Here is a 353,293-nt window from a genome sequence, read left to right as displayed (position 1 = left end):
CCAGTCAAAACAATCACCTGCTTCACTTCCCGCTGCCGCGTTGCGTTGTGCTCCGTGGCAGCGGATGCGTACTTTATAGATCGGCCTCCGATCGCGCAACCCCTTTTTTGAAAAAGGGGCTACTTTCTTTCATCGCCTTTTTCAGATATTTCTGGAGCGCCCGCCACCCCTGCCCCATCAGCACTGACTGATGTTTCAGACGTCTCGGCATTGGCGGCTTCCATCTCTTCCTCGGTCGTTGCGATACCACTGTGGATGGGCCTGGCATGACCGGTGCGACGCATGATGGCCAGTATCGGACCGGAAGCAGCGTAGCTGCCAAACAGCAGCAGCAGCATGATGGCCGGCTCCAGAGAGATAAGAACAAAGGCAAGCACTATAGCCAGCAGTGCCACAAAGGGTACCGGACTCTTGAAGTCCACTTCCTTGAAGCTGTAGTAGCGAATATTACTGACCATCAGGATGCCTACCGCTGCCACGATAATGGCCATGAGCACCTTGAAGCCAAAGGCCGTGGCCTCAAAGCTGTGGAATGTCCAGACAAAGCCGGCCACTACCGCTGCCGCCGACGGGCTTGGCAGACCGATGAACCACTTCTTGTCGGTACTGCCGATCTGGACATTAAAACGTGCCAGGCGCAGCGCTGCCCCGGCGACATAGACAAAGGCTGCTATCCAGCCAAGATTGCCAACATCCTGCAGTATCCAGGCAAAGGCCACGATGGCCGGAGCCACACCAAAGGACAGCATGTCGGCCAGGCTATCGTACTCTTCACCAAACGCGCTTTGCGTATTGGTCATGCGGGCCACACGGCCATCAAAGCCATCGAGCACCATGGATACGAAGATAGCGATGGCCGCCGAGCCAAAATTGCCATTGAGTGCAGCGACCACGGAAAAAAAGCCGGAAAACAGTGCCGCCGTTGTAAAGAGGTTGGGCAGCAGATAGATGCCGCGCCGGCGCACGCGCTTCCCGTTTTGCATGATGTCTTCCACCACTTCCGTATCATCCTTGAACTCGGAGAAGGGATCACGGGGTGGTCGATTGTTCGGTGGAGGCGTCTGCGTCATGACAACAATGTCCTTTGAAAAGATACGACCATCAAAGCATAGAAGATGACCAGGTGTTAACACGGAGACGACATGGAAAGCTTAAGAAGGCTCATGACACAGTTCCCGCATGCCGGTCGGCTGGAATGGTTGAGCCGTCGCCCACGACGTCATGGCGATGTCGAGATCATGGAGACGCTGACCCTGATCGAAGGCCAGGGCATTGAGGGCGATCATTACAGCGCTCGCGCAGGCAAGCGTGAAGTCACGCTTTTGCAGGCTGAGCATTTACCGGTTATCGCTGCCTTTTGTGGCATGAGTGAACTTCGCCCCGACCAGCTCAGGCGTAACCTTCTGGTATCGGGGCTCAACCTGTTGGCCTGCCGCCAGCAACGGTTGACCATTGGTGACGATGTCATCATTGAAATTACCGGACCCTGCGCACCCTGCAGTCGTATGGAGCAGATCCTTGGCCCGGGAGGTTATAACGCCCTGCGAGGCCATGGTGGCATGACGGCTCGCATCGTGCGCGGCGGCATCATTCATCGCGGAGATCGCGTCACGGTGATTCCTGCTGTCACCGAATCCGCGCAGGGTCAGCTTTTTCAGACGCCATAAGTGACAGGCATAAAAAAACGGATGCGAACCTCGCATCCGTTTTCCTGAGGGTCTTGAATCGAATCAGTTCTTCGACTTGTCGACCATCTTGTTGGCTGCAATCCAGGGCATCATGGCACGCAGTTTGGTACCTACCTGCTCGATCTGGTGCTCGCTACCACGACGACGCTTGGCCTTGAGTGTCGGGAAGCCGGCCTGGTGATCCAGGATAAAGTCCTTGGCAAAGGTACCTTCCTGAATGTCCTTGAGCACCTGACGCATGGCGTTCTTGGTCTCTTCGGTCACGATCTTCGGACCGGTGACGTAATCGCCATACTCGGCAGTATTGGAGATCGAGTAGCGCATGTCGGCCATGCCGCCTTCATACATCAGATCAACAATCAGCTTAAGCTCGTGCAGACACTCGAAATAGGCCATTTCGGGCGCATAGCCAGCTTCTACCAGCGTTTCGAAACCAGCCTGCACCAGTGCAGTCGCACCACCACAGAGAACGGCCTGCTCACCGAACAGGTCGGTCTCGGTCTCTTCCTGGAAGGTTGTGTGGATGATACCTGCACGGCCACCACCGTTGGCGCTGGCATAGGAAAGCGCCAGCTCACGCGCCTTGCCGGACTTGTCCTGATACACAGCGATCAGGCTGGGCACGCCGCCCCCCTGGGTATAGGTCTGGCGCACGGTGTGGCCCGGCGCCTTGGGCGCGATCATGATCACGTCCAGATCTTCACGCGGCTCGATCTGCTGGTAATGCACGTTGAAACCGTGAGCAAAGGCCAGTGCCGCACCTTCCTTCAGATTGGGTTCGACGTCACGATAGTAAATCTGCTTCTGGTGCTCATCGGGCGCCAGGAACATGACGATATCGGCACCGGATACCGCATCAGCCACTTCAGCCACCTTCAGACCCGAACCTTCTGCCTTCTGCCAGGAACCCGAACCCTTGCGCAGGGCTACCGTGACATCAACGCCGGACTCCTTGAGGTTGTTGGCGTGGGCGTGTCCCTGCGAGCCGTAACCCAGGATGGTGACCTTCTTGCCCTGGATGAGAGAGAGATCGCAATCCTTGTCGTAATAAACCTGCATTACCTTCACCTTTTAATGGACGGCAGCGCCATCGGTTGACATAAACGCTATCGGTTAATCTAAACGTCGTGCAAAAAATTCCGGTGTCAGAGGCTTAACACCTTGTCACCACGTGCAATTCCGGAAACACCGGTACGCGCCACTTCCAGTACGCCCAACGGCGTTACGGCCTGCAGAAAGGCATCCAGCTTGGTGGCGTCACCCGTAATCTGCACGGTATAGACGCTTGGCGTGACATCCACGATCTGGGCGCGAAAGATATCCGCCGTGCGTTTGACCTCGTCACGGGCACTGCCCTGCGCCTTGACCTTGACCAGCATCAGCTCGCGTTCAATGTGTGCCCCTTCAGTCAGATCCACCAGCTTGACCACATCAATCAGTCGATTGAGGTGCTTGGTAATCTGCTCGATGATGCGTTCATCACCATGGGTCGTCACTGTCAGACGCGACAGCGTTGGGTCATCGGTCGGGGCGACATTGAGCGTTTCGATGTTGAAGTTGCGCTGGGAAAAGAGCCCAACCACACGTGACAGCGCGCCCGGCTCGTTTTCAAGCAGCATCGATATGATATGGCGCATCAGGTTCGCTCCGTCTTCGACAGCAGCATGTCACACATGGCCCCCTGCGGAACCTGCATCGGATAGACGTGCTCACGCGGGTCAACATGAATATCGAGAAACACCAGCTCATCCTTCGAGCGGAAGGCCTCTTCCAGTGCCGGCTCGAGCTCATCGGCCGTGTTGACCGTGATCGCCTTGAAGCCATAGGCCCCGATCAGCTTCTCGAAGTCCGGCAGGGATTCCATGTAAGAGTGCGCATGACGGGACTTGTAGTTCAGATCCTGCCACTGGCGCACCATCCCCAGCGAGGCATTGTTGAGATTGACGATCTTGACCGGAATGCCGAACTGCTTACAGGTCGACAGCTCCTGCATCATCATCTGGAAGCTGCCCTCCCCCGTGAAAAGCACGACATGCTCATCGGGATAGTTGAGCTTGATGCCCATGGCGGCCGGCAGACCATAGCCCATCGTGCCCAGCCCGCTTGAAGAGATCCAGCGGTTGGGCTGATTGAACTTATAATACTGGGCAGCAAACATCTGATGCTGGCCGACATCGGTCACCACGTAGGCATCACCGTGCGTGGCGCGATGAACTGCCTCGACGACCTGCTGCGGCTTGAGCGGCTCACCAGAAGCGGCCGGCTCATAAAGCTTGCCGCGACGCTCGGCGCGCCAGGCATTGATCATCTCCCACCACTCATCCAGCGACTCCTGCGCTTCTGTGCGCTGGCCGATCTGATTGAGCATCTCGTTGAGCACATGGTCAGCGGCCCCGACAATGGGCACATCGGCATGCACGGTCTTGGAGATGGAGCTGGGATCGACATCGATGTGCACAATGCGCGCATCCGGACAGAACCGATTGACGTTGTTGGTCACACGATCGTCAAAACGCACGCCCACACCCAGCACCAGATCACTGTTGTGCATGGCCATGTTGGACTCATAGGAACCATGCATGCCCGGCCAGCCCAGCGATTGTGGATCATTTTGCGGAAAGGCACCCAACCCCATCAGCGAGGTGATGACCGGCAGATTAAGTCGATGTGCCAGCGCAGTCAGCGCCTCGGATGCCCGACCGGTAATGACCCCACCACCGGCAAAGATGACAGGACGCCGGGCGCTCATCAAAAGCTCGACCGCCTTGCGGATCTGCCCGGTATGTCCGCGTGACACAGGGCTATATGAACGCAGCTTGACCTTGCGCGGATAGACATACTCATAACGCTCTGTCGGTGCGGTCATATCCTTGGGAATATCGACCACCACAGGCCCGGGGCGCCCGGAAGACGCAATGTAGAAGGCCTTCTTGAGCACGGTCGGAATATCGGAAGGATGGCGGATCGAAAAGCTGTGCTTCACGATGGGACGCGTGACCCCGACAATGTCGGTTTCCTGAAAGGCATCCTCACCAATCAGGTGGCTGGCCACCTGACCACACAGCACGACCATTGGAATGGAATCCATATATGCCGTGGCAATACCCGTTACCGCATTGGTAGCGCCAGGCCCCGAGGTCACCAGCACGACCCCCGGTTTGCCGGAAGCACGGGCATAGCCATCGGCCATATGGGTTGCCGCCTGTTCGTGGCGAACAAGAATATGTTTGACATCATCCTGACGGAAAAGCGCGTCATAAATGTGCAGCGCTGCCCCGCCTGGGTAGCCGTAGATATATTCAACGCCCTCATCCTTGAGGAAGCGGGCGATCATATCGGCTCCGGAAAGCAATTCCACGTTTGAGTTCCCCTATAAGGTCTCGAGTGCGTTCACAATGCCATGCGCATTGGCGTTCGAGGACGGCTGTGCCGCCTGCCGCGGCCCGTGGCCAGCGACACCTGATGCTGCCGCCTGATGACGGGTTGCAGCGAGGACCTGCTCAATCTCATGTCGGGTCGACATATAGGGGCGTTGATCAGGCAGGGGGTTGGCCCGCCTGTTCAGGTCCTTGGGCAGGCAGGCAGTCGCCAGGTGACTGTCCTCCATGATACCGGGGGTCACCCGGGGAATTCATGCCTGCAATCAGGAACCTTCAAGACTCTATCAGTGATGTCCCGGTGTCAACTGATGCATGCGCATTTATAGCGCTCAAGCCTTGAAAAGCGGCTGCATATTGCACGAAATCGGTGCATGGGGGCACAACAGTTTCAAATCATGTCTGCCGTTATAGTCTGTACCAGGGGAAAGACGTCGGGATGAACTATCCTGCGTTAATACCGGTCATCATTACAGGGGCGCACTGCATATGGCAGGCGTCTTGAAAACTATCAGGGCAGTGCCATTTTCATCCTGCCATCTCTGATCGGGCAGAAACGCAATGTATTGTTTCAGGAATTTGCCATGACCATGACCGCTGCCGCATTGACACCTTCGATGCCGGACACGCCGGAAGTTGCCGAACTTCCGCCATTGCCCGAGCACCTTTGGGGCATGCTGTTTCACGATGTGCAGAGTCGCGGTCTGTTCAGTGACAGCAAGACCTTTGTCGACATGATTCCGACCAAGTCGGTCGAAGACATCATGGCCGACTATGCCCAGCTCTGTGCGCGCTACTCAAACTGTGACAATGCGCCCTGTGTCAGCAATGAGACACTGCGCGAATTTGTCGAAGCGCGCTTTGAGCGCATTGAAACCCAAGCCAACGTTGAGCCGCCACAGCGCCAGAGCAACATTCGTGATCATATCGATGCGCTCTGGAACGTGCTGACGCGCCAGCCCCGGCCCCGCTATAACCCGAACTCCTCGCGCCTGCCGTTGCCCCATGCCTATGTGGTACCCGGCGGTCGCTTCAACGAGATCTATTACTGGGACAGCTATTTCACCATGCTGGGCCTGCGTGAAAGCGGCCGCATCGATCTGATGCGTGACATGGTCAACAACGCTGCCTTTTTGATCAATGCCTATGGGCACGTGCCCAACGGCAACCGTACCTATTATCTGTCGCGCTCCCAGCCGCCCTTCTTTTGCGGCATGGTAGGACAGCTGGCCCAGCATGATGGCGAGTGGGTCTATGAGCACTATCTGCCACAGATGGAGCGTGAATATACCTACTGGATGGATGGTACCGAGGCGTTGCATCACTGCGAGGCCTACCGTCGCAGCGTCAAGCTTTCCGAAGGCACGCTGCTCAATCGCCATTGGGATGATCTGAATACGCCGCGCGAAGAGTCCTTTCGTGAGGATATGGAGACAGCCTGCCATTCGACGCGCAACCATATCGAGGTATGGCGCAACATTCGCGCCGGTGCAGAAAGCGGCTGGGATTTCAGTTCACGCTGGCTGAGCGATCCTCATGATCTGGCGACCATTCGTACCGTGGATATATTGCCGCTGGATCTCAACTGCCTGCTGTATCACATGGAGTCACTGCTGGCTGCCACGCATCGCAGGCTCGGCCATTACCAGCGGGCCGACTTTTTCCAGAGTGCCGCCAATTCACGGCTGGACGCGCTGCGCCGGCTCTTCTGGTCACAGGAAGAGAAGCGTTTCGGGGACTATCTCTGGCATGAAAACGAGCTGACCGACAGCGTCAGTGCTGCCATCGTGTTCCCACTCTATTTTGGTGTGGCCACCGATGAGCAGGCGGCTCATGTGGCCGATACACTGGAGCATCAGCTGCTTCAGCCCGGCGGGTTGATGACTTCCACCATCGATACCGAGCAACAATGGGATGCACCCAACGGCTGGGCACCGCTTCAGTGGATGGCGATCAAGGGGCTCAAGCGCTACGGCCATGACCGGCTGGCGGACACCATTGCCAAACGCTGGATGCACAACAACTTCTACCGCTTCGAAAAGGATCACAAGCTGCTGGAGAAGTATAACGTCATGGATATCAATGCCGCGCCGGATGGTGGTGAATACCCGGCTCAGGATGGCTTTGGATGGACCAACGGGGTACTGCGCGCACTGCTGGCCCTTTACCCGGAGGCCACGTTCGAAAACACAGCGCCTTGATCACTCTGTTACAGGCGGCATTATCCAGCGCATAAAAAGGGCGGCTACCGATGGTAGCCGCCCTTTTATCGTCTGAGATGGATATCGTGTGCCGGGCTTAGTGCTCGAAGACCAGCTCGCCGTCACGCGCCTCGATACGCACTGTGTCCCCCGGAGCGTAGCGTCCGGAAAGCAGGGCCTGTGCCAGCGGGTTTTCAATCCGGTTCTGAATGGCACGACGCAGCGGACGCGCCCCATAGACCGGATCAAAGCCAGCTTCCGCCAGCTGCGCCAGCGCCTCATCGTTGACCTCAATGGCAATCTCGCGCTCCGCCAGTCGCTTGCGCAACTGATCAAGCTGGATGTTGGCGATCGCCCGGATCTGCGTCTGGCCCAGCGCATGAAACACGACAACCTCATCGATGCGGTTGATCAGCTCGGGGCGGAAGTGAGAAGACACCTCATCCATGACCGCAGCACGCATGCGCTCATAGCCTGCTTCATCCTGCTCGCTGGCATGATTCTGAATGATGCTGGACCCCAGATTCGAGGTCATCACGATCACGGTATTACGAAAGTCCACCGTACGCCCCTGGCCATCGGTCAGGCGTCCGTCTTCGAGCACCTGCAGGAGGATGTTGAAGACATCCGGATGTGCCTTCTCCACTTCATCCAGCAGCAGCACCGAATAGGGCTTGCGTCGTACGGCCTCGGTCAGATAGCCACCCTGCTCATAGCCGACATAGCCCGGAGGCGCACCGATCAAGCGGGCCACGGAGTGCTTTTCCATGAACTCCGACATGTCGATACGCACCATGGCCTCTTCGGTATCGAACAAAAAGCCGGCCAGCGACTTGCAAAGCTCCGTCTTGCCCACCCCGGTTGGCCCGAGAAACAGGAATGAGCCGTTGGGGCGATTGGGGTCACTGATACCGGCCCGCGAGCGACGTACCGCATTGGACACGGCCGTGACGGCCTCATCCTGGCCGATCACGCGCTCATGCAGCGCCTCTTCCATACGAAGGAGCTTGTCACGCTCGCCTTCGAGCATTTTCGACACCGGGATACCGGTCCAGCACGAAACGACTTCGGCAATCTCCTCTTCGGTCACGATCGAGCGCAGCAGCTTGAGTGGCGTGCTTTCGGCTTCACCGGCCTCGCTGATCTTGCGCTCCAGATCCGGAATCAGGCCGTACTGGATTTCCGACATGCGCCCCAGATCGCCCTGACGACGCGCCGCTTCCAGATCGGTACGTGCCTGTTCAAGCTCGGCCTTGTACTGCGCCGCGCCCTGCAGACTGGCCTTTTCGGCCTTCCAGACCTCTTCCAGATCAGCGTACTCTCGTGACATGGCCTCGATCTGGCCTTCCAGCAGCTCAAGACGCTTGCGGGTCGCCTCATCCGTTTCCTTCTTGAGGGCTTCGCGCTCGATCTTGAGCTGGATCAGACGCCGCTCAAGACGATCCATCTCTTCGGGCTTGGAGTCCATCTCCATGCGAATGCGTGAAGCGGCCTCATCAATCAGGTCGATGGCCTTGTCGGGCAGCTGGCGGTCGGTGATGTAACGTGTGGACAGCCGTGCCGCAGCAATGATGGCCGGATCGGTGATGTCGACGCCGTGATGGACCTCATAGCGCTCCTTGAGCCCGCGCAGGATGGCGATGGTGTCCTCTTCGGAGGGCTCATCGACCAGCACCTTCTGGAAGCGGCGCTCAAGGGCGGCGTCCTTCTCGATATCCTGGCGATACTCATCCAGCGTCGTGGCACCCACACAGTGCAGCTCGCCGCGGGCCAGGGCCGGCTTGAGCATATTACCGGCATCCATCGAGCCTTCGGTCTTGCCGGCGCCTACCATGGTGTGGAGCTCATCGATAAAGAGGATCACGCGTCCTTCTTCCTTCGACAGCTCGTTGAGCACGCCCTTCAAGCGTTCCTCAAAATCACCACGATACTTGGCACCAGCCAGCAGCGCGCCGAGATCCAGTGACAGCACACGCTTGTCCTTGAGGCTCTCGGGCACCTCGCCGTTGACAATGCGCTGGGCGAGGCCTTCCACAATGGCGGTCTTGCCCACCCCGGGTTCACCGATCAATACCGGGTTGTTCTTGGTACGACGCTGAAGCACCTGAATGGTGCGGCGAATTTCGTCATCACGGCCGATGACCGGGTCCAGTTTGCCGCTGGCAGCACGTTCGGTCAGGTCGGTGGTGTACTTGTCCAGTGCCTCGCGCTTCTCTTCGGCTTCGGCATCGTTGACGTTCTCACCGCCACGCAGATCATCGATTGCACGGCGCACCCCCTGCTCGGTAAGACCGGCCCCGCTCAGGGCACGACTGATGGCCGACTTCGTTTGCAGCGCTGCCAACAGGACCAGCTCGGTGGCAATGAACTGATCATTGCGCTTTTGCGCTTCGCGATCAGCCAGATTAAAGAGCTGCCCCAGCTCCTGACCCATGGTGACGTTGCCATCGAACTGGCTGACCGTTGGCAGGTCATCTACCTGCCTGACCAGCGCATCGCGCACGCGGCCCGGATCGCCGCCGGCCTTTTGAATCAGCCCCTTGAAGCCGGAGTCCCGGCTATCCAGCAGTGACAGCAACACATGACCCGGCTGAAGCTGGTTGTGACCACGCCCTGCCGCCAGCGACTGGGCATCGGCCAGGGCAGCCTGCAATTTGCTGGTGAGTTTATCAATTCGCATTCTGAGTCCTCTCCTACGGCGCCCTGGCCAGCAGTGTCTGCACAGCAGCAGATCTGGCATTTCAAAGCGCGTTTATCGACATTCTTGCAGGCAAAGATGGGGACGCCGGCGAGGGTTTCAAGCAGACCGTGAAAATATTATGTTAAATAATTCAGCGTCTCTGACAGCGCGCCTCGGCGTGCGCTAGCGTAACCAGATCACACTGCTCATGCGCCCGGTGAGACCATTATCACGACGGTGAGAATAAAAGCGGGAATCAGACGCCGTACAAAAGTGGCCGCCGCTGATATCGGTGACGCCCAGCGCTTCCAGACGCAGGCGTGCCAGCCGATAAAGGTCACACATGAAGTGACCCAGCCGATAGGGGCTTGCTTCAAAGGCTGCAGATGCCTGCGGATGGACATTGACGAAGGCGTCATATACTTCACGCCCGACCTCATACTGCATGTTGGAAATCGCGGGCCCCAGCCAGGCCATGACCTCCTCGGGGGCACAGCCCAGCGCCGCCACGGTGGCTTCCAGTACGCCGCCGGCCAGACCGCGCCAGCCGGCATGCGCGGCCGCCACCCGGGTACCGCGCCGATCACAGAACAGCACCGGCAGGCAGTCGGCCGTCTGAATCACACAGGCATATTGCTGGTCACGGGCGATGGCGGCATCAGCCGAGGGCGGGGGCGTCTGAAAGGACTGCTGTACGCGGGCGCCGTGCACCTGATCCAGCCATAAAAGCGGTCGATGATCCCCGATTCTCGCCCCCAGCACCTGACGCAGCCAGGCGACCGTTTCAGGATCATCTCCCACGTGAGAGGCCGCATTGAAGGCGGCATAGGGCCCCTGACTGGGCCCTGTCTCACGGGTGGTCACAAAGGCGCCCACCGAATCAGGCGCCACCCAGTCCGGCACGATAAGCGTGGGTTGATCGCGGCTGTCGTGGTTCATGTTGCCGCCTGATCGTCGCGCAGGACATCAAGCAGCATGAACATGTCATCGGGCAGTTCCATGGCGAACTCGACGGTTTCATGGGTGGTCGGATGAACAAAGGCCAGCCGGCGAGCGTGCAGTGCCTGGCGTGAAAAGTGGCGCAGCGTTTCCTTGAGGGGTTCCCCTGCTCCTGCCGGCAGCTTGAGCCGTCCACCGTAGACAGGATCACCCACGAGCGGAAAACGCTGATGCGCCATGTGCACACGAATCTGGTGGGTACGCCCGGTCTCCAGGCGACAGCGAATGTGGGTATGACCGCGAAAGCGCTCGACCACCCGGTAATGCGTCACCGCCGGCTTGCCTCCGTTGGCCACCACCGCCTGACGCTTGCGATCCACCGGATGGCGACCGATGGGCGCATCGACCTTGCCGCCGGCGATCATGGCCCCGGTGACAATGGCATCGTATTCGCGCTTGACCCGGCGCGCCTGCAGCTGCTCGACCAGCGATGTCTGTGCGCCCAGCGTTCTGGCCACCACCATCAGTCCGCTGGTGTCCTTGTCCAGACGGTGCACGATGCCGGCACGTGGCAGGGTCGCAAGCTCGGGCGCATGATGCAGCAGCGCGTTGAGCAGTGTCCCGGTCTGATTGCCGGCGGCGGGATGGACAACCAGCCCTACCGGCTTGTTGATGATCATCACGGCATCATCTTCGTGGACGATCTCCAGCGCAATTGGCTCGGCCTGCCAGACGCGGCTTTCCTCGAGCACGGCATTGAGCGCCAGCACGGCGCCTGACATGACCGGCGCGCGCGGGCGTACCTTCTGGCCGTCCACGGTCAGTGCGCCCTCCTTGATCCAGCTTTTAAGACGCTCGCGGGAGAACTCGTCAAAAAGTTCGGCGGCCGCCTGATCCAGCCGCAAACCGGTCATGGTGTCGGGGACAGTACGCGTTTGTTCGATGGTCTGTGACATGCAATTCTCTGCAGGAGCATGGACCGGGCATTTCGCCACGGCTTTACAATGCTTTATAGTGCGGGATCATTGGTACCGGGAACAGGCAGCGCGTCATTCGCGTAATGCGCTGCCGGTCCGTATAGTAGGCCCCACACACTTCATTCAGTAGCTGTTGGGCGGATTCTATCATGCCGCCACGGTTTGTTTGAGACGAGGACGACAATGCGCGCCATTTCCCTGAGCGCCCTTGCGCTGGCTGCCATCATGCTGGCCGGTTGCGCCAGCAGTCAGAGCCAGGAGCAGGATAACGAGCTTAGCGAGCAGCAGCTCTACCAAAACATTCAGCAGGCGCTCGACAATGGCCGCTACTCCGCCGCCGTCACTCAGCTTGAAACGCTTGATAACCGCTTCCCGTTCGGTGAATACGCGCAGCAGGCCCAGCTGGAGCTGATCTACGGCTACTACCAGGTCGGCAACTGGGAAGCCTCTCGTGCTGCCGCCAGCCGTTTCATTCGACTTCATCCCGATCATCCACAGGTCGACTATGCCTACTACATGCGTGGCATGGCAGCCTGGGAATCAGGACGTTTCAGTCTGGAAAGCCTGGATCTGATCGACATTTCCAAGCGCGATCTGGGCGCCACGCGTGACGCCTATGTCGACTTTGGTGAAGTCGTACGCCGCTTCCCTGATAGTGCCTACGCCCCTGACGCCCGCCAGCGCATTATCTTCCTGCGCAACGTGCTGGCCCGTCACGAGCTTCAGATCGGCGATTTCTACCTGCGCAAGCAGGCCTATCTGGCCGCCGTCAACCGCGGGCGCTGGGTACTGGAGCACTATCCACAGACCCCCGCCACACGTGACGCCCTGGCGGTCATGGTGGAGGGCTACATGGGTCTGGACATGCAAAAGGAGGCCCGTCAGGCACTGGCCGAGCTGATTCATAATGATCCGGATAATGCTCGCCTGAGCGGTAACACCTTCAATCCACGCTATCTGCGCGGCTCCCTGCGGCTGGAAGACAGCTGATTCATCGCTGCTCGTTGATGCGCTAAAACGCCCCACCCTGCGTTGGGGCGTTTTCATGTCCGACAGGGCGCAACGTTGGCGCACTCTTGATTCTCTTTTACACTACAGCGCCACGGTGATCACGCCATCATGGCGCGACGCCGATCACGGTTTGAATCAGGCAAGGCCCGCTGCCTGCTTTCGATGACAGGAGTCCGAGTCCATTCATGGCCCGACTGATTATTGTGGCTGCCCTGCTCTGGCTGGGATGGCTTTTTTATCGCCGCCTGAAACGTCAGCGCAAACCGCATCCGCCGACCCCGGCTGCCGGAGAAGCGATGGTGCGCTGCGCCTACTGTCATGTGCATGTATCACGCCATGACGCGCTGGAGGATCCTCATGTCAATGAGGTGTCACGCCATCTTCCAGGTGACAGACACTGGTTCTGCTGTCAGGACCATCAGGCACGCTTTATCAGCAATGGACCGCAGCCGCGCCGACGTTCACCCTGAATCAGGCAAGGTGTAGGGCGCAGGATCCACCGAAGGCGTTGTACCCTTGATGTGGGCACACAGAAGATCTGCCGTCGCTGGTGAGAGCACCACACCATTGCCTCCGTGGCCTGCATTGACGTAAAGCCCCTCGACATCATTCACCGCCCCGACGAAAGGAACGCTACCGGGAGAGCCCGGCCGCAGTCCTGCCCAGTGATGGGTCACCTCGATATCCTTGAGCGCCGGCAACATTTCCAGCGCTTTCGCATGAATCTGCGCGTAACCTTCCACCGTCGTGGTGCGGTCAAAGCCTGCATTCTCGAAGGTGCTGCCTGCCAGGATATGATGATCCTGTCGGGGAATCAGATAAAAGCCGTTCATCAACATGACCGCCCGAAGCAGCGGACGCTCGGGCCTGAACAGCAGCATCTGCCCCCGCACGGGCGTGATGGGCAGTGAAACATGACGCGCCATCAGCTCACGGGTCCAGGGGCCGCCCGCCATGACCACACGGGGTGCCAGATATCTGCCCTGACTACCCGCCACGCCCTGAATACGGCCCCCTGCACTCAGCAGTGAGGTCACTTCAAAGTGCTCCACCAGCGTAGCGTGCGGATGATCCATCAACCACTGCCGCAGCGCCTGACCCAATCGCGGCGTTCTAATGCTGCCGCGTCCGGATATCCAGAACGCAGGCTCAAGCGATGTCGTCGTCAACTGCCCCAGGCACGTGTGCGCCTGAGATGAGCCGAGCGATGTGAGCATGTCGTTATGGCGCGCCGACCACGCTCGGGCGTTTTGGTCATCTTCGACCCTGGCATGCATGATGCCATGAGGCGTGTACTGGGGATCGATACCGGTGGCAGAGGCCAGCATGTTGGCAAGATCGGTCCACTGCGGCGCGGCCAGTGCATCAAGCCGGGCAATAGGGTCGGCGTAACGCCAGGGATAGAGCGGTATCAATATGCCGCCGCCGGCCCAGGACGCCTCCCGGGCACATTGCCCGCGCTCTACAAGCGTGACCTGAAAGCCGTCCTGTACCAGCTTGCAGGCACTCATCATGCCATTGATCCCGCCTCCTACCACGATCACGTCACTGGCTTTCACGCAGCGTTCATCCCTGTAGGTGCCATGGCCGAACAGCATTTGCATGCCTTTGATCAATAATTTCTAAATTAGAGTTGACCCGTGCCGTTAAATTGACCAATAGACAACAAAGGAGAGGACCTTGCGTTCTCAGAGGGGCATCTCTTTGCTCGAAGCCACGGTATGCATGGCCATTCTGGCGCTGTTGGTGGGCCGGGTCATCCCTTTCACACAACAGTGGCACGCCGATCACCTGCTGAATACCCAGATGCGTGATGTACAGGGATTGATGCAGCAGGCGCAGATGGCCAGCCTGGATCATGGCAGGCCGTGGACCCTGTGCGGCAGTGATGATGGTCTGCGCTGTGATGGCCAATGGCAACATCTGCTGGTCATGGACGCCGATGGCCACGTTCGCCATCGCATCAAACGTCATGACACTGTCACCCTGCGCTGGCAGGGACTGTCACAGGCACTTGTCTTTCATCCCCGGCTCTCGAGCAGCATTCTCAACGGCACCTTTCATCTCTGTCACGGCCAGAGAACGCAGCGGCTGATCGTCAATCGACTCGGGCGCACGCGCCGTGAAACCGCTGATACCAACGGTGACTGCTGAGCCACGTTACTCCAGCCAGAGCCTTTCAAGCGGCATTGGTCGGTGCAGATAATAGCCCTGAGCGTAATTGACCCCCATGTTGACAAGCCTTTCGGCACTGCCGCCATCCTCGACGAACTCCGCCACGGTCAGCGCGCCCAGCCGGTGGGCGATCTGATTGATGGCATCAACGATTACCTGATCCAGCGTATTGTCGTTGATATGGCGTACGAAGCCGCCGTCGATCTTGATGATATCGACCACGAAATTGCGCAGATAGCTGAACGAGCTTAACCCACTGCCAAAATCATCCAGCGCCACCCGACATCCTGCCTTGCGCAGCGCATCAATGACCTCACGTGCCAGCGCCAGATGGTTCATGAGTGCCGTCTCCGTGATTTCAAATATCAGCATCTGCGCAGGGATAACGGAAGCCGCCATGGTTTTCATCAGCCAGGGCAAAAACCCTGCATCATTGAGGGAATTGGCCGAAAGATTGATGCTCAGTGAGCGACCCGCCAGCACCTGCTTTAATCGCTCGCCGTTATGGATAAGGGTGTGCTCGATCACCCAGCGATCTACGCCGGTCATGATGCCATAGCGCTCGGCCACCGGAATGAAGGCACCAGGGGCCACCACCTCGCCTTCCCTTCCCAGCATTCTCACCAGTACTTCCAGATAGTCACTGCCCTCGCCCTGCAGCGGTACGATACGCTGGCAGAAAAGAACGAAACGATCACTTTCGATGGCCTCACGCAATCCGGCCGCCATGAAAACATCGCGATGATACTGTTCGATGTCTTCCTGTCCTGGATGATACACAGTCGCCCGATTGCGCCCGCACTGCTTGGACGTGTAACAGGCCACATTGGCGCGACCGATCACGGTACTAAAGCTTGCAGACTCACTGTCCAGCGGTATCAACCCGGCGCTGACGCTCACATCATGAAGCCGTCCATCCCACGAAAATCGCAGCGCGCCAATGGCCTGAATGACGGTGTCTACCCACACCGCTGACGCATCAATGTCACGGTCATGAAGCAACAGCCCGAATTCATCACTGCCCAGCCTCGCCAGCACATCACAGCTACTGATGTGCTGCTCGATCAGGCGACTGACTTCAATCAGCAGGGCATCTCCTGCCAGCTGTCCCGCTGAATCGTTGATGATCTTGAAATGATCCAGGTTCAGGATCACCAGAATGGCCGGCGCGCATGCTGCGCCGCTGATGACGTTTTCTACTTCCTGCTCGAAGCGTCGACGGTTATACAATCCGGTCAGTGCATCATGGCTGGTGGTAAAGGTCAGATGACGCTGAAGTTCGCGCGCGCGTGACATGTCCTGAAAGACCAGGATGGCCCCCATGGCGTTGCCACCGGATGCGCGCACCGGCGCAGCCGTCGCCTTGACTTCACGACTCTCCTTGCACCTGTTGACCAGAATCGAGTCATCCCCGGTCATGCAGGCTTCATTGCGAGACACACAGGTTTCGATCAGCTCAAGTGACTGTGGCGTCATGTCCTGCCCGTGTAGATGAAATACCTCCTGAAGCGCACGCCCTCTGGCCTGCAAGAAGGGCCAGCCGGTAATCTCCTCGGCCACGGGATTCATGAACACGATACTGCCACCCATGTCGGTGGCGATGACCCCATCACCGATCGAGTTGAGCGTCACCTGCAACCGCTCCTTCTCCTCCTGCAGATCGCGCGCAAGCTGTTCACGTTCGAACTCGGCCTGGCGTGCGGCATGGATATCGATCAACGTACCAATCATCTTCAGCGGCCTGCCCCGCTCATCGAACTGCATGACCTTGCCGCGTGATTGATACCAGCGATAGTCACCATCCTTCTGGCGTATACGATATTCCGCGATATACAGCGGTACCTGGCCCGCAACATGAGTACTGAATGCCTGCTCTACGCGTGCCACGTCATCAGGATGGGTTTTCTCGCGCCAGTACGTCATGGAACAGGCTGACGCCTCATCCTCCGTGCCCAGCAAGCGGTGCGCCTCCAGTGAAGCCTTGATCTGATGACGCACCAGATCGATCTCCCATACGCCCTGCCCGCTGCCTTCCAGAGCAGACTTCCAGCGCTGCTCGCTTTGTGACAGCTGTGCCTGCTCCCGGCGAAAACTCTGTAACGCCAGCCCCAGCAACAGGGCCGGCAGTACCGTCAGGGCGATGGTAATGTAGTGGAACATGCTGAAATGAGGCGCTTCGCCCTGATGACCGGAATACACCAGCACGACCAGCGAGATAACACTGACCACGTTGAGCAGAGTACTTCTAAAGAAATCAAACAGCAGTGCGCCCAGCAGCAATGGCACGATGCTCCAGACAAGTTCATCGGGGAAAAACACCACGATGACGACATTGGATAGCACTGTCAGGGCCAGCATGGCGTTGAATGACGTCAAAATCCCCCGGGAAAGCAGCGTACGCCAGCGACGAATGGAGCTGTTGAGGACCACAGGCAGCATGACAAGCATGCCCAGACACCCGGAAAGGTAGCGCCCCCACCACAGCTGAAGAAATTCCGATCCAGCCTGCCAGGGCTCCGTCGATGCCAGCATCAGCGAGCCGATCAGCGGTATGCCCAGCACGCTGACCAGCAACATGCGCAGAAGCGATGAAATGTTGCCCATGATCAGACCACTCCCATGACGCCAGCGAAGCCAGAGTGCACCCAGGAGAATTTCAATGCCATTGATCACGGTATAGCGAGGAACGCCATAGGGGGCATGACAGAGGTAGTGGGCCAGCATATCGGCCAGCGCAATCCCGAGAAATGGAATAGCCCAGTCACGTGGATGCAAACGCACCAGCGCCCCGATGGCCAGGGGTCCTGCAAGCCATGGCGGCACCACTGTCGTATCCCCATGGGATAGCGTCATGGCGCCCACTGCCAGCATCAGATAGACCAGCATGAACAGCAGCAACCGTAGCCAGCGGCCAAGGTGCCGGACATCGCTGCTCCCAAATATCTGCTCGTAGATTCCCAGCATCGGTTCCCCGCACCCCGCCCTTTCAGGGCCATTATTATGTTGTTACACAGCTCTTTTCACTGTCCTGCGGTGGCGTGCAGGAAATTATTGCTGATACCACCACAAGGGTGCTGCTACCAGACATTCGCGAAAGACGCCTTCCCTGGCATCATATTGACCACAGCCGTTTTCAGCGGTCTGTGATTCGCCCTTGTCATCCCTGAGCACTGCTGCCACCTGATGAGCCCTGTTGGTATCCAGCACACGGGTGCGCAGCCCTTCGATCAAAAAGGCAGGCGTTTCCTGTAGATAACTTCCCATATCCGTGCTCTTGACCATGGCAGACTGCTGTTCGTGCTGGTGCCCCCTGTCATGCCAGACCGGCAGGGAAAAGCCGTAAAGCCGCGAAGCACCACGAGCAGCCATGCACATATTGTCCGGTACTTCGGGTTGATAGGTCGTAAAAAGCGTATTGCCGGTAACGGTGGAGGCATCAGACAGCACCTTCATACCCGTCGGCAGCATCAAGCGCCAGCCATGGAAGGCATTCATGTCCAGATACCCCTGACGATCCACCGGGGCGTTAAGCGTATAGGTTGATGCCTGCGCCGCAGCCTCCATTAGATCGTTATTATCAAGTATGCCCGGAACCCGGCCATTGAGGGAACCATCCAGCCATTGGCTGACCTCAAGAATATAAAAAGCGTCCTGGCTATCGCTGCGAAGTGGGTTGGCGCGATCACCGCTGCCCAGCATCAAGAGATCCACGGGTTGTTGATCCAGATAGGTACGTACCAGGTTGGCCCGATTAAAAAAGGCACGGTCGATACCTTCCTGATCATGACGTCCCAGAGATGCCACCTGATGCAGCTGCCAGTCCGCGGTCGTTCTTTTTTTACCCCTGTCATCATCGCCCAGGCGCAGGTCGGCAAACCAGACATTGCCTCCGGTATCGCCGAAAAAGGCACCATCTACTGCCCCGTCAAAGTCTCGATCCACCGGGGTAATGGTCGCCGGCACGCTATCACTGGGCCCCTTGAGTGAGGCAATGATCACACCGCTACGGGCATCAATCACCACCATGCCCGCGCCAAAGCGAGCCGCCCCTCGATTGGCACGGCTGCCGGCCGTGATGTCATAGCCCATACCTGCCAGGAAAGCGAGACGGCCATCGGCCAGCGTGACCGCCACCGGAGTAGACCAGCTCTGTCCCCAGTCCGGCTCAAGGGCATGCCAAGCACGTTCCGGCTCGTCGGGATTGATGACATTCAATCCGTAGTAGCCACGCCCACCACGACCCAATCCGAACGCCAGTACCGCACTCTTCAGCGAGGTGCGGGCCTGCCCCGCGGCATCTCGCGTGGTGGCGTAGGCAAGCCAGGCGCCCGGTGAGCCATCAACCCCATAGTGCGTTGACTGGGAAAGATACGTCTGCCCACCGTCACTGTTTGGCCAGGGGTACTCGGGCCGGGTGTTGAGCATGCGATACACGGCCATGGCAGCTGTCTCGCGTGGCCAGAAGGCCCACCGTTCTGCACCACTGGCATCGTCGATGGCGTGAAGCAGACCCTCGTTGGTTCCCACAAAAATGCGAATGCGTTGATCACCCGGCGGACAGCTTGAACGCGCATCGGCGCAGCCATAATTGATGGCCAGCGGCTGTGAATGCACGATGTCGCCCATCACCCAGGGCCTGATATCGGTCTCGCTGTCATTGGTAACATCAAGCCCATAGACCCAGTCCGCCAGCTGACGCGGGCTATAGCCGGCCTGCTTGAGCACGGTCAGAGCCTCTTTATCGATGCCGTCAGCATCAAGGCCCTGCTGAATGCCGGGCCTGGCCAATGGCGCAAAAACAGCTCCCTTGCCCAGATCGGTATAAAGATTTCTGCCGGAAACAACCTGTTCACGCAGACGCGCCCCCGCCCCGCCCTGCTCCACGGCATCCGGTGCGGCAATCTCGGTGATTCCCCGGCTCCAGAGATCCCTTTTCACGGGATTACTGGGTTGACTGGCATCCACGGCAAACTTTTTCAGATTGCCGGTCCAGGGCACATAGCCGCGCGGCAGAAAGCCGGGCGAATAGACCTGTCCCAGATTCTCTGTACCGTCAACATTGGTGGCCGTTGTAAAGCGCTGCGTCTGAATCTCGTTTTCAATGATACTGCCCAGTATCCGACTGAAGGCCAGATCCAGACCATCGCGATCATTGGCTTCGTAGTAGCCCTGCAAAATACCCGGCGGGGGCTGGGCGGCATCTTCAAGCAGGCGCTGCTTCGTGGTAAAGCCAATGGTAAAGGTATAGGCATGCTGGGTGCCGGGCAGATCAGGGCGCCCCCCTTGTCCATCTCCCAGATCGTGTTCTGCCATGAAGCGCGTCAGCTGCGGCAGGCAGTTTTTAACGGATTCCACGTTATCGGTATTGGGCACTGCCGCGTCATAGAGCTTGCAGGACTTGCCGGTGAGCTTTTCTATAAATTCATTGGCCTGGGTATCCATGAGGGGCTGCCCATCGGTCATATAGATGACGTAGACCTGCTCGCAGGGACGCATGGGTGACCTATAGATGCCATTGCCTGTTTCGATGCCTGTATCACGTGCGGGCCTGGCCTTGGTATTTTCCTTGCCATACAGCACTTCCAGACCGGTAAAGTACCGATAGACCTCGCTCATGGTTTCACAAAGCGGCGTTGTGGTATTGGCCGTTATCCTGCTGTTAATGGTCGTCAGCAGGGCATTACGGGCATCGCCGCTCTGTCGCGGTTCGAAGGGGAATCCCTGAATGACACGCCCCCCATTCTGACCAAGATCATCATAGGGGCTCTCGCGACCGACCCAGTTATTGTCGTTGAATACTGCAATCGAAAAATTGATCCCGGGATGCTGGCGAACAAGGCTGCTCAGCACCTCCCGTGTCACGCCAATACGCGTTTTATTGGACCCGGGCAGGGCGGTATTCATGCTGGTCGAAGTATCGATGATCAGCATCACCTGGGGCTGCCCACCTCCGCCACTGGCCTGATAGGCAGGCAGATAGATGTCCACGTCGTCGGCTCGAATCACGTCTGAAACCATCAGACACGCCGCCAGAACAGCCAGCAACAGCCGCCGCTGCCAGCGTTTGCACGCGCAGATATCCATTATTCCCCGCCTCCCGTGCTCAGCGTGACCACACCCTGATAAATCCCCTGCGCCTGATCCCGGGAAGCATCAAAACCTTCAGGGACGATGCGCAGATTGAAATAGCGATAATGTTTCAGCGCCTGATTACCGGTGGCGGCAAAGCTCGTCGCATGGCGACGTTCGAGCTGTTCACGGACAGCGTTTGAAAGTCCCGCCTGTTCATCACTCAGGCACAGCCGCTGCACACTCAGTTGCGTGCCGACAGCAGGTGCCACAACGCTTTCGCTGCATGGCTGCGCCAGATAGGCAGGCATGAGCGTATCGAGCTGTGCCAGCTGCGTCTCGATCTGCCCATCCTGCTGCTGAAAGCGCTGTACGCCGGTCTCGGCATAGTGGGCCAGCCGGGTATCCAGAAGACCACGCTGGGCCAGCGATACGGCCAGCAGCGTCATGGCGGTCAGCAGTATCAATCCAATGACCAGCGTAAAACCTTCCTGGCGGTGATTAGAGACCATTTGCTCCCCTGAGGCGACCATTGCGCAGCGTCGCCGTGGTGACAAAAAGGCGTCGCTGATAGTGGTCGGCCTCAAAGGCAAGAGTGCGTCCCGCCACCAGAAACTCGCGTGCCGGCATCTGCAGTGCCATTTTCTCGCTGCGCATCACGATATAGAGGCGCGCTGCCACCACCCGGTCCCAGTCCGCCGCCGTCCAGTGTGCCACCGCGTTGCTGTCATAAAATTGATTGGCGCTGCCGTCGGCGTTGTCATCACGGCCCCATTCCACTTCAAGGGCCTCGACATGGCGCGCCACTTCGCTGCTGGAATAATTCCCCGATGCACTGCGCTGATTGACAAAAAGCGCCGGCACGCTTTCTCCGCTGTAGTCATCCTTCACCATGCGCAGGTAATAGATCCCGGCATGGTAATGCCAGTCGCCCTGACAGGGCTGGTCAAGAGTGAGCTGCGGGGGATCAAGGCTGGTATCGAGTGTCAGGCAGGTACCGTTACCGTGGTCGGCATAGCGTACAGCTACCACGGCAGCAGGTCGTGAAGCATGGTCATCGGATTTCAAAGCGCTTTGCGGCACAAGGCCGAGCGTTTTGGCCTGCTCAGCCGTACCGCCCCAGACAGGCAGGGCGCACTTGATATCGATGGCCCTGCTCATATCACGGCAACTGTCATCGCGCACCGGCGTCATGATCTCGCCCCAGAAGCCCGTGCGCCGCAGCTCCTCGCTCAGCAACTGCGTGGCCATGCGCCCTCGTACCTGAAGGTCGGCCATCGCGTGCTGCTGTTGAAAGGTACGTGCGGTCTGCATGTAAAGCACAATGACGGCAGAGAGCACCATGAGTCCCAGCGCCATGGCGATCATCATTTCCAGCAGGGTGGCACCGCGCTGGGCATGCATAGAGGCGCAGGGTTCAAGGGCCATCAGCCGCGTACCGGATAATAGCGACTGCTGGCACTCACGCTCTGCCGGGCACTGGTAATATCGGCACTGGCACAGGAACTGTTGTCCGAGCGGCCACCCTGTCCAGTGCCTCGCCATGCCAGCGTGACAGTGGCATCAAATCGCTGCGCCTGTGTGGTGACCGTGATACAGGCATGGGCCTGCGGCAGGCCGTCAAGGCGGTGATGCTCCCCCTGTGCCTGCATGATCTGATGTTCCCAATCGGCGAGATCAAAGCGTGCCAGGGTCTGGCTGTCGCAAAACGCCTGTCGGCAATCGCCACCGCCCTGATACTGTTGATCACCAATAGGCGCATGAGCGCTTTCGCCCACGTTGTAGACCGACATCGCCTCACGAGAGGTATTGGCGCGCAGCCGCTCCAGCATGTCGTTGACCAGCAGTGTGGCGCGGCCACGCTGCAGCGCCTGCTCATTGGCCTGCTGGGCGTGCAGTACCAGACTCATGATGCCCATGGCGCCAAGGCTCAGCACCACCATGGCGACCAATACTTCCAGCAGGGTAAAGCCCCGCTGGGCGGGAATACGCGTATGAATCATCATGTCGAATCCGGGCGCTGAACAGCGCTCCTATCGGCATGAAGTCGTCATAACTTGAGAAGACAGGCGCCTGCTGACGGGGTGCCTGAAGCAGGCAGAAGCAAGGAGATCAGGAACGGCGACGCTCGGCCAGATCACGCTTCAGACGGTTGATGGGTCTGGTGACCAGAAAGCCAAAGGAGACGGCGCCTTCCTTTGTTTCTACCGCGTGATGCATGCGATGGGCCTGAATACGCTTTTTCCAGAAACGCTGCTGGCGGTTGAACGGTACCGGGAAGCGCCGATGTACCAGTCCATCATGGAACATGAAATAGACCAGGCCGTAGGCAGCAATGCCAAGCCCCACCGCCAGCTCAAGGGGATGACCGTTAAGCCCTCGGTAAATCAGCACGACAGAAGGTATGGCAAAGAAGACCGCGAACAAATCATTAAGCTCGAAAAGCCCATGACGCTCACTGTGATGTGAGCGATGCCAGCACCACAGGAAGCCATGCATGATATAGCGATGCGTAAACCAGGCCATGAACTCCATGCCGGCAAACGCCAGCACAAACAACATCACCCAGAGCAGCAGATCTCCCATACAGGCCTCCCAATGGTCACTAGACGCTGACGATCACCTTCTCGCGCAGCTCTTTGGGCATGGAAAAGGTAATGGTTTCCTCACGTCCGGCAAGCTCTTCAGGCTCATGCCCCCCCAGTTCCTTGAGACGATCGATGACCCCTGCAACCAGCACTTCGGGTGCACTGGCACCGGCAGTCACGCCGACGATCTGACAGCCTTCAAACCACTGTGCCTGCATCGACTGCGCGTCATCAATCAACCAGGCCGGCGTGCCCATTCGCTCGGCCAACTCGGCAAGACGATTGGAGTTGGAACTGTTGGCACTGCCGACCACCAGCAGTACATCGCACTGCTCGGCCAGTTCACGCACGGCGTCCTGACGGTTTTGCGTGGCGTAGCAGATATCGTCCTTGCGCGGCCCCTGAATGGCCGGGAAGGTCGCGCGCAGCGCATCGATGACCTTTGAGGTGTCATCCATCGACAGCGTGGTCTGGGTCACAAAGGAGAGGTTTTCGGGATCCCTGACCTTTAGCGCACGCGCATCTGCCTCATCTTCCACAAGATAGATGGCACCGCCATAGCTCTCGTCATAACGCCCCATGGTCCCTTCGACTTCCGGATGTCCGGCGTGTCCGATCAGGATGCACTCACGTCCGCGTCTGGCGTAACGCAGTACTTCCATATGGACCTTGGTCACCAGCGGACAGGTTGCATCGAAGATACGCAGCCCACGACGCTCGGCTTCCTGCTGTACGGCCCGCGAGACACCATGTGCCGAAAAGATGACGATGTTGTCGTCGGGGATGGCATCGAGTTCTTCGACGAAGATGGCGCCGCGCTCGCGCAGCGTCTCGACCACATAGCGGTTGTGCACCACTTCATGGCGAACATAGATCGGCGCGCCGAAAACATCGAGCGCCCGGTTAACAATATCAATGGCGCGATCAACGCCTGCACAAAAACCACGTGGATTGGCCAGCCTGATCTGCATGGGCCACCTCGCTGTTGAATAATGGAGTCAGTGTCGCACATCGAAACCCTGATGAGCGAACGGTGACGGGGCCGGCTGGCCCCATCGTAAAATGCTGTCAGTGTGTAGTGGCAGGCGTAATCCCGATCACTTCGACCTCAAAGCTCAGCGTGCGCCCGGCCAGCGGATGGTTGAAATCCACCTCGACCTGGCGCTCATCCACCGACTTGATCACACCGGGTAGCTCACCGCCGCCGGTCGGATCGGCAAAGGACATGACCACGCCCTCTTCAAGTGCGTCCTGATCGTCGAAATCCGCCCGCTTGAGCAACTGGACATTCTGGGGGTTCCAGGGGCCAAAGGCATGTTCCGGCGCGACATCGCATACGCGCGTCTCACCCACCCGCATGCCCCTGATCGGCTTTTCAAAGCCGGGCGGCAGGTTGCCATCCCCAAAGACAAACTCGGCCTGACGCTTGCCGCGGGTCGTATCCACCTCGGTGCCATCTTCAAGACGCAGGGTGAAATGAATGGCGATCGTCATGTTGTCGTCGGCCACGAGACCTGCGTCATCGCTGCCATGACCCGAATGCTTATCCTTCATGATGGCGCTCCGTTGGTGACGTGTCGCTTTTCTCACGCTTGAACGAGCCAATAATGATGCCCACGGCACCCAGCGTGATGGCCGTATCGGCCAGATTAAAGGCCGGGTAATACCAGTCCTGCCAGTGAAAGGATAGAAAATCCACTACGTAACCGTGCACCAGACGGTCAAAAAGATTGCCGATAGCGCCGCCGATGATCAGCGTGATCGACACCTGATTGAGCCGGTCATGGCGATCAAGCCGGGCCAGCCAGATGCTGAGCGCGATAACGGCGCCCACGGCAATCAGGGCAAAGAACCAGCGCTGCCAGCCGGCATGCTCGGCCAGAAAACTGAAGGCCGCCCCGGTATTGTGCAAAAGCGTCAGATTGAAAAACGGCAGCACCTCAACGGGACGCCCATAGGCAAGCGCCATACTTGCCCAGGCCTTGGTGCCCAGATCCACCACGATGACGGCCAGCGACAGCCACCACCATCGCAGCGTATAACGCGCGTGCGCATATTGCCCCTTAGGCATAGTGGCGCACCTCACCGGGGCCATCCGGCAGATTGGCAATCGAGCGTGCCGACAGCGTCGGGTAGTCCGGATTGGCGCCCACGTCGGCACGGCGCTCCCAACTGCGCTCATCCTTGTCGTAAGGGCTCATGGCAACGGCTACCCTGAGTCCTTCGAGCTCACTGTGCGCAGACTCGGGCGCATCCGCCAGCGGCTTGAGGGTAGCCTCGGAAGTGATCAGGACAAAGCGCAGCTCTTCGCCCAGCTGTGAAAGCGTGCCCTGGAGCGCATCGCTGACATAGAGGGTGACTTCACTGTCCAGCGCGCCCTTGATGGCGCCCTCGTTGCGCGCCTCTTCCAGCCGCTTGTTTACGGCCTGCTTCACTTCCAGCACGGACTCCCAGAACCTGCGTCCCATGACGGCATCATCAGACAGCGTGGCGAGTCCGTCATACCAGGTTTCCAGCAGCACGCTATCGCCGCGCTCACCGGGGATATGCTCAAAGATCTCCTCGGCCGTGAAGGAGAGAATCGGTGCGATCCAGCGCGCCAGCGCTTCGATCACGTGATACAGTGCGCTCTGACAGCTGCGGCGTGCCAGTGAGTCGGGCTGGGTGGTGTACTGGCGATCCTTGATGATATCCAGATAGAAACCGCCCAGATCGCGGGCACAGAAATCATGTACCTGCTGATAGACGTCGCGGAACCGATACTCCTCATAGGCCTTTTGAATACGCGTCTGCAAAAGCGCAGCACGATCGATGACCCAGCGATCCAGCGCGATCATGTCCTCAAAGGCCACCATGTCACGTGCCGGATCAAAGCCGTTCAGGTTGCTCAGCAGAAAGCGCGAGGTATTGCGAATGCGGCGATAGACGTCGGCAGTACGCTTGAGGATCTCGTCAGACACTGCCATCTCGCCCGAATAGTCGGTCGAGGCCACCCACAGGCGCAGGATGTCGGCGCCCAGCTTGTCCATGACCTCCTGCGGGGCAACCACGTTACCCAGCGACTTCGACTGCTTGCGCCCCTGAGCATCCACCGTGAAGCCGTGGGTCAGAAGCTGTCGATACGGCGCGTGGCCGTCGATGGCCGCGCCGGTCAAAAGTGAGGAATGGAACCAGCCACGATGCTGATCCGAGCCTTCTAGATAGAGATCGGCACGCGGGCCGCTGTCATGTCCCTGCAGATGCGAGCCTCTGAGCACATGGCGATGAGTGGTGCCCGAGTCGAACCAGACATCCAGGGTATCCATCACCTTCTCGTAGTCGTCTGCTTCCGCCCCAAGCAGCGTGGCAGGATCAAGGCTGAACCAGGCATCGATCCCCTGCTCCTCCACGCGCTTGGCGACTTCTTCCATCAGCTCGACGGTCCGCGGATGCAGCTCGCCGGTCTGTTTGTGCAGGAAAAATGGAATCGGCACGCCCCAGTTACGCTGGCGCGAGATACACCAGTCCGGACGATTGACGATCATGCTGTGCAACCGCGCCTTGCCCCAGGCGGGTGTGAACTGTGTGGCCTCAACGCCGTCGAGTGCCCGCTCGCGAAGCGTTTTGCCATCCTTGCCCTGGATGTCCATCCCCACGAACCACTGCGCCGTGGCGCGATAGATCACCGGGGTCTTGTGACGCCAGCAGTGCATATAGCTATGGGTGATGGGCTTGTGGGCCATCAGCGCACCCGATTCCCGCAGCTTTTCGATAATGTGCGGATTGGCCTTCCAGATCATCTGGCCGCCAAAAAAGGGCAGATCATCGATGTAGACACCGTTCCCCTGCACCGGGTTGAGCATGTCATCAAAGCTCATGCCATGGGCACGACAGGTATTGAAGTCATCCACACCATAGGACGGCGCCGAGTGCACGATGCCGGTACTGCCGACCTCGGATTCGACGTAGTCGGCCAGATAGACCGGCGACAGGCGGTCATAAAAGGGATGACGGAAGTTGATCAGATCCAGCGCTGCGCCCGGGGCGGTCGCCACCACTTCGCCACTCAGCCCGAAGCGCTCAAGCGAGCTTTCAACGAGTTCTTCAGCCAGCAGCAGCAGACGCTCGCCGGTATCCACCAGTGCATAGGTGAAGTCCGGGTGAACGTTGAGTGCCTGGTTGGCAGGAATGGTCCAGGGTGTTGTGGTCCAGATGACTACCGCGGCAGGTTTTGCCAGCGACCCAAGACCGAAGGCCTCGGCCAGCTTGTCGGCGTCTTCTACCGGAAAGGCAACATCAATGGCATCGGACTGCTTGTCCTGATATTCCACTTCGGCCTCGGCCAGCGCCGAGCCACAGTCAAAACACCAGTTGACCGGCTTGAGCCCCTTGAAGACAAACCCCGCCTCGACCATATCGGCCAGGGCCCGGATCTCACCGGCTTCGTTGGCGTAATCCATGGTGCGATAAGGGTGTTCCCAGTCGCCGATCACGCCCAGACGAACGAAATCGGCCAGCTGGGTCTCGACCTGGGCACCGGCATACTCGCGGCACAGTGCACGGGCCTTCTGGGGCTCCAGATGCTTGCCATGGGTGGTTTCCACCCGATGCTCGATGGGAAGACCATGGCAGTCCCAGCCCGGCACATAGGGTGCATCAAAGCCTGCCAGATTCTTCGACTTGACGATGATGTCCTTGAGAATCTTGTTGAGCGCATGACCAATATGGATGCTGCCGTTGGCATAGGGAGGGCCATCGTGCAGCACGAACAGAGGGGCACCGGCGCGCGCCTCACGCAGGCGCTGGTAGAGATTCATGTCCTGCCACTGAGATACCCGACCCGGCTCCTGCTTGGGCAGCATGCCACGCATGGGGAAATCGGTATGGGGCAGATTCAACGTATGCTTGTAGTCGCTCATAACCTGATGGTCAGCCGTCACTGTTCATGTTTGCTGCGTTCCTCCGCCAGTGGCGCCGAGGCCATGGGATAGCGGCAGGAAGGCAATGATGCATCCACATCTGCCTGGCCGGGCAAGGCCCCCGAGGCATCAAGCGGGTGCTGCTGGAAATAGTCGCGCGCCTGGTCGATATCCAGATGAATACGGCGCTTGAGTTCATCGATGGAGGCAAAGGTTTCTTCACCGCGCAACCGGGCACACGGCATGACAATCAGGCGCTGCCCGTAAAGCGATTCATCAAGATCAAACAGATGAACCTCCAGTACCGGACGATGTGCGCCTACCGTGGGTCGCCAGCCGATATTGAGAACACCGGGTACCTCCCGCCCATCCTCGAGCCGGGTCATGGCCGCCATGACCCCGCGCAGCACCAGCGGGCCCGGCAACAGTGGCAGATTGGCCGTGGGCACACCGATGGTGCGTCCGAGCTGACGATCCTTCACCACCCGTCCTTCCAGGCTGAAGGGGCGACCCAGCAGCCGCGCGGCCTGTCCGAAGTTGCCCGAGGCCAGCAAAGTGCGAATCCGGGTGCTGGAGACTCGCTCACCGTCAATCTGGAAGGTGCGCGTGTGTTCCACCGAAAAGCCGGCCTGTTCACCTACCGTTTTGAGCAGATCAAAGTCACCGGCGCGGTCACAGCCAAAACGAAAGTCGTCCCCCACGACCAGGTGGCGAACACCCAGGCCCTGGATCAGTACGCGATCAATGAACTCGCGCGCCGAGAGCTCACGCAACCGGCGATTGAACGGCAGACACAGCACCCGGTCGGCACCATGGTGGCCCAGCAGACGCACCTTGTCGCTTAATCGTGTCAGGCGGGGCGGAGCCTGATCACCGGCAAAATACTCGCGTGGCTGAGGCTCAAACACCACGACCACGGCCGGCAGGTCATGTGCCCGGGCATGCGCCTTCAACTGATCCAGAATGGCCTGATGACCACAGTGGACCCCATCAAAGTTGCCGATGGTGACGACGCTGCCCCGGTGCCGGGGGCGTAGATTATGTAAACCTCTGATCAGTTCCATGCCCACTGCTGCCCGCCGCGAAAACCTCCGATTATAGCGCTGTCCACCGCCAACTGACAGGCATCAGCCGCGCAGTTTGAAATGGCGCACGCGCACCCCTGCAAGCCCCAGCCAGCCAAAATAGACGACCATGGCCGCAACGATCAGTCCCAGCAGTACGGCAAGACGCCGCTCGACTCCCCAGGAAAGCCACTGCTGCCAGTCGGGGGTGAACCACCAGAGCCCACCCGCGAGCAGTACACAGCCGACCAGAAGCTGTCCGGCCAGTCGGCCCCAGCCAGGCTGAAAGCGCAGCACGTCACGCCTTAAAAGACCGCGTCCCAGCAGCAGCGCATTGAGCCAGGCCGACATGGCCGTGGCCAGTGCCAGCCCTGCATGGGCCAGCGGCCACATCAGGATCAGGTTGAAGGCCATGTTGGCGATCATCGCGATGATGCCGATCCTGACCGGCGTTTTGGTATCCTGCCGCGCGTAATAGCCGGGTGCCAGTACCTTGATCAGCATGAAGGCCACCAGCCCGATGGCATAGGCGCGAAGGCTTTGCGAGGCCATCACGATATCGTGATCGGTCATCGCCCCGTAGTGAAACAGCGTGATCAGAAGCGGCTCGGCCAGCACGATCAGCGCCAGCGCTGCCGGCAGCCCGATCAACAGTACGGCGCGAATGCCCCAGTCGATCATGCGCGCAAACCGGTGAGGATCGTCACTGGCATGCTGACGTGACAGGGCCGGCAGAATCACGGTACCGATCGCGATGCCAAACACACCCAGCGGTAGCTCCACCAGCCGGTCGGAGTAATAAAGCCAGGACACGCTGCCGCCCACCAGCACGGAGGCCAGTACGGTATCGAGCAGCAGGTTGATCTGTGACACCGACACCCCGAACATGGCCGGCCCCATCAGCCGCAAAATACGGCGCACCCCGGTGTGGCGAAAATTGGGGCGCAGGCGTGGCAAAAGCCCAAGCCGCATCAGAAACGGAATCTGGAAAAGCAACTGTGCAATACCGGCGATCAATACACCCCAGGCCAGCGCCATGACCGGCACGTCCAGCAGCGGCGCCAGCCATAGCGCCGCCCCGATCATCGACAGATTCAAAAGCACCGGCGTAAAGGCCGGCACGGCAAAGCGGCCATAGCTGTTAAGCACGCTGCCTGAAAACGCGGTCAGTGAAATCAACAGCAGATAGGGAAAGGTCAGGCGCAGCATTTCCGCCGTCAGTGCCAGCTTGCCGTGACCGTCATCATGGAAACCGGGCGCAAACACCCATACCAGCCACGGCGAACAGAGCACGGCCAGTACTGTCACACCCAGCAGTACCACGGCCAGCGTGCCGGCCGTGGCATCCAGAAGCTCTTTCACCTCCTTGCGCTCACGCTGGGAGGCGTATTCCGACAACACCGGCACGAAGGCCTGGTTAAAGGCGCCCTCTGCAAACAGACGACGCAAGAAATTGGGAATCCTGAAGGCAATAAAGAAGGCATCGGCGCCGCTGCCTGCGCCAAAAAACGTCGCCACGACCACATCGCGCACCAGCCCCAGTACACGTGACAACATCGTCATAATGCTCACAACAATGCCCGAACGCAGCAATCCGGCGCCCTTTGCCCTGCTCACTTCAGCACTCATGAGGTGATGTCTCCTGCCCTGAAAAGGCCACATGATGAACGGCGCCCACTATCGGCACACTGCCCGAATACGCAAAAAACCGGCCGAAGCCGGTTTTTTGCAGGTACTGCTGTCTACAACAGGACATCGCCCTGTTATCAGGCAGCCAGTGCCTTGATACGCGCGTTCAGACGGCTCTTGGTACGAGCAGCACGATTCTTGTCATAGGCATGCTTGTCAGCGATGCGATCGATCACACGCTGGGCAACACGGAACTCGGCCATGGCGGCGCTATGGTCACCAGTGTTGATTGCCTTGATGACACGCTTGATGTGCGTGCGCACCATGGAACGCTGGCTGGCATTTTTCTGGCGGCGGCGCTCGGCCTGGACGGCGCGCTTGCGAGCCTGACGGGTATTGGCCATCGTCTACTCCCTGGAGTGTTGACGTTGATGAATTTTGATAAAAGCGCCTCTTGAGCGGGCACCTTCACAGAAGAGGCGGCATTCTAGCAGTGCCCCTCAAGCAATACCAGCCCGGAATCAGGGACCGTGCAGGATCACCATGTTGTCACGATGAATCAACTCGGGCGCTTCGATATAGCCCAGATGCGCGACAATGTCGTGGGTCGGCACGCCCAGAATCCGTCCCGTATCCTGAGCATCGTAATTGGCCAGCCCCTTGGCGACCGGCTCGCCATCGCCATCCACACACAGCACCATATCGCCGCGGCGAAAGTTGCCCTCCACTGCCGTCACACCGACCGGCAGCAGGCTTGAGCCACGCTGACACACCCGCGCCACGGCGCCCTGATCCAGCGTCAGTGTGCCGCGCACCTGCAGCTGCCCGGCCAGCCAGCGCTTGCGCGCCGTGATCGGCGCATGCTCGGGTACCAGCAGCGTGCCGACATCCTCACCATCCAGCAGGCGTGACAGCACCCGCGGCTGTCGGCCGCTGGCGATCAGCGTCAGCGCACCGGAACGCGCAGCCAGGCGGGCCGCACGAATCTTGGTCGCCATACCGCCCCGGCCCAGCTTGCCGCCATCACCGGCCACCGCCACCCATCGAGGGTCATCTGCCTTGCCCTCGCTGATCAACTGCGCATCGGCATTCTTGCGGGGATCGGCATTATAAAGGCCTTCCTGATCGGTCAGGATGATCAGCGCATCGGCTTCCAGCAGATTGACGACCAGCGCACCCAGGGTGTCATTGTCGCCAAAACGGATCTCGTCGGTCACGACCGTGTCGTTTTCATTGACGATGGGCACCACACCCAGCGCGATCAGGGTGCGAAGGGCAGAGCGGGCATTGAGATAGCGCTTGCGGTTGGAAAGATCATCGTGGGTCAGCAGAATTTGCGCCGTGCGAATATCAAAGCGGGCAAAGTGATCCTCGTAGCTGCGCACCAGTCCGGTCTGGCCTACGGCCGCTGCGGCCTGCAGGTCATGAAGTGCACTCGGGCGCACCTGCCAGCCCAGCCTGACCATACCCTCGGCCACAGCGCCGGATGAGACCAGCACCACTTCAACACCACGTCGATGCAGCTCGGCGAGCTGATCCACCCAGGCGCCGATGGCCGCCTCATCCAGCCCACGCCCGTCGTTGGTCAAAAGCGCACTGCCAATCTTGACCACCACGCGACGCAGTCGTGTCATCTGACTGCGGCTATCTGCTACTGCCTGCTCCGTCATCGCGTTCTCCAGATCCGGTATCATGCCCGGCAGGACTCAGGGCTGATATTCCACTTCGACATCGAAATCATCATCGTCGAAGTCATCGTCATCATTGTTGTCTTCGTCGCGACGCTTGCGCCCGGCCATGAAGGCCATACGCGCCTCGGTGCGTGCCACGGCTTCAGCCTCCATACGCTCGCGAATGGCGCGCGTGCGTGCCGCAAAGCCTTCATCTTCCTGTTCAAGCCGGCGCTGCTCGAGGAGCCAGCGATGCACGGCCTGGACAAGTTCATCCGTCCCCTGCCCGGCAATGGCAGAAATCCGAAAGATCGGGCCATCCCAGTTCAGACGCTCGATGATGCGCTCAAGCATCGCTTCGCGCGTGTCATCGTCGACCAGGTCACACTTGTTGAGCACCAGCCAACGCGGGCTTTCCGCCAGCGTCGGAGAGTACTGCTCAAGTTCGTGAATGATCTTTTCGGCAGAATCGACCGGATCGCTTTCATCAAAGGGCGCCACATCAATGACATGCAGCAGAAGACGTGTGCGGGTCAGATGCTTGAGAAAGCGAAGACCCAGTCCTGCCCCGTCGGCAGCACCTTCGATCAGCCCGGGCACATCAGCCATGACGAAGTGCTCATGAAGCCCTAACTTGACCACACCCAGGTTGGGCACCAGCGTCGTGAACGGGTAGTCCGCCACCTTGGGCCGCGCCGCCGACACGGAGCGGATCAGCGTCGACTTGCCCGCATTGGGCATGCCCAGCAGACCGACGTCGGCCATCAGCTTGAGCTCAAGGCGCAGGTCACGGCGCTCGCCCTCGCCCGCCGGTACGTTCTGACGCGGCGTGCGATTGGTCGAGGACTTGAAGTGCACATTGCCCAGTCCTCGGCGCCCACCCTGGGCGACCTTGAGTTCCTGGCCCACGGCCGTGATATCACCGATCACCTCAAGGGTTTCCACATCGATCACGGTGGTGCCGACCGGCACCTGCACGATCAGATCCTCGCCCTTTCGGCCATTCATCTGGCTGCCGCGACCGGGCTGCCCGTTGGGCGCCTTGTGAAAGCGCTGAAACTTGAAATCGATCAGGGTATTGAGCGATTCATCGCCTACCAGAATGACGCTGCCGCCATGGCCGCCATCGCCGCCATCCGGCCCCCCACGAGGGACGAACTTTTCACGACGAAAGCTGACACAGCCGCTGCCACCGTTACCCGCCTCCACTGTGATCGAGGCCTCATCGACGAACTGCATGCCACTACTCCCGGCGACGAATCGCCCTGTCTACAAAAACGATGATCGAAAAATAAAGAACTGCCATTTGAACATGTCACGACGCCTACCATACTACGCCGCGGTCACAAGAGCAGTCCGAAGGCCCGCCTGATGGATCACGGGCCAACATGATAAAAAAAAGCCCCGCCTGAGCGGGGCTTTTCGAGCATTCAGCGGTCTCAGGCAGAGACGATGCTGACATGCTTGCGCTTGTTGGGGCCCTTGGTTTCGAACTTCACATGACCATCGCGAAGTGCGAAAAGGGTGTAGTCACGGCCAACGCCGACGCCTTCGCCTGCATGGAACCTGGTGCCACGCTGACGAACGATGATGCTGCCGGCAGAGGCTTCCTGACCACCGAAGAGCTTGACGCCAAGACGCTTGGACTGTGAATCGCGACCGTTACGCGTACTACCTGCGGCCTTCTTGTGAGCCATGAGTATGACCTCCTGAAAAAGCGGAAAAATGCTTACGCAGTAATCCCGGTGATTTTGACTTCAGTGTACCACTGACGGTGGCCCTGACGCTTCATGCTGTGCTTGCGGCGACGGAACTTGAGGATATGAACCTTCTCGCCGCGGCCGTGAGAGACGACCTCTGCCTTGACAACAGCGCCCGATACCAGCGGTGCACCGATCTTGACGTCGTCACCGCCGACCATCAGCACCTGGTCGAAATCGATGCTGTCACCAGTGGCCACATCCAGCTTCTCCAGCTTGATGCGCTGGCCTTCCTGGACGCGATACTGCTTGCCGCCGCTCTTGATTACTGCGTACATGGAATTCTCCAATTGACTCATCCGGTTGGCTGCTTCATCGACCTGTGGCAAGTGGCCCGGAACCCGCATTCAACAAGGAGGTCGAGCCATCTTACAGGGAGCACGATGAGTTAAGGGCGCGAATTATAACCGCCCGTGCAGGGCAACTCAAGGCCCGGCATGATGCATCTTGACGCCCATGAAGGGGTTACCTAGCATACCCGGCATCCATGTCGCGTCGACGCCCAAAGGGCCTTCGAGAAGACTGCCCGGCAAACCCAAGCCCCCTGTTGTCCTGCTGGCCCGGGCACCTGCCTGCAGGGAATAGAAGCCCGAGGTTCATTGTGAACAGCCAAGTCGTTTCCCCCAGTGTCTCCAGGACCCATGAACCTGTCATGGAAGACTTTGCAGCTGTTGACCGCACCATCCGCGCACAGCTTGCCTCACATGTTCCCCTGATCGAAACGATCGGCAACTACATCATTGAAAGCGGTGGCAAACGCGTGCGACCGCTGCTGGCCCTTCTATCGGCCAGAGCGCTGGGTTATGAAGGCCATCAGCACATTACGCTGGCCGCCCTGATCGAGTTCATGCACACCTCGACGCTGTTGCATGATGATGTAGTGGATGAATCCCATCTGCGCCGCGGCCGTGCCACGGCCAACGATACCTGGGGCAACGCGCCGTCGGTGCTGGTCGGTGATTTTCTCTACTCGCGCTCCTTTGAGATGATGGTCGAGGTCGGCTCCATGCCAATCATGGCCATCCTCTCCAATGCCACCTCCATCATCGCTGAAGGCGAAGTGCTCCAGCTAACCAATATCGGCAACGCCGACATTGATGAAGGCGCCTACTTCGACACCATTCAGGGCAAGACGGCCATGCTGTTCGAGGCCGCCTCCCATACCGGCGCCGTGGTGGCCGGCGGCAGCGAGGCACAGATCGAGGCGCTCAAGCTTTATGGCCGCTATCTCGGTCTGGCCTTTCAGCTCATTGACGATCTGCTGGATTACCAGGGCGATGCCAGCGAAATGGGCAAGAACGTGGGCGATGATCTGGCCGAAGGCAAGCCAACCCTGCCCCTGATTCGCGCCATGGTCGTGGGCAGCCCGGCGCAGGCCAACGTGGTCCGGCGCGCCATCAGCGAAGGCGGGCTTTCCTACCTCGATGAAGTCCTGGCTATCGTGCGCGACACCGGCGCGCTGGAGTACACCCGTCAGCGCGCGCATGAAATGGTGGATCGTGCCCTCGAGCAGCTGGCACTACTGCCACCGTCGCCCTATCGGGAAAGTCTCGAGCTGCTGGTGCGTCAGGCCGTGGACCGTCACGCCTGAAGGGGCTTGCATTACCTGAAACAGGCAGTATAATGCGCACCGTCATGACGAACACATGACACTCGGAATATAGCTCAGCTTGGTAGAGCGCTGCCTTCGGGAGGCAGAGGTCGTAGGTTCGAATCCTGCTATTCCGACCAGATATTCAAAGCGCCTGTCGTTAACCACGACAGGCGCTTTTTTCATGCCCCGAACAAAATCACGTCTGGCAGTGTCCATACGACACACCTGCACACCCGGGCCACGGCTTCACCGGCTGACGCATATGTCATGACTGACTATGCTTGGCCCCATCGATTTTGTTTTGGAGACCCCATGAGCCATAGCCTTCTTCCCGATCAGCAGCCGGTCAATGTTCATCATCTACGTGTCGGCGATATCGTGGTCACTACGCTGATGGATGCCTGGATGCAAGGGTCACTGGAACTGATCCAGCACATCGATGCCTCGCGTGCCGAAACGCTTCAGACACAGAGCCTGCGTCCCAACCCGCCCCGCATTACGCTCAATGCCTATCTCTTGCAGATCGGTGATCAACGCGTGCTGGTCGACAGTGGCTATGGCGCGCTGGCCGGTGATGAGGGCGCCCGCATGACGCAGGGGCTGGCTGATATTGGCGTGCTGCCCGAGGCGATCGATGCTGTATTGATCACGCATCTGCATCCGGACCATATTGGCGGTCTGATCACATCAGACGATCAGCCGGCATTTTCCAATGCCCGCATTCTGGTACCGGGCGAGGAGCTGGATTTCTGGCAGCAGCAGGCACCGGAGAATGCCTCCGACATGTTTGCACAGCAGTTTGACGCGGCCCACCGCGTGCTTGAGATCAACCGTGACCGCATTGAGCGCATCGACAATGACCAGGTCATGGAAGGCGTGACCCGTGTCGCGCTGCCGGGCCACACGCCGGGGCACAGCGGCTATCTGATTGAATCCGCTGGCGAGCGGCTGCTGCTGTGGGGCGACATCGTGCATCTGCCGCAGATTCAGCTGCCCGAACCGGAGGCCGGCGTATTGTTTGATGTTGACGGTGAAGAGGCCGTTGCCACGCGCAAGAAGATTCTCGAACACGTCACCCGCGAGAAACTCATGGTGGCCGGCCACCATCTGGACTTCCCGGGTATCGGCCACATCGTGGAAGACACGAGCGGCTATCGCTTTTTGCCTCACGTCTGGTCACCCGTGGTCTAGGGCCTGATGATCAGACAGGGTCGGGGCCTCAGGGCCCCGACATGCCACTCTCCGTCCCGACATCCGGGTTGGCACCGGACAGCGATCGCCCGACGTGAGTTGCGAAATCGATCAACTCTCGCCGGTCGCTATAGCTCATGTGCCGTGGCTTTCGATCAATAATACACACGGCGCCCAACGGCTGGCGCTGAGGTGAGTAGATCACGGCCCCGGCATAAAAGCGCAGTCCCGCCTCCCCGGCCACCAGCGGGTTATCCTTGAAACGCTCATCCTTTCTGGCATCCTCGATGACCAGCATATCGGGCTCTTCCAGGGCATGGCTGCAAAAGGCAATATCCCGGGACGCTTCCTCAATGCCCAGCCCGACTTCCGATTTGAACCAGACGCGCTCATCATCGACCAGCGAAATCATCGAAATCGGCACGTCAAAATCCTGCGCCAGAAACCGTGTGATCACATCAAAGCGCTCTTCACGCGGCGTATCCAGCACCTCCAGGCGTCTGAGGGCGGCCAGACGCCGTTGTTCCTGCTCCCGCTTCTTTCGTCCAGGCACGTTGAAATTCCTCCGCGCCAGCCCGCATGGGGTTATAGCGCCATGTTGCGACAAGACAGCCAACCAATTGCGCGAGATATCGGCACGACAGAACGCAACTGAATCCCCTGCGAAAGAATCAAGCGCCTTGTTCAGCCTCGGATGACGAGACCGAAAGACCCGCCTCGATATAAAGCCTGCGCAGCGCTTTGGCAATATCACCGGGGGTGCCGTCCCCGACACTGCGCTGATCGATCGATATCACCGGATAGACCAGCGACGTGGCCGATGTCACGAAGGCCTCCCGGGCGTTCTGCGCCTCCTTGATGGTAAAGCCGCGCTCCTCGACCTTCATGTCATGCTGCCGGGCAAGCTGCATGACGGCGCGACGCGTAATGCCGTGCAATAGCGACCGGGAAAGCTCGCGGGTAATCAGCGTATTGTCATGATCAACGATCCAGGCATTACTGGAAGAGGCCTCCGTCACCAGCCCCGATTCCACCAGCCAGGCATCATCGGCACCACGCTTTTTGGCCTCCATCTTGGCCATGGAGGGATACAGCAACTGCACGGTCTTGATGTCGCGCCTTCCCCAGCGCATGTCCGGCAGGGAAATGACCCTGAGCCCCCGCTCGGCCAGCGGGCTGTCAATGATGGCCTTTTGCTGGGTAAACGCCACCAGCGTCACCGGCGTGCTCGCATCGGGGTAGGCGAAGTCACGATCGGCCACGCCACGCGTCACCTGCAGATAGACCAGGCCTTCCTGCAGGTCGTTTTTCTCGATGAGCTGGCGATGGATGTCACGCAGGGCATTATCGTTGAGCGTGAGATGCATGTTCAGCTCATTGAGCGAGCGATGCAGCCGCGCCACGTGCCCCTCGAAATCCATCAGTCTGCCATTGAGGACGGCCGTCACCTCATAGATGCCATCGGCAAACAGAAAGCCACGGTCAAATACCGAGATGCTGGCTTCACTTTCCGGCACATACTGGCCGTTGACGTAGACTGTTCGAGACATGAACCCTTCCGCTGTACGTTGTCCTGCGCCATGAGGTCGCAGATATTGCATTGTTGTCAGGTCATTGCCACGACCCGGTCGTCCTGATCATATCAGTGCTGTCAGGGCGCTGCGCGACAAGAGACGGGCCCCTGCCCTTCTCGCCTGCCATGCCCGTGACAGGGACGACAGGTGCAACCGGCGGGGCGGATGCGTAAAATACGCGCCGCGGCCCACAAGGGCCCATGACACCCCCCGGTCCGCCCCTTGCGAGGGCGACTGCCAGGAGAGCAACATGACCATGCGTGACAACCATCCCGACGGCCCTATTGTAGTGGCCGCACTCTACAAGTTTGTTTCCCTGCCCGATTATGAGGCCCTTCGCGAACCGCTGCTTGACGCCATGCGTAACAACGACGTCAAGGGCACGCTGCTGCTGGCCGAGGAAGGCATCAACGGCACCGTTTCCGGTACGCGTGACGCCATTGACGCCCTGCTGGGCTGGCTCAGGAGCGATCCGCGTCTGGCCGACCTTGAGCACAAGGAATCCCGCGCGCAGGAGCAGCCGTTTTACCGTACCAAGGTCAAGCTAAAGCGCGAGATCGTGACGCTGGGCGTAGAAGGCATCGACCCCAATCGCCGCGTGGGTACCTACGTCGAGCCCGAACAGTGGAACGATCTGATCAGTGACCCGGACGTGCTGCTGATCGATACGCGCAACGACTATGAAGTTGAAATCGGGACCTTCGAAGGCGCCATTGACCCCAGAACCCGCTCGTTCCGCGAGTTTCCCGAGTACGTGAAGGCGCATTACGATCCCGCAAAACACAAGAAGGTCGCCATGTTCTGCACCGGTGGCATTCGCTGTGAGAAGGCCTCCAGCTACATGCTGGAACAGGGGTTTGAAGAGGTGTACCACCTCAAGGGCGGCATTTTGAAATACCTGGAAACGGTGCCCGAGCAGGAATCCCGCTGGCGCGGTGACTGCTTCGTCTTTGATAACCGGGTGACCGTGCGCCACGACCTGAGCGAAGGCGAGTTTGATCAGTGCCACGCCTGCCGTCGGCCGATCTCCGTTGAGGACCAGCGCTCACCCTACTACGAGCCGGGCATCAGCTGCCCGCACTGCTGGGACAACCTGCCCGAGAAAACCCGTGCCGGTGCCCGGGAGCGCCAGCGTCAGATCGAACTGGCAAAGGCGCGGGGAGAAGCCCATCCCATCGGGCGCAATCCGCGCGAGCACGCCGAGTAATCTCATCTGCGCCGCCTCCGTGGCGGCGCAGATTCCCCGTGGCGTGTCATTCCATCACGGGGTTTGCGCGCTCGAGTCGTTTTCGGTCGGAGTGAGATAGCGCTGCCAGAGCGCACTGACGGCCTCGCGATGCTCGGCGAATCCGGCCTCCGGTACCAGTGAGCCGGCGCGCGTCAGGGCCCCGCGGTGGCTGGCGTCACGATAGGCAAGCCAGGCCTTCCTGAGCTTTTCGGCGCCCTCAAAGGGCAGATGACCACAGGACTCCAGCGTCTCCAGAATGCGAATGTTGTCGGTGTAGGTCAAAAGCGCCTTCTCCCTGTGCGCCATGGCCAGCACTGCAAACTGGTTCATGAACTCGATATCCACCATGCCACCCGGATCCTGCTTGAGATGGAACCAGCCGGCGGCCCGCGACTGCTGGCTGCTGCCCAGGTGCTGGCGCATCTTTTCGCGCATGGCCACCACTTCACGCTTGAGCGTTTCCACATCCGACTCACTGGAGAGCGTATCGCGTCGAATTTCTTCAAAGCGCTGGGCCAGTGCCGGACTTCCGGCCACGGCACGGGCACGCACCAGCGCCTGATGCTCCCACACCCAGGCCTCGCGGCGCTGATAGTCGGCAAAGGCCTCAAGAGACGACACCAGAAGTCCCGAGTTGCCTGACGGACGCAGACGCATATCCACGTCATAGAGCACGCCGGCCGGCGTCGTGGTCGTCAGCATGTGAATGATGCGCTGGCCCATGCGCGCATAGAACACCGGGTTATCAAGGCTGCGCGGCCCATTGGTACTGCCGCGCGGATCGGCATCGTGCAAAAATACCAGATCCAGATCAGAGCCGTAGCCCAGCTCGATGCCGCCGAGCTTGCCATAGCCCACCACCAGAAAATCGATGTCCTCGGCCCCTGCATGACTGCCATCGCGGCGGCGAGGATAACCATAGCGTGCCGTCAGCCCCTGCCAGGCCAGCTGTACGACGGCCTCCAGCACGACCTCGGCAATCATTGTCAGATGATCGCTGACCACCATCAACGGCCGGGCGCCGGCGATATCGGCCGCTGCCACATTGAGCACCCGGGCATGACGAAAAAGCCGCAGCGCCTCGAGCTGACTCTCCTCATCATTGGGTGGCAGGCGCGACAGGGTCTGACGCAGCTCGTCCTCAAGTTCGCTGCGCTCGGGCGGCGTATAGAGATTGCGCGGGTCCAGCAGCTCATCGAGCAGCACCGGATAGCGTGCCAGCTGCTCCCCGATCCAGGCACTGGCACTGCACAGGCGTACAAACTGTGCCAGCGCATCAGGGTTTTCCTTTAAAAGCGACAGATAGGCCGTACGACGCAGCACCGACTCCACCAGCGCCAGCACCCGCTCAAGGGTGATATCCGGCGTCTCGGTGGTCGCCACGTTGGACAGCAGCACCGGCATCAGCGCCTCGAGACGCTCGAAGCCGATACGCTGCATACCGGTCACGGCGCGCCCATGGCGCAGCTTGAGCAGACGCTCTCGCGCCCGGGGCGGGTCGAGAAAGCCGGATTCGGACAGGAGTGCGATCGCGGCCTCGTCGTCAAAGGCCTCCTGCCAGAGCGCCCGCCACTCCTCCAGCGCACCGGCCTCGATCAGCTCATGATCCTCCTCTTCCGGCGGGGCAATGACCTCATCAAAACGCTCACGCACCCGGCCACGCACTTCCTCAAGATAGGCCACCAGCCCTTCCCAGCGCTCATAGCCCATGGCGAAGGCAATTCGGGCACGCGGCAGCTCATCCTCGGGCAATGACTGGGTCTGGCGATCCTCCAGCCCCTGCAGGGCGTGTTCCAGATCGCGCAGAAAGACATAGTCAGCCTGCAGGGCGCGCACGTCATGGCGTGACATGATTTCAAGACGTTCAAGCTCGGCCAGCGCCCGCTTGAGTGAGGGCGTTTGCAGCTCGGTCACCCGTCCACCGCGAATCAGCTGAAACGCCTGGACGACAAACTCCACTTCACGAATGCCGCCGGCGCCCAGCTTGATATCGTCCTCGCGGCCGCGGCGCCTGACCTCACGGTTGATCAGCGACTTCATTTCACGAAGCGATTCGATCGCGCCGAAGTCGATATACTTGCGATAGACAAAGGGCCTTAATTCGCCCAGAAGGCGCTGACCCGCCTCGATATCGCCGGCCACCGGCCGTGCCTTGAGCATGGCGTAGCGCTCCCACTCCCGGCCCTGGCTCTGGTAGTAGGACAGCAGGCTGGCGAAACTGCCGGTCAATGGCCCGCCCTCACCCAGCGGGCGCAGGCGCATGTCCACGCGAAAGACAAAGCCGTCTGCCGTGATGGCATCGAGTGCTGCGATAACCTTCTGGCCCAGGCGGGTAAAGTACTCCTGATGCTCGAGCGTCCGTTCCCCGCCCCGGGTCTTGCCCTTTTCGGGATAGGCAAAGATCAGATCGATATCGGAGGAGAGATTGAGCTCGCCGGCACCCAGCTTGCCCATGCCGAGGATCACCATGCGCTGAGGGCGGCCGTCACTGTCCGGCGAAGGGTCACCATAGCGTGCGGCCAGCGCCTTTTCGTGCCAGCGCAGCGCCGCTTCCAGACAGACCTCGGCCAGTCGCGACACGGCCGCCGCGATCGCCCAGGCATCGGCGTAATCGTTACGATCACGCCAGATGATCGCCACCATGCGCTCACGTCGAAAATGGCGCAGTATCCGCTGCAGATCTGCCTCGGTCGCCGCCTTTTGCAGGGCACTATCCAGCCAGCCTTCCAGTGTCTCCCGGCTCGGGGCGGCCACCAGCTCCTCATGTGCCAACAGACGATCGAGCATGACGCCATCATGAGAGAGGGTCCGGGCCACGAAATCACTGGCCGTGATGGTCGTGACCAGCTCACGCAGGCGTTCTTCGCCCAGACGTGCCAGCAGCGCGTCATCCAGCGTCTCAATGGTGCGACGTGCCTGGGCCTGCAGGGCTTCAGGCAGGCCTGTCAGGGCGGCTTGCAGTGACATGGAAAGGCCTCTCGTTGATCCGTTGTCTGTCAGCATAACGAAGATTGCAGTTCGAGCCATCACCCCGCATGCTTGTCATTGCCTGCCCGGGGCACAAAACGTGCTGCCGCGTTATCGCTGGATGTTCAAGGAGTTGCCATGGCCGAGGTTATCCCCTTCAACGGACACTACCGACACGATCATCGTGAGCCGCATGGCTGCTTTGATGCGCACCTGCATATCATTGATCCCCGCTTTGCCCTGATCGACAACCAGGGGTATCGTCCGGGACCCTTCACTGTCGAGGATTATCAGAAGGCCACCCGCGGGCTGGACATCCGTGGCGGCGCGATTGTCTCCGGCTCCTTTCAGGGCACGGATCAGGACTATCTGCTGGCCGCCCTTGCAGAAATGGGCGGCGATTTCGTGGGCGTGACCCAGCTGCCTGACGAGGTCAGTGATGAGCGCCTGCTCGAGCTTGACGAGGCCGGTGTCCGGGCCATCCGGTTCAACCTCAGACGTGGCGGCCGCCAGGACATCGGCGCCATGGTCCGCCAGGCCCGACGCGTTTTCGACATGGTCGGCTGGCACTGCGAGATCTACGCCGATGCCCAGGATCTTGCCCCGCACCTGACACTGCTGCGTGCATTGCCATCGATGGTCATCGATCATCTGGGGCTGTCGCACGAGGGCCTGCCGACCCTGCTGGCGCTGGTGGAAGCGGGGGCTCACGTCAAGGCATCAGGCTTCGGGCGCGTATCGCTTGATGTACCGGCCACGCTTGCCGCCATTGCCGATATCAATCCGCACGCCCTGATCTTTGGTACCGACCTGCCAGGGACGCGCTCTCCCCGCCCCTTCAGGGAAGGCGATATCGAGCTTTTGCACAACACCCTGGGGGATGCGCATGCCATGCTGGCGCTGCATGACAATGCCGTTGCCCTTTACCGACCGCGCGGCAGTGACAGTGTGGCCTGACACCGTATCATCGCGATCCCGCCCATTTTTCTGACTGCTGCCGGAGCCTGACGACCTTGCTTGCCGATCGCCTGCCTGCCTCTTCCCTTCTTCGCTGGGTGCTGCTGTTGAGTGCCTGCGCCCTGGCAAGCCTTTTACTGCAGCTTGTACACATGCCCGCCGGCGCGTTGATCGGCCCCATGGCGGTCTCGGTGGTCTTTGGCGTCATGATCGGCGGGTTGAAACTGCCGCGCGTGCTGTTCAAGTCAGGTCAGGGGGTGATCGGGCTTTTGATCGCCCAGGCGATGACACTGTCGGTGCTTTCCACCATCGCCGAGAGCTGGCCGGCCATGATGCTGGCCACCGTGGTCACGCTGGTATTGAGTACCGTGGTCGGCATCCTGCTGGTGCGCTATGGCGGCCTGCCCGGCACGACAGCAGCCTGGGGCACCACGCCGGGCGCGGCGGCGGCAATGGTCGCCATGTCGGAGCAGGCCAACGCTGATCCCAGAATCGTTGCCACCATGCAGTATGTGCGCGTGATCTGCGTGATCATGGCAGGTGCGCTGGTCAGCCATTTTCTGGGCGTCTCGGGGGGATCCCATGCCCCCTCCCATGGCATGACGTGGGACCTCCACGGCCTGGTGTCACTCGCGGTCTCGATCGCGCTGATCATCGTGGGCATTCTCGTCTGTGATCGCCTGCTGCCGGCCGGCGCGCTGCTGGGGCCGATGCTGCTGGGCACCGTGGTCCAGGTCTCCGGTGTCATCGACATTCAGCTGCCACTACCGCTGCTGGAAGCCGCCTATGCCTGCATCGGTATCTACGTGGGCCTGCGCTTTGACCGTCAGACCATTCGCAACGTCATGCACGCCTTCAAATGGATGCTGCTGGCCTCTCTGATGCTGATCGGTTTCTGCGCGCTCTCGGCGCTGATGCTGGTGCCCCTGATGCACAGTGATTTTCTGACGCTTTATCTGGCCACCAGCCCGGGCGGGCTGGACTCGATGACCATCATCGCACTCGATACTCATGCTGATGTCGCAATCGTGGCGGCCCTGCAGGCGCTACGGCTTTTTACCGTGGTACTCATCGGCCCCTCGATGGCGCGTTTTATTGCCCGCTTTGCACGGGAGCCGTCCGGTCATCCGGGCTGAGTGTTCTATCCTCAGCATCAGGTGGCCCTGCATGTCAGGTGGCCCTGCATGACCGGCGCAAGCCACCTCCCTTCCATCGATATCGGAGCCCTTTCATGACCGCAACACATATTGTGGCCGGCTGCCTGCTGGACACTGCCCGCCGGCTTTTGGTGGTCAAGCTCGCGCATCAACCCTTTTTTACCCTGCCGGGCGGTGCGCCATCCGCGCAGCACGCAGAGACGCCGCTGGCGACCCTGTCACGCTGCTGCAAGCCCTGTCTGGGGCAGGTGCTCGAGAATGAAACATGCATTATGCTGGGGCGCTTTCGCAGTGAGGAAGGTGAATCGCGAATTGATGCCGACGTCTTTGTGATCGAGGATTTTGACGGGGATGCCACCCCTGGCGGCGAGGTCGAGACACTGCAATGGATGACGCTTGACGACAACACGCTGGCCCTGTCGCCGCTGCTCGGAGATAACGTGCTGCCGGCCCTGCGCAAACGGTTTGGCTGACATGAACGATATCAATTTACCGGAAACAACCGAACGGCGTACGCCGCGTCGTCACGTGGGGCTGGCCCTGCTCAGCGCCCGTAACGAAGTTCTGCTGATACGCCGGGCGCAGCAGGTCCGCTATAACCTGCCCGCCGCCACCATCGACCGGGACGCCGACGATGACGCATTAACGAGCGCCGTGACAGGGCTTTGCACGACCCTGCTGGCCGAGGGCGCGCCGAAACCGGACAGCGCCTGGCTGGGTCGCTTTGCCGCGCCTGACGAGAACGGCCGGCTCGACATGCTGGAGGTCTATCTGGCTCGTCTGGGCGAGGCCCGATTGCGTCCTGACGTCGATTTCGAGCGCGCCTGGGCACCGCTTTTATCGCCGCCTCCCGAGAACATGATTGACCCGGCCATCGAGCTTCAGGTCATGCCGGCACTGGCGTTGCTGATCAAGCCCGAAACGCAGGCAGCACGCTGATCCCGTGCTGGCCCTGACGCGCACACGATGTTATAGCTGACACGTGACTTCCAATAACCTACAAGAGCGTCATGTCATGGATAAACCTGAAATGCACCACACCCTGATGGCCGCCCGGGCGCGTCAGAAGATGAGCTGGGACGATCTGGGCCACGCCGTGGACCGCTCACCGGTCTGGGTGGCATCTGTCTGTTACGGCATGAACAGTGCCCCGCCGGACATCGCTCAAAAAATCGCAACGGCCCTGGGCCTTGAAGATGACGCACTCATCGAAGCACTAAAAGCCTGCCCGACCAAGACCTGGGATGGCGCCATTCCGCAGGATCCGTTGATCTATCGCCTTTACGAGGTGGTGGGCGTCTACGGGCCGACGCTCAAGGATGTCATTCAGGAAAAATTTGGTGACGGGATCATGAGTGCCATCGACTTTTCGATGGATGTTGAGCGTGTGGAAGACCCGAAGGGCGATCGGGTCAAAATCACCATGAACGGCAAATTCCTGCCCTACAAGAGCTGGTAGCTGCCGGCGCCTGACTCAGGCCGCGTCAATAGCCCTGGCGCGGTCAGACCAGTCGCACGACCAGCAGGCTGCCCCAGACCAGAAAGGCAAACAGCACGCAGAGAAAGACGGCGGCCGAGCCCAGGTCCTTGGCACGTCCGGAGAGCTCGTGATGCTCAACGCCAATGCGATCCACCACGGTTTCCACGGCGGAATTGAGCAGCTCCACTGCCATGACCAGCACCGCACTGCCCATCAACAAGAGCCATTCGATCAGCGACTGTCCCAGCCAGAACGTGGCCGGCAGCAACAGTACGGTCACGATCAGCTCCTGTCGGAAGGCGGCCTCATTGGTCCAGGCGGCCGTCAGTCCTTTCCAGGAGTAGCGCGTGGAATGAAATAGCCGCCTGATGCCGGTATGCGCGGGTTTCATGCAGAGGTTTCCTGTCCATGGATCACAGGTGTTGCAGGCAACCTGCCATCTTTAAGGGGAGCGTGCATCCTACCAAAGCAGCGCCCCGGGGGGCCACGACCAACGCCGGCCGCAGCCTCAAAAAGATCCCCCTTAAAATCTTTCCAATGTTATGGCGCAGATGCCCCCTGACCTACCAGGCTGTTGGCAAGCCTACCAAAGGGAGCCATCACCATGGCCGACAACCCCCTGCATGACAAACATCTTCCGCTGACATCCATCAAAAGTGGCAAGGGATACGAAGTGCTGCCGGAGGTGTACTGCTATCCGGTTCAGATCGTGAATGTGTATTTTGTGGGCCTGCCCTCGCAGGGAGAGTGGGTGCTCGTGGATGCCGGCATGCCACGCTGCGAAGATGACATCATTCGTGAAGCGGCCGATCGATTTGGTGAGGGCGTGGCACCACGCGCCATCATCCTGACGCATGGACACTTTGACCATGTCGGTGCCGTCGTGGAGCTGGCGCAGCACTGGGATGTGCCCGTGTATGCCCACCCCCTGGAGCTGCCCTATCTGACCGGTCAGGCGCATTACCCCCCGCCCGACAAGCAGGCCGGCGGTGGCATCATTCCCTCAATGTCAGGGCTTTTCCCCACGCAGCCGATTGATCTTGGCCACCATGTGCATCCCCTGCCGGAGGATGGCCAGGTGCCTTCGCTCCCTGACTGGCGCTGGCTGCACACGCCGGGTCACGCCCCGGGGCACGTCTCGCTTTTTCGTGACGAGGATCGCGCCCTGCTGGCCGGCGACGCCTTCGTCACCGTCAAACAGGAATCGCTTTATCAGGTGCTCACCCAGCACCGTGAGATCAGTGGGCCACCGCGCTATTTCACGCCCGACTGGGCAGCAGCACGCCGTTCGGTGGAGATACTGGCCGAACTGGCACCCAGCGTGGCCATGACCGGCCATGGCCTGACCATGTCAGGAGAGTCATTGCGGGACGGACTGCGCCGCCTGCTCAACAACTTTGAAGAAAGGGCAATGCCCGACCATTAGGCCGGGCATCGTGTCAGTGGCCTGCGATCATGGCATCGACATCGCTGGCGACCGCCTCCAGGGTGGTCGTCCAGTTGATATAGGGCGTGGGTGCCCGACCGTTGACCATGACCGTGAAGGCCCCCCAGCGACCCGACAGCGTGCGGAAATAGCCTGCCACGGCACGTACCGGCACCGGCTCGTTGAGCGTGCCGGTCTTGATCATGACATTTTGTTGAAAGCGCTGACTGCCACGACGGATGAAGTTCATCGGCCCATTGACCGGTGTCTGCATGCCCGCCACAAATACCGGAAAAAGCGCCGATTGATGGTACATATCGTCAAGCAATGCCGTGACACCGCTGGCGCTGGTATGACTTTCCGGTGTCAGGCCGCTGCCGGAGCGCAGACTGACAGGGCCATGACCAGGAATACTGGTGGCAAAGGCATCGAGTGCGGCACCCGCGCTTTGCATGCTGGGCGCGCCGCTCACCAGGTTCAACGCCAGTACATCCGCCATGAAGTTATTGGAATAGTTGAGCATGCGAAGCAGCTGCTCCTGTAACGGCTTGCCCTCAACCGCTGAAAGCACCTGCGTCGTACTGCCAGGGCGTGTCGAGGTAGTAGCGTATCCCTGGGTGACGGCAATGCCGGCATTCTCCATCAGCGAGGCCAGTGTCTTGAGCGTCTGCACTGCCGGATCGGCGCTGGAGCGATATACATTGCTGGGCGCACTGCCAAGACGAACCTGGCCGGAAACCACCATGGTGTCTTCACCGTTGGCCGTGGTGCGCTCGGCACTGATACCGGTCTCTGCCTGAGCCACGGTAATCACACGATTATCCACCCGGGTCAGTGGTGTAGGCCCGGTACAGCTGGTCACCCGGGCCGGCACGCCTTCGGCATCGCCCGGCATCACGCGCGCGCACCAGGTAGCAAAATCCACCGCCGTGGAAGTGAGCTGGGCATCAAAGGCATGGCGGGTACGCATGCGGGCATTGCATCGGTCCGTGGTCACACAGGGGACCGGACCGAAGCGCCACTGACTGGCCAGCACGCGACCATCGATACGACGGATGCCGCGCTGTGCCAGGCCCTGTACCAGAAGCCAGTAATCCTCGCTGGTCATGCCCGGGTCGCCGCCACCATCCAGGATCAAATCACCCTTGAGCACGCCATCCACAATGGCACCGTCACTGCGAAGCTCGGTGGTAAAGCGCTTTTGTGGTCCCCACTGCTTCAATGCTGCCGCTGCCGTATAAAGCTTTGATACCGATGCCGGGGTCATCTGCTGATCAGGCGCGATGCTGCCCAGTGACTCGCCGCTATCCAGAAGACGCGCCTGAGCGCCTACCAAAAACCCCTTGTCGACCAGCGCCCTTGTGGCGGGAAAGCCATCGGCCCGGGCACTGGCGGCCAGAGCCGTTGCGAGCACCAGCAGCATCAAGGGAGAAAAAAGGCGTAAGACAATCGAGCGGCATGACCTTACGGCCACAAACCTGTCAGGCATGAAAAACTTCCCTATCTTATGGGCATCATGTTTAAGCCTCAGAGTAATGGGCAAGCCTGTGCCGTGGCAATGCGCCGGATCAGGATTCACGGCATTTCATGTCGGCTTATTGCGCGTTCATTTTTGAAAAGCACTGAAGCACGACGACACCTGCCACGATCAGCGCAATGCCGAGCATGGCGGGCATATCAGGCCGTTCACCGAAGGCGACCATGGCCACCAGCAGCGTCAATACCATGCCAAGCCCGGCCCAGATGGCGTAGGCCACGCCCACCGGCATGCTCTTGAGCACCAGCGACAGCAGATAAAAGGCAATGCCGTAGCCCACGACCGTCAGCAAACTGGGCCCCAGTCGGCTGAAGGCGTTGGAGGCCTTGAGCGCATTGGTGGCAATGACCTCGGCACAGATGGCCAGAATCAGATAGAGATAGGGATGCCAGGACATGTTGCCTTCCTTTCAGGGTAAATCGCGAGGGGGCTCAAGCGTAGTCGATGTCGACGCATTCAGCCGACACTGAAGCTGCCAGAGCGTATGGCCACTGTCGAAATACTTGCGCTCAAAGGCACTGATGAAGTCGCTGTCCGTCGTCAGCGCAAGCTGCTCGATCCGGGGCTGCTGCCCGGTCACCAGATCGACGGCACAGGCAAACTCCTCGACATAAATCTGCCAGTTGCTGCGAAGCTCAAGCTCGCCGCCCAGCGCCAGCAGAACAGGAAACACCGGATGGGCATGCCAGCGCTTTTTCAGCTGGGACGCCTTGGGATACGGATTGGGATAGAAGATACAGTGGCGTATCGGCTGCCAGCCAGCCGCATGCGCCAGCCGCCAGAAGTCGATCAGATCGGCGCGCAGCAACCGTGCGTTGTCAGGGAAGGCACCCAGCTCGCGGGTGTAATCCCGCGACAGACGATCAGCACTGCGGTCGATCCCCAGCACACAGGCCTTTGGGTAATACCGGGCCAGTTGTCGGGTCGAGCGCCCCGTGCCGCAGCCGGCATCCAGGATCAGCGGCCCACCGTGGGCCTGATAAAACTGCTGCGCCGTCTCAAAGGCGGCCCGGGTATGGTCAGCAATGGGTCGCTGCCATGGGTGATCAAGCGCGCGCTGAACATGATGGGCAAGGTCAGGATGCAGACCTGCCTGCGTGGAATATACCGGCGTGGAGTTGGCGAACATGGCAACGTTTAACAATAATGAAGGAACTTTATTGGCGCCACATGGCGCCAACCCCCGATTCAACGGATAAAGAAACACATGCAGTCATGGCTTCAGCAGCTTTTCGACACGCACGGCTATACGGCCATTACGCTGCTGACAACGCTCATCAACGCCTTCCCACCCCTGCCCGCCGAATCGACGCTGCCCGTCATGGCACACATCATGTCATCTGCCGACGTGACACTGGTGCCGGCGGTGCTGGCAGCCACGCTGGGACTGGTGCTGGGCACCCTGCCGCTTTATCTGCTGGGTCGGTGGGTCGATGAGCGTCAGTGCATGCATTTTCTAGCCCGCCACGGACACTGGCTGGCCCTGACACCGGGCGATATCGAACGTTCGGGCAAGCGATTCAGACGCTATGGCTACCTGGTGGTACTGCTTGGGCGTCTGGTGCCGGGCATGCGATCACTGGTGTCGATCCCGGCAGGCTTTTATCGCATGCCGATTTTGCCCTATCTGCTCTATACCACTCTGGGTTCTGCCCTGTGGGCATGCTGTCTGGTAGGCGGCAGTCACTGGCTTTTACAGCATACGGCCTTCTCGGGCAGTCTGTGGGTTGTCATGATCGTGCTGCTGGCCGTCGCCCTGCTGTATGTGCTGCGCCTATGGCGTCATCATCGACGCGCCGACAGATAACCACAGACGGCGGGACGCATGGGGCCCTGTGTTCAGCCAGCACGCTCAACATCCTGCCATTTTGACATGACAACTCGTTGACCGGCTGACATGACGCCCTGCCCGGGGCGATGCTATCATGACTGCCCTGTTCCGGCGGACCCACCATGCATATGGTGTGGATATACGCCATCCTTTCAGCGACACGGTCGCCATGGCTTTATCGCTTCCTTTCCAGGCATCAACATGAGGGTTTCGGCTTGTCACAGTTACCGGTGATCGTCGGCATGGGCGGTATCAATCCCGCTGGCAGAACGTCCGGTCATCAGTCCTTTTACCGGACCGTGATCGATGCGCTGCCGGAAAAGACCCGACAGCACACCCTCTCGGGGCTTGCCCATCTGATGGGACAACACAGGACGGATGATCACGGCGACGCCCCTGATGAAGCCGCCGTGGCCGCCCAGCATGAAGCGCATGTGCGTCGTCATACCCTGATTCGCCGTATCGAGGATGACCGCTTTACCGGCGCCGGCATCCCGGCCAACCGACAGGCCAGCCTGACACTCGATGCCCCGCTCAGGGTCAGTCTCAGCCGTCGTCAGCTGCCTGAAAACCCGCCGGCGCACTGGCAGATCGAAGAAATCGATGAGCGCCATGTCAGCGTGACCGTTCCTGCCGGCGAGTTTGACGTCCTGTTGCCGGAACGACGTGAGGCACTGGTCAAGAGCGCCGGTCAGCTGCCCACCGGATTTGATCCGGCAAGCTTTTATCGCAGCGTGCACCACCCGCGCGCGCTGGCGATGACCATCTTTGCAGCCTCCGACTGTCTGGGTCAGAGTGGTCATGAGTGGGACAGCCTGAGCCAGCAGCTGGATCCCGATCAGATTGCCGTTTATGCCGGCAACTCGATCGGCCAGCTGGATGCCCAGGGCTGGGGTGGGCTTCTCAACAGCTTCGTGACCGGTCAGCGCGCCACGTCCAAGCAGATGCCGCTGGGTTACGGGCAGATGCCGGCCGACTTCCTCAATGCCTACGTGCTGGGCAGCGTGGGCGCCACGGGCGCCATGCAGGGGGCCTGTGCCACGTTTTTGTATAATCTGCGCCTGGGCGTGGATGACATTCGCATGGGCCGGCGCCGGCTGGTCATGGTCGGCACGGCAGACGCGCCCATTACGCCGGAAATTGTCGAAGGCTTTCGCGTCATGAGCGCACTGGCCGATGATGCCAGCGTCAAGGCACTCGATGCGCTGGAGCTTTTGACCGATGAGGATTACCAGCGCGTATGTCGCCCGTTTGCGCGCAACTGCGGCTTTACCATTGCCGAGTCCGCCCAGTTTGTCATGCTGATGGATGATAGTCTGGCACTGGAACTGGGCGCCGATATTCTGGGCGCCGTGCCGGAGGTTTTCATCAATGCCGACGGTTACAAGCGCTCCATTTCGGCGCCTGGTATCGGCAATTACATCACGCTGGGCAAGAGCGTGGCGCTGGCCAGCAGCATTCTGGGTGAGAAGGCCGTGCGTGAGCGCAGCTACGTGCACTCTCATGGCACCAGCACGCCCAAGAACCGCACCACCGAATCCCACGTGCTCGACAGCGTGGCGCGCGCCAACAATATCCATTGCTGGCCGGTGGCCGCCATCAAGGCCTATCTGGGTCACTCCCAGGGCAGCGCGGCCGGCGATCAGTTGATGAGTGCCCTGGGCAGTTTCCAGGCTGGGCTGCTGCCAGGCATATTCACCTTGGACGCAGTGGCAGACGACGTTCATGGTGAACGTCTGGACATCTTCCGGGAGCACCGTGAGTTTCGCGCCGATGTCAGCTTTATCAACGCCAAGGGTTTTGGTGGCAACAACGCCACCGCCCCATTGCTGTCGCCGGAAGTGACCGAAAGGCTGTTGACCCAGCGCCATGGTGAAGCGGCCATGACCCAGTGGCGCCGGCGCCGTGAACAGGTGCAGGAACGTCAGGCCCAATTCGAGGCACAGTCGCAAAGAGGCGAATTTTCGCCGATTTACCGCTTTGGTGAAGGCGTACTGGAAGGCCCCGAGCTTGAAGTCGGCGCCCATGACATCCGGATCCCCGGCTACCACAAGCCCGTATCACTGGATGTCGACAACCCTTTTGGCACGCTCGATCAATAGATGGAACGAGCGTATTGTGCCGGGTCGGCAGCTGTATTTGTCGGCCACGGCGCTTTACAGTAATCTTCCGGCCCCTGACATGCCAAAGCCGTCCAGCCATGCTCGATGGGACAGACGGCTCGTACTCTCAAGGGATATCACCGGCGTGCGCTGACCCGCGGTTGCCCGACGCTTGGGGATGAATGGAGCCTGCACATGAACATCGTGGTGTACCCCGGAACCTTTGATCCGATCACCAACGGCCATACCGATCTCATCGAACGCGCGGCCCGACTGTTTGATCGGGTCATCGTGGCCATCGCGCAAAGCCCGCGCAAGCAGCCGACCCTGCCACTCGATGAGCGGGTCGCCCTTGCCGAAGAGATACTGGTGGATCTGGATAACGTCGAGGTGATGGGGTTCAGCTGTCTGTTGACCCAGCTGGTGGACCGGGTCGGAGCCCGCATCATTCTGCGTGGGTTGCGCGCCGTCTCCGATTTTGAATACGAGCTTCAGCTGGCCAACATGAACCGCGTGCTGGCCCCTCATGTCGAAAGTCTCTTTTTGACGCCCGAAGTCGAGAATTCCTATATTTCATCCACCATCGTGCGTGAAATTGCCCGCCTTGGCGGTGACGTTTCAACGATGGTGCATCCCCGCATCGCCCGGGCTCTGGAAGAGCACTTTCAGAACACCTGATACGGCGAACGGCCTTCGGGTCGGCGGATGACAGCCGCGCAGCGCCCGGGTACGGCGTGCGCGAACCAGGAGGTTACCATGTCCCTGATGATCACCGACGAGTGCATCAACTGCGACGTCTGCGAGCCGGAATGCCCCAACAATGCCATTTCACCGGGTGAAGAGATCTATGTGATCGACCCCAAGCTTTGCACCGAGTGTGTCGGCCATTTTGACGAACCACAATGTCAGCAGGTCTGTCCGGTTGACTGTATTCCCCTTGATCCCGAGCGAGAGGAATCGCGTGAGCAGCTGATGGAAAAATACGAGCGCATCACGGCAGTCGAGAGCTGATACCTGACGCCTCTCGGGCATTGAGTGAGTCAAAACATCGATCGTTTCAAAAAAAGGGCAGCCCGCGGGCTGCCCTTTTTGCATGGTCGAGGGATCAGAAGGTATAGGTGGCAAACAGCTCAAAAAGCTGAGAGGTATTGTCGTTGCCGCCAAAGCGCGAACGTGCGCCATCCTCGGGGAAGGCGACGGCATACACGCCTGACAGGGTCACCTGCTCACTGATGTTCCAGTCGGCATAGAGATTGATCTCCTTTGCAAAATCGGCATCGCTGGCGCCGACGGCCTGTGGGTCATCCAGGCGAAAGCGATAGCCGATGATGCCGGTTTCGAGATCCTCACGTGGTGATACCGACGCCCGCAGCATGTCGATTTTCATGTTGGTATTGAACAACATGTATTCGCCGGTAATCTCGCCCATGAACCAGTTGCCCCACCCGCCGGCAAACTCATAGAACAGGGTGTCGTAGTTTTCGCTGAACCGGGCATGGCGATAGGCGATTTCTGGTGACCAGGGAGCATCCTGAAACGTGTAGGTCGCCTGGACATACCAGCCATCGTCATCGATATCGGCGTTCCGGTTTTTCTGGCTGACATACTGTCCACCCAGTGCCAGGCCCGGCACGCTGGCCAGTGGCTTGCCCTTGAGGCGAACGTTCCAGACATCCATGCCGTCCCGGCCGGCAATATCACTGTTGTAGGTGCGAAACCAGGCGCCCCCGACCTTGGCACGGTCGGTAAAGGTATATTCAGCGTTGACGCCGTTGACCGACGTCTCCTCATCGGGTCCGCCCTGCACGTATTGATCCTGCTCCAGATGGAACAGATCACCGTGCCAGCCGTGGCTGTCGATCGAGGCTATCGCGGTATTCTTGAAGCCCTGACTCGGACCGTTCCAGTAGCCGCCGTACTTGCCGGTGTCGGTATAGCCATCACCGACCAGAAAGCCCTCGCCGAACATGAACTGCTGTCGTCCGAACGAGAAGGTCAGCGCATCTTCTCCCAGCGAATCGGCCAATAGTGTACCGCTGCGCCAGCCGATGTAGGCCCGATCAACGCGTGCGCCTTCCGGGTGATCGGGCGTGGCGCCCGAGGCGTCGCCGTAGGCACTGCCGCGCGTCATGCTACCCACGCCCACAACGCCGGCAAAGACCACACTCTTACCGGTATCGATTTCACCACGCAGCGTCGGGGTGGCCGACAGCTCCCACCAGCTCGGGTGTTTGCCGGTGGGATTGTCACCATCAATACCGCTTGAAGAACCGAAATTGACGTTTCGCGTGGTGGCACCGTAACCGTAGAGCGATAGCCCCCCGCTCAGGCGAATGCCGTTGTCACGATCATTGTACAGCTCATGACGGGCCGTGGGCTCCTGAATACCAGGATCGATATAATCAAGATCCGTGACGGCCTGGGCGTGGGCCAGACCCGTATACCCCATGAAGGTACCGGCCATCACCAGTGGCAGCGAGACTGCCATCCGGCGCGCCTGCACCCGTTGTTGAAATTCCATGATGTTTCCCGAATGTCGATCCCTGACGCCACGCAGGCATCATGCTGCGCCATGCCGGGCCGAGATTATTATGGAGATGCCTACAGTCGGGTGCCTTCCGGTGCACTCGAACTGCCTGACATCCATGTCGCGTGAACAGGATGGAAACCCTGCCCTGAAGCAGGGGTTACCTTAGGCAAATATCCCCACCCTTTAAAGGGTTAATGCTGTTTTCCTAGATCACTGCCGGTCTGCTGACGCCGTGACGCCAGTGTGGCAAGCTCCACGGGTACAAACCGGCCGGTATTCTCATGTCCACTGCTGCACCCCTCTCCTTTCAACAGCGCCTTCACGATGTCTGGCGGCTGTCCTGGCCCATCATCATTTCCAATGCCAGCGTGCCATTGCTGGGGCTGGTCGATACGGCCGTCATCGGTCATCTTCCCCACGCGCGCTATCTGGCCGCCGTGACCCTTGGCAGCACCCTGTTCAGCTTCCTGTTCTGGGGATTTGGCTTTCTGCGCATGGGTACCACCGGCCTGACCTCTCAGGCAGCCGGACGCGGGGAGGATCAGACCATGCGCAATCTGCTCGGTCAGTCCCTGCTCATTGGCGTGATGATCGGGCTGGCATTGATTGCACTGTCGGCACCGCTGATCGATCTGGGGCTCTGGCTGTTGCAGCCTGACAGCGAGGCGACCGCACGGCTGGCCGCCGAATACGCCCATGTTCGTATCTTCTCTGCGCCTGCGGTGTTAATGAATTACGCCATCATCGGCTGGTTTCTGGGGCGCCAGAATGCCCGCGTGACCCTGCTTTTGATGCTGATCACCAACAGCGTCAACATCGTGCTGGATATTGTGCTGGTGGTGGGGCTCGACATGAACATCAAGGGGGTAGCCACCGCTTCGCTGATTGGCGATTACACGGCGCTGACGGTCGGGCTATGGCTGGTGGGACGTGAGCTGAAAACGCTGGGCGGCCGGTTTGACGCCACGCCGCTCAAGCGTCTTAAAGCCTACGGTGAGCTCTTTCGCGTTAACCGCCATCTGTTTGTGCGTACCCTGTGCCTTTTGTTTGCGATGGCCTTTTTTACCTCTCAGGGGGCGCAGCTGGGCGATCAGACGCTGGCTGCCAATGCCATCCTGATGCAGCTGGTCATGATGATCTCCTACGGGCTCGATGGCTTTGCCAACGCCGCCGAAGCACTCACCGGCAAGGCAGCCGGCAGACAGGACTGGCGCGAGTTTGCGCAGTCGGTGCGGGCCTGTGCGGTGTTTTCACTGTTGACCGCCGTCGTGGCGGCGCTGGCCTTCAGCGTTGCCGGCCCTTGGCTGATCGCGCGGCTGACCGATATCGAGCCCATCCGCCAGCTGGCCGGCCATTACCTGCCATGGCTGATCGTCATGCCGCTCATTGCCGTGTGGAGCTATCTGCTGGATGGCGTGTTCATTGGCACCACCGACACCCGGGCCATGCGTGACACGATCATTGTGGCCCTGCTGGTCTATCTGCCGGTCTGGTGGCTGGCCCAGCCCCTGGGCAATCACGGGCTGTGGCTGGCCTTTACGATCTTTACCCTGGTGCGTTCGCTGGGGCTTGGGGCCCTCTATCTGGTCCGGCGTCAGCGTCAGTGGGCAGGCTGATGATCGTGGCCGGCCCCGATCTTTTCATGAATAGACCCCAGGAAAGGGCGATTTTCATGGATTAGCGTCTCATGCTCATTAGCCTAATATGCAGCCCTGCACCTCTATAACGCTGGACGGTGGAATGGCAACGCTCAAGACAGCCCTTAAACACCTGCTGATTGGCCCTTTGGGCAGCCTCTTCTGGGCGCTGCTGGGGCTCATGATCATGCTGACCCTGTTACCGGGCCAACAGGTCTTCGGCGCGATGCAGAGCTACCTGGGATTTCACTCCCTGGTTGAGCTGATCTGTGTGATGGTGACCGTGCTTTCCGCGCTTGCCATTTTCAACAGCTATCGAACGCTTTCTACCCAGTATCTGTGTGTTGGCGCCCTGCTGGGGCTTTCGGCGGTGATGGATAGCCTGCATTTTCTCTCCATGCCCGGCATGCCGGATCTTTTCTCGCCCAACGCCCTGAACAAGGCGATCTACTTCTGGATACTGGGTCGCCTGAGCGCGATCAGCGCGCTGCTACTGCTGTCGCTTTCCCAGCTGTCGGATCAGCCTGCCCGTTTCCCGCGGCTGATATTGGTACTGTTTCTTGCAGCAGGCGTTGTGTCACTGGTAGCCATTTTCGGCTACCCGCAACATCTGCCAGTGCTTTATATTCCCGAGCAGGGGCTGACGCCGCTCAAGGTTACGCTGGAATGGGGACTGGCCGGCATGAGCGTGCTCGCCGGTATCATCCTGCTGCGCTCCTCGCGCCTGCGCCAGCGCCGTGACCGGGAAATGCTCACGGTCGCGGCCTGGATCACAGCGCTGGCTGAAATCTGCTTTACGCTTTACGGCACGGCCAATGATGAGTTCAACGTGTTGGGACACATCTACAAGGCCATCTCCTACCTGCTGATTTTTCGCGCGCTCTTTTTGAGCCATCTGCGCTATCCCTGGCAGGCCCTGAACGATACACGAGTTCGTCTATCCGAACAGGAACAGCGCTGGAACCTTGCCCTGATCGGCTCCGGCACAGGGGTCTGGGACATGAATCTCATCACCGATAAATTGTTCGCTTCCGCACAGTTTCATCAGATTCTGGGCTATCGCAATGGCGCACTGCCCCGCGATGCCCAGGCTTGGCGCGACCGCCTGTTTCATCCCGAAGACCTGCACCAGGTCATCGCAAGCTTTGACGAGCATGTCGCCGGGCACAGTGAACACTGGCGTTGTGAATATCGCTTTCTCGATGCGCACAATCAGTGGCGCTGGCTGCTGGCCAACGGTCAGATCATTGACTTTGATGAAGATCAGCGTCCCACTCGCATCGTGGGCACTGTGACTGATATCCATGCACGCCGTGAACAGGAGCAGCGTCTGGCGGAAACCCAGAAGCGGCTGCAGACCCTTTTTGATACTGCACCCATTGGCATGCTGGTGATCGACACTCAGGGTGTGGTGCATCAGCACAACAGCATGCTGGAACAGCTGCTGACACCACACAGGATTGTGACCGGGCAGGACAGTATCTGGCAGTGGGTAAGCGCCGAAGAGCGCGCAGACGTCCTGCACCACTGGCATGAATGGCAGCAGCAGCCCATCGAGCATCGCCGCGAGAGTACCTGGCACCGTGAGCTTCGCATGAGCCTTTACGGCCATGGGCCCGGTGAGCATCAGCCGCTCTGGGCAGAGTGGGTGATCGCGGCGCTGCCGGAAGAGAACCTTTATCTGCTGCTGATCGAGGATATCAGCGCCCGCAAGCAGGCCACCGAGCTCTTGATCGAAAACTCGAGCCTTTATCGCAGCACATTTGAAAGCGGCAATGCCATCAAGCTGCTGGTAGACCCTGAGAGTGGTGCCATCGTCGATGCCAATATGGCCGCCAGTGATTACTACGGACATTCGCTGGACGCTCTCAAGACGATGCTCATGCATGATATCTCATTGACACCCGTGGCCACGCGTCGTCAGCGCGCCCAGCAGACCCTGATGGAGCGTGAAGGGCATTTCGAGACCCGTCACCGCCTGGCAAGCGGTGCCATTCGCGACGTGGAGGTCTTCGTGGCGGCAGTCGTGATCGGTGGGAGAACGCTGATCTATGAAATGGTGCATGACATTACAATTCGCAAGGAGGCCGAGCAGGGTCTGGTACTGCTGAACCAGCGCCTGTCCCGCGATGGCCTGTATCGTCAGCGCCTCAATGAGCTCAGCACGCAACTGTTCGAGCTCAACGATATTATTGGCGTAGTTCCCCTGCTGGAGGAGTACCTGCCACAGTGCTTTCCTGACACGAGCGGTGAACTGGCCCTGCGGATCGAGGAAATGGATCAGGCTCACTGCATCACCTGGGGCAACGCACTGTCGACACAGCCGGCATTTGAATACCGCCAGCGTCTGACCACGACCACCGGCGCACTGGGCCGCATGATCCTGCAGGCGGCACCGCTGGATGATGAGGATCGCCACCGTCTGGAACGCATGACCGATGAGACTGCGCGCATCCTGACGCTGACGCTGATCAATCTGCGCCTGCGCAGCCAGTTGACCGACCACGCCTATCGTGACGCGCTGACCGGTCTTTATAACCGGCGCTATCTCAATGAGACGCTGCCCGGCCTGCTTGAAAATGCCGCGGACGAGGCGCCGGTATCGCTGGCGCTGCTGGATCTGGACCATTTCAAGCGGCTCAACGACACATGGGGACACGATGCCGGCGACCAGGTGCTGGTGGCACTGGGCGAGATCCTGACCCAGCGACTGCGCGCCACCGACATCTCATGTCGCTACGGCGGCGAAGAGTTCATTGTGGTCCTGCCGGGGGCCTCCGCCAGTATTGCCCTGATGCGTCTCAACGAAGTGCTTGAGCAGTTTGGTCAGTGGTCCATGGAGATCGGCGATGAACGAATCAGTCATCTCACCTTCTCGGCAGGACTGATCGAGGCCCCTCGGCAGGGTTACGATATGGGTGCATTGATTGAAATGGCCGACCAGGCACTTTACAGCGCCAAGCATGCCGGCCGTGGACGTGTGCATCAGGCAGGCGCCGAGATGTTGCGCTCGCAGGGAGATGCTCTTTCATGAGTCCAACGCACAGCGGCCTCTGGCAATCGGTTTCTCCGATATTCATAAAAAACCCCGCCGTCTGGCGGGGCCCTGCTTTCAACGCTCGGGGGTAAAGCTCGGTGGATCACTGGCGGGAAAACTTTCCTGTACCGCCTCGTCCACGCGACCGATGTCACTGTCGATGGCCGGATCCGTCTTCAGGACTTCCGCCTCCTGATCCACGACCAGTCCACCGCTTTCGTCACGCAGGCTATCGGCCGGCACCCAGGTGTGCTTTCCGTCCTCATCCACGAGCTTGATATAGTCGTCTTCTTCGGCCTGGACCCTGCCCAATAGGCGGCCCTGGGTATCGTGGACGTCACGTCCCTGCTCAATCGTCATGATGATGTGCCTCCTGCACCCTGAAACATGAATGGCTATTGCCTTCAGTGACGCTCTATAGCCTGGCACTGCCGGTGGTCATGAAGGGCACAAAATTGTTGATTTATATTTATAAATGCGTTCGAAGCACACTATGACAGCGCGTGGATACTCTACGGGTACAATCCCTTGCACAGCGTTACGCCCAAAACGCGTTATTCATGTCCTCGGTTAAGTATCCGACGATATCGAAGGCGTATTCTGAAAGCTGAATTCCCTTGCCGTGCTTCAGGAGGAAACACATGGCCGATCAAAAGGACAGCATGATCGAGGCGCTGATCAATTATATGGAACAGCATGAGCAGATCATGACCACGGCAGAGTCCTGCACCGCCGGACTGATCGTGTCTGAACTGGCCAGCGTTCCCGGATCAGGACATCTCATCGATAGCGGACTGGTGGTCTATTCCCCCGAGGCCAAGCAGCGCTATCTCGATATCGATGAAGAGATCTTTGAAAAACACTCGCTGACTAGCGAGGTCCTGTCGTGTGAAATGGCAAAGGGGGCGCTCAACAATACGCAGGCCACCATTGCCGTGGCCAATACCGGCATTGCGGGCCCGGCGCCTTCCGATGATGGCATTCCAGTGGGCACTGTCTGCTTTGCCTGGGCATTTCGCACCGATGACGGTGATCACGTATTCTGCGAAACCCGGCGCTTTGACGGCGATCGCAATGAGGTGCGTCTGGCCGCGGCACGCCATGCACTTTCACGCGTCAGTCATTACCATGGGCAGTGTTTGAAAAATTCCACTGACAAGTGAACACGGCTTTATCGATGCCAATCCCTGGCTACGCTGTCAGTAGTAACCACATTCATTGCCTTAAGGATGATGAGCGCCCATGACCACCCAGCAGCAGATTATTGACGCCCTGGCCATCGAACAGAGCTTCGATGCTCAACAAGAGGTCGAGCGACGTATCGACTTCATGGCCAGATACCTGGAAGACACTGGCGCTCAGGCTCTGGTACTGGGAATCAGTGGTGGGGTGGACTCTACCACCGCCGGACGTCTATGCCAGCTTGCCGTGGAGCGCGTTCGCGAGCGTGGCGGCAAGGCTACCTTCTACGCCATGCGCCTGCCCTATGGTGAGCAGCATGATGAAGACGACGCTCAGGCCGCCATCAACTACATCAAGGCGGATGCGCAGCTGGACGTGAATATCAAGCCTTCTGCCGATGGCATGCTCGAAGGCCTTGAGCAGGGTGGCCTTGATTTCAACGACGAGTATCAGCGTGACTTCGTTCACGGCAACATCAAGGCGCGTGCGCGCATGATTGCCCAGTATGCCGTCGCTGGCAGGCATAACGGTCTGGTGGTCGGTACCGACCACGGCGCTGAAGCTGTCATGGGTTTTTTCACCAAGCATGGTGACGGTGCCTGCGATATCACACCGCTGGCCGGACTCAACAAGCGTCGGGTACGTGCCGTGCTCAGCGCCCTCGATGGCCCTGAAGCGCTGGTCAACAAGGTTCCCACTGCCGATCTTGAAACGTTGTCCCCCGGGCGTACCGATGAAGACGCCCTGGGCGTTACCTATAATCAGATCGATGACTTCCTTGAAGGCAAGAAGATTGATGATGACGCGGCGCAGCGTATCATCAGCACCTATGAGCGCACGGCGCACAAGCGCGAACTGCCGCGCGGGCCGTAAGTCCTTTTGATCCTGAAATCCCGATGCTGATGGCATGTTTGAGCGCCCGCGACTTGACGCGGAGCGCTCAAGCATCTGAGATAGCCTCTCACGCAAGGAGGCACACATGCATCAAGAGGATTCCCCTTCAGACGATCGCAACCACCGCGATCGTTATCCACCAGCCAACAGCTGGGCAGATCAACCCCGCGGCGATGCGCCTGAAAAGGACAAACCCCATCATCGGCGCCCTGTACCGCGCTGGCGCGAACAGTTTTATCTCGTCTGGGATCTGATCATCATGGTGCTGGTCTCGGCCAGCCTGCTCCTGATCCTCTTCGATACGCTTTATCTGACCGATACCTTTCGCGCCATGCTCTCGGCGATCTCGCCGTCTCTCGAGCAGGGCGGTGCCTGGCTGCACGAGAACTTCGAGACCATCGATCTCTGGTTTGTCGCCATCTTCGTGATCGATGTACTGGGCGGCTGGGCCTTTGCGATCTGGGACAAGCGCTATCACCGCTGGTTTTTCTACCCGTTCGTCCACTGGTATGACGTGCTCGGCTGCATCCCGGTCGGCGGACTGCGCATGCTGCGCATCCTGCGTGTCATCGGGCTCCTGATTCGACTGCAGCGCACGCGCCTGATCGATATTCGTACCTGGGGCATTTACCGGTTTTGCTACAAGTACTACGAGATCGTGCTGGAAGAACTTTCCGATCGCGTGATCGTGCGCATCCTGACCGATGTGCAGGAAGGCTTTCTATCCAAGGGCAATCTATCGCGCCGCGTCACCGACGAGGTATTGCTGCCCCGCAAGCAGCAGCTTATCGATGACGTTTCTCTTCGCGTACAGCGCGTACTGGGTGAAAGCTATGCCCATCACCGCGACGACATCAACACCTGGGTCAGCGGTCTGATTCATCGCGCCGTGACGGAAAACCCCACCATTCGCAGCCTTCAGCGTCTGCCCATGGGCGCCCAGGTGGTCGAGGCCATGGATGAAGCGATGGCTGATGTGGCCAGTCGCCTGATCCGGGAAGCGGTCATCGGCATTCGCTCACCGGATTTCCGCTCCCTGATCGAAGAGCTGGCCAACCGCACCATTTCTCGCAGCGTGCCCGCCAGCACCAGTGACTATCAGGCGCTCGAGCAGGTACTCGTCGAAGTGCTGGATGTGCTCAAGAGTGAGGTGAAGGTGCAGCGCTGGAAGGAGCGCTACAACTAGTGCAAAGACGATGGCGGCGTTGCGTCACAGGGCGCTACGTCGCCGTTGTCGGCTCGCGACGTCGCCAGTACAGCAGCGGTATCCCAAGCATCACGATCGAGACACCGATGACACCACCGGCGCCGGCATTGAGAAGGCTGGCATATACCAGCCCCGCACAGACCAGACAAAACAAAATGGGCGTCAGCGGATAAAGCGGCACGCGAAACACGCGGTCTCCACCATCTCCTTCCCTTTGACGCAGTACCAGCAGTGAAATGCCCACCAGCAGCAGAAAGCCCCAGAAGACCGGCGCCGTGTAATCCACCATGGCTTCAAAGCCGTCGCGATGCAGATCGCCCAGCGCCACCAGTACCAGCGACAGGATGCCCTGTACCACCAGCGCATTGGCCGGGTTGTTACCACGCTGACTCCACATGCCCAGCCGCTTCAAGGGCGGCAGATCACGCCCCAGCGCATAGTAGACCCGCGCCCCGGTAAAGAGCGTCGCGTTCAGCGTAGAGAGCGTAGCGGCCATCACGATCACCGTCATCGCCAGTGCCCCGGTATCGCCCAGAATGACCTGCATCATGTTCGAGGCCACCGCCTCGCTGTTTCGAAGCCCTTCCAGCCCGAGCACGCCCAGATAGCTCAGATTGATCAGGACATGCAGTACGATCAACAGCACGGAACCAATCAGTAGCACACTGGCCATGTCACGCTGTGGCTGGCGCATGTCGGCCGACAGATAGGCCGCCTCGTTCCAGCCACCGTAGGTGATCAGGACAAACACCATGGCCATGCCCAGCGCCGAAAGCCCCTCACCCATCGGCGCACTGCTGCGCTGGGACAGGGTGTGGCTCTCCATGCTGCCAAGCCCCAGCACGATCACACCCAGCATCAACGCCACGGTCAGCAGAGTAAAAAGACGCTGTACCATGCGCCCCTGATGGGTGCCGGCCACGTTGACGAGGGTAAAGACCACAATGGCCAGACCTGCGTAAAGCGCCGGGCCATGCTCGCCGAGCGAGAAGAGTGTGCTGGCATAGTCGCCGAACACGAAGGCCACGGCGGCAATGCCGCCGGTCTGGATCACCGTGCCGCGCGCCCAGCCAAAGAGAATCGCCACCCGCTGGCCCAGGGCGCGGGAGAGGAAATGATACTCGCCCCCGGCATCGGGATAGCGTGAAGCAAGCTCTGCATAGCACAGCGCACCGATCAGCATTACCACGCCGCCCGCCAGCCATACCCCCAGAAAGGCCCAGCTGCTGTCAACGTGACCGGCGACCAGCGGCGGCGTGCGAAAGGCCCCCACGCCAATCACCACGCCCATCATGATGGCGACGGCATCAAACACGCCCAGATAGCGACGCACGCCGGTCACAGCGTTCGCGCTCATGAGCGATCAGGACGCACGCTCGGCCTGCCAATCCGTGTCTACCTTCTCTCCGGGACCTTCCAGTGCCTCGATGGGTTCAACGGCCTCGATGCGATCCTGCGTGACACGCCCGTAAAAGCGCTGCTGGCGTTCACCATCGGCCAGGGTAAAGGCAATCCGATCCCCCTGCAGCCGCGCATCGCCCACGGTCAGCGCCTGTCCATCACGCTCTGCCGTGGCCCGAAGCTCCTGATAGCGCTGCGACAGCGTCAGGCTCACGGGGGTGTCCCCCTGCGTGATCTGCCATTCGCCCTCGACGCGAGCCGGCACGTGCCAGAGATAGACAGTGCGACCATCAATGCTGCGCTGCTCATCGCTTTGCCAGTCTCCCATGTCAAAGGCATGCGAGACTACCCGCGTACCCGGCGCCATGTCGGCCAGAATTTTGGGCCGCAGCTGCTGATTGATGGTCGGCAGCAGATACAGGGTCAAAACGTCGGCATCGGCAATGGACGTGTCGAAAAGATCCTCCTGGCGAAACTCGACGCGCTCGGTCACCCCTTCACGCCTGGCATTGTCGTTGGCCTCGCGGATGCGCTCGGGATCAATATCCACACCAAGCACCTCGGCGCCCTGCCTTGCGGCCGCAATTGCAATGCGCCCATCGCCGGAGCCCAGATCGATCACGCGATCTCCCTCGCTGACCGCCCCCATCTCCATCATGCCGGCCACGACCGTGTCGGGGGTGGGCACATAGGGCACGTCAAGCTCGATGCTGGCGGCCATTTCGACGTTATCGGCAGCCTGCTGTTGCGCCTGGGCCACTGATACCAGGCCCAGCGTGGTCATCAACAGCCCGACACCGATGACGCCGTGTACCGTATGCTTCTTGTATTTGTTGCAGGACTTGAAGGACATGACTCACAGACTCCCTGGCAATTCCATCATGAAGAGGCGTTCACAACGTACTCATTGAGCGTGCGTTGAAATCCGGCACCTCGCCACTGCCTTCAACAAGGTTTCAGCAGGGCCTGACGCCCTGCAGGTCCGTGTCATGCTTCTGCTCAGCGGGACAGGTGATCGGGGCGGGTCGCCATTTTCCCCAGGGTATCGTCACGCCGGATCAGGCCGTGCCATACCACGGCCAGCAGCACATGACCGACAATCAGAACGCCCAGGGTCCAGGCCATCCACACATGCCACTGGGCGGTCAGCTCGGCAAGTCCTGCCATTTCGCGCCCCCCGCTCATGAGCTGTGTCCCGAACACCTGCAGCGGCCGGCCAGAGGCCCAGTTCATGGTCAGCCCCAGAAGCGGCACGATAATCATCAGCAGATACAAAAGAAGCTGACCGAAGGCGACCAGCATCTCGGCGCCCCGGTCATGGGGCGGACGGTTGGAAAGATTGCACAGCCCCCACGTTGCGCGCAGCGCGATCAGCAGCATCAGGACAAACCCGATGCTCTTGTGGCTGCCCACCATAAAGGAGACCCAGGGCGCGCGGCCGACCAGATTGGCGGCGATCATGCCGGCAAACTGCCACAGCAGCAGTGCCGCCATCAGCCAGTGAAAAAGGCGGCTGATCCGCCCATAATATTCACGTGTATCTCGCCAGGCGATGGAAGGCACAAAAGGCTCCTTGGAACATGGGGCACGCGACACGCGCGACAGTCAGGCCTACAGTAGTGCAACGGGCTTGTCTGGTGCTGAAAAATGCCTTTGAAGGCGTCCATCCCCCTCGTACTGCAGATGTGTATTACCATACCGCCTGCCTGCCATTTCACCGGGAACATGATGCACCAGCCTTCAGCCCTCTCTCCGCGCTTTCCTGCCGCGATCCTCATACCCGTGATACTGATCTGCATGTTGCTGACCGCCTGTGGCGCACCCAGCATGGCACCATCGGAGCTGGTGCTGCGCGAGCAGGCGCCGCTGGCAGGGCTTGAGCACGATCAGGACAGCCCGGGCCGATGGCCGGATGCCCGGTGGTGGCACGAGTTTGATGACCCGCAACTCAATGGGCTGATCGAGCGTGCCATGCGCGAGGCGCCGTCGCTGGACAGTGCCCGCGCGCGTTTTGACACCGCCTCCCGCCAGCTTGAAGGCCGCCAGGCGGATATGAGCGCACAGCTTGAAGGCAGTGCGCGGGCCAACCAGAGCATCAGCCGCACCGACCTTGAATACCCAGCGCTCGGGCTGCCGGGGTTTGAGACCGGCAACGCCGGGGAGAGCCAGCGCAGCAATGTGGGGCTGGCCACGCTCTCGTTTGGCTGGGAGTTCGACTGGTGGGGCAAAAAGCGTGCCGCCATCGAGGCCGCCATTGATCAGCGCCACGCGACACGACTGGAGCAGGCCGCCGCCGCCAGCGCGCTGCAGGCGGGCATTACCCGCGCCTACATGGACTGGCAGCTGCGCCAGGCTCAGCTGTCATCGCTTGATGCCCTGCTGAGCGCGGCGCGCGACAGCGTGCGCATCACCGATCTGCGCGTGGCGCGTGACATCGAAAACCCCGCCCGGCTGGACCAGGCCCGCGAGCAGCTCTCCCTGCTTGAACAGCAGCGCGCCCAATTGAACGGTGCCGCCCGCCAGGATCAGGTGCAGCTGGCAGCCCTGATAGGGGTGTCTCCCGATCAGCTTGACGATCTGACCCCGCGGCCGCTGCCGGCGCTGGATACCACCCTGCCGCAGAATGCAGGTCTTGAGCTGATCGCGCGCCGTCCGGACATCATGGCCAGCCGCTGGCAGGTCGAGGCCGGCATGCGCGGCATTGATCAGACTCGTGCGGATTACTACCCCAATGTCAGCCTGTCGGCGCTGGCAGGCTTTCTGCGCGTGCATCCGCTGGGCTCCGGACGCAACGAGGATGTCTCGGTGGCATCAATCGGCCCGGCCGTGACGCTGCCCATCTTCGAAGGTGGCCGGCTCGACGCGCGCTATAACGCCAGCCGCGCGCAACTTGACACCGCCATTGCCGATTACAACCAGCGTGTCGTGGACGCCGCACAGGACGTGGCCCGTCACACCGTCACGATGGATCGAATCGAGGAGCAGCGCAGGGCACAGACGCAGGCACTGGAAAGCTTCCAGCATCGTCTTCAACTGGCCCGCGAGCGTGACGCGCGCGGTGTCGAGGATCCGCGCTCGCTGATCGAGGCGCAGCAGGGCCTGATTCGTGAACAAATGAACCGTCTGGCGCTTGAGGGCGAACTGCTGGATACCCGAATCCAGCTGATCCATGCGCTGGGCGGGGGCTATCATGGGCGCGTCCCCGAACCTGATGCGCGTTATCTGAAGACTGGAACTGCAACCGATGGCCCATAAGTCCGAGCACACGACCGACCCTGCCGCTCCCGAGCATCCCACCCATGATGACGACCAGAGTGAAGCACCGGTGTCGCGCAAAAAGCGCAATGTCATTTTGCTCATCATCGCCCTGGTATTCGTGCTGGCCGGCATCGGCTGGTATCTGCTGGACGCACTGGTCCTCAGCACTCGGGTCATTACCGATGACGCCTACGTGCAGGGCGATCAGGTCAATATCTCCGCGCAGATCAACGCCACCGTCACCGCCATCAATGTCGAGGACACCGAACCGGTCAAGCGTGGCCAGGTGCTGCTTGAGCTCGATGACAGCGACACCACCAACGCCCTTGATCAGGCTGCCGGGCAGCTGGCGCAGGCCGTGCGCAGGTATCGCCAGCAGCTGGCGCAGGCCATACAGCTGGACGCTGCCACCGTCACGGCGCGTACCCGGCTTGAGCGCGCCCGTGACGAATACCAGCGCCGCCGGCCGCTGCTGGCACAACGCGCCGCCTCAAAAGAGGAAGTCGACAGCGCCCGACGTCAGTATGACGCCGCCCAGGCCCAGTTTGAGCAGGCCCAGGCCCAGGCGCGCGCGGCACACGCCCTGATTGACGGCAACGATCTCTGGCACGACCCGGGCGTTATGCAGGCACGCGGCGCCTATCGCAACGCCTGGCTTGCGCAGGACAGAACACGCGTCGTCTCGCCGGTGGAAGGCCATGTGGCCAGCCGGCAGGTGCAACTGGGCCAGAGCGTGCAGGCCGGACAGCCGCTTCTGACAGTCGTACCGCTGCATGAGCTGTGGGTCGATGCCAACTTCAAGGAGACGCAGCTGGGGCGGGTACGCATCGGGCAAGCCGCGACGGTAACCACCGACTTTTATGGCGATGACGTGGTCTATCACGGCCACGTGGCCGGGCTCTCGGCGGGCACCGGCTCGGCGTTTTCCCTGTTGCCGGCCCAGAATGCGACCGGTAACTGGATCAAGGTGGTTCAGCGCGTGCCGGTACGCATCACACTCGATGGTGACACGCTTGATACCCATCCGCTGCGGATCGGGTTGTCGACCTATACCCGCATCGAGCTGGAAGATGGCAGCGGCGAGCAGGTGCTGGCTTGTCCCCCCGGCGTGCGCAAGCCGCAGCGCACCGAGGTGTTCGATGCCCGTCAGCGCCAGGCCGATACCGCCGCCATGGCCATCATTCGCGACAACGCCGGTGATCTCCTCGACGCCTCAAGCAACAGCGCGACGCCATGAGCGAGACAGCCACCACCTCCCGCGAGCAGGAAGCACTGCCGCCCCTGCGGGGCGTCAAGCTGGTACTGCTGACGCTGGCGATGGGGCTTGCCACCTTCATGGAGGTGCTTGATATCTCCATCGTCAATGTGTCGGTGCATACCATCGCCGGCAACATGGGCGTGAGCATCAGCGAGGGCACCTGGGCGATCAGCGCCTATGCGCTCTCCAGTGCCATCGCCCAGCCGCTGACCGGCTGGCTGGCGCGCCGCTTTGGCGAGGTGCGCCTGTTCTGCACCTCCATATCTCTCTTTATCGTATTTTCGGCCCTGTGCGGAATGGCCAACAGCATGCTCATGCTGGTGGTCTTTCGCCTGCTCCAGGGCGCGGTCTCCGGGCCACTGGTGCCGCTGACCCAGACACTGCTTCTGAAGAACTACCCTTCCGAAAAACGCAGCATGGCCATCGGGCTGTGGGCGATGACTGTGGTGGTAGCGCCCATCTGCGGACCGATTCTGGGCGGCTGGCTGACCGACAACTACTCCTGGCCGTGGATTTTCTACATCAACATCCCGGTCGGCATCCTCTCGCTGGTACTCAGCCTGTGGCTGCTGCGCGGGCGTGAATCAAAGACTACCCGTGTGCCGGTGGACGTCATCGGGCTGGGACTTTTGATCGTGGGCGTGGGTGCGCTGCAGTTCATGCTCGACAACGGCAACGACCATGACTGGTTCGCCTCACCCATGATCGTGACGCTGGGCATTGTGGCACTGGTGGGCATTACCTTCCTGGTGGCCTGGGTGCTGATGCACCGCCGCCCGGTGGTCAATCTGCGCCTGTTCGGTCAGCGCAACTTCGCTGTGGGCACACTGTGTCTGTCGCTGGGCATGTTTGCCTTCTTTGGCAACACCGTCATCACTCCCAACTGGGTACAGCAGGTCATGGGCTACAACGCCACATGGGCGGGCCTGGCCGTGGCACCCATCGGCATACTGGCACTGTTTGCCTCACCACTAGTGGGGCGCTTTCAAAGCCATTTTGACCTGCGCGTGCTGGTCACCGTGGGCTTTGGGATCTTTGCCTTCTGCTCGTTCTGGGCGGCGGGCTTCAACAGCCAGATTGCCTACAGTGAGCTGGCCATGCCCCGCCTCATCATGGGCGCGGGCGTGGCGTTCTTTTTTGTTCCCATCAACCAGATCATCTTTGCCGGGCTCAGGGATGATCAGATTGCGGACGCCTCGGGGCTTTCCAACTTCTGTCGAACGCTGGCCACCAGTATCTCCACGGCGGTGTCGGTCACCCTCTATGACCACCGCAGCATCTATCATCATGCCCGCCTGACCGAGTCGGTTGTTCCCGGCAGCCCTGCCACCGAGCACTACCTGGATCGTCTGGGCGCACTGGGCCTGCAGGATCAGGGCGCCTGGGCCCTGATGAACGAGACCGTCAATGCCCAGGCGGCCACCATGGCGTTCAATGATGTCATCTGGATATTTGGCATTATCTTCATCATTACCACGGCCCTGATCTGGCTGGCACGGCCACCCTTCCCCGCCGGCGGGCCGATGCACTGATACCCCGCAGCCTAACTTTTGCATTAAGCAGTATTTCAGGGTGTGTGCCACACTGAAAATGCCCGGCAAGGTCGGGGCATGGTAGCTGCCGACACCTGCTCCCTTGTGCCGGCCCCGCATCGGCGTTCGTCACTCGCCACACTCGCTCGGCAATATCCAGACGTTATCTTCTTTTCCAACCGTATTGGCACGGAGGCCATCATGGTGAAAAAACATACGACCCATCAGGGTAATGGTGAGGTTTACGGCACCCAGAACAAGGGCACTGCCCCCGGCGGAGGCTGGGGCGCCCTGAGAGCCGTTGAGGAGCATATGCTGCGTCAGCAGGTGCCCTTTGTCGGCAATGCGCTGATGCTGTCGATGAACAAGCATCATGGTTTCAAGTGCCCCAGCTGCGCCTGGCCCGACCCCATCAAGCCCGCCATGGCGGAGTTTTGTGAAAACGGTGCCAAGGCTGTGGCCTGGGAGGCGACCCGCAAGCGTGTCGGCCCGGATTTCTTTGAACGCCATACGGTCAGTGAACTCTCCAGATGGAGTGATCACGAGCTTGAAAACCAGGGGCGCCTGACCCATCCCATGCGATATAACGCCGCCACCGACAAGTATGAGGCTGTCAGCTGGGAGGATGCCTTTCAGGACATCGGCGAAGAGCTCAAAAGTTATGAAGACCGCTGGCGCGTGCACCTTTATACCTCGGGCCGTGCGCCCAACGAGTCTGCCTTCATGTTTCAGCTGTTCGGACGCATGTACGGTATCAACAACTTTCCCGACTGCTCCAACATGTGCCATGAGACCACCACGGTCTCGCTGCCCGACAGCCTGGGCGTGGGCAAGGCCACCACGATTCTGGATGATTTCGACCATACCGATGCAGTCTTCATCTTCGGCCAGAATACCGGCACCAACAGCCCGCGCATGATGGGCAACCTGCATGAACTGGTCGGCCGCGGCGGTGCCGTGGTGACCTTCAATCCACTGCGCGAGAAGGCACTGGTACGCTTTGCCAACCCGCAGAGCCCGATGGACATGCTGAAACCTTCCGGTACCACCATCAGCTCACAGTACCATCAGGTACGCATCGGCGGAGACATCGCCGCCATCCAGGGCCTGTGCAAGGTCGTGATCGAGGCCGATGACCGGGCCCGCGAGCGCGGCGAAAAGCGCATTCTCGATCATGAGTTCATCGAGGCGCATACCCATGGATTCGAGGATTACGCCGACCACTGTCGTGCACTCGACTGGGCACGCATCGAGCGCCATTCGGGCCTGACGCGCGAGGCAATCGAGCAGGCGGCCGATGTCTACATGAAGGCCGAACGTGTCATCTGCTGCTGGGGCATGGGCATCACCCAGCAAAAGCATGGTGGTGACGGTGTGCAGCAGATCGTCAATCTGTTGCTGCTGCGTGGCAACATCGGCCGTCGCGGCGCCGGCGCCTGTCCGGTGCGCGGTCACTCCAACGTGCAGGGCGACCGGACGGTGGGGATCTACCAGAAGCCGAAGGAAGCCTTTCTCAGCCAGCTCGACAAGGTCTTTGATATCCAGTCGCCCCGGCGTCCCGGCGCCGATGTGGCCGAATGCTGCGAGCAGATCGTCGCCGGCAATGTCGATGCCTTCATTGGTCTTGGCGGCAACTTTTTCCGCGCGATCCCGGATATCGACCGGGTGGCCGAGAAGACCCTCAATACGCTGAAGATGACGGTACAGATTTCGACCAAGCTCAACCGTAGCCATCTGATTCATGGCAGGAAGGCTTTCATCCTGCCGTGTCTGGCCCGAACCGAGAAGGACGTTCAGGCCGGCGTGTTGCAGACGGTGACCATTGAAGACGGCATGAGCAACGTCAATGGCTCCACCGGACAGATCGAACCGGCCTCCCCCCACCTTAAATCCGAGACAGCGATCATTGCCGGTATCGCGCGCGCCACGCTGCCGCCGCACACGAAGGTCGACTGGGAATGGCTCAGCGAGGATTACGCCCGCATTCGCGATCGCATCGAGGCGGTCTTTCCCACCATGTTCAAGGATTACAACGCGCGCGTGGGCACCCCCGGCGGCTTTCATCTCTACAACGCCGCCCGCGAACGGGTCTGGGAGACCGAAAGCGGCCGGGCCAACTTCCTCTACCCGGGCGATACGCTGGATTCGAGCATGAGCTCGCCGGATGCCGAACACTTCCAGCTGATTACCACCCGCGGGCACGATCAGTTCAATACCACGGTGTACTCGCTCGATGACCGCTACCGCGATGTCTACGGTACACGCATGGTAGTCATGATGAACCCGGCCGATATCGAGCGACTCGGCCTTGAAGAGGGCAACCTGATCGAGTTTCGCGCCGTGGCAGAAGATGGCATCGAGCGGCGGGCCTCGGGCTTTCGGGTCATGCCCTATGATGTTCCCGAAAAATGCGCGGCGGCCTACTACCCCGAAACCAACGGCCTGATTCCGATTGCCAACCGCGACGAGCGCAGTCATACCATTGCGGCCAAGTCGGTTCCGGTGACCATCCATCTGATGGATACCGAGCAGGTGCAGCAACAGACCGGTGTGCTCGCTTCTGCCTGAGCCTCCAACAGGTACATTCTGACCGACAGGGCCCTGCCAGTGATCTGGCAGGGCCCTGTTGTGTCACATTGCCAAAGGCTTAAGGATGGCGCTGAAGGCATGTGCCACAATGCCTGCATCACTTTGTTGGCCAAAAGATTACGGAGACGATGCCATGATTACCGTCTACGGCGACTATCGCTCGGGCAACTGCTACAAGGTCAGACTCACGCTGGCCCTGCTGGACATTGGCCACCGCTGGTTCGATGTCGATTTTCTGACCGGCGAAACCCGCAGCGACGACTTTGCTACCCGCAATCCTGCACGCCGTGTGCCCATGCTGGAACTGCACGACGGGCGCACCCTGGTGGAATCCAACGCCATCCTCTATTACCTGGCCAGCAACAGCGACCTGGTACCTGACGATGATTTCGATCGGGCCCGCATGCTGCAGTGGATGTTTTTTGAGCAGCATCGCCACGAGCCGTCTTTGTCGGTCGCCCGCCTGATTCACTGGTATCAGGGCGACCCGAGCGAGCGTCTTGAAGAGCTGACGGCCCGGCAGGAAAGCGCCCGTCAGGCGCTGGATATCATGGAACAGACGCTGAGCCTTCAACCCTTTCTGGCCGGCGAAACGCTGACACTTGCCGATATTGCGCTGTTTGCCCACACCCACATCGCCGACCAGGCCGGCCTTTTGCTGCTGGACTGGCCCCATGTGGTGAACTGGTGCGGCCGCATCGAGGAGATCCCCGGCTTTATCTCGATGCAGGATATCCCCGATGAGGACACGCTTGTATCGATGACATGATGACGCCGGAAAATCTCGCGTTTTATATGCTCACATCCTTAAGCATTCATGGTATTGGACGATAACGGTAGAAAGCCACAGGCGGGCACTGATCAATGTGCAGGGTCATTTCCTGCCATGGTCAGGGCACAAACGTCATTTCAACGATATCCAAGACATCATGACCGAACCATCCCAGGAAGGTGCTGGCGTACTGTTTGCCCGCCAGCCCATCCATGATCGCCAGCTGGCGCTGGCCGGCTATGAACTGCTGTTTCGTCCCTATGGTGGTGGCCCCATCGTGGCGGCGGACTTTGATGGCAATCGCGCTACCAGCCAGGTATTGATCAATGCCTTTACGGCAGCCGATATTACCCAGGTCTGCGACCACCAGCCCGCCTACGTCAACTTTACGGCCGACAGCCTGATTCAGGATATTCCCTTTGACTCTCGCACACTGATCATCGAGATTCTGGAGGATGTCACCGACACCCCCGAGATCATCGAGGCGTTGACGCGTTTGCGTGAGGAAGGCTACGTCATGGCACTCGATGACTACACCCTCGGTGATGCCAGCCATCCGCTGCTGCCCTTTGTCGATGTGGTGAAACTCGACTACCCCTTCTATACCCGCGAGACACTGACCGAGGCGATCCGGGCCCTCAAGGTGCGATACCCGAACCTCCAGCTGCTGGCCGAAAAAATCGAGACACAGGAAGACTACCGCATTGCCAGAGATGCCGGGTGTACCCTTTTCCAGGGGTATTTTCTGGCTCGTCCGGAGCCCGTATACGGCCGGGTCATGCCGGTCAATCAACTGAATACCCTGCGACTTCTGGCCGAGCTTAATGCGCCGGATATCTCGATGCGCGACATGGCCGAAACCGTACAGCGTGATCCCTTCCTGAGCGTGCGCCTGTTGCGCATGGCCAACTCGGCCTTTGCCCAGCAGAGCCGGCCGGTCACTTCACTGCATGGTGCCGTCATGGCGCTGGGGCTTTCGCGCATCCGAAGCCTGGCAAGCCTTCTGGTGCTGTCACGCTTTGACGACAAGCCCCATGCCCTGCAACAGCTGACCATGCAGCGTGCCCACTTCTGCCATCATCTGGCGCATCAGCTGCCGGGGCAGATCAGCGAAATGGGCTTTACCGTCGGCCTTTTCTCCTGCCTCGACAGCTTCATGGATCAGCCGCTTGAAGAGATCCTGGACAGCATTCCCGTGCATCCCGATATCGAGACCGCCCTGCTGCATCACACCGGTGCGCTGGGGCTGATTCTCAAAACCGCCATCGACTATCAAAAGGCCCGGTGGGAGATGATCGACTGGCCTCATCTGGCACGACTGGGGCTATCAGCCGAACAGGTGGCCTGCGCCTATCAGCAGGCGCTGGCGCAGACTCCCCGGCAAACATAAAGGCTGTCATACGCCGGATCATGGCCTTTTAGACCGGCAAGCCATATAACGCCCATAATGTCCTATACTCGCCCCCCTGATGTCGGCATATACAAACTGCCGATGGCACGACAGGGAAGGTTGTATGCTCATCTCCGTACAGGCGCTTCGCGCGTTTGCCGCCTGGCTTGTGGTCTTTCACCACTTCATGCAGGTCTTTTTCAATTTCGAGGCCGACACCCCGGCCGGACAGCTGTTCTCCACTCGCGGTCAGATGGGGGTGGATATCTTTTTTGTCATCAGTGGCTTTGTGATTTACATCACCACGGCCGGACGCTCGATGAACACCCTGCGCTTTTTATGGCAGCGCGCGGCACGCATCGTGCCGGTGTACTGGTTCTATACCGCCGTGACGACGGCTATCCTCTTTTTTGCCAGCGACCTGATGCCGGACTATGGGCTTGATCTTCCCTCGCTGATCATGGGGCTATTGTTCATTCCCAACGAAAACCCGGCAGGCTTTGGCGACTACCCCATCCTGCCGGTGGGCTGGACGCTCAATTTCGAGATGATGTTCTATCTGATCTTTGCCCTTTCCTTCCTGCTGCCGGCACGTGCCAGACTCTGGGCCGTGATCGTGATGATCGCGCTGCTCAACCTGGCGCTGTCACGGCTGGACATGATCAGCAGTTTCTATGCCGACCCCATCATCTACGAGTTTCTGCTGGGCCTTGGCGTGGGCATGCTCTACCACCATGGCAGGCTGGCGCCGGCGACGACGCGCAGCCCCTGGATTCTTCTGGCGCTGGGATGTGTGGCGCTCATGCTTTGCTTTACCGACCAGTCAGCCTGGCGACTGGCCGTGTGGGGATTACCGGCAGCGCTGCTGGTCATTGCCATGATTCGTCTTGAGCCGATCTTTACGCGCTGCCACGGCCTGCGCCGGATGGGCGATCAGTCCTATTCCGTCTATCTGGTCCACGTCATCGTGCTGTGGCTGGCCAATGCCCTGCTGCATGAGCACTGGGGGCTGCCGGCCTGGCTGACGCTGGCCATCAGCGTGGTGATCATTGCCATGCTTTCGTGGGTAAGCTTCGAGCTGCTGGAAAAGCAGCTGGCGCGCTGGCTCAAGCCGCCGCGCCGCTCACCCCAACCGGCCTGACAGCGGCCTGACAGCGGCCTAGCCGCAGTTAAAGGACTGAATCACGCCCTGCTCGTTGACGCGAATGTTCAGGCGATCCTCGTGATAATCCATGGTCTGCATGGTATCCGGCGCCAGCACACGAAACTGCCGGGCCTGGCTTTGGTCCACGATCTGCTGGCGCACGTCCTGATCAAGCCGGGCGCCGGTCAGCCCCTTGAGACGATCGGCACCGCAGGCCTGCTGCGCCCTGTTCTCGGCAGCATCACCCGAGGCACCCTGTGACGCGCTGTTGGTGCTGGCGTTCGCCGGCGGTGATGGCGCGTCATCACTCCCGCCCCACCAGGCGCAGCCGCCCAGTCCCAGCAGGGCCGTCATGGCAGCAAAGAGCAGAATGTGTTTCATGGCGTACTCCGATCAGCAAAAGGATTAACGGTATTGGCCAGTGGCGGTGGCAGCGACAGGACGTCATCTTCAGGCACTGTCTGCCGCAACGCCAGCCCGAGGCGGTAGAGCTCGGCCTCCTGACGCTCATTGCCCAGCAACGACACATTGATCGGCACCCCGGCACGGGTCACGCCCATCGGCAGCGTCAGCTCGGGAAAGCCGGTGGCCGAGGCAATGTAGCCCAGCGCAAACGGCTCACGGGCCGTGCACTCGTAATCGTCACTGTCCTGCCGCCTCAGCGGCGGCGCCGGACAGGCCTCGGTGGGAAAGATCAGGGCATCCAGATGATTGGCCATCATGAAGTGTGACAGCTGCTCGCGAAGCTCGGGGATGCGACGCGAGATTACCTCCAGATAGGCAGGTGAACCTTCCAGACGCTCATGCAGGCGATGCTGCATGCCACGAATGCGCTGCGGTGTGACCGGCGGGTTGTCCCGCTCATGCTGGTTGAGTGCCTCGCATCGCGCCATGATCTCCTGAAGCGTATGGGGCTGTGTGTCATCAAACTGGCGCAGATAGCGCTCCAGCTGGGGTTGAAACTCGGCCTCGTGCACCGGGCCCACGGTGATGGGCCAGAGATCGAGATAGTGGGCATCCAGCGTGACCTGCACCGTTGAAGCGCCCTGTGCCTGAACATGCTCAAGCGCCCGGGCAAAACGTGCCTCGATCTGCGCGTTGCCGGCCTCGCGATGCTCGATCACGCCAAGGCGTATGCCTTCAAGCGGTGCCTGACGCGATGGCAGGGTCAACGCTGACATATCCTCAAGTGGCGCCCGGGCATTGAACGAGGTCGCCTCATCGGACGGATCCTGACCGGCCATGGCCGCCAGCACCCAGGCGTTGCCCTGAACGGTGCGTGTCAGGGGTGCCGGCGTATCAAAGGACAGCGCCAGCGGAATGATACCATCTCGGCTGACGCGCCCCAGCGTTGGGCGCATGGCCACAAGCCCCGTGGCATGGGCCGGGCCGCGCACGGAGCCTTCGGTATCGGTACCGATGGCAAAGGGGGCAAAACCGGCGGCGACCGCCGCCGCCGAACCACTGCTCGAACCCAGCACACTGCGATCCAGCCGCCAGGGATTGCGGGTAAAACCGCCCCGTGAGCTATAGCCGGGGTTGCCGTAGCTGGCGGCAAATTCGGTCATGTTGGTCTTGCCCAGCACAATGGCGCCAGCGCGCTCAAGGCGCCGGACCACCTGCGCACTGTCCCGGGGATAGGCCCGGGCAAGCACCATCGAGCCACCCGAGGTGGGCAGCCCTTTCACATCGATATTGTCCTTGACCACGAAGGGGATGCCATAGAGCGGTCCATGACCGCCCTCGTCACGGTGACGATCAAGCTCGTGAGCCCGGGCAAGGGCACCGGGCGCCAGATCCAGCATGGCGTTGATGGCAGGCCCCTGGTCGTCCAGCGTCCCGATACGGGCAAGGTAGAAGCGGGTGAGCTGTTCGGAGGTGATTTCGCCGCGATCGAGCATGCCGCGCAGTTCCGGTAGCGTTCTGTGCGCCAGTCCCAGCGACGAGGATGGCGCTACGCTGGCGTGAGCGAAGGCGCCAGTAACAGCGGTCGTAATCAGTATCGCGACCAGCCGTGCCGTTTGGCGCCAGCGGGCAAAACCATGGGCAGTGTCACGCATGCCGGGCGCTCCGTTGCAAATCCAGCAGGCATCCTGACGTGCGCCCCCGGCGACCATCAAGTAAAGAAATGCTGAATGCCTGGATCAGCCTGGTATCAGCGCCAGCCACAGTCCGGGCCCGGCGCCGCTGCGCGAGGTGATGGTGACAAGCCCACGGGCTTCCAGCTCCGAGGCGGTGCGGCGCACCAGCGCGTGCGCCACACCCAGCTCACGGGACAGCCGGCCGCTGTCCAGATGTGCGCGCCCGGCCGCCTCGTTTGCCTCCAGCCGCTCCAGCAGCAGCGCGGCCAGTCCATCAATTCCCGGCTGACGCTGCAGCCAGCCCTCCAGCCGCGAGAGCTGCGCGGGTGTGAGTTGATCGAGCGCCATCAGGCCAGCCGCTGGCTTTTTTCAAGGCGAATGGCCACCGACTTGGAGTTGGGCGTGTTGCTCTTGATGCCCACGCTATCGAGCGGAATCAGCGGGTTGGTTTCGGGATAGTAGGCCGCCGCGCAGCCGTTGGGGGTGTCATATTCCACCACCCGGAAACCATCGGCGCGACGCTCGATGCCGTCCTCGGACTCGCCGATCAGGTTCACCCAGTCGTTTTTAGCGACACCGAGGCGTTTCATGTCATGGGCGCTCAGGAAAATCACCCGACGCGTGCCTTCCACACCACGATAGCGGTCGTTGTAGCCATAAATCGTGGTGTTGTACTGATCGTGACTGCGCATGGTCTGCAGGGTGATCCAGCCCTCGCGCCGGGCGAGCCTTTGATGCAGTACCGCCTCGGGCAGCGCCTCGCTTGAGAACCTGGCAAGGCCCGTATCGGTCGGGAACTCCCGCCGCGCCCCCGGGTTGCCCAGCCAGAAGCCGCGCTCCTGACGCACGCGGGTATTGAAGTCTTCAAAGCCGGGCACGACCGCCGCAATATGATCACGGATGTGGTCGTAGTCACTGGCAAGCGCCTCCCAGTCCACCACCTCGTTGCCCAGCAACTCCCGAGCGATGCCGGTGAGAATGGCAATTTCAGAGCGCAGCTCCCTTGATGCCGGCTTGTGGATGCCCGCCGAGCCGTGGACCATGCTCATCGAGTCTTCCACGGTGATCAGCTGTGGCTTTTTATCGGCGCGGCGATCCACCTCGACCCGGCCAATGACCGGCAGGATCAGCGCATCGCGGCCGGTGACCAGATGACTGCGGTTGAGCTTGGTGCTCATGTGGACCGTCAGGTCACAGGAGGACAACGCCGCTTCACATACGTGAGAGTCGGACGTGGCCCGGGCGAAGTTGCCGCCCAGGCCAATGAAGACGCGACACTGACCGTCACGCATGGCGCGAATGGCCGAGACCGTGTCATGGCCGTGTTTGCGCGGCATCGGTACACCATAGAAGCTCTCCAGTGCGTCCAGAAACGCGTCATCAGGCTTTTCATAGATACCCATGGTGCGATCGCCCTGCACATTGGAGTGCCCGCGTACCGGACAGGTACCGGCGCCAGGCTTGCCGATATTGCCCTTGAGCAACAGGAAGTTGACGATCTCGCGCACCGTGGCCACCGAATGCTCGTGCTGGGTGATCCCCATCGCCCAGGCGCAAATGGTCGCGTTCGAGCGAATATAGACCTCGGCCGCTTCGGTGATCTCCTCACGCGACAGGCCCGACTGCGCCTCGATCGCCGCCCAGGGGGTGGCCTCGACCACGGCGCGCCAGGCATCAAGCCCATCGGTATGCTGCTCGATGAAGTCATGATCGAGCACGTTGCCGTCACGGTCGTCGCGCTCGAACACGATCTTTGCCATGCCGCGGATGGCGGCCATATCGCCGCCCAGTGCCGGGCACAGATACAGCGAGCTGATGCGCCCGCTGCCACGGGTGGCCATCTCGAGCTTGCGCTGCGGATCGGCAAAGCGCTCCAGCCCCCGCTCCTTGAGCGTGTTGAAGGCCACGATCTGACAGCCGTTGTCGGCGGCTTCACGCAGGGTACCCAGCATGCGCGGGTGGTTGGTGCCCGGATTCTGGCCGAAGGTAAAGATCGCCTCGGCACGCTCGAAATCTTCCAGCAGCACGCTGCCCTTGCCGATGCCGAGTGCCTCGACCAGCCCGGTGCCGCTGGCCTCGTGGCACATGTTGGAGCAGTCCGGCAGATTGTTGGTGCCGTAAAGACGCGCCAGCAGCTGGAAGATCCAGGCCGACTCGTTGCACGCCTTGCCCGAGGTGTAGAACAGCGCCTGGTCGGGATGATCCAGCGCCTTGAGGCGATCAGCGATCAGACGGTAGGCCGCCTCCCAGTCGATCGGCTCGTAGCGGTCGGTATCAGCGTTATAGCGCATCGGCGAGGTCAGACGCCCCTGGTCTTCCAGGCGATAGTCGTCCCACGCCTTCATCTCGGTGACCGACCAGCGCTTGAAAAAACGTGGCGTCACACGTTTGGCGGTGGTCTCCCAGGTCACGGCCTTGACACCGTTTTCACAGAACTCGAACGAGGAGCCGTGCTCGGGATCCCCCCACGCGCAGCCCGGGCAGTCAAAGCCGTCGGGCTGATTGAGTTTCAACAGCGCGCGAACATTGGACAGCGGGGCACGGCTGTGACGCAGATGCCGACCAACGGAGATCAACGCCCCCCAGCCGGCGGCCGGGTGGGTGTACTCGAAAATACGTTCCTTGGGCTGGGTCACGGAAAACTCTTTATGTCAGACGGGTCACGGAAAAGGGGTATATCGATGCCCCTGTCGGGGGCATGTGCAGCGTTTATCCACTGCTGAGCAGGGTCAGGCGTCGGCCCCGATGGCAGCAGATCAGGTTCAGCGCACACAGACGGGCAATATCGACCGCCAGCGGCGACGGATGAGACAGCGTCGCCAGCGTCGGGATACCGGCTCGCACGGCCTTTTGCACCAGCTCCAGACTGCAGCGACTCGACAGCAGCACCATCGATATCGCCCGGCCCTCGACCAGCGAGGCGCCAATCAGCTTGTCGAGTGCGTTGTGCCGGCCGATATCCACGCCGCTGCCCAGCCACTGGCCGTTGTCGTCAAAGCCCAGCGCCATGTGCAGGCCCGGCTGGCCGTCGCTGGAGAGCCGTTCAAGCGCGCTTTCAAGCTGCGCCGGCGGTGGCGGTGTGCTGGCCGGCAGGCGCTGCAGCCCTTCCAGCATCTGCGCCTCCTCGGCACTGCCGCAGCGTCCACAGCTCGAGGACGCCGAGGTCACGCGGCGTCGCTCGCCGGCCAGACGCTCGATATGGGCCGGCACGCTCAGGCGCACACGTACACCGTGACGCAGCCGATCGGTGGTGATCTCGCCCACCTGTGAGGCGCGCGTAATCATCCCCTCGCTGAAGGCAAAGCCCACCGCCCAGTGATCGAGCGCCTCGGGCGTGGCCAGCACGGAGGCATAGGCGGTGTCATTGAAGGACAGCGTGATCGGCAGCTCGGAAGGACCGGAGAGCTGCTCGCTGGGGGTGTGGGTTACATCCTCGTAATCACAAAGCGACATGGCAGTACGACTCCTCTGGCAGGGGCACATGGCAACGAGCACGGTGGCCCGGGGCGTGGCATCGACACAAGGGGCACTGCATCAGCTGGCGAGTGCCCAGAGTGTAATGCGCCGGCAACACCGTGCTCCAATGGAGCAGAGACATGAATTGATCGAGCGCGTCTATCAAGTCACGCCGCGTCATTGAAAAGTATTTGGCACACCTTTGCGCTCAGGTGGCGCGCAGCCACTCCAGCAGTGCGCGCAATCGGCGGGAAGGCGGGGCACCGGCACGCCACAAAAGCCCGACCGGTGGGTCCTCGTCGGTCGCCGGCAGCAGACGATGAATCAGCCCGGGACGTTGCGGGTCGGGCGCATGCTGCTCCACCACCCCGACCCCGGCGCCCTGCTCGACCAGCCGCTCGAGTGCTGCCATGGATTCGGCCTCCAGCACGGGCGAGAGCGTGACGCCCTCCCGGCGGGCATGAATGTCCACCCGTTGGCGATGCTGCATGTCCGGGGTCAACAGACACAGGGGAAAGCCACCAAGATCCGCCCAGCCAGGTTTCTCCGGCAGAGTGAAGCTGTCCTCGTGCGCCAGCAGCGCATAACGCTCGGAATAGAGCCTGCGCGCCACGAAGGGTTCGGCAGCCGGCACATCGAGATAGCCCACCGCCACATCGATATCCCCTTCCATGAGAGATTGCATCAGCGGCAGGGTAGCCCGCTCGACCAGCCGCAGTGACAGGGCCGGATAGCACTCGCGCAGCGGTGCCATCCAGCTGCTGACGGCGCCAAGCGCCGAGGGGATCAGCCCCAGCCGCAGCAGACCGCTGGGCGGGCTTTTGGGATCAAGCTCGGCGTTGAGCTCATCAAGCGAGGCGAGAATGCGTCGCGCATGGGTCAGCACATGCTCGCCTTCAGGCGTCAGCCCTTCAAAGCGGTGGCCGCGGATGATCAACGCACACCCGAGCTCCTCTTCAAGCTGCTTGAGTCGCGCCGAAAGCGTGGGCTGGGTCACGTGGCAGGCGGTGGCGGCGCGTCCGAAATGGCGCTCGCGGGCCAGCGCCACCAGAAAACCGAGCTGTCGATGATCCATGCCGGGGCTAGCCCTGCACGCGACGTACGTCGATCCAGTCACGCGCCTGGGCCAGATGTTCGAGTGCGACCGTGGCCCGGCTCACATCCTGACCACGGGAATAGGCATTGGGAATGGCGATCACGTCGATGCCGGCAGCATGAGCGGCGTTCACACCATGACAGGTGTCCTCGAGCGCCACCGCCTGTGAGGCCTCAACGCCGCACAGCGTCAGCCCGCGCAGGTAGCATTCGGGATGGGGCTTGGAGTGCGTAACGTCGTTGCGGGTCACGATGTGGTCAAAAAAGCGGGCAAGATCGTAATGCTCGATGGTCGGAGCGATCTCTTCACGACCGCTGCCGGTGACCAGCGCCATTGGCAGGCCCTGCGCCCGGCACCACTCAAGGATATCCAGAGCGTGCGTCATCAGTGCAATCGGGCTTTCCGTGAAGCTTGCCACAGTACGCTGCACCTTGAGATCAACGAGCGCCTGCGGTGTGATATCAAGCCCGCGAGTGCGAATCAGCCGCTCGACTTCCTGGGTAACCGGCATCCCTGAGCTTTCCCGCTTGTACTCCTCATCATCGATGTGGGCACCCATCTCACCCAGAATCTCATTCCATACCCGGTGATGGGCACTTTCCGAATCGGCCAGCGTGCCGTCGAAGTCAAACAATACGGCACGATACTTCCCTGATGACTGCATGCAGGCGCTCCCTGTGGTGGTGTTCGTGCATGTTCCAACAACGCAGCCACCCGGGCAACTGCACGCCCCGGGCTTCGTTGCTAGAATAATTCTCATTCACACATCAATGCCTGACCTGCCAGACGTCGGCAACCCCGGAGGGACATCGTCATGTTTGACGCCCTGTTCAATGAGCGACTGACCCGCTTTGGCACGGCATTGACCTGCCGGCATGCAGACATCAAGGGGGTCATGCCCGTGCGCCGGCTGCTGGAGCAGGACGTGCTTGAGGACGTGCTGACACGCTTTAGTGCTCATCACGGGCCATATGAGCGCCGCGCGGTGGCCACGCAGTGGTCAAAGCACTATTTGAGCCAGTTGATCATTCCCATCACGGTGGTCGAGCTCTGTCGTGATGTTCATCTACCCACCAGCCTTGATGACATGGGTGTGGTGCTTGGAGAGGATGGCACGCCGCAACAGTTCGTGCTGCCACATGAAGGGACCATCAGTCTGGACAACGGTTGCGCGCGTTTTTGCCCACTGATCGCGCGTCATCTCACGCCGCTGATCGAGACGCTGGCCCGCAAGGTGCACTTTTCACCGCGCGTGCTGTGGAGCAATGCCGGAGTCTATTTCGAGTTCGCCGTCAACGAGCTGGAACGCCAGGGGCTGGCCAGCGCCTTCGAGATCCAGGGCGCTCGCGCCATGATGGAGCTGCGTCAGTTGCCGGATCGTCAACGCAACCCCTTCTACCGCCCGGTGGACTATATCGACGTGGTCGACGACAGCGGCGCGGCTGAACCCTGGCGCTGTCGTCGCATGTGCTGCCTGCGCTATCTCGATGAGACGCTGGGGCTGTGTGGCAACTGCCCACGACTGAAAACCACCCGAGCGGATGAACACCCGGCTCAGGCCTGAGCGTTGTCCTGTCCGGCAGTGTCACTGGCGTTCTCACGACGGGCAAGACGTGCGTTACGGCGCATGCGCAGCTCGTCTTCGTACATCTGCTCCATCACGTGCAAAAGCCCGCCCATGATCCACCAGACGCCGAAGATGGCCAGCACAAAGGCAATAATCGCCACGAAGGGATTTTGAAAGATGGCATACAGTACTGCCGCCACCAGACAGAAGACGTACCCGCCCACGGCGCGGCGCAGCGATTTATCCAGGCGCTGCCAGAAGGGGCTCTGGCTGTAGCCCACACCCCGACGCCAGAGAATCTCGGTCAGTACATGAAAGGCGGCCGCGGCCGACACCAGCAACAGTGCGAAGCTGACGATCTGGAAAATGCCGAAGGCAGGGCTGGTAATCACGGCAAAAAGCCACAGTATCGGCAGCGACACCACTGCCCACATCACGATGGCCCGTTTACGCAACGTTTGATTGATCATGGTCCTCAGGTCCTGTCTGGTCGATGGCGCATTGCCCGGCAAGGCCTGCCCGGCAGTCACGTTGACGCTGTGACATCGGCGCCGGTGAATTGGTTCAGCGTGGCGCGCTTTCGTCAAAAAACGCACGCCGCATGAACGGCAGCGACAGAGTGTGCCCCAGCTGCCCCGATATCACCTGGCCGTTATGATGATTCACGCCCTTGCGGCGACCAGGTCACCGGGCCGGGATCATCATCCAGATCAAAATGCGCCTGCCCGCTCAGGTGATTGAGAATCACTGCCGAGCGCCAGGCCATCAGTGACAGCTGCGGCTCGGCGATGCCATAGCGGGTGCGTCCGGCGTTGACGGCGTAGATGCGACTGTCGCCATCCCCCTGCCAGTCGAGCAGAAAGTGGCGCCCCACGCTCGGCGCGCCCTGTTCGTCACGACTGATGCGATCGGCCAGCGGCGCCATGCACTCGGGCAGCCTTGATTCAAACCCGGTGGCAAAAATGACCACGTCAGCGTCAAATCGCTCGAGCAAATCGGTCGTGCCATGTCGGGCTTCCAGTACAAAAGCGTCCCCCGTGCGCGTCATGTTGACCGCCTCACGATGGGGCAGCAGATGCGCCCAGCGCGGCTCGTTCATCACATCAAAGCGGTGATAGAGCGTCTGATAGATCTCGGTCAGCGCCGCCGGGGTAATGCCGTCACTGGCGTATTTCTGCGCACTGACCTCACGATGGCGCACTCTCTCGTCGAGCTCGGCAAACTGCGAGGTATAGCCGGGCGTAAAGTACTCGTTGGTAAACGCCGTCTCATCCAGCGGCTGGAAGTTGCGCCGCCGCGACAGCCAGTGCAGCGATTTCGGCGGCCCCCAGTGGCCGCGCAGGGCATTGATGAAAATATCCGCCCCGCTCTGGCCACCGCCGACAATCACCACGCGCTGGTTGGTGAAGTCGCGCGCGTGCCAGGCAATCGATTCGGCGTGCAGACAGCGCTCCCCCTGATACTCGCACGCAAATGTCGGCAGCCAGGGCGTCTTGCCGCTGCCCAGGCACAGATGGCGCGCACGAAAGGTGCGGGTGTCAGTGCGCAGGCAAAAATGCTCGCCGTCGTGATCGATCTCGCGCACGCTGTGGTTGAGCCAGACGTTATCCAGCCCTTCGGCCGCCCAGCGCAGATAGTCGGAGAACTCCGCGCGCGAGACAGTGGAAAGCTCGGCGTTCAGGAAGCGATAGAAGCGGCGATGCTGAACCAGATAATTGAGAAACGACCAGCGGCTCGTCGGGTCAATGCCGGTCACCAGATCCTTGAGAAAACCGGTCTGCAGATGCGTGTCCGGCAGCATCATGCCTTCATGCCAGGCGTAGCGCTGCTGACGGTCGAAAAAGCGCGTGGAAAGGGTGGGCAGGCGATCGGCGGCCAGTGCCGCAATGCTCAAATTGAACGGGCCGGCGCCAATGCCGGCCAGATCCAGAAGCTCGGGGGTATCAGCCATGTTGGGCAACATCTCAAATGGTTACGCGCCCTGACGTGTCAGTGCCGCCTCGCCATGTCGGCGCAGCGGATCACCATCACTCAGGCAGTGATAGAGCGGGTTGTCGATCAAGTGATCCATGTCCGGCAGCATGCGCGCCGCCGAATGGTCATTGGCGTGCAGAAACTTCGAGCGATTAAGCCCCAGGCGCAGGATGCGAGGCTTGAACAGACTGAACAGGTCAAAGCGGGACTCAAGCGCACTGTTGCGCGCCATATAGTCTCCCAGCGCACGGGCACAGAGCTGGTAAAAGCGCGTTTCACTGACGCCGACCTGTTCGGCCAGCGGCGCCACGAAACGCAAAAGCGTCACGAAATGGCCGGTCTGGAGATCATGGATCAGCTTTTCCGGCCCCAGGCGCACGGTCACCTCGACCAGCTCGCGCGGCAGATCATGCGCCTCGGGAAAGTCCTCGTCGACCAGGCGCAGATCACCCTGAAAATCCTTGAGCGCCAGCCGATGCGGCATGCCATTGCGCAGGATCAGGGTCAGGTTCTGCCCGTGGGCAATGATGATGACCCCGAACCGGCACAGCAGGTGATACATCGGGATCAGCGTGGCCTTGAACATGCGCAACAGCCACTGCTCGGCATCGATGCCGGAGGCCTCGATATAGGCGGCAAGCCAGGCGCGACCGGTGGCGTCGCACTGCATCAGCTCCGACATCAAAAGCGGATGCTCGCCCTCTTCCACCCCCGGGGCCAGTCCTTCACGCCAGATCACCCCGCAGAGTTCACGAAAGCGATATGGCGCCTCATCCAGGCGACCATACTGATCATGTTCGACCACGGCAGACGCCGGCTCGGCCAGAATCTCGAGCCCGGCGCGCTGCAGTTCTTCATCATCGTTTGCACGCGCCTGAAGCCAGTGTGAAGCGGCGGGCCCTGCCAGCATGTACTGCCCCGGAATGCCGCGATAGCTCGAGGTATTCATGATGGTAATCGGCAGCTTGAGATCAAAGCGCCCCGCTCGGCTGGCGTTGGTCAGCGTGCGCAGGGACTGCTGTGCCACGAAGTGATCACCAAAGGCGCCCAGCCAGGCCATGTCACCGCGGCCGATATCACCCACGTGCAGCATGGAAAGCATGCGCGCCCACTGCCAGGGATGGACCGGCATCAGGGCATACGCCTCGGCCCTCTCCCCCAGCACCGCACACTTGCCATCACGTGCCGCCAGCAGGGCACGCTTCTCGTCGAGATCCAGCACACTGTCGAGCAGGACGTCATCATCAATGGCCATGCGGCTGCTTTTGAGCCGTGCGCGGCGCACCATCAGCCACTCGATCTGAAACGGACGGGCATATTCCGGGGCGTAGCGTTCCAGCGACTGCATGCCCCAGCCGCGCCGTCCCTTGTTGAACAAGAACTTCGGGTGCCCATCCAGTACGGCCTGCCGCTGGGGCTCGGCAAGCCGGATCGCCTCATCGGCACTCAGGCGCTGATGCACCTCGATCAGATAGCAGTCGCCGCGCAGGGTGTTGAAAAGATCCTCCAGATGCTCGGCGAGCTGGGCATCGTTCATGCCCATGCCGGGGGCCAGCGCCAGCAGAAACTCGGCAGCCTCCGGTGACCCGCCTGCATTTTCCGGACCGCGCAGGCTCTCGACATCGATCAGCAGCTGCCCCCACAGGTTGACGGCCGCCTGAAAGTACCAGCGTCCGCAGGCCCGGCTCTCGGCCGAGGTGCTCCGATCATCATCGCAGACCGCCGCAATCTCGAGCTGCCAGCCCTCGCCCTTGCTTTCCGGCAACAGCACCTGCTCCCAGGAAAGCTCGCTGATCATCTTGGCTACCAGCGCGCGATTGGCGCGCGCCCAGTGCCGACGGATGGCCTCTTCAGGGTCGATGGCGGCCAGGGTCGTCGGCAGTATCGACGCGGTTGATCGAAAGGCTTCCGACGCCATTACATCACCTGTCCAAAGAAGTGATGACGCCACCCCATGACCAGCATGGCGCGCTTGTCAGGCAGGTCAAACTCGCCCTTACTGAAAAGCCCCAGCCGCTCAAGATGGCGAAAAATGCGCTCATTGCCGGCATCGGGTTCCAGCACGACACGCTCGGTGCGCGGCTCGCTCAGGTAGGCGTAGTGCTCAAGCCCGGTCAGCCAGGCATCCACGAACCGTGCACCGCGAAAATTTTCTTCACCGACCAGCACATGCAGCCCGCGATCAAAGGCCTGCCAGTCGTAGTAGTCGCCCAGCACGTCCTCGGGCGTCCAATAGAGCTCGAAATAGCCAAACGCCTCGCCATCAAACTCGCCGATCAGCGACAGTCGATGGGGCTCGGCCAGACGCTCTGCGAGCCAGTCGCCAAGCTCCGCTCGCGACTTGTTCTGCTGCCAGAAACGGGCCACCCGTTCATGATGCATCCACGTGTAAAGACGCTCGAAATCGCGCTCATGCTCACACACGCGAAGGGTCAGGCGCTGTCCCAGCCGTGGATCGAGGCGCTCATACACCACGCCGCGCGGTTTGGTCGGCCGCTTTGGCAGCCCGCGTTCGATCTCGAAGGGCTGGGCAGCATAGTCGGATTGAAGCCACTGCCAGGGGCGCTGATAAAAGCTTTCGCGCAGCACCCGCGGTGCGCCCAGCGCCTGACACAGCGGATACCAGTACGGGTCGGCACGCCAGGCATCATCAAGCATCAGCAGACGACACGCCGGGCGGGTGGCGAAATGATGATCAATGGCTTCCAGAAGCGAGCGCTCCGGCGAGGCCGGCAGGGTCTCGCTGACAGACAGATCGTCACGGCTGGACATGGTGTTTTCTCGCGATGTCAGAGTCATGGTTCAGGACGCCGGGGTCTCGGTGAGCAGTGGATTGGGCATGTCCAGATAGATGATCGACGGGTCATCCAGGGTGGATTCGTTGATACCGGCCAGATAGCAGAAGAAGTTACCCTTGACCTCAAGGGTGGGTGACGTCAGCAGATGATCCAGCAGGGTGGTATCACCGTCCTGGCAGCGCTGACGCAGCCTCTCCAGCTGCTCGCGAAGACGCGCTACCAGCGTGCGCTCATCGACCAGCCCTGCCTCGGCCAGTGCCGCCGTAACCGCCAGAGTCGAATTGATGATGACATAGTAGGGGAAATAGCGCGTGAGCATCCCTGCGCTGATGCGGTGATCCTGACTGACGGGGTCTCCCGGGTGTCGGGCCAGAAAATGATCCGTCACCCCACTGCCCTGACAGTCGCGATAGTCCACCCCTGTCGGGCGCTCACCCTCAAGGCGCACCACGATGTTCTGCTGATGGGCCAGCAGTACGATGCCCTCCTCGACCACCAGTCGAATCAGCGGTGACAGCACGCGCTCACAGAAGGCATCGAACCATACAAGCGCCGCCTCACGCTCACTCGTGCCCTCAAGCGCTGCCAGACGCCTTGCGCCATTGGCCACCAGCGTCTGGCCCGCCTCACCCAATGGCTGGGTGAGCGTGGCGAGCACCACGCTCGATGCATCAGGCCCCTTGATGCGGTTTTCACGCAGCAGCGCCAGACTCGCCTCGTCGATCTCGCCTTCATCATTTTTCCAGCCCAGCCAGGCCGGCTCCTGCATCAGGTGAAAATGCGAGCGAATGTCAGGGCTTACCTGCGGCCACCAGCGGTCCAGGCGCAGCCCGCGCATCACTTCATTACCGTGCAGTACGCGCAGGGAGTTGGTCAGCCGCGCCGAGAGCGACCCCTTGACCATCCAGTCTGCCTGCGGGCTGTACAGCGAGCGATGCGAGGAGGTGGGATACCAGCGCCGTGCGGTGTTGGCATCATTGCTCTCCTCACCCAGCACGATCAGCTCACCGGCCTCGATCAGCGCGGCGATATCGTCTCTTTTCTGCAGGAAGCGCGCCTGCCAAGGGTGCATGGGCAGCGCACTGAACCCCACCGGCAGCCGCTCGGCCAGCGCCTCGGGCAGCAGATCATGCATCAGCGCCGCGGCGGGCAGCTCGCGGCTTGAATCGCCTGCCGCGCGCGCCGGTGACACGCCCCACCAGATCAATGAGAAGCCCGCCCGATGCTCGGGGGTATAGTCCCGCGCCTGCTCGGCATCAAAGGGGGCCTGTGACTTGGGGGCCGGATGAAAGTCGTGACCGACCAGAAGCCCCTGCTCGGCGTCGAGAAACCCGAGCGGCCCCTGGCCGAGATGATCCAGGTCATCACGACCGGCAAGCGCCGAGGCGATGGTGTCGCGACTGCCCATGACGCTTTTCAAAAACGTCTCCCGGCGCGCGTCATCAAGCCGGCCCACCAGCGGATGCTCGCACAGCCACGGACTTTTCAGCAGGGCTTCAACGGCCTGTTCAAAGGACACAACCTGGAGATTCTCTCCTGTGGCCTGCACCAGGGGCAGAACAATCCGGCAGCGTCCCGAGCAGCTTCGATGCTGCAGGTGAACGCGCAGGCAGGCGTCACCCGCGCGCGTCAGGGGAATCACGGCGATCTCTTCATTATCCTGGCGTTCCAGCCACCAGTGGGCAGTCTCACGCAGCAGGGCGTTGAAGAAGCTGGTGGCCGCCAGCCGGTCGGCCCACTCGGTATGGGTGGCAGACATCGGGTGACGAGGAAGGTCCTGCATCGAGCACTCCTGTAATGGGCGGCGTTGACCGGCATGTTCTGGCGTGGAGGCAAGCATAGCCGATCCCGCAGGCGCCTGCGCCGGGCTCATCAGGCCATCCGGCGACCTTCATTTCCCAACACAAATGATTTTGATAATGTTTCTCATTTGGGCTAGAGTGGCGCTCTGTTACTGCACCGAATGACATCGTCCGGTGCCCGTCCGTCCACTGACAACGCGACTTGTCAGGAGCCAACGTGAATCAGCCTTTCCCTTCCCGGTTATCGTTTGCCCAGGCCCCCTGGGGGCTGCTTGAGGGCCTCAAGCCGAATGATGCCTTTTTCTCTTCACCGGTCACGACCCTGCTCGGGCGCGGCATTGCCCATCAGTGTCAGACGCCGGATGCCCGGCCCCAGACGCTGGATGACGCTGCCCGCGACCTGTTCGATACCGCCCGGGCACAGGGACACGCTGATCCTGTCATCATGGGCCTGATCCCGTTTGATCACGCTGACAGCGCACGTCTTTTTGTGCCCGCCGAGCTGATGCGCGCCGCGGCCCGCACGCTTGATCAGCGCCTGATCAGTGCACCGCTCGAGACCCAGGCCCGGTCTATCACTCCTGAGCCGGCGCCCGAGCACTACTGTCAGGCCGTGGACAGTGCCCTGACGCTCTTCGACACCACAGCGCTCAACAAGGTGGTGCTGGCCCGCTCGCTGCGCGTGCACACCCAGGCGCCGGTCGATGCCCAAGCACTGTTGAAACGCCTTTTGAGCATCAATCCGCAAGGGTATAACTTCGCGTTGCCGACCGGCGAGAATGAAAGCCTCACCGGCGCCAGCCCCGAGCTTTTGATTCGCCGCGAAGGCAACCGCGTAATCGCCAACCCGCTGGCCGGTTCGATCCCGCGTCACAGCGATCCGCAGGAAGACCAGCGCCGTGCCGCAGGGCTTCGCGTCTCCGACAAGGACCTGCGCGAGCATGCGCTGGTGGTGGATGCGATTGTGGCCGCCCTGCGCCCGCTGTGTCGCACGCTGGATGTCCCGGAAGGCCCGGAAGTGATCGCCACCGATCGCATGTGGCATCTCTCCACCACCCTTGAAGGCGAACTGGCTGATCCGAGCCTGACCTCGCTCGGTGTGGCGGCCGCACTTCACCCCACACCGGCCGTGTGCGGGGCACCCTGGCAGGATGCCCATCAGGCGATCAAATCACTGGAAGGTTTCGAGCGTGGCTATTTCACCGGGCTGGTCGGCTGGTGTGACGAAGCAGGCGACGGCGAGTGGGCCATTGCCATCCGCTGCGCCGAACTGGCCCCCGATCATGTCCGCGTGTTTGCCGGTGCCGGCGTGGTGCCTGGCTCCAGCCCTCAGAGCGAGCTGGAAGAAACAGCGGCCAAGATGCGGACCATGCTGGATGCCATGGGCCTTGATTACGACGACGACACACCGAACACGACTGCCTGATCATGACGAATCCAACACCTGCGCCGAGCCGGCGCGCCACGCTTGACGAGATCATTGCCCGCTGCCCGGACTACCCGCTGGAGCGCCAGCGCCATTATCGCGAGCAGGGCTGCTGGCTCGATGAAACCTTCGGCGCCATGCTGCGCCGTCTGGCCGGAGAGCACGGCGCACGCGAAGCGCTGGTCGATGGTGATCTGCGCCTGAGCTACGAAGTACTGGATCAGCGCGTGGACGCCTTCGCCCGCGGTCTGCGTCGCTCAGGCATCACACGCGGCGACCGGGTCGTCCTTCAACTGCCCAACCGCCATGAGTTCGTGGTGGCCTGCTTTGCCCTCTTTCGCCTGGGCGCGCTGCCGATATTTGCCCTGCCGGCGCATCGCCGCTTTGAGGTCGAGCACTTCTGCCGCGCCGCCACGGCACGTGCCCTTTTGATCTGCGATCGCGACGGCGGCTTTGACTATCGCGCCATGGCCCGTGAGGTGCGCGAGACCGTGCCGACGCTTGAGCAGGTCATTGTCTGCGGTGAGGCCGAGGAATTTACCGCCTTTGACGGCCTTTATGAGTACGAAGGCGCGCCCGTCGAGGATGTGCCGAGCGCCCACGATCTGGCCTTTTTCCAGCTCTCCGGCGGTACCACGGGCGTTCCCAAGCTGATTCCGCGCCGTCATGACGACTATCACTACAGCCTGCGCGAGAGCAATCGTGCGTGTGCGGTAACAACGGATACGGTCTATCTGATTGCGCTGCCGATTGCGCACAATTTCCCCATGAGCTCGCCGGGCTTTCTCGGCGTGCTGCTCGGCGGTGGGCGGCTGGTCATCGCACCGCGGCCCAGCCCGGATGAATGCTTTGCCCTGATCGCGCGCGAACGGGTCACCATGACCTCACTGGTGCCGCCGCTGGCGATGCTGTGGCTCGACAGCGCCGCTCACACGCAGGAAGATCTTTCGAGTCTCGACATTCTGCAGGTCGGCGGGGCAAAGCTGGTCAGCGAGGCCGCGCGCCGCGTGGCGCCGACGCTGGGATGCCGGCTGCAGCAGGTGTTTGGCATGGCCGAGGGGCTGGTCAACTACACCGGCCTTGATGACCCCATCGAGCTGATCAACACCACTCAGGGCCAGCCGATGTCGGCCCTCGATGAGGTACTGGTAGTGGATGACGACGATCAGCCGATCCCGCCGGGCGGCGTGGGCCATCTGATCACCCGCGGCCCCTATACCATCCCGGGGTATTTCGTCGCGCCGAGTGAAGGCGAGGAACCGGAAGGTGCCCACAATCAGCGCGCCTTCACGCGTGACGGCTTTTATCGCACCGGCGATCGCGTTCAGATGACGCCTGACGGCTATCTGATTGTCGAAGGCCGCGACAAGGATCAGATCAACCGCGGCGGCGAGAAGGTGGCGGCCGAAGAGGTCGAAAACCAGCTGCTGGCCCATGACAGCGTCCATGACGTGGCGGTCGTTGCCATGCCGGACCCCTATCTGGGCGAGCGGGTCTGTGCCTTTGTCGTCTGCCGCGGGGAGGCGCCGAAGCCAATGGTGCTGGCCCGTTTCCTGCGCGATCGGGGCCTTGCCCACTACAAGGTGCCCGAACGCTTTGAGTTTCTCGAAGCCTTCCCCCAGACGGGGGTAGGCAAGATCAGCAAGAAGGCGCTGCGCCAGACGCTCAAGGCGCACTGGTTTGCCGCCGATGCACCCGCGGGCGACTAACGGCTACCCGCGGCGCTGAAAGATTACAGGAGAGGTATCATGGCCATTCCCGCCATCGCGAGCTATTCACTGCCCACTGCTGCCGAGCTGCCCGACAACCGGGTTGGATGGCAGGTCGACCCGGCCCGTGCGGTGCTGTTGATTCACGACATGCAGCGCTATTTCCTGGCGAAATATGACGTGAGCGCTGCGCCCATCCCCGAGGTGATCTCGCATCTGGCCGGCCTGATCGCGGCGGCTCGCGCCGCAGGCGTGCCAGTGGTCTATACCGCTCAACCGACCGATCAGCCCGACAGTGACCGCGCCCTGCTCAACGATTTCTGGGGACCGGGCCTGCCGGGCCATCCCGAGCAGTATCCGGTCGTGGATGAACTGGCCCCACAGGACGGTGATGTGGTGCTGACCAAGTGGCGCTACAGCGCCTTTCAGCGCAGCGACCTGCGTGAGCGCATGCGCAGCTGGGGGCGCGATCAGCTGATCATTGGCGGGGTGTATGCCCACATCGGCTGCATGGCAACGGCCCTTGAAGGCTTCATGCAGGATGTGCAGTGCTTCATGCTTACCGATGGCGTGGCGGATTTCTCGCGCGCGCGCCATGACATGGCCCTTGAGTACGTCGCCGGCCGCTGCGGTGTGGTCACCACCAGCGCCCGTGCCCTTGAAGCGCTTGAGTCCGCACAAAACGATCAGCGCGGCGCTGGCACCATGACGCAGGCCGCACTGACCGAGCGGGTCGCCACACTTGCCGGCGTCAGCGCCGAAGAAATCCCCGCCGATGACAACCTGCTCTTCTACGGGCTGGATTCGATGCGCATGATGACGTTTGTCGAGGAGCTGCGTCGGGAAGGCTTTGATGTCAGCTTCATGGATCTGGTCGAAGCGCCCACCATCACTGACTGGGTCGCACTGCTCAACCGTCAGGGAGTCAGCGCATGAGCGTCGCCGAAATGATCACCGACCAGGCGGCTCAGGCCGCCCCGCCTCCGAAGGGCAAGAAACGCCCCCCGATGCTTTTGAAAGTGATGCGCCGCGAGGTCATCACCGATCACATGATCCGTATCGTACTCGGCGGTGAGGCGCTGGAAGGCTTTCCCGCCAACCGTGGCGGCGGACACATCAAGGTCTTCCTGCCGCGGGATCACCAGAGTGCACCAGTGCTGCCGCAGCTGACCGAGGCCGGCGTGGTCTGGCCGGCTGCGGAAGAGAAGCCGATTACCCGCACCTACAGCGTGCGCCATTTCGATACCGAGCGTCGTGAGCTGAGCGTGGATTTCGTGGCCCACGGCGATGAAGGCCCGGCCTCGCGCTGGGCGCTGGCCGCACGGCCCGGCGACATGATCGGCGTCAGTGGCCCCGGCGGCCCTGATCCGCTGCTGCCACCGGCCGACTGGTCGCTGATCGCCGGTGACATGACGGCCCTGCCGGGCATCAGCGCCCTGCTTGAAGAGATGAGTGATGAGGCCCGCGGTGTGGTGCTGATCGAGGTGGATCACGAAAGCGAGCGCCAGACACTGCGCCATCCACCGGGCGTTGACGTGCACTGGCTCTATCGCGGTGATATCCCGTCGTGTCTTTCCACACTGCAGATCGATGCAGTGCGCGCCATGGACTTCCCCGACTCCGGCAGCATCTCGGCCTGGGTGGGCGGTGAAAACTCGGCGGTGCTCTCCCTGCGTGAGCACCTGATGGGCATTCGCGGCCTGACCAAACGTCAGCTTTACGCCGTGCCCTACTGGCGCCATTGCTGGAACGAGGAGCGTTACCACCAGGAGCGTCATCGCATCATGGATGAACTCAAATGAGCGGCGAGTTTAAAGGCGAACAGATCGTCATTACCGGCGCCGCCCGCGGCATCGGGGCGACGCTGGCTCGCGATCTTCTCGTGGAAGGCGCAAGCGTTGCCCTGCTCGACAGTCTGGCGGACGCGCTATCTGATACGGCCAGTCGGCTTGGGCACGAGTTCGGCGCCGAGCGGGTCAGCGCTCACGTGGTGGATGTCAGTGACTCAAGTGCAGTAGACGCTGCCATTGCCGGGATCGAGGCCCACGCCCCCATTACACGTCTGGCGCATGTGGCAGGCGTTTTGCAGATGGGCCGCGTGACCGAGCTGACCGACGCCCAGTGGCTGCATGCCTTCAACGTCAATACCACCGGGGTGTTCAACGTCACCCGCGCCGTGGCCCGGCTGATGGCCGACCGCGGGTATGGCGCCATCGTGGTGGTGGGCTCCAATGCCGCGGATACTCCGCGTCAGGCGATGGGCGCCTATTGCGCTTCCAAGGCCGCCACCCATCAGCTGGTACGCTGCCTGGGGCTGGAAATGGCCGAACACAACGTGCGCTGCAACATCGTCTCGCCCGGCTCCACCGACACCGACATGCAGCGCGGCATGTGGGCCGATGACAGCGGTCGCGACAACGTGATTCGCGGCTCGCTGGAGGGCTGGAAGCTGGGCATTCCGCTCAAGCGCATTGCCGAGCCCGACGATGTCAGCGAGGCGATCCGCTTTCTGCTGTCCGATCGGGCGCGGCATATCACGATGCATGACATGCGCATCGACGGCGGCGCCACCTTGGGTATTCGTTGATTTAAAAACGAGGGACGCGCATCAAAAAACCCGGCCAGGTGCCGGGTTTTTTGATGCCATGCGTCTCACAACATGGCGCCGGCCGGGCCAGCGCCGGGTCAATCAGAAGTCGTAGCGCAGCGAGGCGACCGCACTGGCGGGCGCACCGTACATGTTGAAGGTGTTAAGGCCACCCACACGCTCGTAGTACTTCCTGTCGAGAATGTTGTTGAAGTTGAGCTGACCCGAAAGGTTTTGTGTGAAGTCGTAGCCGATCATGGCATCGACCACCGCATAGCCCGGCGCGTCGACGCCGGAGCTCGAGCTGAAGCCGTCCATCGCCGTCACGCCACCACCGATGCGAAAGCCATCCAGTGCCCCGCCTTCAAAGCCGTACTGGGTCCAGAGATTGACCATGTTGCGTGGCATCAGCAGAAACAGACCATCGCCCTGCGCCGTGGACTCCCGCTTGATCTCGGTATCCATGTAGGTGTAACCGGCAATCACGTCCCACTGATCGGTAATACTGCCGGTCAGCTCGACTTCTGCCCCCTGGATACGCGTCTTGCCCAGTGCCACGGCATCATCGGTATCCCCGCTGGCCGTCGTGGCGCCGCGGTTCTTGTCATACATCCGAAAGGCCGTCAGACGGGCATTGAGATCGCCATTGAAGTAGCTGCCCTTGACGCCCGCTTCGTACTGCTCGCCCTTGCGCGGCTTGAGCAGCTCATTGTTGGCGTCGGTTGAGCTCTGCGGGTTGAAGACCTGCGAATAGCTGGCATAGAGCGAATGGTGGTCATCCAGGTCATAGACCAGCCCGCCATAGGGCGTGAAGCGCGAGCTATCGCTGCGCGAGTCGGAGGTGCTGCTGTCCAGCTCATCGACACTGGCACGCTGTCGATAGTTGCTGACCCGGCCGCCGGCAATCAACGCCAGATCCTGGATCGGGCGGAAGGTCAGCTTGGAGTAAAGCCCGTACTCTTCAAGCGTGGTGCGCTCATCGTTGTAGTTGTTGGTGCCCTGGGCGCCTGCGCGTGCATCGCTCAGCACATCGGTATAGGGCACGCTGCCGGGCGAGAAATCACTGACGCTGACGCCGCGAAAGCCGGGCAATGCACTATAGCGGCCCTGCTCCTGCTCGGATTCATAGCGCTTGTAGTCGGTCCCCACCACGAACTCGCTGGTATTGCCCAGCGCCTCGAAGGGCTGGCTGTAGCTGGCATCCAGCGCCACTGACTGCTCATCGGCCTTGCCGCCCAGTCCCATCAGCGAGGCATTGCCGTTGTCATCCACACCAGCGTTGGGGCCACCTGCGCCGAAGGCGTAGTTGTAATCGGCATTGCGGTTGGAGTAACGACCGGCCAGACGGCCGTAGCCGCCGTTGTCGAAACGGTGGGTCAGCTCGGCGATCCAGTCGTTGGACTGACTGGTGAAGCTGTTCCAGTCGGCGCCAAAGAGCTTCGAGCGGCGATACTCGCGCAGGCTGCCGTCCCGATTGGCCGGCAGGCCGTTGTTGACGGTGATGTCCTTGTGCTGACGCAAAAAGGCCAGCGACAGGGTGGTGTCCTCGTCCAGATCAAAATCCAGCGCGCCGTAGAAGTTGTTGCGCTTGTTATCGTTGTGATCGACAAAGCCGTTGGTGTCGCTGTTGTCAATCACCAGTCGACCGCGCACGCTGCCATCGGCATTGATCGGGCCGGAGAGATCGGTTTCAACGTAATTCTGATCCCAGCTGCCATAACGGCCGGTCACATGGCCCTGAAAGTCGTAGGTGGGGCGCTTGCGCACCAGGTTGACGATTCCGCCCATTTCGCTGGTGCTGTTAAAAAGCCCCGATGGCCCGCGCATGATCTCGACCCGGTCAAAGGGCGACAGCGACGGCACCGAGCCCGTGATGCTCGACATCGGCGAAGGCAGGCCATCAATGTTGTATTCGTCGTACTCGTAGCCGCGTGAATAGATCGACGAGCGGCCGTCATCGTTGGAGAGCACGCGAACGCCGGGCGTGCGCCTGGCCATCTGATCCAGCGTGTCGAAGTTCTGATCCTCGATCGCCTCACGGGTCACCACGCTGATCGACTGCGGGATATCACGCAGGGCGGCCGGGGTCTTGGTGCCGACGGTGGCGGCATCCACGCCATAGCCGCCGGCCTGCTCGGACGGCAGCATGTCATAGAGTCGATTGCCTTCCACGGTAATGGTGTCAAGGCGTGAACTGTCGCTGCCGGAAGCCGCTGCCGTGGTGGTCGTGGTGACCGTATCGGTCGCCGCCGCCTCACTACCCTGCTGCTCGGCAGCCCAGACGCCACCGGCAACCGGCAGCAATACCGCCCCGGCCAAAAGCGAGGTCAGATACCGTACTTCCCCTGCACCGGGACAGAGCTTCCCCGTTCGACTCATGACTGTTCCCCTGACTGTTATGGATCACTACCGTGTTTTGATTGGCGCTGGAGGCCGCGCTCAGGCGTGTGAAGGCGTCAAACCGAGCGACATCACAGTAGAGTTAATGATAAGGATTATCAAGCGTACATCCATATCATTTGAACTTGGGCGCAGGATTGCTGTCGCCGCGGGCGCAGAGTCTATTCGAAAACACGCAGGTTTTGAGCAGACAGCATGAAAAAGACCGCGATGTCAGCAACACGTCGTCGGCAGAGGCAGGCAGAATCTGAAAGGGACAGCGAGGGAAACGTCTTTCCTGAAGAAAGAGGAAGGAAAGGAGGAAGGAGACTTCAATGGGTGCCACGGGCAGGCGGCGTAGCCCTCCTGCCCGAGAGAACGATATCAGTCGGCAGCGTTCTGAATGGACTGACCACCTTCCGAGATATCTTCACCTGCGCCGCCTACCGTATTGCAGGCAGACAGTGCCGCAGCGGAAAAGAGGGCAATCAGCGTCATGCTCATCCATTTTTTCATGTAACAGCTCCTTGTTGACGACAGTATATGGCATGCGATGGTGCAGGGTACTGGACCGTTTATCGCAACCCATGACCAAAGCCTGGCATTTTTTGGCCTCGATTGCATTTTCAGCGGCAATCACCTCCAATGCCCTGACATCCTCTCCCTTCGATTTGCCTGCCCTACCCATGGAGTATCAACATGGCCTTTGCCCTGCATGAACGACTGGCCGCTGACACTATAGCCGTGGCCTCGCTCGAGCTTTGCGAGCTGCGTCTGATGAACGATGCCCGCTTTGTCTGGGCGCTTTTGATTCCACAGCGAGACAACATTCGCGAGAGCTTTGAGCTGTTTGAGCACGAACGCACACGGCTGTGGCAGGAAGTCGATCAGCTTGGCAGCTTTCTCCAGCATGAGACCGGCGCCGACAAGATCAATATTGGCGCCCTGGGTAATATGGTGCCGCAGCTGCATGTGCATGTGATCGCTCGATCAAGGGAAGACGCCGCCTGGCCCGGGCCGGTCTGGGGCGCAGGCCAGGCCGAGCCGCTGGATGACAGTGAAAGGCAGATACGTCTGGCCATGCTGCAGCGCTTCGTCGCCGGTATCAGATAATGCAATGGGACGCCCGGTCAGGGTGTCACGACACCCGGGCCTGACAGCGGCCCCTCCCCGAGGCGCTCGGCAATGGCGGTGGTCAGCCGATCAAGATCACCCACAGCCAGGGCCGACCGGCCCCGCCAGCCTCTGAGCTGCAGCTCACTGCCACGCGGGCTGTCTTCTATATGGGCTTCCACACGCCACTCGGGACGTGCAGCGTAGCTGGCGCGAATATCGCCCAGGGCGTGATCGCCATAGACAATTACAAAGCCGCGCTCGGCCAGCGACGCCATGGTGGCCTGCATCAGCTGATCGGATGAGGCATTGAAGTGCTCAAGACGTTCAGGCGGTGCCAGCGAGGTCGTGGTGGCACACCCCACTGTCACTACCAGCAGCAGTGCGACTCCCAGCCCTTTCATGCCACCCTTGTGGATCCGTTTCATGGCGCATCTCCCAAGCGCGCCAGCGCCTGTTCGATGGCCGCGTGCGTCTGCTGACAAAAGGGTTCCGGAGAAGCCGGACGCGCGTCGATGACAAAACCATCCGGTGACATGATCATCATGCTGCGTACCGCCAGATAGCGCGGGCCATCGGCACTGACCGATACCCGCTCGATGCTGTAGGGATCAGAGCGGAATACACCGAAAGGATTACCGAACCCGCCGCCCAGCATTACCCCGCCGCGCCGACCACCAAATCCCGTCAGACTGCTGCCCCGCCACTGGTGCGTGGCCCCCAGTCCCGGCTGACGCCTGATACGCTCGGCGCTGACCAGCCCCAGCTCGACGTCGCTGGCGCGAATCTCGTAATCCTGACGTTCAAGTGCAGTGGCAATGGCACGAATCTGTGCAAGACGCGTACCACCATGGGTGGCGTAGCACGACTGTGGCATGGCCTGTTCATTGATACCCAGCGGCTGCGCCGACGGCAGGGACGTACAGCCGCCAATGGCAAGGCTCAGCAGTGACATCTTCACGAGCAATCGAATGGCGGACATGGTGCGCATCCCTGGTGAAATATCCCTGACACCCGCGAGTGATCATGGGGGAGAAAGGCGCCAAACATCTGCCCTTCCAGTTAGACAGTAGAGCGAATATGAAAGACCGGCAATGTAGACCTTCAACGCCTTGACAGCGTGATCATCAAAACGTCGTGTGTCGCGGTGATTTTCCTGCAACGGCATTTTCCTCATGCCGTTGCCCCTGGTGGTGGCTGGAACGCCTGCCGGGGTATGCTCGTCTCTCACTGCTCTTGCCGGAGAACCTGCATGCATATCCTGATTGCCCCCGACAGTTTCAAGGATGCGCTCGGCGCCCTGAGCGCCGCGCACGCGATTGCCGAGGGCATTCGCCAGGCCTCGCCCGAGGCAGACTGGACCCTGTGCCCACTGGGCGATGGGGGCGAAGGGACGCTGGAGGCACTCCTTGCCGCCAGCGGCGCCGAAGCGCGCAGTATTGAGGTTCATGACGCCCTGAACCGCCCACGCATGGCGCAGTGGGGCTGGATTGCCAGCCGCCGCACCGCCATCGTCGAGCTGGCCGAGGCCAGTGGCCTGCAGCATCTTACCAACGAGGAACGTGACGCCCTGCACACTACCACCCGCGGTGTGGGTGAGCTGATTCACGCCGCGCTGGAGGAAGGCGCCGAGCACCTGATACTGACCCTGGGCGGCAGCGCTACCAATGACGGCGGCGCCGGCATGATGAGCGCACTCGGCGTGCGCTTTCTGGATGACAACGATCAGGTACTGGCTCCCGGCGGTGCGGCGCTGTCCCGGCTTTTCCGCATTGATCTCTCCAGACTTGATCCGCGCCTTGCAAAGCTCACGGTCGAGGCCGCCGTAGACGTGAACAATCCGCTGTGCGGCGATCAGGGCGCCAGCGCGATTTTCGGCCCGCAAAAGGGGGCCACCAGGGAACAGGTTGATACGCTCGACCACGCCCTGGCACACCTTGCCGAGGTGACAGCACAGGCCACCGGCCAAAATCATCGCGATAGTGCCGGCGCAGGCGCCGCTGGCGGCATGGGCTTTGCAGCGCTGGCCTTTTTGAACGCCACGCTGCGCCCGGGCATCGAACTGGTGATGGAGCAGGTCGATTTTGAAGCGGCGCTCGAGCGCGCGGATCTGGTCATTACCGGCGAGGGCCGGCTGGATGGTCAGAGCCTGTCCGGCAAGACGCCAATTGGTGTGTCACGCGCGGCCCGGCGGCATCAGGTGCCCTGCGTGGTACTGGCCGGCAAGCTGGATACCGGCTGGGAGAAGGCACTCGATGAAGGCGTGACCGCGGCGTTTGCGCTGGCCGATGGCCCGATGGCGCTGGAAGAGGCGCTCAAGCGCACCCCGGCGCTGCTGGCCGATCGCAGCGCCTCGATTATTCGCTTATTCCAGCACGGTCGCTGAACGCCCGGTCAACGCGTAAAGGTTTCAATCCTCGTCAAAGCGCAGCGTCCCGGGCGTTTCATCCGGGCCCGCAAAGGGAGTATGACGTCCGGCCTGCTGCGCCTCCTGCGCCTCATACCCGTTTTGCGCGCTCTCCCTGACGCTGTCCGGCCAGGCCTTGCGGCTGCGCACGCCCAGCGCATTGAGCCGCCCGGCCTGGGCGATCAGGCTGCCCTGCCCATCGCGCAGGCGGTTCATTGCCTGACGATGGCTGTTGGTGGCGCGCTCAAGCTGCGTGCCGACCTCCTCCATGCTGGTCACGAAGCCGTGGCACTTTTCCAGCAGTTTCTCGCCGCGCGCGACAATTTCGCGGGCGTTGTCGTTCTGGCGCTCCAGCCGCCAGAGCCCTGCCACCGTGCGCAGGCTCGCCAGCAGCGTTGAAGGCGTGACCAGCACAATGTGGCGATCAAAGGCCTCATGGAAAATCTGGTCATCGTGTTCGAACACGGCCGCAAAGGCCGGCTCGATCGGCATGAACAGAAAGACCATGTCCGGGGCATTGAGACCGGGAAGGCGCGCATAGCCCTTGTCCGACAGGGTTTCGATGTGGCTTCGCACCGAGCGCAGGTGACGGCGCATGGCCTGCTCGCGGACCGCGTCGCTGTCGGCGGCCACCACCTCGCCCCAGGCGGTAAGCGACACCTTGGCATCAACGATCAGATGTCGCGATTCGGGCAGATAAATCACCGCATCCGGGCGGGAGCGCCCCTGATCATGGGTCAGCACCACTTCCCGTTCGTACTCGATGCCCTGGCGCAGGCCGGAGCGCTCCAGCACCCGTTCCAGAATCAGCTCGCCCCAGTTGCCCTGCGACTTGCTGTCACCCTTAAGCGCCCGGGTCAGGTTGCTGGCGTCCTCGCTCATCTGCCGATTGAGCCCGGCCAGATACTCAAGCTGCGTGGTGAGCTGGGTGCGGCTGTACTGCTGCTCGCCGTGCAGGGTTTCCAGGCGGGCCCGAAACTGTTCGATCTGCTCGCGCACCGGCGTCATCAGCGCGCTGACGCTCTCCCTTGAGTGTTGGGAGAACTGCTGCTGGCGCTCGTCAAAGATGCGCCCGGCCAGGCGCTCGAACTCGTGGGTCAACTCCTGGCGCGCACTGCCCAGAAGGCTCAGACGCTCCTCGAAATGGGCCGTGTCCTTTTGTCTTTCCATCTCAAGACGTGCATACCGCTCACGATAATCGGCAAGCGCATCACCCAGCTCTGTCAGACGGTGCTCACGCTGTGACAGCTGCTGACGCAGCTCCTGGGCATGGGTCTGCTCCCGTTCAAGCAGCGCCTCCCGCTCGGCCAGCATGCGCTCGGTGTCATTGTACTGCTCACGCTGTCGGTCAAGCGCTTCTTCAAGCGTTGCCATCACCGCATTCTGGTGGTGACCGCGCCGCCACAGGCCGATGGCCACGACAATGGCGGCGGTCATCACTATCAATGAGATCAGCAGCGCGCTGTTCATGGGCATTTCCAATGGGTCATCAAAAAAGGCAACGAGTCATGAAGAACACCAACCGGTCATGAGGGCTTCCGACAGGCCCGATCAGAATGGACAAGAGGGCCAGCTTAACCGAGCCCCGAATCAGGTGCACCCACGCCGGAACGGCTTGATTAGCAGGTGCTGCATGCACAACGGCGGGGTGGCGTCTACGCTTGAGGTCACGATTTTCATAGCGGCCTAATGACGTGGCATCGCTTCAGGAATCAGGTTCTCAAGGAGGTATGTCTGTATGGAAACCATTCAACTCCCCAACAGTGATCTCAAGCCTTCGCGCATTGCGCTGGGGACCTGGGCCATTGGCGGCTGGAAATGGGGCGGCACTGACGAAAAGCAGTCGATTGCCACCGTTCAGAGCGCCGTCGAGCGCGGCATTACCTGCATCGATACCGCAGCAGTCTACGGTTTTGGCGAATCCGAGCGTCTGGTCGGCAAGGCGCTCAAGGAAGGCGGCATCCGCGATCAGGCCGTGCTGGCTACCAAGTGCGGCCTGAACTGGAACGACGACGGCCCGTATCGTGATGCCAGCCGTGGGCGCATCGAGCAGGAGATCAACGACAGCCTCAAGCGTCTGCAGACCGACTACATCGACCTGTATCAGCTCCACTGGCCGGACCCGACCGTTGACGTCGAGGAAGCCGCTACGGTGCTGCGCGAGCTGAAGGAGAGCGGCAAGATCCGGGCGGTTGGTGTTTCCAACTTCTCGATCGAGCAGATGCGGGCGTTTGAGAAGATCTGTCCGCTGTCCACCATGCAGCCGCCCTATAACCTCTTTGAGCGCGAGATCGAGCGCGACATTCTGCCGGCCATTCGTGAGGACGGTGTGGGCACGCTGACCTACGGCGCCCTGTGCCGCGGTCTGCTCTCGGGCAAGATGAATCGCGACACCACCTTCAACGGTGACGACCTGCGCAACAGCGACCCCAAGTTCCAGTCGCCACGCTTTGAGCAGTACATCAGCGCCGTCGAGAAGCTCGACGCCTACGCCCGGGAGCACTACGACAAGCGCGTGCTGCACCTGGCCCTGCGCTGGCTGCTCGACCAGCCCGGCGTCTCGGTAGCGCTGTGGGGCGCCCGCCGCCCGGACCAGCTGGACCCGGCCAACGAGGTCATGGGCTGGTCACTCAACGACCAGGCCATGCGCGACATTGATGCCATTCTCTCCGAGTGCATCACCGACCCGGTCGGGCCGGAATTCATGGCGCCGCCGACGAGGAACGAGGCGTAAGGCGACATGAAGGTGTTGCTGGAAAGGATGGCGCCGCCGACGAGGAACGAAGCGTAAAAACAGTCGTGTCCTTGATGCATGAAAACATTTTCATCACGAGCAGGACACGGCAGTGCACTACCCTTGAAATGCCTTTCTTTCGGCCTCAGGTCGATTGAAGGCACATATTTGAAACCACCAAAGGATTGGGGGAAATCATGAGTCAGGATCTAATGGGTGTACGTGTTGCCATCATGGCCACCGACGGCTTTGAAGAATCCGAACTGGCCGTACCAAAGGCTACGCTGGCCGCGGAAGGCATCGAGGTGCACGTTGTGGCGCCCGAGCGCGGCACCATTCGTGCCTGGGCCGAAACGCAGTGGGGCGAGGAGTACAGCGTCGACAAGAGCCTTGATGAGGTCAGCGCGCATGACTATCACGCCCTTGTCCTGCCGGGCGGCGTGATCAACCCGGACAGCCTGCGCACCAACGAGAAGGCCCTGACCTTTGCCCGCGACTTTTTCAAGGAAGGCAAGCCGGTCGGCGCCATCTGCCATGCGGCCTGGACCCTGATCAACGCAGGCGTAGTCGACGGTCGTCGCATGACCTCGGTCCCTTCGCTGCAAAAGGATCTGGAAAACGCCGGCGCCAAATGGGAAGACAGCGAAGTCGTCTGCGACAGCGCGTTTGTCACCAGCCGCCTGCCAAAGGATCTGGATGCCTTCTGCAGCAAGATGATCGAAGAGATTCATGAAGGGCGTCATCGCAAGCAGCACGCGTAAGCCCTTCCCGGCAGTGCCTTTTGGGGCTGCCGGTCTGTAGTTCCGACACATGGAGGTGGCAAGTCACATGGAATACGTGAAGCTTCCCGGTACCGACATGACCTCAAGCGCGCTGGCGCTTGGCACGTGGCCCATTGGTGGCGCCCTCTGGGGTGGTACCGATGAGCAAAAATCCCTGCGCACCCTGCAGAGGGCCTTCGACAGCGGCTTTACCTGTATCGATACTGCCAACGACTACGGTTATGGCAAGGCGCAGGAGCTGGTAGGCCGCGCCGTCAAACAGGCCGGCAATCGTGATCGCATTCTGCTGTCCGACAAGTGCGCCATCAACTGGACGCAGGATGGCAGCCTTTATCGCGATGGCAGCCGTGCCCGCCTGACAGAAGAGATCGACCTGGCGCTCAAGCGTCTTCAGACCGACTACATCGATATCTTCCACGTCCACTGGCCGGACCCGTCCACGCCCATGGCGGAAACCGCCGAGGCGATGCGCCAGATCAAGGAAAGCGGCAGGATTCGTGCCGTCGGTGTCAGCAATTTCACGGTCGACCAGATCGCTGCGTTTGAACAGGTCTGTCCGGTCGATGTGATCCAGCCGCCCTTCAATCTGTTTGAACAGCAGACGCTGACTTCGCTTGAACCGGTGCTTGAAGGCCGTGATATCGCCGTCATGACCTACAGTGCATTGTGCCGCGGACTGCTGTCCACGGCCGCCCCGCAGGACAAGGACCGCGATATTGATGTGCGCAGCATGGACCCCAAGTTCCAGTCGCCGCATATGGAACATTATCAGCAGGCGGTTCAGGCACTCGATACGCTGGCACGCGAGCGCTTTGACAAGCGGGTCATTCATCTGGCACTGCGCTGGCTGATCGACCGTGGTGAAACCCACCTGCCCATCTGGGCGGCGCGCGATCCCGAGCAGCTCAATGTCGTCAGTGAACTGTGGGACTTTCAGATCGATGACGACACCATGCGCGAGATTGATCGCATCATCGCGCAGCACATTGGCGAATCCTTCGGCCCTGAAGGCTTTATGGCACCGCCGCTGGCCAGCGAGCTATAGCACGAACGTGCAGGACATTTTTTCGCGATAACGACCACTGATTGTTATCGCCTTCTCAACGACATGGAGGACGTTGACATGAGCGAACTTAAAGGCACTAAAGTTGCCATTCTGGCTACCAACGGCTTTGAAGAGGCCGAGCTGACCTCACCCAAAAAGGCACTGGAATCACAGGGTCTTGAGGTGCATGTCATCGCGCCTGAAAGCGGTGGTATCAAGGCCTGGGCAGAGACTGACTGGGGCGAGACCTATCCGGTCGACAAGACCCTTGATGAGGTCAGTGCCGATGACTACGACGCCCTGATGCTGCCCGGCGGGCAGTTCAACCCGGATACGCTGCGCACCAACGACCAGGCGCTCGGCTTTGTGCGCGACTTCTTCAAGGCCGGCAAGCCGGTCGGCGCCATCTGCCATGCGCCCTGGATTCTGATCAATGCCGAAGTGGTCGAAGGGCGTCGGATGACGTCAGTCCATACCATCGCCCAGGATCTGAAAAATGCCGGCGCCCAGTGGGAAGACAGCGAAGTGGTCTGCGACAGCGCGCTGGTGACCAGCCGCACCCCGAAGGATCTCAATGCCTTCAACAACAAGCTGATTGAAGAGATCAAGGAAGGGCGTCACCGCCAGCAGCACGCCTGATCCTTCTGCCCTTTCGTGCTGCGTGCACGAATCGACAGCATCTGCCGGCATCTCAACTGAGGTGCCGGTTTTTTGTTCAACGCCTATGTCATTTGTTATACCGCTTCACCTCATGGTCATCGCACCATGACAACCGCCTTTCATGCCGGAAGCATGCAACTTCCTGCTCCGGCATCTCTCAAAACAACAGGAACAACATGACAGGACGTCATTGATGCATATTGTTTTACTGGCTTTGGCGCTGATTCTGGTCGCGGCCGGCAGCGGCATCCTGGCACGTTTCATGCCGCGCATTCCCCTGCCCATTTTACAGATCGCGATAGGCGCCCTGCTTGCCTGGTTGAATACGCCACTGGATATCAACCTGGAACCCGAAACCTTCATGCTGCTGTTCGTGCCGCCGCTGCTGTTTGCTGATGCCTGGCAGTTTCCCCAGCGTGAACTGACCTCGCTGCGCCACCCGATCATTGCGCTTGCCGTAGGGCTGGTACTGTTTACCGTGGTAGGCGCGGGCCTTCTGATTCACTGGCTGTTGCCCAACCTGCCGTTGGCAGTGTGCTTTGCGCTGGCCGCCATCCTCTCCCCCACCGATGCCGTGGCGGTCTCGGCCATTTCAGGCAAGCTGGGTGTGCCGCCGCGACTGATGCACATTCTTGAGGGCGAGTCGCTGATGAACGATGCATCAGCTTTGGTCTCGCTCAAGTTTGCCGTGGCTGCGGCCATGACCGGCGCCTTCTCCATTGGCCAGGTCAGCCTCCAGTTTGCCCTGATCACCTTTATCGGCATCTCGGTCGGGATCGGGCTGGCCTTTATCTTCTCGACCATCCGTCGCAAGCTGATCGACAGGCGCGGGACCGAATCCTCGACCGAAATCCTGCTGGTCATGCTGATGATTCCCTTTGCCGCCTACCTGATCGCCGAACATCTGGAAGGCTCCGGCATTCTGGCCGCCGTCTCGGCCGGTATTACCATCAACCGCACCGAGCTCAAGCGTTACGCCCAGACCCGCACCCGCATGCAGATGAACCACTTCTGGGAAATCCTGACCTTTTTGCTCAATGCGATGGTGTTTTTGCTGCTGGGCCTGCAGCTGCCGGACATCATTGGCGGGGCCGTTGAAGTCTCTCTCAACAATGACCGCAGCTTCGACCTGCAGGAGCTGGTGCTTTATGTCGTTCTGATCTCGCTGGCGCTGATGCTGCTCCGGCTTGTCTGGATCATGGCCGCGATCTATCTCTCGAGATTCTCGTCACGGCGTCGGCGCACGGCACATGTGCCCCTGTCCAGCGGCGTCATGGCCGTGGGCACCCTGGCCGGCATTCGCGGCACCATTACGCTGGCCGCGGCGCTGTCACTGCCGCTGACGCTGCCCAATGGCGAGGCCTTCCCGGGGCGGGATCTGGTGATCTTCCTGGCCACCGGTGTCATCCTCTTCACACTGCTGCTGGGCAGTATCACCCTGCCCCTGCTGCTGCGGCGCATGGACAAACCCGACGACAGCTGGCGCGACGAAGAGGCCCGCTCGGCGCGCCACGCCGCCTCGCTTGCCGCCATCGAGGCCATCGAAAGCTGGTATCACGAAGCCCAAAAGGAACACGACACGGAACTTGAACGCTCGGTGCTGACCGAGGTCAGCGCCCGTCTGATCAGCTACTACCGCAACCTGATGAGCATCAATGACAAGCGTTCGAGCTCCGAGCGTCACGAGCATGATCAGCGCTTTTCCCGCGAGATGCGCCTGACGGCCATACGCGCCGAGCGGCGTGAATATTATCGCCTGCGCTCGATCCATCAGATCGATGATGACACCCTGCGTCGGCTGGTGCGGGAGCTGGATCTGGTCGAAATGGCACTGACGAATCGTGGCAAGCGTTGAGCGCAGGATGCCGACAACACCGTGTTGTCGGCACTCCTTGTCCTGCCGATAAATACGCTATGCTGCGCCGCGCCCTGTGTCAGGGAACCGCGCCCCTTCAAGCTACCGATAGTCTGAACCCATGGATGCCGTCTTTCTCGTACTGATCCTGCTGCTGGTGGCCTCCGCCACCGGTGTCGCTGCCCGCTTCCTGCCCGCCTTGCCCACGCCGCTGGTGCAGATCGCCTTTGGTGCCCTGCTGGCCCTGCCGGGCATCAATCTGAACGTGGAACTCGAACCCGAGCTCTTTTTGCTGGTATTCATCGCCCCGCTGCTCTTTGCCGATGCCCGACGCTTTCCACAGCGTGAGTTCATGGTGCTGCGTGGGCCGATCCTGGCGCTGGCGCTGGGCCTTGTACTCTTTACCGTGCTGGGTGTGGGCAGCTTCATTCACTGGCTGTTGCCGGCGCTGCCGCTGCCGGTCTGTTTTGCGCTTGCCGCCATTCTCTCCCCGACCGATGCCGTGGCGGTGTCGGCCATTTCGGGGCGCCTGCCGGTGCCGCCGCGTCTGATGCGCATTCTGGAAGGCGAGTCGCTGATGAATGACGCCTCGGGCCTCGTTGCCTTCAAGTTTGCCGTCGCCGCTGCGTTGACCGGCACCTTCTCGGTGGTGGATGCCACCCTGGGCTTTTTCATCATCTCCATCGGCGGGCTTTTGGTAGGCGCGGCGGTGGCGCTGGTATTCAACGTGATCCGTACGCGACTGATCGAGCGTCATCTGGGCGAAGGCTCCACCATTCAGATTCTTTTACTGCTGCTGCTTCTGCCCTTTGCCGCCTATCTGCTGGCCGAGCACTTTGGCATGTCCGGCATCCTGGCCGCGGTGGCCGCCGGCATGGTCATCAACCGCACGGATCTAAAGCGCGAAAGCCAGATCAACATGCGCATGCAGACCAAAAGCGTGTGGGAGATGCTGGAATTTACGCTCAACGCGCTGGTGTTTTTGCTGCTGGGGTTTCAGCTGCCGGATATCGTCGGCGGCGCGCTGGACCACTCGCTGCATGACGTGGGCGACTACGAGTTTCTGCGTCTGCTGGGCTATGTGGCGGTGATCTCGATCGCGCTGCTGCTTTCGCGGTTTGTCTGGGTGCTGAGCGCCACCTGGCTGCAGCGTCTGTTCTCGGGAAAACGCGGTGCGGCGATCTCGATGCGGGTCATGCTGGCCGCCACGCTTGCCGGCATTCGCGGCACCATCACGCTGGCCGCAGCGCTCTCGCTGCCGCAGCTGATGAACGACGGCACGCCCTTTCCGGCGCGGGAGCTTCTGATCTTTCTGGCCACCGGCGTGATCATGTTCACCCTGATCACTGGCAGTATCGGCCTGCCGCTGGTGCTGAAAAATCTTGATCTGCCCCGTGATACCCACGAGTTCGAAGAGGAGCGTCGCGCCCGGATTGCCGCGGCCGAAGCGGCCATTCGGCGCATCGAAGACTTTCACCATCAGCGGGCGGAAACCTTTACCCGTGAACATCACAGTGAAGATTTCATCATTGCCTTCAACGACATCAGCTCACAGCTGATGACCTGGTATCGCCAGCGCCTGGAGCTGGGCGACAACACCGTGCCTACCCCACGACTTGAGGCCATTCGTGCACTGGAGCGGGAAACCCGCGTGGAAGCCCTGCGCGCCGAGCGCCGGGAGTACTATCGACTGCGCGGCAAGCACCACATCAACGATGATGTGCTGCGAAAGCTGGTGCGGGAGGTGGATCTGGCAGAAACGGCGCTGACCGGCGACACCGGCCATGCCCATCACTGAGCGCTGGCCGGCCCGGCCTCGGCACGAGGCCGGGTGTCATGCACGAACATATCGATCTCATCAAGTACCGGCCCCAGCCAGCGCAGGGGCCAGGCCAGCGCCGCGATCAGCGTGACATGACTGGTACGATCGGCGTAGCGCTCGGTCACGGCAACGCCGTACGAGCGCAGCGCACGCGCCATGCCGGCCGTATTGCGCTCCGGGTTGACCGTGGTATCCCGGTGCGAGGCCACAAGCAGCGCCGGCGGGGAGCGCTCGCTTGCGTGTTCGATGGGCTGGGTATCCGGTGGCGTGTTCGGCCACTCAAAGACCGGGCGGGCATCCTCATTGGTGATCGGCAGAAAGTCGTAGGGCCCTGCCAGACCGATCCAGCCGGCCAGAATGTCGGGTGACAGCGACTGCGCCGCCAGCCAGCGCGCATCCAGCGCCACCATGGCGGCGTTATAGGCCCCGGCGCTGTGACCCATAACAAAGAGCCGGTGTGCGTCGCCGCCATACCGATCAATATGGCGATAGGCCCAGGCCAGCACCTGCGCGCTGTCCTCGACGAAGTCCGGATAGCGCACCTCGGGGTAGAGCCGGTAGTCCGCCACCACTGCCACGATGCCGCAGGAGGCCAGCGCCCGACCGACAAAGCGGTAGTCCTCGCGCGCCCCTTCCCGCCAGGTGCCGCCGTAGAAAAACACCACCACCGGTGCATTTCCATCGGCATCCTGTGGTCGATAGATGTCCAGGCGCTGGCGCGGTGCCTCGCCGTAGGCGATCGCCTCAAACGCTTGCGTCTGTCCGCCAGGCGTCAGGGCATTGATGATGCCCACGCCCGAGCAGCCGGCCAGTACCGGCAGCCATAGCAGCAAAAAACACCACCGCAGCCATGGGTATTTGCCGTGTTGTTTCAAAACGTTCTCGCCACTTCATAAAAGCGCTGCAGTGTCTGCGTCGATGCCGGGCGGGTGCGTCGGGACACTGCCACAAACAGCGGCAGATTGAGCAAAAGTCCCCAGAAGCCGGCGTGCACGCCCAGCGGATTGGGCCAGACAACGGTAAAGGCAAAGGTCACCACGAACCCGGCCAGCAGGCCTGCCATGACGCCGCTGCGGGTCGCGCCAAACCAGAAGAACATGCCAATAAACGCCGGCAGCACCTGCGCGGCAAACCCCAGCCCCACCAGCAGGATCATCACCAGATTGCCGGGCTCGCTGATCGCCAGCACGGCCACCAGCGCCAGCACCGGAAAGAGCATCCAGCGCGCCAGTCGCCCGGTCACGGCGTCATCAAGGCGCAGGGCTGGCTGGATGACATCACGCGTGACCGACAGTGCCACCGAGTGGATGAAGGGCTCGCATGAGGACATTGCCGCAGCCAGCGTTCCGGCGCCCAGCAGCCCGGTCAGCCACACCGGCATGGTCTGCATCGCCATTTCAAGTGCCACCGTATCGGCGCGTGACAGGGTCGGCAGGGTGAAGATGCCGATGAATCCGACCACCACCATGGGCAGGATGACCACATAGTAGGTCGGCAGCCAGGTCGCACTGCGGCGGATGGTCTCGCGCGAGCGCGCACTCATCCACTGCGTCCAGACCGGCGGCAGAAAGGAGAGCATTGATACGATGATCGAGGTCGTCCAGAAGGCAAAGCCCATGTTGCCGCTGGCACCCGGCAGGGTCATGAACTCGGGGCGCTCGGTGGCCAGACGCTCAAAGAGCGCACCCGTGGTCCAGTCACCCGTGAAATCATGCACGGCCCAGATGCCCACCAGCCAGGCCACAAACAGCATGAGCCCGCCCTGAAAGGCGTTGGTCATGCCGATCGCCCGCTGCCCGCTGATATAGAGATAGGTACCCATCACGCCGAGCACGAGCAGCACGCCGGCCCACACGGGAATGAGTCCGCCACTCATGACCCCCAGAATGTAGGCCGCCCCCATGGTCTGCAGTACCGCGTAGGCCAGCGTGCCGATGGCCATGACCAGCGCTGACAGGGCGCCCAGCGCCGTACTTTCGAAACGATCACGGATGGCACTGCCCTGGGTCACGTGGCCAAAGCGCGCCCCCAGCGTCCATACCTTCGGACCGAAATACCAGGCCACAACCGCCAGATAGGAGAGATAGATCACCACATAAAAGACCGCCACGCCGCGTGAGAAGGCCCAGCCCGGTGCTCCCATGAAGGTATAGGCGCTGACGCTGCCGGCGCCAATCAGCAGATAAAGCACCATGGCGTTCATGCTGCGCCCGGCCACGCCCCACTGTTCGAGCGCTGTCATGGCATGACCGCGACGGGCGCGAATGCCAAGCCACAGCGCCAGTGCTATATATAAAAGGGTCAGCCACAGCGGTGTCATGCCTGTCATGGTTCCCGGGACTCCTCTGATGCCTGATCATGCCGGGGTCCCGTATTATCGCGATCCTTTGCCAGCAGCTGATTGGCCAGCGCCATGAGCGCGACACTGGCGAACACGATGACATAGCTCCATAGCGCCATCAGCGGCAGGCCGCCAGCCACCACGGGCCGGTTGAAAAGCATGATGACCGGCCAGCAGCCGGCAGCCAGCAACAGCATAAACGCCAGCAGCAGCCAGCGCGCGCGACGACTGCGGGGCGTGATGAACCGGGTGCGCAACTTTTGCGCCGCCGGGCCGATATCATTGTCAGCCATATCCTGTCCTGATGTGACGCCCTTCGGTGCGGGCCATGTCAACCATAAAAGAGGCGAAGGATAACAGTGTGATGCGACAGCATGTAACAATCATCACTTTGATCACATCTTTACCCTCACACCAGGGTATGCTTGCGCCCCATACCCGATATGTGCCGATGTTTCTATCGATACCGACTGCCTACCCGGGACAGGTAGCATGATCAACGCAACAGGAGTTTCCATGCGACACGCATTCAGGCCAACGCTTACCACGCTGGCACTGGCCACCCTGATGGCAGGATGCGCCAGTTCCGGGTCTTCTTCAGGCTATTACGCCACCGCGCTGACCAACATCAGTGGCGCGAAGGTCAACCTGACCGGCAACCGTCTGGATGCCTGGGTAGGCTGCAACCATCTCAGCGCCAACGCCCAGCAGACCGATATCCGTTTGAACGTCGGCGAGATTGCCTCGAGCCGGATGGCCTGTCAGCCCTCGGATGAGCGCCGCGAACAGGTCCTTGCCGAGTTTCTCAAGCGTGGACCCAAGCTCGACAAGACCGGCGACATGTGGCTGCTGCGCGACAACGTTCACGCTGTAGTGGTACACACCAATACCGATCCGCAACTGACGCACGCAAGCTTTGGCCCGGCCGCCCCGGCCCCTGACGCCAGCGCCACCGAAAGCGCGCTGGCCATGGATCGCGCCATCGAGCGTGAAAGCCGTGAGCAGGCCGCCAGCCGTTCGGCACCGCAACAGCAGACGCCGCAGGTAGCCGCCACGGCGACACCTCAGGCCACGCCCGAGCCTGCTCCGGCCGTCGAGACTGCCGCTGCGCCAGCGCCACAGCAGCCGGCATCCGAGCCGGTCGCCGAGCGTCCGCATCTTCAGTTCTACAGCCAGGTTGATGCCGGCGCGCCGGTCACTCACGCCCGAGCCCGCGCCATGGCGCAGGCCCCTGTCCAGGAGCCGGTCGCCACCACTCCCGAGCGCGCACCCATCGGCATGAGCAACGAGCTTCATACCGGTGATACGGTGGCGCCTGCCCCGGCCCGCACGGTCGCTCAGGCCCCTGCTGTCGAACCGGTTAGCATTGCTCCCGAGCGCGCGCCCATCGGCCTGAACAACGAGCTTCGCACCGGTGACACGGTGGCGCCTGCCCCGGCCCGCACGGTCGCTCAGGCACCGGCCGTCGAGCCGATCAACACCGCCTCCGAGCGCGCGCCCATCGGTCTGAACAACGAGATTCGCACCGGTGATACGCTAGCCCCTGCCCCGACCCGCACGGTCGCCCAGGCGCCTGTCGTTGCGCCGATCAACACCGCCTCCGAGCGTGACCCTATCGGTCTTGCCGAGCAGATTCATACCGGTGATACCGTAGCACCTGCCCCGGTGCAGACCGTGGCCCGGTCAGCATCGGCACCGCGCGAAGCGACCACCATGGCACTGGCCCCGCAGGAAGCGGTTCAGGCTACCCGCATGCCGCAGAAAGAAGCGCGCCAGTTTGTACAGCAGTCACCGCGTCTTGATCTGTGGCAGCAGATGGGCGCCGACAGCTGGCAGCTTGCCCCCGTGCAGGCGCCGCAGGAGAGCTCTCCCTGGCAGCCGGCCGTTGAAACCTCGCGTCACGCCTGGTTTGCCGGTCTGGTCAAGGGTGACACCATCGACGCCCTGCCCGACATGACCGTGACAGCGCCCCAGCAGATGCAGTCCTATGCGGTCAGGGAAAGCAATCAGTGGGTACTGTACTCCGGCGAGCCGATCGCCCAGTCACAGGAAAAAGTGCTCTCCGATGAACAGCATCAGAAAAAGTCAGCGCCCGAGCTGACCGATCGCGCCTCCGGCGATGACAAGCGCGTCATCACGACCTCGCGTCTGGATGAAAGCGCCCTGGAGCGTGGCGTACGTGCCACGACCTCGCGCGCCCTGAACTGGCTGGCCACACGCTGGCAGGCCTGATCACCACCAGGTCTTCTTCTCGACATCCGGCCGACAGTCTCTACACTGTCGGCCGGTCTTTTTTTATCTGCACTACCCTGACCAGCACGCTGTTTATTCCTGCACACTGTTCAAGAACACAACGCTTGCCAGACACTTGTCAGCATTGTTACCGGGTTGAACCATGACCACTGATTTCATCTGCCCCTGCTGCAGCGGGCACCACTACACCAGCTGCTGCGGTCCGCTCCACCGGAGAGAACAGGCCGCTACCACCCCCGAGGCGCTCATGCGCTCGCGCTACAGTGCCTTCGCGCTGGGCGGGCTGGGAGGATACCTGCTCGAGACCTGGGCGGAAGACGCCCCGGGGCGCCCGCCCGAGGACGCCGCCATGCTCAATGTGCGCACCGTCGACTGGCAACGTCTTGAGATCATCCAGTCGCGTGTCAATGGCGCTCAGGGCATGGTGGAGTTCAAGGCGTGGTATCTGGAAGATGAGCTTGAACATCTTCTGCACGAGCGCTCGCGCTTTCGGCGCAGTGCCGGGCGCTGGCGCTATGTCGATGGCGTCATCGACCCGCCGGCCATGGCGCTGGCCGGACGCAACGACCCCTGCCCCTGCGGCAGCGGCAGGAAATACAAGAAGTGCTGTGCCGGCCAATAAGGCCTGATAAAAGCGCGCGTGGTTTCCTGGAATCGAGCCTTTCGCGGGGCTCATCACTGACCATTTGGAGTCGGCTTGGACCATCCCAGCGGCAACACCCAGCGCCTTGTCACCATTGCAGCCCGATGTGGTTACACTGCCAAGGGCATGATCTATATCACCATCGGCTGGCTATCGATGATGGCCACCCTGGGCATGGGCGGGCGCAATGGCGGCTCATCGGAAGCCGTCAGGGAGCTGGCTACCCAGCCCTTTGGCAGTGTTCTCATTACCCTGCTGGCCATTGGTCTTTTTGGCTATACCGCCTGGCGTCTGGTACAGGCTTTCTTTGATGCCGAACGCAAGGGTCGCCACTGGAAAGGCATTCTGACCCGGCTGGGCTATGTCTTGAGCGGTCTGATCTACGCCGGCATTGCCATCAACTGCATCGAGCTTTTGACCGATGGCGGCAGCAGCTCGAGCTCTACCAGCAGCCAGACCCGCACCGTCATGGCCCATCCGGGTGGCATTGTGGCGATCTTTCTGGTCGGGCTTGGCTTTCTGGGGGTGGGGCTTCGCCAGATCTGGCGTGGCTGGCATCACAGCTATGAAAAGAACTGGCATCTCAACGAGATGAGCCGCACGCAGCGCCTGATCGCCGCCAATGTCTCGCGCATCGGACTGACCGCGCGCGGTATCGTGTTCATGATCGTGGCCCTGTTTCTGTGCCTATCGGCCATCAATACCAACCCGGACGATGCGCGAGGACTGGGCGGCGCCCTGTCGGCCGTTGCCGAGCAACCCTTCGGCCCCTGGCTTTTAGGGCTGGTCGCACTGGGGTTGATGGCCTATGGCGGCTATTGCCTGGTCAACGCCCGCTTTCGCAATGTGAATGCCTGAGCCGAATCCGTCATGCCTTGCCCGCTATCCGGCAGGGCACCGCCTACTCCCTGCAAGCCGCTAAACGCCCTGGAAGACGTCCATGACCAGCCGGGCGTTGAGCACCAGTACCAGCACAGCGATCGTCCAGGTCAGCGTCTTTATCTTCCAGCCGATGGCCATCTCGCCCATCCAGTCACGCCGTGAAACGAAACGAATCAACGGAATGATGGCAAACGGCAGCTGCAGCGACAGCACGACCTGACTGAGAATCAATAGCCGCCCCACGCTCTGATCGCCGTACACCTGGGTGACATACAACACCGGCAGGATCGCAAGCCCCCGCGTGAGCAGCCGCCGAAGCCAGGGCGACATGCGAAGACGCAGAAACCCCTCCATTACAATCTGACCGGCAAGCGTGGCCGTCACGGTCGAGTTGAGCCCGGAGGCCAAAAGCGCCACCCCAAAGAGCGTGGCGGCCACACCGGCCCCCAGCAGTGGGCTTAACAGCCCATAGGCATCCTCGATTTCCACTACCGTCTGCCCGGCGCTGTGAAAGACCGCCGCGGCCAGAATCAGAATGCCGGCATTGACGAACAGCGCCAGTGATAGCGACAGCGTGCTATCGAGCGTGGCAAAGCGCAGCGCCTCTCGCCTGCCACGGGCGTGCTGTTCGAAATCACGGGTCTTCACCAGTGCCGAATGCAGATACAGGTTATGCGGCATGACCGTGGCGCCGATGATGCCAATGGCGATATAGAGCATCTGCGGATTGGTCACGATATCGGTATCCGGCGTCAAAAAGCCGTCCGCGATGCCGGCAAGGGAAGGCTGGGCCAGCGCAAGCTCTACCACAAAGCAGCCAAATATCAGCGCCATCAGTGACATGACAAAGGCTTCCAGCCAGCGAAAGCCGCGACGCATCAACAGCAGCAATACCATGGTGTCCACGATGGTAATCGCTGCGCCCAGGGCCAGCGGCATGCCAAACAAGAGCTTGAGCGCCACGGCGGTGCCGATCACCTCGGCCAGATCCGTGGCAATGATGGCCAGCTCGCACAGCGCCCAGAGCGCCACATTGACCGGTCTTGAATAATGTTCGCGACAGCTCTGCGCCAGATCGCGGCCGCTGGCAATGCCCAGTCGTGCGCACAAAGATTGCAACAGGACCGCCATCAGGTTGGAAAGCAGGATCACGCACAGCAGCGTGTAGCCAAAGCGTGAACCGCCCTCCAGCGAGGTGGCCCAGTTGCCCGGGTCGATATAACCCACCGAGACCATGGCGCCCGGGCCCAGAAAGGCCAGAAAGCGTCGAAAGGCACTACCCCCGCGGGGCACGCTGATGCTGCCTGGAACAATATCGCTATCCAGCAGCGAATCCGATCGTTTGAACATCGTGCGCATGAAGGGCTCTTCTTTGAAGCGGACCTTAAGAACACTAGGGTAATACAATTATACCCCGGTTAAAAAGAGGGTCTGTCAGCGTTACTCCCTGATGGCGCCGTGGAGGGGGCGGACTACGCTTCAATGCAGGCCATTGTTCATCGTGTGCCTTCAGCAGCGGCAGGCAGGCCGCGATCATTCCTGACGGAGGAATTCATCATGGCGCGTGATATCAGTTCGCAAGAACGTTCACACGGGCGTTCACGAAGACGCTCACACAAGGGCCGCTGGGCACTGGCAGGGCTGGCCGCCAGCATGGCCTGGGCCAGCTGGCAGAAACGTCAGGCCCTCAAGGCATCGCGTCACGACCGGCTTAATACGGCGCCGGAGCTCTCACGCAGCGCCATGGTCAACGGCATTCTGATGCGCTGGGAAGAACACGGCGAGCGCAATGATCAGCCGCCGGTGGTCATGCTCCACGGGATCCCCACCAATCCGCGCATCTGGCGCCATGTGATTCCGCGTCTTGCCGATACCGGGGTGTGCTGCCTGGCCTGGGAGCTGGTCGGCTTTGGCTGGTCGATCAATGAAGGGCTGGAACGCGACATCTCGGTGGCCGCTCAGGCGGACTATTTCATCGCCTGGCTGGATCACCAGCAGATCGAGCGCGCGACCCTCGTCGGCCATGATATCGGTGGAGGCGTTCTGCAGGCGCTGCTGGCACTGCATCCCGAGCGCATCGCGGGGCTGGTGCTGGTGGATTCGGTGGCCTTTGACAACTGGCCGGTCCCGGCGGTCGCCACTGCTGCACAGATGGCAGGCATTATCGAGAAGCTGCCGCCGGCGTTGTTAAGACCCATCTTTCACACCGCCCTGGCCAATTTGGGTCATGACAACACCCGACGCGAGATACGCTCGGCAGCCCTGTTGTGGGGGCCCTACAGCCAGCCAACCGGCCCTGCCGGCTTTGCACATCAGGCGCGCTGCATGAGTGCCGCCCAAACGCAGGCCATTGCGCCCCGGCTGCCCCTGTCACCCACCATGCCCATTGCCATGGTCTGGGGCGATCAGGACCCGCTGACGCTGGCCTCGGCCGAACGACTAGCCACCAGGCTTTCGGTGCCAACGATCCGGCGTATCCCGGGCGGACACCATTTCAATCCCGAGGATCATCCCGATATCGTGGCCGACGAGGTGCGTCGCATGATCACACGCGTGGCACAGGGACCGGACACCGGCGGGCTCAGCGATACCGTCGTCTGAGCATACGCAGTACCTGAAGCAGCCAGTAAAGTGCCGCCGCAGATCAGGCGACCTGCTGCTTCAGCGTCTCGACCCAGGCAGATATGCGTGCAAAATGACTGCCCTGCCAGTAGACATGACGGCACCTGGCGCACTTGTAGAAGTCGTTGTAATACAGCAGGGTACGCGCTTCCAGACGACCGGCGACCGAGGCCTTGTCAACCTTCACCAGCAGTCCGTTGCAGCGCGCGCAGCGTTTGAAGGCAGCGATCTCATCGTGCAGACCGTAGCGATGACAGACCTCTTCGACCTGTCGACCAGGATCATCGCTGCGTACAAAGTAGCCGTGCACGATCTGGCGGCGATACAGCAGGCGTCGGTCGCGGGTCAGCAGAATACGTGACTGCAGTGCCGACATGTCGGCCAGCTCTGCATCCCCGAAATCATTGCGCCAGCACACGTCAAATCCCAGCAGACGCAGATAGCGGGCCAGCCTGCCCAGATGCACATCGAGCACAAACCGGGCCGGACGCGGACGCGGTGGCTGCAGGGTGTGCTCGACCGATTGGGCGCTCGGCGGCCAGGCTCTGACCATGACATGATCGCCTCCCAGCGGCTCGACCAGCGTTTCGAACGTCGCCGGGCAATCGTTGAGCGTCAGCGCAGCGATCTCGGTGTGTGGCACGCCAAGCGACTCCACCAGATCCTTGAGCGAGGTGCGCCGCAGCGTTGGGGGCATGATCGGCTGCCCTCGCCCGGCTGGCGGCAGGAAATCATCAAGACAGCCGTGAAAAAGTACCTGTACACCCATCGCCCGTGGTCTCGATCCAAGACATTGAACCGACAAGTGTGATAGCCGGCCGTGCGAATGTCACACAATCAAACCACCCCCGCCACCTCATTGTCTTAATGCTTCACATCACAAAGGCCTGTATCCCTCAAACACGTCGCACTCCCGGTGAGGCGATGGCACGCTCCCATCAGCCGTCGATGTAGCGCTCACGCAGGTGGCGTCGGTAATGCTCGGGGTTCAGCGCTTCACCGGTGGCGCGTTCAATCAGCTCGGAGGTCTCCAGCAGACTGCCCTGCTGCCAGATATTGGCCTTGAGCCAGTCAAGCAGCAGGCTCGGGTCACCTTCAGCAATGCGCTCATCGAGCTGCGGCTCGGCGCGACGGGCCGCGGCCATCAGCTGTGCCGCCAGCATCGCGCCCAGACTGTAGGTGGGGAAATAGCCAAACGAGCCATCGGTCCAGTGAATATCCTGCAGACAGCCATCCCGGTAGTTGCCGCGGGTATCCAGCCCCAGCAGGCGCTGCATGCCCTCATCCCAGCGTGCAGGAATGTCCTCGACCTCGATGTCGCCCTCGATCAGGGCACGCTCGATGTCATAGCGCAGGAGAATATGCGCCGGATAGCTCACTTCATCGGCATCGACGCGAATCAGGCCTGGTTCGACCTGCTGCGCCAGGCGAACCAGATTGTCCGCTTCAAAGGCCGGCTGATCCCCCAGCGCCTCGATCAGCCACGGTCTGAGCTGTCGTACGAACGCAGCGCTGCGCCCCAGCTGCATCTCAAGGCTCAGACTCTGCGACTCGTGTACCGCCATCGAACGGGCGCGCCCGGCCGGTTGACGGCGCCACTGCGGCGGCAGATTCTGTTCATAGCGGGCGTGACCGGTCTCATGAATGATGCCCATCAGTGCCGTAAGGCACTCATCTTCCCGATAGCGGGTGGTCAGGCGCACATCGTCCGGTACGCCCCCACAGAAGGGATGCAGACTCACATCCAGCCGGCCGTGCTCGAAATCAAACCCCAGCCAGCGCATGACACGCTCACCCAGACGGCGCTGCTCGTTTTCACCAAAGGGCCCCCGGGGCATGACGGGATCACGCCCGCGCTGGTGCTCGACGGCTTCACTCAAAAGCCCTGGCAGCCACTGGCGCATGTCGTTGAAGATGCGATCCAGCGCTTCAAGGGTCAGGCCCGGCTCGAACTTCTGCAACAGCGCCTCATAGCGGCTGCAGCCGGTGGCCTCGGCGCGAACGCGCGCCTCTTCGCGGGACAGACGCACCACCTCCCTGAAGGTAGGCAGAAAGCCTTCCCAGTCGTTATTGGCGCGGCAGGTACGCCAGGCACTTTCACAGCGCGCCCCGGCCAGCGACTGCGCCTCGACCAGTTCAGGCGGCATGACAATGGCATCTCGTACTTCGCGTGTGATCTCTCGCAGGTTGGCCTGCTGCGCATCCTCCAGCGATGCCGGGTCGATCTCGTCGAGCAGTCGACGCGTTTCCGGCGCGGTCAGCGTTTCATGCATCAGCACGCTCAGTTCGGCCATGGCCTCGGCGCGGGCCTCATTGCCACCGTCGGGCATCATGGTCAGTTGATCCCAGCCGGCCATGGCGCCCAGATGCGCGTAGCGGTGCAGCCGCGCAAAGCGTGCCTCGAGCTGCTGATAGGGTGTGGAAGAGGTCATGAAACGCTCCGAAAATAGTCAGATGTCAGATCGATGTCAGAAGAAGCCGGTCAGCAGCCCAGCGGCAGGCGCACCCTTCCGGAAAACGGCGAGGCGTCCAGAATGATGGTGCGAAGGGGCGTCATGAGAAAATAATCTGTAAAAACAGCCTTATATAACGATGGCCGACCAGCATGGTCGGCCACCGTCCGGCAGATCAGAGGGTAGCAAACGCTGCCACATCAAAGGATTCAACCGGGTCGTGCTGCTCACGCCAGGCGACCAGTTCGGCAATCGAGACCATCGGGTAGTCACGCTCGCGCGCAAAGGCTTCCAGTGCTTCACCGCGCATCATGGTGCCATCATCGTTCATCAGCTCACAGAGCACGCCGGCAGACGAATGGCCTGACAGACGTACCAGATCGATCGTGGCCTCGGTATGGCCACGGCGTGCCAGTACGCCGCCATCACGGGCGCGCAGGGGGAAGATATGGCCGGGGCGGACGAGGTCATCGGCACGGGCGTTCTCGGCCACTGCAGCCCGCACGGTCACGGTGCGATCGTAAGCACTGACGCCGGTCGTGACGCCCTCTCTGGCTTCGATGGTGACGGTAAACCCGGTCGAGTAGGGACTTTCGTTGTTGACCACCATCGGCGGCAGTTCCAGCCGGTCGGCATGTTCATGGGTCAGACATAGACAGACGATGCCGCTGCCAAAGCGGATCATCTGCGCCATCTGGCGCTCATCCAGCGTGGTCGCGGCAAAGATCAGATCGCCTTCGTTTTCACGGTCGGGGTCGTCGGTCACAACAACGCCATGGCCGCGCGCCAGACTGTCGAGCGCCAGACGTACACGTGCCTGCGCGTTGTCAGAAGAGGATGCTTCATTGTCGATATTACGGGACATGAGAACTGCTCCAGGGTCGCCATCGGGGCGAGAGACAAGGAACAGGGCAAGACAGGAGTTTTTGTACGACACGTACAGCGACACGCTCACCGCCGACAGTCGGCAACAAGGCGTCAATCCTCTCCCATCCGGACTATCACCGTCGGCATCGGGATCTCACCGATTCCTGCGCCAGGGGCGCTCGCGGGCTTGTTCGCTGCCAGTTCAGAACACTGGTTTTGACATCACCGCCGGTGGGGACTTTCACCCCGCCCTGAGGATCTGATTCGTCGTGCGAATCACGCTCAGACTAGCCTGCCTGCACCTGCGTGGGCAATCCCTGAGCCGAGCCTTTAGGTAACAAAAGATCGTATTGGCGCAAACGCCCATACGCGTCAGGCTACAGGGTCTTTAACGAAAACAGGGAGAAGGTGCATGTCCCGCTGGCTTCAATCTTTCTCACGCTCGCTGTGTACCGGCCTGCTGATGGCCGGCGTAGGGGCCGGCAGTGCCATGGCCGGTGATGGCGCAGCACCCCGCGTGGTCGGGGAAACCCCCGGCTTTTCAGAGCTCATTGATGATGACGCCGCCATCGAGAAACTCTACGACGGCGGAAAATGGAGCGAAGGCCCACTGGCCCTGCCCGATGGCAGCGTGATCTGGAGTGATATCAAGAACAACCGCGTGATGATCTGGCGTGAGGGCGAGGACGTACAGGAATGGCTCAGACCGGCACAGTTTCATAACGGCCATGCGCTGGATCACAAGGGCCGGGTACTGGCCGCCTCCCACGGCAAGCGCGCCGTCGAACGCCTGAACGAGGATGGCCGATGGGAAGTCCTGGTCGATCTGGACGGCGAACACAAGCTCAACAGTCCCAACGACCTGGTGGTGGATGCTCGTGGGCGCATCTGGTTTACCGACCCGACCTTTGGCATTGATGTGCCGGAAGAGGGCTACGGCGGTCGTTCGGTGACCGGCGGCGAATATGTCTATCGTTTCGATCCGGACAGCGGCGAGCTGACCCGGCTGACAACGCCTGCGGTCAAGACACCCAACGGGCTGGCCTTCTCCCCCGGCGAGCGCACGCTCTATATCGCCGACTCGGAGCTCGGGCACGACCGCGAGGATGCCAGCCTCAACCATCATATCGTCGCCTACGATGTGGACGACGACGGCGCGCTGTCCAACGAGCGCATGTTTGTCGAGGTCTCGCCCGGCGTGCCGGATGGTCTCAAGGTCGACGAAGCGGGCAACGTCTGGTCCAGCAGCGACAGTGGCCTGCAGGTGTTCAGTCCCGAGGGCCAGCGCCTGGGACGCGTCGATCTGCCCGAGCGCACCGCCAACCTGGCCTTTGCCGAACACGAGGGTCAGCATTATCTATTCGTGACCGCCACCAGCAGTCTCTATCGTGTCCCGCTCAACATTGGTGAGGCGCGCTCAGAGCGCAACTGATTCACCTGCCCGCTCCCGCACATCGGTCATGGGTAATGCCGGTGTGTGGGCCACCTCTCCTGCAGGCGCTTTTTCACGCGATACCGACTCGGGCATGGCGCTCAGTGCCTGCCCGACCTGCCCTTCCAGCGCGTCCAGCCAGGCATAGCGCTTTCGGTACATACTGCGCTTTTTGGAGGCGATCACCTCAACGGGCTTGCGTCGCTGGGCGGCAGGCAACACGATCCAGCCGGGTGAGGCCGCCTCACCACCGTGCTCGATGATCAATGCATCCAGATCGAAACCGCGCTGACGGCTGCCATTGGGGCGAGCGCGATAGACATGGTGGGCGTTGTCCACGCAGTAGATATTGTCCATACCCAGCGTGCGGGCGAGCATCTGCGCAAGCTCCACCATTAGCGACTGCGGACGCAGGCCGAAATGCTCCCGGGTGAACTGCCGGTTCCAGTCCGACTGCTGGCGCGAGCCCTGCACGGTGCCCAGACAAAGCGCCGGACGGCCCTGATCGTCACGCATGAACGAAAGGGCCGCACTGTAGAGGCGTTTTTTGGGCGGACGGATGATCATCAGCATCATCTCGCCTTCCTTGTCGTGCGCGCCACGATAGCCCAGATAGATATTGGCCGTTTCCCCGTCAACCACGCACTCCCCCAGCCACAGCCCCGGGCGCTGCGTGATGCGGGCACTGACGTCATCGCTCAGCAGCTGCCTTTGCAGTTGATAATGCAACAGCAGATGTCGCAGCCGCTCGATATGGCCATAACGAATCGAGATATAGGGCCGAAACGGCTTGTTGAGCAGGTTGGCACGGCTGGCCACCGCCTTTTCAAGCACCGGGTTCAGCGACACCCCCATTAACAGGGAGCGATAGACCCCCTGATGCAGGGCAGCGCGCAGGAACATCTTGTAGCGCATTTTCCACTCTCGCCGTTTTGGATAGACGTGGCGGGCGGCATGCCAGGAAGAGAGGCGCTCCCATTGCGGAGAAGCAGTAACGTGATTCATGGCAGGTAACTCATTGCATGGCAGCGTGGTCTGCCCACTCGAAGTGAGCCCCACAATGATTAAGGAAATGTTAAAAACATCTTAAATGACCTTTAACATTGATGGCAAACAGTGTTCGCTATCGTGCTTATCGGCTTTTCACGATCATCACTGAAGCGGCCTCACCACTGCCTCAAGGCCGTTGCACGCTGCGCTGCGGCAATGAGTGGATGGGGTCAGAAGCCTGCGCATGTTAGGATTGACATTGTCTCATCGGGATGCTGATGCGCCATGACCCAGGAACGCGCCCCTCTCAAACGTGGCTGGACCACCGGCTGCTGCGCCACTGCAGCTGCCCGGGCGGCCTATACGGCACTGTTGAGCGGCGAGTTTCCTGATCCGGTCACCATCACGCTGCCGAAGGGGCAAACGCCGGCCTTTGCCCTGGCCGTGCAAGAACGCGGTGACAACTGGGCCATGGCCGGTGTCATCAAGGATGCCGGCGATGACCCGGATGCCACGCATGGTGTGCTGGTGCGCGCAACGATTCGCCTGTTGAAGGCAGGCTCGGGTCTGGTGTTCAAAGCAGGGCCGGGTGTAGGGACCGTGACGCGCCCGGGACTGCCCATCCCGCCCGGGGAGCCGGCGATCAATCCGGTGCCCCGGCGCATGATTCGCCAGGCGCTGGAAACGGTGGCCCAGAAAACGCCCGGCCACCATCAGGTGGATCTGGAAGTCACCATCGCCATCGACGAGGGTGAAAAAATCGCGCTGAGAACCCTCAATGGCCGTCTGGGCATCATGGGCGGGCTGTCGGTATTGGGCACCACCGGCGTGGTGATTCCGTTTTCCTGCTCGGCCTGGATTCACTCGATCCATCGAGGGATCGATGTGGCCCGGGCACGCGGACTGCCTCATGTTGCGGGCTCGACCGGCTCGACATCGGAGATGGCAGTGCAGGCGCATTATGCGCTGGAGGAGAGCGCGCTGATCGAAATGGGCGATTTTGTCGGGGGCATGCTCAAGTATCTGCGCAAGCACCCGGTGCCCCGGGTCACCATTGCCGGTGGCATCGCCAAGATAGCCAAGCTCGGTCAGGGCATGCTGGATGTGCACTCAAGGCGTGGCGCCATCGACCTTGAACGTCTGGCGCGCCTGGCATCCGGGGCAGGAGGTAATGACATCCTGGCCGGGCGTATCATGGCGGCCAATTCTGGCCTCGAGGCCTTTGAGCTTGCCGATGCCGCAGGTATTGCACTGGGCGATCTGCTGGCAGAAAGTGCCTGGCACTGTGCAGCACAGGTCATTGCTCACAGCGGCATCGTGCTTGATGTGATGGTGTTTGATCGACAGGGAATGTGCGTTGGACAAAGCGCTGCTCGTTTGTGCTAACCCGTGAAAAAACGCCCTGCGCAGGCCCTGCACACGGCGCATGGCGGAGGGTATTCACCCAAATTTCATGGGTTCGAGTTATGAGTATCCTTCAAACAGCGTCTACCCTCCTTGATCGACGTTATAAAAAAATACCCGGGCAGACCCGGCTTGACATTCATCCAGCCCGTTTCGTCCTTCGACGTTACCCGGCGACAATGATGGAGAACGATTTTGACGCAAGAACCGGAAAATGAAAAAAAGGATGAGGCCAGTGACGCCGGTGAAGGGATACCGGCGCCTACTGGCGATTCCAACCTGATTGATACCGACTATGTCATCGGTCAGGACAATTTTCAGGGCCGCATGCTCTTCAACGTGGACCTGCACGGCAAGGTGTTTGGCATCTCGTCACTGCTGGTGCTGGTGTTTGTGGTACTGACGTTGACCATGCAGTCACAGATGGAGCCGTTTTTCAACGGCATGAGAGACTGGCTGACCGGCAATCTGTCCTGGTTTTTCATGCTCTCCACCGCCATTTTCGTGATACTTGCCATCGGACTGATCTTCAGCCCGCTGGGCAAGGTGCGTCTGGGCGGTGCCGAGGCCAAGCCTGACCATACCTATATCAGCTGGTTTGCCATGCTGTTTGCGGCTGGCATGGGCATCGGGCTGATGTTTTATGGGGTGTCCGAGCCGATCTCGCACTATACCGAGGCGCTGGGCGGTACCACGGTCGAAAACGGTGTCCGTACCGATGGCGCGCCGCTTGGCGGTGCCATGGGCGACGAGGCCGCGGCACGCCAGCTCGGCATGGCCTCCACCATGCTGCACTGGGGACTCCACCCCTGGGCGATCTATGCCATGGTAGCCCTGTCGCTGGCACTGTTCTCCTTTAACAAGGGACTGCCGCTGACCATGCGCTCGATATTCTACCCGGTGTTGGGTGAGCGCATCTGGGGCTGGCCCGGCCACGTCGTGGATATCCTGGCGGTATTTTCCACCCTGTTCGGCCTTGCCACCTCCCTGGGTCTGGGTGCTCAGCAGGCCGCAGCCGGTCTGAACTATCTCTTTGACATCCCTGATACCGATACCACGCGGGTGCTCCTGATCGTGGCAATCACGACCGTCACGCTGTGTTCGGTGGCAGCCGGGGTCAACGCCGGTCTCAAGCACCTTTCCGAGCTCAACATGGGCCTGGCGTTTGCGCTGTTGCTGTTCATCCTGTTTACCGGCCCGACGCTTGATCTGATCGTTGGATTTTTCAACAACCTCTACGCTTACGTGACCTATCTGCCGGCCCTGTCGATGCCGTTTGGTCGTGAAGACGTCAATTACAGCCAGTCCTGGTCGGCGTTCTACTGGGCCTGGTGGATCAGCTGGTCGCCGTTTGTGGGCATGTTCATCGCGCGTGTCAGCCGTGGCAGAACCGTGCGTGAGTTCCTGATTGCGGTGCTGCTGGTGCCCACCATTGTATGCGTCCTGTGGATGACGGTCTTTGGTGGCGCGGCGATCTTCCAGGTCGACTCCGGCATGCAGGGCGTGGCCGACGCGGCACTGGAACTCAAGCTCTTTGTCATGCTGGGCAATCTGCCCTGGTCGACGGTCACCTCACTGATCGGCCTGCTGCTGATCATGGTGTTCTTTATCACCTCGGCAGACTCGGGCTCGCTGGTCATCGATACCATCACGGCCGGCGGCAAGATCGACGCGCCGACCTCTCAGCGCCTGTTCTGGGCACTGATCAGCGGCGTTATCGCCATCGCCCTCCTGCTGGGCGGCGGCCTGGGCGCCCTGCAGGCGATGGTCATCTCGACCGGCCTGCCGTTTGCCATCGTGCTGCTGATCGGCTGCTTCGGCGTCATCAAGGGGCTGATGTCCGAACCCCGCGCCAAGAAGGTGAAATAACGCACCGGGCTTACTGTGGTTTTGACACAGCAAGCCACAAGGTGAATGTGATGACGGGGCGGCCTTCGGGTCGCCCCGTCTTTTTGTGTCTTCCATGCCGGCAGTGGCGCTAATACCTGTCATCGTTGGGTGGAGGCGACAGGAGGTAATGTCAGTGGTTATCCCATGGTCTACAGGCCATCGCACAGCATGTAATAAAAGGTAACATTATCGTGCCAAACGATAGGGCTCATGTCGTTAACCCCCTGCACGCGGGACGGCAAATGTCGGTTCTGACGCGTTTTTGTTTAACGCATGTCGCGCCCGGGTATTCAAACCGACGTCGTGTTCAGCTAGGTTTATGATTGCGCCGTGAGCGCTTAACTGCTCAACCTGCCAGCGCCTTGATGGCTGTAATGGAGACAATAAATTGAGCCAGACACCCGGTAACAACGACAATGACAGGGATCAGGTCAGCGAAGGCATTCCCGCCCCGAGCGGCAAGGCCAACCTGATTGACACGGACTACGTCATCGGTCAGGACAACATTCAAACCAACCGATTCGGTTTCAGCGTCGACCTGCACGGCAAGGTCTTTACGGTTTCATCACTGGTCATTTTGCTGTTCGTGATCATCACGCTCGCACTGCCACAGCAGATGGAACCCATCTTCAATGGCGCCAAAAGCTTTTTGACCAACAATCTCAGCTGGCTGTTTCTACTGGCGGCCAATATCTTCGTCATCGTGGCGGTATCGCTCATCTTTACCCCGCTGGGCCGGGTTCGCATCGGCGGCATGCATGCCAAGCCCGATTTCAGCTATGCCGGCTGGTTCGCGATGCTGTTCGCCGCTGGTATGGGCATCGGGCTGATGTTCTACGGCGTCTCGGAGCCGATTACCCACTATGGTACCGCCATCACCGGTGACTCCTGGGCACCGCTGGGCGGCGCGCAGGGCAATCAGGCCGAGGCGCAGTCCATGGCCATGGCGGCCACCATCTTCCACTGGGGTCTGCACCCCTGGGGCATCTATGCGATCGTGGCGCTGTCGCTGGCGCTCTTTTCCTACAACAAGGGGCTGCCGCTGACCATGCGCTCGATCTTCTACCCGGTACTGGGGGAGCGCATCTGGGGCTGGCCGGGTCACGTCATTGATATCCTGGCGGTATTTGCAACGCTTTTCGGCCTTGCCACGTCGCTGGGGCTGGGCGCCTCTCAGGCTTCTGCCGGTCTGAACTATCTCTTTGGTCTCCCCAACACTGATGTGACCATGGTCCTTTTGATCATCGGTATTTCCATGGTCGCCCTGCTGTCGGTCACGCTGGGGGTCGACAAGGGGGTACAGCGCCTGTCGCAGATCAACATGGCACTGGCGTTCCTGCTGCTGGTGTTCGTGATCATCGTTGGCCCGACGATGCTGATTGCCACCGACTTTTTCGAAAACACGTTCTCGTATGTCAGGAACCTGCCGGCGCTGGCCATGCCCTTCGGGCGTGAAGACACCGACTTCGTTCACGGCTGGACGGCCTTCTACTGGGCCTGGTGGATCTCCTGGTCACCGTTTGTTGGCATGTTTATCGCCCGCGTCAGCCGCGGCCGCACCGTGCGTGAATTCCTGATTGCCGTGCTGCTGGTGCCGACCGTGGTATCCATACTCTGGATGACCACCTTTGGTGACACCGCCATCGCACAGCTGACCGGTGGTTTTGAAGGCGTCAAGGATGCCGCACTGGAACTTCAGCTCTTCACCATGCTGGGCCAGCTGCCGCTGACGTCGATCACTTCCTTCATCGGCATCGTGCTGGTCATGGTGTTTTTCATCACCTCCTCGGACTCCGGGTCGCTGGTCATTGACTCCATCACCGCCGGTGGCAAGGTCGATGCGCCCAAGCCCCAGCGCATCTTCTGGGCGCTGATCCAGGGGGCCATCGCCATCGCGCTGCTGCTGGGCGGTGGTCTTACTGCCCTGCAGGCCGCCGTCATCACCACCGGGCTGCCCTTCACGATCGTGCTGCTGGCGGCCTGTTACGCCATCATCCAGGGGCTACGCTCGGAGCCACGCTATTGAGATGACCCGGCACGTCAGTGCATTCGACGCGCATAAAAAAGGCGGCCTGCAGGCCGCCTTTTTTTGTGGAGAGAACATCTTCAAAAGCAGAACATTACTCCCAGAGAACGCCAATAGGCGTATCCGGCGCATAGTGCCGGGCGATCTGCGCCTGCAGGAGCTCGGCCGTGGCCAGGGCATCGATCAGGGCATGGTGAGCCTGATAGGCCGGCAGGTTGTAGCGCTCCCGACTGGGATGCAGACGCAGCGACACCGGCCGCCGACCAAGCAGTCGCTGAAACCAGGGCAGCCGACGGTGCTGATAGGCTTCGATCGCCATGGTATCGATCAGCGGAAACAGCAGCGGCTCCTTCAGATAGTGCCGGGCCGCCGCATTGAGAAACTCACGCTCGATCCGGGTGTAATGCACCACGACCAGACGCCCGGCAAGCTGCTCAAGTACTTCGCCGACGACCTTGTCAAATCGCGGCGCATTGGCCAGATCGCTGTGCGTGAGGCGGTGATAGACCACTGAGCGATTGCTGAGCGCTCGCCGGGGCTTGACCGTCCAGTAACTGCTTTGAGCCACCGGAATGCGCCCGAGCGTGAAAGGCTGCACACCGATACTGACGATGCTGTCACGCGAGGGATCAAGACCGGTGGTCTCGATGTCCAGCGCCACCATCGGCACCTCGCTGATTGGCGTCTGCGGATCAAACGTGCCGGCGGCAAAATAGTGCGCCAGACGCTCATCGCGCGTTTTGCTCTGCCGATCCGCCAGATAGGCCGGCCACTCGGAAACCAGCTTCCCGCGTCGGTGCCACTGCCAGCGCCGGTAGTGCTTTTGCAGTCGCTGCGGCCAGTCACGCATCAGCGCCCCCTTCCCCGCGTCGAGGTGGAGGGCATCGGATAGCGGAACTTCAGGAACTTCTGCGCATGGCTGAGCACTTCAAAGGCATCCTTGAGGTTGTGACGCTCGTGACTTTCCACGTTGTCTGGTCTGAGCCGGTTATCCGGCGCCTCGTTGCCTTCAATGGCCAGCGCCTGATGGCGAATGCGCACCATCGAGATGAACTCGAAGGCATAGCGCAGCCGGTCATTGACGCCTTCGGGCAGCAGGCGCGTTTCGGCAATATCCTTGAGGCGATCAATGGTGTTGTTCGCGCTGGAGCCACAGGCCAGAGCGTGTACCCGGACCAGATCCACCAGCGGCGCCGTGCCGCGGCGCTTGAGGTCAATGGCATCCTTGTGCTGGCCATCCTTTTCCAGAATAAAGGTACGAAAGAGCCCCAGCGGCGGTGTTCGATTAAGGGCGTTGCGGGCCATCGCCGCCAGAAAGAAGGGGTGCTGGGGCGCCAGCTTGCTGATCAGACTCTGAAGGCTCTCGAGCATGTTGAGCTCGCCATGGACATAGCCCAGATCGAAGAAGATCGAGCTGTGCAGCAGGGCTTCGGGGTCAGGCTTTTCAATCCAGTCACGAAAGTAGCCCTGCCAGACCGACAGCGGCTGACGCCAGCGCTTATTGGTGGCCATGATATCGCCCTTGCACAGCGGATAGCTGCAGGCCGCCATTCCTTCGCTGACAAAGCGTGCCAACGACTGAAAATATTCATCGTGCTGCTCGGGAACAAAGCTTTCATCAAGCACCATGGCATGGTCCTGATCAGCAAAGACCGTCTGCTCATCGCGCGCGCATGACCCCAGCACCATGAAACAATAAGGCACCGGCGGTGGCCCCAGCTCGGCCTCACCCAGCTCCAGAAGCTTGCGAATGAAGCTTCGACAGATCGTGGCCATGGTGCGCCCGATCATGTGGGCATCGGCCCCCTCATCCACCAGCCGTGCAAAGGCCAGCGGCACATCACCGCTCAGACGCACCAGCCCGGCCAGACCTGACTGGGTAAAGATCGAACTGACCAGATAAAGACTGCTGCGGGTCTCGTAGCGCATGACATCGCTGAGCTGCAACACACCGATCGGCCGACGTCGATACAAAATGGGCAGATGCTGAATGTTGTGATTGAGCATCGTCATCATGGCTTCATAGATCGAGACATCCGACTGGGCAGTAATCAGGCTGGTCGACATCACCTCGCCTACCGGTGTCTCACCGCTGAGGTTTTCCGCCAGCGCCCGCACACAGCAGTCCCGGTCGGTCAAAAGCCCTGCCAGACGGCGAACCTGACCTTCCTGGGTCGTGAAGTGACGCGGCCCGTTGGCCTCCTCGCCCTCATCGCTGAGCACCAGCACGGAGGTCACGTTGTCCTCGCGCATGCGTCGGGCCACCTCGCCTACCGGCGTGCGGATATCCACCATGGTCGGCTTGCGTCGAATCAGCCTGCGCACCCGGGTGCTGGTCATCTGATTGTCGCTGCGCTGCTGATCGATCGTGGCCTTGAGCCGGTCACCGCCGGTTTCGACAAAGTCGGCGAAATCGTCGTTATCGGCGCGCAGCGCGTCAAAAAGCTCGGCGGGTACGAAGTAGATCAGCGTGTCCTCGATGGCCCGCACCGGAAACCTGACACGGCGATTACGCATGATGTCGGAATAACCGAAGATGTCCCCTTCCATCAGCCGGTCAAACAGCTGGCCGCTGCGTCTTGAGACCTCGACGGCGCCGCTGCGAACATAGCAGAGCTCATTGATCTCCTGATCCAGCGCCAGAATGTCGGTTCCCGCCTGGAAGTAGCTGATCTCGACCCGGGTAGCCACCTGGTCCAGCCATTCGTCACCGAGATATTCAAAGGGCGCAAACTGCGCCATGTGCTGGCGAATTTCCAGCTGCTCGATATCCATGTCCCTGCTGCTCCCTGTCATTCCTTGCCGCGGATCGCGTGGGCGATCATCGGCGCCTGATGTCATCACCCCGTGAGGCGTATTCGCTGCGATCGCGACCGGACGTCTTCGCGCCCTGACCTTCTCTTTGGTCGAATCACGACTAAAGTGCTCTGCTCTTTTGCCCTGTTTCCGGGCAAGTATTAGTGGCCATGCACATAAAAACGGTGATCTGCCGCGATAACAAGGATGAGCCATGAATGGACCAACGCACAACGATACCCAGTGGCGCGAGATTCAGCGCAATGCCAGCTTCCAGGAGCTGGTGCAAAAACGCAGCCGTTTTGCCATGACCCTTTCCATCATCATGCTGGCCCTCTACATGGCCTTTATTCTGCTTATCGCCTTTGCCCCCGGCATTCTGGGCACGCCACTGGCCAGTGGCATGGTCACGACATGGGGCATTCTGATCGGTCTGGGTCTGATTGTGGTCGCCATTGTGCTGACCGGCATCTACGTACATCGCGCCAATGGTGAGTTTGATCGCCTCAATGCCCGTGTTCTCGAGGAGATCGGTCAATGAAAGCTTCGCTACCCAGAATAGTCCTGTCAGGCGCGATCGGCCTGCTACTGGCCGATACCGCCATGGCCGACGCCCTGACCGGGCCTGTCACGCAGCAGTCGCTCAACGTGCCGGCGATTATCATGTTCCTGATTTTCGTGGGGATCACACTCTACATCACCTGGTGGGCCTCCAAGAAAAGCCAGTCAGCCTCGGACTACTACGCCGCCGGCGGCAACATCACCGGTTTTCAGAACGGTCTGGCCATCTCCGGCGATTTCATGTCGGCGGCCTCCTTTCTGGGCATCTCGGCGCTGGTGTTCACCTCAGGCTATGACGGCCTGATCTACTCGATGGGCTTTCTGGTCGGCTGGCCGATGATCATGTTCTTGATCGCCGAGCGCCTGCGTAACCTGGGGCGCTACACCTTTGCCGACGTGGCCTCCTTTCGCCTGAGCAAGCGCCCGGTCAGAACGCTTTCCGCCTTTGGCTCGCTGGCCGTGGTGGCACTGTATCTGATCGCGCAGATGGTGGGCGCCGGCAAGCTGATCCAGCTGCTGTTCGGCCTCAACTATCACATTGCCGTGGTCGTGGTCGGCGCGCTGATGGTCTGTTACGTGCTCTTTGGCGGCATGCTGGCCACCACCTGGGTGCAGATGATCAAGGCTGCCATTTTGCTCTTCGGCGCCAGCTTCATGGCGCTGATGGTGCTGATGCACGTGAACTTCAGTCTGGAAGGGCTTTTCAACGAGGCGGTGGCCGTGCACTCAAGCGGTGCTTCGATCATGAGCCCGGGCGGGCTGGTCAAGGATCCCATTTCAGCCATTTCGCTGGGGCTGGCGCTGATGTTCGGCACCGCGGGGCTTCCCCACATCCTGATGCGCTTTTTCACCGTTGGTAACGCCAAGGAAGCGCGCAAGAGCGTGTTCGTGGCGACCGGCTTCATCGGTTACTTCTACATCCTCACCTTCATCATCGGCTTTGGCGCCATCATTCTGGTCAGCACCAACCCGGTCTTTCAGGACAGTACCGGGGCAATCATCGGCGGCACCAACATGGTGGCGGTGCACCTGGCCAACGCCGTGGGCGGCAGTATCTTCCTGGGCTTCATCTCGGCGGTGGCCTTTGCCACCATCCTCGCCGTGGTGGCGGGTCTGGCGCTGGCCGGTGCCTCGGCCATCTCCCATGACCTTTATGCCGGCGTCATCATGAAGGACAACGCCGATGAGAAAAAGGAAGTGCGCATCTCCAAGATCTCGGTGCTGGTACTGGGGATCGTCGCCATCGTGCTGGGCATTGCCTTTGAAAGCCAGAACGTGGCCTTCATGGTGGGTCTGGCCTTCTCGATCGCGGCGAGCTGCAACTTCCCGGTACTGCTGCTTTCCATGTACTGGCGTCGACTGACGACCCGCGGCGCGGTTATTGGCGGCGGACTGGGGCTGATCACGGCGATCGTGCTGATGATCCTCGGCCCGACCATCTGGGTGCAGGTGCTGGGGCACGACAGCCCCATCTACCCCTATGACTACCCGGCGCTGTTCTCGATGGCAGTGGCCTTTATCGGCATCTGGCTGTTCTCGATCACCGACAACTCGGCCTCCGCTGCACGGGAACGGGAGCTCTTCGATGCCCAGTTCGTGCGCTCCCAGACCGGCATCGGTGCCTCCGGCAGCGTTGCTCACTAACCGTTTTTCCCTCTCTCTCCTTTGCCCTGCCTCGCGCGGGGCTTTTTTTGGCCTGTCACCGCCGGTGCCTGTCCTTTCAACGTCCTGTTATGGGCTCATTAAAGTTTGAGAAAACCGGGCCGCTATCTTCACAACATAATGTTACAAGAAAGCGGAGTCACCGGATCATCATGGCCTCATATCACAAGAGGTTTGGACACTGGGCAGCACTGGCAGGCGCCATGGCACTATGTTCGTCGCCCGTGGTGGCGGCCACCACTCGCCCCGGTCTCACACAGGGTGACTGGCTGATCAGGGCCGGGGCGGCGCGCATTACACCAATGGAGATGCGCTCGAACATTCCTCTGATCGATGGCACCGTTGAGACCCCCGATGTGGTCTCGCCGACGCTGGATTTAAGCTATTTCCTGACCGATCACTGGGCCCTGCAACTGGCCGGCGGTGTCTCATCCACCCGTTATCGAGTGGCGGATTCAATGCTGAGCGATTTTGATGTCGGCACCATCAAAACCGCCGCGATAGCGCTGATGGCGCAGTACCACTTCCGTCCGGGCGCCAGCCTCAACCCCTATCTCGGCGTCGGGATGGTCCGGTCGCATACCCTTCGGGTCGACCCGGCCGACCATATCCCCGACTTTGAGGTCGAGGACATCAACAGCATGCTGCTGGGGGCCGGGCTCGACTATCACCTGGGTGGCCACTGGTTTGCCAATGCCGCCATCCAGTATCTGAAAGTGCCGACCTATCAGTTCAAAGGGGAAGGTTTCAGCGCTGAAGTCGATATGGACACGCTCATCACGGGCCTTGGATTGGGATATCGGTTCTAGTGCATCCTTTCGATGAAGCAGAACCTGCATGAGGTAGCGCAAGGCATGCCCTTCACCCCCGAGATGCTTTATCTGGCCAGCGGCATCAGCCGATGCACCTTCCTGCTTGTTTTTCTGGCCACGGTCATCAGCCAGCCCGATGAGTGCTGCCTGCGACACTGGCTGGCAGCGCTGGCCGCGTCGGCCACAGGCTCGCTTCTCATGTCGCTAAGCCCGAGCTATCCAGTGGCGCCCTTTCCTTTGTCATTGATTACCACAACGCTTTTTTTCTCGAGTCTGAGTCTGTCATGGAGCGGTCTTAGAATCTTTTATCAGCGCAGCGTTGATATTCGTGTACTGCTTTCGATCAGCATGGCCCCGGGTATTTTGCTGCTGACCATGCGATGGCTGGACGTTTCGCAATCCCTTCAGCTGGCCATGACCTTTTTTGTCACCGCCCTCATGACAATTCTGGCCATAATTGAAATTCTCAGGCCACCCCGCCGACGAATACTGTCGCAATACGTTGTGGCCATGGCCTTTTCCATCTATTTCGTTGCCCTGTTTGTCCCCTTTCTCATGCTGGTCACGGGCATGATGAGCATGGAGATGATGGTCAGTGGTCAGGCCGCCATCATGGCCGATCAGGTACTCTGCATCCTGATCTATTTCGGTTTTATCGCCATGACCAGCGAGCGTTCAAGCATTACCCTGAAGCGTCTGGCAGAAACCGATCAGCTCACGGGGCTGGCCAATCGACGGGCCGTGCAGGAAATACTCAAGCGACAGGATCACCACCGCCGGACCGATCGGATATCGAGCGTCATCATCATCGATATCGATCATTTCAAATCGGTCAATGACCGGCTGGGCCACGAGGCCGGCGACAGTACGCTCAAACATTTCGCGCAGCATCTGACCGCCATCGTGCGCCAGCAGGACATGGCCGTACGCTGGGGCGGCGAAGAATTTTTGATCCTGCTGCCCGACACCTCGATCGAGGAAGCGGCCTTGATGGCCGAGCGCCTGCGATCCCGGATCGAAACAACGCCCGTCGCGCTGGCGCAGCAGCTTCTGAGCATTACCATCAGCCTTGGTGTTGCCGCCGTACCTCCGGATACGGGTGACGCTGAAAAGGCCATTCATCACGCCGATGAAGCGCTTTACCGGGCCAAACACGGAGGGCGCAACCGGGTCTGTCGCTACGACGCGGCGTAATACATCGCTTTTTTCGGGTGCAGAAAGTCCTGTGCGATGCGCCTTGTGAAAAAAGGCATGCCTTTTGCATTTCAAGGGAGCATGCCCAACTGTCACGAGGCCCGACCATGAAAACAATGACCCGCCATGAAAGCGCCCTTCCCAACGAAGTTCCCTCGCTCGGTATCATGGAACGCCTGCGCGCCCTGGGCCCCGGCGCCATGGTGGCGGCCTGCATTCTCGGGCCCGGCTCGATCACCACGCTATCCGTCGCCGGCGCCGAATACGGCTTCTCACTGCTGTGGGCGGTCATGGCCGCCTCCGTGGTGGCCTTTTGCTTTCAGCGCCCGGTCATTCGCTTCACGCTGGCCACCGGCATGTCGGCGATGGAAGGCATCCGCCAGCGCATGGGCCGAAAATGGGCGATCACGCTTTACGCTGCACTACTTCTGGGCGCCGTGGCCTTCCAGGCCGGCAATTTCACCGGCGCGGCGCTGGCGCTCAACTTCCTGCTGCCTTCGATTCCGATTCTGGCCTGGGTGGGGATACTGGCGCTGGCGGCGCTGGTCATGTGCTGGGTTGGCATCTACCGGCTGCTGGAGAACATCAACCGCGCCATCATTGCCCTGATCGTGCTCTCCTTTGTGCTGACGCTGGCGCTGGCCGGCCCGCACCCGGGTGAAGTGGCCGCCACCGGTTTCTCCTTTCGAGTGCCCGAGGGCAACTACTGGCTGATCCTCGCCCTGATTGCTACCACGCTGCCGCCCAACACCGTGATGGGGCTGTCGGCCTTTATCAAACGCAAGTACAAAGGCGACACCACGACCCCGCTGGACAAGCGCCTGGCCCTGTCACGCTTTGATCACACCACCAATGTGGTGATTACCGGCGTGGTCATGGTGGCCATCCTGCTGTGTTCGGCGGCCGCCCTTCACCCGCTGGGTACCGGCGTGTCAGGCGCCGCCGACATGGCCGGTCAGCTCACGCCGGTGCTGGGGCAGTATGCCGGCGTTCTGTTCTCGCTGGGGCTGTGGGCGGCAGGGTTCTCCTCGGGGCTTTTCAACATTGCGGTACAGCCCCCGCTGCTGGGAGAGGCCACCGGGCGCAACGAAAGCGCGCGCAGTACGCGCAGCCGCAGCGTCATGCTGCTGGCCGCGCTGGCGCCGGTGGTGATCGTGGCGCTTTTCGGCAGTACACCCATCGAGCTGATCCTGACGGCGCAAATGATCAATGGGCTACTGCTGCCGGCGATCGTGGGATCCATCTGGGTACTGTGCAATCAGCGCACGCTGCTGGGGGCGTTGACCAATACGTTCAAGCAGAACCTGGTCTATGGCCTTGTCATGCTGATTGTCTGCCTGCTGGCGCTGCGGGTATTTCTGGGTATGCTGGGGGTGATCTGATCACCCGCCAGGAAGGGATGTCATGCGCTACCGTCTTCATATCGCCAACAAGAACTACTCGTCATGGTCAATGCGCCCGTGGGTGTTGATGCGCGCACTGGGTATCCACTTTGAGGAGGTGCTGACGCCGTTTGAATACGGGTCGCGCCAGCCCTCGTTCGATGCCTTCTCGCCGACTGGCAAGGTGCCCTGCCTGGTGGATGGGTCATTGACGGTATGGGATTCGCTGGCAATCTGTGAGTATCTGGCCGAAGCCACCCCGGCCGTGTGGCCGCAGGATCCGGCCGCTCGCGCCTTTGCCCGCTGTGCAGCCACTGAAATGCACTCGGGCTTTGGCGCCCTGCGCGATGAGTGCTCGATGAACTGTGGTCTTACCATCGAGACCGGCACGCCGAGCGAGGCGCTCAAGCGGGATCTGGCGCGTCTGGAAGCGCTCTGGGAGGCAGGGCTTGAGCGCTTTGGCGGACCGTGGCTGGCCGGTGATGCCTTCACGGCAGTGGATGCCTTCTTTGCCCCGGTCGCCGTGCGTATCTGCGGCTATCAGCTTCCCCTGGGAGAACGCGCCATGGCCTACGTCGAGCGGATGCTCACGTATCCAGCAGTGGCTGAATGGGTCGAGGCCGGTACCAACGAGCCCTGGCGGGAGGCCTTCCACGAAGAAGACTGCATCCGCGGGCGGCGCGTCATCGAGGACCGTCGCCCGCCGGTCGAGGCCTGAGCCTGATAAAGGCTAACGCAGCGTTTCCCCGTCCTGGCGCAGCATCCGGTTGCGCCAGGCGTTCACGTGACCCACGAACTCATGACCACGGTGCACGTGGGCGAGTCGAATGGGATCAGTGTCGGTAAAGCGATTATCCACGTTGATCGGATAGGCCTTCGTGGCCCAGCGCAAAAACCCCGTGCCATAGCTGGCCTGACGTACATCGCGCCAGTTGGTGCCCACGATGCCGCGCTGCCACGGCAAAATGCCGCGATAGCACCACACCCCGTCCTGATCGGTATAAAGGCGTACGCGGCGAATATAAAAAAGCCGATAGACCAGAAGCCCCAGCGCACAGACTACAAAGGCGATGCCGGCATAGAACAGCATCTGCGCCGTGATCGGGGTCATCATGATCCAGCGCGGGGCAAGCATCAGCGCGACGGCAATGGCGATCGCCACCGCCCCCTTGAGAACGGCATCCACATAGGCCACCCACGACAGCCGGTGCTCACGAAACGCATATGACGCGTCACTCTCGGCGCCCTTGTCGGGCAGATCATTTTGCATGCTGTCTCCTCATTCTCATGCAACAGTATCAGGCCCGCCGGCCCTGTCTTCGTGGCGAAAGCGCCGACAATAGCCTGTCTCATACAGCGCGCTGTCACGAAAGCCACTGTTGGAGAGCGCCGGTCCGACCAGAATCAGCGCGCTACGCTCGATAGGCGCCAACGCCAGGCGCGTCACGATATCGCCCAGCGTGCCCTGAATCATTCGCTCCTCCGGCCAGCTGGCGCGATAGACCACCGCGACCGGACACTCCGCCCCGTAAAAGGGCATCAGACGCGCGGTGATCTCCTCCAACCGGTGAATCGCCAGGTGAATGGCCAGCGTCGCCCCGGTCTCGGCGAAGGTTTCCAGCCGCTCGCGCTCGGGCATTTTTGACGCGCGCCCGGAAAGTCGGGTCAGCACCACACTTTGCGCCACTTCCGGCACCGTCAGCTCTCTTTCCAGCAAGGCTGCAGCGGCGGCAAAGGCCGGTACGCCGGGTGTCAGGGTGTAGTCGATGCCGTGTTTTCGCAGGCGCCTGAGCTGCTCGGCCAGCGCACTGTAGACGGAAAGATCACCCGAATGCAGCCGAGCCACCGCTTCACCGTGTTGATGGGCACGCAGGTATTCCTGCTCGATCGCCTCGAGATCCAGTGCGGCCGTGTTGATCAGCCGCGCACCCGGTGGGCAGTAATCCAGCAGCTCGGTGGCCACCGTGGAGCCGGCATAAAGGCATACCGGGCATTGCGCGAGCAGACGCTGACCGCGCACGGTAATCAGGTCGGCCGCCCCGGGGCCGGCACCGATGAAATGAACCGTCATGAGAGCCCCTGAAAATCCATCGGCTTGGTCCAGACCCACTGGGTAATGGTACGCGCCGGCGTCCAGCCGATCATGCTGCCCAGCGGTGCGGTCTGCTCAAGGCTCAGGCGCATCAGCTCACCGCCCAGCAGGCGATGGCATTCGCCGAGTGCCAGCTCGCTTTCAAGCGTTACGGCGTTGGCCACCAGCCGCCCGCCGGGCGCCAGGACATCGAAGCAGCGGGCCATTAGTGCCATATTGCTCACGCCGCCGCCCACAAAGATGGCCTGTGGCGTGGCCAGTCTCTCAAGCACCCCGGGTGCCTCGCCCTGGGCAATCTCAAGACGTGGCACCCCGAACGTGTCGGCGTTGCGACGAATGCGCTGACAGCGGGCGTCATCACGTTCGATGGCCACCGCCTCCAGCGATTCGTCCGTCAACAGCCATTCGATGGCAATGGAGCCGGCGCCGGCGCCGATATCCCACAGCCGCTCGCCCGGGCGCGGCGACAGCCGTCCCAGCGTCATGGCGCGAACGTCACGTCGGGTGATCTGCCCGTCATGCTCAAAGAGGCTGTCCGAGCGCCCGGGCGCCAGTCCGCCAACGGCCCCTTCGCCCTGCTGCATGATCTCGAGTGCCACCACGTTCAGGGCGTCGAATTCACGCGGCTCACGTGCCAGTGCCTTCGCCGTAAAACTCACGATGTGCTCGTGTGGCCCATCCAGCGCCTCCAGCACGGTCATGCGGCTCTCGCCCATATTGCGCTCGGTGAGCATGTCGGCGATCTGCGCCGGTGCGGCACCATCGCTGGTGAGTGCCACAATACGCACCCCCTGATACAGGTGGCCGTTCAGGCGGCTCATGGCACGCCCGTGCAGCGACAGCAGACGGCTTCTCTGTAATGGCCAGCCAAGACGGGCGCAGGCCAGCGAAAAGGCCGACGGCGCCGGAAATACTTCCATCTCGCTGGCGGGTATGTATTCCGAGAGGGTCGAGCCGATGCCATAGTGGAAGGGATCGCCCGAGGCCAGCACGCACACGCGACGCCCGCGCAGCGCCAGCAGCTGATTGATGCCCTCGCTCAGCGGCGAGGGCCAGGCAATCGGCGTCCCCCGAATCAGCGTGGCGGTCAGCGCCAGATGCCGCGAGCCACCAAAGACCACCTCGGCCTGGGTAACCGCCTGACGCGCCTTTTCACACAGCTCCTCGGCGCCGGATTCCTGAATGCCCACAATGGAAAGCCAGGTGTCATGGCGCTGACCATCGCCTGCCATCGGCGCGTCAGAGGGGGCGTCACTGGGGCTCATGCTTCACTCTCCTGTTATATTGCGCCACCCGCCGACACCCCCATCGGGTGTACAGTGGCCGGGGCTTTTGGCATTTCCATCACAACGGAATCGATTACGGCGCTGACAGGCCATGTGTCTACAGACCTCTTCTCATCATAAACGCCTGCTGCTGCTGGGCGGTACGCTTGAGGCCCGCCGGATTGCGGCGCAGCTGGCGACCCTGCCCATGATCACGCTTACCCTGTCGCTGGCCGGGCGCACGCGCGCGCCCATCGACAACGGCGTGACTACGCGCAGTGGCGGCTTTGGCGGCGTTGACGGACTGGTGCACTGGCTCAAGGATCATCACATTGATGCGATCATCGTGGCCACTCACCCCTTTGCCGCCCAGATGGCGCACAACGCCTGCGAGGCAGCCCGCCGGACCGGCCTGCCCATCATGCGCATCAATCGTCCCGGCTGGCAGCGCTCGCCCGACGATCGCTGGCTTGAGTGCGACAGTACCGAGCAGGCCGTCACCCTGCTGGGCAAAACGCCGCGCCGGGTGCTGCTCACCTTCGGGCGCCAGCAGGCCGCGCATTTTGAAGCCGCCCCCTGGCATCACTACGTCGTTCGCAGTATCGACCCCATCGACCCGCCGCTGGCCCTTCCTCATGTGGATAACCTGATCGCGCGAGGTCCCTTTTCACTGGAGGAGGAACGCCGCCTGCTGCGCGAACACGCTATTGATGTGCTCATCACCAAGCACAGCGGCGGCGCAGCAACCTGGCCCAAGCTGGTGGCCGCTCGGGAACAGGGCATTGACGTCATCATGATCCGTCGGCCGGCCATGCCCGATATACCGGTTGTGGACAGCCTTGATGAAACGGGCATGACACGCCTGGTCGCGTGGGTGTCAGCCCTGTGAACCTGTCGCCTCGGGATCGTGTCCGGGCGCAAAGCGCGGCGTGTAGATCAGCGGCGCCTGGCCGGGTCGCTCGACCCGACGGGTTTCCTCGCTGCCGATAATCACCAGCGTTGCCATGTCAGCCTGCTCGGCGCGCGCCTCTTCCAGGGTGGAAAGCGTGATCCGCTCATCCGGGCGACCGGCGGCGCGGGCGAAAATCACCAGTGTCCCGGGCGAGAGCACCTCGCGCAGACGCTCGAGCGCCACGCCAAGCTGCCAGGGGCGCGCCTTCGAGATCGGGTTATACAGCGCCATGACCAGACCGGCACCGGCACAGACCAGCAGCCGGCGCTCGATCAGCGCCCAGGGCTTTAGATTGTCGGACAGCGATATCGCGGCAAAATCATGCCCCAGCGGGGCGCCACAGGCGGCCGCGGCCGCCAGCATGGCGCTCACGCCGGGCACGACTTCAAGGCTCAGTTCACGCCATGCCTGCGGGCCACGCTCGATCTGTTCACACACGGCAGAGGCCATCGCAAAGACGCCCGGATCACCGCCGGAGAGCATCGCCACGCATTCGCCACGCGCCGCCAGGGCCAGCGCCTCACGGGCGCGCGCGCCCTCCTCGCGGTTGTCCGACACCACCCGGCGCGGGTCGTTGATGTCCACTACCCGATCCACATAGGGGCCGTAGCCGTAGAACCAGTCGGCGCAGGCCAGCGCATCGACCGCCTGCGCGGTCATGTAGGGCACCTCGCCCGGGCCAAGTCCGATCACGATCAGTCGGCCGCTCATGAGCGCACCGCCTGTGCATCCGCACCGGCCGGATGCGTACATTCGGCCCAGCCGGGCACCAGCACGATCGAAAAATAGGGCGCCGGGCGATCATCGCGCTCGCTCAGTTTCATGATCTGCTCGCCGGCCATGGTCGCGCGCTCGACATACAGCGCCCGATCCAGCAGTCCCGCACGTGCCAGGGCACTTTTGATCCGCGGCAGGTTGCGACCCACCTTCATGATCACGGCCGCCTCACAGCGTGACAGGCGATCCACCAGTGCTGCCTCATCCAGCGTGCCCGGCAGGATGGTGAGCACATCATCGCCCTGACAGATCGGCACGCCGGCGCTTGACCAGCCACCGGCCATGCCGGTCACCCCGGGAATGACCTCGACATCGAAGCGGTGTTCAAGGCGCACGTGCAGGTGCATCCAGGAGCCAAAAAAGAGCGGATCACCTTCCGACAGTACGGCGACACTGCGCCCGGCGGAGAGTTCGGCAGCCAGTCGTTCGGCGCTCTGCTCATAAAATTCGGTAATGGCACTGCGATAGCCATCGGAGTGGCGATGCAGCTCGGTGGTGACCGGATAATACAGCGCCAGCTCCGGCTGGCCGGGACGCAGGTGTTCGGCGACCACACGCCGGGCATTGCTTTGGTTACCGGCCTTGGCAAACCAGGCGACTACGTCGGCCCGCGCCAGCACCCGCGCGGCCTTGAGGGTCAGAAGCTCCGGATCACCGGGACCTGTGCCCACGCCATAAAGACGCCCGCTGACAGGCGACGGCCCACCAGAGGGCGAGAAGAATTCGGAAGTTGATCGCATCAGAGTCGGTCGCTTGCCAGCGCATTGATGGTGGCCGAGGCGATGGCGCTGCCGCCCATGCGTCCACGCACCGTAATAAAGGGGATATCGAGCCCGGCATCAATCAGGGCCTGCTTGGACTCCACCGCCCCGACAAAGCCCACCGGCACGCCGATGATGGCGGCCGGTCGCGGGGCACCCTGATGCAGCAGGTCCAGCAGATGAAAGAGTGCGGTCGGTGCGTTACCGATGACCACCACGCCGCCATCAAGCTGCTCGCCCCAGAGCTCAATGGCCGCCGCCGTACGGGTGTTGCCGATTTTTTTGGCAAGCTCAGACGTGCGCGCATCGTGCAGGGTACAGATCACATCGTTGTGAGCCGGCAGGCGGGCACGCGTCACGCCACGCTCAACCATGCCGGCGTCACACAGGATCGGCGCGCCCTGAAGGATCGCCTCGCGCGCCCGGGTAATATCGCCACCGCCAAAGACAATCTGCTCGGCCAGTGCCACCACGCCGCAGGCGTGAATCATGCGCACGGCCACATCGGCTTCCAGCGGGGAAAAGCGCGCCAGATCGGCCTCTGAACGGATAATGGCAAACGACTGACGATAGATGGCCTGTCCGTCATGTTCGTAATCATACAGGGAACGTTTGTCAGGCGCGTCATGAGTGCCATGGCGATCGGTCATTGGTTCCCTCATCGTTCAGGGTGGGTATCAGGGCGGTCAGGCGCGCCATTCTACCCTGGCGCTGCGCCAGCGTCCGCCCTTACCCGCCGGCGCCGTGTCCGCTGCCGACACGCAGCAGCGCCACGATGCGCTCCTCGCCGACCCGGGCAAGTATTCCGGCCTCCAGCGGCAGGGCGTGACCTTCCCGGGCAAGCGTATGTGCCAGGTGCTCAAAGGCCGCCCCCAGCGCTGCAGTGTCATCGGCAATCAGCCGCGGCACGCCACGCGGATTACCCTGAAAGACCAGACCGATGCCGCGGGCCATCCCCACCAGGGTAAAGGTGCAGACATCCAGGCTGGCACAGCCCTTGGCACAGCCGGAAAGGTGCAGTCGGACCGAATCATCAAACCACCGGGACCAGTCCGTGCTCAGCGTCCGGGCCGTGTCGTGGGTGACCATGAGGGCGCTGGCACAGCCCGGCGCCCCGGTGCAGGCCATGATCGCCAGGCGCGCATCATCGTCTGCCACGATCAGGCCGGCCTGGCGCGCGGCCCGAATGATGGCCTCGATATCGGCATGCTCACGGCACAATATCCGCCAGTGACGACCGGGTGCGGCGGCAAAGGCCAGCGCACCGCAGCGAAGTGCCTCACGCGTAAAGCGCAAAAGCGCCAGCGCCTGCATCTGCCCGAACGGCCAGACCACATCCAGCACATCACGCTGGCGCCGGGCGCCAGCGTCCGGCCCCCGATAAAGGCCACTGCGCGGCGGCGGTGCGCCAGGGCGACAGCCCAGCACATCGCAGAGCGTATAGATCGACACATGGGCGAGCAGGTGCTGACCGCGCGCCCTCGGGCCAAGCATGTCGATCTCGCTCAAAAGCCCCAGCACGGCGCTGGAAAGCTTGGACGCCACCATCCAGCCCAGCCAGGTGGCACTGCCATGATTGCCGGCCACGCCGATCCAGCCGCCGCGATCACCGTCCAGCCGTAGGTGGATATCACCGGTGAGTCCGGCCAGTCCCGCCCAGCCCCCGGCATCGATAACCACGGCGCACTTGGGCGCAAGCCGGGACGGGGCGCCAGTCAAAATCTGGCTGCGAAGCCGACGTGCCAGCAACCGCGTGGGCGCGTCGATGGCCTCATCAACGTCCATCAATGGATCGATCGACACGGCCGGTACGCCGCTTTCCAGCCAGTGGCGCGACAGCCGCCGCGTCAGATAATCGGCAAGTTCCCGGTGCGCGCCCTCGGCCAGCCCCCGCAGTTGCAGGTTGCCGCGACGCGTCACCTCGATCAGGCCGTTGCCAAAGCGCTCGGCAGCCTCGCACAGCGTGATGACATCATCACCCTCAAGGGGAGTGATCAGCGGCGGCAGACGCGCCAGCCAGCCATCCCCGGTTTCCATGGGCGCAGCCAGCGACGGACAGGCGCCTCGTGGGCCCTGCCAGGCAGGCAGGCGCCTCTGATTGAAGTCGTGCGGTTCAGGCAACATGGGCGTTCAACCACGAGATAAATGAAAAAATCGGACCCGGCAGGGCGGCGAAGCGCACCGTGCTCGTCCATCATTGGGGCCATGCTATCGCATCATTTGACCCGGGAGACAACGACGTCAACCGCGCCTGTATCATCCACAAGGAGGTTCAATGCCCGCAGCATCAACACCGGCCCCGCTGCCCAGAAGCTTCTACGACCGCCCCACGCTTGAGGTCGCCCGCGACCTGCTGGGCTGTCATCTTGTCGTCGATGACGGCGAGGAGCGTCTGATCGGCCGGATTACCGAGACAGAAGCCTATCTCGGCTTTCTGGACACCGCCTGTCACTCCTCCCACGGGCGCACCCCGCGTACCGAGATCATGTTCGGCCCGCCGGGTCATGCCTATGTCTATCTGATCTACGGCATCTACGACATGCTCAATCTGGTGACCGAAGCCGTGGGTGATCCCTGTGCGGTGCTGATCCGTGCCATCGAACCGGTTCAGGGTGAAGAGACCATGGTCGCGCGGCGCAACGGCCGGCGTGGCCGCGACATGCTCAACGGCCCCGGCAAGCTGACCCGCGCCATGGGGATCACCAAGGCGGACTTTAACCATCTCGATCTCTGCAGCGGCGAGCGTCTATGGATCGAGCCGGGCACGCCGGTCAGCGACGACGATATTATCCTGGGGCCGCGCATCGGTATCGACTACGCCGAGCCCGAGCATCGCGACGCGCACTGGCGTTTGCGCATCGCCACACCACAGCTGCGCCGTCAGGAAGCAAGAAAGGCCGCAAAAAAGGCCACGACCGGAGAGTAATCCCGGCATGGCGCGGTTCATGCCCTGTCAGGCTAGAATGAAGACTGCACCGAACGACTCCCGGGAGGGGCCGTCATGACACCGTTACTGGCAGGGCTTGTCGCAGGACTGGTTGTGTCAACGCTGGGCAGTATGGCACTGGCCGATAATCAGGCGCCCATACGCTCACAATTTTCACAGGATCGCTCGCACTTCTCGCAGGACCGCTCGCGCTTTCGTCACGATGCCGGCGTCGTTGAACGCCACTGGCACCAGCCCGGCCGCCCCGGCTTCGACGGCCGGCCCGGTTTTGATGGTCGCCCCGGCTTTGATGGCCGCCCTGGTTTTGACAATCGGCCAGGATATGACGGTCGACCGGGATATCACAATCCGCCGGTGTACAACGGCCAGTGGGGCTACGATGGCCGGCCGGGATTTGGCTGGCATCGCCCGGAGCGTATCGACCCCGACGAGCGCCTGAGGCGTCAGTACGAGCGTCTTTATGATATCGAGCGCCGCCAGTTTGATCGCACCCGTCAGGAGACCATCTACGGCGTAACCCCGGATCGGTTTTACCGCCCCGATCAGTGGCAGCCCTCACCCTATCCTGCCCCGGGCAACTATCGTCCACCGGCAGCCGGCTACCCGCTGCCCCCGCATGGCTACCCGTTGCCCGGCCAGTCACGCCCGCCTGCCTTCAATGAAGCAGGCCGTGGCGTGGATCTCTACTCGGACCCGCGCGGGCCGGCACCGGCGACGCCCTACAGTCGCTAGAGATCAAACAGGGTTTCGAGCTGACGGCGCAGCCCTGCGCCCCAGCCGTTTTCCTGCGGCTCATGGCCGGGCGCATCGACGTAGATGGTGGCCGTCTGCCCGGCCGAGAGCACCATCTCCTCGGGGATCTCATCAAGCGTGATACGCACCGGAATCCGCTGGGACAGGCGCACCCAGTCAAAGGAAGGGTTCACCGCGGCCAGCCCGCCGGACTCGCCGGTCAGACTGTTATCCACGATGCCGCGGGCAATCGAATCCACATGGCCATACAGGTCATGATCACGCCCCAGAAGACGCACGCGCGCTGGATCGCCCGGGCGTATGCCGCCCAGCTTGGTCTCCTCGAAATAGCCCAGCGCGTAGAAGCTGTGCTGATCCACCAGCGTCATCGCCCGGGAGCCGGCGCTGACGTACTGCCCCGGACGCAGCTGCTGATTGGTAATAAAACCATCCACCGGCGCACGTACCTTCGAACGTTCAAGATCCAGCTGCGCCGCGCGGATGGCCACCTCGGCATTCTGAACGCTGGCCTGGGCCGAGCGGTATTCAAAGCGGGCGTTGTCGCGCGCTTCCTGCGAGACATAGTTATTGAGCCGATCCCGCCGGCTGCTGGTCGCCTTCGCTTCATCGCGCTGCTCCTTGAGACGCGCCAGATCCGCCTTCGCCCGATCCAGGGCGAGCTGATAGCGCGCCTGGTCGATGGTAAAGAGCACATCGCCCTTCTGGACCAGGTCGTTGTCATGCACCTCAAGCGTATCCACCAGCCCCGAGACATCCACGCCAACCTGAACGATATCGGCGCGAATACGCCCGTCACGCGTCCAGGGATCATGCATGTAGTGATGCCAGATCCACCAGGCAGCGAGCAGCGCGGCCAGCACCAGCACCAGCGTCAGCACCATGCGCAGGGCCCGCCCTGCCACTGCAGACACCCCTTTCATACCCGACTCCTTGTCCGTCATGTTCTCCCTCCCGCCGGCAGTGCCCCGCTCAACATCAGCACCGCCCATAACAGCAGCGTAAAAATCGCGATGTCGGCCAGCACCGGCTGCCAGAAAAACCGGTATAACCCAAGGCGTGACATCACGCGCCGCACGCCCCAGAACAGCAGCAGCGCCAGAAATACCGGCACGAAAAGGGGCGGCGTCAGAAACCCCAGAAATGACCACTCATCGAGCATCCAGGGCTCCCTCCTCGTTGTCGGCATCTGAAAGCGCTTCACGCGCCTGGGCCTCGGCACCCGGCATGTCACGCAGCAGATGCGCGAGCATCTCGAACTCGCCAATCAGCGCCGTGGGCAGCGGACGGAGCGCGTAAAGCGCCGTGGCACGGGCTTCACAGTCATCAGCCAGACGCTGCCAGGCGCGCTCATCACGTCCGGCATGGGGCAGCTGTCGGCCCAGCGCAGCGACCCAGTGCCTGATCTCACGCTGATCATCCCCCCCGCCGCGGGCCAGCCGTCGCAGGCGCCACAGACACATGGCGAGCGCGTGCAGATCGACGGCCTCGCGCAGCATCGGCTCGCCACTGCCCAGCGCCAGCAGGCGCCCGAGCCGGTCATACAGCCGGCTTTCAAGCCATGCCCGGGACGGCAGTCGACGCGTTCGGGTCAACCGCTCAAGCCCGCGCCAGTAGGCCGCCAGCAGCGCCTCCAGACGCGCCGCCGGCGTGCGCTGACGAAACAGTGAATAGGTCACCATGGTCACGATGGTGCCCAGAATCGAGGCCAGCCCGCCGTTGATGAACTGGGTCGGATGAAATTCGTAGGTGCGGTGCAGGTTCAAAAGCGTCATCAGGGTCACCGCGCCGGCAAGCCCCACGGCGGCGTAGCGGATGTGCGGCGTCATCAGCGTCCCGATGACCACCGGCACGCCGATGCTCAGCGCCAGCAGCGGAAAGCCGGTGATGGCCGGAAAAACAAGATAGGAAAACACGCAGCCAATGATGACCGCCCAGATCGTACCGGTCAGAAACTGGCGCACCACGGCGGCCGGGTCAGGCGCCTTGGCAAAGAGCACGATAAAGACCCCCAGCAGCATCATGGAGAGATACCCCGAGGGCCAGCCGCTGTGAATCCAGTAAAGCCCCAGCAGCTCAAAGGCAATGAAGACGCGAAAGGCATTGTAGCGCGCCACGCCATATTCCGGATGCCAGGACCGCCGCGGGCGGCGCCCGGTCAGCTGTACCAGACGCGCGTGGCGGTGATGGCGCATGGCAAGGCTCAGCGCCCGGCCATGGTGCAGGAGCTTGAGCACTTCACCCAGCCGCTCGCGCACCAGGGAGGCTCGCACCAGCACCACGCAATCCCCTGATGCCACCAGTGAGGTGTCATCGGGCAGGACCGGCAGCGGTGGCAGCTCATCGCCCTGCTGCTCCAGCGCCGCCAGAAAGGGCAGCGTCGGGTCACGCAGGACCGCCATGATCGTCTCTGCGCCCTCGCAGTGCGACAGCCGATCGATGGCCTCTTCCAGCTCACGCAGCCCCGTCATCAGCGCCAGGCTGTCGCCGGCAAAACGATCCAGTGCCGGCAGCAGCCGACGAAAGCGGCGAAACTCGAAACGCGCCAGAGAATGCTGCGCCTCGAACTGCTGATGCTTGCCCATCAGCGCACGCAGTCGCTCGTTGAGTACCGCACGCGAGCGCTTTTCCACCAGTGCCACGCGGGCCTCCCCCGCGGCGCCCGCGATCAGCGCCTGCAGCGTGGCCGGCAGCGCGTAGCTGCCAAAACGCGGGGCAATGAGCACATGCATCAAAAAACCGGCGCCGATGCCCAGCGCCGTCTCGGTCGTACGTGCCAGCGCCAGACTAAAGACGTTATCCACCCCGGTACCGATCGCGGTGAGCGAGACCAGGGTGGCGGTATAGCCGCTGAGCATCATGATGTAGCTGGCCGGCTCATCGTTTAAAAGCATCACGCAGAAGGTACAAAAGGCCAGCCAGCCGCCGGCGGCCAGCAGATAGAGCATCGGCTGCTGGGCGAACAGCGCAATCAGCACCAGCCCCATCAGCGCACCGAGGAAGGTACCGATCAGACGCCCGATGCAGCGATGAATGATGATGCCCAGCGGCGGCGTGCCCTTCGTGAACATGACCGGCTGCAGCGTCACGATCATGACGGCAAGGATTGCCCAGGCCGGCTGGGCAAGGTCCAGACGCAGGGCCACGTACAGTGCCAGCCACACGGCCAGCACAGTCCGCAGCGCCAGCACCCAGTGATCACCGGTAATGCTTGAAAGGATTCTCATCAGAAATGATCGGCATCATGAACGACGCATGCCGCCGACGGGCAGCAGGGCCCAGAGGCGGAAGACGGCATGCGTGAGGAAAAAACGTAAGGGTGCGAAGTATTTCATCAACCCGGACCTGACGTCTACCTTAACCCGATGACAGGCGCGCCATGACAGCCTGCTGCCAGGCCGTGACCTCCTGCAGGAGCGCCACGCCCAGATGCGCGTGCGCAGCCCTGATCAGCCCCGATACTGCCAGATGATCGGGCGCTGCAAGCAGTACGGTCTGCGGCATGCCGGCGTGATGAAGCGTGCGCAGCGCACTGGCCAGCAGCGAAGCACTGCGTGCCTGTACTTCCGGCAGATGGAGCACCCACCAGGGCGAGGCCGACACAACATCGGGCAAAGGCTCGGACAATACCAGCGTACGCGGCTGCCAGCGCTGCGCCCCCTCGGGCAGTGCCAGCCGCTGTGCCAGCTGCAGTGACAGGACCTCGGCATCGCCTTCTTCACGGGGCGGAACCATGACCACCAGCTCCGTTGACGACGGCGCATTACTCGCGGCGCCTCGCTGGGACCACTGACGCAGGCCGCTGGCCTGATCACCCTGCATTGACGCGGCTCCCGCCATGGACAGCCATCACGTGCGCTCGGCACCGGTGCCGGCCAGCGCGTCGCGGGCCATGAAGGCCTGCAGCAGCGCCTCGAGAAGTACCGTTCCCGTGCGCCGGCGTGTGCCGCCGGCCAGATTGAAAAGCTGCGCGCGCACATCCATCGCCCAGTCCTCGCTGCAAAGCTCCAGTCGCGTGGCCAGCGCGGCAAGCCCGGCTGCCAGCTGCAGACGTGTCTCACGATCGCTGCGCGCCACACTGGCATCTTCCAGCCGGTGCATGGCCTGACGCGTCAGGCCTTCCAGCCCCTCAAGCGCCACTGCACGGGCCAGCCGCGAGGCCACATCACGTCCGGTCACGGCGTTGGAGAGCCAGTAGCGTCGCGCCAGCAGCCGGTTGTCGTCAACATCGTGAAGACGGGCAAACCACACCAGTACCTCGGCGGGTGCGGCACTGCCACGCGCCTCATGCATCGCCGGCAGACACGAGAGCACCAGATTGACCGTGCGACCGCGCCAGCGACATGTGCGCTGATCGATCTCCTCGGCAAGCCCTGCCAGATCGGCAAGGCGCTGACGCTCACCGTGATGGCGTACCCGCCTTGATGCCGTTACCGAGGCCATCCACAGGCACTTGTCGCTGCTCAGCCGATGCATTTCCTCCTGCGCCGGCGGCGCCGCCATCAGATGCCAGGCGCTGTGATGCGTTTCGCGCGCCCAGCCCATGCGGGCAGCTTCAGAGGCCGGCAGACGATGACGCAGCCAGACCCGGGGCAGCGGCAGGCCGTGATCGTCCAGCGTTACCAGCGGCATATGCCAGCCCGCGTTGCGCGTACCGCCCTCCTTCGACCACCACAGCGCCTGCTCGTCGACCTGTTCTGTCGTCAGCTCGGCCATGCGGGCGGCAAAGCTCTCCCCGGCCACATTACGCGCCCCATGGCGCCACAGCTGTTCAAGCTGCGCGGTGCCCGGGGCCTGACGCACCAGGGTATCAAACATGGCATGCAGTGAGCGGCCGTGGCTGACCACATCGCGTGACAGCGCACGGGCTTTTGATTCACGCGAGCGCCCGGCCATCTCGGCCAGCGTGGCCTCGTCATAGCCAAAGGGCGAGGCGTCATCGGCGGCGAGTGCCGAGTGCACCAGCGCTTCGATATCTACCGGTGCCAGATCCTCCGGCACACGCTGACCGTTGGCTACATAGAGCACCCGCAGGCGGTGACGCGCCAGAATGTCCAGCACGGTCGCCGGACGGGCGGACTCATCAAGCTTGGTAATGATGCAGCCGCGAATGGGCGTACCGGCCTGCAGTGCCGCCTGCCGGTAGGCTGCCACCACCTGCTCGAGCGTATCGCCGTGGCTGGCAGCATCCAGCACCAAAAGGGTTTGAATGGGTACCCCCGCCTCTCCCAGGCGCGCTACCTCGGTGGCCAGGCGCGGGTCGCGCTGACTCATGCCCAGCGTGTCGATCAGGATGGTGCGCTTGGGGGTGGCCTTTTGCATCTGCAAAAGCGCCCGGCGCGGCGTGATCAGGCGCGCCAGCAGCACGCCCAGATCGCCATCGCCTTCAAGGGCGTGTACTTCCACGCCCAGCAGACGCGCATAGATGCGCAGCTGCTCCTGGGCGCCGATACGATAGCTGTCGGTCGTAATCAGCGCGGCATCACGATTGCCGTGAGCCATCACATAGCGTGCGGCCAGCTTGGCGGTGGTGGTGGTCTTGCCCACCCCGGTCGGGCCGATGAGCGCCATGACGCCGCCTGCAGCCAACAGATCGTCGTTGTCCTCGGGCGTTTCCAGACGGGCAGCGATCTGGCGGCTGATCCAGCCGTTGAGTGTCTCATCGATCTCGGCGTCAGGCGTGTCGGCAAACTCGGCCGGCAGCAGCGCGATCAGCTCGCGCACCAGCGTCTGGCTAAAGCCCACGCCAATCATGCGCTGACGCAGTCGGGTCGCTGGTGTCGCGCCCGGCGCTTCAACCGCTGGAGCAGCCGTCAGCCGGGTATCCAGCAGATCGCGCATGGCGGAGAGTTCGCTCATCAGCTGGGCGCTGAAGGCCTGCATCTCCTGTTGCCCGGAGGCAGTAGTTGAAGGCGATGTCGGCTCGGGCGCTGGCGTAGCGGGCGCCGGCGCAACAGGCACAGACACTGCGGGTGCGGGCTCGGCCGGGTGGCCGGTCAGATGTTCCTGATCGGCATCGAGCATCGCCACGATCTCGACGCCGCCCTCGACCTGGCGGTTGGAGAGAATCAGGGCGTCATCCCCCAGAGACTCACGCACCTGACGCATGGCATCGCGTGCGTTGGTGCCGATAAAGCGGTGTACCCCCATGCCTGTCCTCTCCTGATCGGGCGGCGGCGTTGCAGACCCGGCGAATCACGCCTCTGGCCTCTCATGTTCTGGCGCCAAGGGTGCCACGACAGCGTCCGGGTCAATGAGCGGGAATGGGCATGAATTCATGCCCTATTCGACATTCACCCTAAAGTTTTCACCGCCGCTGCCGAGGCCCCTGCCCTGGCAGGGCGTCAGCGTCTGTCACCGCCGAGCCACTGCGGCCACTGCGCCACGTCTGCCTCAAAGGCCATCAGATTCTGCTCAAACTGCCACTGCAGCCGGGCGCGGTCGCTTTCCTTGATCAGACGGGCGCAGTCTCCCCCGGGCGTGGCATCGAGCGCGGCATCCTGACAGGCCGCCACGCGCGTTTCGCCCACCTCACCTTCGGCCCACAGACTCTCCCCGGTGAGAAAGCTGTACTCGAGACTGTTGCGCGCCATTTCGACCAGCGCCGGATAATCCAGGCCGTGCTCGGTGACACCACGCTCATATTCGCGGGTCAGATCAATGCGTGAGACACCCTGATCATCGGTGGCCAGCACCAGCGGCACACCCGTATTGCGATAGAGGTTGAGCGGATGATCTGCACCGCGTACGCCGAGAATCACGTCATTGCTGGTCAGGTTGATCTCCACCGCCACGTTCTGCTCGGCCATGGCCTGCAACAGCTGCGGCGCGTGCTGTTCGTGTGCAATCGACACGCCATGGCCGATGCGCCGGGCGCCGCCGACCTCGATGGCCTTGCGGATATGATCCTGGAGCTCGAAAGGCGGTACCAGCCCCAGCGTCAGCTCACCGGCGTGCAGCGCCAGCGGCACCTCGGGGTACTGCTTCGAGAGAAAGGCCAGCATCTGCATGTGGCGATCGTAGTCTTCAAGCGCCACCGGGTGATCCTCCGGTGCCACGAGGTTGACACCCACGTAGCGCGGGTCGGCATCGGCAAGCGCAAAGGCCATCATCAGCTCGCCAAAGACCGCCATCGGCGCCTGGGTGCGCACCGCAAAGCCCTGCAGCCGCACCGTCACGTCACAGCCAGGCGCGGCGTCCCTGCCGTCACAGCCCAGCCGTGAGTCGGCATCAGAAAACATCGCGTCAACCTCCTCACGAGCGTCTGCCAGGGGCGACGCAATCTCCGACGACAGCGCCTTGAAGGCCGCGTCCAGGTCATCGGCATCCAGCTCGCGTGACTGCGCCATGGCGCCGAAGGCGTGCAGCGCGCCCGGATTGGACATGGTTTCCACGTAGCCCAGGTGATCCAGCGCCGCTAGCCGTTTTGTGGCGCTCAGCAGTGCGCCGGGCGAACCTGCCGCGACGGGCGCGAAGCGATCAAAGGTGGCAAAGAACTGGTCATGCCCCTCGACCGGCGGCGTACCGGGGCCATTGGGCGTGTTGCGCATCGACAGCGCATTCAAAAGCTCGGCGTAGAGGCCGCTGTCATGACGGGCCAGCCCTTCCGCAGATATCAGCTCATCACCGTCGCAGGGCGGCGGCGCAATGGCCGAGCCATCGGCGTGTACGCAAAGCCCCTTTTCTCCGGCCTCGGCCAGCAGGGTTTCCGGCCAGGGCGCACCCCACAGGTGATGATGAATATCGCCACCCTTGGGCATGCGCTGCAGGAACATGCGAAGCCTGGGCGGCTGGTCACGAATGTCCTCCATGAGCTCGGCGGTGCGCTTTGTGCGCTCGCTGTCGGCCTCGGCCGGCGCAGCCATCAGTAAAGCGCCGGCGCCAAAACCCAGTGTCACGAAGGTCGCCAGCGCGCCCGGGTGAGAGAGAAAACGGGTCAACATGAAATGCCCTTTTATCGTTGTGATGGTCGTGAACATGATGCGGCCCTCGGTGCGGCCGGTTGCTGCCTATATTAGCGAGGGCGCCAGAAGCTGTCCTGTCATGGCAGACCCATGCCGTCTGCTACAGGCATAAAAAAGAGGGCCCGAAGGCCCCCTTTCATCAGACGCTCATGCGCTTTCAACGCTGGGCCAGGTCCTCGACCATGGCCTTGAGCACGCCATAGAAGTTTTCCACGGCGGCGAGCTCTACCCGCTCATCGGGGGTATGGGCACCACGGATGGTAGGGCCGAACGAGATCATCTGCATGCCCGGATTCTTCGAGCCAATCAATCCGCATTCGAGCCCGGCATGGATGACCCTGACCTCGGGCACTACACCGGTGACGGCTTCATGCACGCGCTCAAAGCGCCCCAGCAGCTCGGACTCGGGTTCGGGCGTCCATCCCGGATAGCCCTCACTGATTTTGGGTTCAAAGCCGGTCAGGCGCATCAGGGTCGCAATGCGGGCCACCAGTTCATCACGGGTGGAATCGCGCAGCGAGCGCACCATCAGCTGGATCGAGAATTTGCTGTCCTTGAGGCGCACGATGCCCTGGTTATTGGAGGCTTCCACCACGCCCGGCGCCGAGCGGCTCATGCCGGCCACACCGTAAGGCAGGCCATGCATCAGCCCCATCAGGCGATAGGTGTCTTCGCTGGAGAGCGCGCGCTCGGCGTGGGCCGACTCAGCGCTGACAGTGACGCCATCATCAATGCCGGCCAGCTCTTCCTGATAGATGCGCCGATAGCGCTCGATCTCGGCCATGACGGCGTCATGATGCTGCCTGGGGAACGCGACCGTGGCACGCGCTTCCCGCGTGATGGCATTGCCCATGGTGCCGCCGTCATAGTCCGACAGGCGCAGGCCGTACTCGCAGAGCCGGTGCAGCAGACGCGACAGCAGGCGGTTGGCGTTGCCCAGACCCAGGTGGATGTCCAGCCCCGAATGGCCGCCCTTGAGGCCATGCACACTGATCGATAGCGTCTCCATCGGGCCATCAAAGGTGGCATCCAGCATGGTGGCGCTGGTGCTCACAGAGGCCCCACCCGCGCAGCCGATGTAGACCTGGCCTTCATCCTCGGAGTCCAGGTTCAGGAGATATTTCCCCTTGAGCCAGCCTTCCCTGAGGTTGATGGCGCCCACCAGCGAGGCCTCTTCCTCGACGGTCATCAGCGCTTCCAGCGGGCCATGGGTGAGCCCCTCTTCCTCAAGAATCGCCAGCGCCGCGCAGGCGCCCACGCCGTTATCCGCCCCCAGTGTCGTGCCGCGGGCGTAGAGCCAGCCGTTCCGGATTTCGGTGTCGATCGAATCGCGATCAAAGTCATGGGTCACGCCGGGCGCCGCCTGCGAGACCATGTCCAGATGGCCCTGTAACACCACGCCGGGACGGTCCTCATGACCGGGAGTAGCCGCCTTGCGGATCAACAGGTTGCCGGCCTCATCACGCTCGTAATCGAATCCCTTGTCGGTGGCCCAGGCCTCGAGGCGTTTGGCCAGCGCTTCTTCCCTGCCCGACGGGCGCGGCACCTCACAGAAGGTACGAAAGTGGCGCCACAGGTTTGTGGGTTCGAGTGTATCCAGATGTTCGTTCACGCAGACTCTCCCGATGGGGTATGACTCGATGGCTGCCTTCAAGAATACGCCATTCGTCTTTCTCCTTCAGCTTCTCCCCTTCAACCCTGCCGGCGCCCTGGCGCTCACCTGGGTGACGACGCCTCAAGCAGCGCGCGCGCCTGCCGGCGTACCCAGTCCATCGCCTGCGCGCTGCCGGTCAGCCCTTCACGCTGGGCAAGCCAGGTCATCGAGCGCCCCTGCCACAAAAGCCCGCACAGGGTGACCAGCTCGGAAGAAATGGCTGAACCCTCTCGATTGCAAAGGGCCTGATGCACGTACCAGACCAGCGCCGGACGGCTCGGTACCAGCGGCGCCTGCCCCAGTGCCAGCCGCTCAAGCTGCTCGCGGGCGGCCTCCGGTGCCACAGGAGAGATCACCTCCTGATCACGCAGCGTTTGAGCGACCACGGCAGGCGACAGCATGGCCAGCTCAAAGGCCAGCAGCCCCGGCAGCTGGGCGCGCATCGCCACACGCAGCTGATGCTGGAGCACCTCGCCGCGCTCGTTGAGCGCCCGGCTCATCATCACCGGGTGCTCACCGGTCGAGGTTTCGGGATGCAGCCCCAGCCGCACACTCGACAGTCCACAGTGCTGCCAGAAGGCCATCAGCCCGGGCTCGGCGCCCAGACTGGCGCCCAGTAGCGCCATGCCATCCTTTCGGGCACTGTCAGCCAGCCGTTTGACCAGTGCCTGGCCCAGCCCCTGACGCTGACACTGCGGATGTACGGCCAGGCGCATGATGCGCCGCAATCGGTGCGTGGCGGCCTCGACTACCCCGCCATGCAGCGCCAGCGACTGTGCCATCAGGTGCCCGCGTGGGCGACGCTCGCCGCGAGCAATCTGCTCGGCAAGCGTCTCGTCAAAGCCGCCCTCGTCTACCGCCACCGCCACCGCCAGCAGCCGACCCTGCCCCGCTACGGGATCACTTTCCAGCGTCTCGATACCGATATTCGGGCCATCAAGCAACGTGCGCAGATCCGCAGGCGAGGTGCGGTAGTGCGCCTGTACCAGCAGCCCGAACAGCGCCTCGAGGCGTGTCTCATCAAGGGCCAGCGCGTCCCGGTCGAGGCGGTGGTGATAAAAAGTGGTATCAGCATCGTGATTGGCAGGCGCTTCAGCAGCCAGTGCCAGCAGCCGGGTCACGCTGCGCTCCAGCGGATCTGCCGCTGCCCAGCGAACGGGCGTTGCCAGTGTCAGGGCTTTCCACTGCGGCGTGTGTTGCCCCAGCCGAGTGCGAAAGCGCAGGGCAAAGCCGCGGCCGCTGCCTTCATAACCATGCACGGTGGTGGCAAAGACCACGCGGGGGAAATGGCGCAGCGCGCCATGCAGCAGCGATGCCGGCAGGGCAGCAGCCTCATCGATGAGCAGCACGCTGCCATCACCGCCCCACTGCTCGAGATTCTCCACCAGCCGGTCGGGCGCCACGAAACAGACCTCGCGCCCCTGCCAGACAAAGCGTTGATCCTGCAGGGCGCCCTCCGGCAGCAGTGCTGCCAGCCGCTCGAACACCGGTGCCACGCTGTCAAAACGCGGCGCAGTAATCAGAATCTGCTTGTCGCCCTGCATCAGCCGCCGCGCCGCCCCGATGCCAAGTGCTGCACTCTTGCCGCGACCGCGGTCGGCCGTAAGCACCAGCGGGCGCCGGCGGCGAAGACGCGAGATGGCGACCACCGCCCGGGCCTGGTCTGCGCTCAGGCAGTCACCGTCCTCGACCGGGGCCGGTGCTGCCACTGCTTCCGCGCCATTGCTCGGCAGCACCAGGGGCTGACCCTCTGCCCAGCGCGCCACCTGCACATCTTCCTCAAGCAGACGCGCCAGCCGGGCCAGATAGCGTGAAGAGAGTGTCGACCAGTCAGCGGGGTGATCGGCCAGGCGGGCGTAGTCGGGGTCGGGCGCCTCGCCCCAGTCGCCGGGGGTGAGCAGGATCAAAAGCCCGCCGGCGCGCACGGTACCGGCCAGCGCGCCAAGGGCATCCGGGGCGAAGCCGTCGAAGGCGTCAAATACCACCGCGCCCTGCTCGGTGCCCAGTCGGGTGCGGGCCTTTTTCATCATCAAGGGCTCGGCCGGGGTGTCGACGATGGCTGACGCCGGCCGGCCCACCCATAGAATCTCCGACAGCGCCAGCATCCCGAGCACGGCATCAGCGCGTGCACGCACCATCTCCGCCGGGCCGGCGAGCCACAAAAGCCCGCGGTGGCGGGTAGATTCAAGCGTCTGGCGCCACTGGCGCAGGGCGTTCATATCATCGTCAAACAAGACAACCTCACAGGCAAAACATCAACAGCATCACGACAGGGCATACCGTAAAGGCCTTCAGTGTGACCTGATCATGCGTCACAGGCGATCATTGCCTTTTGTTGTACCCCGGGCGCAGTATTGGCCGCCACTTATCCTCAGGGGCAGCAGCCTTGCTCGATTTTTTTCTGCATCTGGATCAGCATCTCACGACCCTGGTCACGCAGCATGGCGTATGGATTTACGGTCTGGTGTTTGCCGTCATCTTCTGTGAGACAGGGCTGATCATCATGCCCTTTCTGCCCGGTGATTCGCTGCTGTTCATCACCGGCGCCCTCGCCGGCAGCGGTCACCTGAATCCGTGGATGGCCGGCGTCCTCATTGCCACTGCGGCACTTTTGGGAGACAACCTCAACTACTGGATCGGGCGGCGCTACGGCACAAGGCTTTTCAATGAACGCTCGCGCTGGCTGCGCCGGGAGCATCTGGCCCGGACCGAGGCCTTCTACGCCCGTCACGGCGGCAAAATGGTCATGCTGGCACGCTTTGTGCCGCTGGTGCGCACCTTCGCACCCTTCGTGGCCGGCATCAGCCACATGCCCTGGATCGTCTTTATCGGCTTCAGCCTGCTGGGGGCACTGCTCTGGACCGGCGTACTGGTATCGCTGGGCTATTTTCTGGGCAACGTCCCCTTTTTGCGCGACCATCTGGAGATCATCATCCTGGGGGTGGCCGCCGTCATGGCCCTGCCGATCATTCTTCGCCTGCTGCGTCGTCGCCCCCGGAACGCGCTATAGTGCTGCAAGGCTTCAGAACGCGACCATCGCGCCGATAAGGCCGTACAGGGCCGCTCTCTTGCGGCTCAGGCACAGGGAGAGACGCCATGCAGCGCAGACCATCAAGGATCGCCATATCGGGCCACCTTCTAACCGGTCTTGTCACCGCGTTCATGCTTGCAGGTCCTTCTCACATGGCGATTGCCGGCGAATCGGTGATCATGGAACATCGCGGCCCGCACCTGGACCACCGCCCGCCTCGGCGCTTTCCCCCGTTTGGCATTCGCGACCCGCAGCGCTTTGACCCCGTGCGCGATGTGGACGTTGGCGTCATCCTGCCGCCTGAACAGCTCGAACACTGGCGCAGCAACTACGTGCCCGACAGCTATCGGCTCAATGGCTATGACGGCGTCCGCCAGGGCGAGGCCAACGTCTGCCGCCACAGTGACGGCTCGCGCAGCTACTCAAGTTCGGGCATGACCTGCGAGGACGGCGAGGCCAACCCGCCCGGCGGGCGCAGCTGGTCGACGCAGTAGCGCTTTTGGGACGGTAGACACAAGCGATGGCGTATGGCCGGCGTGGCGGTGCTAGAATGCGCCGTTTCGCGTACGCTCATCGAGATTTCCCGGGCGCCCGCGCGGCGCCTGTGCATCACACCTCCCGGCCTACAAGAGTGCTCCATGTCCGCCAGCTCCGATCGTCGCTCCTCTCGAGCATCGCTGCCCCGCCTGGGGCTGATTCCGCAGATTCTGATAGGCATCGTCGCCGGCACGCTGCTGGCACTCTGGGCGCCGAACGTCGCACAGTCGTTTGCCCTGCTCGGTGACCTTTTCATCAATGCCCTGAAGGCGATCGCGCCGATCCTGGTGTTCGTGCTGGTGATGGCGGCAATTGCCGCGCATCAGCGCGGTCGGCCGACGCAGGTCCATGGCGTTCTCGGACTCTATCTGGTCGGCACGCTGGTAGCCGCGCTGGTGGCGGTGGTGGCGAGCTTCGCCTTTCCAACGACGCTGGCGATCAACGCCCCGCCCGCCGATGGTGCACCGCCCTCCGACATCATCGAGGTACTGCGCAATCTTGCCCTCAGCGCCGTCGACAATCCGGTCAATGCGCTGATGGAAGCCAACTTCATCGGTATTCTCGCCTGGGCAGTGGGGCTGGGGCTGCTGCTGCGCCAGGCGGGCGACACTACCCGCAACGCGCTGGGTGATCTCTCCGATGCGATATCGGGGCTGGTACGTTTTATCATCCGTTTTGCCCCGCTGGGCATCTTCGGGCTCGTGGCCAATACGCTCGCCGAGACCGGCCTTGGAGAACTCGCCAATTACGCCCATCTGCTGGGCGTGCTGCTGGGCTGCATGGCGTTTGTAGCGCTGGTGACCAACCCGCTCATCGTGTTCGCCCATACGCGCAAAAACCCTTATCCGCTGGTCTTCACCTGCCTGCGTGGCAGCGCCATCACCGCCTTTTTCACCCGCAGCAGTGCGGCCAACATCCCGGTCAACATGGCGCTGTGCGAACGCCTCGACCTGCATCGCGATACCTATTCGGTGTCGATCCCGCTGGGGGCGACGATCAACATGTCCGGCGCGGCGATCACCATCACCGTGATGACACTCGCTGCGGCAAACACGCTGGGTCTGAGTGTCGATTTTCTCACGGCCTTTCTGCTCTGCGTGGTCTCGGCACTCGCGGCCTGCGGCGTTTCCGGGGTAGCTGGCGGCTCGCTGCTGCTGATTCCGATGGCGGCGAGTCTGTTTGGCATTTCCGCCGACGTCGCGATGCAGATTGTCGCCGTCGGCTTTGTCATCAGCGTGCTGCAGGACTCCACCGAGACCGCTCTCAACTCCTCGACCGACGTGCTTTTTACCGCCGCAGCCTGTCGCTCCCCGGGCGCCAGGCGACGTCTGGACGGCGAGCGCCGGGAGGAGACGGCCTGAAGTCGGAGCATGTGGAGCGCTGAGCCAGAGGCCGGGAGGCGCGAGGCCACCCGGTAAAGCGCACCGTTTTGATCCTGCCAATGTGACCTCAGGGCCCTGTTCCAATAGCGCAACGGGCCCTGAGCCGGGTCTGAAGGGCCCATTTGACCGGATCTGTCCTGGTTCTATGCTTCTGCCATCACTTCCTGATGGCAGATAACGTTCATGCAGATGCTTCTTCCCCCTATCGGTTTTGGACTGGACGAACTCGACGATCAGCAGGTGGCCGAGCTGATCCCGGCGGCCTGGCACGCCGGCTTTCGCGCCTTTGACACCGCTCAGCTCTACGGCAACGAGGCCGCACTGGGACGCGCCATAAAAACGCTTCAGGTGCCGCGCGAGGAGATATTTGTCACCACCAAGGTGATGAACCGCCATTTCACCGAGGACCGTTTTCTGGCCTCGGTAGAAGAAAGCCTTGAGCGGCTCGATCTTGAGCAGGTGGATCTGCTGCTGGTGCACTGGCCGGGGCATACCATGCCCATCGAGCGCCAGATTGAGCTTTTGAACGAGGCATGCAGCCGGGGCCTTGCACGCCATATCGGCGTCAGCAACTACAACAGCGAGCAGCTTGCCCGCGCCGTGGCACTCAGCGAGGCGCCCATTGCGACCAACCAGGTCGAGATTCACCCTTACCTTGATCAGACCGTGCTGCGCCGCCGCGCCCACGAACTGGGGGTGCCGCTTACGGGCTTTTTCGTGATGGCCATGGGAGAGGCTGCCAGGGATGAAGCGCTGGCCGATATCGGTCGCCGACACGGCAAGAGTGCCGCTCAGGTGGCACTTCGCTGGGTGCATCAGCTTGGTGATGTGCCGCTGACCCGCAGCACCCGGGCCGAGCGCATCCCCGGCAATATCGATATCTTCGATTTCGAGCTGTCAGACGAGGAGATGCAGACCATTCAGGCGCTGGCACGCCCCGGCAGCCGCATTGTCAGCCCCGACAACCTCGCCCCCGAATGGGACTGACACGATCTTGATCACTGCACGGGACGCCCGCAGACAGGGGTTGCGTGCAGTGAGCCCGATCACGCAGCGCTGCCTATCAGCCACTTCATTATGTCCTGTGATGCCACGACATGACCTCCACGGTTGTCCCTGTCACCCGCCGGGTAACGCACTAATCTAAATTAACGCCTGCTGTGGCCGATATAACCTTGATAGCTGCACTATCAAGTCGCGAACTACTTATATTGAGCAGGCCTTTCGATGGAAAGTTTGGCGCCGGAACCACCACCCCAGATTGAAATCCGCGACGCCGAGCATATCGCCGGTGTCATGGAGGCCCTGAGTTATCACACCCATGCGCTGTCCATCAGCCCGAGCGATTCTTCGGCCGTATATCCGGTGACACTGCATCGGGTCGATCACAGGGAGCGAATCCTGTCGCTCTCCCTGCTCGATGCCCAGAGCCTCAATGCCGCCGAGCTTGTCGATCAGGCGCTGACGCTCAACGCCGAAGGTGATACCGAGACGCTGCGTCTTGAGGCCATGATGGCGCTTGAGGTAGTGCGCAATAACGATCTGCTCGAGATCCGCTGCTTGCTGCCCCAGGTGCTATATACCACCGCCAAGCGCAACAGTACCCGCGTGCCTCTTCTGGAAGGCATGCAGGTGAAGGCCGCGATTACCCTGTATGAAAACCAGCCGCCCATCATCGGGCGACTGCGTAACCTCTCGATCGGTGGCGCGCTGCTGGAAGTGCCTCTGGCTGCCAGCGCGCCGCTGAAAATCGATGAGTTCATTGCCCGGCTCGAGCTGTCCTTTCCCAATGAGGAAATGTTCACCTCGATGGGGCAGATTCGTCACATCAACCCGGCCGGGCGTTCGCATTTCGCCGCCATTGGGGTGATCTTTATCAATACGGATCGCGCTCACGAGCAGCGCCTGATGTATCTGGTCAATGAAACCGAACGGGAAACGGCCTATCGCACCGGCGAGGGCGGGCGCATGAGCTTCCCGTCACCGCTGTATACTTCCCAGCAGCCCGGCTACAAGCGCAACGCGAAGCGACAACGGCAAAAGTCCGATCAGGCCCCCATGGTGGGCGCCCTGCTCGAAGTGGCCCGTCAGCTGCATATCTTTTTGCTGGCCCTGCAAAATCAGCGCCCACTGCCGGCGAACTGCGTGCTCGATAGTGCCGACATATTGCTGAGGCTTTTAAACAAGCAACGCCAGAATCTCTTTTATGCCCTGCACTGCCTGCATCAGCAGCCGACCTGGGTACAACACTCCCTGAATGTGGCCGTACGGCTGGGCGATCTGATCGAGGCCGAGCCCGAGCATGCCCGGCATGCCCGCGATGCGGTCGCGGCCGCACTGGTGCATGACATGGGCAAGATGATGCTGGTGGACGATACGCTGCCCTCGATCGAGGGGCGTCTGGATACCCGCCAGCGCGATCGCCTGCGCAGCCACGTGCCCGTACTGATGGAAGCGCTTGATGGTGTCGACTGGCTGGCGCCGGCCATGCACCATGACGTGATCCAATGCATCAATGAACGTCTGGACGGTAGCGGCTATCCCCATGGGCTCAAGGGCGATTCACTCACGCCGATCGCACGCATGGCAGCCGTGGTTGATACCGTCGATGCCATGATGCGTACACGCGGCGACCGGCCGGGCAAAACGGCCATCGAGGCCTATCGCTATCTTTATCATCGTCCCGAGAGTTTCGATAAACACTGGGTCACGCGCTATGTCCAGCGCCACGGCTTCTACCCGATCGGTAGTCTGGTGAAGTTTTCCTATGGTTTTCTGGCCTGGGTGATGGAGCTTGATGACAGCGGCCAGCCACGACGCGTGCGCGTGGTGCGCAACCTGAAGCGCGAGGAACGCACCATGAACGACATCCTGAGCCGGGTCGATTTTGCCCAGCTGGGGACGCTGGAAGGGTTGATGCGCCCCGCAGGCTTTGGCCTGACACCCTGGTGACGGCGTCAGCCGCGCTCCAGTGGTACCGGGGGCGTCAGGGGCTGGGCGAGAAAGCGATCGCGCAGCCAGCTGCCCGCCACGCCAAGTCCGCGACTGGCATGCCAGCCCAGCTCCAGTGCCACCCAGCGCTCAAGTGCCGGTGCGGTGAGCGTGACCAGCGATGGCCGCGCCGGTGAGGCCGCAATGACGTGATCGGACATCAGCGTCCAGCCGACCCCGTGCTTGACCAGCTCCAGCATCACGAAGTGGCTCTCCACCCACCACACATCCGCCCCGATACGCTCGGCCAGCCGTGAGCCGGGCTGACCGCGGGTGGCCACGATCAGTTGCCGATGCTGGCGCAGACACTCGGGCGTCACGCTTGCCGCATTCGCCAGCGGATGATTTTGAGCGCACACCAGCCTCAGCGGCACACGCCCCAGCGGGCGGGTCTCGAGTGACGGAAACAGGGGCTGCGGACGGCAGATCACGCCCAGATCCGCCTGTCCCGACTCCAGCATGCGCCCGACGTCCTCCAGCAGCGGAAAGTGCATCTCGATTTCCACGCTCGGATAGTGCCGGGCGAAATCCTGCATCAGCGCGCCAATCAGATGCTCGGGATAGAACTCATCAATGGCCAGGCTCAGACGCGGCTCGATATGGGCTTCAAGACGTCTTGCCACGCCCAGAAAACGCTCACGCCGGGCCAGCACGCCCCGGGCCTCCTCGACCATGCGCACGCCGCTTGCGGTCAGCACCGGCAGGCGGGCGCTGCGATCAAAGAGCGTCAGGCCCAGATCCAGTTCCAGATTGGCCACGTGGGTACTGACCAGCGACTGCGCCTTGCCAAGACGTCGTGCCGCTGCCGAAAAGGAGCCGGTATCGGCAGTGGCCACCAGCGCGCTGAGCTGCTCAAGGGTTGGGGTCATGACGCACTCTGCAGGACAACATTGACTTGTGATCCATCAATAAAACAGATGGATTCCAACTTGGGTTTGGCACTTTCATGAATGATAGTGCGTAGCAACACCAACCGGAAGTTTCCTGCCATGCGTACTACCCTTGACCGTATTCGCCACACCCTGATGTTTGAAATCATTGGCCTTTTGATCGTCATTCCCCTTGGCCATCTGCTCTTCTCACTGGACACGACCCACATGGGCATGGTCGGCATCATCAGCGCCGTGGTCGCCACAATCTGGAACTACGTTTACAACCTGGGCGTGGATCACATGCTCAAGCGCCTGCGCGGCCATGTGCATAAAAACGTCATCATGCGCGTGATTCACGCCATCTGCTTCGAGCTGGGCCTGATCTGCGTGCTGCTGCCGCTGATCGCACTCTATCTGGGTCAGACGCTTGCCCAGGCCGCCCCGCTGGTGACCTCGCTGGCGCTTTTTTATGTGGTGTATGCCTTTGTCTTCAACTGGGTCTATGACGTGGTCTTTCCCGTACCCGCAACGCGTAAGACCGACACTTCAGCCGATACCCCGACCAGTGTTTGACCGGCACGGGGCAGTGAGCCGGTAATCGCGATACCGAGTTGACCAAAGTGTTATAAAGTAACATTATTGACTGATCACGTGAGTCGCTCACCGCTTTTTCAGGCCATGACATGTCCTATCTTGATCGCCCTTCAACGCCCACACATCGTATTCCCGTCACTCTGCTGACCGGTTTTCTGGGCAGTGGCAAGACCACCCTGCTCAATCAACTGGTACAGCAGCCGGCCATGTCACGGTCGCTGGTCATCATCAACGAGTTCGGCGAGATCGGGCTGGACCATCAGCTTTTTGCCGCCAGCACCGACGGTGAGCAGATCGAGCTCAGCAACGGCTGTATCTGCTGCTCGATTCGCACCGACCTTGCCCGCACGCTAAAGGATGCGGTGTGGCGCTTTGCCCGCGAAGGCCAGCGCCAGTTTGACCGGCTGATCATCGAGACCACCGGGCTGGCCGACCCGGCGCCCATCGTCCATACCCTGATGACCGAGGCGAAGGTCGCGCGCCACTATGCGCTCGATGGCATCGTGACCGTCATGGACGCTGCCAACGGCAGCACGACCCTTGATCGCCACGAGGAAGCCCTGCGCCAGGCGGCGATGGCGGACATGCTGCTGATCACCAAGCAGGATGTGGCCTCAAAGGCGCAGCTGAACGCCCTGCATCAGCGGCTCGCCGCGATCAATCCGGGGGCGACGCAGAGGCTGCTGGATCACGGCCGTATCGAGGCCGATGAGCTCCTGGGTCTGGGACCGGAAGACATGGACGCGCGCAGCGCCGATATCCAGCGCTGGCTGGGCGAGGCCGCCTCGAATGCCGCTACCCCGCATTCACCCACGCTCTCCCCGAAAGCGATGTTTGCAAGCGTTGACCGGGCCGAGGTTCAGGCCGGTGTGATGCCGGCGGCCCCCGCAGGCGACCTCAACCGCCACGATGATCACATCCGCGCGCACTGCTTCGTGTTCGAGCGCCCGATCAGGGCCTCACGGCTGGAGGCGTGGCTGTCGCTGATCACCAGCCTCATGGGCCAAGACATGCTGCGCATCAAGGGCATGCTGGATATCGAGGGCCGCGACAAGCCACTGGTGATCCACGGCGTGCAGCATCTCTTTCATCCGCCGGTTGAGCTTGAGGCGTGGCCGGGCGGCGAGCGCTTCTCGCGGCTGGTGTTCATTACCCGCGACATCCCCAGAGAAACCCTGGAGATGACCCTGGGCGACTTCCTCGACGGCTGACCCGAACCGCGAGCAGGCATATCGGCATCATCATGATGAGCCGGCCCGGGCAGCAATCTCACCCTTTAATGTTACGATATATCATTGCGAGAAATATCATGACGACAGCGACTGTCAGCAACCGACTCCCGGTCACCATTCTTTCCGGTTTTCTGGGGGCGGGAAAGACCACCCTACTCAATCGACTGCTGGCCAACCGCGAGGGCCGGCGGGTGGCAGTGATCGTCAACGACATGTCAGAGGTCAACATCGACGCCGACCTGGTCCGCGGCGGCGACAGCCATCTGTCACGTACCGAAGAGACGATGGTGGAGATGACCAACGGCTGCATCTGCTGCACCCTGCGCGGCGATCTGATCGAGGAAGTCAGCCGTCTGGCCGGTGAAGGGCGCTATGACGCGCTGGTGATTGAATCCACCGGCATTTCGGAGCCGCTGCCGGTCGCGGCCACCTTCGAATTTCGCGACGAACACGGCTTTTCGCTGGCCGATATTGCCCGCATTGATGCCATGATCACGGTGGTGGATGCCGCCAGCCTGCTCAGGGACTATGCCTCGACCGAATTTCTGCAGGAGCGCGGTGAAGTCAATGGCGAAGGTGATGAACGCACACTGGTGAATCTGATGGTTGATCAGATCGAATTTGCCGATCGCATCATTCTCAACAAGATCAGCGATGCCTCACCGGCCACCCGGGTAGCGGTGCGCGAGATTATCCATGGCCTTAACGCCGGCGCCGATGTCGTCGAGACCGACTACGCCGATGTTGCCATTAATCAGCTGCTCGATACCGGGCTTTATGATCCCCGGCGCTCGCATCAGCACCCGCTGTGGTACCGCGAGCTCAACGACTTCCACGCACATACGCCGGAAACGGAGGAATACGGCATCAAGAGCTTCGTGTTTCGTGCGAGACGCCCCTTTGATCCGGCACGTCTGGACAACTTTATCAAAGACGCCGACTGCTGGGCCGGCGTGGTACGCGCCAAGGGGCTTTTCTGGCTGGCGACGCGCCCGGCACATGTCGGCGTCATGAGCCAGGCAGGTGCCTTCATTCGTACCGAACGCCATGGCTACTGGTGGGCCGGCATGCCCGAGGCGCGCTGGCCGGACGATCCGTCATGGAGAAACGCCATGCAACGCTACTGGGATCCGCAGTACGGCGACCGGCGCAATGAGCTGGTCTTTATCGGCCAGCACATGGATGAGCACGCCATTCGCGCCGCACTGGAGGGCTGCCTGATCGACCTGCCCGCTGATGGCGCAGCCAATAGGGTAGCCACGCTCAGGGACCCCTTTCCTGCATGGGACTGAACCTGCCGCCTGTCATCTCCGCTTGCGAACCGCAACCGCCGGACGCCAGCGGACAAATCGGCAGGATCAGCCATGGCCGGGCGAGAGCGTGCCAAACCAGCTCACCAGTGCGACCACCATGACCAGAATGACAATTTCCGCGATGGAAACCCGGCGCAGTATGGCAAGCGCGCCGGGGTCACGAGAGAGCCGTGGCACCAGGCGATAGCGATTGTAAAGCGCTATCACGATCAAAAGCGCCACCAGCGCGACCTTGAGCCATAGCGAGCGCTGATAGAGCACATCGCTATCCAGCGGCAGCCCCCCCACCACCAGCCAGGTGTTCATGATCCCTGTCAGCACTGCCAGCGCCACGACCAGATGGCCGACGCTGGAAAAGCGGATCAGCGCCTGAATCGCCGCGGCACGCGTATCGGCCGCTTTCAGGCAGCGCAGCAACAGCACGACCGGCACCAGTGCGCCCAGCCAGAAGCCGCCGGCCAGCAGATGGCCCCAGTCGTTGAAGCGGTGCAGCATGCCGATCACGCCGTCGTGCATTGCGGTGTGACCCGACACGGTGAGCGTGGCCAGCATCAGCGCCGAGGCCACGCCAACGCCTGCCGGGCGGCGCAGCGGGCGAACCAGAAGTACCGCGCCCAGCGCCACACAGGCCGCCAGCTGCCCGCCCCAGGCGCTGCCCACTACGGTGCGCGTGACGACCAGGGTGAGCATGTTGACGTCCAGCGCCTCTTTCCAGCCACCCCCGAGCGAGGCGGTCAGCATCGGCAGCGTGACAAACGTCGAGAGCCCGGCCAGTGCGGCAGCGCCCACACCCCAGCGAAACAGACGCTGCCAGAACGCCGCGCGCAGCGATCGATCCGCGATCAGCAGCAGGCAGACACTGCCACCCCAGAGCAACAGCGCGGCCAGATTGAAGACAAGGCGTGCCACCAGCAGCATTGATGCCGGCTCGATCACGGCGTCACATCAAAGCGGTACTGCCCCTGCGTCTTGTGGCCGTCAACCGACAGCACATGCCAGTGAACGTCGTAGCTGCCGCTTTCAAGCGACTCGCCGATCGGCGTGACCAGGGTCCTGCCGCCATCCTGCAGGCGGGCCTCGTCAAGCTTGACCGAATTGCCATCGGTGCTCACCACATCGACCTCGCTAAAGGGCAGCTCAAGGCCTTCACTGAAGGTCAGACTGATCTCGTGCGGGTCGGAAACGCTTGCCTTTTCACCGGGCGAGGCGTCCTTGAGGTGGGCATGGGCCAGCACCTGAGTGCTCAAAGCGGTCAGGACCAGCAGGAAAAGCGGCGCCATCCAGCGTTGCAGGCGGGTCATGGGAGTCTCCAGAGCAGATCATGTTGGAAGGATGAGGCCGCCGGGCAGCCCCGAAGGATCATTGTCGCCGTGTTGGCAAGCGCTGAAAAGACAGCGCGGCCGAACGTCTCAGCGGCCGGCACGCCCGGTGGCCAGATATCGAGACAAGCGAGGGCTCAATAATAGTCATCCAGCGAGGCGTTGACGTTGAGCTCGGCAAGGCTTGCCGTGTTGGGCATGTCGAGTGCCATCGACACCAGCCGCGCCAGATCCTCGGGCTGGGTCATCTGCGCAGGGGAGATATTGCCCACCGACTCCCCCATGTCGGTGGCGACCAGCCCCGGACACAGCGCCGTGGCGCGCACGCCGTCCTCCCAGCCCTCCTTTCGAAGCGCATGCGACAGCGCAAGAACGGCAAACTTGCTCATCGCATAAAGCCCGGAGCGCGGACTCTTGACCCGATGACCGGACAGCGACACCACCGACACCACGCGCCCGGCACCGGTTTGTTTCAGATGCGGCCAGGCAGCGCGGGCCAGCCGCAGCGGCGCCTTGACGTTGATGTCGAAAATCTCGTCGATATCAGCGTCTTCGGCCTCGATCACCGTTTTGGGGATCATGATGCCGGCGTTATTGATCAGTGCATCGATGCGCCCAAAACGCGCCACCGTCGCCTCGACCCAGCCCTGATCCAGCCCGGCATCGGCGGCGTCATAGTGATGCACCAGTACCTGCTCGCCGGTCAGGGCCGGGGCGATGTCATCAGGTCGGCGCACGCCCAGACTCAACTGCCAGCCCTCCGCTCTCAGACGCCGGGCAATCGCGGCGCCAATGCCGCGACTGGCGCCTGATATCATCGCCACACGGGGCGTTATCTGCGGGTCATGGTTCATGGGGGTCTCCCTTGCGTTAAACGATCTGTCGGGCCGCGTGACGGGCAATCGCGCCGGGTGTGGTCCACCACACACCTTCGGCCTCGCGATGGCCGGCCAGATCACTCAAGACCTTGCGCAGCAGCCGCAGCCGAAAGGGCTGGCCGGTCAGCCAGGGATGCAGGGCAATCCCCATGACCAGCGGCTGATGGCGCGACTGCTCGAGCAGCTCGAAGAACTGATCGCGCATCATGGTGGCAAACTCGTTCATGCTGACCCGATGCGTCGAGATGGTCGGGATGTCGTTCAATTCCTGCGGATAGGGGATCGACAGCAGTCTGCCGTGTCGGGTACGCATGGAAATCGGTCGGTCGTCGTGCGACCAGTTGAGCGTGTAGGAAAACCCGGCCTCCTGCAAAAGGTCCGGAGTGCGATCGCTCTCCGATATCCACGGCGACAGCCAGCCCTCGGGGGCCGTGCCGAAATGTTTCGCCAGCCGCTCGCGACAGCGTGCAATCAGCGCTGCCTCCTCGGCGGACGGCATCTGCCCCTGACGTTCGGCATTGGTATGCCCATGGCCGATCAGCTCATCGCCGCGGGCCATGAAGGCTTCCAGCAGCTCGGGGCAGTGATCGAGAATCGAGGTATTGGCGATCACGCCGGCCGGCAGCGACAGTTCATCGAGCATCTCCAGAAAGCGCCAGGCGCCCACGCGGTTGCCATATTCGCGCCAGGCGTAGTTGAGCACGTCCGGCTCGCCTTCCGGCGCGGCTGGCGCAATGCCGGGGCCGCGCCCCTCGCCAAAGGCAAAGTGTTCCAGATTGACGCCGACATACACGGCCAGACGGGTATCGCCGGGCCAGCGAAAATCATCCCGGTCGGTGATCGGGCGGTAGTCGAAACGCTCATGATGACGCAGATGATTGATGGGCATGAAAGGCCTATGTGCGGATGATCGAGTCAATGGGGTCATGAGATGCAAAACGCCGGCGCCTCCCGAGGAGACGCCGGCGTGCAGGTCGCCGGGGCAACCGCTCAGGCGGACTGCACCTCGGGCACGTTCTCCATCAGCTTCTCCTTGAAGATCGGCAGATCCCGGATGCGCTTGCCGGTGGCGTGATAGACCGCATTGGCCACCGCTGCTGCCATGCCGGTAATCCCGATTTCGCCGATCCCGCGGGCGCCGAATTCGTTGAATTCCAGATCAGGATAGTCGAGCAGGATCACATCGACCTCCGGCGGCTGATCGGCATGCACCGGCACCACGTACTCGGCATAGTTGTTGTTCACCGGTCGGGCGTTGCGCGCGTCATAATCGGTGGCCTCAAAATGGGCCATGCCCAGACCCATCACGATCGCGCCCTCGACCTGGTTACGCGCCGTCATCGAGTTGATCACACGCCCGACATCGATGGCACTGACCACCCGCGAGACGCGCAGGTTCGAGATACCCGGGTCCCAGCGCACTTCCACAAAGTGTGCGCCAAAGGAGCGATAAGAGTAGCGGTCATCGGCCCCCTGGGTGTGGGCGTGACCGTCGGCGCTGGCAAGTCGCTGGCCCTTGAGCACGTCGACGTAATCCACGCCCTGCCCGTCATGGGTCAGCTGGCCATTTTCGAACGTGAGGCTATCGCTGTCGACGTCGGCAAAGTCGCCCTTCTTGCTGGTGGCATAGCCCTTGAGCTCCTCGATCGCCTCGCGGGTGGCGGCAGCGACCGCCGGCAGCGTGGTGGCCGTGGTCCAGGAGCCGCCGGAGACCGGCCCTGCCGGGTAGCTGGTATCCCCCAGCCGCACGGTGATCTTTTCCAGCGGCAGGCCGGTAATGTCACTCACCGTCTGGGCCACGATCGTGTAGGTGCCAGTGCCGATGTCCTGGGTGGCACAGGTCACATGAGCCGTGCCGTCGGCGCGCAGCGAGACCCGCGCCTCGCACTCGCGCTTGATCGCCTCCCAGTTACAGGCTGCCATGCCGTAGCCGATGATCTCGTGACCCTCGCGCATCGAGCCGATTTCCGGGTTGCGGTCATGCCAGCCGAACTGTTCAGCGGCCTTTTGTGTCGCCTCGCGGATGTGGTTGCTGGAAAAATCCAGATCCTGACTCTCGTCGCGGTCGGCGTAGTTGTTCAGGCGAAACTCGAGCGGATCAACGCCGGCCTCATGCGCCATCTCATCAATCGCCGATTCCAGCGCAAAGAGCCCTGGTGCTGCCCCCGGGGCGCGCATTGAGGTGGGCGTGCCGCGATTGACCTGCGTGGTCTCGTGGCTGACCAACAGGTTGGGGCACGAATAGAGGCTTTTGGTCACGCTGCCGCAGGTTTCGACGTACTGATCGGTGAACGAGGTGGTGTTGATCGACTCGTGACGCAGCGACACCAGCCGACCGCTGTCGTCGGTGGCCAGGCGCATGCGCTGGCGCGTCTCCGGGCGATGCCCGGTGGTGGTGAACATCTGCTCCCGCGGTACCACCAGCTGCACCGGGCGCCCGGTTTCGCGTGCGGCGGCAGAAGCGGCCACCGCATGCGGCCACATCCAGAGCTTGCTGCCAAAGCCCGAACCGATGAACGGTGATTCGACCCGGATATGCTCCTGGGGGATGCCGAAGATTTTTGACAGCGCCCCACGCTGCTGTACCACCCCCTGGGAGGACTCATAAATGGTCAGGCGATCGCCCTCCCAGCTCGCGACGGAGGCGTGCATCTCCATCGGGTTGTGGGTCTCGACCGGCGTGGTATAGGTCACATCGATGCTGTGGGCGGCGCCGTCGAAACTTCCTGCTGCATCGCCGCGCTCGTGATTGTCTCCACCCTTTTTCGTGCCGTGGGCCTTTACACCCTGGTCCAGATTGGCAATGGCGTTGTCATCCGCCTGGTAGCTCACAACGACCTTGCGCGCCGCGGCGCGGGCGTTTTCAAAGGTATCGGCCACCACCAGCGCCACAAACTGGCCCTCGTAATGAACGTGATTGTCCTCGAACGGCAGGCGGGTCTCCTCGACCTTGTTGCCCTGTGGCATCGAGGCCGGCGAACGGTGCAGCTCGGGGAAGTGGCCGTGATGGAAGATATCAATCACCCCGGGAGACTGACGCGCGGCGTCCAGTTCCAGCCCGGTGACGGTGCCGCGAGCGATGGTGCTGAAGATCCCGTAGCCATAGGCCATGTTGTCGGGATGATGGTCGGCCGCGTAGGGGGCCTCGCCTGTCACCTTGCGCTGGCCGTCGATGCGCTTCGGACCGGCGCCAATGATGCTGTCACTCATGACGTTCTCCTGTCTGGTCACGCCTTCAGGCGGTCAGGGTGGTGAGATTGCGCACGATGGCCTGCTGACCCAATGGAATCTTGAAGGCGTTATGCGCGTAGGGCGTGGCACCCTGCAGGGCGATCTCGGCGGCGCGCTTGAAGGTCGCTTCGCTGATCTGCTGGCCCTTGAGCGCCTTTTCGGCATCGAAAGCGCGCCAGGGTTTGGTACCTACGCCTCCGAGTGCCACGCGGGCTTCCACGATGGTGTCGCCATCGAGTGTCACGATCACGGCGCTCGAGGCCAGCGCGAACTGATAGGAGGCGCGATCGCGCAGCTTGAGATAGCCCGAGCGGCTATTCTCAAGCGGGGCGGCCAGCGTGACATGGGTGATCAGTTCACCCGGCTTCAGGTTGTGCTCGCGCTCGGGGGTATCGTTTGGTAACAGGTGAAAGTCGAGAAAGTCGATCTCGCGCCGGCCATCCGGGCCTTCGACGGTGATGGTGGCGCCGATGGCAGCCATCGCCACGCACATGTCCGAGGGGTGGGTAGCGATACAGTGTTCACTGGTGCCGAGTACAGCGTGCACGCTGCGGTTGTGGCCCTCGATCGCCGCGCAGCCCGAGCCCGGCTCGCGCTTGTTGCAGCTTGAGACGCCATCGCGGAAGTACGGGCAGCGCACGCGCTGCATGACGTTGCCGGCGGTGGTGGCCTTGTTGCGCAGCTGCGTGGTCGCTCCTGACAGCAGCGCCTCGCTGAGCACGGCGTAGTCGCGCTGGATGCGCTCATCGCGCGCAAGGGCCGTGTTGGTCACCAGCGCGCCGATGCGCACTCGTCCGTCATCCAGCGTTTCGATGCCGCCCAGATCCAGCCGGTTGATATCGACCACCTGCTCCGGGCGCATGATGTCGATCTTGACCAGATCCAGCAGCGTGGTGCCACCGGCCAGGTAGGCCGCCTGATCATTCCGGCCGTGGGTGGACACTGCCTGCCGAGTACTGTCGGCACGTGCATAGTTGAATTCGCGCATCAGCTCGCTCCCCTCATCCTGCCGCGGGCATCCTGCACGGCGGCCAGAATGTTCTTGTAGGCGCCGCAGCGGCAGATATTGCCGCTCATCGCCTCGCGTACCGAGGCGTCGTCCGAGCCGATGTTGTCATCGTTGAGAATGGCCACCGCGCTCATGATCTGCCCCGAGGTGCAGTAGCCGCACTGGTAGGCGTCGTGTTCCCAGAAGGCGGCCTGTACCGGATGTAGCTCATCCCCACTGGAGAGCCCTTCGATGGTGGTCACACGGTCCCCATCGTGGGAGACAGCCAGCGACAGGCAGGAATTGATCGCCGTGTCATTGACCAGTAGCGTACAGGCGCCGCACTGTCCCTGGTCGCAGCCCTTCTTGGTACCGGTCAACATCAGGCGGTCACGCAGTACATCAAGCAGCACCGCGTTGGGGGTGACGTTCAGGGTGTGTTCCACACCGTTGACGGTGAGCCGGATCTGCTGCTCGCCTTCGGCGGGTGCGCCATCGTCGCGCGGCTCAACGGGCTCGGTCTGCTGCTGCCCGGCCTGGGCAATCTGCGCCCAGGCCGGTGCGGTGGCCGCGGCCAGGCTGGATGCGCCCATGGTCTTGAGAAACCGTCGCCTTGATGGCGAGCGGGCATCGAAGGTCTCAACGCCCGATCCATCACCCTTGTGGTGATCACTCATGTGTCATTCCTCATTGCATCAGGGCATTGGTGTTGTATCGCGCCCTGTATCGTCACGGTCTGAAAAGGTCTCGGTGGTGCCAGCCACCGATAGTGGCGCCTTGAGGCGCTCTGAAAATCGTGGGGAGTATCAGTGATTGCCGGGCATATCGTTTGCCGACGAACGATTCAAGCCTGGACCGGCGCCAGTGAGATTGCCAGGCCATGTTCCGGCCTTTCAGACCCCATTCAGGCAGCGCTTTACAGAACGTCAGGGCATCGACATTGAGGACGTCGGCAGGGGCTGAGGGCATTGACATAAAGGGCCGGCCTTCTTGTGAAGACCGGCCCTGTGCTGTTGGAAAAGCAGGCTCGCGATCAGGCGGACAGCAGCTTCTCGATCGAGACCGGCATGTCACGAATGCGCTTGCCGGTGGCGTTGTAAACGGCGTTGGAAACCGCGGCGGCCACACCGGTCAGGCCGATCTCGCCCAGTCCGCGAGCGCCAAACTCGTTGAGCAGGTAGTCGGGATGATTGAGCAGCTCAACCTCGACCTGGGGCATGTCGGCATTCACCGGCACGATGTAGTCCGCCAGATTGTTGTTGTAGGGGTAGCCATGGGGGTCATATTCGGTTTCCTCGAACATGGCCATGCCCAGCCCCATGACAATGCCGCCCTCGATCTGGTTGCGCGCTGTCAGCGGGTTGATGATGCGTCCGGCATCGATGGTCGAGACCACGCGTGCCACGCGCAGGCGAGAGATACCCGGATCCCAGCGCACTTCCACGAATACGGCACCCCAGGAGCGGAAGCTGTACTGGTTCTTCTCATCCCCCGGTGCGGTATGCGCCTCGCCATCGATCATGCCGACCCGATTCTGGCGCAGCAGTTCGGCGACCTCGATGCTGCGATCACCGCTGACCAGCCTGCCATCCTTGATCTCGATGCTGTCGGACTCGGCATTTTCAAGCGGCCCGCCTTCTGCCGTGGCAAGCTCCTTGAGCTTTTCCACGGCTTCCCTGACCGCAGCCGATACGGCCGGCAGCACGGTGGCCGTGGCCATGGAACCGCCGGAAAGCGGACCGGCAGGCAGCGAGGAATCCCCCAGCCGCACGTCGATCATTTCCACCGGAATGCCGGTACGTTCGCTGGCGGTCTGCGCGGCGATGGTATAGGTGCCGGTACCAATGTCCTGGGTGCCGCAGGCGACCAGCAGGGTGCCGTCATCACGGAAACCGACACGGGCGCCACAGTGCTGGCGCATCGCTTCCCAGCTCTGGGTGGCCATGCCGTAGCCGACGATCTCGTCGCCATCCTTCATCGCGCCCGGCGTGGGATTGCGCTTGTCCCAGCCAAAGCGGCTCGCGGCGTTATCCCAGCACTCCTTGAGATGGTTGCTCGACCAGGGCAGCTGCACGGAAAGATCGGTCTCGGCGAAGTTGCGACGACGCAGCTCCAGCGGATCCATTTCAAGCTGGATGGCCAGCTCATCGAGCGCGGTTTCCAGCGCGAAATTGCCCGAGGCTTCACCCGGGGCGCGCATGGAGGTCGGCGCACACTTGTTGACCGTGACCAGATGGTTGGTGGCAGACACGTTTTCGCAGTGATACATCTTCATGGACGAGGCGCTGACGGTGTCGTCATGAAGTCCGGCCGGTGATGTTTCATTGCAGCCGTCATGGTGCAGTGACAGCAGTTTGCCGCTCTGATCAGCGCCGATACGCACGCGCTGCAGCGACTTGGGACGATAGCCGGTGTTGAGATATTCCTGCTGACGGGTCAGCACTGTCTTGACCGGTCGGCCAAGGCGGCGGGCCGCCACGGCGGTCATGACGGCATGTGGCCACATGAAGAGCTTGCTGCCAAACCCGGAGCCGATGAAGTGCGAGATCACCGTCACCTTTTCAAGCGGCATGCCGAAGATGTTGGACAGCGCATTGCGCTGAAAGACCACGCCCTGGGAGGACTCATAGATGGTCAGTCGATCGTTTTCCCAGTGCGCCACCGAGGCGTGCATTTCCATCACGCTGTGGTTTTCCTGGGCAATCGAGTAGCGCTGATCGAGCTTGACCGCGGCACCGGCATAGGCGGTGTCGGCATCCCCGATCGAGGAGGCATCTCCCGGCACATCCTCACCAGGCAGCTCGCCTTCGCCGCTGTCCAGCGTCGCGATATCGGTCAGTTGCTCATCGTTTTTTCGGTAGTGGGCACGCACCTTGCGTGACGCCGCGCGGGCATGCTCAAAGGTATCGGCGACCACAAAGGCAATGTACTGGCCCTGGTAGTAGATCGTGTTGTCTTCAAACGGCAGGCGCGGCTCACCGACCTTGTTTTCGGCAGCAAAGTCGTTGGGGGAGCGGCTGAGCCTGTCGAAGTTGTCGTGATGGAAGATATCCAGCACACCCGGCATGTTGAGCGCTTCCTCCAGATCCAGCCCGGTCAGCTCACCGCTGGCGATGGTGCTGGTAACGGGATAGCCGTAGGTCTGATTGGGCAGATTACGGTCAGCGGCATAATCGGCACCGCCGGTGAGCTTGAGGATGCCGTCAATGCGTGGCTTCTTGATGCCGATGCTGTTGAGCGTCTCATCCTGACGCTGGGGATTTCTGGTCTCTGTAGTCATGTGATCTCTCCCTGATCAGGCGCGCGCACGGGCGGTAGCGTCTCTGAGCGCACGCACGATCGCCTGCTTGCCCAGCGTAATCTTGAAGCCGTTATGGCTGTAGGCCACGGCATCACTGAAGGCGGCTTCAGCGGCGCGCTCAAAGCTTTCCTGCGTGGCCGGCTGGCCCTTGAGTGCTGCCTCGGCAGCGTCAGCACGCCAGGGCTTGGTCGCCACGCCACCCAGCGCCAGACGCGCCTCACCGATATTGTCGCCGTCCAGATTGACGACCGCAGCGCAGGAGGCGAGTGCGAACTCGTAGGAGGCGCGATCACGCAGCTTGAGATAGTGCTGGCCGCCACCGCGCGGGGCATCAAGGATCACATGCGTAATCAGCTCGCCCGGCTTCAGATCATGCTCGCGCTCGGGGGTATCGCCCGGCAGCAGGTGATAGTCTTCAAAGGCCACTTCACGCTGACCGTCAGGGCCTTCCAGTACCAGCGTGGCGCCGGCCGCGACCATGCCGACACACATGTCGGAAGGGTGCGTGGCGATGCACTGCTCGCTGGTGCCAAGAACGGCGTGGTTGCGGTTGATGCCATCAATGGCCGAGCAGCCCGTGCCCGGTTCGCGCTTGTTGCACGGCATGTCCGGATCACGGAAATAGGGGCAGCGGGTGCGCTGCATGACGTTGCCGCCGGTGGAGGCCATGTTGCGAAGACCTGTCGAGGCACCGGAAAGCAGCGCTTCGCTGATGACCGGGTAGTCGCGCATCACGATCTCGTGCTTGGCAAGCTCGGTGTTGGAGACCAGCGCACCAATCTTGAGACGACCATCATCAAGCAGCTCGATGCGCTTGAGCGGCAGCCGGGTGACATCGACCACCTTCTCGGGCTGCATGACATCAAGCTTGACCAGATCCAGCAGCGTGGTGCCGCCGGCAATAAAGGCCTGGCCATCATGGACACGGCGATGGCGGACGGCCTGATCAATGGCTTCAACGCTTTCAAGTTCGAACTGACGCATGTTACTGCCCTCCCCGCATCTTGCCGCGAGCACTCTGCACTGCATCAAGAATGTTCTTGTAGGCACCGCAGCGGCAGATATTGCCGCTCAACGCTTCACGCAGCGATACCTCATCACCATCGATGGTGTCATCGTTGATCACGGCAGACGCGGTCATCATCTGTCCGGCCGTGCAGTAGCCGCACTGGTAGGCATCATGCTCGAGAAAGGCTTCCTGCACCGGGTGATGCCCCTGCTCGAAGCCGGCGCTTTCGGCCAGACCTTCAATGGTGACAATGTCGACGCCTTCCTGCATGCAGGCCAGCAGCAGGCAGCTGTTGACGCTCTGGCCGTTGACATGAACGGTGCAGGCGCCGCACTGACCGTGGTCACAGCCCTTCTTGGTGCCAAAAAGGTTCAGCTGCTCGCGCAGAACATCCAGCAAAATGGCGTTGGGGGTTACCTGCAGATCGTGCTGCTGACCATTGACGGTCAGGGTGATGCGGCGGGTCTCGGAGGTCTTGCCGGAAACTGCACTGGGACGTTCGGCAATGTCTGCCTGGGCGCCGGGGGTGCAAAACCCCACGCCCGTCGAATGACGGATAACAGGTGCCATGAGTCAGGTCCTCATCGGTAGTCTTGTACGGTCGTTACATCATCGTGATCGCTTCAGTGCCCGAAATGGCAGGCATCGGATCACGCTTTTTTATGAGTATTGATTCAATGTGTCATGTTCAGGGCAGTCTCCGTGGAGGGCTGCCGTGGCACATGATGCGTTGTCATGTGCCTTATGCGTGCTGTCAGGAGTTTATAAGGTAGGTAACGAAATCGGGGGCAGCAACCCGGCAACGGCCGAAGCACTGTCAGGACCATCGCCCGAAACCATGCTCAAGCGATGAAATTTCTTTAGAAGACCAACGATCTATTCATGATCGTCTGTCGGAAATATACAATCGCGCATGTATGCATTATGGTGCGCTCGCCTGCGTGAAATGCCCTGTCCACGCGGCCATGCCTTTTTTATGACAGGTTTAACGTCGAGACGACGTCCATGAGAAAGACCAAGGAAGAAGCGGAACTGACGCGGCAGTCACTGATGAATGCCGCCGAGCATCTTTTCATCGAAAAGGGGCTCAGTCGTACCACGCACAATGACATCGCCACGCGTGCCGGTGTCACCCGCGGTGCGCTGAACTGGCACTTCCCGGAAGGCAAGACCAGCATTCTGGCCGCGCTTTTAGAGCGCAAGCGACAGATGACCGAGCGACTGGCCGCGCATCTGTCGCAGTGCGAGCAGCTGGCCCACACCCCGGTCACCATCATGCGTCTGACGCTGGTGCAGGATCTCGAATCACTGGCACGTGACACCCGGCTTCAGCGTATTTTGTTGCTGACCTCGTCACGCAATGAGTTCATCGGGGAATTTGCCTGGGTCAACGACCAGCTTGATCTGCATATGCGCGAGTGTCGCGACATGATCAGCCAAACCTTCAGTCGTGGCATGAGCTGTGGCGAGATTACCCTTCGCAACGACCTGACCCCTGATATGGCAGCGTCGATGCTGCTCTCGTGCATCAAGGGAATGGTGACGGACTGGTTATTAAAACAGTCGCTTTTTGAACTGCCCAATGACAGTGAAAAGATGGTCAGTACGCTGCTTGAAAGCGTGGTGATCTGGCAGCACGGCCCTGTGTCCTGACAGGGCTTTATGACGCTTTCCCGCCGTTTTCTCGTTTCGATTTCAACGATTTTTTGTAGCCATTTCACCTCATGAATGCCCTGTGCCTTTTCCCGTATCGAAGGCATGGCGCCTGAAATTCTGACATTTATAAATCACCTAAATGCTGCACTTAACCTGCATTAAATTTAAGCCATTCCTAACAAATATCCCTGTGACCGCCTGAATTTATAATGTGTCGATCTCCTTGACGTTTGGCGCTTCCAATCTACTGTTTTAGTGTGGCTGCCGACACAGGACATGAAGATATTCTGTGCATTACGGCATTATTAACTCAGATTAAATTTATTTGCTTCAAGGTGCACATCATGAACGACACGGATGAACGTTTCATGCATGGCGATAACCGCCAGCAAAACAATACCGGCAATACCAGCACCGGCAATGGCGGCTCACAGGGCAGCGACAAGGCCCGGCAGACCAAGGAGCAGGCGCAGCAAAAGGCAAAGGAAACAGCCGATCAGGCTCGTGATGAAGCCCTGCGCCGCGCTGACAGCCAGAAGGGTTTTGTCGCCGATCAGATCTCGAACTTTTCTGAAGCCGTGCGCAGCATGGCCATGCAGTTCAAGGATCAGGATCAGGTGTCGCTGGCCGATTACACCTACCGCCTGGCAGACAAGACCGACTCGTTCGCGGACCATCTGCGTGATGAAAACAGCGAATCCCTGCTGAAACAGGCACAGGACTTCTCTCGCCGTGAACCGGCACTGTTTATCGGCGGCATGGTCGCAGGCGGCTTTTTGCTGTCGCGCTTTTTGAAAAGCTCCAACCGCTGATCACGCATCTGATTGGCAAGTGCGACAGGTATTCCATCTTGAATTGTTCGGATCAACAGGGAGAGTTCGATCATGACACAACCTTCAGGTCATAAGGACCCCAGCATCGAAGAGCGTCGACACGCCGAAGAAAGCGGCGGCGAGTCGCGCGGCATGGTAGGCATGCTCTCTTCGCTGCTCAATGACGTTACCACGCTGGTACGTCAGGAAATTGCGCTCGGCAAGGCCGAGATGCAGCAGAACATCAAGCGCGCCGGGGCGGCCATCGCCTCCATCGTGGTGGCAGGTGCCGTCCTCAATGCGGGTCTGCTGGTGCTTCTGGCCTCGGCCGTACTGGGCCTGAGTCACGTGCTCGATCCCTGGCTTTCAGCCCTGATCGTGGGTGCTGTCGTCGCCGTCATCGGCATGAGCATGATGAAAAAGGCGCGTGACACCCTGAGCGCCCAGGCCATGACCCCGGATCGTACCGTGGACAGCCTGCAGCGTGATCAGGACATGCTCAAGGAACATGCCAGCAGCAACAAGGAAGGGGAGACAACACGATGAGCGATCACGACCAGAATCAGGATCAGCAGGATACGCGCAGTCCCGAAGAGATCGAGGCCGATATCAACAAGACCCGCTCTCATCTGGATGACACGCTCAGCGATTTCCAGGAGCGCTTTTCATCTGACAGCATGATGCACAGCGCCATGGAATACGTGAAAAGCGATTCCGCCAGGGATTACTTCTCCAATCTGGGCCGCTCGGTACGTGACAACCCGATGCCGGCAGCCCTGATCGGCGTGGGCATTGGCTGGCTGATCTACTCCAGCAATTCAGACTCCAAAAGTGGTGATGTGCCCACAAGCTTCAATGACAAGCGTCAGAAGCGGGCGCGTCATGCGGCAGCCGAAACAACGCCGCAGACCCACGAATATGACGAGCTTTATGACGAGCCGCTCTTTGATGAGCCCCTTTACAGTGAAGGCGCCTCCATCGATCAGCATCGCCGCGGGCAGTCCTCGGGCAGCAGCGACAGCGGTGGCCTGCGTCAGCGTGCCAGCGATGCCCTGCACAATGTCGGTGACAAGGCGCGCAATATGAAAGGCGGTGCAGGCGAGCGTGCGCAAAACATGAAAAGCGGTGCCGGAGACAGAATGCAACGCATGAAACAGGGTTCCAGCGATCGTCTTGGCAATGCTTCTTCCAAGGCACGTGATGCCGGCTCATGGATCAGCGACATGGCCCATGACAATCCGGTCGCCGCCGGCGCACTGGGTCTGGCCGCGGGTGCCCTGCTGGGCTCACTCATCCCCACCTCGCGTGCCGAACAGCGCGCCATGGGCGAGACGCGTGACCAGCTGGTCGACCGGGCCAGCGAGATGGGCTCCGAGCAGCTTGATCGTGCCAGCGAAAAGGCGCAGGAAGCTACTGACAAGGCGAAGGAAACCGCTGAGCAGAAGATGTCCGATGACAATGATTCGAGCAATGGTGATCAGCAGTCCTCGAACAATCGTGATCAGCAGTCCTCGACCAGTCGTGACCAGCAGTCCTCAAGCGGTCGCAGCCAGTCATCCTCAGACAGCAGCAACGCCGAGCCACGTTCCGGCAGCAGCACGTCAACGGATCATGTTCCGGGCAGCACACGCCCGCGCAGCTAACGCTGTGGTTTGATCCCATAAAAAACGACGCCCTTGGGCGTCGTTTTTTTGATCCCTCGCGGGCGTACTAGAACAGCATGAAAACGGCCCAGGCCATGGCAAAGCCCAGCACGGATTCCAGTGTCTGCTGCGTCGTCCACACCTTGAGCGTGGTTTTCACATCCATGCCCATGAGTCGTCCGACCAGCCAGAAACCGGAGTCGTTGACGTGACTGGCAAAGACAGAACCTGCAGCCGTTGCCAGCGTAATGGCCACCACCTGCATGGTCGAGAAATCCCCGGCTTCCACGGCGGGCGCCATGAGCCCTGCCGCCGTCACCAGCGCGACCGTTGCCGACCCCTGCGCCACGCGCATCAGCACCGCCACCACATAGGCGGCCATGATGACCGACAGCCCCAGGTTCTCGAGCGAGCCTGACAGCGCATCACCAATGCCCGAGGCACGCAGCACCCCGCCGAACATGCCGCCGGCGCCGGTAATCAGCACGACCGAGCAGATCGGTCCCAGTGCGGAGTCCAGTACCTTCTCAAGCGCCGTACCCGACTTGCCGCGACGACCGCCCAGCACCCAAAGCGCCACCAGCACCGAGATCAGAAGCGCAATTGGTGTTTCGCCCAGCGCCGAGCAGAACTTGAACCAGCCGGCATCGCTGTCCGCCATGCCGGCGGCGCGCAAAAAATCCAGCCCGGTGTTCATGAAAATCAGCACCATCGGCAGCAACAGCATGGCCAGCACCGCGCCAATCGAGGGTGGGTTGGTGACCTCCTCTTCATCGCTGTCACCGAACATGCCACCGGCGACCTGCTCAAGCGTAATGCGCGAGGCCGCAAACCGGCTCCAGAGATAGCCCGACAGGTACCAGAGCGGAAAGGCGATCAGCACCCCGGTCATCATCACCAGGCCCAGGTTGGCGCCGTAGAGCTCGGACGCCGCCACCGGCCCCGGATGCGGTGGCACGAAAACGTGCATGACCGAAAAGGCCGCCGCGGCCGGCAGTGCGAAGGGAATGATGGGCCCATTGAGACGTTTGGCAATGGCAAAGATGACCGGCAGCATCACGATCAGACCGGCGTCCATGAAGATGGGAAAACCCATGAGCAGTGACGCCACGCCGAGTGCAAAGGGGGCGCGCTTCTCGCCGAAAATCGCAATCATGCGATCGGCCAGCACCTTCGCCCCGCCGGAAGATTCCACCAGCTTGCCCAGCATTGCCCCCAGGCCGATCAAAAGGGCGACCGAGCCCAGCGTGCTGCCAAAGTTTTCCACCAGCGTCGGCACGATCCGATCGACGGGAATACCGGCGGCAAAGGCGGTCAGCAGACTGACGAGAATCAGGGTCACAAACGCATGCACCCTGAACTTGATGACCATGAGCAGCAGCACTGCAATGGCGGCCGCTGCGATCCCCAGCAATGGCCCTGCCGACATGGTCTGATTCCAGTTTTCCATCCTCTCTCCCTGAGACTGCCCCGGGCGGTGCGCGGGTGTTGTTGACTATTTTAATGATCAAGGCTCGAACGGCAGATATCGGCCCTGTAACGGGAAAAAAGTCTAGGGATCGGGGCAGCCGCTGCCAAACCCTTTCGCGTATTTATTTGATTCATCATGGCTTTCAGACAAAAGCCCCGGCAATGCCGGGGCTTTTCAATTCATGCATATCATGGGCGTGGGGCGTGACCTACACGAACCCGACCACCTCATGGGGCACGTAGGGGGCTTCAAGCTGTTCGATTTCGGCCTCGCTCAGCGTGATCTCGAGCGCGCCGAGCGCCTGATCCATGTGGCGCGACTTGCTGGCCCCCACGATCGGCGCCGTGATGCCCGGCTTTTGCAGAAGCCAGGCCAGCGCGATCTGTGCCGGAGAGACATTACGGGCCCCGGCCACCTCATGCAGCGCCTCGATCACGGGCGTGTCGCGCTCAAGCCCCAGCTTCCAGGCCCGCATCTGCTCGTCGCTTTTGGCCCTCGTGGTCTGGCCTTCGCCGCCCACCGGCTTGCTGCCGGCCAGAATGCCGCGCGCCAGCGGGCTCCAGGGGATCACGCCCACCCCCTGATCGATGCACTGCGGAATCATTTCGCGCTCTTCCTCGCGATAGATGAGATTGACCATCGGCTGCATGGTGGAAAATTTCGTCCAGCCGTTTTTCTCTGCCACGTGCTGCGCCCTGGCAAACTGCCAGGCGTGCATGCTGGAGGCGCCGATGTAGCGCGCCTTGCCGGCCTTCACGACCTCGTGCAGCGCCTCCATGGTCTCCTCGATGGGCGTGTCGTAGTCCCAGCGATGGGTCTGATAGAGATCGACGTAGTCCATCCCCAGCCGCGTGAGCGAGGCGTCAATGGCGTGATGAATGTGCTTGCGCGACAACCCCTGCTCATTGGGCGTTTTATTGCCGGTCGGGTTATAGACCTTGGTGGCCAGCACCACCTCCTCGCGGCGGGCAAAATCGCGCAGCGCCCGCCCCACGACCTCTTCAGAAGCCCCGTCGGAGTACATGTCGGCGGTATCGAAAAAATTGATACCGGCATTGAGCGCCTGCTCGATAAAGGGCCGGCTCTGCTGCTCATCCAGTACCCAGTCGCGCCACTGCGGCGTGCCATAGGTCATGGTGCCCAGACACAGCGGTGATACCTTGAGTCCGGTACGGCCCAGATTGCGATAGTCCATGAAACGCCCTCCCTGTTGCGATAATGGCCGACTCACTCGGCCATTATTCAAATTAGCCGGCTAACAGCATGGCAAGGATTCAATATCCGACAAGCGATCAATGCCATTGGAGGGGGATATAAATTGACGGGGGGCATCAATTGAAAAGGAACATAAAAAAGCGGAGAAACGCCGGGCGCTTCTCCGCTTCGTGATGCGACGTGCCATCAACGCTATCGAGCCGGCGCCTGCCGGCTGTGCCCGTCTCTCAGGATGGCGCCAGCACCTCGGGATTAAGAATGTTGCGCGGCCGTCGCCCGGCAATCACATCGATCGCGTTTTGCGCCGTGCGCGCCTTGAGCTCGGCGTAGGACTCCTCGGTATAAAACCCGGCATGCGGGGTGAGAATCACGCGCTCAAACCGGGTCAGCGGGTGGTCCACCGCCAGCGGCTCCTCTTCCAGCACGTCAAGACCAGCGCCCATCAGACGCCCCTGGGAGAGCGCCTCGACCAGCGCTTCGGTGTCCACCACCCCACCGCGGGCGGTGTTGATCAGGATGGCATCCTTGCGCATGGCACCAAGTGCCGCCGCATCGATCAGGTGATGCGTCTGCTCGATCAGCGGCAAATGCAGCGAGATCACCTGTGCCGAGGCCAGCAGGTCCTCGAATGACACCGCTGTCCAGCCCTCGGGCGTGGTCTCCCCCGGGTTCATGCGCGGATCGCACAGTACCACTTCAAAGCCCAGCCCTGCGGCCTTGCGCGCCGTGGCCATGCCGATGGCACCGGCCCCGACCACGCCGAAGCGCCGACCACGCAGCTGAAAGATCGGCTGCGCCGGCGCCAGTGACGGCTCTCCTTGGCGCAGACGCCGATCCAGCCCCGTCACATCGCGCAGCACCGAAAGCGCCAGCATGATGGCATGGTCAGACACCGCCTCGGTGCCGTAATCCGGCACGTTGCACACCGCCACGCCGTGGCGGGTCGCCGCCTCGACATCGACGGTATCCACCCCGACCCCGTAGCGCGACACCACGCGCAGTTCAGGCAGCGCTGCGAGCACCTCATCGGTGATACGCCCGTACTGCACGATCAGCCCCTGGGCATCACCGGCATTGCTGATGATGCCCTCGGGCGTGACGTCCTGACACAGCGTCAGGCGACCGCCGGCAGCCTCGACGCACTCGCGCTCGATCTCGACGCTTTCGTGATCGCAATCGGTAATGACAATGTGCATCTCACTCTCCCATGCGGTCGGCACCGGTCAGTACGTCTCTCAGCCCTGCGGCCAGAGCTGTACCAGTACCTTGCCGGAGACCTGAGCGTCCTTCGCCGTGGCAAAGGCATCGATGGCCTGGTCGGCCGGTACTTCATGAGTGATGACCTGATCAAAGCGATCATCACGCGCCAGCAGCTCGATGGCCTCGTCCACTTCCTGATTGAAACGGAAGCAGCCCCTGAGCTGAATCTCCTTGGAGATCAGCATGGCCAGCTCCAGCGGCTGGGGACCGGCGCCCATCATGCCGATCTGGGCGATGACCCCTGCCCGACGCACGGCGCGAATGGCGGTGTCGATCGAGGCCGGCACGCCGGAGCACTCCAGCGCCACATCATAGGCTTCAGCCTCGGGCGTCTGCTCACCGATGCGAATGGTGTGATGCACACCGAGTCCACGCGCACGCTCAAGCGGGCCTTCAAACACGTCAGTGGCGGTCACTTCACGCGCGCCCTTTGCCAGTGCGGCGGCAGCGGTCAGAAGCCCGATCGGGCCGGAGCCGCACACCAGCACCCGCTTGCCCTCGACACCGCCAGCCACGTTGATGCCATGCAGCGCCACGGCCAGCGGTTCGGTCAGTGCGGCGCGCTTGAGCGAGAGCCCCTCGGGCAGTACGCGAATCATGCCTCGCGTCACCACCAGGTATTCGCTCATGCCGCCCTGGGTATGAGGTGTGGTCGAGGCCGAGCCCAGATAGGCGCCCTTCGGCCACAGGTGCGGCAACGCTTCCAGACCCGGCTGACATTCGCCGAAGGTCGCCGGATGGAAGGTCACCGGCGTACCCGGCGCCAGCTCACCCGACGGGTCCAGATCGATAGTGCCGGAAAGCTCGTGGCCCGGAATCAGCGGTTCGCGCACCACAAAGGCGCCGTTGGCCCCTTCGTGGTAGTAGTGCAGATCGGAGCCGCAGATGCCGCCCCAGGCGATGCGTACCCGCACCTGTCCGTCCTGCGGTTCGGGGGTTTCCCACTCCTGCTCGCGCAGATCCTGCTTGCCATGAATGACCAGTGCTTTCATCGTCATGCTCCGTTACACATGCAAAATAGGGGGGACAAAGACAGCGCAGGGGCCTGAAGGCCCCTGCTGTAAAACGTTAGACCACCGAAGTCATGCCACCATCCACGAAGATGTTCTGTCCCGAGACAAAGCTTGAAGCGTCCGAGCAGAGATAGAGCAGCGTGCCGACCAGCTCCTGGACATTGCCCCAGCGCTGCGCCGGCGTGCGATTCTCGACCCAGTTGTTGAATGCCTCGTCCTGCCACAGCGCCGTATTCATGTCGGTCTTGAAATAGCCCGGCGAGATGCAGTTGACCTGGATGTTAAAGCGCGCCAGATCCGCCGCCATGCCCTTGGTCAGCATGACAACGCCGCCCTTGGAGGCCGAGTAGGGGGCAATGGTCTGGCGGGCCAGCATCGACTGTACCGAACCGATATTGACGATCTTGCCGTTGCCGCGCTCGGCCATGTGACGCCCCAGCGCATTGGCCACATAGAACGTGCTGGACAGGTTGGTGGCGATCACCGCATCCCAGTCGTCGGGATCAAACTCGGTAAACGGTGCGCGACGCTGAAGCCCGGCGTTGTTGACCAGAATGTCCGGCACGCCATGGGTGTCGACCAGGTCGGTCAGTGCCGCCCTGACGTCTTCACTGCGTGTGACATCAAAGGTCACCCCGAACACCTCGGTGCCGGTGGCATCAGCAATGGCACGCACGGCCTGATTGACCGTGTCCTCACTGCGCCCGTGAATGATCACGCGAGCGCCCTGCTCGGCCAGCCCGTGGGCCAGGGCGTATCCCAGCCCGCGCGAGGAGCCGGTAATCAGCGCCAGTCTTCCCTTGATGTCAAACGGGTTAACCGCCATGGAAACTTCCTTTAGAAAATAATGAACATGATATAGGCAAGCACGAAGCCAACCACTGACTCGATGGTCTGTTGAACGGTCCAGGTCTTGAGCGTGGTGCGCACATCCATGCCCAGCAGACGCCCGACCAGCCAGAAGCCCGAGTCGTTGACGTGACCGGCAAACACGGAGCCGGCGGCCGTGGCCAGGGTCACCGCAATAATCTGCATGGTGCTGTAATCCCCCATTGCCACGGCAGGCGCCATGAGGCCGGCCGCCGTCACCAGCGCCACGGTCGCGGAACCCTGGGCCAGACGCATTGCCACGGCCACCACGTAGGCCGCCACGATAACCGGCAGTCCCAGATCACCCAGGGAATCCGCCAGCGCATCGCCAATCCCCGAGGCGCGCAGGACGCCGCCGAACATGCCGCCGGCACCGGTGATCAGTACCACCGAGCAGATCGGCCCCAGCGAGCTTTCCAGAATCTTTTCGATCGCACTGCCGTTTTCACCGCGACGCGTGCCCAGCACGATGGTGGCGACCAGCACCGAGATCAACAGCGCAATCGGTGTGCTGCCCAGCGTAGACAGTACCTGAAACCAGGTCTGATCAGGATCGGCCATGCCGGCGGCACGCAGGAAATCAAGGCCCGTATTCATGAAGATCAGCACCAGCGGCAGCAGCAGCATGGCGATAACGGTACCTACCGTCGGCGGATTTCTGATCTCGTCATTGTCGACCTTGCCGAAAAGACTCTCGGAGAGCTGAAAGCTGTAGTGTTTCGCGCAGAACTTGCCCCACAGGTAGCCGGAGAGATACCACATGGGCAAAACGATCACGAGGCCGGCCAGCATCAGAACACCCAAATTGGCGCCGTAAAGCTCGGAGGCCGTGACCGGCCCGGGGTGCGGCGGCACGAACACGTGCATGACGGAAAACGCCGCTGCCGTGGGGATGGCATACAAAAGGATCGGCCCGCCCAGACGACGCGCCACGGCAAAGACGATCGGCAGCATGACGATCAGACCGGCGTCAAAAAAGATCGGAAAGCCCATCAGAAGCGAGGCCACCCCGAGCGCCAGCGGCGCGCGCCTTTCGCCGAACAGCTCGATCATGCGATCGGCCAGCACCCGGGCACCGCCGGAGTTTTCAACCAGCCGCCCCAGCATGGCGCCAAGACCCACCAGCAGCGCTACCGCGCCCAGGGTCTTGCCGAAGTTGTTGACCAGCGTCGGCACGATCTGATTGACCGGGATGCCGGTGGCAAAGGCGGTGATCAGACTGACCAGAATCAGGGCCAGAAAGGCATGCAGCTTGAAACGAATCACCAGTATCAGCAGCGCAGCGATGGCCGCCGCAGCGATCCCCAGCAGGGGACCAGCCGTCATTGTCTGTGTCCAACCATCCATTTTTTGTCCCCTTGAACGACTCCCTGCCGGTAACGAACGTTACGGCTCGAGGCATCTTACAGGAGGGGACACCCCCCGGAATCAGACCTAAGTCTATAGCACAAGGGATAATATCAGGATGGCACAGTGCGACTTGCGCTAGTGCCGCTTCAGGTTGAAAAGCTCCTCACCCATGGTCGGACACCAGCGTGCAAACACCGCGGCCAGCGCCACACCCAGCAGGGTCAAAAGCGGTGGCTTCCACTCAAGCGTTGCCGCCGTGGAAAGATAGAGATAGGCAAAAAAGAACAGCATGACGCCGCCACCGAGCAGCACGCCGGAGCGGCGACCAGCAATGACAACCGAGGCCAGTACCCCCAATGCCGGGATCGCCACGGACAGGATGCTGATTCTCGTCGCCTGTTGTGCAGAACCGGCGTACTCGTTGACCAGCCCCATTCCCACCTGCCACAGCAGCATGTAGACCGCGACCGGCGCGACCATGGCGCCACTGAGTCGCCCCATGAATCCCAGTGCTGCACCGGGGTCCTCGTTGTTGCCGTGATGACCGGCCATGGCTGCCTCGCTTGAAGGGTAAGGATAAAGACCGTTATTAGACCATCGTCATCCGGACACGTTAAGTGCGCCCGCTCAATGACCATGCCCGATACGACAGCGCCGCCCCGGACAGGGGCGGCGCAGCAGGCCGATATGACAATCGCAGGGCTCAACGCCGGGCGATGATCTCCTGCCATTTGGCCGGCCCCAGCGTGTGCACGCTGTCACCGCGGGCGTCTACCGCCACGGTCACCGGCATATCCTTCACATCGAACTCGTAGATGGCTTCCATGCCGAGATCCTCAAAGGCCAGCACCTTCGCGCCCTTGATCGCCTGGGCGACCAGATAGGCGGCCCCGCCGACGGCCATCAGATAGGCCGCGCCGTGGTCGCGAATGGCCTCGATCGCACTCGGCCCGCGCTCGGACTTGCCCACCATGCCCAGAAGACCGGTCTCCTCCAGAATGGTGCGGGTGAACTTGTCCATGCGCGTGGCGGTGGTCGGTCCGGCCGGCCCCACCACCTCACCATCCATCGGATCGACGGGGCCAACGTAGTAGATGAAGCGGCCCTTGAGATCGACCGGCAGCGGCTCGCCCTTCGAGATCATGTCGACCATGCGCTTGTGCGCGGCATCACGTCCGGTCAGCAGCTTGCCGGAGAGCAGCAGCGTGTCACCCGGTGACCAGGTGGCCACTTCTTCCGGCGTAATGGCATCGAGATTGACGCGCTTGACGCCCTCGCCCGCCTCCCAGGCAATTTCCGGCCAGTCGTCGATTTCCGGTACCGGCAGGCGCGCCGGGCCGCTGCCGTCGAGATGAAAGTGCACGTGGCGGGTGGCCGCACAGTTGGGGATGATCGCCACCGGCTTGTTGGCCGCGTGAGTCGGGCAGTCCTTGACCTTGATATCCAGCACTGTGGTCAGCCCGCCCAGGCCCTGGGCGCCGATGCCAAGGCGGTTGACCTTCTCGAACAGCTCCAGGCGCAGCTCCTCGGGCCGGTTCGAGGCACCGCGGGCCTGCAGGTCCTGAATATCGATCGGGTCGAGCAGCGACTCCTTGGCCATCTTCATCGCCTGCTCAGCGGTGCCGCCGATCCCGATGCCCAGCATGCCCGGCGGACACCAGCCGGCACCCATCTTCGGCACCTGCTCCAGCACCCAGTCCACCACGCTGTCGGAGGGGTTGAGCATGGCGAACTTCGACTTCGCCTCGCTGCCGCCCCCCTTGGCCGCCACGTGAATCTCGACCTGATCGCCCGGTACCAGCCGGTGATGAATGATCGCCGGCGTGTTGTCCTTCGTGTTGCGCCGCGCGCCGTCCGGATCTTCAAGAATGGAGGCGCGCAGAATGTTGTCCGGATGATTGTAGGCCCGACGTACACCCTCATTGATCATGTCATCCAGGCTCATGTCGGCGTCCCACTGCACCTGCATGCCCACGTTGATGAACACGGTGACGATGCCGGTGTCCTGACAGATGGGGCGGTGGCCGGTGGCGCACATGCGCGAATTGATCAGGATCTGGGCGATGGCATCACGCGCCGCGGGGTTCTCCTCGCGCTGATACGCCTGATGCATGGCGTCAATGAAATCCTTCGGGTGGTAATAGGAGATGTACTGCAGCGCGTCGGTGATGCTGTCGATCAGGTCATTCTGGCGAATCACGGTCATGAAGCGTTTTTCCTTGTTCCTTTCGATTCTCAAGCGACGCACTTTTTTGGCGCGTCATCCGGTCGAAGTGAGCCCCCGGCGGTCAGCATCATACGCCTGCCGTACAGCCGGCACCATCAACGCGCCCGAGCCTGCAGAAAAGACATTGCTGATAAAGCGATCACCGGAAACAAAAATTAACACTTAATCCATGTTTAAAATTTGCGATCGCTTTAAGAATGGCTTAAGTGTGTAGAGACCCCATCGAACAGCGTTCGACAAGGCGGTGCAGCAGGGGCCAGGCCATCCCATGCATCTGGTCCGTTTTTTCCGGTTCAAAGGACAGGATTTAGCGATGAAGAATCTGACGCGACGCAGCTTCGTGGCTGCCGGCATGTTCAGTACCGTGGCGGTCGCCTCCGGCGCCTACGCCCAGACCGTTCCCAAACCTCAACGCCAGGACGGCGTCGGCGGCGATGACCCGGGGCCGCGCAACACCACCATTGACCGTGACAACCCCACCCTGATGAACCCGCCGTCCACCGACAGCGGCACCCTGCCCAACCTGCGATTCCCCTTTGGTGACGCCCACGTGCGTCAGGAAAGCGGCGGCTGGACCCGCCAGGTCACCGAGCGCGAGCTGCCCGTCTCCACCACCATCGCCGGCGTCGACATGCGCCTTAACGAAGGCGGCATTCGCGAGCTGCACTGGCACAAGGAAGCCGAGTGGGCCTACATGACCTACGGCAAGGCGCGCATCACCGCTGTGGACACCGATGGCAACTACTTCGTCGATGACGTCGAAGTCGGCGACCTGTGGTACTTCCCGCCAGGCATCCCCCACTCAATCCAGGGCCTGGGCCCGGACGGCTGCGAGTTTCTGCTGGCCTTCGATGACGGCGGCTTTGATGAAAACTCCACTTTCCTGTTGAGCGACTGGTTCAAGCACATCCCCAAGGAGGTGCTGGCCAAGAACTTCGGCATTGATCCCTCTCATGTCGGCAACACGCCCGACCCCAGCGAGGAGTACATCTTCGCCGGCAAGGTGCCGGGCTCGCTGGACAGCGTGAAACCGAAAGGCGCCGATGAGGTCTCGGAGCCCTTCAGCCACCGGATGCTCCAGCAGGAGCCGATCAAGACGCCCGGCGGCACGGTGCGTATCACCGACTCCTCCGTGTTCAAGGTGTCAAAAACCATCGCCGCTGCGCTGGTCGAGCTGGAACCGGGCGGCCTGCGCGAGCTGCACTGGCACACCAACAACGACGAGTGGCAGTACTACCTCAGCGGCACCGGCCGGCTGGGCGTGTTTGCCGGCGCGGGCGAGGCGCGCACCTACGACGTTCACGAAGGTGATGTGGGCTACATCCCGTTTGCGATGGGCCACTACATCGAAAACACCGGCGACACCACGATGCGCTTTCTGGAGCTGTTCAAAAGCGATCACTACGCCGACATTTCGCTGAACCAGTGGCTGGCGCTGACGCCGCCGGAGCTGGTCAAGGCGCATCTGGGGCTGGACGACACCTTCATGGACTCGCTCAAGCAGCAGAAATCCCCGGTCGTTTCAAAGGATGGCGCTCGAAAGTCCTGATGGATCGACAGTGCTGATGATCCAAAAACACACACCGGGGCGCCTGGCCCCGGTGTGCTGTCCTGCTACTCGCTGGCGGGTCTCTACATGCCCAGCAGTTCCGGCAGTCCCAGCGAGATAAAGGGTACGTAGGTGATCAGCAACAGGAAACTGATCAACAGCAAAAGCCACGGGCTCGAGGCACGAATGACCGCGGTCAGCGGCTGACCGGTCACGGCCGAGGCCACGAACAGGTTGAGCCCGGTGGGTGGCGTGAGCATGCCGATCTCCATGTTGACTACCATGATGATGCCCAGATGGACCGGATCGATCCCCAGCTGCATGGCAATCGGGAAGAGAATCGGCGCCAGAATCAGAATGATCGCCGAGGGCTCCATGAAGCTGCCCGCCACCAGCAGGATGATGTTGACCACCAGCAGGAAGGTAATCGGCGAGAACTGCTGATCCACCACCCACGCCGTGATCGCCTGCGGAATCTGCTCGGTGGTGAGCACATGGGCAAAGAGCATGGCGTTGGCGATGATGAACATCAGCACGATGCTCAGCTTTGCCGCCTCCAGCACCACCTTCGGGCATTCCCGCCAGCTGATGTCGCGATAGACCACCAGCGCCACGAACGCGGCATACACGGCCGCCACCGCAGCGGCTTCGGTGGGCGTGAACATGCCGGTGTAGATGCCGCCCAGAATGATCACGATCAGCAACAGCCCCCAGAAGGACTTGCGCGCCAGCACCAGCGTCTCTCTCAAGGGTACCCGCGGCAGCGCCGGCATGTTCTTGATGCGCGCGATGATGTAGATCGCGATCATCAAAAGAAGCCCCAGCATCAGCCCCGGCACCACACCTGCCATGAAGAGCTTGCCCACCGAGGTCTCGGTGGCCGCACCGTAGACCACCATCACGATCGATGGCGGAATCAGGATGCCCAGCGTGCCGGCATTACAGACAATGCCAGTGGCAAACGACTGCGTATAGCCCGAGCGCACCATGCCGGCGATCACCACCGAGCCCACCGCGGCGACGGTCGCCGGGGAAGAACCCGAGAGTGCTGCAAAGAGCACGCAGGCCATGACCGAGGCGATCGGCAGGCCGCCGCGAAAGTGGCCCACGCAGGCGTTGGCAAAGTCGATCAGTCGCCGCGCCACACCGCCGCTGGTCATGAAGGCGCCGGAGAGGAGGAAAAACGGAATCGCCAGCAGCGTGTAGTGCTCGGAGGTCTCGAAAAGCTTGATCGCCAGCGAGCGGATCGAGTCCTGACTGAACAGCAGAATCGTCAGTGCGCCCGAAAGTCCCAGCGACACCGCGATCGGCACGCTTAAAAACAGCAGTACGAAGAGTGCTACAAACAAAAAGGCGATGGTCATGACCGTGATTCCTTCGCGACGTCAGGGTTGACGTCGGTCGCCAGCTTGAGCGCATCGGCGGCTTCATCCGCCATCTGCAGACCGTTTTGTTTCCCGCGCAGGGTCAGCACAAACGCTTCCACCAGACGCGCGATCACCAGAGCAAAGCCAAGCGGCACGATCATCGTGATATGCCACTGCATGATATGGAAGCCATCGAGATCCTCCGCGCCCAGCCCAGCATCATGCAGCGCCTTCACCCAGTCATAGCTCGATACCATCATCAGCACCGCATAGCCCAGCACGATCAGCAGCACGAGTATCGAACACACGCGCTTGAGCGGTGCGCTGAAGGTCCGTACCAGCAGATCGACGCCAATGTGGGCACCGGTGCGAATGCCGTAGGAAATGCCTAAAAAGATCAGCCAGCCGAAACAAGCCCGCGTCATCGCCGAGCTCCAGGTCATGGCCTGGGCCGTGTCCAGCAGCACATCACCGATGGCAAAGAGCGGGCCTTCCAGCGCCGGGAACGCATCGGCGCCGACGTAGAACACCACATAGAGGTTATTGAACATCACGTAGACAAACGTGATCAGCGTCATGGCCGTCAGAAAGAGGGCCACCAGGCCCTCTTCGAGATGGTTCCAGAGAGTGAGCAGGGTCTTCATTGCCATGACTCCAGAGGCAATCGCCGTCTCAGCCCGCACTGTTGGCGGTTTCGGCGGCCTTGATCAGATCGGCACCGATCTGGCCTTCAAACTTCTTCCATACCGGACGCAGCGCTTCACGCCAGTCATCACGCTGTTCGGGGGTCAGCTCGATGATCTCGCTGGTGCCGGCATCGATGATCGCCTGACGGTCGCGGTCGTTAATGGCACGCGCCTGATCGTTCACCTCGGTGGTGACTTCCTCGAGAATGCCGGTCAGTTCGGTGCGCACGTCCTGTGGCAGGCCGTTCCAGAATTTGGCGTTGGTGATCAGCATGTAATCCAGCACGCCGTGGTTGGACTCGGTGATGTAGTCCTGCACCTCATAGAATTTCTGGCTGTAGATATTCGACCAGGGGTTCTCGGCGCCGTTGACCACGCCGGTCTGCAGGCCCTGATAGACCTCGGCAAAGCTCATCTTGCGCGGCACGGCACGAAGCTGCTTGAACTGCTCTTCGAGCACGTTGGAGGCCTGAACGCGGAACTTGAGCCCGCGCGCGTCCTTCGGCTCATGCAGCGCCTTGTTGGCCGAGAGCTGTTTCATGCCGTTGTGCCAGTAGCCAAGGCCAATGATGCCCTTGTCTTCCATCGAGGTGAGCAGACCCTTGCCCTCATCGCTTGCCTGGAAGCGGTCGACGGCGGCCAGATCGTCAAAGAGAAACGGCAGGTCAAAGATCTGCAGGGCTTCGTTGTACTTGTCGAACTTGGCAAGCGACGGCGCCAGCATCTGCACATCGCCCAGCAGCAGCGCTTCCATCTCCTTGCCATCGCCGTAGAGCGACGAGTTCGGATAGACCTCGACCTTCACGCGATCGCCCAGGCGCTCCTTGACCAGTTTCTGGAACATCAGCGCGCCCTGCCCCTTGGGCGTGCTGTCCGCCACCACGTGGGAAAACTTGATCACGATCGGGGCATCGGCGGCCATGGCATGACTGCCGACGGCCAGCATGCAGGCCGCGCCGAAAAGACTCAGTGAACGACCGAGCGAGGTATGAAACATGGTGGTGTTCTCCGCAACAGACCGGGAAGGCGCCGGGCCTGGTGGGATGGTAATGCCCGGCATGAGTGCATATACGGCCGTTTGCGGTAGAAAACGTATTAGACCTTGGTATCGAGCCGCCTGGAACCTCGGCTCGCGGTGAGCAGAACCCACAAAAGCGGGCGAATCAGCCAGCGCCAGACCAGGTTGATCAGCCACAGCAACGGCAGCGCAATCGCAAACCACAGCACAAACTGACCGAGCTTTACCGGCCAACCGAGCCAGTGGGCCAGATTGGCGCCCAGCCCGTTGATCAGGTCGGGATGGCGCACCACCACCCAGGCCGTGGCGCCGACGGCGGCAAGCTTTGCCGGCCGTGACAGCCGGGTAAAGCGAAGCCCGGCAGGCACCAGCGCGCGAGAGCTTCGAAGCTCGCCGCTGGCGCCTGCCGCTGCCCGACTCTCCAGAACACCGGCGCGCGCCATTCGACTCGCCCGCAGCCACTTGATGGCGCCGGCCATCATGACAACATCGACCCCGGCCCAGGCGATGTCGGCCGGCCCCACGGTGGCCGGGCCCTGTACGGTGCGCTCCAGATCCCGCAGCCCGCCGGTGAAGAAATCGCCCACGCCTGCCACCAGTCGCTCGCCCTGCAGCCAGTGCACCCTGTTGTGCTCATCGACCACGAACTGATAGAGAAAGCCGTAGCCCTCCTCCTGTAAAAAGGCCACGGCGTAGAGACCGCGCTGATACGGCGTCAGGCCGCGCTGCTCGTCCACATCCGAGGAGGTAACGTCTTGCGCGCCCTTGTCATTCCACCAGCCGGTGACAACATCACGCGCCTCACGGTAGCGCTGCGTCGCCCAGTGGCGTGCGGTCAGGGTCGGGACCTCGTTGTCGTGGAACCAGGCCACCGGCAGCACGGCATCGGGCCCGAAACGGGCAAGGATGTCCTGAAAGCCGGGCTCGAAGCCGTACTCGGTCAGCACCTCGCGGGCAGTGTCACCATGTCGGGCCAGCGCCAGTGCACCGTTGAAGACCAGCGCCTGATCGTCGGCCCAGGCCAGAAACAGGGTATTGAGCGCCTCGGATTCATGATTGAGCGTGCGCGCCACCGTGTCGGGCAGGGCATCGGCGGCGGACGCGCGCAGAAATCGCGATTCAAAAGGCGTTGCCGTCGCGGCAGCCGCAAAGGCACCGGCGGCCAGTACGGCCGTCAGCACAAGGACAAGAAATCGGGTCATGACAGGGCTCATCAGGTGTGGATAACACAAGCACCCAGTATGGCATTTCCACGCCGCCCCGGCGCCAGTGCCGGGGCACGCATGACCTAGAAACGGTAGTCCAGCGTCGCGGTCACCTGGCGCTCATCGCCGAAATAGCAGTAGCTCTCGTTAAAGCAGCCCGTGACATGCTTTTTATCGAACAGGTTGGTGGCGTTGAGCTTGAGCGTGGCGCCATCCAACTCGTGGGAGAACTCGCCCAGATCGACACTCACGAAGGCATCGGCCAGCGTGTAGTCATCGGTTTTGCGCGTGTTTTCAGCGTTGGCGTAGCTGCCCTTGACATAGCGACCGCCAACGCCGCCGCGAATGCCGCGCGGAAAGTCGTACTGCATCCACAGTGACGCCGTCTGCTCGGGCGAGAGCACCGGGGTCCTGCCGGATTCGATATTGACGCCGCCCTGACTGACGCTGTCGCGATATTCGATATCGTTGTAGCTGTATCCCGCCAGCACATTCAGCCGCTCGGTGAGCGCCGCGCTGGCAGAAAGCTCAACGCCTCGCGAGCGAATGTCACCGGCGCTGATATAGGTCACCGGGCTGACACTGGTACGTTGCTGCACGTTTTCCTGGGTCAGGTCATAAAAGGCGATCTGATAGAGATCACGCGTCCCGGGCGGCTGATACTTGACGCCGATCTCGTGCTGATGGCTTTTCACCGGGTCCGGCACGGCGCCGTCCACCGAGGAGTCCGGGCTGGGATTGAACGCCTCGCTGTAGGAGTAATAAGGCGCCACCCCTGAATCGAAGCGATACATCAGAGACGCGCTGCCCGAGAACGCCTTGTCGCTGCGGCTGTCGGTGGCGCCACTCAGATGCGAGTGATCCCTGCGATCCAGAAAGTCCTGGCGGCCACCCAGCGTCAGGTCCCAGCGATTCCAGCGCATCTGATCCTGCAGATAGACCCCGCCCTGCTGCACCCTGCGAGTGTCGTCGCTATCCCTGTTCGGCGCAGTGGTCAGGGCATTGCCCGAATAATCCGGACTGAAGGGATCAAGTGCTCTGGCGCCGGCACTACTGAATTTCACATCATTTTTACGGCGCTGATAGTCAACGCCTGCAAGCAGCGTGTGCGCTACCTCGCCTGTCATGAGCTCGTACTGCAGATTGTTGTCCGTCGAGAAGGCCTGCAGATCTTCATCCGCCCCCGAGTAATAGCGCGCCAGTTCCGCGCCGTTGCCCGTGAAACCGGCCTGATAAACCTGCCCCACCGTCACATCCATGCTGGTGTAGCGCGAGCGCGAATTGAACGTCAGGTTATCGCTGAAACGGTGCTGCAGCTGATAGGAGAAAAGGCGCTGGTTGCGCCTGAAAACGTCGTTGGCCGGGTCAGCATCCGACCAGGAGGCATCAACCGTGCCGCCAAAGCGCGCGCCGCTGACGCTCAGGTCATAGGGCACCGCACCGTGATAGTCGCCGGCCGGGTCATGCTGAAGATAGGCCTGTAGCGTGAGGTCGGTGTCGTCATCCGGATAAAGCGTCAGCTGTGGCATGACCGCGTAGCGCTCGCGTTTGGCAAGATCGAACTGGGTATCGGAACTACTCCCCAGTGCCGTGACGCGATAGGCCCCCTGGCCTGGATCACTCAGGGGACCGGTCATGTCGATCCCGGCCCCGTAGGTGTCGAAGCTGCCGCCATACAGTCGAAACAGGCCCTGCTGCTCTGACTGCGGCTTTTTGGTGGTCAGTGACACCATGCCGCCCGGCATGGTCCGGCCATACAGCGAGGACGCCGGCCCCTTGACCACGTCCATGCGCTCCAGAAAGAACGGGTCAATCTGCATGGCCGAGTAGGCGCCGGGGTCCGACTGCAGTCGCAGCCCGTCAAGAAAGGTGTTGTCCACGTCGCCGCCGTGAAAACCGCGCAGCGACACCACGTCCGAACGTTTGGAGGCGCCTGCAAGCCCGGTAAAGGCGCCCGGCGTATAGAGCAGGGCGTCGTTGACGTTGTTCACGCCCTGATCATCGAGCTGCTGACGCGTGACCACGTTGATGGTGCGCGCCGTCTCGGCCAGTGGCGTGGCCGTTTTGGTACCGGCCTCGCTGGCCTGCGCGGTATACCCCCGGGTCGGGCCGTCGACATCCGACAGGTTGTCTCCGGTAATCACCATGGTGTCCGCGTCCTGATCGTCAGCCTGCGCCGACCCGACCAGTGCACTGACCGTCCATCCGCTCAGCACGACACCGGCAAAAAGCGGCGCCCGGTAAAGATATTTCACGGATCCCCTGAAGTACCTGCTGGATAACATTGGAAGGACGGCTCCCCTGACTTGAGAAAGATACGTTGCTCAATGCCGGCCCTCTTTTAATCGTTATTCAACGCGTTTGCAAAAGATAATTATTATCATTTGTGTGCAATGGTCATTGCTGCTGCTTGAGCGCCATGCCCTGCTCCAGCATCGCATGGAGGGGCTGACCCGACGCTCAAAAGCGCCGTCGGGTGACGATGCCCGGCGGCGCACACGGTGCCAGTGATGACGCGACAGCACTCTTGTCAGCACTCGGACAGCGTTAAATTTCATGGCCAATGCCTTGAACCCAAATGAGAAATATTATTATTCTTTTTCAGGCGATGCGGCCCCCTACACTCAGGTGTTACCAACATGCCAGCAACGACGGCCTACCGGCTTTTTGACATGACGCTCAAGCGACGAGAGCAGATCTCACCGTCCATGGTGAATTTCACCTTCACGGCCGGTGATCTGGATACTGCCACGACGTTTGCGCCGGATCAGCGGGTGAAGCTCTTTTTTCCGCCGTCTGGTGAAGGCAGTACCGGCATGGCGGCACGATTTGCCGAGGCCGAGGACTGGTACAGCGCCTATAAAACCATGGCGCCCGAGCAGCGCCCGCCCATGCGAACCTATACGATTCGCGCGGTCCGCCCGGAGCAAAAGGAGCTGGATATCGAGTTTGTGCTGCACGGCGATACCGGCCCCGCCTCGCGCTGGGCAAGCAGAGCCCGTCCGGGGGATGCCCTCTCGATCAATGCCCCCTGTATCCACTACACCGGCAGGGCCATCGGCTGCGAGTGGCGACCGCCTGCCAATATCGAGCATCTTCTGCTGGTCGCCGATGAAACTGCCCTGCCTGCTGTCATGGGGATCATCGAGGAGCTCGACGCGCGTTTTGCCGATGCGCCCAAGCCCCGGGTGCAGGCGCTTCTCGAGGTGCCCTTGAAAGCGGACTGTCGCTGTATCCCGCAGTGGATCGATGCCGTCTGGCTGCCGCGGGAGGAGACCCGGTGCTGTCACGGCGAAGGGCTTTGCCGGGCCGTGCGCACCCTGCCGCTGAAGCAGCCATCGATCTCGGAGGCGTCTGCTGCCAGCGCCGAGCTCGCCATCGATATCGATGAAGAGGTCCTCTGGGAGGCTTCCATGCCCGAATCCGGCGACAGCTTTTATGCCTGGATCGCCTCCGAATCCCGGGTCTGTCTCGATATTCGCCGCTATCTGATCGATGAGCTGGCCCTGCCCAAACGACAGGTGTCCGCCATGGGCTACTGGCGCGAGGGCAGGGCCCATCCGTAAGCCATCCCGTCCGACACTGTCAGGGCTTTTACGACAACCCCATGTACTCATGCTACTGGGGTTGATGTTTTCCTATTCCGGCTCATCCGTTGTTGAGGGTGCCGTTCCGACGCTGGTCGCGGTGGGCATGCTCTCCCCGGCCTGGATTGCGCTGTACACCACCTTTTCCCGGGTCATCAGCGCCTGCGCCTATGTCATGGCAAGACTGCTCGGTCCCTACTCGCCCTACCGGGTGTTATTGATCTGTGAAGTCTACGACATGGTCATCACGATTCTGGCGCTGTGGCTGCTGTATGAGGGGTCGCTGTCCACGTCGATCGTGTTGATCACCTACATCATCCTGACCTCCGTAATCCCGGTCATTACCAGCATCGCCAACGGCACCTACGCCGGCGCCCTGCTGCTTGAATCGGAACGAACCGCCGTCAGTTTCAACGCCCTTTCCCTGAGCTTTCTGACCCTTGCCACACTGGTGATCGGCCGACCGCTGGGGAGCTGGCTGATTGATGACTCCATTACGCTGGTGCTTGGCATCAATCTGGCGATGACGCTGGTCTCGTTTGTCTGTCGCTGGGCGGCCATGAAGCGCGATACCGTCCTGACCACCGGCCAGCCTCGACAGGCGCTCGAAGGCAGCGACGCATCGCGGCTCAATCTGCTTGAAGGGCTGAGGTATTTTCGCGGCCGGATATTCTGTCTGTCTGCCAGCTCGCCCATGACCACGCCGCTGGTCTACCTGTCCATGGGACTTTTTCTTTACTACATACCGCTGTGGCTGGCCGCCGGGGCCGACAACAAGAGCGGGATCGTGGCCGTGGCGGGCGTGTTCGGCGGGCTGGGTTCAATGGTCGGGCCGCTTTTGTTTTATGCCTTGAAACACCTGGGGCGCTATCGCCGGCACGTGACGGTGGCCCTGTTCATCGTAGCGATCGACGAGCTGATCACGCTGGTCATGGTGCTGGTGTACGGCAATGATCTGTCGCTGCCGGTACTTTGCGTCTACATGCTGCTTAATTTCCTGCTTTATCTCGCGGCCGCCTACTGCAACGTGGCCAACCTCTGTGCCCGACAGAAACGCTTTGCCGGCAGACGATATCCCGACATGGTCGGCATCGCCTTTTCACTGGCCTCGCTTTTCATGCTGGCGGGCACCTGGTCAGGCTATCTGCTCAGGGCCGACAGCGACCCGACATGGGCGCTGGTGCTGGCCGCGACCATCGCGCTGCTGGCCGCCATGGGGATGGCACTGAAAAAGCGCCGCAGACCGCCGGGCGCACCCCACTGAGGGCTGCATTGATGACAAGGCGCGCGTCATCGCTCTGCCCGGTGGTGGCGTGGCGCTGATCGAGGCCCTGATGGCCCATGGCCGAAGTGATGCCCTGGCGTTGGCATAAAAAAACCCCGCGGCGCACCGCGGGGTTTGAGTACACAAAAGCGCCTTGAGCTTACTTGTCGAGCCACTCGGTGTGGAAGACGCCTTCGCGATCCAGACGCTTGTAAGTGTGGGCACCGAAGAAGTCACGCTGGGCCTGGACCAGATTGGCCGGCAGCTTCTCGCTGCGGTAGCTGTCGTAGTAGGCCACGGCAGAGGAGAAGGTCGGCACCGGGATGCCGTTTTGCACCGCATGGCTGATCACGTCACGCAGCGACTGCTGGTAGCGGTCGGCGATGTCGGAGAAATACGGCGCCATCAGCAGGTTCGCCAGTGCCGGCTGCTCCTGATAGGCATCGGTGATCTTCTGCAGGAAGCGGGCACGGATGATGCAGCCGGCGCGGAAGAGCTTGGCCACCTGACCGTAATCAAGATTCCAGTTGTAATCATCGCTTGCTGCACGCATCTGGGCAAAGCCCTGGGCGTAGGAGGCGATCTTGCTGAAATAAAGCGCCTGACGCACCTTCTCGATGAACTCGGCACGGTCGCCTTCAAAGGGCTTCTCGGCCGGGCCCTTGAGGACCTTTGATGCCGCCACGCGCTCTTCCTTGAGAGAAGAGATGAAGCGGGCAAAGACGGACTCGGTGATCAGCGGCAGCGGCACGCCCAGATCCAGCGCGCTCTTGCTGGTCCACTTGCCGGTGCCTTTCTGCCCTGCCGAGTCAAGGATCGTGTCGACCACGTACTCGCCGTTTTCGTCACGCTTTTTGAAGATGCGTGCGGTGATGTCGATCAGGTAGCTGTCGAGCTCGCCTTCATTCCACTCGGCAAAGACATCGGCCAGCTCGTCGTTGGACAGCCCCAGGCCGTCCTTGAGGATGGCGTAGGCTTCGCTGATGAGCTGCATGTCACCGTATTCGATGCCGTTGTGCACCATCTTGACGTAGTGACCGGCGCCGTCGGGACCGACATAGTTGACGCAGGGCTCGCCGTCTTCGGCGCGCGCGGCGATCTTTTCAAGGATCGGCGCGACCATGTCATAGGCTTCGCGCTGACCGCTGGGCATGATCGAGGGGCCCTTGAGCGCGCCTTCCTCGCCACCGGAAACGCCGGTACCGATGAAGTTCAGGCCTGCCTCGGAAAGCTCGCGGTTACGGCGGATGGTATCCGGATAGTAGGTGTTGCCCCCGTCGATCAGGATATCGCCTTTATCCAGATACGGCTTCAGGGACTCGATGGTCTTGTCCGTGGGCGCACCGGCAGCCACCATCAGCAGGATGCGTCGCGGCTTCTCCAGAGACGCTACAAACGTCTCGATGTCATAGAAGGGGACCAGCTTGCTGTCGGGATTGTCAGCCAGCACTTCGTCGGTTTTCTCAGAGGAACGGTTATAGATCGACACCGTATAACCACGGCTTTCGATATTGAGCGCCAGGTTACGCCCCATTACTGCCATTCCCATGACACCAATCTGTTGTCTGGTCATTGCCTTTCACTACTCCAGCAGTCATTGAACTACGACACGTTACCAGCGCTGCGGCACTGCTACGCGTCCTGATGCCCCACAGGGGGATGGACAGCATGCTGTCGCTTGAAGAATGTGCCACGCGAACACGGTGACAGGCCAGTCTGGCAGAGCGCGTCGCGATTGTCCCTGCCCAAAGGTGCACAAACTACGCACGGATGATCATTTCGTCATCCTCATAACCTCAGAGGTGGTGAACCTGTGCTACATGGGCCATGCTCAATGCATGATCAATATAAAAAAAACTAATCTACATAAACAAAAGTGAAAGAGGCTCACGGTACACGCGAGCCAGCCCTGCACGATCACCCGTCACACCCTCACCTGGACGTATCATTCACACGGGGCGGACACAGCAGGAGATGACGATGGGTCATGGCTGTATCGTTGAAAACTTCAACAATCTGATTGCACTCAGCGACCACGAAAAGGACATACTGGCACAGTTTGAGAGGGACGCTCGAAACGTCAGGCGGCACGAGAGTCTCTGGCATTTTCGCGAGCCCACGCAAACCCTCTACACGCTGCAAAGCGGCTGGGCCTATGCCTACAAGATTTCCCTGATGGGCGAGATGAAGGTGGTCGAGATTTTCACGCCCGGCGACATCATCGGGCTGCGTGACTTCACCTTCGGTCGCCATCTGACCGATGTGCGCATGATGACCGATGGCACCGTCTGTGCCTTCCCCTATCGCTACATCCTGGAGGCCTGCCAGCAGTCACGCGCGCTCTCGGCGGCCTTTTTTGCTACCGCCTCGCGGGATCAGGCACTGATGACCGAGCGTGTCGCCAGTCTCATGCACTGCAGCGCGCGCATGAAAATCGCCCATTTCATCGTCGAGATGTATCTGCGCCTGAAGCACACCAGCCCCGATATGGGTCTTCGCTTCGAGTTCCCCCTGAACCAGAAGCTCATGGCGAGCCTTCTTGGGCTGACCAGCGTGCATGTCAGCCGCATGCTCAGCGAACTGGCCCGGGACGGCATGGTGAGAAAACAGCGCCGCATGCTGGAAATTCTCGACTACGAACGCCTCTATCGCGAAGCGCAGTTTGACGAAACCTACATCCAGCTCGATCTGAGCCACATGCTCAAGGTCGATGCCAGCGACAGTGAAGCGCCGATGGGATAGCGCTCCGGGTGCCCCGTCTACTGCATGGGCACCCGCTCAATGCTCATCTGCTGCGACTCCCCCTCAAGACGCCACTCATCGTTGTCGCCCTGAATCAGGCGCGGCCGGCTCTTTAGAAAATCGATCAGGGCCTGATCGCCTTTCGCGCGCTCGTCGGTGCAGGCCATGCGGGTCGAGGCCAGATGCCCGACCATCAGCCGGCCCTCTTCGACACGCGCCGGGCCAAGGATCCGATTGCAGCCGCCGCTGCCGCTGACGCGGTGACCATCAAAGCTCAGCGTGGCCTGACTCAGCGCCCCGTCGTTTTGAGGCGCTGCACTCTCCTGTACTGCATTGCCGGCACATCCGGCCAGACTCGCCGCAAGCACTACCGGGAGCACCGATGCGGCCATTGCCTGTTTGAAAATCATCATGCGTGACTCCCTGTCGCGTTCGGTATCAGTGCGCCTCTTCCCAGTTATCACCGTGGCCGGCTTCGACAATCAGCGGCACGTCCAGCTGGCCGGCAGCCTGCATACGATTGACCACCTCGGTCTTGAAGGCCTCGACCTGCTCGCGACGCACTTCAAACACCAGCTCATCGTGGACCTGCATGACCATCATGGCGTCGAACTCGCCCTCGCGCAGCCAGGCGTCCACATCGATCATGGCGCGCTTGATGATATCCGCCGCGGTGCCCTGCATCGGTGCATTGATGGCGGTACGTTCGGCGGCCTGCCGGCGGCCGTGATTGCGCGAGTTGATCTCTGGCACGTACAGACGTCGGCCGAAGACGGTTTCCACATAGCCCTTCTCGGCGGCCTCGGTACGAATACGCTCCATGTAGCGCGCCACGCCCGGGTAGCGCTCGAAGTAGCGCTCGATATAGGTCTTTGCCTGGCCCTGCTCGACGCGAAGCTGGCGCGCCAGTCCCCAGGCACTCATGCCGTAGATCAGGCCGAAGTTGATCGCCTTGGCACTGCGACGCTGGTCATTACTGACCTTGTCAAGCGATGTGCCGAAGACTTCCGCAGCGGTGGCGGTATGAATGTCGCGATCCTCGGCAAAGGCGGTGAGAAGCCCCTTGTCACCCGACAGATGCGCCATGATGCGCAGCTCGATCTGCGAGTAGTCCGCCGCCACCAGCTGATAGCCGGGCGTGGCGACAAAGGCGGTACGGATGCGCCGGCCAATGTCGCTTCGAATCGGAATGTTCTGCAGGTTGGGGTCGCTTGAGGAGAGCCGCCCGGTGGCGGTCACCGCCTGATGATAGCTGGTGTGAATGCGTCCGGTGGTGGCATTGATCAGCTGGGGCAGCTTGTCGGTGTAGGTCGACTTGAGCTTGGAGAGTCCGCGGTGCTCCATGATCACCTTGGGCAGCGGATAGTCCAGCGCCAGCTCCTCGAGCACGGCCTCTGCAGTGGACGGCGCGCCCTTGGGCGTTTTCTTGATGACCGGAATCTTCTGCTCCTCGAACAGAATCTCGCCGAGCTGCTTGGGCGAGCCGAGGTTGAACTCGCGCCCGGCCAGCTCGAAGGCGTCGCGTTCAAGCTCGGTCATGCGCTCGCCCAGCGACCGGCTCTGCTCGCCCAGACGCTGGGTATCCACGGCCACACCGGTGCGCTCCATGCGCGTAAGTACTGAAATCAGCGGCAGTTCCAGATCATCCAGCACCGTGGCCAGCCGGCCTTCCTGCTCAAGGCGCGGGCGCAGATGCGCGTGCAGCCGCAGGGTGACATCGATGTCCTCGCAGGCGTATTCGGAGGCCTCTTCCAGCCCGACCTGGTTGAAGGTGAGCTGTTTGGCCCCCTTGCCGGCCACCTCCTCAAAGGAGATGGTGCGATGGCCGAGATAGGCCTGGGCCAGCGAATCCATGTCGTGGCGCGTGGCGGTGGAGTTGAGCACGTAGGAGGCCAGCATGGTGTCAAGCAGTGCGCCTTCCACGCCAATGTCGTAGCGCGCCAGCACCTCGATGTCGTACTTCAGATTCTGACCGATCTTGGCAATCGATGGGTCTTCCAGCAGCGGCTTGAGCGCGGCCAGCACGGCGTTGCGATCAAGCTGATCCGGGGCATCGATGTAGTCGTGCGCCACCGGGACATAGATCGCCTCACCCGGTGTGATGCCAAGGCCGATGCCGACAATCTCGGCCTCCATGTAGTTGAGGCTGGTGGTTTCCAGGTCAAAACAGAAGGCGGTGCTGTCCTTTAAGCGCTCGATCCAGCGATCAAAATCATTTTGTTCGAAGACCGCGCGATAGTCGCGATGCTCGCCGGCCATCGCCGAGGTTTCATCGCCGGACTCGCCGCCGTCGAGATCGCCCTCGCCGGTGGGCACATCCGGTGAGGCTTCGCCGACGCTACCACCTTCGAGCAGCTCGTTGAGCCAGCCCTTGAACTCCAGGCGCTGGTAGAGCGCGAGCAGCGCCTCGCGATCCGGGTGGGCGATATCCAGCCCGTCCAGCCCGATCGGCAGCTCGCAGTCAGTGCGGATGGTGGCAAGCTCGTAGGAGAGAAAGGCCTGCTCGCGATTGTCCTCGAGCTTTTTGGGCATCGATTTGGCACCGCGAAAGGAGAGCGTCTTTACGCGTTCGAGATCGCCGTAGATGGTTTCAAGCCCACCGCCCATGCCGGTCAAAAGCGCCAGCGCCGTCTTCTGGCCCACGCCTGGCACGCCGGGGATGTTGTCGACGCTGTCGCCCATCAGGGCGAGATAGTCGATGATCAGATGCGGCGGAATGCCGAATTTGGCCTCTACGCCGGCCACGTCCAGCGTCTCGTCCTTCATGGTGTTGACCATGGTGATGTGCTCATTGACCAGCTGCGCCATGTCCTTGTCGCCGGTCGAGATGATCGCATCGCGTCCGGCTTCGGTGGCCATGCGCGCCAGCGTGCCGATCACGTCATCGGCCTCGACGCCCTCGATGCATAAAAGCGGCAGGCCGAGGGCGCGCACGCACTCGTGCAGCGGCGCCACCTGGGCGCGCAGCTCATCGGGCATGGGTGGGCGATGGGCCTTGTACTGCTCGAAGAGCTCGTCACGAAATGTCTTGCCCTTCGCGTCAAAGACCACCGCCATGGGGCTGTCAGGATACTGGCGGATCAGGCTCTTGAGCATGGAGACCACGCCGCGAACGGCGCCGGTCGGCTCACCGGTCGAGGTCGACAGGGGCGGCAGGGCGTGAAATGCACGGTACAGGTAGGCAGAACCGTCAACGAGGACGATCGGGGCAGCGGCCATGGAAGCTCCAGCTAACGACTCGAATATGCCGTCATGATACGCAAGCCTTGCCCTGGCGTCAGTGGCGAAAGCGTCCATCCCGATGTCGCTCCCCGCCGTGGCTGCTATTTACGGCCACGCGATTTACACTATGCAACATTACGGGGACAGGCGGTGCCATGGCTGTCCGCCGGCCCCCTGTCTTTCAGCGCAGCCTTTGGAGGTCATCATGACCATTGGACGGATGCTACCGGCTCTGGTGCTGTCAGCACTGCTGATGCCCGGTTTGATCAGTAGTACGGCGCTGGCCGAATCACAGGGTGAGGTGACAACGCGGGAAGACGGCGAGCGTATTGTGCGGGAGTATCGCCTTGAGGGTCAGCTTTATGCCATTGAAGTTATCGACAAGGGCCAGCGTACGGTATTGCTGGACACCGATGGCAAGGGCAACTTCCGACGCCAGCCCGCTGATACCGAGATCAAGGCGCCATCATGGACCGGGAAGTCGGCGCAGTGATGACGTTTTCTGTCTGAACCACACATGACAGGCAGAATATGTCCCTTCGGTGATAGACTCCGCGCTGCGCAGGATCAGGCCACCCGAAAAGCGCCGTGTGACCCGACCCCTGGCGCCTGAACATGTCATTGTCGTCGATCAGGAGACTGGTCGCCTCTTTTGTCCCCCAGCACGATGCGCGCATCCGCAGCGCGGCAGGAGCAACATGGCGGTTTTTACCCCTTTAAGCGATGAACAGGTCGCTCATTTTCTCAAGCGTTACGATGTCGGCACCCTGCTTGCGGTCGAGGGCGTGGCAGGCGGCACCGAAAACAGCACCTTTTTTGTCACTACTGACCGCGAAGTGCTGGTCCTGACACTCTTTGAACAGGGCGAGCAGGAAGAGCTGCCCTTTTTCGTCGATCTGCTGGCCTGGCTGGATCAGCATCAGCTGCCGGTACCCGGGCCGCTGTTTGATCGCGAAGGCGTCGCCCTGCAGCGCCTGGCCGATCGTCCGGCGCTGCTGTTTCCACGCCTGCGCGGACGCCATCCCGAGCAGCCCCGACCCACACAGTGCGCCGCCATCGGTCAGGTGCTGGGCCAGATGCATCGCGTCTCGCAGGGATTTCAGGGCATTCGGCCCAACCCGCGCGATCTGCGCTGGGTGCACGCCGTGCATTCGCGGGTCATGAGCTATCTGGGACACGATGACCAGACCCTGATTCGCGATCGCATCGACGCACTGGACAGCCGACTAAGTAATGTTGTCCTGCCACAGGGCGCCCTGCACGGCGATCTCTTTCGCGACAACACCCTTTATGAAGGCGATCAGCTGTGCGGCGTGATCGACTTCTACAACGGCTGTACCGGCGATCTGCTGTTTGATCTGGCCATCGTTATCAATGACTGGTGCAGTGACGACGACGGCGCGCTGATCCCCGAGCGCTATGAGGCCATCATCGAGGCCTACGCCCGTGAGCGCGCCTTTACCGACCAGGAGCGCCGGATCTGGCCAACGATGCTGGAGCTGACGGCGCTGCGCTACTGGCTGTCGCGTCTGCTGGTGGTCTATGTCGACCCGCCCGCCCATGCCCTGACGCCCAAGGATCCGGCCCAGTATCGCCGGATTCTGACCTCACGCATTGCCCATCCACCCGCACCACTGCCCTGACCGTGGCGGTGTTCGATACCGGCGCCTGTCGGTATCGTCATCGCTGATACATGCCAGTGCCGGCGCCCGCTTCTGGATCGGCATCGCGTCCCGGCACACAGGGTCTACACTGGCAACAATTGTTTTGGCCACCTGCCGCCGAAACAGCAAAGGCGCTAGAATGCGCACCGGGCAGCTCGGGCTGCCCTTCTTTTCGTGTTACTACTTTTAGAATGTCGTTTGCGGCCAGTTCTGACCGGAGTCTGCCCATGTCCAACGCTTCATCCGTATCCGACCAGGCCCACGCCCAGTCGGAGGCCCGCCGCACCTACAATATCGATCAGTGGGGCAGTGGCTATTTTGACGTCAACGACCAGGGCCTGGCCGTGGTGCGACCCTTTGGTGATGCCGACGGCCAGGACGGCCCTGCCCTGCCGCTGAAGGGACTGGTCGAAAAGCTGCAGGGCGCCGGTCTGCGCCTGCCGATGCTGGTGCGCTTTACCGATATCCTGCATGACCGCGTCGAGCAGTTGTGCCAGGCCTTTGATCGCGCCATCGACGAGCTGGATTACCAGGGCCGCTATACGGCCGTGTATCCGATCAAGGTCAATCAGCAGCGCCGCGTGGTCGAGGAGCTTTTGGCCACCCCCGAACGTGGTCGCGGCCGCGTGGGCCTGGAAGCCGGCAGCAAGCCGGAGCTTCTGGCCGTGCTGGCGCTGTCCTCGGAAACCACCTCGACTATCGTCTGCAACGGCTACAAGGACCGCGAATACGTCCGCCTGGCGCTGATGGGCGAAAAGCTCGGTCACCGCGTCTTTCTGGTCGTCGAAAAGCAGGCCGAGCTTGAGCTGATTCTCGAAGAAGCCGACAACCTGGGCGTCATGCCCCGCATCGGCGTGCGCGCGCGGCTCTCCTCGGTGGGCAAGGGCAACTGGGAAAGCACCGGCGGCGACAAGTCCAAGTTCGGCCTGACCGCCCGCCAGATCCAGCACGTGGTAGATCACCTGCGCGCCCATGACCGTCTTGAAGCCCTGCAGCTGGTGCACTTCCACCTGGGTTCGCAGATTGCCAACATCCGCGACATTCAGCGCGGCCTGCGCGAATGCACCCAGTTCTACAAGAGCCTGCGCGATGTCGGCGCACCGGTCGCGGTGGTAGATGTCGGCGGCGGTCTGGGCGTGGACTATGAAGGCACCCGCTCACGCAGCTACTGCTCGACCAACTACTCCATGGCCGAGTATGCCAACAACGTGGTCGGCGCCTTCTCCCAGCTGTGCCAGAGCATGGACATTCCGCATCCGGACATCATCTCCGAATCCGGTCGCGCCCTGACCGCCCATCATGCGGTGCTGATCACCAACGTGATCGACGAGGAACGCCACGAGGTGGCCCTGCCCGAGCGCGGTCAGCATGAGGGCGATACCCATCTGGATGTGCTGTGGCAGACCTATGACTGGCTGGCCGAGCCTGCCGAGCCGCGCCTTCTGGTCGAGTACTATCATGACCTGTATCAGGCCATGATCGATATTCAGGACCGTTTCGTGCTGGGTAGCGCCACGCTGGGCGTGCGCGCCGAGGGCGAGGCGCTCTACACCGCCGCCTGCAAGCGCCTGCGTGCCAAGCTTGACCGGCGCAACCGTGCCCATCGCGAAATCCTCGATGAGCTGGACGAGAAACTGGCCGACAAGCTGTTCGTCAATTTCTCGCTGTTTCAGTCGCTGCCGGACGTCTGGGGCATTGATCAGATTTTCCCGGTGCTTCCGCTGTCCAATCTCGATGCGCCCTCCACCCGTCGGGGCGTCATCCAGGACATTACCTGTGACAGCGACGGGCGTATTGAGCGCTACGTCGACGGTCAGGGCGTGGAGAGCACCCTGCCGCTGCCGGAGTGGAAGTCCGGCGAGGCCAGGCTGCTGGGGCTCTTTCTGGTCGGTGCCTATCAGGAAATTCTGGGCGATCTGCACAACCTCTTTGGCGATACCGACTCCATTGATGTGAGCCTTGATGACAACGGTGATTGGCAGCTGGGCACGCCGATCGTCGGTGACAGTGTGGCCAACGTGCTGCGCTACGTGAACTTCGATCCCGATCGTCTCAAGGGGCGCTTCCAGCGCCAGCTGCTGCGCAGCGATGTCTCCGGCCGGGAACGCGAGATGTTTCTGGAAGAGCTCGAGGCAGGGCTTGAAGGCTATACCTACCTGGAATAAACACACATCGCCTTATCCGTCTCGCCCGGGCACCTGCTCCGGGCGAGGCGCCGCTCTCTTTCGCGTCATCCTCATTCGCTTCTTCTCCCTGCTTCTCCCTTCGCTGTCACTCCTGTTTAAAACAGGACGCTTGTGCACCTCTGGCCGGTCATTCGAGTGATTGGACGTGTTTGTTCGACGAAGAACGACCTCGATCATTCGATCCACGACACAACCTTTGTTTATTAATCAAAGGTCGAACGGCTTTTTGCCGAATGCCATGCGAGCCTAGCCCGTTTGAGCAAGGGCGCGACCGCCAGGGTACGCCTGCTTCCATAGGGCTGTAATTTCAATAAAAGCCGACAATCCAGGCAAATGGCCCGCTTTTCACACCAAAGGGGAACACGAGTGAAGATAGGCGCACCGAAAGAGAGCGCTCAGGGGGAGGCACGGGTCGCGCTGACCCCCGAGAGCGCAAAACAGATCCAGAAGCTAGGCCATGCGTGTTTGATCGAAACCGGCGCAGGTCGTGCCGCCGGCTTTGATGACAACGCCTATCGCGAGGCGGGCGTCACGGTCGTCGACAGCGCTCGGGCACTGTTCGAGGAGGCCGAGGTGGTCATCAAGGTGCGCGAGCCTTCCGAAGAGGAAGCCGAGCGCCTGCATGACGGTCAGACGCTGATCGCGTTTTTCTGGCCGGCCCAGAACGAAGCCATGCTGGAAAAGTGCCGCGCCAGGGGTGCCACCGTCATCGCCATGGATATGGTGCCGCGCATCTCACGGGCGCAGAAAATGGATGCGCTCTCCTCGATGGCCAACATCGCCGGCTATCGCGCGGTGATCGAGGCCGGCAACAACTTCGGGCGCTTTTTTACCGGTCAGGTGACCGCGGCGGGCAAGGTGCCGCCGGCGAAGGTGCTGGTGATCGGCGCCGGCGTGGCCGGCCTTGCCGCCATCGGCACGGCGACCAGCCTCGGCGCTGTGGTGCGGGCCTTTGACGTACGCCCGGAAGTCTCCGAGCAGATTGAGTCCATGGGCGCCGAGTTTCTGTTTCTCGATTTCGACAACGCCCAGGATGGCTCGGAAAGCGGCGGTTACGCGGCCCCCTCAAGCCCCGAGTTTCGAGAAAAGCAGCTCGAGTGCTTCCGCGAGCAGGCGCCCGACGTGGACATCGTCATCACCACCGCGCTCATTCCCGGCCGCCCGGCGCCCAAACTGTGGCTCGAGGACATGGTCGCCGCGATGAAACCCGGCTCGGTGATCGTGGATCTGGCCGCCGAGAAGGGCGGCAACTGCGATCTGACCAAAGCCGACGAGCGCGTGGTGAGTGATAACGGCGTGATCGTGGTCGGCTACACCGATTTCCCCTCGCGCATGGCGACCCAGTCATCGCTTTTGTACGCCACCAACATCCGCCACATGTTGACCGACCTGACGCCGGACAAGGATGGCGTGATCAACCACAACATGGATGATGACGTCATTCGCGGGGCAACGGTCACCCATCAGAATGAAATCACCTTCCCACCGCCGCCGCCGAAGGTGAAGGCGATTGGCGCTGCCAAACCCAAGCCGAAGGAGAAGGCACCCACGCCGGAGGAAAAACGGGCGCTTGAGACCGCCGAGTTCAGGTCGCAGACCAAACGTCAGGTGGGCATGCTCGCCGTGGGTGGCGCGCTGATGCTGCTGCTGGGCCAGGTGGCGCCGGCCTCGTTCATGCAGCACTTCATCGTCTTTGTGCTGGCCTGCTTCATCGGCTTCCAGGTGATCTGGAAGGTGAGTCACTCGCTGCATACGCCGCTGATGGCGGTCACCAACGCGATCTCCGGCATCATCATTCTGGGGGCAGTACTACAGATCGGCTCGGGTAGCGCGATCGTCAGCATTCTGGCAGCGATTTCGGTGCTGATTGCAACCATCAATATCGTGGGTGGCTTCCTGGTGACACGCCGGATGCTGGCCATGTTCCAAAAATCCTGAGCGGCGGGAAACGATATGTTGGGTCAAGGGTTCGTATCTGCCGCAGCGATTGCGGCAAGTGTGTTATTCATCCTGTCACTGGGCGGGCTGAGCAATCAGGAAAAGGCCAAGCGCGCCGTCTGGTACGGCATTATCGGGATGGCCGTGGCGGTCTTTTTCACCGCCTTTGGTCCCGGTATCGGCGGCTATTGGCTGATGATCCCGATGATCATCATCGGTGCGGTGATCGGTGCCCGAATGGCCGGCCGGGTCGAAATGACCGAGATGCCCCAGCTGGTGGCAGCACTGCACAGCTGCGTGGGCCTGGCGGCCGTCTTTGTGGCCTGGAGCGCCGATCTTGAGCGCCGCCGGGTGCTGGCAGCCCGCGCCGTCGACGGCGCAATGCATGATTTTTCGGCGTTCGCCGCGCTGGTGGCCACCAAGGCGCCGGATGAGCTGACGTTTCTGCAGGTCGAAGTGGTGCTGGGGATCTTTATCGGTGCGGTGACATTCACGGGTTCGGTGATTGCCTTTGGCAAGCTGGCGGGCAAGGTGGATGGCAAACCACGCCAGCTGCCCGGGGGTCACCTGCTCAACGCCGGTGCTGCGGTGCTGTCGCTGCTGCTGGCGATCCTGTATCTGAGTGGCGCCGGCTTCTGGACACTGCTGCTGCTGGCGGCGCTGGCGTTTTTCATTGGCTATCACCTGATCATGGGCATCGGCGGCGCCGACATGCCGGTGGTGGTGTCGATGCTCAACAGCTACTCCGGCTGGGCGGCGGCGGCCATCGGCTTCACACTCTCCAACGATCTATTGATCGTGACCGGGGCGCTGGTGGGCTCTTCCGGGGCGATCCTCTCCTACATCATGTGCAAGGCGATGAACCGTAACTTCGTCAACGTCATCCTCGGCGGTTTTGGCGGTAGCCAGGGCCCGGCGGCGGAGATCGAGGGCGAGCAGGTGGCGATTGACGCCAGCGGCGTGGCGAGTGCCCTCAACGACGCCGAGAGCATCATCATCGTGCCCGGCTATGGCATGGCGGTGGCCCAGGCCCAGACCGCGGTCAGCGATCTGGTGCGCAAGCTGCGCGCGGCCGGCAAGGAGGTGCGCTTTGCCATTCACCCGGTCGCGGGGCGCCTGCCCGGGCACATGAACGTACTGCTGGCCGAGGCCCGCGTGCCCTACGATATCGTGCTGGAAATGGACGAGATCAACGATGATTTCGCCAGCACCGACGTGGTGATTGTCATCGGCTCCAATGACATCGTGAACCCGGCTGCGCAGGAAGACCCCAATAGCCCCATTGCCGGCATGCCGGTGCTGAAGGTCTGGGAGGCCAAGCAGGTGTTTATTTCCAAGCGCGGCCAGGGCACTGGCTACTCAGGCATCGAAAACCCGCTGTTTTTCAAGGACAACAGCCGGATGTTCTACGGCGATGCCAGAGAAAGCCTGAACGCCCTGCTGCCGCTGGTAGAGTAGCGCCATCAACGCCCCTGCGTCCCTTCAAACAGGACGTGAGGGCGTTCGTTTCCTGCTGTAGGCGGACAGGGGCGCGCAATTCTGGAATAATCCGCGCCCATTACGACAACAGCACCCCGTCGAACCATCGACGGGGTGCTGTCCTTTTGGGTTGCAGCAAAGAGAGAGACGATGGCTTTCCTTTCCCGTCATGAGGATGGCAGTACCCTGCCCCGGGCGCCCGGCATGCTGGACGCGCTTTTTCCCATTGTGGCCGTGATTGTCATGCTGGCGTTGAGTGTGACGCTTTTCGGCGCCGACTCCTCTGCCGGCCCGACCCAGATCGCACTGATCATGGGCGCCATGCTGGCCGCCGTGGTGGGCCTGAAAAACGGCCATCAGTGGCAGGCCATCGAGGAAGGCATCAATCGCGGCATCCATCTGTCGCTGGGCGCGATTTTGATTCTGCTCTCGGTCGGCGCAATGATCGGCACCTGGACGCTGGGTGGCGTGGTGCCCACGATGATCTACTACGGGCTCGAGATTCTCTCGCCCCACTACTTCTACGCCACCGCCTGCCTGCTGTGCGCGCTGGTGTCGGTCTCGGTGGGCAGCTCCTGGACGGTGGCCGGTACCATCGGCATCGGGTTGATCGGCATTGCCAACGGGCTGGGGCTGTCGAGCGCGATCACGGCCGGCGCCATCATTTCCGGCGGCTACTTTGGCGACAAGATGTCGCCGCTGTCCGACACCACCAACCTGGCACCGGCCTCGGCAGAAGCGGAGCTTTTTGCCCATATTCGCCACATGCTCTGGACCACCACGCCGAGTCTGATCCTGGCACTGGTCCTGTTTCTGATCCTGGGGCTGGGCGGCCCCGAGCATGTCGCCACCCCCGAGCGGATCACCGCCATTCAGCAGACCCTGAGCGATCACTTCACCATCAGTGCCTGGCTGTTGCTGCCGCTGCTGGCGCTTTTGATCATGGCATGGCGCCAGATGCCGGCGTTTCCGACCATCTTCATCGGCGCCATGCTGGGTGTGGTATTTGCGCTGATCTTTCAGCGCGAGGCGGTGATCGGGCTGGCCGATACTCCCTCCCTGGGACACGCCATGGCGCTTTTGAAGGGCAGCTGGATCGCCCTGTATGACGGCTACAGCGCCCATACCGGCAATGAGGCCATCGATGCGCTGCTCACCAACGGTGGCATGGCCAGCATGCTGACCACGGTCTGGCTGATTCTCTCGGCCATGACCTTTGGCGGTGTCATCGAGCGGCTGGGGCTGCTGGAGCGCGCCGTCAGCGGCCTTCTGCGCGTGGCGCGCAGCACCTCGTCGCTGATCCTGTCGACGCTGGCCACCGGCCTGGCCACCAATATCGTCACCGGTGATCAGTACCTGTCGGTAGTGCTGCCCGGGCGCATCTACAAGGCGGAGTTTCAGCGCCGCCGGCTCAAGCCAGTCAATCTCTCCCGCGCGCTGGAGGATTCCGGCACCATCACCTCGCCACTGATCCCGTGGAACAGCTGCGGGGCCTACATGGCGGCCACGTTGGGTGTGGCGACGCTGAGCTATGCGCCTTTTGCCTTTTTCAACCTGATCAATCTGGGCATTGCGGTGCTCTACGCCCTGATCGGCTTTCGCGTCACCCGCATGAGCGATGACGAGCAGCCCACCAGCGATGCCGAGCTGCCCACGCTCTCCGATGGTCAGATCATTGATGATCAGTATGAATCCAGTACCGGGCGCGGCTGACATTGCCTGAAACGCGCACGTCAAAACGTCAAACGCCGGCCCGAGGGCCGGCGTTTTTCATTTATCGCGCGATCAAATCACTCGTCGCGATCAACGACCATCCCGCCCCAGACCTGACGCACGGGCTGGATCTCGAGAAAGTTGATATTGAGATGAGCCGGCAGCGTGGCGACATAAAACATCTGCTCGGCGATATCCTCGGCCGTCATCGGCGTGGTGGTGTTGTAAAGCTGATCCGAGGCCGCCTGATCGCCCTTTGTGCGCACCAAGGTGAATTCGGTTTCGGCCATGCCGGGGGCGATGTCGGTCACCCGCACACCGGTGCCGTGCAGGTCACAGCGCAGGTTATAGCTGAACTGCTCGACAAAGGCCTTGGTCGCGCCGTACACATGGCTGCCCTTGTAGGGCCATTTACCGGCGGTGGAACCCACGTTGATGATGCTGGCGCCTGCACCGACCTCGATCAGGCTCGGCAGCAGCGCATGGGTGACGTTGACCAGCCCCTTCACGTTGGTGTCGATCATGGTATGCCAGTCTTCCAGCGCCACCTCCTGGGCCGGTTCCGGCGCCAGCGCAAGTCCTGCGTTGTTGATCAGCACCTGAACCGGAGAAAACGCCTGCGGCAGTGCGTCGACCGCCTGTTTCACTGCCGCTTCATCGCGCACGTCGAGTTCGACGACATGAACGGCCACCCGGTCGGAAAGCTCTCCTTCAAGTTCCTCAAGGCGCTCGCGGCGCCGTCCGGTCAGTACCAGCGACCAGCCGGCCTCGGCAAAGCGACGGGCGGCGGCGCGGCCAAATCCTGATGTGGCGCCGGTAATGAAAACGCTTTTCGTCACGTGCTTTCTCCTTCGCTTGATGGTCAGTGATCAAACATCGTTCATCACGTTGTCGCCCGATCAGGCGCTCGATGATGGGCTCGCCTGGGCGCTGGCAGTCGCTGCCGAGCGGCGTGTGGCATAGCGCCTTGCCAGCATGGCACACACAAACAGCTGAATCTGGTGAAACAGCATCAACGGCAGCAGCGCACTGCCCACCTGAGAGGCCGGGAACAGTACGTTGGCCATGGGCACGCCGGAAGCCAGCGTCTTTTTGGAACCGCAGAAGACAATGGCCACCTCATCCTCGCGGGAAAAGCCCATCAGACGACTGACGGTACGGGTGATCAGCAGTACCAGCGCCAGCAGCACGCAGTCCACCACCACCATGGTCGCGATGCTCACACCGTCGACCTGTTGCCATAGACCGCCCACGATCGCCTCGCTGAAGGCCAGATAGACCACCATCAGAATCGAGCCGCGATCGACAATGGCCAGCGGTGCCTTGTGCTCGCGGACCCACTGCCCGATCCAGGGCTGCAGGAGCTGGCCCAGCAAAAAGGGCGCCAAAAGCTGCAGGAGAATATTACCGATCGCCCCCAGCGACGGGCCGGCCCCGGCATCGGCGTTGACGCTGAGCACCAGGCCCAGAAGGATCGGCGTGATGAACATGCCCAGGATGTTGGAGGCCGTGGCCGAGCAGATCGCGGCGGCCACGTTGCCACCACCGATCGAGGTAAAGGCAATCGAGGACTGTACGGTCGAAGGCAGCACGCACAGAAACAGCACGCCGGTATAGAGCGCCGGTGATAACAGTGCCGGTGACAGCAGCCCGATGGCCAGCCCCAGCACGGGAAAAAGGGCAAAGGTGGTCAGAAAGATCACCAGGTGCAGACGCCAGTGCGTCATGCCCTGCACGACGGTTCGGGGCGACAGCCGCGCACCATGAAGGAAAAACAGCATGCCAATGGCAATGGTGGTGGCAATTGAAAACCACTCGGCGTAGCGGCCTGAAATGGGTAACAGCGAGGCCAGCACCACAGTGCAGACAAGATAAAGGAGGAACTTGTCGATATTGAGACGGGCAAGTAGGGACACGGGCAGACTCGAAGCTCAAGCGTTCTGGATTGTTGGATCAGCCGGGCCTTCGCTCAGGCCGAGTCTCGATCATACGCCAGCGCTTCGGGTTTGGCACGACCGGGCATGATGGCAAAAGCCGGACATGAAAAAAGCGCCCGCAGGCGCTTTTATCCGGCAATGGCAGCGTCAGTGGTTCTCGCCGCGCCCGGTCTGATGCTGAAGCTCATCGATCATCTTCGAGGCATCGGCCTTGTTGAGCGTCTCGTCAAAATCGACCCCGGCTTCCTCGCACAGCGTGCGCAGATAGGAAGCCTGTGCACCGGTCATGCTTTCATCACCGGTTGCCCAGTCATTGGGGTCCTTCTCGAGATTGCTGGCCTGATCGTTATGGCTCGGGTCTTCCGTGCGGTTGGTCATGGTGCTCTCTCCGTAGGGTGCCACATACATACTGGATAAAAATATAGACGATGACGGCATCAATGCACGCCATCCTCCACTACATTGATCAGTAAGGCATTTGACCAATAGAGGGGTTGAATCAATATCAACACATGTTATGGCGCCACCACATGTCAAATGCTTGTATAAGAAACAGTCATCATGGCCATTGAAGGCGAGATGATCTGCAGAACCCGTTACATGCTTCAAGGAGTAGTACCATGGAAGGTATTGTCAGCAACTATCGTGACGTTGTACGCAAGGGCGGCTACACCCTGACATCCGAGCAGGCCCCGCCGCGTGATACACCACTGGAATGCATCTATATCGACAACGACAGTCAGTCGATTCGCACCACCAATGCCCGTCTGGGCATGGCTTCGGGTGAAACGTGGTGCGCCGAATGTGGTGTCACCGAAGCCCTGATCAGCGGCTCATCTTCCTTTATTACATCGGTTGCCTGGCGCGCCGGTGACCCCGGCCAGTAATTTTTGACAGGCGCCTGCCGCTTGCAGGCGCCCTGCCCTTCATGACCTGCCTGAGCCTTTCAGCCTGATTGGCCCAATCAGTTGGCCGGCAGAATATGCATGACAGCGCTGCGCAGGCCATCGTCGTCGGCCTGAAGCCTGCCGGTCGTGATCGGCAATGTAAAACGGCGCTTGCCGGCACTGCCCGGATTAAAGTAGAGCCGTCGCCCTGTCTCCTCGTCGACCCACTGCTGACGCGGCTTGTGAGAGTGCCCATGCAGCACGGCATCACAGGTAGTGCCCGCCTTGAAGTCTGCAATGTCATGCACCAGATGCAGCCGCCAGCCGTTGACCACGATATCGCGCTGCAGGGGCAGCGCCTCGCACCAGTCGTCCCGATCGATGTTGCCGCGCACCGCGATCAGCGGCGCCAGTTCGGCAAGTTGCTCAAGGATGGCCCTGTCACCGACATCGCCCAGATGCAAAATCAGCCCACAGCCTTCCAGCGTCGACAGCGCCTCATCGCGCAAGAGCCCATGAGTGTCGCTGATGATACCCACGGGCGTATCGATGGAAAAAAGCGTGCGGTCACACAGTGAAAGCGTCATGAGGCTGTCTCCTGATAAAACCGTCTCCTGACAGCAGAAAGGCCCCGGATGGGGCCTTTGATATGCAGTTTTCAAACGGTGATCAACGCGTGGAGCCTGCCGGCGTGCCGGCCTCCTTGTACTCTTCATAGGTCACGTTGCCCTGCTCATCCACGTTGCAGCTGACGTTGTAGATGGTAGTGCCGTGGCCCAGCATGTTGATATGAAGCAGCAGCTCTTCGCCCTTTTCATAATCGCCGGCATTTTGCTGATCCATCAAAAGCTGCGAGCTTTCAAAGGTGTCACGATCCTTGCTGGCCATGGCGGCATCATGACACTGCTGAACCAGCTCGCGCTCTTCCTGCGGCACGTCAGCAGATTCTTCTACCGAGGCCTGTGCCATCTGGCTGGCGCCTGCCATTGCCAGCGTCATCACACCGGCGCACCACATACCCTTGTGTACTTTCATGATTCATCCCTGACGGTTGGCTTCCTGTTGAGTGTAGAAACTCATGGCGCAACTTACCTGGTATTGTTTCAGGCTGCTCGAGCCTGCTGTTCCCCCTCAGGCCCGCCACAATGCAGTCAAATGATGATTTGCACCCCTGTCGACAGGCTCGTATGGTGCACGACGTTTATCATCGGCATCTGTCTGCCGTTTCGATCCCGTGTCTTATCTGCTGGATACTTTCATGGCAACCTCCTCTGAACGCGGCTTTTTTGGCCACCCACGCCCACTGGGTCCGCTCTTTTTCACCGAGATGTGGGAGCGCTTCTCCTTCTACGGCATTCGCCCGCTGCTGGTACTCTACATGGCGGCAACGCTTGCCGAAGGCGGGCTGGGCATCCCGCGCGACACGGCCGCCGCCATCGTCGGCATCTTTGGCGGCATGATCTATTTGAGCGCGCTGCCGGGCGGCTGGCTGGCCGACAACTGGCTGGGCCAGCGCCGCGCGGTCTGGTATGGCTCGATCCTGATCGCCCTGGGGCATCTGTCCATTGCGCTTTCGGCGCTGTGGGGCGCCCCCATGTTTTATATCGGTCTGATCCTGCTCGTGCTGGGCTCGGGCATTTTCAAGACCTGCATGTCGGTCATGGTGGGCACGCTCTATCCGGAAGGCGATGCGCGTCGCGACGGCGGCTTCTCGATCTTCTACATGGGTATCAACCTGGGCGCCGTGATCGCCCCGCTGATCACCGGTCTGGCGATGGACACCGGCGGCTGGCACTGGGGCTTTGGCGCCGGCGGCATTGGCATGCTGGTGGCCCTGGCGATCTTTAGAATGGTTGCCACTCCCTCGATGAAGCGCTTTGACCGGGAGCATGGCCGCGAATCAAGCTGGGATGCTCCGGTCAACCGGCGCCGCCATGTCGGCACCGGCGTTACGGTCTGTCTGGTGTTGATTGCGCTGATCATGGCGCTCGGGCTGACCGGCATCATCACCTTCAACCCGATCATGATTGCCACCACCATGAGCTACGTCGTCGGGCTGTGCGTGCTGGGCTGGTTCATGTATCTGCTGTTTTTCAGCGGCCTGGATCGTGCCGGCCGCGCCCGCGTCATCGTCTGTCTGGTGCTTTTTGCGGCCGCCGCATTGTTCTGGGCCTCATTTGAGCAGCAGCCCACCTCCTACAACCTGTTTGCGGCCGATTACACCGACCGTAATGTGCTGGGCATGGACATTCCGGTGCTCTGGTTCCAGTCGCTCAATCCGCTGTTCATCATTGTATTGGCGCCGCTGTTTGGCTGGCTGTGGCCGGCCATGGCACGGGGTGGTTTTGAGCCCTCCAGCGCGACCAAGTTCAGCGCGGGGCTTTTGTTTGCCGCAGCAGGCTTTGGCCTGATGATGGTGGCCGCGTGGCAGATCGTTGAAGGTGCCGGTCAGGTCTCCCCGCTATGGATCACGGCCAGCCTTCTGCTGCTCACCCTGGGCGAGCTGTGCCTGAGCCCGGTGGGGCTTTCGACCATGACCGAGCTGGCACCCACGCCCATTCGCGGGCAGATCATGGGCATCTGGTTTGCCGCCACGGCGCTGGGTAACCTGGTCGCCGGGCTGATCGGTGGTCATGTCAGTGCCGAACATGTTGCCCAGCTGCCCGAGCTTTTCGGACGCTGTGCGCTGGCGCTGCTGATCGGGGCAGTCATACTCATGATACTGATCCGACCCATTCGCCATCTGCTCGGCAAGGGCGCCCATGAAGATGCCGGACATGGCACTCAGGAGACCTCGTAAATGACGCTTTCCATCGATACACCGGCACAGCGACTTCACGCCCTGCGACAGGTCATGGCAGAACAGGGGATTGATGCCTGGCTGGTACCGTCTTCCGACCCTCACCTGTCCGAGTATCTGCCCGGCCACTGGCAGGGGCGCGAATGGCTCTCGGGCTTTACCGGCTCGGTCGGCACGCTTTTGGTCACCCGCGATTTTGCCGGCCTCTGGGTCGACAGCCGCTACTGGGTGCAGGCCGACCAGGAGCTCTCCGGCAGCGGCATCGACATGATGAAGGTGGCGCAGGGTCAGCAGATCCTCGCCCCGATCGACTGGCTGGCCGTCAATCACCACGCGCCTGTCACCCTGGGGCTGGATGGTGCCGTGTTGCCGCTGGCCGCCCATCGCGCCTTCAGGACACGTCTGGGTGACAGCGTCACGATCAAAAGCGACCGGGATCTGCTGGAAGAGATCTGGCCCGATCGTCCGGCCCTGCCACAGGCATCCATAACGGCCCATGACGCTGCCTTTACCGGCCAGACCCGCTCTGATCGCCTGACCCGCTTGTACCAGGCCATGAACGAGGCCAATGCGGATACGCATCTGATCTCGACACTCGATGATATTGCCTGGCTGTTCAATCTGCGCGGCAGCGACGTGGACTACAACCCGGTCTTTCTCGCCCACGCGCTGGTGGATGCCCACCATACCCGGCTGTTCATCGACCGGGACAAGGTATCGGACACCCTTCACGAGGCGCTGGCAGATGACGGCGTCGTGTTGCACGACTACGCCGAGATCCGCGATCACCTGGCACGCCTGCCCGAGGCCACCCGCCTTTTGATCGACCCGGCGCGGGTCACGCTCTCGCTGGTGGAAGCGCTGCCCGAACACGTCACCCTGGTAGAGGCCTTTCAGCCGACGACGCTGGCCAAGGCCTGCAAGCATGAGGCTGACATCGTCCACATTCGCAATGCCATGACCCGCGACGGCGCGGCGCTGTGCCGCTTTCTGTGCTGGCTCGATGCAACGCTTGCCAGTGGCGACGACCTTGATGAGCTGACCATCGATGCGCGCCTGACCGCCGAGCGCGTGCGGGAGAAACACTTCATCTCGCGCAGCTTTCCCACCATTGCCGGCTTCAATGCCAACGGTGCCCTGCCCCACTATCGCGCCACCGAATCGGCGCACTCCAGCATCGAAGGCCAGGGACTGCTGCTGATCGACTCCGGCGCCCAGTATCTGGATGGCACGACCGACATTACCCGGGTTATTCCGGTCGGCGAGCCCACGCCCGCCCAGAAGGCCGACTATACCCGTGTGCTCAAGGGCATGATGGCGCTGTCGCGCACCCGCTTCCCGGCAGGCATTGAAGCGCCGCGACTGGACGCCATCGCCCGCGCCCCGCTATGGGAAGCAGGTCTCGATTACGGTCACGGCACCGGCCACGGGGTGGGCTATTTCCTCAACGTGCACGAAGGCCCGCAGGTCATCTCCCGCGGTGCCGCGCCCACGCCACAGACCGCCATGCGCGAGGGCATGATCACCTCGATCGAGCCCGGCCTTTATCGTCCGAATCAGTGGGGCATTCGCATCGAAAATCTGGTCGCCAACCGCGTGGTGAAGGACGTTGACACCCTTGAGGGTGACGCCTTCCTCGAGTTCGAAACGCTTACCCTGTGCCCGATCGATACTCGCCTGATCGAGCGTGCGCTGCTGCGCGATGACGAGATCGCCTGGCTGGACGACTATCACCGCACGGTGTTCGAGCGCCTGGCGCCAAAGCTGGACGATGAGACCCGCACCTGGCTTTCCGAAAAGACGCAGCCGCTCTCGCCCTAAAGCCATTCAGGAGAAAGGCACCAGCAACAAAAAACGCCCCGGCCATGGCCGGGGCGTTTTGTTCTGTTGCAGGACAGCTCGAGGATCAGCTCAGATCGTCGGTCGCTTCCGGCAGGTCGGTGATGGCACCGAGGGAGGCCGAGCTGACCGTGCGGGCGTACTTGGCCATCGCGCCGCGGGTGTAGCGCGGCTTCGGACGCTGCCAGGCCTCGCGGCGACGCGTCATTTCCGCCTCATCGATATGCAACGTCATGACGTCGTTTTCGGCATCAATGGTGATCTGGTCGCCATCCTCGACCAGCGCGATCGGGCCGCCGTTAAAGGCCTCAGGCGTGATGTGACCGACCACGAAGCCGTGGCTGCCGCCGGAGAAGCGCCCGTCGGTAATCAGCGCTACCTTGTCGCCCAGCCCGCGACCCATGATCGCAGACGTCGGCGTGAGCATCTCACGCATGCCCGGGCCACCGCGCGGACCTTCGTAGCGAATCACCAGCACGTCACCGGCTACCACGGTCAGGTCGTTGATGCGCGCCTGGGCCTCCTCTTCGGAGTTGAACACGCGCGCCGTGCCGGTAAAGCGGGTACCTTCCTTGCCGGTAATCTTGGCAACAGCACCTTCCGGGGCCAGGTTGCCGTAGAGTACGCGCAGGTGGCTGGAGGCCTTGATGGGGTTGTCCAGCGGCCTGATGATGTTCTGGCCATCCGGATAGGGCGCGACATCAGCCAGGTTCTCGGCCAGCGTCTGGCCAGTCACGGTCAGACAGTCGCCGTGCAGCAGTCCAGCGTCCAGCAGGGTCTTCATCAGCGGCTGAATACCGCCGATGGCGACCAGCTCGCTCATCATGTAGTGACCGCTGGGGCGCAGGTCCGCCACCACCGGCACGCGCTTGCCGATCTCGGTGAAGTCATCCAGCGTCAGTTCAACGCCGATGGTGTTGGCAATCGCGATCAGGTGCAGTACCGCGTTGGTGGAACCACCGAGGCTGATGACCACGGTCACGGCGTTTTCAAACGCCTTGCGGGTCATGATGTCGGACGGCTTGATGTCGAGCTCAAGCAGCTTGAGCACGGCGGCACCCGCTTCGCGGCTGTCGTCCTGCTTGGTCTGCGACACGGCATTTTGTGCCGAGGAGTTCGGCAGGCTCATGCCCAGCGCCTCGATGGCAGACGCCATGGTGTTGGCGGTGTACATGCCGCCGCACGAACCGGGCCCGGGAATCGCGGTCTCCTCGATGCGCTTGACGTCGATCAGATCCATGTTGCCCTGGGAGTGGGCACCCATGGCTTCAAATACCGAGACGATGTCGGTATGGCCCTCGCCCGGCAGGATGGTGCCGCCGTAAACAAAAATGCCGGGGCGGTCCAGACGGGCCAGACCCATCATGCAGCCAGGCATGTTCTTGTCGCAGCCACCGATGGCGACCACGCCGTCAAAGCCTTCGCAGCCGGCCACGGTCTCAATGGAATCGGCGATGACCTCGCGCGAGATCATCGAGTACTTCATGCCCTCGGTGCCGTTGGCGATGCCGTCACTGATGGTGATGGTGTTGAACACCACGCCCTTGCCGCCGGCCTCATCGGCGCCGTCGCTGGCGGCGTCCGCCAGCACGTTGATGTGGCTGTTGCAGGGCGTGACGCGACTCCAGGTCGAGGCAATGCCGATCTGGGGCTTTTTGAAATCCTCATCACTGAAACCCACGGCGCGCAGCATGGCGCGGCTGGCGGCCTTGCCCGGGCCGTCGACGACCAGTGACGAGTGACGACGGGTGTGGGCATTGTCATTGGCAAGCGAGGCTTTGGAGGGGCTATCCGGCCGGTCTTCCTGACTCATGATCTGATCACTTTAAATGGTAATGAATACGAACAGGCCCCGGGACAGACCGTGAGAGGGACGGTACGGGCCCGAAACCAACGAAAGCGCTGTCGATATCGCTCCGGCGCAGGCGCTGTGCCGCGTGCTCATGACGCATTGGATATCGACAGGCGTGTGCCGCTCCGGCCTCCCGGATCCTCAGGAGCGAACGACCCACACTGCGCGGATAGCGCGACCGGGTGTCAGGCCCGGCACAGGGTATCGAGTATACGCCCTGACCGGTTGTGCATGAAATCAGCTGCGGGCCGTGATCTCGAAATGTCCGTCAAGCGAGAACTCCAGGCGCGCGCCCTCGGGCAGCGCCCCGACGCCTTCCGGCGTGCCGGTCAGAATCACATCCCCGGGCTCGAGCGTAAACGAGCGCGACATTTCGACAATCAATTCAACTGCCTTGAACAGCATCAGGGCAGTATGGCCGGTCTGGCGACGCTCGCCATCAATGGTCAGGGAAAAGCGCAGATCATCCAGAGGCATCGTCCCGGGATCAAAGGGGACGAAGTCACTCATCGGGCAGGCGCCATCAAAGCCCTTGGCCCGCTCCCACGGGTGCCCCTTGTCCTTGAGCCGTGACTGGACATCGCGCAGGGTCAGATCCAGCGCCAGCCCCACGCCGGCAATCGCCGGGAGCACCTCTTCCGGGCGGGCGCGGGACAGTCGGGTACCGATCAATAGCGCCACCTCGACTTCAAAGTGCACCTCACCCAGATGGCGCGGCACGCGAATGCGCTCTTTCATCGGGGTGGCGCTGGAGGCCGGCTTGATGAACAAAAGCGGGGTGGTGGGCACCTCGTTGTTGAGCTCCCTGGCATGGGCGGCGTAGTTGCGCCCCACACAGACAATCTTGCCCAGCGGCGCGGCAAAAGGACGTCCATCAGTGAATCCGGGCTGGAAGGTCATGATCTGTTCCTCTTGAAGATCAATGCGTTTTTATTGAATCAACCAGGCTTTATCACATCCGTAAAAAAGCGGCAAAGCGCGATGGCGCCCCGCCGCCTGCCTGTCATGTCATGTCATGTCAGTCCCTGTGTATCGCGGGGGTATTCCGTGTGTCCACGGCCGCGATACCGTCTGGATCAGACAGACTCAAAGGCTTAGATCGCGCCAGCGACCATCCGGCGTATGGGCCAGAAAGTCGGGGCGGTGCTTTTTGGCCGCGAACGGCTCGCCCAGCGCGTTGTCACGCCGGTTGAAGACAAAAAAGATATTGCTGCGCGCATCGGGCGACATGTTGGCATTGGAGCCATGCAGGGTGTTGCAGTCAAACAGCAAAAGACCACCGGCGCGGCCCTTGGGCGCCTCGATGCCATGCTCGGCCACCAGCTCGGCCAGTGCTTCCCGGCTCGGCACACCCGCTTCCTGCTTTTTCAGCGAGTGCTTGTAGTTGTCTTCCGGCGTCTCGCCAATACAGGGCACGAACTTCTCGTGCGAGCCCGGAATCAGCATGAGCGGGCCATTGAATTCGTGGTTGTCGGTCAAAACGATCGAGGCGCTCACGGCATTCATGCGCGGCATGCCGTCCTCGGCGTGCCAGGTCTCGAAGTCCGAGTGCCAGTCAAAGCCCTTGCCTTCAAAGCCGGGCTTGTAATTGATGCGCCCCTGCATCACGTAGACATCCTCACCGATCAGCTGCTCGACGCCTTTGACCAGCCTGGGATCACCGGCGAGCTGTCCGAACTTCTCGGAGAGAAAGTGCATGGCAAAGATCGAGCGGATCTCGTTGCTGCTCGGCTCTGTGATGGTGAAGTCCTGGTCGCGATAGTCATCGCGCGCCAGCAGCGCCTCCAGCTCGCGCTGATACTCGGCCAGTTCGCTTTCATCGAGAAAGTTCGGGATGAAGACAAACCCCTTCCGGCGAAATTCCTCGCGCTGCTCGCTGCTCAAGGGCCCCTCTTCCGGGCCGCGCAGCACCTCTTCCTGACGCGGCAGCCAGTTGCGCTCGGCTGGTGTTGCCAGGCGCGTCGGGTACGGGTCTTCCATCAGCGTGTGACGCTGTGCATGTACGGCTGACATGTGTCCTCCTTGATCAATATAAAGACGACGGCTTCCTGCCTGACGTCACCCCTGACGGGGCGGTGGGTATCCTTGCGCCGACAACGCCTGCGGATACATGCTGTGGGTCCTGCAACGCCGGCAGTTCATGGCCATCACCCGAGCCTTTCAGGTGTGCCTGAACGCCGCCTCACCACGCGTTGATGCGACGTTCAGGAAGGCACACGTGAACATGAGGACATCCTGTCTGCCATAACTCAGGTTACGTTTATTAAGCCGTGCCGCATTCAGTGTTAGAATGCGCGTATTGATCATGTTCGCTCCCCCACCTTGGATGTTATCAATGCCCCTGCCGTGATCGTCAGACTGCTCGCCCACCATGGCGCAGGCTTATCCTCTGACACGACATCGATCGAATGAGCATCCACATGCCACACCCGAACTTCTCACGCCAGGCCACCCGCAAGGGCGCACTGGGTCTGTTGTTGACCCTGCTGCTCAGCCCCTGCCTGCCTGTGGCCGTTGAACAGGCCCAGGCCCGACAGCTGATCCAGCCCGAACATGGTACGGCCAGCGAGCTGCGTGCCAAACGAGCGCGCGAGAAGGCACGTGTCGAGCGGCTGGGAATGTCGGAGCAGGAGCGCAAGCGCGCCATCGCCCAGGGGCGCTCGCTGCTGCCTGAGGGCATCGCACCGGGTGTGGATAACTTCAACTACAAGAAATACGCCTTCAACGAAGAGATTGATCGGCCCGGGGACGTCGCCATGGCCCGCGCCATGGACACCGTTACCGACCAGCTCGGCCGGCCGTATCTCTGGGGAGGGACCACCCCACAGGCCGGTTTTGACTGCAGCGGACTGATTTATTACGCCTTTCGTGATCTGCTCTCCAAGGAGCTGCCGCGCACAGCCAACGGCATGTATCACTGGTCCGAGGCGGCTCCGGTCACTCCCGATGCCCTCAAGCGCGGCGATCTGGTCTTTTTCCGCATCAAAGCCGCCAGTGCCGCTGATCACGTTGGTGTCTACCTGGGCGATGGCAAGTTCATCCAGGCGCCGCGCACCGGTGAGAACATCCGCATCAGCTCACTCGATGGCGCCTACTGGCAGAAACACTACCTGGGCGCGCGGCGCCTTCTGACCGGCGATACCGTGCGCCAGCTCGCCTCGCGCTGATGCGCGCTCCTGAAAGACGGCCCTCTACACGGCACCGTCCGCAAGGCTACCCCTGCTTTCCCGCCAATCCTTAAGGCCATGATTCGATTTTTTCGAATCATGGCGCTGAGTATTTTCGCTTTTCCGCATACGGGGAGTGCGGCACGATGCCGCCACGTCTCAAGGGACCGAGCCTTTTGTGTAGACAGCGGGTATCGCGCTTGTGCATTCGCCGGGACCGGGACATCTGCATGCCGGTGATCTGATATCGATGGCTGAAGGGCACGGCGTGAGCGAATGCATTTTTTCGAATCCCTGACATTGCTGCCACCGTGCATTGATCGGCCCATGCTGGCCTGCATGGCGGAGGCGTTGCCTTTGATGCCCTGTTTTTCAGCTTGCAACCGCTGGTTTCCAGCGCCTTTATTCAAGGATAAAAACGCATGAAAAAGCTACTTGCTGCAGGCCTTGCCGCCATTACCCTTTCACCGCTGGCCATGGCCGTCAGTCCGGCCGCCAGCGCCGCCGAGTACCAGATCGACAAGGAAGGCCAGCACGCCTTTATCGAATTTCGCATTCAACATCTGGGCTACTCCTGGCTTCTGGGCCAGTTCCGCGATTTCGACGGCAGCTTCAGCTACGACCCGGACGATCTGACAGCGTCCGCCGCCGAGGTCACCATTCATACTGACAGTCTGGATACCAACCACGCCGAACGTGACAAGCACCTTAAAAGCACCGATTTTCTGGACGTGTCCACATTCCCGGAAGCCCGCTTTGTCTCCACCGGCTTTGAGCCCAAAAAGGGTGAGTCCGATGAAGGCGTGCTCAAGGGCGATCTGACCCTGCATGGCGTCACCAGACCCGTGGCCATCGAGGTCACCCGGATCGGCGGCGGTGATGATCCCTGGGGCGGCTATCGCCAGGGCTTTGAAGGCGAAACCGAGTTCAAGCTGGCCGATTTCAATATCGACCCGGACAACCATCTCGGCTCGGCCAGCGAAACGGTGCATCTGTACATGTCACTGGAAGGCATTCGCCAGTAATCGCCTGACGGACCTACCGCGCCGGTATGAAAGCGTCATATGGCAATGCGGCATCGTGACCTCTCATGGGCCTGCGGATCAGGGCTACCTTCGGGCAGCCCTTTTTGTATCCAACTGCAACTCTTTAACCTGCAGCAACGTCGCTCACCCTGCTTGTCACTAACCTAGGGCAATAACCTGCGATAGAAGTCAGGCACGGACCGCCTGACAGGTCTCATAAAAAGGAGTTTTCATGGCTGCCTCCCTGCCCAGGCGCCTGGACGAAGCGCTGGCCTGTCACGACAGTCCCGCCGAGCGCATCGATGCCCTGGCCGCACCGCTGGATCAACTGATTGCGCTGAGGCCACTTCCCCTGCCCGGCTCGGGCGACACGCTACTACGCTGGCATGCCCTCTATCGCGTGGCAGGCTGTGACCTGGCGCTCATCAAGCTCTATGAAGGTCATGAGGACGCCCTTGCCATCATGGCAGAGCTTGGCATTACCCCCGAGGCACCGACACACGCCCGCTGGGCCATGTGGGCCGCCGAACCGCCGCAGGCCCGTGTCCATGTCAGCGGCGGCGATACGCAGCAGGTCACGCTCCACGGCACCAAGGCCTGGTGTTCGGGCGCCCCGATTGTCAGCCACGCCCTGATGACCGTCTGGCAGGGTGACCAGCAGCGCCTGGCCGCCGTGGCGCTGGATCAGCCCGGCGTTACCGTGACCGATCGGGGCTGGCAGGCCGTGGGCATGCAGGCTACCGCCAGCGTTGACGTCGATTTTGACAACGCCCGCGCCACGCTCGTCGGCCCACCCAATGCCTATCTGGACCGCCCCGGTTTCTGGCAGGGTGGGGCCGGTATTGCCGCCTGCTGGCTGGGCGGCGCGCACGCTCTGGCCCGGACACTGCAGGCGAAGGCAGCGAATCGCCACGACGACGCTCTCATGATGGCGCACCTGGGCCATGTTGATGTCGCCCTTCATGCCGGCCTTGCCGGGCTTCGCGAGGCCGCCGCCGCCATCGATGCTGCCCCGCATGAAGACAGCCAGGCGCTGACCCTGCGCACCCGAGCGCTGGTCGAACAAAGCGTTGAGCAGATCATCACCCACTGCGGCCGTGCCCTGGGGGCCGGCCCCTTCTGCCGCGATCATCACTTTGCTCACATGATGGCTGATCTTCCCGTCTATCTGCGTCAGAGCCACGCCGAGCGCGACCTTGCCGCGCTCGGCCGCCTCTGCAACGCACCCGACAGCGAGTGGCTGTTATGACTCAGGACGATCGTCGTATCAAAGGGGAAGGCACGCCCGAATCTGCCTGGCAGGCCTGGGGTGGGCTTGAAGCGATGGCATGCATCACGCATGAAACATTGGTGGCACCGGGCCAGCACGCCGTGATCGTGGCCCCCCACCCCGATGATGAAACCCTGGGATTTGCCGGGTTGATGCTCCAGCTTGCGGCGGCAGGTCACGCCATGCACCTGATCGCCGTGACCGACGGCACGGCAAGCCATGCCGGCTCGCCCTACTGGAGCGCCGAGCGTCTGGCCCGCCAGCGTCCGCAGGAAAGCCTCGAGGCGCTCTCGCGACTGGGCTGTGAACAGCAGACCAGCGTGGAACGCCTGGGGCTGCCGGATACCGCCGTGGCACACCATGAATCAGCGCTGGCCGATCATCTGGCCGCGCAGCTCACCTCCAATCATGTGGTGCTGACCACCTGGCGCGGCGATGGTCACCCTGACCATGAAGCGACAGGGCGCGCCTGCGCGCGGGCGTGTGAGCTCAGCGGCGCCCACCTGATCGAAATTCCGATCTGGTGCTGGCACTGGGCCGCCCCGGGAGATACCCGTGTGCCCTGGCATCGGGCCAGACGCCTGGGGCTTGATGCCGACATGCGGACCAGAAAACAGGCGGCCATCCAGGCCCATGAGAGCCAGCTGAAGGTGGACCCGGACACCGGCCAGGCGCCGATTTTGCCTGACCATGTGCTCTCACGCCTGACCCGTTCTTATGAAGTGTTCTTTATTGCACCGCCACAGGATGCTGCGCATGACTGACAAACCCCGTCTGGACGCCCAGGCCTTTGAGCAGTTACATGCGCAACACGCCGATCCGTGGCATTACCACACCCGCTGGTATGAAAAGCGAAAGCGCGCGCTGACGCTTGCGATGCTGACCCGCGAGCGCTATCGCCGCGCCTTCGAGCCCGGTTGTTCAATTGGCGTGCTCAGCGCAGCGCTTGCTACACGCTGTGACGCCCTGTGGATACAGGATGTCAGCGACAGCGCCGTGGCCCGCGCCCTCCAGACCCTGGAGGACCAGCCCCATGTGAGCATCACCCAGGGCGCCATCCCCGAGCAGTGGCCGCCCGGCAGCTTTGATCTGATCGTGATCAGCGAAGTGGGGTATTACATGAGCCCCGATGCGCTGGAAACACTGTGTGAGCGCATCGAGACCTCATTGAGCGATGACGGCGAGCTGCTGGCCTGCCACTGGCGTCATCCCATTGACGGCAGCGACCTGGAGGCCTGTAGCGTGCATGAGTATCTGGACAGGCGCCTGGGCTGGTTCAGGCACGGTCATTACGAAGACAGCGACACCCTGATCGATCTGTGGCAGCGCACTTCCTCTCCCGTGGCCTCTCGTCAGGAGTGCGGCCATGACGACAGGACATGATATGGCACATATCGGCGTGGTGGTGCCGGCCCACAATGAAGAGCAGCATCTGCCTGACTGCCTGCAGGCGCTGATACGTGCTGCCGACCATGCCCGGTCTAGGGGCCATGAGGTCACGCTGGTGGTGGTGCTGGACAGCTGCCGGGATCGCTCCGCCACGATTGCCGCCGAATACGGGATCAAGACCGTAAGCGTGGCCGCCGGCAATGTGGGCATGGCCCGCCATACCGGTGTGCTGGCCCTGCCGGAAGGCATCGACTGGCTGGCCTTTACCGATGCCGATACCTGCGTGCCCGAACACTGGCTGAGCGCCCAGTGTGGTGCTGGCACCGATGCGGTGTGCGGTGGGGTGTATCTGAGTCAGTGGCAGAGCCTGCCACCGGCGCTGCGTGCACGCTATCTGGCGCATCAGCGGCAAAATATCAGGCGTGAACATGTCCACGGCGCCAACCTGGGCATCAGCATGGTCGCTTATCAAGCGCTGAGCGGCTTTCGCCCGCTGCGCTGCCATGAGGACGTGGATCTGATCGAGCGCCTGAAGGCAGGCAAGGGCAGCATCACCTGGGCCCACTCGCTTCGCGTCATGACCAGTGCCCGCTGCCAGGCACGCGCCCCCGAAGGGCTGGGCGCGCTGCTGCACACGCTGGAATGCGCATGCCAGGATACCTCCTCCTTTAGCGCACAGAAGGCCTGACAGGGCGCAACGTTAAAGCCCGCATCATCAGCAAAGGCGACCCACGGACAACACGACTCTGATTCTGGCAGGCAATGACCGACGCCATTGAAAGTGATTTTGCCAGCACATTAACCTGTCTCTATAAAAGAAGATTTCGGATCACGTTCGCTTTATTTGCCGCATTTTTCTGCCATGTTTTATCTGTACCCTGGGCTTGTGCCCTTATAAAACACAGGTTAAATACTGGAGAGCTTCATGCAGATTAAAAATGCCGAGCAGCTTTTTATTCGTTTATTGTCAGAAGTTAACAACGCTGAAAGGCAGATTACCAAAGCGCTGCCAAAGCTTGCCAAAGCGACCGACAATCAACAGCTGTCCGAAGCCTTCCAGACGCATCTGGAAGAGACGCGCGGCCAGGTCGAACGTCTTGAGCAGGTCGTTGATAGCGTAGAAAGCCTGCGTCTCAAGCGCATCAAGTGCTACCCAATGGAAAGCTTGATCGAAGAATCACAGGATCTGATCGACAACATCGAGCGCGGCCCGCTGCTGGACGCCGCCCTGATTGGTGCCGTACAGAAGGTGGAGCACTTTGAAATTGCCGCCTACGGCACCCTGTGTGCGCTGGCAGGACAGCTTGGCTATACGGATGCCAAGAACCTGCTGGCAGAGACACTCAAGGAAGAAGAAAGCACGGATGAAAAGCTGAGCACGCTGGCCAAAAATGACGTCAACCAGAAGGCCGGTTGATATTTTTCAGGAGCAGGCCGGCGCTGTCCGGCCTGCCCTTTATCGCTGTCATAAAGTGATAATTCCTTCCCTTTATTGTCTGTTACTTTTTATTTTTGGCGGCAATAACGCCCTGTCACTTCATTAAATCATGCCCTTTCACAGGCAGCCTTTTACTGCTTTATTCGTCGGATGACTGTGCCGCATCAGTATCGGCGACCGGTCCCATTCTCTGCCTGGCGGTTGCCATCGCCTGACGCAGCGCCTTTTGACTGCCTTCATCATCACTGCCCGCGATCGCGGTGCGCCAGTGATCAATCGCGCCCTGATAGTTACCCGCACTGAAGGCGGTAAAGCCCAGCAGCCCGTGCACCGTGGGCTGGCGCGGATCCATGGCCAGCACTTCGTCGGTCAGCGTCTGGATGTCGTCATTCATGCGACGATCGTTTTCAACAAAGCGAATCTGTGCAAGCTCCGACAATAGAGCCGGTTCCCTGCCCTTGAGTTCGATCAGTCGGATCAGGGCATGATCGGCCTTGCCATACTGCTGGCTGTCGCGATAAAGCGGATAGAGCGCGCCCCAGACGTTGGGATTGTCCGGCTGCCTGCGCGCCTCCTGTTCAAAGCGTGCGATAAACTGCGCCGGCTGGCCGCCGTCTTGCTCCACCTGTGCACGGGCCTGATACAGCAGGAGATCATCCACGCTGCCCTCACGGTGATAGGCGTACAGCGAACCAAAGCCCACGACAACGACCACAATGCCCGTCAGCCACAGGCCACTGTAGGCCGACTTCATCCCCCGGGGCGTCTGCCCTTCGGTATCGGCGAGCAGATCGCGCTCAAGCTCCAGGCGCCGGGTGTCATAGCGCGCCTGATCGATCTCGCCATGCGAGAGTTCCTCATCCAGTCCTGCCAGCCGGTCACGAAAGACGCTGACGTTGTCGCGGGCATCATCGTCGTGCGCCTCCAGCGCCGACTGCGCCGCCAAAAGACGCCGACTGCGCCACAGCGGCAGCAGCAACAGAATAATGGCCGTCATCAGCAACAGACCAAGGCCTACCCATAACGCTGTCATTGATGACTCCTGTCCTGATCGTCCGGGCTTTGATGGCGCGACAGCAGCGTCTCGAGCCGCTGTCGCTCTTCGCGATTGAGGGCTTCAACACGCTCGCCGCGACGCGACCGGATCAGCGCGCCAATGGCCAGAAGGCCCAGCAGCACAACCACGCCGGGACCGGCCCAGAGGGCGATGGTGCGCCACTCAAGACGCGGGCGATACAGCACGTAGTCGCCAAAGCGCGCGACCATGGCCTGGCGGATGTCGTCATCGCTGTCGCCACGCGCCAGCGCGCGCGCCACATAGCCACGCATGTCACCGGCAATGGGCGAATTGGAATCACCGATCGCCTGATTCTCACACTTGGGACAGCGAAGCGTCGCGGTCAGATCGTCGTAGCGCGTCTGCAGGGCCGGGTTGTCAAAGCGGTGCAGGTCATTCGCCCCGGCGCCACCGGCCAGCAGCACCAGCGCCGCGGCGACCAGGGCCAGCACCAGCCCTCTCGGGGTTACTGCCATCGCTCGATCTCCGGCATGATCACGTCATCGATATCCTCGGGCGTGATATAGCCCGTGTGGTGATAGCGGATGTTGCCTTTTGCATCGACGACAAAGGACTCCGGCGCGCCATAGACGCCCAGATCAAAGCCGAGCCCGCCTTCCGGGTCGAAGATATTGAGCGCAAAGGGGTTGCCGAACTCGTCGAGAAAGGCACGTCCCTTCTCGCGGGTATCCTTGTAATCCACCCCGACCAGATGTACGCCACGTTCCTTCAACGCCAGCAGCTGCGGCATCTCGCGCTTGCAGGTCGGGCACCATTCGCCCCAGACATTGACCAGCGTGACCTGTCCTTCCAGCAGCGAGGCATCCACCACTCTGTCGGGGTCTTCCAGCGTGGTCAGCGAAAACGCCGGAAAGGGCTTTTCCAGAAGCGCCGAATCACGCGTCGAGGGATCACGCCCCAGTCCCTGCCAGAGCAGCAGTGCCAGCACCACAAAGAGCATCAGCGGTACGAACAGCCAGTAGCGTTTCTTCATGTGCGGGCCTCCATGGTCTGCCGGGTTCGGCTGCGGTGGCGATAGCGCTTGTCACACACGGCCAGAATGCCACCTGCCGCCATCAGAAGTGCTCCCAGCCACAGCCAGCGCACGAAGGGCTTGACCTGGATACGCATTGCCCAGGACTCGCCGTCATCCAGCGCCTCGCCCATCGCCACGTAAAGGTCACGGGTCAGGCCATTGTCCAGCGCGGTTTCGGTCATCGCCTGACGTCGGGTGGTGAAAAAGCGTTTCTCCGGATGCAGCAACGTCACCAGCCGGTCTCCCTGCGTGACCCTGATGGTGGCGCGGTCGCTGACGTAATTGGGGCCACGCGTCTCGTTGAGCTGGGTCATGGTAAAGCTGTAGCCACCCACCTCGACCGAGCGCCCCGGGCTCATGCGCACGTTGTCGGCATGATCGTAGTTGGACACCATGGTCACCCCGACGATGGTCACTGCCATGCCGATATGGCCCAGCACCATGCCGTAGTGGCTGCGCGAGAGCTTGCCCGGCCCACGCAGGCCAAAGCGGCGTATCAGCGTCAGCGGCTCGCGCGCCAGCGGGATCACGATCCACGCCGCCACCAGCAGTCCAAGGCTGACCGGCAGCGACCAGGCGCCGTCATAGAGCCAGGGAATGGAAAGCGCGAACACAAGCGACACGATCGCACTCAGCCACAGCCGGCGGATCAGTTCCCGCGCATTCATCTGCTTCCAGCGTGCTACCGGTCCTGCGCCCATGAAAAGGCCCAGCGCTACGGTCAGGGGTACGATCAGGGCGTTGAAATAGGGCGGTCCCACCGAGATCCTGCCCAGATCCAGACTGTCGAGAATGAGCGGATAGAGCGTGCCCAAAAGCACGGTCACCGTCATCACCAGCAGCAGGATATTGTTGAACAGCAGCATGGCGTCACGCGACAGCCAGCCAAAGCCGAGCGGACTTTTGACCCTGGGCGCACGAAGGGCATAAAGCGCGAGCGAGCCGCCCACGGTCAGCCCCAGCAGAATCAGAATGAATGTGCCGCGGGAAGGATCGTTGGCAAAGGCGTGGACCGAGGTCAAAACGCCTGAGCGCACCAGAAAGGTACCCAGCAGTGACAGCGAGAAGGTGACAATCGCCAGCAATACCGTCCAGCTCTTGAAGCCGCCGCGCTTTTCGGTCACCGCCAGTGAGTGCATCAGCGCCGTGCCGGCAAGCCAGGGCATCAGTGAGGCGTTTTCGACCGGGTCCCAGAACCACCAGCCGCCCCAGCCCAGCTCGTAATAGGCCCACCAGCTGCCCAGCGCAATGCCCACGCTCAAAAACGCCCAGGCAAGATTCGTCCAGGGGCGCGCCCAGCGCGTCCAGGCCGCATCCAGGCGCCCGCCCATGAGCGCTGCAAGCGCAAACGCAAAGGCCACCGAGAAACCCACGTAGCCCATGTAGAGCATCGGCGGATGCACGATCAGCCCCGGGTCCTGCAGCAGCGGATTGAGATCGGCGCCGTCCAGTGGTGGCACCGGCAGGATGCGCTCAAACGGGCTGGAGGTGACCAGGATAAACAGCAGAAAGCCTGCGTTGATCATGCCCAGTACCGACAGCACGCGCGCCAGCATGTCGCGCGGCAGGTTGCGCGAAAAGAGACTGACGGCCAGTCCCCAGAAGGCCATCATCATCGACCACAGCAGCACCGAGCCTTCATGACCGCCCCAGACCGCACTCAGGCGATAATACCAGGGCAGGTTTGAATTGGCGTTGTTGGCGATGTAGGCCACGCTGAAATCATTGAACAAAAAGCCCAGCGCCAGACAGACAAAGGCCACCAGCAGAAAAAGTGCCTGCCCCCAGGCCATGGGGCCGGCATAGCTCATCCACAGCGCCCGGCGCGTCACGCTGCCGGCCAGCGGCACGATGGCCTGCACCAATGCCATGGCGAGCGCCAGTATCATGGCGTAAAGCCCGATCTCGGGCAGAATCTGAATCAACATGGCGGGTGTATCTCAAAAACGTTCATCATTGCCGCCTGTCGTGGCAGCGGTACTCGACAATGCCTCGGAGGGAATTGCCTTGCGGGCCTCGGCGGCCTTGAGCGCGCCATCCACTTCCGGGGGCATGTAGTTTTCGTCGTGCTTGGCCAGCACCTCACTGGCCTCGAGCCAGCCGCGCTCGTTGAGCGTACCGACGATGACCACCCCCTGCCCTTCCCGGAAGAGATCCGGCAGGATGCCGCGATAGTGCACCGGCACATCCTCTTCGAAGTCGGTCACGGTAAAGGTCACATCCAGCGTCTGCTGGTCGCGCTGGACGCTGTCGTCACGCACCACGCCGCCGGCACGCAGCGAACGCCCGACGGGCGCCTCGCCCGCACTGATCTGGGTCGGGGAGTAAAAGAGGTTCATGTTGGCGCGCAGCGAATAGAGCGTCAGGCCAATGGCAATGCCTGCCAGTGCCACCAGCACCACAATGATGATCAAGCGTTGTCGACGGCGCGGATTCATGACATCTCCTCATCGGTCGCGGTCGTTGATCGCGCCGGACGTCGCGCCTCGCGGCGTTCCAGTGCTGCCACATGCCGCAGCAGCCGGCGCTGCTCGATAACGCTCACCAGGGCAAACGTCACCAGCGCGCCCAGTACCACGATAAAGGCCGGCCAGACATAGGCGGCGTAGCCGTTCATCGCCCAGAAGTCGGCCAGGGAATCAAAGGCCATGACGCCCTCCTTTTGCCAGCGCACGCACCCAGCGGGCACTCGGCTGGCGTCTGATGATCTCGTTGCGCGTGCGCGCCACCGTGACGGCGGCAAACAGCAGATAGAACCCCAGCACCATGATCAGCAGCGGCAGCCACATGCTCATCGGCATGGCCGGCTTTTCGGTAATGCTGAAGGTGGCGCCCTGATGCAGCGTGTTCCACCACACCACCGAATACTTGATGATCGGCAGGTTGATCACGCCTACCAGGGTGAGAATGGCGGCCGCCCGCGCGCCACCATCGCGGCTGGCAAAGGCGCCACGCAACGCCATGATGCCCAGATAGATAAAGAGCAGCAGCAGCATCGAGGTCAGACGCGCGTCCCACACCCACCAGGTGCCCCAGGTCGGCACACCCCAGATGGCGCCGGAAAAGAGCGCCCCGAAGGTCATCGCTGCGCCAAGAGGGGCGGCCGCGCCTGCAGCCATGTCGGCCAGCTTGATGCGCCAGACCAGAAAGATCAGGCTGCACAGTGCCATCATGGCAAAGCACGACTGCGCCACGATGGCGGCCGGCACGTGTACATAGATGATGCGAAAGCTGTCGCCCTGCTGGTAATCGGGCGGCGCAAACGCCAGCCCCCAGAGACTGCCAACGGTGATCAGAAGCGCACCGATTCCCCAGAGAAACGGCAGCCAGCGCCCGCTCATGGTGTAAAACCATTTTGGGGAGCCAAGTTTATGAATGATGGGCCACATGATTATCGGTCAGCGTTGTTCAGGTCGGCTCGGGCTGGATCAGCCATCAAGCGAGAGTTTCAGGGCAGCGGCCGCCGCCCAGGGGGCAGCCAGCAGTGACAGGGCAAGCATGGCGCCCATGAGCGCCAGCCAGGGGGCGAGCGGCGCCCCTTCTACCGCCAGCCGCACGGTACCGGCACCAAAGATCAGCACCGGCGTATAAAGCGGCAGAATCAGCAGCGACAGCAAAACGCCGCCGCGTCTGAGCCCCACGGTCAGTGCCGCGCCGATGGCACCGACCAGGCTCAGCGTGGCCGAGCCCAGCAGCAGCGTGCTCATCAAGATGCCCATGCTGTGCCCCGGCAGCGAGAGCATGATGCCCAGCAGCGGCGAGGCCAGCGCCAGTGGCAGGCCGGTGGTCAGCCAGTGCGCCACGATCTTGGCCAGCACCAGCACGCCCGCCGGCTGTGGCGCCAGCAACAGCTGCTCGAGCGTGCCGTCGTCAAAATCATCACGAAACAGACCATCGAGCGACAGCAGTACCGCCAGCAGCGCCGCCACCCACAAAAGCCCCGGGGCAATACCGGAGAGCAGCGTGCTGTCGGGCGCCAGTCCCAATGGAAAGAGCGTGACGACCAGCGCAAAGAAGATCAGCGGATTGGCCAGCTCGCTGCGCCGTCGAAAGCGCAGCCGGCAGTCGCGAATCAGCGTGGCCGAAAACCCCTGCCAGAGCCCCGGCAGGGCATCAAGGACACGATCAGTATCGGCGCGCTCAGCAGTCAACGTGCACGCCCCCCTGACCATCAAAACGAAGATTCTTAAGAACACCTGAAGAGGGCAAAAGTTCCCCGCTGTCATGATGCGAGGTCACCACGACGCTGCCGCCGGCCCGACAGTGCGCCATCATCCAGCCTTCCAGCTGGCGTACACCGGCACGGTCGATCGCGGTGAAGGGCTCATCGAGGATCCAGAGCCGCTGATGCCCCAGCGCCAGTCGGGCCAGCGCCACGCGGCGCTGCTGACCGGCCGAAAGATTCTCCACCGGCGTCTCTTCAAAGCCCGCCAGCCCGACCTCGGCAAGCGCCTGAAAGCAGGCGTCGCGGCGTACGCCACGACGCTTTTCAAACGCGCTCATGGCCTGATACCAGTCCAGATTTTCCAGCGCGGTGAGGGCCTTTTTGATCCCCGGACGATGACCGATGTAGAGCATCGAGGCCATGAAGGCCTCGCGACAACGGGCAAGCGGCTCGCCCTGCCATAACAGCGTGCCGGTATAATCTGCCATCTGACCGGAAAGAATGCGCAACAGCGTGGTCTTGCCCGACCCGTTGGGGCCTTCGATCCGCCACAGCTCCCCCGAGCGGATCTGCCAGTCAAGATCGCTGAAGAGCCAGCGCTCATCGCGCTCGCAGCCAAGCTTTAGGGTGTCGAGTTGCAAGACGGGGCCCGCACGGTATCGTCATGATCGCGCGCAGTGTCAGGCTGGCGCACGGGTCATAAAGGGGGTAAGGAATTTGCGGCGCAGTCTACGCCATTTTGCCGCGATCATCGACCCGCCACGGTGCAATTCAGCTCGGACGCATGTCAGATGCTGCACCGGCAGGACGCGCCATGCGTCGGCGACGGCGCAGCCAGGCCAGCATCAAGACTGCCACCAGCACGGCCTCGGCCAGATCGCCCCAGTAGTACATCCACACCGCCGCCTGCTGAAGCTCCTCGATATCGGCGCCGGTGCCGCGGGGAAAGCCGAACGCATACAGGAGCTTGCCAAGCGTTGCATGCGCGGCCATGGCAATGAACAGCACCGCCATGCGCGTGCGCCAGCCCGGGCGATGCGGCGCCGGGTCGGGCCCGGCAATCGCCCAGGTAAACAGCGCCCCCGAGATCACGAAGTGCAGATGCAGGACGTTTGAAAGCCAGGGGGTGTGCAGGCTGTGCGCATAAAGGGAGGTCATGTAGAGCAGATACATGCCGCCGATATCCAGTATCGCGGCCGTCACGGGGTGGGTCAGCACACGCATCGGCCACGTACCGAGAAAGCGCACCAGCCGCCGGCCACCGCCGGACGGCAGATTGCGCAGCAAAAGCGTCATGGGTGTTGCAAACACCAGCCCGAGCGGGGCAAACATGCCCAGCAACAGATGCACCACCATGTGCATCCGCACGTCCTGATGCGCGGCGTGCATCAGTGAGGGCCAAAAGGCTACGGCAAGCGTTGCACAGCCTGCGGTGAACAACAGCGTGCGCCACCAGGGCCAGGGCTTTTGCCGGCGCGTTCGCCACACGCCCGAGAGATAGGCCAGCCACACGAGCGCGATCAGCAAAAGCGCGACCGCCGAGGTCGCGCCCATGGTCATGGTGGTGTCGTGCAGACTCGAGTGTGACGTCACGGGCAGGCCCCTGCCGGATCAGTGCTGGCTGGTGGCCTGACCCTGACGGGCGCGCTGCAAAAGCTTCCAGCCAATCGCCAGCAGGATCAGGCCCGCACCGATCCAGGCAATGTCATAAAGCCAGACATGCTCGACGTAGCGCACCTGATGAAGTCCCAGAATCTTGTGATCGACGATGCCGTCAAAGGTCTGAAAGCCCCCCATGCCGAGCAGAAAGCCCGGACCGCGATAGCCGGGGGCCTGGGCGCGACGCCCGTGCAGCTCGATCATCATGAACGCACCCACAATGAAGAGCACCAGCTCCATGGTATGCAGGATGCCGTCGGAGGCCAGCGCCAGCGCCGTGGAGCCGGTATCAATGAAGTGGTGCCAGGCCAGCAGCTGGTGAAAGATGATCTCGTCGATGGCCGCCATGAAGCCGATACCCAGCAAAATGGCGGCGATCATGGTGCGGCGAACATCCTGGGCAACGGGGGGCTGGACGGCCATGGCGCTCTCCTGACAGGTTCTGATGCAGACAATGCGTTATCGTGGCCTCAAGCCTGGCGCATGACGGCGGATCCGACATCATGCCCGGATCAAAAATTTCTCTGATCTCGACCACCGGAGCCCTTCCATGCTCTCTTTCCTGAAACGCTGGTGGCGTCCTGTACTGCGCGGGACAGGCCGCGCGCTCGGTGCGTTCCTGATCATGCTGACCACCGCGTGGGGCGCCCTGGCCCTGTGGTACCAGCTGCCCGGGCCGATGACGCTGGTTGTCACTGTCATGATCGGCTGGGGCCTGCTGGGGCTGGGCGCCGCGTTTGCAGCGCTGAGACTGCCCCTCTTTCGACGCTGGCCTCGCGGTATACCGGGCGTCTGGCTTGTCGCGGCGTTGGCCCTGCTGGTCTGGTGGCAGACCATCACGCCACGGGGAGATCGTGACTGGGCCGATGATGTGGCGCGCCTGCCGCGCGCCGAGATCCAAGGGGATCAGGTCACGCTCGAGAACGTGCGCAACTTCGACTGGCACAGTCGGGATCGCTATACCCAGCGCTGGGAAACGCGCACCTACGATCTTTCCAGGCTTGAATCCACCGACCTGATCGTCTCCTACTGGATGGGCCCAATGATCGCCCACACGCTGGTCAGCTTCGGCTTTGAAGACGGTCAGCAGCTGGTGTTTTCCGTCGAGATTCGCCGTCAGCGCAATGAAGCCTTCTCGGCCATCGGTGGTTTTTTCAAGCAGTTCGAAATGGCCCTTATCGCCGCCGATGAGCATGACATCGTGCGCACCCGCACCAACGTGCGTCATGAGGACGTCTATCTCTATCGGGTGGCCCTGCCCGATGACGCCGCCCGTCAACTCTTTCTGGCCTACCTTGCTGAGGCAGACACCCTGCGCAGAACGCCGGCCTTCTACAACACCCTGACCAGCAACTGCACCACGCTGGTCTTTGACATGGTGAAACGCATCATCCCGGGGTTGCCTGTCGACTATCGACTGCTGCTGTCGGGCTATCTGCCCGACTATCTGTTTGATCTTGAAGCACTGGACACCTCCCGGGCGCTTTCCGAACTAAAGTCGCGTGGTCATATCAATTCCCGCGCGCTTGCGGCCGATAACGGGGGGCATGCCTTTTCCGACTTCCCGGCCCTGATCCGCAAGGGCATACCGACGCCGGACGGGCAGCTCATCGGCGTTGATGCATTACATGATCAGGGGCACGACGGACCAAACCATTAAAGACATGAAATGGACGGCTCAAGTGCCTGAGCTTGAAGTATGAAAAGGCAATTTCATGCTAGGGAGAGCGAGCGTTATCACATAACATGGATATATAAATTACAGAGGTGTTTCATGAGGCCCACAGAGCTCAATGTCCGCTGTTTTCACTGTGGCAGCCGACGCATTACCATCCGATCCGGCCATATGCGCCCGGTCGAGGATCCCGTGCACTGCCGGGAGTGTGATACCTATCTGGGCCGTCGCAGCGACGTGGCCTTTGAGCGCCGTCGCCTGATTACCGGTGCGGCCAATGAACCGTTTGATCTCCCCCATGGCACCGTGGCGCTTCACACGCCGGTGGCGCTCAGGGTGATCGATGACAGCGACACGCCGTCACCTGCTACGCCGCTGAAAGCCAACGGAACGCCTTCGCCAGAGTAGGCGCCCCCTGCGCCGGCCGGCTTCCGGATCGTGCCATACCGGCGCCGCCTGCCGAATTTCAGTATCACCCAGGCCACAACTGCCTGTCGGGATGTCCCCGGGCGTCGGTTTGCGTTAAGGTCTCAGGCCTCAACCGTACACTTTCAGGCGCTACCCTCGCCCACCCATGACTCGTCTGCGCTGCTCGTTTCCGGCCTGGCTGGCTCTGGCCGCAATGCTGGTTATTTTCATGGCGCCGGTGCTCTCACAGACACTGGCGCTGGCCCATGAGCGTGAGCGCACCAACCCCGCTCCCCCCTGGCATGATCAGACGTCCGGCATGCATGCCGGGCATGTCATGGCCGGGCTGCAGACCCTTGAAGCGCATCAGGCCGGCACTGTTCAATACCGGGAGACCCATCCGGCAGGCCATATGGATCTCGCCCAGTGTGGCTACTGCTCACTTCTGGCCCATACCCCACTGATGGTGGAGGCCGCCCTGGCGCTGCCCCCCAGTCGTGCGGGGCCCGACACCGCGCCTGTTCCTTCTCTTCTGCAGGGCCACGCCCGGCATCCCCATTTCCCCAACGCCCTGTCGCGCGCCCCACCCCTGTCCGTCTGAAGCACAACCAGACCACGTTCTCCCCCCTCTTCTGACCGGAAGAGGCTGATCAATGAACGCGCCATGAATATCCATTCATGGCCATGACAGGTGCTTTCATGACACACGACACCGCCACTGCGCCGACCGTGCGCAAGCCGTGGGGATGGGCCTTCATCGCCCGACTGCATTTTTATATTGGACTGCTGGTCGGCCCCTTTATGCTGACCGCCGCGCTCAGCGGCATCCTCTATGCCCTGACGCCGCAGATCGAACAGGCGCTCTATCACCAGCAGTTTTATACCGAAAGCGATGGCGGCACCCCACTGCCGCTGGCCGATCAGATCCGCGCCGCCCAGCAGTCACTGGGACGCGATGACACGCCCATCGCAGTGCGCCCGGCACCCTCGCCGGGTGAGACCACCCGGGTCATGTTCTCGGACCCGAGCGTCGGCCAATGGGAGCACCTGGCGTTTTTTATCGATCCGGTCACCGGTGAAGTGCGCGGCGCCCTGCCGGTCTATGGCACCAGCGGCATTTCGGCGTTTCGTATCACCATCGACAAGTTTCACCGCAGCCTGCTGCTGGGCGAGCCAGGGCGCTTTTACAGTGAGCTGGCCGCCTCCTGGCTGTGGGTGGCCGCACTTGGTGGGCTGGCGCTCTGGTTCAAGCGTCGACGCAGCATGCTGCGTGACAGCGCCGGCCAGCGCGCCAGTCGCTGGCACAACCGGCTGGGCCCCTGGGCACTGATCGGCTTTCTGTTCTTCTCCGCCACGGGGCTGACCTGGTCGAAGTATGCCGGGGGCAATATCGGCGAGCTGCGTCACATGTTCGGCTGGCAGACGCCGACGGTCTCGACCCATCTGGACGGCGTGACCCCTGCCGAACAGGGACCGCACGCCGAGCATGCCGATCACGCAGAACACGCCGGCCATGGCATGGCCATGATGAATCACGCCCTTGACCCGACCCTTTTTGACCAGGTGCTGTCTGCCGCGCGTGACGAAGGGCTTGAGGCTGGCGAGATCGAGATTGTGCCGGCCGCCGGACCGGGCAGCGCCTGGAAGGTGCGTGAGGTAGGCCGGGAGTGGCCTACCGAGGTGGATGAGGCCGCCATCGATCCGACCACCCTGACCGTGATCGATCGCACCCGCTTTGAAACGTTTCCGCTCGCCGCCAAACTGACCCGCTGGGGCGTGGATCTGCACATGGGCGTGCTGTTTGGCGTACTCAATCAGCTGGCGCTGGTGGTGTTTGCCGGCGCGCTGGTGATCATGCTGGTGCTGGGCTATGCCATGTGGTGGCGCCGCCGTCCGACCCGCGCCAGTACCGCCATGACACCCGTGACGCTGGGCCAGGCGCTGGCCCGGGCGCCGCGCCCGGCAGCGCTGGCCGTGGTGGTGAGCGCCGTGCTGCTCGGCCTGGCCCTGCCGGTACTGGGCATCAGCCTGGTACTGCTGATCCTGATCGATGGCGCGGTGGCGCTGTCCCAGCGCCGACAACGCGCCCGGGCGCTGGGCTGACCGCGGCTCAGGCCGGGGCGCTCGCCGTGATGGCCGCCAGCAGCATCTCGGCGCGATGTGCCAAGCCATCGCGGGAAAGCCTTGCCCGGTCACGAGCGGCGTCACTGCCCAGCTGTCCGGCATTGGCATCCACATTGAGCAGCACACCGTGCAGCGCCGCATGGATCAGCCGGGCACCGGCAATGGCGTCGCTGACAAACTGCTGCTCGATGTGTTCACCGGCCTGCTGCGCCAGCGCCAGCGCTGCGTCACACAGCTGCGCGGTCTTTAGCGGCACCTCGACGGCGCTGGCCGCGGCAGTATGGATGGCATCAGAGCGCTCCTCATCGTCCTGGTCACGGCCAACGGCGGCCATGAACACTTCAAAGGCCTCCACATCCTCCCGGGCCAGCGGTGCCAGACGCTGCTTGAGTGACTCTCCTTCATCGATCAATGCCTGACGCGGCGCTGTCGCGTCATGTTGCTGACTCAGATGCAGCCCCTTGAGCACCAGCGCCAGGCCCAGGTCGGCGCTGACCACGGCCACGGCACCGCAGCCCGGCATCGGCTCTCGAGCCACGGTGTCACGAAAGTCGCTCAGTCGGTGCTGCCAGATCGGCGTTGTGTTATCTGTCATGGTGTCTGCGTCCCTGTATCGGCCATGGATGGCGTGTATTGAACGCCGGATCAGACACAGCATAGTGGCCACAGCGCACTGACCGGTACTTTTCAGGCCCGGGGTCGCATATCATCATGGCGCCCTTCCCCCTTCCAGGCTCTCTCGCGCAGGATTGATCATGTCTGACATTCCCCTTTCCGGTGACACGTCTCACTCACCGCTTTATCAGCTGATCGAGGAGATGCGCGAAGGCGTTATCCTGCTGGGTCGTGATGGCACGCTGCGCTGGGCCAATCGGGCCGTGCTTGCCATGCATGAGGTATCGCGCATCGAGGCACTGGGCGCTGACCTTGCCGGTTACCGGGAGCGCTTTCAGCTGCGCTTCCGACCGCCTCATTCGCAGGAGGACACACCTGTGGTGGCACTGCTGGAAGGCATCCCCTTTGATGAAGTCAGTGTCGACATCATGCTGCCGGGCCCGGAAGAGGCCATGCGTGTGCACAGTATTCGGGGGCGGGTGTTGTCCGACGGCGATGGCTCTCACGTGGCGGCCCTGCTGGTCGAGGACATCACCGAGCGGGTCAGCGCCGAGGAACGCTTTGAAAAGTCCTTCAGCATCAATCCGGCCCCTGCCCTGATATGCCGTCTCGCCGATCAGCGCTTTATCCGTGTCAACGAGGGCTTTCTGGAAATGACCGGGCTTGAGGAGGGTCACGTGCTCGGGCGCTCCATCTATGAGCTGGATGTCTTTGCCGGCGCCGACCGGCGCGATCAGGCCATTCGCCGTCTTGGTGAAGGCCTGATGATTCCGCAGATGGAGGCCGTGCTGCATCCGGGCACCACGGGGGGCAGCAAATGTGTCGTGGTCGCCGGACAGCCCATCGAGTTCAACGATGATGCCTGCATGCTGCTGACCTTTACCGACCTGGAGCCGACCCGACGCGCCCAGAGCGCGCTGCGTCGCAGCGAGGCGCAGTTTTCAACGCTTTTTCACCTGTCACCGGTGGCCACGGCGCTGGCCGATTGCCGGACACTGGCGCTGCTTGAGGTCAACGAGGCCTTTAATACTACCCTGGGGCACGACCCGGCAGTGCCCGCCACCGGACAACTCGAAGAGCTGAACCCTCAGACCCGCCGACGCATTCTTGCCGCGCTGGAGACCGGCGACCCCGTGCGCGCCCTTGAAAGTGAGGTCACCAACCAGCACGGCGAGCATCTGACCTGTCTGATCTCGGCCACGATCGTGCGTATCGAGGAGTGTGACCGGGTACTGATGACGCTAGTGGATATCACCGAGCACAAGCGCACCGAAGCCGAACTGTTTACGGCCATCGATACCGTCATGCAGGACGCGTCATGGTTCACCCGCACCCTGGTTGAAAAACTGGCCAGCGTGCGCAATACCGAGCGCTCTGACACCGCCACGGTGCCTGTTGCCATCAGCCTCAGCCTGCGCGAGCGCGACGTGCTGACCCTGCTGTGCCAGGGCCTGTCCGACAAGCGGATTGCCGCTGAACTGGCACTGGCGCACAGCACGGTGCGCAATTACGTCGCCTCGCTGTATCGCAAGCTTGATGTTCACAGTCGTAGCGAGGCCATTATCGTCGCCCGTCAGCAGGGGCTGGATACCGGGCCGGACCCTCAGGAGAGGTGATGATCCGTCGCTGAACAACGACATCACACGCCCTGCAAATGTACCCAGCCCACTAGTGCATCTGTATCTATTGGGCGTTTGGCAAAGCCGTTATATTGCCTGTGGCTTGAGGCGGCGCCAGGAAGGCCCCGGACAGAAGGACCTGGCTGATGAAAGGAATCATGTTGCTCACGCCCGGCACCTGACCGGGTAACCCGAAGGTGGCCGCCAAGGGAAGAAAGGACACTGCATGGAGGCAGCGTCGACCCGGCAACGCTCATGGACGAGCGACATGGCAGGATGCCATGGTTTTCATGGATGAAAATGCCGGGTCACCTTCTTTTTATATACACCCTTCTTATTCCAGAATGCTGGCCAGCGCGGCTTCCAGCGCCTCACGCGTGTCAGGACGCACACAGCGTGCACGCTCCTGCCCATCCTTTAGAAAGATCAGCGTCGGCCAGAGCTTGACCTGATACGACCGACCCAATCGCTTGCCCTTGCCGTCCTCGACACGGACATGGCGCACCCCGTCTGCCTGATCAATCACCTCCCTGATCAACGGCTGCGCGGCCTTGCAATAGCCACACCATGGCGTGCCGAATTCCACGACTACCGGCTCCTGGCTGGCATCGAGTTCGCTGCGCTCGGGAACGACACTATCGGGTATGGTCATATGCTTTTCTCCTGCTGTGATAACAGCCCCCGCAGCCAACGGGGACTGATCCGTTTGACGATGATCGTCTCAAGGGGCCGAGGCTAGTGGGCCCCGCGCATTTTCCTTGCCAGCGACACCGCCCCCAGCACCAGGGCGCCGAGCACCAGTCCCACCAGCATATTGATCAGCGTAGGCGTAATGGGCTGTAAAATGGCGCCCACCCCGGGGATATCGCCTTCGGCCAGCGTCAGCGTCTCGATGGCGTGGTGCAGCACCGGTATGCCATGGGTCAGGATACCGCCGCCTACCATGAACATTGCCGCCGTGCCCGCAATGGACAGGAACTTCATCAGCCACGGCGCGGTACGCAGAATGCCACGCCCCAGCGCCTGTGCGACGCCGGCACTGCGGCGGCAGAGGTAAAGTCCCACGTCATCGAGCCTGACAATGGCCGCCACCAGTCCGTACACGCCCAGCGTCATGACCACGGCGATAATCGACAGCACCAGCGCCTGCTGCATGAGGGCCGCATCGGCCACCGTGCCCAGGGTAATGGCAATGATCTCTGCCGACAAAATGAAATCGGTACGCACCGCGCCCTTGATACGCTTTTTCTCAAGGGCTGTCTGCTCCTCGGCAGAGCGCTCAACAGATGCGGTGTCCTTTTTTCCGGTGTGCGGGTGCTGGCGCTTGTGCCAGGCATGGGCCAGCTTCTCCACGCCCTCATAGCTCAGATAAGCCCCGCCCAGCATCAGAAGCGGCGTGACCAGCCAGGGCGCAAAGGCACTGATCAGAAGCGCTGCCGGTACCAGCATCAGCTTGTTGAGCAAAGAGCCCTTGCAGACCGCCCAGACAATGGGCAGTTCACGCTCGGCACGCACCCCGGTGACCTGCTGGGCATTGAGTGCCAGGTCATCACCCAGCACGCCGGTGGTTTTTTTGGCGGCCACTTTCGTCATGACGGAAACGTCATCCATCAGGGTGGCAATATCATCAAGCAGGGTTAACAGACTACCAGCGGCCACGGGGCATCCTCATTGAGAGCGGTGGCCGGCAGCTTAAAGCACCCCCTGTCATTCAACATGATCAAAAGATTATGGCGGGCCTCAGGACACCATCCATTCACGCCCTTTCAGCATCATTTGCCAGTAAATGGTCGGCATGGCATAAGCCTTGAGCTGCCAGGCCAGGCTGGTGGCGCGCTGGCCGTCGTTGAGCCAGCCCGGCAGGGTCGGCATGAGTTCGCCGCCATAGCCGAACTCGGCCAGCACCACCCGCCCGCGCGATACCGTCAACGGGCAGGCGCCGTAGCCCTGATAGCGCGCTGACAGTTCGCGCCCTTGCAGATACGCCACGACATTGTCAGCCACGATCGGCGCCTGGACTCGCACGGCCGCCGCGGTCTTGGCATTGAGGGTGGCACTGACATCACCAGCACCAAAGATGGATGGGTAGCGCTGATGCTGCAGGGTGTTGGGGTGCAGGTCGAGCCAGCCGGCATCGTTGGCCAGCCGGCTGTCGCGTATCAACGCGGGCGCGCGCTGGGGAGGCACGACATGGAGCATGTCAAAGGACTCGACGTGCTCGCGCTGGCGGCTGTCTGCGCCCTGAATCATGAAGTGTGCCTGCCGGTTTGGCCCATCGACGGCCACCAGCTGCTGATGAAAGGCAAGGTTGATGCCGTAGCGCTCGACATGGGCCATCAGCGCCGGAATATAGGCCGGCACCCCGAACAGCGCGCCGCCGGCGTTGTGAAAGGAGACGTCGATATCGCCCAGCACGCCGCGGCGCTGCCAGTGATCGCAGGCCAGATACATCGCCTTTTGCGGCGCACCGGCACACTTGATGGGCATGGGCGGCTGGGTAAAGAGTGCCTTCCCCCGGCGCAGCCCTTGCACCAGCGACCAGGTGTAGGGGGCGAGATCAAAGCGGTAGTTGGAGGTCACACCGTACTGGCCGAGCGCCTCCGGCAGCCCTTCCACGGCGTCCCAGTCAAGCTCGAGCCCCGGCGCCACCACCAGCGCGCGATAGTAGAGCGAGCGGCCATTACCCAGCAGCACTGCGCCCTTGTCGGGGTCAATGGCGACTGCCGGCTGCGCATAATGCGCCATGCCCCCGGGCAACACATCGGCCATGGCGCGTCTGGTACTTTCGGCCTCGAAGACCCCACCGCCGACCAGCGTCCAGCCCGGCTGGTAATAGTGATGGTCTGCCGGGTCGATGATGGCGATATTCAGGCGGGGAGCACGCCGTCGAATCCCCTGAGCAATGGCGATGCCGGCAGCGCCGGCCCCTATCACGACCACGTCGTGGTGCACTTCTCGAACCTGCGGGGCCCGGCCTGTCATGATTACTCCCTGCATCAAATGAGGATTCACGACGGCTCGATACGGCAATACCCTTCATCACAAGAATGCTGTCGCCCACCGCCGGACAGCCCATTCTTTATATAAGCGCTTATTTACTCAAGAGTATTTTAATAAATACATGATAGATTTACTTTCATTACACAGCCGTGTGATCAGTTCACCCGCCGGCAGTGCACGCGACAGCGCCGCCCCCTGTCCCGCCCAGCACACTCTGAACATCTCTCCGCCCGCATTTGAAGCGGCTGCAGACAGCGCCTTGCCGGCCAGATAGGCGCGCGGATAGTCAGGAATGTCGATCGGTGCGATCTCGCGGGTATGGCCATTGACCAGTGCTCGCGCCGGGCGCCCGGAGATGGCCGATGTCACTACTGTCTCACCTGAATGGGCCCCGGCAAGCCAGGCGCGGTGCGTGTCACTGGCGGCGGACTCCGGACAGGCGATGAAAGCGGTGCCCAACTGGGCACCACACGCCCCCGCTGCCAGTACCGCATCAATGCCTGCCCCGTCCATGATCCCTCCGGCGGCGATCACGGGTATGGAGGTGTCCTGCACCAGCATGCGCACCAGCGGCAGCACCCCCAGCATGGCATCGCCCCGCTCGGGCGCGAACACACCGCGGTGCCCGCCGGCCTCGCTGCCCTGGGCGACGATCACATCGATACCGGCCGCCTCGATCGCCCGACCCTCGGCCAGCGTGGTCGCCGTGGCCAGCAGCGTGATACTGCGCGCTTTAAGCGCATCGATGACCGACTGCGGTGGCAGCCCGAAGTGAAAGCTCACCACCGCCGGTTGCTGCTCGCACAGCAGCGCCTGCATGGCCGGGTCGTCATTGAAGCTGGTATAGATCGTGTCCAGCCGCTCGGGCGGCTCGGCCCCAAAGCGGGTAAACAGCGGTGCCAGCCCTGTCAGCCAGTTTGTCTCGCGTTCGACATCGATGACCGGTGTGCGATGGCAGAACACGTTGACGTTGAAGGGTCGGTCCGTCAGCGACCGGGTACGCTCGATCATGTCGCGCGCGTTGTCGACCGTGGTAGCGCCGATGGCGATCGAGCCCAGCGCGCCGGCGTTACTGACTGCGGCGGCCAGCGCCGGAGTGGAGACGCCGGCCATCGGCGCCTGGATCAGCGGCAGGGGTACGGGCAGTACTGCGGCCATGAATCCTCCCGTGGCGTAGCAGGCAGTTGAAAATCAGCTCTGGGCCGGCGCCGCCGAGCGGGCGGTCAGCGTGGTGCCCATCGAGGCCACAATCACGGTGCCAATGGCCAGCCACTGCAGGGGCGTTAACTGCTGGCCCAGAAAGACCAGGCCCGACAGCGCGCCGATGGCCGGCTCCAGGCTCATCAGCGTGCCGAACATGTGGGTCGGCATCCGCGACAGGGCGAACATTTCCAGCGTATAGGGCAGCGCCGTGGAGAGCACCGCAATCGTCAGCCCGATGGGCAGCACCGCCGGGGAGAAGATCGCCGTGCCGGCCTCGACCAGCCCGATCGGCGCCATGACGACGGCGGCAATGGTGATGCCCAGCGCCGCGCTCTGGGTGCCGCTGCCGCTGCCGGCCCGGCGCCCGAACAGAATATAGAGCGCCCAGCACGCGCCGGCCCCCAGCGCACACAGTGCCCCGCGCGGGTCGATGCCGTGCTCGAGGCTTTTGCCCGGCCACAGCAGTACCGCCAGCCCCGCAATGGCCAGCGCAATCCAGATCAGATCGCGCGGCCGCCGCGAGGTGAACACCGCCACTGCCAGAGGCCCGGTGAACTCAAGCGCCACCGCAATCCCCAGCGGCACGCTGACCAGCGCCTGATAGAGCAGAAAGTTCATCATGCCCATCGCCACACCGTAGACGGCAATCGCCTTGAAGGCCTGGCGCGTCAGCGGTCGACGCCAGGGTCGAAAGATGATCAGCATCAGAAAAGCGGCCAGCAGCAGGCGAATGGAGGTGGCCCCGGAGGCGCCAATCAATGGAAAAAGCTGCTGGGCAAGAGAGGCGCCGCTCTGGATCGAGCACATGGCCACCACCAGCAAAGCGACCGGCAGCAGGCGTTGAAGGACGGGGGCGCGCACGGACGACATGGAGATTTATCTCGAAACGATCATCAAGGCAGAGGCGATTCAGATCCCATCATAACCGCTCTGCCGGAACAGCGGGTCAACAGGGCGCGATCTCTTCGTCATAGTGCTTGAAGCCACGCTTTTGATAGTTCGCAAGCGCTGCCGGGTGATCCAGCGAGCAGGTATGCAGCCATACCCGCTCGGTGCCCGCCCAGCCCCAGGCCTGCTCGATGGCGTGGCTCAAAAGTCCGGCGCCAAATCCCTGGCCGATACATTCGGCCACCAGCCCGAAATAGAGAATCTCGACGTTGACGCCATCGGGCCGATACAGCTCGTAGTAGCCGGCGATGGCGCCGCGGTAGTACGCCACGAACGTGCGATGGGCATCACTTTCGACCATGGCCTGCCACGCGCCCTGATCCCCTTCGAGCTTCTCACTCCACTGCCACTGTGCCCCGACCAGCTCATACAAAAAGCGGTTGAACGCAAACCGGGGGAGCTCACATTCGACCACGTTGAGCGCCGCCGGCAGTGCCCGGGCGTGATGCTCGCTCGGGTCACGCATCTCCAGATACCAGATGGTCTGCTCACCCATGGGAGGCGTCCTGTCGAGTGAACTCGGGCTGGCAACCCACCTCGAAGTTGACCGAGCGGGCGATGAAGCACTTCTCGTGGGCGTTGTCGTGCAGCTCAAGCGCGCGCTGTTCACTGCTGTCACGGCTCAGGGTGATCCGCGGGCGTAGGGTGACGCGGGTAAAGCGCCCCTGCGCGGCATCCATCTCGCCTTCGGCATGATCCTCGTAGGCCAGAATAACCACACCGGCCTCGGCGCACAGATGCAGATACCAGAGCTTGTGACACGCCGACAGCGACCCCACCAGCAGCTCCTCCGGGTTCCAGCGATCCTCATCGCCCAGAAAGGCCGGGTCGGCGGAGCCCGCAATGGGCGCCTTGCCGGATGCGCTCAGTTCGTGCTCGCGTCCATAATCGCGATAGCCGGTGGTGCCAGTGTCGCGGCTGCCCTGCCAGAGTACCGTCACCTGATAGTGATGCTGCTGTCCTGCCATGCCGTCGGCTCCGCGCTCATGAGTGGGGGCTCATCATCGCCATTTTGAGTGACAGCGTCGATCATGAGACCGTCGATCTGACCTCCCGGGCCTCCTCGCGTGCCACTGCCCGGTAACGCCCGATCCGTTTGGCCAGCGCTTCGGGTTTTTCAGCGAACAGTCGCCGGCCCAGCAGCAGCGCTTCTCCCTGAAGCGTCACACGGCGTTTTGCAATCATCTCCAGCAGGGTTTCTGCCTTGTCCTGACCCTGCGCTGCCGCCTCGGGATCACCAAGCGCCAAAGCCAGCATGGCCAGATCATGTTCCTCGCCGAGCAGGTCCGCCAGCCGGTGAACCTCTTTGGCACGCGCCTCCATCGGGGCCTTCCAGACGTTGACGAGCAGCTCGCAGTGGTGGCGGTGGTATTTCACCTGCTTGCGCCACTCGTGAAAGTACACTTCATCATCGGCGCCTTCGGCCTGCTTCATCGCCTGACGCGCGCGCCGACAGGTCTCGGCCATTCCCTCACGCAGCGTCCTGAAGCGATCGATGGCCGGCGCCCAGTCATCAACCGCGTCACGGGCCGTTTCAAGCTCGGCTGCCAGCCATGCCATGTCCGGCAGGGCGGATGTCTCCAACGCCTGGCGATGGCGCTTGAGCAGCTGCTGGCGTGTCGGGGTGAACTGGCGTCGGTCCACACGGCCCTTGTGGGCGGCCATCAGCGCATCAAAGGTATCGATCAACACCTGCTCATCGCGCGGGCCACCCACCGCACGGGCAAGATCGCGAAAGCGCCGGTTCTCCCGAGCGTAGTGCTTGCCCAGCGCCGGCCGCGCCAGGCGCAAAATGGCCCGAACGCGCTTGCAGCGCTGGCGCAGCTTGTGAATGCCCTCCACCGTATCGCGCCTTGCAATATCGCGACGCGCTCGATCGATCTGCTCGGCGGCAATGCGCGCGAACCCCTTTGAGGTACTTTCAGACATCTCAAGGCGATAAGCCATGACACCCTCCATCGAACGTGACACACCCTTCAGGCAGTGTACTGTGCCCCACGCCCGCTGCCCCTGTTCATTATGACCCTTGCACCGACCCCAAGGTCGTTTCACCACGAAGGTCGAAGCCATCATCGAACGACAGCTCATCAGGCGCGGCCTGGCGTTCATTGCTCAAACGCTTTTGGGTCGATAGGCATTACACTCGGACGTGTCATGATCGCCTGCAGGTATCCCCATGTTTGACAGAAAGATTCCCTTTCCGGCCTTTGCCCTGCTGTTCATGGTGGCCGGCGCCACGGATGCCCTGATCTATCTGCACAGCCGTGAGCTGCTGGCGGTCTACATGACCGGCAACAGCTCGCATATCGGGCGGGACATTGGTGATGGGGTGTGGGGCGATCTCAAACCGCTGCTGGCAGTCATTGCCACCTTTTTTACGGCGACCACGGCAGGCGCCTGGATCGCCATGCGGGTGGGCCACTGGCGCCCCACGGTGATCCTGCTGCTCACGGCGCTATTGATGAGCGCTGCCACACCCTTTGCCCGGGGTGAAGGCTACCCCCTGACCACCGTGCTTTTCATCGCCGCGGCCATGGGCGTGCTCAACCAGGTCAGTGGCAAGGAATCAGGGGTCACGTTTCTGACCGGCATGCTGGTCAAGACCGGACGTGCCTTCGCCGAGGGCAACTTCTCGGCCTGGTTTGACGGGCTGGTGCGCTGGAGCGCGCTGGTGGCAGGGGCGGCACTGGCCATCCCGCTGGATCAGCATCTGGGCCGGCACGCCCTGCTGGCCGTCGCCGCCATGCTGACGCTCGGCGCGATGTTTACGGCGGGGCATGCGGTGATGAGACGGCATCGGGCAAGGCTGGCGTCCTGACGTTCGATCTCGCCCCGCGGGTGCGGGGAACGCGGCTATAGCGCCAATACGGCCAGTCAATACGCCGGTTCATCCCCGCGGGTGCGGGGAACGCTCCCTGCAGGCCATCTTCCCCAACGATCGAAACGGTTCATCCCCGCGGGTGCGGGGAACGCGTTGCGCGACTGTAAAACAAGAGTAATACATGCGGTTCATCCCCGCGGGTGCGGGGAACGCCCTAACCATAAACTATTGTTTTTAAAGAGCAAAAAGAAACGCCCTTTTCCTACCAGCGTTTCGCCTTCCGAGACACAAGAATTTTTTCTGATTTATCAATGGTTTGATTTTAAGGAAAAACCGATGAAATCATTCCACCAACCCCCGTTTGGATCAATACCTCTCGGCAGCGACCCTTACTGCTATCTCAAAACTGCACGGTAATCACGACCTGGTCGGTATAGGTGCCCGGTGATGGCGTGGGCTGGTCGGGGTCGATCACGGCGCGATAGCTGAACCCCTGAGACTGGCTACCGCCAATGCCCGGGCCGCCGCCAAGGCCGAGCCCGGGGTTGAGATCGGCATCCAGATGGCCGCGGGCCAGGCCGCTGCCGATGCCTCGCCAGGGGGTGCCGTCAGGCTTCAGTATTCGATAGCGCAACAGCTCCCCACTGCTGCTGACCATATGACGCTCGCCACCAAGGGGGTTGCTGCCCGGGCTCAGACCGACCTGAAAGCTGCTGCCTTTGGTACAAAACAGTGACAGTGACTGACTGACGGTGCTGAAGCCTGCCACCAGTGGCGCCGTGCCAAAGCGAATATTTGGCGCGCTGATCAGACAGTCCGGGGTGATCTCCATACTCAGCTCAAGAAGTGCCATGGCCGTTCTTGTCGTGCCGCGCGACAAGCAGATCCCCGCCAGGCTGAGCTGTATACACTCGTTGTATTCCCACTGAATCCTGACCACGTCGCGATAGGTACCGGCCGAGAGTTGCTGGGTCGGTCGAGTACGAACATAAAGCGGTACGCTGCCGCCGGGGCCGCTGAAAAGCTCGGGCAGATTGGAGGAATACAATCCGACAAAGTCGTATGGCGTATTACCCGAAAGCTGATTGTTGAAGGCCGCATCGCTGTAGAGACCATACGCGATGCGATCCCCTGCCTCGTTGACCAGCGCAAAGTTGTTGCTCGTGTCGAGAATGGTCGCCCGGGCGCGGGCTGCCGCTCGAAGCTGAAGGGACGTCCCCGTGCAGCTCAATCCACCGGCGACCCGGGTCTGGTAGGGCTGGCCGGTCTGGGTGGAGGGCACGCTGCCCAGGCTACCGACGGGATTGCTGATGCTGCAGTCTGCCTGCACCGACAGGGCGCAGAGCGCTCCCGCACAGAGCATCAGGGCGCACAGCCATTGGCGACACGTCATGGCGTCTTCTCCCAAAGCGCCTGTTCGCGCTCAAGAGCCATCGGCTGACAACGATACGGGCCCAGGGTGTGCAACATATTGTCATCCTCGGGCAGCGTGATTTCGATCTCACAGGTCTGACCGGTTGGCGTTGTGATGCGCAGGTGTTCACGTGCTGCCAGCTGCTCGAAGTAGACCAGCCCGTCATAGCCCACCGGCGCCTGGAGGCCACTGTCGGCAAGGGTGGCCATACTGCCCAGCGCGACCGGCTCACCATCGGGCATTTCCAGCCGGATACCGGCGGCCCGGACCTGGCGGATCGGAAAGCGCAGCAGATAGCCGCTGCCAGCGCGCACGCTGACCGGCTGGCGCACGCGCTCGGCCTGCATGTCAGGCGGCAGTTCCATGGTGTCAATGTCCACCATCGCCTGATACCAGGGCGTCACCCAGGGGATCAGGCGATGGCCGCGGTCATCGGTACGCCCGATCATGCGGTGTTCATAATTGACCGGAATGCCGACCTGCCCTTCAGTGCTGACCAGCACGAAGGCGTCGTTGATCCGGCGAGACAGCAGCACGTCGCCATCCATGGCCACCACCGCCCCGGTAGCCTCGCCCCACCAGGTCGTATTGTCGCGATCACCAAAGGCGCCCACCCGGGTTTCGACCCGATCGCCGCGCCATGAAAGTTCTGCCTGACGATAGTCTTCCCCCTGGCTGATCCGGTCATAACCCAGCCGCCAGCCTGCGCCGCCATCGACCGGTGCGGGGCGATTGTACTCAAGGCGCTGACGCGAGCCGCCCTCACCCGGCAGCCGCTCCACGCCAGAGGCCAGCGTGCCGTGCTGGCCCAGGGAGATCACCAGCTGTGTCGTAATGCTCCAGCCCTGGCCGCCATCCAGCGCCCGGTTACCGGAGACAAACAGATTGCTGCGCTGCCACAGCGCACGGTTCCAGGACAGATTGACCAGCCGGGTGCGGGTGTCATCAACACTGCGGGTATCAAAATAACCACCACCGACCGAGCCCAGCGTCCCCAGAGCAGTGCTGATGGTGGCCTGGGTACTGCTGCGACCGTAAACGGCCTCTTCCAGACCGATACCGGAAAGATCACTGAATCCCGTCTCGCGCCGGTTGTGCTGCACCCCGACATTGAAGCCGGGACGCGTGTACTGATAGCCCACGCTCTGCTGCCAGCCGCCATCTCCTTCGTGCTGACTGCCGCTGACGGCCAGGTTCAGTACGCCCAGCTGCCCCAGGCGCATGACACTGCCGGCACCTGCAAGGCTCAGCCCATCGGCCAGCTCGCCGTGGGTTTCCAGCGTCAGGGTATCGTTCAGGCCATAGCGATAGACGCCACTGGCCGCAGGCTGACCGTAATCCATGCTGCGCCGGCCGTAGTGGCGTCGCAGTGCGCCGATCGAGAGCTCGTAGTCGGCGAGACCGGCTTCGAGCAGCTCACTGGTGACATAAAAGGGTACCGTGGTGGCCACCCGTCGCCCCTGGGTATCTTCGGTGACCACCACGGCCTCACCGGCACCGTTGATATAGGGCACATCGGTCAGGGTAAAGGGGCCGGGGTCGACCTCCAGCGAGCGGGAGCGATAGCCGTTGACGAACAGATCGACCGTGCCCGGTACGGCGCTGGTGCCTTCAAAGGTGGGCAGCGGATAGGTCACCAGATCCGGGCGCAGCGAGAAGTTGCGCGAGAACTGCACCCCACCCAGGCGTACCGAACGACTCCAGGGGAGTGAGCCGCTGATCATGTCGCCTACCTGCCAGGTGTGCAGGCTCTCGGGGTCGTGATAGCGCCACCAGCTGTCATGGCGCAGATAGCTCGACTCCCCGGTATTCATCCCGGAGAGCGTACGCCACCAGCGCCCGGTGGTAGAGACCACGCCATATTCGCCAAAACCGCGCGCCTCGTGCCAGAGACTGGCGTAGCGATAGTCGCTCTGGTGGCTTGAGTAGAGATCGTAATTAAAAAGCATTCCCCGCCCTGCCTGCGCCTGCGGGCGCTGACGCACCGGAGCACCGATGTATTGGTGCTCCAGCTGCTCCGGGGGGACCGTGATCAGAAGACGCTGGCGCGGCGCGTCGTATTCGACATCAATATCTGTCAGCGCACCCTCATCCAGCCACGTCTCGTCACCACGCGGCACCGGCACACCTACATTGATGAGATCCTCACGGCGCATCGTTGCCTGCCCCTGATGATAACGCACCGCAATGGTGTTACCTCGGGCCGCGCCATTGACGACCGGCGCCAGTTCCAGCGTCATGATCATATCGGGCACCGCCTCGGGGGGCGGCGGCAGTTCGCCGGCCAGCACATGGCCATTCAGAACTCCCAGACACAGCACGAAACCCGGCCAGTGCCGGCGCCGCCTGACAACCCGACGCATTACAGCTCGACATGACGCAGCTTGATGGGCTCGGCGCCGTTGACGGTAGCCGTCAGATTTTCCCCGGCACGCATGTTGTCCGGTAGCGGCCACTGATGACTGGCATTGGCCAGCACGTAGCCCAAAAGCCCTTCGGCCAGCATGGCGCTGTCCATCTGGACCCGGGTCAGCCGGGCATGGTTGCGGCTGTCATTATGGACACGCAGATAACGCTTGTTGCCCTCCTTGATGACCTCCCAGCGCAGCGCCTGGGCAACGCGTTCAGCATCCTCCGGGGCCTCACCCGAGGTCACGAACAAGGGCACGGAATAGCGCATGCGAAAGTTCACGCGTGACCCCTGGGCCTCGTACGCCTGCTGCTGTGCGTCGGGGATCTCGTCAATCAGGATGCGGTAGGCCTGCTCTCCGGCATCCGGCGCGGCACCGGCCAGGGTGAGACGCACCAGCTGTCGATCACCGGGCGCAATGGTGACTATCGGCGGGCTGGGCAGTACCTCTTCCTGAGGCTGGTAGCTGTCGTGGTGCTGCAACTGTTGCCAGCGCAGAATGCGAATCTGCAGGGTGGCGGGCATATTGGCCTGGTTTTCAAGCCACAGCGGCCGGGTGCCCTGCCCGGCACTCAGGACAGGATTAATGGGCCAGATCAGGATCGAGCTTGCCGCCTGCGTAACAGGCGCTGTCAGCCAAAGGCTTGATAGCACTACAGCGGTTAAAAGACCGGTCAGGATTCTTGTCATGTTACCTCTCCTCGGTGACTACCAGGACAGCGTCACGATCAGCTGATCGGTATAGCGGCCCGGGGGGTCATCAGGGCGCAACTGCAGCCGGCCATAAATGGGTAGCTGCAGGTCGGTCCCATCGTTGGGCGCCGCAAGCGACATCGCCTGCCCCGGCAACAGTTCGTTGCTCAAAGCGCTGGTGCTGTAAAGGCGATAGGGCACGGCGGCGCCGCCAGCGTTTTGTAATTGTCGCAAGCCATCGCTGTAGTGCTGCCCCTGATTGATGGACATCGACAGCGTCAGTCCTTTGGTGCACTGCAGGCGAATGGTGTCGGAAGGGAGCAGCGCAGTGGTGACGACCGGGCTGCTCAGGGCACTGTGAGTGCCGAAATCAAGCACGCCCCACCGACTGCCCCGGGCGCTGCCGCCCTGCACCAGACAGCCGGGCATGACCGTGGCGCTGACCTCGAAATTGTCCTGAGCAGCAGCGGGGCTCTCCTGCGCATGCCATAACATCAGGCACAGCCCGATCAGACACCACGCTCGACACTTGCGCATGATCGCTCCCGATCACCAATGGACCGAATGGCGAGGCGCCCTACGGGCGAGCCGGACGATGTCTAGAAGTTGAAGGTCAGGGTCAGCGTATCGACATAGGTACCGGCGGCTACCGGCGTTTCGGGATTGGGCGCGACCAGACCGTAGACCGGCACTGCAATCGACTCACCGGCCGAGGCAACCGTAAAGGACTCGGGCTGGTTGATCTCGTAGGGCAGACTTTGTCCGGCGTCGCGGAATACCTGATAGGGCACATTGCTGTCGGCGAACACGAGATTGCGGGTAGCGCCATTGCCGCTGGTGCCGCCATTGATGGTCACCGTAAAGGTGTCCACGCCGGGGCTGCAGGTCACGGACAGTTGACCACCGCCACTGCTCAGCGTTGCCTGCAGGGGGTTGGTCCAGATGGTGGAGACGGTGCCGAAGTCCAGCGTCCCGAAGTTGTAGCCGGCGCTGCCATCAGGAGTGCCGGCGCTATCGATCAGACAGCCCGGTTCCACGTTGAGCGTGGCGTCGATCTGCCCGGATACCTCTGCCTGAGCGGACAGCGCAGCGCAGAGCATGAGTGCACCCGTGACGGCGCTGATGGGAGATAACATTCGCATTCTGGCAATTTCCTGATGGTAATCGACGTGGCAACCGGCCCTGTATTAAATCGACGCAATATGACCACTGTTTCCTAATCAAGTCACTAACACAGATTAGCTTTATCTAACCAATCTCATACATTTCAAAGCATAAAGGATTAGCAGGACTAATACTCGAAGGTGGCCAATACCGTATCACTGGGCGAGCCAACTTCGGCCGGCGGCATGTCTGCCACCGGCGTGTTAAAGGCCTGCAGCATCAGGGACGACACGCCCTCAGGCAGGCTGATGGAGAGCACCCGATTGGCGCGAAGGCGCTCTCCCTGCCCGGTGAACACCTGTAGTCGATAAGGAATACGTGTCTGACCATCCGACAGATAGCGCTGTACGCCGTCACCATTGCGCCCGCCATCCAGCGTCAGGCGAAAGTCTCCCACATTGGGACTGCAGAGATACCCCATCCCCGGATCCCCGGCCGGGCGCTCCATCACAGAGCACCCCGGCCGCACGGTCATCGTTGACTGAAACTGGACACTCCCGGCAAGCGCCAGGCTCGACAGGATCAGCAAAGCCGTGAAAAGCAGGGTCCGATGCAGAACAATAGATGAGAGAAGTGACGACATGGGCGCCTCGAAACAGGTCGCGCCATGATCACCATGGCGCCGGGTGACATGATATCGGCGGCGCCGTCAGCGGCTTTATGTGCCAGGAGGGGAGCTTTCAGGAGCCGAACACGGCAATAGCAGTGTCAAAGCGGGCGAATCGAAACGAACCGCCCGTTGTCGTCAAAGGTGACCCGCCAGGTGCCATGCACGCCATCACGCCCGATGATGTGGTGCAACACGCGCGAGGGCAGCAGGACGCTGCGGCCATCGAGCGTACGGGTACGGATGCTGTCGGCCGCGCCGGCGTAATGGGCGCGGCACTGCTCGGCGCTGAGGTTGAGAGTGATATCGATACTGGGCAAGGCGGTCTCCTGAACAAGGGGTCAGCCATGGGCATCAGCATAATGGGTGACCGGCATCCCGGCGACCGCCATGGCATGGCCGTTGCCGGGTCATGTTTATGATCGCCGGTGAACGGTCACTACCGTCCTGACGCCGAGAGGCGATCAAAGACGCCCCCGTTGGCAAAGTGGGTCTGCTGTGCCTCCCGCCAGCCGCCGAAAACGTCATTGATATTGTAAAGATCCATCTTCGGGAACTGCTCGAGCAGCTCGGGATCGACCCCCTCGGGATTGATCGGCCGGTAGTAGTGCTGTGCGACCAGCTGCTGCGCCTGCGGTGAGTAGAGGTGTTCCAGATAGGCATGTGCAGCCTTTTCGGCCGCCGGGCCCTTTTTCCTGACGTTGTCGGCCACCACCGCTACCGGCGGCTGAGTCAGAATGCTCACTGAAGGGGTAATAATCTCATAGTCATCCCGGCCCAGCTCATTGATCGCCAGCAGCGCCTCGCTCTCCCAGGCCAGCAGCACATCGCCCAGACCACGCTGGACAAACGTGTTGGTGGCCCCGCGGGCGCCGGTATCAAGCACCGGCACATGTTGATAGAGCGCCTTCACGTACGCTTCGGCCGCCTTTTGCGCCTTCGCCACATCCTCTTTTGCCGCCGGGTCATGTAGTCGATTCAGATCCCCCAGCTCGCGCTTGAGTGCCCATGTCCAGGCGGCCAGATAGTTCCAGCGCGCCCCACCCGAAGTCTTCGGGTTGGGTGAGATCACCTCGACGCCGTCCCGGGTCAGGTCATCCCAGTCATGGATGCCCTTTGGATTGCCCTTGCGCACCAGAAAGACGATCGAGGAAGTATAGGGGGTGCTGTCATCGGCAAAGGCCTGCTGCCAGTCGGTGGGCAGAAGTCTGCCCCTTTCGGCAATCACATCGATGTCTGCGGCCAGTGCCAGTGTGACGATATCAGCCGGGTTGCCCTCGATGACCGAGCGCGCCTGACGCCCCGAGCCGCCGTGGCTCTGCTGAATGGTGACCTGGTCACCGGACTGCTTTTCATACCACTGGCTGAACGCCTGGTTGTAGTCGGCGTAAAGCTCGCGGGTCGGATCAAAAGAGACATTGAGCAGACTGATTTTTTCAGCATAAGCGGCGCCAGGCAGCAGCAACGCCGTCAATGCAACGGATGACCAGAAACGCGGGAAGGACAGCACGGGCATGGGGCATCTCCTTGAGAAGGCATCAGCAGAGATTACCCACGTCTTTTAATTCTCAAAAGGAATAAAAAGTAATTTTTATATTTCCATTTCAAACAATTGATCAGGCCCTCAGCCGCCCCTTTTGACATCCTGGCGATGTCGCCGGTGTCAACATGGCCGGACGGGCTGTCAGACACTTCCCGGCAAATACCGGCAGGCAGGGCTCATGATGGCAGTGCCTCATACGCCAGCTGCTGATGCACCACACCTGCCTCATCATTCATGTCCACGGTGGAGGCCATGCTGCGCACGGCCGTCACCATGTCATTGGTACAGGCACTGATGCGCACGATCGCCTCACCGGCATTACCGGCCATGCCCACGCCCTTTTCAACGCTCTCGCGACAGGTATGCATGCTGGTCGTGGCATTGCGGGAGAGCTGCTGCAGCGTACCGATCGTGCCGGAAATATCGCTGGTGGCCTCGGCCGTGCGGCGTGCGAGTTGGCGCACCTCATGAGCCACGACCGAGAAACCGCGCCCGTGCTCGCCGGCGCGGGCCGCTTCAATGGCGGCGTTCAGGGACAGCAGGTTGGTCTGGGAGGCGATGGACTCAATGGTTTCAACAATGGCCGTAATGCCGGCTGCCTGATCTGTCAGCTCCCCCAGCAGTCTGGAGGTGGCCTCGACCCGATCGGCAATGCTGCGGATCTCGCGCACGGTTTCATCAATGATGCGGCTGCCCTCGCCGGCGGTATTTTCCGTATCCGCTGAAATGCGACAGGCCATGCGCAGGCTCTCGGTCTCCCGATCGACCCGCTCGGTAATATTGCTGGCAAACTTGATGACCTTGTAGAGCCGGCCTTCGTCATCAAAGATCGGGTTATAGGTGGCTTCCAGCCACAGGGTACGCCCCTGACGGTCAAAGCGCCTGAACTGGCCGGACATGAACTCCCCGGCGTTGAGCTGTGCCCAGAACGCCCGATACTCGGGACTTGCCGCCAGCGTTTTACCGCAGAAGATGCGGTGATGCGCGCCCTCGATCTCCTCAAGCCGATAGCCCACCGTATCCAGAAAGTTCTGATTGGCAGTGAGGATATGGCCATCAGGGGTGAACTCGATGACGGCCATCGAGCGGTCGATGGCACGCAGGCGGCTTTCCATCTCCTGCTCCTGGCGAACCTGCGCCGTGATATCGGTGGCCAGCTTGATCACGCGCACCACCTTCCCGCGCCGGTTGCGAATCGGGTTATAGGTCGCCTCCAGCCACAAGGGCGTACCATCCTGACGCAGCCGCTTGCAGCGTCCGCTGTTGAACTCGCCGTCACGCAGACGTGCCCAGAAAGCGCCGTACTCGACGCTTTCCACGTAAGCCTGCGGGCACAGCACGCTGTGGTGCTCACCGATCAGGGTTTCGGCGCGGTAGCCGGTGACCTCGAAAAAGGTCGGATTGGCGCACAGGATATTGCCCTGCGGGTCGAACTCGATGACGGCCATGGCACGATGAATGGCGTTTATCAGCGGCTCACGCTGGCGAGAAGGTCTGGTTCCAAACATGGTGTTACTCCTGCCATGGCAGTGCCGCCGACGTCTTCAGGTGGCTGCGATTCAAATGGGGGACGAAACCAGCATCGGCATATCGCATCTTCCTCTTGAGCTTTATCTGATACTCATCTACTCGAGCAGATGCGCCATGCCACAACATTCGGGCACATCCTGTTGCCGCTCCCAAAGAGATCAACTGCCGAGCCGAATGGCCAGGGGCCCCCATACTGCCAGCGCGACCAGCGTGGCCAGCAGTACCGGTGGGGTGATCAAAAGCCCCACCTTCATGTACTGCCCCCAGCCGATGCGATGGCCCTTGCCGGCGAGCACGTGCAGCCACAGAAGCGTTGCCAGACTGCCGATCGGGGTGAACTTGGGCCCCAGATCGTTGCCGATCACGCTTGAGTAGGCCATGAGCTGCTGCGTCAGTGCCGGCACCTGCGCCTGATCGATCGCCAGCGCCCCGATCAGAGTCGAGGGCAGGTTGTTGACGACCGAGGCCAGCACCGCCAGCGCCACGCCGGTGCCCAGGGTGGCGATAAACGTGCCCTGCTCGGCAAGCCAGGTCAGCGCGCCGGCGGCGATATCGGTCAGCCCGGCATTGCCCAGTCCATACACCACCAGATACATGCCCACTGAAAAGAGCACAATCTGCCAGGGCGCGTTTTTGACCACCCTGTTCAGCGAGATCACGGGCGTGCCGGCGCTGCCCCAGCGCCCCGCAACCGCCATCAGTACCAGCGCGGCCGTGCCCATGATGAAGGCAAAGGGCACCTGCCAGCGGGCCGTCACAAAAAGCGCGACGAGCAGCACCGCCAGCAGCGGAAAGGCAGCGCGAAAGACCCGAGCGTCCACAAGGGCACTGGCGGGCGCCTCCAGCCTGTCGCGATCGTAGCGCCTTGGGACTTCGCGGCGGAAATAGAGCCACAGCACGGCCAGCGTGGCGATAAGCGAGACCAGATTGACCGGCACCATGACCCGGGCGTAATCGTTAAAGCCGATCCCGAAGTAGTTGGCGGTAACGATATTGACCAGATTGGAGGTCACCAGCGGCAGGCTGGTGGTATCGGCGACGAAACCGGTGGCGATGATAAAGGCCAGCGCTGCGCGAGCGCTGAACTCCAGACGTACCAGAATCGCCAGCACGATCGGTGTCAGCAGAAGTGCGGCGCCGTCGTTGGCAAACAGTGCGGCAATGACTGCCCCCAGCATCACGATCAACATGAAAAGCAGCGGCCCGCGCCCGGTGCCCCAGCGGGCGATATGCAGCGCCGCCCAGTTGAAAAAGCCCGCCTCATCGAGGATCAGCGAGATGATGATCAGTGCCACAAAGGTGAAGGTGGCGTCCCAGACGATGTCCCAGACGGTAGCCACATCGCCCCACCCCACCACACCGGTGGCAAGCGCCACGGCAGCGCCACCCAGCGCGCTCCAACCGATACCCAGCCCCCGCGGCTGCCAGATCACCAGCACCAGGGTGATCACGAAAATAATCAGTGCCAGCATGTTGACTCTCGCCTATTGATTCACGCGCGGTGGGTGCGCTGATTAACGCGTTTCGATACTTCTTCGGCGCTTTCGACCCGCTCGGAGTAGCGATCCACGAGATAGCCGGCGCGCCCGCGCGTCAGCCAGGTAAACTTCACCAGCTCCTCGCAGACATCGACGATGCGGTGATACAGCGGTGAGGCGCGCATGCGTCCATCGTCATCGAATTCGTTGAAGGCCTTCGGCACCGAGGATTGATTGGGGATGGTCAGCATCCGCATCCAGCGCCCCAGAATGCGCATCTGATTGACCGCATTGAAGCTCTGGCTGCCGCCGGAGACCTCCATCACCGCCAGCGTCTTGCCCTGGGTCGGACGCACGCCGCCCAGGGAGAGCGGAATCCAGTCGATCTGGGTTTTCATGATGCCGGTCATCGCGCCATGGCGCTCGGGACTGACCCACACCATGCCTTCTGACCACTGCGCCAGCTCGCGCAGCTCGGCGACCTTCGGGTGATCGACGTCGGCGTCATCGGGCAGCGGCAGCCCCGAGGGGTTGAAGGTTTTCACCTCACAGCCAAACCAGCGCAGCAGCCTGCCGGCCTCTTCGGCCACCAGTCGGGAATAGGAACGCTCACGCAGCGAGCCGTACAACACCAGCATGCGCGGCGGATGGCGCGGGTCATCCGGATGAATCAGCGCCTCGACATCGATGGGCTCGAGTTGATCGGTATCAATATGGGGCAGCGTGTCACTCATGCGTCAGACACTCCCGGTCGTACCACTTCCCCATCCTCTTTCGTGAACTCGCTCACGGGCCTGTCCAGCAGGGCCAGCACCTGTTCCGAGGGCCGACACAGGCGTGCACCGCGATCGGTGACCACAATCGGCCGGTTGATTAGAATCGGGTGGGACGCCATGGCGTCGATCAACTGGTCATCGCTGGTCGTCTCGCATTCAAGCCCCAGTTCGGCGCAAAGCGGCTCCTTGCGGCGCAGCAGTTCGCGGGGTGTGATGGCCATTGCCGCCAATAGCTCCACCAGCCGCTCCCGGGTGGGCGGCGTCTCCAGGTACTCGATCGCCTCCGGCGTCTCGCCGGACTGACGCACCATTTCAAGCACGTTGCGCGAGGTGCCGCAGGCGGGGTTGTGATAGATCACGACGGTCATGGCGTTTTCTCCTCATCCAGACAACAGGGTTGCAGGGTTTCCAGCAGCGGCACGCAGAGTTCGGGATGCCCGGCACAGCAGTCACGCACCAGAAAGGCCAGCGTGGCCTGCATCTGCGCAAGGCTGGCGCGGTAGATGATTGAGCGGCTCTGGCGCTGCGAGACCACAAGGCCTGCCCGCGACAGTACGTTCAGATGCGCCGACAGCGTGTTGTGCGGTACATCCAGCTGACGTGCCAGCTCACCGGCCGCCAGCCCCTCGGGCTCGTGGCGCACCAGCAGGCGAAAGGCGTCCAGGCGGGTGCTCTGGGCCAGCGCAGCAAAGAGTTCGATAGTCGTTGTATTGTCCATACGTCCAAAAATATGGACATGACAAAACCAGGTCAAGCGTTGCTCGTCGCCGCAACACGCTATCGCGCGTATGATGCTGTCTTTTATCTGAAGGGCCGAGGCGATGATGGACAAGCGTGAACACACCGCAGGGCTTCTGGCCGCCCTGGGCTGTTTTTCGATGTGGGGCGTGCTGCCGCTCTATTTTCATCTGATCGGCCCGGCAGTCTCTCCCTGGGAGATTCTGACCCAGCGCATGGTGTGGGCGGCGGTCCTGCTGACGCTGTTTGTCTTGATCACCCGTCGTCATGAAAGGGTCATGGCCGTTGTGCGTCAGCGCCGTCTGCTGCTCACCCTCATGGCCTCGGCGCTTCTGATCAGCTGCAACTGGGGCGTGTTTATCTGGGCGGTCTCAAGCCATCACGTGCTGCAGGCAAGCCTTGGCTACTACATCAACCCGCTGCTCAACGTGGTGTTGGGGTTGATCTTTTTCCGCGAACGGCTGCGCCCGCTGCAGATCGCGGCGGTGCTTTTGGCTGCCGCCGGCGTGCTGATCATGGTGGTGGGCTTTGGGCGGGTGCCCTGGGTGTCACTGATTCTTGCCGGTACCTTCGGCGTTTACGGCGCGATCCGAAAGCGCATCGCCGTCGACAGCATCACCGGGCTTTATATTGAAACCATGCTGCTGCTGCCGTTTGCCCTGCTCTGGCTCGGTAGCCTGTACATGCAGCAGCAGGCGGTTTTTCTGCAGGGCAGCGTATTCACGGATGCGCTGCTGGTCGGATGTGGTCTGATCACCATACTGCCGCTGGTGCTCTTTACCATGGGGGCGCGGCGGCTCAAGCTCGGCACGCTGGGGCTGATCCAGTACCTGACCCCCACCCTGCACCTGCTCACCGGCGTGTTCGTATTTGGTGAAACCTTCAACCAAGCCAACCTGATCACCTTTGCCTGCATCTGGGCCGGCCTTGCGATCTATACCGTGGATACCCTGCGGGCGCAGCGACAGGTGACACAGGGCTGACCATGCCCCCACCCCAGGGTTTGATGACTGGCCCTGGCTGCGCTAAACCCTTGGTGGCATCAGTAAATTCAAACTGAAGGCTACAGGGAGTGTTGCCATGCTGACCATCTGGTCGTGGGTATTTTTGCTGCTGGGCGCGGCTACCTGCGCGCTAATTGCCGTGGATGTGCGCCGCCGCCCGCAGCACATGGCGATCATGAACGTCACCTGGCCGATCACCGGGCTTTACATTCCGGTGCTGGGCTGGTGGGTCTATCAAAAAATGGGGCGGGCAGCGAGCGCCGATGAAAGTCATCAGCACGGTGACCATGAGCATCACGGCAGCCATCACCATCACGGCGACAAGCCCCAATGGCAGGGAGTGTTTGTCTCGGCCACACACTGCGGCGGCGGGTGTACGCTGGGGGATATCATCGCCGCGCCGCTGGCCACGGCACTGGGTGTTACCCTGTTCGGCTCGCACATGGCCGGCCATTTTCTACTGGCGTTTGTGGCCGCCTATGTCTTTGGAATCCTGTTTCAGTATCTGCCCATCCGCGAGATGGGTGAAGGCTCGCCGCGTCGCGCGCTGGTCAATGCCATCAAGGCCGACACGCTGTCGCTGATCGCCTTTCAGGCCGGCATGGTTCTCTGGATGATGATCGCCACGCCGTTGTTTCTGGGCGGCCGGATGGAGGCCACCACACCCGAATTCTGGTTCATGATGCAGATCGCCATGCTGGTGGGTCTTTTGACCTCCTGGCCGGCCAACTGGCTGCTGGTCAACAGGGGCATCAAGCACGCCATGTAAGGCACCGGCGAACCACCAAACGTGACACTGACGAATCACGAAAGGGCCCCGCAGCCGAATGGCTGCGGGGCCCCTTGCACTTGATACAGCGGTCTCAGTCAGAGGCGTTCTGGATGGCCTTGCCACCGTCAGAGATGTCCTCGCCTGCCCCATGCATGGTATTGCACCCTCCGAGTACGCCTACAGACAACAGCATTGCCAGCATCAAAAGTGTCATGCGTTTCATGGTATTCATTTCCCGTGTGATCGGCCGACCGGCGGCGCGTGTCAATGACTGTAGCACCCCCTGTTCATTTGGCGCCATGGTGCTTCAGTGCAGGTGTCTGCTCCGGTATGCGCCCAGTCGCAAACGCTGCTCGATGAGCTGACACAGCGTCAGGGTCTGCCAGCACTGCTCGGCACTGGCAAGCCCGTGGGCACCGCCATTCATGACGCTTGCGACCATCGCACGGGCCTGATGCGTCAGGGCATCCGTTGCCGTGATGATCGGGGGCGCCAGCGTCCGGTTCTCAGCGGTAAGCTGCATGTCATGACGGTGATTGAGCAGATCCACATGCAGATGCCCCTGCGCGCCACGGGCATGAATGGTGCGGGCACGAGGATCCGGTAGCCGCCCGGTGCTCAGGGTGACCGGGTAGCCGGCATCGGTCTGCAGACGCACCGTCACCTGATCGGCGCCCTCGCCCGCGGCCTGACGCCGGGCATCGGGACCGGCCTCGACCGCCAGCAGGGCCCGGGGGGCAAGGCCCATGACGTGCTGCACAATATCCAGATCGTGAATCATCAGATCCATCACGATGGAGTCCCCGGCAAGCCGCGCACTGCCGGGGTTTTGCCGGGTGATGCTGACCTCCTCCCAGGCAAGGGATCGCAACACCCCGGCCGTGGCCTGAAGCGCCGGATTAAAGCGCTCGACATGAGCGCAAAAGAGACCGGTGCCATGCGCCCGGGCCAGCTGACAAAGCCTCAGACATTCCGGCGGGCGCACGGTCATGGGCTTTTCCACCAGACACGGCAGGCCACAGCTGATCAGATCACGCGTGACGCCAAAATGTGTGGCCGTAGGGCTGGCCACTACGGCCATGTCGGCCAGGCGAGCCCGCTCAAGAAAGGTCCGATAGCTCTGGGTGCAGCGACGCTGCATGGGCGCTGACAGATCACATTCGACCGCCGGCAGAGGGTCATAAATCACGCTGACCTCTACCCCTGCCAGCGCATTGAAGGTGCGCACGTGTCGGGCCCCCATCTTCCCTGCCCCGGCCACGGCGACGTGAAGCACCCGCGCGGCACTAGCGGCCATGGCAGGCATCTCTTACGGCCTGACAGACCTGTTCGACATGATCATCCTCGAGATAGGGATGCATGGGCAGACTGAAGGTACTGGCCGCCACCCGCTCGGTCCGGATCAGGCCATCCTGAACAACACCCTGCCAGGCCGGGTGCTGGTGCAGCGCCGGCGAATAGTAACAGCGTACCGGAATGCCGCGGTCGTGAAGGGCCGTCATGAGGGCGTCACGACGCGCCCCCAGTGCGGCATTGTCTTCGCCGGGCTCTTCCGGCAGGCGCACGGTATATTGTGCCCAGGCCGAGCGGCAGCCGGCTGGCGTGACGGGCGTGGCAAGCAGCGTCCCAAGCCCTTGTTGATAGGCCTGGGCGATACGCTCGCGGCGGGTCAGCTCGTCATCAAAGATGGTCAGTTTGGCCAGCAGTACACCGGCCTGCAGGGCATCCAGCCGCGAGCACATGCCGATCTCGTCATGACGGGCGTGGTCACGGCTGACGCCATGGTTGCGCAGTGACCGCAGCCGCTCGGCCATGGCGGCATCACGCACGAATAGCGCGCCACCATCGCCATAGCAGCCCAGCGGTTTGGAGGGGTAAAAGGAAGTGATGGTGATGTCGGCCAGCGCGCCCACCGCTCGCCCATGAAAGTCAGCGCCAAAACTCTGGGCGGCATCGGCGACAAGATGAAGATCAAAACGCGCAGCGATGGCATTGAGCCGGTCATAATCGGCCGGCTGACCAAAGATATCCACGGCAATAATGGCACGTACGCGGGCACTGCCATGTGCCTCCAGCCAGCGCTCAAGGCTTTGGGCATCCAGGTTGAAGCTGGCCGGGTCGATATCGATGAACACCGGTTCGGCACCGACCCGGACAATGGCTTCAACCGTGGCGGCAAAGGTGTAGGCCGGGCAGAGCACGCGATCACCGCTACCGATATCCAGCACGCGCAGCGCCAGTACCAGCGCATCGCTGCCGCTGGCGCAGGTCACGCATCGGGCGACATCGCAGCGTTCGGCCAGTTGCTGCTCCAGAGCAGCCACCTTCGGCCCGTTGATGAAGGTCGCCGATGACAGCACCTCCTCCATTTCAATCCCGAGCCGTTGTTCGATGCAGCGATATTGCGCCTTCATATCCATGAAGGAGGCACTGAAGCTGTTGATGGCGACCACTCCTGTTATGAGGTTGTTTAATGGCCCCTTTTATAAACCACCCGGTCTTAAGCGTGATAAGTTCAGTGTCTTGATTTTGTAGTGCATTGTTTCCTTTTGGTCGTCATTAAATGGCCATTAAAAAATTAAAACCTGCCTGCCAGATGGCGACTTTTTTTAAACTTCTGCCATTAACCCGCTGACAATGACGGTGATGATGACCGGCCACCCGGTCGATTTTCCCGGTATCAATATATTCAATAATGCGCCTTGCATGACTGTCCTATAGTGACCAGCCCCCTGTTGATCATGGCCCACTGCATTGACAGGCCGTTACCTGGTTTGAAGGAGAGACACATGAGTGCATCAAGCAATCCTGTCTGGCTGATCACGGGCTGCTCGACCGGTTTTGGTCGCGAACTTGCCCGACTGGTCATTGATCGAGGCTGGAAGGCGGTGGTGACCGCCCGTGATCGGGCGCGGGTTGCCGATCTGGCCGAAGGGCGCGAGGACCGCGTGCTGGCACTGGGGCTGGATGTCACCAAAAGCGAGCAGCTGCGCGAGGTGGTCAAAAGTGCCGAGCAGCAGTTCGGGCGTATCGATGTACTGGTCAACAATGCCGGCTATGGCTATCAGTCCTCCGTCGAGGAAGCCGATGACGAGCAGGTGCGTGCCCAGTTTGATACCAATGTCTTCGGGCTTTTCGAGCTGACCCGTCTGGTGCTGCCCGGCATGCGCGAGCGCCGTCAGGGCCACATCATCAATATCAGCTCCGTGGCGGGCTTCATCGGCTTTCCGGGCTCGGGCTACTATGCGGCTACCAAACACGCCGTTGAAGGCTTCTCCACGGCGCTTGCCGCCGAGGTCGCGCCGCTGGGGCTCAAGGTCACCAGCGTCGCCCCCGGACCCTTTCGCACCGACTGGGCCGGACGCTCGCTGCAGCAGACCACCACCGAGCTTGACGACTACCGCGACACGGTCGGCGCGCGCATGTCAGGTACTGCCGAAGGCAGCGGCCGCCAGCCCGGTGACCCGGTACGCGCAGCCCAGGCGATGATCGATATTGTCGAACATGCCCACCCGCCGCAGCATCTGGTGCTCGGCGCCTGGGGTGTGGATCAGGTCAGTGCGCATCTGCGCCAGACCCTGGAGGAGATCGAACAGTGGCGTGAGACCAGCGTCAATACCGACTACCCCGGTGATGAGGCGTGAAACGCGTCGATCACCGGTGATGCCACCGTGACCAGCCCCGGGTTTTTGGCGTCGTGCTTCTGACATGGCAGGGCCGGGGCGGTAAAAGGCAACAAAAAGGCGCCACTCGAGGGGCGCCTTTTTTGATCGGCATGTTCGGGCCATCGGGGTCACTCGACGGGTATGGGCACCAGATCCGCACGGATATCGTAATCCTCTTCTCCCAGCATCCAGGTGGCATTGATGATCTTGACCGGCTTGCCATCAAACATCATGTCTTCCCCCACGCGGGGAACCGCCGGCAGCGCCATGACACCTGAGCTATTGCAGTAGGAGTGATCAATCGGTGCGTCGTTTTGAAAAAATACAACCCGAATCATCTTCATTGAATCTCTTTCTCTTCCATGAAAAAAAGAGCATAGAGCGCCCCGGTCATGGCTGCCATGACCTGCGTTAGGGTTATGGTCGATTAGCCATGCGCCTTCATTAACGCATCGGCATCGGATGCGTCAGTAGCCATCTGATCCGGTGACAGCGCGGTCATCTGTAGCGAGGGGGGCTTCTCGACCCGTGGCGGCGGCGCATGGTGCTCATGGATCGGGCCGGATTCCTGAATGTCGATCTCGACATCGCTGAAGGCCGTGGTGATCAGCAGCAGCAAAAGCCCCAGCAGATAGACCAGCGGTGATATCACCACGGACGCTGCCAGCGCCAGAAGTCCGGCGACGGTGCGCCCGCGCACCATGATCACGATGGCCAGACAAAAGGCGACCAGGTTGAGCGGCCAGCCGATCAGTAGCCCCGAGCCCGCCCAGGGCAGCAGAAAGGCGCCCCAGGCAAGGCCCAGCACGATCCATGCAAGGGCGACCGGCGCAGGCCGCGGGGCATTCGACATCTCCAGGGGACTGATATCACTCATCAGGGTGCTCCCCTGGCGTGCCGTGGGCCGCCGTGTTCGTGGGTCCTTTCACCGATGCCGGGGCCGCGTTCAATGCAGTATGTCTGGCGCTCGATCTGTACCGTGATGTGTGCGATGTCAAAGTGCTTCCTGAGGTATTCCCTGATGACCATGATCGCATGATCCTGATCCACGCCGTCATGGGGCACGGCATGCAGGGTAATCATTACGCGCTCCGGGGTCAGCGACCAGACATGCACGTGATGGACGCTGTGGATGTCATCCAGTGCGTGTGGAATATCATGCATCAGCTGCGCACTGTCGATATGGGCAGGCGCCCCTTCGAGCAGGATATGCGCCGACTGGCTGGTAATCTTCCAGGCACTACGGGCAATCAGCGCCGCGGCCAGCAGCGAGAGCAGCGGATCGATCGGCATCCAGCCGGTCAGCATGATGACCACGGCCGCGGCAATGGCCGCCACCGAGCCCAGCAGATCCCCCAGTACGTGCAACAGCGCGCCACGAATATTGATGTTGTCCCGATCCCCACTGTGCAGCAGCCAGAACACGCCGATATTGACCACCAGCCCGACAATGGCGATGGCCAGCATGCCGGTGCCGGCGACCTCGGGCGGCGCCCACAGCCGGCGCACGGCTTCAAACAGGATCCAGCCCACGATCAAGAGCAACGCCAGGCCGTTGACGAAGGCGGCCAGCACCTGCACACGATGATAGCCGTAGGTCTTGCGGGCATTGGCCGGGCGCTGCGTCAGCCGGGCGGCGACCCAGGCCAGTGCCAGCGAGGCACTGTCGGTCAGCATGTGACCGGCATCGGCCAGCAGCGCCAGCGACCCGGTGACAAGACTGCCGGCCACTTCCGCCACCATGAAGCCGCCGGTCAGTATCATCGCCCAGAGCAGGCGCCGCTCATTGTCCGTGCCGTGATGATGATGGCCATGGTGGCTGTGACCATGGTGGTCGTGCCCGTGAGGGCCGTGCTGCCTTTGATCCTGCGTCATGGTCTTTCCCGTTGCGTCTGCTGTGCATCAGGGCATGATGCACACACCCTGATGGCGTCAGGATGGCACATTCACGCCCTGATGCGCGTCGTCTCGCTGATACGTGCAGGCCCGGCCATCATGCCACTTCCCTTTATTCAACTCACTTCACTGTTTTTCAGGACATATTCATGGCGTTAAAGAACAAGGGCCCTGCAGGTGCGCGGCTGCATCAACAGGCCGACCGACTGGGCAACTTCCTGGTCAGCACCTTTCACTTTCTGGCGCTTTTTGCCATTGGCGGCGTGATTGCCTGGGCGGCCCTGGGCGCCTTTCTGGAGATGATCGGAGACGGCAAGGCAGGCATTGATGACGTGCTGCTGCTGTTTATCTATCTGGAGCTGGGCGCAATGGTCGGCATCTATTTCAAGACCAACCACATGCCGGTGCGCTTTCTGATCTATGTGGCCATTACCGCGCTGACGCGCATGATGATCGGGGACATCCAGCATCACCATCGCCCGGACATGGGCATCATCTATATTGCCGGCTCGATCCTGCTGCTGGCCCTGTCGATTCTGGTGGTGCGTTACGGCTCCCACCGGTTCCCCTCGGGGCATGGACGCAATGTCGCGCCGGCCCGTGCGGGTGAGCAGGATGACCAGACCGACGAGCATTGAGGCAGACGCCCACCATCATGAACGGCGCCCTGCCCGGGGGCGCCGGCCTTCCCGATGGGGCTATTTTTCATAGAACTGGCGAAACAGCCCCAGCGCATTGAAGACCGCCGGTGAAAAGTCGGCATCCTCGATCGGATCAAGGTGACGATCCAGAATCTTCCACTTGCCGGTACCATCCACCACGGTAATTCGGTCCGGCTCGATAATGCCGTAATCCAGATAGCTGCTGGCAATGACCCGGGGGTGATCGAGCTGCGCATCCAGCAGATCACCGCCCTGGGCGTAATCCGACAGCGGATTGCTGCATCCCAGCGCATGGCGCATCAGCATGGGCGCAACATCCAGATGGCTGCTCATGCCCGTCTGCTCGCCGGGTGTAATGCCCGGGCCATGCAGGATCATCGGCACATGCGTCTGGGGTGAGGCAAAGTGGCTGTTGTGGCCCCAGTAGTTCTTGTGAAAGTCATTGAAGGACTGGCCGTGGTCGGCGGTGACGATCAGCACGGTATTGTCCCACTCCCCCCGCGCCTTGAGATCGTCAATCACCTGCCCGATCAACTGATCGTCATGGTGCACCGAATTGCGGTGCAGATTGGCCCAGGGCTGCGGGTCGGTTTCCGGCCCGAGCTCGAGATAGTTCATCTCACTGGCAGAAGGCTGAAAGGGTTTGTCAGCTCCCTCCGGCACGCTGTAACCGTGCGGGGCATCGTAAAACAGCATGCCAAACCAGGGCTTGCTGCTGCTGGTCTGCTCATGCTGATCCAGCCATTGGCGCCAGTCATCGGTCATGCGGGCATCACGCTCGTGAGGCGTTTCCCCGGGCGTTCCCATGCGCAGCGGCGAAACAGATGAGAACACGGTGCGATCAAAGCCGACGCTATCAAGACTTGCCGCAGCAAAGATGCCCAGCGCATAGCCCTGACGCTGCATTTCGGTTACCAGCAGCGGCGGCGTCTGGGTATTGTTGATGTAGGCGTAATAATTGCCGGTCAACCCATAGAAAAGGCTCATGACACCGGTTCGGGTGCTGTTGCCACCGCTATAGTGTTCGGTGTAACGCCGTCCGTTCTGATGCAGGGCAGCGTAAAGATGCGGCGTGGTTTGCGCGTCATATTCATCATGGCGCCAGGAATCAATCATGATCAGCATGATGTTGGGAGAGGACTGCGGGCTGCACTGCAAGGGGTTCAGCGGCCATTCGAGTTCATCGGCTTCGCGAGCATCGATATTGGCACGCTCACCGCGGGCGGCCCGCGGGTCCAGCCAGCCGTGCTCGGCCATGAAGTCCTTGGCGGTCGCGGGAAAGAGGAGCGGATAGACGCTGGTCTGCTGGGTGACGCTTCGCATGTAGCGGGCGTCGGCCACGATGTGCAGTAAATGCCCGGCAAACAGCGCCACCAGCAGCACGCCGACCGTGCGCCCGGTGGGGATACTCCGCTGCCAGCCGGTCACGATCATTTTGTGGGCAAGCCACCCCTGTGCGATCAGCAGTGCCAGTGATACGGCAATGACAACGGCCCATGTTTCAAGGGAGAAGCTGAATATTTCGCCGTTTTTATCGTTTAAAAACAGCGACACCATGAAGTAGTTCACATGGAAGCGATACTGGGCATAGACCACGGTATCCACCAGCAGGGCGCCGAGTCCCAGGGTGGCCACCAGCGCAGCTACTGGCCAGAGATAACGCCGGGGCAGTACGCAGGCCGGAGCCATCAAAAGTCCCCAGCCCAGCAGTACCAGCAGCCCAAAGTGCCCAACCCACGTCAGCAGCAGATAGACAATACCCCAGCCTTCATGCGGGACCTCCATAAAGGGGACATAGCGAAGGGCCGCCAGCCAGACAAGCGGCAGCTGACACAGTGCGAAGGCCAGCGTGCCACGCAGCCGGGAAGAAAGGACATTCACGTCGGTTTTTACCTGATGCCATTGATAACGAGGCGGCGTAGTTTACAGGGATATTCTCGGGTGTGGTGCCCCGGAAAGCGCCGGGCGCTGTGCCCGGCGAAAAACGGGATCAGCCATGGACGGCTTCAGGAGGCCTGTGGGCAATACGCTCGCCCAGCCATTCGACCAGCATGTGCGGCACTGTCAGACAGGCCAGTCCGATAAAGATTGTCTTGATCAGGGCGCCCGCCACGTGGTCGTGACTCATCCAGAGATAGCCGGCCCCGGCGCCCAGCCAGGTCAGCACCACCACCGGTGCGGCCACCGTCAGCATCCGTCGGCGCCTTATCAGACCATGCTCATGCCGAATGGCCGATAGATGCAGCGGGCTGTGAAAACAGCAGAAGTAACACACGAAATAGGCCAGCGGGTTGAGTGCAGCAGCGCCCAGCAGCAAAAGCCCGGTCGCCGATAAAAACGCCACGCCGCGACGGCGAACGCCCACAAGCACGATCCCCAGTGCCAACGCCATTATCGGGCGGGCCGTCGACAGAAAGGGCGCCGGGTCGGCAACAGCCAGTTTCTGGATGATGTCGGCCACCTCTTCGGGGCGCCAGACAAACGGCAGCGCAATCACCAGTGCGCCCCAGCACAGCCGGCAGCCCAGCGGCTGTTGACCGCGCCAGTCGGTCCCGAAATGCGCCGCCGAGAGCAGCAGAAACAGGGTCAACCCCAGCGCAGGCCGGTGATACCAGCACCACAGCAGCGTGATCGACAGCAGGGTATAGCCCAGCATGAAAACGCCCAGACAGGCCCGCGGATGCCGCGCGCCTGGCAGGTAGTGCGCGATCAGCCGGGCACCGGTGAGATGATCAAAGGCACCGTGAGGCAGTCCCAGCAGCGCAACGCCAAGTGTGAGCACCAGCAGTGACAGCGTGCCGGCGGACGCCCCCTGCTCTCCCAGCAGTGCCAGCATCAGGGCAGCGGCCATCAGCCAGATGAGGCGCCCCCGGATGGTGCCGGTATCGGCCCTTGAAGTGCGTATCGCCTTGATGGAGGTCATGAGCCCGTGCCCCTTTTGAGCCGCTGAAAGTATACTGGCCGGGCCGCACGGGGCGGCCCGGCCATGACATCAGCGTGCCCGGCTCTGACGAGCGGCGTTGAGCGCGACCGCGCCAAAGCCGACCTTGGCCGTCACGTCCAGCACCAGATAGAGCCAGCTTTCAACGCTTAAAGAGATCATGCCAACGCCGGAGCTGCCTACCAGCCAGACGATGGGATAGCACACCCAGAGTGCTGTCAGCATGCCGGCCAGCTTCGAGTAGGGGGCGATTTGTCCCTCCTCTTCGGCGTGACGGCGCAGCGGCCCCCAAACCAGCGCCAGCACGACCAGAAAGGCGACCATGCTGATAAACCACCAATAGTAGTTGTAGGGTGCCGTGGAGAGATTACCGACCAGACCGGTCACGATCATGTAGACATCGGCGGCGATCAGCGCCGCCAGCAGCGTCGCGATACGCCCCAGCGAGCGAGCAGCAAACATCGCAAGGCTTGCCAGCAGAATCGGTGTGGTAATGGCCCAGTCGGTATAGCGGGCAAAATAGACCGTTCGGCCATTGAAGAAGAGATCGCCCTGCCCCAGCGACATGGCGAAATAGTTGGCAAAGGCCACAAACACGATGGTCATGGCCGCCACGCCGTGACGCTTTTCGACCTGCGGCAGACGGCGGCTGCTCAGCCAGAACAGTACGCCTCCCAACAGCATCGCGATCCAGCCGATCGTAAAGGACAGTTGTACGCCAGATGACATGTCAAGCACTCCATTGCTTGTGAAGGGATATCATCACCGGCGTCAGACAAGACACCGGGACGTCACAGGGCGTGCAGGCGCTTTCTGAAACCAGGCTGAAGACAACTGAAACGTTAGCCCAGGTTAAACTCTGCATCAAATATCATTTTTTGGTACAGATCCGTACCCTGCGAGTGCCCTTCCAATGTTTGCCGGCCTGCGGCTGACATCCGCCTGAAGAGTCAGCCTCAATGCGAGCCGAGGCTGAAAAAGCCGCCGGAAGTTATTTCATGCGCCCTGCCCTCGAATGCTTTTGACGATTGCAGGCGCACCTGACAGCCCGGCATCCGTCTCATCAGGGGACGAGAAGAGTGCGCCCGATGACGGGCTGACCCGCGGGCTCTGCTACCATGACGCTTCAGATATCTTCCATGCCTATCAAGAGAGGGCGGCATGCTGAGCCAGCCAGGCGCCCTGTGGGCGTGGATCACCGAAAATGCGGTTGTTTTCAGTGGATTGACCAGTATCGGCCACGTGCTGATCTGGGGCATTGCCATGCAGGTCGCCGTCAGTGATGCCCATGCCCAGCGCCGCCCCTGTATTCTGATCAAGCACGGCAAGGCCCGTCGACTGGATAGCCCCTGTGTGATCAGCAACATGGGGCATGGCGTCGTTTTCGTGGAATCCATCATTGCGCGCCTTGAAACCGATCAGCAGACACTGGCCTGCGATATTACCGAACTCACCGATGAGGACACCCGACAGCAGACTCCCTCTCCGGGTGAGGAAACCCCTGAAGAAGGCGTGCCAGGCAAGGGTGGCGGCGAGGAGGAAGGCGAACTGGTCACACGCATGGGGCCGCTCAATTCGATGCAGTACCTGCGGGCCAGCACCTTTGATCGCATTATTACCCATGCAGCCCGGCATCATGGTCTGACGCTTGAAGATGACTACACCCTTGCCGGCAGCGACCAGACTCTCAAGGCCATCGAGATCAACCTGATTGCCATTCAGGCCACGGAAAAGCGCCCGATCGGCGCGCGACGCCGGTTCAACCTAGTCCATGGCCATAACGGTCAGGTGCTGATCGTGCCGGAAGACAACAGCACCCACCAGCTGCGCTCCTGGCGCCAGCGCCGGGAGCTCAATCGCTGGCGTCAGCACATCAATATTGAAGGCCTGTAAACCAGGTACCTGAAAGGATGTCTCTTACCTTTAACGCATGAATTCATGGTTTAACAAGTGCATATAAACAGGTCATTATTTAAAAAATGACTTGATAAACCATCAGCGTTTGTAAAACATGTATTAACCTTTCCTGCCTAAAATCTCCCCGCGTAGTTCATCCTCATCAAAGCACCTTGATGTACATTAATGCATCAAAAAACGACACATTTTTATATATTAAAACACCTTATAAGTTTTGCTGTTTTTCCCCTTTCTGCCCACGCTCAATGCAGTAGCCCGCATGATGATCATGCGTGGGTACCTGACCATCGGGCGCTTCATTCACGAAGGGCGCGATTGTTGAATACCCACCTGTCATGCCGGCTCCTTCATCGTTTTCCGTTTTTTTGAACATCATGCAGGGAGGCATTCATGTTCCATCATTCTTCAAAGCTTCAGTATCCGGTCCGTGTCGACAAGCCCGATCCGCAGTTTGCCATGCTGCTTCAGCAGGCCATCGGTGGCGTCGAAGGCGAGATCCGCGTGGCCATGCAGTATTTCTTCCAGGCCATGGGCGCCCGGGGTGATGACCGCATTCGTGACCTTCTGATGTCCACGGCCACCGAAGAACTCGCCCACATCGAGATGCTGGGCCATGCCGTGGCACTCAATCTGGAAGGCGCACCCGTCTCCTATCAGGAAGAGTCGGCCAAGGATCCCGTCATCAACGCGATTCTGGGTGGGGCCAACCCGCGTCACCTGCTCTCCTCCGGGCTTTCTGCCATGCCGGTCAACGCCAATGGCGTGCCCTTTGACATGAGCCACATCTATGCCACCGGCAACATTGCCGCTGACATGCAGGCCAACGTGGCGGCAGAGGCCAGCGGCCGCGTACTCGCCAGCCGTCTGTATAACTGGACCGATGACAAGGGCATGAAGGACTTCCTGTCGTTCCTCATCGCCCGTGACACCTATCACCAGCAGCAGTGGCTGGCCGTCATCGAGGACATGGGCGGTCTGCAGGCCAGCCTGCCGATTCCCAACAGCACGCCCCAGGAGCATGAGGCCACCGAGCACTCCTATTACTTCCTCAATACCCTGCTCGACAAGGAAGCGCCTCAGGGTCGCTGGAGCGAAGGCCCGTCGCTGGATGGCCGCAGCAACTTCAGCTTCAAGCAGCAGCCCGAGCCGCAGGGTCAGGTGCCCACGCTTGGCAAGGCCAGACCCGGCTCCGGTGCCCAGAAGGAACAGCTCTAAAGGCTCAAGGGTAGCGAACCGGAAAACTGAACACCGATATCGCCGTCAGCGGTGATATCGGTGCCGGATCGGCGGCAATATGTTTGTCAGCGAAAGGAGAAGTGATATGGCAACGGATGCAAGAGCACATCTGATGGACTGGCTGCGTGATGCCCATGCCATGGAGCAGCAGGCAGAGACCATGCTCAAGGCCCAGGCCAAGCGTATCGAGCACTACCCGGAGCTTCATGCCCGCATCGAGCAGCATATCGAGGAAACCCAGGGGCAGTCAGCACTGCTGGAAGAGTGCATCCAGCGTCTGCATGGCAGCACTTCCGGCTTCAAGGACATGGGTGGCAAGATGGCCGCCACGGCCCAGGGCATGGGTGGCATGTTCACCAGTGATGAAGTCGTCAAGGGCGGCTCGGCCAGCTACGCCTTCGAGCATTTCGAGATTGCCAACTATCGCGCGCTGATCGGTGCCGCCGACTATCTCGGCGAACCCGAGATCCGCTCGGCCTGTGAACGCATCCTCAAGGAAGAAGAGGCCATGGCGAAGTGGCTGGAAGACAATCTTCCCGCCGTCACCAAGGCCTTCCTTGAGCGCTCCGAGCAGGAAGATACCACCGCCAAGCGCTAACGCCCTTTCTCTCGCTTCAGCGCTGTTCAGGGGTCCGATACCACGGTATCGGACCCCTTTTATTGTCGGTCTCTTTCATACATGACTATATCAACGATATACGATATACCCTGGTATGATTGGCCATCATCGACCATTATCGTTGCCTTGATGACCGTGTTAACGATACGTCCATGACAACAACCTGCCAGGAGCGTCTGACATGACGTTGATGACCCTTATCTATCTTGCTGCCGGCCTTGTGCTGTTGATGGGCGGGGCCGAAGTGCTGGTCCGTGGCGCCTCGAAACTGGCGGCGCTTTTTGGTATTCCCTCGCTGGTGATCGGCCTGACGGTCGTGGCCTTTGGCACCAGCGCGCCGGAAACCGCGGTCAGCGTCCAGTCGGCGTTCAGCGGCAGCGGTGACCTGGCACTGGGCAACGTGGTCGGCAGCAATATTGCCAATGTGCTGCTGATTCTGGGCCTGACGGCGCTGGTGGCGCCCCTGATCGTCTCGCGCCAGTTGATTCGCCTGGATGTGCCGCTTCTGATCGCGGCCGGGCTGCTGGTCTGGGCGCTGGGCGCCAATGGGGTATTGAGCCGACTCGATGGCGCGCTGCTCTTTGCCTGCATCGTGGCCTATACGATGTTCATGGTGATCAGCAGCATGCGTGCGAGCAAAAAGGAGGCGCAGGCAGCCGCCCTGGAAAACCCTGAATCCGACCCGGCGCCCTCGCGCGGCCCGATGGCCTGGCTCTGGTATCTGGTCATGATCGTGGCAGGCCTGGCACTACTGGTGGCCGGCTCCCACTTTCTGGTGGAAGGTGCCACCGCACTGGCGCGGGCACTGGGGCTATCGGATCTGGTGATCGGGTTGACCGTTGTGGCGGTCGGGACCTCCCTGCCGGAGCTTGCTACCTCGATTCTGGCTGCCGTGCGGGGTGAGCGTGATATTGCCGTGGGCAACGTGGTGGGCAGCGGGCTTTTCAACCTGCTGTGCGTGCTGGGGTTGTCTGCGCTGGTAGCCCCCAGTGGTATTCCCGTGGCCGCCAATGCGCTGGCCTTTGACTTCCCGGTCATGATTGCCGTGTCGCTGGCCTGCCTGCCGATCTTTTTTACCGGCTATCTGATCGAGCGCTGGGAAGGGCTGTTGTTTCTGGTCTATTACATTGCCTACACCGCTTACCTGGTACTCTATTCGACCCAACACGACAGCGCCACGCTGCTGGGCGACGCCGTCCTGATGTACGCCCTGCCCCTGACCGCGGTCACGCTGGTGGTATTGAGCGTTAGAGCCTGGCGAACCCAGCGCGCCTGAAACGGCTGATCCCGACGCCATAAAAAAGCGAAGCTTCCATGCGTGGAAGCTTCGCTTGTATCGCTGTCAGCAAAGGCTGCCTCTGGACGCCCAGCCGTGCCCATGTTCACGCCATATTCAATATTGGCGCTATCGCCACAAGGGTAGCCTATTGCCGTACGGCCGGCTTTCTCTGCGCCATTTCAATATTATATTGTCAGGCAATACCACGGTTTTTAATGCCAATAACGCTGAATACAACACATGAGCCTGCATTGAATATCCGGTTACTTTATAACGCTTGTTTAACACCATCATTGATCGACAAGACACAACATTAATCATGTAACGTTGTGTCATATGCCAACGCACATTAAGCAGCAATCAATTGATGTGAAATAACGACACTGACTTGATCCAGTTTATGTACCGTTCAAATCAACAGAGTGACAATACGAGCATGTCAAGGAAGGCAAAAGACGCGGGGCGAAAGGATTCGCTCCTCTTTTTTATTTTTACCCGCTATCAACGACTCTTCTGCTACTGCTGATCACCTGATGTGCAGGTAGGCATCATCGAATTCGGCAACCTCTTTAAGTCCTTCCAGATCAAGCACCACCAGCTTTTTATGCGCCAGTGTAATGAGATTTTTTTGCCGCAGGCGCTGTAATACCCGATTGATATGGACCGGGGTCAGGCCAAGCGCCTCACCCATATTGGTCTGGGTCAAGGGCATATCGATCGTATTATCCGAGGTGAGCCCTGCTGTCTGAAAACGCAAAAGCATCTCGCAAAAAAGATGTGCAACGCGTGCCTCGGCGCTGCGTAATCCAACATTGAGTATCCAGTGTCGGGTGATGGCTTCATCTACCGTCATGGACCATGAAAGCGCTCTGGCCAGGCGCGGATAATCCTCAAAGATCTGTTCGATACTTTCCTGGGGGATCATGGCAACAGTGGCAGAGGTGAGGGTGCGGATGGAGTGATCCATGTGCGAGAGCAGGGTGACATGCAGGTCACACATATCCCCCTTGATCAGGTAGCCCATGATCTGCTCGCGGCCATCGGAAAGCATCTTGCAGCGACAGGCCCAGCCTTCCACCATCATGTGGACGACAACCGGGTTCTCCCCCTCACTGATGATGTGCTCGCCCTTGTCGAATTGCCTTGTTTTCTCGGGCGCTGAACACAGCACGCTGACTTCTTTTTTCCCCAGATCCGTATAGTGCTGAAGCTTCTTGAGCAGTGGATCGAACATTAAGAAACTCCGAAAAATTCCGTACATTGCAGCATGATTCCATGGCAAATGACAGCTTTATTCACGATGGAACCCTTGCCATTAATCGAAAAATTTGACCTGGATCATTAATCTCGAACAAACAACGCGCATTTACTTCCATATTATTTTTAGCTAGAAGAATTAATACGCTTACCCCTGGCAAATTAATTGCAAATCATGAAAATGTGGCGTATTCCAATATTTCATTAATCAACCCCCGACCTTAATACAAGGGGGTAACATCCTATTACAACAATCAGACAAATAATGCTGATCAAGGATCCTGAAAATAACATGAGTTATTCCCAACAAACAGCTTCCCGGAGACCATATCGGAAGCGCTAATAAGCAGCAGTCGGGCTAATTAAAAGCCAGGCCCCTGGAAAATAATTTTTTACTGCTACCAAAAGATTTATTTTGCCGTACACGGTACTGCAAGGTGTTTCTTTTTTATACCGCGGGACCGCATGGCCGAGTGAATGATATGGCAACTGTCGCGAATCGTGAAAGGCCATTCGAGGCCGGGCTGTAGTACGACGGTCTTCATGGTGGCGACATGCCATTGATGATCCTGAACGGATATCAGCGTCCAGCAGGAAAGGTGCTCAGAACACAGGAAACAACCATCACTGGAGCCAGGTAAGAAATGCATGACTGACAAGGATGTCAACCTGGGGAGGGAAGGCCACTGCCTTCCCTCCTGTCGGATATTAAATGGACCTGTTCAGCCGGGAAAGCATGGGGAAATCAATGTACTCATTTATTAATAAAATGAATTTTTACGCTTGTCTTACCCAGGCAGAAAAAACCGCTATTCAGGAGTGTGTCGAGAGCAAGCATCTGTTTGCCAAGGGGCAGACACTGGCAAAAGCGGGCGAAAGATCCGACAGGATCGATATCGTGACCGATGGCTGGGCAGGCCGTTTCAAAAGCGCTCACGACGGTACAGACCAGGTGATCTCCTTTATTTTGCAGGGTGATCATTGTGAAGAGATCTCCAGCGTACAAAGCCGGCTTGATCACTCCATCAAGGCGCTGTCTGATGTGCGCATTACCCGAATAGACCGGCAGAAGCTGCTCACGCGCATTGAGCCCGACTCGGGGCTGGCACAGGGCCTTGCCTGGTCATCGATCGTGGATAAATCCATCATGGGCGAGTGGCTTTTGAATGTTACCCGGCGCCCGGCGGCCATGCGTCTGGCCCACCTTCTGTGTGAGCTTTTTACCCGCTCTTTCATTATTGGAAAGACGGAGGGCAACAGCATGCATTTTCCGCTGACGCAGGTCGCGCTCAGCGAAGCGCTGGGGCTTTCGCCTGTACACCTTAACCGCTCCCTGCAACTGCTCAGGCATGAGAAGCTGGTGACCCTTTGTCAAAAGACATTGACGATTACTGACTGGAAGCAATTGGCAGAATTTGCCGACTTCGATAATGATTATCTTCATCTCAATGGGAAAATCCCGGTCAGTCTACGACTGGCTTCATGAGGTATTGTTGCCAAACATCAATCCGTCATGATCAAAGAGCCTTTCAATGTTTTCATCGCTGGGTGGTCTGTGGCACTGGATTACCGAAAATGCCACCGTTTTCAGCGGCCTGACCAGCGTTGGCATGCTGCTCATCTGGGCAATTTATTTACAGCTGATGCTGCACAACTTTCGTATGCAGCGTCGCCCGCAGATCATCATCAATCGCGGCAAGGGGCGCGATATCAATTCGGTCTGTCTGTTCAGCAACATGAGTCAGCAAAGTGTCTTCATTGACCTTGTCATGGCGCGACTCAGGACTTCGGAAGAGCAGTGGTACTGCGATGTGACCGATATCGTGGATGAAGCCGGCAAGGCGGTGGATATCGACCCGCCCGACAATGGCACTGACGTGGGGCTGCATGACTTCACCCGCCAGGGGCCGATGAAGCCGGGCGATTATCTGGAAGCCGGCACCTTTGGCAACATGATCCGCCAGGTAGGCCTCGCTCAGGGTCTCAAGCTCAATGAGCACTACGATATCGCCGATGGAGAACACCAGCTGGTCTCGGTGGAAATCAGCCTGATTGCTACCTTTGGCGCCGAAAAACACCCCATAGGCGCCAGACGCACCTTTCACATGGAAAAGACCGACGACGGCCGTATTCTCCTGGCCCCTGAAACCATCCATACCGAACAGTTCGTGACACGCCGCCAGCGGCGCACCCTTCGCCGCTGGCGACATGAGCTGGGCCAGCTGTAAGGCCGGTCCTGCCCTGCCAGCGCATCCTCAAATGGTTATGCCCGCTGCGGGCTCGATATCAGGTAGAGAGCTCCCGGCGGATAATGTCGGCGCCAGCACTCAGGGCATTCAGCTTGCCCCTTGCCACATGACGCGGCAGGGGCGCCATGCCGCAGTTGGTGCAGGGGTAGAGCCTGTCGGCATCCACGAACTGAAGTGCCTTTCGCAGGGTATTGGCCACCTCTTCCGGTGTCTCGATGGCATGGGTGGCCACATCGATCGCGCCCACCATCACCTTTTTGCCCCGAATGAGCTCAATGAGATCCATCGGGACATGGGAGTTGTGACACTCAAGAGAAACAAGATCGATGCTGGATGTCTGCAGTCTGGGAAAAATTTCCTCGTACTGGCGCCATTCGGTGCCCAGCGTTTTTTTCCAGTCCGTATTGGCCTTGATGCCGTAGCCATAGCAGATATGCACGGCGGTTTCGCACTCAAGTCCTTCCACTGCCCTTTCAAGCGCCGCAATGCCCCAGTCGTTGACCTCATCGAAAAAGACATTAAAGGCCGGCTCGTCGAACTGGATGATATCAACGCCGGCAGCCTGCAGCTCGCGGGCCTCCTGATTGAGAATCCCGGCAAACTCCCAGGCCAGCGTTTCGCGGCTTTTATAGTGTTTGTCATACAGCGTATCGATCATCGTCATGGGCCCCGGCAGCGCCCACTTGATGGGCTTTTCGGTCTGCTGGCGCAAAAACCTGGCATCATCGACAAAAACGGGCTTCTGGCGGGCCACGGCCCCCACCACCGTAGGCACGCTCGCCTCATAGCGATCACGAATTTTGACGGTCTCGCGCCGTTCGAAATCGACGCCGTCAAGGTGTTCGATAAACGTGGTGACAAAGTGCTGACGCGACTGCTCACCATCACTGACGATATCGATACCGGCCCGCTGCTGTTCATGCAGTGACAGACGCAGCGCATCCTCCCTGCCCTCCGTCAGCGCCTGATCCTGCAGCTTCCAGGGAGACCAGAGCGTTTCCGGCTGGGCAAGCCAGGAAGGTTTGGGCAGGCTGCCGGCCGTTGACGTGGGTAATAACCTTTTCATGATAAATAGCCTTGTTGCCGGGTGGATCAACGAGCGTCGGCGAGAAACCACTGCTCAAGAAGTGCCTGGTAGGGCTTGATGAAGTGCTCCTCCACGAACCTGCCCTGCTCAATCCCCAGTCGGCTGCGCTCTTCCCGATCATAAACAATGCGCGTCAGCGAATAATCCTGATGCTCCAGACTCGGCTGCCAGGTTTTTTCTGCGGCGCAATTGGCATTGTAGATTTCGGGACGATAGATCCTTTGAAAGGTATCCATCGTGCTGATGGTACTGATCAGTTCAAGATTGGTGTAATCATTGAGCAGGTCACCAAAGAAATAAAACGCCAGAGGTGCGACGCTACCCTTTGGCATGAAGTAGCGAACCTTTAATCCCATTTTTTGGAAATATTCATCGGTCAGGGAATACTCGTCCTGACGATATTCAATACCCAGCACGGGATGGTGATTATCGGTGCGATGATAGGTTTTACTGCTCGAGACGCTGATGCAGATGACAGGCGGTTTATTGAAATGCGACCTGTAGACGCTTGAGTTGACGAAGCGCTTGAACAGATTGCCGTGTAACTCGCCGAAATTCTCTGGAACGCTGAAGCCCGGCTTCCCCCTGTTGTGCGCCTGCAGGCGAACGCTGAAATCGTAATCGCGCACGTAGGAAGAGAAGTTATTGCCTGCAATACCTTCGATAGAGGTATCGGTATTCAAATCAATGATACGGGTCTTCAATATTTCGATCAGCGGCAGCGCGTTGTCGGGACGTGTAGCATCCAGCGCCATTTCAACGGAAATGATGTCGAGTTCGACGCGGTAACGGTCGCCTTCAGGATTGTCCCAGTGTGCCAGCGTGTTAAAACGGTTATTGATCATTTTCAGGGTATTGCGCAGGTTCTCCTGACGCTTTTCGCCCCTGGCCAGGTTGGCGAAATTGGTGGTGATGCGAGTATTGTCCGACGGTCGATAATCTTCATCGAAACCCGTACTTTTAATGGTAAATGCAAACGTTTCGTTCATTGCGCCATGCCACCCTGATTTCCGAAATACCCACCAGACCCCTGCCTGCCGACCGGAGACTGCCTCACAACCATGGCGTGGCGCAGCAGCGCAGTGCGCTCAGCCGCCAGACCGTCAGGACCGCTCCGGCATGATGGACAGTGCCTGGTTGACCATTTGATGAAGCATTGTCGGCGGCTCTTGATCATGAAACAAACTGAATATCCTCATGATGATTACAAATTTGCCTCATGGTCGAGTGGCGTCATGTCCTGCCATGGGGAGCCCTGCCGCGAGGCGCCTGACGCTGAAAAAGTGATGATCGTGTCGAGAGGAACCGGGCACGATGAGGGAAATTGAGCATGTTAAGAGAAGCACTGCGAGAGCAACGCTTTGTCTGCGTTGTGGAGTTCGTCCCCGGACGCTGTGGTGAGCGCTGCGCTGTCTTCGAGTCAATGATGCAGCGCGCGCAGCTGTGTGGCTGGCCGATGGTCGCCGCAGTCGCGGATCGGGTCAGCAGCAGTCAGGATCTCTCGCCACTGACGGCATGCTCAAGGCTGACGCGCCCCCTGCCGACGCTGCTTCACTTTTCCGGCAAGGATCGGGAACGCCATGACCTGCTGAGGCAGCTGGAACAGATGGACGCCGCCGGCCTGGACCAGCTTCTGCTTCTCAGTGGTGATCGCCTCCCCGGTCACCAGCCCGGTCAGCCGATACGTTATCTGGAATCGGTGCCTGCCCTGCAGATCGTCCGGCAGGCCAGGCCGACCTGGCTGCTCGGCGCTGCCCTCAATCCGTTCAAGTACCATGAGGAGGAAGGCGGCGCGCAATATTTCAAGGCTCAAAAGAAGCTCGCGGCGGGCGCGGACTTTCTCACCCTGCAGCTGGGATTTGATGCACAAAAGCATCGGGAGGCCCACCAGTGGATGCAGCAACAGGCCGCGCCTGTCCCGCTGCTGGCCTGCGTCATGGCATTGACCTTCAAAAACGCCACCCTGCTGGAAAAGGTCCCCGGTGTGGTGGTGACTGCCTCGATGCGCGATCTGCTGGCCGCCGAGGCGGCCGTCTCGCGCGCGTATGCCCGGGAACGCAGCCTTTTCCGCCTCGGACTGCAGATCATCGGTCTGCGCCTGATGGGCTATGCCGGCATCCACCTGTCAGGTATTCACACGCCGGAGCAGCTGCAGGCCCTGGAGCAGGTGATCACCAATCGGCTTTCGGACATCCAGACACTGTCACAATGGTCTGCGGCCTGGGACGCCAGCTGGCAGATGCCTGGTCTTGCGAGCGTAAGCTTCCACCCGGCACATGCCGATTGGCAGCTGGGCGAATCAGGTGTCCGGGCCACCGGAAAGGAGCAGTGTCGCTACCATATGCTGTCGGCCCTTCACGCCCTGCTGTTCAGCCGCAACAACCCGGTGAGCCGAGGATTTGGCTGGCTCTGCAGACGCCCTCTCTGGCGCACACCGCGCGGCGCTCGCTGGCTGCACCAGCTGGAACGTCGCCTGAAAGGGCCGGTCGCAGGGTGTGATACCTGCGGCAGCTGCCGCCTTGAAGAGACCCTGTACATCTGCCCCGAGACCTGCCCCAAGGGACTTGCCAACGGCCCCTGCGGCGGTACCCGACTCAATCGCTGTGAGTTTGGCGATCGAGAATGCATTCACAGCGTCAAATACCGAACGGCCAGAACCACAGGACAGACCCATGTCCTGACCGAGCGTTTGATCCCGTGTGTGGATGCCGACGTTCGCCATCAAAGCTCCTGGCCTCGCTGGTTCACGCCTGATGTGGAGGAAAGGCACCACGGCAGGCGCGCCCCGGACGAAGCCGTATAGGAGATGAAATAACCGCAGCTTCCGAAAGGCCTGCCACAACGGTCCGGATTCGAGCCGGTACATCGTGTTGATATCGCGCGGGCAGAAGCGATGAAAAGGACATGACGTCCGGCGGGCATCGACAGCCTGATCAGGATTCAAAAGCGAACCGCGACAGCGCACAGTCCGCTCCGAAAAGACTCAGTGGCCGAGGACCACCGTGCGACCCGAGTAGAGAAAGACGCGGCGCTCGAGGTGATAACCGATGGCACGCGCCAGTGTCAGGCACTCGATATCGCGCCCCTTGGCCACCAGGTCTTCCGGATAATGGGCATGATCCACCGGCTCCACCCCCTGAGCGATGATAGGGCCTTCATCAAGATCATTGTTGATGTAGTGCGCCGTGGCGCCGACCAGCTTCACGCCCTTCTCATAGGCCTGGTGGTAGGGTTTGGCGCCCTTGAAGCCCGGCAGCAGGGAATGGTGAATATTGATGGCCCGCCCGGCCAGCACATCACACATGCGCGCCGAGAGCACCTGCATGTAGCGCGCCAGAATCACCAGTTCGGCATCGGTCTGCTCAATGATGTCGAGAATCTGGCGTTCCTGCTGCTCCCGGGTCTCCGGCGTAACCGGCAGATGGTGCCAGGGCAGACCGTGCCACTGGGCCAGCGGCTCCAGATCGGGATGGTTGGAGACAACCGCACAGATCTCCAGCGGCAGCTGATGGGTGCGGTAGCGATAGAGCAGATCGTTCAGACAGTGATCGGCCTTTGACACCATGATGACGGCCCTGGTGCGCTTGTTGGGCGGCGTCAGCTCAAAGGACATGTCGAAATCCAGCGCCCGCGTGCCAAAGTCTCTTTCAAAGGCCTCACTGCTGAAGTCGCTTTCCAGCGGGCGAAACTCGGCGCGAATGAAAAAGCGCTCATTCAACCGATCATCAAAGGAGTTGAGTTCGGTGATGTAGCAGCGCTGCTCCTTGAGAAAGCGTGTGACGACATCCACGGTGCCCAGAATGCTGGGGCACTGCGCCGCAAGGATCCAGGTATCGGCGGTTCGGGTCATGGCGTTTCTCTTGTTATGTCTTGTAGCCCATAAAAAAGGGCCGAAGGCGTATGCCTTCGGCCCTTCAGGGTCTAGCGTGTGACGCTGACGCCATACTCGCTTGAGGCGTCCAGCAACCAGCGGTAGCAGTAGTCGGCGAAGCTGCGGCGGATGACCAGCTCCCAGCCATCTTCCTCGGCGCGACGCAGAATCACCGTGGCCTTGGCAAAGACCGTGGAAACCCCCTTGCCGACCGGAAACGCCTGCGGATGCACGTCGTAGGAAATCGACTTCATGAGCACCTCACGTGCCCACTTGCCCTTGAGCGACAATACCGTCTGGCCGCCGCTGACGTTGACGATGCTGAAATGGGACTGCCCCAGCGACTGGCGCAGCTTCTGTTCCAGCGCAAACTCCTCACCGCCGGGCACGATAATCAGCCACTCATCGGGCGAGAGCCACTGAATCGTGCGCTCGCCGCTGTCATCGCTGACCAGCGCGTGCGGCTTCGCCGGCAGGGCCATGTCCATTACCTCGCGCACCGCCTCGTCGAGCACGATGGCACCACCGCGCACGACCAGATGGCCCAGAAAGGGCTTCTCGCTCAGGATGATGCCCGGGTTGGACGCATGGGGCAGCGATTTCTGCTCATGCAGCGACCATGTCAGCGGTGACTCTGCCCTTGAGGTGTCGGCCGGACGGGTCTCGAACTCTTTAACGTCAGACATTCTGGCGCTCTCCCTTGGGGTCGATAAAGACGGTGCTGACGACTTCAGCCTCATGTGTCCTGCCATCGGACATGGGCAGATAGACGGTCTCGCCCATCCGCTCGCGGCCGTTTTTCAGCACGGCCAGCGCAAAGCTGCCTTCCAGCGTCGGGCTGTAATAGCTTGAGGTCACATGGCCCACCATGCTCATGGGAATCGACTCATTGGGATCGAGCACGATCTGCGCGCCCTCCTCCAGTACCACATTCGGATCCCTCGGCTTGAGCCCGACCAGCTGCTTGCGATCACCCCGCATGGTGTCCGGGCGCGTCAGGGAACGCTTGCCGATCCAGGCAAACGGCTTGTCGTAACCGACCGCCCACTGCATGCCCAGATCCTCGGGCGTGACCGAACCATCGGTATCCTGCCCCACGATGATCAGACCCTTCTCGGCACGCAGCACGTGCATGGTCTCGGTACCGTAGGGTGTCAGGTCATACTTCTTGCCGTGCTCGAACAGGGTTTCCCAGACCTGCATGGCGTAGTTGGCCTGGACGTTGATCTCATAGGCCAGCTCGCCGGTAAACGAGATCCGGAACACGCGCGCCGGTACCCCGGCCACGTTGCCTTCCTTCCAGTCCATGAACTTGAACTTCTCGCGATCAAGATCAATGTCGGTAACTTCCGACATCAGCTTGCGCGCGTCGGGTCCGGTCACGGTCATGGTGGCCCAGTGGTCGGTGACCGAGTTGAAATAGACCTGCAGCTCCGGCCACTCGGTCTGATGCCACAGTTCCAGCCACTCAAGGACCGCCGCGGCACCACCGGTAGTGGTGGTCATCAGGAAGTGGTTGTCGCCCAGACAGCTGGTGGTGCCATCGTCCATCAGCATGCCATCGTCCTTGCACATCAGTCCGTAACGGACGCGACCCGGCTCCAGCTTGGCCCACTTGTTGGTGTAGACACGCCCCAGAAACTCACGGGCATCCGGGCCCTGAATGTCGATCTTGCCCAGCGTCGAGGCATCCAGAATGCCCACACGTTCGCGCACGGCGAGACACTCGCGCGCCACGGCGTCGTGCATGCTTTCCTTCTTGCCGTTGACGTTGCGCGGGAAGTACCAGGGGCGCTTCCACAGGCCCACGTCCTCGAACTCGGCGCCATGCTCGACGTGCCACTGATGCAGGGCGGTATAGCGCTTGGGATCAAACAGCTCGTCGCAGTGACGACCGACGATCGCACCGAAGGTGATCGGCGTGTAGTTGGGGCGAAACACCGTGGTGCCCACTTCAGGGATGGAGCGGCCCAGACAGCGTGCGGCAATGGCCATGCCGTTGATGTTGCCCAGCTTGCCCTGATCGGTACCAAAGCCCAGCGCGGTGTAGCGCTTGACGTGCTCGATGGACTCAAAGCCTTCACGGGTGGCCAGCTCAATGGCCGAGGCCGTGACATCGTTTTGCAGATCGACAAACTGCTTGGGTGCGCGCAGGGCACTCTTTTCGTGCGGCACCTGATAAAGCGCACAGGCCGGGCCGTCGCGGCGCGCCCTGGTCTCCGGCAGCTTGATCTCTGCGACATTTTCAAGACCGCTGTCGATGGCCGCCTGACGCCCGGCACGGGCGCCGTCGGAGAGCGTCTCGCCCAGCGCATAGTGGCCTGCCACGCCGCCTGCCGGGATCATGCCCTTGACCTCACCGGGCACAAAGCCCAGCAGGTCTTCATGCCACTGCGGACGCGTGCCGGTGTGCGAGGACAGGTGAACCACCGGGCTGTAACCACCGGAGCTTGCGATCGTGTCGCACTCCAGATCCTCGATGCGCCCGGTAATCACGAAATGGTTGATATCAATGGCCGATACGCGGGCACCGGTAACACGCTGATTGCCACGCGCCTCGATCACGGCGCTGCCGGTGATGACGCGAATGCCGCTGTCACGGGCCTGGCGGACCAGATCACCGTCCGGGCTGGGACGCGCATCCACGATGGCCACCACCTTGCGCCCGGCTTCCTGCCAGTCCAGCGCGGCACGATAGGCGTGGTCATTGGTCGTGGTGATGACCAGGTTGTTGCCGGGCATCACCGCGTAACGGCGGATATAGGTCGACACGGCGCCGGCGACCATGTTGCCGGGCAGGTCGTTGTTGGCATAGACCAGCGGACGCTCATGGGTGCCGGTGGCCAGCACCACGCGTGTGGCGCGGACGCGGTGCAGGCGGGCACGTGCCTGTCCGGGGAAGCCTGCATCACTGGCGGTATCGGCCAGGTGCTCGGTACGCCGCTCGTGCAGGGTGACAAAGTTGTGATCGTGATAGCCGTTGGCGGTCGTGCGCGGCAGCAGCGTCACGGTCTCCATGGCGGCCAGCTCGTTGAGCGTCTGCTCGACCCAGCGCACGCTTGATACGCCATCCAGCGTGTCGCGGCTGTCCAGCAGTGAGCCGCCCATCTCTTCCTGCTCATCACACAGCATGACGCGTGCACCGCCACGGGCAGCACTCAATGCTGCGGCAAGGCCCGCCGGGCCGGCACCGATGACCAGCACGTCACAGTGGTGATGCATGTGGTCGTAGATATCCGGGTCGGATTCGGTCGGGGCACGCCCAAGACCTGCGCCCATGCGGATGTACTTCTCGTAGGTCATCCACATCGAGGCCGGTGACATGAAGGTCTTGTAGTAAAAGCCCGGCGGCATGAAGTTGCCGCCCAGCCTGCCGACCCAGCTCATCACGTCACGCTGAACGTTGGGCCAGCCGTTGGTGCTGCGCGCGACCAGACCGTCATAGAGCCCCTGCTGCGTGGCACGCACGTTGGGGACCTGGGTATTTTCCCGGGCACCCAGCTGCACCACGGCATTGGGCTCTTCGGCACCGGCGGCGACGATGCCGCGGGCACGCGAGTACTTGAAACTGCGGTTGACGATATCCACGCCGTTGGCCAGCAGCGCCGAGGCCAGCGTGTCGCCGGCATAGCCCTGATAGCGCTGACCATTGAAGGTGAACTCAAGGCCGTGCGAACGATCGATACGCCCGCCTGCCGCAATACGATTGGTCTGGGTCATGACGAGGCCTCCTCGTTGAGCGCCTGGCTTTCGGGTTGCGCGCCGACGGTCTGCCAGCCGCCATCGGCCGTTTGAACACCCTGCTCATGACGAACGGAGGGATCGTCAGCCGTAATGGTCGGCTGCTCGCCCATCGGATAGGTCTCAAGAATCTCGTAGGTCACCGTGTTGCGGGTGATGTTGAAAAACTTGCGACAGCCGACCGAGTGCACCCACATCTCGTGGTGAATGCCACGCGGGTTATCCCGGAAAAACAGGTAGTCGCCCCATTCTTCGTCGTCGCAGTTGTCCGGGTCGGCAGGACGCATGAGATGGGCCTGACCGCGGGGATGAAACTCCTCTTCCTCGCGGTGCTCCTTGCAGTAGGGGCAAAAGATATAAAACATGATGGGCTCTCCTCAGTGCGCCACGCCAGCAGCGCCGTGCTCATCGATCAGGGCACCGGTGTGGAAACGGTCGATGGAAAAGGGTGCCGCGATAGGATGCATTTCACCTTTTGCCAGACTGGCAGCAAACACATGTCCTGAACCGGGGGTGGCCTTGAAGCCGCCGGTGCCCCAGCCGCAATTGAAATAAAGTCCCTTGACCTTCGTCTTTGACAGGATCGGACAGGCATCGGGGCAGGTGTCCACGATGCCGCCCCACTGACGGTTCATGCGCACCCTTGAGAACATCGGGAACATCTCGACGATGGCCTGCAGGGTATGCTCGATGGTGGGGTAGCTGCCGCGCTGACCGTAACCCAGATAGCCGTCGATGCCGGCACCGATGACCAGATCGCCCTTGTCGGACTGGCTCACGTAGCCATGAACGTGGTTGGACATGGTGACGGTGTTGAGAATCGGCTTGAGCGGCTCGGATACCAGCGCCTGCAGCGGATGAGACTCCAGCGGCAGCTTGATGCCGGCCATCTTCGCCAGAACGCCGGAGTTACCCGCCGCGACACAGCCCACGGTATGGGCTTCGATATCACCGCGGTTGGTGTGAACGCCGAGCACCTTGCCGTCGCGAATCTTGAAGCCGGTCACTTCGGTGTTTTGCAAAAGGTCCACGCCGAGGGCATCAGCGCCGCGGGCAAAGCCCCAGGCGACTGCGTCATGGCGTGCCACACCGGCGCTTTTCTGCCAGGAGGCGCCCATGATCGGATAGCGCGCCCGGTTGGAGATATCGATTTCGGGTTCGATCTCCTTGATCTGCTGCGGCGTGACCACCTCACTGTCGATACCGTTGAGGCGGTTGGCGTTGACGCGGCGCTGAATGTCACGCATGTCCTGCAGGGTGTGGCCCAGATTGAGCACGCCACGCTGGGAAAACATCACGTTGTAGTTCAGGTCCTGCGACAGGTTCTTCCACAGATCCAGCGAGTGGTTGTAAAGGCGCCCTGCCTCGTCCCACAGGTAGTTGGAACGCACGATGGTCGTGTTACGTGCGGTATTGCCACCGCCCAGCCAGCCCTTTTCGACCACGGCGACATTCTTGATGCCGAACTCCTTGGCCAGGTAGTAGGCTGTCGCCAGCCCGTGACCGCCGCCGCCAACAATAATGACGTCGTAACGCTTCTTGGGCTCGGGGTTGCGCCACTGGCGCTCCCAGTTCTCGTGATGACCGAACGCATGTTTGACCAGTCCGAAGCCGGAATAACGTTGCATTGACTCTCTCCTTTAACGGCTCCGACGGAGCCTGCTGTCGGCCGTGATTCAGACTACGGAAGCTTCGCTTTCACGCGCTTCATCAGCATGGGTCCGGGCCTGACCATAAACCGGATAACGTGCGCACAGCGCTTCTACCTTGAGCTGGACCTCGCGCTCTACCGCGCCGGTATCACTCTGCCCGGCCAGCGCATCCAGAATGTCGCAGATCCAGGACGCCAGCTGCTGGCAGTCCTCTTCCTGGAAGCCGCGTGTAGTGACCGCCGGCGTGCCGATACGCAGCCCCGAGGTGACAAACGGGCTTTGCGGATCGTTGGGTACGGCGTTCTTGTTGACGGTGATATGGGCGCGCTCGAGGGCGGCGTCTGCATCCTTGCCGGTCACGCCCTGCTTGATCAACGAGACCAGGAACAGGTGGTCATCGGTACCGCCGGAGACCACATCAAAACCGCGGGTAATGAACACCTTTGCCATGGCACGCGCATTGGCAATGACCTGACGCTGGTAGTCGACAAAATCCGGGCTCATGGCTTCCTTGAAGGCCACGGCCTTGGCCGCGATCACGTGCATGAGCGGACCGCCCTGCTGGCCCGGAAAGACAGCGCCGTTGAGCTTCTTGTACAGCGTCTCGTCAGTCTCGGCCGACAGGATCAGGCCACCGCGCGGGCCGCGCAGGGTCTTGTGGGTAGTCGTGGTCACGACATGGGCATGCTGCAGCGGGCTCGGGTAGAGACCGGCGGCGACCAGACCGGCAATGTGGGCCATGTCGACCATCAGATAGGCGCCGACCTCATCGGCGATACTGCGAAAGCGCTGCCAGTCGATCACGCGCGAGTAGGCTGAAAAGCCTGCGATGATCATTTTCGGCTGATGCTCACGCGCCAGTGCCGCGACCTCGTCGTAGTCGATCTGGCCGGTCTCGGGGTTCAGGCCGTACTGCACGGCGTTGTAATACTTGCCGGAGAAGTTCGGGGCCGCGCCATGGGTCAGGTGGCCGCCGTGGGCCAGGCTCATGCCCAGGATGGTGTCGCCGGGCTTGACCAGCGCCATGAACACCGCGGCATTGGCCTGGGCACCGGAGTGCGGCTGTACGTTGGCATAGTGGGCGCCAAAGAGTTCACAGGCCCGCTCGATCGCCATGGCCTCGACCTTGTCGACGAACTCGCAGCCACCGTAATAGCGCTTGCCCGGATAGCCTTCGGCATACTTGTTGGTCAGCTGCGTGCCCTGGGCCTGCATGACGTAGCGGCTGGTGTAGTTTTCGGAAGCGATCAGTTCGATATGCGCTTCCTGTCGCTGTGTTTCTTCAGCGATCGCCTCGGCCAGGGCGTCGTCGTAATCAGACAGTTGCGCGCTGGGAGAGAAACCATGATGAAGCATCACGCCTCCTTATCATCAAATCATTTGTTATCTGGAATGAATCGAATGCAGCGCCGAGTGTTCATATCGCACGCTATCATGTTGCGATGGTATCGCTGCTCCCCCACCCCGAAATGCTTGCCGACGTCACTGCCTGGTGTATTTGCGACATGCCTGTCCCTGGGCGACAGTCATACGACCATTGGATAACGACGTCGCCCAGCCACCTTATGACGTCGCCCACGGATAACTCTCCCCCTCGCCCCTGTTCCACTCTAGTGCTCCAGGTTCCGTCCCGGGCGTTTTGCGCACCATCATGGTGCAGAGAGCGCGCCGCGCTGGCCTGGTATTTTCAATACACGGATGGCACCAGGAGGTTCCAGCATGTCAGACAATCGCGGCGTGGTTTACATCGGTGGCGGCAAGGTTGAAGTACAGGACATTGCCTACCCGAAAATGGAAACGCCCAACGGCAAACCCATTGATCACGGGGTCATCCTGAAGGTGGTATCCACCAATATCTGCGGCTCTGACCAGCATATGGTGCGTGGTCGTACCACGGCGCCCCAGGGCATGGTGCTGGGTCACGAGATCACCGGCGAAGTCATCGAGAAGGGCAGTGACGTCGAGTTTCTCAACATCGGCGATATCGTCTCCGTGCCCTTCAACGTGGCCTGTGGCCGCTGCCGCACCTGCAAGGAAGGCCACACCGGCCTGTGCCTGCACGTCAATGATGACCGTGCCGGCGGTGCCTATGGCTACGTCGACATGGGTGGCTGGGTCGGTGGACAGGCCCGTTACGTCATGGTGCCCTACGCCGACTTCAACCTGCTCAAGTTCCCGGACCGCGATCAGGCGATGAACCAGATTCGCGACCTGACCATGTTGAGCGACATCCTGCCGACCGGTTTCCACGGTGCACTCAAGGCAGGCGTGGGCGCAGGCTCGACCGTGTATGTTGCCGGTGCAGGCCCGGTGGGTCTGGCAGCGGCAGCGTCGGCCCGTCTTCTGGGGGCCGCGGTGGTCATGATCGGTGACTTCAACAGGGACCGTCTGGAGCATGCGCGCAAGATGGGCTTTGAGCCGATCGATCTGAACAACCACGACCGTCTGGGCGAGATGATTGCCGCCGTGGTCGGCGAGCCGAGCGTGGACAGCGCCATCGACGCCGTCGGTTTCGAGGCAGTGGGACACAGTGGCAAGGAGCAGCCGGCGGTGGTGCTCAACCAGATGATGGACATCACCCGTGAAGGTGGCGCCATCGGTATTCCGGGGCTTTACGTAACCGAAGACCCGGGTGCTGCGGAAAAAGCGGCGCAGACCGGCAGCCTCAGCCTGCGCTTTGGCAAGGGTTGGGCCAAGGGGCTTTCCTTCCATACCGGCCAGACCCCGGTGGTGCAGTACAACCGCCAGCTGATGCAGGCCATTCTGCACGGTCGTCTCAACATCGCCGAGATCGTCAACGCTCAGGTGATTTCGCTGGAAGACGCGCCCCAGGGCTACGAGCAGTTCGACAAGGGCGTGGCCAGCAAGTTTGTCCTCGACCCGCACGGCATGCTGGGCGTTGCCTGAAAACGCGTCTGACAGGCGTGTAATGGCCTGAAGGACACGACAAAAAACGCTCATGGTCATTGCCCATGAGCGTTTTTTTAATGGCCATTTTTTATGGTGGCCCTTGTCATACAGGACATGCAGACCGGATGGCGACGTTGTCGCCATCCATCATTGCGGCGGCCTAGAAGTCCACCACCAGATCACCCTTGACGCGACTGCAGCACGACAGGATGTACCCTTCCTCGATATCCTCATCCGTAATCCCGCCGTTATGATCCATATCGACCTCACCTGACTTGAGCTCGACCCGGCAGGTACCACAGATGCCCATGCCGCAGGCCTTGGGAATATGCAGCCCCAGCTGGGCCGCCGCACTGTGTACCGTCTCGCCGGGTTGTACCTGGACACTCTTGCCGGAGGCAGCAAACTCGACGGTGACCAGATCGGCCTCGTCGACGTTTTCGGCGGCTTCCTCGGCCATTTCGGCCAGCTCCAGGGCATCCTCCTTGACGTCGGCCGGCGTCGCGCCAAACGACTCTTCATGGTAGTGATCCATGTCGTAGTTGTTTTCGCGCAGGATTGCCTTGATCGCGTTCATGTAGGGCACCGGGCCACAACAGAAGATCTCGCGCTCCAGGAAGTCAGGTGCCATGAGCTCGAGCATGGGCTGGGTCAGAAAGCCCCGGTAACCGGCCCACGCCTCGCCGATGTCCTCTTTCTTTTCACACACGATATGCAGCTTGAACTCAGGGATACGCGAGAACATGTGCACGAGTTCGCGGTGATAGATCACGTCGCGCGGTGCGCGGGCGCTGTGGATGAACTCGACATCCACGTTGGCGTTGGTATCGAAAAACCAGCGCGTCATGGACATCAGCGGCGTGATACCCACGCCACCGGACAACAGCAGCACCTTGTCGGCCGGGAAGTCGATCGAGTTGAAATTGCCCACCGGGCCATGGACGGCAATCTTGTCGCCCACGTTCATGTTGGCATGCAGCCAGTTGGAGACCTTGCCGCCGGGCACCTGCTTGACGGTGATCGAAAAGCTGTAGGGAATCGATGGCGAACTGGAGATGGTATAGGAGCGCATGACCTGCTCACCCTCAATCTCCAGTTCAAGGGTCACGAACTGACCGGGCTTGAAAAAGAACATTACGGGCTGCTCGGCCATGAAGCAGAAGGTGCGTACATCCCAGGTCTCCTGGATGATCTTGACGCATCGCACCTCGTGGCGGCCGTTGGTCCAGGTCTGGGTTGTAACCGGATTGAAAAAGTTCATTGTCATAATGTTCTCTGCCTGGCAGTGCCACAGCTATTCGCTCGCCGATCCGTGTTGACGACACGGTCCGACACCCTTTCATTTTGGCATTCTGGTGACGCATCTCACGCAGGGCTTGTCTGTCAGCGACACGCGCATACCTTTCATCCCCACTTTCTGTCTGTCATTGACCCATCAGGTCGCCGTGACACTCTTTCATGTCGCGGGTAGACAACCATAAGCCACATCCGTATACCACAATCGCCATCAATCAAGATGGATCGATTTTTTCCCATGCATGAATACCAGGTCACACAACATAAATAACATCCGCTCAACCGAGTTGTCGTCTTCGCGGGAAGACGCCAATAAAAAGGATATTTGGTATGGACATGACTGCTTCATATGGACCTGATGATGTTCTGAACCAGGCACGCCAGGCCGCGGCCGATTTGCTTCAGAACAGAAACCCCACCTACTCCCTGCCGCAGCCGTTTTATAACGATGCGCGATTTTTCGCCCTCGATATACAGGAAGTGTTCGAAAAGGAGTGGCTCTTTGCGGGCATGACCTGCGAGATTCCCGCCAAGGGCAATTTCATGACGCTGGAGATCGGCAACAACCCGATCGTCATCGTTCGTGGCGCAGAAGGTGCAGTACATGCCTTCCACAACGTCTGTCGTCACCGCGGGTCAAGGCTGTGTACGAAGGAGAAGGGCAAGGTCGCCAAGCTGGTCTGTCCCTACCATCAGTGGACCTATGAACTTGATGGTCGGCTGCTGTTTGCCGGCAGCGACATGGGCGCCGATTTCGATCTCAACCAGTTCGGCCTCAAGCCGGTCAATGCCCGTACCGCCGGCGGTTTTATCTTCATCAATCTGAGTGAAGAACCCCCGGCCATCGACGACTTCCTGGTCACGCTTGAGCATTATCTCGAGCCGTACGACATGGATAACGTCAAGGTGGCAGTGGAAAGCACCATCGTTGAGCAGGCGAACTGGAAGCTGGTCATCGAGAACAACCGCGAGTGCTATCACTGCAATGGCGCGCACCCGGAGCTCTTGAATTCACTGATCGAGTTCGATGACACCGAAGACCCGCGCGCCACTGACAAGTACAAGGATCTGGTCACCCGCAAGCAGGCCGACTGGAACCGTGAGCAGGTGCCCTGGCAGCTCAAGCGCTTTGGCAAGCGCAACCGCCTGACCCGTACGCCGCTGCTCGATAACGTGGTCTCGATGACCATGGACGGCAAGCCGGCCTGCAACAAGCTCATGGGCCGCCTGACCAGCCCGGACATGGGCTCGCTGCGCATTCTGCACCTGCCCAACTCATGGAACCATTTCATGGGTGATCATTCCATCGTGTTCCGCGTGCTGCCGATCGGGCCGCAGCAGACCATGGTCACGACCAAGTGGCTGGTGCACAAGGATGCCGTCGAAGGCGTGGACTATGATCCGGAAAATATGCGCCGCGTCTGGGACGCTACCAACGACCAGGACCGTCAGCTGGCCGAGGAAAATCAGCGCGGTATCAACTCAAGGGCCTATCAGCCTGGTCCGTACTCCGAGACCTACGAGTTTGGCGTGATCGACTTTGTTAACTGGTACAGCGAGCGCATGCTCAGCCATCTGGGTCAGGAAGCGCCCGCCCTGCATCTGGCCAAGGGCTGATTCCGGGAATCACGCCACTGAGCGTTTAAAGGCAGTATAAAACGTTAAAGGGACTGGCCACGACTTGTGAGCCAGTCCCTTTTTTATGTCGGTCAATCCGGTTTTTTTAATTCAGTGCTGGAAGCAGGTAATGATCAATGGCCTGTCGCACCGAGGGCAGCAGGATATCGGATCGCCTGACCAGTTCATCCACGAGCTCCTTCAACCCTTCGACACCCTCGCCTCGATGCTTGCACAGCGCCATTCGCGCACAGGTATCCGGCCCTGCGCCTTCGGGTATATGGACGCCAAGCGCCACCAGTCGCGCCCGAAAATCATCGCCATCAATCAGATCGACAATCATCATCTTTACGCCCTCTTGTTGTTGCTCTTTGATTGACTACTGTGCATCGATATTAAAGGCAATAGACGAATGGCGCGCCCGCCCGAGCGGCATTGGATATGTTGGCGTCGCTTTTAAATAAATGGCTTTGAGGGGTCGGACAAAGAATAAATCACAGCCAACTGGGGGGCTGGTTGCACCACCACTTTTTGTACAACAACAAAGAGGACCGCGTATGGATGACCAGAACTCATTGCTGACGTCGGGCCAGGACAACAAGCAGATGATGGGCATGGATTTCCACCATCCCGTTTTTCCGCTGTCTGCCGCCGCCATTCTCGCCTTTCTGATTTATGCCCTGATCTATCCCGATATGGCCAACGCGCAGCTGGGCCTGGCCAAGAACTGGTCGATCGAACATTTCGACTGGCTTTTCATGATTTCCGGCAACATTTTCGTCCTCTTTTGCCTGGCATTGATCGTGCTGCCGGTCGGTCGTATTCGACTGGGCGGGCGCGATGCAAGACCCGAGTTTTCCCGCATGTCCTGGTTTGCCATGCTCTTCGCGGCCGGCATGGGGATCGGGCTGATGTTCTGGAGTGTGGCAGAGCCTGTGGCCTACTATACCGACTGGTATGGCACACCGCTTAACGCACCGGCCCGCACGCCTGAAGGCGCGAGCGCTGCCATGGGGGCCACCATGTTCCACTGGGGTCTGCATCCCTGGGCGATTTACGCCGTGGTGGGATTATCGCTGGCCTTTTTCGCCTATAACCGCGGCCTGCCGCTGACCCTTCGCTCGGCTTTTTATCCCATTCTTGGCAAGCATACCCGCGGCTGGCCCGGCCACATCATCGACATTCTGGCCGTGCTGGCCACGGTCTTTGGTCTTGCCACTTCGCTGGGCTTTGGTGCCTCCCAGGCGGCCGGCGGTCTGGCCTATCTCTTTAATGTCCCCAACACGCTGGGCACCCAGCTGGCCATTATCGTGGTGGTCAGCGTGCTGACATTGATCTCGGTCTGGCGCGGTATTGATGGCGGCGTGAAGCTCTTTTCCAACATCAACATGTTCATTGCCGCCCTGCTGCTGGTGTTTGTCATTGCCGTTGCCCCTACCCTGACCGTGCTGGCCGGTATTGGCACAACGGCCATGTCCTACATGACCCATATCCTGCCGCTGTCGAACTGGATCGGTCGCGACGACGGCACCTGGTATCATGGCTGGACAATATTTTACTGGGCGTGGTGGATCTCCTGGTCTCCGTTTGTCGGCATGTTCATTGCGCGTGTCTCAAAAGGTCGCACCGTACGTGAATTCCTGGTGGCCGTGCTGGTCATTCCGACGCTGGTCACCCTGGTCTGGATGAGCACCTTCGGCGGGCTGGCGCTTTATCAGGTCACCAACAACATCGGCAAGCTGGCCGGCGGCATCGATGATGTATCACTGGCCATGTTCCACATGCTCGAGCAGCTGCCCCTGTCCGGCGTGACGTCACTACTGGCGATCGTGCTGGTGCTGGTGTTTTTTATCACCTCTTCGGATTCGGGCTCACTGGTCATCGATAACATCACCGCCGGCGGCAAGACCGACACCCCGCGCGGCCAGCGCGTGTTCTGGGCCACCATGCAGGGCTCAATTGCCGGCGTGCTGCTCTACGGTGGCGGTACGACCGCGCTGAGCGCTCTTCAGGCCGGCGCCGTAGCCACCGGACTGCCCTTTACCGTGGTACTGGTACTGATGTGCTGCAGTCTCTACATGGGCCTGCATCGGGAGCTCTATGGCCCCAAGGCGCCTACCCGAGCCGCCCAGACGCTCTAGGACCAAACGCACAACCTGCACGGTGAAAGACAGGGCCGCCCTTCGAGGCGGCCCTGTTTTTTGGGGAATCACCGTGTCGCAAATGTCCTTTGCCGTGACGCTGGCAAGCATGAGTCTCCGAATCGCTCGCGACATGCTTTCAATACAACTCATACAAGACCCACAATGCCGGAGCCCCTCATGGTCTATACCATCGCCATCCTGTGCAGCCTCGTCGGCTACTTCCTGATCGGCCATCTGGCCGGGCGTCGCGTCAAACATCTTGATGACTATCTGGTCGCCGGACGCAATGCGCCGACCTTTTTCATTCTGGGCACCCTGGTGGCCAGCTATACCAGTACCAGCGCCTTTCTGGGCGAAACCGGTTTTGCCTACGACGGCTACCCCTTCGTGATGCTGATCTTTGCCGCTATCAGCACCTCGGGCTGCCTGCTCGGCGCGCTGGCCTTCGGCCGCTACCTGCGCCGCAGCGAAGCCAGAACGGTGCCGGAATTTTTCGGCAAGCGCTTTGATTCCAGACGCGTGCAGATGATTGCCGGGCTGACCACGATCGTCGGACTGGGTGCCTATCTGGTCGGTGTGATGCAGGGCGCAGGCATCATGTTCTCCGAGCTGACCGGCATGCCCTACTGGACCGGGCTGGTGCTGGTATGGCTGACCTACACCGGCTTTATCCTCTACTCCGGCTCCCCCGGCGTAATGGTGACCGACACCATCATGTTCGTGATCTTCTCGCTGGCAGCACTTGGCGGCTCGTTCTACATCCTGCAGGATCTTGGCGGCTGGCATGGTGTGATCGAGGGCCTGCTTTCCCAGACCGACAAGCCTGACATCGCGCTGTGGCATGGCGTGCTGGAAGGACCGGATGCCACCTTCTCGACGCCGGGCGAAGCCCTGACTTGGGGCGTGACGCTCGGACTGGTGTGGGCCGCCGTACTGGCTGCCAGCCCGTGGCAGTCAAGCCGCTATCTCATGGCGCGCAACGAGCACGTGGTCATGCGCTCGGCCATGCTCACCGCCGTCTCGCTGGCCGTGTTTTACGCCCTCATGATGATGACCGGGGCAGCAATCAATCTTTATGACAGCCAGCTCAACGGCGAACGCGCCATGGTGTGGGCGTCGCTCAACATTCTGCCGACATGGCTGGGCGTGGTGATTCTGACCGGGGTTTTTGCCGCCGGGCTCTCATCATGCTCGACCTTTTTGTCGATCATCGGCTTCAGCATTTCCAATGACATCCTGCCGCCCAACCGCAGCGAAAAGGCCGCCATGCGTGCCAGCCGCCTGTCGATCCTGGGCGCCGGAGTGGTCTCGCTGATCATTGCGCTTTTCCAGTCGCCGGCCGTCATGGCAGTGGTCTGGTTTGCCGCCACGCTCTTTGCTTCCTCCTGGGGACCGGTGGCGCTGATGAGCATCTGGAGTCGCCGGATTACCGCCGCGGGCGCTGGCTGGGGGCTGACGGTGGGCTTTGTCAGCAATATCGCGCTGTCATTGATGGATCAGGCGCAGTGGATCTCACTGCCCGTTTATCTGCACCCGGTGGTGATCAGCACGCTGGCCGCGCTGGTAGCGATCGTCGTGGCCTCCAGACTGACCCGGGTCACCGACATACAGCGGGCGTATCGCGCCTTTTTGCATGAGCATGACCGCGAGGTCAGTGCCACCTGGATCTCCGGCACACGCGTCATTGCGGCATGTACCATGCTGTCGGGCGTCGCCATCGGGATTTTTCTGTGGTTTCAGTACGCCTCGACGCTGGCCTCACTGGCCGAGCGGTTCAATGTCCCCGAGCAGGCAACGCTGGGTGGCTACCTGCTGGCGGCAGGCTGCGGCGCCATGCTGCTGGCGGCTGGCGGCGTGGGCTACTGGGTGGTGCGCAAAAGAGGACAGACAGCAAACCTGCAGGCCGCCCATTCGTAAGGGGCCCTTCGGCCGGTCCGCATGGGCCGGCCAAGGACCTGTTTCCCTGCCTGAACTGCCCCTCGATACGTCCGGATTTTATGCCCCACAATAAAACGCCCCGCCATGATGGCGAGGCACAAGACGCTCGTGGTGTTCCCCTTTTTTATCACCCGTGCCCGTGGTCACCATGACCGCCTGCCGATGGCAGACGGCGTTCGACGATCAACGCAGCACACCCTCTTCCCTGAGTAGTTTGAAAATGGCTTCGGCACCCTGCTCCGGCGTGACATCGTTGAGGGTCTGTCCGCCGCCGCCATCGGATTTGGCCGCGGCTGCCTTGAAGCGGTCACGGGCAGACGACGACTTGACGATCTTGAGACGTTTGGGGCGCTTGCGCGCCGGCTGAATCTGCCACTGGGTCAGCGCTGAATCGGCCTCGCTGGCATGCGGCTGAACATCGAACTCACCGCGCCGGGCCGGGCCGAAGGCGCTCTGACGCGCCGCGGGCGCACTGGTATCCACCGTGGCGATCGCTGGCAGGCGCACGCGCAGACGCCGTCGCTTGCCTCGGGGCAGGGCCTGCAGCACGGTGGCCACGCCCTTCTCGACCTTTTCCACCGCGGCCAGACCATTGATCACCGGCCAGCCCAGTGCCTCGGCCAGCAGATACGGCAGAATGCCCGAAGCCTCGCCGGTTTCGGCGCGCGTACCGGTCAGTACCAGCTGCGGGGCGCTGGCACGCAGGGCCTCGGTCAGCACCGGCACCACATCGGCCTGGGGCATCTGCTCGAGCAGACGCACCTCGTCGATGCCCATGCCGAGATAGCCACGAATGGCCTCTTCATTGTCACTGTCATGCTGACCGGCGTGCATCAGGCTGACGGAGGCACCCGACAGGGTCAGTGCCATTTCCACGGCGCGCGCGTCCTGATCGGCGCGGCGCGTACGCGCCGTCAGCGGATGCCGACCGATCGACACCAGCACGGCCACGTTGAGTCCGGTCGCACTTGAAGATTGAGCATCAGGCGGCATCGCGGTTCTCCTCCTGCTCGGCGCGGTACTGCTCCACGCGCGTGACCAGCGCCGCCAGGATGGCGTTGGCATCCCCGATCACGGCGAGATCAGCCCGCTTGACCATGTCACAGCCTTCATCGAGGTTGATGGCCACGACCTTTTCACAGCTCTGAATGCCCTGCAGGTGCTGAATGGCCCCCGAGATGCCCACCGCCACATAGACCTTTGCTGACACCCAGGTGCCGGTGGCGCCGACCTGACGGTCACGCGGCATGTGGCCATCGTCGACCGCCACACGCGAGGCGCCCTTGGTGGCACCGAGCACTTCGGCGGCGTGATGGTAGTTGTCCCAGTCCTTGACCCCGTTACCGGCAGAGAGAATGAACTCGGCTTCCGCCAGCGAGACGCTGGCCGGGTCGACTGCCACCTCGCCGATGTCCTCGATACGACCGAGCACGTTGGGCAGCCCCCGGGAGAGTTCGATGGGCTCGGCGGCATGACGGGTTTCGCTGATAGGGTCTGCGCACTCGGCCAGCGCCAGCACCACGCGCGGCAGGGCGCGAACGATATCGGTCGTGCCGGCCGCCCCGCGGGTCGTGCAACGCCAGCCGGTGTCGCTGTCACTGTCGGCTTCGACCTGCCAGACCTGGGTGGCCGCGCGCTCGCCCAGCCGCACGCTCAGGCGTCGACCCAGCTCGCCACCACCCACCGTGGAGTCGGGCAGCAGCCAGTAACGCGGTGCGATTTCGCGATCCACGCCCTGCAGGGCGGCGATACGGTTTTCCGGCGTATAGCCGTCAAACTGCTCGCCTTCCAGAGACAGCAGACGATCGACGCCGGCCTCGCCAAAGGCGTTTTCCTTGTGCTCGCCATAGATGATCGCCAGCACCGCGCCGGGGTTTTCCGGATCGGCGTCGGCCAGCTGACGGGCCAGCCCCAGCAGGTCACGATCGTGCGGCGACAGGCGACCACCGGCCATGTCCGGCACCACGGCCACCATGAAGGCGGGCGTATTGATGGTGACCTGACGGCGCGAATCCTGACTCTGTGTGCTGCGGGCATTGGTATGCGCAGCGTGCGAGGCGCCACTGCGATCGATGCGGCGAATGCCGTTGGGACCCATGAAACCCACAGCATGCGGATTGCGCCGCATCAGACCGTTGGGGCCCATCCACTCGGTGGCAACGGCGTTGCCGCCGATTTCGGCCAGCACTTCAAGATGCTGCGGATGCAGGCGGTTACGGGCGATCCATTCCTTGCGAGGATCACGGCGAACAAGCTCGCTCATGGCGTTACCTCCTCGACAGTGCGCTGCGGCTGCGGCGCACTTTTGCTCGATGCGGTTTTCCCGGTCGACTGCCCAATGACCAGGGCATCAGCGACCAGCTCGGCGATATCCTTGATGTCGGCGCGGGGTTCCACCACGCCTTCCAGCATGGCCGTACACTGCGGACAGCCCACGGCTACCGTATCGGCGCCGGTGGCGCGGACATCTTCCATGCGCATATCGGGAATACGCTGCTTGCCGGGAATATCGGTAATCGGTGCACCGCCACCGCCACCACAGCAGCGCGAGCGATAGCCGGAGCGGGCCATTTCCTGCACGTCGATCCCCAGCGCCCTGAGCACATCACGCGGGGCCTCGTATTCCCCGTTGTAGCGTCCCAGATAGCACGGGTCGTGATAGGTCACGCTACCGCCCTTCCATTCCTTGAAGGTGAGGCTGCCGGCCTTGACCAGCTCATTAATAAACGTGCTGTGGTGATAGACCTCATAGTTGGCCGGCATGTCAGCACTACCCAGCTCGCCGTACTCGTTCTTGAGCACGTGGAAGCTGTGCGGATCACAGGTCACGATGCGCGAGAAGCGATACTGGCTCATGGTCCTGATATTGCGCCGCGCCAGGGTCTGGAAGGTGGCTTCATCGCCCAGACGTCGCGCCACGTCACCGCTGTCGCGCTCTTCAGTACCGAGCACGGCAAAGTCGACCTCGGCGGCGCGCAGCACCTTGATCAGCGAGCGCAGCGTGCGCTGATTGCGCATGTCAAAGACACCATCGCCCAGCCACAGCAGCACATCGGCCTCGCGTTTGTCGGCCATCAGCGGCAGATTGAGATCGGCCGCCCAGTGCAGGCGTGAATCAGGATCAAAGCCGCCGGGGTTGTCGGTGGCAATCAGGTTATCGAGCACCTCGGCGCCCTTGTTGGGCGTATTGCCGTGTTCCAGCGTCAGGAAACGGCGCATGTCAACGATGGCGTCAACGTGCTCGATCATCATCGGGCACTCTTCCACGCAGGCGCGACAGGTGGTGCACGACCACAGCGTTTCGGCATCCACCAGCGCACCGCCTGCGCGGTTCACGATCGGCCCGTTTGGATGGCCTTCGTGCTCGCCGATCGGCTTGCCGGGATAGGGCGAGCCGTAGTAGCCGGCATCGGTGCCACCGCGCATGCCGATGACCATGTCCTGAATCAGTTTTTTGGGGTTGAGCGGCTGGCCGGCGGCAAAGGCCGGGCACATGGCTTCACAGCGACCGCACTGCACGCAGGCATCAAAGCCCAGCAGCTGGTTCCAGGTGAAGTCAGCGGGCTTTTCAACGCCAAGCTTTGCCTTGTCATCATCAAGCTTGAGCGCCTTGAGGCCGCTGGAGCGCGCCGCGCTGGCGTTATGCGGCGTGCTGAAGCGCTCGGGGCGACGATGCCAGGCCAAGTGCAGGGCGCCGGCAAAGGCGTGCTTGATGGGGCCGCCCCAGGTCATGCCCAGAAACATTTCGGATACGCCCCAGGCCACGCCGACCGCCAGCACCGCTGCCAGAAGCCAGCCCCCGAAGTCCGCCGGCAGGATGCCGGCCACCGGCAGGGTGACGATAAAGAAGCTGGCAGCAAAGGCCAGAAGGCTCTTGGGCAGACGCATCCAGGGGCCCTTCGAGAGCCGCGCCGGCGGGTTGCGCCGACGGTTGGCCACGAACAGCGCGCCGGTAAACATGCAGGCCGTGGCAGCCAGCAATGCCCAGCCGAGAATGCGGCTGTGCAGACCAAAGCCGTGCACGATGATGGCCAGCAGTGCGGCCAGTACAAAACCACCCGCCGTGGCGACGTGGGTTTTGGAGATGTACTTGTCGCGGTCGACGATGTGGTGAAGATCCACCAGGTAGCGACGCGGCATCTTGAGCAGGCCGCCGACCACATCCACCGGAGAGGGCCGCCCCTGACGCCACAGGCGCACACGACGCACGGCGCCAATAACCGTCAGCAGCAGCGCAGAGAAAATCAGAATCGGTAACAGGATATCGAGCATGGCGTCTCTCCTCTCGGAGACACCGTAAGGACCCAGCGTCACGGACCGCGAGGCCCGTGACGCTGCGCTTACAGCGTTATTGTGATCAGAAGTCCTTGCACAACCGCAGCGCATCATAGATGGCAGCATGCGTGTTGCGCGGCGCGGTGCAATCCCCCAGGCGGAACAGCACGAAGCCGTCACCGGACTCGCTCATGCAGGGCTGCGGCTGGATCGCATAGAGCGCTTCGATATCGATCTGGCCCTTGTTGCGCGAGCGTTCCTTGAGGGCGTAGTACAGCGACTCGTTCGGACGTACCCCGTTTTCGACCACCACCTGATCCACCACCCGCTCTTCCTGGGCGCCGGTGTACTCGTTTTCAAGCACCGCCACCAGGGAGTCGCCTTCGCGGTAGACCTTATGCAGCGCGAGATCCGAGGTCATGATCACCTCCTTCTCGTACAGGCTGCGGTAATAGGTCGGGAAGGTCGTTCCCCCCACCGCTGCACCCGGCTTGATGTCGTCGGTGACGATCTCGACGCGGGCGCCCTTGTCGGCCAGATAATCCGCCGCCGACACACCGGAAAACTCGCAGATGGTGTCAAAGATCAGGACGTTCTTGCCGGGCTCCACATCGCCGTTGAGGATGTCCCAGGTGCTGACCACCAGGCTCTTGCCCTTGTCCTCGTCATAGCCCCACTCCGGCACCTGCGAGAGGAACGGATGTCCACCGGTGGCCAGAATCACGACATCCGGGCGCAGATCGGCAATGGTGGCCTCATCGGCTTTCGTACCCAGGCGCTGATCGACTTCCAGACGGTTGAGCTCGAGCTGATACCAGCGGGTAATGCCGGCAATCTGATCGCGCTGCGGCGCCTTCGAGGCAATGGTGATCTGCCCGCCAATCTGGTCGAGGGCTTCAAACAGCGTCACGTCATGACCGCGCTCGGCGCACACGCGTGCCGCTTCCATGCCGGCAGGACCACCGCCGACCACCACGATCTTGCGTTTGGGGCCTTCGCTTTTCTCGATGATATGCGGCAGGCCCATGTATTCACGCGAGGTCGCCGCGTTCTGGATACACAGCACGTCCAGACCCTGGTACTGACGGTCGATGCAGTAGTTGGCCCCGACGCACTGCTTGATCTGGTCCACCTTGCCCATCTTGATCTTGGCAATCAGGTGCGGGTCGGCAATGTGGGCCCGCGTCATGCCGACCAGATCCACGTAGCCGCCTTCCAGAATGCGCTGCGCCTGGTTGGGGTCCTTGATGTTCTGGGCGTGAATGACCGGAACACTGACCACTTCCTTGATGCCCGAGGCCAGGTGCAAAAACGGCTCCGGCGGATAGGACATGTTGGGGATGACGTTGGCCAGGGTGTTGTGGGTATCACAGCCCGAGCCCACGACGCCGAAGTAATCGATCTTGCCGGTGGCATCAAAGTAGGCCGCGATGCGCTTCATCTCTTCGTGATCGAGACCATCGGGGTGGAACTCATCGCCGGTGATGCGCAGACCCACCACGAAATCGTCGCCGACCTCGGCACGCACCGCCTTGAGCACTTCCATGCCAAAGCGCATGCGGTTTTCAAAGCTGCCGCCCCACTCATCGGTGCGCTTGTTGACGCGCGGACTCCAGAACTGATCGATCAGGTGCTGGTGCACGGCAGAAAGCTCAACGCCGTCGAGCCCGCCTTCCTTGGCCCGACGTGCGGCCTGGGCGAAGTCGCCGATAATGCGCCAGATCTCCTCGACCTCGATCGTCTTGCACGTCGAGCGATGCACCGGCTCACGGATGCCCGACGGCGACACCAGCGTCGACCAGTCGTAGCCATCCCAGCGCGAGCGACGGCCCATGTGGGTGATCTGGATCATGATCTTGCCGCCATGCTTGTGCACGGCATCGGCCAGGTTCTGGAAGTGCGGAATGATGCGATCGGTCGACAGGTTGACCGAACTCCACCAGCCCTGCGGGCTGTCGATGGACACCACCGACGAGCCACCACAGATACACAGGCCACAACCGCCCTTGGCCTTCTCTTCATAGTATTTGACGTAGCGCTCGGTGGTCATGCCGCCATCGGTGGCGTGCACCTCGGCATGGGCCGTACTGACCACGCGATTGCGAATCGTATGCTTGCCGATCTGGATCGGCTTGAACAGTGCCTCAAATGCCATATCGACGATCCTCAGTTCCTGGGCGTGACAACAAACAGACCGTGCTCGCAGCCCTCTTCGGCGCCGCTTTGGGTCTGCTCGGCAACCGTGCGCTTATCGCTGCCACGGGCCTCCAGAATCTGGTCCATGGCGCCGGCAAACCAGCCGGTGAACATGTACTCGATCTTTCGATTCACCTTGCCCATCTGATAAACGAAGGCGCTGTGCTCAAGACGCACGCGGGCCGTTGCTTCCTCGAGATCGATCTCTTCGGTGATGAAAAGCCCCCAGCCACGCTGGGAGAGGCGCTTCATGTAGTGCTCGAACACGTCCACGCCTTCCAGACCATGGAGTTCGGCTTCCTTTTCGCACCAGTGCCAGGCGCTCTTGTAGCCGGCGTGGTAGAGAATCTCCGCGTATTTTTCGGCGCCCAGGGCTTCTTCAATGGCCACATGGTTGTTGATGAAAAAATGGCGCGGCACGTAAAGCATCGGCAGGGCATCGGTTGTCCAGATACCGGTTTCGCTGTCGACTTCAATCGGGAGTTCGGGCGCTTGTTTCGTCACGGTCATCTTCCTCAAACTTGTCGTTATTCAAGAGCCGGCCCGGCTCTCAAGGGGCGATGGGAAAGGAAGGCGCAGGCAGTGGTTCAGGCACCGCTGCGCCCCGTAGAGGCTTATTCGCCCCAGACATCCTTCAGGGTGCGGACCCAGTTCTCGCCCATGATCTTTCTGACCTGAGATTCGCTCAGGCCGCGCTTCAAAAGCGCTTCTGTCAGGTTGGGGAATTCGCCGACGGTACGAATGCCCTCGGGATTGATGATCTTGCCGAAGTTGGTCAGGCGACGGGCATAGCCCTTGTCATGCGTCAGCCACTCAAAGAAGTTCTGGTCATGCCCCTGGGTGAAGTCGGTGCCGATACCGATGGCGTCCTCACCCACGATGTTCATGATGTATTCGATCGCTTCGCAGTAGTCGTCGATGGTGGAATCGACACCGTTTTTGAGAAACGGGGTGAACATGGTGACCCCGACAAAGCCGCCGTGGTCGGCGATAAACTTGAGCTCTTCATCGGACTTGTTGCGCGGATGCTCCTTGAGGCCTGACGGCAGACAGTGCGAGTAGCACACCGGCTTTTTGGACTCGAGGATGACTTCTTCGGAGGTTTGGGCACCGACGTGGGAGAGATCGCACAGCATGCCCACACGGTTCATTTCGGCCACGATTTCGCGGCCAAAGCCGGACAGCCCGCCGTCACGCTCATAGCAACCGGTGCCGACCAGGTTCTGGGTGTTGTAGCACATCTGCACGATGCCCACGCCCAGCTGCTTGAAAACCTCGACGTAGCCGATCTGGTCTTCAAAGGCATGCGCGTTCTGGAAACCGAAGATGATGCCGGTCTTGCCCTCTTCCTTGGCGCGGATGATATCGGCGGTGGTGCGTACCGGGCGCACCAGGTCGCTGCACTCGTCCATCAGCTTTTTGGAGGCGACAATATTATCGACGGTTGCCTTGAACCCTTCCCAGACCGAGACGGTGCAGTTGGCCGCGGTCAGGCCGCCGCGTCGCATATCCTCAAGCAGTTCCCGGTTCCATTTGGCGATGATCAGGCCATCGATGATGATGGCGTCGTCATGCAGTTCGGCAGGGGTCATGATCAGGCTCCAGATTGTGGCTAATGCGAGGAGCATATCCCTGCCCCGACATCATCCGACGCCTGGAAACGACGGGGAAAATCCAAAAAGCGTCATTGCCTGTCAAACAGTGTCACTGCAGGCCATGCCCGCACACGCCGTGACAGATAAAACACGGGGCGCCGGACCGTGGCCGTTACCGACCGCCAACAAGCCCACATGAAAAAGGAGCTGCCCGGTGGGGTCAGCTCCTTTTTGCGCGGCGTATCGCAGCCGCCTTCGGGGTGATCGAGCGTCAGCGCGTTAGCGGCACGCTGGCAAACGTCGGCTCGCCCTGGGCGTAGACCAGCGACATCAGCGCACTCGACATCGGCTCGCTGGCAGCAGGCTCAACGGCCACGATCTTGCCCTGCTGCAGGGCCGTGGCGGCGCTGGCGTTGCGGCCATACCAGACATTGCTGCCCGAGCGCTCGCCTCTGGGCGGCACGCCAAAGTATTCGCGATAGCACTTCGAGAAGTGCGGCGTCGACACGAAGCCGCACACCGAGGCCACCTCGATGATCGACAGCGAGGTCTGCTTCAACAGCTGACGCGCGCGCACCAGACGCAGCTTGAGATAGTAGCGAGATGGCGAACAGTGCAGATAGCGCTGGAACAGCCGTTCGAGCTGACGCCGGGAGACATTGACGTAGCGGGCCAGGGTATCAAGTTCGATGGGCTCTTCGAGGTTGGACTCCATCAGCGCCACGATCTCCAAAAGCTTGGGCTGGGTGGTGCCCAGCACATGCTTGAGCGGCACGCGCTGGTGGTCCTGCTCGTTGCGCACGCGCTCGCAGATGAACATCTCGGAGATGCCGGCCGACAGCTCATGGCCATGATCGCGGGCGATCAGATTAAGCATCATGTCCATCGGCGCCGTACCGCCAGAGGCCGTGAACCGGTCGCGATCGATTGAAAATAGTCGCGTGGTCAGCGTGACGTTGGGGAAGGCTTCCTGCATGGAGGCCAGACACTCCCAGTGGATGCTGGCCTCGTAGTGATCCAGCAGCCCTGCCCTGGCCAGTGCCCAGCTGCCCGTACAGATGGCACCAATGCGTCGCAGCTGACGTGACTGCGCCTGCAGCCAGTGCGCGTGTTCACGCGTGACACTATGCTGGGGCGCCACACCGCCGCAGACCACGACCCAGTCCAGCGACAGGGGCACGGTAATCGAGACATCGGGCGTCACCTGCAGACCATCACTGGCACGCACCGGCGCCCCGTTATGGGTCAGGGTGTACCAGCGATAAAGCTCGCGCCCGGCCAGCTGATTGGCCATGCGCAGCGGCTCGATCACCGAGGCCAGCGAAATCAGCGTAAAGTTATCCAGCAATAAGAAACCGATGGTTTGCGGCGTGCCCAGGCCGCTGGCACCCGGTACGGGGCCTGCTTTATGGTCAGGTAACATGGCGTCATGCCTCCTCAACTTTTCCTGCTCTTGTCATTGTTTTGGCAGACTCGTCTACGATCTGTCGAAAACGCGGTTGCCATGAATCATCATGCCTCATGCCGGCTTTAACAGTCGCCTCTTATTTGTCGCTAACAGACACGTATACACGGTTTTATGGACACTGTATCGCCCTCCGAAAGTTGCAAGCGTCGCTTTTAAAACAGTCGATGTCGCAAACAACAGTTGTACCTGACGCGCCGACACCAGGAGCGACACGGGGTTACAGACAAGGGGCAACACCTGACAAACATGGCCCTGACCCAGGGCGCCTTGTTCATGCTCATGCGGCAGGCGCGTCAGTGATACGGCAGTAGTGAAACGAGGGAGAATGGCGCTTTAGCGCTTGCATGCAGGCTGTCCGGTAATGACTCGAACAAACCTGTCGATTTCATCGCGATTGCACAGCCGTACAAATCGGATATGCCGGTACCGCGGGTCTGCCATGGCCGCGACATAACGCCGGCGATTGCGTCGCCAGGTTTTCAGCGTCCAGAGCAGAACGGAATCCCGGCTGAAAAAGCTCTTCCTGAAGCTCTCCCGGTTGCCGGTGCCGGGCCACAGCTCCTGCTGCGTCCAGGCGCGACGCACGGCGCGGGTAATCGCTTGCACCATCGTGCGACAGAACCCGGTATCGACCCAGATCACCATGTCCACATCGCGCCACTTGATCGCGCGGGAGCGATCGAAGTTGCCATCCAACACCCAGCCGGGTGAGGCGGTGAGAACGTCTTCAATCTCTGCGAGAAACTGTGCGTCAGGCTTCTCCTGCCAGTTCGGCAGCCAGAGAAACGCATCCATTTCGATATAGGGCAATGACAGCGCCTCACTCAGCCTGCGCGCCAGCGTACTCTTGCCGGCACCTGTCGTGCCGACCACGTTGATCTTCATCGCGCCTGCCTCTGCCGTCCTTCAGAACCCTCTTCATGAGGCGCCCAAAATATCAGATAGCGACCAGGGCGGCCCTTCAACCTCTCTGCCCCTTAAACCCGAACTGAGGAAAGCAGGGTACGCTTGAGCCCATTAACGACAGAGGCACCTCGCCGCTGTCGCTACTTGCGGCTCAAGGGTCAATACCATGCGCAATCGGCCGGCTCGGCTCACCACCGTGATTCACTTCGCCATTGCCCTGCTCGTCGGGACGCTGCTGGGCAGCATCGTGCAGACCCAGATGAATCTGGCAGCCCTGCAGCAAATGGGTGTGGATATCCCGGTGGCGCAACGCCTGTCGACGACCCTCGGGGATCTGGTGACGTTTTCGCCCGTCTATGCCGCGCTCTTCTCGGTGGGGTTTGTCGTCTCGCAGGGCGTAGCGCTGTGGGTCTCGCACCGGCTCTGGAACGGTCGCCATCAGCCCGTGCTCTGTGCGCTGTTGGCCATGGTAGCGCTATGGGCCACCTTCCATCTGGTCAACCATTTCGCGCCCATGCCAACGCTGATTGCCGCCACCCGCACGACAGCCGGGATGGTAGCCATGCTGTTAAGCGCCGCCATCGCGGGGGTAGTGCTGGCCCTGTTGAGAGATGCCGATCATCGGCGCGTTTCAAGCGGGACCACCAGCACGATGGTGGTGGCCCTGCTCGCAGCAGGGGTTGGGGGCATGGCGCCTGCCTCCAAGGCCATGGCGCAGCCCGAGGCCGCCGATTACCGAATCGAAACCGTCTCCGAGGGGCTGGAACACCCCTGGTCGCTGGCCTTTCTGCCTGACGGGCGCATGCTGGTAACCGAGCGGCCCGGCCGGCTGCGGCTTCTAAGCGCCGAGGGCGACACGCTTACTGCCTCGCTCGAGGGCGTCCCTAACGTTTTTGCCTCGGGCCAGTCCGGGCTTTTCGATGTGCTGCTCTCGCCCGACTTCGCGCAGGATCAGACACTTTTTCTCGCCTACGCCTGCGGCACACCGAGTGCCAATCACACCTGTCTGAGCAGAGCGCGCCTTGATGATGCCGGGCTTGAGCAGGTCGAGGAGATCTTTCGGGTGGATATGGCCAAGCAGGGCGACGCCCACTTTGGCGGTCGCCTGGCGTGGCTATCGGATGGCACGCTGATCCTCACGCTCGGCGATGGTTTTGACTACCGCGAGCAGGCCCAGAATACCGGCAACCATATCGGCGCGATCGTGCGGTTAAACCCGGATGGCAGCATCCCGGCGGACAACCCGTTTGTGAATGATGACACCGCCCGGCCCGAAATCCTGAGCTACGGCCACCGCAACGTGCAGGGTCTGGTCGTGGATGGTGAGGACCGTATCATCGCCCACGAGCACGGCCCGAAGGGCGGCGACGAGATCAACATCATCACGGCCGGCACCAACTACGGTTGGCCGGTCGCCACCACCGGACTCGATTACACCGGCGCCCGTGTCACACCCTTCGAAGAATACCCCGGCATGCAGTCGCCGCTGTATGAATGGACGCCCTCGATCGCCCCGTCCGGCATGACCCGCTATGACGGTGAACTGTTTCCCCAGTGGCAGGGTGATCTGCTCGTTGGCGCACTGGCGAGCAAGGAGGTACGCCGCGTGACGCTCTCGGAAGATGCCACGCAGGCGGAAGATGTCGAGGGGCTCTTTGGCGAGCTTGATGAGCGCATTCGCGATGTACGTACCGGCCCGGAAGGCACGGTCTATCTGCTGACGGATAATCCCGAAGGGCGGATACTGCGGGTGATGCCGGCGGAGTAATTAACGCCCTGATGCTTGCGTCAAAGTGGTCGCCAGCCGAGGGCTGGCGGCCACACCTGGTGGGTCAAAACATCCCTGGATCAATACACCGATCGCACCTGATGTGACACCACCCCGACCACCTCCACATTGGTCAGATCTCCCGTCCACAGCTGGCCATCGAGCCCTTCCAGCACGGGCAGGTTGATGCGATGGGTATAGCGATAGACGTACAGCGCCTCATCGACATTGACTACCACCAACACGCCATCGCGCAGTGACCGCATCTGATCGACGACCAGCCAGTCGCCCTCCTGCCAGGGATCGATGGCCTCATCATCCTGAACCACTTCCGCCAGAAAGGTGAGATGCGAATGTGGGGCAAAAAACTGCTGCCAGCGGTCAGCCGCCGGGTTATAAGCCAGGTCCTGCTCGCCTCTGGGCACCATGGTGGGCATGGGTATTCGATACGCCACGCGCATACGTAATCCTCACTGACATGAAAGGGAAGCGTTGCCACGGGTCGCGCAGACAGGGAAACAACCGCGCCTGTTATGCGGGGTTGATCGGCTCGACCAGCTCGGCGCGATCGTTACCGACCCGATTGGCGTCTCTCGACACCGCCCAGTGCGTGATCATTTTGGCGGGCACCGGCTTGATCAGCGCTCGGATCGTCTCCCGCTCGGTCATGTGCGGGTCGAGCCAGTCCTCGAGACAGTCATCCTCCAGTGCCAGCGGCATCCGGTCATGCACATCCCGCGCCGAGCCGCGGGCATCATGGGTGATGATGGCCAGCCCCGCTTCGCCATCCGGGCGCGTTGACCAGATGCCGGCCAGCCAGATCAGCGCCCGATCCTCCCGACAGATGAAATGCGGCTGCTTGCCGTCCTCCGTCTTGAGCCATTCATACCAGCCATCGGCCGGCACCAGGCAGCGGTGATGAGAGAACGCGCCGGAATAGTATTTCGACGTCGCGACCTTCTCGGCCTTGGCGTTGATGGGGGTGGGCGCCTTCTCCCCCGCCCAGTGCGGGTGATAGCCCCACCAGACGTGTTCAAAACTCGCCGCCGCCTCATCTTCGCGATGCAGGATCACGGGCACATGGGTGCCGGGGGCCACGTTATAGCGGGGCCGCTCGGCGCCATCGATCAGATCGCGCACGTCAAACGACAGCTCTCGAGCTGCTTTCTGACGCTGGGTGAAAAATACGTATCGTCCGCACATGAGTGGAGTGTAGCCCTCGCAGGCCCATGGGAAAGGCACCCCGCGCGTCATCAAATCTCACCGCGCATGGCCTATTCAGGCCGCGACAGATAACATGCTGGTTTTCATGAGTATTTTTGATGACCTTTCTGCATTACCAGCTGATCATTTTTATCTCGGTGCTGTGTCTGACACGGCTTCACCGCACACTCGGCGCGGTCGCAGCCCTTGTCTGGACATTGTGGTCGGTCGCCACGCTTGCAGGGCTGCCCTTCATGGCCGTACAGACCTTCACCGCCTGGATCAGTTGGTACGGCACCCTGTTTTTCCTCAGGCAGAAAGCGCGAGCCGGCAATGCGCCTCAAACCGCCGACAACAAGGCAGCACCCAGCACCAAAAGCACCGCTTCCAGACATCATCTGGTACAGGGCCGCGATCATCACGATGAGCTGACCCATGCGCTCCAGGTCGCCAGAAAGGACCTGATGATCGCCTCCGGCTGGCTGTCCGACCGGGTCGTGAATGATCAGTTTTGTGACCTGCTCGCAAGCGCACTCAAGCGCGGCGTCAACGTCCATATCGCCTACGGCGCGAGTGATCGAGACGGACAGCACACGCTTTCCGACACGGCGCTCAGAGCATTGGAGCGTTTAAAGGAGACGGGCAGGCAGAGTCGCAAGGGCCGGCTGACCATTGTGGATCGCAAGTCGCATGAAAAGTGTCTGATTGTGGATAAGCGCTACGCCATCGTCGGCAGCTTCAACTGGCTGGCGAATGCGCACTATCGGGACAGGGAAACCAGCATCAAGACCCGTGAGAGGCGTGTGGTGAAGGAACTGATGGCGTCGTGCAGGGAGGGAGTAATGAGGAGTACGGAGGTTTATGGTGGAGTTTTAAGGAAAGCGTAGGGCCGCGCGAGATTAGCCTCATCATCGATCAAATAAGACTAAACACCTTCTTTCGATGCTATTACTCGCACCATTCCTAGTGATCAAAACACTTGGCCCTAACACTTTGAAACTCCCGCTTCACACACCCTTCATATATTTATCTAACAAATTTGAAAACTCATCTTTATTAACCCGATTTGATTCATCGCAAACAATAAAGCTTTGTAGTTTTTCAACAGAAACGTCATCAACCCTCAAATGTTTACCGCTAGTAACTCTAGAAAATCTTTTGTCGTACTCACCCCTGCCGATAACTTTACCAGCATCAAGATATGCATATTTTTTCTCCCCTAATCTATTGGTATATTCTATAGATGAAATTACATTCACAGTAAGTGGAACAAAATCTTGCACATATCCATTAGGTGACTTTAACCTTGAATATAAATCGGTAATATCTTCCCTAGAAGCATTACTAAAAAAACCAATACTACCGGATGCTTTAGACATGTATTCTTTACTATAAAAATAATTAGCCAGCACTACATAAAACATGTGCGGCTCTACAAGAGCTTCTTCCTTAATGTATTCTGGCAAACCAGAAGCGTCCTTTACTTTAGAATCGCACATATAATACATTGCAAGATAAACAGTAGAGAACACTCCATCCAAAACAACCGCCCCACCATTGTTTGCGATAACAAAAGCAGGCTGCCCATAATCTCGATCTATATGATTAGATCGATAACCTTCCTCCCAAATATACGAAAAAACAGGCTCATACTCAGCAGCTTGCAAAGCAAGCTGCTTATTAGTCAACTCTTCAAAAGATTTATTTGATGCCCACGATACATACAAGGATGCCAAAGCCGTCATTAGACTTAGAATAGTAATAAATACACTTAATAAACGCATCAACCATACACTCTTGAAGTTTTTTCTAACTCAAAAAAGGTCCGACGTATCTGCGTCGGACCTTTAAAATCATACGGGTACCGGTAAGTGGACTCGAACCACCGACCTACGCATTACGAAAACCACCACGAAAGCGTCAACGCCAGTCTTCTTATATTAAAAAGTCACATATAACCAAAGACAACCAATAAATGTACTTTAAACGCCAGTACTGTTGTCGCTATATTGACACATACGTTTAAAAATATCGCAAGATATTAGGAGCGCAATAAAAAAATCGTTTTTTCAAACCTATTTATTAAAAATAAAATTCATAGAAAAACGATAAATACCTTTTAACTCACCGTAATCTTTCAATCATCTCTTCGAGAAAAGAACCCTAATTTTCAATATAATAGGCGACAAAACCAAGGCAATCTTATAATTATAAAAGTCGACAAAATATTCAAAAATTTTCAAATAAACGAAATCTGTTTAGATCGACTAATTTCGCTGCTTAAACCACTTTTTCCATAAACAAATTTTATAAAACGTTCTTTATCAGACATGATGTCTTTCAACTTCCCACTGCGCATCAAATTAACATAAAGCGCACATGTAGCGGCTTGACAATTGATAGCCTTTTCAGGATTAAACTCTATATCGGTAAAACCATCGTAGTTCATAATTTTTTTTGCGTACTTTGGGTTACTTTCAAGAGCATGTATATAAACCCAGTCATAGAATGCTGTTTTAGGTTCCAAAGGCCATTCATCACCTAAAAAATTAAACCCGGTTAATCTACCAGAGCTTTTAATTCTTTCGTCACGCTTAGCCTCTTTGCTAGTTTTAAAATACAAATCTGTATATGGCCCTCCCTTCTCAAAAACTTTACTTCCCTGAAATATCGATTCAACTGTTATGAACCCTTCTTCGGTTTCGACTTGAAGATTAAAGGCGCTTAAAGCCACACCCAAAGAACTTTCCGATTTGGTCGAAATTTCAAGAAGGTTACGAAATCCATTTAAATATGCCGCCTCATGCAGCTTATTTATATTCTTCCTTTTTTGCGTTTCGGAAAAACCGGGACTCCATTCAAAATCGAAAAAATACCTTTTTACACTTCCTCCTATTTTCTGACCACTGACAAAAACAGGCCGTTTAGCCATCTTTCCATCCTTTTATTTTGCTAATGTGAATAAATTTTGGATATAGGATTTCTGACTTCATAGCAGCTTTCCTTCTTGCTTTTATATCTGGATCAGTCCAGTCGGTTCGCGCAAAAAGAACTTCAAAGTCTATTGCCTGCCGTGCTTCCTCAGAGCTTAATAATATGGCATCATTCGCGTTGGAAACCTTATTTGTAAAAAAAACATTTTCTTCAAAAAGAATAGAGCTATCGATCTGCAACCAAACTGGTTCTTTTATCCTACCCTCTCTCTTTATGCAATATAGCATTGGATGATTATCCAAGAAGGCAAGATGAATATATTGATCTACATCTTTATATCTATCTGCATCGTGGCTCCATTCGTTTCCGCCCGGAATAAATTCGGTTACTCCACGTTGCCTTAACTCCCTTAAAGAACAAAGTCCACCATTCTCTCTAATAGATCGACAATTAGACTTTTCTGTGAAATGCCAAACATGCTGAATACCATATTTTTGTATAACTTCTCTCATTCCTTCCTCACACCTATATTAGATAATATTTACCTCCTTTTTATTCCATATGAAACTTTTTGTAAAGAAATGAAACATTCATACTCGATCAAAAAAATTAATCAATACTAACTATCATTTTATTTTTACCAATAACTAACTCCTTGTTCCCCTGCACCACTTCTCCGCTACCCGTTTTGCGACTCGGTATCCGTTCCTGTCGGCTTTAGACGATCCCGCGTCCTTTGTATCCCGGGCGAAGTCTGCATTATCTCGCCCAGCACATAAGCTTCCTCTAACCGATCAGCATACTGCGAAAAATGCTCGATGACAGCCAGCAGATTTTTCGAGAAGTTTTCTAAAGAATGCCCAAACAAAAAAACCCGGCGCATATGCGCCGGGCCTTTTGAAATCCTGCGGGTGCCGGTAAGTGGACTCGAACCACCGACCTACGCATTACGAATGCGTTGCTCTGCCAACTGAGCTATACCGGCGAACCCGAGGTGGATTCTAGCGCTGGCTTGTTGCCTTGCCCAGCCCCTGTGTCAGAGTAGGCGCCCTTTGTTCGACTTCGGAGCGCCCATGGCCCCTGTCATCACCACCCTGCTCTTTATCGTGACGGCGCTGGCCGAGATCGTCGGTTGCTACCTGGTCTATCGCTGGTGGGTGCTGAGTCACAGCGTCTGGTGGCTGGTGCCGGCGGCGGTGTCGCTGGCGCTGTTTGCCTGGCTGCTCACCCTGCACCCGGCCGCCAGCGGGCGCATCTATGCTGCCTACGCCGGGGTTTATCTCATTACCGCGCTGGGGTGGCTGCGCCTGGTGGATGGCCAGTCGCTGCAGATGAGTGACTATCTGGGCGGCGGGCTGGCGCTGGCCGGCGCCCTGGTCATCATGGTGGGGTATCAGGCTCAGTCCTGATCACGCACGAGCAGATGCACCAGCAGCCACACCACCACGGCAGCCAGCGCAAACACGATGACCGTGAGCTGCACCGGCAGCGGCCAGTGCATGAAAGCCCAGTTATCCTGCAACAGGGCACCAAAGAGATAGCCCGCCAGCAGCAGCAATGCGCCCAGGGCGCAGCTTCGTGTGAGAAGGGTCATGCCTGTCTCCTGCTACCATGAACCGTTATCGTAGGGGGCGCACCACGCCCCCGCCAGCGTTCGGTGACGCCGAATCGCTCCCCTGGACACCACCGATGACACTGTCTCGACCATGACCACACCCTCTCACGATCCCAACCGCCGCCGCGCCTTCCGGCCCCGCTGGCAGCGCCAGGGCCATCATCCGGACTATCGCTTTTCGCTGGCCAATGAGCGCACCTTCCTGGCCTGGATTCGCACCGCGCTGGCCTTCATGGCCGGTGCCGTGGGTATCTATCAGTTCGCGCCGGATGTCGCCACGCCCTGGGCGCGCGAGGCGGTCGCGGTGCTGCTCTCGACCGCCGGCGCCGGACTCTCTCTGGCGGCCTATCGCCGCTGGGCGGGCAACGAGCGCGCCATGCGCACTGATGCCGCCCTGCCCTATACGCGGCTTTTGTTGATTCTGGCGCTGTTTGTTGCGGCCGTGGCGCTGGTGCTGGGCCTGCTGCTGATGTGGGGCTAGCCGCATGCTCAAGCCTGAACCGGCGCTTGATCGTGACCCCGGCCTGCAGCCCGAGCGCACCGGCCTTGCCTGGTCGCGTACCGCCTTTGTGATGCTGCTGCTCTCGGCGCTGTTGCTGCGCGGCGGGTTTGCCCATCACGAACCGATGCTTGCCTGGGCGGGCGTGGCCCTACTGGTCACTACCGGCGCCACCTATGCCTGGGCGGGCGTGCGCCTTCGGGTGATCACCCTCAGCAGTGCGCCTGTTACCGTGTCGGCCACCTGGGCCATGCGGGTGACGGCACTGACCGTCGCCCTTGTAGGTGTGGGTCTCGCGGCAAGCGTGCTCTATCACGGGGAACTGCTTGCCCGTCTCGGGGCGCTCATGCACTAAAGGATGGCCGGACGAGCCATCATGACGCTTGAACCCTGCCGGGCGGCAGGCGTTAAATCGGGGAACCCTTTTCGCTGCCACGGAGCACCCTCATGGCCCGGCACGTCAGTTGTGACGATATCCGCACCCGCTTTTCCCACGCCATGTCCGACATGTACCGCGCCGAGGTGCCCCAGTACGGCACGCTGTTAAAGCTCGTCGCCGATATCAACGCGCAGACGCTCTATCACAACGCTCACGGACAGGACGCCCTGACCGACCGCGGCGGCAGCGAGCTGGCGCGCATCGAGATCGAGCGCCACGGCGCGATTCGCCTGGGCACGGCGAGTGAGCTTTACACCATACGCCGGGTATTCGCGGTGATGGGCATGTTCCCGGTGGGCTATTACGATCTGGCGCCGGCCGGCATGCCGGTGCACGCCACCGCCTTTCGCCCGGTGGAGGATGACGCGCTCAGCCAAAATCCGTTTCGGGTGTTCACCTCGCTGCTGCGCCTGGAGCTGATCGAGGATGAGGACCTGCGCGAGCGGGCCGCGGCCATTCTGGAGCGCCGGCAGATCTTCACTGACCGCCTGTTGACCCTGCTGGATAGATTCGATGCCGAAGGCGGACTGAATGATGAGGACGCTACTGCCTTTGTGATCGAGGCGCTGGAGACCTTTCGCTGGCACAGCCACGCCACGGTCGATGCCGACACCTATCACGCCTTTCATCAGGCCCACCGGCTGATCGCCGATGTGGTGTGCTTTCACGGCCCGCACATCAACCACCTCACGCCACGCACACTGGACATCGACGCCACCCAGCAGGCCATGCCCGAGTGGGGCATCACCCCGAAGGCGACCATCGAAGGCCCGCCGCGGCGTGATTGCCCGATCCTTTTGCGCCAGACCAGCTTCAAGGCGCTGGAGGAGCCGATCGTCTTTCCTGCCGAGCATGTCGATGAGAGCGGCGGCGAGGCCGGCGAGGAAGCCGGCACCCACACGGCGCGCTTTGGCGAGATCGAGCAGCGCGGTGCAGCGTTGACCCGGCGCGGTCGCCGGCTGTACGACCAGCTGCTGGCCGCCTCACGGGAGGCCACCCACGGCCTGGAAGGCGAGATTCATCAGCGCGCGCTGGCGGAGGCCTTTCATGACTTCCCCGATGACGAGGCGACCCTGCGCCGCAAGGGGCTGGCCTGGTTTGACTATCAGTTGGCCGACGGCGCCCGTGTGGCAGACCCGGCAAGCCTGCCCGGCGAGCGCGACGCGCTCATCGAAGCGTTGATCGAGCAGGGCGTGATCCGGGCACGGCCGATCACCTACGAGGATTTTCTGCCGGTCAGCGCCGCGGGCATCTTTCAGTCCAATCTGGGCGAGAGCAGCGCGCAGCACTACGCCACCACCGACAGCCGTGGTGACTTTGAAGCTGCGCTCGGGGTCGCGGTGGAAGACGAGTTTGCCCTCTACGAGCAGCGCAGCGAACGCTCGCTTGCGGCCTGTCTGGCGGCACTGGGGCTGTCGCGCGTTGCCTGAGATCAAAGCCTGAATACCGGGCCGCTCGTCACGTGACGAGCGGCCTTCTGCCTGCGTTAAAGCCCTGTCAAGCAGGCTCTCCTATGCTGAAGGTCAGCTGGGGTCACCGAGGCACGCTCCTCGTCTCGCCGATCCCGTTATCTGTTGCCACGGGGACATGCCATGAACGACATTCCTGCCGAACACCGCCTGGATAGCACGCTGGATCTGATGGGCGAGGGCTATCTCTACATTGGCAATCACTGCCAGAAGCACGACAGCCCCATCTTCAGGGCCCGCATTCTGTTTGAAAACACGCTGTGCCTGCGCGGCGCCGAGGCCGCAAAACTTTTCTACAACACCGAAACCTGCCGGCGCGAGGGTGCGGCGCCGGTGCGTCTGCAGAAAACGCTCTTTGGCGCGGGCGGCGTGCAGGGGCTCGATGGCGAAGCGCATCGCCATCGCAAGGCGATGTTCATGGATCTGATGTCACCGGAGGGTATCGATGCGCTGGTCGCGCGGGTCAATACCGAGTGGCAGCGCGCGCTGAGTCAGTGGGAAAAGAGCGCAGAGGTGGTGCTGTTCAAGGAGTGTCAGTTCATTCTCTGTCGCGCCGTGTGCGCCTGGGCCGGCGTGCCGCTGCCCGAAGAAGACGTCGAGCGACGCACCCATCAGCTGGCCGCGATGATCGACGGCGCCGGCACCGTTGGCCCGCGCCACTGGCAGGCGCGCCGCAGCCGTACTGACGCCGAGAACTGGATCGGCAAGCTGGTCGAGAAGATTCGGCGCGCCCCCGAGGATTATGAAGACGGCGAGACAGACAGCGCGCTGATTCGCTTTTCGCTGCACCGCGATGAGCACGGCGAGCTGCTGCCGATTCACGTGGTCGCCGTGGAAATCCTCAACGTGCTGCGCCCGACGCTGGCCGTATCGCGCTACATGGTCTTCATCGCCCACGCCCTGCACCGCTGGCCGGAGACCCGCCCGGCACTTGACGATAGCGAGGCCGTCCACGCCTTCGTGCAGGAAGTGCGTCGTTACTATCCGTTCTTCCCGGTGGCGGCGGCCCGGCTTCGCCAGGACACGCAGTGGCAGGGCTATTCACTGCCCGGCGGGACGCGCCTGCTGCTGGATCTGTACGGCACCAATCATGACCCCGAGGGCTGGGAGGCGCCCGAGACCTTCAATCCCGAGCGTTTTATGAATCGTGAGGTGGATGCCTGGCAGCTGATCCCCCAGGGCGGAGGTGATCATCACATCAACCACCGCTGCCCCGGTGAGTGGATCACCATTCGCCTGATGGAAGAGACGGTAAAGTGGCTGGGCAGCATGCACTGGCAGGTGCCCGAGCAGAATCTCGAGATCGATCTAAGCGAGATCCCGGCCCTGCCCGAGAGCGGCATGATCCTTCGCGAGGTGCGCGCCCGACGGTAGGCGCAGCCCTGGCACGGCGATGCCCTTGATCACTGTAGGCCCTGATGACTACGGCTCTTGGTCACTACAGCCCCTGATAAGGGTTGTCGTCGATCTCATCCGGCAGGGCCGCGTCCTCGTCGTCATGCACGCTGATGACCATACACGAGGCAATGTGGCTGACCTTGTGCGAGACGCTGCCCATGATCATGCCGCTCCAGTCGCTCAGGCCACGGCTGCCGATCACGATGACCTGTACGCCCAGTACATCGGCCTCATGGGCGATGACCCGCGCCGGGTCGCCGTGGCGGCCGTGGGTTTCGATGCGTCCGTCAAAACGGCGACGAAGGTGGGCCTGAGATTGCTCCAGCACCTCCCTGATCTGCGTTTCGGCGTTTTCCGGCGACGAGGCCGCGATGGCCTCCTGAAGGCTGAGCAGGCTGCCGTGATGCAGGTGCGGCAGCAGCTCGCGCACGTATAAAAGGTGCAGGGTGGCCTTTGGCGCCGCCAGCTGCGCGGCGATGCTCAGGGCCTTGAGGGCATGAACCGAACCATCCACGGGTACGAGCAGTGAGGTAAACATGGCGCATCCTCCGGTGGCAGGGATGGCGCCAGAGTGCGCCATCAGACCCGGTCAGCATCCAGCAACGCGTCCCGGCCCTGTTTGATCGTGATCAATTGCGCGCGCGATGGCGCCTGGACCTTGGTCGCGCAGGCCTGCAACTGATTAACGATTGCCCTCGCGCAGCGTCACCATCCGCGGCCGGCCAAGCAGGATACCGGTCACGGTCTGCACCCCCAGAAGCACCAGCAGCAGGATCATCGATACCCCCCACCCGCCGGTCACCCCCTGCAGCGCACCGAACAGCAGCGGGCCGCTGGCGGCCAGCAGATACCCCACGCTCTGCGACATGCCCGAGAGCATTGCGGCGTGCTGCGCCTTGTGCGTGCGCAGCACGATCATGGTGAGTGCAAAGCTGAAACAGCCGCCCTGGCCGGCGCCCAGCAAGATGGCCCACAGTGCGGGTGCCAGCGTCGGCGCCAGCAAAATCCCTGCAAGGCCAGCGGCGATCAGCAGACACATGCCCAGCACCAGCAGGCTGTGATGGTGCATGCGCGCCGCGATGCGGGCGATCACGTAGCTGGCCGGAATGCTCATCAGATTGAGCAGCGACACCATGTTGCCGGCCATCGTGGTCGATACGCCCGCACTGATGGCCACCGACGGCATCCAGGTCTGCAGGGTGTAAAACCCGAGTGACTGCATGCCCATGAATATGGTCAGCATCCAGGCGACCTGGCTTTTGAATAGCGCCGTCATGCGCACCGGCCCACCCGTTTGAGGCTGCACTGCGCGACGAAAGGCCAGCCAGAGCCAGCAGAGCGCGGCGACCACGGCAAGCGAGGCCCACAGCCGCACCGGAGTCGACCAGTGGCCGGTAGCCTGCAGCAGCGGCACCGCCGTCCCCGCCGCCAGCGTCGCGCCGATGCCCATCACCACCGTATAAAGCCCCATGGTCTGCCCCAGCCGGTCGGGGCGGTCACGCTTGACCAGACTCGGCATGAAGACGTTGCCAAAGGCGATCCCCAGGCCGGCCAGCAGCGTTCCGACCAACATGACGGGGAAGTGCTCGACACCGCGCAGCACGCTACCCAGCGCCACGGCAAGCAGCGCCAGCGCAATGGCCCGATCCAGCCCCAGCCGGGCCGAGAGCGTCGGCGCGAAAGGCGAGAGCAGCCCGAAGCAGAGGATCATGCCGGTGGTCAAAAGGCTCGCCGCACTGGCCCCGATCTCAAGGGACGCCATGATCGGCTCGAGCACTGGGCCGATGACCACAATGGGCGCACGCAGGTTGATGGCGGCCAGACCAAAGGCCAACAGCCACAAAAGGGAAACGGACAGACGTGGAACACGCAACATTAGGCCTGGGCACCGGTAGACAAAAGAACGAGAGGCGCAGTCTAGCACCGTGGCGCGCGCTCACGGCCCCGCCTGCCCTTACCCACCGTCACAAAATTTACAGACACTGGACCGGGCACGTCGGGAAGGCGTTGCTACGCTGAAGGTAATCATGGCCCTGCGCCGGCATCAGCGTCGGGCCGTTCACCGCTCCATGTTTGATGCGAACTCCTCGAGGACACATCATGACCCAGACGACCCGAGCGCCGATCGAGACCGCCGAAGGCGCTCATACCCGCGAATGGCTGCGCCGCTTTCAGCGCGTCCGTAACGCCAGTGAAGCCCTGTGTGCGCCGCTGGAAACCGAGGACTACATGGTCCAGAGCATGTCGGATGTCAGCCCGCCCAAGTGGCATCTGGCCCATGTCAGCTGGTTCTTCGAAGCCTTCATCCTCTCGCCCTATCTTGATGACTATCAAACGCCCGACCCGGCGTATGACTTCCTGTTCAACTCCTATTACGAGACCCACGGCAAGCCTTTCCCGCGTCATCTGCGCGGCACCATCTCACGTCCGACGGTGGCGCAGGTCTATCAGTTTCGCGCCCATATCGATCAGGAGATGGAACGACTGCTGAGCGCACCGCCTGCGGAGCATCTCGACGAGATCATCGACCGCCTCGAGATCGGCCTGCACCACGAGCAGCAGCATCAGGAGCTGCTGGTGATGGACATCAAGCACATCCTCTCCTGCAACCCGCTGCATCCGATTTATCGTCAGGATATCCGCGAGCGGCTGCTGGCGGATGCCGACCAGGCGCCGGCAGACCAGACCTTCAATGACAAGGCACCGCGCTGGCACCGCTACGCCGCCGGCGTGCGCCAGATCGGCATCGACTATCCCACCGAACCGGCGCGCGAGCATGACGGTCAGGGCTTCGTGTTTGACAGCGAAACGCCGCGCCACCGCCAGTACGTGGCCGAGTTCGAGCTGGCCGACCGACCGGTGACCAACGCCGAGTTCATCAGGTTCATCGAGGACAACGGCTACTCACGCACCGAGCTGTGGCTGTCGGACGGCTGGAGCACGATCCACAGAACCGGCTGGCAGGCGCCCGAGTACTGGGAGAAGGTGGATGGCCGCTGGCACACCATGAGCATGGGCGGACTGGTGCCGCTCGATCCCGATGCCCCGGTGTGTCACTTAAGCTTCTATGAGGCCGACGCCTACGCCCGCTGGGCCGGCGCCCGCCTGCCCACCGAGGCCGAGTGGGAAACCGCGGCGGATGATCAGCCCATCAGGGGCAACTTCGTGGAAAACGACCTGCTTCAGCCCGCCGCTCAGAATGAGCGTGCCGGTGACGGTCCGCAGCAGCTTTATGGTGATGTCTGGGAGTGGACCGGCAGCGCCTTTCTGCCCTACCCGGGCTTCACGCCGCTGGAAGGCAGCCTTGGCGAGTACAACGGCAAGTTCATGTCCGGCCAGATGGTGCTGCGCGGCGGCTGTTGTGCCACGCCCGGCGACCATATCCGGGCGAGCTATCGCAACTTCTTCCCGCCTCAGGCGCGCTGGGCCTTTTCCGGCATCCGACTGGCGCGTGATGTCTGACCCTGTCCGGGCCGCTTGCGACAAAAGCGGCCCGGTCTGAATCCCCTGAGCTCTGGAACTCCTTAAAAAGGACCGGCTGTCATGTCACAGGCACTTTCCTCTGCGTTCTCCTCTCCGAGCAATCGTCACCGGGTACAGTTTCACGATCAGCTTGCAGATCCTGCCAGCGAGCAGAGCCTGCTGGAGGCGATCACGGTCGGGCTGACCGATTCGCCGCGCTGGATCTCGCCCAAGCACTTTTATGATCACCGCGGTTCCGAGCTCTTTGATCAGATCTGTCAGCAGCCGGAGTACTACCCCACCCGCACCGAGGAAATGATTCTGGAGCGCTCGGTAGATGCCATCGCGGACTGCGTGGGCGAGGATATCGATCTGATCGAGCTGGGCAGCGGCGCCTCTCACAAGATCCGGCTGCTGCTCGATGCCCTGCGTCCGCATCACTATGTGGGTGTGGATATCTCGCGTGACTTCCTGCTGGAAAGCACCCAGCGCCTGGCCGATGACTACCCGTGGCTGTCGGTCCATGCCCTGTGCGCCGACTTTACTGCGCCGTTCAGCCTGCCCGCGCTTGAAGGCGACGCCCGCCCGGTGGTGTTCTTCCCCGGCTCCTCCATCGGCAACTTCACCCCCCGCGAGGCCGGCGAGCTGCTGGAGCGTGTGCATGACCAGCTGCCGCCCGGCGGCGGGCTTCTGATCGGGGTGGATCGCATCAAGGACCGTGACCGCCTTGAAGCCGCCTACAACGACGCCGCGGGCGTGACGCGCGAGTTCAATCTCAACCTGATCCATCGCCTGCGCGATGAGCTGGGCGCCGAGGTGTCACCGACGGATTTCGAGCATCTGGCCTTCTACAACGAGGCTGCCTCGCGCATCGAGATGCATCTGGTCAGCCAGCGCGACCAGACCTTCACCCTGGACGAGCAGACCATTGCCCTGAAGGCAGGCGAGCACATTCATACCGAAAACTCGTGGAAATACAGTCGCGAAGGCTTTGAGAAGCTGGCCGGTCATGCCGGTTTTACCCCACGGAAGCACTGGTGTGACGACCAGGCGCTTTTTGACGTGCACTACTTCGAACGCTCGGCTTGAGGGAGCGCAGGATGTCAGCGATACCAGACCGGAAGACGAACCAGCCGTGTGGCACGCCCTTTGGAGTGAGCCCGGAGCGCTATCAGGCCCTCGATGAGCAGGTCGAGACCCTGCTGCGTCAGATGACGCTGGAGGAGAAGATCGGCCAGATGAACCAGGTGGCCGGCAGCCGTGATACGACCGGGGCACCGGCCAATACCGAGATCGAGGAGGACGTGCGCACCGGCCGGGTCGGCTCGGTGTTCAACGCCTTTGGGGTCGAATTCACCCGTGAGCTGCAGCAGCAGGCGGTAGGGCATTCGCGGCTGGGCATCCCGCTGCTCTTTGGTTATGACATCATCCATGGCTTTCGCACCATCTTCCCGATCCCGCTGGCGCAGGCCGCCAGCTGGCACCTGGAAGGCATCGAGCAGGCCACCCGCATCATGGCCGTTGAAGGCGCCGCGGCCGGCGTGCACTGGACGTTCGCGCCGATGGTGGATGTCGCCCGCGATCCGCGCTGGGGCCGGGTCATGGAAGGTGCCGGAGAAGACGTGCTTTTGACCTCGCTGATCGCCCGCGCCCAGGTACGCGGCATTCAGGGCTCTGATCCGGACGCGGTCGATACCCTGGCCGCCTGCGTCAAGCACTACGCCGCCTATGGTGCCGCCGAGGCCGGGCGCGAATACAACACCGTCGACATGTCCGAGTGGCGCTTGCGCGAGCACTACCTGCCGCCCTTCAGGGCCGCGCTCGAGGAAGGCTGCGCCACCGTCATGACGGCGTTTAACACCCTCAATGCCATCCCGGCCACCTGCCACCCGCTGCTGCTCGATCAGATCCTGCGTCGTGAGTGGGGCTTTGAGGGCATGGTGGTCACCGACTACACCGCCATCATGGAACTCGAGCAGCACGGCGTGGCGGCGGATGCCGCCGAGGCGGCCCGCAAATCGGTCAACGCCGGCGTCGACATGGACATGCAGTCCAGCTATTTCATCGACACACTGAGTGAACTGGTCCGCTGCGGTCAGGTCAATGAGGCGCGCATCGACGAGGCTGCCCGCCGGGTGCTGTGGCTCAAGGCCGCGCTGGGGCTGTTTGACGATCCATACCGCTACGCCGATGAGGCGCGCGAAACGCAGTGCATTCTCACCGATGAACACCGCCGCGCCGCCCGCACGCAGGCGTGTGAGTCGATGGTACTGCTCAAAAACGAGGGCTTTGTGCTGCCGCTGTCCGATCAGCACCAAAAGGTCGCCCTTATCGGCCCACTGGGCAACACGCCGCGCCTGCTGGGTTCATGGCGGGCCGACGGCGATCACGACGACACCGTGACGCTGCGCGAGGGCATCATTAATCGCCTCGGCGAAGACGCAGTGATCCTCTGCGCCCAGGGGGTATCCAACGAGATCGGCGATACCGATACTTCCGGTATCGAGGACGCACTGGAGCTGGTGCGCCAGGCCGACGCCGTGGTGCTGGCGCTGGGCGAAGACGAGGCCCATGCCGACGAGGCCGCCAGCCGCGCCGATATCGGCCTGCCGGGGCCGCAGCTCGAACTGGCCCGCCGCGTACTGGCGGAGGCCGGCGACACGCCCGTCGCTACGGTGCTCTTCAACGGCCGCCCGCTGACGCTGACTGAACTCGATGACATGGCTCCCGCCCTTCTGGAAGCCTGGTGGCCGGGCACCGAAGGCGGCAACGCGGTGGCCGATGTGCTGTTCGGCGACGTGAACCCCTCCGGCAGGCTGCCGATGAGCTTTCCGGTCAGCGTCGGTCAGATCCCGATCTACTACAACGCCTTCAACACCGGCCGCCCCAAGGGCGTCGACCCCAAGTACGCCTCGCAGTATCTGGACATCCCCAACGCCCCGCTCTATCCCTTCGGCTTCGGGCTTTCCTACACCACGTTCGAGTACGGCGCGATCAAATCCGCCTGTACGGAGATTGGCCTGGAGGACACGCTCGAGGTGAGCCTCACCGTGACCAACACCGGCGAACGTGACGGCATCGAAGTGGTACAGCTCTATCTGCAGGACGTACATGCCAGCGTCGTGCGCCCGATTCGCGAGCTCAGGGACTTCCAGCGCCTTTCGCTGGCGCCGGGACAGAGCGAGCGTGTGACCTTTCGGATCACACCCGAGATGCGCAGTTTCCTGAACGCCGGACTCGAACGCGTGCAGGAACCCGGGCTTTTCCGGGTCCAGATCGGCAGCAGCTCGGCAAGCGGTGAGGAGATCGAGTTCCGGGTAGCGTGACCGAGATGATGGCTCATCAGAAAAGGCCGCCCTGCACTATTGCAGGGCGGCCTTTTCATTGAGCGATGATGTGCGGGCTCAATGATTCAGATAGCGCATCAACGCACCGATGCCGAACTGCTGTCTCAGGCAGACACGTGAGAGATCAATCCCCTGCATGGCGCATCTCCTTTTATCTTCTCGAACATCGCCACAATGTGAGTCTCAGCCATTAGCCCAGGCGGGGTCGCCATTGATGCGCAATCAGCGTACCCTCCCGCGTCGATACATGTTGCGGCCATATACGCTCTGGCCACACACCGTCTGTCCGGTGCCATGCCCGGACTCATCTGCGATGGAACATCTCATGGTTCGACTGATTCGCGCACATGCCCGCACCCTGCCGGCGCGTCGTCTTTCTTCTGCCCTGCTCGCGGCACTGCTGTGGATTGCCGCACTGACCCTGATGCTGGGCGTCTGTCTGTCTCCGCACGCCGAAGCGGCCGATACAACCGAACCGTCGGCACTGGACCGGATCATCGAGCGCGGCACGCTCAGGGTAGGCACGACCGGCGATTACAAGCCTTTCAGCTATCGCACCGGTGATGATCGTTTTATCGGTCTTGATCCGGACATGGCCGCCGACCTTGCCAGAACGCTGGGCGTCGAACTTGAGCTGATACCCACCAGCTGGCCCACCCTGATGAAAGACTTTCAGGACCACCGCTTTGATATCGCCATGAGCGGTATTTCGGTCAACCTTGATCGCCAGAAGGCCGTCTGGTTTTCCGTACCCTACCAGCGCGATGGCAAGACCCCCATCGCACTGTGCGAGCATCAGGCGGACTACCAGACCCTTGAGCAGATCGATCAGCCCGGCGTTCGCGTCATCGTCAATCCAGGTGGCACCAACGAGCGTTTTGCACGCGACAATCTGCAAAAGGCCACGATTGTTGACTACGACGACAACGTCACCATTTTCGATCAGATCGTGCAGGGCAAGGCGGATCTGATGATGACGGATGCCATCGAAACGCGTCTGCAGGCCAACCTGCATCCCGAACTGTGCGCCATCCATCCCGACAAGCCGTTCAACTTTTCCGAGAAGGCCGTCCTGCTTCCGAAGGACATGGACCTCAAGCTTTTCGTTGACCAGTGGTTGCGCCAGCTCAAGGAAAGCGGCGCGTTTGACGAGCAACTCCAGCACTGGCTGGATTACGACTGGCCGCTCAAGGCAGGCTGACGGGCACAGGCACGCTCATCCCGCCCGAAAGGGTCGCGGCAAGGCGTGATAAAAGCGCTCCCCGCCACAGGGAACGCTGCTATTGAACCGTCAGGGCGTCAGGCCTGTATGGTGCGCTGGGACTGCTCGCCCAGCCCCTCGATGCCCAGCCGCATGGTCTGCCCCGGACGCAGATACACCTTCGGGGTCTGCCCCATGCCCACACCGGGCGGTGTTCCGGTCGAGATCACATCGCCGGGTTGCAGGCTCATGAAGCGGCTGAGATATGCCATCAGATGCGCCACGCCAAAGACCATGGTGCTGGTCGAGCCGTTCTGGTAGCGATGCCCGTCCACCTCCAGCCACATGGCAAGATTGCCCGGATCACCGATCTCATCGGCCGTCACCAGCCAGGGGCCGAGCGGGCCAAAGGTATCGCAGCCCTTGCCCTTGTCCCAGGTGCCGCTGCGCTCAAGCTGGAACTCGCGCTCGGAGATATCGTTGACGACGCAATAGCCGGCCACATGGTCCATGGCATCAGCTTCGTCGATGTAGCGCCCGGGCTTGCCGATCACCACACCCAGCTCGACCTCCCAGTCGGTACTGCTGGAATCACGGGGGATCTCGATGTCGTCATTGGGCCCACAGATGGCGCTGGTCCACTTGCTGAACACCACGGGCTCGGCCGGCAGCTCGGCGCCGGCTTCGGCGGCGTGATCAGCGTAGTTGAGCCCGATGCAGATGAACTTGCCAACCCGCCCCACGCAGGGACCGATGCGCGCGCCCTCCTGAACCTTCGGCAGCGTCTCTACATCCAGCTGTGACAGCCTGGCAAGCTGCTCGGGCAAGAGGGCCTCACCGGCAATATCATCCACGTGACCGGACAGGTCCCGCAGGCTGCCATCAGCCGCCACGATCCCTGGTTTTTCAAGGCCCTTCGGCCCGAAGCGCAATAGTTTCATGCCGTTCTCCATGGTGAAGTGATCAAATCCATAGCGGTGATCAGTTGACCAGCCGCCGTCGATCATATGCGTGGTGCCGGTAATAAGGCAGCCTCATCGCCGGCAAGCCAGGCCATCAGGGCGGCCACTTCCTCGACGCGCCATGGCAGTGCATCTGGATGATGTCATCACCCTCTTTTTTGATCGTTAAAAAAGCGCCTCACTTATCCCATGTTCATGACATCGGGGCCTGCGAATCGAGAAAATACTCCCGATAGCCATCCCTCTGGTTCGCAACGCTTTATGGTGGCTGGAAGCCGCTCATATTAATAACCTGGGTTAAGGAAGCCAGGGGGTCATTGACGGTAGCCTCCTGACCTAAAGCGTGATATCAATGCCTGAACTTCTCCTTGCGTTATACAACCTTGCGTCATGAAAGGGGCTATTGCTCCCTTGGGTACGCTCTTGAATCGTTCAACGCAGGCATCTCCCCCTCACTTCTTTATCAGACACTCGAACCGCTTGCGGTGCACAGAAGGCAGAGGAACATGAAAGACCTGAACCGTGTATTCAAACACTATCAGCAGCAGGTCAGCGGCAAACATTCCCTGCACCCGCATTCCGTTCAGGAACAGGGTAATGATGCTGACCCTGAAGAGCCGGCAAGCTTTGACGAGATCGCCCAGCGGGTCCTTATTCCTGCCATGGAGTGGGCGCGCGATATCGCCAGTGGCAATCACTATGCCAGCGAGATTCACGTGCACTGTCAGGACGAGTCGGGTACGCGCAATATCGAGTCGGTGGAGTTTCATCTGCTGCCGGTGCAGCACGTCACCATGAAAAAGGGTTTCACCAACCTCAACCATTTGCGTATCAGCCATGATCCCGATCATGACGGTCTGCGCATTGATCGAAGCTTCATGAAACAGCATCGCCATGAAGAGCAGGGTGAATCCTGGATTTCCTGTGAGGATCTGACCCGGGACAGGGTGCAGGACATCATCGCGGACTTCATTGAGGTAGTGCTGGCCAACCAGCTCAACAATGAATCCGACCCCAGCCTGGCGTCGTTCTAACCCTCTTTTTTTCTCCCTTCCGGCCGTTATTCCCTTTCCAGGGCGTTTTTTGCCATCAGCGCAGGAAACGCCCCCTGGCTTGAATGGCTGTCAGACACACCATGCCAGGCTCGGGCGTCATCCAGGCCCCTGCTGCGGTCATGTTGTGCACTTCTGACGCTATAGTTAAAAGCCGACTGGCATATAAAAACTTTTTCTTATTCCTTTAAGGAAGGTTGCGGTACGCTAGACGTATTCGGCGCCCATGGGCGCATTGCTTTTTCAGGAGAAGCACATGACGGCTTTCAAGACACTGGCCCGGACGCTGGCCATCACGTCGCTGGGAATGACGACACTTATGGGCGCAGCCACGGCGGCGCAGGCCGACACACTGCGCGTGGGCATGTCCGGTAGCTACTATCCCTTTACCTTCGTGGAGCGTGACAAGCTGCAGGGTTTTGAAGTGGATGTGCTCAACGCCATCGGCGAGCAGACCGGCGATGACATCAAGTTCGTCACCGCCAGCTTCTCCGGTCTGGCCGGCATGCTGGATTCCGGCCGTGTGGATACCATCGCCAACCAGATCACCATCACGCCGGAGCGCCAGGAGAAATACGCCTTCTCCGAGCCCTATGTGTATGACGGTGCCCAGGTGGTGGTCCGCAAGGGCAACGACAGCATTCACGGGGTCGAGGATCTCAAGGGCAAGACGGTCATCATGAACCTGGGCTCGAACTACGAGACCCTGCTCAAATCGCTGCCCTACGCCGATGAGATCAATCTCAAGACCTACGAGTCCAACATCGAGCAGGATGTGGCCCTGGGCCGCGCCGATGCCTTCGTGATGGATCGCACCAGCGCCTCACAGGTGATCAAGGACAAGCCGCTGCCGCTGCAGCTGGCCGGTCAGCCCTTCTCGAGAATTGAAAACGCCCTGCCGTTTCGCAATGATGACGCCGGCCGCGCACAGCGCGACCGCGTGAACGAGGCCCTTGATACCCTGCGCGATAACGGCACGCTCAAGGAAATCTCGGAGAAGTGGTTTGGCAACGACATCACCAGCCTGCCGAGTGCCGAACAGTCGGAAAAGACCGGCAGCGACACCTGATCAGGACTATGATCTGCCCATATGGCCCCGGCATGTCCGGGGCGTTTTGTTTTCCACCCTTCAGGTGCCTCGCGGGCTGTTAACGCGGGTCGCTCGTTTTAAAGCACATCGCCATGCAAGCACTCAACCTTGATTACATGCTCGGGCTGGTGCCCATCCTGCTGGGCTATCTCCCGCTGACCCTGGGCATGGCCGCCGCGGGCATGGTCTGTGCCCTGATACTCTCATGCGCCCTGGCCGTCATTCGTGTCTCCCGCCTGCCGGTTTTAAATCAGGCCGCCCAGGTCTTCATCTCGTTTTTCCGCGGCACGCCGCTGCTGGTACAGCTTTTCCTGTTCTATTACGGGCTACCGCAGTTTCTCTCCTTTCTGGTCTCGATCAACGGCGTCACCGCCACCATCATGGGGCTGACACTGCACTTTTCGGCCTATATGGCCGAGTCGATTCGCGCCGCGATTACCGGCATTGACCGCAGCCAGACAGAAGCCGCCCAGTCGATCGGCATGACCAATGCCCAGACCATGCGCCGCATCATCCTGCCCCAGGCCACCCGGGTCGCCACGCCCACGCTGATGAACTACTTCATCGACATGATCAAGTCGACCTCGCTGGCCTTTACGCTGGGCGTGACCGAGCTGATGGGGGCCACCCAGAAGGAAGCCGCCAGCAGCTTTCTCTACTTCGAAGCCTTCCTGGTGGTCGCGGTGATCTACTGGATCATTGTCGAGGCGCTCTCCTGGTGTCAGAAGCGGCTGGAAAAACGTCTCAACCGGGCTTATCAGCGATGATTGCACTCAAGGGCATTACCAAACGTTTTGGCGAACACACCGTGCTGGACGGGATCGACCTGTCACTTGAGCGCGGTGAGATCATTGTGGTGATCGGCCCCTCCGGCACCGGCAAGTCGACGCTTCTGCGTTGTATCAACTTTCTTGAGCGCCCGGATGCCGGACAGCTCAAGGTGGGTGATCTGAGCGTGGATGCCGCCCGCGCCAAAAACGAGGACATTCTGGGCCTGCGCCGACGCACGGCGTTCGTTTTTCAGAACTATGCGCTCTTTGCCCACAAGACGGCACTGGAGAACATCGCCGAGCGCATGATCGTGGTCGAAGGGCTGTCAAAAAATGATGCGCATGCGCGTGCCCGCGAGATTCTCGAGCGCATTGGCCTGGCCGACAAGGCGGACGCTTACCCGGCGGCGCTGTCCGGTGGGCAGCAGCAGCGCATCGGCATCGGTCGCGCCATGGCAGCGAAAGCAGAAGTCATTTTGTTTGATGAGCCAACCTCGGCACTTGATCCGGAATGGGTCGAGGAAGTGCTGGCCCTGATGAAACAGCTCGCCGCCGAGCAGCAGACCATGATCGTGGTTACCCACGAGATGCAGTTTGCCCGCGAGGTGGCCGACCGGGTGGTCTTCATGGATGGCGGGCGCATCGTTGAGCAGGCGCCCCCGTCGGAGCTTTTCACCAATCCGAAGGATGAGCGCACCCGCAGCTTCCTGCGCAAGGTATTGGCCGGCAACGCGCCGGCCGCCACCTGATAGCGCACCGCATCATTCAGCGCGGGCTTCCATCAGCTCGCGATAGCGCAGCTGATCGGCGTGCATCTGACGATAGACACGGTACTTGGCCTCAAAAAACGCCTGTCGGGTCACGTCCGGGTGGATGGTACGGGCCGTGGCACTCATCGCCGCGGCCGCCTCACGAAGTCCGGCATGATCGCCGCAGGCGGTGGCGGCCAGCATGGCGCTGCCCAGCAGCACGGTCTCGCGCTCCTCGGGCAGCTCGATCACAAGCTCGGTGGCATCGCTTAACTCCTGGAGCCAGCGCGCGTTCTTGAGCGCCCCGCCGCACAGCCTCAGCCGCTTGATGTCATGGCCATGGGCATTAAGCGTCTCGACAATATGGCGCGTGCCCAGGCTGACCGCCTGCAGCGTGGCGAGATAGCGCAGTGCCAGCGCATCGATGTCATTACCCAGATCCAGCCCGCTGACCATCCCCTTGAGCGAGGCGTCCGCCAGCGGCGAGCGATTGCCGTGGTGATAGTCCAGCAGGTGCAGATGCCGGGTCAGCTCGTCGCGGCTGTCTTCCTCCAGTGCATCCAGCCGGCGGTTGAGCAGCTCGAAGTGGCTGACCCCTGCCGTCTCGGCCTCACTCATCAGCGCCTCAACCGCCCCGCTGTCGGCAATCACGTGATCGATCAGCGCGCCCACCGCACTCTGTCCGCCCTCGTTGATCCAGCCATCCGGCAGCACCGCGCCCCAGTACGGGCCCCACACGCCGGGCACAAAGCAGGGCTCATGAGAGAAGGCGATATGACAGGCCGAGGTGCCGGCAATCACGGCCAGACTGCCCTCCGGGTCCTCCCCCAGCATGCCGAGCGCACCGGCGTGGGCATCGATCAGGCCGGTGGCCACCACCGTCTGGGGGGAGAGCCCCATCGCCTCGGCCGCCTCCCTTGAGAGCGTGCCGGCTTTGGAACCGGGCGCACGAATCTCGCCCTGCATCGCCGGGCGCGACATCAGCTCATCCAGGCCGAGACGCTCGAGCAGATCCTCCGGCCAGCGCCCCTCATGGGCGAGATAAAGCCACTTGCACACCTGGGTGCACACGCTGCGCTCCGGCTCATGGGTGCCGTCCAGATCACCAATGGCACGCGCCACCATGAAATCGGCCAGATCGAGAAAGAGCGCGGCGCGCTCAAACTGATCCGGCCGGTGGCGATGAAGCCACAACAGCTTGGGCAGCTCGAGCTCCGGGCTGACCTGTCCGCCGATGTAGTCCAGCGCCGGGTGTTGGGTCCCGGCAATCTCATCGGCCTCCTCGATGGCGCGATGATCCATCCACATCACGATGTTGTGGTCATCATCGTTGTCCGGCGACACCGACACCGGCGTGCCCTTTTCACCCAGCGCCACCAGCGAGCAGGTCGCGTCAAAGCCGATCGCCCGGACCGCCTCACTGCTGATGCCGGCCTGGCTTACCGCCGCACGCACCGCCACCACGCACTGCGACCAGATGTTGTCACTGGACTGCTCGACAAAGCCGGGCCGCGGGCGGTACTGCGCGATCTCGCAGGCCGCCTGCGCCACACAGCGCCCGCGTGCGTCAAACACGCCGGCCCTGACGCTGGCCGACCCTACATCGATTCCCAGGTAATAGGCGCTCATGACGGCTCCCTGATAATGGCGTGGCGCTACCCTGCCACATTGCAAAAGACCTGCCCTGCCGACCTTGGTCCAATCACCCAAAGGCGAATTGTCAGTGTGTGCAAAACCCCGCTAAATGGCCAATGACAACGTTAACATTGGCGCGATCGCCCACGGCAGCATGCAGACACGGGCCCGCGCGTTATCCACCGCGCATGGCACGGGCCATGCCTTCATGATCAGCCGGGGAAGATGCCATGCCTATCACGATGCCACGCGCCAGAGGCCTTTTGAGTGCTGCACTTGTCAGCACGCTGCTTGCCGTACCGGCAGCCCAAGCCGCCCCATCCCATGACAAGCCCGACGATGAACTCGTCATCGGCATGTCCTTTCAGGAACTCAACAACGTCTACTTCGTCACCATGCAGCGCGCGCTGGAAGCGGCGGTCAACGAGATGGGTGCCAGTCTCGTCTTCACCGACGCCCGCCACGACATTGCCAAGCAGATCAATGACGTCGAGGACATGCTTCAGCGCGGGGTCGATATTCTGCTGCTCAACCCGACCGACTCGGTGGGCATTCAGTCCGCGGTCATGTCGGCACATGACGCCGGCGTGCCAGTGGTCGCGGTGGATGCTCAGGCCGAAGGGCCGATCGATGGGTTTGTAGGCTCGAAAAACTTTGATGCCGGCTACCAGTCCTGCCACTACATGGGCGAGCAGCTCGGCGGCGAAGGCAAGGTCGCCATTCTTGACGGCATCCCGGTCATTCCCATTTTGCAGCGCGTCGAGGGCTGCCAGAAGGCGCTGGGCGAGTTTGAAGGTATCGAGGTGGTCGACAAGCAGAATGGCCACCAGGACCGCTCCACCGCCATGAACGTGACCGAGAACATGCTGCAGGCCCATCCGGATCTGGCCGGCATCTTCAGCGTCAACGACGTGGGCTCGCTCGGTGCGCTGGTCGCCATCCAGTCCTCCGGCATGGATGTGAAGCTCGCAAGCGTTGACGGCAACCCGGAAGCGGTCAAGGCGCTGGCCCACCCCAACTCGCCGCTGATCGCGATTGCCGCCCAGCACCCGGCCACCATGGTCACTCAGGCGCTTGAGCTTGCCGTGAAGAAGTATCGCGGCGAGGAGTCACCCGATGAGGTGCCGATCGACGTGACGCTGGTCACCGCCGACAACGCCAACGACTTCACCTGGTAACCCTGCAACCCCGGCGCGCCCTGAACAAGGCGCGCTCTGGAGGCTCCCATGGCCCTGCTTGCACTGGAGAAGGTCAGCAAAACATTCCCCGGCGTGCGCGCCCTTCATGAGGTCAGCCTGCATGTGGAAGCCGGCGAGATTCACGCCCTGCTGGGGGAAAACGGCGCCGGCAAGTCGACGCTGATGAAGATTCTCTGCGGCATCCACCAGCCCGACAGCGGCGAGATTCTCATCGATGGCACGCCACAGCATTTCACCAGCTACCGTCGCGCCTGCGCCGCGGGCGTGGGGATCGTCTTTCAGGAATTCAGCCTGATCCCCGGGCTGTCCGTGGTGGACAACATCTTCCTGGGGCGCGAGCCGCGCAACGCCCTGGGACTGATTCGCCATGGCGAGATGCTCAAACAGGCCAACGCGCTGTTTGAGCGCCTGGATATCGATATCGACCCGCAGATTCGCGTGCATCATCTGAGCGTGGCCGATCAGCAGTTTGTCGAGATCGCCAAGGCGCTGTCACTCGATGCCCGCGTGCTGGTGCTCGATGAACCCACTGCCCCGCTTACCCCCACCGAGGTCGAGCGACTCTTTGCCATCATGCGCCAGCTGCGTGCCCAGGGCGTGGCGATGGTGTTCATCTCCCATCACATGGAAGAGATCTTCGAGATCTGCGATCGCGTCACCGTGCTGCGCGACGGCGAGTATGTCGCCACGCTTAACGTGGCCGACACCGATGCCGGCGCGCTGGTCGAGAGGATGGTGGGCCGACGGGTCGACAACATCTTCCCCGAACGCCAGCCAGCCCCCGACAAGAGCGATCTGGTGCTCGAGGCACATATCCGCATGGCCGGGCGGCGGCACACCGACCATATCCGGCTGGGGCGCGGCGAGATCCTGGGGTTTGCCGGGCTGGTGGGGTCCGGGCGCAGCGAAATGGCGCTGGCCATGATCGGCGCGCATCCGGTGGCCGAACGGCGCATGACGCTTGAAGGCCACAAGGTGACGCTCAAGTCTCCCGCTGATGCACTCAAACGCGGCATTGGCCTGCTGCCGGAAAACCGCAAGCAGCAGGGGCTGATCCTGCCTTTCACCTGCGCGGACAACATTTCGATCAACCATCTGTCGCGTTTTCACACCGCTGCCGGGCTGATCAGCCGGCGCCGCGAGCGTGAGGCGGCCGAGGCGCTGATGGACCGGGTACGGGTCAAGGCCCCGGGCAGTGACACCGTGGTCGGCACGCTTTCCGGCGGCAACCAGCAAAAGGTGGTGATCGCCCGCTGGCTGGAGCGCGGCTGTCGGGTGCTGATCTTTGATGAACCGACCCGCGGCATCGATGTGGGCGCCAAGTCCGAGATCTACGCGCTGATGAAAACCCTCACCGCCCAGGGTATCTCGATTGTCATGATCTCCTCGGAGCTGCCCGAGATTACCGGCCTGTGCGACCGCGTGCTGGTGTTCAACCACGGCCACGTGGTGGCCGAGCTTGCCGGTGATGACATTCAGGCCGGCACCATCATGACCCACGCCACCCGCCAGATCTCACTGGACAACCCGACCGGTGCCGCCGAGCCGGCGGCCCACCTGGAGCGCGCCTCATGACCACCCCGAGCTCTACTTCAGCGATCAACCCCAAACCCCGACGCCAGCGCCGCTCGCGCGCCTCGCGATTGCTGCATTCGCCGGTCTTTTTCCCGCTGGTCGGGTTTATTGCCGTGTTCATCGTCATGGCGCTGGTCAATGACAACTTCCTGCTGCCCAACAACCTCACCAACGTCGCCCGCCAGGGCGCGATCATCGGCATCATCGCCGTGGGCATGAGCTTTGCGATCTTCACCGGCGGCATCGATCTCTCGGTCGGGCCGGTGATGGCACTCTCCGGCACGCTGATGGCGGGGCTGATGGCCGCCGGCTGGCCGCCCACCGTGGCGGTGATCGTGGGCCTGCTGCTGGGCATGACCTTTGGC

General features: G+C 61.4%; 318 protein-coding genes, 2 tRNA genes and 1 riboswitch (1 of these 321 cut by a window edge). Of the genes, 135 read left to right on the top strand and 185 right to left on the bottom strand.

Annotated elements, in window-relative coordinates:
• Positions 1–119: 119 nt before the first annotated feature.
• Positions 120–1,070: a CDP-diacylglycerol--serine O-phosphatidyltransferase gene (gene pssA, locus IE123_RS10400; RefSeq protein ID WP_189517813.1), complete on the bottom strand. Its 951-nt coding sequence runs from the start codon at positions 1,068–1,070 to the stop codon at positions 120–122.
• A gap of 72 nt (positions 1,071–1,142) precedes the next feature.
• Between pssA and IE123_RS10395 the strand changes: the two genes are divergently transcribed.
• Positions 1,143–1,667 (top strand): MOSC domain-containing protein, encoded by a 525-nt coding sequence (locus tag IE123_RS10395; RefSeq protein WP_189517811.1) that lies wholly within the window; start codon positions 1,143–1,145, stop codon positions 1,665–1,667.
• Between the two features lie 63 nt (positions 1,668–1,730).
• Here IE123_RS10395 and ilvC read toward each other — a convergent pair whose 3' ends face one another.
• The 3 genes from ilvC to IE123_RS10380 all read right to left on the bottom strand — a co-directional run bounded on the left by ilvC (position 1,731) and on the right by IE123_RS10380 (position 5,046).
• Positions 1,731–2,747, bottom strand: coding sequence for a ketol-acid reductoisomerase (gene ilvC / locus IE123_RS10390; protein ID WP_189517809.1), 1,017 nt, complete (start codon positions 2,745–2,747; stop codon positions 1,731–1,733).
• 86 nt (positions 2,748–2,833) lie between these two features.
• Positions 2,834–3,325: an acetolactate synthase small subunit gene (ilvN, locus tag IE123_RS10385; RefSeq protein ID WP_189517807.1), complete on the bottom strand. Its 492-nt coding sequence runs from the start codon at positions 3,323–3,325 to the stop codon at positions 2,834–2,836.
• Positions 3,325–5,046: an acetolactate synthase 3 large subunit gene (locus IE123_RS10380; protein ID WP_189517799.1), complete on the bottom strand. Its 1,722-nt coding sequence runs from the start codon at positions 5,044–5,046 to the stop codon at positions 3,325–3,327. The genes ilvN and IE123_RS10380 overlap by 1 nt, the downstream gene beginning before the upstream one ends.
• A 603-nt stretch (positions 5,047–5,649) precedes the next feature.
• On the opposite strand from IE123_RS10380, the gene treF reads away from it, so the two are divergent.
• Positions 5,650–7,266, top strand: a complete 1,617-nt coding sequence (gene treF, locus IE123_RS10375; protein ID WP_229819692.1) for an alpha,alpha-trehalase TreF — start codon at positions 5,650–5,652, stop codon at positions 7,264–7,266.
• 97 nt (positions 7,267–7,363) lie between these two features.
• Here treF and clpB read toward each other — a convergent pair whose 3' ends face one another.
• The 3 genes from clpB to rluD all read right to left on the bottom strand — a co-directional run bounded on the left by clpB (position 7,364) and on the right by rluD (position 11,841).
• Positions 7,364–9,946, bottom strand: a complete 2,583-nt coding sequence (clpB, locus tag IE123_RS10370; RefSeq protein ID WP_189517797.1) for an ATP-dependent chaperone ClpB — start codon at positions 9,944–9,946, stop codon at positions 7,364–7,366.
• A 183-nt stretch (positions 9,947–10,129) separates the two neighbouring features.
• Positions 10,130–10,885: a peptidoglycan editing factor PgeF gene (pgeF, locus tag IE123_RS10365; protein ID WP_189517795.1), complete on the bottom strand. Its 756-nt coding sequence runs from the start codon at positions 10,883–10,885 to the stop codon at positions 10,130–10,132.
• Positions 10,882–11,841 (bottom strand): 23S rRNA pseudouridine(1911/1915/1917) synthase RluD, encoded by a 960-nt coding sequence (gene rluD, locus IE123_RS10360; RefSeq protein WP_189517793.1) that lies wholly within the window; start codon positions 11,839–11,841, stop codon positions 10,882–10,884. The genes pgeF and rluD overlap by 4 nt, the downstream gene beginning before the upstream one ends.
• Before the next feature lie 204 nt (positions 11,842–12,045).
• Here rluD and IE123_RS10355 point away from each other — a divergent pair, with 204 nt between their 5' ends.
• On the top strand, positions 12,046–12,852 hold the full coding sequence (locus tag IE123_RS10355) for an outer membrane protein assembly factor BamD (RefSeq protein WP_189517791.1): 807 nt from the start codon (positions 12,046–12,048) through the stop codon (positions 12,850–12,852).
• A 206-nt stretch (positions 12,853–13,058) separates the two neighbouring features.
• A complete protein-coding gene (locus IE123_RS10350; RefSeq protein ID WP_189517789.1) occupies positions 13,059–13,343 on the top strand; it encodes a PP0621 family protein in 285 nt (94 codons plus the stop codon).
• On the opposite strand, the gene IE123_RS10345 is transcribed toward IE123_RS10350, so the two are convergent.
• Complete coding sequence (locus IE123_RS10345; protein ID WP_189517787.1) at positions 13,335–14,432, bottom strand: NAD(P)/FAD-dependent oxidoreductase; 1,098 nt, start codon at positions 14,430–14,432, stop codon at positions 13,335–13,337. The genes IE123_RS10350 and IE123_RS10345 overlap by 9 nt on opposite strands.
• 121 nt (positions 14,433–14,553) lie before the next feature.
• On the opposite strand from IE123_RS10345, the gene IE123_RS10340 reads away from it, so the two are divergent.
• Positions 14,554–15,027: a GspH/FimT family pseudopilin gene (locus IE123_RS10340; RefSeq protein WP_189517785.1), complete on the top strand. Its 474-nt coding sequence runs from the start codon at positions 14,554–14,556 to the stop codon at positions 15,025–15,027.
• A 6-nt stretch (positions 15,028–15,033) separates the two neighbouring features.
• Here IE123_RS10340 and IE123_RS10335 read toward each other — a convergent pair whose 3' ends face one another.
• From IE123_RS10335 to rplU, 17 genes are all read right to left on the bottom strand, one after another.
• Positions 15,034–18,012, bottom strand: a complete 2,979-nt coding sequence (locus IE123_RS10335; RefSeq protein WP_189517783.1) for an EAL domain-containing protein — start codon at positions 18,010–18,012, stop codon at positions 15,034–15,036.
• Between the two features lie 84 nt (positions 18,013–18,096).
• The gene (locus tag IE123_RS10330; protein WP_189517781.1) at positions 18,097–21,132 is read right to left on the bottom strand and encodes a PilC/PilY family type IV pilus protein; all 3,036 of its coding nucleotides are present in this window, start codon (positions 21,130–21,132) and stop codon (positions 18,097–18,099) included.
• Entirely contained in the window at positions 21,132–21,629 is a 498-nt protein-coding gene (locus IE123_RS10325; RefSeq protein ID WP_189517779.1) for a pilus assembly PilX family protein, read from the bottom strand. Before IE123_RS10325 ends, IE123_RS10330 begins: the two co-directional genes overlap by 1 nt.
• Complete coding sequence (locus IE123_RS10320; protein WP_189517777.1) at positions 21,619–22,545, bottom strand: PilW family protein; 927 nt, start codon at positions 22,543–22,545, stop codon at positions 21,619–21,621. Before IE123_RS10320 ends, IE123_RS10325 begins: the two co-directional genes overlap by 11 nt.
• A complete protein-coding gene (pilV, locus tag IE123_RS10315) occupies positions 22,545–23,123 on the bottom strand; it encodes a type IV pilus modification protein PilV (protein WP_189517774.1) in 579 nt (192 codons plus the stop codon). The genes IE123_RS10320 and pilV overlap by 1 nt, the downstream gene beginning before the upstream one ends.
• Before the next feature lie 106 nt (positions 23,124–23,229).
• Entirely contained in the window at positions 23,230–23,703 is a 474-nt protein-coding gene (locus IE123_RS10310; protein ID WP_189517772.1) for a sterol desaturase family protein, read from the bottom strand.
• Between the two features lie 19 nt (positions 23,704–23,722).
• A complete protein-coding gene (gene ispH, locus IE123_RS10305) occupies positions 23,723–24,676 on the bottom strand; it encodes a 4-hydroxy-3-methylbut-2-enyl diphosphate reductase (protein ID WP_189517770.1) in 954 nt (317 codons plus the stop codon).
• Positions 24,677–24,773: 97 nt separating this feature from the next.
• On the bottom strand, positions 24,774–25,259 hold the full coding sequence (locus IE123_RS10300; RefSeq protein WP_189517768.1) for an FKBP-type peptidyl-prolyl cis-trans isomerase: 486 nt from the start codon (positions 25,257–25,259) through the stop codon (positions 24,774–24,776).
• The gene (gene lspA, locus IE123_RS10295; protein WP_189517766.1) at positions 25,249–25,776 is read right to left on the bottom strand and encodes a signal peptidase II; all 528 of its coding nucleotides are present in this window, start codon (positions 25,774–25,776) and stop codon (positions 25,249–25,251) included. Before lspA ends, IE123_RS10300 begins: the two co-directional genes overlap by 11 nt.
• Positions 25,769–28,603 (bottom strand): isoleucine--tRNA ligase, encoded by a 2,835-nt coding sequence (gene ileS / locus IE123_RS10290; RefSeq protein WP_189517764.1) that lies wholly within the window; start codon positions 28,601–28,603, stop codon positions 25,769–25,771. The genes lspA and ileS overlap by 8 nt, the downstream gene beginning before the upstream one ends.
• Positions 28,604–28,620: 17 nt before the next feature.
• Positions 28,621–29,667: a bifunctional riboflavin kinase/FAD synthetase gene (ribF, locus tag IE123_RS10285; protein WP_189517762.1), complete on the bottom strand. Its 1,047-nt coding sequence runs from the start codon at positions 29,665–29,667 to the stop codon at positions 28,621–28,623.
• Positions 29,668–29,730: 63 nt separating this feature from the next.
• A complete protein-coding gene (gene murJ, locus IE123_RS10280; protein WP_189517760.1) occupies positions 29,731–31,296 on the bottom strand; it encodes a murein biosynthesis integral membrane protein MurJ in 1,566 nt (521 codons plus the stop codon).
• A 137-nt stretch (positions 31,297–31,433) separates the two neighbouring features.
• Complete coding sequence (gene rpsT, locus IE123_RS10275) at positions 31,434–31,700, bottom strand: 30S ribosomal protein S20 (RefSeq protein WP_115853679.1); 267 nt, start codon at positions 31,698–31,700, stop codon at positions 31,434–31,436.
• Between the two features lie 117 nt (positions 31,701–31,817).
• Positions 31,818–32,966, bottom strand: a complete 1,149-nt coding sequence (proB, locus tag IE123_RS10270; protein ID WP_189517758.1) for a glutamate 5-kinase — start codon at positions 32,964–32,966, stop codon at positions 31,818–31,820.
• Positions 32,967–33,002: 36 nt separating this feature from the next.
• A complete protein-coding gene (gene cgtA / locus IE123_RS10265; RefSeq protein WP_189517756.1) occupies positions 33,003–34,205 on the bottom strand; it encodes an Obg family GTPase CgtA in 1,203 nt (400 codons plus the stop codon).
• Positions 34,206–34,405: 200 nt separating this feature from the next.
• A complete protein-coding gene (gene rpmA / locus IE123_RS10260) occupies positions 34,406–34,663 on the bottom strand; it encodes a 50S ribosomal protein L27 (RefSeq protein ID WP_189517754.1) in 258 nt (85 codons plus the stop codon).
• A 32-nt stretch (positions 34,664–34,695) separates the two neighbouring features.
• A complete protein-coding gene (gene rplU / locus IE123_RS10255; protein WP_086899766.1) occupies positions 34,696–35,004 on the bottom strand; it encodes a 50S ribosomal protein L21 in 309 nt (102 codons plus the stop codon).
• A gap of 374 nt (positions 35,005–35,378) precedes the next feature.
• Between rplU and IE123_RS10250 the strand changes: the two genes are divergently transcribed.
• The 3 genes from IE123_RS10250 to IE123_RS10240 all read left to right on the top strand — a co-directional run bounded on the left by IE123_RS10250 (position 35,379) and on the right by IE123_RS10240 (position 37,511).
• Positions 35,379–36,317 (top strand): polyprenyl synthetase family protein, encoded by a 939-nt coding sequence (locus IE123_RS10250; RefSeq protein WP_189517752.1) that lies wholly within the window; start codon positions 35,379–35,381, stop codon positions 36,315–36,317.
• Between the two features lie 63 nt (positions 36,318–36,380).
• Positions 36,381–36,457: transfer RNA gene (locus IE123_RS10245), tRNA-Pro, on the top strand.
• 175 nt (positions 36,458–36,632) lie between these two features.
• Entirely contained in the window at positions 36,633–37,511 is an 879-nt protein-coding gene (locus IE123_RS10240; protein ID WP_189517750.1) for an MBL fold metallo-hydrolase, read from the top strand.
• Positions 37,512–37,539: 28 nt separating this feature from the next.
• Here the strand turns inward: IE123_RS10240 and IE123_RS10235 are convergent, their stop codons facing one another.
• Entirely contained in the window at positions 37,540–38,064 is a 525-nt protein-coding gene (locus IE123_RS10235; protein WP_189517749.1) for a GAF domain-containing protein, read from the bottom strand.
• Between the two features lie 118 nt (positions 38,065–38,182).
• Positions 38,183–39,061, bottom strand: coding sequence for a D-amino-acid transaminase (locus IE123_RS10230; RefSeq protein WP_189517747.1), 879 nt, complete (start codon positions 39,059–39,061; stop codon positions 38,183–38,185).
• 274 nt (positions 39,062–39,335) lie between these two features.
• Here IE123_RS10230 and trhO point away from each other — a divergent pair, with 274 nt between their 5' ends.
• Entirely contained in the window at positions 39,336–40,292 is a 957-nt protein-coding gene (trhO, locus tag IE123_RS10225; protein ID WP_444542882.1) for an oxygen-dependent tRNA uridine(34) hydroxylase TrhO, read from the top strand.
• A gap of 54 nt (positions 40,293–40,346) precedes the next feature.
• Here trhO and glnE read toward each other — a convergent pair whose 3' ends face one another.
• Positions 40,347–43,280, bottom strand: a complete 2,934-nt coding sequence (gene glnE / locus IE123_RS10220) for a bifunctional [glutamate--ammonia ligase]-adenylyl-L-tyrosine phosphorylase/[glutamate--ammonia-ligase] adenylyltransferase (RefSeq protein ID WP_189517745.1) — start codon at positions 43,278–43,280, stop codon at positions 40,347–40,349.
• A gap of 138 nt (positions 43,281–43,418) precedes the next feature.
• Between glnE and IE123_RS10215 the strand changes: the two genes are divergently transcribed.
• The 5 genes from IE123_RS10215 to cynS all read left to right on the top strand — a co-directional run bounded on the left by IE123_RS10215 (position 43,419) and on the right by cynS (position 46,853).
• Positions 43,419–44,237, top strand: coding sequence for an amidohydrolase family protein (locus IE123_RS10215; RefSeq protein WP_189517743.1), 819 nt, complete (start codon positions 43,419–43,421; stop codon positions 44,235–44,237).
• A gap of 56 nt (positions 44,238–44,293) precedes the next feature.
• Positions 44,294–45,373: an AbrB family transcriptional regulator gene (locus IE123_RS10210; RefSeq protein WP_189517741.1), complete on the top strand. Its 1,080-nt coding sequence runs from the start codon at positions 44,294–44,296 to the stop codon at positions 45,371–45,373.
• 95 nt (positions 45,374–45,468) lie between these two features.
• Positions 45,469–45,867, top strand: a complete 399-nt coding sequence (locus tag IE123_RS10205) for an NUDIX hydrolase (protein ID WP_189517739.1) — start codon at positions 45,469–45,471, stop codon at positions 45,865–45,867.
• Between the two features lies 1 nt (position 45,868).
• Positions 45,869–46,333 (top strand): hypothetical protein, encoded by a 465-nt coding sequence (locus tag IE123_RS10200; protein ID WP_189517738.1) that lies wholly within the window; start codon positions 45,869–45,871, stop codon positions 46,331–46,333.
• Between the two features lie 76 nt (positions 46,334–46,409).
• Complete coding sequence (cynS, locus tag IE123_RS10195) at positions 46,410–46,853, top strand: cyanase (protein ID WP_189517736.1); 444 nt, start codon at positions 46,410–46,412, stop codon at positions 46,851–46,853.
• A gap of 43 nt (positions 46,854–46,896) precedes the next feature.
• On the opposite strand, the gene IE123_RS10190 is transcribed toward cynS, so the two are convergent.
• Complete coding sequence (locus IE123_RS10190; RefSeq protein ID WP_189517734.1) at positions 46,897–47,265, bottom strand: diacylglycerol kinase; 369 nt, start codon at positions 47,263–47,265, stop codon at positions 46,897–46,899.
• A gap of 213 nt (positions 47,266–47,478) precedes the next feature.
• On the opposite strand from IE123_RS10190, the gene IE123_RS10185 reads away from it, so the two are divergent.
• Positions 47,479–48,300, top strand: a complete 822-nt coding sequence (locus IE123_RS10185; RefSeq protein ID WP_189517732.1) for an MBL fold metallo-hydrolase — start codon at positions 47,479–47,481, stop codon at positions 48,298–48,300.
• Positions 48,301–48,313: 13 nt separating this feature from the next.
• Here IE123_RS10185 and dacB read toward each other — a convergent pair whose 3' ends face one another.
• The 3 genes from dacB to trmB all read right to left on the bottom strand — a co-directional run bounded on the left by dacB (position 48,314) and on the right by trmB (position 50,966).
• Positions 48,314–49,723: a D-alanyl-D-alanine carboxypeptidase/D-alanyl-D-alanine endopeptidase gene (gene dacB, locus IE123_RS10180; RefSeq protein WP_229819708.1), complete on the bottom strand. Its 1,410-nt coding sequence runs from the start codon at positions 49,721–49,723 to the stop codon at positions 48,314–48,316.
• Between the two features lie 172 nt (positions 49,724–49,895).
• On the bottom strand, positions 49,896–50,234 hold the full coding sequence (locus tag IE123_RS10175) for a DMT family transporter (protein ID WP_189517729.1): 339 nt from the start codon (positions 50,232–50,234) through the stop codon (positions 49,896–49,898).
• Between the two features lie 12 nt (positions 50,235–50,246).
• A complete protein-coding gene (gene trmB / locus IE123_RS10170; protein WP_189517727.1) occupies positions 50,247–50,966 on the bottom strand; it encodes a tRNA (guanine(46)-N(7))-methyltransferase TrmB in 720 nt (239 codons plus the stop codon).
• 78 nt (positions 50,967–51,044) lie between these two features.
• On the opposite strand from trmB, the gene IE123_RS10165 reads away from it, so the two are divergent.
• The 4 genes from IE123_RS10165 (at position 51,045) to IE123_RS10150 (ending at position 54,781) form a co-directional block, all read left to right on the top strand.
• Positions 51,045–51,644 (top strand): DedA family protein, encoded by a 600-nt coding sequence (locus tag IE123_RS10165; protein ID WP_189517725.1) that lies wholly within the window; start codon positions 51,045–51,047, stop codon positions 51,642–51,644.
• 266 nt (positions 51,645–51,910) lie between these two features.
• Positions 51,911–53,770 carry a beta-ketoacyl synthase gene (locus IE123_RS10160; protein ID WP_189517957.1) on the top strand — a complete coding sequence of 620 codons (1,860 nt, stop codon included), beginning with the start codon at positions 51,911–51,913 and terminating at the stop codon, positions 53,768–53,770.
• A gap of 195 nt (positions 53,771–53,965) precedes the next feature.
• Positions 53,966–54,448 (top strand): pantetheine-phosphate adenylyltransferase, encoded by a 483-nt coding sequence (coaD, locus tag IE123_RS10155; RefSeq protein WP_189517954.1) that lies wholly within the window; start codon positions 53,966–53,968, stop codon positions 54,446–54,448.
• A 78-nt stretch (positions 54,449–54,526) separates the two neighbouring features.
• Positions 54,527–54,781: a YfhL family 4Fe-4S dicluster ferredoxin gene (locus IE123_RS10150; protein WP_189517723.1), complete on the top strand. Its 255-nt coding sequence runs from the start codon at positions 54,527–54,529 to the stop codon at positions 54,779–54,781.
• 94 nt (positions 54,782–54,875) lie between these two features.
• On the opposite strand, the gene IE123_RS10145 is transcribed toward IE123_RS10150, so the two are convergent.
• Positions 54,876–56,291 (bottom strand): alginate export family protein, encoded by a 1,416-nt coding sequence (locus IE123_RS10145; RefSeq protein WP_189517721.1) that lies wholly within the window; start codon positions 56,289–56,291, stop codon positions 54,876–54,878.
• Between the two features lie 290 nt (positions 56,292–56,581).
• Between IE123_RS10145 and IE123_RS10140 the strand changes: the two genes are divergently transcribed.
• Positions 56,582–57,916 carry an MATE family efflux transporter gene (locus tag IE123_RS10140; RefSeq protein WP_189517719.1) on the top strand — a complete coding sequence of 445 codons (1,335 nt, stop codon included), beginning with the start codon at positions 56,582–56,584 and terminating at the stop codon, positions 57,914–57,916.
• A gap of 124 nt (positions 57,917–58,040) precedes the next feature.
• Complete coding sequence (locus IE123_RS10135) at positions 58,041–60,971, top strand: MASE3 domain-containing protein (protein WP_189517716.1); 2,931 nt, start codon at positions 58,041–58,043, stop codon at positions 60,969–60,971.
• A gap of 78 nt (positions 60,972–61,049) precedes the next feature.
• On the opposite strand, the gene IE123_RS10130 is transcribed toward IE123_RS10135, so the two are convergent.
• Positions 61,050–61,334, bottom strand: a complete 285-nt coding sequence (locus IE123_RS10130) for a hypothetical protein (protein ID WP_189517714.1) — start codon at positions 61,332–61,334, stop codon at positions 61,050–61,052.
• A gap of 281 nt (positions 61,335–61,615) precedes the next feature.
• Here IE123_RS10130 and IE123_RS10125 point away from each other — a divergent pair, with 281 nt between their 5' ends.
• The 3 genes from IE123_RS10125 to IE123_RS10115 all read left to right on the top strand — a co-directional run bounded on the left by IE123_RS10125 (position 61,616) and on the right by IE123_RS10115 (position 64,236).
• Positions 61,616–62,137 (top strand): CinA family protein, encoded by a 522-nt coding sequence (locus IE123_RS10125; RefSeq protein WP_189517712.1) that lies wholly within the window; start codon positions 61,616–61,618, stop codon positions 62,135–62,137.
• A gap of 79 nt (positions 62,138–62,216) precedes the next feature.
• On the top strand, positions 62,217–63,029 hold the full coding sequence (gene nadE / locus IE123_RS10120; RefSeq protein WP_189517709.1) for an NAD(+) synthase: 813 nt from the start codon (positions 62,217–62,219) through the stop codon (positions 63,027–63,029).
• Positions 63,030–63,135: 106 nt separating this feature from the next.
• Positions 63,136–64,236, top strand: coding sequence for an ion transporter (locus IE123_RS10115; protein ID WP_189517701.1), 1,101 nt, complete (start codon positions 63,136–63,138; stop codon positions 64,234–64,236).
• Positions 64,237–64,270: 34 nt separating this feature from the next.
• On the opposite strand, the gene IE123_RS10110 is transcribed toward IE123_RS10115, so the two are convergent.
• The 3 genes from IE123_RS10110 to IE123_RS10100 all read right to left on the bottom strand — a co-directional run bounded on the left by IE123_RS10110 (position 64,271) and on the right by IE123_RS10100 (position 67,221).
• On the bottom strand, positions 64,271–65,614 hold the full coding sequence (locus tag IE123_RS10110) for an APC family permease (protein ID WP_189517699.1): 1,344 nt from the start codon (positions 65,612–65,614) through the stop codon (positions 64,271–64,273).
• A 6-nt stretch (positions 65,615–65,620) separates the two neighbouring features.
• Positions 65,621–66,511 (bottom strand): methyltransferase domain-containing protein, encoded by an 891-nt coding sequence (locus IE123_RS10105; RefSeq protein ID WP_189517696.1) that lies wholly within the window; start codon positions 66,509–66,511, stop codon positions 65,621–65,623.
• Between the two features lie 146 nt (positions 66,512–66,657).
• A complete protein-coding gene (locus IE123_RS10100; protein WP_189517693.1) occupies positions 66,658–67,221 on the bottom strand; it encodes a cytochrome b in 564 nt (187 codons plus the stop codon).
• A gap of 84 nt (positions 67,222–67,305) precedes the next feature.
• Here IE123_RS10100 and IE123_RS10095 point away from each other — a divergent pair, with 84 nt between their 5' ends.
• The 7 genes from IE123_RS10095 to IE123_RS10065 all read left to right on the top strand — a co-directional run bounded on the left by IE123_RS10095 (position 67,306) and on the right by IE123_RS10065 (position 77,598).
• The gene (locus IE123_RS10095) at positions 67,306–68,913 is read left to right on the top strand and encodes an efflux transporter outer membrane subunit (protein ID WP_308430218.1); all 1,608 of its coding nucleotides are present in this window, start codon (positions 67,306–67,308) and stop codon (positions 68,911–68,913) included.
• Positions 68,903–70,153: an HlyD family secretion protein gene (locus tag IE123_RS10090; RefSeq protein ID WP_189517687.1), complete on the top strand. Its 1,251-nt coding sequence runs from the start codon at positions 68,903–68,905 to the stop codon at positions 70,151–70,153. Before IE123_RS10095 ends, IE123_RS10090 begins: the two co-directional genes overlap by 11 nt.
• Entirely contained in the window at positions 70,150–71,706 is a 1,557-nt protein-coding gene (locus IE123_RS10085) for a DHA2 family efflux MFS transporter permease subunit (RefSeq protein ID WP_189517684.1), read from the top strand. The genes IE123_RS10090 and IE123_RS10085 overlap by 4 nt, the downstream gene beginning before the upstream one ends.
• Before the next feature lie 201 nt (positions 71,707–71,907).
• A complete protein-coding gene (locus IE123_RS10080; RefSeq protein ID WP_189517681.1) occupies positions 71,908–74,274 on the top strand; it encodes an FdhF/YdeP family oxidoreductase in 2,367 nt (788 codons plus the stop codon).
• 154 nt (positions 74,275–74,428) lie between these two features.
• Entirely contained in the window at positions 74,429–75,064 is a 636-nt protein-coding gene (locus IE123_RS10075; RefSeq protein WP_189517678.1) for a glutathione S-transferase family protein, read from the top strand.
• Between the two features lie 160 nt (positions 75,065–75,224).
• Entirely contained in the window at positions 75,225–76,457 is a 1,233-nt protein-coding gene (locus tag IE123_RS10070) for an EAL and HDOD domain-containing protein (RefSeq protein ID WP_189517675.1), read from the top strand.
• Positions 76,458–76,581: 124 nt separating this feature from the next.
• Positions 76,582–77,598 carry an acyltransferase family protein gene (locus IE123_RS10065; RefSeq protein ID WP_189517672.1) on the top strand — a complete coding sequence of 339 codons (1,017 nt, stop codon included), beginning with the start codon at positions 76,582–76,584 and terminating at the stop codon, positions 77,596–77,598.
• An 18-nt stretch (positions 77,599–77,616) separates the two neighbouring features.
• On the opposite strand, the gene IE123_RS10060 is transcribed toward IE123_RS10065, so the two are convergent.
• The 5 genes from IE123_RS10060 to IE123_RS10040 all read right to left on the bottom strand — a co-directional run bounded on the left by IE123_RS10060 (position 77,617) and on the right by IE123_RS10040 (position 83,135).
• Positions 77,617–77,982 carry an I78 family peptidase inhibitor gene (locus IE123_RS10060; protein ID WP_189517669.1) on the bottom strand — a complete coding sequence of 122 codons (366 nt, stop codon included), beginning with the start codon at positions 77,980–77,982 and terminating at the stop codon, positions 77,617–77,619.
• Positions 77,979–79,661: an amidase family protein gene (locus IE123_RS10055; RefSeq protein ID WP_189517666.1), complete on the bottom strand. Its 1,683-nt coding sequence runs from the start codon at positions 79,659–79,661 to the stop codon at positions 77,979–77,981. The genes IE123_RS10060 and IE123_RS10055 overlap by 4 nt, the downstream gene beginning before the upstream one ends.
• A gap of 84 nt (positions 79,662–79,745) precedes the next feature.
• Positions 79,746–80,030 (bottom strand): hypothetical protein, encoded by a 285-nt coding sequence (locus IE123_RS10050; protein ID WP_189517663.1) that lies wholly within the window; start codon positions 80,028–80,030, stop codon positions 79,746–79,748.
• Positions 80,030–82,318: an FdhF/YdeP family oxidoreductase gene (locus IE123_RS10045; protein ID WP_229819691.1), complete on the bottom strand. Its 2,289-nt coding sequence runs from the start codon at positions 82,316–82,318 to the stop codon at positions 80,030–80,032. Before IE123_RS10045 ends, IE123_RS10050 begins: the two co-directional genes overlap by 1 nt.
• A gap of 73 nt (positions 82,319–82,391) precedes the next feature.
• Complete coding sequence (locus tag IE123_RS10040) at positions 82,392–83,135, bottom strand: formate dehydrogenase accessory sulfurtransferase FdhD (protein ID WP_189517660.1); 744 nt, start codon at positions 83,133–83,135, stop codon at positions 82,392–82,394.
• A 28-nt stretch (positions 83,136–83,163) separates the two neighbouring features.
• Between IE123_RS10040 and IE123_RS10035 the strand changes: the two genes are divergently transcribed.
• On the top strand, positions 83,164–83,322 hold the full coding sequence (locus IE123_RS10035) for a hypothetical protein (RefSeq protein WP_189517657.1): 159 nt from the start codon (positions 83,164–83,166) through the stop codon (positions 83,320–83,322).
• Between the two features lie 24 nt (positions 83,323–83,346).
• Here IE123_RS10035 and IE123_RS10030 read toward each other — a convergent pair whose 3' ends face one another.
• Together IE123_RS10030 and IE123_RS10025 are read right to left on the bottom strand one after the other, a co-directional pair.
• Entirely contained in the window at positions 83,347–84,213 is an 867-nt protein-coding gene (locus tag IE123_RS10030; protein ID WP_189517654.1) for a LysR family transcriptional regulator, read from the bottom strand.
• A gap of 7 nt (positions 84,214–84,220) precedes the next feature.
• Positions 84,221–84,898 carry an HAD family hydrolase gene (locus IE123_RS10025; RefSeq protein ID WP_189517651.1) on the bottom strand — a complete coding sequence of 226 codons (678 nt, stop codon included), beginning with the start codon at positions 84,896–84,898 and terminating at the stop codon, positions 84,221–84,223.
• Between the two features lie 150 nt (positions 84,899–85,048).
• Here IE123_RS10025 and fhuF point away from each other — a divergent pair, with 150 nt between their 5' ends.
• Entirely contained in the window at positions 85,049–85,798 is a 750-nt protein-coding gene (fhuF, locus tag IE123_RS10020) for a siderophore-iron reductase FhuF (RefSeq protein ID WP_189517647.1), read from the top strand.
• Here fhuF and IE123_RS10015 read toward each other — a convergent pair.
• From IE123_RS10015 to IE123_RS09995, 5 genes are all read right to left on the bottom strand, one after another.
• Entirely contained in the window at positions 85,789–86,271 is a 483-nt protein-coding gene (locus tag IE123_RS10015; RefSeq protein ID WP_189517644.1) for a hypothetical protein, read from the bottom strand. The two genes, fhuF and IE123_RS10015, sit on opposite strands and share 10 nt — an antisense overlap.
• A gap of 182 nt (positions 86,272–86,453) precedes the next feature.
• Positions 86,454–87,752, bottom strand: coding sequence for a lysine N(6)-hydroxylase/L-ornithine N(5)-oxygenase family protein (locus IE123_RS10010; RefSeq protein WP_189517641.1), 1,299 nt, complete (start codon positions 87,750–87,752; stop codon positions 86,454–86,456).
• A gap of 21 nt (positions 87,753–87,773) precedes the next feature.
• A complete protein-coding gene (locus IE123_RS10005) occupies positions 87,774–89,693 on the bottom strand; it encodes an IucA/IucC family protein (protein ID WP_189517638.1) in 1,920 nt (639 codons plus the stop codon).
• On the bottom strand, positions 89,693–90,547 hold the full coding sequence (locus IE123_RS10000; protein WP_189517635.1) for a GNAT family N-acetyltransferase: 855 nt from the start codon (positions 90,545–90,547) through the stop codon (positions 89,693–89,695). Before IE123_RS10000 ends, IE123_RS10005 begins: the two co-directional genes overlap by 1 nt.
• Before the next feature lie 30 nt (positions 90,548–90,577).
• Positions 90,578–92,356: an IucA/IucC family protein gene (locus IE123_RS09995; protein WP_189517632.1), complete on the bottom strand. Its 1,779-nt coding sequence runs from the start codon at positions 92,354–92,356 to the stop codon at positions 90,578–90,580.
• A 236-nt stretch (positions 92,357–92,592) separates the two neighbouring features.
• Between IE123_RS09995 and IE123_RS09990 the strand changes: the two genes are divergently transcribed.
• Genes IE123_RS09990 through IE123_RS09970 form a run of 5 tightly spaced genes read left to right on the top strand, consistent with a single transcriptional unit; the run spans position 92,593 to position 98,097 of the window.
• Complete coding sequence (locus tag IE123_RS09990; protein WP_189517629.1) at positions 92,593–93,801, top strand: isochorismate synthase; 1,209 nt, start codon at positions 92,593–92,595, stop codon at positions 93,799–93,801.
• A 2-nt stretch (positions 93,802–93,803) separates the two neighbouring features.
• Positions 93,804–95,510: a (2,3-dihydroxybenzoyl)adenylate synthase gene (locus IE123_RS09985; RefSeq protein WP_189517626.1), complete on the top strand. Its 1,707-nt coding sequence runs from the start codon at positions 93,804–93,806 to the stop codon at positions 95,508–95,510.
• Between the two features lie 39 nt (positions 95,511–95,549).
• Positions 95,550–96,446: an isochorismatase gene (locus IE123_RS09980; RefSeq protein WP_189517623.1), complete on the top strand. Its 897-nt coding sequence runs from the start codon at positions 95,550–95,552 to the stop codon at positions 96,444–96,446.
• Positions 96,443–97,312, top strand: a complete 870-nt coding sequence (locus IE123_RS09975) for a siderophore-interacting protein (protein ID WP_229819690.1) — start codon at positions 96,443–96,445, stop codon at positions 97,310–97,312. Before IE123_RS09980 ends, IE123_RS09975 begins: the two co-directional genes overlap by 4 nt.
• Positions 97,309–98,097 carry a 2,3-dihydro-2,3-dihydroxybenzoate dehydrogenase gene (locus IE123_RS09970; protein ID WP_189517620.1) on the top strand — a complete coding sequence of 263 codons (789 nt, stop codon included), beginning with the start codon at positions 97,309–97,311 and terminating at the stop codon, positions 98,095–98,097. The genes IE123_RS09975 and IE123_RS09970 overlap by 4 nt, the downstream gene beginning before the upstream one ends.
• A gap of 102 nt (positions 98,098–98,199) precedes the next feature.
• On the opposite strand, the gene IE123_RS09965 is transcribed toward IE123_RS09970, so the two are convergent.
• Together IE123_RS09965 and IE123_RS09960 are read right to left on the bottom strand one after the other, a co-directional pair.
• Complete coding sequence (locus tag IE123_RS09965) at positions 98,200–100,476, bottom strand: TonB-dependent siderophore receptor (protein ID WP_189517617.1); 2,277 nt, start codon at positions 100,474–100,476, stop codon at positions 98,200–98,202.
• A gap of 384 nt (positions 100,477–100,860) precedes the next feature.
• Positions 100,861–100,992 carry an entericidin A/B family lipoprotein gene (locus tag IE123_RS09960; protein WP_189517614.1) on the bottom strand — a complete coding sequence of 44 codons (132 nt, stop codon included), beginning with the start codon at positions 100,990–100,992 and terminating at the stop codon, positions 100,861–100,863.
• Between the two features lie 183 nt (positions 100,993–101,175).
• On the opposite strand from IE123_RS09960, the gene IE123_RS09955 reads away from it, so the two are divergent.
• Positions 101,176–101,589: an HIT domain-containing protein gene (locus IE123_RS09955; RefSeq protein ID WP_189517611.1), complete on the top strand. Its 414-nt coding sequence runs from the start codon at positions 101,176–101,178 to the stop codon at positions 101,587–101,589.
• 17 nt (positions 101,590–101,606) lie between these two features.
• Here IE123_RS09955 and IE123_RS09950 read toward each other — a convergent pair whose 3' ends face one another.
• Positions 101,607–102,017: a hypothetical protein gene (locus IE123_RS09950; protein WP_189517608.1), complete on the bottom strand. Its 411-nt coding sequence runs from the start codon at positions 102,015–102,017 to the stop codon at positions 101,607–101,609.
• A complete protein-coding gene (locus IE123_RS09945; RefSeq protein ID WP_189517605.1) occupies positions 102,014–102,571 on the bottom strand; it encodes a hypothetical protein in 558 nt (185 codons plus the stop codon). Before IE123_RS09945 ends, IE123_RS09950 begins: the two co-directional genes overlap by 4 nt.
• 270 nt (positions 102,572–102,841) lie before the next feature.
• On the opposite strand from IE123_RS09945, the gene IE123_RS09940 reads away from it, so the two are divergent.
• Positions 102,842–103,975 carry a glycerate kinase gene (locus tag IE123_RS09940; RefSeq protein WP_189517602.1) on the top strand — a complete coding sequence of 378 codons (1,134 nt, stop codon included), beginning with the start codon at positions 102,842–102,844 and terminating at the stop codon, positions 103,973–103,975.
• A 24-nt stretch (positions 103,976–103,999) separates the two neighbouring features.
• On the opposite strand, the gene IE123_RS09935 is transcribed toward IE123_RS09940, so the two are convergent.
• A complete protein-coding gene (locus IE123_RS09935; RefSeq protein WP_229819689.1) occupies positions 104,000–105,466 on the bottom strand; it encodes a DNA recombination protein RmuC in 1,467 nt (488 codons plus the stop codon).
• Positions 105,467–105,734: 268 nt separating this feature from the next.
• Here IE123_RS09935 and IE123_RS09930 point away from each other — a divergent pair, with 268 nt between their 5' ends.
• The 6 genes from IE123_RS09930 (at position 105,735) to IE123_RS09905 (ending at position 112,870) form a co-directional block, all read left to right on the top strand.
• The gene (locus IE123_RS09930; protein ID WP_189517599.1) at positions 105,735–106,730 is read left to right on the top strand and encodes an aldo/keto reductase; all 996 of its coding nucleotides are present in this window, start codon (positions 105,735–105,737) and stop codon (positions 106,728–106,730) included.
• A 197-nt stretch (positions 106,731–106,927) separates the two neighbouring features.
• Complete coding sequence (locus tag IE123_RS09925; protein WP_189517596.1) at positions 106,928–107,491, top strand: type 1 glutamine amidotransferase domain-containing protein; 564 nt, start codon at positions 106,928–106,930, stop codon at positions 107,489–107,491.
• A gap of 67 nt (positions 107,492–107,558) precedes the next feature.
• Positions 107,559–108,557: an aldo/keto reductase gene (locus IE123_RS09920; protein ID WP_189517594.1), complete on the top strand. Its 999-nt coding sequence runs from the start codon at positions 107,559–107,561 to the stop codon at positions 108,555–108,557.
• A 78-nt stretch (positions 108,558–108,635) separates the two neighbouring features.
• A complete protein-coding gene (locus IE123_RS09915) occupies positions 108,636–109,196 on the top strand; it encodes a type 1 glutamine amidotransferase domain-containing protein (RefSeq protein WP_189517591.1) in 561 nt (186 codons plus the stop codon).
• A 214-nt stretch (positions 109,197–109,410) separates the two neighbouring features.
• On the top strand, positions 109,411–111,072 hold the full coding sequence (locus IE123_RS09910; RefSeq protein ID WP_189517588.1) for a Na+/H+ antiporter: 1,662 nt from the start codon (positions 109,411–109,413) through the stop codon (positions 111,070–111,072).
• Between the two features lie 121 nt (positions 111,073–111,193).
• Positions 111,194–112,870, top strand: a complete 1,677-nt coding sequence (locus IE123_RS09905; RefSeq protein ID WP_189517585.1) for a Na+/H+ antiporter — start codon at positions 111,194–111,196, stop codon at positions 112,868–112,870.
• Here the strand turns inward: IE123_RS09905 and IE123_RS09900 are convergent.
• Genes IE123_RS09900 through IE123_RS09890 form a run of 3 tightly spaced genes read right to left on the bottom strand, consistent with a single transcriptional unit; the run spans position 112,864 to position 115,528 of the window.
• Positions 112,864–113,727 carry an alpha/beta hydrolase gene (locus IE123_RS09900; protein ID WP_229819688.1) on the bottom strand — a complete coding sequence of 288 codons (864 nt, stop codon included), beginning with the start codon at positions 113,725–113,727 and terminating at the stop codon, positions 112,864–112,866. The genes IE123_RS09905 and IE123_RS09900 overlap by 7 nt on opposite strands.
• A gap of 38 nt (positions 113,728–113,765) precedes the next feature.
• Positions 113,766–115,223, bottom strand: coding sequence for a sodium:solute symporter family protein (locus tag IE123_RS09895; RefSeq protein WP_189517582.1), 1,458 nt, complete (start codon positions 115,221–115,223; stop codon positions 113,766–113,768).
• The gene (locus IE123_RS09890; protein WP_229819687.1) at positions 115,220–115,528 is read right to left on the bottom strand and encodes a hypothetical protein; all 309 of its coding nucleotides are present in this window, start codon (positions 115,526–115,528) and stop codon (positions 115,220–115,222) included. The genes IE123_RS09895 and IE123_RS09890 overlap by 4 nt, the downstream gene beginning before the upstream one ends.
• Positions 115,529–115,751: 223 nt before the next feature.
• Between IE123_RS09890 and IE123_RS09885 the strand changes: the two genes are divergently transcribed.
• The 3 genes from IE123_RS09885 (at position 115,752) to IE123_RS09875 (ending at position 118,989) form a co-directional block, all read left to right on the top strand.
• Positions 115,752–117,467, top strand: coding sequence for an META domain-containing protein (locus IE123_RS09885; RefSeq protein WP_189517579.1), 1,716 nt, complete (start codon positions 115,752–115,754; stop codon positions 117,465–117,467).
• 163 nt (positions 117,468–117,630) lie between these two features.
• Entirely contained in the window at positions 117,631–118,110 is a 480-nt protein-coding gene (locus IE123_RS09880) for a YchJ family protein (RefSeq protein WP_189517576.1), read from the top strand.
• Between the two features lie 75 nt (positions 118,111–118,185).
• Positions 118,186–118,989, top strand: coding sequence for a DUF1206 domain-containing protein (locus tag IE123_RS09875; protein ID WP_229819686.1), 804 nt, complete (start codon positions 118,186–118,188; stop codon positions 118,987–118,989).
• A 60-nt stretch (positions 118,990–119,049) separates the two neighbouring features.
• Here IE123_RS09875 and IE123_RS09870 read toward each other — a convergent pair whose 3' ends face one another.
• Positions 119,050–120,372, bottom strand: coding sequence for an Nramp family divalent metal transporter (locus IE123_RS09870; RefSeq protein WP_189517572.1), 1,323 nt, complete (start codon positions 120,370–120,372; stop codon positions 119,050–119,052).
• A gap of 198 nt (positions 120,373–120,570) precedes the next feature.
• Between IE123_RS09870 and IE123_RS09865 the strand changes: the two genes are divergently transcribed.
• The gene (locus IE123_RS09865; RefSeq protein ID WP_189517569.1) at positions 120,571–121,614 is read left to right on the top strand and encodes an alpha/beta fold hydrolase; all 1,044 of its coding nucleotides are present in this window, start codon (positions 120,571–120,573) and stop codon (positions 121,612–121,614) included.
• 43 nt (positions 121,615–121,657) lie between these two features.
• Here the strand turns inward: IE123_RS09865 and IE123_RS09860 are convergent, their stop codons facing one another.
• The 3 genes from IE123_RS09860 to ribB form a co-directional block, all read right to left on the bottom strand.
• Complete coding sequence (locus tag IE123_RS09860; protein ID WP_189517567.1) at positions 121,658–122,404, bottom strand: Mut7-C RNAse domain-containing protein; 747 nt, start codon at positions 122,402–122,404, stop codon at positions 121,658–121,660.
• 169 nt (positions 122,405–122,573) lie between these two features.
• The gene (locus IE123_RS09855) at positions 122,574–124,067 is read right to left on the bottom strand and encodes a carboxypeptidase M32 (RefSeq protein WP_189517565.1); all 1,494 of its coding nucleotides are present in this window, start codon (positions 124,065–124,067) and stop codon (positions 122,574–122,576) included.
• A gap of 196 nt (positions 124,068–124,263) precedes the next feature.
• On the bottom strand, positions 124,264–124,953 hold the full coding sequence (gene ribB, locus IE123_RS09850; RefSeq protein WP_189517563.1) for a 3,4-dihydroxy-2-butanone-4-phosphate synthase: 690 nt from the start codon (positions 124,951–124,953) through the stop codon (positions 124,264–124,266).
• A gap of 112 nt (positions 124,954–125,065) precedes the next feature.
• A riboswitch (FMN riboswitch) is annotated at positions 125,066–125,218 on the bottom strand.
• A gap of 149 nt (positions 125,219–125,367) precedes the next feature.
• Here ribB and IE123_RS09845 point away from each other — a divergent pair.
• Complete coding sequence (locus tag IE123_RS09845; protein ID WP_229819685.1) at positions 125,368–126,387, top strand: SMP-30/gluconolactonase/LRE family protein; 1,020 nt, start codon at positions 125,368–125,370, stop codon at positions 126,385–126,387.
• On the opposite strand, the gene IE123_RS09840 is transcribed toward IE123_RS09845, so the two are convergent.
• Complete coding sequence (locus tag IE123_RS09840; RefSeq protein ID WP_189517561.1) at positions 126,373–127,392, bottom strand: DUF535 family protein; 1,020 nt, start codon at positions 127,390–127,392, stop codon at positions 126,373–126,375. The genes IE123_RS09845 and IE123_RS09840 overlap by 15 nt on opposite strands.
• Before the next feature lie 270 nt (positions 127,393–127,662).
• On the opposite strand from IE123_RS09840, the gene IE123_RS09835 reads away from it, so the two are divergent.
• The 3 genes from IE123_RS09835 (at position 127,663) to IE123_RS09825 (ending at position 132,697) form a co-directional block, all read left to right on the top strand.
• Positions 127,663–128,763: a cobalt-precorrin-5B (C(1))-methyltransferase gene (locus tag IE123_RS09835; RefSeq protein ID WP_189517559.1), complete on the top strand. Its 1,101-nt coding sequence runs from the start codon at positions 127,663–127,665 to the stop codon at positions 128,761–128,763.
• 213 nt (positions 128,764–128,976) lie between these two features.
• Positions 128,977–130,650, top strand: coding sequence for a BCCT family transporter (locus tag IE123_RS09830; protein ID WP_189517557.1), 1,674 nt, complete (start codon positions 128,977–128,979; stop codon positions 130,648–130,650).
• Between the two features lie 409 nt (positions 130,651–131,059).
• The gene (locus IE123_RS09825) at positions 131,060–132,697 is read left to right on the top strand and encodes a BCCT family transporter (RefSeq protein WP_189517555.1); all 1,638 of its coding nucleotides are present in this window, start codon (positions 131,060–131,062) and stop codon (positions 132,695–132,697) included.
• A gap of 94 nt (positions 132,698–132,791) precedes the next feature.
• Here IE123_RS09825 and IE123_RS09820 read toward each other — a convergent pair whose 3' ends face one another.
• Together IE123_RS09820 and IE123_RS09815 are read right to left on the bottom strand one after the other, a co-directional pair.
• On the bottom strand, positions 132,792–133,547 hold the full coding sequence (locus IE123_RS09820) for a 3'-5' exonuclease (protein ID WP_189517553.1): 756 nt from the start codon (positions 133,545–133,547) through the stop codon (positions 132,792–132,794).
• Positions 133,547–135,472, bottom strand: coding sequence for a putative nucleotidyltransferase substrate binding domain-containing protein (locus tag IE123_RS09815; RefSeq protein WP_189517551.1), 1,926 nt, complete (start codon positions 135,470–135,472; stop codon positions 133,547–133,549). Before IE123_RS09815 ends, IE123_RS09820 begins: the two co-directional genes overlap by 1 nt.
• Before the next feature lie 235 nt (positions 135,473–135,707).
• On the opposite strand from IE123_RS09815, the gene IE123_RS09810 reads away from it, so the two are divergent.
• The 6 genes from IE123_RS09810 to IE123_RS09785 all read left to right on the top strand — a co-directional run bounded on the left by IE123_RS09810 (position 135,708) and on the right by IE123_RS09785 (position 141,822).
• Positions 135,708–136,034 (top strand): DUF485 domain-containing protein, encoded by a 327-nt coding sequence (locus IE123_RS09810; RefSeq protein WP_189517549.1) that lies wholly within the window; start codon positions 135,708–135,710, stop codon positions 136,032–136,034.
• Positions 136,031–137,698: a cation acetate symporter gene (locus IE123_RS09805; protein WP_189517548.1), complete on the top strand. Its 1,668-nt coding sequence runs from the start codon at positions 136,031–136,033 to the stop codon at positions 137,696–137,698. Before IE123_RS09810 ends, IE123_RS09805 begins: the two co-directional genes overlap by 4 nt.
• A 221-nt stretch (positions 137,699–137,919) precedes the next feature.
• The gene (locus tag IE123_RS09800) at positions 137,920–138,525 is read left to right on the top strand and encodes an OmpW/AlkL family protein (protein WP_189517546.1); all 606 of its coding nucleotides are present in this window, start codon (positions 137,920–137,922) and stop codon (positions 138,523–138,525) included.
• Positions 138,526–138,537: 12 nt separating this feature from the next.
• Positions 138,538–139,722, top strand: a complete 1,185-nt coding sequence (locus IE123_RS09795; RefSeq protein WP_189517544.1) for a GGDEF domain-containing protein — start codon at positions 138,538–138,540, stop codon at positions 139,720–139,722.
• Positions 139,723–139,829: 107 nt separating this feature from the next.
• Entirely contained in the window at positions 139,830–141,104 is a 1,275-nt protein-coding gene (locus tag IE123_RS09790; RefSeq protein WP_189517542.1) for an Nramp family divalent metal transporter, read from the top strand.
• 22 nt (positions 141,105–141,126) lie between these two features.
• Positions 141,127–141,822 (top strand): glutathione S-transferase family protein, encoded by a 696-nt coding sequence (locus IE123_RS09785; RefSeq protein WP_189517540.1) that lies wholly within the window; start codon positions 141,127–141,129, stop codon positions 141,820–141,822.
• Positions 141,823–141,834: 12 nt separating this feature from the next.
• Here the strand turns inward: IE123_RS09785 and IE123_RS09780 are convergent, their stop codons facing one another.
• The 3 genes from IE123_RS09780 to cbiE are packed head-to-tail and all read right to left on the bottom strand — an operon-like array spanning position 141,835 to position 144,461.
• Positions 141,835–142,374 carry a hypothetical protein gene (locus tag IE123_RS09780; RefSeq protein ID WP_189517538.1) on the bottom strand — a complete coding sequence of 180 codons (540 nt, stop codon included), beginning with the start codon at positions 142,372–142,374 and terminating at the stop codon, positions 141,835–141,837.
• A 15-nt stretch (positions 142,375–142,389) separates the two neighbouring features.
• Positions 142,390–143,175: a precorrin-4 C(11)-methyltransferase gene (gene cobM / locus IE123_RS09775; protein WP_189517536.1), complete on the bottom strand. Its 786-nt coding sequence runs from the start codon at positions 143,173–143,175 to the stop codon at positions 142,390–142,392.
• Positions 143,172–144,461: a precorrin-6y C5,15-methyltransferase (decarboxylating) subunit CbiE gene (gene cbiE, locus IE123_RS09770; protein ID WP_229819684.1), complete on the bottom strand. Its 1,290-nt coding sequence runs from the start codon at positions 144,459–144,461 to the stop codon at positions 143,172–143,174. The genes cobM and cbiE overlap by 4 nt, the downstream gene beginning before the upstream one ends.
• Before the next feature lie 112 nt (positions 144,462–144,573).
• Here cbiE and IE123_RS09765 point away from each other — a divergent pair, with 112 nt between their 5' ends.
• On the top strand, positions 144,574–145,350 hold the full coding sequence (locus IE123_RS09765) for a cobalt-precorrin-6A reductase (protein WP_189517534.1): 777 nt from the start codon (positions 144,574–144,576) through the stop codon (positions 145,348–145,350).
• On the opposite strand, the gene cobJ is transcribed toward IE123_RS09765, so the two are convergent.
• The 4 genes from cobJ to IE123_RS09745 form a co-directional block, all read right to left on the bottom strand.
• Positions 145,339–146,124: a precorrin-3B C(17)-methyltransferase gene (gene cobJ / locus IE123_RS09760; RefSeq protein ID WP_189517532.1), complete on the bottom strand. Its 786-nt coding sequence runs from the start codon at positions 146,122–146,124 to the stop codon at positions 145,339–145,341. The two genes, IE123_RS09765 and cobJ, sit on opposite strands and share 12 nt — an antisense overlap.
• Entirely contained in the window at positions 146,121–146,930 is an 810-nt protein-coding gene (locus IE123_RS09755; protein ID WP_189517530.1) for a precorrin-2 C(20)-methyltransferase, read from the bottom strand. Before IE123_RS09755 ends, cobJ begins: the two co-directional genes overlap by 4 nt.
• Positions 146,930–147,601, bottom strand: coding sequence for a precorrin-8X methylmutase (locus IE123_RS09750; protein ID WP_189517528.1), 672 nt, complete (start codon positions 147,599–147,601; stop codon positions 146,930–146,932). Before IE123_RS09750 ends, IE123_RS09755 begins: the two co-directional genes overlap by 1 nt.
• Before the next feature lie 79 nt (positions 147,602–147,680).
• On the bottom strand, positions 147,681–149,075 hold the full coding sequence (locus IE123_RS09745; protein ID WP_189517526.1) for a ferredoxin-like domain-containing protein: 1,395 nt from the start codon (positions 149,073–149,075) through the stop codon (positions 147,681–147,683).
• 151 nt (positions 149,076–149,226) lie between these two features.
• Here IE123_RS09745 and IE123_RS09740 point away from each other — a divergent pair, with 151 nt between their 5' ends.
• Positions 149,227–149,877: a DNA-3-methyladenine glycosylase gene (locus IE123_RS09740; RefSeq protein WP_189517524.1), complete on the top strand. Its 651-nt coding sequence runs from the start codon at positions 149,227–149,229 to the stop codon at positions 149,875–149,877.
• A gap of 75 nt (positions 149,878–149,952) precedes the next feature.
• Entirely contained in the window at positions 149,953–150,630 is a 678-nt protein-coding gene (locus IE123_RS16190; protein ID WP_229819683.1) for a hypothetical protein, read from the top strand.
• Here the strand turns inward: IE123_RS16190 and IE123_RS09730 are convergent.
• From IE123_RS09730 to IE123_RS09695, 8 genes are all read right to left on the bottom strand, one after another.
• Positions 150,627–151,592, bottom strand: coding sequence for an efflux RND transporter periplasmic adaptor subunit (locus IE123_RS09730; RefSeq protein ID WP_229819682.1), 966 nt, complete (start codon positions 151,590–151,592; stop codon positions 150,627–150,629). The genes IE123_RS16190 and IE123_RS09730 overlap by 4 nt on opposite strands.
• Positions 151,589–151,810 carry a DUF1656 domain-containing protein gene (locus IE123_RS09725; protein ID WP_189517522.1) on the bottom strand — a complete coding sequence of 74 codons (222 nt, stop codon included), beginning with the start codon at positions 151,808–151,810 and terminating at the stop codon, positions 151,589–151,591. The genes IE123_RS09730 and IE123_RS09725 overlap by 4 nt, the downstream gene beginning before the upstream one ends.
• Positions 151,800–153,875, bottom strand: coding sequence for an FUSC family protein (locus tag IE123_RS09720; protein WP_189517520.1), 2,076 nt, complete (start codon positions 153,873–153,875; stop codon positions 151,800–151,802). The genes IE123_RS09725 and IE123_RS09720 overlap by 11 nt, the downstream gene beginning before the upstream one ends.
• A gap of 130 nt (positions 153,876–154,005) precedes the next feature.
• Entirely contained in the window at positions 154,006–154,470 is a 465-nt protein-coding gene (locus IE123_RS09715; protein ID WP_189517518.1) for a hypothetical protein, read from the bottom strand.
• A 27-nt stretch (positions 154,471–154,497) separates the two neighbouring features.
• The gene (gene flhF, locus IE123_RS09710) at positions 154,498–156,798 is read right to left on the bottom strand and encodes a flagellar biosynthesis GTPase FlhF (RefSeq protein ID WP_189517516.1); all 2,301 of its coding nucleotides are present in this window, start codon (positions 156,796–156,798) and stop codon (positions 154,498–154,500) included.
• A gap of 194 nt (positions 156,799–156,992) precedes the next feature.
• The gene (locus IE123_RS09705) at positions 156,993–158,591 is read right to left on the bottom strand and encodes an adenosine deaminase family protein (RefSeq protein WP_189517513.1); all 1,599 of its coding nucleotides are present in this window, start codon (positions 158,589–158,591) and stop codon (positions 156,993–156,995) included.
• 178 nt (positions 158,592–158,769) lie between these two features.
• On the bottom strand, positions 158,770–160,224 hold the full coding sequence (gene pepD / locus IE123_RS09700; protein WP_189517511.1) for a beta-Ala-His dipeptidase: 1,455 nt from the start codon (positions 160,222–160,224) through the stop codon (positions 158,770–158,772).
• Positions 160,225–160,328: 104 nt separating this feature from the next.
• Positions 160,329–162,500: a tRNA(Met) cytidine acetyltransferase TmcA gene (locus IE123_RS09695; protein ID WP_189517508.1), complete on the bottom strand. Its 2,172-nt coding sequence runs from the start codon at positions 162,498–162,500 to the stop codon at positions 160,329–160,331.
• A 152-nt stretch (positions 162,501–162,652) separates the two neighbouring features.
• On the opposite strand from IE123_RS09695, the gene IE123_RS09690 reads away from it, so the two are divergent.
• The 5 genes from IE123_RS09690 (at position 162,653) to IE123_RS09670 (ending at position 168,168) form a co-directional block, all read left to right on the top strand.
• Positions 162,653–163,276 carry a VTT domain-containing protein gene (locus IE123_RS09690; protein WP_189517506.1) on the top strand — a complete coding sequence of 208 codons (624 nt, stop codon included), beginning with the start codon at positions 162,653–162,655 and terminating at the stop codon, positions 163,274–163,276.
• An 86-nt stretch (positions 163,277–163,362) separates the two neighbouring features.
• Complete coding sequence (locus tag IE123_RS09685; protein ID WP_189517504.1) at positions 163,363–163,791, top strand: hypothetical protein; 429 nt, start codon at positions 163,363–163,365, stop codon at positions 163,789–163,791.
• A gap of 144 nt (positions 163,792–163,935) precedes the next feature.
• Positions 163,936–165,195 (top strand): serine/threonine transporter SstT, encoded by a 1,260-nt coding sequence (gene sstT, locus IE123_RS09680; RefSeq protein WP_189517501.1) that lies wholly within the window; start codon positions 163,936–163,938, stop codon positions 165,193–165,195.
• A gap of 204 nt (positions 165,196–165,399) precedes the next feature.
• Positions 165,400–166,203, top strand: a complete 804-nt coding sequence (locus IE123_RS09675) for an aldo/keto reductase (protein ID WP_189517499.1) — start codon at positions 165,400–165,402, stop codon at positions 166,201–166,203.
• Positions 166,204–166,443: 240 nt separating this feature from the next.
• The gene (locus IE123_RS09670; RefSeq protein ID WP_189517497.1) at positions 166,444–168,168 is read left to right on the top strand and encodes an HD domain-containing phosphohydrolase; all 1,725 of its coding nucleotides are present in this window, start codon (positions 166,444–166,446) and stop codon (positions 168,166–168,168) included.
• Positions 168,169–168,173: 5 nt separating this feature from the next.
• Here the strand turns inward: IE123_RS09670 and IE123_RS09665 are convergent, their stop codons facing one another.
• A complete protein-coding gene (locus tag IE123_RS09665; protein WP_189517495.1) occupies positions 168,174–169,076 on the bottom strand; it encodes a LysR family transcriptional regulator in 903 nt (300 codons plus the stop codon).
• Positions 169,077–169,196: 120 nt separating this feature from the next.
• Between IE123_RS09665 and IE123_RS09660 the strand changes: the two genes are divergently transcribed.
• From IE123_RS09660 to IE123_RS09650, 3 genes are all read left to right on the top strand, one after another.
• The gene (locus tag IE123_RS09660; RefSeq protein ID WP_189517493.1) at positions 169,197–169,652 is read left to right on the top strand and encodes a PACE efflux transporter; all 456 of its coding nucleotides are present in this window, start codon (positions 169,197–169,199) and stop codon (positions 169,650–169,652) included.
• A 110-nt stretch (positions 169,653–169,762) separates the two neighbouring features.
• Positions 169,763–170,884: a CobW family GTP-binding protein gene (locus IE123_RS09655; protein WP_189517491.1), complete on the top strand. Its 1,122-nt coding sequence runs from the start codon at positions 169,763–169,765 to the stop codon at positions 170,882–170,884.
• A 98-nt stretch (positions 170,885–170,982) separates the two neighbouring features.
• Positions 170,983–172,197 carry a GTP-binding protein gene (locus IE123_RS09650; RefSeq protein ID WP_189517489.1) on the top strand — a complete coding sequence of 405 codons (1,215 nt, stop codon included), beginning with the start codon at positions 170,983–170,985 and terminating at the stop codon, positions 172,195–172,197.
• A gap of 66 nt (positions 172,198–172,263) precedes the next feature.
• Here the strand turns inward: IE123_RS09650 and copD are convergent, their stop codons facing one another.
• From copD to IE123_RS09600, 10 genes are all read right to left on the bottom strand, one after another.
• Positions 172,264–173,154, bottom strand: coding sequence for a copper homeostasis membrane protein CopD (gene copD / locus IE123_RS09645; protein WP_189517487.1), 891 nt, complete (start codon positions 173,152–173,154; stop codon positions 172,264–172,266).
• Positions 173,151–173,519 carry a copper homeostasis periplasmic binding protein CopC gene (gene copC / locus IE123_RS09640; RefSeq protein WP_189517485.1) on the bottom strand — a complete coding sequence of 123 codons (369 nt, stop codon included), beginning with the start codon at positions 173,517–173,519 and terminating at the stop codon, positions 173,151–173,153. The genes copD and copC overlap by 4 nt, the downstream gene beginning before the upstream one ends.
• A gap of 155 nt (positions 173,520–173,674) precedes the next feature.
• Positions 173,675–174,391: an SDR family NAD(P)-dependent oxidoreductase gene (locus IE123_RS09635; protein WP_229819681.1), complete on the bottom strand. Its 717-nt coding sequence runs from the start codon at positions 174,389–174,391 to the stop codon at positions 173,675–173,677.
• A gap of 16 nt (positions 174,392–174,407) precedes the next feature.
• On the bottom strand, positions 174,408–175,304 hold the full coding sequence (locus IE123_RS09630) for a polysaccharide deacetylase family protein (RefSeq protein ID WP_189517482.1): 897 nt from the start codon (positions 175,302–175,304) through the stop codon (positions 174,408–174,410).
• A gap of 101 nt (positions 175,305–175,405) precedes the next feature.
• Complete coding sequence (locus tag IE123_RS09625; RefSeq protein WP_189517480.1) at positions 175,406–177,625, bottom strand: xanthine dehydrogenase family protein molybdopterin-binding subunit; 2,220 nt, start codon at positions 177,623–177,625, stop codon at positions 175,406–175,408.
• A gap of 25 nt (positions 177,626–177,650) precedes the next feature.
• Positions 177,651–178,634 carry an FAD binding domain-containing protein gene (locus tag IE123_RS09620; protein WP_189517479.1) on the bottom strand — a complete coding sequence of 328 codons (984 nt, stop codon included), beginning with the start codon at positions 178,632–178,634 and terminating at the stop codon, positions 177,651–177,653.
• Positions 178,634–179,311, bottom strand: a complete 678-nt coding sequence (locus tag IE123_RS09615) for a (2Fe-2S)-binding protein (protein WP_189517477.1) — start codon at positions 179,309–179,311, stop codon at positions 178,634–178,636. The genes IE123_RS09620 and IE123_RS09615 overlap by 1 nt, the downstream gene beginning before the upstream one ends.
• A gap of 356 nt (positions 179,312–179,667) precedes the next feature.
• On the bottom strand, positions 179,668–181,914 hold the full coding sequence (locus IE123_RS09610) for a xanthine dehydrogenase family protein molybdopterin-binding subunit (RefSeq protein WP_189517475.1): 2,247 nt from the start codon (positions 181,912–181,914) through the stop codon (positions 179,668–179,670).
• Between the two features lie 15 nt (positions 181,915–181,929).
• On the bottom strand, positions 181,930–182,919 hold the full coding sequence (locus tag IE123_RS09605; protein WP_189517473.1) for an FAD binding domain-containing protein: 990 nt from the start codon (positions 182,917–182,919) through the stop codon (positions 181,930–181,932).
• 1 nt (position 182,920) lies between these two features.
• Positions 182,921–183,514: a (2Fe-2S)-binding protein gene (locus tag IE123_RS09600; protein ID WP_189517471.1), complete on the bottom strand. Its 594-nt coding sequence runs from the start codon at positions 183,512–183,514 to the stop codon at positions 182,921–182,923.
• Between the two features lie 435 nt (positions 183,515–183,949).
• Here IE123_RS09600 and IE123_RS09595 point away from each other — a divergent pair, with 435 nt between their 5' ends.
• The 4 genes from IE123_RS09595 (at position 183,950) to IE123_RS09580 (ending at position 187,055) form a co-directional block, all read left to right on the top strand.
• Positions 183,950–184,597: a TetR family transcriptional regulator gene (locus tag IE123_RS09595; protein WP_189517469.1), complete on the top strand. Its 648-nt coding sequence runs from the start codon at positions 183,950–183,952 to the stop codon at positions 184,595–184,597.
• A gap of 347 nt (positions 184,598–184,944) precedes the next feature.
• Positions 184,945–185,412 carry a hypothetical protein gene (locus IE123_RS09590; RefSeq protein ID WP_189517467.1) on the top strand — a complete coding sequence of 156 codons (468 nt, stop codon included), beginning with the start codon at positions 184,945–184,947 and terminating at the stop codon, positions 185,410–185,412.
• A 72-nt stretch (positions 185,413–185,484) separates the two neighbouring features.
• Positions 185,485–185,958, top strand: a complete 474-nt coding sequence (locus tag IE123_RS09585; RefSeq protein ID WP_229819680.1) for a phage holin family protein — start codon at positions 185,485–185,487, stop codon at positions 185,956–185,958.
• The gene (locus IE123_RS09580; RefSeq protein WP_189517465.1) at positions 185,955–187,055 is read left to right on the top strand and encodes a DUF3618 domain-containing protein; all 1,101 of its coding nucleotides are present in this window, start codon (positions 185,955–185,957) and stop codon (positions 187,053–187,055) included. Before IE123_RS09585 ends, IE123_RS09580 begins: the two co-directional genes overlap by 4 nt.
• A gap of 67 nt (positions 187,056–187,122) precedes the next feature.
• Here the strand turns inward: IE123_RS09580 and IE123_RS09575 are convergent, their stop codons facing one another.
• The 8 genes from IE123_RS09575 to IE123_RS09540 all read right to left on the bottom strand — a co-directional run bounded on the left by IE123_RS09575 (position 187,123) and on the right by IE123_RS09540 (position 196,440).
• The gene (locus IE123_RS09575; protein ID WP_189517463.1) at positions 187,123–188,505 is read right to left on the bottom strand and encodes a GntP family permease; all 1,383 of its coding nucleotides are present in this window, start codon (positions 188,503–188,505) and stop codon (positions 187,123–187,125) included.
• A 229-nt stretch (positions 188,506–188,734) separates the two neighbouring features.
• Positions 188,735–189,721: an aldo/keto reductase gene (locus tag IE123_RS09570; RefSeq protein WP_189517461.1), complete on the bottom strand. Its 987-nt coding sequence runs from the start codon at positions 189,719–189,721 to the stop codon at positions 188,735–188,737.
• Positions 189,722–189,968: 247 nt separating this feature from the next.
• Complete coding sequence (locus tag IE123_RS09565) at positions 189,969–190,937, bottom strand: C-terminal binding protein (RefSeq protein WP_189517459.1); 969 nt, start codon at positions 190,935–190,937, stop codon at positions 189,969–189,971.
• Positions 190,938–190,976: 39 nt separating this feature from the next.
• Positions 190,977–191,993 (bottom strand): L-idonate 5-dehydrogenase, encoded by a 1,017-nt coding sequence (locus IE123_RS09560; RefSeq protein ID WP_189517457.1) that lies wholly within the window; start codon positions 191,991–191,993, stop codon positions 190,977–190,979.
• Between the two features lie 76 nt (positions 191,994–192,069).
• The gene (locus tag IE123_RS09555; RefSeq protein ID WP_189517456.1) at positions 192,070–192,840 is read right to left on the bottom strand and encodes a glucose 1-dehydrogenase; all 771 of its coding nucleotides are present in this window, start codon (positions 192,838–192,840) and stop codon (positions 192,070–192,072) included.
• An 11-nt stretch (positions 192,841–192,851) separates the two neighbouring features.
• A complete protein-coding gene (locus tag IE123_RS09550; protein WP_229819679.1) occupies positions 192,852–194,210 on the bottom strand; it encodes a GntP family permease in 1,359 nt (452 codons plus the stop codon).
• A 159-nt stretch (positions 194,211–194,369) separates the two neighbouring features.
• On the bottom strand, positions 194,370–194,786 hold the full coding sequence (locus IE123_RS09545; protein ID WP_189517454.1) for a hypothetical protein: 417 nt from the start codon (positions 194,784–194,786) through the stop codon (positions 194,370–194,372).
• Positions 194,787–194,937: 151 nt separating this feature from the next.
• Positions 194,938–196,440 (bottom strand): fumarate hydratase, encoded by a 1,503-nt coding sequence (locus tag IE123_RS09540; RefSeq protein WP_189517453.1) that lies wholly within the window; start codon positions 196,438–196,440, stop codon positions 194,938–194,940.
• Between the two features lie 334 nt (positions 196,441–196,774).
• Between IE123_RS09540 and IE123_RS09535 the strand changes: the two genes are divergently transcribed.
• Positions 196,775–198,010 carry an oxalate decarboxylase family bicupin gene (locus IE123_RS09535; RefSeq protein WP_189517452.1) on the top strand — a complete coding sequence of 412 codons (1,236 nt, stop codon included), beginning with the start codon at positions 196,775–196,777 and terminating at the stop codon, positions 198,008–198,010.
• Between the two features lie 83 nt (positions 198,011–198,093).
• On the opposite strand, the gene IE123_RS09530 is transcribed toward IE123_RS09535, so the two are convergent.
• The 5 genes from IE123_RS09530 to IE123_RS09510 form a co-directional block, all read right to left on the bottom strand.
• Positions 198,094–199,374, bottom strand: a complete 1,281-nt coding sequence (locus IE123_RS09530) for a TRAP transporter large permease (protein ID WP_189517451.1) — start codon at positions 199,372–199,374, stop codon at positions 198,094–198,096.
• Positions 199,371–200,021, bottom strand: coding sequence for a TRAP transporter small permease (locus tag IE123_RS09525; protein ID WP_189517449.1), 651 nt, complete (start codon positions 200,019–200,021; stop codon positions 199,371–199,373). The genes IE123_RS09530 and IE123_RS09525 overlap by 4 nt, the downstream gene beginning before the upstream one ends.
• A 28-nt stretch (positions 200,022–200,049) precedes the next feature.
• On the bottom strand, positions 200,050–201,009 hold the full coding sequence (locus tag IE123_RS09520; RefSeq protein ID WP_189517930.1) for a TRAP transporter substrate-binding protein: 960 nt from the start codon (positions 201,007–201,009) through the stop codon (positions 200,050–200,052).
• Positions 201,010–201,158: 149 nt separating this feature from the next.
• Entirely contained in the window at positions 201,159–202,283 is a 1,125-nt protein-coding gene (locus IE123_RS09515) for a hypothetical protein (protein WP_189517447.1), read from the bottom strand.
• Positions 202,284–202,369: 86 nt separating this feature from the next.
• Entirely contained in the window at positions 202,370–204,541 is a 2,172-nt protein-coding gene (locus IE123_RS09510; RefSeq protein ID WP_189517445.1) for a TonB-dependent siderophore receptor, read from the bottom strand.
• A 384-nt stretch (positions 204,542–204,925) separates the two neighbouring features.
• Here IE123_RS09510 and IE123_RS09505 point away from each other — a divergent pair, with 384 nt between their 5' ends.
• Together IE123_RS09505 and IE123_RS09500 are read left to right on the top strand one after the other, a co-directional pair.
• Positions 204,926–205,852, top strand: coding sequence for a siderophore-interacting protein (locus tag IE123_RS09505; RefSeq protein ID WP_189517443.1), 927 nt, complete (start codon positions 204,926–204,928; stop codon positions 205,850–205,852).
• The gene (locus IE123_RS09500) at positions 205,782–207,137 is read left to right on the top strand and encodes an MFS transporter (protein WP_308430216.1); all 1,356 of its coding nucleotides are present in this window, start codon (positions 205,782–205,784) and stop codon (positions 207,135–207,137) included. The genes IE123_RS09505 and IE123_RS09500 overlap by 71 nt, the downstream gene beginning before the upstream one ends.
• Positions 207,138–207,297: 160 nt before the next feature.
• On the opposite strand, the gene gnd is transcribed toward IE123_RS09500, so the two are convergent.
• Positions 207,298–208,710 carry an NADP-dependent phosphogluconate dehydrogenase gene (gene gnd / locus IE123_RS09495; RefSeq protein ID WP_189517439.1) on the bottom strand — a complete coding sequence of 471 codons (1,413 nt, stop codon included), beginning with the start codon at positions 208,708–208,710 and terminating at the stop codon, positions 207,298–207,300.
• A gap of 407 nt (positions 208,711–209,117) precedes the next feature.
• On the opposite strand from gnd, the gene IE123_RS09490 reads away from it, so the two are divergent.
• Positions 209,118–209,879, top strand: coding sequence for a Crp/Fnr family transcriptional regulator (locus IE123_RS09490; protein ID WP_189517437.1), 762 nt, complete (start codon positions 209,118–209,120; stop codon positions 209,877–209,879).
• A gap of 17 nt (positions 209,880–209,896) precedes the next feature.
• Here the strand turns inward: IE123_RS09490 and IE123_RS09485 are convergent, their stop codons facing one another.
• Together IE123_RS09485 and polA are read right to left on the bottom strand one after the other, a co-directional pair.
• Positions 209,897–210,292, bottom strand: coding sequence for an META domain-containing protein (locus IE123_RS09485; RefSeq protein ID WP_189517435.1), 396 nt, complete (start codon positions 210,290–210,292; stop codon positions 209,897–209,899).
• A 25-nt stretch (positions 210,293–210,317) separates the two neighbouring features.
• Positions 210,318–213,098: a DNA polymerase I gene (polA, locus tag IE123_RS09480; RefSeq protein ID WP_189517433.1), complete on the bottom strand. Its 2,781-nt coding sequence runs from the start codon at positions 213,096–213,098 to the stop codon at positions 210,318–210,320.
• A 208-nt stretch (positions 213,099–213,306) separates the two neighbouring features.
• On the opposite strand from polA, the gene IE123_RS09475 reads away from it, so the two are divergent.
• The 6 genes from IE123_RS09475 (at position 213,307) to nhaC (ending at position 222,081) form a co-directional block, all read left to right on the top strand.
• Positions 213,307–213,594, top strand: coding sequence for a DUF2782 domain-containing protein (locus IE123_RS09475; RefSeq protein WP_189517430.1), 288 nt, complete (start codon positions 213,307–213,309; stop codon positions 213,592–213,594).
• Between the two features lie 205 nt (positions 213,595–213,799).
• Positions 213,800–214,744: a homoserine kinase gene (locus tag IE123_RS09470; protein ID WP_189517428.1), complete on the top strand. Its 945-nt coding sequence runs from the start codon at positions 213,800–213,802 to the stop codon at positions 214,742–214,744.
• A gap of 248 nt (positions 214,745–214,992) precedes the next feature.
• Positions 214,993–216,930, top strand: coding sequence for a biosynthetic arginine decarboxylase (speA, locus tag IE123_RS09465; protein ID WP_189517426.1), 1,938 nt, complete (start codon positions 214,993–214,995; stop codon positions 216,928–216,930).
• 387 nt (positions 216,931–217,317) lie between these two features.
• Positions 217,318–218,889: a Re/Si-specific NAD(P)(+) transhydrogenase subunit alpha gene (locus IE123_RS09460; protein WP_189517424.1), complete on the top strand. Its 1,572-nt coding sequence runs from the start codon at positions 217,318–217,320 to the stop codon at positions 218,887–218,889.
• Positions 218,890–218,904: 15 nt separating this feature from the next.
• On the top strand, positions 218,905–220,347 hold the full coding sequence (locus tag IE123_RS09455; protein ID WP_189517422.1) for an NAD(P)(+) transhydrogenase (Re/Si-specific) subunit beta: 1,443 nt from the start codon (positions 218,905–218,907) through the stop codon (positions 220,345–220,347).
• A gap of 171 nt (positions 220,348–220,518) precedes the next feature.
• On the top strand, positions 220,519–222,081 hold the full coding sequence (nhaC, locus tag IE123_RS09450; RefSeq protein ID WP_189517420.1) for a Na+/H+ antiporter NhaC: 1,563 nt from the start codon (positions 220,519–220,521) through the stop codon (positions 222,079–222,081).
• Positions 222,082–222,158: 77 nt separating this feature from the next.
• Here the strand turns inward: nhaC and IE123_RS09445 are convergent, their stop codons facing one another.
• The 3 genes from IE123_RS09445 to IE123_RS09435 all read right to left on the bottom strand — a co-directional run bounded on the left by IE123_RS09445 (position 222,159) and on the right by IE123_RS09435 (position 224,396).
• Positions 222,159–222,920, bottom strand: coding sequence for an SDR family NAD(P)-dependent oxidoreductase (locus IE123_RS09445; RefSeq protein WP_189517418.1), 762 nt, complete (start codon positions 222,918–222,920; stop codon positions 222,159–222,161).
• Between the two features lie 60 nt (positions 222,921–222,980).
• Positions 222,981–223,997, bottom strand: coding sequence for a bile acid:sodium symporter family protein (locus IE123_RS09440; RefSeq protein ID WP_229819678.1), 1,017 nt, complete (start codon positions 223,995–223,997; stop codon positions 222,981–222,983).
• A 168-nt stretch (positions 223,998–224,165) separates the two neighbouring features.
• On the bottom strand, positions 224,166–224,396 hold the full coding sequence (locus IE123_RS09435; RefSeq protein WP_189517416.1) for a DUF3072 domain-containing protein: 231 nt from the start codon (positions 224,394–224,396) through the stop codon (positions 224,166–224,168).
• A gap of 242 nt (positions 224,397–224,638) precedes the next feature.
• On the opposite strand from IE123_RS09435, the gene IE123_RS09430 reads away from it, so the two are divergent.
• The gene (locus IE123_RS09430; RefSeq protein WP_189517413.1) at positions 224,639–224,905 is read left to right on the top strand and encodes a hypothetical protein; all 267 of its coding nucleotides are present in this window, start codon (positions 224,639–224,641) and stop codon (positions 224,903–224,905) included.
• 77 nt (positions 224,906–224,982) lie between these two features.
• On the opposite strand, the gene IE123_RS09425 is transcribed toward IE123_RS09430, so the two are convergent.
• Together IE123_RS09425 and IE123_RS09420 are read right to left on the bottom strand one after the other, a co-directional pair.
• Entirely contained in the window at positions 224,983–225,492 is a 510-nt protein-coding gene (locus IE123_RS09425) for a metallophosphoesterase family protein (protein WP_189517411.1), read from the bottom strand.
• Between the two features lie 82 nt (positions 225,493–225,574).
• On the bottom strand, positions 225,575–225,940 hold the full coding sequence (locus IE123_RS09420; protein WP_189517409.1) for a hypothetical protein: 366 nt from the start codon (positions 225,938–225,940) through the stop codon (positions 225,575–225,577).
• A gap of 223 nt (positions 225,941–226,163) precedes the next feature.
• On the opposite strand from IE123_RS09420, the gene IE123_RS09415 reads away from it, so the two are divergent.
• A complete protein-coding gene (locus tag IE123_RS09415) occupies positions 226,164–227,705 on the top strand; it encodes a peptide MFS transporter (protein ID WP_189517407.1) in 1,542 nt (513 codons plus the stop codon).
• Positions 227,706–229,526 carry an aminopeptidase P family protein gene (locus IE123_RS09410; RefSeq protein WP_189517405.1) on the top strand — a complete coding sequence of 607 codons (1,821 nt, stop codon included), beginning with the start codon at positions 227,706–227,708 and terminating at the stop codon, positions 229,524–229,526. It begins immediately after the preceding gene.
• An 85-nt stretch (positions 229,527–229,611) separates the two neighbouring features.
• Here IE123_RS09410 and ilvD read toward each other — a convergent pair whose 3' ends face one another.
• From ilvD to thpD, 3 genes are all read right to left on the bottom strand, one after another.
• Entirely contained in the window at positions 229,612–231,357 is a 1,746-nt protein-coding gene (ilvD, locus tag IE123_RS09405; RefSeq protein ID WP_189517403.1) for a dihydroxy-acid dehydratase, read from the bottom strand.
• A 276-nt stretch (positions 231,358–231,633) separates the two neighbouring features.
• The gene (locus IE123_RS09400) at positions 231,634–232,296 is read right to left on the bottom strand and encodes a fumarylacetoacetate hydrolase family protein (RefSeq protein ID WP_189517401.1); all 663 of its coding nucleotides are present in this window, start codon (positions 232,294–232,296) and stop codon (positions 231,634–231,636) included.
• A gap of 186 nt (positions 232,297–232,482) precedes the next feature.
• Positions 232,483–233,409 (bottom strand): ectoine hydroxylase, encoded by a 927-nt coding sequence (gene thpD / locus IE123_RS09395; RefSeq protein ID WP_308430215.1) that lies wholly within the window; start codon positions 233,407–233,409, stop codon positions 232,483–232,485.
• Positions 233,410–233,816: 407 nt separating this feature from the next.
• Between thpD and IE123_RS16285 the strand changes: the two genes are divergently transcribed.
• From IE123_RS16285 to IE123_RS09360, 7 genes are all read left to right on the top strand, one after another.
• Positions 233,817–234,563: a C40 family peptidase gene (locus IE123_RS16285; RefSeq protein ID WP_308430214.1), complete on the top strand. Its 747-nt coding sequence runs from the start codon at positions 233,817–233,819 to the stop codon at positions 234,561–234,563.
• 422 nt (positions 234,564–234,985) lie between these two features.
• On the top strand, positions 234,986–235,588 hold the full coding sequence (locus IE123_RS09385) for a YceI family protein (protein ID WP_189517396.1): 603 nt from the start codon (positions 234,986–234,988) through the stop codon (positions 235,586–235,588).
• Between the two features lie 232 nt (positions 235,589–235,820).
• Positions 235,821–236,837, top strand: coding sequence for an acyl-CoA dehydrogenase family protein (locus IE123_RS09380; protein ID WP_189517394.1), 1,017 nt, complete (start codon positions 235,821–235,823; stop codon positions 236,835–236,837).
• Complete coding sequence (locus IE123_RS09375; RefSeq protein WP_189517392.1) at positions 236,834–237,622, top strand: PIG-L deacetylase family protein; 789 nt, start codon at positions 236,834–236,836, stop codon at positions 237,620–237,622. The genes IE123_RS09380 and IE123_RS09375 overlap by 4 nt, the downstream gene beginning before the upstream one ends.
• Positions 237,615–238,241 (top strand): SAM-dependent methyltransferase, encoded by a 627-nt coding sequence (locus tag IE123_RS09370; protein WP_189517390.1) that lies wholly within the window; start codon positions 237,615–237,617, stop codon positions 238,239–238,241. Before IE123_RS09375 ends, IE123_RS09370 begins: the two co-directional genes overlap by 8 nt.
• On the top strand, positions 238,225–238,935 hold the full coding sequence (locus IE123_RS09365) for a glycosyltransferase family 2 protein (RefSeq protein ID WP_189517388.1): 711 nt from the start codon (positions 238,225–238,227) through the stop codon (positions 238,933–238,935). Before IE123_RS09370 ends, IE123_RS09365 begins: the two co-directional genes overlap by 17 nt.
• A gap of 237 nt (positions 238,936–239,172) precedes the next feature.
• Positions 239,173–239,664: a YciE/YciF ferroxidase family protein gene (locus tag IE123_RS09360; protein WP_189517386.1), complete on the top strand. Its 492-nt coding sequence runs from the start codon at positions 239,173–239,175 to the stop codon at positions 239,662–239,664.
• Positions 239,665–239,824: 160 nt separating this feature from the next.
• Here IE123_RS09360 and ccmI read toward each other — a convergent pair whose 3' ends face one another.
• The 11 genes from ccmI to IE123_RS09305 form a co-directional block, all read right to left on the bottom strand.
• Positions 239,825–240,718, bottom strand: a complete 894-nt coding sequence (gene ccmI, locus IE123_RS09355) for a c-type cytochrome biogenesis protein CcmI (RefSeq protein WP_189517384.1) — start codon at positions 240,716–240,718, stop codon at positions 239,825–239,827.
• Entirely contained in the window at positions 240,715–241,218 is a 504-nt protein-coding gene (locus IE123_RS09350; protein WP_189517382.1) for a cytochrome c-type biogenesis protein, read from the bottom strand. The genes ccmI and IE123_RS09350 overlap by 4 nt, the downstream gene beginning before the upstream one ends.
• Positions 241,209–241,736 (bottom strand): DsbE family thiol:disulfide interchange protein, encoded by a 528-nt coding sequence (locus IE123_RS09345; RefSeq protein ID WP_189517380.1) that lies wholly within the window; start codon positions 241,734–241,736, stop codon positions 241,209–241,211. Before IE123_RS09345 ends, IE123_RS09350 begins: the two co-directional genes overlap by 10 nt.
• Positions 241,733–243,706: a heme lyase CcmF/NrfE family subunit gene (locus IE123_RS09340; protein WP_308430212.1), complete on the bottom strand. Its 1,974-nt coding sequence runs from the start codon at positions 243,704–243,706 to the stop codon at positions 241,733–241,735. Before IE123_RS09340 ends, IE123_RS09345 begins: the two co-directional genes overlap by 4 nt.
• A gap of 12 nt (positions 243,707–243,718) precedes the next feature.
• The gene (gene ccmE, locus IE123_RS09335) at positions 243,719–244,216 is read right to left on the bottom strand and encodes a cytochrome c maturation protein CcmE (protein ID WP_189517379.1); all 498 of its coding nucleotides are present in this window, start codon (positions 244,214–244,216) and stop codon (positions 243,719–243,721) included.
• Positions 244,213–244,428 (bottom strand): heme exporter protein CcmD, encoded by a 216-nt coding sequence (gene ccmD, locus IE123_RS09330; RefSeq protein WP_189517378.1) that lies wholly within the window; start codon positions 244,426–244,428, stop codon positions 244,213–244,215. Before ccmD ends, ccmE begins: the two co-directional genes overlap by 4 nt.
• The gene (locus IE123_RS09325) at positions 244,418–245,167 is read right to left on the bottom strand and encodes a heme ABC transporter permease (protein ID WP_189517377.1); all 750 of its coding nucleotides are present in this window, start codon (positions 245,165–245,167) and stop codon (positions 244,418–244,420) included. The genes ccmD and IE123_RS09325 overlap by 11 nt, the downstream gene beginning before the upstream one ends.
• 39 nt (positions 245,168–245,206) lie before the next feature.
• Positions 245,207–245,929, bottom strand: a complete 723-nt coding sequence (gene ccmB, locus IE123_RS09320; RefSeq protein WP_373295799.1) for a heme exporter protein CcmB — start codon at positions 245,927–245,929, stop codon at positions 245,207–245,209.
• Positions 245,919–246,584, bottom strand: a complete 666-nt coding sequence (gene ccmA / locus IE123_RS09315; RefSeq protein ID WP_189517375.1) for a cytochrome c biogenesis heme-transporting ATPase CcmA — start codon at positions 246,582–246,584, stop codon at positions 245,919–245,921. Before ccmA ends, ccmB begins: the two co-directional genes overlap by 11 nt.
• A gap of 130 nt (positions 246,585–246,714) precedes the next feature.
• Positions 246,715–247,536, bottom strand: a complete 822-nt coding sequence (locus IE123_RS09310; protein ID WP_229819677.1) for a cytochrome c oxidase assembly protein — start codon at positions 247,534–247,536, stop codon at positions 246,715–246,717.
• Between the two features lie 18 nt (positions 247,537–247,554).
• A complete protein-coding gene (locus IE123_RS09305) occupies positions 247,555–248,025 on the bottom strand; it encodes a DUF2243 domain-containing protein (protein ID WP_189517374.1) in 471 nt (156 codons plus the stop codon).
• Positions 248,026–248,152: 127 nt separating this feature from the next.
• Here IE123_RS09305 and IE123_RS09300 point away from each other — a divergent pair, with 127 nt between their 5' ends.
• The 4 genes from IE123_RS09300 (at position 248,153) to IE123_RS09285 (ending at position 251,788) form a co-directional block, all read left to right on the top strand.
• Positions 248,153–249,262, top strand: a complete 1,110-nt coding sequence (locus IE123_RS09300) for an Lnb N-terminal periplasmic domain-containing protein (protein WP_189517373.1) — start codon at positions 248,153–248,155, stop codon at positions 249,260–249,262.
• Positions 249,263–249,376: 114 nt separating this feature from the next.
• The gene (locus tag IE123_RS09295; protein ID WP_189517371.1) at positions 249,377–249,685 is read left to right on the top strand and encodes a hypothetical protein; all 309 of its coding nucleotides are present in this window, start codon (positions 249,377–249,379) and stop codon (positions 249,683–249,685) included.
• Between the two features lie 166 nt (positions 249,686–249,851).
• On the top strand, positions 249,852–250,286 hold the full coding sequence (locus IE123_RS09290; RefSeq protein ID WP_189517369.1) for a DUF2946 domain-containing protein: 435 nt from the start codon (positions 249,852–249,854) through the stop codon (positions 250,284–250,286).
• Positions 250,287–250,384: 98 nt separating this feature from the next.
• Positions 250,385–251,788 (top strand): PepSY-associated TM helix domain-containing protein, encoded by a 1,404-nt coding sequence (locus IE123_RS09285; RefSeq protein WP_189517367.1) that lies wholly within the window; start codon positions 250,385–250,387, stop codon positions 251,786–251,788.
• Between the two features lie 7 nt (positions 251,789–251,795).
• Here the strand turns inward: IE123_RS09285 and IE123_RS09280 are convergent, their stop codons facing one another.
• Complete coding sequence (locus tag IE123_RS09280; protein WP_189517364.1) at positions 251,796–252,404, bottom strand: cyclodeaminase/cyclohydrolase family protein; 609 nt, start codon at positions 252,402–252,404, stop codon at positions 251,796–251,798.
• Positions 252,405–252,564: 160 nt separating this feature from the next.
• Here IE123_RS09280 and IE123_RS09275 point away from each other — a divergent pair, with 160 nt between their 5' ends.
• Complete coding sequence (locus tag IE123_RS09275; protein ID WP_189517362.1) at positions 252,565–254,040, top strand: helix-turn-helix transcriptional regulator; 1,476 nt, start codon at positions 252,565–252,567, stop codon at positions 254,038–254,040.
• 337 nt (positions 254,041–254,377) lie between these two features.
• Here IE123_RS09275 and IE123_RS09270 read toward each other — a convergent pair whose 3' ends face one another.
• From IE123_RS09270 to IE123_RS09235, 8 genes are all read right to left on the bottom strand, one after another.
• Positions 254,378–254,695, bottom strand: a complete 318-nt coding sequence (locus IE123_RS09270; RefSeq protein ID WP_189517361.1) for a thioredoxin family protein — start codon at positions 254,693–254,695, stop codon at positions 254,378–254,380.
• Positions 254,696–254,778: 83 nt separating this feature from the next.
• On the bottom strand, positions 254,779–255,702 hold the full coding sequence (locus IE123_RS09265; RefSeq protein WP_189517359.1) for a DUF808 domain-containing protein: 924 nt from the start codon (positions 255,700–255,702) through the stop codon (positions 254,779–254,781).
• 81 nt (positions 255,703–255,783) lie between these two features.
• Positions 255,784–257,025, bottom strand: coding sequence for an NAD(P)/FAD-dependent oxidoreductase (locus IE123_RS09260; protein WP_189517357.1), 1,242 nt, complete (start codon positions 257,023–257,025; stop codon positions 255,784–255,786).
• A 117-nt stretch (positions 257,026–257,142) separates the two neighbouring features.
• Complete coding sequence (locus IE123_RS09255; protein WP_189517355.1) at positions 257,143–258,201, bottom strand: NAD(P)H-dependent flavin oxidoreductase; 1,059 nt, start codon at positions 258,199–258,201, stop codon at positions 257,143–257,145.
• A gap of 33 nt (positions 258,202–258,234) precedes the next feature.
• Positions 258,235–259,116, bottom strand: a complete 882-nt coding sequence (rhtA, locus tag IE123_RS09250; RefSeq protein WP_189517353.1) for a threonine/homoserine exporter RhtA — start codon at positions 259,114–259,116, stop codon at positions 258,235–258,237.
• A 76-nt stretch (positions 259,117–259,192) separates the two neighbouring features.
• A complete protein-coding gene (locus IE123_RS09245) occupies positions 259,193–259,690 on the bottom strand; it encodes a GNAT family N-acetyltransferase (RefSeq protein ID WP_189517351.1) in 498 nt (165 codons plus the stop codon).
• A complete protein-coding gene (locus IE123_RS09240; protein ID WP_189517349.1) occupies positions 259,683–260,162 on the bottom strand; it encodes an OsmC family protein in 480 nt (159 codons plus the stop codon). Before IE123_RS09240 ends, IE123_RS09245 begins: the two co-directional genes overlap by 8 nt.
• A 61-nt stretch (positions 260,163–260,223) precedes the next feature.
• On the bottom strand, positions 260,224–261,141 hold the full coding sequence (locus IE123_RS09235; protein ID WP_189517348.1) for a CHAD domain-containing protein: 918 nt from the start codon (positions 261,139–261,141) through the stop codon (positions 260,224–260,226).
• A gap of 229 nt (positions 261,142–261,370) precedes the next feature.
• Between IE123_RS09235 and IE123_RS09230 the strand changes: the two genes are divergently transcribed.
• Positions 261,371–262,012, top strand: a complete 642-nt coding sequence (locus IE123_RS09230) for a YoaK family protein (protein WP_189517346.1) — start codon at positions 261,371–261,373, stop codon at positions 262,010–262,012.
• 403 nt (positions 262,013–262,415) lie between these two features.
• Here IE123_RS09230 and IE123_RS09225 read toward each other — a convergent pair whose 3' ends face one another.
• From IE123_RS09225 to IE123_RS09165, 13 genes are all read right to left on the bottom strand, one after another.
• A complete protein-coding gene (locus tag IE123_RS09225; RefSeq protein ID WP_189517344.1) occupies positions 262,416–263,408 on the bottom strand; it encodes a Csu type fimbrial protein in 993 nt (330 codons plus the stop codon).
• Entirely contained in the window at positions 263,405–265,792 is a 2,388-nt protein-coding gene (locus IE123_RS09220; protein WP_189517342.1) for a fimbria/pilus outer membrane usher protein, read from the bottom strand. The genes IE123_RS09225 and IE123_RS09220 overlap by 4 nt, the downstream gene beginning before the upstream one ends.
• The gene (locus IE123_RS09215; protein ID WP_189517340.1) at positions 265,792–266,529 is read right to left on the bottom strand and encodes a fimbrial biogenesis chaperone; all 738 of its coding nucleotides are present in this window, start codon (positions 266,527–266,529) and stop codon (positions 265,792–265,794) included. The genes IE123_RS09220 and IE123_RS09215 overlap by 1 nt, the downstream gene beginning before the upstream one ends.
• Before the next feature lie 18 nt (positions 266,530–266,547).
• A complete protein-coding gene (locus IE123_RS09210; RefSeq protein WP_189517338.1) occupies positions 266,548–267,069 on the bottom strand; it encodes a Csu type fimbrial protein in 522 nt (173 codons plus the stop codon).
• A 62-nt stretch (positions 267,070–267,131) separates the two neighbouring features.
• Positions 267,132–267,674 carry a Csu type fimbrial protein gene (locus tag IE123_RS09205; RefSeq protein WP_189517336.1) on the bottom strand — a complete coding sequence of 181 codons (543 nt, stop codon included), beginning with the start codon at positions 267,672–267,674 and terminating at the stop codon, positions 267,132–267,134.
• A gap of 149 nt (positions 267,675–267,823) precedes the next feature.
• Entirely contained in the window at positions 267,824–268,279 is a 456-nt protein-coding gene (locus IE123_RS09200; protein WP_189517334.1) for a hypothetical protein, read from the bottom strand.
• A gap of 125 nt (positions 268,280–268,404) precedes the next feature.
• The gene (locus IE123_RS09195) at positions 268,405–268,623 is read right to left on the bottom strand and encodes a DUF2835 family protein (RefSeq protein ID WP_189517332.1); all 219 of its coding nucleotides are present in this window, start codon (positions 268,621–268,623) and stop codon (positions 268,405–268,407) included.
• Positions 268,624–268,742: 119 nt separating this feature from the next.
• The gene (locus IE123_RS09190; protein ID WP_189517330.1) at positions 268,743–269,819 is read right to left on the bottom strand and encodes a sulfate ABC transporter substrate-binding protein; all 1,077 of its coding nucleotides are present in this window, start codon (positions 269,817–269,819) and stop codon (positions 268,743–268,745) included.
• A 203-nt stretch (positions 269,820–270,022) separates the two neighbouring features.
• Entirely contained in the window at positions 270,023–271,354 is a 1,332-nt protein-coding gene (locus tag IE123_RS16280) for a methyl-accepting chemotaxis protein (protein ID WP_189517328.1), read from the bottom strand.
• A 180-nt stretch (positions 271,355–271,534) separates the two neighbouring features.
• Positions 271,535–272,848 (bottom strand): arsenic transporter, encoded by a 1,314-nt coding sequence (locus IE123_RS09180; protein ID WP_189517326.1) that lies wholly within the window; start codon positions 272,846–272,848, stop codon positions 271,535–271,537.
• Between the two features lie 20 nt (positions 272,849–272,868).
• Positions 272,869–273,588: an arsenical resistance protein ArsH gene (gene arsH, locus IE123_RS09175; protein ID WP_189517324.1), complete on the bottom strand. Its 720-nt coding sequence runs from the start codon at positions 273,586–273,588 to the stop codon at positions 272,869–272,871.
• On the bottom strand, positions 273,585–273,998 hold the full coding sequence (gene arsC, locus IE123_RS09170; RefSeq protein WP_189517322.1) for an arsenate reductase (glutaredoxin): 414 nt from the start codon (positions 273,996–273,998) through the stop codon (positions 273,585–273,587). The genes arsH and arsC overlap by 4 nt, the downstream gene beginning before the upstream one ends.
• Entirely contained in the window at positions 273,995–274,348 is a 354-nt protein-coding gene (locus IE123_RS09165) for an ArsR/SmtB family transcription factor (protein WP_189517320.1), read from the bottom strand. Before IE123_RS09165 ends, arsC begins: the two co-directional genes overlap by 4 nt.
• 103 nt (positions 274,349–274,451) lie before the next feature.
• Here IE123_RS09165 and rarD point away from each other — a divergent pair, with 103 nt between their 5' ends.
• Both rarD and IE123_RS09155 read left to right on the top strand, forming a co-directional pair.
• Positions 274,452–275,351, top strand: a complete 900-nt coding sequence (gene rarD / locus IE123_RS09160; RefSeq protein ID WP_189517318.1) for an EamA family transporter RarD — start codon at positions 274,452–274,454, stop codon at positions 275,349–275,351.
• Positions 275,352–275,448: 97 nt separating this feature from the next.
• A complete protein-coding gene (locus IE123_RS09155) occupies positions 275,449–276,141 on the top strand; it encodes a DUF4396 domain-containing protein (RefSeq protein WP_189517316.1) in 693 nt (230 codons plus the stop codon).
• Between the two features lie 94 nt (positions 276,142–276,235).
• Here IE123_RS09155 and IE123_RS09150 read toward each other — a convergent pair whose 3' ends face one another.
• From IE123_RS09150 to IE123_RS09140, 3 genes are all read right to left on the bottom strand, one after another.
• The gene (locus IE123_RS09150; RefSeq protein WP_189517315.1) at positions 276,236–276,367 is read right to left on the bottom strand and encodes an entericidin A/B family lipoprotein; all 132 of its coding nucleotides are present in this window, start codon (positions 276,365–276,367) and stop codon (positions 276,236–276,238) included.
• An 84-nt stretch (positions 276,368–276,451) separates the two neighbouring features.
• The gene (locus IE123_RS09145) at positions 276,452–277,441 is read right to left on the bottom strand and encodes a Gfo/Idh/MocA family protein (RefSeq protein ID WP_189517314.1); all 990 of its coding nucleotides are present in this window, start codon (positions 277,439–277,441) and stop codon (positions 276,452–276,454) included.
• Complete coding sequence (locus IE123_RS09140; protein ID WP_189517313.1) at positions 277,431–278,564, bottom strand: DegT/DnrJ/EryC1/StrS family aminotransferase; 1,134 nt, start codon at positions 278,562–278,564, stop codon at positions 277,431–277,433. Before IE123_RS09140 ends, IE123_RS09145 begins: the two co-directional genes overlap by 11 nt.
• Positions 278,565–278,933: 369 nt before the next feature.
• Here IE123_RS09140 and IE123_RS09135 point away from each other — a divergent pair, with 369 nt between their 5' ends.
• Positions 278,934–279,788 (top strand): oxidoreductase, encoded by an 855-nt coding sequence (locus tag IE123_RS09135; RefSeq protein ID WP_189517312.1) that lies wholly within the window; start codon positions 278,934–278,936, stop codon positions 279,786–279,788.
• A gap of 149 nt (positions 279,789–279,937) precedes the next feature.
• Here IE123_RS09135 and IE123_RS09130 read toward each other — a convergent pair whose 3' ends face one another.
• The 3 genes from IE123_RS09130 to IE123_RS09120 all read right to left on the bottom strand — a co-directional run bounded on the left by IE123_RS09130 (position 279,938) and on the right by IE123_RS09120 (position 281,684).
• A complete protein-coding gene (locus IE123_RS09130) occupies positions 279,938–280,153 on the bottom strand; it encodes a hypothetical protein (RefSeq protein ID WP_189517305.1) in 216 nt (71 codons plus the stop codon).
• A gap of 83 nt (positions 280,154–280,236) precedes the next feature.
• Positions 280,237–280,686 carry a hypothetical protein gene (locus tag IE123_RS09125; protein WP_189517303.1) on the bottom strand — a complete coding sequence of 150 codons (450 nt, stop codon included), beginning with the start codon at positions 280,684–280,686 and terminating at the stop codon, positions 280,237–280,239.
• Positions 280,686–281,684 carry a cation diffusion facilitator family transporter gene (locus IE123_RS09120; RefSeq protein WP_189517301.1) on the bottom strand — a complete coding sequence of 333 codons (999 nt, stop codon included), beginning with the start codon at positions 281,682–281,684 and terminating at the stop codon, positions 280,686–280,688. Before IE123_RS09120 ends, IE123_RS09125 begins: the two co-directional genes overlap by 1 nt.
• A gap of 170 nt (positions 281,685–281,854) precedes the next feature.
• Here IE123_RS09120 and IE123_RS09115 point away from each other — a divergent pair, with 170 nt between their 5' ends.
• Positions 281,855–282,343: a phosphate-starvation-inducible protein PsiE gene (locus IE123_RS09115; RefSeq protein WP_189517299.1), complete on the top strand. Its 489-nt coding sequence runs from the start codon at positions 281,855–281,857 to the stop codon at positions 282,341–282,343.
• 60 nt (positions 282,344–282,403) lie between these two features.
• Here the strand turns inward: IE123_RS09115 and IE123_RS09110 are convergent, their stop codons facing one another.
• The 3 genes from IE123_RS09110 to IE123_RS09100 form a co-directional block, all read right to left on the bottom strand.
• Complete coding sequence (locus IE123_RS09110) at positions 282,404–284,248, bottom strand: DUF3413 domain-containing protein (protein ID WP_189517297.1); 1,845 nt, start codon at positions 284,246–284,248, stop codon at positions 282,404–282,406.
• A 109-nt stretch (positions 284,249–284,357) separates the two neighbouring features.
• On the bottom strand, positions 284,358–285,290 hold the full coding sequence (locus IE123_RS09105) for a Brp/Blh family beta-carotene 15,15'-dioxygenase (protein WP_189517296.1): 933 nt from the start codon (positions 285,288–285,290) through the stop codon (positions 284,358–284,360).
• Between the two features lie 69 nt (positions 285,291–285,359).
• On the bottom strand, positions 285,360–286,037 hold the full coding sequence (locus IE123_RS09100; protein ID WP_189517294.1) for a bacteriorhodopsin: 678 nt from the start codon (positions 286,035–286,037) through the stop codon (positions 285,360–285,362).
• A gap of 432 nt (positions 286,038–286,469) precedes the next feature.
• Between IE123_RS09100 and IE123_RS09095 the strand changes: the two genes are divergently transcribed.
• The 4 genes from IE123_RS09095 (at position 286,470) to IE123_RS09080 (ending at position 290,356) form a co-directional block, all read left to right on the top strand.
• Entirely contained in the window at positions 286,470–287,201 is a 732-nt protein-coding gene (locus IE123_RS09095; RefSeq protein WP_189517292.1) for a hypothetical protein, read from the top strand.
• 414 nt (positions 287,202–287,615) lie between these two features.
• On the top strand, positions 287,616–288,440 hold the full coding sequence (locus IE123_RS09090) for a manganese catalase family protein (RefSeq protein WP_189517290.1): 825 nt from the start codon (positions 287,616–287,618) through the stop codon (positions 288,438–288,440).
• Positions 288,441–288,546: 106 nt separating this feature from the next.
• Positions 288,547–289,059 carry a ferritin-like domain-containing protein gene (locus tag IE123_RS09085; RefSeq protein WP_189517288.1) on the top strand — a complete coding sequence of 171 codons (513 nt, stop codon included), beginning with the start codon at positions 288,547–288,549 and terminating at the stop codon, positions 289,057–289,059.
• A gap of 202 nt (positions 289,060–289,261) precedes the next feature.
• Entirely contained in the window at positions 289,262–290,356 is a 1,095-nt protein-coding gene (locus tag IE123_RS09080) for a calcium/sodium antiporter (RefSeq protein ID WP_189517286.1), read from the top strand.
• A 529-nt stretch (positions 290,357–290,885) separates the two neighbouring features.
• On the opposite strand, the gene IE123_RS09075 is transcribed toward IE123_RS09080, so the two are convergent.
• Positions 290,886–291,593, bottom strand: a complete 708-nt coding sequence (locus tag IE123_RS09075; protein WP_189517284.1) for a Crp/Fnr family transcriptional regulator — start codon at positions 291,591–291,593, stop codon at positions 290,886–290,888.
• Between the two features lie 771 nt (positions 291,594–292,364).
• Between IE123_RS09075 and IE123_RS09070 the strand changes: the two genes are divergently transcribed.
• Both IE123_RS09070 and IE123_RS09065 read left to right on the top strand, forming a co-directional pair.
• Positions 292,365–293,102 (top strand): Crp/Fnr family transcriptional regulator, encoded by a 738-nt coding sequence (locus IE123_RS09070; RefSeq protein WP_189517282.1) that lies wholly within the window; start codon positions 292,365–292,367, stop codon positions 293,100–293,102.
• A gap of 46 nt (positions 293,103–293,148) precedes the next feature.
• Positions 293,149–293,844, top strand: a complete 696-nt coding sequence (locus IE123_RS09065; protein WP_189517280.1) for a hypothetical protein — start codon at positions 293,149–293,151, stop codon at positions 293,842–293,844.
• Positions 293,845–293,902: 58 nt separating this feature from the next.
• On the opposite strand, the gene IE123_RS09060 is transcribed toward IE123_RS09065, so the two are convergent.
• Both IE123_RS09060 and IE123_RS09055 read right to left on the bottom strand, forming a co-directional pair.
• Positions 293,903–294,931, bottom strand: a complete 1,029-nt coding sequence (locus tag IE123_RS09060) for a methionine synthase (RefSeq protein WP_189517278.1) — start codon at positions 294,929–294,931, stop codon at positions 293,903–293,905.
• A 26-nt stretch (positions 294,932–294,957) separates the two neighbouring features.
• On the bottom strand, positions 294,958–295,941 hold the full coding sequence (locus IE123_RS09055) for a DUF1852 domain-containing protein (protein ID WP_189517276.1): 984 nt from the start codon (positions 295,939–295,941) through the stop codon (positions 294,958–294,960).
• Between the two features lie 341 nt (positions 295,942–296,282).
• Here IE123_RS09055 and IE123_RS09050 point away from each other — a divergent pair, with 341 nt between their 5' ends.
• Positions 296,283–297,755 (top strand): methylenetetrahydrofolate reductase C-terminal domain-containing protein, encoded by a 1,473-nt coding sequence (locus tag IE123_RS09050; protein WP_229819676.1) that lies wholly within the window; start codon positions 296,283–296,285, stop codon positions 297,753–297,755.
• Positions 297,756–297,935: 180 nt separating this feature from the next.
• Here IE123_RS09050 and purU read toward each other — a convergent pair whose 3' ends face one another.
• From purU to glyA, 6 genes are all read right to left on the bottom strand, one after another.
• Positions 297,936–298,802, bottom strand: a complete 867-nt coding sequence (gene purU / locus IE123_RS09045; RefSeq protein WP_189517272.1) for a formyltetrahydrofolate deformylase — start codon at positions 298,800–298,802, stop codon at positions 297,936–297,938.
• A gap of 71 nt (positions 298,803–298,873) precedes the next feature.
• The gene (locus IE123_RS09040) at positions 298,874–299,509 is read right to left on the bottom strand and encodes a sarcosine oxidase subunit gamma (protein WP_189517271.1); all 636 of its coding nucleotides are present in this window, start codon (positions 299,507–299,509) and stop codon (positions 298,874–298,876) included.
• Complete coding sequence (locus IE123_RS09035; protein WP_189517269.1) at positions 299,502–302,543, bottom strand: sarcosine oxidase subunit alpha family protein; 3,042 nt, start codon at positions 302,541–302,543, stop codon at positions 299,502–299,504. Before IE123_RS09035 ends, IE123_RS09040 begins: the two co-directional genes overlap by 8 nt.
• Positions 302,540–302,929, bottom strand: coding sequence for a sarcosine oxidase subunit delta (locus IE123_RS09030; protein WP_189517266.1), 390 nt, complete (start codon positions 302,927–302,929; stop codon positions 302,540–302,542). Before IE123_RS09030 ends, IE123_RS09035 begins: the two co-directional genes overlap by 4 nt.
• 12 nt (positions 302,930–302,941) lie before the next feature.
• Entirely contained in the window at positions 302,942–304,192 is a 1,251-nt protein-coding gene (locus tag IE123_RS09025; RefSeq protein WP_189517263.1) for a sarcosine oxidase subunit beta family protein, read from the bottom strand.
• A 48-nt stretch (positions 304,193–304,240) separates the two neighbouring features.
• Positions 304,241–305,572 carry a serine hydroxymethyltransferase gene (gene glyA / locus IE123_RS09020; protein WP_189517261.1) on the bottom strand — a complete coding sequence of 444 codons (1,332 nt, stop codon included), beginning with the start codon at positions 305,570–305,572 and terminating at the stop codon, positions 304,241–304,243.
• A 363-nt stretch (positions 305,573–305,935) separates the two neighbouring features.
• Here glyA and fdhA point away from each other — a divergent pair, with 363 nt between their 5' ends.
• On the top strand, positions 305,936–307,123 hold the full coding sequence (gene fdhA / locus IE123_RS09015; RefSeq protein ID WP_189517259.1) for a formaldehyde dehydrogenase, glutathione-independent: 1,188 nt from the start codon (positions 305,936–305,938) through the stop codon (positions 307,121–307,123).
• Positions 307,124–307,286: 163 nt separating this feature from the next.
• Here fdhA and gbcB read toward each other — a convergent pair whose 3' ends face one another.
• A complete protein-coding gene (gene gbcB / locus IE123_RS09010; RefSeq protein WP_189517257.1) occupies positions 307,287–308,393 on the bottom strand; it encodes a glycine betaine monooxygenase reductase subunit in 1,107 nt (368 codons plus the stop codon).
• 359 nt (positions 308,394–308,752) lie between these two features.
• Here gbcB and gbca point away from each other — a divergent pair, with 359 nt between their 5' ends.
• The 4 genes from gbca (at position 308,753) to IE123_RS08990 (ending at position 314,100) form a co-directional block, all read left to right on the top strand.
• A complete protein-coding gene (gene gbca, locus IE123_RS09005; protein ID WP_189517256.1) occupies positions 308,753–310,039 on the top strand; it encodes a glycine betaine monooxygenase oxygenase subunit in 1,287 nt (428 codons plus the stop codon).
• A gap of 130 nt (positions 310,040–310,169) precedes the next feature.
• Positions 310,170–310,418: a hypothetical protein gene (locus IE123_RS09000; protein WP_189517254.1), complete on the top strand. Its 249-nt coding sequence runs from the start codon at positions 310,170–310,172 to the stop codon at positions 310,416–310,418.
• Between the two features lie 178 nt (positions 310,419–310,596).
• Positions 310,597–312,180, top strand: coding sequence for a BCCT family transporter (locus tag IE123_RS08995; RefSeq protein ID WP_189517252.1), 1,584 nt, complete (start codon positions 310,597–310,599; stop codon positions 312,178–312,180).
• A gap of 180 nt (positions 312,181–312,360) precedes the next feature.
• Positions 312,361–314,100, top strand: coding sequence for a sodium:solute symporter family protein (locus IE123_RS08990; protein WP_189517250.1), 1,740 nt, complete (start codon positions 312,361–312,363; stop codon positions 314,098–314,100).
• 204 nt (positions 314,101–314,304) lie between these two features.
• On the opposite strand, the gene etfB is transcribed toward IE123_RS08990, so the two are convergent.
• The 8 genes from etfB to IE123_RS08950 form a co-directional block, all read right to left on the bottom strand.
• Positions 314,305–315,114 carry an electron transfer flavoprotein subunit beta gene (gene etfB, locus IE123_RS08985; protein WP_189517248.1) on the bottom strand — a complete coding sequence of 270 codons (810 nt, stop codon included), beginning with the start codon at positions 315,112–315,114 and terminating at the stop codon, positions 314,305–314,307.
• On the bottom strand, positions 315,104–316,384 hold the full coding sequence (gene etfA, locus IE123_RS08980) for an electron transfer flavoprotein subunit alpha (protein WP_189517246.1): 1,281 nt from the start codon (positions 316,382–316,384) through the stop codon (positions 315,104–315,106). Before etfA ends, etfB begins: the two co-directional genes overlap by 11 nt.
• A complete protein-coding gene (locus tag IE123_RS08975) occupies positions 316,381–318,393 on the bottom strand; it encodes a (Fe-S)-binding protein (protein WP_189517244.1) in 2,013 nt (670 codons plus the stop codon). Before IE123_RS08975 ends, etfA begins: the two co-directional genes overlap by 4 nt.
• Before the next feature lie 85 nt (positions 318,394–318,478).
• A complete protein-coding gene (gene dgcA / locus IE123_RS08970) occupies positions 318,479–320,551 on the bottom strand; it encodes a dimethylglycine demethylation protein DgcA (RefSeq protein ID WP_189517242.1) in 2,073 nt (690 codons plus the stop codon).
• An 11-nt stretch (positions 320,552–320,562) separates the two neighbouring features.
• The gene (locus IE123_RS08965) at positions 320,563–321,096 is read right to left on the bottom strand and encodes a 4-vinyl reductase (protein ID WP_189517240.1); all 534 of its coding nucleotides are present in this window, start codon (positions 321,094–321,096) and stop codon (positions 320,563–320,565) included.
• Positions 321,097–321,206: 110 nt separating this feature from the next.
• A complete protein-coding gene (locus tag IE123_RS08960) occupies positions 321,207–322,184 on the bottom strand; it encodes a dipeptidase (RefSeq protein WP_189517238.1) in 978 nt (325 codons plus the stop codon).
• Between the two features lie 274 nt (positions 322,185–322,458).
• Entirely contained in the window at positions 322,459–323,610 is a 1,152-nt protein-coding gene (gene gbdR, locus IE123_RS08955; RefSeq protein WP_189517236.1) for a choline metabolism transcriptional regulator GbdR, read from the bottom strand.
• Positions 323,611–323,988: 378 nt separating this feature from the next.
• The gene (locus IE123_RS08950) at positions 323,989–324,540 is read right to left on the bottom strand and encodes a P-loop NTPase family protein (protein WP_189517234.1); all 552 of its coding nucleotides are present in this window, start codon (positions 324,538–324,540) and stop codon (positions 323,989–323,991) included.
• 187 nt (positions 324,541–324,727) lie between these two features.
• On the opposite strand from IE123_RS08950, the gene IE123_RS08945 reads away from it, so the two are divergent.
• A complete protein-coding gene (locus tag IE123_RS08945) occupies positions 324,728–326,329 on the top strand; it encodes a PQQ-dependent sugar dehydrogenase (protein WP_189517232.1) in 1,602 nt (533 codons plus the stop codon).
• A gap of 80 nt (positions 326,330–326,409) precedes the next feature.
• On the opposite strand, the gene IE123_RS08940 is transcribed toward IE123_RS08945, so the two are convergent.
• Together IE123_RS08940 and IE123_RS08935 are read right to left on the bottom strand one after the other, a co-directional pair.
• Positions 326,410–326,790: a S24 family peptidase gene (locus IE123_RS08940; protein WP_189517230.1), complete on the bottom strand. Its 381-nt coding sequence runs from the start codon at positions 326,788–326,790 to the stop codon at positions 326,410–326,412.
• A 70-nt stretch (positions 326,791–326,860) separates the two neighbouring features.
• Entirely contained in the window at positions 326,861–327,532 is a 672-nt protein-coding gene (locus IE123_RS08935; RefSeq protein WP_189517228.1) for an SOS response-associated peptidase, read from the bottom strand.
• Positions 327,533–327,651: 119 nt separating this feature from the next.
• Between IE123_RS08935 and IE123_RS08930 the strand changes: the two genes are divergently transcribed.
• Positions 327,652–328,419 (top strand): phospholipase D-like domain-containing protein, encoded by a 768-nt coding sequence (locus tag IE123_RS08930; protein ID WP_189517225.1) that lies wholly within the window; start codon positions 327,652–327,654, stop codon positions 328,417–328,419.
• A 120-nt stretch (positions 328,420–328,539) separates the two neighbouring features.
• Here IE123_RS08930 and IE123_RS08925 read toward each other — a convergent pair whose 3' ends face one another.
• From IE123_RS08925 to IE123_RS08910, 4 genes are all read right to left on the bottom strand, one after another.
• Positions 328,540–329,316: a hypothetical protein gene (locus tag IE123_RS08925; protein ID WP_189517223.1), complete on the bottom strand. Its 777-nt coding sequence runs from the start codon at positions 329,314–329,316 to the stop codon at positions 328,540–328,542.
• Positions 329,317–329,771: 455 nt separating this feature from the next.
• Positions 329,772–330,464, bottom strand: coding sequence for a DarT1-associated NADAR antitoxin family protein (locus IE123_RS08920; RefSeq protein WP_189517221.1), 693 nt, complete (start codon positions 330,462–330,464; stop codon positions 329,772–329,774).
• On the bottom strand, positions 330,457–330,978 hold the full coding sequence (locus tag IE123_RS08915; protein ID WP_189517219.1) for a DarT ssDNA thymidine ADP-ribosyltransferase family protein: 522 nt from the start codon (positions 330,976–330,978) through the stop codon (positions 330,457–330,459). Before IE123_RS08915 ends, IE123_RS08920 begins: the two co-directional genes overlap by 8 nt.
• Positions 330,979–331,378: 400 nt before the next feature.
• Positions 331,379–331,451: transfer RNA gene (locus IE123_RS08910), tRNA-Thr, on the bottom strand.
• Positions 331,452–331,539: 88 nt separating this feature from the next.
• On the opposite strand from IE123_RS08910, the gene IE123_RS08905 reads away from it, so the two are divergent.
• On the top strand, positions 331,540–331,875 hold the full coding sequence (locus tag IE123_RS08905) for a YnfA family protein (RefSeq protein WP_189517217.1): 336 nt from the start codon (positions 331,540–331,542) through the stop codon (positions 331,873–331,875).
• On the opposite strand, the gene IE123_RS08900 is transcribed toward IE123_RS08905, so the two are convergent.
• Positions 331,866–332,060, bottom strand: a complete 195-nt coding sequence (locus tag IE123_RS08900) for a hypothetical protein (protein WP_189517215.1) — start codon at positions 332,058–332,060, stop codon at positions 331,866–331,868. The genes IE123_RS08905 and IE123_RS08900 overlap by 10 nt on opposite strands.
• 112 nt (positions 332,061–332,172) lie before the next feature.
• Between IE123_RS08900 and IE123_RS08895 the strand changes: the two genes are divergently transcribed.
• From IE123_RS08895 to IE123_RS08880, 4 genes are all read left to right on the top strand, one after another.
• On the top strand, positions 332,173–332,562 hold the full coding sequence (locus IE123_RS08895; RefSeq protein ID WP_189517213.1) for a YidH family protein: 390 nt from the start codon (positions 332,173–332,175) through the stop codon (positions 332,560–332,562).
• 4 nt (positions 332,563–332,566) lie between these two features.
• On the top strand, positions 332,567–332,935 hold the full coding sequence (locus IE123_RS08890; RefSeq protein WP_189517211.1) for a DUF202 domain-containing protein: 369 nt from the start codon (positions 332,567–332,569) through the stop codon (positions 332,933–332,935).
• A 92-nt stretch (positions 332,936–333,027) separates the two neighbouring features.
• Entirely contained in the window at positions 333,028–334,449 is a 1,422-nt protein-coding gene (gene hglS / locus IE123_RS08885; protein WP_189517209.1) for a 2-oxoadipate dioxygenase/decarboxylase HglS, read from the top strand.
• A 162-nt stretch (positions 334,450–334,611) separates the two neighbouring features.
• On the top strand, positions 334,612–335,862 hold the full coding sequence (locus IE123_RS08880) for a cytochrome P450 (RefSeq protein ID WP_189517207.1): 1,251 nt from the start codon (positions 334,612–334,614) through the stop codon (positions 335,860–335,862).
• A 64-nt stretch (positions 335,863–335,926) separates the two neighbouring features.
• Here IE123_RS08880 and IE123_RS08875 read toward each other — a convergent pair whose 3' ends face one another.
• Together IE123_RS08875 and IE123_RS08870 are read right to left on the bottom strand one after the other, a co-directional pair.
• On the bottom strand, positions 335,927–336,424 hold the full coding sequence (locus tag IE123_RS08875; protein WP_189517205.1) for a universal stress protein: 498 nt from the start codon (positions 336,422–336,424) through the stop codon (positions 335,927–335,929).
• Between the two features lie 144 nt (positions 336,425–336,568).
• Positions 336,569–337,762: a CynX/NimT family MFS transporter gene (locus IE123_RS08870; RefSeq protein ID WP_189517203.1), complete on the bottom strand. Its 1,194-nt coding sequence runs from the start codon at positions 337,760–337,762 to the stop codon at positions 336,569–336,571.
• 224 nt (positions 337,763–337,986) lie between these two features.
• Between IE123_RS08870 and egtB the strand changes: the two genes are divergently transcribed.
• From egtB to IE123_RS08850, 4 genes are all read left to right on the top strand, one after another.
• A complete protein-coding gene (egtB, locus tag IE123_RS08865) occupies positions 337,987–339,348 on the top strand; it encodes an ergothioneine biosynthesis protein EgtB (RefSeq protein WP_189517201.1) in 1,362 nt (453 codons plus the stop codon).
• An 81-nt stretch (positions 339,349–339,429) separates the two neighbouring features.
• Positions 339,430–340,437 (top strand): L-histidine N(alpha)-methyltransferase, encoded by a 1,008-nt coding sequence (gene egtD / locus IE123_RS08860; RefSeq protein ID WP_189517199.1) that lies wholly within the window; start codon positions 339,430–339,432, stop codon positions 340,435–340,437.
• Positions 340,438–340,448: 11 nt separating this feature from the next.
• Positions 340,449–342,674, top strand: a complete 2,226-nt coding sequence (locus IE123_RS08855) for a glycoside hydrolase family 3 N-terminal domain-containing protein (protein ID WP_229819675.1) — start codon at positions 340,449–340,451, stop codon at positions 342,672–342,674.
• A 346-nt stretch (positions 342,675–343,020) separates the two neighbouring features.
• The gene (locus IE123_RS08850; RefSeq protein WP_308430211.1) at positions 343,021–343,896 is read left to right on the top strand and encodes a transporter substrate-binding domain-containing protein; all 876 of its coding nucleotides are present in this window, start codon (positions 343,021–343,023) and stop codon (positions 343,894–343,896) included.
• A gap of 98 nt (positions 343,897–343,994) precedes the next feature.
• Here the strand turns inward: IE123_RS08850 and IE123_RS08845 are convergent, their stop codons facing one another.
• The gene (locus IE123_RS08845) at positions 343,995–344,837 is read right to left on the bottom strand and encodes a fumarylacetoacetate hydrolase family protein (RefSeq protein WP_189517197.1); all 843 of its coding nucleotides are present in this window, start codon (positions 344,835–344,837) and stop codon (positions 343,995–343,997) included.
• A gap of 527 nt (positions 344,838–345,364) precedes the next feature.
• Here IE123_RS08845 and IE123_RS08840 point away from each other — a divergent pair.
• From IE123_RS08840 to IE123_RS08825, 4 genes are all read left to right on the top strand, one after another.
• Entirely contained in the window at positions 345,365–345,892 is a 528-nt protein-coding gene (locus IE123_RS08840) for a regulator of G-protein signaling domain-containing protein (RefSeq protein ID WP_189517195.1), read from the top strand.
• Between the two features lie 274 nt (positions 345,893–346,166).
• Entirely contained in the window at positions 346,167–346,979 is an 813-nt protein-coding gene (locus tag IE123_RS08835) for an amino acid ABC transporter substrate-binding protein (protein WP_189517193.1), read from the top strand.
• A 113-nt stretch (positions 346,980–347,092) separates the two neighbouring features.
• Positions 347,093–347,767 (top strand): amino acid ABC transporter permease, encoded by a 675-nt coding sequence (locus tag IE123_RS08830; RefSeq protein WP_189517191.1) that lies wholly within the window; start codon positions 347,093–347,095, stop codon positions 347,765–347,767.
• A complete protein-coding gene (locus tag IE123_RS08825) occupies positions 347,764–348,519 on the top strand; it encodes an amino acid ABC transporter ATP-binding protein (protein WP_189517189.1) in 756 nt (251 codons plus the stop codon). Before IE123_RS08830 ends, IE123_RS08825 begins: the two co-directional genes overlap by 4 nt.
• 12 nt (positions 348,520–348,531) lie before the next feature.
• Here the strand turns inward: IE123_RS08825 and IE123_RS08820 are convergent, their stop codons facing one another.
• Entirely contained in the window at positions 348,532–350,148 is a 1,617-nt protein-coding gene (locus IE123_RS08820; protein WP_189517187.1) for an FGGY-family carbohydrate kinase, read from the bottom strand.
• 236 nt (positions 350,149–350,384) lie between these two features.
• Here IE123_RS08820 and IE123_RS08815 point away from each other — a divergent pair, with 236 nt between their 5' ends.
• The 3 genes in view from IE123_RS08815 to IE123_RS08805 are tightly spaced (at most 48 nt apart) and all read left to right on the top strand, a layout consistent with a single transcriptional unit that may run on beyond the window.
• Positions 350,385–351,332, top strand: a complete 948-nt coding sequence (locus tag IE123_RS08815; protein WP_229819674.1) for an ABC transporter substrate-binding protein — start codon at positions 350,385–350,387, stop codon at positions 351,330–351,332.
• Positions 351,333–351,380: 48 nt separating this feature from the next.
• On the top strand, positions 351,381–352,928 hold the full coding sequence (locus IE123_RS08810) for a sugar ABC transporter ATP-binding protein (protein ID WP_189517185.1): 1,548 nt from the start codon (positions 351,381–351,383) through the stop codon (positions 352,926–352,928).
• Positions 352,925–353,293 carry the 5' end (the start) of an ABC transporter permease gene (locus IE123_RS08805; RefSeq protein ID WP_189517183.1) on the top strand. The gene runs 621 nt beyond the window's last position, so the window shows 369 of its 990 coding nt (coding positions 1–369); it begins with the start codon at positions 352,925–352,927; its stop codon lies beyond the right edge, outside the window. Before IE123_RS08810 ends, IE123_RS08805 begins: the two co-directional genes overlap by 4 nt.

It is taken from the genome of Kushneria pakistanensis (assembly GCF_014652795.1).
Classification (GTDB): domain Bacteria; phylum Pseudomonadota; class Gammaproteobacteria; order Pseudomonadales; family Halomonadaceae; genus Kushneria; species Kushneria pakistanensis.
This window is presented reverse-complemented; position numbering and strand designations above follow the sequence as displayed.

Coding starts and splice junctions, on each gene's coding strand:
- ccmE (WP_189517379.1), bottom strand. CDS start 244,216: ATGAATCCGCGCCGTCGACAACGCTTGATCATCATTGTGGTGCTGGTG.
- IE123_RS09420 (WP_189517409.1), bottom strand. CDS start 225,940: ATGAAAGTACACAAGGGTATGTGGTGCGCCGGTGTGATGACGCTGGCA.
- IE123_RS09340 (WP_308430212.1), bottom strand. CDS start 243,706: ATGTTGATTCAGATTCTGCCCGAGATCGGGCTTTACGCCATGATACTG.
- IE123_RS09230 (WP_189517346.1), top strand. CDS start 261,371: ATGTTTGACAGAAAGATTCCCTTTCCGGCCTTTGCCCTGCTGTTCATG.
- IE123_RS09065 (WP_189517280.1), top strand. CDS start 293,149: ATGTTTTCATCGCTGGGTGGTCTGTGGCACTGGATTACCGAAAATGCC.
- glyA (WP_189517261.1), bottom strand. CDS start 305,572: ATGCTTCATCATGGTTTCTCTCCCAGCGCGCAACTGTCTGATTACGAC.
- IE123_RS09120 (WP_189517301.1), bottom strand. CDS start 281,684: ATGACGCAGGATCAAAGGCAGCACGGCCCTCACGGGCACGACCACCAT.
- IE123_RS10035 (WP_189517657.1), top strand. CDS start 83,164: ATGGCAACGAGCACGGTGGCCCGGGGCGTGGCATCGACACAAGGGGCA.
- IE123_RS10185 (WP_189517732.1), top strand. CDS start 47,479: ATGGCCGACAACCCCCTGCATGACAAACATCTTCCGCTGACATCCATC.
- IE123_RS09925 (WP_189517596.1), top strand. CDS start 106,928: ATGAGTCAGGATCTAATGGGTGTACGTGTTGCCATCATGGCCACCGAC.
- IE123_RS10215 (WP_189517743.1), top strand. CDS start 43,419: ATGGCCGAGGTTATCCCCTTCAACGGACACTACCGACACGATCATCGT.
- ileS (WP_189517764.1), bottom strand. CDS start 28,603: ATGAGCGACTACAAGCATACGTTGAATCTGCCCCATACCGATTTCCCC.
- IE123_RS09505 (WP_189517443.1), top strand. CDS start 204,926: ATGCCAGCAACGACGGCCTACCGGCTTTTTGACATGACGCTCAAGCGA.
- IE123_RS09810 (WP_189517549.1), top strand. CDS start 135,708: ATGAATGGACCAACGCACAACGATACCCAGTGGCGCGAGATTCAGCGC.
- IE123_RS10070 (WP_189517675.1), top strand. CDS start 75,225: ATGACCGAACCATCCCAGGAAGGTGCTGGCGTACTGTTTGCCCGCCAG.
- IE123_RS10115 (WP_189517701.1), top strand. CDS start 63,136: ATGCATCAAGAGGATTCCCCTTCAGACGATCGCAACCACCGCGATCGT.
- rpmA (WP_189517754.1), bottom strand. CDS start 34,663: ATGGCTCACAAGAAGGCCGCAGGTAGTACGCGTAACGGTCGCGATTCA.
- ispH (WP_189517770.1), bottom strand. CDS start 24,676: ATGCAGATCAGGCTGGCCAATCCACGTGGTTTTTGTGCAGGCGTTGAT.
- IE123_RS09865 (WP_189517569.1), top strand. CDS start 120,571: ATGGCGCGTGATATCAGTTCGCAAGAACGTTCACACGGGCGTTCACGA.
- ilvD (WP_189517403.1), bottom strand. CDS start 231,357: ATGAGTCAGGAAGACCGGCCGGATAGCCCCTCCAAAGCCTCGCTTGCC.
- IE123_RS08930 (WP_189517225.1), top strand. CDS start 327,652: ATGACCTTTCTGCATTACCAGCTGATCATTTTTATCTCGGTGCTGTGT.
- IE123_RS09705 (WP_189517513.1), bottom strand. CDS start 158,591: ATGTTGACCCGTTTTCTCTCTCACCCGGGCGCGCTGGCGACCTTCGTG.
- ribF (WP_189517762.1), bottom strand. CDS start 29,667: ATGGAACTGATCAGAGGTTTACATAATCTACGCCCCCGGCACCGGGGC.
- IE123_RS10085 (WP_189517684.1), top strand. CDS start 70,150: ATGAGCGAGACAGCCACCACCTCCCGCGAGCAGGAAGCACTGCCGCCC.
- IE123_RS09210 (WP_189517338.1), bottom strand. CDS start 267,069: ATGCGCAAGTGTCGAGCGTGGTGTCTGATCGGGCTGTGCCTGATGTTA.
- fhuF (WP_189517647.1), top strand. CDS start 85,049: ATGTTTGACGCCCTGTTCAATGAGCGACTGACCCGCTTTGGCACGGCA.
- IE123_RS09040 (WP_189517271.1), bottom strand. CDS start 299,509: ATGTCTGACGTTAAAGAGTTCGAGACCCGTCCGGCCGACACCTCAAGG.
- IE123_RS09725 (WP_189517522.1), bottom strand. CDS start 151,810: ATGCTCGATGAGTGGTCATTTCTGGGGTTTCTGACGCCGCCCCTTTTC.
- IE123_RS10075 (WP_189517678.1), top strand. CDS start 74,429: ATGATTACCGTCTACGGCGACTATCGCTCGGGCAACTGCTACAAGGTC.
- cobJ (WP_189517532.1), bottom strand. CDS start 146,124: ATGAGCGGCCGACTGATCGTGATCGGACTTGGCCCGGGCGAGGTGCCC.
- IE123_RS10000 (WP_189517635.1), bottom strand. CDS start 90,547: ATGTCCAGCCGTGACGATCTGTCTGTCAGCGAGACCCTGCCGGCCTCG.
- lspA (WP_189517766.1), bottom strand. CDS start 25,776: ATGCCTAAGGGGCAATATGCGCACGCGCGTTATACGCTGCGATGGTGG.
- IE123_RS09820 (WP_189517553.1), bottom strand. CDS start 133,547: ATGCGTGACTGGCCGCAGCGACTGCAAAAGCACTACCGGCGCTGGCAG.
- etfB (WP_189517248.1), bottom strand. CDS start 315,114: ATGCCGCCTGATGCTCAATCTTCAAGTGCGACCGGACTCAACGTGGCC.
- IE123_RS09610 (WP_189517475.1), bottom strand. CDS start 181,914: ATGACTACAGAGACCAGAAATCCCCAGCGTCAGGATGAGACGCTCAAC.
- IE123_RS09870 (WP_189517572.1), bottom strand. CDS start 120,372: ATGCGCACGATGTTCAAACGATCGGATTCGCTGCTGGATAGCGATATT.
- trmB (WP_189517727.1), bottom strand. CDS start 50,966: ATGTTCGCCAACTCCACGCCGGTATATTCCACGCAGGCAGGTCTGCAT.
- IE123_RS09470 (WP_189517428.1), top strand. CDS start 213,800: ATGGCGGTTTTTACCCCTTTAAGCGATGAACAGGTCGCTCATTTTCTC.
- IE123_RS09155 (WP_189517316.1), top strand. CDS start 275,449: ATGCTGACCATCTGGTCGTGGGTATTTTTGCTGCTGGGCGCGGCTACC.
- IE123_RS09895 (WP_189517582.1), bottom strand. CDS start 115,223: ATGACAGGCATGACACCGCTGTGGCTGACCCTTTTATATATAGCACTG.
- IE123_RS09165 (WP_189517320.1), bottom strand. CDS start 274,348: ATGGACAATACAACGACTATCGAACTCTTTGCTGCGCTGGCCCAGAGC.
- IE123_RS10055 (WP_189517666.1), bottom strand. CDS start 79,661: ATGCGTGACACTGCCCATGGTTTTGCCCGCTGGCGCCAAACGGCACGG.
- cbiE (WP_229819684.1), bottom strand. CDS start 144,461: ATGAGCCCCAGTGACGCCCCCTCTGACGCGCCGATGGCAGGCGATGGT.
- IE123_RS09650 (WP_189517489.1), top strand. CDS start 170,983: ATGACGACAGCGACTGTCAGCAACCGACTCCCGGTCACCATTCTTTCC.
- IE123_RS10135 (WP_189517716.1), top strand. CDS start 58,041: ATGGCAACGCTCAAGACAGCCCTTAAACACCTGCTGATTGGCCCTTTG.
- IE123_RS10050 (WP_189517663.1), bottom strand. CDS start 80,030: ATGGCGCTCGATCAACTCACACCCGCGCAGCTCTCGCGGCTGGAGGGC.
- IE123_RS08890 (WP_189517211.1), top strand. CDS start 332,567: ATGCTCAAGCCTGAACCGGCGCTTGATCGTGACCCCGGCCTGCAGCCC.
- IE123_RS09955 (WP_189517611.1), top strand. CDS start 101,176: ATGGCCTTTGCCCTGCATGAACGACTGGCCGCTGACACTATAGCCGTG.
- IE123_RS09240 (WP_189517349.1), bottom strand. CDS start 260,162: ATGGCAGGACAGCAGCATCACTATCAGGTGACGGTACTCTGGCAGGGC.
- nhaC (WP_189517420.1), top strand. CDS start 220,519: ATGGCTTTCCTTTCCCGTCATGAGGATGGCAGTACCCTGCCCCGGGCG.
- IE123_RS09260 (WP_189517357.1), bottom strand. CDS start 257,025: ATGACAGGCCGGGCCCCGCAGGTTCGAGAAGTGCACCACGACGTGGTC.
- dacB (WP_229819708.1), bottom strand. CDS start 49,723: ATGCTGCTGGTGCTCGCAACGGCTCTGGCCGCCAGTGCCCGGGCCGAT.
- IE123_RS09995 (WP_189517632.1), bottom strand. CDS start 92,356: ATGCAGGACCTTCCTCGTCACCCGATGTCTGCCACCCATACCGAGTGG.
- rluD (WP_189517793.1), bottom strand. CDS start 11,841: ATGTCACAGACCATCGAACAAACGCGTACTGTCCCCGACACCATGACC.
- IE123_RS09620 (WP_189517479.1), bottom strand. CDS start 178,634: ATGCGCGAATTCAACTATGCACGTGCCGACAGTACTCGGCAGGCAGTG.
- IE123_RS10130 (WP_189517714.1), bottom strand. CDS start 61,334: ATGACGATTGAGCAGGGACGTGACGTCCACGATACCCAGGGCCGCCTA.
- IE123_RS09755 (WP_189517530.1), bottom strand. CDS start 146,930: ATGCGATCAACTTCCGAATTCTTCTCGCCCTCTGGTGGGCCGTCGCCT.
- IE123_RS10040 (WP_189517660.1), bottom strand. CDS start 83,135: ATGTCGCTTTGTGATTACGAGGATGTAACCCACACCCCCAGCGAGCAG.
- IE123_RS09125 (WP_189517303.1), bottom strand. CDS start 280,686: ATGAGTGATATCAGTCCCCTGGAGATGTCGAATGCCCCGCGGCCTGCG.
- IE123_RS10320 (WP_189517777.1), bottom strand. CDS start 22,545: ATGGCCCTTGAACCCTGCGCCTCTATGCATGCCCAGCGCGGTGCCACC.
- IE123_RS09475 (WP_189517430.1), top strand. CDS start 213,307: ATGACCATTGGACGGATGCTACCGGCTCTGGTGCTGTCAGCACTGCTG.
- clpB (WP_189517797.1), bottom strand. CDS start 9,946: ATGCGAATTGATAAACTCACCAGCAAATTGCAGGCTGCCCTGGCCGAT.
- IE123_RS09595 (WP_189517469.1), top strand. CDS start 183,950: ATGAGAAAGACCAAGGAAGAAGCGGAACTGACGCGGCAGTCACTGATG.
- IE123_RS09235 (WP_189517348.1), bottom strand. CDS start 261,141: ATGGCTTATCGCCTTGAGATGTCTGAAAGTACCTCAAAGGGGTTCGCG.
- IE123_RS08945 (WP_189517232.1), top strand. CDS start 324,728: ATGCGCAATCGGCCGGCTCGGCTCACCACCGTGATTCACTTCGCCATT.
- IE123_RS10125 (WP_189517712.1), top strand. CDS start 61,616: ATGGCCGATCAAAAGGACAGCATGATCGAGGCGCTGATCAATTATATG.
- thpD (WP_308430215.1), bottom strand. CDS start 233,409: ATGTCAGCCGTACATGCACAGCGTCACACGCTGATGGAAGACCCGTAC.
- IE123_RS10005 (WP_189517638.1), bottom strand. CDS start 89,693: ATGGCGTCGGAAGCCTTTCGATCAACCGCGTCGATACTGCCGACGACC.
- IE123_RS09105 (WP_189517296.1), bottom strand. CDS start 285,290: ATGACCTCCATCAAGGCGATACGCACTTCAAGGGCCGATACCGGCACC.
- IE123_RS09370 (WP_189517390.1), top strand. CDS start 237,615: ATGACTGACAAACCCCGTCTGGACGCCCAGGCCTTTGAGCAGTTACAT.
- IE123_RS09565 (WP_189517459.1), bottom strand. CDS start 190,937: ATGCACATTGTCATTACCGATTGCGATCACGAAAGCGTCGAGATCGAG.
- IE123_RS10080 (WP_189517681.1), top strand. CDS start 71,908: ATGGTGAAAAAACATACGACCCATCAGGGTAATGGTGAGGTTTACGGC.
- rhtA (WP_189517353.1), bottom strand. CDS start 259,116: ATGTCGTCCGTGCGCGCCCCCGTCCTTCAACGCCTGCTGCCGGTCGCT.
- IE123_RS10030 (WP_189517654.1), bottom strand. CDS start 84,213: ATGGATCATCGACAGCTCGGTTTTCTGGTGGCGCTGGCCCGCGAGCGC.
- IE123_RS09800 (WP_189517546.1), top strand. CDS start 137,920: ATGGCACTATGTTCGTCGCCCGTGGTGGCGGCCACCACTCGCCCCGGT.
- IE123_RS09980 (WP_189517623.1), top strand. CDS start 95,550: ATGGCCATTCCCGCCATCGCGAGCTATTCACTGCCCACTGCTGCCGAG.
- IE123_RS09855 (WP_189517565.1), bottom strand. CDS start 124,067: ATGACCTCTTCCACACCCTATCAGCAGCTCGAGGCACGCTTTGCGCGG.
- IE123_RS09560 (WP_189517457.1), bottom strand. CDS start 191,993: ATGAAAGCACTGGTCATTCATGGCAAGCAGGATCTGCGCGAGCAGGAG.
- IE123_RS09055 (WP_189517276.1), bottom strand. CDS start 295,941: ATGAACGAAACGTTTGCATTTACCATTAAAAGTACGGGTTTCGATGAA.
- murJ (WP_189517760.1), bottom strand. CDS start 31,296: ATGAGTGCTGAAGTGAGCAGGGCAAAGGGCGCCGGATTGCTGCGTTCG.
- IE123_RS09270 (WP_189517361.1), bottom strand. CDS start 254,695: ATGACCATACCCGATAGTGTCGTTCCCGAGCGCAGCGAACTCGATGCC.
- IE123_RS10015 (WP_189517644.1), bottom strand. CDS start 86,271: ATGATCAATCAAACGTTGCGTAAACGGGCCATCGTGATGTGGGCAGTG.
- IE123_RS09950 (WP_189517608.1), bottom strand. CDS start 102,017: ATGAAACGGATCCACAAGGGTGGCATGAAAGGGCTGGGAGTCGCACTG.
- IE123_RS09180 (WP_189517326.1), bottom strand. CDS start 272,848: ATGCTGGCACTGATTATTTTCGTGATCACCCTGGTGCTGGTGATCTGG.
- ribB (WP_189517563.1), bottom strand. CDS start 124,953: ATGTCCCGTAATATCGACAATGAAGCATCCTCTTCTGACAACGCGCAG.
- etfA (WP_189517246.1), bottom strand. CDS start 316,384: ATGAGCGAGCTTGTTCGCCGTGATCCTCGCAAGGAATGGATCGCCCGT.
- IE123_RS09940 (WP_189517602.1), top strand. CDS start 102,842: ATGCATATCCTGATTGCCCCCGACAGTTTCAAGGATGCGCTCGGCGCC.
- IE123_RS10240 (WP_189517750.1), top strand. CDS start 36,633: ATGAGCCATAGCCTTCTTCCCGATCAGCAGCCGGTCAATGTTCATCAT.
- IE123_RS09765 (WP_189517534.1), top strand. CDS start 144,574: ATGTGTCTACAGACCTCTTCTCATCATAAACGCCTGCTGCTGCTGGGC.
- pgeF (WP_189517795.1), bottom strand. CDS start 10,885: ATGAACCACGACAGCCGCGATCAACCCACGCTTATCGTGCCGGACTGG.
- IE123_RS08815 (WP_229819674.1), top strand. CDS start 350,385: ATGCCTATCACGATGCCACGCGCCAGAGGCCTTTTGAGTGCTGCACTT.
- IE123_RS09275 (WP_189517362.1), top strand. CDS start 252,565: ATGTCTGACATTCCCCTTTCCGGTGACACGTCTCACTCACCGCTTTAT.
- IE123_RS09135 (WP_189517312.1), top strand. CDS start 278,934: ATGAGTGCATCAAGCAATCCTGTCTGGCTGATCACGGGCTGCTCGACC.
- egtB (WP_189517201.1), top strand. CDS start 337,987: ATGACCCAGACGACCCGAGCGCCGATCGAGACCGCCGAAGGCGCTCAT.
- IE123_RS09635 (WP_229819681.1), bottom strand. CDS start 174,391: ATGAACCATGACCCGCAGATAACGCCCCGTGTGGCGATGATATCAGGC.
- IE123_RS08825 (WP_189517189.1), top strand. CDS start 347,764: ATGATTGCACTCAAGGGCATTACCAAACGTTTTGGCGAACACACCGTG.
- IE123_RS09025 (WP_189517263.1), bottom strand. CDS start 304,192: ATGCAACGTTATTCCGGCTTCGGACTGGTCAAACATGCGTTCGGTCAT.
- IE123_RS09375 (WP_189517392.1), top strand. CDS start 236,834: ATGACTCAGGACGATCGTCGTATCAAAGGGGAAGGCACGCCCGAATCT.
- IE123_RS09075 (WP_189517284.1), bottom strand. CDS start 291,593: ATGTTCGATCCACTGCTCAAGAAGCTTCAGCACTATACGGATCTGGGG.
- IE123_RS09615 (WP_189517477.1), bottom strand. CDS start 179,311: ATGAGTGATCACCACAAGGGTGATGGATCGGGCGTTGAGACCTTCGAT.
- IE123_RS10025 (WP_189517651.1), bottom strand. CDS start 84,898: ATGCAGTCATCAGGGAAGTATCGTGCCGTATTGTTTGACTTCGACGGC.
- IE123_RS09430 (WP_189517413.1), top strand. CDS start 224,639: ATGGAAGGTATTGTCAGCAACTATCGTGACGTTGTACGCAAGGGCGGC.
- IE123_RS09885 (WP_189517579.1), top strand. CDS start 115,752: ATGCGACACGCATTCAGGCCAACGCTTACCACGCTGGCACTGGCCACC.
- IE123_RS09555 (WP_189517456.1), bottom strand. CDS start 192,840: ATGGCGGTTAACCCGTTTGACATCAAGGGAAGACTGGCGCTGATTACC.
- ilvN (WP_189517807.1), bottom strand. CDS start 3,325: ATGCGCCATATCATATCGATGCTGCTTGAAAACGAGCCGGGCGCGCTG.
- trhO (WP_444542882.1), top strand. CDS start 39,336: ATGACCATGCGTGACAACCATCCCGACGGCCCTATTGTAGTGGCCGCA.
- IE123_RS09675 (WP_189517499.1), top strand. CDS start 165,400: ATGCAGATGCTTCTTCCCCCTATCGGTTTTGGACTGGACGAACTCGAC.
- rplU (WP_086899766.1), bottom strand. CDS start 35,004: ATGTACGCAGTAATCAAGAGCGGCGGCAAGCAGTATCGCGTCCAGGAA.
- IE123_RS09380 (WP_189517394.1), top strand. CDS start 235,821: ATGGCTGCCTCCCTGCCCAGGCGCCTGGACGAAGCGCTGGCCTGTCAC.
- pssA (WP_189517813.1), bottom strand. CDS start 1,070: ATGACGCAGACGCCTCCACCGAACAATCGACCACCCCGTGATCCCTTC.
- IE123_RS09600 (WP_189517471.1), bottom strand. CDS start 183,514: ATGGCACCTGTTATCCGTCATTCGACGGGCGTGGGGTTTTGCACCCCC.
- IE123_RS10310 (WP_189517772.1), bottom strand. CDS start 23,703: ATGGGAGATCTGCTGCTCTGGGTGATGTTGTTTGTGCTGGCGTTTGCC.
- sstT (WP_189517501.1), top strand. CDS start 163,936: ATGTCCGCCAGCTCCGATCGTCGCTCCTCTCGAGCATCGCTGCCCCGC.
- IE123_RS09630 (WP_189517482.1), bottom strand. CDS start 175,304: ATGCCCATCAATCATCTGCGTCATCATGAGCGTTTCGACTACCGCCCG.
- rpsT (WP_115853679.1), bottom strand. CDS start 31,700: ATGGCCAATACCCGTCAGGCTCGCAAGCGCGCCGTCCAGGCCGAGCGC.
- IE123_RS09550 (WP_229819679.1), bottom strand. CDS start 194,210: ATGACGGCTGGTCCCCTGCTGGGGATCGCTGCGGCGGCCATCGCTGCG.
- IE123_RS08950 (WP_189517234.1), bottom strand. CDS start 324,540: ATGAAGATCAACGTGGTCGGCACGACAGGTGCCGGCAAGAGTACGCTG.
- IE123_RS09975 (WP_229819690.1), top strand. CDS start 96,443: ATGAGCGTCGCCGAAATGATCACCGACCAGGCGGCTCAGGCCGCCCCG.
- IE123_RS09880 (WP_189517576.1), top strand. CDS start 117,631: ATGACCACTGATTTCATCTGCCCCTGCTGCAGCGGGCACCACTACACC.
- IE123_RS09965 (WP_189517617.1), bottom strand. CDS start 100,476: ATGAGTCGAACGGGGAAGCTCTGTCCCGGTGCAGGGGAAGTACGGTAT.
- IE123_RS09570 (WP_189517461.1), bottom strand. CDS start 189,721: ATGGACTATCGCAATCTGGGCCGTACCGGACTCAAGGTATCACCGCTG.
- IE123_RS09345 (WP_189517380.1), bottom strand. CDS start 241,736: ATGAAGAAACGCTACTGGCTGTTCGTACCGCTGATGCTCTTTGTGGTG.
- IE123_RS09715 (WP_189517518.1), bottom strand. CDS start 154,470: ATGCAGGGTGATCAGGCCAGCGGCCTGCGTCAGTGGTCCCAGCGAGGC.
- IE123_RS09540 (WP_189517453.1), bottom strand. CDS start 196,440: ATGACCGTGATTCGCCAGAATGACCTGATCGACAGCATCACCGACGCG.
- IE123_RS09490 (WP_189517437.1), top strand. CDS start 209,118: ATGGGTCATGGCTGTATCGTTGAAAACTTCAACAATCTGATTGCACTC.
- IE123_RS10010 (WP_189517641.1), bottom strand. CDS start 87,752: ATGGCTGATACCCCCGAGCTTCTGGATCTGGCCGGCATTGGCGCCGGC.
- pilV (WP_189517774.1), bottom strand. CDS start 23,123: ATGATGATTCATACGCGTATTCCCGCCCAGCGGGGCTTTACCCTGCTG.
- IE123_RS09685 (WP_189517504.1), top strand. CDS start 163,363: ATGCAGCGCAGACCATCAAGGATCGCCATATCGGGCCACCTTCTAACC.
- IE123_RS09545 (WP_189517454.1), bottom strand. CDS start 194,786: ATGGCCGGTCATCACGGCAACAACGAGGACCCCGGTGCAGCACTGGGA.
- IE123_RS09605 (WP_189517473.1), bottom strand. CDS start 182,919: ATGCGTCAGTTCGAACTTGAAAGCGTTGAAGCCATTGATCAGGCCGTC.
- IE123_RS08905 (WP_189517217.1), top strand. CDS start 331,540: ATGGCCCCTGTCATCACCACCCTGCTCTTTATCGTGACGGCGCTGGCC.
- IE123_RS09785 (WP_189517540.1), top strand. CDS start 141,127: ATGCGCTACCGTCTTCATATCGCCAACAAGAACTACTCGTCATGGTCA.
- IE123_RS09140 (WP_189517313.1), bottom strand. CDS start 278,564: ATGGATATGAAGGCGCAATATCGCTGCATCGAACAACGGCTCGGGATT.
- ilvC (WP_189517809.1), bottom strand. CDS start 2,747: ATGCAGGTTTATTACGACAAGGATTGCGATCTCTCTCTCATCCAGGGC.
- IE123_RS09220 (WP_189517342.1), bottom strand. CDS start 265,792: ATGCGTCGGGTTGTCAGGCGGCGCCGGCACTGGCCGGGTTTCGTGCTG.
- IE123_RS09515 (WP_189517447.1), bottom strand. CDS start 202,283: ATGACCCGATTTCTTGTCCTTGTGCTGACGGCCGTACTGGCCGCCGGT.
- IE123_RS09200 (WP_189517334.1), bottom strand. CDS start 268,279: ATGTCGTCACTTCTCTCATCTATTGTTCTGCATCGGACCCTGCTTTTC.
- copC (WP_189517485.1), bottom strand. CDS start 173,519: ATGACCCGCCTGCAACGCTGGATGGCGCCGCTTTTCCTGCTGGTCCTG.
- ccmI (WP_189517384.1), bottom strand. CDS start 240,718: ATGACAGCGTTATGGGTAGGCCTTGGTCTGTTGCTGATGACGGCCATT.
- cynS (WP_189517736.1), top strand. CDS start 46,410: ATGGATAAACCTGAAATGCACCACACCCTGATGGCCGCCCGGGCGCGT.
- IE123_RS09815 (WP_189517551.1), bottom strand. CDS start 135,472: ATGGATATCGAGCAGCTGGAAATTCGCCAGCACATGGCGCAGTTTGCG.
- IE123_RS10140 (WP_189517719.1), top strand. CDS start 56,582: ATGTCCACTGCTGCACCCCTCTCCTTTCAACAGCGCCTTCACGATGTC.
- IE123_RS09625 (WP_189517480.1), bottom strand. CDS start 177,625: ATGAGTGACAGCATCATTGGCGCCGGTCCGAAGCGCATCGACGGCCAG.
- glnE (WP_189517745.1), bottom strand. CDS start 43,280: ATGTCACTGCAAGCCGCCCTGACAGGCCTGCCTGAAGCCCTGCAGGCC.
- IE123_RS09530 (WP_189517451.1), bottom strand. CDS start 199,374: ATGACCATCGCCTTTTTGTTTGTAGCACTCTTCGTACTGCTGTTTTTA.
- IE123_RS09130 (WP_189517305.1), bottom strand. CDS start 280,153: ATGAAGATGATTCGGGTTGTATTTTTTCAAAACGACGCACCGATTGAT.
- polA (WP_189517433.1), bottom strand. CDS start 213,098: ATGGCCGCTGCCCCGATCGTCCTCGTTGACGGTTCTGCCTACCTGTAC.
- IE123_RS09290 (WP_189517369.1), top strand. CDS start 249,852: ATGACTCGTCTGCGCTGCTCGTTTCCGGCCTGGCTGGCTCTGGCCGCA.
- gbca (WP_189517256.1), top strand. CDS start 308,753: ATGGACATGACTGCTTCATATGGACCTGATGATGTTCTGAACCAGGCA.
- IE123_RS09720 (WP_189517520.1), bottom strand. CDS start 153,875: ATGAGAATCCTTTCAAGCATTACCGGTGATCACTGGGTGCTGGCGCTG.
- IE123_RS10065 (WP_189517672.1), top strand. CDS start 76,582: ATGCTCATCTCCGTACAGGCGCTTCGCGCGTTTGCCGCCTGGCTTGTG.
- IE123_RS09285 (WP_189517367.1), top strand. CDS start 250,385: ATGACACACGACACCGCCACTGCGCCGACCGTGCGCAAGCCGTGGGGA.
- IE123_RS09960 (WP_189517614.1), bottom strand. CDS start 100,992: ATGAAAAAATGGATGAGCATGACGCTGATTGCCCTCTTTTCCGCTGCG.
- IE123_RS09050 (WP_229819676.1), top strand. CDS start 296,283: ATGTTAAGAGAAGCACTGCGAGAGCAACGCTTTGTCTGCGTTGTGGAG.
- IE123_RS09730 (WP_229819682.1), bottom strand. CDS start 151,592: ATGACGGACAAGGAGTCGGGTATGAAAGGGGTGTCTGCAGTGGCAGGG.
- IE123_RS08900 (WP_189517215.1), bottom strand. CDS start 332,060: ATGACCCTTCTCACACGAAGCTGCGCCCTGGGCGCATTGCTGCTGCTG.
- IE123_RS08810 (WP_189517185.1), top strand. CDS start 351,381: ATGGCCCTGCTTGCACTGGAGAAGGTCAGCAAAACATTCCCCGGCGTG.
- IE123_RS08875 (WP_189517205.1), bottom strand. CDS start 336,424: ATGTTTACCTCACTGCTCGTACCCGTGGATGGTTCGGTTCATGCCCTC.
- IE123_RS08830 (WP_189517191.1), top strand. CDS start 347,093: ATGCAAGCACTCAACCTTGATTACATGCTCGGGCTGGTGCCCATCCTG.
- IE123_RS09115 (WP_189517299.1), top strand. CDS start 281,855: ATGGCGTTAAAGAACAAGGGCCCTGCAGGTGCGCGGCTGCATCAACAG.
- IE123_RS09500 (WP_308430216.1), top strand. CDS start 205,782: ATGAGCTGGCCCTGCCCAAACGACAGGTGTCCGCCATGGGCTACTGGC.
- IE123_RS09750 (WP_189517528.1), bottom strand. CDS start 147,601: ATGACCGATCGCCATGGCACTCATGACGCGCCTGACAAACGTTCCCTG.
- IE123_RS09190 (WP_189517330.1), bottom strand. CDS start 269,819: ATGCCCGTGCTGTCCTTCCCGCGTTTCTGGTCATCCGTTGCATTGACG.
- gnd (WP_189517439.1), bottom strand. CDS start 208,710: ATGACCAGACAACAGATTGGTGTCATGGGAATGGCAGTAATGGGGCGT.
- IE123_RS09205 (WP_189517336.1), bottom strand. CDS start 267,674: ATGCGAATGTTATCTCCCATCAGCGCCGTCACGGGTGCACTCATGCTC.
- IE123_RS09410 (WP_189517405.1), top strand. CDS start 227,706: ATGACGCTTTCCATCGATACACCGGCACAGCGACTTCACGCCCTGCGA.
- egtD (WP_189517199.1), top strand. CDS start 339,430: ATGTCACAGGCACTTTCCTCTGCGTTCTCCTCTCCGAGCAATCGTCAC.
- IE123_RS16285 (WP_308430214.1), top strand. CDS start 233,817: ATGCCACACCCGAACTTCTCACGCCAGGCCACCCGCAAGGGCGCACTG.
- IE123_RS09300 (WP_189517373.1), top strand. CDS start 248,153: ATGCTCTCTTTCCTGAAACGCTGGTGGCGTCCTGTACTGCGCGGGACA.
- IE123_RS10355 (WP_189517791.1), top strand. CDS start 12,046: ATGCGCGCCATTTCCCTGAGCGCCCTTGCGCTGGCTGCCATCATGCTG.
- ccmD (WP_189517378.1), bottom strand. CDS start 244,428: ATGGCCTTTGATTCCCTGGCCGACTTCTGGGCGATGAACGGCTACGCC.
- coaD (WP_189517954.1), top strand. CDS start 53,966: ATGAACATCGTGGTGTACCCCGGAACCTTTGATCCGATCACCAACGGC.
- IE123_RS10190 (WP_189517734.1), bottom strand. CDS start 47,265: ATGAAACCCGCGCATACCGGCATCAGGCGGCTATTTCATTCCACGCGC.
- IE123_RS09575 (WP_189517463.1), bottom strand. CDS start 188,505: ATGGAAAACTGGAATCAGACCATGTCGGCAGGGCCATTGCTGGGGATC.
- IE123_RS08935 (WP_189517228.1), bottom strand. CDS start 327,532: ATGTGCGGACGATACGTATTTTTCACCCAGCGTCAGAAAGCAGCTCGA.
- IE123_RS08850 (WP_308430211.1), top strand. CDS start 343,021: ATGGTTCGACTGATTCGCGCACATGCCCGCACCCTGCCGGCGCGTCGT.
- IE123_RS10350 (WP_189517789.1), top strand. CDS start 13,059: ATGGCCCGACTGATTATTGTGGCTGCCCTGCTCTGGCTGGGATGGCTT.
- IE123_RS09225 (WP_189517344.1), bottom strand. CDS start 263,408: ATGACGTGTCGCCAATGGCTGTGCGCCCTGATGCTCTGTGCGGGAGCG.
- gbcB (WP_189517257.1), bottom strand. CDS start 308,393: ATGACAATGAACTTTTTCAATCCGGTTACAACCCAGACCTGGACCAAC.
- IE123_RS09655 (WP_189517491.1), top strand. CDS start 169,763: ATGTCCTATCTTGATCGCCCTTCAACGCCCACACATCGTATTCCCGTC.
- treF (WP_229819692.1), top strand. CDS start 5,650: ATGACCATGACCGCTGCCGCATTGACACCTTCGATGCCGGACACGCCG.
- arsC (WP_189517322.1), bottom strand. CDS start 273,998: ATGACCGTCGTGATCTATCACAACCCCGCCTGCGGCACCTCGCGCAAC.
- IE123_RS10165 (WP_189517725.1), top strand. CDS start 51,045: ATGCAGTCATGGCTTCAGCAGCTTTTCGACACGCACGGCTATACGGCC.
- IE123_RS09150 (WP_189517315.1), bottom strand. CDS start 276,367: ATGAAACGCATGACACTTTTGATGCTGGCAATGCTGTTGTCTGTAGGC.
- IE123_RS10060 (WP_189517669.1), bottom strand. CDS start 77,982: ATGAAACACATTCTGCTCTTTGCTGCCATGACGGCCCTGCTGGGACTG.
- IE123_RS08995 (WP_189517252.1), top strand. CDS start 310,597: ATGGATGACCAGAACTCATTGCTGACGTCGGGCCAGGACAACAAGCAG.
- rarD (WP_189517318.1), top strand. CDS start 274,452: ATGATGGACAAGCGTGAACACACCGCAGGGCTTCTGGCCGCCCTGGGC.
- IE123_RS16190 (WP_229819683.1), top strand. CDS start 149,953: ATGACACCGTTACTGGCAGGGCTTGTCGCAGGACTGGTTGTGTCAACG.
- IE123_RS09215 (WP_189517340.1), bottom strand. CDS start 266,529: ATGACAAGAATCCTGACCGGTCTTTTAACCGCTGTAGTGCTATCAAGC.
- IE123_RS09520 (WP_189517930.1), bottom strand. CDS start 201,009: ATGCTGGCCGTCGGCAGTCATGCCATGGCCGCCGATGCCCCGATCGTG.
- IE123_RS09080 (WP_189517286.1), top strand. CDS start 289,262: ATGACGTTGATGACCCTTATCTATCTTGCTGCCGGCCTTGTGCTGTTG.
- IE123_RS09035 (WP_189517269.1), bottom strand. CDS start 302,543: ATGACCCAGACCAATCGTATTGCGGCAGGCGGGCGTATCGATCGTTCG.
- speA (WP_189517426.1), top strand. CDS start 214,993: ATGTCCAACGCTTCATCCGTATCCGACCAGGCCCACGCCCAGTCGGAG.
- IE123_RS08915 (WP_189517219.1), bottom strand. CDS start 330,978: ATGAGAGAAGTTATACAAAAATATGGTATTCAGCATGTTTGGCATTTC.
- IE123_RS09890 (WP_229819687.1), bottom strand. CDS start 115,528: ATGGCTGACAATGATATCGGCCCGGCGGCGCAAAAGTTGCGCACCCGG.
- IE123_RS09485 (WP_189517435.1), bottom strand. CDS start 210,292: ATGATGATTTTCAAACAGGCAATGGCCGCATCGGTGCTCCCGGTAGTG.
- IE123_RS10200 (WP_189517738.1), top strand. CDS start 45,869: ATGAACGATATCAATTTACCGGAAACAACCGAACGGCGTACGCCGCGT.
- IE123_RS09795 (WP_189517544.1), top strand. CDS start 138,538: ATGAAGCAGAACCTGCATGAGGTAGCGCAAGGCATGCCCTTCACCCCC.
- proB (WP_189517758.1), bottom strand. CDS start 32,966: ATGACGGAGCAGGCAGTAGCAGATAGCCGCAGTCAGATGACACGACTG.
- IE123_RS09945 (WP_189517605.1), bottom strand. CDS start 102,571: ATGTCCGCCATTCGATTGCTCGTGAAGATGTCACTGCTGAGCCTTGCC.
- purU (WP_189517272.1), bottom strand. CDS start 298,802: ATGACCCGAACCGCCGATACCTGGATCCTTGCGGCGCAGTGCCCCAGC.
- IE123_RS09415 (WP_189517407.1), top strand. CDS start 226,164: ATGGCAACCTCCTCTGAACGCGGCTTTTTTGGCCACCCACGCCCACTG.
- IE123_RS09280 (WP_189517364.1), bottom strand. CDS start 252,404: ATGACAGATAACACAACGCCGATCTGGCAGCACCGACTGAGCGACTTT.
- IE123_RS10325 (WP_189517779.1), bottom strand. CDS start 21,629: ATGGTCTCTAATCACCGCCAGGAAGGTTTTACGCTGGTCATTGGATTG.
- IE123_RS09580 (WP_189517465.1), top strand. CDS start 185,955: ATGAGCGATCACGACCAGAATCAGGATCAGCAGGATACGCGCAGTCCC.
- IE123_RS08990 (WP_189517250.1), top strand. CDS start 312,361: ATGGTCTATACCATCGCCATCCTGTGCAGCCTCGTCGGCTACTTCCTG.
- IE123_RS09295 (WP_189517371.1), top strand. CDS start 249,377: ATGAGGCCCACAGAGCTCAATGTCCGCTGTTTTCACTGTGGCAGCCGA.
- IE123_RS08895 (WP_189517213.1), top strand. CDS start 332,173: ATGACCACACCCTCTCACGATCCCAACCGCCGCCGCGCCTTCCGGCCC.
- cgtA (WP_189517756.1), bottom strand. CDS start 34,205: ATGCAGTTCGTCGATGAGGCCTCGATCACAGTGGAGGCGGGTAACGGT.
- IE123_RS09670 (WP_189517497.1), top strand. CDS start 166,444: ATGGAAAGTTTGGCGCCGGAACCACCACCCCAGATTGAAATCCGCGAC.
- IE123_RS09365 (WP_189517388.1), top strand. CDS start 238,225: ATGACGACAGGACATGATATGGCACATATCGGCGTGGTGGTGCCGGCC.
- IE123_RS08880 (WP_189517207.1), top strand. CDS start 334,612: ATGAACGACATTCCTGCCGAACACCGCCTGGATAGCACGCTGGATCTG.
- IE123_RS10090 (WP_189517687.1), top strand. CDS start 68,903: ATGGCCCATAAGTCCGAGCACACGACCGACCCTGCCGCTCCCGAGCAT.
- IE123_RS09845 (WP_229819685.1), top strand. CDS start 125,368: ATGTCCCGCTGGCTTCAATCTTTCTCACGCTCGCTGTGTACCGGCCTG.
- IE123_RS10110 (WP_189517699.1), bottom strand. CDS start 65,614: ATGAGCGCGAACGCTGTGACCGGCGTGCGTCGCTATCTGGGCGTGTTT.
- dgcA (WP_189517242.1), bottom strand. CDS start 320,551: ATGGCATTTGAGGCACTGTTCAAGCCGATCCAGATCGGCAAGCATACG.
- IE123_RS08960 (WP_189517238.1), bottom strand. CDS start 322,184: ATGACCCCTGCCGAACTGCATGACGACGCCATCATCATCGATGGCCTG.
- IE123_RS09245 (WP_189517351.1), bottom strand. CDS start 259,690: ATGGGTGAGCAGACCATCTGGTATCTGGAGATGCGTGACCCGAGCGAG.
- IE123_RS09930 (WP_189517599.1), top strand. CDS start 105,735: ATGGAAACCATTCAACTCCCCAACAGTGATCTCAAGCCTTCGCGCATT.
- IE123_RS10175 (WP_189517729.1), bottom strand. CDS start 50,234: ATGTCCTGGCATCCCTATCTCTATCTGATTCTGGCCATCTGTGCCGAG.
- nadE (WP_189517709.1), top strand. CDS start 62,217: ATGACCACCCAGCAGCAGATTATTGACGCCCTGGCCATCGAACAGAGC.
- IE123_RS09305 (WP_189517374.1), bottom strand. CDS start 248,025: ATGGCCGTCCAGCCCCCCGTTGCCCAGGATGTTCGCCGCACCATGATC.
- IE123_RS09585 (WP_229819680.1), top strand. CDS start 185,485: ATGACACAACCTTCAGGTCATAAGGACCCCAGCATCGAAGAGCGTCGA.
- IE123_RS09910 (WP_189517588.1), top strand. CDS start 109,411: ATGCATATTGTTTTACTGGCTTTGGCGCTGATTCTGGTCGCGGCCGGC.
- IE123_RS08840 (WP_189517195.1), top strand. CDS start 345,365: ATGAAAGACCTGAACCGTGTATTCAAACACTATCAGCAGCAGGTCAGC.
- IE123_RS09350 (WP_189517382.1), bottom strand. CDS start 241,218: ATGGCAGTAACCCCGAGAGGGCTGGTGCTGGCCCTGGTCGCCGCGGCG.
- IE123_RS09000 (WP_189517254.1), top strand. CDS start 310,170: ATGATCAATGGCCTGTCGCACCGAGGGCAGCAGGATATCGGATCGCCT.
- IE123_RS09090 (WP_189517290.1), top strand. CDS start 287,616: ATGTTCCATCATTCTTCAAAGCTTCAGTATCCGGTCCGTGTCGACAAG.
- IE123_RS09840 (WP_189517561.1), bottom strand. CDS start 127,392: ATGAATCACGTTACTGCTTCTCCGCAATGGGAGCGCCTCTCTTCCTGG.
- IE123_RS09535 (WP_189517452.1), top strand. CDS start 196,775: ATGAAGAATCTGACGCGACGCAGCTTCGTGGCTGCCGGCATGTTCAGT.
- IE123_RS09455 (WP_189517422.1), top strand. CDS start 218,905: ATGTTGGGTCAAGGGTTCGTATCTGCCGCAGCGATTGCGGCAAGTGTG.
- IE123_RS09790 (WP_189517542.1), top strand. CDS start 139,830: ATGAAAACAATGACCCGCCATGAAAGCGCCCTTCCCAACGAAGTTCCC.
- IE123_RS09255 (WP_189517355.1), bottom strand. CDS start 258,201: ATGGCCGCAGTACTGCCCGTACCCCTGCCGCTGATCCAGGCGCCGATG.
- IE123_RS10095 (WP_308430218.1), top strand. CDS start 67,306: ATGCCTTTGAAGGCGTCCATCCCCCTCGTACTGCAGATGTGTATTACC.
- IE123_RS09915 (WP_189517591.1), top strand. CDS start 108,636: ATGAGCGAACTTAAAGGCACTAAAGTTGCCATTCTGGCTACCAACGGC.
- IE123_RS08940 (WP_189517230.1), bottom strand. CDS start 326,790: ATGCGCGTGGCGTATCGAATACCCATGCCCACCATGGTGCCCAGAGGC.
- IE123_RS09425 (WP_189517411.1), bottom strand. CDS start 225,492: ATGACGCTTTCACTGTGTGACCGCACGCTTTTTTCCATCGATACGCCC.
- IE123_RS09935 (WP_229819689.1), bottom strand. CDS start 105,466: ATGAACAGCGCGCTGCTGATCTCATTGATAGTGATGACCGCCGCCATT.
- IE123_RS09660 (WP_189517493.1), top strand. CDS start 169,197: ATGCGTACTACCCTTGACCGTATTCGCCACACCCTGATGTTTGAAATC.
- IE123_RS09070 (WP_189517282.1), top strand. CDS start 292,365: ATGTACTCATTTATTAATAAAATGAATTTTTACGCTTGTCTTACCCAG.
- IE123_RS09095 (WP_189517292.1), top strand. CDS start 286,470: ATGCTGAGCCAGCCAGGCGCCCTGTGGGCGTGGATCACCGAAAATGCG.
- IE123_RS08920 (WP_189517221.1), bottom strand. CDS start 330,464: ATGGCTAAACGGCCTGTTTTTGTCAGTGGTCAGAAAATAGGAGGAAGT.
- IE123_RS09970 (WP_189517620.1), top strand. CDS start 97,309: ATGAGCGGCGAGTTTAAAGGCGAACAGATCGTCATTACCGGCGCCGCC.
- IE123_RS08820 (WP_189517187.1), bottom strand. CDS start 350,148: ATGAGCGCCTATTACCTGGGAATCGATGTAGGGTCGGCCAGCGTCAGG.
- IE123_RS09525 (WP_189517449.1), bottom strand. CDS start 200,021: ATGAAGACCCTGCTCACTCTCTGGAACCATCTCGAAGAGGGCCTGGTG.
- IE123_RS10230 (WP_189517747.1), bottom strand. CDS start 39,061: ATGTCTCGAACAGTCTACGTCAACGGCCAGTATGTGCCGGAAAGTGAA.
- IE123_RS10250 (WP_189517752.1), top strand. CDS start 35,379: ATGGAAGACTTTGCAGCTGTTGACCGCACCATCCGCGCACAGCTTGCC.
- IE123_RS10300 (WP_189517768.1), bottom strand. CDS start 25,259: ATGAAGGATAAGCATTCGGGTCATGGCAGCGATGACGCAGGTCTCGTG.
- flhF (WP_189517516.1), bottom strand. CDS start 156,798: ATGGGGGTACACCGCTTTATCGGCACCAACGCACGCGATGCCATGCGT.
- IE123_RS09835 (WP_189517559.1), top strand. CDS start 127,663: ATGACCCAGGAACGCGCCCCTCTCAAACGTGGCTGGACCACCGGCTGC.
- IE123_RS08925 (WP_189517223.1), bottom strand. CDS start 329,316: ATGCGTTTATTAAGTGTATTTATTACTATTCTAAGTCTAATGACGGCT.
- hglS (WP_189517209.1), top strand. CDS start 333,028: ATGGCCCGGCACGTCAGTTGTGACGATATCCGCACCCGCTTTTCCCAC.
- IE123_RS09805 (WP_189517548.1), top strand. CDS start 136,031: ATGAAAGCTTCGCTACCCAGAATAGTCCTGTCAGGCGCGATCGGCCTG.
- IE123_RS09905 (WP_189517585.1), top strand. CDS start 111,194: ATGGATGCCGTCTTTCTCGTACTGATCCTGCTGCTGGTGGCCTCCGCC.
- IE123_RS09030 (WP_189517266.1), bottom strand. CDS start 302,929: ATGTTTTATATCTTTTGCCCCTACTGCAAGGAGCACCGCGAGGAAGAG.
- IE123_RS08870 (WP_189517203.1), bottom strand. CDS start 337,762: ATGTTGCGTGTTCCACGTCTGTCCGTTTCCCTTTTGTGGCTGTTGGCC.
- IE123_RS10330 (WP_189517781.1), bottom strand. CDS start 21,132: ATGGATATCTGCGCGTGCAAACGCTGGCAGCGGCGGCTGTTGCTGGCT.
- IE123_RS09360 (WP_189517386.1), top strand. CDS start 239,173: ATGCAGATTAAAAATGCCGAGCAGCTTTTTATTCGTTTATTGTCAGAA.
- IE123_RS09590 (WP_189517467.1), top strand. CDS start 184,945: ATGAACGACACGGATGAACGTTTCATGCATGGCGATAACCGCCAGCAA.
- cobM (WP_189517536.1), bottom strand. CDS start 143,175: ATGACGGTTCATTTCATCGGTGCCGGCCCCGGGGCGGCCGACCTGATT.
- IE123_RS09060 (WP_189517278.1), bottom strand. CDS start 294,931: ATGAAAAGGTTATTACCCACGTCAACGGCCGGCAGCCTGCCCAAACCT.
- IE123_RS09745 (WP_189517526.1), bottom strand. CDS start 149,075: ATGTTGCCTGAACCGCACGACTTCAATCAGAGGCGCCTGCCTGCCTGG.
- IE123_RS09100 (WP_189517294.1), bottom strand. CDS start 286,037: ATGTCATCTGGCGTACAACTGTCCTTTACGATCGGCTGGATCGCGATG.
- IE123_RS16280 (WP_189517328.1), bottom strand. CDS start 271,354: ATGTTTGGAACCAGACCTTCTCGCCAGCGTGAGCCGCTGATAAACGCC.
- IE123_RS10105 (WP_189517696.1), bottom strand. CDS start 66,511: ATGTCCTTCAAGTCCTGCAACAAATACAAGAAGCATACGGTACACGGC.
- IE123_RS08975 (WP_189517244.1), bottom strand. CDS start 318,393: ATGCTCGATATCCTGTTACCGATTCTGATTTTCTCTGCGCTGCTGCTG.
- IE123_RS09985 (WP_189517626.1), top strand. CDS start 93,804: ATGACGAATCCAACACCTGCGCCGAGCCGGCGCGCCACGCTTGACGAG.
- IE123_RS09385 (WP_189517396.1), top strand. CDS start 234,986: ATGAAAAAGCTACTTGCTGCAGGCCTTGCCGCCATTACCCTTTCACCG.
- IE123_RS08835 (WP_189517193.1), top strand. CDS start 346,167: ATGACGGCTTTCAAGACACTGGCCCGGACGCTGGCCATCACGTCGCTG.
- gbdR (WP_189517236.1), bottom strand. CDS start 323,610: ATGTTACCTGACCATAAAGCAGGCCCCGTACCGGGTGCCAGCGGCCTG.
- IE123_RS10205 (WP_189517739.1), top strand. CDS start 45,469: ATGACCGCAACACATATTGTGGCCGGCTGCCTGCTGGACACTGCCCGC.
- fdhA (WP_189517259.1), top strand. CDS start 305,936: ATGTCAGACAATCGCGGCGTGGTTTACATCGGTGGCGGCAAGGTTGAA.
- IE123_RS09920 (WP_189517594.1), top strand. CDS start 107,559: ATGGAATACGTGAAGCTTCCCGGTACCGACATGACCTCAAGCGCGCTG.
- IE123_RS09780 (WP_189517538.1), bottom strand. CDS start 142,374: ATGCAAAATGATCTGCCCGACAAGGGCGCCGAGAGTGACGCGTCATAT.
- IE123_RS10395 (WP_189517811.1), top strand. CDS start 1,143: ATGGAAAGCTTAAGAAGGCTCATGACACAGTTCCCGCATGCCGGTCGG.
- IE123_RS09665 (WP_189517495.1), bottom strand. CDS start 169,076: ATGACCCCAACCCTTGAGCAGCTCAGCGCGCTGGTGGCCACTGCCGAT.
- IE123_RS10160 (WP_189517957.1), top strand. CDS start 51,911: ATGGGCGGTATCAATCCCGCTGGCAGAACGTCCGGTCATCAGTCCTTT.
- IE123_RS09145 (WP_189517314.1), bottom strand. CDS start 277,441: ATGGCCGCTAGTGCCGCGCGGGTGCTTCACGTCGCCGTGGCCGGGGCA.
- IE123_RS08845 (WP_189517197.1), bottom strand. CDS start 344,837: ATGAAACTATTGCGCTTCGGGCCGAAGGGCCTTGAAAAACCAGGGATC.
- IE123_RS09860 (WP_189517567.1), bottom strand. CDS start 122,404: ATGGGTGTACAGGTACTTTTTCACGGCTGTCTTGATGATTTCCTGCCG.
- IE123_RS09435 (WP_189517416.1), bottom strand. CDS start 224,396: ATGACCAACCGCACGGAAGACCCGAGCCATAACGATCAGGCCAGCAAT.
- IE123_RS09085 (WP_189517288.1), top strand. CDS start 288,547: ATGGCAACGGATGCAAGAGCACATCTGATGGACTGGCTGCGTGATGCC.
- IE123_RS09325 (WP_189517377.1), bottom strand. CDS start 245,167: ATGTGGCCCATCATTCATAAACTTGGCTCCCCAAAATGGTTTTACACC.
- IE123_RS10335 (WP_189517783.1), bottom strand. CDS start 18,012: ATGCTGGGAATCTACGAGCAGATATTTGGGAGCAGCGATGTCCGGCAC.
- IE123_RS09740 (WP_189517524.1), top strand. CDS start 149,227: ATGCCCGCAGCATCAACACCGGCCCCGCTGCCCAGAAGCTTCTACGAC.
- IE123_RS10145 (WP_189517721.1), bottom strand. CDS start 56,291: ATGGAATTTCAACAACGGGTGCAGGCGCGCCGGATGGCAGTCTCGCTG.
- arsH (WP_189517324.1), bottom strand. CDS start 273,588: ATGAGTGACACGCTGCCCCATATTGATACCGATCAACTCGAGCCCATC.
- IE123_RS08855 (WP_229819675.1), top strand. CDS start 340,449: ATGTCAGCGATACCAGACCGGAAGACGAACCAGCCGTGTGGCACGCCC.
- IE123_RS10150 (WP_189517723.1), top strand. CDS start 54,527: ATGTCCCTGATGATCACCGACGAGTGCATCAACTGCGACGTCTGCGAG.
- IE123_RS09400 (WP_189517401.1), bottom strand. CDS start 232,296: ATGACCTTCCAGCCCGGATTCACTGATGGACGTCCTTTTGCCGCGCCG.